This is a genomic window from Rhizobium sp. SU303 (assembly GCF_021052345.1).
Lineage (GTDB): Bacteria > Pseudomonadota > Alphaproteobacteria > Rhizobiales > Rhizobiaceae > Rhizobium > Rhizobium laguerreae.
This window is the reverse complement of sequence record NZ_CP088095.1, coordinates 4,682,501-5,012,391: the sequence shown is the minus strand read 5'-3', so window position 1 is coordinate 5,012,391 and position 329,891 is coordinate 4,682,501. Positions and strand designations below refer to the sequence as shown.

The window sequence follows — 329,891 nt, the reverse complement described above, 5'->3', positions numbered from 1 at the left end:
AATGCCGCCTTTCAATTCCACCGGGCGGCATCCGCTAAAACAGCCGCCCGATCATTCCCCGCTTTGGCGGGCTGACGGATCCTCATGAGCCGCTCGCCTGCCGGTTCACTCAAAACACTGGCCCCTCAATGGGACCGACGCAGAACTCCGTTGCAGGGGCCGCATTCATGCGGCAACCTTCATCGGCTTTCCGTGTCAGGCTGGCGGTCGAACCTCGTTTTCGGCCGACCAGCCCGAACGCAATATTACTTTAACCTTCTCCGGTGGCCTCGCCTTAAACGTGTGGCCACTGAAGGCACAAAACATCCCCGCTCCGTAACAGCCACGTTACGGCCCAAATCCGTCGAGTGCTTGAAAAAACGAAAGCGCAAGGCTCCGTAACAAAAGGCACAAACTCATCGCCCTGCCGACGTGGCAGTTAAAACCGAGCCTCTGCAGGTGATGTCCGCGCCCTCTGTTGGAAGCCATTTAGGCAGGATCAAACGGCAATATCAACGATGAATTTTACGCAAAATTAAGAAGCGGCCATTGACTCCGCCTGCCCTTTTCGGGCGTCACACCAGCGTCAAAAAAGAATCGCAGTTGAATCAAAGAGATTCCCCCGTTCGGGCTATTTTGACACGCATTGAAAGAAAAAAAATAAAATCCTCTTGACTCCCCTGTGGTCCCGGAAGCTGGGGGCAGAGTCGCGCAGTGCAAAAGCATCCTTGCGCAAGCCATTGTTTTCAAACACTTTTTCCTGTCATGGCGCTGACACGAAACAGTCGTGAGATTAACCATGCAGGGGCTGATCGGTTGAATCGAAAAAGCCCGGTAAAATTACCGGGCTAATCATAAAGAAGAAGTCCTTAACGGAAGATTACGCGGTCGTGGTGACCGAAAGAGCCTTCACACGAGCGGCCAGACGCGAGACCTTGCGCGATGCCGTGTTGGAATGCAGCACACCCTTGCTGGCGGCGCGGGCAAGCTCGGGCTGAGCCGCCAGGAAAGCTTCCTTCGCCTTGGCGGCGTCACCGGATGCGATGGCCTCTTCGACCTGGCGAACGAAAGTACGAACGCGCGAGCGACGAGCCTTATTGACGTCGGTACGGCGGGCGATCTTGCGGGTCGCTTTTTTCGCCGAAGTTGTATTGGCCATGGATGCCTCTCTCAAGAATTCGAACAAACTCCGCCATTACCGCGGGCCCTGCGGCCACAAAATCCAGCAATGCGGGAGCAATCGCGGAAAACCAAACCGGCTTTCCGAACCGTGGGCGGGCATATAACTCTAAAGCCGGCCCACGTCAACGCGGATTTTCAAGCTTTACCACCGGCAAGCGCCTAAAAGCATTCAACGGTGCGTAAAAGCCGGTTTGCGCTTCTCGACGAAGGCGGCCATGCCTTCTTTCTGGTCGTCCGTGGCAAAGAGACTGTGAAACAGGCGGCGCTCGAAACGCAAGCCCTCCTCCAGCGTCGTCTCGAATGCGCGGTTGACCGCCTCCTTGGCCATCATCACCGAGGGGCGCGACAGCGAAGCGATCTTTTCGGCTGCCGCCAGCGCCTCGTCGAGCAGACGATCGGGCGCGACCACACGCGAAACAAGTCCCGATCGTTCGGCTTCCGCCGCATCCATCATCCGGCCGGTCAGGATGAGATCCATTGCCTTCGCCTTGCCGACGGCGCGCGTCAGCCGCTGCGAGCCGCCCATGCCGGGAATGACGCCGAGGGTGATTTCGGGCTGGCCGAACTTCGCCGTCTCCGAGGCAATGATTAAATCGCACATCATGGCGAGCTCGCAGCCGCCGCCGAGCGCAAAACCGCTGACGGCGGCGATCACCGGCTTGCGCGCCTTGGCGACCTCATCCCAGCCGCTGATGAAATCACTCTTATAGATATCGGCGAACTCAAGCGGCTGCATCTCCTTGATATCGGCGCCGGCAGCAAAGGCGCGCTCGGAACCGGTGAGCACGATCGCGCCGACCGTCTCGTCGGCGTGGAAGGCGGCATAGGCCTCCTTCAGCTCCTTCAGGACGGTGGAATTCAGCGCGTTCAGCGCCTGCGGGCGGTTCAGCGTGGCGAGGCCGACATTGCCTCGGGTTTCGACGATCAGGGTCTCATAGGCCATGCTGTTCTCCCGGTTTCTCACTCTTGCTTCTGGCAGGCTTACTTCTGGCAGGTGGCGCAATAGAAGGTGGAGCGCCCCGCCTGGACGATGCGGGCGACCGTACCGCCGCAGCCGGGCGTGCGGCAAGCCTGACTTTCGCGATCATAGACGGAGAAGGAATGCTGGAAATAGCCGAGCGATCCGTCGGTCTGGATATGGTCGCGCAGCGATGATCCGCCGGCGGCGATCGCATCGGCGATGACGTCGCGGATCGAGGCGACGAGCAGGTCGAGCTGCGCCTTCGGCCGGCCAGTCGCCATCACCAGCGTACCGGCGGCGCGGATCGGCGAAAGATGCGCGCGCCACAGCGCCTCACACACATATATATTGCCGAGACCGGCAATGTTCTTCTGGTCAAGCAGCGCACTCTTCAGCGGCTGCGCCTTGTCGCGAAAGCGTTCGGCCAGATAGGCGGCGCTGAGTTCGTTTCCCGTCGGCTCCGGGCCGAGATCGCGGAGGAAGGGATGGGCGGCGAGATCGGCACGTCCCACCATATCCATGAAGCCGAAACGGCGCGGATCGTTATAGACGACGCGGCGCGGGCCGCTTGTGCCTTCCAGATGGAAGACGACGTGATCGTGCTTCTCGTCCTTCGAGCGGGTATGGTGGAATTCGCCCGGCACGCCGGAGGCGGCACCCTCCTCAATGCGGCCCTCTTCAATGCGGCCCTCTTCAATGCGGAAAGAACCGGACATGCCGAGATGCGAAATCAGCGTGTTGCCGTCGTCGAGATCGACCAGCAGATATTTGGCGCGGCGGCCAAGGCTGACGATGGTGCGGCCGGAAACCCTGTCTGCGAAAGCGTCGGGAAAGGGGAAGCGCAGATCGCCGCGGCGCAGCTCCAGCCTGGTGACGCGCGTGCCCTCCATCGCCGGCGTCAGACCGCGTTTCACCGTTTCGACTTCTGGCAATTCCGGCATCTTAACCCATCTATCTCTAACGTGTTTCAACCGACGACGATGTGCGCTATAGCGCCAGTGTGCCGCGGAAAACGCGGCCCATAGATAACGTCGCGCGCGGTCTTTCGCTATGGCCGTCGCGCCCGAATCGTCAGGAACGGAGCAGTCTGATGTCAGAAAGCCGCACTTCCGCCGATGGCGGTATGGAGACCTCCTACGGCTTCCGCGAGGTCCCTGACGGCCAGAAGCAGGGCCTGGTCAACCAGGTGTTCCACAAGGTCGCCAAGCGCTACGACATCATGAACGACGTCATGTCGATGGGCATGCACCGCGCCTGGAAGGATGCGATGATTTCGGCGCTGAACCCACGCAAAGAGCCTGGCTACAAGGTGCTCGACGTTGCCGGCGGCACGGGTGATATCGCCTTCCGCATCGTCGAAGCGTCGGGCAGACAGGCGCATGCCACGGTGCTCGACATCAACGGTTCGATGCTCGGCGTCGGCGCCGAGCGGGCGGAAAAGAAGAAGCTTTCGGGCAATCTCACCTTCGTCGAGGCGAATGCCGAGGAACTGCCTTTCGAGGCAGGCAGCTTCGACGCCTATACGATCGCCTTCGGCATCCGCAACGTGCCGAGGATCGATGCGGCACTGTCTGAAGCCTATCGCGTCTTGAAGCGCGGCGGACGGCTGCTGGTGCTGGAATTTTCCGAAGTCGATATGCCGCTTCTCGACAAGATCTACGACGCCTGGTCGTTCAACGCCATTCCGCAATTCGGCAAGGCGATCACCGGCGATGCCGAACCCTACCAATATCTGGTGGAATCGATCCGCAAGTTCCCGAACCAGGAGAATTTCGCGGCAATGATCCGCCAGGCCGGCTTTTCGCGCGTCACCTTCACCAATTATACCGGCGGCATCGCCGCACTCCATTCCGGCTGGAAGCTCTGACGCATGACGCAGGCCACGCGCTTTCCCTCATTCCTGTGCTCGTCACAGGAATCCAGCGCGTCCAAGTCCTTGGGCGCGAAAGACACTTCACGCTTTATTGAGTCAATCACCGCGCAGACGCGCGGTGGCTGGATTCCTGTGACATCCCTCGGGCGAAGCCCGAGGAAGGGAATGAGGGTGGAGAGATTGGCCGCGTATTCGCAAGCAGGCCAGCCTGCATGAGTACTTTCGGCGCATATTTCCGCCTTTGGCGCGTCGGCTGGGTGCTCGTGCGTGAGGGTGTCGTGTCAGCCCTTCCTTCCGAAGGGCTGCCGCCTCCGGTCGCGCTCGCCAAATCCTTCGTCACGATTTTCGAGCGAAGCAAGGCGCGGCATCAGAAGCGCAGCGACCGGTTGGCCCAGGCCGTCGAGCGGCTCGGCCCCTCCTATGTGAAGATCGGGCAGTTCCTGGCGACGCGGCCGGATGTCGTCGGCGTCGAATTCGCCAATGACCTGTCGCAGCTTCAGGACCGGATGGCCTTCTTTCCCTCGGCGGCCGCCAAGGCCAATATCGAAGGCTCGCTGGGGCGGCCGATCGGCGAACTTTATGCGAGCTTCGGCGATCCGATCGCCGCGGCCTCGATCGCGCAGGTGCATCCGGCCGAGGTCGATAATGCCGAGGGCCGGAAGAAGGTTGCCGTCAAGATCGTGCGGCCCGGCGTGCGCCAGCGCTTTGCCCATGACATCGAGGCGATGTATCTCGTTGCCCATATGCAGGAGCGTTTCCTGCCGTCCAGCCGGCGGCTGCGGCCGGTCGAGGTGACGAAGACGCTGGAGCAGACGACCAAGGTGGAGATGGACCTTCGCCTGGAGGCGGCGGCTCTTTCCGAGATCGCCGAGAACACCGAAAAGGACCCGGGTTTCCGCGTGCCGAAGGTCGATTGGGAACGCACCGGGCGCGACGTCATCACCATGGAGTGGATCGACGGCACGAGGATGTCCGATGTCGAGGGCCTGCGCGCGGCGGGCCACGATCTCAACCTGCTTGCCGATACGCTGATCCAGTCGTTCCTGCGCCACACGCTGCGCGACGGCTTCTTCCATGCCGACATGCATCCGGGTAATCTCTTCGTCGATGCGGGCGGCATGATCGTCGCCGTCGACATGGGCATCGTCGGGCGGCTGGGCAAGAAGGAGCGGCGGTTCCTCGCCGAAATCCTCTATGGCTTCATCACCCGCGACTATATCCGCGTTGCCGAGGTGCACTTCGAAGCGGGCTATGTGCCCGGCCACCACAATGTCGAAAGCTTCGCCCAGGCGATCCGGGCGATCGGCGAGCCGATCCATGGACAGCCGGCCGAGACGATCTCGATGGGCAAGCTGCTGACGCTGCTGTTCGAAGTGACCGAACTCTTCGACATGGCGACACGGCCGGAGCTGGTGATGCTGCAGAAGACCATGGTCGTGGTCGAAGGCGTGTCGCGCATGCTCAATCCACGCTTCAACATGTGGAAGGCCTCCGAGCCTGTCGTCGGCGACTGGATCCGCACCAATCTCGGTCCGAAGCGGATCGCCACCGATCTCAAGGACGGGCTGAAGGCGGCGGTCAAGCTCGCCGAAGCCGTGCCGGAAATCGCGGCAAAAACCGAGAAATTCCACCACCAGCTGCTGCATATGAGCGAGCACGGCTTACGTTTCGACGCTGAGACGGCGGAAGCGATCGGCAAGGCCGAAGCGCGGCACAACCGCTCGGCCAAAATCGCCTTGTGGGTCATCGCCTTGACGCTTCTCTATATTGCCTGGATGCTGAGCTGACCGCCTGCCAAAAACATGCTGTGTTCGGCATTTGGGATATCCCATGTGTCGGAGGGCTCGCTTAGTCTCGTCTTCAAAGCATGATGCCGAAAAGTGTGAGCGACATCATGCTCTGACTCTTTAATTGAGAACAGGATTCAGATTTTGGGCCGATCGGCCTAAAATCATCCCGTTCTAGGGAGATATGGCACATGAAGCACGAACGCCCTGGCATCGAACTTTCCGGACGACCGCTCGGTTTTGCCGAGATGGTGACGATCGGGGCGGGCAAGGCTGCGGTTTCGGCTTCGGCGACAGGCATGGCCCGCATCGCGATCGCCCGCGAGATCGTCGAGGATGCCATTGCCTCCGGCATGCCCGTCTACGGCTCGACGACAGGCGTCGGCGCCATGAAGGATGTGGAGTGGTCGGCCGACGAACTCGACACCTTCAATCTCGGCCTGGTGCGCGCCCATCATTTCGGCACTGGCACACCGTTTTCCTGCAATATCGTGCGCAATGCCATGGCGATCCGTATCAACACGGCGCTGACCGGTCAGGTCGGCTGCACGCCGGAGCTGATCCAGGCCTATATCAGGATGCTCGAGGCCGATCTCATCCCGGTCGTGCGCCGTACCGGCTCGATCGGCTGTGCGGATATCGGCCTGATGGGACAGATCGGCGCGGTGCTGACCGGCGTCGGCGAAGCGATCTATCGCGGCAACCGGATGCAGGCGGCCGAGGCTTTCCGGGCGGCCGGGCTGGAACCGATGCGGATGGCACCGCGCGACAGCCTCGCCTCGCTCAGCGTCAACGCGGTGAGCTTTGCCTCGGCGGCGGAAACGACGCGCAATGCCGCAGCCTCGATCCGCGTCCTGCTGGCAACGGCGATGATGGCGGCCGGCGCGCTCGGTGCTTCCCGCGATCCCTGGAAGGCGGTTCGGCATGTCGGAACGGCGCGCGAAGCGCTGATCGGCGCATGGCTCTGCAATGCCTCCGACGAATGGAACTGGCCTGTGGCAACGCATGTGCAGGATCCGCTTAGCCTGCGCATGATCGCGCAGGTGTTCGGCGCGGTGATCGAGAACCTCTTATCGACCGGCCACAAGATCCTTGCCGCTACCGGGCGCTCGGACGACAATCCCGTCGTGGTCGAAGGCCGGGTGATGACGTCAGGCGGCTCGCTGCCGCTCGATGTGACGATCCTGCTCGAATCGGCAGCACTCTGCATGGCGCATGCGGCGCGCAACGCCTTCAACCGCTGCGTCATTCTCGGCAATGGCCAGCGGCGCGACCTGCCGGTCAATCTCGTGCCGCCAGGGCGGATCGCCACCGGTTTCGGGCCGATCATCAAACTTGCCGGCGAGATCTTCTCGCGCGTGCTGTCGATGTCCAATCCCGTGTCGGCGCAGTCGCTGGTCGTCGCAGCCGGGCTGGAGGACGAGGCAGCCTTTCTGCCGCTCGTCATCGAACGCTTCGACCGGCAGATGCGGGCGCTGAAGCGCCTCGCAGCACTCGAGGCACTGCTGTCGGCCCAGGCGATCGACATCCTCGGCGATGAACCGAAGGGTGTCGCCGCCATGCTCTACGAGGTCGTGCGCAAACATGCCGATTTCTATACGGTCGACCGGCCGCTTTCGGCGGAGGTGGAGGCGATCGAGGAGGAGCTCGGCTCGGACGACTTCGTCTCGAAGCTGACCGCGCAGGTTCCAATCGCCTCCTTCGACGATTTCTTCGCCCTCGGCTCGCTGGTGCGTATCGAGGAGCGGCTGGCAGGCCAGGAACCGGCAACGGTCTGATCTGGTTTAGGGAGGAAGCGGCATGGACTTCGATCTCATTTTGCAGGGCACGGTGGTGCTGCCGGACCGCATTCTCGACGAGGGCTATGTCGCCGTGCGCGACGGCAAGATCGCCGAGATCGGCCTCGGCGTGCCGCCTGCGGGCCGCGAACGGCACCTGCTCGGAAAAGCGCTGATCCTGCCCGGCGCGATCGACGCCCAGGTGCATTCGCTTTCGCAGAAGGACCAGGAAGATTTCATCTGGTCGACGCGCTCGGCGGCAGCCGGCGGCGTGACAACAATCGTCGATATGCCTTATGACGAAGGCAATCTCGTCTGCTCGGCAGCGGCGGTGAAGCGGAAGATCGACCATGCCGGTCCGCAGGCGCGCGTCGATTTCGCGCTTTACGGCACCGTCGATCCGGAAGAAGGCCCGGCGCGGATCCGCGAAATGGTGGAGGCAGGCGTCGCGGCCTTCAAGTTCTCGACCTTCGGCACCGACCCCAAGCGCTTTCCGCGCATTCCGCCGGCCCTGCTCGACGCCTGCTTTGCGGCGATCGCCCCGACGGGACTGACGGCGGGCGTGCACAATGAAGACGACGAGGCGGTGCGCACTTACATGGAGCAGGTGAAGGCGAGCGGCATCACCGACTGGCGGGCGCACGGCCTGTCGCGGCCGCCGATCACCGAACTGCTGGCGATGCACACGATCTTCGAAACGGCTGCTCATACCGGCTGCCCGGCGCATGTGGTGCACTGCTCGCTCGGGCGCGGCTACGATATCGCGCGCGCCTATCGCCGCGACGGCTTTGCGGCGACGGTGGAATGCTGCATCCACTATCTGACGCTCGATGAGGAAAACGACGTCAAGCGCCTCGGCGGCAAGGCGAAGATCAATCCGCCGGTACGGTCGCGCGCCGAGGTGGAGACGCTCTGGCGGAAGGTGGCCGACGGCGATGTCTGGCTGGTCTCGACCGATCACGTCAGCTGGTCGGAAAACCGCAAGACCAATCCCGACATGCTCGCCAACGCCTCCGGCGTTCCCGGTCTCGAGGTGATGGTGCCGCTTTTCGTCAAAGGCGCCGTCGAACGCGGCATTCCGTTAACATGGGCAGCCAGGCTGATGGCGGAGAACCCGGCAAAGCATTTCCGGCTCGACCATATCAAGGGCGCGCTGACCCCGGGCAAGGATGCCGATATCGTCGTGCTCGAGCCGCGCGACAGCGTCTATGATGCCGCCGTGAGCGGCAACAACGTCGTCGGCTGGAGCCCCTATAACGGCATCCGCCTGCCGTGGGCCGTTTCCGCCACCTACCTCAGGGGCGAAAAGATCGCCGAGGGCGCCAAGGTGCTGGCCAAACCCGGCAACGGCCGCTTCGTGCGGCCGCCGCCGCGCCAGGTCATTGCGGGAGCTGTCGAATGAGCCGCAATCTTCCCGTCAATGCCAGCCGGATCGCTGGAGATATCGAGGCGCTGGCCGGGATCACCGAGCCGGGGCATCCCTGGACGCGGCGGGCCTTCTCGCCGCTCTTTCTCGATGGCCGGGCCTATATCGAAGCGCGGATGAAGGCGGCGGGACTGGAAACGCGGATCGATGCCGCCGGCAATCTGATCGGACGGCGGACAGGCCGGAAACCGTGGCTCGGCACGATCATGGTCGGCTCGCATTCCGACACGGTGCCGGAGGGCGGCCGCTTTGACGGCATCGCCGGCGTGATCTCGGCGCTGGAGGTGGCGCGCGCGCTGCGCGATCAGAATATCGAACTCGATCACGATCTCGAAATCGTCGATTTCCTTGCCGAGGAGGTGAGCATCTTCGGCGTGTCCTGCATCGGCAGCCGCGGCATGACCGGCCAGCTGCCGGAGGCCTGGCTTTCGCGCGTCAGCGACGGGCGCGACCTGGCTGAGGGCATCGCCCAGGTCGGCGGCAGACCCGATGTGCTGATGCAGCAGAACAGACCAGATATAGCGGGCTTTCTCGAACTCCATATCGAACAAGGCCCGGTGCTCGAAGCCGAAAAGGAGGATATCGGCATCGTCACTGCGATATCGGGCATCACCCGCATCGAGATCACCGTCGAAGGGCGAGCCGACCATGCCGGCACGACGCCGATGGACCGGCGGGCGGATGCACTGGTCGCAGCGTCGCAGCTGGTGCTCGACATCCGCAATGCCGCCGCCGAACTTGCCAGAACGCCGGGGCACTTCGCCGCCACCGTCGGCGAATTCAGGATCGAGCCGAACGCCGCCAATGTCGTACCGTCTAAGGTGGCGCTGCTGATCGATGGCCGTGCCGAAATCCGTGCCGACATGGAGGCATTCTGCCGCTGGCTCGACGGCCATGTCGAAAAGCTGGCGGGGGCCTACGGCGTGACGATCAAGACGCCGAACCGGGTTTCCGACAATCAGCCGACGCCTGCTGATGCCGGGCTGCTTTCGATCTTGGAGGCTGCCTGCGAACGTGTCGGCGCAAAACATCGGCGCATGGCCTCCGGCGCAGGGCACGATACGGCCTGGATCGCCAAGGTGGCGCCGGCGGCGATGATCTTCGTGCCTTGCCGGGAAGGCCGCAGCCATTCGGCCGATGAATGGGCTGAGAATGACGATATTACGCTCGGAGCGACCGTGCTGTTCGAGGCGGTGCGCGAGATGGACACGAGCTTGAATCAGGAGAGGACCGATGGGACGCATACTCGTTGAGAAGGACGTGGAAGCTGCCGTCAAAGGCGGCTCCGTCTATGCCGCCGGCGGCGGCGGCTGGGCCGATCACGGGCGGATGCTCGGTTATGCCGCCGTCAATGTCGGCAAGCCCGAGCTGGTCTCGATCGACGAGCTGAAGGACGAGGAGTGGATCGCGACTGCCGCCGCGATCGGCGCGCCGGCCTCCACGACGCCCTGGGAAATGCAGGGCATCGATTATGTGAAATCAGTGCAATTGCTGCAGGAGGCGCTCGGCGAAAAGCTTTCCGGGCTGATCATCGGCCAGAACGGCAAATCCTCGACGCTGAACGGCTGGCTGCCGTCAGCAATCCTCGGCACCAAGGTGGTCGACGCGGTCGGTGATATCCGCGCGCATCCGACGGGCGACATGGGTTCGATCGGCATGGCCGGTTCGCCCGAGCAGATGATCCAGACCGCCGTTGGCGGTAATCGCGCCGAGAACCGTTACATCGAGCTGGTGGTGAAGGGGGCGACTGCGAAGATCTCGCCGGTGCTGCGCGCCGCCGCCGACCAATCCGGCGGCTTCATCGCCAGCTGCCGCAATCCGCTCCGCGCCTCCTATGTCCGCACCCATGCGGCGCTCGGCGGCATCTCGATGGCGCTTGCGCTCGGCGAGGCGATCATCGCGGCGGAGAAGCGCGGCGGATCTGCCGTCATCGACGCGATCTGCAAGACGACGGGCGGCCATGTCCTTGCCGAAGGCGTCATCACCCGCAAGGACGTCGTCTATACCAAGGAAGCCTTCGACATCGGCACGATCACCGTCGGCGCGGGCGAAAAGTCGGTGACGCTGCACGTGATGAACGAATATATGGCGGTGGACGATGCGGATGGCGAAAGGCTTGCCACCTTCCCCGCCGTCATCACCACGCTCTCGCCGGAGGGCGAGCCGCTCAGCGTCGGCCAGCTCAAGGAGGATATGCATGTCTTCATCCTGCATGTGCCGATGGAGATCATTCCGCTGTCGGCAAGCGTGCTCGATCCAACCGTCTATCACGTCGTCGAGAAGGCGATGGGGATCGAGATCGCACGCTATGCACTGGCAACGAAGGCCTGAGCCATGGCGCGCGATCCCGGTCTCGAAGCACTGATGCGCGAGGAACTCGGCGATCGGCCGGGCGTTGCCGAAAAATCCATGTTCGGCGGCTGGGCCTTCATGCTGAACGGCAATCTTCTCTGCTGCGCGCGCCATGACGGCATGCTGATCCGTCTCGGCAAGGGCAATGACGGCTGGGCGCTGGCACTGCCGGGGGTGATCCAGATGCTGTCGGGCGAGCGTGTCATGCATGGTTGGGTGCGAGGCGGTGCCGAGGTTTACGGCGACGATGCTCTCAGACGGCGTTTGCTTGATGCGGCGCTCGCCTATGTGGAGTCGCTGCCAAGTAAATAACGAATGAAGGCGGAGCAAAACGAGGAACCCACGATGCCGAAGGCCAATCCACGTCATCCGAAATTTCCGATTCCCGGCGGACCGGAGCTGCGCGCCAAGGGCTGGCGGCAGGAGGCACTGCTGCGGCTGCTCGAAAATGTGCTCTCCGTCGGCGAGGACCCCGACAACCTGATCGTCTATGCCGCTCTCGGCAAGGCGGCCCGCAACTGGGCGGCGCACAGGGGCATCGTCAAGGCGCTGACCGAGATGGAAGAGGACCAGACGCTTCTGATCCAGTCCGGCAAGCCGATCGGGCTCGTTCGAACGCATGCCAAGGCGCCGCTGGTCATCATGGCGAACTGCAATATCGTCGGGCAATGGGCAAAGGCCGAAGTGTTCTATGAGTTGCAGCGCAAGGGGCTGATCTGCTGGGGCGGGCTGACGGCCGGCGCCTGGCAATATATCGGCAGCCAGGGCGTCATCCAGGGTACCTACGAGATCTTCATGCGCATTGCCGAGCGGCGCTTCGGCGGCGATCTCCTCGGCCGGTTCGTGCTAACGGCCGGCCTCGGCGGCATGGGCGGAGCGCAGCCGCTTGCCGGCCGCATGGCAGGCGCTGCGATCCTCTGTGTCGACATCGATCCGGAGCGGGCCCGCAAGCGCCAGCAGATCGGTTACCTCCAGGAAATCGCACCCGATCTCGATACCGCCCTTCAGATGATCGATGCGGCGGTGAAGGACAAGCGGGCGCTGTCCGTCGGCCTCGTCGGCAATGCAGCGGAAGTCTATCCTGAGATCGCCCGGCGCGGCATCGTGCCTGATATCGTCACCGACCAGACCTCGGCGCACGACCTCGTCTATGGCTACGTGCCGAAGGGCATGAACCTCGAACAGGTCAAGGGTCTGCGCGACGATGGGCAGGGCCAGTTGATGGCGGCAAGCCGCGCCTCGATCGTCGAGCATGTGACGGCGATGCTGGAGTTTCAGAAGAAGGGTTCCGAAGTCTTCGACAACGGCAATCTGATCCGCACGCAGGCCAAAGAGGGCGGCGTCGCCAATGCCTTCGACATTCCGATTTTCACCGAAGCCTATCTCAGGCCGCTGTTTGCGCGGGCGATCGGCCCGTTCCGCTGGATGGCGCTATCAGGCGAAGAGAGCGACATCGCCCGCATCGACGACCTGCTGCTCGAAATGTTTCCCGACAACAAGATCATCACCAACTGGATCCGGCTGGCGCGCGAGCACGTGCCTTTCGAGGGGCTTCCGGCGCGTATCGCCTGGCTCGGCCATGGCGAACGCACGGCACTCGCACGGCGCGTCAATGCGCTGGTTGCGAGCGGCGAACTCAAAGGCCCGGTCGCCTTCTCGCGCGACCATCTCGACGCCGGCGCCATGGCGCATCCGAATATCATGACTGAGGGGATGAAGGACGGATCCGACGCGATCGCCGACTGGCCGCTGATCGATGCGATGATGCTCTGCTCGTCGATGGCCGATCTGGTCGTCATCCATTCCGGCGGCGGCGGCTATGCCGGCTACATGACGAGCTGTGGCGTCACAGTCGTCGCCGACGGTACGGATACCGCCGACGAACGGCTCGACCAAGCGCTGACCAACGATACGGCGCTTGGCGTCATGCGTTACGCCGATGCGGGTTACGAGGAGGCGCTGGACGAGGTGGCGAAGAAGGACGTGCCCTATATCCGGCTTGGTTGATGTTCAGGAGGCGGACGTCAGGCAATCAGATTGGAGACTTCGAGGAGGTTGCCGTCGGGATCCCTGAAATAGACCGAGCGCAGACGCCCGGTCGCACCTGTGCGTTCGACCGGGCCCTCTTCGATCGCAACGCCCGCGGCCTTTAGATCAGCGATGACATCGGCAAGTGGGGTCTCGGCGATGAAACAGAGGTCGCCGGAGCCGGGTGTGGGTTGCCTTGCCTTGGGATCGAATTCGTTTCCGGCCTGGTGCAGGTTGATCTTCTGCCCGCCGAATTTCAGCGCCTTGCGGCCTTCCGCGAAGGTTTCGACCGACATGCCGAGGATGCGGGAATAGAAATCGCAGGTGGTGGCGATATCGGTGACGGTCAGCACGAGATGGTCGAGACGGTCTACGCGGATCATGCTTTTCTCCTCGCGAGGTGCTGGGCAAAACAGGCGGAGACAAAGGCCAGCGCCAGCATGGCAAGGGTGAAGATAACGACGGCGGCCCAGCCTTCAACCGCGTAGAACCAGCCGCCCGCCGAACCCATGAGGCTGGAGCCGACATAATAGGCGAGCATATAGAGCGAAGAAGCGTGGCCCTTGGTGCCATGCGCCAGCTTACCGACAAGGCCGCTGGCAATGGAATGGCTCATGAAGAAGCCGGTCGTGAGTACGATGATGCCGAGGATTATGACTGGGAGCGTGGCAAAGAGCGTCAACGCGCTGCCGGCGGCGGTGAGTGCCAGACCGAAGAGAAGCACGGAAAAATGCCCGATCCGGTCTCCGAGCAGACCGCCGATCGAAGAGGCGCCGATGCCGAAGAGATAGACGGTGAAGATCAGCCCGAGTTCGGTCTGGTTGAGGCCGTAGGGCGGCGCCACGAGGCGGAAACCGGCATAATTGTAGATCGTCACGAAGGAGCCCATCGCCAGAAAGGCGATGGCGAAGATGAAGGGCAGCGCCGGATTGGTGAGATGGCCGAGCCAGGCTTTTGCATGAAAGCGCGGATCGAAGCCCGGCCGGCGGCCGAAATTGCGTGACGGCGGCAAGAGGGCGATGAAGCCGATCGCGGCGGCAAGGCCGATGGCGCCGATGAGAAAAAGCGCCGGCCGCCAGGTGAGATATTCGGCGAAGATGCCGGTCAATACGCGCCCGGACATGCCGCCGAAAGCCGTGCCGCCGACATAGAGGCCCATGGTGGCGCCGAGACCGCGCGGATCGATTTCCTCGGCGAGATAGGCCATGGCGACAGCGGGCACGCCGCCGAGAACGAGGCCCTGCAGGGCGCGGATGACGAGCAGCAGATGCCAATTCGGGGCAAAGGCCGTGGCAATGGTCAGCAATGCCGCGCCGACCAGCGATATCGACATCAGGCTGCGGCGGCCAAGGCCTTCCGAAACCGCGGCGGCGCAGACGATCGCGACCGCGAGAAAGCCGGTGGAGAGCGATAGGGACAGCGAGCTTTCGGCCGGACTGACGGAGAATTGCTGCGAAAAGATCGGCAGCAGCGGCTGCACGCAATAGAGCAGCGAGAAGGTGGAGAAGCCAGACAGGAAGAGCGCCAGGCTGGCGCGGCGATAGGCGCCGGTTCCGCGGGTCAGGTATTGCTTCTGCCCTGAGATTGCGGCTGTCTCGGCGGTCTTCAATGCATGCGCTGACGTCGGCATATCTCATCCTTCCAGCCTCCGATCTAGTCAACGCCACTCCATTTGTCCAATATATGACACTGGCGATTTCGATAGGTTTTGGAGATGGCGATGGAACTGCGGCACTTGAGATATTTCCTGGCGGTGGCGGAAGAAGGCAATTTTACCCGCGCCGCCGGCAAGCTCGGCATCGGGCAGCCGCCGCTCAGCCAGCAGATCCGCGACCTGGAAAGCGAAGTGGGTGCGGCGCTGTTTCACCGCGTGCCGCATGGGGCCGAATTGACGGCAGCGGGCGCGGCCTTTCTCGGCGAGGCAAAGGCGTCGGTCGCGGCCGCGGAAAAGGCGAAGCTTGCGGCGCAAAGCGCCAATCGCGGCGAGACCGGCCGGCTGTCGCTCGGTTTCACCGCTTCCTCCGCCTTCAATCCCGTCGTCAGCACGACGATCCGCCGCTTTCGCGCACGCTGGCCGGAGGTGCAGCTGTCGCTGACGGAAATGAATACGCTGGCGCTGATGCAGAAGCTGGAACGCGGCGAGCTGGACGCCACCTTCATGCGCCCCAGCCTCGACGATCCCGCCGGCATCCGGCTGCGGCGGCTGCCGGATGAGCCGATGGTGATCGCCCTGCCCGCCAGCCATCCCTTGACACGGCATCCCAGCCTGCCGCTTGCGGCGCTGGCGGAGGAACCCTTCATCCTCTTTCCCCGGCTCGTGGGCCTGAGCCTCTACGACGATGTCGTGCTCGCCTGCCGCAAGGCGGGATTCGAGCTGACCGTGGCGCAGGAGGCACCGCAGATTTCCTCTGTCGTCAATCTGGTGGCGGCCGATCTCGGCGTCTCGATCGTGCCGGCCTCGATTTCGCAGATCAAGCTCGAAGGTGTGGCCTACCGGCCGATCGAGGGGCCGCCGGCCGTGGCGCGCCTGGCGCTGGCAATCCTGAAAACACACCGCTCGCCGGTCACCGAGAACCTGATCAGCTTGCTGAGTTAGCCCACCGGATCCCAATAGGGCGGGTCGCCGAAGCTCGTCTTCAGATGATCGGCAATGGCGCGAAGCTTGGCGGAGGGATTTCGGCCTTCGGGATGGGCCATGTAGATGAATTCGGCCTCCGGCCTGTGACCGATATCGACTTCCGCAAGCCGGCCCTCGCGGATGGCCGGGCCGGCGATGAAGGCCGGCAACAGCGCGATGCCGAGCCCGGCAATCGCGGCATCGCGAAGCATGTCGCCATTGTTGATGCCGAGCGCCAATTTCGCACGGACGACGATCGCACCATCGGGCGTCTGGAAACGCCAGTCGGCAACGCCGCGATTGGTGTAGAAGATGCCGCGATGGCTGTTGAGATCAGCCAGCGACGACGGCATTCCCTGGCGGGCGAGATAATCCGGCGAGGCGCAGAGAAGACGGCGGCTATGCGCGAGCTTCCAGGCGACCAGCCGGCTATCGGCGATCGGACCATTGCGGATGATGGCATCATAACCGTCCGAGGCGGCATCGACGCGCCGGTCATCGATATCGAGGGTCAGTTCGATCTCGGGATGTTCGGCAAGAAAAGGGTAGAGCGCCGGGCCGAGATGCATGCGGCCGAAGGTGACGGGGGCGGCGATGCGGATCGGGCCGGACAGCGTTCCGCGTCGCTCCGCCATATCTGCCGCGGCTTCCTCGATCTCGCGTACGATGCGCGCAGCGCGCCCGAGGAAGACCGTGCCATCCTCCGTCAAGGTAAGCTTGCGGGTCGTTCGATGGAGCAGCATGCCGCCCAGCGACTTCTCCAGTTCCGCCAGCCTTTCGCTGACGACGGATTTGGACAGCCGCAGGCGCCGGGCCGCTTCGCTGACCGAGCCCGCCTCGACCACGGCGACGAAAGCCGCAATGCCTTCTATCCTGATCATCGTTCGGCTTTTCCGAATTCGAATTCCTCGATCTGAAGACTAATCCGAACGAAGGGAAAATGCCATCTTCCATTCAACGAAAGGGGCGGCAGGGGCCGCCTCACCTCAAATCCAGGAGATGGAATCATGAACCGCTTGAACAACAAGGTCGCGATCGTCACCGGCGCAAGCTCCGGCATCGGCCGCGCGACGGCAAAGCTCTTCGCCGCCGAGGGCGCCAAGGTCGTCGTCGGCGCCCGCCGCCAGAGCGAACTCGACAGCCTCGTCGCGGAGATCAAGGCAGAGGGCGGCGACGCCATCGCCATTGCCGGCGACGTGCGCTCGGAGGATTATCACAAGGCGCTGGTCGCCGCCGCCGTGACGAATTACGGCAAGCTCGACATCGCCTTCAACAATGCCGGCACGCTCGGCGAAGCCGGTCCGAGCACCGCCGTTTCGGAAACAGGCTTCAGCGAGGCGCTGGCGATCAATCTGACAGCCTCCTTCCTCGCCGCCAAGCACCAGATCGGAGCAATGGTGGAAAATGGCGGCGGCTCGGTGATCTTCACCTCAACCTTCGTCGGCTACAGCTTCGCCTTTCCCGGTGTCGCCGCCTATGCCGCCAGCAAATCCGGCCTGATCGGCCTGACGCAGGCGCTTGCCGCCGAATTCGGCCAGCAGGGCGTGCGCGTCAATGCCATCCTGCCGGGTGCTGTTGATACCGACATGTATCGGGACATGAACGATACGCCTGACAAGCAGGCCTTCGTCACCAACCTGCATGCGCTGAAGCGTGTCGCAACCCCCGAAGAACTCGCCCGCTCGGTTCTCTATCTCGCCTCCGACGATGCGAGCTTCGTTAGCGGCACGGCCTCGCTGGTCGATGGCGGCGCTTCGATCACCCGCACCTGAGACGGCGCGGCGCGATTATTCGCTGCGGGTTGGGGGGCTTCCCCGACCCGTGGGGACGTCGCGTAGATCCGCGCGATTGCATGTTCTCCGCCAAAGCCTTAGGGTCGGGGGCGGTCAGAAAAGGCAACGGGTAGAAGGCCATGGCTCTCAGCGGCAAACGCATCCTCCTCATCATCTCGGGCGGCATCGCGGCCTATAAGTGCCTGGATCTGATCCGCCGGCTGCGCGAGCGCGGCGCGAGCGTGCGCCCCGTCATGACCAAAGGCGCGCAGGAATTCGTCACGCCGCTTGCGGTCGGTGCGCTGGCGGCGGACCATGTCTTCCTCGATCTGTTTTCGCGCCAGGACGAACAGGATGTCGGCCATATTCGGCTGGCGCGCGACTGCGACCTCGTGCTGATCGCCCCTGCCTCCGCCGATCTGATGGCGAAGATGGCGAACGGGCTTGCCGACGATCTCGCCTCGACCGTGCTTCTGGCGACGAACAGGCCGGTGCTGGCGGCACCGGCGATGAACCCCGCCATGTGGGCGCATCCGGCGACGCGGCGGAATGCGGCGATGCTGAGAGCCGACGGCATCCGCTTCATCGGGCCGATGGCCGGCGAGATGGCGGAAAGCCGGGAGGCCGGACTCGGCCGGATGGCGGAGCCGCTTGACATTGTCGCTGCGGCCGAAACCATGCTCGACGACGGAGAAAAGCCGCTCAAGGGACGCAAGGCAATTGTCACGTCAGGACCGACGCATGAGCCGATCGATCCGGTGCGCTATATCGCCAACCGCTCCTCCGGGCGGCAGGGACATGCGATCGCCGCAGCCCTGGCAAAGCTCGGGGCGGAGGTGACCCTCGTGTCGGGGCCAGTGACGATCGCCGATCCCGTCGGCGTCAGCGTCGTGCATGTCGAGCGGGCCGAGGAAATGCGCGACGCCGTGCTTGCGGCGCTGCCGGCCGACATCGCGGTGATGGTCGCGGCGGTGGCGGACTGGCGCGTCGCCTCGGCGGCCGACCAGAAGCTGAAAAAACATCCGGGCGAATCCATTCCGACACTGGCGCTGACCGAGAATCCGGACATCCTGAAAATCGTCGGCCATCACACGATGCGGCCGAAGCTGGTGATCGGCTTTGCCGCCGAGACGCAGGATGTGGAAAGCAATGCGAAGGCGAAACTGGAAAGGAAAGGCGCCGACCTGATCGTCGCCAATGACGTCTCTCCTGCGACCGGAATCATGGGCGGCAGCCGCAACAGGGTCAAACTCATTCGCCGCGACGGCGTCGAGCAATGGCCTGACCTGACGAAGGAAGAGGTTGCCGAACGACTCGCGGCACTGATCGCCAAGCAGCTCCGCTGATCGCCAGCGGCTCAGCTGACGCCGAGCGTTTAGGCAGGAATGGCCACGCGCAGCGGCTTGGCGGCACTGCGCTTCTCCGGCCGGAAGTCGGCGACGTCGATGCCATCTTTGCCGACGGTGACGGCGCTGCCATCCGGAATTTCGGCCCAGGCATCGACATCGTCATTCAACGGCTCGGAGACGAGGCAATAACCCGCGCCGACGGGAGAGGCGTAGAGCGTCGGCGCCTTGCGATCCGTGGCATAACGGATCGCATAGAGCGTGCTGCCATCGGAGAAGGCGGCGGTGAATCGCAGCAGGATCGAGCCGATGACGCTTTCGGCCAGGCCCTCGACGACACCGATCATATCCGCCATCGCAGCGACCGGCGCCTCGCGCAGGCCGAACTGCAGCGCCAGCAGGAACATCAGCTCGGAATCGGTCGTGCCGCCGCGGGCATTGAACAGCTCGTCGTCGAGCATCGCCTCCATCGGCCGGCGCAGGCGCTCGAAGCCTGCGATCTGGCCATTATGCATGAAGGACCAGGTGCCATGGGTGAAGGGATGGCAGTTGTCGCGGCGCGTGCCGCCGCCTGTGGCAGCGCGGACATGGGCGAGGAAGAGGGGCGAACGGATCTGCCGTGCCAGGCTCTTCAGATTGCAATCCGACCATGCCGGCAGGATATCGCGGTAGCGGCCGGGTTCGGGCCTGTCACCATACCAGGCGATGCCGAAGCCATCGCCATTCGTCGCCGTCTTGGCGCGGGTGGCGCAATGCGACTGCTCGATCAGGGAATGGGCGGGCGAAGATACCAGTTCCTCGAGATAGAGAGGGTCTCCGCGATAGGCTGCCCAGCGACACATGGCTCTTTGCTCCGGAACCCGCCGCCGCATCGGCGGGAATGCTGAAATTGTCGAACGACGCAGCTAACAACAGCTTAACGCGCGGCCGGTTTGCAAGCCAAACATGACGGTTTCTTGACGTATAGCCTCTTCAAATTCGGCAAAACACTGTGTTCTCTCGTGAACACCCGTGTTCCCCAAAGCAGGGCATGCGTGCATTTTTGCTTGCATCTCGAAAGAATCAGCCTAACTTTAAGCCATCGGCAACAGAACGAAAGGAAGGTGATCCAATGTCTAATGAGATTTCGGACCTCGTAACGGGCATGGAAGAGGTGACGAAGGCGAGGCAGCCCTCGCTCTAATCCCCGCCTTCCTGGGGCTGCATAGACAGTCCAGGCCAGTTTGAGGCCAAACTCATGGAAAGGGTCGCCGAGGCGGCCCTTTTTTATTGTCTTGATGTCTTCATTGTCTTGATGCCAGGCGTTGACGGAAGATCGAAATCTCACTACTCATAAAGTCATCAGATGACTTTATGAGTAGTGAGATGCGAGCGCTCAGCAAGACCAATCTCGCCGATGAGGCAATTGAGGCGATCCGCGGCGACATTCTCGGCAAACGCTGGGCGGTCGGCGAGAAATTGCCGAATGAAGCCTCGCTGTCTGCCATGCTTTCCGTCAGCCGCGGCACGGTGCGCGAGGCGGTGCGCGTTCTTGTCTCCCAGGGTTATCTCGAAACAAGGCAGGGTTCGGGAACCTATGTCCGCTCGACGACGGATGCCGGCCGACCGCTGACGATGGCGCGGCGCGCCAGCCTGCGTGACCAGTTCGAGGCGCGCCTGGCGCTCGACGTCGAGGCCGCCCGGCTGACAGCGATCCGCAAGACGCCGGAGACGGTTGCCGGGCTCCGCCGGCTGCTTGCCGAACGCGGCAATTACGACGGCGGTAACCAGGCCGCGTTCATCGAACGCGACCTCGCCTTCCACAAGGCCGTCATCGCCGCTTCGGGCAACCGGGCGATGATCGAAATCTACGATTTCTTTTCGGCCTCGATCGCCGACACCATCGCGGCGACACTCGGCAAGGACATTCCGGAACCCGATATGCAGGCGCATGCCGATATCGTCGACGCCATCGAAACCGGCGATCCCGACAGGGCGGATGCGGCGGTGCGCCGTTTCATGGCGCCGGTTCTTGCCGCACTCGACCGGATGATCCGGTCATGAACACGCCTGCCAACAATGCCGCCAGCGCGCTTGAGGCGGCCGACGAACTGCTTGTAGATGCCGAGGCCGGCAGCCTTCCGCCGCCGCACGCAACGCCGGCGCGGCGAGCTGCGCATCGTTTTCTGCTGGGCGCAAGCCTGGTGCTGATCGCCTTCAACCTGCGCCCGGTCTTCTCCAGCGCCTCGGCGCTACTGCCGGAAATCCGCTCGGAACTCGGCCTGAGTGCGCTCGGCGCCAGCCTGCTAACGACGCTGCCGGTCGTCTGCCTCGGCGCCTTCTCGCCGCTTGCGCCTCGTCTTGCCCAGCGCTTCGGCACCGAACGCACGCTGCTCGGTGTTCTCCTGCTTCTGGCCCTCGGCACCGCATTGCGCGGGCTTTCTTCCGTGCCGCTGCTCTTCATCGGCACGGCCCTTGCGGGCGCCTGTATCGCTGTCGGCAACGTGCTGCTGCCGGGGCTGGTGAAGCGGGATTTTGCCGGACGCGCCGCGCTGATGACCGGCTTCTACACGATGGCGCTTTGCGCCGGGGCGGCAAGTGCCGCCGGGCTGACACTGCCGATCGAGCATGGGCTCGGCGGCTCCCTCGAAGGCGCGCTCGCCGTCTGGGCGCTGCCGGCGCTCGCCGTCAGCCTGCTTTGGCTGCCTGAGGTTCTTCGCAGCGGCAGACAGGCAAGACGAAACGGCTTTCGCGTCGAAGGCCTCTGGCGCGACCGGCTCGCCTGGCAGGTGACGCTGTTCATGGGGCTGCAATCGGCACTTGCCTATTGCGTCTTCGGCTGGCTGGTTCCGATCTTGCGCGAACGCGGGCTCGACGGCGTCACCGCCGGGGCGATCGTTTCGCTGTCGGTGATGGTGCAGGCGGCATCCTGCCTGATCGTGCCGCATATCGCCGTGCGCGGCCGGGACCAGCGGCTGATCAATGCGAGCCTCTGCGGCGTCGCCGTCATTGCCCTGCTCGGCCTGCTCTTCGCACCGCTTTCGACGGTCTGGCTGTGGGCGGTGCTGCAGGGCATCGGCCAGGGCGGGCTGATCGCAGCGGCCATGACGACGATCGTGCTGCGCTCGCGCGATCCCGATGTCGCCGCCCATCTTTCCGGCATGGCGCAATGCGTCGGTTACCTGCTCGCCGCCATCGGCCCGCTCATCGTCGGCCTCATCCGTGGCTGGACCGGCAGCTTTTCCTGGTGCGCGGCCCTCTTCGTCGCACTTGGACTGGGCGCGGCGATCAATGGCTGGAAGGCCGGCCGGGCAGTCGAGATCAATGTCCATGCGGTCGAAAAGGACGGCTGAGCCACTCGCTCACCTATCCATCACCATCTCTTGATGCCGGTCGTCGGCAGCGGATGCTACGCTATCTCAGCCTCTCATTCCCGATCGCCGGAGGAGACATCTTGCGCATACGAACCCTGTTTCTGCTCGCCGCGCTTGTAGCATCGCTGGCCCCCGCCCTTTCCCATGCGCAGGAAAGCGATCCACCGAGGGCGAATGTCCAAAGCGGCGCGCGCGGCGGCGTATTGAAGCTGCTGCCGGCCGATTCCGTCACCGAGCACGCGTTGACGATCGGCGGCCGGAAGATTGCCTATACCGCCACTGCCGGCACGCTGGATCTCTTCGGCCTGGACGGGGCGCAGACCGGCGCGATCTTTTACACCGCCTATGTCGCAAGGGATAGCGGGGCGAACCGGCCTCTGACCTTTGCCTTCAACGGGGGGCCGGGTGCGGCTTCCGCCTTCCTGCATCTCGGGCTGGTCGGGCCGAAGGTGCTCGATTTCGGGCCGGATGGACGCGATGGCGCCAATGCGAAACTCGTCGATAACCCGCAAAGCTGGCTCGATTTCACCGACCTCGTGATGATCGATCCGATCGGCACCGGCTGGAGCCGAACGGCAAAGGCCGACGACGCCTCCAATTATTATAACGTCAGTGCCGATGCTGAGAGCATCGCCAAGGCGATCGCGCTCTATGTCACGCACAACAACCGTTCCAACTCGCCGAAATATCTTCTCGGCGAAAGTTATGGCGGCTTCCGCGCGGCCAAGGTCGCCTCAGCGCTGCAGGAAAGCCAGGGCATTATCGTCGCCGGTGCGGTGATGCTTTCCCCCTTGCTCGAGGGTCAGCTGATGTTCAATGCCGATCAGTTCCCGCTCGGCGCAGCACTAGAGCTGCCGTCGCTCGCCGCCGCCGAACTCGACCGACACAAGGCCTTTGACGAAGAGAAACAGAAGGCAGCCGAGACCTTCGCGCTCGGGGACTATCTGACGACGCTCGCTGGGCCGCCGCCGACGGGTGCCGAGGCCTCCGCCTTCTATGGCAGGATCGCCCGCCTGACGGGCATTCCCGAGGATATCGTCACCCGCAACCGCGGCTTCCTCGGCAGTTCCTTCGTCAAACATTCCGACGCCGGCAGCGGCGAGGTGATGAGCTCTTACGACGCCTCCTTTGCAGCACCCGATCCCTATCCGGAATCGGATTACGATCGCGGCGACGACGCCATCCTCGACGGCTTCACCCGCGCCTATGGCGGCGCCTTTGCCGATTACGCCCGCAACGAACTCGGCTTCAAGACGGAGATGACCTATTCGCTGCTCGACGGCGATATCAGCCGGCGCTGGGAATGGGGCGGCGGGCGCGGCGGCGGATCGCGCTTCCAGGCCAGCGCCACTGACGACATCAGGCAGCTGCTCGCCTCAAACCCGGCCTTCCATCTGCTGATCGCACATGGCTACAGCGATGTGGTGACGCCTTATGGCGTCAGCCGCTACGTGGTCGACCATCTGCCGCCATCGCTTGCCGGCGGCCGCGTCGGGCTGAAGCTTTATCGCGGCGGCCATATGTTCTATACAAGAGCTGATCAGCGGGCCGCCTTCACGGCGGATGCAAAGGCCTTCTACGCCACACATTTGGCCGCTCAGCCGGCGGACTAAAGCGTGGCGATGTCTTTGTCGCTTAACCGCCGTACAGTTTTGCGCGACATGCTTTGGGGACTTGCCGATGCATATTACCGGAGGATGCCACTGCGGCGCGATCCGCTATCAGGCGGAGATCGACCCGGAGCGGGTCTCGATCTGCCATTGCACCGATTGCCAGCGGTTGACGGGCTCGGCCTATCGCATCACCGCACCGGCGCGGCCGGGAAGTTTCACGCTCACGTCAGGCGAGCCAAGAGGCTACGCAAAATATGGCGACAGCGGTGGTCTCAGCCGGCAATTCTTCTGCCCCAATTGCGGATCACCGCTCTACCGCACGGACGGCGACGGCGGCGGGTTCGGCATCCGCATCGGCAGCATCGACCAGCGGCGGGAACTGGTGCCGAAGAAACGGATATGGTGCCGCTCAGCGCTGCCAGGGGTGGCGAATATCGAGACGCTGCCAAGCTTCGAGGGCGAGGATTAGGCTAGAGCCTTTCCGGGTTAGATTGCAGCATTCTGCCGGAGCAGGTTTTCGTCAGGGCAGAGGCGATTGGCGACGGGCATACCCCCTTGGTACGTCCGAGCCGATCGCCTCTGTCCTGGCGGAAAGATGCCCGGCCCTTCGGGTTGGCTGAAACGGGCCGGCTGATCGACCGGCCGGCTTGGCCGTAGAGCTTGGCTACGACGCGCGCCGGCCGGTCGACCATCCGACTCCGTTTGAGCCAACAGAATTGCTTCAATCTGACCAGGAAAGGCTCTAGCGCCGGCTTAACATCCGGCCTTTATTCCGGCAGAGGCATGTCCGGCCAGTTATCGGTGACGCCGGCCTGTACCGGACGCTCCAGATAGGTGGAAAGCGCAATATAGCTGCGGGTGCCGGTGACACCGGCAACGGCGTGAATCTGGGCGAGAAAAGCTTCCAAAGCCTGCGGGCTGGCGGTGCGGACCTTGAAGAGAACGCTGGCGTCGCCAGCGACCGAATGCATCTCCTCGACCTCGGGAAACTGTAGGACCTGCATCAGCCGCTCGCTCTTGCCCCAGCCCGCCGCCTCCACATGCACGAAGGCAAGCAGCGGTTTGCCGAGGGCTGCGCCATCCAGCGCGGCATGCACGCCCTTGATGGCACCGGATTGCCTCAGGCGGCGCACCCGCTCATGCACGGCCGGCGCCGACAGGCCAACTACTTCGCCAAGCCTGGCATAGCTCTGGCTGCTATCGGCGGCGAGCGCGGCTAATATTCTTCGGTCGAATGCATCGATGACCGGCTGCTGCCTGCGTCCCTGCCGAAGATCCTCTGTATTTTTCGCCATTCTGCAAACTCCCCTTTCTGCCGAAGAATAATCGCCGATACTGGCGTTCTTCAACAGAATATTCGGAAGAGGAGGAACCTCATGGAGATGATCGCGCACAATCCAGCAAACGGGATCTATGCAGCCAGCCCTGATTACATCCATGCGCTGGAGGTCAGGCATCCATCCCGGCTGCTTTTCGTCAGCGGTACGATGGGTCTCGATCAACAGGGAATGGCGGCGGCCGATCTGGAAGGCCAGTTGGAGCTCATCTGGTCCAATCTGCGCGCCATCCTCACCTCCGCTGATATGACGGTCGCCAATATCGTGCGGCTGACGAGCTATCTCAGCGACGGCGCCTTTATGGAGGCGAACCAGAATGCCCGTCTTCGGGCGCTTGGCGGCCGCGCCGTGCCGACCACGGCGATCATCGTCGAAACGCTGCGCGACGACTGGCTGGTCGAGATCGAGATCATCGCCGCCGGCTGACGGCAGATCGGCCGCCGCGCCGCAGGGGCGCGACGGCCGCGGTGATCAGGCCGCCTGTTTCAACAGGCCGAGCGCTACGGCCAGTTCGACCTCGCCGCGGAAACCGCCGCTGCTTTTCGGCTCCTGCCGATGCTCGACCGCATGGGCAAAACGCACGGCCGGCTCCTGCTGCATGCGCTCATAGAGGCGATGCAGGCCAGGGAACTGCCGGCGGTCGACGACCTTGTGAAAATCGTTCCAGCGGGCGATGCCGACGAAATAGGCGTCCGCCAGGCTCGGGCCGTTGCCGAGAAGCCATTCGCGGCCATCGAGCAGACTTTCCAGCCTATGATGCGCCTTTTCGACCGCGGCGATACCATAGGCCGTGAGGACCTGCTTCTCTTCCGGCTCCAGCGGATGCTCGATCGCATACCAGAGCGGGCCGAAGGCCTGGAAGAAGGTGGTGTTGAGAAAAGCGAGCATCTGGTTCAGCCGATCGAAATCCGCCGAGCCCTGCGCAAAGCCCAGACCGCTGCCGATCGCGCGGGCGCCGATATGGTGCAAGATCGCCATGCTTTCGCTGATCGCCCTGCCATCTTCGAGCAGCAACGACGGCGTTTCGCCGACCATGTTGATCCGCTTGTATTCTTCGCTGGAGACTATTTCCGGCATCTCGACGCGGCAGAGCCGATAAGGCAGGCCGGACCATTCCAGCGCGACGATCGAGCCGAAGGAGCAGCCTTCCGGCACGCCGTAAAACAATATGGGTGACATCAATCGTTCCTTTCAGAATTGAACCCGTTTGGACACGATCAATGTGAGGATGTGGACGATCTTGCGGTAGAGTCTATAAATGCATCGCAATGTCCACATATCTGGAAGCTGGCGATGGCGCTTTTCAACCTCAACGACCTCCATCTTTTCGTGCAGGCCGTCGACAGCGGCAGCTTTACCGCCGCCGCAAGACATCTCGGCATTCCGAAATCGACAGTGAGCAAGCGGGTTGCAAAACTGGAGGCACGGCTTGGCGTGCGGCTGATACAGCGCACGTCGCGAAGCTTCGCGCTGACCGAGCTCGGCCGGGAATTCTTTCAGCATGCCCAGGCCTCGATCATCGAGGCGGAGATGGCCGAGGGCATCGTGCGGCGGCATCTGGCCGAACCCGCCGGCAGCGTTCGCCTGACCGCCTCGGTGCCGACGGCGCAGTTTACCTTGACGGAGCATCTGCCGGCGTTGGCGGCGCGCTATCCGAAGCTCCGGCTCTCCGTGCATGTGACGGACCGTTTCGTCGATATCGTCCAGGAAGGCTTCGACATCGCGCTGCGCAGCCACCGGACGCCGCTGCCGGATTCGGCGCTGGTGCAGCGGAAGCTCGCCAGCCATCCTTTCTTCATCCTCGCCTCGCCGGATTATGTGAGTGCCCATGGCGAACCGCGCCGGCCGGAGGAACTGGCACAGCATGCGACGATCATGACAAGCCTGACGGAGGACCAGTGGCGGCTTTATTCTGGCGACGACGAGGCTCTCGTCGCGCTGCATTCCGTCATGGCGGCGGATGAGCCTTATGTCTTGATGGAAATGGCCATGTCGGGGCTCGGCATCACCTGCCTGCCGACATCCGTCTGCCGCAAGGCGCTGGCCGACGGGTGGCTGGTGCGGGTGCTGCCGGAATGGACGGCGGGCAGCATCGAGACGACCATCCTGATGCCGCACCGGCGCGGCCAGCTGCCGGCGGTGCGCGCCGTCGTCGACTTCCTGGCGGAGCGGCTTGCCGGATAACGCTCCGCCCATAGCGCAGCAGACGGAGAAACGCGACATTTCGAAGGAGAAGGGCGGTATTCGGCTATCAACCGCTCCTTCAGCACGTCAAGCTGCAGGGGCCGAGGATCGCCGGCGAGGCGTCTTCCGGCGAGACTGCAAGTCGCGCTCGCTCGTGCTTCCGGCCCGGCTTTAGCCTGTTCTCATCACAACCACCGCCTCAATTTTTTCGACGATCCGCGACGATCCGAGTCTCCCGCCAGTACTCAGTAAAATGCGAAATGCGATGTATTCGTCCACGAGCAGACAGAAAGCCCCGCAATGCAGTTCAATACAGCTTAACATTGTAGCTCGAAGTGACTAAGTGCATAATAGACGAATTTGTAGTATGCATAATATTGATGAATAGTTCGCGCGAGGGGCGCGAGGGGTTAACATCGCCTTCAACAGCCATATCGGAACTTTAACAACTCTTTCTTGCAGATCTCTAAAAAAGAGCTTCGGAGTTGTTTTTATGTAGCCCCAGATACGGACTTTAGTCTTAAAGCGTTTGGTTCTTTAGGCTTAATACCCCTCCAACCGAGATGGACTACCGCTCTCTATCGACGACACGATGGTCGTCGATCGAGAGCCGCAAATTCAGTGCGCAAAGGGGTAGGCCCATGCGGATGCACTTCAGCATCTGAGGCCTGTATCCCGCATAAACGCCCGAACCGAAGGAGAAATTCCATGGCACTCGACATCACCACCCAGGACATCATTATCGACGAGACCACCGGTCTGACCGACGACGATATCAACCCTGCCACACCGCCGCACAACGCCAATACCACGCTGCAATATTTGTTAGGTCTTGACGTTACCGGCGGGCTGACCTCACCGGAGGTCGCCTACCAGAGCAATTTCGTCGTGGCCTCGGCGAGCGCCGGGGAAACCATCACCTCGGTCGTTCTCACCCAGAACGCCTCCGGGACCCCGTTCTCCACCACGGTCGGCGTCAACAGCGGCGTTCGCACCGTTGACGGCAATTATGTCTGGCTGTTCCAGGACCCGACACGTCCAAATGTGGTGATCGGCGTCATCGGCACCTCTAACCCGCTCACCGAGCCCGTTGAAACCGGGCCGCTCGCCTTCTCGCTAGCGCTGATCGGCAGTGGCGCCGCTGCGGACCTGTACACGGTCCAGTACGTGCCGTTGTTCCATACGGATGCGACCAATGCCGACGACCGCATCGATCTGACGAACAAGGTGTTCGCCTCGGTCAGCGGAACCTCGGTGGTCAATTTCAGCCAGCTTGGCGACGCCCCGTCCGGACATAACAACTGGTATATTCTCGACGCCGACGCAGCCAGCCCCCAGAAGATCCTCGTCACGGCTCACGACAATGGCGTGCAGGCGGAAGTCAACGTCAGCACCCAAGGCCTGGGTGTCGCATCGCAAGACGTACGCTTCGGCCGTGAGCTCCAGATCGACCTGATCACCGGCGGCACCCAGAGCGCCGGCAAGGATTTCACCAACACGCCAACCGCGCCCGACTACGGCACCCACCTCGAGAACGTCTCCACCGCCGGCTTCTCGATCTCGCAGTCGACGCCGACCAGCACCGTCGCCGACATCGAGATCCACGCCTATAATAATGACGACAATGTTGAAGGCGCTGACTTCCCCACTGACGACAACGATGCCGAGATCAATATCACCGGCGTGACATTCAAGCTGAACGGTGTGACAAAAACAGCCGCTGAGCTCGGCATCACGGTCAATCTGGCCGGCACTGGACTGATCCTCGAGGATGTCGGCGAGGGCGTGACGATCGACTTCACGACCGCAGGCGGAGCTGGCGGAACATTCGATCGCTTCACCATCAGGAATATCGACACCGAGAAAGACTTTTTCGATGTCAAAGAGGTGCATTATGGGGGCGAGGTAAGCAACGCTTACAATGAAGAGGTTGGCTCCTTCATCAACTTTGACGACGACGGCCCGGCGATCACGGCAACCGGCACCCCGCCGCAACTGACGGTCGACGAGACCAACCTGACCACCAATGCCAGCGGCGACTTCGCGACCTTCTTCACCGCGAATGCGGGGGCCGATGGCGGCGCCATCACCTATGCGCTCGGCATCAGTCAGATCACCAATGTCAGCGGCCTCACCGACACCGCAACCGGCCAGTCCGTGCTGCTCTTCGTCGAAGGCGGCAATGTCGTTGGCCGCGCCGGAGCCGGAGGCCCGGTCGTCTTCACCGTCAGCGTCACCGCTGCCGGCCTCGTCAGCCTCGACCAGGCGCGGGCCGTGGTCCATGCCGATGCCAGCGACCCCAACGACAGCATCACTCTGGCCGCCGCCGACCTCATCAGCCTGACCGCGACCATCACCGACGGCGACGGCGATCACGCCGCAGCCACCCACAATATCGGCCAGAGCCTCAACTTCGAGGATGACAAGCCGATAATCGGGGTAAAAGGCGGCCCGTTTCCACTGATCGTCGACGATACCGATCTGACGACCAACGTCAGCGCCGACTTCGGCGCCTACTTCGTCGCCTTCCCGGGGGCCGATGGCATTGGCAACGAAATCACCCATGCGCTCGGCATCAACCCGAACAACAATGTCAGCGGTCTTACCGATACCGAAACCGGCCAATCCGTCCTGCTCTTCCTCGAAGGCGGCAGCGTGGTCGGCCGCGCCGGAGCTGGCGGTCCGGTCGTCTTCACCGTCAGCGTCAGCGCTGCCGGCGTCATCACCCTCGACCAGGCAAGGGCGGTTGTCCATGCCGATGCCAACAACCCGGACGACATCACCACCCTGGCGGCCTCCGACATCACCTTGACCGCAACCATCACCGATGGCGACGGCGATCAGGCAACCTCCACCCGCTATATCGGCCAGAGCCTCTACTTCCAGGATGACGGGCCGACGATCACGGTGCCGTTTGACGGCAACCCGGCCCTCACAGGCATCCAGCACGAAACCCTGGCCAACGTGCTCAACGCCTCGGCCAGCGGCGCCTTCGGCTACAATATTGGGGCGGATGTCCACCCGGCGGCTTTCTACACCGGTGGCGGTTCTGACTTTGTCGACCAGGATGGCGGGACGACCGGTGTCCAGATCGGACTGACCGGCACGATCACCGGCGGCGGCGGCGGCAATCTCGTCACCTCGAATGTGACGCTGGCGTCGGAGAGCCTCACCTCGGCGACGTTCAACTTCACCTTCACCTATGACAAGGATCCGGCAGCCGGCGTCCAGGCGGGCACGGCGGGCGGCACCCTCGTCTTCGACAAGGCCGGCGACACCTATACGGTCAACCTGACCGACCCGCTCGAAGGCTTCAGCTTCGACGTGCTCCACACCAGCGAGCTCTTGTCCAAGGAGCCCACCGGCAATACCGGCCACCCGCAGATCGTGCTGGAACGGTTGCAGGCGGATGACGCGAACACGCCTCACGATGAAGACTTCTACGTGCAATTCACGGGCAACGCGATCAACAGAGGCAACCCGTTCAGCTTGACGAACAATGGGCAGGGGTCATCCGCCGACTCCACCTTCACCATCGGTGGTCACGAGATGGTCAGCAACAACAATCCAACGTGGGTGTCTGCGACACAGAGCACCAACGGTGTCGCCGGCGATACGATCCAGAAAGACGAACTGCTGACGCTGCGGTTCTTCAACAGCAATGTCGGCATTGCCAACGAGGCCACGACCCCGACGGCGACCGCCGGCACGATGGCCATCAAGTTCGACGGCATCGGCAACAGCGAGGACCTGATGCTGATCCTCAACCTGATCGACAAGAACGGCGCCGACAATATCGCCGGCACCGCGGACGACAACGCGACCATCACCCGGGCCATGTACGTGTCGAATGCCGACATCTACAAGGCAGGTCAGGTGCCGGCCCCATACAACGGCGAGTTCACGCTCGACAACAATGACGGCCTCGTGATCGTCGAGCAGAACGACTACAACGCCGCCGGCGAAGACTACGTACTGCAGGGGGCGCAGATCATGCAGTCCGGCAACGGAATCACCGGCAACAATACGGCGATCGACCTGGTGAAGGCGACCGGCGCCAATGGCGGCAGCAATGCGACCGGCGGTCTGGTAAACTTCGACGCCACCGATAATGACGTGCTGAAGATCACCGACATCGGTTTCACCTCGACCGTGACCGAGACGCCGAACGCCAACCTCGACTTCGCCTTCCAGGTGGAGGACGCCGATGGCGATCAGACAGCGATGCAGCACATCCTTGTTGACGTCGCCTGACACGTGACCAAACGGGGGCAGCCGAGGCTGCCCCCGGACTTCTTTGCACGCTGTGTAACCTCGTACACCCGAGACATAATGATGAAACCAAAGCAACAGCCCCCTGCCCTGCAGGTGGTGATGAAGGAGGCCAGACGCGCCATTGGGCCGATGATCTGGTTCAGCGGTGGCATCAACGTGCTGATGCTGACCGGGGCGTTTTACATGCTCCAAGTCTACCACCGCGTATTGTCCAGCCACAGCTTGGAGACGTTGGTGATGCTGTCGCTGATGGCGGCAGCGGCACTCGCGACGATGGCGGCTCTGGAGGTGGTGCGCGGGCGTCTTCTGGCAACCGTCGGATCGTGGATGAACGCGCGGTTGGCACCCGTTCTCCTGACCGCATCGGTCGAATATGCCGCCTCAGCGCCCGGCCAGGCCAACGCCCGTCCGCTGCGAGACCTTGATCAAGTCCGGAACTTCTTCACCAGCCCGAGCATCTTCCCGATCCTCGACGCGCCCTGGGCGCCGCTATTTTTCGGCGCCATATTTTTCATGCACCCTTGGCTGGGTTGGTTGGCGCTGTGCGGCGGGATCGTCCTGTTTGCGCTGGCGTTGCTCAATGAATACCTCACACGCAAGCCGTTGGCCGAGGCCGCAAGCGCACAGTCGCGGGCATACGTCCAGGCTGAGGCGGCGATCCGCAACGCCGAGGTCGTCCAGGCGATGGGCATGTTGAAGCCGTTGCTGGTGGGCTGGAAGGCGCAGCAAGACGAGGCAAATGAGGGACAAGTTCTTGCCGCCAACCGGGGCGGCGTGATCGCTGCCATCGCGCGTTGTCACCGGCTGGCCCTGCAAATGGCCATACTGGGCCTTGGGGCTTATCTCGTCCTTCGCAACGAAGCTTCCCCCGGGATCATGATCTCCGCCTCGATCCTGATGGGCCGCGCATTGTCCCCGGTCGAGCAAGCGATCGGCACATGGAAGGCGACGGTCGGAGCACGCGCCGCCTACCGGCGCCTCGCCGCAGTCGCCGGGCAGCATCCGGAGGCCACACCGGTTCTGCCACTACCACGACCGAAAGGCAGGTTTGAGGCCGAGAACCTTGTGCTTGCCCGACAGGGCGGCGAGCCTATCCTGAAAGGGATCAACTTCCACCTCGAGCCGGGTGAAGCAATGGCGCTGATTGGCCCGAGCGCGGCCGGCAAGACCAGCCTTGCGCGAATACTGGCCGGTGCCTGGCGTCCATCTGGAGGGCGCGCGTTGCTTGATGGCATGGACGTTGCCCAATGGGCGGCGGAAGATCGTGGCCATTATGTCGGTTACCTGCCGCAAGACATCGAGCTCTTCGCCGGTACCGTCTCCGAAAACATCTGCCGCTTCGCAAAGCTCAGCCCAGTGGTCTTCGACAAGGTGGTCAAGGCCGCACAGCTGGCGGGAGTTCACGAACTGATCAAAGGACTGCCGAAAGGTTACCTCACAGAGATCGGCGAATCCGGCGCGGTCCTATCAGGCGGACAGCGCCAACGCATCGGGTTGGCGCGAGCACTCTACGGCGACCCGGCCCTCATTATCCTGGACGAGCCCAATTCCAACCTCGACCGCGAGGGTGAGGAGGCATTGATCGCCGCGCTCAGCACGGTCAAGGCGACAGGCACGACTGTCATCCTGATCGCGCACCGACCGAACATCATGGAGACGGTTGACAAGATATTGATCCTCAACCGGGGCCAACAGGACCTCTTCGGTCCACGCGACTATGTCTTCAATGAGCTCGCCGCGCGCGCCCGCAAGGTTAGCCAGATGCCGACCATAGTGGCGAAATAAGCCAGGAAAAGAAAACAGACATGCAGGATATGAAGGTCGTTCCGCTACCCGTTTCGCCGCCCGCCGCACCGGTCCCCCTGCGTCTCACCGGCGTGACGTTCACCGGCTTCGCGATCATGTTCCTGTTCTTCGGCATGGCGGGGGGCTGGGCGACGCTTGCACCATTGGATAGCGCCGCCGTGGCACCGGGCGTGATCAAGGTTGCCGGCGACCGCAAGCTCATCCAGCACCTCGAGGGCGGCATCATCGCAGAGCTGCACGCCGCCAACGGTGATATCGTCAAGGCGGGCAAGGTCCTCATCCAGCTCGACAACACACCGGCAAAGGCGAGGCTTGACCTGATCCAGAACCGGATAGCAACGCGTGAGTCGCTTGCCGCTCGTCTCAGGGCTGAGCGTGACGGCAAGGCCGAGATCGAGTTTGATCCGGCATTGCTTGCAAACCGCGACAAAGCCGCAAAGGACGCGGTGGCCTCACAGCGTGACGTGTTCGCCGCGAAGCACGACAACCTGAAGGACGAGCGGGAAATTCTCAGCCAGCGCCGTCACCAGACCGAGGAAGAGATAACGGGACTGGAGGGGCTTATCGTCACCGAGGACAAGCAGATCGAAGCACTCGAGGGCGAAACCAAAGACCTTGAAAGCCTGATCAAGCGTGGGCTGGTCACGCGCGAGCGGAACCTGATGCTCAGGCGGCAACAGCGGGAGATCGAGGGGGAGCGCGCCACCAACGTTGCGGCCATCGCTCGCGCCAAAAGCGCCATGGCCGAGATCGACATGCAGATCTTGAACCTCGGCACGGTGCGGCTCAACGAGGCTGTCGAAGAGTTGAGCAAGGTCGAGGCGGAGTTGTTCGACCTCAGACAGGAGGAGCGTTCCGCCAAGGACGTGCTTGCCCGTACCAATGTCGTCGCCCCCGTTGACGGCATCGTCATGGACCTGAAGGTCCACACGGCGGGTGGTGTCGTAAAACCCGGCGAGACACTGATGACCGTCGTGCCGCTCGGACAGCAACTCGTGGTCGAGGCCATGGTCAGGCCGGAGGACGTCGAAACGATCGCCCCCGGACAGCTCGCGCGCGTCAGTTTCCCGGCCTTCGCCCGCTACAGCCTCCCGCCGCTCGACGGCGTCGTGGAGGTCGTGTCGGCTGACCGGATGACGGAGGAGCGCAGCGGTGCACCTTATTTCGCCGCGACCGTGGTGATCGACAAGAGCGAACTCGCCAAGCTGGAGGGCCGCAAGCTGATGCCCGGCATGTCGAGCGAAACGATGATCCGGACGGGTGCTCGCACCGTGCTTTCATATCTGGCTGAGCCGATCGCCCAGAACTTCCGCCGAGCGATGCGGGAAAAATAGCCGCAGGCCCCCAACGGCTTTTTCGCTGCCTGACTGGGCTCGATGACGCGCAAATGTCAATGCCGCAGCGACCGCTTACCAGCGAGCCTCACCACAGCATTCGGGGCTTAAGTATCACGCCGCCTTGGCGGCGTGATATTCCTTGATCGCGACCATCTTGATTGCCGGATGGCGCTCTGACTCGTAACGCAGCGAGAAGCCGTCCTGGGCGAGGAAGACCGGGTCACCATCGAGATCGCGGGCGATATCGCCGCGTTTGACGGTGAGGAATTTTTCCAGATCGGCCGGCTGCTCGGCCGAGATCCAGCGGCAGACGGAGAAACGCGACATTTCGAAGGAGACCGGCAGGCCGTATTCGGCCATCAGCCGCTCCTTCAAGACGTCGAGCTGCAGGGCGCCGACAACGCCGACGATCGCCGGCGAGCCGTCTTCCGGCGAGAACAGCTGGACGACGCCTTCTTCGGCCATCTGCTGCAGGGCTTCCTTCAGCTTCTTCGCCTTCATCGCGTCTTCCAGACGCACGCGGCGCAGGATCTCCGGCGAGAAGTTCGGCACGCCCTGGAAGACCAGCGATTCACCCTCGGTCAGCGTATCGCCGATCCGGAGCGTTCCATGGTTCGGAATGCCAACGACGTCGCCGGCATAGGCGGTGTCGGCGAGCTGGCGCTGCGAGGCGAAGAAGAATTGCGGCGCCGTCAGGCCGAGCTGCTTGCCGGTGCGGGCGAGCCTTGCCTTCATGCCGCGCTCGAGCTTGCCGGAGCAAATGCGGGCAAAGGCGATGCGGTCGCGGTGATTGGGATCCATGTTGGCTTGGATCTTGAAGACGAAGGCCGTCATCTTGTCGTCGGTCGCATGCACGGTCCTGGTATCGGCGACCTGGTCACGCGGCGGCGGCGCAAAATCGCCGAGCGCGTCGATGAGGTCGCGAACGCCGTAATTGCGCAGCGCCGAGCCGAAGAAAACCGGCGTCATATGGCCTTCCAGGAAGGCCTGACGGTCGAAGGGACGGCAGGCCTCGATCGCCAACTCGGTCTCCTCGACGAAGACCTGGCGCTCGTTTTCCGGCAGCCTGCCGGCCACGCTTTGCGGGCCATTGACCGGCGTTCCCTCAATTTCGGTATCCGAACCGCGCACCGTGTTGGCGGCGATATTGTAGGAGCCGCAAAAGGTCTTGGAGCGGCCGATCGGCCAGGTGATCGGCGCCGTATCCAGCGCCAGCTTCTCTTCCACCTCATCGAGGATCTCGAAGGGGTCGCGGCTTTCGCGGTCCATCTTGTTGATGAAGGTGATGATCGGGATATCGCGCATGCGGCAGACTTCGAAAAGCTTCAGCGTCCGCGGCTCGATGCCCTTGGCGGCATCGATGACCATGACCGCGGCATCGACGGCTGTCAGCGTGCGATAGGTGTCGTCGGCGAAATCCTCGTGACCCGGCGTGTCGAGGATGTTGAAGACGTTATCGTTATATTCGAAAGTCATCACCGAGGTAACGACGGAGATGCCGCGCTCGCGCTCGATCTTCATCCAGTCGGAGCGCGTCTGCATGCGATCCTTCTTCGCCTTGACTTCGCCGGCAAGCTGAATGGCGCCGCCGAACAGCAGCAGCTTTTCGGTGAGCGTCGTCTTACCCGCGTCCGGGTGGGCGATAATAGCGAATGTGCGGCGGCGGGAGACCGCCTCGGCGAGACTTTCGGCCATGCGTGTGAATCCTGTGGAATTGCCGCGTATCTAGCGATTAAAGCCCGGCAATGCAATTGACTCGGGCCTTCGGGCGCAAAGTAATGGGCCATGACCATTCATCACGATACGCGCCCGACGCTGAACCTGATCCGCTTAGCCAATGGCGAAGGCCTCGACCTGCCCGCCTATGAAAGCAAGGGAGCGGCCGGCATGGACCTGCGCGCTGCCGTCGACGAGGCAGCACCGCTGACACTTCTGCCCGGCAAACGGGCGCTGGTGCCGACCGGCTTCATCTTCGAGATCCCCGAAGGATTCGAGGGACAGGTGCGGCCGCGTTCCGGCCTGGCCTTCAAAAACGGGATCACCTGCCTGAATTCACCGGGCACCGTCGACAGCGACTATCGCGGCGAGGTGAAGGTGCTGCTGGTCAATCTCGGCGACGAGCCCTTCGTCATCTCGCGCGGCATGCGCATCGCCCAGATGGTGATCGCACCGGTGACCCAGACGCGGGTGGCCGAGAATACCGCGGCAAGCGAAACGGTGCGCGGCGCAGGCGGCTTCGGCTCCACCGGCGTCTGATGACGGAGCGCCTCGATAGCGCGGGCCTGACCTTCCGGCAGGACTATTTCGGCGACCCCGCCGGCTGGGCGGCCCTGGTCTGCCTGCTCAAGGATACTTTCGGCATCGATATCGGGCCGCTGCAACAGCTCGGCGGACCCGACCCTACCAGCATGCCCTTCGGCTGGTTTGATGCCGAAGGCGAACTTACGGCCAATATCTCGGCCTTTGCACTGCCCTTCGTCCTCAACGGCAGGATCGTCCATGCCGCCGGGCTGCAATCGGGCGCCGTGCGGCCGCCGTGGCGCGGCCGCGGGCTCTATCGCGACGTCACGGTGAAAGCGCTCGACTGGTGCGATCGGCAGGGTTTTGAGGCGGTCATCCTCTATACCGACAAGCCGTCGCTCTACGAAGCCTACGGCTTCCGCGCGATACCGCTGCACCGATACGAGGGCGCGGCTCCCGACCCTTCGTCTTCCGCCGCCCGCGCCCGGCCGCTTTTGCCGACAAACGCGGAGGATCTTGCGCTGCTGCAAGCGCTACTGAAAGGACGCAGCCCGGTTTCGACCTCGCTGGCGGCCACAGTCAATGCGGCGATGTTTCTGATCAACACTCAACTCGATCCCGACATCCGCATCAGCTTCCTCGAAGACAAACAGGCAGTGATCGCCTGGAAGATCGATGAGGCGGGCCGCTTCAGCCTTCTCGACGTCGTGGCGGCTGATATGCCGTCGCTTGCAGCGATCCTTAGCGGGCTTAAGATCGCGCCCGCCTCCGTCGAGGTGCTCTTCCGTCCCGACAAGCTCGGCTGGGAGGGTGTTCCACAATCGTTGGAAAGCGGCACGAGGCTGATGCTGCGCGGGCTTGGCGACGCCGCCCCGGATTTTCCGGCGATGCTGTCGCCGATGGCGGAATTCTAACCCCCTATTTCCGGCGCGAAAGCGGCGGCAGGCGGCGCTTGACAGGTGAGGCTTTGATCATCGCGGTGTTGGTCTCCGCCCTTTCGGCGACCTTGTCGAGGATGCCGTCGAGGTCGGCCATGGAGCGGATGACCAGGCGGGCGATGAAGCAATCATCACCCGTCACCTTGTCGCATTCGATGATTTCGGGAATTTCCTGGATGATACGCTCGACGATGTGCAGCTGTCCCGGCAGCGGACGCACGCGCACGATCGCCTGCAGGGGATAACCGACGGCGGCGGGATCGAGATCGATGGTGAAGGCCTTGATGACGCCGCGCTCCTCCAGCCGGCGCAGGCGCTCGGCAGCACTTGGCGAAGAGAGGCCGACCTGCTGGGCCAGCTCTTTAAGCGAGATCCGCGCATTGCCGGCTAGCGCCTCCAGAATGGCCTGATCGATTTCGTCGAGCGATTGCACATCATTAGCCACGGCGACCAATTTTCCTCTTATGATTAGGTAGTTTCGATCAACTTCCTTCTTATCAATATATAAAATCGCCTCTCGCCGCAATATTCTTATGTCACCGAAATGGAGGCAATCATGGGCAGCGACATCAGACGAGGCACGGCGGAAATGACGGCAGCGATGCTGATCTCGGGAACGATCGGCTGGTTCGTCGTCATGTCGGGACAACCCGTCAGCGGCGTTGTCTTCTGGCGCTGCCTGTTCGGCGCGCTCACCTTGCTTGTCATCTGCGGCGCTCTTGGGCTGCTGCGGCCCGGTATCATCACGCTGCGTGCCTTCGGCATCGCCATTTTCGGCGGCATCGCCATCGTCTTGAACTGGCTGCTGCTGTTTGCCTCCTATTCGCATGCGACGATTTCGATCGCGACGACTGTTTATAACACCCAGCCCTTCATGCTGCTGGCGCTCGGCGCGCTCTTTCTCGGCGAGAAGATCACCGCGACCAAGCTGTTCTGGCTGGCGCTCGCCTTCGCCGGCATGATGGCGATCGTCCAAGGGAAGCCCGGTGCGGGCGGCGCTGCGTTCGACGGCTACGGCCTCGGCATCCTGATGGCGCTGGGTGCTGCCTTCTTCTACGCGCTTGCAGCGCTTGCCGCGAAATGGCTGAAAGGCACGCCGCCGCATCTGATCGCGCTCATCCAGGTCGCAACCGGCATGCTGATGCTGGCGCCGATGACGGATTTCTCCCATCCGCCGGGGGACGTCAGGTCCTGGGCGATCCTCGTTACCGTCGGTGTCGTCCATACCGGGCTGATGTATGTGCTGCTCTACGGCGCAATCCAGAGGCTGCCCACGCATCTCACGGGCGCCCTGTCCTTCATCTATCCGATCGCAGCGATCCTCGTCGACCGGCTGGCCTTCGGCCATGCGCTGCAGCCGATGCAGGTCGCCGGCGCGGCGATCATTCTCTTTGCCGCCGCCGGCATGAATCTCGGCTGGACGCCGCGGTGGCTGCGGCCGCGGGCGCTGGAGAGCTGAGAACCGGGCGGGCGTGGCAAGCACGCCTGGGCATGGCAAGCACGCCCGGGACATGCCGATATTATTTCTGCCCGCGCGTCGTTTCGAACAGGAACCAGGTGCGGCGCTCGGCCTCGTCGATCCAGTTTTCGATCAGGCTGGCGCTTGCGACATCATTATGCTCGTCGCAGAGGTCATGCACCTCGCGCAGCAGCGAAACGAGCTGCGCATTGTCCCCGCGCAGTTCCGACAACATGTCCTCGGGCGTGACGAAATCCGCGTCATTGTCCGAAATGCGCTGCTGGCGAGCAATCTGGCCGATGGAGCGCAGTGTCGTGCCGCCGATCTTACGGGCACGCTCGGCAATGTCGTCGGTCATGGCGAAGATCTGCTCTGCCTGTTCGTCGAGCAGCAGATGATAATCGCGAAAATGCGGGCCTGACATGTGCCAGTGGAAATTCTTGGTCTTGAGATAGAGCGCAAAGACATCGGCGAGCAGCGCGGTGAGTGCTGCCGAAATATCGGTGATGGCATTGGTCGGCAGATCCGAAGGCGTCTTCAGGGGCGCAAGTCTGGTCTTCTCGGCCTGTGTGGGGGACATCCGTTTTCTCCTTGGGTGACGAAGCGATATGGGGGACCTGATAGGGCGACGATGACATGTTGATGAAGACGGCCGTGACGATGAGTGCCCAGCGGAGTTCTTCACCGCAACAAATACGTGAGGCTCCCGGTTCTTCAAGGTCGTGGGCAACCGGCGAGCAAGCATTCTTGCCAGTCTGGCGAAGCATTCTCGCCGCTGATGCACCCATCAACGCCGGTGGATTGATGGTTGCAGGCACCGGATATAAAACAGCGGGGGAAAAGAAGGGAGCGCATCATGAGCCTTGCCGCCTTGTTGACCTATGCCGGAGCGCTGTTTATCGCCGCGGCCATTCCGGGACCGGGGATCACCGCGATTGTCGCACGCGCGCTCGGCTCGAATTTCCGCGAGACCTTCTTCATGGGTCTCGGCCTTGTGCTCGGCGACATGGCCTATCTGACAGCGGTCATTCTCGGCCTGGCCTTCGTGGCGCAAACCTTCACCGAAGTGTTCATAACAATCAAGATCGCCGGCGTCCTCTATCTCGGCTACATCGCCTGGAAACTCTGGACGGCGGGATTGTTGCCGCAGGATATCGCGGCGCGGAAATCCACCAATATCGGCCTGTCCTTCCTCTCCGGCCTGCTGGTGACGCTTGGTAATCCGAAGACGATGCTCTTCTATGTCGCCCTGGTGCCGACGCTGATCGATATCGGCAATATCGGCCTGCGAGACTATGCGCTCCTGCTCGCCGCCACCTTCGTCGTGCTGATCGTCGTGCTCGTGCCCTATATGCTGCTTGCCTCGCGAGCCCGCACGATGCTGAAGCAGCCGCGGGCCTTGCAGGCGCTGAACCGGGTTGCGGCCGGCATCCTCGCGGGCACGGCCGCCTTCATCGCCACGCGGGCCGCCTGAAATAAACATTCGGCAAGGACCGGTTTTCAAAGGTTATTTTCTCCGAGGACCGCCTCCCCGGGATGAACACGGGCTGGCCTAGACCGGCCTTTGACCCTATTCTCCTCCTCGATTTCAGAGACAGGATTTCAAAGGGAGGCACCCATGTCGCACAAGCCCGGCCGCGGCCGCATCTATTCCTCGATCACCGAGACCATCGGCGACACGCCGCTCGTGCGCTTCGACAAGCTGGCGCGGGAAAAGGGCGTCGTGGCGAACCTGATCGGCAAGCTCGAATTCTTCAACCCGATCGCCTCGGTCAAGGACCGCATCGGCGTCGCGATGATTGAAAGCCTCGAAGCCCAGGGCAAGATCACCCCCGGCAAGACGGTGCTGATCGAGCCGACCTCCGGCAATACAGGCATCGCGCTCGCCTTTGCCGCCGCCGCCAAGGGATACCGCTTGATCCTCACCATGCCGGAAACCATGTCGGTCGAACGCCGCAAGATGCTGGCGCTGCTCGGCGCCGAGCTGGTGCTGACCGAGGGACCAAAGGGCATGAAGGGCGCCATCGCCAAGGCCGAGGAACTGGCGTCCTCCCTTGACGATGCCGTCATTCCGCAGCAGTTCGAAAACCCGGCCAATCCCGAGATCCACCGCAAGACGACGGCCGAGGAAATCTGGAACGACACCGACGGCACGGTCGACATCGTCGTCTCCGGCATCGGCACCGGCGGCACGATCACCGGCGTCGGACAGGTGCTGAAGAGCCGCAAGCCCGAGATCAAGATCATCGCCGTCGAGCCCGCCGATTCGCCGATCCTCTCCGGCGGCAATCCCGGCCCGCACAAGATCCAGGGCATCGGCGCCGGCTTCGCCCCGAAGATCCTCGATACCGGCATCTATGACGAGGTCGTCACCGTGACCAATGACGAGGCCTTCGAACAGGCGCGCCTGGTTGCCCGGCTCGAAGGCGTGCCGGTCGGCATCTCCTCGGGTGCGGCACTGACCGCCGCAATCAAGGTCGGCGTCCGTCCCGAGAACGCCGGCAAGAACATCGTCATCATCATCCCGTCTTTCGCCGAGCGGTATCTTTCGACGGCGTTGTTCGAGGGGCTGGGGAGCTGAGGCAGGATTTGGCCGGGGCTTCCCCGGTCATTCAAGTTCGCAGAATATCGGGGCGCTTCGGCGCCCACCCCAGACTGCTGATGGAGTCGGCCCAGCTCCTCTTTCGTCATGCTCGGGCGTGTCCCGAGCATCTGCAGCCGGTTGATATGTAGCAGATCCTCGGCACAAGGCCGAGGATGACGCCGAGTAGAGAACGTGGCTGCGGATAAACTGTCGAGGCGCCTTCGACGGCCATTTTCGGTTGGCCCTCTGAGGCGGCTTTGTTTCCAATCGTGATGGCATCAAGACTACGGTGAGACGTCATGCAGGGGATCCAGTTATCACGAGGTTTCTATACCGATATCGTTCGGCCCTGGCTGAATGAGGTTGCGCCAGAGCTCCGCTATTCCGCAGCACTGATCGGCTATGGCTCGGAGCTACTCGGTTTTGACGATGACGTTTCCAAGGACCACAACTGGGGGCCACGCGTCCACATCTTCCTGGGCCGAGACGACTTCGGCAATTGTGCACGGCGACTGGTCGATGAATTTTCCAAAGTTGCGCCGGCTGACTATCTTGGGGAGCCTATTGGCTGGCGCAGCCGACCACATCCGCCGGCAAATGGCGTCGAGGCGGCAGGAGCGTCTGAACACGGACTGGAGTTTCATACGCTCGAAGCGCTATTGGAAGGCCACTTCGCCGTTCGGTCGGTCGAAAACCTCAACGCTCTTCAATGGCTGGGCTTTGCAGAGCAAAAGCTTCTCGCCTTCACATCAGGCGCCGTTTTTCACGATGACGATAGCCGCTTGAGCCAGACCCGTGATCGCCTGAGGTATTTCCCAGACGATGTGTGGCTCTATAAGATTGCGTGTCAGTGGCGGCGCATCGCTGAGGAGCAGGCATTTGTCGGTCGCGCAGGACAAGTTGGAGACGATCTGGGTTCGCGAGTCATCGCCGCGCGGCTGGTGCGGGACGTAATGAGAATGGGGTTCCTGCTCGAGCGACGTTACGCCCCCTATTCAAAATGGCTCGGCAGTGGCTTTGCCAGGCTTCCCATCGCAGAGCCCCTCCCGCCTCACCTGCAGCGGGCCTTACATTCGAGTGAATGGGCGGAACGAGAGGACGCGCTCGCTTCGGCTTACCAGGAACTCGCGCGCAGGCAAAATGCGATTGGCGTCGCCTCTTTCGAGCCAATCGTGGGTCCATATCATGACCGGCCATTTACGACCATCAACGCTGACGATACGGTAGAGGCCGCGCATTCAGCGATAACCGATGCGTGGATCAAACAGCTGCCGATTGTCGGCTCTTTGGATCAGATCAGCGACCTCACGCCCCTGCTTGAGGACGCCAAGCTCTCTCAAAGGATGGTGAGCCAGTTGGACAGCTGATCGCTCCGTCATTCGGAAAGCGTGCCATTCAGGCCTGCTGAACTCATTGGCGCCAACTTCTCTTTCGTCATGCTCGGGCTTGTCCCGAGCATCTGCAACCGATTGTTCCGGCAGATGCCAAGCACAATGCCGAGTAAAGGACGAGCTTGCCAACAAACTGTCGAGCGCTTCGCGCCTCTTACGCCGCGGCCGTCAGTCTCTCCCCAGCGATGCGGTAGGAGATGGCTTCGGCGAGATGAATGCGGCCGACGGTCGGCTTGCCGTCGAGATCGGCAAGCGTGCGACCGACCTTCAGCACGCGGTGGTAACCGCGGGCGGAGAATTTCATCTTCTCGGCGGCGTCGCGCAGCAGCTGCAGGCCGCTGGCATCGGGCTCGGCCAGTTTCTCGATCATCGCAGTCGAGCAGCGGGCATTGGTGCCGATGCCCTTTGCGCCGGTGCTTTCGAAGCGCTCCTGCTGGATCTCGCGGGCGCGGGCGACGCGGCGCGCGACGTCGGCGCTGGTTTCGGCCGCCATCGGCCGGATCAGATCGGCGGCGGAGACGGCCGGCACGTCGATGCGGATATCGATGCGGTCCATCAGCGGGCCGGAGATGCGGGCCTGGTAATCGCTCATGCAGCGCGGGCCGCGGGCGCAGGTATGGCCCGGCTCGCCGGCCATTCCGCAGCGGCAGGGGTTCATCGCCGCGATCAGCTGGAATTTCGCCGGATAGGAGACGCGGTGATTGGCACGCGCAATGACGCATTCGCCGCCTTCGAGCGGCTGGCGCAGCGCATCCAGCGCCTGCGGCGTGAATTCGGGAAACTCGTCGAGAAAGAGCACGCCGTGATGGGCAAGCGAGGCTTCGCCGGGACGGGCGCGCAGGCCACCGCCGACGAGGGCTGCCATGGTTGCGGAATGATGCGGGGTACGGAAGGGCCGGCGATCGGAAAGCTTGCCGCCGGAGAGCTGACCGGCGATCGAATGGACCATCGACACCTCCAGCAGTTCGGCGGCCGAAAGCGGCGGCAGGATCGACGGCAGCCTCGCCGCCAGCATCGACTTGCCGGAGCCGGGAGGACCGACCATCAGCAGGTTATGACCGCCGGCCGCGGCCACTTCGAGCGCCCGCTTGGCGCTTTCCTGGCCCTTGATCTCGGCAAGGTCCGGCAGGTTTGCGGCATTGGCGCGGATCGACGCTTCCGGCCTGGATAGGACCTGCGTGCCGCGGAAATGATTGGCAAGGGCGATCAGGCTGCGCGGGGCGAGAATATCGACCTCGGCGCCTGCCCAGGCGGCTTCGGCGCCGCTTTCGGCCGGGCAGATCAATCCCTTGCCGAGCGCATTGGCGCCGATCGCAGCCGGCAGCGCGCCTGATATGGCGGCGATCGTTCCGTCGAGGTTGAGCTCGCCGACGACGACAAAGTTCGACAGCGCATCGGCGGGAATGGCGCCGAGGGCGGCCATCAGGGCAAGGGCGATCGGCAGATCGAAATGCGAGCCCTCTTTCGGCAGGTCGGCCGGCGCCAGATTGACCGTCACGCGCTTCGCCGGCAGCGCCAGGCCGGAGGCGTGGAGGGCCGCCTGCACGCGCTCACGGCTTTCGGCCACCGCCTTGTCAGGCAAGCCGACGATCTGCATGCCGACCTTGCCGGGCGCGACCATGACCTGGACCTCGACCGGCACACCTTCGATACCCTGAAATGCAACCGTACTGACACGCGCGACCATATGCCCATCCCTTGTCCCGCAAACTCTTATACCGCCCCCGGCCGTTCAGGGCCAGCGGTTGCAATCTGGCATGGAAGCTGGAATAAAACAAGAACAATCAAAGAACATAGTCAGGCATCCGCTGTGACCTTGGTTGTGCTCGGTCGCGAGACCAAAACGGTCATGAGCAGCAGGCTCAGCCGCGCTTGCGCTGGATCGCGTCCCAAAGCAGGCTCGCGATATCGGCGCCGCCGAACTTCTTGACCTCGCGGATGCCGGTGGGCGATGTGACGTTGATCTCGGTCATGTAATCGCCGATCACATCGATGCCGACGAGCAGGAAGCCGCGTTCCCTCAGCGCCGGGCCGATGCGGCCGCAGATTTCCTGTTCGCGCGGCGTCAGTTCGGTCGCCTCGGCGCGGCCGCCGACATGCATGTTGGAGCGGCTGTCGTGTTCGGCCGGAACGCGGTTGATGGCGCCGGCGAATTCGCCGTCGACCAGGATGATGCGTTTGTCGCCCTTGCGGACGTCAGGCAGATATTGCTGGGCAATGAAGGGCTCGCGGAAGAGCTGGCCGAACATCTCCAGCAGCGAGGAGAGGTTGCGGTCGTCGCGGGTCGAATGAAAGACGCCGGCGCCGCCATTGCCGTAGAGCGGCTTCAGGATGATGTCGCCCATTTCGTCGCGGAAGCGGCGGATCTCGGCGGCATCCTTGGTGATCAGCGTCTTCGGCATCAGGTCGGAGAATTCGGTGACGAAGATTTTTTCCGGCGAATTGCGCACCCAGGCCGGATCGTTGACCACGAGCGTCTTCGGGTGGATGCGCTCGAGCAGATGCGTCGAGGTGATATAGGACATGTCGAAGGGCGGATCCTGGCGCAGCAGCACGACATCCATCGTCGCGAGGTCGATGCGCTCCGGCGCGCCAAGCTCGTAGTGATCGCCCTTGACGTCGCGCAGCACCATCGGCTCGACGCTGGCATAGAGCTTGCCGTCACGGAAGCTCAGGCGGTCGGGGGTATAATGGAAGAGCTTGTAGCCGCGCGCCTGCGCCTCCAGGCTCATGGCGAAGGTGGAATCACCTGCGATATTGATGCCGGCGACATGATCCATCTGGACCGCTACATTGGTGATCTTGGCCATTTCCATCCCTCGCTGAATGCCGGACAGATGTAGGTCGGCCAGATATCAAACGCAACGGTCAATCAAGGGCTTCAGGTCGCCGTTTTTCAGGCAGCGATGCCCTGGTTGCCGTTGTTGCGCAGTATGTTGCGGAGGCGGTAGGCGATGGCCAAGGGCTTCGGGAAGGGCTTGCGCAGGAAGGCGACCTTGCGGACGTAATTGTCGACCCGCCAGCTTGCCCAGGTCCCACCGGCGAAAAAGGCGACGTCGCCGGCGCGCAGGGTTCGTTCGGTGCCGTCCTCGGCGGTGATATGAACCTCGCCTTCGAGGATCATCACCGTCTCGTCCCAGCCGAAGCGCCAGCGGAATTCGCCCGCCGTGCAATCCCAGATCGCCGTCAGCGAGGCCTCGTCATGGCCGCGTGAATGTTCGGCGGTGCGGGCCTGCGGATTGCCGCTGACAATCCAGTCCGGATTGATCGGCGTGGATTTCAGCGGCAGCAGATCGCTCGCATGCGCGACGAAGGACTTTCCGGCCGGCTTCGCCACCGCATACGGCACCGAGCGCGCGGCCATGGCGACCGCACTTGCAAACATCAGCTTCCAGGCCATGAAACAACCCCCAATTGTTATCCCTACCGAGTCGATAGCAGAGAGTCGTAAGGACCTGGTTCAAGCGGGGACTAAAAGTTTAACGATCCGGAAATCCTATGGGGCGAAAGGAGGTCAGAAAGCATCAATAAAATGCCGCGGCAGCCGGCCGGGCATGATCGCCACGATATCATAACGTTGGGAAAGGCGGGCCTGATCCCCCTGGCGGGCGAGCCAGAGATCGCTTGCCGCCCGTATGCGCTTTTGCGCGGCGACAGAGACGGCATCGACCGCCGCGGCCTCGCCATGACGGGCCTTGACCTCGACGAAGACGGCGAGATCGCCCTTGCGGGCGATGATGTCGATCTCGCCAAGCCTGGTGCGGTGGCGCAGAGCCAGGATGCGATAGCCCTTCAGCATCAGGAAGGCGGCCGCGACATATTCCGACATGCGGCCCCGGCGCAGCGCCTTCCTTCTGATCGTTGCGAGATCATTATCGCCCATCGGCGTTCTTGATCTCCAGCAGGCGCTGATAGAGCACCTTGCGCGGCAGGCCGGTGAGGCGGGCGGCCTCGGTCGCGGCGCCTGCCGTCGGCATGGTCTTCGACAGGTCGGCCAGCATGGCTTCGACATCGGCCTCATCCGTCTCGACCGGCTCCGGCGGACCGATCACGAGGACGATCTCGCCCTTGACGTTTTCCACCTGCTGATAATGCGCGGCAAGGTCGGCAAGCGAGCCGCGACGGAACTCCTCATAGGTCTTGGTCAGCTCGCGGCAGACGGAGGCGGGCCGAGCGCCGCCCAGCACATCGGCGGCGGCCAGAAGCGTTGCGCCGATGCGATGCGGCGATTCAAAGAAGATCAGCGTTGCGGGTACTGCGGCAAGTTCACCGAGACGGTCGCGGCGGGCCTTGTCCTTGGCCGGCAGGAAACCGGCGAAAAGAAAGGCATCGTTCGGCAGGCCGGAGCCGACAAGAGCTGCGAGCGGGGCGGAGGCGCCGGGAATGGGAATGACGCGGTAACCTGCCGTTATCGCCTGCTGCGCCAGCCGATAACCGGGATCGGAGACCAGCGGCGTGCCGGCATCGGAAACCAGCGCCACCGAACGCCCGGCTTCGAGCGCCTGCAGCAGCCTTGGACCGGCCTCGTCGGCATTGTGCTCGTGATAGGCGAAGGGACGGTTCTGGATGCCGTAGCGGTCAAGCAGCACGCGGGTGACGCGCGTATCTTCGCAGGCGAGTACATCGGCGCCGGCCAGCGTTTCCAGCGCCCGCAGGGTGATATCGCCGAGATTGCCGATCGGGGTGGCGACGAGATAGAGCGCCGGCTTCAGCGGCCGCGCCGGCACCGTTGCATTGTGCAGGCGGAAGCTTCGCCGGCCGGCGGCGTCCGCTGTCGTTTCCTCATTCATGCCATTTGCTTTCGTCCCGCCGGCTCGTCGCCGGCATCGAAGCCTTTATGGGCGAGCCGCATCGCTTCGGCAAGGGTTCGGATTTCTGTGAGCATTGCTCTGGAAAACCGCAAATGCAGGGGTGCCGGCGTCCATGCCTCTTGCAAAGCAATGCTGAAGTCTGCCATTTTGCCCGTCCACTCCCCCGGCCTCAAGCCGGGACAGCATTCTTCGGGTGCTCGACGCGCCCGGACAGTCACGGTCGAAAGCGGTAGCATCCCATGCGTATTACTATTGAGCGGTCAAACCTGTTGAAATCGCTGAACCACGTCCACCGCGTGGTCGAACGTCGCAACACGATCCCGATCCTGTCCAACGTATTGCTCAAGGCCGACGGCCAGAAGCTCGACATGAAGGCGACCGACCTCGACCTCGAAATCACCGAGGCGACACCTGCTAGCGTCCAGCAGCCCGGCGCCACCACCGTTCCCGCGCATCTTCTCTACGATATCGTGCGCAAGCTTTCCGACGGCTCGGAAGTGCTGCTTGCCACCAGCCCCGATGGCGGCGCGATGACCGTGCAGTCCGGCCGCTCGAAATTCTCGCTGCAATGCCTGCCGGAATCGGACTTTCCGGATCTCACAGCCGGCACCTTCACGCATTCCTTCAAGCTGAAGGCGACCGATCTGAAGATGCTGATCGACCGCACGCAGTTTGCGATCTCGACGGAAGAGACGCGTTATTATTTGAACGGCATCTTCTTCCATACGATCGAGAGCAACGGCCAGCTGAAGCTCAGGGCGGTTGCGACCGACGGCCACCGGCTGGCGCGCGCCGATGTCGATGCGCCCTCCGGCTCCGAGGGCATGCCCGGCATCATCATTCCGCGCAAGACGGTCGGCGAGTTGCAGAAGCTGGTCGACAATCCCGAAACGATGGTGACCGTCGAGGTCTCCGACGCCAAGATCCGCATGACGATCGGCTCGATCGTCATGACCTCGAAACTGATCGACGGCACCTTCCCGGATTATCAGCGCGTCATCCCGACCGGCAACGACAAGGAAATGCGCGTCGACTGCACGAGCTTCGCACAGGCCGTCGACCGCGTCTCGACCATCTCCTCCGAGCGCGGCCGCGCGGTGAAGCTGGCGCTTTCCGAGGGGCAGCTGATGCTGACCGTCAACAACCCTGATTCCGGCAGCGCGACTGAGGAAGTCGCCGTCGGCTACGACACGGATGCGATGGAAATCGGCTTCAACGCCAAATACTTGCTCGACATCACCGCCCAGCTTTCCGGCGAGGAAGCGATCTTCCTGCTTGCCGATGCCGGCTCGCCGACGCTGATCCGCGACACGGCGGGCGACGATGCCCTCTACGTGCTGATGCCGATGCGCGTCTGAGCGGAACGAAGGCCGCCCATTGCCGTTTTTCCTCCTGTCAAAATGGAGGATCCCATGACCAAAAAGACGGGAGCGGTGCGCATCGGCATATCCGGCTGGACCTATGCGCCTTGGCGCGGCCAATTCTACCCGAAGGACCTGCCGCAAAAGCAGGAGCTTGCCTACGCCGCCCGGCACTTCCGGTCGATCGAGATCAACGGCACCTTCTACGGATTGCAGCGGCCCGAAAGCTTCGGCCGCTGGCGCGACGAGACGCCGGAGGATTTCGTCTTCGCGGTCAAGGGACCGCGCTTCATCACCCATATGCTGCGGCTGCAGGATATCCAGACGGCGCTCGCCAATTTCCTCGCCTCCGGCGTTTTGCGGCTCGGCCCCAAACTCGGGCCGATCCTCTGGCAATTCCCGCCGAACATGGTCTTCGACCCATCACTTTTTGAAAGCTTTTTGTCGCTGCTGCCGCACACCCGCGACGCGGCGATCGCGCTGGCGAAACGGCACGACTGGCACATCAAGGGACCGGCCTGGCTTACATGTGACGGGCATCAGCCGATCCGGCATGCGCTGGAGATCCGCCACGAGAGCTTCCGCTCACCCGCCTTCATTGAGATGCTGAGGCGCCACAAGGTCGCTCTCGTCTGCGCCGATACGGTGAAATGGCCGCTGCTGATGGATATTACCGCCGATTTCATCTATTGCCGCCTGCATGGCTCCGAAAAGCTCTATGTCAGCGGCTATGAGGACGAAGCGCTCGACATCTGGGCGCAACGCATCCGCGCCTGGGCCACTGGCGGGGAACCTGACGATGCGACACGGGTGCTTGCCCCTGTCCCGGCGCGCGCCAAGGGCCGCGACGTCTATCTCTATTTCGACAATACCGATGTGAAGCTGCGCGCGCCTGTCGATGCCGATCATTTGAGCCAAAGGCTTGCCGAGCTCATGCCGGATTCAGCGCCGAAAGCCGCATGAACTGTTGACGCCGATGTCCCTGTTGCGAAAATCCTTGTCCCTTAAGCGACAAGCGGCATATTAAGGCATTCGATCAACATGCGGATGGGTGGAGAATGAGCTTACGGGTCAAGGTGAAGGAACGGTTCGGGAAGAGGTTCGACGACGAGATCCGCTTCTTCCGGGGCATGATGCAGGGGCCGAAGACGGTGGGCTCGATCGTGCCGACCTCCTCGATCACCGCCAAGCGAATGGCAAGCGTCGTCGATATCCATTCCGGGCTGCCGGTGCTTGAACTCGGACCGGGCACGGGCGCCATCACCAAGGCCATTCTCGGCCGCGGCGTCCGTCCGGAAAATCTCGTTGCAATCGAATATTCGACGGATTTCCACAAACATCTACAGCGAACCTATCCCAGCGTGCACTTCATCAACGGCGATGCCTTCGATCTTCAGACCACTCTTGGCAATTTCAGCGGTCTCACCTTCGATTCCGTCGTCTCGGGCATTCCGCTTCTGAATTTCCCGATGGCGAAGCGCATCTCGCTGCTCGAAAGCCTGCTCGATCGATTGCCGGCCGGCCGGCCGATGGTGCAGATTTCCTATGGCGCGATCTCCCCGATCGCCGCCAATCCCGACCGCTACCATATCCAGCATTTCGACTTCGTGATGCGCAATATTCCGCCGGCGCAGCTCTGGATCTATAAGCGCGGCTGAGATGTTCGGGATCTACATCACTCATCCGCAGGTCAGGATCGACGCCAACGTGCCCGTGCCGAAATGGGGGCTTTCCGATGTCGGCGCGGCGCGCGCCCGCAAAGCAGCCGAGAGCGGCTGGGCGAGGCAATTGCGGCGCATCGTCTCCAGCGACGAGACGAAGGCGATCGAAACGGCCGAAATCCTGGCGGAAGCTTCCGGGGTGACCGTCGAGATCGTGCATGGCATGCATGAGAACGACCGCTCGGCCACCGGCTTCCTGCCGCCGCCGCAATTCGAAGAAGCAGCAAACTGGTTCTTTGCCCATCCGGAACAGAGCTTCAAAGGCTGGGAGCGCGCCGTCGACGCGCAGGCCCGCATCGTCGAGGCTGTGAACGCCGTTCTTGCCACGTATGATGCGACGGCGCCGATCGCCTTCGTGGGCCATGGCGGCGTCGGCACGCTGCTCAAATGCCATCTGGCCGGCAGGCCGATCTCCCGCGATCGCGACCAGCCGGGCGGTGGCGGCAATCTCTATGCTTTCGGCCTTGCGGATCGCCGCTTATCATGCGACTGGACACCCATCGAAGACTGGCAGGGGTGACTTCAGATGGACGCACGCGAGCGGTTGATCGTCGGCCTGGATGTTCCAACGATCGGCGAGGCGGAAAGACTGGTTTCCACGCTCGGCGACGACATTCTCTTCTACAAGATCGGCTATCAGCTGGTCTTTGCCGGCGGCCTGGAATTCGCCCGCGATCTTGCCACCAGCGGCAAGAAGATCTTTCTCGACATGAAGCTGCTCGACATCGACAACACCGTGGCCTCCGGCGTCGAGAACATCGCCAAGATGGGCATGTCGATGCTGACGCTGCATGCCTATCCGAAAGCGATGAAGGCGGCGGTCGAGGCCGCGGCCGGCTCCGGCCTCTGCCTGCTCGGCGTGACCGTGCTGACCTCGATGGATGCCGACGACCTTGCCGATGCCGGCTATAGCCAGGATCCGCACAGCCTGGTGCTGCGCCGCGCCGAACAGGCGCGCGCGGCCGGCATGGGCGGTATCGTCTGCTCGGCGGAGGAAGCGGCTGCGGTGCGCGAAATCGTCGGACCCGACATGGCGATCGTCACCCCCGGCATTCGCCCTGATGGTAGCGACAAGGGCGACCAGAAGCGGGTGATGACGCCTTTCGACGCGCTGAAAGCGGGAGCGACGCATCTCGTCGTCGGCCGGCCGATCGTCAAGGCGCCGGATCCCCGAGATGCCGCCCGCGCGATCCTCAGCGAAATGGTGAGCGCGCTCTGGCCGGCAAATCGCTAACCAGATTCAACGGCAAAAGGGAGAAGACCATGGCCAAAGGATACTGGATCGCCCGCGTCGACGTTCGCGATGCCGAGCGCTACAAGGATTACGTGACGGCGGCCAAGCCGGCCTTCGAAAAATACGGCGCGAATTTTCTGGCGCGCGGCGGCGCCTTTACCGAGCTCGAGGGCAAGGCGCGCGTCCGCAACGTGGTGATCGAATTCCCCTCGATGCAACATGCGGTCGACTGCTATAATTCGCCGGAATACCAGATCGCCGCGAAAATCCGCCAGGAAGCGGCCGATGCGGAAATGGTCGTCGTCGAAGGCGTCTGAGCAACTTCGCGTTCGCAAAAACTGACGGCGTGATGGGCCTTCCCGTCGCGCAGGGATTCGGCTAAGACGAGAGCCAATTCAGCATCCCGCCAAGCCTTTCGAGGAGCCTGCCATGACCCTTGCCAACCTGCCGCCGCTCGTCACCGTGTTCGGAGGGTCCGGCTTCGTGGGCAGGCACGTGGTTCGGGCGCTGGCCAAGCGCGGCTATAACATCCGCGTCGCCGTGCGCCGTCCCGATCTCGCCGGCTTCCTGCAGCCGCTCGGCAATGTCGGCCAGATCTCCTTCGTGCAGGCGAACCTGCGCTATCGCAGCTCGATCGACCGCGCCGTCGACGGTGCGAGCCACGTCGTCAACTGCGTCGGCATTCTGCAGGAGACCGGCCGCAACACTTTCGACGCCGTACAGGAATTCGGCGGCCGTGCGATCGCCGAGGCGGCGCGCGGCGCAGGTGCGACGCTGACGCATATTTCAGCGATCGGCGCCGACGCGAAATCCGATTCCGACTATGGCCGCACCAAGGGTCGCGCCGAAACGGCCATCCTCTCGGTCAAGCCCGATGCAGTGATCTTCCGTCCGTCGATCGTCTTCGGACCGGAAGACAGTTTCTTCAACAAGTTTGCCGAGATGGCGCGCATGTCGCCGATCCTGCCGCTTATTGGCGGCGGCAAGACGAAATTCCAGCCTGTCTATGTCGAAGATATCGCCGAGGCCGTCGCCCGCGCCGTCGACGGCAAGGTTGCCGGCGGCAAAGTCTATGAGCTTGGCGGGCCTGAGGTGCTGAGCTTCCGCGAATGTCTCGAGACGATGCTGAAGGTGACGTGCCGCAAGAACCCGCTGGTATCCCTGCCCTTCGGCGTCGCTTCGATGATCGGCAGCATCGCCTCGCTGATCCCCTTCATAACGCCGCCGATCACGCCGGACCAGGTGCGCATGCTGAAGCGCGACAATGTCGTCTCCCCGGAAGCCGAGGCGGAAGGCCGTACGCTGAAAGGCCTCGGCATTGCGCCCACGATGGTGGCATCGGTGCTCGGCTCCTATCTCGTGCACTATCGTCCGCACGGCCAATACACCGGCACCGGCAAGGCCGCCTAAGACTTTTTCCAGACGATGAGGGCTTTTCCAGCCGATGAAACTTGGCCGTCTGCGGATCCGGCGGGCGGCCTTTTGGGGTTGCCGTGTCCTGCAAAGCCCGGCGCAAGTTTGAAGTGTTCTGGTGCTCGGCATATTCAGCAGCGTTGCATAAAAGACGCATCGGAAATTTTGTGGAATTAACGCCAAATTTAGCAGGAACGTTTATTGCTATTTGCCATTCCACTGACTACCAAACCCGCGCGTCTTCCAACGGACTCAACGCCTGCGGTCGCGCGCGGCAATCACTGTGAAAGGCAATTCTCAATGGGCAAGTCAATCGCGCTCCTGTTTGCGTGTGCGGCGCTGGTTATCCTTGCAGGCTCTTTCGTTGCGCCCGGTTCGGTCGCGGCGGTAAAGGGCGATTGCTCGCCGGCCTACGGCGTCGATCCTTGCTCTACGGCTTCGATCATCCATTGACGAAAAGCCCGGCCTGCGCCGGCATCCTGCTCCCAGCAAGCAGTCGGGAACGCCTGAAACAGGGCACTTCGAGATCGCCGCTCAGTCTCGCCTGCTTCAAAACGGCGGCGGGAGCGTATCCCCTCAATGACTAGAGCGGTTCAGCTTTTAACGGAAGCGCAGAACCGCTCTATCCTTTTGTTTTTACGCAATTCCGGACGGAAAACCGCTTCGCACTTTTCCTGGAATTGCTCTAACTGAAAAAATCGGCGCTTTGCCGGTAATCGGGTGCCTGTTTGTGCGGTCCGACGGGGCATTTGCATTCGCGCCGGGCGTTGCGCGAATGCAATGCAGGACGGATGTCTCAGGCAATCAAGCCGGTCGCGGCCATGCCGAGCAGCAAAACACCGAGAATGATGCGGTAGATGGCAAATAGCGTAAACCGGTTACTTCTGATATAGGCCAGCAGCCATTTGACGGCGATGAAGGCGACGATCGTGGACACGACGAAGGCAATGCCGAGCGCCGTCCAGTCTTCGCCTGCCGCTCCGCCATCTCTGAACGTCTTCAGCAATTCATAGCCACTGGCGGCGTACATTGTGGGAATGCCGACGAGAAAGGCGAATTCGGTCGCCGCAGCGCGGTTGCCCGTGCCTGCCAGCATGGCAACGAAGATGGTGGCGCCGGAGCGCGAGGTTCCCGGGAAGACGCCGGCAACGATCTGGGCGATGCCGACCAGGATGGCGACAAGCCAGGTGATCTCTTTATGGGGCGGCCTGCGGGCGGCGGCCCATTCGGCGAAGATCATCCAGATACCGCCGATGATGAGCGCCCAGGCAATCGGTGTTGCAGTCTCCGGCAGTTCAAAGCCGAGCCGCTTGACGACCAGTCCGAGAATGGCGGTGATGAGAAAGGCGACGATCAGCTTGGCGGCATAATCGCGATTGACCGGGTCGCGCCAGCCGAGCACCAGATCCACCAGACGACGCCAGTAGATGATGGTGACGGCGAGGATGGCACCCGCCTGGATGACGATGTTGAACATGTCCGACCGGTGGCCGAGCCATTGCTCCGCAATGATGAGATGGCCGGTGCTCGAGATCGGCAGAAACTCGGTGATCCCCTCTATGATACCGAGAATGATAGCACTTATATAATCCATACATTGTCTCCGGTTTAAAGTTCGGCCGGGCCTGAACGCTTGGGTCGATCGGGCCGCCGTTTCCAATCATTCGTTAGACCGTGTTTCGCCATCGTCAGATGGGGTAAAATCCGATTCGCTTGTATTGGCGGGGCCAAGCTCCTATAGCTTCAACCAATGAGTCATGACTAGGGCGCTATAATCGAGCTGCCACACAGTCCTGTAACAGCAATCACAAAGCCCGAGTATCGATGCCCACGCTTTATCATCATCCCATGTCATCCGCATCTCGCTTCGTCCGGCTGATCCTGGCGGAATACGGCTATCAGGCGGATCTGATCGAAGAACAGACATGGGAGAAGCGCCGGGATTTCCTGGCGCTCAATCCGGCCGGAACGCTGCCTGTTTATGTTGACGACAGCATGCGCGCGCTTTGCGGCGCGAGTGTCATTTCCGAATATCTGGACGAGACGCATGGCGTCTTGAAGCGCGACCGGCGGCTGCTCGCCGAAGACCCTTTCCAGCGCGCGGAAATCCGCCGGCTGACCGAATGGTTCATGCAGAAGATGGAAAACGACGTGACCAAGCCGCTCGCCCGCGAGCGTGTCTATAAGTTGCAGATGAGCGCCGATCAGGGCGGCGGAGCGCCGGATTCGAAGGTTTTGCGCACGGCTCGCGCGAATATCCGCCAGCATATGCGCTATCTGACCTGGCTTGCCGGCTCGCGTCAGTGGCTGGCCGGCGAGCGGATGAGCTATGCTGACCTTGCCGCCGCGGCCTCGATCTCGATCCTCGATTATCTCGGCGAGATCGAGTGGGCGGATTCGCCCGTCGTCAAGGACTGGTATCAGCGGCTGAAGTCGCGTCCGTCCTTCCGGCCGATGCTGACCGAGCGCGTGCGCGGCCTGACACCGGTTTCACACTATGCCGATCTGGACTTCTGACGAGGGCTCTTCATGCCCGAACCTGACAATGACGACAAAGACCGCCGCCGCCGCGACAATTTGACCGAGTTCGTCCGGGCGGAATCTGCCGCCAAGGGCTTCGATCTCTGCCGCATCACGCGCCCGGATGCGATCCCGCAAGCGAAAGAACGTCTCGGCCAGTTCATCGATGCCGGGCGCCACGGGACGATGGACTGGATGGCGGAGACGCGCGACCGGCGCGGCGATCCCCGCACACTCTGGAGCGAGGTGCGCTCCGTCGTCGTCTTCGGCCTCAATTACGCCCCGGAAGAAGATCCCCGAGGTATCCTCGACAAGCCGGACAAGGCAGCGATTTCGGTCTATGCCCGCAACCGCGATTATCACGACGTCATCAAGGGCCGGCTGAAGGAGATCGCCACGCGCTTTGCGGCGCGGGCGGGCGCCGATGTGAAGGTCTTCGTCGATACGGCGCCGGTCATGGAGAAACCGCTGGCGGAGGCAGCCGGACTCGGCTGGCAGGGCAAACATACCAATCTCGTCAGCCGCGTTCATGGCTCCTGGCTGTTCCTCGGCACGATGTTCACCACCGCCGATCTAGCCGTCGATGCGCCGGAGGCCGATCATTGCGGCTCCTGCCGCGCCTGCGTCGACATCTGTCCGACGGCTGCCTTTCCCGCGCCCTATCAGATCGACGCGCGGCGCTGCATCTCCTATCTGACCATCGAGCACAAGGGACCGATCGACGCCGATTTGCGCGGGCTGATCGGCAATCGCATCTATGGCTGCGACGACTGTCTTGCCGCCTGTCCGTGGAACAAGTTCGCAAGCTCCGCCTCCGAGATGAAGCTACAGGCGCGGGAAGATCTGAAGGAGCCGTCGATCGCCTTTCTGCTGACGCTTGACGATGCCGCCTTCCGTGCCTTTTTCAGCGGCTCGCCGGTGAAGCGGATCGGCCGCGACCGTTTCGTCCGCAACGTGCTGATCGCCGCCGGCAATTCCGGCGACAAAGTGCTCATCGGGCCATGTCGCCGGCTTTCGGCCGATCCCTCGCCCGTGGTGCGCGGCATGGCGGTCTGGGCGCTTTCGCGACTGATGGAGGCTGGCGAATTCTCGGCCTTTGCCGCACAAAGGGCGGACGAGAGAGATGACGACGTATTGAACGAATGGCGATTGGCAGGAGTGGGCTGATGCATGTGAGGATCTTTGGCTGTGGTTATTCCGGCACGGCGATCGCCAAGGCCTTTGCCGGCGACGGCGTGCGGGTTTCCGGCACCACGCGCTCACCTGACAAAGTGGAAGCGCTCCGCGAAAACGGCATCGAAGCGTTCCTTTTCGACGGAGAGAGCATGGAGGACGGGCTCCGCCAGGCGCTGGCAAGCGTCACGCATCTCGTGCAGTCGATCTCACCTGGACAGGCCGACCCGCTGCTGCGGCTGCTCGGTAAAGACGGCGCACGCCTGCTGCCGAAGCTCGAATGGATCGGTTATCTCTCCACCGTCGGCGTCTATGGTGATCACCAGGGCGCCTGGGTGAGCGAGGAAACGCCCTGCCTGCCCGTTTCCGGACGGTCGACCGAGCGGCTCGAGGCGGAAGAGGGCTGGCTGGCGATGGGCCGGGAGCGCGGCGTGCCGGCGGCGGTGCTTCGCCTTTCCGGCATCTATGGGCCGGGCCGCAACGCCTTCTGCAATCTGGACAAGGGCACGGCGCGACGGCTGATCAAGAAGGACCAGGTGTTCAACCGTATTCGCGTCGAGGATATCGGCGCGGCTACACGCTTTCTGTCGGAGCGCGGCCTCGGCGGCATCTATAATGTCACCGACGACCGGCCCGGCCCGCCGCAGGACGTGATCGTCGAGGCAGCCCGCCTGATGGGCGTCGAACCGCCGCCGGAACAGGCGTTCGAGACCGCCGAACTGACGCCGATGGCGCGCACCTTTTACGGCGAGAACAAGCGGGTTTCGAATGCGAAACTGAAGGCCGCCGGCTTCGTATTCTCCTTCCCGAACTATCCTATGTCGCTTGCGCAATTGTGGCAGGATGGACGCTGGCGTGGGGAGTAGAACTCAGTCCTATTTGCGACGGATACGCTCACCCAAAATGAGTAGGAAATTCCTACTTTCCCGCTTTGGCCGGACAATTTTCGCCGCATCTTATGGTTAACGGCCTTTGAATTTGCCCAAATGTGGCAGTAAATATGGCGAAATCGGAAAAATATTTTCGCGATTTTCGTGAACGCCATGGCATTAACTATCCCTTCGGAAAATTCGTTCGGATTTTAACTGATTTTATTAGGTTTTTTCCACGTTTGGGCGCGGCGCGCATTCCTGAAATCCCGACATCCCACTCACGAGTGTTGCAGATTGTAATACTCCGTGAACTGACGCGGCACTTTTTCGCCACTTTTTCACAGATTTAAGCCCCGCCGCCTGCAAGGGCGTTGAGTTCAATAGTTGAGGGATACTCTGTTTTGAAGAAAATACGTCGTTCTATTATCGCCGCTGTAACTATTGCAGCCTGTTCTTCCATGCTTCCGGCGGAAGGTTTTGCTGGCAATGGTTGTGGCGGTGCTTCATGGTACGCACTTCGCTCCAAAACTGCTTCCGGGGAACGTATGAACCCTGCCATCTTGACTGCCGCACATCGTTCGCTTGCTTTCGGCACCAAGGTGAAGGTCACCAACCGCAACAATGGCCGCACCGTCGTCGTTCGTATCAACGATCGTGGTCCGTTCATCCGTGGTCGTGTGATCGACCTGTCGCGCGCTGCCGCGCAGAATATCGGCATGGTAAGCTCCGGCACTGCGAAGGTCTGCTACCAGGTCATCGGCTGAGGCCACCACTGATTGCGCCGGAAGCGGCGCTTGCTCTTGCCGTCAATCGCGGTTACCACCCGGTTGAGACTTGTGAACAATTGACTGCGTGACACTCGCGTTTGCGCTAATCGTTCACACGCCACGGCAACAGGAGACATGTGAATGCGTCTGGGCGGCCGCCTCGAAGGGGCGATTTCTGTGCTCGCGGACATCGATGCCCGCAAGCGGCCCGTCGCCGACGCGCTGAAGGACTGGGGCCTCGCGCACCGCTTCGCCGGCTCCGGCGATCGTGCTGCGATCGGCAACATCGTCTATGACGCACTGCGCATGCGGCTTTCCCATGCCTGGCTGATGGATGACGACAGTGCTGCGGCCGTTGCCCACGCCGTCATGTTTCGCCAATGGGGTTTTACATCAGACAGTCTTGCCGCTGAGTTGGCGGACGACAAGTTTGCGCCGGCGCCGCTTTCGGCCGACGCCGTTGCGGCCTTTCAAAGCCGCTCGCTCGATGACGCGCCACCGCATATTCGCGGCGATATTCCCGAATGGGTCCAACCCTCCTTCGAAAAGGCCTTCGGCGCCGGCTGGCTCGCCGAGGCACAGGCGCTCGCCGCCCGCCCGACGCTCGATCTGCGCGCCAACCTGCTCAAAGCCTCCCGCGACAAGGTCGTCAAGGCGCTCGAAAGAGCCAACGCGCATGCAGCAAAGATCGCCCGCTACGGCATCCGGATTGCCGCTGGCGAAGGCGCCTCGCGTCTTCCCAACGTGACAGCCGAGCTTTCGTTCCAGAAGGGCTGGTTCGAAGTTCAGGACGAGGGATCGCAGATCGTCGCCGACCTGGTGCTCGCCCATGATGGCGAACAGGTTCTCGATTATTGCGCCGGCGGCGGCGGCAAGACGCTCGCCATGGCGGCCGCCATGCAGAACAAGGGACAGGTTCACGCCTATGACGCCGACCGCAAACGGCTGGCGCCGATCATCGAGCGGCTGAAGCGGGCGGGCACGCGCAATGTCCAGGTGCATGACGACGTCAGAGCGCTCTCCGCCCTTGCCGGACGCTGCGATAAGGTGCTGGTCGACGCGCCCTGCACCGGCACCGGCACGTGGCGCCGCCGCCCCGATACGAAGTGGCGGCTGACGGCGAAAAACCTCGACGAGCGCACCGCCCAGCAGCAGGACGCGCTGGCGCAGGCGAGCGGCTTCGTCAAATCAGGCGGCGATCTGATCTATGTGACCTGCTCGGTCCTGCCCCAGGAAAACGAGGAGCAGGCGCGCCGCTTCACGGCTGATAATCCTGACTTTCAGCTCGTCAGCGCCCTGCCTGCCTGGGAAGCCCTGTTCGGCAACGATGCCCCGCGTCCGCATTCGTCCGACGGCCTGACGGTAACGCTGACGCCCGCCTCCACCGATACCGACGGCTTCTTCTTCTGCCGCATGCAGCGCAAGGGCTGACGCGGCTTACAGAGGCCTGCGCAGCTGCCGGTTTTTCAAGCAAATGCCGGTCAAAAATGACCGGTTAGCCGCGCCTGTCTATTCTTAAAATCATTCCAAACTAGAGAATTTGACACCAGTTTGCTTTTGCGCGAAGAGACGAAGCCCGATTAGACGGAAAATCCCGTCAGAGGAGAGGATCATGAAGCTCAACCGCAAATTCCGCGCAGCCGTGCTGGCGATCGCCCCCGCAGCCCTGCTCGCCCTTCCCGCGCATGCCGAGACCGACGCTGCTAGCGTGGTGAAACACTATGCCGATGTGGCGCATGCGAAATACGAGGACTCGCTGACGACGGCCAAGGCGCTCGATGCTGCGATCGACGCCTTCCTGAAGGCGCCGACCGACGCGACGCTCAAGGCGGCCAGGGACGCCTGGATCAAGGCGCGCGTCCCCTACCAGCAGACGGAAGTCTATCGCTTCGGCAATCCGATTGTCGACGACTGGGAAGGCAGGGTCAACGCCTGGCCGCTCGATGAAGGCCTGATCGACTATGTCGACGCTTCCTACGGCACCGAGAGCGACGAAAATTCTCTCTATGTGGCAAATGTCATCGCCAACAAGACGATCAAGATCGACGGCAAGGATGTCGACGCTTCCAAGCTGACGCCGGAATTCCTCTCCGGCTCGCTGGCCGAGGCCGGCGGCATCGAAGCCAATGTCGCGACCGGCTATCATGCCATCGAATTCCTGCTCTGGGGTCAGGATCTGAACGGCACGGGGCCTGGCGCCGGCGACCGTCCGGCAACGGATTACGACCTCAAGAATTGCACGCACGGCAATTGCGACCGCCGCGCCGAATATCTGAAGTCCGCCTCCACCCTGCTCGTTTCCGACCTGCAGGAAATGACCGATAACTGGAAGCCGGACGGTGCTGCGACGAAGAACGTCGAAGCCGATCCGAAGGCCGGCCTCGTCGCGATCCTGACGGGCATGGGTTCGCTTTCCTACGGCGAGCTTGCCGGCGAGCGCATGAAGCTCGGCCTGCTGCTGCACGATCCCGAGGAAGAGCATGATTGCTTCTCGGACAATACCTACAACTCGCATCTCAACGACGCGATCGGCATCGCTGCCGCCTATACCGGCAACTATACCCGCGTCGACGGCACCAAGCTCAGCGGCCCGTCGCTGCACGATCTGGTGGCCGCTAAGGACAAGGCGCTCGATGCCGAAGTTGAAGGCAAGCTCAACAAGACGCTCGATGCGATGAATGCCATGTCAAAGCGCGGCGAGACGGTCGAGAAGTACGACCAGATGATCGGCGAAGGCAACAAGGAAGGCAACGCCGTCGTCCAGGCCGCCATCGACGGGCTGATCGACCAGACGAAATCGGTGCAGCGCGTTATTGCCACACTCGATCTCGGCACGGTTCAGCTTGAAGGTTCCGACAGCTTGGATAATCCTAACGCCGTCTTCCAATAAGCAAAAAGGCGGGCCGCTTCGAAAGCCGGTGCGGCCCGGACCCTGAAATGTCGCATGCCCCGGCCCGCCGATTTTTTGCCAGCGCAACGCTCTGCGCAACGCTTGCCGGTTTTTCCGTCAGCATCGCCGCCGGTTTCGATCTGCCGAGCAAACGCACCGACCTCTCCGAGGCCGATCTGAAACGCGTCGCCGATGTGACGCGGCCGACAGCGGATTTTTCCAAGGCCGAACAATACGAAGCCATGCAGGCGGGTGCGACAACCTCGATCGATCCCGTCACCGAAGACAGCTTCTCGCATATTTCGGCCAATATCCCCTTCGAGGAAGAGCAGAATTTCAAGCTCGGCAATGCGCTCTTCCGCAAGCTCTGGGTGTCCGCTCCTTCCTCGACACAGGCTTCCGATGGTCTTGGGCCGCTGTTCAACGCCCGCTCCTGCATGAGCTGCCATGTCAATGACGGCCGCGGCAAACCGCCGGAGGGAGGTCCGAGCGCCACCTCGATGTTCCTGAGGCTTTCGCGCGCCGCCACGACGCCGGAGGAAGAAACGGCGGTCGCGCGTGCCGATGTCGTCAATTTTCCCGATCCAGTCTACGGCCATCAGCTGCAGGACCTCGCCGTTCCCGGGCTTGCCGCCGAAGGGAAGATGGCGATCAGCTACCGCGACGAGAGGGTGACGCTTGGCGACGGCGAGACCGTATCGCTGCGCCGGCCGAGTTATGCGGTGACGAACCTTGGCTATGGGCCGCTCGATCCCGCGACGACGATTTCGCCGCGTGTCGCCTCGGCGATGATCAGCCTCGGACTGATCGAGGCCATTCCCGAGGCCGATATCCTTGCCCATGCCGATCCTGACGATGCCGACGGCGACGGCATTTCGGGGAAGGCTGCGGTTGTGCGCGACCATCGCAGCGGCAAGATCGCGCTCGGCCGCTTCGGCTGGAAGGCGCAGAACGCCACGGTGCGCGACCAGAGTGCGGATGCCTTCGCCAACGATATCGGTATCTCGACGCCCGATCACCCGGATGCGCAGGGCGATTGCACCAAGGCGGAAGAAAAATGCCGTGATATGCCGACCGGCGTGCAGAAACGGCTGGGCGCAGAAGAAGCGCCGGGTCCCATTCTCGACCTCGTCACCTTCTATTCCGGAAATCTTGCCGTTCCGGCACGGCGCAAGGCGAGTTTCCCCGAGACGCTGCAGGGCAAGCGGATTTTTTACGAAAGCGGCTGCATTTCCTGTCACGTGCCTAAATTCGTCACCCGGCGGGATACGCCGGACAAGGCGCAGTCCTTCCAGCTGATCTGGCCCTATTCCGACTTTCTTCTGCACGACATGGGCGACGGGCTTGCCGACGGGCAGCAGGTCGGCCTTGCAAGCGGACGTGAATGGCGCACGCCGCCGCTATGGGGTATAGGACTGACCCGGACTGTCAGCGGACACAGCTTTTTCCTGCATGACGGCCGTGCGCGGAGCCTCACCGAAGCGATCCTCTGGCACGGCGGCGAAGCTGAAAAGGCCCGCAACGCGTTCTCCTCCCTGCCGAAAGACGACAGGGCGGCCCTGATTACATTCCTGGAGTCACTTTGATGCGCCTTTGGCACCCCCTGCTCTGCCTTACTCTGATCGGCCTCGCCACATCCGCGGCCGCCCAGACTGTTGCTCCCCCGGCAGGGCTGAACGAGGATGCCGTTCCCGCCGTCATGCAGCGCGCCGTCGACGAGGTGATCCGTCCCGGCTATCGCAACATGCAGCAATCCGCCGCCCGGCTGACCACGGCGATGAAGGATCTTTGCGCCGACGGCACGCAGCAGACGCTCGACAAAGCGAAGTCCACCTTCGACGACACGATCCGCTATTGGTCGATCATCGAGATCGTCCAGACCGGGCCTGTCATCCAGGACAATCTCTTCGAGCACATCCTGTTTTATCCCGACCGCAAGGGCGTCGGCCTCAAGCAGGTGCAGGCGCTGATCGCCAAGGCCGATCCGAACGACGCGACCGTTGATGCGATCGCCGGCAAGAGCGTTGCGTTGCAAGGCCTGACGGCGCTGGAATACGTCCTTTACGGCAATGGCTCCGATGATCTCGTCGGGCAGAAAGGCAGTTTCCGCTGCCTTTACGGCCAGGCGGTCGCCGGCAATATCCAGCGTGAGGCCGGCGAAGTCGTCGCCGCCTGGGAAAAACCCGACGGCGTGCAGGCGAGCTGGAAACATCCGGGCCCGCAGAGCAACGATTTCATGGACAACAAGGAAGCGGTGACGGCGCTGCTCGGCATTCTCGTCCGTGGGGCGGAGAATGTCCGCGACCAGCGGCTGGAGCAATTCTACAAGGGCAAGGACACCGCGCCACGGCCGCGCATGGCGATCTACTGGCGCTCCAAGAACACCTGGAAATCAATGGCCGCCAATCTGGAGGGCCTGCGCACGCTCTGGCAGAAGGCCGGCATGGCCGAGCTCCTGCCGCCGGACAAGCAGCCGATCGCTGCCTCGATCGACCAGGACTTCAAATCGCTGCTCGACAGCGTGCCGAAGCTCAATCCCGACATCGACGTCGCCGTCAGCGATGCGGAGAAGGCCAAGCTCGATGCGCTGCTTGCCGACAGCCGCGACCTGATTACCAGGATCAGCGACGAATATGGCGCGGCGATCGGCCTTTCGGCCGGCTTTTCCTTTTCGGACGGAGACTGAGACGATGATGCGAAGTGCCGCAATCGACCGACGCAGTTTCGTCAAGGCCGCCGGCCTTGGCTTCCTTGCTTCTTTGGCGCCGAGGTCGCTGATGGCACTCGAGCGGACCGATGCGGTCTATGCCTCGGGCATTCGGGCAGCCGACGGCTCCTTTGCCATTGCGACCGTGACCGAGCGCGGCGAGATCGTCGATCAGGTGGCGCTTCCCGCCCGCGCCCACGGCATGGCCTTCAGCGCCAGTACCGGCAAGACGGTCGCCTTCGCGCGCCGGCCCGGCACCTATGCGATGATCTTCGATCCCTGGAACAAAAGCGAGCCGATCGTCATCAGCTCCAGGGAGGACCGGCATTTCTACGGCCACGGCGCCTTCTCTCCTGACGGCCGTTTGCTCTATGCCAGCGAGAACGACTTCGACGGTAATCGCGGCATGATCGGCCTCTACGACGCCACGAACCGCTTCAACCGCATCGGCGAATTCGAAACCTACGGCATCGGTCCGCACGACATGACCGTTTCCGACGACGGACGCCTGCTGATCGTCGCCAATGGCGGCATCGAGACGCATCCGGATTTCGGCCGTACCAAGCTCAATCTCGGAGAGATGCAGCCGTCGCTGGCGCTGATCGATGCGGCAACCGGTGCGCTGGTCGAAAAACATGTGCTGCCGGCGGAATGGGCAGAACTCTCCACCCGCCATGTCGATCTCGATGGCGCGGGCCGCATCTGGTTCGCCTGCCAGTATGAAGGCCACCGCAAGGATTTGCCGCCGCTTGTCGGCCATTTCGCCAAGGGCGAGGATCTTACCTTTATCGACCTGCCGGAGGAGACAATGCGCAGGCTCGCCAATTACGTCGGGGCGATCGCCGTCAATCGCAGTGAAGGTCTCGTCGGCATCACCTCGCCGAAAGGCGGCGCCTCGGTGACCATCGACGCTAGGACGGGCAAGATGCTGGCCGAGACTTCCGTACCGGATGCGGCGGGCATCGCGCCGGCTAGAAGCGGCTTTGCCGTCTCCTCCTATGACGGCGATTTCCTGTCGACCCGCAGCGACGTCGCCTGGGATCAGCACATCGTGCGGATCTAAATCAGGGAAGGCAGGGCTTTAACCGGAACGCGCATAGGCTTTCTGCTCGGCGCCGACGCTCGATGCCGCGGCTCTTGCCGCCTCGTGCAGCCATTCGTTTCCCCGCGCCGCCAAATCCTTCAGGATCGCCGCAACCGCAGCCGCATCGTCGGAATGACAATTGGCGATCTCAAAGCCCATCAGTTCTAGCATCGTCGGCGAAAGCAGGATCTCGGGATGCCGGTCGATTTCGATCTTGCAGCTGTTCGGCGAGAGCCGGCGCACGAGGATGCGGCCGGAGACCCGATAGTGAGGATCGACTGAGCGCGCCCGCCCATTGGCGATCTCGCTTGCATGGATCGCCACATCCCGCGGGTTGTGGCGAAGCGACCAGGCGGACGGCACCAGCGCCTTTGCCTCGCGCAGCACCGGCCCACCCTGCCATTCGGCATAGGCGACGAAACGCGGCCGGCCGAGGCTGCCGGTGCCGCCGCTGCGTGGCTTCGCCACGAAGGATCCTGACCCCAACGGCAGCGCGTCTGCGAGCGCCTTGACATAGGCTGGTGGTGCCGGCTTCTTGCCGGGCTGCAGCATTTCGTATTTCTCCCAGAATTCCCGGCGTTCGGAATTCGGCAGCAGCAGCGCCTTGCGCAGCCATTTGTGGTCGCGCTCGAGGATGACGGGCAGCGGATTTTCAAGGCCTCTGCGATAACCGCTCAAGATCAATTCGCCGATCATGCGAACCGAGGGACCGTCGCCGCCGCGGGCGAGGACAGCGCTTGCCGCAAGGCGAACGAGATCCAGCGCATAGGGCATCACCGCCGCGTCGTCGAAATCATTGACGCCCCAGACGAGCCGGCCCTCGATATCGCGCCAGGTGCCGAAATTCTCCAGATGCGTGTCGCCGATCGCCAGTACCTCAGGCGCGCCCGTCAGTTCCGGGCAGATATCGCGGATGATCTCGCACCAGCGCCAATAGGTGGCGCGCAGGAAGACGAAATCGTCGCTCCGCATCTTCTCGTGCTTCTCCCGGAGATCGTCCTTGACGAGATCGTCGCCGAGTTCACCTGCCAGCCAGGTCTCGAAATTCCGCACCGATTGCGATATCGTCGTCATGCTGGCGCTCCATCATTTCGCGACCCGATGCGGAGAATACGCGCACCGCGCGAAGCTGCAATCGTCTTCGCATCGAATCGCCATATCGAGCGGTACTGGCCAGCGGTACCAGCCAGCTGTGCCGGCTTGCACGGCGACGGAAAGGTGAAGGGTTGCCTCGGCGACACGGTCCCGGGTTTCCATCAGCGCCCGGACCGATTTCAGCAATGTCCAGCTTGTCGAATGCGGCGCGCCATGCCACTTTCGCGGCTGCAAGAGGGGCAGACATGAGCGAGACTGACAGGGGCGATTTCCGCGCGCGAATCCGCCGCAATTTTGCGCGCCAGGCGGCGATGGAAACGATCGGCGCGGAGCTGACGCGCGTCGAGCACGGCGTCGTCGAGATCGAGCTACCCTTCGACGTCAAACTGACACAGCAGCACGGAATCCTGCATGCGGGCATCATTTCCGCAGCGCTCGATTCGGCATGCGGCTTTGCCGCCTATAGCGTCATCGACCCGGAAGCCTCGATTCTGACGATCGAGTTCAAGGTCAATCTCATGTCGCCGGGGCGTGGCGATCGTTTCCTGTTTCGCGGGGAAATCACCAAACCCGGCTCCACCATCATCGTCGCGGACGGACGAGGCTACGCGATCAGCGACGGGCCGGCGAAACTGATCGCCTCCATGACCGGAACGATGATGGTGATCCGCGGTAGAGAGGGCATTACGGGATGAAGTTCGAACTGAAATCGGTCGCGGGGAAATCCATCCTTTTCGTCATGGCGGCGGAGGCCGAATATGGTCCCTTCCTGCGTTCGCGCATCGAACCTCTGATGACCGGCGTCGGCCCGGTCGAGGCAGCCATCGCGCTGAGCAAGACATTGGCGCGGCTGGATGCCGTCGACGACCTGCCCGATCTCGTCGTCTCCCTCGGCTCGGCCGGCTCGGCGAAACTGGAGCAGACCGAAATCTATCAGGTGACCTCGGTTTCCTACCGCGACATGGACGCCTCGCCGCTCGGCTTCGAAAAGGGCAAGACACCCTTTCTCGACCTGCCGGCAACGCTCGAGCTGCCGCTGCGCATTCCCGGCATTGCCGAAGCAAGCCTTTCCACCGGCGGCAATATCATCTCGGGCGCCGCCTATACCAATATCGACGCCGACATGGTCGACATGGAGACCTATGCGGTGCTGCGGGCCTGCCAGGGCTACAAACTGCCGCTGATCGGCCTTCGCGGCATTTCCGACGGCGCCGTCGAGCTGCAGCATATCTCCGGCTGGACCGAATATCTGCACATCGTCGACCGCAAGCTATCTTACGGCGTCGACAGCCTATTCACGGCGCTGGAGGACGGGGTTTTCTGGTTCTGAGCCTTTGAATGGATCATGTCCCGGCAGGTGGTGTAGGTGGCGGGAGATAGCAAAGCCGAGTGCCGGGGTTTCTGACCGGCGCTTGCTCAGGAACGTCTTTGCACTGTGAACCTCTTCAGGGCCGCGAGCGTTTCCGGGCTGACATGATGCTCCATCGGCGCCGGTCGTGACCCCACCTGCGCGTCGAATTACGATTGACAATCAACATGATGCGTTTCACCAGACCGGGGTCAACCTTCGCTTCTGATTCACAATGGCTGTTCAAATGGATCTTGCCTCATCGGCTGTCAGCGCATTCTCGCGCGTGCCTGAAACGATGATCTCCAGCACTTCATGCTCGTCGGTATTCCTGACGTAGCGATCGCCGACATATTCGCCGCGCTTGAGGACCATGACGCGATCGCCCACGGCAAAAATATCGATAAGGCGGTGTGAGATGATGATCTGGGCGACGCCCTGCTTCTTCAGTTCCAGCATGGTTTCGAGCAGCCGTTCCGTCGCCATCACGGAAAGGTTGGCGGTCGGCTCGTCGAGGATCACGACGCGCGGCTCGAACGAGATTGCGCGGGCGATTGCGACGGATTGCTGGCGGCCGCCCGACAGGCTTTCGACCTTCTGATAGACGGAGTTCACGTCGACCTTGAGCCGTTTCAGCACGCTGTCGGCTTCCGCATACATCTTCCGCCTGTTAACGAAAGGGCCTTTGAGCGGCCAGCGGCCAAGGAAGATGTTCTGGCCGACATCCATGTTGCCGCAGAGCGCGAAATCCTGGTAGATCATCTCGATGCCGACGTCGCGGCTCTCATGCGGGCTCTTGAACCGCACCGGTTGTCCGGCAACGAGGATATCACCCGCATCGCGCTGATAAGCACCGGTCAGGATCTTCATCAACGTCGATTTGCCGGCGGAGTTGTCGCCGACCAGGCCGAGAATCTCACCGGGATAAAGCGTGAGATCGACCTTGCGAAGCGCCTGCACGGCTCCAAAGGCTTTTTCGATGCTCCGCATTTTCACGATCGGCTCGGATGGTGTCGCGTCAGCCATGACTACTGTCCCGTGTTGGCGCGCGCCTTGCGAGGCGGGTTCGCAGGCGTCCGAAAATGTTGGTCTGGCGCACCCATATGTCGATCAGCACCGCCACGATCAGGATGATGCCGATAAAGACATTGATCCAGTGCTGCGGCATGCTGAACCCCTGCACGTTGAGTTGCAGGAGTGCCCGGACGAGCGTGATCGAGGCCGCTCCCGCAAGCGCGCCGATCATGGTGCCGTAGCCACCGAAGATCGATCCGCCGCCTATGATCACGGAGGCGATGGCGTCGAGCTCGCGAAACTGGCCGGCAACGGGGTTGAAGCTGCGAAAGTAAGCGACGTTGATGATCCCCGCCATGCTCGCGCAGAGCGCCGACAGCATGAGCGAGATGAAGCGCACGCGGTTGGTGTTGATGCCGGCATAGGCAGCGGCGCGGACGTTGCCGCCGGCGGCGCAGACCTTCAGCCCGAACGGTGTATAGGCGAGCACGATGCCGGCGATCACGGCGATGAAAAACATCCAGATCGTCTGGATGCTGACGACCTCGGCCACCGTGCGAATGATCCCCGACGGTAGCGAAAGGCCGAAATGAAGGAGGACGTCGTTCACCTTGCGTCCGAGCAGGTTGTAACCCTCGGACCAGCCGGTCAGCTGTTGCCCTGCGACGAGCCAGGCGGCGAGGCCCCGGGCAATGTAGAACATGCCGAGCGTGGCGATGAAGGCAGGCAATTTGAAGCCGACGACGACCATGGCGTTGACGGCTCCGGCGATCATCCCCGCAAACAGGCCCATCGTCACGGCGGTGAGCGGATCGGCGCCGAGCACCTTCAGGAAATAGGCCGCGGTGCTGCCGGCAAGGGCAAGCACCGCGCCGACGGAGAGATCGATATCGCCGGCTGCGATGACATAGGTGAGCCCGACGGTGATGAGGGCCAATTCCGTGTAATTGAGCAGGATGGCAAAGGTGTTGGGCAGGTTCCACCAGTAGTCCGGCCTGAGCACGAGGCCCGTCAGCCACAACACGACGGTCAGGATGATGGCCAGTGCGTCGCGGCGGGCAAGAAACTTGCCGAGCCCGGTGGCAGACAGCGCCATGTCGGCCGCCATCGCCCCCTTGGTCTGCACACCTTCGATCGCCATGCCGCCCATCTCGTAGGCCGGCGGGGGTGGCCGGCCGCGCAGCCATGCCCATAGCCGGGCCGCGACCTGGCGCCGAATGAGGAAGGGCTCGATAAGCACGGCGATGACGAGAAGGAGGCCCAGGAAAACCAGCACGGCGCCTGCGGGCAGGGTGAACTTGGCGCCGACTACGATGCTTTCACCGTCGATCACGACGATGCGCGTGATCGGCCATCCCTCGCGCAGCACCTTGTCGATCAGGACGACGACCGCAGCACCTAGGCAAGACCCGATGACGCGACCGCGCCCGCCAAGGATCGATGCTCCGCCGATGACGACAGATGCGATAACGGTGAGTTCCCAGCTGACACCATAGAGAGGGGTCACGCCTTTGTCCTGCGCGGCCGACAGGAGAGCCGCCAGGGTTGCGCAAAGCGAGGAGAGCAGATAGGCGCGAATGCGCACCCAGCGTGTGCGAATGCCGGCATAGGCCGCCGCCTGCTCGTTTCCGCCGGTGGCGAAAGTCTCATAGCCCCAGCGGGTCTTGGCAAGCACATAGGCCCCAACGATGGCGATGAAGAAGAAGATCGCGATCTGGTTGTTGAAGCCGAGGATATTCGTCTCGCCCAGGTGGAAGAACAGCGGATGGTCTTTCGCCTTGTCGGAGTAATAGATTGCCTGGCCATGCGTCAGCGCCAGCACGAAACCGCGGCCGATGAAGAGGATCGTCAGCGTCGCGATGAAGGCCGGCACTTTCAGGACGGTGACGAGCACGCCGTTGATCAGGCCGATCGCCGTGCCCAGCAGCACGCAGAGGATCGCCGACTGGATCACGCCGAAATCGAGAAAGCTCGGGGCAAAAAGCCTGGCGAAGACCACCGCGATCAGGCCGTAGGTCGAACCGACCGAAAGATCGAGATCCCTGTTGACGATGACGAAAGTCATCCCGACCGCGATGATGCCCACACGGGACGTATCGCGCAGAAGCGCGTGAAGGGCCTCCGTCGATCCGAAAAAGGCCGGATTGACGATTGCCCCGCCGAAATAGAGCAGCGCAAGGAACATGAGGAGCCCCGCCTCCCAGCCGCCGACGAGCTGGGGCGGCGCACGGCCGAGCGATGTCGTCGTGGCGGGCTCCATCAGTTTCTACCGAAAATGAATTTCTACCGAATGAGTTTCTACCGACCGATCCTTGCCTTCGCGTGGCGGGATGGCTCGCACCCTCCCGCCTTGATTTCAGACGTTTCGAACGGCAGTCAGTTCTCGAAGCGCTTGCCGACGTTGGCGACCGTTTCCTTCGTCACAAGCTGGGCACGCGTGTCGAGATTGGCAGCCGCGATACCGCGATCGATCTGCAGATAAAGCTGCATGACGGGCCAGAAGCCCTGCAGGAAGGGCTGCTGGCCGAGCGAGCCGGTCAGGTTCCCCGCTGCGATGCCTTCCTGCTGCGCCGGGCCGAGATCGAAACCATAAGCGCACAACTTGCCTGTCCGCCCCATCTGGGCAACCGCCTTGACGAGCGGCGGCGTAAAGACGTTGTTGGCTGTGAAGGCGCCGACCACGTCGCCGCGGGACTCGAAGAGAGAAACAAGTGCGTTGACGGGGTCGTTCGGGTTCGTGTCGATGCCGACATTCTCCGGACCGGCGTCAACCTTGAAGGCATCGAGCTTGCCGGCGTCCTTCAGCGTCTTGACGATGGCATTGAAGGCGGCGGTGACACGGTTGTTCACCTCGATATTGCCCATCGCGGTGGAGGACGGCAGCACGATCGAACCGCTGGTCGCGCCGCTGGCAAGCACGCAATTTGCAAGCGCCTCGCCCCCGATTGCCGCCGCCGACGCATCCTGGCCGGTGTGGCTGATCGCGCTCCGGTGCAGAATGGTGCCGTCGAACGAGTTGGTCGTCGCGATCGGGATGCCAGCCGCCTCGGCAGCCTTGACGATGTCGTTATAGGCGCCGACCTGCGGCGTCGTCATGATGATGCCGTCGATCGTCGGGTCCTGAACGATCTGGTTCAGGATCTCGATCTCGCGGGCGGGGTCGTCCACCGGCGATTCCGAACCGAGCAGCAATATCTTGGCACCGATCATATTGCCGGCGACGGTCGCGCCGACATAGACAGGGTCAAAGAAACCATTGCCTGCCGTGTGCGTCACGATCGCGAAGGTCAGATGACCGTCAGCCGAATGGAAATCCTTGGTGCCGGGGGCCTCTTTTGCCGCTTCCTCGAAGTTATAGCCGCCAACCGCTTTCTCGACGCCGCCCGACTGCGCAAATGCATGCGAGACACCGAGCGACAGTATCGCGGCCGATGCCGCGTAGAACAATACCCGCCTCATGATTGGTCCTCCCTTGAAACCAAGGGAGGAAAGCCGTTCCAGCGCAATGTATCGAGAGTGGGCCGAAGGCTTATCCTCCCATTCTCTAATATTCCGCGCAATTCTGGTTCAAGTAAACCGCAAACCCATCGTACTTGTGAATTTTTCGCGTTGGAAGCGTCCGATAACCGTTTTTGAATGGCAGGTGACAGGTTGGTGGGGTTGGGACAATCGGAACAATAAAAACCTGGTGCCGCCGATTTCCCGGATTGCAAGGCGAGGCGCTTTTCATTAAAGCCTCGCCATGACCCATACAGCACATCCCGACTCCGTTCTCATCGTCGATTTCGGCAGCCAGGTGACCCAGCTCATCGCACGACGCGTGCGCGAGGCCGGCGTCTATTGCGAGATCGTTCCCTTCCAATCGGCCGAAGAGGGCTTCAACCGCCTGCAGCCGAAGGCCGTGATCCTGTCCGGCAGCCCGGCTTCCACGGTGGACGAGGGATCGCCGCGAGCGCCCCAGATCATCTTCGACAGCGGCCTGCCGGTGTTCGGCATCTGCTACGGCCAGCAGACGATGTGCATGCAGCTCGGCGGCAAGGTCGAGAGCGGCCATCACCGCGAATTCGGCCGCGCCTTCCTCGATGTCGACAGGGACTGCCAGCTGTTCGAGGGCCTCTGGTCCTCCGGCTCGCGCCATCAGGTCTGGATGAGCCATGGCGACCGCGTCACCGCGCTGCCGGACGGTTTCGAGGTGGTCGCCACCTCCTCCAACGCGCCCTATGCCTTCATTGCCGACGAGAACCGCAAATATTACGGCGTGCAGTTCCACCCCGAGGTCGTGCATACGCCCGACGGCGCCAAGCTGATCGGCAATTTCATTCACAACATTGCCGGCATCAAGGGCGACTGGTCGATGTCGGCCTACCGCCAGAAGGCGGTCGAGCAGATCCGTGCGCAGGTGGGCGACAAGCGCGTCATCTGCGCCCTTTCGGGCGGTGTCGACAGCTCCGTCGCAGCCCTCTTGATCCACGAGGCCGTCGGCGACCAGCTGACCTGCATCCTCGTCGACCACGGGCTGATGCGCAAGGATGAGGCCGCCGGCGTCGTCGCCATGTTCCGCGAGCACTACAATCTGCACCTGCTGCACGTCGATGCTGCCGATCGCTTCATCGGCGAACTCGAGGGCGTCAGCGACCCGGAAACCAAGCGCAAGATCATCGGCAGGCTGTTCATCGAGACGTTCGAGGAAGAGGCAAAAAAGCTCGGCGGCGCCGACTTCCTCGGCCAGGGCACGCTCTATCCCGACGTGATCGAGAGCGTTTCCTTCACCGGCGGCCCGTCGGTGACGATCAAATCGCACCACAATGTCGGCGGCCTGCCGGAGCGCATGAAGATGCAGCTCGTCGAGCCGCTGCGCGAGCTCTTCAAGGACGAGGTGCGCGCGCTTGGCCGCGAGCTCGGCCTGCCCGACAGCTTCATCGGCCGCCACCCCTTCCCCGGCCCCGGCCTTGCGATCCGCTGCCCCGGCGGCATCACCCGCGAAAAGCTGGAGATCCTGCGCGAAGCCGATGCGATCTATCTCGACGAAATCCGCAAGGCCGGCCTCTACGACGCCATCTGGCAGGCCTTCGCCGTGCTGCTGCCCGTCCAGACCGTCGGTGTCATGGGTGATGGCCGCACCTACGAATTCGTCTGCGCGCTGCGCGCCGTCACCTCCGTTGACGGCATGACGGCCGATTTCTACCACTACGACATGGAATTCCTCGGCCGCGCCGCGACCCGCATCATCAACGAGGTGCGCGGCATCAACCGCGTGGTCTACGATGTTACCTCGAAGCCGCCGGGCACGATCGAGTGGGAGTGACGGGGAGTAGTATCGGACAGCAGAGGACACTCGAGCGAGTCCTAGATCATCGATAGCAGCCGATAGATTCTATGCGACCCCTGTCGGGCGTCTCCGCGCTCTTCGAACGGCTCCCATCCGCCGTGGCCCACCCCAACCTTCGCGACTTTGTGACCTTCAAATGTTCGGTCGCGCGCTGCTCGAAGACGTTAGAGCGGTTCAGCTTTTCACAGAAGCGCAGAACCGCTCTAACGTTTTGTTTTCACGCAATTCCGGACGGAGAACCGCTTCGCACTTTTCCTGGAATTGCTCTAGCGCGCGCGACCAGTTCTCGGCGTTGATCACACGGCCGTAGATCGATTACTGCTCCTTCTTGAACAAATCCTGGAAGATGAGCTGGCCCCAAGTGCGGCCGCGTGCGTGCACCAGCGCGCCACCCTCGTTGAGCCTTCCCAGCTTGACGGGTGCGAAGCCGAGTTGTTGGGCCAAGTCCGCCACGGGAGCGATCGCGTCCTCGTCGTCGCTCGACAGAAAGACGACCCGGTGGCCGCCCTCGACGATCGGATCGGTAGCCAGGGTGGCAGCAATCAGGTGATTGAACCCTTTCACGAACTTGGCGCCGGTGAACGATTTCGCGACGAAGGCGGAGGACGGGAGGCCGTCCAGCTCTTCAGGGACGGGAAATGCGTTCGTCGCGTCGATGACTGTCTTGCCTTCCCAGCTCGGCATGGCCTTCGCAACCTCGCGATGCTCGCCGAACGGAACCGCAAGGATGATCGTGTCGGCCTCGAGTGCATCCCGCAGCGACTTGGCGACGACCGTGGGGCCAATCGCCCGAGCCTGCGCCGCCAACGCCTCGGGCGGCCGGCGGCTCGCGACGGTCACCTCGATGTTTTTACGGGCGAAGGCGTGGGCGAGGGCCTGGCCTATCTTGCCGAATCCTACAATTGCGTAGCTCATAGTGCTTCTCCGATATTGTGTTGATATTGATTCCCCGCCTTCAACGGCGCTGGGTTATCTGCCGAGCCCCACAGAGCTCCGAATAAGAGAACGGAGCACCTGGCCGGGTGCAGCGCGTCACAGTTGCGCAAGGCCGCCGTCAACCGCGACCTCGCTGGCGGTCATGAAGCTGCTGTCCGACGACGCGAGAAAGGCAGCTGCCGCCCCAATCTCCGAAGGGTCGGCCATGCGCTGAAGCGGCGTCATCGCCCCGTAGGCCTTCTGGCCTTCCTCGCCGAGCGCCTCCTTCGCAAGTTCGGTCGCCGTCGCTCCGGGCGACAGCACGTTTACCCGGATGCCGGTGCCTTTCAGGTCCTCAGCCCACGTCCGCGCGAGGTTGCGTACTGCCGCCTTGCTTGCGCTGTAGGCCGTAAATCCCGGTGCGCCCGTGGTGCCGGCGCTCGATCCGGTCAGGATGATCGAACCGCCCTGACCCATCAGCGGCAGCGCCTTCTGGACCGTGAAGATCGTACCCTTGACATTGGTGTCGAAGGTCTCATCGATGTGCTCGGCGGTGATCTGGCCGAGCGGAAGCGGGCTTCCCGCCCCGGCATTGGCAAAGACGATGTCGAGCGTTCCGCGCTCTGCCTTCACCGCGTCGTACAGGCGATCAAGGTCGGCCTCATCCGAGACCGAGCCCTTCACCGCCCGAGCATTGGGCCCGAGGTCCGCCACAGCGGCGTCAAGCGCCTCCTGCCGGCGGCCGAAGATGAAGACGAAGGCGCCCTCGTCGATGAAGCGCTTGGCTGCGGCGCGGCCGATGCCCGTAGCGCCGCCGGTGATCACGGCGGTCTTTCCATTCAGTCTGTTCATGTCATGCATCCTTCGTTTCGCCGTCACACGTTTTCGGCTGTAGGGGAGGTCCCCCGAGAGCCCCGATATGGGTTCGCCGAAGTCGGGCGGTGAGTCCGCAATTACGCACATCGCTGGTGCAAAAACTATCCATCCAGATGATTAAGTGCCGCAACACTCGCGCACAGCGCGGCTCAGTGTGCTAGAACGGGCTTCGGAAGCCGCGCCGTGCGGCGCGGGAATGCACCATGATCGACTGGGACGACGTTCGCTACTTTCTTGCCGCCGCGCGCGGAGGCTCATTGCGGGCTGCCGCCAAGCGCCTCGGGGTGAACCACGCGACGGTGCTGCGACGCATCGCTCAGCTCGAGGAACGCCTCGGGGCGCAGATGTTCGAAAAGCTGCCTTCGGGCTACCGCCTGACGGCTGCGGGCGACGAGGTCCTCGAGCTCGCGGACCAGATGGAAGCGTCGTCGCACCAGCTGGAGACGCGCGTCTTCGGGCGCGACCAGAGCGTGCGCGGGCTTCTGCGGGTGACGTTGGCTCCGCCCCTCGCGACACACCTGCTGATGCCGGATTTCGCCGATTTCGCGCGTCTGCATCCTGATATCGAGATGGAAATCGTGTCGTCCGGCGAGCTGGCAAATCTGACCAACCGAGAGGCCGACGTGGCGATCCGCGTCGTTTACGACCGCAAAACCCTGCCGCTCAATCTTCACGGCCTGAAGGGACCGGAGCTGTTCGGCGGCGTCTACATGTCTCGCGATCGACTGGCCGCGTGGCGCGCGGGCGCGCCGGATCCCATCCGGTGGATCGTCATCAGCATGCATGGAATTCCGGATTGGGCCACCGAGGGCGAGGTTCGCACTACAGGGGTTCCGTTCAGGACCACGGACGGCGAGGCGCAGATCGTAGCGGTACGGCAAGGGCTCGGGATGACGACGCTGCCGTGCTTCGTCGGGGATGCCGACCCCCTGCTGGTGAGGGTGCCGGGCACCGACCTGCACATGCATGGAACGCTCTGGCTTCTCACGCAGGGGGAGACACGCAAGACGAAGCGCGTCCGGCTCTTCACGGAGTTCGTATCCGGCAGGCTCTCCGCTTACGCTCCGCTTCTCGCCGGGCTGTCCATATCGCGCGACTGACGCTCGGCAGGTCGCCGGCGACGCTTGCCGTCATCCGGTCGGAAGCCGAGCTGCGATTGCTTGAAGCGACGTCGTTCAATCCGCGAATGTTGCGCCGTTTGCGCTTTAGATCAGGATGATTTAGGCCCGATCGGCCTAAAATCATCCTGATCTAAATCAAAGAAGTAGAGCATGATGTCGTCCGAAAACCGCTCACACTTTTCGGCATCATGCTCTAGCGACCGACACCTGCAAAGGGCGGAGCCGGTTCGCAATACTCAATCAGCAATTCGGTGAGGACCCGTATCTTCCGTGCGGGGTGCTGACCTGGCGGGCGGATGACATATGCACCTGCCGGGGGTGGTGGATAATGCGTCATGACCGGCACAAGCGCGCCGGAGGCTATAAATTCATGGGTAAGGCAATCGGGCAGGTAAGCGATCCCAAGTCCTGCTGCCGCGGCGGCGACGAGCGCAGTGCCGTTGTCGGCCTTAAAGCGCCCCTGCGGACGAACCGTTATGATCTTGTCGCCATCCATGAGTTGCCAGGCTTCGGTGCCCTGCATGAGGGCCTCGTGAGCGACGAGTTCCTCCGGCGTCTCGGGAGATCCATGCACCTTGATGTAGTCCGGGCTCGCGACGAACTTCCCATAGATTGGTCCGACGCGTCTTGCGATCAAGTTGGAGTCCTGAAGATAGCCAACCCGGATCGCACAATCATAACCCTCTGTGATGAGATCGACGAAGCGATCACTGTAGCATGTGTGGATGTGGAGTTGGGGGTGGCGGCGCGCCATTTCCGCGAGGATGGGAGCGAAGTGAGTCTGGCCGAAGGAAAGCGGCACGGCAACTCGCAAGCGGCCGCGAAGGTCACCGGCGGGTAGGATCGTTTCCTTGGCCACGTCGATCTCGGCGCAGACTCTCGCTGCATAATCTCGGAACGTGGCCCCAGCTTCCGTGAGAGCGGCGCCCCGGGTGGTCCGTGCAAGAAGCTGGACACCAAGTTCCGCTTCAAGCCGGAAGAGCCGCCGACTGACGATTGACTTGGAGACGCCAAGCCGGAGCGCCGCCGGCGAAACTCCCCCGGCATCAGCCACTTCCACGAAGGTCTGCAGTTCTTCGATGTTCATTTGGCGTTCCCCTTTTCGCGACACAGCTTGCCATAAAAGGGTGCTACCGCATCTCGAATAGGAACGGCAATACTGCTTCCAGGCAACGTCGCCCCTGGCGCATGTCTCCCGCAAACCAATGCCGCTCATGGGCGGCAGCAAAGGAAGTAATAATGACCTTTCGTAATGGCCTTGCTTCGCTTCTTCGTCCCGAAGATTCGGTACTCGTTCTGATCGACCACCAGCCTTACCAACTCACGAACCTGAACAGCCACGATCCGCAGGCGGTGGTCAACAATTCGACGGCCCTGGCGAAGGCCGCGAGGGCTTTCGGTGTTCCCACCATCCTGACGAGCGTGATCGCCGATCGGGGCGGTCTGATCTTCCCGCAAATCACCGATGTCTTCCCGGGCCAAGAGGTGATCGACCGAACGTTCATCAACACCTGGGAAGACAGGAAGGTCGTGGACGCGGTCAAGGCGACCGGCCGCAAGCAGCTGATCATCGCCGGCCTGTGGACCGAGGTATGCGTCGCGATGCCGGTGATCCAGGCGCTCGGCGAAGGCTGGGATGTGACCGTTATCACCGACGCGTCGGGCGGCACTTCGGTCGAGGCCCACGAGGTCGCCATCCAGCGCATGATCGCGGCTGGCGCGAACATGATGACCTGGCTGGCGCTGGCGTCCGAATGGCAGCGCGACTGGGCCCGGACCGAGCACGCGGCAGAGTTGACTGAGGTACTCAAGCAGCATGCCGCCGGTAGCGGCATCGCGTACCTCTGGGAGCAGCAGCTGCTCAACACGCCTGTGCCTAGAGCATGATGCCGAAAAGTGTCAGCGGTTTTCGGACGACATCATGCTCTAACTTTTTAATTTAGAACAGGATTCAGATTTTAGGCCGATCTGGCCTAAAATCATCCTGTTCTAGCAACGCAGGCTGATCTGCACCCGGATCAGGCGCCCGTCCGCTATCGCGCGCATCACCTTTGCGACGGGCGCCCCTATGAATTCGTAGGCTGCGCGCCGTCACCTCCGTCGACGGCACCAAAGCTGGCTGTTTCCGTCGCTTTGGCCCCAACCCAAGACCAAGACTTTCGTGGCGACTTTCATCTGGCGAGTCCCGAGATCAAGCCGGAACGTAAATCAAACCTGATCACATCCTCGCCAATCCGGTCATGAGCCGTCAGGCGGAGCGGCGGCCGGGGTCCGGCGAAATATGGCTTGCCGTGACCGAGCACGACGGGGTGCAGGTAGATGCGATACTCATCGATCAGGCCAAGTTCGGTGAGGCTTTGCGCCAAATTGGGGCCGGCAACTTCGATCTCTCCGTCGCGCTCCGCCTTCAGCGCGCGGATCGCGGCCTCAAGGTCTTCCCCGACAAGCCTGGCGTTGGGACCAACCGACTTCAACGAGCGCGAGACGACCCATTTCGGCTGGCTGCGCCACGCCGCCGCGAAAGCCTGTCGTTCTGCATCCCATTCAGGATGTTCGTCGTCCCAGTAACGCATGACCTCATACATCTGGCGACCGTACACACTGCCCGCCTGCCGCTGAGCCTCTTCGATGAAGTGGCGGAAGAGCGTGGGGCTTGGCGCAAACGCCATATGATCGACGTAGCCGTCCAGGGACTGGTTCATTCCGAATACGAGCTTAGCCATCCTCACTTCCTTTCCTTAAACGGCATATCCGCAGGTCTGATTGCATTATGCAATCGGTTGCGAGTTAACTCAACTGGTTTTAAATCGCAATTTGTTTTTTGGAGCAGCATGAACGCCCACGCTTAGGCTGCCGACTAATCTGCCTGTCAAGGCAGCCTGGCTGGACAACGGCCTGTCCGCTTCCAGCGATCCGAATGGACAAGCCATCATCAGAGGGCGCTATTTCAGCGGCAGAAACAGCTCCGCCATCGCCTCATGCTCCGCCACTTCCGGGAAGAAGCTCAGCCGCTGGCAATAGATCGGGAAGTCGCGTGCTTCCTCGCCGCTGGCCGGAAGCCAATCGCGATAAAGGTAGAGCGCGGCGGGCTCCAGATTGTCGGTGTTGCCGACGACACGCAGCACCGCGCAGCGTCCACCAGGGATCTCGCCGGCCTTGATCTCCTCGCCGTTCGCCCCGATCGGTTGGTCGGTTCCGACACAAAGATCCACGCTGTAATCGGCAGGCGACTGAGGACGCCGCTCGGAACGCCAGACGTTGAAGGTCGGACTTGTCCTGGGGTGCAGGCCAGCGGCCTTGCGCCAGGCGATGAACCGCTGGATGGTGGCACCGAGCGTCGCCGGGTCGCCCCGATGCTCCATGATCGCCACCGGCGTGGTGGGCACATTGCGAATTATCACGTCGTCAGTGGTAAAAGTCTTCTGCATGAGCTTGCTCCTTGCATTGTCGAGAGGCCCGAAGGCGGCAAGCCACGGCTCCCAGTCGGGAGACTTCCGAAACGACGAAGGCGATTGCCCGAACCGTTGCCGAAAGGCGCGGGCGAAGGCATCCGGCGCATCGTAGCCGGCATCCATCGCTATATCGGTGACACGTTCTTCGTCCCTGTAGGCCAGCCGGTATGAAGCGCGCTTCATGCGGGCAAGCTGGATATAGCGATGCACTGACAATCCGAAGGTCGCCGTGAACTGCCGGTGGAAATGAAACTTCGAGAAGGCTGCGACACCGCTCAGAACGTCAAGATCGAGATCGGCATCGAGGTGCCGGTCGATATAGTCCAGCACTCGCTGCATCCGCTCATGATAGTTCCGAAGCGCTGCGGTCATTCGTCTTGGTCTCCGTGGCAGCTCAAACTAGATCCCTCAGGCAACGCAGCGCTCGACCGAACTTGCGGTTTGGCATGGATCAGCCGGCGTGCCGACCGATCCGAGTATCTTGCGATCCTCGGCCGGCCGTTGTCATGGAGGAAATGACGACTGCGGATCCGAAGCCGGCTTCAGCGGCCGTAGGTGACCTCGACGGAGGCCTTGGCAAGCGTATTGGCCCTGACATAGAAGCCAACCATGGCAGCCGGGGCGGTCTCGGGAAGCGGGAGCTTGTCCACCGAGAGCGCGTAGACGGTGAACTGGTAGTGGTGCGGCTGATCGCCGGCCGGCGGGCATGCGCCGCCATATCCGGACATGCCAAAATCCGTGTGACCTTCGACGGCGCCTGCGGGAAGCTTTTTGTCACCGCTTGCGCCAGTGGCGATCTCCGAGGCATTTGCGGGAATGTTGAAGACCGACCAATGCCACCAGCCCGAGCCTGTGGGGGCATCCGGATCGTAAGCCATGATGGCGAAGCTCTTGGTCGCCTCAGGCGCACCCGACCAGGTCAGTTCCGGCGAGATGTTCTTGCCGGCGCAGCCGAAGCTGTTGAAGACCTGCGCGTCGGCCATGGACTTGCCGGCGGCCAGATCCTTCGAGCTGAGCCTCATTTCGGCCTGTGCGGCCGTCGCGCCGAAGACGGACGCTGCGAGAAGTACTGCTGTGATGAAACGCATGCTGTTTTCCTGCGGTGGATAATGCAGGAAAACTATCGTCACCGCGCAAGCGCATCTGCCCCGCTATGCTCAACTTCTGCCCCGATCCGCTCAAAACGCTCGGAGCCACTACGGACATGGCGCGGATTGACGCCGAACCGCTCCTTGAACCGCGCCGCGAATTGAGAAGGGGAGTCGTAACCGACCTCAAGCGCAATCTGCGCCATCGGTAGGGTTGTGGTTTGAATGAGGCCCAAGGCGCGATTCATTCTTGTATCGCTCAGGATCTCACTGAAGCCGGTATTCTCGGCGGCGAGCTTCCGCCTCAGCGTCGCTTCGCTCATGTTGAACGAGCGCGCCGCATGGCCCAGCGTCCAATCAAAGGCCGTATCGCTTTCAATCATCTGCCGCAGCCGGTCCTCGAGCCGAGGACTTTGGCATTGGCCCAGCACCGCTCCGCCGAGCGCAAACCAGGTGATGAGTTCGATCAAACGCGCCTTGGCAATGGCGCGGGGAAGCCTCGTCAGATTGCCGGGCTGACAGCAATAGTCAAATAATGCCGCTGCTTCCTCCGGCAGGTCCGAGGTGCCTGCCGGGACAGGCCTTGATGGAACGGCGATTGATCCCATCCTGATATAGGCTTCCTCGAACAGCTGTCGCGGAACGGGAAGCGCCAGGGTCTGATACTTCTGCGGCGCCTTGGGAATGTTCTCCATGGTCAACGGTCGATAGTCGGGCAGCAAGCCATAGGCGCCGGCTTCGAGGCGCAAAGCCTTGTCATCTGCCATGACGACCTTCGTTCCCGATTGTACCTGTATCAACAGGGGGCTCGTATTGACGAGACGAAAAAAGCAGGCCCGCCCGCCCTGGCGGATCAAGGCCCTGGTCGGAATGGGAAAGACCTCGTCGAGCATATGTTCTCCGGCAACAGAATGGATGAGAGCGGCCACCGGAAGAACCGACATGAACACGCCATGATCCCTACAGCACCGCACCGCGTGCCTTTTCAGACGCGCTGAGAAAGCTGTAGCACTTTGAATTGCTGCATAATTCCTTAAATCGATCCGTGAGGAATTATGCAGTGGGGATCGGAAATACCAAAACCGCGTGACAGCGGCAACATTGAGCCAGGGGCTGCAGACCAACTCTGGCGCCAGTCGGACTATACACAGCCTGCAGGGGAAGATCGAGTCGGAGTGACGGGTAGTAGAACAGGCGTTAACGGTTTGAAAGCGCTAGCCTAAGAGAGTTCCGCCAGGCGTCGATAGTTCTATGTGTGGGAACCCTGCCTCATGAGAACGTCGGCAGAACCGCTTAATCCCCGCGCTTGCCCTCAGAGGTCTGCCCATCAGCCATCACGTAGGTAACTTTGGTAACGTTCATCCCTACTGAGGTCGATCTGGCCTGAGAGGTTGTCGAGCCAGAACGATAGCCCGTCAACAGTGAAGATGAGGCGTTGGAGGTCCCAACGTTCCGGAGCGATTTCGATGGGCGATCCGTCCAGCTCGGTGGAATAGCGGAACGTTATCGAACGGGGATCAACGATAGCCAACTCGGAAACGCGATCCAGCATATAGTCCGAAATGTAGCTTGCCTCATCGTCCAGATCGTCGGCTGTTCGCCGGAAAGAGTCGATGAGAGAGTTAAGGCTGTGCCCAGCGTCTTTGGAAACGATGCCCCCCGCGTAATGGATATGCCACTTAAGGGCTACTTCCATGGCATGACGAAGGTTGAACAATGCGGGGAAGATCAAGTTATTGGCTAACCCTTGCCGCTTCAGGATCTGCCTGAGAAGGATTGTACTCGCGTCAAGATAGCCTTCCCAAATCCGACATTCTCTCCATCCGCCGCCGAACCGGAATTCAACGCTTGGGGCGCCGTCCTCCGCCGGCGCAATCAACCGCGGGTCAGGGTTGCTCAGGAAGACCTCGTAAAGCGCGTTCTCCTGGTCTTCGATGATCGACATCAGTTCAACTGAACCTTGCTTTTACGCTTGGCGTCAACATCTGGCGCATAGAAGCCGCGCTGGGCTGATAATTGTAACAGCGGTAGCCACAAAGCCCAAGCAGCTGCAATCATGTCGTTGATATATTGACGTTCGGGCATTTTCGACGAGTCGGTCGAAGTGATGTGGGCTTGCAAGGCGCTGCAATGGTAAATTGCATATCAAAACATCTGCGCTGTCTGGATAGAGGTCCCCTTAATCGTCAAGGTCAACCGGACCGGATCATTCACAGACTTTGTCTAACGCCCGTCAAATCTGCGGACATAATCGACCAATGCGCGCAGCTTCAGCGGCTGCCTCTGGCGCCTGGGATAGTAGAGATAGAAGCCCGGGAAGGGCGGACAGAAATCCTCCAGCAGCGGCACGAGTTCACCGCGGTCGATATAGGGCTGGAAGGTTTCCACCATGCCGAAGGTGACGCCTGCCCCCGCGCAGGCCATGCGGATCATCATTCCCATATCGTTGGTCGTGACTGTGGGATCGACGGCGACGTCGAAGTCGCGATCATTCTCGGTGAACTCCCAGCGATAAGGCGCCGTATCCGGGCGCGGCCGCCATCCAATGCAGGCATGGTTCTGCAGGTCGCGGGGGTGGCGGGGGTGGCCGCGGCGCTCGAGATAGCCGCGGGATGCGGCGGCGCATTGTCGCTGCTCTTCGGAAACTGATATGGCGATCATGTCCTGTTCGATCACTTCGCCCAGCCGGACGCCCGCGTCGAAGCCGGCCTCGACGATATCGAATTCGTCATCGGTGATGGTGATATCGAGTTTGATATCAGGGCAGGCTTCCATGAAGCCGGCCAGCAAGGTGCCGGAGAGGAAGTTCTCGGCGATCGAGGAAACGGTGATCTTCAGCAGGCCGCTCGGGCGCGCCTGCATTTCCCGCACCGTCTGCATCGCATCCTTGACCTGGCGGACCGATGGACGAACCGCGTCGAAGAACACTTCGCCGGCTTCGGTCAGGCTGACGCTGCGCGTCGTTCGCTGGACCAGGGCGACGCCGACCCGATCCTCCAGGCGCTGCAGGGCCTGGCTGACGGCAGAGCGGGTGACGCCGAGACGCTCACCGGCGAGCCGGAAGTTGCGCGCCTCCGCCACCGCAAGAAAAACCGAAATGCCTTCGAGATCGTCGACCATTGGTTAGCATTTCTAACCAAGGCATCCTGGATTGGCAACTTAATCACTCGGGTTCTCCGTATTATCTTTCAGTCGAGGTCAACGAAGGCTTCGAAAGGCAAGGCAATGCGAAGGATTTTCAAAAGCCCCCTCCTGCAGTTTCTCACGGTGGTCACCCTGGCTGGCGCGGCGACCAGTTCGTTCGGCGCCGATACCGTGAACCACCGAGAAACTCAGCAGCAACAAACAAGCGAGAACAGAATGCAGCAACATCCCTATGTCGGCATGTGGGTTACGGATGATGGCCGCGTCCGCCACGAACTTCTGCCCAATGGCCGCTACGACGAAGCCCGTGGTAGCCGGGAAAGCGCCTACCGGGGACGCTACGAAGTCACCGGAAGCCACATCGAATATTGGGATGACACGGGCTTCACGGCCGACGGCGATTTCGTCGACGGCCATACCCTCCATCATGGCGGCATGGTGCTTCGGCGCAAATGACGTGCCGCCTGACAGGCAACACCACACAGGAGAAGGCCGCATTTGCCGGCCGGAAAGGATGACGATCATGTCTTCCCCAACGCCCATCTGGTTTATCACCGGCGCATCGTCCGGCCTCGGCCGGGCACTCACCGAAGCCGTCCTGGCCCGTGGCTGGCGCGCCGCCATGGCGGCGCGCAGACCCGAGACCCTGACAGATCTCACGGCAGAGCACGGGGGCCGCGCGCTTGCCCTTGCACTCGATGTGACGGACAGCCGCTCCATCGGCGGCGCGGTTCGTGACGCCGAAACGCATTTCGGTGCGATCGACGTCCTCGTCAACAATGCCGGCTACGGCTACCTCTCGGCGATCGAAGAGGGTGACGACGCCGAGATACGAGCCCAGTTCGAGACCAATGTCTTCGGATTGATCGATGTCACCAAGCAGGTTCTGCCGGGGATGCGCCGACGCCGACAAGGGCATATCTTCAACGTCTCCTCGCTTGGCGGGCTCGTCGCTTTTGCCGCAACCGGCTACTACCACGCCACCAAGTTCGCGGTCGAAGCCTTGTCGGAATCGCTTTCCCATGAGGTCAAACCGCTCGGCATCGATGTGACGATCCTCGAACCCGGCGCCTTCCGCACGGATTGGGCCGGCCGGTCGATGGTCGAATCCAGCACGGTCATCGAAGACTACGCCGAAACGTCAGGCAAGCGGCGCCAGGCCACCCGCTCGATCTCCGGCAACCAGCCGGGCGATCCCGCGCGCGCGGCAACCGCGATCGTATCGGCGTTCGAAGCGGACGTGCCGCCGCTGCGCCTGCTGCTCGGTGCACCCGCCCTGAAGATCGCCCGCGAACGGCTCGATGCGCTGCGATCAAACTTCGACGCCTGGGCGGAGATGACGCTCAGCGCCGATTTTCCCACCTGACCACCAAAAAACCCTCAGCCGCATCGCCAGGCGAGCGGCGTACACATGGAGCTTGAAATGTCTGATATCAAAGGAAAAGTCATTGCCATCACCGGCGCCAGCAGCGGTATCGGAGAGGCCGCGGCAAAGGTGCTGGCTGCCGCAGGCGCCCATATCGTGATCGGCGCCCGCCGTACCGAGCGCCTCGAGGAACTCGCCGGCGAAATCGCCGCAAAGGGCGGGACGGTGCGCCTGCGACAGCTTGATGTCACCGACCGTTCCCAGGTGGAAGCCTTTGCAGGCTTTGCCCGCTCCGAATTCGGCCGGTTGGATGTCATCGTCAACAATGCCGGCGTCATGCCGCTGTCGCCGCTCGACGCCCTCAAGGTCGACGAGTGGGACCGGATGGTCGACGTCAACATCAAGGGCGTTCTCTACGGCATCGCGGCAGCGCTTCCGATCATGAAGGCGCAGGGATCAGGGCAGATCATCAACCTGTCTTCGATCGGCGGCCACAGCGTCTCGCCGACGGCCGCCGTCTATTGCGCGACGAAATTTGCGGTGCGTGCGATCTCGGACGGATTGCGGCAGGAGACCGATCGTATCCGTGTGACTGTCATCTCTCCCGGCACGACGACATCGGAACTGGCCGACACCATCACCGATCCGACCGCGCGCGATGCCATGAAGGCTTTCAGGGCGATCACGATCAGCCCCGAGGCCATCGCCAATTCGATCCTCTACGCCGTCAGCCAACCCGATGACGTCGATGTCAGCGAGATCATCATCCGGCCGACAGCCAGCCCCTATTGATCAGCTGAGACTGCTGTCAAAGCAATTCCAGCAAAAGTGTTGAGTGGTTTTGCCAGGCAAAGCGCGAAGCGATTTTGCCGGGAATTGCGGAAAACGAAAAGCCTCCGCCGCCTAAAAACCCAGAGACTGCTGGGCAGGCGGCGGCGGGGCGAGGTTGACGCCTTCGAGCTCCAGCATGCGGGCCTTCGATGACGAACCGCCGGGCGCGGAGAAGCCGCCGATCTTGCCGCCGGCCGCAAGCACCCGGTGGCAGGGAATGATCAGGGCGACAGGGTTCTTCGCCATTGCCTGGCCAACGTCGCGGGCGGCTTCCGGCCCGACGCCGAGCTCCTTGGCGAGCGCACCGTAGGTGGTCGTGTGGCCCCAGCCGACACGCCTTGCCGCCGCATAAATATCCCGGAAGAAGGTATCCTGGCCGGCAAGGTCGAGTTCGACGCCGGAAAAATCCGTCTCCTCGCCCTGGAAGTAACGCTTCACCGCAGCGACCGTCTCCAGCACGGCAGGCGTCGGCGCGCCGGCTTCGGCATCGGGCAGGCGGCGCAGCAGCAGCCGTTCGGTTGCTTCCGCTGATTTGGTCGGCAGTTGGAAGCGGGTGATGCCGGCGTCGCTCCAGGCGATGCCGCAGAAACCGCCCGCGGTTTCGAAGATGAGATAGTGGTGTATGGTCTCTGCCATGACACAGCCTCCGCGTTTTCGATGACCCTCAAAATCGTATGGGACGGCCTCGGTTTCAACCCGTTTCTTGCGCGCATAAGGCTTCCGGGAAATATCGCGATGCGTCTCTCGCAATGTCGATCGAACATTCACGTCATCCGTTCAGAGCGGATTGTATCGGAAAATTATGTTCTCTTTTTGTTCTTGATATTCAATCTCGCCGGAGTATCCTTCGTCGCGTTTTGGAAACGACGAGGTGGGTCATGACGACCCTGAGAGCCCATGAACCAAATCTCCTTCGACTTCGAGGATGGGCGAAGTCGGCGCGGGCGACCGGGCGAAAGCCATAGCGGCGGACACCGGCTTTTCTTCGCCCTCTGTCCGCCTGCGGCGGTCGAGCGGCAGGCGGCATCGATCGCCGATGACTATGGGAAGACTTTCTCTCTTTCGGCAAAGCCACGGCTGACGACGCTGCATATGACGATCATCGGCATCGACGATTATGAAGAATTGCCCGAGGACGCGGTCTTTGCGGCGCGCCAGGCCGGCGCCACGGTGGAGAGCGCGCCGATCGCGATCACTTTCGACAGGATCATGAGCTTCAGGCGGGAAGGCAAGGCGCGGCCGCTCGTGCTTTACGGCGAAGGCGGGCTGAAACCGCTCACCCGACTGCATGTCCAGCTCGGTGTCGGCATGCACAATGCCGGACTGCGGCACAATATCAGCCGCGATTTCACACCGCATATGACGCTGCTCTACGACGGCAAGACCGTGCCGCCGGCGGCCCTCGACACACCGGTTTCATGGACGGCATCCGAATTCCTGCTCATCCACAGTGTTCTCGGAAAAACCGAACATCGGATCATCGATCGCTGGCCGCTGCTCGGCTGAGGCAATGATGTCTCCGGACCACGCTTGCGCTTGCCCTATTTCCGCTCATATAGCTCGGAATGCCTAACCGGGCGCTGGTTGCAAACGGGAACGAAGACAGCATGGACGTTTCAGAGATCATCATCCCTGGAGATACGCCGGGAACGGAGTGGCGGCTGCCGGTGCTGCGCTTTAAAGGCCACGATCCGAAGGCGCCGAAGATCTATATCCAGGCGGCACTGCATGCCGGCGAGCTGCCGGGAACGGTGTTGCTGCATTTCCTCTGCGAAAGGCTGCGGCAGGCGGAAAGCCAAGGTGGGATCGCCGGCGACATCACCATCGTGCCGCAGGCCAATCCGATCGGTGCGGCGCAATCGCATTTCGGCGAGCTGCAGGGCCGTTTCGACCTGGGTTCACGCACCAATTTCAACCGGGATTTCCCGCTGATCTCGATTGTCGATCGCGCCACGCTGATCGAAGATCTCGATGATTATCCGGCTACCGACAGATTGAAGAGGCAGCTGCTGCATATGGCGCTTGGCGCCGATCTGGTGCTCGACCTGCATTGCGACGATGAATCCTTGCAATATGCCTATATCGACGAGGCCTTCTGGCCGGAGGCGGCCGATCTCGCCGCTGCACTCGACATGGAGGTCGTGCTGCTTTCGGATGGCGAAAGCTCGGCCTTCGAGGAGGCCGTCGGCTTTGCATGGAAATATGAAGTTCCCGGCGAACGCCGGCCACGTCTGCTCGGCAAACTCTCCGTCACCGTCGAGCTGCGCGGCAAACGCGACGTCGATCCGGTGCTGGCGAAAAAGGATGCGGACGGGCTCTGGCACTTCCTTGCGACACGCGGGATCGTCGGCGACGAAAAGCCCGCGGCAACGGTATTTTCTGGTCCGGCCGTACCGCTCGACAATGTCGAGATCATCCGCACTCCGGAAGGCGGCGCCGTGCTTTTTCATCGCGACATCGGCGAGAGGGTTGCGAAAGGCGACCGCCTAGTGACGATCGTCACCCGGCCAGGGCAGCCGGGCGGCAGCATCGAGCTTACCGCGCCGCAGGACGGGCTGATCCTGACCCGAACCTCCGACCGGCTGGTGCGGCGGCGCGGCGACCTGATGAAGATCGCCTGCGACGAACCCAGCAAGGCTTCGCGCAAGGCCGGCACGCTGGAGAATTGAACGGGGCCGGTTTTGTCCTGCTGCGATCGTCGACGCGCTCGGGGATAAAACGTCGCACGGCGTTTGCGCCGGCCTTCGTGCATGTTATCTCGCTACTATCACAGGGAGATCGATCGGGCATGGCCGTCACCATCTATGGCATCAACAATTGCGACACGATGAAAAAGGCGCGCAGCTGGCTGGAAGAACATAGCGTCGCCTATGAGTTTCACGATTACAAGGCGCTCGGTATCGACCTCGCCCATCTCGAAACCTGGATCGACCAAGCCGGCCTCGACACCGTCCTCAACCGCGCCGGCACCACCTTCCGCAAATTGCCCGACGCCGAGCGCGAGAACCTCAACCGGGAGAAGGCGATCCAGCTGATGCTCGACCAGCCGTCGATGATCAAGCGGCCGGTGCTGGAGGCGAAGGGCAAGCTGCTGGTCGGCTTCAAGCCGGAGATTTACGCCGGTACGTTCGGAGGCTGACAGGCGGCCCGCTGAGCTCACGAGGGAAAGAGATGTCCAAGACCACGCGCGCGACACAGCTTCTTTCGCAAGCAGGCGTCGCCTTCACCGTTCATGCCTATGACTACGACCCCAACGCCGAGCGCGTCGGGCTGCAGGCGGCCGAAGCGCTCGGCGAGGCGCCGCATCGGGTGCTGAAGACGCTGATGGCGGAGGTGGACGGCAAATCGGTCTGCGTCGTCGTGCCGTCGGATCGTGAAGTCAGCATGAAGAAGCTTGCCAGCGCCTTTCACGGTAAATCGGCCAATATGATGAAGCCTGCCGATGCCGAGCGGCTGACGGGTTATCATGTCGGCGGCATCAGCCCTTTCGGCCAGAAGAAGACCGTGCCGACGGCGATCGAGGAAGCCGCGCTTGGCGAACCGCTGGTCTATATCAATGGCGGGCAGCGCGGGCTGCAGGTGCGGCTCGATCCGAAGCATGCATTGAACGCGCTGAAGGCCGTCGCCGCGCCACTGATTGCCTGATCAGAGGAAGCGTTCGAGCAGCCGGGCGATCGTCTTCGCCTCGCTCTCGGCGAGCTTGCAGCCGATGTGGGTCTCGATCGATCTGGCATAGACGGTCCACATGCGCTCGCGAAGCCTTCGGCCGGCATCTGTGATCACCACCCAGCGGCCGCGTCCATCCCTGGCGAAGACCTCCCGCCTGACCAGGCCCTCCCGTTCCAGCCGGTCGATCAACCGGGAAAGATTATACTGGGCCAGCAGCGTCCGCTCCTCGATCTCGTAAGGGCGCAGCTTGCAGTCGTGCGAGCGCGCCAATTCCCACAGCACGTCGTACCAGGCAAGCGGCGGCATGCCGGCCGCCTTCAGGTCGGCTTCGATGACGCCAAGCAACCGCTCGCGGGCGCGCATGATGCTCGTCCAGGCAGAGGTGACCGCTTCGCTCGGATTCGACGGTTTTTCAGACATAAATGCAGTTACATCTATCTTGAATTTCACTGCAAGCGGCATTAGATGCAGTTACATCTATCATTACCAAGGAGAGCGCCATGAGCAAGCTTACCCTCGTCAGCCATCATCTGTGCCCCTATGTACAGCGTGCCGCGATCGCGCTGCTCGAAAAGGGCGTGCCCTTCGAGCGCATCAATATCGATCTTGCCGACAAGCCGGACTGGTTCCTGAAGATCTCGCCGCTCGGCAAGGTGCCGCTGCTGCGGATCGAGGAGGAGGACGGCAGTCAGGCCGTGCTGTTCGAAAGCAGCGTCATCTGCGAATATCTGGAGGAGACGCAGCCGGGTGTGGCGCTGCATCCGAAAGACGCGCTGACGCGTGCCCGCCATCGCGGCTGGATGGAATTCGGTTCGTCGGTGCTTTCCGATCTCTGGGGTTACGAGACGGCTGAGGATGCCGCGCAGTTGGAGGCCAAGCGCATGGCGCTCATCTCCAAATTCGCAACTGTCGAGAAGGTGTTGACGGACGGGCCGTATTTCGCCGGCAACGACTTCAGCCTCGTCGACGCCGTCTTCGCGCCGGTCTTTCGGTATTTCGATCTCTTCGAGACGCTCGGCGACGGCGACATCTTCGAAGGGCTTGAGTGTGTAAAGCGCTGGCGCAAGGCGCTCTCCGAACGGGCGAGCGTCAAGGCCGCCGTTGGCGAAGACTACCCGCAGCGGCTGATGGAATTCCTCGAAAAACATAACTCGATCCTGCTCAGGCAAGCTGCCGCCGCCTGAAGCGCGCCCGGCGGCCGGACATCTCATCCGGCCGCTTGCAATTCGGGCAGCCGAGCGCTTCATTTTCGCCGCAAACGGGTCTAAGTCTTCCAGCCTCCCACCGTCGATGACAGAAGGCAGGTTGAACCATGACTTTCATGCCCCAGAGCCAGAGCACCGTTGATCCCGTCAAGCTGGAAAAGCTTGCGGAAGTCGCCGTCAAGGTTGGGCTGCAGCTGCAAAAGGGTCAGGACCTGGTGATCACCGCGCCTGTCGTGGCGCTGCCACTGGTTCGCCTGATCACCAAACACGCCTATCTGGCCGGCGCCGGACTGGTCTCCGCCTTCTATTCCGATGAGGAAACGACGCTGGCGCGCTATCAGTATGGCAGCGACGAGAGCTTCGACCGCGCCTCCGGCTGGCTCTACGAGGGCATGGCCAAGGCTTATACCAACGGGGCGGCCCGTCTTGCGATCGCCGGCGATAATCCGATGCTGCTCTCCGAGCAGGATGCCGGCAAGGTCGGCCGCGCCAATCGCGCCAACTCCACCGCCTACAAGCCGGCACTGGAGAAGATCTCGAATTTCGACATCAACTGGAACATCGTCTCCTATCCCAACCCCTCCTGGGCCAAGGTGGTCTTCCCCGACGATCCGGAACCGATCGCGATCGCCAAGCTCGCCAAGGCGATCTTTGCCGCCTCGCGCGTCGATGTCAGCGATCCCGTCGCCGCCTGGACCGAGCACAATGCCAATCTTGGCAAGCGCTCCGCCTGGCTGAACGGCGAGCGCTTCGCCTCGCTGCATTTCCAGGGACCGGGCACCAACCTGACGGTCGGCCTTGCCGACGGACATGAATGGCATGGCGGCGCTTCCACTGCCAAGAACGGCATCACCTGCAATCCGAACATCCCGACCGAGGAAGTCTTCACCACGCCGCATGCGTTGCGCGTCGAAGGCCATGTTTCGAGCACCAAACCGCTTTCGCACCAGGGCACGCTGATCGACAATATCCAGGTGCGCTTCGAGGGCGGGCGCATTGTCGAGGCCAAGGCCTCGCGCGGCGAAGAGGTGTTGAACAAGGTGCTCGATACCGACGATGGCGCGCGCCGGCTCGGCGAAGTGGCGCTGGTGCCGCATTCCTCGCCGATCTCGGCGAGCGGCATCCTGTTCTACAACACGCTGTTCGACGAAAACGCCTCGTGCCACATTGCGCTCGGCCAGTGCTATTCCAAATGCTTCCTCGATGGCGCGACACTGAGCCAGGAGCAGATCAAGGCACAGGGCGGAAATTCCAGCCTGATCCATATCGACTGGATGATCGGCTCCGATAAGGTCGATATCGACGGCATTAAGCCGGATGGTTCACGGGTTCCGGTGATGCGGCAGGGCGAATGGGCCTGAGCGGCATCATCGTGCGCTGACTGAGCCAGACGCTGGCAAGCACCATGGCGAAACCGCCGATCTGCACTGGCGTGAGGCTCTGGCCGAGCGCCAGCCAGCCGAGCAGGGTCGCGACCAACGGACTAAGGAAGCCAAGCGAGGCAACCGCCGAGGGCTCGATGCGCGACAGGCCGCGGAACCAGAGCAGATAGGTGAAGGCTGCGCCGACCAGCCCGAGATAAGCGATGCCGGCGATGTTTGCAGCGGTCGGGATCGGCAGCGCCGGTTCCAGGAAAAAGGCAAAAGGCACCAGCAGCATGCCGCCCGCCGTCAATTGCCAGGCGGTGAAGGTGAGGTTTGAGACCGGCGGCGCCCAGCGGCGCGTCAGCACCGTGCCGAAAGCCATCGAGACCGCGCCGGCCAGACCGGCAGCGACACCTATCGGATCGAGCCCCGCCTTCGGCGTCAGCACCAGCAGTCCGACGCCGGCGATGCCGGCGAGACCGGCCAGTACGGCAAGCGGCCGGACCGGCTTGCCGAGAAAAAGCTGCGACAAAGCGATGACGATCAGCGGTTGCACCGCGCCGACCGTTGCGGCAACGCCGCCTGGCAACCTGTAGGCCGAGACGAAGAGCATCGCCCAGAAGAACGAGAAGTTAAGCGCGCCGAGAACGAAAGCCCTTCCCCACCAGATGCCGAACGGCAGCTTTCTGACCAGGAAGAGAAGCAGCAAACCGGCCGGCAGGGCGCGCAGCATTGCCACCGTCAGCGGATATCCGGCCGGCAGGAAAGAGGTGGTGACGATATAAGTGCTGCCCCAGATGGCGGGTGCGAGCGCGGTTGCCGCAAGATCGGCGACGTAACGGGAATTTGTCTTCATCTCAAGAATCTCTATTTCAAGATAAATTCATTTATCGCCTTCTTATCTTGACGTCAAGATAATGAATGATATCGATGAAGCATGAGGGAAGACGGCAAGATGGACCATGTCGACAAGATTCTGGCGCAATGGCGACGGGAGCGGCCGGACCTCGACGTCGAACCGATGGGCATCCTCGGGCGTCTAAAACGTCTGAGTACCCATCTCGGCCGCGAAGTGGAGGCCGTGCTCATGAAGCAGGGGCTTTCGTCCTCCGCCTTCGACGTGTTGGCGACGCTGCGCCGCGCCGGCGCCCCCCACCGGCTATCGCCGGGGGAGCTTCTGGAGATGACCATGGTCAGCTCCGGCACGATGACGAACCGCATCGACCAGTTGGAGAAGGCGGGCTACGTCGAACGTATCCTCAATCCGGAGGATCGCAGGAGCGTGCTCATCGCGCTGACGGAAAAAGGGCTTGCGACGGTGGAGACTGCGGTCGATGCGCATGTCGCCAATCAACACCGGCTGTCGAAGGGTCTGAGCGCGGCCGACAAGGCGGAGCTCGACAGGCTGCTGCGCAAGTTTCTTGCGGACTTCGAATAGCCTATCGAACTGCCGATAGCAGCTTGCGCACGCGATCGAGATGCGCCCTGCGCTTTTCATCGGTGGCCCGGTCCATGTCGTGCAGGCTGAGCATGCGGAAATTCAATCCCTTCGAGCAGAAGGCGGCGATGCCGCGCTTCAAGAGCCGGCGCACCGGATCGCCCATATAGAGACGCACCAGCCACCAGGGCGAACCTGTAGTCGTCAGCGCATAGAGCAGCCTGATATTGGTTAGCTGCGGCACGATACGGCCGCCTGCGGCATCATGGCTGAAGGCAACGCCGGGGGCGAAAACACGGTCGAAGAAACCCTTCAGGGTGGCGGGGAAATTGAACCACCATTGCGGAAAGACGAAGATCAGGCCGTCGGCAGCCTTCAGGCGGGCGACGATATCGGCAACGGCTGAGGTATCGTAGGGCTGGTTGAAATAACCGCGGCGTTCAGCTTCGGAAAGACGCGGATCGAAATCTTCTCGATAGAGATCGAGCAGATCGACGACATGGCCGGAGGCTTCCAGCGCCTCACGCGCAGTCCTTGCCACGGCGGCGGCGAAACTGTCCTCCAACGGATGGGCAAGCACCAGCAGGATACGCATTGTCAGAAAAGGCTTCCCTGCTTCGACGGGTCTGCGGGCCTTACGCTGCGCTTCTTGGCACCGGCCGGCGGTGTGCCGCCTTCCGTGGTCATGGCGCCGACACGGCCGTCGACGAATTCGATGGCGATGCCCATGCCGGCAGAGAGTTGAGCAGCCTGTGAGACCGGATTGTTATCCTCATCGCGAATGACGGCGTAACCGCGCTTCAGCACATTCTTATAGGAGAGCGACTGCAGCACGCGGTCCTGCGCGGAAAGCTCGGCGCGCGCGCGGGTCAGCTGGTGGCGGACCGCCGTATCGGCGTGGCGAGAAAGATTGCCAAGGCGTTCGCGACCGCGGTCGGTCTGGCTCTTCAGCCGGGCCGGCAGTGAGGCGAGGATGGTTTCGGCGCGATCGACGCGTGATTTCGAGCGGTCGATCAGCCGTTCGACCATGCGCTCGGCCCGGGCCATGCGCTCGTTCAGCGTCTGGCGGCGCTCGGCGATGCGATTGGACAGTACATCAGGACGCAGATGCGCGGCGACACGCTCGAAGCCGCGACGTTTGTTGATGGTGTTGAGCTCCAGCCCGCGGCCGAGGCCGGCGGAGGCCTCGTCGAAGCGGCGGCGCGGCAAGGCGAGAAGCTGGTCGATCGACGGCAATGCCCGCATCAGGGCGCGCACGGACTGGCGGCGCTGATCCATCTGCCGGTTCATGCAGCCCTGCAGGCGCGCGGCAAGAGCGGTGGCCTGCGCTTCGAGCTCCGCCTTGACGGGAACCGCTATTTCCGCTGCCCCTGTCGGCGTTGGCGCACGGACATCGGCGGCATAGTCGATCAGCGTCCAGTCGGTCTCATGGCCGACGGCAGAGATCAGCGGTATCCGGCTTTCAGCCGCAGCACGCACGACGATTTCGTCGTTGAAGCTCCAGAGGTCTTCCAGGCTGCCGCCGCCGCGTGCGACGATCAGCACATCCGGGCGCGGGATAGCGCCTGCCGGCTCCAGCGCGTTGAAGCCGCGGATGGCGCTCGCCACCTCCTCGCCGGAGCCCTCGCCCTGGACCTTCACCGGCCAGACGAGGACATGCACGGGAAAACGATCGGAGATGCGGTGAAGGATATCGCGGATCACGGCGCCGGTCGGCGAGGTGACGACGCCGATCACGCTGGGCATGAAGGGCAGCCGCTTCTTGCGGGCGGCATCGAACAGGCCCTCGGCGCCGAGCTTGCGCTTGCGCTCCTCGATCAGCGCCATCAGAGCGCCGGCGCCGGCCGGTTCCAGCGTCTCGATGACGATCTGATATTTCGAGGAGCCCGGAAAGGTGGTGACCTTGCCGGTGGCAATGACTTCCATGCCCTCTTCCGGGCGGAACTTCAGCCGTGAGAAGGTGCCCTTCCAGATGACGGCGTCGATGCGGGCGCGATCGTCCTTCAGCGCGAAATAGGCATGGCCCGAGGAGTGCGGCCCGCGATAGCCGGAGATTTCGCCACGCACGCGAACCTGGTCGAAGGCGGTTTCGACGGTGCGCTTGATCGAGCCGGAAAGTTCCGAAACCGAATATTCGGCAAGGTTGGTCGGCGAATCGCCGTCGAAGACGTTGCTCATCCCCTCTTTCTATGTCCATCCGCTGGAAACAGGAAGGGTGGCACGGGCTTTGGGATCGGTTTTCCCAGCCGTTGAAATCGTTGTGGGAGGGGTTCGTCGCCATTGCAGCAAGCGCGCTCGTCTCAACGCATCCTGCACATGCACTCGTTGCAGCTAGGTGGACACACAACAAAATCGCGTAAATATGCTTTGTTGCGGAACGGATAGTTAGAATATGCGTTTTACACGAAAGGGATTGCTAACCACCGCAATACAAAGGCTTTTCGGCGAAGATCGCCGGTAAATCTTTGTTAGTTGGCGCTTCCTATGCTTCCCCTCGTTCTCTCTGGGAAGGTGCTGAAATGATTATTCTCACAGCAGCAGCATTGGGCGTCAGCGCCGGGCAGACGCGTTCGGCTGGCGTAATCGCGCTGGTCGCCGCGCTGATCGGAATGACATTCGCGTTGGCGGCGATAACCTCGCCCGGGCCGGTGTCTATTCTCGCATTCGTCTATGCCGTGCTCGGCTATAATGGCGGCCTCATGCTCTTCGTGCTCGGGCTCTATGCCAATCAGCGCCTTCGCCGCGCCATGCGCGTTTCGCACTGATAAGCGCGTCGCGATTTTTCAGATTGGCTTCCCGCGCTTGCTTTGTTTTTACGCATGTCGTTATCGCGACATGCTTTATCCCATCCTGAAGATTGCCGGGCGTCAATTCGTCGTCGGCCGATAGCGAAAGAACTGAACGCCCACGTCCGCCGCCTTCAAAAGCGGCTCCAGATAGAGCGGGATATTGCCCTTGCCGAGCTCAGCATAGAGCCCATCCGGCTTCAGTTTGGTGATCTCGCGAGTCTGCAGGTCGCCGGGGCAGAAGGCAAGCACCGTCACGCCGGTCCCCTTCAGGAAGGCTTCCGCCTCCTGGGGCTTGGCCATGCCGATATGCAGCTCCGTCAGCATGCCGCCCTGATTGCGATGATAAGGCGCGGAGAGAACACGGTTCGCCGTGAAGCGGAGGATGGGCACGCCCATTTCCGACGGCGCCGAGACCAGTCCGGCCGGCAGCCCGGCGAGCGGCGCCAGCGCCGCTTGCGATGTGCAGGAAATCTTCTTTGCCGGCTCTGCCGCCTTCTTCGGCGCAGCATTCTGCATCTGCAGCGAGATAAACCCGCCACCGACGGCCCAGGCGGCCGGAGCACTGGCGAGCACGGTGACGATATAGATGAAGGCGGCGGCGACATTCTCGCTGTCGCTGTTGGAGATGCGCCTGATATCGATGATCAGCAGAGCAAGCGGCAGGATCGAGATCAGGTTCGAGAACGTCGAACCGCGCACCTGGACCAGCGCGATAGCCCAGCTCGTCATCAGCAGGAAGAGTAGGACCAGGTGGATTTGCACGCGGTCACGCTGGACGACGCGGAAGATGCAGACGGCGATGCCGAACAGGCCGGCCGCATAGAAGGCACCGATCGAGAAGGGGTCGGTGCGTCCGAGAGCAAAAATCGACTGCGCTTCCGAAACATTTCTGAGCCAGAGCTCGACCAGCATCGGGTCGAGACCGGCCAGCGGATCGCTCAGGCACTGCGGTGCGATCACGATCGCTGAACCGAGAACGCCGGCGCCGACGACGGCGAGTGCGGCAAAGCGCAAGGGCCGGCGCAAGCGGCTGGCAAAAACCGCCGAAAACAACAGCAACCCGCCGCCGATCGCCGCCAGGCTGTAATAGCCGAGCGAGAGATTGTCGCAGGTGACCGTCGAATAAAGCCGGGGCGGCACCGTTGCGAAGAAAAGGATGCTGATCGCAATCGTGAGCGCCAGCCCGAAGGCCTTGGCGGCGGCGGCGAAATTTTCGCCCTCCCATGCCCAGAGCAAGGCAATGGTCAGGCAGACGGCGGCGACGAAGGGGGTCGTCTCGGCGCCGATGGCGATGGCAACGGCTGCCGCGATGCCGGCGACCGCGTAACTCCAGGCGCGACGCTCTGGATCCAGCAGCATCGCGATCATCGTCGCGACCAGCGCCAGCTGCGCATTGTGATGATCGATGGCGCCCGGCGCGAAACGGTTTCCGGTGTAGATCGCAAGACCGGTCAAGCCGAGACTGATATGCATGGCGGCAACCCCGCCGATGCGCCGGCCGGCGACCGCCATGGCGAGCATGGCGGGCAGGATGAGCGATACCGGCCAGGCGGCGAGCGCCAGCGCTTCGGCCGTCTCGCGGGGCGCAAACAGGCCGAAGAACCAGATTAGCGAGGCGATCGGCATATCGATCAGCCGCGACCAATGCATCAGCGTGCCGCCGTCGAGGCCGAGACGATATTGCATCAGATCGAACCAACCCTGCCCAGCCAGAAAATCGCGAACCTCGACGAGACGCATTCCGTCATCATTGTCGGGGCCGACGTAATCGGTGGCGCCGGAAAGCTTGGTGATGAGGATAGCGGCAGCAAGGATGACGCTATAGGCGATGACGGTTGGCCAGAGACGCGTCAGCAAGTCGCGCAGCCAGCCCCTGGGAGCGTCAGTCACGGAGGATGCGTGGGAGATCGGCTGCACAGCGTTCATTGTGGTTAGCGGTTCGTTTCGATACCCGAACTTTAGCCGCCGCCGATCAAGAAAGTGTAAAGCCGTTTGTGGCAGCCGCTGATTTTGCCTGCGTCATAGGGTCTTATTAACGGCGCATGATTTAGGCTGAGCGCGGCTTTAAGTGTAACGAGTAGAGTCATGACCCGATCGCGTACCGATAATCTGACTATTGCCGTCCTGCTCCCCTGCTATAATGAGGCCGCGACGATCGGCGCTGTCGTGCAGGGTTTCCGGGCGACGCTGCCCGATGCTGCAATCCACGTCTACGACAATAATTCCACCGACGGCACCGCACTGCAGGCGATGCTTGCCGGGGCGCATGTCGTGCGCGAGCGGCGTCAGGGCAAGGGCCATGTCGTGCGCCGCATGTTCGCCGATATCGACGCCGACATCTACATCATCGCCGACGGCGACGGCACCTATGCGCCTGAGGATGCCGAGGAACTGGTGCGCACGCTTCTGACCGAGCGCGCCGACATGGTGGTCGGCACAAGGCGCGGTGTGCACGCCGATGCGGGCCGTCAGGGCCATGCGATCGGCAACCGGCTTTTCAACCTGCTCTACCGGATGATCTTCGGCCCCGACTTCACCGATATCTTTTCCGGCTACCGCGCGTTTTCGCGCCGCTTCGTCAAGAGCTTCCCGGCAGTATCAGGCGGCTTCGAGATCGAAACCGAGATGTCCGTGCATGCCTCGCGGCTGAAGCTGCCAGTCAGCGAACTGGAGCTCGACTACGGCCGCCGGCCGGAAGGCTCGCACTCCAAGCTTTCGACGTTCCGCGACGGCGCCAGGATCCTCTGGATGTTCGCGATGCTGATGAAGGAAACCCGGCCCTTCGCCTTTTTCAGCGCGATCAGCGCCACCTTCATGCTGGTGAGCCTCGGCTTCATGGCGCCGGTGCTGGCGGAATATTTCGAGACAGGTCTCGTCAGCCGCATGCCGACCTGGGTGCTGTCGACGGCGCTGATGATGATCTCCTTCATGCTGTTCACCGCCGGCGTCATCCTGGATTCCGTCGCGCGCGCCCGCGCCGAACAGCTCCGTATCCATTATATGGGCCTGGAGAGGCCGAGCGCGTTGAAGGCGCCGCTCAGCGACGCTGGGCCGGTATCGCGCGCGCGTCCCGGCAAGGCGGATGCGGCATGAGAAAGCTCATCCGCTTCACCATCGCCGGCGGCATCGGCTTCCTCGTCGATGCCGGCATCCTGTCGGCACTGCTCCATCTCACGCCGCTCGGGCCGTTTCTGGCGCGGCTTATCGCGATCGCCTTCGCGATGGCCGCGACCTGGGCTTTCAACCGGAGCTTCACCTTCGATCGCTCCGGCCGTTCGCTTGCCGCCGAAGGCTTCCGATACGGCTCGGTCGGGGTGACGGCAGCACTCGTCAATTACGGGCTCTATTCCGCCCTTCTGCTGTCGCTGCCAGCGCTTCAGCCGCTGGCGGCCATGGTGATCGCCAGCATCGCCTCGATGATCTTCAGCTTCTTCGGCTATTCGCGCTTCGTCTTCCGCGCCGAGTGATCAAACTGCCTCCCAGCCGTCCTTCTCGCTGGCCCGGTAGATCGCATCGATCACCTTCTGGTTCAGCTTCGAATTTTCGAGCGTGACGATCTCTTCCTTGCCGTTCGTCACCGCCCGGGCGAAGGCCTCGACCTGCCGCTTGTACTGGCGGCTGTCCTGGAAGCGGAAAATGCGCGATTCAGTGTGGCTGCGGTCGGCAAGCTCGATCTCTTCCGGCCCCCAGCGATTGGCGTTGAACGGCGACTTGACCTCGATGTACCCTTCGGTGCCGTGGAAGACCATGACCTGGCGGTTGGCCATCTGCGTCGAGATATAGAAGCTCAGCTCGAAATCGCCGAAATCGGCCTTGACGCTCGAATAGATATCCGTGCCGAAATCCGGATCGCGCTCGGTGATCGCCTGGATCCAGAGCGGCTCCTTGCCGGTGGAAAAACGCGTGCCCATGACGGGATAGACGCCGATATCGGGAAGGCCGCCGCCGCCGAGCTCGGGGACGTTGCGCATGTTGGCGGGGTCGCGGTTGAAATAGGTGAAGGCGCCCTGCACATGCCTGAGCGACCCGATGGCGCCCTCGTCGATCAACGAGCGCACCTTCTGCCAGACCGGCGAATAGGTGATCATATAGGCTTCGCTGACCACCACCCGGTTGCGGTCGCGGGCGGCGATCACGTCGTCGATATCGTCTGCCTTCAGCGCCAACGGCTTTTCGCAGAGCACGTGTTTGCCGGCATCCGCCGCCTTGATCGACCATTCGATGTGCTGCGAGGTCGGCAGCGGGATGTAGACGGCGTCGATGAGGTCGGAGGCCAGCATCTCCTCGTAAGAGCCGAAGGCATGCGGCACCGAGAAGCGGTCGGCCATCTCTCTTGCGCGCGTCAGATCACGGCTGGCAATCGCCGTGACGACGCAATTTTCCGCATCCTGGATCGCCGGAACGACATTGTCGCGGCCGATCTTCGCCGTTGAAATGATACCGAAACGCAGCATGATCCAAGTCTCCCAAACTGATTTCCGCGAACCATATTCAGGCCTTGGCTGCGGCGCAATGGCGCGGCCTGAAATCACGGAAGTTTGCCTTCCCGGATGCGCGGATCGCACTAACTTGGTCAGGGCGGCGTTCTGCCGTATCCGCGATTTCAATCCCTTCACACTTCTGGAGAGCGTCATGGAAATGCGCCGGCTTGGAAAAACAGGTCTATCGGTCGCGCCGATCGTCATCGGCGGCAATGTCTTCGGCTGGACGGCCGACGAGAAAACATCCTTCGCCATTCTCGATGCCTTCTTCGACGCGGGCCTGAACACGATCGATACGGCCGATGTCTATTCCTCGTGGGTTCCGGGCAACAAGGGCGGCGATTCCGAGGAGATCATCGGGCGGTGGCTAAGCCAAGCCAAGGTCTCCCGCGACAAGGCCGTGATCGTCACCAAGGTCGGCTCCGACATGGGACAGGGAAAGACGCTGAAGGAGACCTATATCCTGAAAGCGGTCGAGGATTCGCTGCGCCGGTTGCAGACCGACTATATCGACGTCTATCTCTCGCACTGGCCGGATGACGATACGCCGCACGAGGAAACGCTCGGCGCCTATGCCAAGCTGAAGCAGCAGGGCAAGATCCGCGCCATCGGCTGCTCGAATTATGATGCTAAACTCCTCCAGGCTTCCTTCGACGCTGCCGAAAAGGCCGGATTGCCGCGTTACGATGTGCTGCAGCCGGAATATAATCTCTATGAGCGCGCGAGCTTCGAGGGGCCGCTTGCCGATCTCTGTGTCAAAGAAGACATCGGCGTCATCACCTATTTCAGCCTCGCCGCGGGTTTCCTCACCGGCAAATACCGCAGCATGGCCGATACGCAAGGCCGCGCACGCGAGGGCCGGGTTTCGAAATATCTGGACGACAAAGGCCTGCGCATCCTGGCCGCGCTCGACAAGGTTTCTGTCGAGACCGGTGCCAAGCCTGCGGAAATTTCTCTCGCCTGGCTGCTGCGCAAGAAGGGCGTGACGGCGCCGATCGCTAGCGCGACCAGTCTTTCGCAGCTTGAAAGCCTGGCGAAATCGGCGACACTGGCGCTTTCCGATGAGGCGATGGCGCTGCTCGACGAAGCCGGCGCCTGAAAGAAAGAGACGCCATGACCGTGACGATACGTGATGCCCGCCCCGAGGACGAAGCCCGCTGGCGCGAACTGTGGGCGGCCTATCTCGCCTTTTATGACGTCACGGTCGATGCCGATATCACGGATTCCACATGGCGCCGGGTCTTCGATCCGGAGTCGGCAATCGCGATGCGTGTCGCCGACGTCGACGGCAGGATCATGGGATTTGCGCTCTATCTCACCCATGAGGGCACGTGGATCCACGGCAGGGACTGCTATCTCGAAGACCTGTTCGTCGATGCCGATGCGCGTGGCAAAGGCGTCGGGCGGGCGCTGATGGACGATCTCGTTTCGACCTGCAGAGCCAAGGGCTGGTCGCGGCTCTACTGGCATACGAGCGAGCAGAACAGAACCGCGCGAGCGCTCTATGACAGCTATGTCGAGAACGACGGCCATATCCGCTATAGGATCACCTTTTGAGCGATGGAAAATTCCCATACCATTCGGAATGATCGCCTTTCCAATTGGCCATACCCGGTTTGGTGAGTATGCCGCGCGGGCTGATATAGCTCTGGATCACCCGCTTCGGCCGTTCGTGCCACTGAATATTGAAGGCCCAGAGCTTGGGGAAAAAGCAGAGCGAGGCATAAGGCAGGTGGTCGTGAATCCACCAGGCGAGCCGCTGCCAGTCGCTTTCATCGTGGTAGTGGTCGATCATCCATGGCACGGCGATGCAGACGGCAGCACCCATGCAGCCGTCAAAATCCCTCATATCCCAGATGTGATGCGCTGATGTGGCGGCATTGGTCGAACAGTTCAGCTTGTTCTCGTTGCCGAACCTGTTGACCGTGGGCGAACGATAACCGGAACGGATGTGCAGGCGCCCGAACGTCGCTTCCAGTGGCTCCAGCAATTCCTCGCAAAGCCTCTTGCCCGCCTCGATCGCTAGATCGGGATCTTCGGGGATATTGGGGATGCGATGGAAATCGGCGATTTCGGAATGCAGGAAATCGCGAAGAAAGAAGTTTTGCGACAGCCGCACGCGGCCGAGATCCTCCAGACCCTTCATCGAATTCGGCTTTCGCATGACCTTACCCCCACATCGACGGCAGGAATCATCGCCCGGCACCGATTTCCAGTCCACCCGAAATCGATCGGGAACAATTAGCGCGATCTTCGCTTCTTAATGTGTCGCCGCATTCGCGGTTTTCCCCAGAACAAGGATTGAGAAAATGGCCAAGGAAAAGACGTTGGAAGATCTCTTCTACGACACGCTGAAGGACATCTACTTTGCTGAACGGCAGATTTTGCGCGCCCTGCCGAAGATGGCGCGCGCCGCCCAATCCCCTGATTTGAAGGCGGGCCTAGAGAAGCACCGCGAGCAGACCGAAGTACATGTCGAGCGCCTGCAGCAGGTTTTCGAGCTGATGGGCAAACGCGCGCAGGGCAAGACCTGCGAGGCCATCCAGGGCATTATCGCCGAGGGCGAGGAAATCATGGAGGAATTCAAAGGCACGGCCGCTCTCGATGCCGGCTTGATCTCCGCGGCTCAAGCCGTCGAACATTACGAAATTGCCCGTTACGGCACGCTGAAGACCTGGGCCGCGACGCTCGGCCTCAAAGATGCCGTCGGTCTGCTGGACCAGACGCTGCAGGAGGAAACGGCCACCGACAAGACCCTCTCTCAGCTCGCCACCACGGCGGCAAACCAGAAGGCAAAGGCTGCCTGATGCATAAGGCGCCCTAACGAGAACGGGCGGCCCGGTTTCCATTCCTTACCGGCCGCCCGTATCCTTCTCGCTGTATCTGAAGAAATCGATGAAGGCGCGTAGCGCCGGCCGCATCTGCCGCCGGGTGGGATAATAGAGAAACGGTCCGGCATAGGGAGCGCACCAATCCTCCAATACCCGCACAAGCTTGCCGCTCGCCAGTTCGTCATCGACCCGCATGTCGAAAAGATAGGCAAGTCCGGCGCCGTTCAGCGCCGCAAGCAGGGCCAGCCGGTCCTCGCTGACGATCAGCGGCCCATCGACCGAAACGACAAGCTCCTGCCCGTCCTTTTCGAATTCCCAGCGATAGATCGAGCCATTGGTGAAGCGCCGCTTGATGCAACGGTGATGGACGAGATCGCGCGGATGCTCCGGCTTCGGATGATGCTCGAAATAATTGGGCGAAGCGGCGATCACCGTCGTCAGATTGGGCGAGACCCTGACGGCGATCATATCGGCCTCGAGGCTCTCTTCCAGCCGGATGCCGGCATCGAAACCCTCCTTGACGATATCGGTGAAACCGTCCTCATTGGCGATCTCCAGGGTGATATCGGGATAGAGGTTGAGAAAGTCGCCGAGCCGCGGAGCGAGCAGCAGATCGGAGGCGAAGCGCGGCGCGGTGATGCGCAGGTTTCCGGCCGGCTTGGCGCGCGTATCGCGGACGGCCTCCAGAGCAATGTCGATCTCCTCGAGTGCGGGACGAAGTCTTTCAAGCAGCAGCCGGCCCTCTTCCGTCGGCGCGACGCTGCGGGTGGTGCGCGCCAGAAGCCGCACCCCCAGACTTTCCTCGAGGCTCGATATCGCATGGCTGATGGCCGAGGGCGCGACGAGGAGTTCCTTCGCCGCCGCCCGGAAGCTGCGATGCTCCGAGACGGCGGCGAGAACGGCGAGTTGCGAAAGCTGTGTTCTGTTCATTGATCGAAATAATAGAACAACCTGTTAGAAACTGCATGTATTTTCTGATTGATAGCGCCGCGATATGGTCTGTCGGTACCGCAGCGGCTCAAAATCAGCTCAGAGGAGCACATCATGAAAATCCGGAAACTCGGAAACGATCTGACCGTCTCTGCCGTCGGTCTCGGCTGCATGGGCATGAGCTTTGCCTATGGCGCCAGCGACGATGCGGAATCGATCAGGACGCTGCATCGCGCCATCGATCTCGGCGTCACCTTCTTCGACACCGCCGAAGTCTATGGTCCCTTTACCAACGAGGTTCTTCTTGGCAAAGCGCTGAAGCCATTCCGCGACCGCGTGGTGATCGCCACCAAATTCGGCTTCAAGATCGATGCCAGCAAGCCGGGTGCTGCCGCCATCGCCGGTGTCGACAGCCGCCCCGAGCATGTGCGCGCGGTCGCCGAGGCCTCGCTGAAACGCCTCGGCATCGAGACCATCGACCTCTTCTACCAGCACCGGGTCGATCCCAACGTGCCGATCGAAGAGACCGTCGGCGTCATGGCGGACCTGATGAAGGAAGGCAAAGTCCGGGCGCTCGGGCTTTCGGAAGCCGGCAGCGCCACCATTCGCCGCGCCCATGCGGTCCATCCGATCGCTGCCCTGCAGAGCGAATATTCGCTCTGGACGCGCGATCCCGAAGAGGAGGTGCTTGCCACCTGCCGCGAACTCGGGATCGGCTTCGTGCCTTACAGCCCGCTCGGCCGCGGCTTCCTGACCGGAGCGATCCGCAAAGTGGAGGATCTCGCTGCCGACGATTTCCGCCGGCAGGTGCCGCGGTTCCAGGCGGAAAATTTCGACGCCAATGCCGCCCTCGTCTCAACGCTCGAGCGGCTTGCCGCCGAGAAGGGCGTGACGGCGGCGCAGCTGGCGCTGGCCTGGGTGTTGAGCCAGGGCAACGACATCGTGCCGATCCCCGGCGCCCGCAAGCTTCACCATCTCGAACAGAATGCGGCCGCCGCCGATATCGTGCTGAGCCCGGCGGAACTCGAGCAACTCAGCGAAGCGATCCCCGCCGGACAGGTCGCCGGCAAGCGCTATTCGGACGCCTCCCTTGCCATGACGAATATCTGAACCTGGAAAAGCCCGGTCGGTCACAACCGGCCGGGCTTGCCTTCGGGGCTGGCGAAACTATCTAACGCCATCTCTGAGAACGGGATGACAATATGTCGGACAGGCAGGCAGTCGAACAGACGGTTCATCTCTATGTCGAAGGCATGGCCTTCGCCAATGAGGCAGCCTTGAAAAAGGCCTTTCATCCGAAAAGCTCGATCATCGGCCATTACGAAAATGCCGTCGAATGGCTGACGCGGGACGAATTCATCGCCGCGATCCTGCAGGAGGAGCCGGCGCCGCCCGGCACGCAACCCTACATGGACATTCAGAGTGTCGATGTCGAGGGTGAGGCGGCAAGCGTCAAGGTCACCGACGATTTTGCCGGCATGCGTTTTACCGATTATCTCTCGCTGCTGAAGATCGACGGCCGCTGGACGATCGTCAGCAAGCTCTTCCATCTGCATCGGTGAAAAAGACCGGCCGCCATTCGCGACCGGTCCATTATTTGGCGACGTTGGATGAAGCTCAGCTTCTAAGGACACCGCCGGTGAATTTCGCAACACTGGCGACGATCCTCTGCGTCAGCGCCTCGAAATCCTCGTCCGTCAGCGTGCGCTCGACCGGCTGGATCTGAACCTCGATCGCCACCGATTTCTTGCCGTCGCCAACCGATGCGCCCTCGAAGATATCGAAGACATTGACGCCGGTCACCAGCTTGCGGTCTGCGCCTGTGGCGGCCTTGACGATGGCGCCGGCTTCCACCGCCTTGTCGACGACGAAGGCGAAGTCGCGCCGCACCAGCTGGAAGGGCGACAATTCGAGCGCCGGCTTGGTGCGCGTCGCCTTGCGCTTGGCCTCCGGCATGGCGTCGACATAGACCTCGAAGCCGCAGAGAGCGCCGGAAACGTCGAGCGTTTCCAGCGTCAGCGGATGAAATTCGCCGAAATAGCCGAGTATGACCTTCGGTCCCATCTTGATCGTGCCGGAGCGGCCGGGATGATACCATTCCGGTCCGCCCTGCTCGATCTGGATATTGCCCATCGGCAGGCCGCAGGCTTCGATGACAGCGAGCGCATCGGCCTTGGCGTCGAAGACGTCGACCGGCTTGCCGCCGCCCTTGGCGGCGTTCGACCAGGCGCGACCGGCGCCGGCAAGCGAGGCCGTGCCGCGGCGAATGCCGCCGGCGACGCGGCGCTGACCGTCCGGCCGATCGTTCTCATAAGTGCCGGAGACCTCGAACAGCGCGACGTCGCCGTAACCCTTGTCGGCATTGCGCTGGGCAGCAGACAGCAGGCCCGGCAGCAGCGACGGGCGCATATCCGACATTTCGGCGGCGATCGGGTTGGCAAGCTTGAGGGCGGGCGAGCCGCCGCCGAAGAGCTTTGCCTGGTCTTCCGGAATGAAGGACCAGGTGACGGCTTCGAGCATGCCGCGCGCGGCGAGCGCGCGCTTGGCGAGGCGGCTGCGGATCTGCAGCGTCGTCAGGATCTTGGCGTTAACGGTCGCATGGCTTTCAAGCGGCGCCGGCTTGATATTGTCGACGCCATGAATGCGCATGACTTCTTCCACGAGATCGGCCTTGCCGTCGACATCGGGACGCCAGGAGGGGACGGCGACGGAGACGCGCTCGCCGGAACCGGAGACGGTGAAGCCGAGGCGCGTCAGAATCGTGTTGCTTTCCTCATTCGAGACGTCGAGGCCCGTCAGGCGCTTGACCTCCGAATAGGGGAAATCGACGATCTTCGGTTCGTAACGCTTGTAGCCGACGACCTCTGCCCTGGCAGCCTTGCCACCGCAAAGCTCCAACACCAGTTCCGTCGTGCGTTCGAGGCCGGGGACCATATAGTCCGGATCGGCGCCGCGTTCGAAGCGGTAGCGGGCATCGGTGATGATGCCGAGCGCACGGCCGGACTTGGCGATGTTCATCGGATCCCAGAGGGCGGATTCGATCAGCACGTCGACGGTGTTTTCGTCGCAGCCGGAATGTTCGCCCCCCATGATGCCGCCGATCGATTCGATGCCGTTTTCATCGGCGATGACGACGTTGTTCGGCGACAGCTTGTATTCGCGCTGGTCGAGCGCCAGCACCGTCTCGCCTTCGGCGGCACGGCGGACGGTCAGGTTGCCGTTGATCTTGGCAGCATCGAAGACGTGGATCGGCCGTCCCTGATCGAAGGTCATGTAGTTGGTGACATCGACAAGCGCGTTGATGGGACGCAGGCCGATGGCGATCAGCCGCTGCTGCATCCAGCGCGGGCTCGGGCCGTTCCTGACGCCGCGCACGAGGCGCAGCGCGAAGCCCGGGCAGAGCTTAGGATCGTCGAGATCAAGCGTCAGCTTCACCGGCGTCTCACCCTCGACGGCGAAGGACGGCGCAGGCCGCGTCTTCAGCGTGCCGAGGCCGGAGGCGGCGAGATCACGGGCGATGCCGTGGATCGAGGTGCAGTCCGGCCGATTGGGCGTCAGGTTGATCTCGATGAGGGGATCGTCGAGATGAGCATAGGCGGCATAACTCTGGCCGACCGGCGCATCGTCCGGCAGGTCGATGATGCCGTCGTGACTGTCGGAGATCTGCAGCTCCTTTTCGGAGCACATCATGCCATGGCTTTCGACGCCGCGGATATTGCCGACGGCGAGCGTCACATCGATGCCGGGAACATAGGTTCCGGGCGCCGCGAAGGCGCCGACGAGACCGGCGCGCGCATTCGGGGCGCCGCAGACGACCTGGACCGGTGCTCCGGAACCGGTGTCGACCATCAACACCTTCAGGCGATCGGCCTGCGGATGTTTTTCGGCCGAGACGACCCTGGCGATAACGAAGGGCTTGAATGCCGCCTTGTCGTCGACATCCTCGACCTCCAGCCCGATCTCGGTGAGGCGCGTGCAGATTTCATCGAGGCCGGCATCGGTTTCCAGATGCTCTTTCAGCCAGGAGAGCGTGAATTTCATCGTCCCAATACTCCGTTCAAGCGCTGAGGCCGCCGAACAGCGTCGGCATGTCGAGCGGGCGGAAGCCGTAATGCGTCATCCAGCGGACGTCGGCGTTGAAGAAGTCCCGCAGATCGGGCATGCCGTATTTCAGCATAGCGATGCGGTCGAGGCCCATGCCCCAGGCAAAACCCTGATATTCGTCCGGATCGAGCCCGCCGTAACGCAGCACGTTGGGGTGGACCATGCCGCAGCCGAGGATCTCCATCCAGTCGGTGCCCTCGCCGAACTTGACGATCGGGCCGGAGCGGTCGCATTGGATATCGACCTCGAAGGAGGGCTCGGTGAAGGGGAAGAAGGACGGGCGGAAGCGCATCGTCACGCTATCGACCTCGAAGAAGGTCTTGCAGAATTCTTCCAGCACCCAGCGGAGGTTGGCGACATTGGCCTTCTTGTCGACGACCAGGCCCTCGACCTGATGGAACATCGGCGAATGGGTAGCGTCCGAGTCCTGGCGGTAGGTCTTGCCGGGAATGATGATACGGATCGGCGGCTTCTGCGTCTCCATGGTGCGCACCTGCACCGGCGAGGTGTGCGTGCGCAGCACCTTGCGTTCACCGTTTTCGTCAGGATTGAAAAAGAAGGTGTCGTGCATCTCACGGGCCGGGTGGCCTTCGGGGAAATTCAGCGCGGTGAAATTGTAATAATCGGTCTCGATATCGGGGCCTTCGGCGATCGAGAAACCCATGTCGGCGAAGATCGCGGTGATCTCATCGACGATCTGGCTGATCGGATGGATGCGGCCGCGCTCTGCCGGCGAGGAGCGCACCGGCAGGCTGACATCGACGGTTTCGGCCTTCAGCCGCGCATCGATCGCCGCTTGCCGGAGCGTCGTCTTGCGGGCAGTGAGCGCCTCGGTCACCGCGTTCTTCAGGACGTTGATTGCCGCACCCTTGCTTTGGCGCTCTTCCGGCGTCATGGCGCCGAGCGTCTTCAACAGTTCGGAAACGGAGCCCTTCTTGCCGAGGGCGGAAACGCGCACGGCTTCGAGCGCCGTCTCGTCATCGGCGGCGGCGATTTCGGCGAGCAGCGATGCGTTGAGCTGGTCGATATCTGACATTGTCACTTCTTTCCGTCCAGTATCAGGCGGGCGATCGGGAGGCAGGCGGCGCCGGCCGGCGCCAGGAATATAAAGAAAGAAAAACCCGCGCTAGCCCAAACCAGCGCGGGTTTCCCAAAATCATAAATTCAAAAGCTTGGGAAGCGCTGGTAGCGCATGTCCCGTGCGGGCGCGCCCGCTCGAAAGGTACATGCGCCACTTAAAGCAGTTGAGCCAGCTTTTGCGCGTTCTTACGAACGCGCGCGGCTCAACGGACCGCGCCTTCAAACTCGTTCGCCGTGCCGGCTTCCTTGAGGTATTCAAGAGCCTTCTTGGCAGCGCTGACCAGCGCGCCGAATGCTTCCGGCTCGTGGATCGCCATGTCGGAGAGAACCTTGCGGTCAACTTCGATGCCAGCCTTGTTCAGGCCGTCGATGAAGCGGCCGTAGGTCAGGCCGGATTCACGCACAGCGGCGTTGATGCGCTGGATCCAAAGCGCACGGAAGTTGCGCTTGTTGACCTTGCGGTCGCGGTAGGCGTACTGCTTCGAACGATCGACAGCAGCCTTGGCGGTGCGGATGGTGTTCTTGCGGCGGCCGTAAAAGCCCTTTGCGGCCTTCAGAACCTTCTTGTGCTTGGCATGAGAGGTGACGCCTCTTTTTACACGTGCCATATCATGATCTCCTTAAATCTAGCGTTCGCGGACGAGTCTCAGAGACCGTTCGGCAGGTAATTCTTGATAACCTTGCGGCCATCCGGTTCTGCGAGAACCATGGTGCCACGTGCATCGCGAATGAACTTGTTGGAACGCTTGATCATGCCATGGCGCTTGCCGGCAGCGGCAGCCTTGACCTTGCCGGTTGCGGTGATCTTGAACCGCTTCTTGGCAGAGGACTTCGTCTTCATCTTGGGCATTTTGCTACTCCTTCTGTCCTCCCTGCGCGCTTCATCAAAAAAGCCCTTCTTGCGAAGTCCGGTTCTCCGGCCGTCGCAACAAGGTGCGGGAGCGTTTGTTGTTGATCTGCGGCATCGGCGACGAACCGTTCCGCAAGCATTCGAAACTGCCACGGCATGCCCTGCCGGTCAGTTCGGACGCGCGCTTATAACCGCAGCGTCATGAAAGTGCAACGGGGCGGCGGAGGAATCTTCGCTGCTCCCAAAATACAGTGGCAGAAAGCACAAAAGCCGCCCTTGCGGACGGCCCTGGGCGAAAAACTGCCTGGCGCTTATTTCGGCGCCAGCACCATCATCATCTGGCGGCCTTCGAGCTTGGGTTCGGCTTCGACCTTGGCGAACTCGATCGTATCGGCCTTGACCTGCTGCAGAAGTTTCATGCCGAGTTCCTGGTGGGCCATTTCACGGCCGCGGAACTTCAGCGTCACCTTGACCTTGTCGCCTTCGTCGAAGAAGCGACCCATCGCCTTCATCTTCACCTCATAATCATGGGTGTCGATGTTCGGGCGCATCTTGATTTCTTTGACTTCGACGATCTTCTGCTTCTTGCGCGCCTCGGCAGCCTTCTTCTGGTTGGCATATTTCAGCTTGCCCAGATCGAGGATCTTGCACACCGGCGGTTCGACATTGGGGGAAATTTCGACGAGGTCGAGGCCGGCTTCTTCCGCCATTTTCAAAGCCTGGTCGGTGGGCACGATGCCGACATTCTGTCCGTCAGCTCCGATCAGCTGAACTTTGGGAATGCGGATTTCACGGTTCGAGCGCGGTCCGTCCTTCACGGGCGCATCGGTTTTAAAAGGTCTGCGAATGGTCGTATTCTCCTCGCGTTGTTTTCGGAACGTTGCAGCCTCGCGCTCCCGATCAGGGGCACAAACGTGTCGCGTCATCGCTGCAACGGAGTCAATATCATCCTTTAGCGGAAAAATCACCCGCTGTCAGCCTGCCAAGAATCTGTTTTATAGGCCAAAACAACAGGAGTTTCGCCGATGTCCGATCAGATGCCCGATTCCGCGCCGCAGTTCCTGACGGTCGGCGAGGGCGAGGCGGCGCGTGAGATCGCCATGCTCGTCCGCCCGGCGCAAGCCGGCAATGGCGCGCCGGCGCTTGTTTGGCTGTCCGGCTACCGCTCCGACATGAGCGGCACCAAGGCGGTGGAACTCGATGGGCTGGCGGCGGAACTTGGGCTCGCCTGCATCCGCCTCGACTATTCCGGCCACGGACTTTCCGGCGGCAGCTTCCGCGACGGCACGATCTCGCGCTGGCTGGAGGAGGCGCTGGCCGTCATCCGTCATGTCGCGCCCGATCGGGTGATCCTTGTCGGCTCGTCGATGGGTGGATGGATCGCGCTCAGGCTGGCGCAGGAGCTTGCGCGGCAGGACGGCGTGACGCTCGAAGGCCCAAAGCTCGAAGGGATGGTGCTGATCGCACCCGCCCCCGATTTCACCTCGGAGCTGATCGAGCCGAACCTCAAGGCGAAAGAGCGCAAATCGCTGGCCGAGCGTGGCTATTTCGAAGAGCGTTCGCAATACAGCCCGGAACCGAACATTTATACGCAGGCGCTGATCGAGGACGGCCGAAAGAACCGGGTGCTCGACGGCATCATCGAAACCGGCTGCCCGGTGCATATCCTCCAGGGCATGAAGGACGCCGACGTGCCCCACGCGCATGCGATGAAACTGGTCGAACATCTTCCCGCCGACGACGTGGTGCTGACCTTCGTCCGCGACGGCGACCACCGCCTTTCCCGCCCCGGCGATATCGCGCTTCTCCTGAGTGCCGTCAAAGGCATCATCCGTTCATCAACAAATAGGCAGATGCCCGTTTGAGCGGCAGAGGCGGATAAATTCGCCTGATGCAAGTCCCCCAACCCGTTGCATTTTAACCATATCGGCGGGTCGTAAGGTCCTCCCAAGAAGTAACGATTGACTCTTTTGGGCCCTCTCCATTAACACTTTGTTAATAAATAAGGGCGATGCAAGGAAAGAGCGGGCGTGCGGATCAAGGGTATCTTTGTGGCCATGATGGCCATGTTTGCGATGGCGACGGCCGCCATACCAGCCCCCAGCAGAAATGCTTCCATGGTGACAGGCAATGCCACCTCACAGCCGATCGGGCACTATGATTTCTGTCAGATTCACCGCATTGAATGCGGCGCAAACCGCAACGCCGGCCCCGTTGCCATGACCCCGGGGAAGTGGTCGCTCGTGCGTTCGATCAACGCCACGGTCAACCGCACGATCACGCCGATGACCGACAAGGAAATCTACGGCAAGGATGAGGTCTGGGCCTATCCGACCACCGCCGGCGACTGCGAAGATTTTGCGCTGCTGAAGCGCCGCATGCTGATCCAGCGCGGCTTTCCGGCTGCCGACCTGCTGATGACCGTCGTGCGCAAGCCGGACGGCGAAGGCCATGCGGTGCTGACGCTGCGCACCGCCGAGGGCGATTTCGTGCTCGACAACCTCGCCGCCGACGTCAAGCCGTGGTTCGGGACCCCCTATTCCTTCGTCAAGCGCCAGTCGAGCTACAATGCCGGCCGCTGGGTCACCATCGAGAACGGCCGCGACGTCCTGGTCGGCGCGCTGCGCTAGGGGTTGCAATAGAGAATTTGGAAAAGGCCGGCGATTTTGCCGGCCTTTTTATTTTGTCGGGTGGTTCTTTATACAGGGAGGGCTGCCTTTCGCTTACGCTCAAGGCGTTCGTCGCTTATGCTCCTCACCCCCCTCATCGGCCCTAACGGGCATCTTCTCCCCGCTGGGGAGAAGGGGGAGCAATCAGCACGGGTGTCATTCTCGAACCAATGCCGCAAGGGGAGCGAGGCGCCGCCACGACTCCGCTTCTCCCAGCGGGGAGAAGATGCCGGTAGGCAGATGAGGGGGTGAGCGGCGAAGCCGCGAGTGCACTGAGCGCAAGCGAAGACAAGGAGCGCTTTGATGCCGAGGATGACGCACCGTCTCCCGGCCCTTCGCTTTGGCTCAGGGCGTTCGTTGCTGCAATCGATTCACTGGATCGATTGCTCGGGCTATGCCCGACCGGCTTGATGCCCAGTATGACGCACCGTCTCCCGGCCCTTCGCTTTAAGCTCAGGGCGTTCGTTGCTGCAATCGATTCACTGGATCGATTGCTCGGGCTGCGCCCGACCGCAACTCACCCATTCCCGATCAGGATACCGGCGCCGAGCACCAGGCCGCCGCCCAGCACCACCTGGAAGGCGGCGCGCAGGAAGGGGGTTTCCATGTAGCGGTTCTGGATGAAGGCGATTGCCCACAGTTCGAAGAACACGACGATGGCGGCGGTGATCGTCGCCGTCCAGAAATGCGGGATCAGGTAAGGCAGTGCGTGGCCGAGGCCGCCGAGCGCCGTCATGATGCCGCAGGCAAGGCCGCGCTTGACCGGCGAGCCTCTGCCGGAGATCTTGCCGTCGTCATGGGCGGCTTCGGTGAAGCCCATCGAGATGCCGGCGCCGACGGAGGCCGAAAGACCGACAAGAAAGGTCTGCCAGGTATCCTGCGTGGCGAAGGCGGCGGCGAAGATCGGCGCCAGCGTCGAGACCGAGCCGTCCATCAGCCCGGCAAGACCCGGTTGCACATAGGTCAGCACGAATTGCCGATGCACCGTCGCGTCCTCGTCGTGCTTGACGTCTGCGGGCGTATGTTTGTCGCCCAGCATGCGGGCGATATCCTCATGCCCCTGTTCGGCGAGGGCGAGATCGCCGAGAAGCTCACGCGTCGAGGCGTCCGAGGTTCGTTTTGCCGCCTCAACATAGAAACGATAGGCCTGCTCCTCCATCGCCTCGGTTTCTTGCCGCATCGCATCCAATGAAAGGTTTGCCCTGAGCCAGTCGGGCTTGCGCTCGTAGAAGCCCTGCACATGCTCGCGCCGGATCAGCGGGATGCGCTCGCCGAAACGCTGGCGATGGATCTCGATCAGCGATTTGCGATGCGTATCCTCGACCTCGGCCATGTCTTCGAAGACCTTGGCCGACGCCGGAAATTCGCGGCGCAGCCCGTCGGCATAGGCGAGATAGATGCGGGCATCGTCTTCCTCGGAAGCAATCGCCAGGGCGAGAATCTCCTGCTCGGACAGCGACTCGAAAGATCGTTTCGAGGATCTGAAAAATCGCGCCAGCATGCTTTTCTCCAAGATTTAGAATTATTCTAAATCTAAAGAACGTGGTGATAGCGGTCAAGTGCGCGTGCAAGCCAACTGACAGATTGCCGCAAGCGGCACGGAGGACTTTGGCACGCTGCGATAAACACCTATATGGGAGGGCGCCGCATCACGCGGCGCCGGGGTTTTGGAATGGACAATGAGATTCAGGGCCGCCCTGCCCATGTCGCGGCGATCCGCGAAAGGGCGGAGGCCGAGATGCGGGAGATGGGCGTCGACGCAGCCTTCATCGACAGGCTGGTCGAGACCTTTTACGGGCGCGTGCTAACGCATCCCGATCTCGGCCCGGTGTTCGACGCCAAGCTGTCCGGCCGCTGGCCGGAGCATATGGCGAAGATGAAGAGCTTCTGGTCGGCCGTCGCCTTCCGCAGCGGCGCCTATGGCGGCAAGCCGGTGCAGGCGCACACGGGTGTCCAGAACCTGACGCCCGATCTCTTTCCGAAATGGTTGTCGCTGTTTGCCGCGACGCTCGACGATATCGCCCCAACGCCGGAAGCCAAGGCGTGGTTCATGGCAACGGCGGAGCGGATCGCCAAAAGCCTGACACTGTCGCTCTTCTATAATCCGGCACTCGACGATCCCGCGCGGAAACTCGCCTAAGAAATCTTAGGCCTTTTCCGCCGAGGCGGTGGCGCCGGCGCTGGCCGCCACCACAAGTGCCGTTCCCAGCATCTGCAACGCGGTCATCGGCTGGGCGAGGATCAGAAAACCGGCGAGAGCGCCGAGCGCCGGTTCGAGGCTCATCAGGATGCCGAAGGATGCCGACGGCATGCGCCGCAGCGCCACCATCTCCAGCGCGTAGGGCAAGAGCGGCACGAGGATGGCAAGGCCGAGAACCTCGACCAGTCCCTTCACCGTGAAGGCGCCCCCTGTCTCGGCAAGACCGAAGGGAGTTGCGACGAGGCCAGCGACGATCAGCGACATCGACAGGCCTTCCAGCCCCTTGAAGGCAGCGCCGACCTTCTTCGTCAGCAGGATATACACCGCCCATCCCACAGCCGAGCCGAGAGCGAAGAGGACGCCAGGGAGATTGCCGACCCATCCTTCGCCGTCATGGGCGAGGAAGAGAATGCCGGCCGCAGCAATCAATGGCCAGGTGAGCCGCCAGCTCAGGCCATAACCGAAGACGGCGACCGAGAGCGGCCCGAGGAAATCGATGGCGATCGCCAAGCCGAGCGGCAGCCGCTGGATCGCCGCGAAGAAACACAGCGTCATGGCAGCCGTCGTCGTGCCGAGCAGCAATGTCGCCCGCCATTGGGCACCACTAGAACGCAGCACCGAAGGCCTGACGATAGCGGCAAGGATGATCGCCGCGAAAGCAAGCCGCAGCCAGGTAGCGCCGGCAACGCCATAGGTCGCAATGGCTGACGAAGACAGTGCCGCGCCGAACTGGATCGACGACATCGACATCAGGCACATCGCGACACCGGCCGCCAAGCCGCCCGAAGTCGGCGATACGCCCGGCTGCGCAATCAAGGCTGCGCCATCCGTCCTCGTCTCGATATTCTTGATGTCCATGTGGCCCCCCGATCCTGGCGCCGTTCTAAGCCGAAGACGGGGGAGAACCAAATTCAAACTTTTCATGCCGGGATCAAGAGCGCTGATGCTGAGGCGCCAAGGAACGGCCGGCAAGGATGACCTCTTCGGCGTCTTCGAAGCTCATGTCGAAGACCTTCCTGCCGATGTCGAAGCTGAAGCCGTTGCGGGCAAAAGCCGAAAGTTCTTTGGCCTTTCGCTTTTCGTCAAGCTCGACCCGGCGGAAAGGACCGAAGGCGCGCTTGCGGGCAAAAATCGCTGCGGCATAGAGATCGTCGGCCTCTTCAAGTGCTGCCTCGACCTTGTCGCTGGAGACGCCCTTGGCAGCAAGCTTCTGGGCGATCGCGCGCTTCGATTTACCGCCGCGCACGGCAGAGCGCGTGCTGATCTCCGCATAGGCGCTGTCGTCGAGCACCTTGTTGTCATAGGCAAATTTGACCGCGAAATCGGCGATGGCCTTGAGTTGCGCCGCACTGATTCCCTCGAATTTCTCCTTCGCCTTGCGGGTGATGGCGTCAAAGAGCTGCTTTTCCGTCATCATCCGCCGCTCCAGGCGATAGATAGCGGAATTGCGCGCCCAGCTCAGCATGCGTGATGTCGGGATATCGGATGGAACGGTCTCGTCGGTCATCGGCGGTGATCAGGCTTCCAGACCCTTGAGGACGTTGGCGACGTTGAGGCCGATCTCCGGCACGCCATAGCCGCCCTCCATACAGGCGAGCACCGGCAGGCCGGCCGCTGATATCATCGCGCCCATGCGGGTGAAATCGTCGGAGGTGAGGCTGAAGAAGGAGATCGGATCGCGTTCGAAAGTGTCGACGCCGAGCGCCACGACGATCGCCTCGGCGCCGAAGGTCTTGATGCGGGCCAGCGCATCGGCAAGGGCCGAAGACCAGACATCAAAGGGCGTGCCTGGCGGCATCGGATAGTTGCGGTTGGCGCCCGTGCCCTCCCCCTCGCCTTCCTCGTCGGCATGGCCGAGGAAATAGGGAAAGGCATGCATGGGATCGCCATGCAGCGAGGCGGTGAAGACATCGCCTCTGTGATAGAAGAGATCCTGCGTGCCGTTGCCGTGGTGGAAATCGACATCCAGCACCGCGACTTTCCTGGCACCATGGTCGAGCAGCCGCTGCGCGGCGACACCTGAATTGTTGATGAAGCAATAGCCGCCGAAGAGATCGATGCCGGCATGGTGGCCGGGCGGGCGGCAGAGCGCGAAGGCGAAAGGATTGCCGGCATTCAGCCAGTCGGCGCCTGTGATCGCGCAGCGCATGGAAGCGATCGCCGCCTCGTAGGAACCCTTGGTGATCGAAGTATCGGCGGCATTGGCATAGTGGCCGATCGCACCGACGATATTGTCGGGCACACGCTGGCTGGTGCGACGGACAGCGAAGGAATTGGCGATCGCCTCGCCGGTGAAACCGGCCGCTACCCAGCGGTCCCAGACGGTGGCGAGAAAATCCAGATAGGCGGGATCATGCACTTTTCGAGCCGTTTCCAACCCGTGCGCATCGGGCGCCACCACGTCGGCGAAGCCCGCCTCCTTGACCGCCGCGAGGATCCATTCGGCGCGGAACGGCGCCTCGAAGGGCGTCACCAGCTGACCGGCGTGCAGCTCAGTCCTGGCATCGCGCAGCTTGTGATCCTCGGAATAGATGACGCGCATTTCAGATCCTGTCCTTGATTGACAATGGAGATTTACACGGCTCGGCCCTGACAAAAAAGCGGCGCGGGGCCTTGATCGTCTGGAATAATGACGCCACCTTCGCCGGTGTTTTGAGAACGAGGAAATTTTCCGCATGAAAGTGCTGATGGTCGATGTCGACGGCGTGCTCATTCATGGTCGTCCGACCGATGGCCTGCCTCTCTTCACCTATCTGGAACGTGATCTCGGGCTGCGTGTCGACCTGCTGCAGCAGGAATTCTTCCAGACGCACTGGAGCGATATCATCATCGGCCGCGAGGCACTGGAGCCGAAACTCGCCGGCGTTCTCGCAAAGATCGCGCCCCATCTCAGCGCCGAAGCACTGATCGATTACTGGTTCGAGAACGATTCCCGCCTCGACCGCAATCTGCTGGAAGAACTCGCTACGCTCAGGCAAAGCGGCATCACTCTTTTGCTGGCGACCAACCAGGAGCATAGGCGGGCGCGCTACCTGATGGAGCAGATCGGCCTTAACGCGCATTTCGACGACATCATCTATTCCGCCGCACTCGGGCACAGCAAACCTTCGCCCGACTTCTTCCGGCTGGCGACCGAGCGGGCCGGCGTGCTGCCCGGCGAAATCGCCTTCATTGACGATATGGCGGTGAATATCGAAGCGGCGCGGCAGTTCGGCTGGAATGCCGCGCAATGGACGGCGGGCGCGACGCTTGGCGGCGCGCTTCCTGTCTTCGCCAGGCCGGCATGAGCGGCGCCGGCGCAATCAGGCGAGCCGTTTGTAGAAGAGGGTGGTGGCGCAGAAACCGCCTTCCGGCCACAGCGCGTAATCGGGGATGACACCGACACGCTGCCAGCCCAGGCGCGGATAGATCGCCTCAGCATCGCTGCCGGTTGCCGTATCGAGCACGAGCAGGGTCTTGCCGCGGCTTGCCGCCTCGCGCTCGGCAGCCTCCATCAGCATCCTAGCGAGGCCCTTGCCGCGGGCGGAGCGGTGCACCAGCAGCTTCTTCAGGTCGCCGCGATGCGGCTGGTTCGGCATCTGCGCGGCACCCACCTGCACCGTGCCGACGATCCTGCCGTCGAGTTCAGCGACCAGCAGCAGGTTGGCGCCGGTGGCGACCGCATCGGCGACATCGCGCCAATAGGGCTCGGCATCTTCAGGCCCATAGGGCTGCATGAAGCCGACGGAGGCGCCGCCCGCGACGCAATCGACAAGCACCTCCGAAAGAGCCGGAATGGCCGCGCGGGCCTCCTCGGCGGAAAGGGTACGAATAGCAGGCATGCTGTTCTCCTGAAATGAATGCTTCTATCGACCGCCGCGATCGAGCACGACGCAATAACGCGCCGGCGCGTTGCCGGGATTGTGGAAGACATGGCCCTCGCCGACCGGCATGAAGAGGCAATCGCCCGGGCGCAGCCGGTAGACGGCCTCGCCCGCCGTCATCTCCAGCTCGCCGTCGAACAGCCAGATATGCTGCATCATGCCATGGGCGCTCGCATGCGGGGGGAAGCTGACGCGGGCACCGGCCGGGAATTCGACCTCGACGATATCGACATCGGAAGCCGTGCCCGGAGGTGAAACAGAGCGTCTGAGATAACCGGTCTCCGGATCGCGCCAGACCTGCTGCTCCTGCCTCCGGGCAAGCGGCGAGGCCTGCCCCTCTTCCGCAAAGAAGGCCGACAGCGACAGGCCAAGGGCGGCGCAGATCCTCGCCAGCAGCGAGGCGGTCGGGCTCGCCTCCGCCCGCTCGATGCGCGAGATCATCGCCCGGCTGACGCCGGAGGCCGCAGCAAGATCATCAAGCGTCAGAGCCTTTTCCTGCCGCAGCGTGCGGATGCGGATGCCGATCGCCTGTTCGAGTTCCGGTTCCATTTTCCAGCCCATGATTCCACTATAAGAGAAATACATTATCTGATGATGGAATCAAGTGCCTACGAAAAGCGGCCAAACGCGCCTTGCTTTCGCCGCCGCTCCGTCCATATATGGCGGCGTAATCCGAGGAGAGAGTGATGGACGCCAGCACGCAGAGCACGGAACTGACGGGAAGCTTCACGGCTGCCGCCTGGGACAGGATCGCGCCGATCATGGCTGAAATCGAGGCGTTGCCGCTGCTGCAGCGGCTTTCGGACGGCACGCTGCCGCCGGAGGTTTTCCGGCACTACATCCTGCAGGATGCGCTTTATCTGAAGCACTATGCGCGATGCCTTGCGATCGTCGCGGCCAAGGCACCCGACAATGCGCAGGTCCTGCGCTTCCTCGGTTCGGCGCAGAAGGCGATCACCGTCGAGCAGGGCCTGCATGCCGGCTTCCTCACACAGTTCGGCATCAGTTCCGCCGATGTTACATCAGCCGAGCCCTCGCCTGCCGGCTTTGCCTATACAAACTTCCTGCTTGCCACCGCCTATCACAGCTCCTACGCGGTGGCGCTGTCGTCCATCCTCCCCTGCTTCTGGATCTACTGGCACGTCGGCGAAGCGATCAAGAACCGGCCTGTTATCGAGGGCAATGCCTTCCAGGCCTGGATCAACACCTATGGCGATCCGCAATTTGCCGCCGGTGCCCGCGAAGTGATCGCGCTGACCGACATCGCCGCCCGCGCCGCATCGCCGGTGGAACGGGCTCAGATGACCGATGTCTTCGTGCGCGCCTCGCAATATGAATGGATGTTCTGGGATTCGGCCTGGCGGCTGGAGACGTGGCCGGTCTGATCGGCGCCCCACACAGGACGAAATAGCGTAAACAGCGGGATAATTACCGCTTTGCGGCAGGGGGCGGCGCTGCTATATGGCGCGCATGAGCACCAATTCCACCACTCCGCTGTCCCATATCCGCAACTTTTCGATCGTGGCCCATATCGACCACGGCAAATCGACGCTGGCCGACCGCCTGATCCAGACGACGGGCGGCCTTGCCGAGCGCGAAATGTCCGAGCAGGTGCTCGACAATATGGATATCGAGCGCGAGCGCGGCATCACCATCAAGGCGCAGACCGTGCGCCTGCATTACCAGGCGAACAACGGCGAGAAATACATTCTCAACCTGATCGACACGCCCGGCCACGTCGACTTCGCCTATGAAGTCTCACGGTCGCTGTCAGCCTGCGAGGGCTCGTTGCTCGTCGTCGACGCCAGCCAGGGCGTCGAGGCGCAGACGCTCGCCAACGTCTATCAGGCGATCGACAACAATCACGAGATCGTCACCGTCCTCAACAAGATCGACCTGCCGGCGGCCGAACCCGACCGCATCAAGGAACAGATCGAGGAGGTGATCGGCATCGACGCTTCGGAGGCGGTGCTGATTTCGGCAAAGACCGGCCTCGGCATTCCCGATGTGCTGGAAGCGATCGTCCACAAGCTGCCGGCGCCGAAGAGCCCCGGCGGCGAAAAGGCGCCGTTGAAGGCGCTGCTCGTCGACAGCTGGTACGACGCCTATCTCGGCGTCATGGTTCTGGTCCGCGTCATCGACGGCGTGCTGACCAAGGGCCAGACGGTGCGGATGATGGGCACCGATGCGAAATACCAGGTGGAGCGCGTCGGCGTGCTGACGCCGAAGATGGTCAATATCGACCGCCTCGGCCCCGGCGAGATCGGCTTCATCACTGCCTCGATCAAGGAAGTGGCCGATACCCGTGTCGGCGATACGATCACCGAGGACAAGCGGCCGACGGCCCAGGCGCTGCCGGGCTTCAAGCCGGCCCAGCCGGTGGTGTTCTGCGGCCTCTTCCCGGTCGATGCCGCCGATTTCGAGGATCTGCGCGCCGCCATGGGCAAGCTTCGCCTCAACGACGCTTCCTTCTCCTTCGAAATGGAATCGTCGGCGGCACTCGGCTTCGGCTTCCGCTGCGGCTTCCTCGGCCTGCTGCATCTGGAAATCATCCAGGAACGGCTGGAGCGCGAGTTCGACCTCGACCTCATCGCCACCGCACCCTCGGTCGTCTACAAGATGTTTATGACCGACGGCACGGAGCGCGAGCTGCACAATCCGGCCGACATGCCCGATGTCGTCAAGATCTCGGAAATCCATGAGCCGTGGATCCGCGCGACGATCCTGACACCCGACGATTATCTCGGCAGCATCCTGAAGCTCTGCCAGGACCGGCGCGGCATTCAGATCGAACTCACCTATGTCGGCACGCGCGCGATGCTGACCTACGACCTGCCGCTCAACGAAGTCGTGTTCGATTTCTACGACCGGCTGAAGTCGATCTCGAAGGGCTATGCCTCCTTCGACTACACGCTGACCGACCACCGCGAGGGCAACCTCGTGAAGATGTCGATCCTCGTCAACGGCGAACCGGTCGACGCGCTGTCGATGATGGTGCACCGGACGGCTGCCGAAAAGCGCGGCCGCGACATGTGCGAGAAGCTCAAGGAGCTGATCCCGAAGCACATGTTCAAGATCCCGATCCAGGCGGCGATCGGCGGCAACGTCATTGCCCGCGAGACGATCTCGGCGCTGCGCAAGGACGTGACCGCGAAATGCTACGGCGGCGACGCCACCCGCAAGCGCAAGCTGCTCGACAAGCAGAAGGCCGGCAAGAAGCGCATGCGCCAGTTCGGCAAGGTGGAGATTCCGCAGGAAGCCTTCATCGCGGCGCTGAAGATGGGCGACGAGTAACCGAATCATGACTTGATCTAAAAAAGGCGCTGCGGCGCCTTTTTTATTGGCCGCGCGGATTTGACTGCAGTCTCCATAATAAACAATGCCTTCGTGACGCCCATTCGGGATTTGCGTACTCGTCGAACCACGCGGACGTAGCGCCTCTTTTTAATCTTTCTTTTCTCTCTATTCTCTCTATAATGAGCGATAGAGAGTGGGGGTGACGATGCGCACAATTGAAGTTTCAGTTGATGTCTACGCAGCAATCTGGGCAGCGCGACATTCTGGCGAAGACAATGAAGATCAGATACTTCGTCGGATACTGGCAGTTAAGTTGGAAGCGCAGAATCCAACGTCTAAGCAGATGCCAGCCTCGATTTGGACAGGGTTCAAAGACGCTCGATTTAACGTCGAACTACCTGAAGGATTTGAGATATTTCGGTTTTACAAAGGAACAGAATACAGAGCTACAGCCACGAACGGGAAATTAGAACTTAAAGGCACCAAACAGACATACCCCACCTTAAATCAGTTAAGTCGTGCCGTTAGCGGAAACATCGAGAACGCCTGGCGTAATTGGTATTTCACTGGGCGAGATGGGCAGCGCCACTTGATCGAAGGACTGCGTTCAGATGCCAAGCGCAGTGTGCGACATCTTATGTAGATGGATGATAGGGAGACTGAAGTTCAGCTGTTAATACTATATTTAGTGTTTTCGGCTCGTAATGACAAAAGCTACACTTGCGCAGTGCAAGTCTAGCGTTTGCCGATTCTAAAGGGCGCCAAACATGATGAGAAGACCAATAGCCAACTGCAGCAATGAGCACCCTCGCGGTTGGCAGTAACAAAAAGGGCCACAAAACAGGAAGGCTGGTACCGACCTGAAATGTGACCCGTGGTGTCAGCGGACAAGCCCGAATCCGTTGGACGGATAAACCGGAAATGCCGATCTCTGAACCGTTTGCCTATTCAGAATCGCATTTCTGAGTCTCCGTTTCAAGAGGGCATTCTTGAAACAAAGGATCGTTCAATGAACGACAATGAAAAGCCAAGCTATAAGCTCACTTTTAATGATGCTGTCGAAATATGGCTGCGAAGCTGGAACGGCGAATTCCAAAACAGGATTGCAGCCAGCTTTGACGTCAATCCGGCCCGCGTGAATGAAGTTCTGAAGGAACGGAAGCACGTCGGTAGCCGCGAAGTCGCATTTAAGCAGCGTGCCGCTTAAAGATCACAAGTGCGATGCCAGCGCTGGTGCGCTGGCATTTCTTACGGAGATTCTGCGATGAAAGATGGAAGCCGAGCAACTGGAAAGCCTGAATCGGCAGCAGGCGCAAATACCGATCCCACGATCATAGAGGGCGGCAAAGCCCAAATTCTGGAGCAAAAAACAAGCGATGATGAAACGCTGCCTCGCGAAGAACGCGAAAGACTTTGGCGAATTGAAAACGCCGAGGCGCTCGCGGAGCAAATTGAGTATGTCGCGAAGCATGGCCTGCCATTTGCGAAATACAGGCAGTTTTGACTCATCCCCTGCCCATGTATTCCTTCACCAGCCCCTCATAGGCGTCCATCTCCGGCAGCGCCGTGTAGCTGTGCACTGCGCCGGTCTCGGCGAAGGACAGCTTCTCGCTCGTCCAGGTCTCGATGAAGGGGGTGAACCAGCTGGGATCATCCAGCATGGTCGCGCGCAGATTGACGAACCAGTCCATGCCTTCCGGCCGGGTGAACATCCAGCTCATGCAATGCGGGCAGAAATAATGCTTCGTGACGCCATGCAGGCCGCCGATCACCGGCTCGCCTTGCGTCACCTCGAAGCCTTCGCTGGGGATGGCCGCACTCAGCGAATAGGCACTTGATGTCATCTTCTGGCACCCGGTGCAATGGCAGGCCATGGTGAGCAGCGGCGGGGCGCTGATCTTCAATCGCACCCGGCCGCAACGGCAGCCGCCTTCCATGGGTAAGGTTCGCTCGCTCATGATGTCCTCCCGATTTGCCTTCTGATCTAGCGGAGCTTTCGTTGCTGTCGAGATGGCGAGGTCATCGCGGATCGGGCGGCCTTGCCGGCGTTAGAGCATTTCCGTTTTTCTCCGAATCACGGAATGCTCTAACTCTTTGTTTTCGCGCAATTCCGGACGCAAAACCGCTACGCACTTTTGCTGGAATTGCTCTCGCGGATGCGGGCTGGATTGCCGACCACGGTTGCGCCGGCCGGCACATTCCTCGTCACCACCGCACCGGCGCCGACGATCGCACCGTCGCCGATGGTGACGCCGCCGAGGATGATGGCGCTGCCGCCGATCCAGACATCGCTGCCGATGGTGACAGGTCGGGCGATCTCGATGCCGGTGCTGCGAAGCGCCGGGTCCTTGTGATGCTCGGCGCAATAGATCTGCACGCCGGGGCCGAACATGCTGCGGTCGCCGATCGTCACCCGGCCGGAATCCAAGATGGTGCAGCCGGCATTGAAATAACCGCGTTCGCCGAGAGTGATATTGATGCCGTAGGAGCAGTGAAACGGCGCTTCGATGAAGATATCGGGCGCGGCCTGCGCAAAGAGCGCTCGCAGGGCCGGCGCGACGGCGCCGCGCTCATCCGGCGGCAGCGTGTTATGCGCGTGGACGGCTAAGCGCGCCTGCCGGCGCAAGAGATCGAGCTCGTCATCGAGACAGCAATACCATTCGCCTGCCGCCATCTTGTCGCGTTCGCTGGCCGGCATCGCATCGGCCCTCACGCCGAGGCCCGCGAGAGCATTTCGACCTCTTCCTGCTCGATCAGGCTGATCCAGGCACGCGCAATGGCAAGGCCTGCGGCATCGGCGGCACCGGCATGTCTTGCCGCCAGTTCGGCATAGTTTTCCAGCCAGCCCGGCGCAATGCGCGCGATCGTATCGGGAAATTCGGCCTTCCATTGCGCGACGACCGCTGAATTGGCCTCGAAATGGAACTGGGTGCCATAGACGGCGCGGCCGATTCGGAAGGCCTGATTCTCAGCGACAGGGCTCGAGGCGAGGCGCACCGCACCCTCGGGCAGGGAAAACGTATCGGCATGCCATTCGAAGATGGTGAATTCGCCGCCAAGCGCCGACAACAGCGGATCGGCCCGGCCCTCGGCGGTGACGCCGATCCCGTGCCAGCCGAATTCGCGGGCAATTCCTAAATGATTGTCGGCGCCATAGGCGCGAGCGAGGATCTGGCTGCCGAGGCAGATGCCGAGCACCGCCTTGCCGGCATCACCGAAGCGGCGGGTGAGCCGAACGAGTTCCGGCAGATAGGGGTGGGTTTCATCATCCAGCGCGCTCTGCTCGCCGCCAAGAACGACCAGCGCGTCATGGCCGGATATATCTTTCGGCAGGACGCCATCCTGCCACACCCGGAACCACTCAATCTCCGCGCCGGCCTCGTCGAGGGCCGCGGCAAGCGCGCCGAGGCCGGTATTCCGCATATTTTCGATGACTGCGACGCGCATAGGCTCTTCCCGGTATGGCCGACCACGGGAAGAGACCATGGCGGAGGGCGGCGCGCAAGACGCTTGTGAGAGGGCGATTGCGCGCACGCACCACAGGGCTTAAATCTCAGCAAACGAAAGGATATCGCCATGACCGAAAAAGCCCGCGTCACGATCCTCTACTGCACCCAGTGCAACTGGCTGCTGCGCGCCAGTTGGATGGCGCAGGAGCTGCTGCATACCTTTTCCGACAGCCTCGGCGAAGTGGCGCTGATCCCCGCCACCGGCGGCAATTTCGAGATCCGCGTCAATGGTGATCTGATCTGGGAGCGCAAGCGCGACGGCGGCTTTCCCGGACCCAAGGAGCTGAAACAGCGGGTCCGCGACATCGTCGAGCCCGGCCGCGATCTCGGCCATGTCGACCGCGCCTCGCTCGAAAGCTGACAGCTCAGTGGCTGTTCATGTCGCGCGCCTTAGGCTGCACCCTTTGCACCGGCGGCGGATCATAGGTCAGCTGCGGCGGCCCGGCAGCGCCCGGCCGGTAATAAGTCGGCCCGGTCGCGCCGCGTGGCCTGTAGTTCGGCTGGACATAGGCGGGACGATGCCATTGCTGTGGCCCAAAACCGAAGCAGCCGCGAAAGTCGCAGAGGGTCGAGCCCGTGTTCAACGGCCCAACCCCCGGCTTGCCCAGCTTCAGCGAATCGGCCCCGGCGATGGCGGGAGCGAGAATGGCGAGAAGGCCGGCGAACAGAAGCGTGCGGGGAGCAAGCATGAGGCATTCCTTTCGGGTATTTCCCTTATATAGGGCGCACCAGCCGGAGCGCTATGCCCGCCCTCCGGCGCTCCCGCCCATGTGATCGGCTGCTTTTTCACTAACTGTCAGAAAAACTTCAAAAACCCAGTTGACAGTCAGGAGCCACCCCCTTACATCGCTCTCCGTCGCCCAGATGGCGGAATTGGTAGACGCGCCAGCTTCAGGTGCTGGTACCCGAAAGGGTGTGGAGGTTCGAGTCCTCTTCTGGGCACCATTCCATTCTTGATCGCTACCAAGATCAAGGAGTTAAGCCTTTCCAACTAAGTTGTGCATTGGTGCCTTGCAGCAAAGGCCAGCCACGATGCGCTTGAGGCTTGTTCGCTCAATAGCTCCCAAGAACTCTCCGAAATCCTGATTTCTGGACGCTTATTTCCACCGCTCTTGATTGCTGGCCTCCATTGACTCCCTCACTCCAAAATGTGAACATATAGAGAACATAATGGAGTCTTGCAATGATCCGATACGCCGCGTCCGCAGCCAGCAACCCCCAGCCACCAAAGGCACGTGAGGTGTCAGCTGCCGAACCGCCCGTTGAAATGCCGCGCACCAAGCCGGTCATTGAGGTAGCTTCTGCCGGCGCGGCGCTTGCTGCTTACCCGCTGCTGCCCAGCGGCGAGTCAGATGAGTTCGGCTCCGACACTCTGCCGAAGACCACCAAACCACCACGCCGTGCAGCAACAAAACGTAAGCCTAAGGTCGCCGAGGCAGACGATGCCCCACTCCAGCTCAGTCTAGAGGCTTAGCCGCAACGATCCGACCAAGGCGTGGCGGTAGGGAACTCCTACCATAATCTATATAGCACTTCGGAAACCCGAAATTGGCTGCTGGATTGAAATCATTGGATGTTTCTCCACAACGACAGCCCGCGAAAGGCGTCGAATTTCGGAATCCCGAATCGGGGGAATTTCGGGATTCCGAAGTGGGATTTTTTCTTCGGGCCGACGCGCCGGGCCTTCGCCCGGGGCAATCGGCCGGCTATCTGACGCTTTCCTATCAGGATCGGCCGCGTCTGGCCTAATCAATTGCGCCCGCTTGGCGCTCCTCGTAAAACGGGAAGGACGCGCGTTCGGCCAATGGGATTCCCGAACGGCGCTGCCCGTTCCGACACCCCCGCAAGCCTCGCACAAGAACGAAATCGGATACCGGGGCAAGGATGAACATACGGCCGTTCCGCCTGTAAAGAGCCGGGCGGCTCTGAGGGTGGTCGGGAAACCTGACTATACACTCTGGAGTTCGCTTGGGATGAAAGTCGTAATTCTCGCCGGTGGCCTTGGCTCTCGTCTTGCCGAGGAGACCAGTATCCGACCCAAGCCTCTGGTCGAAATCGGCGGCATGCCGATCCTCTGGCACATCATGAGCATCTACGCCCATCACGGGCTCAATGATTTCATCATCTGCGCCGGCTATAAGGGCTATTTGATCAAGGAATATTTCGTAAACCTTGTTCTGCACCACAACGACATCACCGTCGACCTCGCCTCCAACAGCATCAACTACCACGGCGGCACACGACCGAACTGGCGCGTGACCGTGGTCGATACCGGCATGCATTCGATGACTGGCGGCCGCATCGGGCGCATTCGCGACCATCTGACGCCAGGCGAACCCTTCTGCATGACCTATGGCGACGGCGTCGGCGACATCGATATCGCCGCCGAAGTCGCCTTCCATCGCAGCCATGGCCTCAAGGCGACGATGTGCGCGGTAACCCCGCCCGGACGTTACGGCGCCACGAATATCGAGGGGCAGTTTATCACCTCCTTCGTCGAGAAACCGAGAGGCGACGGCCAGCGCATCAACGGCGGCTTCTTCGTGCTCGACCCTTCGGTGGTCGATCTCATCCCTGGCGACGACACGATCTGGGAAGCCGGGCCGCTGGAATGGCTCGCCGCCAACAACCAGCTCGCCGCCTTCAAGCATGACGGTTTCTGGCAGCCGATGGACACGCTGCGCGAGCGCAACCAGCTCGAGGAGCTCTGGAGTTCCGGAAAGGCACCGTGGAAGCTATGGGCCTGACGGACTTCTGGAATGGCAGGCGGGTGTTCCTGACGGGACACACGGGGTTCAAGGGATCCTGGCTGTCGTTGTGGCTGGAAAAGCTCGGTGCGGAAGTGACGGCGGTCTCGCTCGAACCCGAGACCAATCCCTCGCTCTATGGGCGGCTTGCGCCCTGGAACGGACAGGGCCATCACATTGCCGACATCCGCGAAGCGGCGACGTTCAAGCAGCATTTCATCGATTTCGAGCCTGAAATCGTCATCCACATGGCAGCGCAGGCGCTGGTGCGGCGCTCCTACGAAAATCCGACCGAAACCTTCGCGACCAATGTGATGGGAACGGCAAACGTGCTTGACGCGGTGCGGGAAACGCCCTCGGTCAAGACGGCTCTCGTCGTCACCTCCGACAAGGTCTATGCCAACAACGGCAGCGGCGCTCCCTTCGTCGAGACGGATATGCTGGGCGGCAAGGACCCCTACTCCAACTCCAAGGCCTGCACAGAACTCGTCGTCCAGAGCTACCGCGACAGTTTCTTCAAGGCGCGCGATATCAGGCTTGCGACGGTACGTGCCGGCAATGTCATTGGCGGCGGCGACTGGTCGAAAGACCGGTTGATTCCGGACTTCATCCGCGCCTTCGAAAGCAGCCAGCCGATCCTGCTGCGCTATCCCGAAGCGATCCGCCCCTGGCAGCATGTGCTGGAGCCGCTCGGCGGCTATCTCGCCTTCGCCGAGGCCTTGACACTTGCCGGCGAACAGGAGCTGCCCGAAGCGCTCAATTTCGGTCCCGATCCGCAGAGCTTCGCGACGGTCTCCGAACTTGCGGAAGCGCTCGGACGCGCTCATCGCGTCGAAGACGTGTGGCGGCTTGCGCCGGGCGAACATCTGCCCGAAGCGCCGGCGCTGACGCTGAGCTCCGCTCTGGCGCTCGACACGATCGGCTGGCGTCCGCGCCTCAGCCTGCAGCAAACAATCGACTGGACAGCCGCATGGTACAAGGCCAATCGCGAGGGAGCCGACATGCGCGCCTTCTCGCTCGGCCAGATCGCGGCTTATGAGGAAACAGTATCATGACAGCGCATAATTGCCGGTTCTGCAACACTCCGCTGAAACATCGTTTCGTCGATCTGGGCTCGACGCCGCTCGCCAATGCCTATCTGACGGAGGAGCAGCTCAAATTGCCCGAGCCATCCTATCCGCTGCGCGCCTTCGTCTGCACGGAATGCTGGCTGGTACAGGCCGATGCCTTCGTTCCGCCGGAGGATATCTTCAGCCACTATGCCTATTTCTCCTCCTACAGCGACGGCTGGGTGGAGCATGCCCGCCAGTTTACCATCATGGCGCGCAAGCGCTTCGGCCTCGACGCCACATCACAGGTCATCGAAGTGGCGAGCAATGACGGTTATCTGCTGAAGCATTTCGTCGAAGCCGGCGTGCCGGTGCTCGGCATCGAGCCGGCCGAGAACGTTGCGGAAGTGGCGCGGCAGATCGGCGTTCCCACGGAAGCGCGCTTCTTCGGCAAGGAAACGGCTGCCGACCTCGTCTCTCGCGGCCTTGCCGCCGACATTGTCATCGGCAACAACGTGCTGGCGCATGTGCCTGACATCAACGATTTCGTCGGCGGGCTTTCGGCCGTGCTGAAGCCTGACGGCGTCGTCAGCGTCGAATTCCCGCATTTGCTGCGGCTGATGGAAAACATCCAGTTCGACACTGTCTACCACGAGCATTTCTATTATCTGTCGCTGCTCGCCGTCGAAAAGGTGTTCGCTGCGCACGGCCTCAAGGTCTTCGACGTGGAAGAATTGCCGACCCATGGCGGCAGTCTCCGCGTACTGGCCTGCCGTGCAACATCCACGGCTCACGCAACCGGCCGCGGCCTTGCCAAGGTGCGCACTGAGGAGGCCGCCGCCGGCTTCGACAAGGTCGAGACCTACGAGGCCTTCCAGAGCCGCGTGGCACCGATCAAGGATGGGCTGCTCGCCTTCCTCGAACAAGCCAAACGCAGCGGCAAGAAGGTCGCCGCCTATGGCGCTGCCGCCAAGGGCAACACGCTGCTCAATTTTTGCGGCATCGGCACCGATCTCATCGAATACGTCGTCGACCGCAATCCGCACAAGCAGGGGCATTTCCTGCCGGGCAGCAAACTGCCGATCTACGCACCGGAGAAGATGGACGAGACGCAGCCGGATTACGTCCTCATCCTGCCCTGGAACATCAAGAACGAGGTCGTTGCGGCCAACAGCAGGATCGGCGCCTGGGGCGGACGGTTCGCGGTCGCCGTGCCGGAACTGACGGTGCTTGGATGAAATTCCTTCCGACCGCGGTTTCGGGTGCTTTTGTCGTGGAAGTCGACGTACGCTCCGACGACCGGGGAATGTTCGCACGAACCTTCGACGCGCAGACCTTTGCGGCGCAGGGTCTCGTGCCCGTCTATCCGCAGTGCAATGTCTCGCAGAACCACAGGCGCGGGACGCTGCGCGGCATGCATTACCAAGCCCAACCGCGGCCGGAGATCAAGCTGGTGCGCGCCACGCGCGGCAGAGTATTCGACGTGGCGCTCGATCTGAGGCCGGATTCGCCGAGCTATCTCAAATGGGCCTCCGTCGAGCTCGATGCCACCAGCCACAACGCCTTCTACATACCTGCCGGATGCGCACACGGCTTCCTGACGCTCGAAGACGACTGCGAGCTCTTCTACCAGATGTCGGAAACCTACGTGCCGGAGCTTGCCCGCGGCGTCCGCTGGGACGATCCCGCCTTTTCCATCGCCTGGCCGTTCACGCCGAGCATCATCAGCGAGCGCGACGCCGCGCTTGACAGCTACGGCCAGGAGACAAGCCTTTGAGCGGTATCAAACTCAGCATCTGCATCCCGACCTATAACCGCGAAGCCTATCTCAGAAACGCGCTGAACCTGCCCAATCTCGTGTTCCACCAGCACGATGTCGCCCGACACATCATCATGTGAGCCTCGCGCCAGCTTCAAAAACTAGCGTCGTGGCGGGCGCCTGCGTCTTGATTTCAATTCAACAGAAATTAGCGGCATGACAAACAGGATCTTCTACACCAAGCCTTCGATCACCCAGCTCGAAACGGATTATGCGGCCGATGCCGCCGCCACCGGCTGGGGCGCGCGCTGCTACGACTATCTCAACCGCTTCGAACGCGACTTCAAAACCTATCTCGGCAGCGGCTTTGCGATCGCGACCTCGAGCTGCACCGGCGCCATGCACATGGGGCTTGCAGCGCTCGGCGTCGGCGCCGGCGATGAAGTGATACTCGCCGATACGAACTGGGTTGCGACTGTTTCCCCGATTGTCCATCTCGGCGCAATACCCGTTTTTGTCGACGTGCTTGCCGACACGTGGTGCATTGACCCTCAAGAGGTCGAGCGCCATATCACGCCGAAGACCAAGGCCATTATCGCCACGCATCTCTACGGCAACCTCTGCGACATGGATGCGCTGCTGGAAATCGGCAAGAGGACGGGCATTCCGGTGATCGAAGATGCGGCTGAAGCGGTCGGCTCCGTCTGGCACGGCCGCCGCGCCGGCTCGATGGGCGCATTCGGCACCTTCTCCTTCCACGGCACCAAGACGCTGACGACAGGCGAAGGCGGCATGTTCGTCACCAATGACGCCGCCCTTTACGAAAAGGTGCTGACGCTCAGCAATCACGGCCGGGCTCGCGGACAGACGAAGCAGTTCTGGCCCGATGCGATCGGCTTCAAATACAAGATGTCCAACATCCAGGCGGCCATCGGCTGCGCCCAACTCGAGCGCATCGAGGAACTCGTCAACCGCAAGCGCGAAATTCTGGCCTCCTACATGATCCGGCTTTCGGCCCTGCCCGGCATCACGATGAACCCGGAATACACCGGCACGATCAACGGCGCTTGGATGCCGACCGCGGTCTTTCATCCGTCGACGGGCATTACCCGCGAGATGATGCAGCAGACCTTCGAGACCGCCAATATCGACGCGCGCGTCTTCTTCTATCCCCTCTCCAGCCTCTCCATGTTCGAAGATCGGCACGAGAACGTGAACGCCTGGAGCATTCCGGGCCGCGCGATCAACCTGCCGAGCTATCACGACATGAGCGAAGCCGATATCGACCGGGTAGCGGCAACGCTGCTCGATATGGCGGCCGGGCGGATCTATCACAACAGCACGGCATTGCGGCAGTCGGTCTAAGACAGCCCTACAGCGAAGGACAAAGAACAGTCATGACCACGAAGGACGATCGTCTCGAATTCGAAGCCCACAAGCGGGAAATGTCGCTTGCACTCGGCAAGGACGAGGCAAGTTTCCAACAATCGCTGAACACGCTGATCGGGCTCGACAAGTTCGACTATTTCTATCTCTGGTCATGGATGGGCGTGCCGATCATCCAGCTTCCGGTCGATATCCTGGCGACCCAGGAAGTCATCTGGGCGACCAAGCCCGATGTCATCATCGAAACCGGCATTGCGCGCGGCGGCTCGCTGATCTTCATGGCATCGATCCTCGCCGCCATGGGCAACGACAAGGCCAAGGTTGTCGGCGTCGACATCGACATCCGCGCCCATAATCGCGAGTCGATCGAATCCCATCCGATGTCGAACCGGATCAAGATGATCCAGGGCGGTTCCGTCGACGACGACGTGCTTGCCGCCGTGAAGGCCGAGATCCCGCCGGGCGCCCGCGTGATGGTGGTGCTCGACAGCGACCATTCCTACGAGCATGTTCTGGCGGAATGCCGCGCCTACGGTCCGCTGGTGACGGAAGGCTGCTACCTCGTCGTCGCCGATACGCTCATCGGCCATCTGACCGAGGAACAGGCCTTCACAAAGCGCTCCAAGGTCTGGCTGCGCGGCAACGAGCCGCTGAAGGCAGTCACCGATTATCTGGCGGAAACCGACCGCTTCGAAGTCGATCCGGTTCTGAACGGCAAGCTCGTGCTGTCTTCCTCGCCGGGCGGCTACTGCATCTGCCGCAAGGCATGAGCGGACAAACAGGGATAGTCGTTCATGACGCAGGTCGATATCGTCAGACTCAAGGACAATGCGGACCCCGCCATACGGCTCCGACTTCCGATCAGGGACGATAGCGGCAGGCACGTCGGCGACCTGCAATGCATCGACAAGTCAATGCTTGCCGATCCCGGCCTGATCGACGACCTGACGACGTGGCGCAACCAGTCGATGCCGTTTTTCCTCACCCAGTTTAGCGCCACCGAGGAACGCACGCGGCGGTGGCTCGAAACCATCTCGCTGCCCGCCGCCGACCGAATCCTATTCGTCATTTGCGATCCAGGCGGAAACCGGTTCGGCAATTTCGGCATCTGTAACATCCGGCCCGGCTCGGCCGAATTCGACAACGTCATCCGCGGCCGGGCGAGCGATACCCGAAACCTGATGTTCCATTGCGGCATGGCACTGCTGGAGTGGATGTTTTCCGGACTTGGGGTCGAAACCGCCGAACTGCACGTCTTCTCCCACAATGAAAAAGCGATCGGCCTTTACAAGCGGCTGGGCTTTGCGGCGGCCGAAAGCCTGCCGTTACGGCGCACGGAAGAAGAGGGCATGGTCAAATATTCGATCGTCGATCGATCGGAAGCAAATGCCGGCTTCGACTATCTGAGGATGGAGCTCCCGATCGAACGTTTCCGGAAGGTGCATCCATCGGCTTTGCTGACCGCCTGAAGCCCCTCACCGCACCGGCTGATAGTGGCCGCGGAGCGGAACCTTGTCGTCCATCGAGATGAAGCCGTCGCGTTCGCAGACATACATCAGCGTCGGCATGCCACCCGAACGGAAGATCTCGTCATAACGGCGGCGGACCTGAACGGTTTCGGTGCGGCAATTGTAGGATTCCTCTTCCTTCTTGTCCGGCTGCGCCTTGACGCCGGGAAGACCCTTATAGGGATAGAGGGGTTGAACGCCCGAATCGACGGATTTCGTCCAGTCGACGGCAAGGGCGGACGCCGGAGCGAGGCCAGGCACGGCAACGAGCGATATCAGAAGCATCATCAATAGCCGCATGGGAACTCTCCTGCCGGCTAGAGCGGTTCAGCTTTTCACGGAAACGCAGAACCGCTCTAACTTTTCGTTTACGCAATTCCGGACGGAAAACCGCTTCGCACTTTTCCTGGAATTGCTCTATAGGCCGCTTCCCCGATGTAGGAAAACCGACGACCGTCATCAAGCGGCCGCAGCGGGCGACTTCCTGAAATAACTTCTGATGACGGGATGGCAGAAGAGACCGGCAAGGATCGCAAAGCCGGCGCCGACGACAAAACCGGCAAGAAAACCGCCGATGATGCCGGCGACCAGCAGGATTTTCTTTCCCGGACCGTCGGCCTTGACCGGCGGCTCGGCAGGCGAGATGACGCGAATGTTACTCTGGTTGAGGTTCTGTTCCTCACTCGTCTGGCTGGAGCGCTTCAGCACCGTCTCGTAAATATTGCGCGCCGCGGTCGCCTTGCGCTGCAATTCGTTCAATTCCACCTGCTTGTCCGACGAACTCGCGTGCAGCGCCTTCTGCACGGCAAGCTCCTTGGCGATGCTGTCCTCGGCGGCCTTGGCCTGCTCGTATTCGCCCCTTGCCGAGGTGGCGAGACGCTGCAATTCGCCCTTGATTTCGACTGATATGCTCTGCAGCGACGAGCGGGCCGCCTGCAGGCGCGGATGACGCGTGCCCATCTGGCTTTCGAGGCTGCCGACGGCGGCGGCCTGGGTGGCATATTGCTGACGCAGGCTGACGAGTGGCGAGGTGACGCCGCCCTCTGCCTGGTTGCCGGCGACGATGTCCTCGACGCGGAGGTTAGCGACAGCATCGGCGCGCGCCTTCGCCTGGATGGTCTTTTCCTGCGCCGTCACTAGCATCGTGTTCAGGGAAACGAGCCGCTGGTCGGAAATCAGATTGCCCTCGGTCGCGGCCATGTCGTTGTCGGCGCGGAAGGTTTCGACTGCCTGCTCGGCCTCCAGCACGTTCTGGCGCAGGTCGTTGAGGCGTCCGTCGAGCGTCGAGGAGGTGTTTTCGTAAATGCCGTTCGAGGCGCTGTTCTCTTCCTCGGTGAAGGAGGTGACGACCTGGTTGGCAAGCCTTGCGGATTTTTCGGGATCGTTGGTCGTGGCGGCAAGCGAGACGACATAGGTGCTGGCCTCACGGGTGATGACCAGCGCCTTCTGCAGAGTGCCGATCACGGCGGCGCCATCCGTCCGGCCGCCGGTGAATTCGGGGTCCTGGTCAAGCTTCATGGCTTCGGCGACGCGGCGCAGCACATTGCCCGAGGTGAGGATCTGCACCTGGCTATCGATCAGCGCCGAGATCATTTCCGGCGAGGGACCCGACGATTGCGCGCTGGCGTCGGCAAGGCCGATCTGGCGCGGATCGAAATAGAGGCTGCTGACGGCGGTGAACTTCTGGGCGATGAGCGGCGCCACCGCCCCCCCGGCGAGGGCTCCGAGAAGCGCCAGGCCAAACACGATCAACCTCCGGCTCCAGATCGCGGCGATACTCGAGCGGAGGTCGAGAAGCGGCGCGGCAGGCGCGGGCTCTGCATTCGGCGGCGCGTCGACGACAGGCGGTTTCGGAAGAGGAGGCGCCGGACGCTCATATTGGCGGGTTTCCGCCATGCTTGCCGGCGGTACGAAGGGTGGTGGGGCGGGTTCGTGCGATGGCCGGGCGAAATCATCCGGGCGAATGACAGGACTGCGCACGCGCACGCCTTCCGGCGCAGTCTGAGATGGCTCAAAACTGCGCCAGCCAGGGAGCCGGCTTACCCTGTTCCTGTCATACTGGTTCATACGCGCACTCGTGTCCTGCCCAGCGTGAAAGACTGAAGCCGAGGTGCCGATACTTTAGAAATTCTTAGCTAACGGACCGTTAAAATAACCGCAGCGACGCCGATGTTACGATTTGTCGCGATAGCGAGGATGCCCATGAAGACGACACGACATCTGACAGCGCTGCTGCTTGCAGCCGCTCTGATCCCGTCGCAGGCCCTTGCGACTGGTGCGCCCTGCTACCGCGGCGTCAATCTGTCCGGCGGCGAATATGGCGAACGCGGCGGCATCTACGGCACCAACTACACCTATCCGAGCGAAGACACGATTAGCTATTTCGCCGAAAAAGGCATGACGATCATCCGGCTGCCCTTCCGCTGGGAACGGCTGCAGCCCGCACTCGGCGGGCGGCTCGACGAGGATGAGCTCAAGCGGATCAAAGATACGACCGGCCTGATCCGCAAGCATGGCATGGCGGTTCTGCTCGACCCGCATAATTTCGGTTACTACGACAAGACCCAGGTCGGCACGGCGCCGGCGACGGATGCCGCCTTCGGTGACTTCTGGGCAAGGCTCGCCGTCGAATTCGCCAATCAGGACGGCGTTCTCTTCGGCCTGATGAACGAACCGCATGACATCAAGGCGACAGACTGGCTGGATGCGGCCAATGCCGCGATCCGCAGCATCCGCGCCGTCGGCGCGCGCAACCTGATCCTGGTGCCGGGCACGGCGTGGAGCGGCGCGGGCAGCTGGGAAAAGGACGTGATCGGCGGCGCCAACGGCACGGTGATGCTCGGCCTACGAGACCCGCTCGACTTCTACGCCTATGAGGTCCACCAGTATCTCGACGCCGATTCCTCCGGAACCCATCCGACCTGCGAAGGTGCCGGCGCCGCAGTCGCGGCGATCAACGGCGTTACCGCCTGGCTGAAGCAGAACCACAAACGCGGCTTTCTCGGCGAATTCGGCGCCTCCGCCGACAAGGACTGCATGAGCGGGCTGACCGAAATCTACGCCACCATGTCTGATAATAGCGATGTCTGGCTCGGCTGGTCCTATTGGGCGGCCGGCGATTGGTGGCCGGCAAACGAGCCGTTCAACGTCCAGCCGCGCAAGGGCCCTGAGCGGCCGCAGATGCGGCTTCTTGCCGAGGTGGCAAAAGCCAGTGCCGGCACTTGCTCCGCCGTCAAGCCTGCGGGGAAATGAGCATGGCGGTCGTCGATCACAGGGCAGCAACATTCACTGTAGCCGGCACCGTCGCCGGCAACCGGCTCGATGCCGCCGGCAGGGCATCGCGCACCGATCATCTGGTGCTCTGGCTCGGCCTGCTCTCCGTGCTCTACAATGGCATTCTCGCCTTCACCAACCACAACATCATGCCGCTTTCGATGACGCATGTCGCCGCCAGCGAAGGCCTGATCATGGCCAGCGCCATCATCTATATCCTGCATAAGGGGATCTACGAGACCGACCTTCCGGCCTTCCTGTTCCTGCTGTTCACGCTGATCGTGACCATCTATGTCAGCGTGCTCAACCGCATGCTGTTCATCGATCACTTCCGCAACGTGCTGATCATCTTCTGCTTTACCGGGCTCGGCAGCTGGAGCAACGAGAAAACGATGAAGCTCGCCTTTCGCTGGGCAAGCCTTGCCGTCATGATCTTCCTGATCTTCGAGATCGTCAGCGTGCCGTTCTACGTCAGCATCGTCCACCCGTCCGATTATTTCGCCAATACGCGCGGGCTGCTGCCGCTGAGCTACAACACGACGGGCCTCTTCCAGAACGCGCTCGGCTTTCCCGAGCGCTTCTCCTTCGGCATCATCGACCACCGTTCCTCCTCAATCTTCCTCGAGCAGGTGTCGCTTGCCAATTTCTGCGGCGTGATCGCCGTCTACCTGATTTCGATGTGGGAAAGGCTCAGCCGCTGGGACCGGTTGCTAATGATCGGCACGGCCGTGCTGATCCTGGTGACGAACGACACGCGCACGATGCTGATCTTCTGCTTTGCCTGCATCGTCGGCTATTTCGTCTTTCCGAAGATCCCGAAGAATTTCAATCTGGCGCTGATGCCGCTGATCGTCGCAGCGGGCTTCCTCGTCTACGTCCTGAAACCCAATGCGACGGGCGACAATTTCACCGGCCGCATCAACCTGACGATGAAGAAGATCATGGAGCTCGATCCGCTCGCCGTCCTTGGGCTTTCGGTCGACCGGGTCGCCGAATTCGCCGACAGCGGCTATGTCTACCTGATCTACGCGGCGACGATCTTCGGCGTCATCGCCTTATGGCTGTTCGTCTGCCTCTTTCCCGCCGGGCGCACGGCGGCGCAGCGGCGCTGCGCCCATTCACTTTCTCTTTTCATTTTTCTGAATATGATGATCGGGGGAACCGCGGTCTTCTCGATGAAGATCGCCGGTCTCCTCTGGTTCGTCGTCGGATATATGCGTTTCCACGACAGCCCGCGCATCCGGCAGGGTCGTCCGGCAGATGTATTGAGTTGACCGCAGCGGCGCGGCTGAGACCGGCGCCCGCGCGAGCCCGAGGGAGCAAGACGCTCGATGCTTGTCCAGCTTCAATATCTGCGCGCCATCGCGGCGCTGATGGTCGTCTATTTCCACGCGGTATTGCAGCTTGCCAAGGTCAATCCCGCAGTCGACGCCACCGCCTTCGTCTATGGTGAAACCGGCGTCGACATCTTCTTCGTCTTGAGCGGTTTCGTGATGTGGCTGACGACCAGCGGACGCGCGATGAGCCCGATCGATTTCGCCCGCCGGCGCATCAAGAGAATCGTGCCGCTCTACTGGCTGGCGACGCTGTTTTCGGCGACTGTGGCGCTGGTCGCTCCATCATTGCTGAAATCGACGGTGTTCGACCTGCCGCATCTCATCGCCTCGTTGTTCTTCCTGCCGTGGAGCAATCCTGCCGATCCCAGCACGGTCGCGCCGGTGGTCGTTCCCGGCTGGACGCTGAATTACGAAATGTTCTTCTACTTCGTCTTCGCGCTGCTATTGCCGCTACAGGAAGTTCGGCGCATCCCGGCGATGTTTGCCGTCTTTGCCGTCATCCTGATGGCCTGCCGACTGCTGCCGGAAACGACTATGACCCGGTTCTACCGCGAGCCGATCATGCTGGAATTCCTCGCCGGTGTCGTGCTCGGCTGGCTCTACGGGCAGAAGGTCCTGCTGCCGAACCGCTGGGCTTGGGCGGCCCTTGCCATCGGCTTTGCGTTTCTCTTCATCAACGAGGCGCTGATGCCGCCCGAAAGCCGGTTCTACGCCTGGGGAATCCCGGCGATCTTCATCGTCTACGGCGCGATCTCCATCGATTTTTCCAGGCTGCCGCTGATCGGATGGCTGAACTATCTCGGCGACTGCTCCTACAGCATCTATATCACCCACGCCTTCACGCTGGCTTTTCTCAGGGTCGCCGCCGACCGCCTGCCGATCGGCATCCTGCAGCAGCCGGTACTCTTCGTGATCTTCTCGCTGGTGCTCTCGTCGATCGGCGGCGCGATCATCCATGAGATCACCACGCCGCGCCGCCGTAAGGTTGCTGTGGCGACCCGGCCGCCAGCCTAACTTCAGCACCGAAGGCGAGAATACGCATCCAAGCGGCGCTGACGGTACAGTTTTTTGCGCAACTTCTCCTAAGCTTCAGACTGAGCAATGAGAGAACTTGCACAAACGTGATGGTTTCTCTTGCAATTTGTCGCATGAATGAAAGTGCGCTGGCCTGTTCGCGGCCCGGGCTTTGATCTAAGCACAGCGGCGGCCTTGGAGAGGGAAGAGGGAAAGACATGACAAGTTACGTATTGACGGTATCCTGCAAGTCGACGCGCGGCATCGTGGCGGCGATTTCGAGCTATCTGGCCGACAAGGGCTGCAACATCGTCGATAGTTCGCAGTTCGACGATCTCGATACCGGCAGGTTCTTCACGCGCGTCAGCTTCATCTCCGAGGAAGGCGTGCCGCTTGCCGAACTCAAGGAAGGTTTCGAGCCGATTTGCAAGCGCTTCGCCATGGAAGCCGAAATCCATGACGGCAATGCCCGCATGAAGGTCCTCTTGATGGTGTCGCGCTTCGGCCATTGTCTCAACGACCTGCTTTACCGCTGGAAGATCGGCGCGCTGCCGATCGATATCGTCGGCGTCGTCTCCAACCATTTCGATTACCAGAAGGTCGTGGTCAACCACGACATTCCCTTCCACCACATCAAGGTGACGAAGGAGAACAAGCTGCAGGCCGAAGGCCAGATCATGGAGATCGTCGAGCAGACCGGCACCGAGCTGATCGTGCTCGCCCGCTACATGCAGGTGCTTTCGGATGCTATGTGCCAGAAAATGTCCGGGAAGATCATCAACATCCACCATTCCTTCCTGCCGAGCTTCAAGGGCGCCAACCCTTACAAACAAGCCTATCAACGCGGCGTGAAGCTGATCGGCGCGACGGCGCATTACGTCACTGCCGATCTCGACGAAGGCCCGATCATCGAACAGGACACGGCGCGCATCACCCATGCGCAGTCACCCGACGATTATGTCTCGATCGGCCGCGATGTCGAAAGCCAGGTGCTGGCGCGGGCCATCCACGCCCATATCCATCACCGCACCTTTCTGAACGGCAACCGCACCGTGGTCTTCCCGGCCAGCCCCGGTGGTTACGCCTCCGAACGCATGGGTTGAGCGCCGCCCAACATCTCTTTTGCTGGCAAACGACAATCCCCGTTGCCTGCCAGCGGCAAGTACTTGATTATCGCCTTCAATAGGTAATCGAATCATGCTGCGGGAGGGGTGTCATGACCGACGAGGCGCTTGTTGATCGCATGGCGCTGCCGCGCCCCGACGTGACCGCCAGCGACGCGGAAGAGATCCTCCTTGCGCATTACAGCCTCTCCGGCACGCTTGTCGAACTCGGCAGCCAGCAGGATCGGAACTATCGCGTCGATAGCGATCGTGGCCGCTACGTCCTGAAGATCTGCCATGCAGCCTACGAGACCCGCGAGCTCGAAGCACAGAATGCGGCGATCCATCATCTCAAAAGCAGGCAAGATGCGCCGCGCGTCCCGAAGGTGATCGCCACCAATGACGGGCGAGAGATCGTCGTCCTTACCGTGCGTGGACAGGGGTATCAGGTCCGGCTGCTGGAATATCTGGAAGGTCATGGGCTGACGGAGCTGACCTATCTGGCGCCGGCTTCCGTTGCAGCCCTCGGCGCGCTCTGCGCCAGGCTGGCGCAGGCGCTTGCCGATTTTAACCATCCCGGTCTCGACCGCAGCCTGCAATGGGACCTCAGACGGGCAGGTCCCGTTGCGGTGCAGCTGCTTTCAGCCATCACCGACAGCGCCGCGCGCGACCGGATTGCCAAAACCATGGTGATGGCCGTTCGCCGCATCCAGCCGTTGGCGCCGTCGCTTCGGCTGCAGGCCGTGCATCACGACGTCACCGGCGACAATGTCGTCGGCCACCGTGACGCCCGTGGCCATATCGTCCCCGACGGGGTGATCGATTTCGGCGACATCATCCGCGGCTGGCTGGTCGGCGACCTCGCCGTCACCTGCGCTTCGCTGCTGCATCAGGCCGATGGCGACCCTTTTCATATCCTGCCCGCCGTCACCGCCTATCAGGCGATCTATCCGCTGAGCGACGAGGAACTGAAGGCACTCTGGCCACTGATCGTCGCACGCGCGGTCATTCTCGTCGCCAGCGGCGAACAGCAGATTTCGGTCGATCCCGACAATGACTATGTCCGCGACAATCTCGACCGCGAGCGGGCGATCTTCGATACGGCGATGTCGGTTCCCTTCGATCTCATGGAAGCGGCGATCCTCAAGGCAGCCGGCGCAGATGTCGCCGCGCCGGAAACATCGGGATGGCTGCCGTTGCTGCCCGACATCGATCCCGCCGGGATCGCCTATGTCGATCTTGGGGTGCGGAGCCCGCATTTTTCCGCCGGCAACTGGCTGAATACCGACATGGACTGGCGGCTGCTTGCCCGCATGGCAACCGAAAACGGTACGGCAGCGACGCGCTACGGCGAATATCGGCTTTCCCGCGCGGCAACTGCGAGGGGACAGGCGACCTGCGCCCTGCATATCGACATATGCCTTGCCGCAGGCAGCGCGATTGCCGCGCCCTTTGCCGGCCGCATCGGCTGGAAGGACCAGCATCTGACAATCGCCGGCGACAACATGACCCTGCATCTCGATGGGCTCGACCTCTCGGTCGAGGACGGAGCCGAGATTGCCGCCGGCGATTCGCTCGGCACGGTTTTCGGAGAGGCGTCGTCGCTAGGCGGGCTGCGCGTCCAGCTTTGCAGCGTCGCAGGTCTCGAACCGCCGCTCTTTGCCTCACCGCGCGCGGCGGCGGCCTGGTCGGTGCTCTGCCCTTCGCCTTCGCTGCTTCTCAGCCCGCAAGCGGATGCGCCGCAACCTGAAACCGCCGAACTCTTCGCCAGGCGGCGGGCGCATCTCGCAAGGCCGCAGAAGAATTATTATGCGGCGCCGCCGCAGATCGAGCGCGGCTGGAAGGAGCATTTGTTCGATGTCGAGGGCCGCGCCTATCTCGACATGGTCAACAACGTCACCATTCTCGGCCATGGCCATCCCAAGCTCGCGGCGGCGATCAGCGCGCAATGGCTGCGGCTCAACACGAATTCGCGCTTCCACTATGGCGCGATCACGGAATTTTCCGAACGCCTCGCCGCCCTGTCGCCGGATGGGCTGGACGCGGTCTTCCTGGTCAACAGCGGCTCGGAGGCGAACGATCTGGCGCTTCGGCTTGCGCAAGCCCATAGCGGAGCGCGCAACATGCTCTGCCTGCTCGAAGCCTATCATGGCTGGTCGGCGGCGAGCGATGCCGTTTCCACCTCGATCGCCGACAATCCGCAGGCACCGACCACCCGTCCGGACTGGGTGCATGCCGTGGTTTCACCGAATACCTATCGCGGCGCATTCCGTGGTCCCGATACGGCGGCAGCCTATCTCAGCGCGGTAACGCCGGTGCTGGAGGCGATCGACGCCGGCGGCGACGGCCTGGCGGGCTTCATCTGCGAATCGGTCTACGGCAATGCCGGCGGCATTCCGCTGCCGGACGGTTATCTCAGGGAAATCTATGCGCAGGTGCGCACCCGCGGCGGCCTCTGCATCGCCGATGAGGTGCAGGTCGGTTATTCCAGGCTCGGACATTATTTCTGGGGCTTCGAGCAGCAAGGGGTCGTGCCCGATATCATCACCGTCGCCAAGGGCATGGGTAACGGCCATCCGCTCGGCGCCGTCATCACCACGCGGGAGATCGCGCAATCGCTGGAGAAGGAGGGCACTTTCTTTTCCTCCACCGGCGGCAGCCCGGTCAGTTGCGTCGCCGGCATGACGGTGCTCGACATCATGGCCGAGGAAAAGCTCCAGGAAAATGCCCGGACGGTCGGCGATCATCTGAAGGCGCGGCTTGCCGCGCTGATCGACCGCCATCCGATTGCAGGCGCCGTGCACGGCATGGGCCTCTATCTTGGCCTCGAATTCGTCCGCGACAGAACGACGCTGGAGCCGGCGACGGAAGAGACGACTGCAATCTGCGACCGGCTTCTCGAACTCGGCGTCATCATGCAGCCGACCGGCGATCACCAAAATGTGCTGAAGATCAAACCACCGCTCTGCCTCAGCATCGACAGCGCCGATTTCTTCGCGGACATGCTGGAGAAGGTGCTCGAAGAAGGCTGGTGACACAGGGCTTCCAGCATTAACCAAATCGGTCATTTCGAGGCATGTCGATTTTTAATGAAACGGCCATTGCCTGATACAGCAAGGCTTCCTATGTCTGCCGCTGTGATCGATCGAACTTCCGATTCTGTCATGCGAATTTAACGAAGAGCTGATATGTTTCTTTCTGTAAGTTCGGGCTGTGACGGAATGAATTTTTTCGAATCGTCGATATTTTGACACGTTTCGGAATATGTTTCTGACAGGCTATCGGGTAATCTCTACCAAGTTAGTGGATTATTGAAGACAGCCTTCACCGGCCCCGGGCTCTACCGGGACCACTCAAGTGCAACGCCAACACAAGGAACGAGCATGATAGACATCGATATTCTCGCTGATCTCCTTGGGCGATCTGTGCTTGGCAATGACCGTCCGGGCGCCCTCTCCCGCCCGAACTGTCGAATGTGACGTTCGTCCTCCTTTCAACGGTACCAGACAAGTCAATTCGCCATGGCTGCGCATGTTGTGCGGCAGGAGTTCTATCTATGAAGAAGCAAGTTATCGAATATGCAGGCGTTCCCGTCGGGATCGTCATTCCCGATGAAGACCGGCTGAAATTCATCGCCGTGAAATTTCACGTCCACGACCTCGACGAGCAGCGTTTCGGCTCGCCGGACGAGGTGCGGCTGGCCATCCATGACCTGATGACCCGCCGTCATCCGAAGCCGCTTCATGCCTGAGGGCATAACGCCGCGATTAGAATTCACGGCTTTTCCCGATGTCCGACCGGTCCCGCCAAATGGGGCCGGTCTTGTTTTTTGAGGGCAATTGCAGTCCTATCGGCGGGCCTTTGCGTCTAGAGCATTTCCGTTTTTCTTCGAATCACGAAAATGCTCTATCTCTTTGTTTCACGCAATTCCGGACGCAAAACCGCTGCACACTTTTGCTGGAATTGCTCTAAGGATCCGCCCTTGCCCGATCTTCTGAACCTCGTCACCGACATCGAAGGCGTTTCCGTCGGCCATGCAACCGACCTTGCGCTCGGTTCCGGCGTCACGGTCATCGTCTTCGACGAACCGGCCGTCGCATCCGGCACGGTGCTCGGCGGTGCGCCCGGCGGGCGCGACACCGGCCTGCTCGATCCGTCGATGACCGTCAATGCCGTTGATGCCTTCGTGCTTTCCGGCGGCTCGGCCTTCGGGCTGGATGCCGCCGGCGGCGTGCAGGCGGGCCTGCGCGAACTCGGCCGCGGCTTTGCCGTCGGGTCGGTGCGCATTCCGATCGTGCCGCAGGCGATCCTGATGGACCTGCTGAACGGCGGCGACAAGGATTGGGGCCTTCACTCGCCCTATCGCGACATGGGTTATACGGCACTGCAGGCCGCGGCCAAGGGCACATTCGCGCTCGGCACGACAGGTGCCGGGACGGGAGCGACGACGGCCACCGTCAAGGGCGGGCTCGGCTCGGCCAGCGCCGTCAGCAGCGCCGGGCATCGCGTCGCGGCGATCGTCGCCGTCAATGCGCTCGGTTCGGCAACGATCGGCGACGGGCCGCATTTCTGGGCGGCACCCTTTGAAAAAGACGCGGAATTCGGCGGGCTCGGCATGCCTGCGGTGGCCGACCATCGGATGCGGCTCAAGGGCATGAACACGCCGGCAACGACGATCGGCGCAGTGGTGACCGATGCGCAGCTGACGAAGGCCGAGGCGCACCGGCTATCGCTTGCCGGCCATGACGGTCTTGCCAGGGCATTGCTGCCGGCGCACCTGCCGCTCGACGGTGACACCGTCTTTGCCGCTTCGACGGCCCAGCATCGAAGACACGACATGGCGAGCCTGATGGAGCTTTGCCACCTTGCGACCCTCGTCATGGCGCGGGCGATCGCCCGAGGGGTCTACGCTGCGACCGCCCTTCCGGTCGAGGGCGCGCAACAGGCATGGCGCGACCGCTATCCGAATGGTCGTTGATTGGGACCTTTGTTTTTATCCATGTCGTTGTCCCAAAACCGCTGCGCACGTTTGGGCAACATGCATTAGGGTTGGAACCGGACCCCACAACGTGCCGAATGGCGGAGAGACGTGAATGCAGATCCGGGCGCTGATGTATTTCGACGAGCTGGTCAGGACCAATTCGATGCGCCAGGCGGCCGAGAACCTCAATGTCGCGCCGACGGCGATCAGCCGGCAGATCGAGAACCTCGAATATCATTTCGGCGCGCCGCTCGTTGAACGCAGCGCCCGTGGTGTCAAGCTGACGGCCGCCGGCGAACTGCTTGCCGCCCGCGCCGGCCGGACGCTGCGCGAGCTCGATCATGTGCAGCAGCTGATCGAAGACCTGAAGGGCCTGCAGCGCGGCCGTGTCAGCATCTATGCCAATGGCGCCACCGTCGCCAATCTGCTGGCGCCGGCGCTTGCCGAATTCAGCCTGAAATATCCAAAACTGCGTTTTACCGTGACAATCACCAGCGCCCGGCAGGCGGTCGATGCCGTCAACAGCGCCGAGGCGGATATTGCGGTGACGTTGTTTGCGCCACCGATGTCCGGCACCAAGGTGCGGCTGCGCTCCGAGATCGCCTATGATCTCATCGCCACGCCGCAGCATCCGGCCGCTGCGCATAGCGAGATCCCGCTGCGGACGCTTGCCGACTATGCCTTGGCGCTGCCGGATCAATCCTTCGGCTTCCGCCAGGCCTTCGACGCGCTGTTCGAGAAGGAAGGGTTGAGCCTCGATCCCGTCTTCGTTACCAGCTCGCTCGAAATGCTGAAGGAACTCGTGCTCAGTGGAGCTGCGGTCACGCTGCTGCCGGCGCTAACCGTCCGCCGCGAGATCGAGGCGGGTCAGCTCCTTGCCATTCCTCTGGCCGGCAAGACCGGCATTCGCACCCATGTCGATCTCTGCGTCGCGCCGGACCGACAGCTGTCCTTCGCCGCGACGAAACTGCTCGACTTCATCGAGAGGTTCATGCGCGAGCGCACGAACCGTCGGGCCGAGACGAAAGACTGACGCTTCGAGCTTGCATTGTCCGTAGATTTGCGGTGTAGCTTTTTCGGCTACACTGAGCACACAAAATCATCATTGTGTGTGCACCGGCATAATGTCAATCTCCTCGCAAAAGGTCGTCGTCATCGACGCGCGGCCAGATAAGGGAACATGATGATCAAGCTTTCGTTTGCGCCTTCGCGTTTCGTCAGGCGGCTTTCCCTCAGTGCTGCGCTTTCGGCCGGCCTGGTGATGACGGCGATGACGCCGGCGGAGGCGGCGAAGACCATCCTCAATCTCGGCATGAGCGTCGAACCGACTGGTCTCGATCCGACGATCGCGGCACCGGTCGCAATCGGCCAGGTGACCTGGCAAAACGTGTTCGAGGGACTGGTGACGATCGACCAGTCCGGCAAGATCCAGCCGCAGTTGGCGAAAAGCTGGGAGATCTCGCCCGATGGCCTGACCTATACGTTCAAGCTGCAGACCGGGGTCAAATTCCATGACGGCGAGGCCTTCGATGCCGCGAGCGCCAAGTTTTCGCTCGACCGCGCCCGCGGCGCCGATTCGGTCAATCCGCAGAAGCGCTTTTTCGCCTCGATCGCCTCGATCGATACGCCCGATGCCGAAACGCTGGTGCTGCATCTCTCGGCCCCGACCGGCAGCCTGATCTACTGGCTCGGCTGGCCAGCCTCGGTGATGGTCGCACCGAAGACGGCTGTCGACGACAAGACGACGCCTGTAGGTACCGGTCCCTTCAAATTCGCCAGCTGGGCGAAGGGCGACAAAGTCGAACTCGCCAGAAATGCCGATTACTGGAACAAGGGTGCGGCCGCCAAGCTCGACAAGGTGACCTTCCGCTTCATTGCCGATCCGCAGGCGCAGGCGGCTGCGCTGAAATCCGGTGATCTTGATGCCTTTCCGGAATTTGCCGCACCCGAGCTGATGAGTTCTTTCGACGGCGATGCGAGGCTCGTCACCAGGATCGGCAACACCGAACTCAAGGTCATTGCCGGCATGAACACTGCCAAGAAGCCTTTCGACGACAAGCGCGTCCGCCAGGCGCTGATGATGGCAATCGATCGCAAAACGGTGATCGACGGCGCGTGGTCCGGCCTCGGCACGCCGATCGGCAGCCATTACACGCCGAACGATCCGGGCTATCAGGACATGACAGGCGTGCTGCCCTACGACGTCGAGAAGGCGAAGGCGTTGCTTGCCGAAGCCGGCTACCCCAACGGCTTCACCTTCACGATCAAATCGCCGCAGATGGCCTATGCGCCGCGCAGCGCTCAGGTGATGCAGGCGATGTTTGCCGAGATCGGCGTGACGATGAATATCGAGCCGACCGAATTTCCGGCGAAGTGGGTCCAGGACGTCATGAAGGACCGCAACTTCGACATGACGATCGTTGCCCATGCCGAACCGCTCGACATCGACATCTACGCCCGCGATCCCTATTATTTCAATTACAAGAACCCTGCTTTCAACGCGCTGATGAAGAAGGTCCAGGAGACGACCGATCCCGCCGCGCAGAATGTGATGTATGGCGAAGCGCAGAAGATCCTCGCCGAGGACGTGCCGGCACTCTACCTTTTCGTCATGCCGAAACTCGGCGTCTGGGACAAGAAGCTGAAGGGCCTGTGGGAGAACGAGCCGATCCCTTCCAACGTACTGTCCGGTGTTTCCTGGGACGAGTGAGAGGCGGGTTCGGGCGGATTGAGAGGCAAGGGATGAGCGAAGGGAAGCCGCACAGCGAAACGCTCAATGCCGGTCACAGCCCCCGCGCCACATCGAAAGCGTGGCACGCATGATCCCACTCCTCGCCCGCCGCGTCGCCGGTCTCATCGTCACGCTCGTCGTCGTCTCGCTGCTGATCTTCGCCGTTATGGACCTTCTGCCAGGCGATCCCGCCTCGATCATGCTCGGCACCTCGGCAACACCGGAAACCCTTGCAGCGCTCCGTCACAGTCTCGGCCTCGACCAGCCGCTGTTGATGCGCTACGGGCAATGGTTGGCCGGCGTGCTCTCCGGCGATCTCGGCAATTCGCTCACCTATGGCGTGCCGGTCACGGGGTTGATCGTCGAGCGGCTGGCGGTAACGCTGCCGCTGGCGCTGATGGCAATCGCGCTTTCGGTGGCGATTGCCCTGCCGCTCGGCGTGCTGGCCGCCTCGCGCCGCGGCGGTGTCTTCGACGTCATCGCGACGCTGTTTTCGCAGATCAGCATCGCCGTGCCCGCCTTCTGGGTGGCGCTGCTGTTGATCATCCTGTTTTCGACGATGCTCGGGCTGATGCCGGCCGGCGGTTTCCCGGGCTGGAGCGCCGGCCTCAAGCCGGCATTGCAGGCGCTGGTTATGCCCGCGGTCGCGCTGGCGATGCCGCAGGCGGGCGTGTTGACGCGGGTGGCGCGCTCGGCGGTGCTTGATACCATGCATGAGGATTTTGCCCGCACTGCGGTCGCCAAGGGGCTGTCGCGCAGTGCTGTGCTGTGGCGCCATATCGTGCCGAATGCGCTGATCCCGATCCTGACGATGATCGGGCTGCAATTCACCTTTCTCGTCGCCGGCGCGGTGCTGGTGGAAAACGTCTTCAACCTCCCCGGCCTCGGACGGCTCGCGCTGCAGGCGCTCTCTCAGCGCGACATCATCGTCATGCAGGATGTCGTGCTATTCTTCGCAGGCCTCGTCATCGTGATGAATTTCATTGTCGATCTCTCCTACCTGGCGATCGATCCCAGGATGAGAAAGGCGGCCTGACGCATGGCACCGATCGTGTCCACCGCCATCATCAACCGCCGCCGGGTCTTTAGACTTAGCCGGCGAATGAACCTGATTGTAGGGGCTGTCATTATTGGCCTGCTGGTCGCCGTTGCGTTGCTGTCGCTCGTCTGGACGCCGCTGCCGCCGGCGAAAATGCAGATCATTCACAAATTGCAGCCGCCGCTTGCCTTCGGCCTGCTTGGCACGGACCAGTTCGGCCGCGATGTGCTTTCGATGCTGATGGCGGGATGCTGGAATTCACTGTCGATCGCCATCACAGCGGTTGCGATCGGCGGGACGCTCGGCTCAATCGCCGGCATTTCGGCAGCGGCGATCCGCGGTCCTTTCGAAGCGCTGCTGATGCGCATCTGCGACGTCATCTTCGCGCTGCCACCGATCCTGTCGGCCATGGTGCTCGGCGCCTTTCTCGGGCCAGGGCGGTTCACCGCGATCACCGCGATCGCCGTCTTCATGATTCCGGTCTTTGCCCGGGTGACGCTTGCGACCTCACTGCAGGCCTGGAGCCGCGACTATGTGACGGCGGCGCGCGCGATCGGCAATACGCGCCTGACCATTTCGCTGCGCCATGTGCTGCCGAATATCATCAGCCAGATCATCGTGCATGGCGCGATCCAGCTGGGGCTGGCGATCCTGACCGAAGCGGGTCTCAGCTTTCTCGGGCTCGGCATGGCGCCGCCGGCGCCGACCTGGGGCCGGATGCTTGCCGATGCGCAAACCTATCTGGCGCTTGCCCCCTGGCTGGCGATCCTGCCCGGCCTTGCCATCGCGCTCACCGTCTTCGGCTTCAACATGCTCGGCGACGGTTTGCGCGATCTGCTCGACCCGCGCGAGGCGAGCCGCTGATGTCCTCCCAAGACGAAAAGCCCGAAAGACCATGCCATGACCGAAACCGACCTTACCATCCGCGAACTCAGGCAGCACTTCGCTGATAGAAGCCTCTCCCCTCTCGAATACTGGCTCGCCCTCGAAGACCATATCGCCGCCTGGGAGCCTTCGATTTCGGCACTCTACCTCTACGATCCGGAATCGGCGCGCGCCCAGGCGAAAGCGTCGTCGGAGCGCTGGGCGAAGGCAGAAACGCTAGGGCCCCTCGACGGCATCCCGGTAACGCTGAAGGAATTGATCGCCACGAAGGGCCAGCCGGTGCCATCGGGCACAAGGGCAGTGGAACTCAAACCCGCGGACGCCGATGCACCTGCCGCCGCCCGGCTGCGGGAAGATGGCGCGGTGATCTTCGCCAAGACCACCTGCCCCGATTACGGCATGCTGTCCTCCGGCCTTTCGAGCTTTCATCCTCTCAGCCGCAATCCCTGGGACACCACGCAGAATCCCGGCGGATCGAGCGCCGGGGCTTCCGCAGCGGCGGCGGCGGGCTATGGGCCGCTGCATATCGGCACCGATATCGGTGGTTCGGTGCGCCTTCCCGCCGGCTGGACCGGCATCTTCGGCTTCAAGCCGAGCCATGGGCGCATTCCGGCCGATCCCTATTATGTCGGGCGCTGCGTCGGGCCGATGGCGCGCACCGTCGAGGATGCGGCCTTTTCGATGGCGACGCTGTCACGGCCGGACTGGCGCGACGGCACCAGCCTGCCGCCGAACGATTTCAACTGGATGGATCTCGACATCGACCTGTCGGGCATGAGGATCGGGCTGATGCTCGATGCCGGCTGCGGGCTTGCGGTGGACGACGAGATCAGGGCCGCAGTCGAAACGGCAGCGAAACAGTTCGAGGCGGCCGGCGCGACCATTGTATCAGTCCAGCCGGTGCTGACACGCGCGATGCTGGATGGGCTCGACAATTTCTGGCGATCCCGGCTCTGGGGCGATATCGCCGATCTCGACGATAACAGGCGCGACAGCATCCTGCCCTATATCAGGGATTGGGCGAAGGGCGGCGCCGACATCCGCGGCGTCGATGCGGTCAGAGGCTTCAACCAGACGATCGAGATGCGCAAGAGCTGCGGACGGCTGTTCACCGAGGTCGACGCCCTGCTTTCCCCGACCAATCCGATCATCTCCTATCCCGCCGAATGGGCATCTCCGACCAATGATCCGGCCCTGCCGTTTGAACATATTGGTTTCACGGTGCCGTGGAACATGTCGGAGCAGCCGGCCGCCTCGATCAACTGCGGTTTCTCGCGCTCGGGCATGCCGATCGGGTTGCAGATCGTCGGGCCGCGCTTCGACGACATGCGGGTGCTGAGACTGTCGAAAACCTTCGAGGACAGGACGGGCGGAGTGAGATCCTGGCCGCAGCCTCCGATCGGCTGATCAGCTGATCGGGCGGCGATAGCCGGTCGGTTGCTCGTAGAGCCAGCCGATGCGCTCGACCGCGGCCCCGAAATTCTCGCGCGCCACCGTCATGCTATGGCCGTTGGCGTGCAGAATGGTTTCCGGATCTTCGAAGACGGCGACATGACCCTTCCAGAATACCAGGTCGCCACGGCGGATTTCGGATCGGCCGATCGGCTGGCCGAGGCCTGCCGCCTGCATATCGGTATCGCGTGGCGCAGCTCTGCCCGTCATCAGCATCGCCAGCTGGACGAGGCCGGAGCAATCGATGCCGAGGCCGGAACGTCCGCCCCAGAGATAGGGCGTTTCCAGGAAACGGGCGACGATCTCCACGTAATCGGCGCCATCGAGCGCGCCGATCGGCTGGACATGCTTGGCGAAGATCGCCGTTCCGTCCTCGAGCACGACATAGCGATTGCCGCGCGCTTCCGCCTCACCGGCGACATGAACGCGACTTCCCATCGACAGGATTGCCTGGTGGGGCTTGCGCAGTTCCGGTTCCGGATAGAGGAAGGTGCGCTGGACGGTGACGATATGGGTCGGCGCCGGCCGGCCTTCCGAGAGCGCGTCCGCCGCGACATAACCGACATAGCCGTCCGAGGCGGCTTTCACCCAGCACCAGCCACCGGCGCGATCGAAAACCGTCACGTCCTCGCCGAGAAGCAGTTCCGTATCAATGCCGCGGGCAAGGTCCGGTTCGGAACGCAAGGCCACGACCGGGACGGCGACGCGAGCCGGGGCGCCTTGCGTAAAACGCGACGCCTCGACCTTGCCTTCGAGCCCCGCTTCCGCGAGATCAGACCTGTAGGCATGCAGGCGGCGGTCGAGCATCGTCATTCGCATTCCTTTCAGATCAGCAACCGGCGGGCCTGATCTCGGATGAGATCGCCGAGCTTTTCCAGATAGAGCGCACCGCCGACAGTGCGCTTGATGATTACGTTGCGCCGGTCGGCATCGTCGCGCACACGATCGACCAGGCCCATTTCGCCCATCGTATCCAAGGCACGGGTAATGACCGGCTTGGTGACATCAAGCGTGGCGGCAAGCCCGCGCACCGTGTGCGGCGGCGGCACCAGATAAATATGCAGCAGGATCGCCATCTGGCGCAACGTCAAATCGCGGTCATCGTGGCGGACCTGATCGAGCGCCACGCCATGCCAGAGCCCCAGCGCCTGCGAGGCGGTCAGTTCGATCGGCACGGCCCCTCCGGAAGATCGTTACGCTAACGTTCCATTTTCCGGCAGTTGCCACGCACATGCAAGAGGCGGCAGAAATTGCCGCCCGGCAAGGTGAATAAAATTTTAACGATCGGCAGCGAGGCGCAGCGCGTGAACAGGGATCATGCGATGCGCCTCAGCGACGCGCTTTAACATGGCGTCAGCGCAGGCTCTCGCGGATATGATGAAAGAGCGCGCGGATTGCTTGTGCTTCGCCACCGCCCGGCGAATGCGGCCGTTCGGACTGGGCCCAACCGTAAATGTCGAAATGCGCCCAGCTCTTCGCCTTGCTGACGAAGCGCTTGAGAAAGAGGGCGGCGGTGATCGCCCCTGCCATGCCGCCGGCCGGCGCGTTTGTGAGGTCGGCGAACTTGGTGCGGATATCCTTTTCGTAGCCGGAATAGAGTGGCAGGCGCCAGATCGGATCGTCGGTTTCCAGGCTCGCTTCGGTGAGGCCATGCGCCAGATTGGCGTCATCGGTGAAGAAAGGCGGAAGATCCGGGCCAAGGGCAACGCGGGCAGCGCCGGTCAACGTCGCCATGTCGATCAGCAGCTCGGGCTCTTCCTCGTCGGCATAGGCAAGCGCATCGGCAAGGATCAAACGGCCTTCGGCGTCGGTATTGTCGATCTGGACGGTCAGGCCCTTGCGGCTCCGGTAGATGTCGCCGGGCCGGAAGGCATTGGACGAGATCGCGTTTTCGACGACCGGAACGATAACGCGCAGGTCGACCTTCAGCTTGGCGTCCATGATCATCAAGGCAAGTCCCATGACATTCGCCGCGCCGCCCATGTCCTTCTTCATCAGCAGCATGGAAGCGGCAGGCTTGATGTCGAGACCGCCGGTATCGAAGCAGACGCCCTTGCCGACGAGCGTCACCTTGCGATGACCCTTCTTGCCCCAGCGCAGCTCGAGAAGGCGCGGCGCATCGGCGCTGGCCCGGCCGACGGTATGGACCAGCGGGAAATTCTGCTTGAGCAGATCGTCGCCTGTAATAACCGATATCTCCGCCTTGTAATGTCCGGCCAGGCCGCGGAAAACGGCCTCGAGCTGTTCCGGCCCCATGTCGTTCGTCGGCGTATTGATGAGGTCGCGGGCGAGAAAGACGCCGGCGAGCTGGCGCTTGATGTCGGCGGCGTCGGCATCGCGGGGGATCATCAGCGTCGCCGCCGGCGATTTTTCGGATTTGTAACGGTCGAAACGGTAGCTGCCGAGGCCAAAGCCGAGGGCCAGGCGATTTGCCGTCAGCGGCGCGGTCTCGATGTGCCAGTCGCCGGCCGGCAGCGCGCGGGCGAGCCTGCCGGTGATGTAAGGCTGCTCGGATGGATTGGTGCCGAGGCCGTAAAGCGCGCCGCCGAGATGGCCTTCGGCCGTCGGGATCAGCAGCAGCGACCCGCTTTCGGCCTTGTAGCCTGCCCTGCGCGCCCAATCGAGCGCGATCGGATCGATCGTGCCGGTCTCGATATGGGCAGGCGTGACGGCAAAGATCGGCAGCGTCAAACCGCCCTTCGTGTTGAAAGGGGTCGGTCTCTCGATGAACTGATAGGGGGCCATGATTGTCCTTCGGCGGTCGCAAGGAATCGTTCCTTAACGGTCTGTTAGGGTTAACAGACTATTGCTGGAGCGAAGATTACGCGTCAAACCTTTCCCTGTTCCGCTTCGAGGTCAGGCGCCGATTTCGGAATCCAGGAACGCGCCATGCCTGCCTCGCTCACCATCACATTCACGAATCGTATTCTGCAGGGCGCTGCGGCATCGCTGCTCGTCCTGGCACTTGCCGGTTGCTCGACGACCAAGGACCGGATGACGACGGGCTCGGTGCCGAAACTCACCAAGCCGGTCGAAGAGATGGACGCGACCGAGCTGCGCTCGGCGACGGACCGGCTCGGCCAGGCCTATGAAAAGAACCCGCGCGATCCCGTCACCGGCGTCAACTACGCCAATCTGCTGCGCATGAACGGCCGCGACACCCAGGCGCTCGCCGTCATGCAGCAGGTGGCCATCGCCAATCCCGGCGACCGCAACGTGCTGGCTGCCTACGGCAAGGCACAGGCGGCGGCCGGCCAGTTCCAGCAGGCGCTCGATACGATCGGCCGCGCCCAGACGCCGGACCGTCCGGACTGGAAGCTGATTTCGGCCCAAGGCGCGATCCTCGACCAGATGGGCCGGGCAAGCGATGCCCGGCAGCGCTACCGCGACGCGCTCGACATCCAGCCGAACGAGCCCTCCATCCTTTCCAACCTCGGCATGTCCTACGTGCTGACCGGCGATCTGCGCACGGCCGAAACCTATCTGCGCTCCGCCGCCAGCCAGCCGACCGCCGACAGCCGCGTCAGGCAGAACCTTGCCCTGGTCGTCGGCCTGCAGGGCCGTTTCCCGGAAGCCGAGCAGATCGCCCGGCGCGAACTTTCACCGCAGCAGGCCGACGCTAATGTCGCCTATCTCAGAGGCATGCTCTCGCAGCCAAATTCCTGGCAGAAACTCGCCGCCAAGGACAAGACCTCGGGCGCAGCGGACAACAGCAACACCAACTGACCGGATCAGGTTTCGAAAGGCGTCTACCTTCGGAGAGATGCTGATCTTAACGAGCGCTCAAACCCGAAAGAATGAGCCGAAGACCGAGGCCACCCATGACCGCACCGGCGGCCCGGTCGATCCAGCCCTTGGCGGCAAGATAGAGACGCCGCGGATGGCGGGCCGAAAAGGCGAAGGCCACGATCGAATACCACCCGGCCTCCACGGCAAAGACGCCGAGCGGCAGCGCGACAATGAGATCGAGCGGCACCGTCCTCGGCAGAAGTGCCGCAAAGAGGCTGGCATAAACAATGATGGTTTTCGGGTTGCTGAGCTGTGTCAGCAGCGCAGTCGTGAAGCTCAATCTCAGCGCGCGGTTGCCGTTGACGGCGCCAGAGACTTCGAGCGGCTGGCCGGCGCTCCTCCAGATATTGACGGCGATATAGACGAGATAGGCGCCGCCTGCGACTTTCAGCAGGACATAGAGCCATTCGAACTGAGACAGCAGCGCCGTCAGCCCGGCAAGCGCCAGCACGGCGAAAGCGACACCGCCGGCGCCCATGCCGAGCGCGGCTGCAAGGCCATCCAGCCTCGAACGCGAAATGGCGATCCTGGAGACGACGACGAAGCTCGGGCCGGGGCTCATCGCGCCGACCGCCAGGGCTGCCATGATGCTGATGAAAATGCCGGCAGAAGACATCGAAGACCTCTCTCTTGGATTGAACCAGCGCCAGGGGCACTGCGGCTGCATCCGCGCGCTTGCCAATGGTCGTCCATCCCATTTATCAGCTATGCTGGCGGCGGTCACGCGTGTTTGAAGGCCGCGATCGGCCGACGGCCTTTGAGGCAACAGCGTCTCTGCCGAAAGCGGCATCCGCTTTCCGGGGCCGGCGCAATCGTCAGAACTTGTCTGCCACCTGAATGCCGGCCGGACCGAGAATGACGGCGATCAGCACCGGCAGGAAAAACAGGATCATCGGCACCGTCAGTTTCGGCGGCAGCGCGGCCGCCTTCTTTTCCGCCTCGTTCATGCGCTCGTCGCGTCCTTCCTGGGCGAGAACGCGCAGCGCCTGTGCAACCGGCGTGCCGTAGCGATCGGCCTGGATCAGCGCCTGAGTCACCGAACGCACCAGCTCGATCTGGGTGCGCGTGGCAAGATTTTCGAGTGCCACGCGGCGATCCGGCAGGAAGGAGAGCTCGGCCGTGGTCAGCACCATCTCCTCGGCGAGCGCCGGCGACTGTTCGCCGAGTTCTTCCGACACGCGGCGCATCGCGGCCTCGATCGAGATGCCGGATTCGACGCAGATCAGCATCAGGTCCAGCGCATCCGGCCAGGCGCGCTTGATCGAGTGCTGTCGCTTGCCCATGCGGTTGGAGATATAGATGTTCGGCGCGTAGAATCCGAGATAACCGACGCCGATGACGGCAAAGAGGCGGATCGGCGTGCCCTTTTCGGCGAGGTTGCCGAGGCCGAAGACCCAGAAGGCAGCAAGCGCCAGGAAAAGGAAAGGCAGCAGGAAACGCGCCACCAGGAAGGTATTCAGCGCATTCTCCGAACGGAAACCGGCGGCCCGCAACTTGTTGACCGTGTTTTCGTCGACCAGCGCCTTGCGCAGGTTGAAGCGCTCGACGATCTGACGGACCGAGCGGTTGTTTTGGTTCCTGAGCGAGGCCTTGCCGGCGCCGGTTTCCGTGTTCATACGGGCGCGTTCGCGGGCACGAATCTGCTCGCGCTCTGTGGAAACAGCCTTCATCCGCTTGTTCAGATCGCCGCGCTCGAAGAAGGGAACGGCAATCGTGTAAAAAGTGGCGAAGACGGCGATCGCGACGAGAAGGGCGATCAGCATGCTCGGATTGGTCAGCGTTGCGGCAAGATCCTGCGACATGGTGCTTCCTTCCGGCTAGATGTCAAAATTGACCATGTTGCGCATGACGAAAATGCCGATCGACATCCAGATCGCCGAGACACCCATGATGAAATGGCCGCGCGGATCGGTGAAAAGGATCATCATGTAGTTCGGCGACGTCATGTAGACGAGGGTCGCGACGATGAAGGGCAGAGCCCCGATGATGACGGCCGACGCCTTGGCTTCCATTGACAGCGCCTGGACCTTGGCCTTCATCTTCCTGCGCTCGCGCAGCACCTTGGAGAGGTTGCCGATCGCTTCCGACAGATTGCCGCCGGCCTGCGACTGGATGGCGATGACGATGGCGAAGAAGTTGACTTCCTGGAGCGGCATGTGGATCGTCATGCGGGCGCAGGCGTCGGGAATGCTGAGGCCTACCTGCTGCGCCTCGATCACCCGCAGGAACTCGCTCTTGACAGGCTCGGTGCCTTCGGTGGCGATAAGGCGGATCGCATCGTTGAGCGGCAGGCCTGATTTGATCGACCGCGTGATGACGTCAAGCGCATTGGGGAGTTCGTTCAAAAACTTGGTCTGGCGGCGTTTGATCAGGAAGCCGACGACCCAGCGCGGCAGGCCGAGACCGGCGACGACGGCGATACCGACCATGACCATCCACGATGCACCGACGACCAAGGCGACAAGCAGCAGCACGGAGGCGAAGACGGCGCTGATGAGATAGAATTTCGCCGCCGTGATCGTCAGGCCGGCCTGCACCAGCCGCGATTTCATCGACACGGTCTTCTTGGTCTTCTCGTGCTGGCGCTTTTCCAGATCCTTCAGATTGTCCTGCACCGATTTACGGCGCTTCGACAGCTCTTGCACCCGGTCACGGGCGGCCTTGACCTTGACCCGGTCGCTTTCGGCCGATTTGACGCGATTGATGCGGCTTGCCGATTTCTTGTCGGCCTCGATCTTCGAAAACAACAAGGCATAGGCGACCGCCGCCGCGGAGACGGCGGCGAGGACGACGATTGCCAACACTATCGGATCGAACCCGAACATCTCGCCTATTCCTTCGTTTTCGCTTCCATCGCGTCGAGGGCGGCGGCAAGACGCTTTTCCTCGTTGAAGTAGCGGGCGCGATCCCAGAAATGCGGCTTGCCGACGCCGGTCGACATGTGCCGGCCGATCAGGCGGCCATTCGCATCCTCGCCATCGATCTCGTAGCGCATCAGATCCTGGGTGATGATAACGTCGCCTTCCATGCCGATTACCTCGGTGATCTGGGTGATGCGGCGTGAACCATCACGAAGGCGCGCCGCCTGAATGACGACGTCGACCGAGCTGGAAATGATCTCGCGCACCGTCTTTGCCGGCAGGGTAAAGCCGCCCATGGCGATCATCGATTCGATACGACTCAGGCATTCGCGCGGCGTATTGGCGTGGATGGTGCCCATCGAGCCGTCGTGACCGGTGTTCATCGCCTGCAGCAGGTCGAAAACTTCAGGTCCGCGCACTTCGCCGACGATGATGCGCTCGGGACGCATACGCAGGCAGTTCTTGACCAGATCGCGCATGGTGATCTCGCCCTCGCCTTCGATATTCGGCGGGCGCGTTTCGAGACGGACGACATGCGGCTGCTGCAGCTGCAGTTCGGCGGTATCCTCGCAGGTGATGACGCGCTCGTCCCTGTCGATATAGTTGGTGAGGCAGTTCAGAAGGGTCGTCTTGCCCGAGCCGGTGCCGCCTGAAATGACGACATTGCAGCGCACGCGCCCGATGATCTGCAGCACGGTTGCGCCTTCCGGCGTGATCGCACCGAAACGGACGAGCTGATCGAGGGTCAGCTTGTCCTTCTTGAACTTGCGGATGGTGAGCGCCGGCCCGTCGATCGACAGCGGTGGCGCGATGACGTTGACGCGCGAACCATCCGGCAGGCGGGCGTCGCAGATCGGGCTCGATTCGTCGACGCGGCGGCCGACCTGGCTGACGATGCGCTGGCAGATCGAGAGAAGCTGTGCATTGTCTCGGAAGCGGATCTCGGATTCGATCGTCTTGCCGCCGACTTCGATGAAGGTCTGGCCGGCGCCGTTGACCATGATGTCGGCGATGTCGTCGCGCGCCAGCAACGGCTCCAACGGGCCGTAGCCGAGTACGTCGTTGCAGATATCCTCGAGCAGTTCTTCCTGCTCGGAGATCGACATCGCAAAGTTCTTGATGGTGATGATGTCATTGACGATGTCGCGGATTTCCTCGCGCGCGCTTTCGCCGTCGAGCTTGGAAAGCTGCGAGAGATCGATCGTGTCGATCAGCGCGGAAAAGACCTGCGCCTTGGTGTCGTAATATTCATCGGTGCGGGCCGGGCGTTTGCGCTGCGGCGTCTGCATCGGCGGTGGCGTCATCTGCTGGCGTGCGGATTCGCGCGAGGGTTCGACCAGAATGGAGGGGGAAGAGGCCGCAGGGGCGGCGGCCGGAACCGGCGGCGGCGGAGCAATCGCCCCTCCGACCTTTCCGGAACCTTCGTTTCCGCGTTTTCCAAACATGCCACTCGATCCAATCTGCTCGTTCTTGAGCATTTCCCGATCTCTCCGGAGTCACGGAAATGCTCTATCTTTTTGTTTTCACGCAATTCCGGAGGCGAAACCGCTGCCCACTTTTGCTGGAAATGCTCATCGTTTACTTGCGCTTCAGGAGGCCCAGCAGGCCGCCCTTCTTCGCCTTCTTGATCGCGACACGGCCGGTGACGATATGCGATATCTGCGAAAAGGTTTCCGCCGTCGGCGACTTCGGGTCGACTTCGGAAATCATCCGGCCGCTGTTGGCGGCGTTGCCGAAAAGACTGATGTCGAAGGGAATGATCGCGATCGGATCGATCTCCAGCGGCTCACAGAAATCCGACGGCGAAATCTCCGGCCGTTTCGGCATGCCGACCTGATTGAGGATGAGATGCGGCGGCCGGTCGTTCGGCCGCATCTTGCGTAACGCGTCCAGCATGTTCTTGGCGTTGCGCAGATTGGCGAGATCGGGAACCGCTGCGATGACCACCTCGTCGACGCTCGACAGCACCGAGCGCGTCCATTCCGACCATGCATGCGGAACATCGAGCACGGTGACGGGCGCGCTGCGCTGCAGAACGTCGAGCACCGGCTGGAAGGCCTGGCCGTCGAAATCATAGGCACGGTCGAGCAGCGAGGGTGCGGCCAGCAGCGACAGATGCTCGGAGCATTTCGTCAGCAGGCGGTCGAGGAAGACCTCGTCGAGACGATCGGGTGCGAAGACCGCTTCGGCGATGCCCTGGGCCGGATCCTGGTCGAAGTCGATGTTCGCCGTGCCATAGGGCAGGTCGAGATCGGCGAGGATCGTCTCTGTGGAGAAGAGATTGGAAATGCCGAAGGCGCAATTATGCGCGATGGTCGAAGCGCCGGTGCCGCCCTTCGAGCCGATGAAGGCGATGCTGCGGCCGAGCGGCTCGGAGTCCGGATCAACAAAGATCGAGGCCATCGCCGTAAGGATATCGGGCATGGCGACAGGCTGGACCATATATTCGGAAATGCCGTTGCGGATGAGTTCGCGATAAAGCCCAATATCGTTGTAATAACCGATAATGACGACCTTGGTCGTCGGATCGCAGACCGCGGCGAGCGGCGCAAGTTCGCCGAGCAAGTTCGCGGCATTCGCCTTGGTTTCGAGGATGATGAGGTTCGGCGTCGGGGCACCGGAAAACATATTGGCGGCAGCGGCGATGCCGCCGCTGGTGATGCGCATGCTGACTTTCGCGACGCGCCGATCATTGGCGCAGCGTTCCATGACCTGCTGCAGGGCCTCGCTCTCGCAGAAGGCATGCACGGAGATGCGCGGCAGCGGCCGCATGTTTTCCAGATCCGCCATGCGCACCGCCTCCTCGGCATTGCGAAGCTCGCTGGGATTCCTGATTTCGTATTCGATCGCGCTCATCGTTCCGTTCCGCCTCAGAATCCGCTGTCGCTGGCATCTTCGATCGTCGTCGTCGTCGTCCGGTATTCCTGGATCGCATTGTTGCGCCGCTGCGCATCGATCGGGGTCATGCCGCGGGGCGCCACCAGATCCTCCGGATTGGCGATCTGGGCGGCAAGATTGTTCTGCGAGGCGCAGCCGAAATTATAGTAGTTCTGGTTGGTCAAGTCGTTCGATATGTCCTTCGGCCACTGACCGCATTGCGTGGTGACCGCTGTGGTGCCGGTAAAGCTCAGCCGAATCGGCGCTGCATCGCCGGGGCCGACGGCGGCATAGGAGGTGTTGACGATTTTCGAGCTTGCGATCCCCCTCGATGTCAACTCGGCACGGACCTGATTGCGCAGCTGATAGGCTGCCGCCGAATTAGGCGAGCCTTGCGGCGACAGCACGTAAACCGGGCCCGAGGCGCGCGAGATGTAGTTTGCGGCAAAGCCGCGGATGAGGTCGCGCTGGGCGATGGTCAGGCGGCGATCGGTAGAGGCGACGGGTATATCCACCGTCTGCTCCGCTTCCGTGACGATGATCGGGTGGCGGGCGCGGTAATCGTCCGGAATCCCGCCGGTCGTCAGCTGGTCATGCGGGCCAGCACATCCGGAGAGGACGGCCATCGACATGGCGACCGTGGCAAAAAGCGCCTTCGAGATTCCAAGGCGGGGTGTCGTCGCATTCATATGGGCCATCGCCTGATCTCTGTTCTCTGCCATTGCTGCCGATCGTGCCCCGCTCATTTGTAGATGAACCCGATCGAGCCGTGGAACTGCGCATCGGCGACGGGCGCCTCGCGGCGGCCATAGACCTTGTTGACACGGTTGAGGAAGAAGGTTGCACCGTCATTCTCAGGGCTGAAATTGTCGTCCGGCCGGTTGAGCTGGTTACGCGCCACCGGGCGCACCAGATAGGGCGTTGCGATGATGACGAGCTCGGTTTCCTGACGCTCGAACCCCTTCTGGCGGAAGAGCGTCCCGAGCAGCGGGATCTTCGAAACGCCGGGTGTGCCGCCCATCGTCTGGGAAACATTGTCGCGGATAAGGCCGGCGAGCGCGATCGAGCCGCCCGAGGGCAGCTCCACCGAGGTCTCCGCCGAACGGCGCTGATAGGTGGCGTTGCCGCTGCCGGCCACCGGTTCGGAGACATTGGTCTTGATCTGCAGGCTGATGCGTCCCGATGACAGCACGACCGGTTTGAAGGCGAGGCTGATGCCGTAGTTGAATGGCGTGACGGTGACGTTGCCGTCGCTGTCGGTCGTCGAATAAAGCTGCTGGCCACCGGAATTGAAGGTCGCGGCCTGGCCGGATATCGCCGTCAGCGTCGGTTCGGCGAGCGTCTTGACGACCTTGGCCTGTTCCAGCGCGTTGAGGTAGGTCGAGATGTCGTATTTGCCGATCGAACTCTTGAAGAGCGCCGCCAGGCCGCCGCCGACCGTCGAAGTCGCGCTGTCGGCGCCCGGACTGCCGAGCTGGGCGACCGTCATGCCGGAGGAATTGGAAACCAGGTTGTCGAAGCCGAGCTGCTTCAGCACCTCGCGGCGGACCTCGGCGATCGTTACCTTGAGGGTGACCTGGTCCTCGCCCTCGATCTGCAGGAGGTTGACGACCTGCGAGCTCTGGCGACCTTCAGCAAAGAGCGCGACCGAGCTGTCGCCGCCGGTGCCGGATGCCGTTTCGGTTCTGGTCGTCGCCTCGCCGCCCTTCAGGAAGACCTGCGCCAGATCGGCCGCCTGCGTGGCATCCTGCGGCGTGCGCACCGTGCCGGTCAGCACGATGTTGTCGGAGACGATTTCGACGTTGATGTTGGAGTCGGGAATGAAGCGGCGGAGATTGACCTCGAGGCCGGAGACGTCCCGCTCGATCTCGATGTCGAGATTGACGATCTCCTGTCCACCGGCGCCGAAGACGAAGATATTCGTCTGGCCGACCTTCTTGCCGAACAGGTAGATGCGCCGCGAGGTGCGGGTCACGGCATCAGCCATGGTCGGATCGGAGACGAGGATATCATGCGCATCCTCCGGCAGATCGACGACGACGGCCTTGTTGAGACCGATCTTCAGCCGGCGATGGGCATTGGAGCCTGTCTGCGAGATCCGGACCAGGCTATCGGAATCGGCGCGCGCCTCGCCTGCGCCGAGAAGCGGGGCGAAAGAGGCCGGCACTATACCGGAGAGGCCAACTGCCAGCGAAAGGCAGCCTGTCAGGAGAGGCCCGGCGCGCCGCGTTGAATTGCCCATTTGCACGTCCCTTACTCCGCCTTCGGCGCGGCGCCGGCATCCGTGACGATGGCGCCCGATTTGATGACCTGGATGATCGCACTGCCGTTGTCGCCGCTCAGCAGATAGTCGGCGGCACTGGTATCCTGCTCCTGCGCATCGGCGACCGAGCGCAGCGCGAGCGACAGCCGGTCTGCCATCTGCTGGGCGACGGCAAGAACCTTCGTTTGATCGGGCGTGAGCTCGAGCGTCGCGGTCGTGCCGACCACCGATTTCGAGCCATCGTCCTTTTCCTGGATCTGCTGGTCGATGGCGAGGACGCGGACATTGCTCAGCACGGTTTCGGTGATGAGCTTGTCGGCCTCAGCGCCCTTGCGGACCATGATGACGTCGACGCGATCATTCGGCAGGATGAAACCGCCGGCACCGGTTGCCACCGATATCTCGGTCGCGACGGCGCGCTTGCCGGCCGGCAACAGCGAGGAGAGGATGCGGCTGCTGGAATCGGCGATCTTTTCCGGCCGGATCGGTTCGCCTTCGAAGATCGGCAGACGCACGACGGCGCCCTGCAGATCCTTGATCGCATCCGGCTTGTCGGCTTCCGTGATGAGGCCGGGAACGACGCCGCCCTGCGGCCAGGCCATCCAATGCACCGACTGATCGTCCAGCCTTGCGCCGACCGACAGATTGCCACTCGAGACGAGGATGTTGACGGTCGGCTCCTTCTCGACGACCGAGCGGACCTGGGTAACGACACCGCCACTGCCCGCCATTTGCATTGCCAGGAGGCCGGCGAGGCCGGCTGCCACCACGGCGACAGCTAGGATTATAAGGCGAGCCGGTTTCATCGATCATTCCTCAGGGCACGATATGTTCGCCCTGTAGAATGCTCAGCAATTGGTATAATTATGGTTAATGGAACGCTTACATTTTAAGTTAACGGGCGTTTAAAATGCCGTTATTTCAGGCTTTCCAACGCTGTGATGAAGAGCGGCGAGGAAGGGAAGGCCATGAAGCCGCCGATGGCGATGGCAATCCCGTAGGGGATCTTCTTGGCGAGCAGGACCGAGTTCGGCACCGGCAGCCCGATGGCGAGGATGGTGTCCGATTGCGCTCTTATCAGTAGGATCAGCAAGGTGATGAGGCCGCCGATCATGGCGATGTCGGTCATCAGGAAAAGTAGGGATTCGTTCAGACCGAACCAGAGCGCGGTGGCGCTCATCAGCTTGGCGTCGCCGCCGCCCATTACATTGAAGGCGAAAAGAGCAAAGCAGGCGCTGAAGACGATGGCGACGCCGGCAAGATGCATGCCGATCATTTCCAGACCCAAGCCGGAGAACGGCGCGAGGACGAGGAAAGAGGCGATCAGGATAACGGAAATGCGGTTCGGGATCGTCATGGTGAAGAGATCCGAGAAGGCCGCCATCGCAAGGCAGAGTGGCAGTATCAGGAAGACTGCGGCTGCGATCATGCTCATACCCGATCGTGACTTGATGCGAAAAGGCTCACGGCCGTTCAGCCTGTGAGCCCGCCCTATAGTTTGGCCAGAGCAAATCCGGCCGTATCAATTTCAGCGCCAGTTGGTAGCGCCTATCTTAGTTCGACGCCGTAACGCCGGTGTTCATCTTGGTGCCCAAGTTGTTGAACGTGGTGCCGATCCGGTTGCCGAGGGTCGTGGCGCCGGTGATGAGCGCTACGGAAATGAGAGCAGCGATCAGGCCGTATTCGATTGCGGTCGCGCCGGATTCGTCCTTCAGAAAACGGCTCAAAAGCTTGGTCATGGTAACTCCTAACTCCAGTTGATGTTCAGCACGTCCGCCAACTGTTTGCCGTTGATCGGATGACTGCAACCTAGCGAATGGCCGTTTCCATCGGCTTAAGGAAAAGAGTTAACGAGATGTGAACGAGACAACAGACCTTTGTAGAGTCAGTATTTTCTTACGCACTTACCTCAATATTTAACGATATTCCTAGAATAACCGCTGCGTTCAGCCGGAAATAGCACATATCCTGTTCCCAACCGAGGCGTGCACCGTTCCGAAGCCGTACCAAATCGGATCATTACGCTTCATCCCGGAACACAGCGGTAGGCTTAAGGCTTCGTTCACCAATTTTTTCCATTCTATGCGGATATTGCGCTGTGATCGTGAAAGAGGACCCAATGTCATCGAGCGGCAAAACCATTTTCTTTGCCGGCATGATCGCCGTTTTCGGTATTTCGGGAGTGTCCGCGGCCGCAGACGATGACATGCTGCGCGTCTACATGGATCACGCGCGCGTGCTGAAGCTCGATCGCCCTGTCAGCAAGGTGATTGTCGGCAATGCCGCAGTCGCCGATGCGACGGTCGCCGACGCCAAGACCATCGTGCTCACGGGACGCAGCTTCGGCACCACCAATCTGGTCCTCCTCGATGCCGACGGCAACGCGATCCTCGACGAACGCATCCTGGTGTCGATCGACGAGGGCAATACGGTGCGCGTCTACCGGCAGACCCAGCGCTCCGTGCTATCCTGCACGCCGAACTGCGAGCAGCACGCGCAGCAAGCGACCGCCGGCTCACCCTAACGCTCTCTTTTCAACTTCCTCGACCATTCGTTAAAATCGTCGTGTCAGGTTGAAACGGAAAATCAACGAACGGACCTTAGTCTGGCGACTGGAAAATGTCGCTCGGGTCCAGGCAATGACGGTAATTGATCAGAAGACGGATAAGGGGCGCCTCTTTGCGCGGTTCCGTTTCTTACGGTTTCGCGCTCTCGCCCGCTCGCGCGACGGCGCAGCGGCGATCGAATTTGCCCTGCTCGCCATTCCCTATTTCCTGGTGATTTTCGCCATCCTCGAAACTTTCGTCGCATTCGCCGCCGAGGAACTCGTCTCCAATGCCGTCGATACGATGAGCCGCCGGATGCGAACCGGGCAGATCACCTATAATCTCGGCCGCACGACCGACATGAACCAGGCGCAATTCCGCCAGGCTTTCTGTGGTGAGATCTCGATACTCATCCGCTGCTCGGCGACCGAAGTCGCGACACCGAGCAAGCTCTATCTGGATGTGCAGACGTTCAACACCTTCTCGGCCATTCCGACGACGATCCCCAAAGTTTCCACCGACAAATATGCCGACATCAACCCGGCGGCCTTCAAATTTACGCCGGGCGGCGCCGGCACGATCAACATGCTGCGCGCTTACTATCGCTGGGACATCACCGCGGATCTGGTTCGGCCTTACCTCACCACGATACGTCCTGCCGACGCTTCGATGCCGAGGCAGTATCTGATCGTCGGGACCGCGGCCTTCCAGAACGAGCAGTATCCATGATGGCGTTCTGCAACCCGTTCACCAGATTGGTCCTGACGGTGCGGCGGCTGGCCCGCGACCGCAAGGGCGCCGGAGCGATCGAATTCGCAATCCTCTTTCCTGTGCTGGTCATGCTCTATATCGGCGCTTTCGAGATTACGGTCGGCCTTAGTGTCAGCAAGCGGGTGACACGCGCCGCAGGAACGGTGGCCGACCTCGTCACCCAGCAGCAATCCGTCACCAAGAGTGCGCTTGCGCAAATGCCGTCGGTCGCAAACGCAATCTTCCTGCCCTACAACACGACGTCGCTGACGATGAAGATCACCGGGATTAGCATCGACGCCGGCGCCAATGCGAAAGTGCTCTGGTCCTGGGCGCAAGACGGGACGGTGCCCTATGCCAAAGACGCCGCGGTGAGCGACCTGCCGTCCGACATGAAGACGGCGAACAGCTTCCTTGTTCGTACCGAGGTCAGCATCCCCTATAGGATGTTCCTGTTCGCGCCGAACTTCATGCCAGACGGCATGCGAACGATCACTATCAGCCGTAGTTATTTCTACCGCCAGCGGCAAGGCGACTCGATCCCCTGCGGCGACTGCTGACGGCCCTTCCCGCTCTTCTCTGCTGCATAACTCCCTAATCGAAATCGATAGGAGTTATGCAACAATTCAAAATGTTACAGCGTCCTTTGCGCGACTGAAAAAGACGCGCTGCGCTGTAATTTGCCAAGCCGGCCGCAGCATTATATGGCTGGATCTCAGCCGCCTCCGATATTCCAGAGGCCGGCGATCGGCTCTCTCGGGTGTAAAATGGCGCGTGCCTTTCTTTTTGTTCTGGATTCCTTCGGCGTCGGCGGAGCGCCGGATGCGGCCGCCTATGGCGACGAGGGCGCCGATACGCTTGGCCATATCGCCGAGTTCTGCGCAGCCGGAGCCGCAGACCGCGCCGGATTGCGCGAAGGGCCGCTTTCCCTGCCCAACATGTCGGAACTCGGGCTGATGCACATCGCGCGGTCCGCCTCCGGACGGTTTCCGGCCGGCATGCCCGTCCCGGAGAAGGTCTACGGCATTTATGGCGCCGCCACCGAAATCTCCCGCGGCAAGGATACGCCGTCGGGCCATTGGGAGATCGCGGGAACACCTGTCAGTTTCGATTGGGGTTATTTCCCAACGGAGGGAGACGCCTTTCCTCAGGAATTCATCGAGGCGCTGTGCAGGGAGGCTGGCGTGCCCGGCATCCTCGGCAACTGCCATGCCTCGGGAACGGAGATCATCGCCCGGCTCGGCGAGGAACATATCCGCACCGGCAAGCCGATCTGCTACACCTCCTCGGATTCCGTCTTTCAGGTCGCGGCGCATGAGGTACATTTCGGCCTCGATCGTCTACTCGCCTTCTGCGGTTTGGCCAGGGGGCTGCTCGATCCTTACAATATCGGCCGCGTGATCGCCCGGCCCTTTATCGGCCAGTCCGCCTCTACTTTCCAGCGCACCGGAAACCGGCGCGACTTCTCCGTGCTGCCGCCGGAGCCGACGCTGCTCGATCGGCTGATCGAACATGGCCGGCATGTGCATGCCGTGGGAAAGATCGGCGACATCTTCGCGCATCAGGGCATTTCCAGAGTCATCAAGGCGAATGGCAACGAGGCGCTGATGAAAGCGTCGCTCTCGGCGATCGACGAGGCTGAGGACGGCGATCTCGTTTTCACCAATTTCGTCGATTTCGACATGATCTACGGTCATCGCCGCGACGTGCCGGGTTATGCCGCGGCACTCGAAGCCTTCGATGCGCTCTTGCCCGAAGTCCACAAGAAACTGAAGCCCGGCGATCTCGTCGTGCTCACCGCCGACCATGGCTGCGATCCGACCTGGCGCGGCACCGACCATACGCGCGAGCGCGTGCCTGTCATCGCCTATGGCCCCGGCATCCGGTCGCGTTCAATCGGCGTGCGCCGCAGCTATGCCGATATCGGCGAGAGCATCGCCCGGCATCTCGGCATCCCGGCCGGACCACACGGAAGGAGTTTTCTGTGACATCGCATTTGAAGAAGGTCGAACTGCACTGCCATCTGGAGGGTGCGGCACCTCCAGCTCTGACCGCGGCGCAGGCACGGAAATATGGCGTCGACATCAGCGCTGAGCTTCGCGACGGCGCCTATGTCTGGCATGATTTCGCAAGCTTCCTCGAATGTTACGACAAGGTTTCCGAGGTCTACAAAACCGAGGAGGACTATGCGCTTCTGACCGAAACCTATCTCGACGAACTCGCCGGCATCGATACGATCTACAGCGAGCTCATCGTTTCGCCCGACCACGGCAAGCGCATCGGGCTGGGCGCCGATGCCTATATATCCGGTATCTGCGAAGGCATCCGGCGGGCCAGAGAAAAGAGCGGCATCGAAGCCCGGCTGATCGTCACCGGCGAGCGGCATTTCGGTCCGGAAAGCGTAATTGCTGCTGCCGAATATGCGGCGAAGGCGGACAATCCCTTGATTACCGGCTTCAACCTTGCCGGCGAAGAGCGCATGGGCCGTGTGGCCGACTATGCCCGCGCCTTCGATATCGCCCGCGATGCCGGCCTCGGGCTCACCATCCATGCCGGCGAGGTCTGCGGCGCCTTCAGTGTCGCCGACGCGCTCGATGCGGTGCGCCCCTCGCGAATTGGCCATGGTGTGCGCGCTATCGAGGATCTCGACCTAGTGAAGCGGCTTGCCGACCTCGGCACCGTGCTCGAGATCTGCCCGGGCTCCAATATCGCGCTCGGGGTGTTTCCCGATTTCGCGTCCCATCCGCTGCGGCGACTGAAGGAAGCAGGCGTGCGGGTGACGATCAGCTCGGACGATCCGCCATTCTTCTATACTTCACTGAAGCGGGAATATGAACTTGCCGCCGGAGCTTTCGGCTTCAGCGACGCCGAGATCGATGCGATGACGCGCACGGCGATCGAAGCGGCCTTCGTCGACGAGCAGACGCGCAAGGACTTGCTCGCCCGGCTTTAAAGACCCCAGAGAGACTGGGGAAGATCGACGCAAATTGGCCGCCACTCTTGCGGTCGGGCCAATTTCCGTGAAAGAAACATTCGATAGAAAGAATGAAAGGCTTCCCCATGGACGGCGTCACGGTCATCGATCATCCGCTTGTGCAGCACAAGCTCACTATCATGCGGCGCAAGGAGACATCGACGGGAAGTTTCCGGCGTTTGCTGCGCGAAATCTCGACGCTGCTCTGCTACGAGGTGACCCGCGATCTCGAACTGACGATGGAAACGATCGAGACGCCGCTGCAGACGATGGAATCGCCGATCCTCGAGGGCAAGAAGCTGGTCTTCGCCTCGATCCTGCGCGCCGGCAACGGGCTGCTCGAAGGCATGCTCGATCTCGTGCCGTCCGCCCGCGTCTCGCATATCGGCGTCTACCGCGACCACGAGACGCTGCAGCCGGTCGAATATTACTTCAAGGCGCCGGAGGACGTAGCCGAGCGGCTGATCATCGTCGTCGACCCGATGCTTGCGACCGGCAATTCCTCGATCGCGGCGATCGACAAGCTCAAGGAACGCGGCGCCCACAATATCCGCTTCCTCTGCCTGCTTGCCGCCCCGGAAGGCATCCGCAACTTTCGCGCCGCGCATCCCGATGTTCCGGTCTTCACCGCATCGATCGACAGTCATCTCAACGAGAAGGGCTACATCATGCCCGGCCTCGGCGATGCCGGCGACCGTATGTACGGCACCAAGTAATTTCAGCCTTCCTTTACCAAATCGAAAGACTTTACGGCCCGGAGATTCATTCCGGGCCTTTTGGCGTCGATCTTAGCAACTTGTCAGCACTTGAGGTTTAACAAGCTCGGAGCATGAGGCCCTGCATGAAGCCGGGTTTATACAGGAAGGATTTCTGTTTCATGCTCGTGCGTACCGTCCTATTCGCCAGCATCGCCGCGGTGCTCGCCACTCAGGTGCCTTCCTTCTTTGCGGGTACCAGCCAGCAGCCCGCTGACGCTCTCTCCGCCAATTACGTATCGACCCAAACCGAGCAGCCGATCGCACCGGAGCCGGTCTACGGCAGCAATGCGATCCGCCTTCAGGCCGATGCGCAGGGCCACTATACTGGCAGCTTCAAGATCAACGGCAAGCCGGTGCAGGGCCTGATCGATACCGGCGCCACCTATGTAGCGCTCAACGAGACGCTCGCCCGCCGGCTGGGCTTCACAGCCAACCAGCTCGATTTCCGCTATGGGGTGAACACCGCGAACGGCCAGACGAAGGCCGCGCATGTGACGCTCGACCGCGTCGAGATCGGCGGTATTCGCGTGCGTGAGGTCGAAGCCTTCGTCCTGAAGGACAATGCGCTGACGACGACGCTGGTGGGCATGAGCTTCCTGCAGAAGCTCGCCTCCTATTCCGTCGCCGACGGTTCGCTCAGCCTCAAGCAGTAAACCGCGTCAGATCAGGCCCGCAATCACCGGTGTCAGCTCCGGCTTGTCCTCGGTGATGCGATAGTGCGCGGCAAGTGCCGCAGCTGCCCTTTCCGCCCCGGCTTCGTCGGCGGCGTGAACCAGCGCGATCGGTTCGCCGGCATTGACGCGGGTGCCGAGCGGCAGGAGTTCGGAAAAGCCGACGCGATGATCGATCCGGTCCGCGGGGTGGCGTCTTCCGCCGCCAAGATCGATGACACTGACCCCGATACCGCGCGCATCGCAGGCGGCTAGCCAGCCGGACCGGGCGGCCGGAACAGGCTTTGCGACCGGCGCCCTGGCCAGGTGTCGGTCAGGGTTTTCGATGAGATCGGCCGGGCCGCCGAGCATCGACACCATGCGCGCGAAGACCTCGGCCGCCTTTCCCGATGACAGCGCCCGACGCGCCATTCCCTCGGCTTCATCAGACGAGGCGGCGATACCGGATTTCACCAGCATTTCGGCGGCGAAGGCAAGAACGACGGTCTCAAGCCGCGTGTCCGCCTTTCTGCCCGCCAGGAAATCCAGGCAGTTGCGCATCTCGACGGCATTGCCGGCACTATCGGCAAGCGGCTGGTTCATGTCGGTGATCAGGGCCGACGTCTTCACACCTGCGCCATTGGCCACCTCGACCAGCGACTGCGCAAGAATCTCCGCCTGGTCGCGGTCAGCCATGAAGGCGCCGTTGCCGACCTTGACGTCGAGCACCAGCGTCTCGAGCCCCGCCGCAAGTTTCTTCGAGAGGATCGACGCGGTGATGAGGGGAATGGAATCGACGGTGGCGGTTACGTCGCGCACGGCATAGAGCCTGCCGTCGGCGGGCGCCAAGGTCCCGGTCTGGCCGATGATGGCGCATCCCGCCTCCTTCACAACCTTGTGGAACAGGTCCGCGTCCGGGGTGATCATATAGCCGGGAATGGATTCGAGCTTATCGAGCGTACCGCCGGTGTGGCCGAGGCCGCGCCCGGAGATCATCGGAACGGCGAGGCCGCAAGCGGCGGCGATCGGCGCCAGCATCAGAGAAACATTGTCGCCGACGCCGCCGGTCGAATGTTTGTCGGCGATCGGGCGATCGATATCGGCCCATTGCAGCCTGTCGCCGGAATCGGCCATCGCCAGCGTCAAGGCCACGGTTTCGGCCCGCGACATGCCCTTGAACCAGACGGCCATGGCGAATGCGCCGATCTGGCCTTCCGACAACTGACCGGCAGCGAGCGCAGCGATAAAGGAGCTGATCTCGGCGACGTCGAGTTCGTCGCCGTCGCGCTTACGCCGGATGATTTCCTGCGGAATCATTTCAGTAGCCCGACGCCGCAGCCGGGGCCGACTGTGTTCCGCTCAGAACCGCCAGGATATCGTCGAGCAGGTCGGAAGCGCCGAAGCGGAACGTCGACGGCATCGCCCAGTCCGGTGTCATGATGGTTTCGGCAAGACTCAGATAGAGTGCGGCATCGGTCACCGAGCCGATGCCGCCTGATGGCTTGAAGCCGACCTTGCGTCCACTTTCACGAATGGCGCGGATCATGATGTCGGCGGCTTCGAGCGTCGCATTGACGGCGACCTTGCCGGTCGAGGTCTTGATGAAATCGGCGCCGGCTTCGATGGCGAGTTCGGAGGCATGGCGGATCAATGCCGCATCCTTCAGCTCGCCAGTTTCGATGATGACCTTCAGAAGAACGGGGCCGGCGCATTCTGCGCGCACGGCCTTGACCATGTCGGTCACCGCCTTCTCGTTGCCGGCGAGCAGCTTGCGGTAGGGGATGACCAGATCGATCTCATCGGCGCCATCGGCAATCGCCTCGCGTGCTTCGGCAGCGACATCGGCCACTTCCATATCACCAGAGGGCAGGTTGACGACGGTCGCGATACGCACGGCGTGCCCAGTGCCAAGGATAGTGCGGGCTTGGGCGACGAACCGCGGCCAGATGCAGATCGCAGCACTGTTGCCGTAGGGCGTCTGCGCCCGGGCGCAGAGCGCGTCGATCTGCGCCTCGGTGCAATCATCCCTCAAATTGGTGAGATCGAGAAGAGAAAGGGCGACAGCCGCTGTCTCCCGGTTGGAATGGCTATTCATCTTCGCTTCCTCTAGAGCATGAAGCCGCAAAGTGTGCGCGGTTTCGGCACCATGTTCTCACTATCTAATTTAGAACAGGATTCGGATTCTAGGCCGACCCGGCCTAAAATCATCCTGTTCCAGCCGCAATCATGTCTTTCAATATCGCGGCGAGACGGGCGCCGCCGATGGGCGCCATGTCCTTGGTTTCTTCATGGCTGAGCTCATTGCCGGTCATGCCTGCCCCATAGTTGGTGATAACGGAGGCGGCTGCAACCCTCAGGCCCAGCATTCTTGCGATGATGACCTCGGGCACCGTCGACATGCCGACGGCATCGGCGCCGAGGATGCGCGCCATGCGGATTTCGGCCGGCGTTTCGAAGCTTGGGCCGGAGAACCACATATAGACACCCTGCGCCAGCTCGATTTCAAGCTTTGCCGCTGCCCTTCGCATCGCCGCGGCAAGCCCCGCATCATAGGCATTGGTCATGCCGACGAAACGGTGATCGCTTTCCTCGCCGATCAGCGGGTTCATGCCGGAATAATTGATGTGATCGGTGATCTGCATCACTGAACCGGGCGGCATGTCGTCGCGCAGAGATCCGGCCGAATTGGTCAGGATCAGCGCCTCGACGCCGAGCGCCTTCAGCACTTCGATCGGCAGGCGCATGGCATTGGCATCGCCATTCTCGTAATAATGCACGCGGCCGGAGAGCATGATGACAGGCACGCCGCCGAGGCGGCCGGCAACGACTTCGCCTGCATGGCCGGAGACGGCGCTGACGGGAAAGCCCGGCAGGTCGCGATAGGGAACATGCACGGCGCCGTCGAGCTCACCGACGAGGGAGCCGAGACCAGAGCCAAGGACGATGCCGTGGCGCGGCTTGATGCCGCCGAGCAATGCGGCGAGCAGGCTGACCGTCGCCTTCATCCGAGTTCGGTCTCGAAGCTGAAGGGAAGAAGCTCTTCCATTGTCATGGTCTTCTTCACGCCCGCCTCATCGCAGAGGTAGATCTTCGTCTCCTTGGAGGCGAATTCGGAGATCTTCTGGCGGCAACCGCCGCAGGGAGGGCAGAGTGGCAGCTTCTCGGCAATGACCGCCATTTCGACGATCTTCTTTGCGCCGCCCATGATCATGGCGCCGATCGCCGTCGGCTCGGCGCACCATCCTTGCGGGAAGGAGAGGTTTTCGATGTTGGCGCCGGTATAGACCTTGCCGTCCTCGGCGCGGATCGCCGCTCCGACGGGGAATTTCGAATAGGGCGCATGAGCAAAAGCCATGGCGCCGCGGGCGGCTTCGAACAGGTCGTGAGACATGGTCAACGTTCCTTCGTATAGGGCACGCCGCCGGCTTTCGGCGGGGTCGCGACGCCGATGAAGCCGGCAAGCAGGACGCAGGTCAGGACATAGGGCAGCGCCTGGAAGACCTGAACCGGTACTTCGCCGATCAGCGGCACCTGCTTTCCCTGCATGAAATTTGCCAGCGCATCGAGGAAGCCGAAGAGCAGGCAGGCAAACATGACGGGCACCGGCTTCCATTTGGCGAAGACGAGAGCGGCGAGCGCGATGTAGCCCTTGCCGGCCGACATGTCCTTGATGAAGGCGGCGGACTGGGCGATGGCCAGATAGGTGCCGGCAAAGCCGCAGAGAATGCCGGCACACATTACGGCGCGGTAGCGCAGCCAGGCAACGGAAATACCTGCCGTATCGACCGCGCCCGGGTTCTCGCCGACGGCGCGAAGGCGCAGGCCGAAACGTGTGCGGTAAAGCACCCACCAGGAAAACGGCACGGCGAGGAAGGCGAGGTAGGTGAGGATATTGTTGCCGGATATGACATTGGCATAAAGCGGGCCGACGATCGGAATGTCGCGGGCGGCGTCGGCGCCTGGCAGGATGATCCGTGCGAAGCGCGAATCCGGCGACAGCTGTGGCGTGCGCCCGCCCTGGCCGAACCAGGCCTGGCCGAGCACGATGGTGATGCCGGCGATGAAGAAGTTGATCGCCACACCTGACACAATCTGGTTGCCGCGATTGGTGATGGAGGCAAAGCCATGCACCAAGCTCAGCGCCACCGAGCAGAGGATGCCGGCACCGAGACCGAGCCAGGCCGAATCGGTGAGATAGGCGACGCAGGCTGCGGCAAAGGCCGAGCCCAGCATCTTGCCCTCCAGGCCGATATCGAAAATGCCGGCGCGTTCCGAAAACAGACCGGCAAGGGCGGTGAAGATCAGCGGGATCGACAGGCGGATGGTCGAGCTCAGAACGTTGATGAAGATGTCATAATAATCCATCGCCCGCTCCTTAACCGCGCTTGAACTGTTGGTAGAGGCGCACTATCGCAGGCCGGAACATGTATTCCAGCGCGCCGGCAAAGAGGATCACCAGACCCTGGATGACCAGGATCATCTCGCGGGTGATATTCGGCATTTCGAAAGAGATCCAGTCGCCGCCCTGATAGAGGATACCGAAGAGGATCGCGGCCATGATGATGCCGAGCGGATGGTTGCGGCCCATCAGCGAGACCGCGATGCCGACGAAGCCGGCGCCGCCGACGAATTCCACCTGCAGACGGGCAGACGAGCCCATGACTGGATTCAGCGCCATCATGCCGGCGAGCGCGCCGGAGAGCAGCATGGCGATGATCACAGTGCGGGCATAGGGGATGCCGGCATAGGCCGCCGCCGTCGGGCTGACGCCCAGCGTGCGCATCTCGAAACCGAGCTTGGTGCGCCAGACGAGCAACCAGACGAGGTAGCTGACGACGAGCGCAATAATAAAGGAGACGTTGAACGGGGCAGCCCCCAGCTTGGCGCCGAACAGCTGCATGACCCAGCCGAGCTTCGGCAATTGGCCGCCTTCCAGGAAGGTACGGGTTTCCGGCGCCATCTTGCCCGGTACGATCAGCACATGCACAAGGAGGTACACCATCAGCGCTGCGCCGATATAATTGAACATGATCGTCGTGATGACGATATGGCTGCCGCGTTTTGCCTGCAGGAAAGCCGGGATGAAGGCCCAGGCTGCGCCGAACAGGCCGGCGCCGATCACCGCGATCGGCATCGTTACATACCATGGCACGTAGCGGTCGAGCGCCAGCGCCACCAGCGCGCAGCCGAGGCCGCCGAGATAGGCCTGGCCTTCGGAACCGATGTTGAAAAGTCCCGCATGGATCGCCACCGCGACGGAAAGGCCGGTGAAGATGAAGCTCGTCGCGTAATAGAGCGTAAAGCCGATGCCTTCGCCATTGCCGAGCGCGCCCTGGATCAGCAGTGACAGCGCATCGAGCGGGCTTTCACCGATCAGCCAGACGACGAAGCCGGAGATCAGGAAGGCGACAGTGAGGTTCAAAATCGGGATGAGGCCGTAGTTGATCCAGTTTGGTAGCGGAACGGAAGCAGTGCTCATAAAGGCCTCATGCGGCAATGCCGGCCATCATCAGGCCGAGGGTCTGTTCACCGGCATCGGGCGTCTTCTCGCCGACGACATGGCCGGCAAACATGACAAGGATACGGTCTGAAAGGGAGCGGATTTCATCGAGTTCGACGGAGACGAGCAGGATCGCCTTGCCCGCGTCGCGCATTTCGATGATCCGGCGGTGGATGAATTCGATGGCGCCGATATCGACGCCACGTGTCGGTTGGCCGATGATCAGCATCTTCGGATCGCGTTCGATCTCGCGGGCGACGACGATCTTCTGCTGGTTGCCGCCGGAGAAATTCGCCGTCTTTAGCCGCGGGTTCGGCGGGCGGATGTCGTATTTTTCGATCTTCTCCATCGCATCCTTGCGGATCGCTTCGAGATCGAGCAGAGGGCCTTTGCTGTAGGCCGGGTGGCGATGATAGCCGAGCACGGAATTTTCATATTCCTCGAATTTCAGCACCAGGCCCATATGGTGGCGATCTTCAGGAATATGCGCGAGGCCGAGATCACGCAGGCGGGCGGGATCAGCCTTGTCGATCGTCTGGCCATCGAGCAGGATTTCTCCGGAGGTCGGCTTGCGAATGCCGGCAATCGCCTCCAGCAGTTCGGACTGGCCATTGCCGGCGACACCGGCGATGCCGACGATCTCACCGGCGCGCACGTCGAAGGAGACGTTGTCGACCATGGTGACGCCGCGATTGTCCTTGACCGTGAGGTTGCGGACGGAGAGCACGGCGGCCCCAGGGTTTGCCTCGCCTTTCTGCACGCGCAGCAGCACGCGGCGGCCGACCATCAGTTCGGCGAGTTCCTCCACCGTCGTTTCCGCCGTCTTGCGGGTCGCGACCATTTCGCCGCGGCGCATGACCGAGACCGTATCGGTGATCGCCATGATCTCGCGCAGCTTGTGGGTGATGAGGATGATCGTCTTGCCCTGATCGCGCAGCACCTTGAGGATACGGAAGAGATGATCGGCTTCCGCCGGCGTCAGCACGCCCGTCGGCTCGTCGAGGATCAGGATCTCGGCGCCGCGATACATGGCTTTCAGGATCTCGACACGCTGCTGCAGGCCGACCGGCAGCTCTTCGATCAGCGCGTCGGGATCGACCTCCAGGCCATATTCCGTTTCCAGCCGCTTGAGCTCGGCACGGGCCGATGCGACACCCCTGGCCAGCAGCATGCCGCCTTCGGCGCCAAGCATGATGTTCTCGAGCACCGTGAAATTATCGACCAGCATGAAATGCTGGTGCACCATGCCGATGCCGGTGGCGATCGCCGCCTGGCTGTCGCGGATGGTGACCGGATTGCCGTTGACCAGGATCTCGCCGCTATCGGCATGGTAGAAACCGTAGATGATCGACATCAGGGTCGATTTGCCGGCACCGTTTTCGCCGATGATGCCGTGGATCGTTCCCTTGGCAACGGTCAGGTTGATGTCCTTGTTGGCGTGGACGGCACCGAATTTCTTATCGATGCCGACAAGCTCGATAGCGGGCTTATCTGTCACTGCAGACTCCAAATAAGAAAAGGGCGTATGGCGAAAATCCCCTCCGCCATACGCCCGATCTCAATCGTCGATCACATACGGGCGCGGATCACTTCGGGCAAGCGTTGTCCGAGGTGTAATCGTGAACCTTGACGGTTCCCGCGATGATATCGGCCTTGGCCTTGTCGACGGCAGCCTGCATTTCCGGTGTGATCAGCGACTTGTTGTTGTCGTCGATCGCGGCGCCGACACCGTCTTCCTTGACGCCGAGCGCCTGGACACCGCCGGTGAACTTGTCGTTCTTGGTGTCGTTGTAGGCATTGTAGACGGCGAGATCGACGCGCTTGACCATCGAAGTCAGGACCGAGCCCGGATGCAGATGGTTCTGGTTGGAGTCGACGCCGATCGACAGCTTCTTGTTGTCGGCGGCGGTCTGCAGAACGCCGAGACCGGTGGCGCCGGCTGCCGCATAAACGACGTCAGCGCCCTGGTCGATCTGGTTCTTGGCCAACTCGCCGCCGCGGACCGGGTCGTTCCAGGCAGCGCCCGTCGTGCCGGTCATGTTCTGGAATACTTCGATATCGGCCTTGACGGAGCGTGCGCCCTGCTCGTAGCCGCATTCGAACTTGCGGATCAGCGGGATGTCCATGCCGCCGACGAAGCCGACCTTGCCGGTCTTGGAGGCCATGCCGGCGAGAACGCCGACGAGGTAGGAACCTTCTTCTTCCTTGTAGACAACCGAGCGGACGTTCGGCTTGTCGACGACGGAGTCAACGATGATGAACTTGGTGTCCGGGAATTCGGCTGCAACCTTCTCGATGGCCGAGGTCCAGGCGAAGGAAACGGCAACCACCGGATTGAAACCACGGCTTGCGAAGTTGCGGATGGCCTGTTCGCCTTGGGTGTCGCCCGTCGGCTCGAAGTCGCGATAGGCAATGCCGGTCTCGGTCTTGAACTTCTCGGCGCCGTTATACGCCGCCTCGTTGAAGGACTTATCGAACTTCCCGCCGGTGCCGTAAACCAGCGCCGGCTTGACATCGGCGGCAAGCGCCGTCGTCGACATGGCAGCCACGGCAAAGAGAGTGAGAAGGGATTTTTTCATTGTGCAGCCCTGTTGTTGCTATTCGTTAGGGGTCCTCCCGCAAGCCCTTTTCGGGCATGTCTGCGGAACCACCGACCTCCCCCCGGAGGCCTGGCTGCGCGCATCCTTGCATGGCTCACGGAAAAATTCACCAGAAATTTTTCAGGCGGTAAAGATTTGCAGCGATTGCCGAAAATCAGCTCTTCAGGGCTGATTTTTGGACATTCCTTGCATCGGAATGCGGATTTTCTAGCCAATCCGGCGACAAATACAAAGGTATAAGAGCGGGCGACGCCCACCCGGATTTCTCGCCCGATCGTGCCGGCAAAACCAGCTTTGCTATGCGGTGAAGCGCCCGGCCACCGGCGGCTTCTTGTAGCCGATCATCCACAGAAGCAGCGCGATCACCAGGAAAACGGCAAAGGCCGGCTGGAGCATCAGCCACTGGAAGATGAGCGTGTAGAAACGCGGGTGGATATAATAGGAAAGGGAGGATTGCAGCGATGTCAGCGTTGTCGGGCTCACATCCTGCCAGGCATCGGAGATCGGCGTCATCACCACGGAGGACGCCGCAACCGATTGGATCGAATCGATGGTCCCGGCAATCACGGCCGCCGCAAGCGCGACAAGACTCGCCAGACGCAACAGGAAACGCATCAATTCCTCCGACGCTCGATATGCCGGACCATTCCGGCCGGCCGCGCCATTCTCCACCTTAGAGAATTACATAGTCATCGATGAGGTGAAGCACAATGGAGTGGCCGAGGCGAGTTTTATCCGAAGAAGTCAAAAAACTGTTAGATTTAGGTTGATCGACGAAAATTCATCGGTATATATCGCGCCGTTCCGACGATTTGCTCCTATCCTAGGCGCGAACGCCCAATGGACAGGTGGCCGAGTGGTTTAAGGCGCACGCCTGGAACGCGTGTGTACGTGAAAGCGTACCGTGGGTTCGAATCCCACCCTGTCCGCCATGGTACCGATTTCGATATCGATCCTGAACCGTTCTTGACGGCTGGCCGATCCAGCACCGTGATCCTTGCGTTATCTCCCGAGCCCTGGAAGCGGCAGCGCGAACTCGAGTTCAACACATTGAAAGATTCCTGATTTTTTACCATGCGGCTTCACCGCCTCTTTGCACGTTTGGGTTTACCGTCTGCCAAAATCAAAAACAGAGGTAAAACAGGTGGAAGAACTTTCGGTAAAGTCGAAGATCATCAAATCCGTCTACTTCAGCCAGGAAGACGGGCGGCTCAGGATTTGTTTCAAGAATGGCGAGGAACGTCTGTTCGAAGGCGTTCCCTCTTCGGAAGCCCATGCGATGGCGGTGGCGCCGTCTCCCGGCCATTATTATCTCGACCGGATCAGAACCCGGTTTCGCAGATTGGCAGCCTGAAAATCCGAGCCGATACCGCCAGCGCGCATTGCGGGATTGTGCGAGATCGGGACAAGGCCGGTGGATATTAACCGGCTGTTAGCCCTCGATATCATCTTGGTTGGATCGCCCCTGCGGGAAAGCGGCAACGTGTCGGCGCTGCCGGCTTGTTCAAGGTCGGCCAGCCGGGAGGCTCGGCGGCGGACCCCAGCCAGGAAGCCGAGCCTCCCCGTCACCGGTGCTCGTTGTGCGTGATGGCGAAGCGCATGAGCGGCTCTCGGACGCCGCCATGCTCTGTTTGTCTGATGAAATGACCCGGAACGGCTGCGACCTCATCATCCCCTGAACTAGCGATTTGGGGCTAATCCTGTGAAAAACCCCAATAATCGAATCCGGACTCGACAATGCTTTATTAGCATGATTGCATAAATCTATTGGATAGGACCAAGGGGTGACGATGTTCGAGACTCTGCTTGAGATGCAGGAGCGTGGCGCACGGGACCGTGCGCGTGGCCGCAGTCTGGCCGACAATCCGATGTCGAAGCCGGATATCCTGCCGATCGCCGATTTCCAGGAATGGTACTCGATGTTCGACGCCTGGCGCTTCGGTTGGTCGATCGAGGATGCGATGGCGGGGCACATCAATATGCCCCGGGATAGCGGCACATTGGCCCAGACCTACACCAGAACGGTCTGATCGATCCTGTCCTCGGCGCCGAAGAATTTCAGGTACCGTTCGACCTCGGCCGGGTCGCCGGTCGCCTTCTGCGGGTTGTCGGAGAGCTTCACCGCCGGACGGCCGTTGGCGTCGCTGACCTTGCAGACGACGGAGATCGGGTTGAGACCGGAGATCTCGATCGGCGCGCAGCCGGAAAAATCGTTCGTCAGGTTCGTGCCCCAACCGAAACTCATGCGCACGCGGCCTTCGAAATGCCGGTAGGTATCGATAATGGCATCGACATCGAGACCGTCGGAGAAGATCAGCAGCTTCTGGCGCGGATCGCGGCCCATCTTCTTCCACCAATCGATAATCTTCTCGCCGCCTTCGATCGGCGGGGCACTGTCCGGGCGGAAGCCGGTCCAGTCGGCGACCCATTCCGGCGCGTCGCGCAGGAAAGCAGCAGTGCCGAAGGCATCCGGCAGCACGATCAGAAGGTTGCCGCCATAGAGCTTGTTCCAATCGCGCAGGATCTTGTAAGGCGCGTTGCGGAGCTGCTCGTCGGTTTCGGCCAGGGCGGCAGCCACCATCGGCAGCTCGTGAGCATTGGTGCCGACGGCCTCGAGATCGGAATCCATAGCCAGCAATACGTTGCTGGTACCGGCAAAGGCCGGGCCGATGCCTTCCTTCAGCGCCTCGACGCACCAGCGCTGCCAGAGGAAACTGTGGCGGCGGCGGGTGCCGAAATCGGAGATACGCAAGCCCGGCAATTCCTTCAGCCGCTCGACCTTCGACCACATCTTCGCCTTGGCGCGAGCATAGAGCACATCGAGGGTGAATGGACCGAGCGCCTTCATCGCGGAGCGCGAGCGTAGCTCGTTGACGATGGCGAGCGCCGGGATTTCCCACATGGTGGTTTCCTTCCACGATCCGTGGAAATCCAACACATACTGGCCGTCCTTCTTCGACAGCTCGTATTCGGGAAGCTGGAAATTGGAAAGCCAGGCAAGGAATTCCGGTTCGAAGATCTGCGCGCGACCATAGAAGCTGTTACCCGCAAGCCAGATCATCTCCTTCTTGGAAAGTCTCAGCGTGCGGGCATGATCGAGCTGTTCGCGCAGCTCGCCTTCGTCGAGCTCCTCGGCCAGACGCACCCGCTTGGTGCGGTTGATGAGGGTGAACGAAGCATTCACGTCCGGATAGAGCTTCCAGATCATCTGCAGCATCAAAAGCTTGTAGAAGTCGGTATCGATCAGACTGCGGATGATCGGATCGAGTTTCCAGGCGTGATTGTAGACGCGTCTTGCGATATCGGTCCTGGCCATCAAACTCCCGCCCCTGTCCACTCCGGTCAGGTGCTGCCAAATCCCCGGGTACTGCCAAGTTCCCAGCCGGCGCACAAAACCGGCTCGTGCGCCTTCTTATCGAAAAATCGGCGACTAAAGTCCAGACAAAACAATGAACGTCCCGCCGCGGTGCCGCGACGGGACGTGAACATGGTTTTGCTCACGATTATTGGGCCGGAGTTGCAGGCGCCACATTCGGAGCGGCCGGCGTGGTGTTCGGCGTTTCAGTTGGAACGGCAGTACCGTTCTGTGGCGTCGGCGCGGGAGCCGGAGCAGGCTGCTGCGACTGAAGCTGCTGACCCGGCTGTTGCGGTGCCACTTCGTCTGCCTCGCGATTGCCCCAGATTTCGACCGGGATCCAAACCACGAAGGCAAGCACCAACGCGACGATCAGCACCGTCAGGATGCGATAACCCATGCGTCCCTGCCTTGCCTTCACCGGCGGGATCTGCTCTTCCTTGTGAAGCTTGCCGTCCGACTTTTCCCAGCGTGTTTCCGTCTGATGGGCCATCATCGTCTCCTTCCGCTGTCTTGACGGGCCGATCCGGCCGCGAAGAATTTCCGCTAAGGAAACGGGTGGCTGTCTGGAAGGTTCCGAAAGCTCAATAGCCGGCGGCGCGGTCGACCACGAATTGCAGCGGCTCGCCGCGCTCGAAGCGGGCGATCTGCGTCTCGACATGACGGAACAGCGCGTTTTCTTCAGAGACGGCCGCGTCGTGCGGCGTGATGAAGACGTTCTGCAATTCCCACAACGGGTTGTCTGATGCAAGCGGCTCCGCCTCAAAGACATCGAGGGAAGCGCCGCCGAGGGTGCCGTCACGGATGGCGGACACGATATCGGCCTCGACCTGGCTTTTACCGCGGCCGGCATTGATGAAGACCGGCTTCCCAAGCGCGCAGTTGCGGCGCAGCCTCGCAAACAGCCCGGCGTCATAAAAGCCTGATGTTTCAGGCGTCAGCGGCAGCAGGCCGACGAGGATGTCGGTCCTTGCGAGGAAATTATCCAACTCGCTGGCATCGAAGGTTTCGGCGCCGGCGATCTGCTTACGGCTGCGCGACCAGCCGATGACGTTGAAACCCATCACTCGCAGCTTGGCGACCGCATCTTGCCCGAGAATGCCGAGACCCATGACGCCAACCGTCACCTCTGCCGCCTCCGGCGCGATCAGTTTGGCCCATTCACGCCGCCGCTGGTGGCTGTCATGGGTGTATTGCCCGCGCAGATGCATCAGGCATTGCATGACCACCCATTCGCTCATGCGGGTCGTCAGGCTGCGGTCGACGAAGCGCACGATCGGGATCTCAGGCAGGCCGTCCAAGCCGATGATATGGTCGACGCCGGCGCCTCCCGAGAAGATCGCCTTGAGGTTCGGCGCCCGCGCGAAAAGGTCGGCATCCGGTTTCCAGAGAAGCGCATATTCGACATCGCGGAGATCGCGTGTGCGATCGGCCGGATCGGCGAGATTGATGCTGCCGCGGTCGGCAAAGGCAGTCTTCAGCACGCGGGCGACGCCTTCGGGGTTGAACTTGATATCGACGAGAACGGGAGGAGTTGCGGGCATGATCTTCTTTTATTGCTGTACGGCGGGTGTCGGCACCGCCTCGATGTTGAAAGCGGCGGCCATCAGCGCCCTGGTGTAATCGTCCTTCGGCGCGCGGAAGATTTCCGCCGACGGTCCCTGCTCCACTACCTTGCCGAAACGCATGACGATGACGTCGTTGGCGAGCGCCTTCACTACCTTCAGGTCGTGGCTGATGAAGAGATAGGCGAGATCGTGCTTCTTCTGCAGATCGCGCAGGAGATCGACCACCTGGGCCTGCACGCTCATGTCGAGCGCGGAGGTCGGCTCGTCAAGCATGACGAAGCGTGGCTTCAACACCATGGCCCGGGCAATGGCGATGCGCTGGCGCTGGCCGCCGGAGAATTCGTGCGGGTAACGCCAGCGGGTCAGGGGATCGAGACCCACCTCCTCCAGCGCCCAGCAGACGCGCTGATCGCGTTCTTCTGATGTCAGCGAGCGCTCATGCACCTTCAGCCCTTCGGCGACGATATCGCCGACCGACATGCGGGGGCTGAGCGATCCATAGGGATCCTGAAAGACGACCTGCAGCTGGTTGCGCAGCGGCCGCATCTCGCTGAATGAATAGCCGGCTATATCCTTGCCGACAAAGGCAATTCGCCCTTGCGAGGAGATCAGCCGGGTGAGCGCCAGGCCGAGCGTGGTCTTGCCGGAACCGGATTCGCCGACGACGCCGAGGGTCTGGCCGGCGCGCAGCGAAAGATCGATGCCATCGACGGCCTTCACGTGATCGACAACGCGGCGCATCAGCCCTGCTTTGATCGGGAACCAGACGCGGATATCCGAACCTTCCATCACCAATGGTTTCGACGGATCGGCAAGCGGCGGCTCGCCGCGCGGTTCGGAAGCGAGAAGGTGGCGGGTATAGTCGTGCTTGGGATTGGCGAAGACCTCCGCGACCGTCCCGGTTTCGACGATCCTGCCCTTGGTCATAACGCAGACGCGATCGGCGAATTTGCGGACGATGCCGAGATCATGGGTGATGAACAGCAGCGACATGCCGTGGACGGCCTTCAACTGCCGGAGCAATTCGAGGATCTGCGCCTGCACCGTGACGTCGAGCGCGGTGGTCGGCTCGTCGGCGATCAACAATTCTGGCCGGTTGGCGAGCGCCATGGCGATCATGACGCGCTGGCGCTGGCCGCCTGACAGTTCGTGCGGATAGGCCTTCAACCGCTTTTCCGGTTCGCGGATGCCGACCTGGTTCAGCAATTCCAGCACGCGCTCACGCGCCGGCTGGCCGGTAAGGCCCTGGTGCAGGGCTAGGATCTCGGCGATCTGCTTCTCGATCGTATGAAGCGGATTGAGCGAGGTCATCGGCTCCTGGAAGATCATGGTGATGTCGTTGCCGCGCACTTCCCGCAGTGCCCGCTCCGACGCCTTCAGAAGGTCCTTGCCCTTGAAGAGGATTTCGCCGGAGGGATGGCTTGCGGAGGGATAAGGCAGAAGCCGCAGGATCGAATTGGCCGAGACCGACTTGCCGGAGCCGGATTCCCCGACGAGCGCCACAACCTCGCCCTTGGCAATGTCGAAAGAGATGCGATCGACGGCGAGCGAGGTTTCGCCGCCCTGATGAAAGGCAACCGAGAGATCGCGGACGGAAAGAAGCGGTTCTGTCATGTCACTCATTGAAACGTCTTCCTCGGATCGAAGGCATCGCGCACGGCTTCGCCGATGAAGATCAAAAGGGAAAGCATGATCGACATGGTGAAGAAGGCCGTCAGGCCGAGCCACGGCGCCTGCAGATTGGTCTTGCCTTGGGCGATCATCTCGCCGAGCGAGGGGGACCCCGGCGGCATGCCGAAGCCGAGGAAATCGAGCGAGGTCAGCGTCGTGATCGAGCCGGAGAGGATGAAGGGCAGGAAGGTCAGCGTCGCGACCATGGCGTTCGGCAGCATGTGCCGCCACATGATGGTGCGGTTGTTGACGCCGAGCGCGCGGGCGGCGCGGACATATTCGAAATTACGGGCGCGCAGGAATTCGGCGCGCACGATGCCGACGAAACCGACCCAGGAAAAGAGCAGCATGATGCCGAGCAGCACGAAGAAGCCTGGCGGCAGAATGGCGGCGATGATCAGCAGGATGTAAAGCACCGGCATCGACGACCAGATTTCGATGAGACGCTGCAGCAGGAGGTCGGTCCAGCCGCCGAAATAGCCCTGCACCGCACCTGCCGTGACGCCGATGATCGCCGAGCAGATGGTGAGCGCCAGGCCGAAGAGCACCGATATGCGGAAACCATAGATGACGCGGGCGAGCACGTCTCGGGCCTGGTCATCGGTGCCGAGCCAGTTGAGATTGCCGAGGGTGCAGGCGGGATCGTTCATCCCTTGCGGATAGCCGGCGCAGCGCTCCTCCTTCGTCATCAGCCAGAACGGGGCGGTGGGCGCCGAATGCGGAATGTTCGAATTGACCGAGCGGTAGGAATAACGGATCGGCGGCCAGATCATCCAGCCATTGGCGTTGATCTCGTCGGTAATGACGGAGGAGCGGTAGTCGGTTTCTGCCAGGAAGCCGCCGAACTTCTCCTCGGGATAGTCGATCAGCACGGGAAATAGGATTTCGCCCTTGTAGGAGGCGATGACCGGCCGGTCGTTGGCGAGGAATTCTGCAAACAGGCTGAGCCCGAACAACAGCAGGAAAAGCCACAGCGACCAGTAGCCGCGGCCGTTCGCCCGGAAATTTTTCCAGCGACGGATGTTCGTCGGCGACAGCAGCCCCTTGCGCGGCGGCTTGACGGGGGTTGCAGTGACAGGATTTGCGGCGGCGTCCATCAGACATCCCTCCGCTCGAAATCGATGCGCGGATCGATCCAGGTGTAGATCAGGTCGGAAATCAAGCTGACGAACAGACCGAGCAGCGAGAAGATGTAGAGTGTGGCGAAGACGATCGGATAATCCCGGTTGACCACAGAGAGATAGCCGAGACGGCCGAGGCCATCGAGCGAGAAGATATTTTCGATCAGCAGCGATCCGGTGAAGAAGGCGGAGATGAAGGCGCCGGGGAAACCGGCGATGATGATCAGCATGGCATTGCGGAAAATATGGCCGTAAAGGACCTGCCGCTCATTCAGACCCTTGGCGCGGGCGGTGACGACATACTGCTTCTTGATTTCCTCGATGAAGGAATTCTTGGTCAGCAAGGTCGTCGTCGCGAAGGCTGCAAGCGAAAGTGAGATCAGCGGCAGGGTGAGGTGCCAGAAATAATCGAGCGGCTTCTGCCACCAGGCGAGCTGATCGAAATTGTCGGAAACCAGGCCCCGCAGCGGAAACCAATCGTAGAAGGAGCCGCCGGCGAAAAGCACGATCAGCAGAATGCCAAAGAGGAAGCTCGGGACGGCGTAGCCGACGACGATGACGCCCGAGGTCCAGACGTCGAAGGTCGATCCGTCCTTGACCGCCTTGCGAATGCCGAGCGGGATAGAGATCGCATAGGAGAAGATCAGGATCCAGATGCCGAGCGAGATCGACACCGGCAGCTTCTCCTTGATGAGGTCGAGCACGGAGGTGTTGCGGAAGAAGCTCTCGCCGAAATCGAAGCGGATGTAATTCCACATCATCTCGCCAAAACGCGTCAGCGGCGGCTTGTCGAAGCCGAACTGTTTTTCGAGCTTGGCGATCAGTTCAGGATCGAGCCCTTGGGCGCCGCGATATCTGGAGCCTTCGTCCCCTCCTCCGTCACCCATCAGGTCACCGCCACCGGACAGGCGCTGATCGGCGCCATCGGCCTGGCCGGTCAATTGGGCGATCACCTGCTCGACCGGGCCACCCGGTGCGAATTGAATGACGATGAAGGAAATCGCCATGATGCCGACGATGGTCGGGATCATCAGAAGCAGGCGGCGAATGACATAGGCGCCCATCAGCCTTCAGCCTCCGGAAATCTTCTTCTTGTCTGCCTGCCGTCCAGTCCGATGCTGCTCAATCCGCCAGCCTTCCCTTGCCGGCCGTACCGGCTTGTCGTGATTCGCTTGCCCCATTTGGAGCCGAGGCCGCCTTCAATGCAAGCCCGCTCATTTCGCCGAGGTCGACCACCAGGCATCGGGGAAGCCCAGGCTATAGGCCGGGAATTCGGCGGGATGGGTGATCGTGTTCCAATAGACGATGTTCTGGGTACCGCGGTAGAACAGCGGGATGACGTAGTGGTTTGCAAGCAGTACCCTGTCCATCGCCTTGATCGCCGCGACCTGTTCATCGCGGTTCGGCGCGAATATGATCATGCGGATGAGCTCATCGACAGCCGGATTGGCAATGCCTGCGTAATTTTGAGACCCCTGCTGATTGACCGAACCGGAGCCCCAATAGTCGGACTGTTCGTTGCCAGGGTTCATCGTCTGCGCCCAGACATTCCAGATCATGTCGTAATCGAAGCTGCGTTCGCGATTGACGGCTTGCGAGGCGTCGACCGTCCGCACGCGCGCATCTATGCCGATTTTCTTCAGATTGCTGGCGTAAGGCACCGCCCAGCGCTCCAGCATCGGGCTCGACAACAGGATCTCGAAGCTCATCGGCTGGCCGGTCTTGGTATTGACCATGCGATTGCCCTTAAGCTCCCATCCCGCTTCCTTCAGAAGAGCAATCGCCTTGCGGAGATTGTCGCGACTTTTCTGAGGGTCGCCGCCGACGGGATTGGTATACGGCGTCGTGAAAACCTGAGGCGGAACCTTGTCCTTCATGCTCTGCAGTATTTCCAACTCACGGCCCTGCGGCAGGCCTGATGAGGCGAGTTCGGTGTTCCAGAAATAGCTGTCGATGCGCTTGTAGCTGTTGAAGGCAACCGTGCGGTTCAACTCCTCAAAGTCGAAGCCGTAATTCAGCGCCTCGCGTACCCGCTGATCCTTAAAGAGGTCGCGCCGCGTATTCGGCACCAGAGCCTGCAGGATACCGGTGGAACGCAGCGGATTCGAAACCTCTTCCTTCTTGACGCGTCCTTCCTTCACTGCGGGGAAATCATATCCCGTCGCCCAGCGGGCAGCCGTGGTTTCCTGCCAGTAGTCGCTATTGCCGGCGCGAAAGGCTTCGAACTCGACGTCCCGATCACCAAAATAGGTGTAGATGACGTTGCGGAAATTGTTTTGGCCGACATTCACATTGAGGTCCTTGCCCCAATAGTCGTCACGCAGTTCATAACGGATCGTCGCGCCAGGCGAGAAGGATGCAATCTTATAAGGTCCGGATCCCATCACCGGCTCAAGCGTCGTCTTTGAAATATCCCGGGGCTTGCCGTCCGGTCCTTGCCCCTCCCACCAGTGTTTCGGCACGACGACCAACTGGCCGAGAATATTCGGGAGCTCGCGGTTGTTCTTTTCGTCGAAAGTGAAGGTTACGTCGCGTTCGCCGGTCTTCTCGGCCTTCACCACGTGCCGGTAGTAGTTCGCGGTAAGGGGGTTTAGCTCCTTGGTCTTGTCCAGGCTGAAGATGACATCCTCGGGCGTGACCGGCTGACCATCTGCCCATTTTGCCTCCTTACGCAGGCGAAAGGTTGCGCTCGAGACATCGGCGGGGAAGGACAGCCCTTCGGCGAGCAAACCGTAGGAGACAAGCAGCTCGTCATCTGCCGCCTTCATCAAGGTGTCGTATACGAGCGTCAGGCCTACTCCCACCTGGCCTTTGGCAAGTACCGGGTTGAAGGTGTCGAAGGCCCCGCTCGCGGAGAGGCGCAGGTCTCCACCCTTCGGGGCATTAGGGTTCACATAGTCGAAATGAGTAAAGCCCGGCTTGTACTTCATCTCGCTGATGACCGAGCTTCCGATCTGAAACGGCTGGCCCTCAGCCAATGCCGTCCGCGGCGCCAGAGCACCCGCAAGCGACAGAAACAGACCGATTTTCGACCACAAAGCCGCCATTCCCATTTCCCCTGAATATTGATGGATACGACAATACGAGAAATAGGGGCGAAAAACAGGAGAGAGTCTGGTTTTTGCCGGGCTCGCGACATTTTGAGCCGCCAGCTCCTGTCAAAGGTCAGCTCCTGTCAATGCCTGAGGCGCTGCGGCGTTCCGTCACCGGCCCCCGCTGCGCCCGTCCAGCAAATCATCGATTCACCAAAATCGCTTTTCAGGATAGATTCGAGTGCAAATCACTTCGACATCGAATTAAGGGAACAGCATGGCTTTCGGCTTCGCCCAAGCTTTCAGGACATTAGGCACACTGGCGCTCGCCGGTGCGATCGGCGTAGGCCTTGCCGTTGGCGACGTCGGCGCTGAGCAGAAGACGCCGAGCCCGGGCAGCGCCAAGGGGCAGTTCGGCGCCGTCGGCCTGCCGACGCAGGGGCCGGCACAGCCGATCGGCTTTTACGCAAAGGGCTGCATGACGGGTGCGGTGGCGCTGCCGACCGACGGGCCGACCTGGCAGGCGATGCGGCTTTTGCGCAACCGTCGCTGGGGCAATCCGGCCATGATCGCGCTCTTGGAGCGGTTTTCGCAGGATGCGGTCAAATATGCCGGCTGGCCGGGCATCCTTGTCGGCGATATCGCGCAACCACGCGGCGGGCCGATGCTCAACGGCCATTCCTCGCACCAGATTGGCCTCGATGCCGATATCTGGTTTAGCCCGATGCCGGCGCGCCGCATGACGGCCGAGGAGCGCCAGGATCTGCCCTTCACCACCATGCTGCAGAAGGGCAAGTTCCTGACCGTCGACCCCAAGGTGTGGACGCAATCGCACGCGCGGCTGCTGATGCTCGCGGCGAGCTATCCCGAAGTGGAGCGCATCTTCGTCAATCCGGCGATCAAGAAGAAGATGTGCGACACCTGGGCCGGCGACCGCACCAACCTTGGTAAACTCCGGCCGATATACGGCCATGACTCGCATTTCCACATCCGTATCAAATGCCCGCCGGGCGCTGCCGGATGCACGCCGCAAGCTCCTGTCCCCGCCGGCGACGGCTGCGACAAGTCGCTTGCCTATTGGTTCACGCCGGCGCCTTGGGCGCCGCCGAAACCGCCCAAGCCCGGCGCCAAGCCGCCGAAGCCGCCGCGTGAGATGATGGTCACCGATCTGCCCAACGCTTGCGCCTCCGTGCTCAATGCCGCTTCCGTTGCTTCGATGCAGGCCGCCACCTATGGTGGACCCTCCGCCGCAAGCGCGCTCGCCGCCGCTCCGGCAGCCGCGTCGGCTGAGGGCACCGATGGCGCGTTACCGGATGTCGGCCCAGTTCCGAACGACAAGCCGGCGATCCAATGAAGGGGCGGATGCTCTGTCTTTCAAATCGCAAATTCTTGGTATACAGCGGTCAAATCGATTGAATGGTTGGGGCGGAGATTCACTTCATGGCCGGCGGCAAATGCCTTGCGCTGATCGCGCATGACCAGAAGAAGGACGACATGGCGGCGTTCGCCCGCGCCAACCAGGATCTTCTCTCGCGCTGGAAGATCGTCGCCACCGGCACGACCGGCGCGCGGGTGCTCGACGCCGCTCCCGATCTTGACGTCGTCAGGCTGAAAAGCGGCCCGCTCGGCGGCGACCAGCAGATCGGCGCGCTGATTTCGACCGGCGAGGTCGACGCCCTGATATTTTTCGTCGACCCTTTGACGCCGATGCCGCACGATGTCGACGTGAAGGTGCTGATGCGGCTGGCGATCGTCTATGATATTCCGATGGCGCTCAACCACGCGACCGCTATAAAACTTCTTCCCACACTCGAAGCCTGATCAGCACGGAACCGGCCATGCCAAAACCGAACAACAGCACCGCTCCGCTGCCTTTCCCGATCCTGATCGGCGATATCGGCGGCACGAATGCCCGCTTCTCCATCCTGACCGATGCCTATGCCGAGCCGAAGCAGTTTCCGAACGTGCGCACGGCGGATTTCGCCACGATCGACGAAGCGATCCAGCAAGGCGTGCTCGACAAGACCGCCGTGCAGCCGCGCTCGGCGATCCTGGCCGTCGCCGGCCCGATCAACGACGACGAGATCCCGCTGACCAATTGCGACTGGGTGGTGCGGCCGAAGACGATGATCGAGGGCCTCGGCATGGAGGATGTGCTCGTCGTCAACGATTTCGAGGCGCAGGCGCTGGCAATCGCCGCGCTTTCGGATGAAAACCGCGAACGCATCGGCGACGCCACCGGCGACATGATCGCCTCCCGCGTCGTGCTCGGACCGGGCACCGGCCTCGGCGTCGGCGGGCTCGTGCATGCCCAGCACAGCTGGATCCCGGTTCCCGGCGAAGGCGGCCATGTCGATCTCGGGCCGCGCAGCAAGCGCGATTATGAAATCTTCCCGCATATCGAGACGATCGAAGGCCGCGTTTCGGCCGAACAGATCCTGTGCGGGCGCGGCCTCGTCAACCTCTACCATGCCATTTGCGTGGTCGACGGCATCGAGCCGACGATGAAGGATCCCGCCGACATCACCTCGCACGCGCTTGCCGGCAGCGACAAGGCAGCCATAGAGACCGTCTCGCTGTTTGCCACCTATCTCGGCCGCGTGGCGGGCGACATGGCGATGGTGTTCATGGCGCGCGGCGGCGTCTATCTCTCAGGCGGGATTTCGCAGAAGATCATCCCGGCGCTGAAGAAGCCGGAATTCCGCATCGCCTTCGAGGACAAGGCGCCGCATACGGCGCTGCTTCGCACCATCCCGACCTATGTGGTGACACATCCGCTGGCGGCGCTTGCCGGGCTTTCCTCCTATGCGCGCATGCCGGCGAATTTCGGCGTCTCGACGGAAGGCCGCCGCTGGCGGCGCTAAGCTCGGCATCCAAGGCAATAGAGCGTTCTTGGCGCGTCCCATCCGGACGCGCGGCGCTCTAGCCAAACCGGTCCCAACTCTTTATAGACCCCGGCAAAAGTGCGTGTCGCCCTCGTGGGGCGCTTGGCCCGAGACAGGAAACCCTATTTGGAAGCGGCGGAAAGCAGAACGCAGAGCGTCAGCAGCGATACCGTAACCGGCATCCTGAAGCGCATCATCGCTGAAAACGGCCGCGACCATCTGTGGGGCTATGTCTTTGCGATCGCTTGCCTCATCGTGGTGGCGCTTTCGACGGCGTTTACCGCCTGGATCATGCGGGCAATCATCGACGAGGCCTTCGCCAATCGGCGCGCCGACGTCGTCTGGATCATCTGTCTTTCGATCTTCATCGCCTTCGTGCTGCGCGGTTTTGCGAGCTATGGCCAGGCGGTGGCGCTTTCCAGGGTCGGCAACGATATCGTCGCCCGTTACCAGCGCCGGCTCTATGCGCATCTGATGACGCTTTCGGTCGGCTTCTTCAGCGAGGCGCGCTCTGCCCATATCGCCGCGCAGGTGAGCCAGAATGTCAGCGGCATCCGCGACGTGCTCAACCTGACGATCACCTCGACGGTGCGCGACCTTCTGACTTTCGTTTCGCTGCTCGCCGTGATGATCATCCAGGATCCGCTGCTCAGCCTTGCCGTGTTCATCATGGCGCCGCCGCTGCTTTATGCACTGCGCTATGTTTCCAAGCGGCTGCGCTCGGCGACCCGCGAGGCGGTGCACCTGAACAGCCATGTTCTCGGCGCCATGCAGGAAACGATCCAGGGCATCGCCATCGTGAAAGCCTTCACGATGGAAGAAGAACTGGAACGCAAGGTCAACAAGCTCATCAAGGGCGCCGAAAGCCGGGCGAACCGGATTGCCCGGCTTTCCGAACGCACCTCTCCGCTGACGGAAAGCTTCGCAGGTTTTGCCGTCGCCAGCGTGCTTGCCTATGCCGCCTACCGCTCGATCTACTTCAATGTGCCGCCGGGCGCCTTCTTCTCCTTCGTCACGGCGCTGCTGCTCGCCTATGACCCGGCCCGCCGGCTTGCCCGCCTGCAGGTGCAGATGGAGCGCGCCGTCGTGAATGCGCGGATGATCTATGAACTGCTCGACATGGAACCGCGCCAGCGCGACCTGCCGGATGCCCGGCCGCTGACGGTGACGCAGGCAAGGATCGAATTCCGCAATGTTTCCTTCGCCTACGGCAATGAGAGCGTGCTTAGCGGCGTCAGTTTCACCGCCGAGGGCGGCGCGACCACTGCGCTGGTCGGTCCCTCCGGCGCCGGCAAGTCCACCGTGATCAGCCTCATTCCGCGCTTCTACGATCCGCGCGAGGGCGAAATCCTGATCGACGGACAGGACATCGCCCACATCACCAAGAAGTCGCTGCGTCAGCAGCTCGCCTATGTCTCGCAGCAGCCCTATCTGTTCGAGGGCACGATCCGCGACAATATACGCTATGGCCGGCCGGAAGCGACCGATGCCGAGGTGGAAGAGGCCGCCCGGCTTGCCTATGCGCATGACTTCATCTCGGCACAGCCGCAAGGTTACGAGACACCGGTCGGCGAAAACGGCGTGACGCTTTCGGGCGGCCAGCGCCAGCGGCTATCGATCGCGCGCGCTTTGGTGCGCAATGCGCCGATCCTGCTTCTCGACGAGGCGACCTCGGCCCTCGACACCGAATCCGAGGCGGCCGTGCAGAAAGCGCTCGACGAAGCGATGAGCGGACGCACCGTCGTCGTCATCGCCCATCGGCTTTCGACCGTGGTGCGCGCCGACAAGATCGTCGTCATGCAGCAGGGCCGCGTCGTCGAGGAAGGCAATCACGAGACGCTTGCGAAGGTCAGCGACGGTCTTTACGCTCGCCTCAACAACCTGCAGAGGCCTTCGGCCTCCGATTCAAACTGACCTGGTGAGACTGACATGAGCGATGCTGCGATGAAACTGGTGGTGGTCGGCGCAGCAGGACGCATGGGGCAGACGCTGATCCGGCTCATCCATTCCATCGAGGGCGTGAGCCTGCATGCCGCGGTCGAGCGCGCCGGCTCGCCCTTCGTCGGTAAGGATGCCGGCGAGATCGCCGGTCTCGGCCCGACCGGTGTCATCATCGGCGACGATCCGCTCAACGCTTTTCTCGATGCCGAAGGCGTGCTCGACTTCACCTCGCCTGCCGCAACGGTGGAATTTTCAGGCCTCGCCGCGCAGGCCCGCATCGTCCATATCATCGGCACGACGGGCTGTTTACCCGACGACAATGCCAAGATCGCCGCGGCGGCCCGCCATGCGCGCGTCGTCAAGTCAGGCAATATGAGCCTCGGGGTCAATCTGCTCGGCGTGCTCGCAGAGCAGGCAGCGCGTGCGCTTGATCCTGTCGACTGGGATATCGAGATCCTGGAAATGCACCACAAGCACAAGGTGGACGCGCCTTCAGGCACAGCCCTTCTCCTCGGCGAGGCCGCGGCAAAAGGGCGCGGCATCGATCTTGCCTCGAAATCGGTCCGGGTGCGCGACGGCCATACGGGCGCCCGCGAGGCGGGCACGATCGGCTTTGCGACGCTGCGCGGCGGCTCCGTCATCGGCGAACATTCCGTGCTTTTTGCCGGAGAAGGTGAAATCGTCACCCTGTCGCACAGTGCGGCCGACCGCTCGATCTTTGCGCGCGGCGCCATCAAGGCGGCGCTCTGGGCGCGTGACAAGAAGCCGGGTCTCTATTCCATGCTCGACGTGCTCGGGCTCTCTTCCTCATAACGATACTACGGAGGCAAATTCATGAGCGGTACCCTCGTCCTCGTTCGCCACGGCCAGAGTGACTGGAACCTGAAGAATCTCTTCACCGGCTGGAAGGATCCCGATCTGACCGAGCTCGGTATCCAGGAAGCTAATGCAGGCGGTGCCGCACTCGCGGACTACGGGATCAAATTCGACGTCGCCTACACCTCGGTGCTGGTGCGTGCGCAGCACACGCTGAAGCTCATCCTCGACAAGGTCGGCCAGCCCGATCTCCTGACGATCCGCGACCAGGCGCTGAACGAGCGCGACTACGGCGACCTCTCCGGTCTCAACAAGGACGATGCGCGCGCCAAATGGGGCGAGGAACAGGTGCATATCTGGCGCCGTTCCTATGACGTGCCGCCTCCCGGCGGTGAAAGCCTGCGTGACACCGGCGCCCGCGTCTGGCCCTACTACCTCACGGAGATCTTGCCGCGCGTGCTCAGGGGCGAGAAGGTGCTGGTTGCCGCGCACGGCAATTCGCTGCGCTCGCTGGTGATGGTGCTCGACAAGCTCAGCCGCGAAGGCGTGCTTGCCCTCAACCTCGCGACCGGCGTGCCGATGGTCTACACGCTGAAGGCGGATTCCACTGTCGCGTCCAAGGAAGTGCTCGGCGACATGTCGGGCGCACATTGATCTCAGCTGATCTTTCCCCGCTTCGGCGGGGAAAGGCGCTCAATTTTCGATGGTGAACTGTACCCGGTCGGCCGCGAAGCGGCTGATCGAATATTGCACCGGCACACCCTCAAGATCGGTATTCATCGCCTTGGCGATCAGCAGGATCGCGCCGGGGGTGAGTTCGAGGTCGGCCATATCGGCTGCACTGGCATGGGCTGCCGTCACCTCGGTCGTCGCCCGGACGTAATCCGGCAGGCCGAGTTCGGCGAAAGCCTTGGTGATCGATTCCCCCGTCCGGTAAGCCTCACCGATACCGGCAAAGCGCTTGGCGGGAAACCAGCTCGTCGCCCTTGAAACCGGCCGCTTATCTGCCTGGCGCAATGTTTCCAGGCGGATCACCTGATCTCCTTGCTTCAGGCCCAGCCAGCGGGCGATCTCGGCACTCGCCTCCTCCTTCGCCTCATCGAGCAGAAGGCCGCGCATTTCACGCGCCTGATCGCCGATGCCGGCGGTGAAACGCGTGCGCCGGGTGATCGGGAAATTCAACCGCTCCTTGCGCTCGATCAGCGTGCCGCGGCCTTGTACCGCACGGACGATCCCCTCCTGGGCGAGCGCCGCCAGCGCGCTGCGCACCGTATGCCGGTTGACGCCGAATTGCAGCGCCAGCATGGTTTCCGGCGGCACCATTCCCGTTTCGTCATAGGCTCCGTTGCTGATCGCCTCGCGAATCCGATCGGCGATCTGGCGCCAGAGCGCCACGCCGGTTTGCCTTTGCACCTGCTTCAATCCCGCCATTCCACCCCTGCCCTGCCATTTCACGCCGACGATGTCACACGCTTGTCACGACATCGATTTAGAGCTAAGTGTATCTTGTATGGTTGTCTATATCAATAGACATTTTAAGGGAAGCGGCGATGATATCAGCGGACAGGACAGACGCTGCGTCACAGACGGCATCCGGGCGCAAACGCGCCGCCGATCTGCTGGCGCGGGCGGAGCGCAGCGAACTCTTGGCAGTCTTCGATGCGCTGCCGGAAAAGCCTGTGGCCCATCCGGTGCGCGGACCGGAAACCGGGCTGGTGATGGTGCGCGGACGCATCGGCGGCGGCGGCGCTCCCTTCAACCTGGGGGAAGTGACCGTGACGCGAGCGACCGTCCGGCTCGACTCCGGCTCGGTCGGCCATGCGCAGGCGCTCGGCACCGACCGTGAAAAGGCCAGGCTTGCGGCGATCTTCGACGCGCTCTGGCAGGAGGAGGCGACGCAGGGTTTCGTCGAACAGGCCCTGCTTTTACCGATCGCCGAGCGGATCGCCGATGCCGAACGCCGCAAGGCGGACGAGACGGCGGCAACCCGCGTCGATTTCTTCACCATGGTGCGGGGAGACAACTGATGGGCCTGAGGACAGAAGCTCTGACCGGCGGCTTTGCCGAGCCGGTCTTCCATGCCCAGAGCGTCTTCAAGATGCTGATGGACGGCATGGCGCGCCCCGGCACGATCCAGACCGTTCAGCCCGATGTCGCTCCGCCGGCACCGCTCGGCATCGCCGCCGGCACGATCGCGCTGACGCTTTGCGACCACGACACGCCCGTCTGGCTTTCCCAGGGACTGGCGAGATCCGCCGTGCCGGAGTGGCTCGGCTTCCATACCGGCGCGCCGTTGACCACCGAAAAAGCCGAAGCGCGCTTTGCCTTCACCGAGGCCGGCACCGCACCTTCCTCCTTCGGCCTCTTTGCATCAGGTACGCAGGAATATCCCGACCGCTCGACGACCCTCATCGTCGAACTCGCCGAACTCGAGGGCGGCCGCAGGCTGGCGCTGATGGGTCCCGGCATCCAGAGCGTGGCGGAGATCGCGCCTATCGGCCTGCCGGAGACCTTCCTGCGGCTCTGGACCGAGAACCGCGCGCTCTTTCCGCGCGGCGTCGACATCGTGCTGACGGCGGGTAAACGCTTCCTCTGCCTGCCGCGCACCACCAAGATCACAGTAACGGAGATCTGAGCTCATGTATGTCGCCGTCAAGGGTGGCGAGACCGCCATCGCCAATGCCCACCGCCTGCTCGCCGACCGCCGCCGCGGCGACCGTTCGCTGCCGGCGATCGGCATCGAACAGATCGTGGCGCAGCTGGCGCTCGCCGTCGACCGCGTCATGGCCGAGGCCTCGCTTTTCGACCGTACGCTCGCAGCCCTTGCCATCCGCCAATCGCGGGGCGACATGATCGAGGCGATCTTCCTGCTGCGCGCCTACCGCACGACGCTGCCGCGTTTCGGCTATTCCAGGCCGCTCGACACGGCTGATATGACGATCGAACGCCGCATCTCGGCGACCTACAAGGATCTGCCGGGCGGCCAGCTTCTCGGCCCCACCTTCGACTATACCCACCGCCTGCTCGATCCCTCCCTGCTTTCGGACGAGGCGGTCGAGACGCCCGCTCAACGCGCCGCCGAAACCGGCCGCGTCATGCTCGTCTCCGAGATCCTCGGCGAGGAAGGCCTGATCGAGGCCGACGGCGACATGCCGGAAGATCACGAGATCGGCGATTTGACCCGCGAGCCGATGGAATTCCCGATGACCCGCGACCTGCGCCTGCAGGCGCTTGCCCGCGGCGACGAGGGCTTCCTGCTGGCGCTCGGTTATTCCACTCAGCGCGGCTATGGCCGCAATCACCCGTTCACCGGTGAAATCCGCATCGGCGACGTCGAGGTGGAATTCGACGTGCCGGAACTCGGTTTCGCCGTCTCGCTCGGCACCATCCAGATCACCGAATGCCAGATGGTCAACCAGTTCAAGGGTTCGGCCAAGGCGCCGCCGCAATTTACCCGCGGGTACGGCCTGGTCTTCGGCCAGAGCGAGCGCAAGGCGATGGCGATGTCGCTGGTGGACCGGGCGCTTCGCGCCGAAGAGCTCGGCGAGGATATCACCGCACCGGCACAGGACGAGGAATTCGTCATCTCGCACTCCGACAACGTCCAGGCGACGGGCTTCGTCGAGCACCTGAAGCTTCCGCATTATGTGGACTTCCAGGCCGAACTCGATCTCGTCCGCCGCATGCGCCGCGAATTCGAAGCCGCCCGCAACGGTGGCGAAGACATGAAGGAAGCCGCCGAATGACCGATCTGGCCAGCTACAACTTCGCCTATCTCGACGAACAGACCAAGCGGATGATCCGCCGGGCGATCCTGAAGGCAATCGCCATTCCCGGCTATCAGGTGCCCTTCGCCTCGCGCGAAATGCCGATGCCCTATGGCTGGGGCACCGGCGGCGTGCAGGTGACGGCCTCGATCATCGGACCGGACGACGTGCTGAAGGTCATCGACCAGGGTGCCGACGACACGACCAACGCCGTTTCCATCCGCGCCTTCTTCCAGAAGGTCGCCAATGTCGCGGTGACGACGCATACCAAGGATGCGACGATCATCCAGACGCGCCACCGCATTCCCGAGGAAAAGCTCGAGGCGGGCCAGGTGCTCGTCTACCAGGTGCCGATCCCCGAGCCGCTGCGCTTCCTCGAGCCGCGCGAGACCGAGACCCGCAAGATGCATGCGCTCGAAGAATACGGCCTCATGCATGTGAAGCTCTACGAGGACATCGCCCATAACGGCCGCATCTCGCGGACTTATGCCTATCCGGTGAAGGTCCATGGCCGCTATGTCATGGACCCGTCGCCGACGCCGAAATTCGACAATCCGAAGATGCATATGTCGGACGCGCTGCAGCTCTTCGGCGCCGGACGCGAGAAGCGCATCTATGCGGTTCCGCCCTATACCAACGTCGTCAGCCTGGACTTCGAGGATTACCCTTTCGATATCCAGCGCTTCGACAAACCCTGCGCCCTTTGCGGCGCCGAGGAAGTCTATCTCGACGAAGTGGTTCTCGACGACAAGGGTGGGCGCATGTTCGTCTGCTCCGACACCGATTATTGCGAAGACCGCCGCGCGCACGGATATGCCGGCGAAATGCTGGCCCGGGAGGCTGCAGAATGAGCGATACTCCGCTTCTCAAAGTCCGTGACGTTTCGAAATTCTACGGCAACCGTATCGGCTGCCGCGACGTCTCCTTCGAGCTCTGGCCCGGCGAAGTGCTCGCCATCGTCGGTGAATCCGGCTCCGGCAAGACGACGCTGCTCAACTGCCTCTCCACTCGGCTGCTGCCGAGCACCGGCAGCGTCGAATATCACATGCGCGACGGCAGCTACCGCGACCTCTATCGCATGAACGAGGCCGAGCGGCGCTTCCTGATGCGCACCGACTGGGGCTTCGTGCATCAGAACCCGGCCGACGGCCTGCGCATGACGGTCTCTGCCGGCGCCAATGTCGGCGAACGGCTGATGGCGATCGGCGACCGGCACTATGGCAAGATCCGTGCCTCGGCGATCGACTGGCTCGAACGCGTCGAGATCGACGCCGACCGCATAGACGACCAGCCGCGCGCCTTTTCCGGCGGCATGCGCCAGCGATTGCAGATCGCTCGCAACCTCGTCACCGGCCCGCGCCTCGTCTTCATGGACGAGCCGACCGGCGGCCTCGACGTCTCGGTGCAGGCGCGACTGCTCGACCTCGTGCGTGGCCTCGTCAACGATCTCGGTCTCTCGGCCATCATCGTCACCCACGATCTCGCCGTCGCCCGCCTCCTCTCGCACCGGATGATGGTGATGAAGGACGGCTACGTCATCGAACACGGGCTCACCGACCGCGTGCTCGACGACCCGCGCGAACCCTATACCCAGTTGCTCGTCTCCTCGATCCTGCAGGTCTGAGGCCCGAAACCAAGGAAGAAGAATATGGCAACGCCCCTCGTCGTTTCCGAAGTCTCAAAGAGCTTCACCATGCACCTGCGCGACGGCATCAAGCTGCCCGTCGTCTCCGATGTCGCCTTCTCCGTCGCATCGGGCGAATGCGTCGTCCTCGGCGGCCCATCAGGCATCGGAAAGAGCTCGCTGCTCAAGATGATCTACGGCAATTATGCCGTCGACACCGGCCAGATCCTCATTCGTCACGACGGACGCATCATCGATCTCGCTTCCACCGATCCGCGCACCATTCTTAACGTCCGCCGCAATACGCTCGGTTATGTCAGCCAGTTCCTGCGCACCGTGCCGCGCGTCGCGGCGATCGACGTGGTTGCCGAACCGCTGGTGGCACGCGGCGAGGACGCCGTCACGGCACGGGAAAAGGCGGGCGCCCTGCTTGCCAGGCTCAATCTGCCGGAAACGCTCTGGCAGCTTCCGCCCGCCACCTTCTCCGGCGGCGAGCAGCAACGCGTCAACATCGCACGCGGCTTCATCACCGGGCACACGATCCTGCTTCTCGACGAACCCACAGCCTCGCTCGATGCCAGGAACCGTGCCGTCGTCGTCGGCATGATCGCGGAAAAGAAGAAGGCGGGTGTGGCCCTTCTCGGCATCTTCCACGACGAAGAAGTACGCGAAGCCGTCGCCGACCGCATTCTCGACGTCCAGCAGTTCTCACCCAGGAAGATCGCTGCATGAGCCGCAAGCTGGGTATCGAGCCCTATTTTCATGAGACGGCATCCGTCAGCGAATCCACCTTCGGGCGCTATACCGAGGTTTCCGAACGCTGCCGCATCAGCGAGGCCACGTTCGGCGACTATTCCTACATCATGCAGGACGGCTCGGTCTGGTGTGCAACGATCGGCAAATTCGTCAATATCGCCGCCGCGGTGCGCATCAACGCCACCAACCATCCGACCTGGCGTGCGACGCTGCATCATTTCACCTATCGCGCCGCCGACTACTGGCCGGACGGCGATATGGAGACGGACTTCTTCGCCTGGCGGCGCGCAAACCGCGTGACGATCGGCAACGACGTCTGGATCGGCCACGGGGCGACGATCCTGCCGGGCGTCAACGTCGGCAATGGCGCGGTGATCGGGGCCGGCGCCGTCGTATCAAAGGACGTCGCGCCCTATACGATCGTCGGCGGCGTACCGGCCAAACTCATCCGCGAGCGCTTTCCAACAGAAGTCGGCGAACGGATGGACAGGCTTTCCTGGTGGGACTGGGAGCACGAGCGGCTGCGCCAGGCGCTCGAGGATTTCCGCAACCTTGACGCGGAAGATTTCCTGTCCCGCTACGGCGATTAAAACCCCCGATATAGTGGCTGAGAATTGTGACAGGACTTACACAAATATGACATGCGAGGTTCATCAAGCGGGACTAATGCGAAGCTGATCAAGGCATGGATTGCAAGGGAAGAGCATGATGTTCGAGCTGAAGAATGTCACACGTCGTTTCGGAAAAAAGCTCGCTGTCGATTCCGTCACGCTCGACATTCCTCAGGGCCAGATGGTCGGCATCATTGGCCGCTCCGGCGCCGGCAAGTCGACGCTGCTGCGCATGATCAACCGGCTTCAGGAGCCGAGCTCCGGCTCCGTTCATTTCGCTGGCGTCGAGGTCTCCGGGCTTCGCGGTCAGGCGCTGCGCAACTGGCAGCGCGACTGCGCGATGATCTTCCAGCAGTTCAACCTGGTGCCGCGCCTCGACGTTCTCACAAATGTCATGCTCGGTCGCCTCAACCACCGCTCGACGCTTCTGAGCCTGCTCAACATCTTCACGCGCGAGGAACGCGTGCATGCGATCGCAGCACTCGAACGCCTCGGCATCGAGCAGACGGCGTTGCAGGCAGCCGGCACGCTTTCCGGCGGCCAGCAGCAGCGCGTGGCGATTGCCCGCGCGCTGATGCAGAACCCGAAAATGGTTCTTGCCGACGAACCGATCGCCTCGCTCGATCCGCTGAACGCCAAGATCGTCATGGATGCGCTGCGCGATATCAACGAACGCGAGGGCATCACCGTCATCACCAACCTTCATACGCTCGATACCGCCCGCAACTATTGTGAGCGCATCGTCGGCATGGCCGGCGGCCGCGTCGTCTTCGACGGCCAGCCTTCGGAGCTGACCGCCGAAGCGGTGAAGGAAATCTACGGGACCGACAAGGATGGCGCCGGCATCGACGAAACGCTGACCTCGACCAGCCTCGAATCCAAGCGCCGCGCCGAGAATGTCTCATCCGGCAGGGTGGCCAAAGCAGCCGCCGTGCACTGACCCGTTTCCGGCCGACGGGGACAACGGTCGGAAAAATAACTGACAAACAAACCATGTCACAAAAGGAGACTTCCATGTCTGCATTCCGCAAGATCATGATGGCAACCATCGCCGTCGCCGCCGTCGCCGGCAATGCTGCTGCCCAGGACGTCAAGGTCCTCCGCATCGGTCTCGATGGCGGTGAAAACGAAGCCGACCAGGTTCGCCGCACCCAGTGCGTCAAGCCCGGCCTGATCGCTGCCACCGGCGTTTCTGAAGTTCAGCTCTTCCCATCGCCGAACTACAACGGCGTCATCCAGGGTCTCCTTGGCGGTACGATCGACCTCGCCGTCATGGGCGCCGCCTCTTACGCCGCGGTCTATATCAAGGATCCGAACGCCGTCACCCCGGTTCTGACTACCAAGCAGGCAGACGGTTCGACCGGCTACTACTCGATCATGGTTGCCCGCAAGGACTCCGGCATCAAGACGCTTGCCGACGCCAAGGGCAAGAAGCTCGGCTTCGCCGATCCGGACTCTACCTCCGGCTACCTTGTTCCTAACGTTGCCCTTCCGAAGGACACCGGCGCACCAGTCAAGCAGTACTTCGCTGAAACCGGCTTCGGCGGCGGCCACGAGAACCTCGTTCTCGGCGTTCTCGACAAAAAGTTCGATGTCGGCACCACCTTCGGTTCCGGTCAGGGCGACTGGGCGCAGGGCTACTCCTCCGGCAATCTGCACCAGATGGTCACCAAGGGCCTGCTCGACATGGACGATATCGTCGAAGTCTGGAAGTCGCCGCTCATCCCGAACGGTCCGCTGATGGTTTCCCAGAAGCTGCCGGCCGACCTTCAGAAGAAGGTTACCGCCTACTTCGCCGAACTGCCGAAGACAGACAAGAGCTGCTTCGAATCGTTCACGGGCGGCGGCTACGTTGACTGGGCGCCGGTCGACCAGAGCTTCTATCAGACGATCATCGACGCCCGTAAGGCCGTTATCGGCGGCTGATCCTCAGTCTGAACAGTCTTGCGGCGGCATCGTTATGATGCCGCCGTTTTTCAAGAAGGAAGCCACATATGGCGCACTCGGCCGGCGCGGACTCTCTGAGCGGATTGCAGGGGGGCTCCCGCACCATCCTCGATCATTATCAGAGCCAGGTTCGAACGCGGCGGATCTATACCGTCGTTTCAATCGTGGTCTTTCTGATCATCCTCGGCGCCTCGCTCGACTTCGCCAACAGCGCCAATTCGGGCAAGTTCTTCGAGCGCCTTCCCTATTTCTTCGACTTCATGAAGAGCTTCGTGCCGGACAGTCCGCTGGAGATCTTCCGCGCCATGTTCGATCTGCCGTCGCCCTTTTCCGACGGTTCGATCAAATACGACTATACAAGCGACCGCGTCTGGATCACCGATAGTTTCTACATCCCGAATTTCTTCTACCAGCTCGCGATCACGCTCAACATCGCCATCGTCTCCACCATTCTCGGTGCGAGCGGCGCGTTCCTGCTCTGCTTTTTCGCTTCCACCAATCTGGTCGGTGCAGGCGTGACGCGCTGGGTCGTGCGGCGCATCATGGAAATCATGCGCGCCTTCCCAGAAATCGTCGTCGCCGGCCTCCTCGCCGCGATCCTGTCGATCGGTCCGATTTCGGCGATCATCGCGGTATGGGTCCATACCGTCGGCGCGCTTGGCAAGCTGTTCTTCGAAGTCGTCGAGAATGCCGACATGAAGCCGGATGAAGGCCTGCGCGCCGCCGGCGCCGGCTGGCTGGAGCGCGTGCGCTTCGCGATCCTGCCGCAGGTGTTGCCGAACTTCGTCTCCTACACGCTGCTGCGGACCGAGATCAACGTGCGCGCCTCGACTATAATCGGCGCCGTCGGCGGCGGCGGCATAGGTGAGGTCTTCAGCCTCTCGATCGGACGCGACCATGCTGCCAAGACCTATGCGATCATCATCCTGCTGCTGATCACCGTCATTTGCGTCGACCAATTCTCCGCCTGGCTGCGCCGCCGGCTGATCGGCAAGCAGTCCTTCGAATTCGGACAGGGAGCAGCCTGATGTCCTCGGTTCCGACCATCAACGCCGCCGAGCGCGAACGACTGCTTTCCGCCTATCCGGACGTCTTCCATCGCAGCTTCATGCAACGCTGGGGTCTGCTCCTCATTTCAGCTGCGGTTTTCGTTTATCTTGCCTTCTGCTTCGCCTTCTTCAACGTCATTCCCACCTTCGTGAACGGCAACTGGGACCGCGCGGCGGTCTATGTCCAGGACTGGTATTCCTGGCGCGCCCAGCCGCGCCTGCGTTTCCAGAACGATCAGGTCGTCCCCCAATGGACGAGCCGCCGCCAGTATCCCGAGGGCGCCGATATCAACTGGCTGAAGCCCAATGCCGATGGCAGCCGATACACCGTCACCTTCGGCAGCGACGGCAACCGCATGGAAGTGACGCCGAGCCGCGTCGACGTCTATATCGACGGCAAGCTCTACCCCGTGACCATCACCCGCGATCGCGCCTCCCTGCCGGCCGATGCGCCTGCCCAGATGGAGCGGGGCGACAACAAGGTGATCGTCTATTACGGCTTCGCGGGACAGGCGGAAATCCGTACCAGCCAGGTCTATGTCCAGCGCCGCTTTCTCGGCTGGGCGAACTTCTTCTTCGATACGCAGTCGCCCTTCTGGGGCCGGAACCTGCCTGAGGTCGTCGGCCTGATGTTCTCCGGCGAACGGCTCGATCCCAACCAGTCCAATGCCTCGCTGGCATTGGACAACTTCCTGAACAACGCAAGCTGGCAGCATGGCGACATCCTGACGAAGTTGATGCAGACGCTGGTCATGGCCTTTGTCGGTACGCTGTTCGGCACGCTGGTCGCTTTCCCGCTCGCCTTCATCGCCGCGCGCAACATCACGCGGAGCCGCGCTGCGAACTGGGCCACGAAGCGGCTCTTCGATTTCCTGCGCTCGATCGACATGCTGATCTGGGCGTTGTTCTTCACCCGTGCGTTCGGCCCAGGGCCGCTCCCAGGCATCGCGGCGATCTTCTTCACCGATACGGGCGCACTCGGAAAGGTCTATGCCGAAGCGCTTGAGAACATCGACGACAAGCAGCGTGAGGGCGTGAGATCGGTCGGTGCGGCACCGGTGGCCGTCCAACGTTACGGCGTCATCCCCCAGGTCCTGCCGGTGTTCATCTCGCAATCGCTTTATTTCTGGGAATCGAATACCCGCTCGGCGACCGTCATCGGCGCCGTCGGTGCGGGCGGCATTGGCCTTAAGCTGCTCGAATCCATGAAGACCAATTCGGACTGGGACAAAGTCGCCTATATGGTCCTGCTGATCCTCCTCGTGGTCTTCGCCTTCGACAATCTCTCGAATGCGCTGCGTTCGCGCGTGATGGGAAAAAAGGGCCACTGACGAATTGATGCCATCATCATTCTGTCACGGAAATCTTTTAGCCGGGAGCCTGCTTGCGGTTCGCCGCCAAATCACTGCACTGTGCGCTCCCCGTTTGGACGATCCCCAGGATAAAAGCCTTGCGCTACGCTCTCTATTTCTCGCCGCCGAAGGATGATCCCCTGACCGGCGCGGCCTCGCTCTGGCTCGGCCGCAATGCCTTCACCGGCGAGACCTATCCTGCACCGGACCATGCGCAACTGGGTGCTGCAGAACAGTTCGAGCTGACCGCCGACCCCCGCCGCTACGGTTTTCACGCCACGATCAAGGCGCCGTTTTCGCTCGCCTCCTCGGTCACCGAGAGGGATCTCATGACCGTTGCCGAGGATTTTGCCCAGCGCACGCAAGCCTTCGAGATTCCTGAGCTTGTCCTCGGCCAGCTCGGCCGTTTTTTTGCCCTCGTTCCCGGTTCTCTTCATCAACCTCTTCAGGATTTCGCCGCGAAGGTGGTAAGGTCGTTCGAACCGTTCCGCGCAGCGCTTTCCGAGGCCGATATGGCGCGACGCAACCCTGAGAAGCTCAGCGACAGCCAGCGCGCCCATCTGCAGCGCTGGGGTTATCCTTACGTGATGGAGGATTTCGGCTTTCACATGACGCTGAGCGGCCAGGTGCCCGAGACACGCGCCGCGGTCATGAAAGCGATCCTGACCGAGCGGTTTGCCGATTTCACCGGCCGGCCGCTTTCGATTTCCGGCCTTGCCGTCTTCATCGAGGAGACGCGCGGTGCCCCGTTCAAAGTTCATTCCTGGCTGCCGCTTGCCGGCGCCAAAAGCTGAAAGACCTGACGCCATGAGCAAAGAGACCGTGTTTTCCAACGCCCGCATCGTTCTTGAGGATGACGTCCTCTCGGGCTCGATCCTCATCCGCGACGGGAAGATCGCCGACATTTCCGAGGGTAACTCGGTAGCCGGCGAAGATTTTGAAGGCGACTACATCATTCCAGGCCTTGTCGAGCTGCATACCGATCATCTCGAAGGCCATTATCAGCCGCGTCCCGGCATTCGCTGGAACAAGACTGCCGCTATCCAGGCGCATGACGCCCAGATCGTCACATCAGGCATCACCACGGTGTTCGACTGCCTGCGCATGGGGGCGGACGAAGACGGCGGCTTCGAACATGGCGAGATGCGCGAGATGGCCGATGCCATCCAGTCGGCAGAGACGGAAGGCAGACTGCGCGCCGAGCACCTGCTTCATTTGCGCTGCGAGGTCTCGGCCGACAATGTGCTCGAACATTTCGCCGATTTCGAAAACGACCGGCATGTGCGGCTCGTCTCGCTGATGGATCATGCGCCCGGCCAGCGGCAATTCCAGACGATGGATCAATATATCTTCTACTACCAGAAGAAGCGGGGCCTGAGCGACGAGGCTTTTGCCCGTTTCGTCGCCAAGCGCCAGGCAGAATCGGCGCGCAATTCGACGCCGCACCGCAACGCCATCGCCAAGGTCTGCGCCGAGCGCGGCATCACCGTGGCAAGCCATGATGATGCGACGCTCTCGCATGTCGACGAGGCGATCGACAACGGCGTGCGGCTGGCCGAATTCCCGACCAGTTTCGATGCCGCCCGGGCGTCGCACGGACACGGCATGAGCGTGCTGATGGGGGCGCCGAACATCGTGCGCGGCAAATCCCATTCCGGCAATATCGCCGCCCGCGACCTTGCCGAGATGGGGGTGCTCGACGTGCTTTCCTCCGACTACGTGCCGCTCAGCCTGCTGCATGCGCCGTTCATCCTCGCCGACGAAGTCGAGAGCATCAGCCTGCCGAAGGCGATCGCCATGGTAACGTCGACGCCCGCCCGCACCGTCAGTCTCGATGACCGCGGCCGGATCGCGACGGGGCTACGCGCCGATCTCGTGCGCGTCCACCGCTCGCATGGCGTGCCGGTGACACGCTCCGTCTGGCGCCAGGGACGCCGTGTCGCATGATGTCGCACGAACCCCACGCAGGAGCCGGAGCCGAGCGCGGCATCATGGTCGTCGTCGTCGGACCGAGCGGCGCCGGCAAGGACACGCTGATGAATCTTGCCGCCCGGCGTTTCAGGGGCCGCGACGATGTGCATTTCGTCCGCCGCGTCATCACCCGTCATCGTGACGCCGGCGGCGAAGACCATCTTTCCGTCTCCCTCCAAGGGTTTGCCTCCATGGAGCAGTCAGGCTCCTTCGCCGTCTGGTGGGAAGCGCATGGCCTGAAATACGGCATTCCGGCCGAGGTTTCGGTGGCGCTGTCAAGGGGCCATGTGGTCGTCGCCAACGGTTCACGCTCGGCGCTTCATCGTTTCCAGGCCGCCTTTCCGCGGCTGAAGGTCATCAACGTCACCGCCCGCCCCGAAGTGCTCGCCGGCCGGCTGGAGGCGCGCGGCCGCGAGACGCATGAGGATATCATGGCGCGGCTCGCCCGTGGACCGCTGACGGTGCGCGGCGAATACGACGTGGTGGAGCTCGACAATAGCGGCTCGCTCGAAGAGGCCGAGCAGAAGATGATCGAGATCCTCGACGGATTGCTGACCAAGGCGCCCTGAACAGATCGAGAGGAAGGGCATGCGCGCCATCAAAGTTGTCGACTACGATCCTTCCTGGCCGCGGCTGTTTGCCGAGATCAGCGCCGAGGTCTCTATCCTACTCGGGGACTGCGTGCTTTCCATCGATCATATCGGCAGTACGTCGGTGCCTGGCCTGCCGGCCAAGCCGAAGATCGACCTCGATGCGGTGATGATATCCGACGCCTTCCTGGCAGCGGCGATCGAGATCGTGCGCGCTGCCGATTTCGTCTTCCACGGCGATACCGGAGAGCAACGATGGGCTTTCACCCGCGATCATCAAGCCTGTGCCTTCAAGCTCTATCTTTGCGGACCCGATAATCGCGCGCATCGGGACCGCATTCTGTTTCGGGATTACCTCAGGGATCACCCCGAGAGGGCCAAGGCCTATGCCGATCTGAAGCGCCGGCTGGCTGCGGAGGCAGCCGGTGATTGGGATTTTTATACCGGCGGAAAGACCGAGTTTGTCAGCGAGACGGTTCGGCTGGCTGCCTTGAGATTGTAAAACAGAATCCGCCAGACGCCCTGGCCGGCGGCGATTACTCGCCGTCGCCCCGTCCCGATACGATCTCGCGCTTGCCGACATGGTTGGCCGGGCCGACGAGGCCTTCCTTTTCCATGCGTTCCACCAATGAGGCGGCGCGGTTATAGCCGATGCCGAGGCGGCGCTGGATATAGGAGGTCGAGCATTTCTTGTCGCGCATGACGACCTTGACCGCCTGCTCGTAGAGCTCGTTGCCATCCTCCGAAGCCATCGCGCTCTTGTCGAAAACGGCGCCGGCTTCTTCCTCTTCCGTCTCTTCCTCCTCATCGGCGGTGACTGTGTCGAGATATTCCGGGCGGCCCTGGGTCTTCAGATGGGCAACGACCTTTTCCACTTCGACATCCGAGACGAAGGGACCGTGGACACGGGAAATCCGCCCGCCGCCCTGCATATGCAGCATATCTCCCTGACCGAGCAGCTGCTCGGCGCCCTGTTCGCCAAGGATGGTGCGGCTGTCGATCTTCGAAGTCACCTGGAAGGAGATGCGGGTCGGGAAGTTCGCCTTGATCGTGCCGGTGATGACGTCGACCGACGGACGCTGTGTCGCCATGATCAGATGAATGCCGGCGGCGCGCGCCATTTGGGCGAGGCGTTGGATCGCACCTTCGATGTCCTTGCCGGCGACCATCATCAGGTCGGCCATCTCGTCGACGATGACGACGATATAAGGCATCGGCGTCAGGTCCAGCGCCTGGCTTTCCTCGATCGGAGTGCCGGTGCCCTTGTCGAAGCCGACCTGGACCATGACATGGATGGTCTCGCCCTTTTCGCGGGCCTGGGCGACGCGGTCGTTGTAACCGTCGATGTTGCGGACACCAAGGCGCGACATCTTGCGATAGCGCTCCTCCATTTCGCGCACGGCCCATTTCAGCGCCATGACCGCCTTTTTCGGATCGGTGACGACGGGCGTCAGCAGATGCGGGATGCCGTCATAGACGGACAGTTCGAGCATCTTCGGGTCGACCATGATCAGGCGGCACTGTTCCGGCGTCATGCGGTAGAGCAGCGACAGGATCATCGTGTTGATGGCGACCGACTTGCCGGAACCGGTGGTGCCGGCGACGAGCAGATGCGGCATCTTGGCGAGCTCGGCAATGACAGGCTCGCCGCCGATGGTCTTGCCGAGACCGAGCGCCAGCTTGTAACCGCTCTTCTCGAAATCCTGGCTCTCGATCATCTCGCGGAAATAAACGGTTTCGCGCGTGACATTCGGCAGTTCGATGCCGATGACGTTGCGGCCGGGGACCACGGCGACGCGGGCCGAGAGCGCCGACATCGAGCGGGCGATATCATCGGCAAGGCCGATGACGCGCGACGATTTCACGCCCGGCGCCGGCTCGAATTCATAGAGGGTGACGACGGGGCCGGGACGGACATGGATGATCTCGCCCTTAATGCCGAAATCTTCCAGCACGCTTTCCAGAAGCCCGGCATTCTGCTCCAGCGTCTCCTGCGACATGATCTCGCCGAGGCGTTCCGGAGGCTCCTGCAGAAGGGCACGCGGCGGGAATTCATAGCCGGATGCGTCGATCTTTTCGGGCCTCACGGCCAGGCGCGGCGATGGCAGGACCGCGGCGACGGGCGGCGTGCGCTGCGGCGCCGGCGCGACCAAAGGGGCTGCCGCGACGTGAGGGGCCGGCGCAGCCTGGGGGGCCGGCGCGACCGGTGCCTCGACAAGAATGCGCCTGGGCTTTTCCAGGGATATTGCGGCCGCAGGTCGCACGGCGACCTTTGCGGAGACCGCGGCCGGCTGCGGGGCCGGGCGGGAAACGACGGGAGCCGGGGCCGACCGGCCGGGGCGCCATTCCATAATCCGGAACAGCGACGTGATCGATTCGGGCGAAGTCTCGGTCTTCGGGAAGGATATCAACGGCGGTGCGCGAACCGGCTCGGCCTCTTCGAAGGCCATGACTTCCCAGAAGGCGAAATCCGAAATGGAGGAAAGCTCGGCGCTGGCGCGGAAAGCCGGCGCGCCGGGCTCGTCAAGCAAAGGTGCCTGCTGCAGTTCGATCCTGTGCGGTGCTGCGGAAATTTCTTCCGGCTCCGGCAGATAGATATCGAACGGCACGTCGACGGCAACCGGCTCTATCCGTATCGCCTGCTGTCCAATCTGCGAATCATCGCGAACCGGCTCATTCGTCGCGCGCCGCCTGCTGATCAGCGTTTCCGGCGTGCGGGTGAAACGAACATTCGGCGCGAGGGAAAAGTTGCTCTGCCAGATGGGCGCCGCCGGCTTCTCCCCTGGGTTTTCCTCCGGAAGGTCCGTTTCAATCTCGCTGGAAAAATCTCCGGCATCCGTCAAATTGGTTCTGGGAAAACGCATGCGTCCGCTACTCACTCATGCTTTGCAAATTACGACCCTACCGGGATAGAAAAGGAAGGTTAATAAGTTCCTTCCTGCCGTATCGTTCCGATACGGTCCCTTTGGATAAATCGCTGCACTTTCAATGAGTTCCGGCAGTGAGAAAAATCTTTGCCAATTTTAGGGCAGTGCTCTGAAGCGCGTCGCAATCTTTCAGCTTCGCTGCTGGCGCCTTAGGCTTTATTTCCACGCATGTCGTTGTCGCAAAACCGCCGCACAGTTTTGCGCGACATGCTTTTAATGCGCCTCGTCCCAATTGGTGGCGGCGCGGGCATCGACCCTCAGCGGCACGCGCATTTCCAGCGCCGGCATGGTGGCGTTTTCCATGACAGAGACGATGACCGGCATCGCCTTTTCGACATCCTCGTCCTCGACCTCGAAGATGAGTTCGTCATGCACCTGCAGCAGCATGCGGACGCGATCGGCAAGGCCGACTTCAACAAGCGCCGGCTCTATCTTGATCATTGCACGGCGGATGACGTCGGCGGCCGAGCCCTGGATCGGCGCGTTGATCGCCGCACGCTCGTTAAAGGCACGCACGGATGGATTGGAAGAGCGGATTTCGGGATAGTTGATGCGGCGACCGAAGATCGTTTCGACGTAACCCTTGTCGCGCGCCATCGCTTTTCGGCTTTCCATATAGTCGCGGATGCCGGGGAAACGCTCGAAATACTTCTTGATGTAGTCGCCGGCTTCCGAACGCTCGATCGAAAGCTGATTGGCAAGCCCGAAGGCCGAGATGCCGTAGATGATGCCGAAATTGATCGCCTTGGCGCGGCGGCGCACCTCGCCCGGCATGCCTTCCACCGGCACGCCGAACATTTCCGACGCCGTCATGGCGTGGATGTCGACGCCATCTTCGAAGGCCTTGGTCAGTTGCGGGATCTCGGCCACATGGGCAAGTACGCGCAGTTCGATCTGGCTGTAGTCGGCAGAGATCAGCTTGTGGCCAGGCGTCGAGATGAAGGCGGTGCGGATCTTGCGGCCTTCTGCGGTGCGCACCGGAATGTTCTGCAGGTTCGGCTCGGACGAGGACAGGCGCCCCGTGGTCGTCGATGCCAGCGAGTAGGAGGTGTGGACCCGCTTTGTCTCGGGGTGAACGTAACCCGGAAGCGCGTCGGTATAGGTGGATTTCAGCTTGGTGACCTGGCGCCAGTCGACGATCTTGCGCGGCAATTCGAAACCGGCGGCGGCCAGATCCTCGAGCACCTGCGCGGAGGTGGACCATTGGCCTGTCTTCGTCTTGTTGCCACCGGCAAGGCCCATCTTGCCGAACAGGATATCGCCCAGCTGCTTCGGCGAGCCGATGTTGAAACGTTCGCCGGCCAGCACGTAGATCTCGTCCTCCAGCCTTGCTGCACTCTGAGCCAGCTCGCCGGAGAGCCGCGACAGGATCTGGCGGTCGACGGTGATGCCGCGCGCTTCCATGCGCGCCAGCACCGGCAATAGCGGCCGCTCCAGCCGTTCATAGACGCTGGTCAATCCCGCCGCCGCCAGCCGCGGCTTCAGCACCAGCCAGAGGCGCAGCGTCACCTCGGCATCTTCGGCGGCATAGTGGGTGGCGCGGTCGATATCGACCAGATCGAAGGTGACGTTCGCCTTGCCGCTGCCCGCCACGTCCTTGTAGGGGATCGGGGTATGGCCGAGGAATTTTTCCGAGAGCGGGTCCATGCCATGCGCGCCGGTGCCGGCATCGAGCACGTAGGAGATCAGCATCGTGTCGTCGAAACTCCTGGTCTCGATGCCGTAGCGCTTCATCAGCAGGTAATCGTATTTCAGGTTCTGGGCGACCTTGAGAACCGATTCGTCTTCCAGCAATGCCTTCAGCCGTGGCAGGGCATCGCCCATCGGGATCTGGTTTTCGGCAAGGCCGCCGCCGAGCAGATCGCCGACGCCGTTCTTATGGACGAGAGGCACATAGGCGGCACGGATCTTCGTGCCGGTGGGATCGGCCGAATTGTCGGCGATCGCCAGCGAAATGCCGACAAGCTCGGCCTGCATCGCATCCAGCGAGGTGGTCTCGGTATCGAAAGCAACGAGGCCGGTGGCACGCGCATCGGCGATCCAGCGGTCGAGCGTCGGCAGATCGCGGATCGTGACATAGGTCGAATGATCGAAGGGCAGCGTCGCAAAGGCCTCGGCCCGCGCCTTGGCAAGATCGGCGGGCGAAAAGGCGCCTTCGACCGCGGTCTTCGCCTTTGCACGCGTCGGCACCGGCACGGATTCGCCCGAGACCTCGGGGATACCGCCGGCAACGGGCTCGGGCTCGGCCGCATCGAGATCCGGGCCGCGGGCTGTCTCACCCCATTCGATGCGGACGATCGCCGGTTCGATGGCGCCGGCATCGCAATCGCAGGCTTCGGCGACGCGGCGCGTCAGCGTGGTGAATTCCATCGTCTTCAGGAAGCCGATCAGCTTCGGACCGTTCTGCGGTTCCAGCACCAACCCATCGAGATCGAGATCGAGCGGCACATCGGTGCGCAGCCGCACGAGGTCGCGTGAGAGCCTGGCCATGTCGATATTGGCGAGGATCGTCTCACGGCGCTTGACCTGCTTGATCTCGGTGGCGCGTTCGAGCAGCGTATCGAGATCGCCGTATTCCTCGAGAAGTTGGGCGGCGGTTTTCGGGCCGATGCCGGGAATGCCGGGAACATTGTCGACCGAATCGCCGGTCATCGCCTGCAGATCGATCATCTTTTCCGGCGGCACGCCCCATTTCTCGATGACATCGGGAATGCCGATCTGCTTGTCCTTCATGCTGTCATACATATGGACATTGGGGCTGACGAGCTGCATCAGATCCTTGTCGGAGGAGACGATGGTGACATCGGCGCCGGTCGCTTCGGCCTGGCGGGCATAGGTGGCGATGATGTCGTCGGCCTCGAAACCTTCGGTCTCGATGCAGGGCAGATTGAAGGCGCGGGTCGCCTCTCTTATAAGGCCGAATTGCGGGATGAGCTCTTCCGGTGGCGCGGAGCGGTTCGCCTTGTAGGCGTCGTAGAGATCTTTGCGAAACGTCTTGGCGGAATAATCGAAGATAACGGCAAGATGCGTCGGGGTCACGCCGACATCGGTATTGCGCGCGTCCCTCAAGAGCTTCCACAACATGTTGCAGAAACCGGACACGGCGCCGATCGGCAGGCCGTCGGTCTTGCGAGTCAGCGGCGGCAGTGCATGAAACGCCCGGAAGATGAATCCGGAACCATCGACTAGGAAGAGGTGATCGCCTTTTTTCATGCGTGCATGGATAGCGCGGGCATGGGACGAGGTCCATATAGAGTTCGGCATAAAGTTCGGCGCGCGAAAAGGATTATGGTGTTCGGAGCGCTACGTTGCCGCGCGTTTTTTCGGACGCGCAAAGGATGCTAGCACTTGGCGTTGTTGCATAATTTTATCCTTCCATCGATTCCGATCTCAGGAATTGTGCGGCAGGGATTCCGGCTCACCAAACTGTTACCGATTTGTAACGATGGCCCTCCCTTGAAAAACCACATTCTAAGGCACAAATCCATGTCACCGGCGCTTGATTGCGCCGCGGGTCTGATTACCGGCTTGTCCCCCGCCGCGTCAGGCTTGGACAAAGGCCTTATCCCCCTCTCCGGGCCTTTGTCCCCACTTTAAAGTCGCCATGGCCAACCTCCAGGCCATGGCGACTTTTGTTTTTTCGAGACACTCGAAATTCTGATCGCAGCTCGCATGTTATGGAGCATCGTATGCGATTTGCTGCATTGTCTCCGGCATGGTTTTGAGCCTAACTTGCAATCATGGGATTTAACCGCATGGATTCGGGAGCCTACCTTGCCAGCCAGCTGGCGAAGGGTTTTGCCCGCTCGCTGCACCAGCGCGCGGTCGGGCTCGGTTTTTCTCCAGGGCAGTTCCCCATTCTGCTGGAACTCTGGGCCGAGGACGGGCTGACCCAGAAACAGCTTCTCGAGCGGGTCGATATCGAGCAGGCGACCATGGCCAATACGCTTTCGCGCATGGTCCGCGACGGGCTAATCGAACGCCGGCCGCATCCATCCGACAAGCGGGCGCAACTGCTCTTCCTGACGCCGAGAGCCCGCGCCATGGAGGCCGAGGCGATCGAGACCGCGCGTGAGGCCGATCTTGCGCTGTTTAAAGGTTTCCGGGTTTTCGAGCGCGAGCTGACGCTTGAATATATCCGCCGGCTTCTGGAAAACGCCAAGGCGCTCTGACCGAAAAGTGCCACCGCGCGAACAGCTAATCTGGGCCATGCCGGCGCTTTGCGCCCCCGCCGATTTTTGTTTTTTTCCGCCTCGCGTGCATTTCCGGTTTGGTCTATCGTCCGGCCGAATTTCGAAAAGGAGTCGGAAATGACGGATGTAAGTCAGGTGCTTTCGCGCGCGGACCAGAACCTTCCATCGAGCCTCGAAAAGCTGTTCGAGCTTCTGCACATCCAATCAATTTCCACCGATCCCGCCTATAAAGCCGAATGCCGAAAGGCTGCGGAATGGCTCGTCGGCTATCTCGGGACGCTCGGCTTTACGGCCTCCGTGCGCGATACGCCTGGCCATCCGATGGTGGTCGCCCACCATGCCGGCGCTTCCGCCGATGCGCCGCATGTTCTGTTCTACGGCCATTACGACGTTCAGCCGGTCGACCCGATCGAGCTCTGGGAAAACGACCCCTTCGAGCCATCGATCAAGGATGTCGGCGAGGGCCGCAAGATCCTGACCGGCCGCGGCACCTCCGACGACAAGGGCCAGTTGATGACCTTTGTCGAGGCTTGCCGCGCCTATAAGGAGATCAACGGCGCGCTTCCCTGCCGCGTCACCATCCTCTTCGAGGGCGAGGAGGAGTCTGGCTCGCCCTCCCTGAAGCCCTTCCTCGAAGCCAATGCCGCCGAGCTCAAGGCCGATTATGCGCTGGTCTGCGATACCGGCATGTGGGACCGCGACACGCCGGCAATCGCCGCAGCGCTGCGCGGCCTCGTCGGCGAGGAAGTGATCGTGACGGCCGCCGATCGCGACCTGCATTCCGGTCTCTTCGGCGGCGCGGCCGCCAATCCGATCCATATTCTCGTCGAGGCTCTTGCCGGTCTGCACGACGAGACGGGACGCATCACGCTTGACGGCTTCTATGACGGCGTCGAGGAAACGCCCGACAACATCAAGGCGTCATGGGAAACGCTCGGCAAGACCGCGGAGAGCTTCCTCGGCGAAGTCGGCCTTTCCATTCCATCCGGCGAAAAAGGCCGCTCGGTGCTGGAACTCACCTGGGCACGGCCGACCGCCGAAATCAACGGTATCTGGGGTGGCTATACCGGCGAAGGCTTCAAGACGGTGATCGCCGCCAAGGCTTCGGCGAAGGTTTCGTTCCGCCTCGTCGGCACGCAGGATCCGGCCGCCATCCGCGAGGCTTTCCGCAGCTATATCAGCGCGAAGATTCCCGCCGATTGCTCGGTCGAGTTCCATCCGCATGGCGGCTCGCCGGCGATTCATCTTTCCTATGATTCGCCTGTTCTCACCAAGGCGAAGAACGCGCTTTCCGACGAGTGGCCGAAACCCGCCATCGTCATCGGCATGGGTGGGTCGATCCCGATCGTCGGGGATTTCCAGAAGATGCTCGGTATGGAATCGCTGCTCGTCGGCTTCGGCCTCAGCGATGATCGCATCCACTCGCCGAACGAGAAATACGAGCTTATCTCCTACCACAAAGGCATCCGCTCCTGGGTGCGGATTCTTCAGGCGCTCGCCACCTGAAGGAAAGGGCGCCCTTCAATCAAGATGCGCCACGCAAAGTTGCGACAAACAAAAAGGCCGGTTCGACCCGGCCTTTCGTCATCCGCTCACCTCAGTGCCAGTTCATCCGTGGTCAAGGAGCAAGCGGGTATTGCAGTGAGACTGCCGCTGAAAGGTTAACGGACCTTTAACAATACCGGCCCTTGCCGGAAGCACCACGCGCGGCTCCAAGGGCGCTGACAGACATTTCGCCGTTCAAGCTACGTTCATCGCGAGCGACGTATAAGCCATTGAAAGATAAGATGAATGATAACGCCCTGACACCTGCGGGCGATCGCTCTATCTTTTGTTTCAATGGCGTATGCCAAGGAAACGCGGCCAAGCGCTGCCTGAAAAACGTGCCAACAAGGACTGAGAAGCGTGAAAAATCTCTTTGTTAAAATTGCAGCCGCCGGCGTGCTTATGCTGGCGCCCGCCATAGCGCAGGCTGCCGAAGGCTACTCGACGGCGAACGTCAACATGCGTGCCGGTCCGAGCACCCGATATCCTGCCGTTGCCGTCATACCGGCCGGTTCCTCCGTCGAGATCCGCGGATGCCTTTCCGACGTCAACTGGTGCGATGTCGAGTTCTACGGCGGCCGCGGCTGGGTTTCCGGCCAGTACGTGCAGGCCCTCTATCAGCAGCGCCGCGTTTATGTCGGTCCGCAATATTACCGCCCGCTCGGCATTCCGATGATTCGCTTCAGCGTCGACAATTATTGGGACCGCTACTACCGCAACCGCGATTTCTATCGCGAACGTGACCGCTGGAGCCGCGGCCCGGACTATTACTACCGCGACCGCGACAATCGGGATCGCGACCGCGATCGGGATAACCGGGATCGCGACCGGAACTGGCGTGAGCGGGATCGCGACCGAGATGGGCGCGACCGAGATCGTGACTGGCGCGACGACAATCAACGGGGCGATCGGCAAAGGGACGATTTGCAAAGAGGTGACCGGCAAAGAGGTGACCGGCAAGGGGACGACCGCAGGGGCGATGACCGCAGGCCAGACCGCAGGGATTTTGATTGCCGCCCCGGCGATCCCTCCTGCGACGAATGAGAAGGGGGACGGCAGCGCCGTCCTCTTCCGAGGTTTGCCAAGGGCAAACACCCAAGAAAAAGCCCGGCGCTCCCTTGGGGGGATGCACCGGGCCTGATGTCGATCGGCACGCGTTGAGGGGAGACGGCCGATCATTCGCGGGACGTGAGGGGTTGTCCCGCTTCTTCATAAACAATCGCGAAGCCTATTGGTTCCGCCTGCTGCATAATTCCTTGAAACGGACCCGATTTGAGGAAAACACTATGCGGAAATTCAATGTGTTACACATTTTTTATGTTTCTCGAAAAGACGCGCGGCGCTGAAAAATGCGTCGTATCATCAGTGATTCACGTGACGCACTTCAGGTCTTTTTTTCATGAGACGTGCGGCTTGGCCGGCGAGCGCTAGACAGGAGCCGCAGGGGAAGCATCGATCCTCGAATGCGGTCACCGACAATTTGATGTGAGGCCACCGCGATGCTCTTGTATTGCAGGATTCTTTATTGCATTTTTGTGAAGTTGCGGATCAATCTTGATCCGTTCGAGGCTGGACCCTAATGACGCAAGACTACCTGGCTTTCTTCGGGCTTTTCGCCCCTCGGGCGGCCGCCACAGATGTTACCGTTTGGCATAAACACAACCCTATCCTGCCTGTGCGCCTCACCGATGGGGCGAACCTCAATCCTTCCGGCCAGATCTGGCGCCGCTTTCATCTGGGCGAGTGGGAATATAAGCAGGACCCGGAAACGCTCGACGATTACGAAGCCCGGCAGTTCTGAAGGCCAATGCTGTCGCCAATCTGCTTTACTTTCCATTATTAATACCCCGTTAAATCGCCGCATTTACAGTTCAGTCGGATGATCACGGCGGCACTCAAAGTGCTCCAGCGTCCTTTGCGCGCCTGAAAAGACGCGCGGCGCTGGAGAAGAGCGCCGTTATGCGAAGCTGACTTCGCGATCGAATATGGGGTGTGACCGGTCCGCGATGGCAGGCAGAGGCAGATCAGGCGACAGAATAGAACCGTCTTTCAGCGGCCGCCCGGCACGCGACGATGATGAATTTTCGCTCGATGACGATGATCGCATTGCCGGAGGCCGATCCCAGCGCCGCGGTGGCGCAAAACCTCCGCCGCGGCGTGCCGCCCCCCGGCGGCGGCGCGAGCCGCGGGAGCACGATGGCGGCGGGTTGTTCGGCTTTATGCGCCGCGTGACCTACTGGTGCGTCGTGCTTTTCATCTGGGCCGGCATCGGCGTTGCCGGGCTCGTAGTCTATTATGGTTCGCGCATGCCGAGCGCCAGCACATGGGCGATCCCGGAACGGCCGCCGAACGTCAAGATCACCGCTGTCGACGGCAGCGTCATCGCCAATCGCGGCGCCACCGGCGGCGAGGCGCTGTCGCTCGAAAACATGTCGCCCTATATTCCGGAAGCCGTCATCGCCATCGAAGATCGGCGTTTCTATTCGCATTTCGGCGTCGATCCGCTCGGCCTCGGCCGGGCTGTTGTGACCAATCTCACGGCTGGCCACATGGTCCAGGGTGGCTCGACGCTGACCCAGCAGCTTGCCAAGAACCTCTTCCTCTCGCCTGAAAGAACGCTGGAACGCAAGGTGCAGGAGGTGCTGCTCTCGTTCTGGCTGGAGCAGAAGTACACCAAAGACCAGATCCTGGCGATGTATCTCAACCGGGTATTCTTCGGATCGAACGCCTATGGCGTCGAGGCAGCCTCGCGCCGCTACTTCAACAAATCGGCGCGTGACGTAAACCTCGGCGAGGCCGCGGTGCTCGCCGGCCTGCTCAAGGCGCCGTCGCGGCTTTCGCCGGCCCGCGATGCGGAAGCTGCGAATGCACGCGCCCAACTCGTGCTTGCGGCGATGCGCGAACAGGGCTTCATCACCGATTCCGAGGTCAAGACGGCGATGTCGCAGACCCCGGCTTCGGCCAAGAGTTACTGGTCGGGCGCCGGGCACTATGTCGCCGACATGGTGATGGACGCGCTGCCGGGTCTGATCGGCGACGTCAAGGAAGACGTCATCGTCGATACGACCATCGACAAGTCGCTGGAAAAGAAGGCCGAGCAATCGCTGGTCGACGTACTCGACAAGGAAGGCGGCAAGCTCGACGCCTCGCAGGCGGCCCTGGTCTCGATCGACGGCACCGGCGCGATCCGGGCGCTGGTCGGCGGCAGGGATTATGCGACGAGCCAGTTCAACCGCGCCGTCAAGGCCAAACGCCAGCCGGGTTCCTCGTTCAAGCCCTTCGTCTATGCCGCAGCACTCGAGAAGGGGCTGACGCCCTATTCGGTGTTCAACGACGCGCCGATCCGGATCGGCGACTGGACGCCCGAAAATTACGAGAAAAAATACAATGGCGAAGTGACGCTGGCGACCGCGCTTGCCAAGTCGCTGAACACGGTGGCCGCCCAGCTGGTGATGTATGACGGGCCGGATCAGGTGATCAAGCTTGCCCACCGGCTCGGCATCGAAAGCGAGCTGCAGCCGAACGCCTCGATCGCTCTCGGCACGTCCGAGGTGTCGCTGATGGAACTCACCGCCTCCTATGCCGCCTTCATGAACGGCGGCTACAAGGCGACGCCGCACGTCATCCGCCGGGTGACGACCGCCGAGGGCAAGGTTCTCTACGAAAATACCTATGACAGCCCGCCGCGCGTGCTCTCCGAGCAGATCGTCGCCCAGATGGATGCAATGATGATGGGCGTCATCGACAACGGCACCGGCAAGAGCGCCAAGATCCCCGGCTGGCAGGCGGCGGGAAAGACCGGCACCACCCAGAATTCGCGCGACGCGCTCTTCGTCGGCTTCACCAGCAATCTCACCACCGGGGTCTGGTTCGGCAATGACGACGGCAAGCCGATGAAGAAGGTGACCGGCGGCGGCTTGCCGGCCAAGGCCTGGAAGGAATTCATGATCGCCGCCCACAAGGGTCTTTCGCCGGCACCGCTCTTCGGCAACGGCCAGTTGATCGCCGATCCGAACAATGGTCAGCCGATGGCGCAGGCACCGGCCGATGGGCAGCTGGGCAGCGGACAACCGATGACGGCCGAGGCGCCGCCATCGACGATCGGCGGCATTATTTCCGGCGTCTTCGGCGGCGACGACAATGCAAACCGCTATCCGCAGGCGCCGGTCCGGCAGCAGACGACAACATCCGGAAACGGCCCGATTCCTCCTGCCGACGTTGCCGAAGGCGGCGGGTCCGGTTATGGAAACGTCATCCCGCCCGGCAATGTCGGAGGGCCGCAAACCACCTCTTCCGTCCAGCCGCGGCGCACGACGCTGCTCGATCTGATCATGGGCCAGTGAGATCTTTGCTGCATGCCCGGCGCACGCCCGATGCTCTAAAGCGCGCCATGATCTTTCGGATTCGCGCCTTGCGCTTGAGGTCCTTGTTTTACGCATGTCGTTGTCGCAAAAACGCTACACGGTTTTGCGCGACATGCTTCAGACATCGGCCGGTTTCCGGACATAGGGCGACCTCTTTCACGGCTACTGTCAAAATTGAATGCAACACATTCGTTTTGCTGGATTCCGGGCCATTTCTCGCCTTGCAGTCCAGAAAACCGCTCCTTATATACGCCGCATCACCGCAATCACGATTGCGTAATCTTAAGTAGACCCATCCCGTAAGGGGCTGTCAGGGAAATGCCTTCTCGGGGTTCCCACAGCTTGCTTCAAGGAGAGAATGACATGGCAAAAGTAATTGGTATCGACCTCGGAACGACGAATTCCTGCGTCGCAGTCATGGACGGCAAGGACGCGAAGGTCATCGAGAACGCGGAAGGTGCGCGTACGACCCCTTCCATGGTGGCATTTTCCGATGATGGCGAACGCCTCGTCGGCCAGCCGGCCAAGCGCCAGGCAGTCACCAACCCGACGAATACGCTCTTTGCAGTCAAGCGCCTGATCGGCCGCCGCTACGAAGATCCGACCGTCGAGAAGGACAAGCACCTCGTTCCCTTCACCATCGTCAAGGGCGACAATGGCGACGCCTGGGTCGAAGCCAATGGCAAGGGCTACTCGCCCGCACAGATTTCCGCGATGATCCTTCAGAAGATGAAGGAAACTGCCGAATCCTATCTCGGCGAGAAGGTCGAGAAGGCCGTCATCACCGTTCCCGCCTACTTCAACGACGCGCAGCGCCAGGCAACCAAGGATGCCGGCCGCATCGCCGGTCTTGAAGTCCTGCGCATCATCAACGAGCCGACTGCTGCAGCGCTGGCCTACGGTCTCGACAAGAAAGAAGGCAAGACGATTGCCGTCTACGACCTTGGCGGCGGCACCTTCGATATTTCGATCCTCGAGATCGGTGATGGCGTCTTCGAAGTGAAGTCCACCAACGGCGATACCTTCCTCGGCGGTGAAGACTTCGACATGCGTCTCGTCGAATATCTCGTTGCCGAGTTCAAGAGGGACAACGGCATCGACCTGAAGAACGACAAGCTTGCCCTGCAGCGCCTCAAGGAAGCTGCGGAAAAGGCAAAGATCGAGCTTTCGTCCTCGCAGCAGACCGAAATCAACCTGCCGTTCATCACGGCCGACGCCTCCGGCCCGAAGCATCTGACGCTGAAGCTGACCCGCGCCAAGCTCGAAAGCCTGGTCGACGATCTTGTCCAGCGGACGATCGCGCCGTGCAAGGCAGCGCTCAAGGATGCCGGCGTCACTGCCGCCGAAATCGACGAAGTGGTTCTCGTCGGCGGCATGAGCCGCATGCCGAAGGTACAGGAAGTCGTCAAGCAGCTGTTCGGCAAGGAGCCGCACAAGGGTGTCAACCCGGATGAAGTGGTGGCCCTTGGCGCCGCCATCCAGGCCGGCGTTCTGCAGGGCGACGTCAAGGACGTCCTGCTCCTCGACGTGACGCCGCTGTCGCTCGGCATCGAGACGCTCGGCGGTGTCTTCACCCGTCTGATCGAACGCAACACGACGATCCCGACGAAGAAGAGCCAGACGTTTTCGACCGCCGAAGACAACCAGCAGGCCGTCACCATCCGCGTTTCGCAGGGCGAGCGTGAAATGGCTGCCGACAACAAGCTGCTCGGCCAGTTCGACCTCGTCGGTCTGCCGCCGTCGCCGCGCGGCATGCCGCAGATCGAAGTCACCTTCGACATCGACGCCAACGGCATCGTGCAGGTTTCGGCCAAGGACAAGGGCACCGGCAAGGAACAGCAGATCCGCATCCAGGCGTCCGGCGGTCTTTCCGACGCCGACATCGAGAAGATGGTAAAGGATGCCGAAGCCCATGCCACCGAGGACAAGAAGCGCCGCGAGGCCGTCGAAGCCCGGAACCAGGCTGAAAGCCTGATCCATTCCACGGAAAAGTCGCTGAAGGATTATGGCGACAAGGTTTCCGAGGCCGACCGCACCGCGATCTCGGATGCGATCGCCGCACTGAAGACGGCGTCGGAAGCATCCGAGCCCGATGCCGACGACATCAAGGCCAAGACCCAGACGCTGATGGAAGTGTCGATGAAGCTCGGCCAGGCGATCTATGAAGCACAGCAGGCCGAAGGCGGCGCTGCCGGCGATGCCTCCGCGGAAAGCGGCGACAATGTCGTTGATGCCGACTACGAGGAAATCAAGGACGACGACCGCAAGAAGTCCGCGTAATCCGCGACGGCGTGGTTATGCTTCAACATCTGATCCGGCTGCTCACCATGGCAGCCGGAAATCCATTTCCGGGGTTTAATCCTTAATGGCAAAAGCGGACTTTTACGAAACTCTGGGTGTAGCCAAGTCGGCGGACGAGAAAGAGCTGAAGAGCGCCTTTCGCAAACTGGCGATGAAATACCATCCGGACAAGAACCCGGATGACAAGGACGCCGAACGGAAGTTCAAGGAAATCAACGAAGCCTATGAGATGCTCAAGGACCCGCAGAAGCGGGCGGCCTATGATCGTTATGGTCATGCGGCCTTCGAGCATGGCGGCATGGGCGGCGGTGGCGGCGGATTTGCTGGCGGCGGTTTCTCCGACATTTTCGAGGATATCTTCGGCGAGATGATGGGTGGAGGGCGCGCGCGCCAGCGCTCGTCGGGCGGCCGCGAACGTGGCGCCGATCTTCGCTACAACATGGAAATAACGCTGGAAGAGGCTTTTTCCGGCAAGACGGCGCAGATCCGCGTTCCGACGTCGATCACCTGCGACGTCTGTTCGGGTTCAGGCGCCAAACCCGGCACGCAGCCGAAGAACTGCGGCACCTGCCAGGGAACGGGGCGCGTGCGCGCGGCACAGGGCTTCTTTTCGATCGAACGGACCTGCCCGACCTGCCACGGCCGCGGCCAGATCATTCCCGATCCGTGTCCGAAGTGCCACGGCCAGGGCCGTGTGACGGAAGAGCGTTCGCTCTCGGTCAATATCCCGGCCGGCATCGAGGACGGCACCCGCATCCGGCTGCAGGGCGAAGGCGAGGCCGGCGCCCGCGGCGGACCGGCAGGCGACCTCTATATCTTCCTGTCCGTCAAACCGCATGAATTCTACCAGCGCGACGGAGCCGATCTCTATTGCGCCGTTCCGATCTCGATGACGACGGCGGCACTCGGCGGCACCTTCGACGTGGCGACGCTCGACGGCACCAAGTCCCGCGTCACCGTGCCCGAGGGCACCCAGGTCGGCAAACAGTTCCGTCTCAAGGGCAAGGGCATGCCAGTGCTGCGTTCGGTGCAGACGGGCGACCTCTACATCCAGATCCAGATCGAGACGCCGCAAAAGCTCACCAAGCGCCAGCGCGAACTGCTTCAGGAATTCGAGCAGCTTTCCTCCAAGGAGAACAATCCCGAATCGACGGGCTTCTTTGCCCGCATGAAGGAATTCTTCGAAGGCTGAGCCGCGATCGACATGCCCATTACGCCGGGGACGGAAACGTCTCCGGTTTTTTTGTTCCCGGAATCTCGATTTGCGACATTCGCCGTCCATGCCGGCGAATCTGTCCCGGATCGATACGGCGGCGGGCGGGACGATGACTTGCGTTAACGCAGCCAGATGATGCCGCTTGCAAGTTTTCCAAATGAATTCAGTCTCTGCCGTCAGTGCATGACCCTGGGAGCCGGAATCGATTTCGGGGGCATGCACCAAATCAAAGTGATAGAGCGTCCTTAGCGCTAGCGGGAACAAACAAACCAAGGGTATCAGCCATGGCGCCAGCCTTTTCCTCTCAGTCCGAAGATGTCGACGTTCTCGCCGGCGCCATCTACACATGGTGCGCCGAGCGCAACATCAAGCTTCGCAGCCAGCAAGGCCTTTCCATTGCCAGCATCGCGATCGACCTCTATCATGCCGGCCACCAGACGCAGGACGATCTGCTGATGGCGCTGCACGAATGCGAGATTCACTGAAGCGCGCGGCATCAAACCTCAATCAGGCGGTCTGCTTCCGGTCTTTGTTCTGATGCAGGTCATCCTCCCAATATTGCTGCACACCCGCAGGTGTCCGGAAGCCATCCAGACCTTGAATAGGTCGTGCTTTCCGTGGGAACCGTGATTGCTGCAGTGGGATCAGGCGGTGGTTTCGGCCGCTTCCCCCGTCATGAGGGTGACGATGGTCTTGACCGCTTCCTTGCCTGCCGGTGAGTTCAGCTTGTCGTAGCTCAGCGCAAGCGCATAGGCGTCGGGGCTGAGTTCGACACGGCTGCCGAATGGCGACATGCCGGCACCCTCGAAGAGAGCGGAGATCTCGACGTCGAGAAAAACCGCGATCTGATGCAGCTTGCTGGCGGAAACGCGGTTCGCCCCCTTCTCGTATTTCTGGATTTGCTGGAAAGTCAGTCCGAGTGCTTCGCCAAGCTCGAGCTGAGAAACACGGCGAAGGGCGCGAAACTGTCTGACGTTGCGACCGACGATAATATCAACCGGATCTGGCACTTCATCACTCTCTTATACATAAACGGTCCGTTTACCATATCGTTTGCATCGGATAACTCAACCCTACAGTTGCAAAATTCAACCAACTTTTTTTGGGCTTTACGTTACGTCAGTAGCGTTAGAGGATGACGGCAAACCCCGAAATATCCGGCGCTGGAAGACATTGGCAATGAGTGTCGACGGGATCGGTTTGGCGATGTCAGGCCATCTCGTATGGTTGTATTTTTAACCGAATTTCGAAAGTGCCATGGCTGCCGTTCCATCGGGAGGATCTCGGACACAAGGGCTTTGGTCACGGGATCATCTGGAATATGTGTCCTGCGTGGCGCCAGCCGCCGCGTCCTGACGTTCGGCAGCAGCGGCGGTACACGATCCGCGGCCAAAAAGCTGCCAGCCTTGCCATCGGCGCCGCTTCGGCTTAGCTGTCACGCTTTACGATTCCGGACATTCTATGCCGCACAAGGTTTCTCTTTCCCGTCTGAAGCTGACAGACTTCCGCAACTATGTGGCGGCGGCCCTTACCCTTGATGGTCGGCATGCCGTGCTGACGGGAGACAACGGCGCCGGCAAGACCAATCTCATGGAGGCCGTCTCGTTGCTTTCGCCTGGCCGCGGTCTGCGTCGCGCAGCTTATGGCGACATTACCCGCGTCGGCGCGGCCGGCGGCTTTTCGATCTTCGCCGCGCTCGACGGCATGGAGGGCGACGTCGAGATCGGCACCGGCATCGAAACGGGCGAGGAGACCACCGCCCGCAGGCTGCGCATCAATGGCACGACGGCAAAGACTGCCGACGAACTGACCGACCATCTGCGCCTTCTCTGGCTGACACCGGCGATGGACGGGCTCTTTACCGGCGCCTCTTCCGACCGGCGCCGCTTTCTCGACCGGCTGGTGCTGTCGCTCGATCCCGCCCATGGCCGCCGCGCCAGCGATTTCGAGCGCGCCATGCGCAGCCGCAACAAATTGCTGGACGAAGGCCGCTTCGACCCTTCCTGGCTTGCCGGCATCGAGGAGCAGATGGCAAGCCTCGGTATCGCCATGGCGCTCGCCCGGCAGGAGATGCTCGGCCTGCTGACCCGGCTGATCGAGGAAACCCGCGAAACGTCGCCCTTCCCTTCGGCAGCGCTGCAGCTCTCGGGCTTCATGGACGGTCAGTTCTCGCGCCCCTCGGTCGACCTCGAGGACGACTACGCGGCGATGCTGGCTGAGAGCCGCTACCGCGATGCCGGCGCAGGGCGCACGCTCGAGGGCCCGCACCGGGCCGATCTCATCGTGCATCACCGCGAAAAGGCGATGGAGGCGGAGCGTTGCTCCACCGGCGAGCAGAAAGCGCTGCTTGTCGGCCTGGTGCTTGCACATGCCCGGCTCGTCGGCAATCTCACCGGCCATGCGCCGATCCTGCTGCTCGACGAGATCGCAGCCCATCTCGACGAGGGTCGCCGAGCCGCGTTATTCGACCTTATCGACGGGCTCGGCGGCCAGGCCTTCATGACCGGAACGGATCGCGCAATGTTTTCGGCACTCGGCGACAGGGCGCAGTTTTTCACGGTTTCCGACGGAAGGGTGTTCGAATGACGGAGGCGGCTTTTCCCGGCGTCGGGCGTCATGATAACATCGGCGCCATGGAACCGCTCAGCCCGGACGAAATCGCGCGCTATCACCGCCACATCCTGCTGCCCGAGATCGGCGGCGCCGGCCAGCAGAAACTGAAAGCCGCCCGCGTGCTGGTGATCGGCGCCGGTGGCCTCGGTGCGCCGGTCCTGCAATATCTGGCCGCAGCCGGTATCGGCACACTCGGTATCGTCGACGACGACCGGGTGTCGTTGTCGAACCTGCAGCGCCAGGTGATCCATGATTCCGGCACGATCGGCGAATTGAAGACGGAGAGTGCCGCCTTCGCCATCGCCAGGCTCAATCCGCATGTCCGACTGATCCGCTTCGAGGAACGCTTTTCCCCGGAGGCCGCCCGCCGTCAGCTCTCCGGCTTCGACCTGCTGATCGACGGCTCCGACAATTTCGACACGCGTTATGCCGCCGCCGATGCGGCGGAAGAAGCGCGCATCCCGCTCGTCAGCGGCGCCGTCGGGCGGTTCGACGGCTCGCTGACGGTTCTCAAGCCCTATGAGACGGCTGAGGATGGAACGTCCAACCCCAGATATCGCGACCTGTTTCCGGAAGCGCCGCCAGCGGGGCTGATTCCCGCCTGCGCCGAGGCCGGCATCATCGGCGCGCTGACCGGCGTCATCGGCACGATGATGGCGATGGAGGCGATCAAGCTCGTCACCGGCACCGGCGAACCACTGGTCGGACGGTTGCTGCTCTACGACGCGCTCTCGGCCCGCTTCGACACGGTTCGCTACAAACGACGCCGGACAACACAAAGACAGGCCGGATGACCATTGTTCGTCTTGATCATAGCTTCACGCGCTGGGACGAACTGCTCGCTCTCATCCTCGCCGCCTTCGCCTCCATGAACGGCAGGATCGACCCGCCATCTTCAGCGCTCAAGCTGACGATGGAGTCACTTGCCGAAAAGGCCAGGGCCGAGATCGGCCATGTCGCCATCGACGGCGAAAAGCTGATCGGCTGCCTCTTCCTGAGGCAGGAAGCTGATTGTCTCTATGTCGGCAAGCTCGCCGTCCTGCCTGAGGTACAAGGCAAGGGCCTCGGCAAGCGGCTGCTGGGGATTGCCGAGGAGACCGCTGCGGCGCTCGGTCTTCCCGCTTTGCGGCTGGAAACGCGGATCGAACTCACCGACAACCACGCCGTCTTTGCCGCCTGGGGATTTGCGAGAACCGCCGAAAAGGCGCATCCCGGCTTTGACAGGACGACGTTCATCGAGATGCGCAAGGTCCTTGCGTCTTGATGCGCCACGCGTGATTCGATCCTTAAATGCGCTTAGCGGCCGGGCAGCACGCGGTTCGGCGGCCTATGGCCATCGATGAAGGTGCGGATGTTGATGATGACCTTGTCGCCCATGTCGATGCGGCCTTCGATCGTCGCCGAACTCATATGCGGCAGCAGCACGACCTTGCCCTCATTGGCGAGCTTGATGAGCCTCGGGTTGACGGCGGGCTCGTTTTCGAAGACGTCGAGGCCGGCGCCGGCAATCCGGCCCTCCCTCAGGCACTTGATCAGCGCAGCTTCATCGACCACGTCGCCACGCGCGGTGTTGACGAGATAGGCCGTCGGCTGCAGCAGCGCCAGACGGCGGGCCGAGATCAGGTGGAAGGTCGCCGGCGTCGACGGACAATTGACGGAAACGATATCGACGCGGGCAAGCATCTGGTCGAGGCTTTCCCAATAGGTCGCCTCCAGCTCGTCCTCGACGGCCGGATTGACGCGCTTGCGATTGTGATAGTGGATCGACAGGCCGAAAGCCTTGGCGCGGCGGGCGACCGCCGTACCGATGCGGCCCATGCCGACGATCCCGATTCGCTTGCCGTGAATGCGCCGGCCGAGCATCCAGGTCGGAGACCAGCCTGCCCATTCGCCCGGCTTGTCGGTCAGTACGCGCGCACCTTCGCCGAGCCTTCTCGGAACAGCGAGAATCAGCGCCATGGTCATATCGGCGGTGTCCTCGGTCAGGACGTTCGGCGTGTTGGTGACGGTGATGCCCTTGCGCGCCGCCGCCTCGACGTCGATGTGATCGGTGCCGTTGGAGAAGCTCGCAATCAGCTTCATCTGCGGTCCCGCCTGTTCGATCAGCGCCGCGTCGATGCGATCGGTGACAGTCGGCACCAGCACGTCGGCGGTCTTGACCGCAGCGATCAGCTCGGGAACGGAGCGCGGCGCGTCGTCGATGTTCAGCTCAGCGTCGAAGAGTTCGCGCATGCGGGTTTCGACGGCATCCGGCAGCTTGCGGGTGATGTAGACCTTCGGTTTTTTCTTCGCTGTCATGGCTGCCTGTGGTGCCTTGTTCAGAGGTCTTTAACCAAGAGGGGTGATAATTTTCCCATTCCGGGCATTTTCTACCAGACCCGCACGCGAAGACAAACAAAACTCGTGGTGCAGCCGGGGAATGTCAGAGCCCGGAGCGCGAGCAGGCCGGGCCTGCCCGCGAATTCGAGCAAACGGAAACTTCCATGCGCAGCAAAGTCCTGAAGTCCTGCCTCGCCCTTGCCATCGCTCTGGCTGCATCCATGGGAAGCGTCGAGTTCGCCCATGCGCAGGCGGCCAAGGGGCCAAGCGGACTGCCATTGCCGCGTTTCGTCACGCTGAAATCCAAGCGCGTCAACCTGCGCATCGGTCCGGGAACGGATTACGCCGTGTCTTGGATGTACCTGAAATCCGGCCTGCCGGTGGAGATCATCCAGGAATACGACAATTGGCGCCGCATCCGCGATGCCGACGGCACCGAAGGCTGGGTCAACCAGTCGCTGCTGTCAGGCCAACGCGCGGCGATCGCCGCTCCGTGGATGAAGACCAAGGGCAAAGGCATTTATGTCAATCTGCGCCGCGAGGCGCAGCCCTCCGCCTCGATCGTCGCGAAGCTCGAACCCGGCGTGATGCTGACGATCGGCGAATGCAACGGCGACTGGTGCCGTGCCGAATCCGACGGCGCCTCGGGCTGGGTGGCGCAGTCGGAGATTTGGGGCGCCTATCCCGGCGAAGCCTTCAAATAAGCCCTGCCCGTTTGGCGGCCTCGGAAAGCGAGGTCATCGGGCGCGGGCCGATCTGCTGGATGACGATGCCGGCAGCCAGGCAGCCGAGCTTGCCGCAATCCTCGAGAGACCGTCCCTGCGTGTAGCCATAGAGGAAGCCGGAGGCGAAAAGATCGCCGGCACCGGTCGTATCGACCACTTCCCTGATCCTGATCGCATCGACGTAAAAACGCTCGCGGCCCTTCAGGATGACGGCGCCATCCTCGCTCATCGTCACGGCGGCGATCTTGCAATCGGCGGCGATCCTGTTCAGCGCCTCCTCGAAATCGTCGGTCTCGTAGAGCGACAGCGCTTCCTGGCGATTGGCGAAGACGATATCGACCTTGCCGGTGCGCATCAGATCGAGGAATTCGCCGCGATAACGGTCGACACAGAAGCTGTCGGACAGCGTCATCGACATTTCGCGGCCGTTTTCATGGGCGATGCGGGCACAATCGAGGATCGCTTCCTTGGCGCGTGGCGGATCCCAGAGATAACCTTCGAAATAGGTAACCTTGGCGTCGGCCACGACGTCGGTCTCGACGTCTTCCGGGCCGAGCTCGACGCAGGCGCCGAGATAGGTGTTCATCGAACGCTCGCCGTCCTCGGTGACGAAGATCATCGAACGCGCCGTCGGCGGGAAGGTGCCCTTCGGCCGGGTCTCGTAGTGGACGCCCTGGGCGCGGATGTCGTGTGTGAAGATGTCACCGAGCTGATCTTGGGCGACATTGCCGAAATAGGCAGCCTTGCCGCCAAGGCTCGCCACGCCCGCCGCCGTGTTGCCGGCGCTGCCGCCGGAAGCTTCGAGCGCCGGTCCCATGCGCGAATACAAGAGTTCGGCGCGTTCGGCATCGATAAGGTTCATCGCCGCCTTGGTGATCTGGTTGTCAATGAGGAACTGGTCGTCGCAACGGGCAATGATATCCACGATTGCGTTGCCGACTGTCAGAACATCGAATCTTGTCATGAAATGGGGGGTCCCGGAGTTTGTGATAGCCGGGGTTTGGTCTTAGCGAAATTTCCGCGGTTTGGAAGGATAAATGGTGGATGGCCTGTCTATTTCTTCGCAAAAGTGCCGCCTATTCGTCATGTCCCTGTCATTTTCAATATCTAGAAATACTCGCAAGAAGACCGGCATGAGCAGCTTTCAGTTGCAGCCGGGCGCACGAGGGATGACCCCTTCGATCTTACCGGCGCGATGCTGACCACGGATGAACTGGCAGCTTCGTGATCCGGGTTTCCGGCAAGACCGGAGCGGAAAAGCGGGCTATGCCCGCTTTTTTTGTTTTGCCGATGTGCTTGATTGGACGGCGATTGCCTTTTCAAACCAAGCAGTTTGCTGCTAGACGTCGAATACTCCCCCGCGCAGAGCAGCCTCCCCTATGTCAGCCATCATTTTCGACGTCCTTCCCGTCTTCATTCTGATTCTCATCGGCTGGGTAATCGTGCGCAGCGGATTGATGGCGTCGAATGTCGGCGAAGCGCTCAGCGAATTCGTCTTCAAGATCGCCGTGCCGCTTCTGCTCTTCCGCACCATCGCCGAGGCGGATTTTCATGGCGCCTCGCCCTTCCGGCTCTGGATCGTCTATTTTTCCGGCGTTGCCATCACGTGGACGGCCGGCCATATCGCCGCCACACGCCTCTTCGGACGCGACGAACGGATCGGCGTGCTGGCCGGCGTTTCCTCGGCCTTCGCCAACAATATCTTCATCGGCCTGCCCCTCGTCGAGCGGACCGTCGGCGACGAAGGGCTAGTGGCGCTGTCGATCCTGCTTGCCGTGCATCTGCCCGTCATGATGGTCGCCGGCACGGTGCTGATGGAGCATGCCGAGCGCAAGATCGCTGGCAAAAGCGATCGCAGCATGGTGCTGGTGCTTCGCCAGATCGCCGTCAACCTCGTGCGCAATCCGCTGGTGATCGGGCTTGCGGCCGGCATGGCCATGCACCTTTCCGGTCTCACCATGCCGACGACGGTGGCAACGGTCGTCGGGCAGATCGCCGGCATTGCCGGTCCGGCGGCGCTGATATCGCTCGGCATGGCGCTGGAGAGATACGGCGTCTCCGGCAATCTCGGCATCGCCAGCGTCACCTCGAGCCTGAAGTTGCTGCTGCTGCCCGGCTGCGTCTGGGCGGCGAGCCATCTGCTCGGTCTCAGCCCCGAATGGACGGCAGCGATCGTGCTGACCTCCTCCGTCCCAACCGGCGTCAACGCCTGGCTGATCGCCAACCGCTTCGGCGTCGGTCACAGCCTCGCCGCCTCGACGATCACGGTGACGACGGCGCTCGGCGCCATCACGGTTTCGCTCTGGGCCTATTTCCTCGGCGCCTGAGGTCTTTGCTTTACGCATGTTGTTACCGCACAACGAAAAAGCCCGGCTTGCGGGCCGGGCTTCAATGTCCTGCGATTGTCTGCCGTGCTACTGCGTCGCGGCGTTCGGATCCGGCAGCGGCACCGGCGAATCGGCGAGCGTGTGCAGGTAGAGGATAACGTTGGCGCGCTCCTGATCCTTCGCCAGACCGGCGAAGCCCATCGCGGTGCCTGGAATGTCCTTCTTTGGCGCCAGCAGGAACTTGTTGAGGTTTTCGAAGGTCCACTTCTCGCTGCCGCCCTTGGAGAAATCCTTCATGGCAGCGGAATAGGCAAAGCCTTCATGCGAGGCGATCGGGCGATCTACGGCACCAAAGAGGTTGGGACCGACCTTATTCGGTCCCCCTTTGGTGGCGTCATGACAGGACTGACACTTCTTGAAGACAGTTTCACCGGCCTTGGCATCTGCAGAAGCGAGCAATTGCGCGATCGGAACGGCAACGGCAGGCGCAGCCTCACCGCCGGCGGCAGGCGCCTCTTCGGCAACGATCGCGAAACCTTCCTTTTCCGGTGCTTCGGAATGGAAGATCCCTTCGGACGCGATGGAGACAGACATCAGAACGAAAATCGTTCCGAGCAGCGCCCCAACGGCCGTATTGACGTATGAATTCATCTGCAATGCTCCCCTTGCAGCCGGCAGACCATAAACCGGACCATCTTGAAATCGCGCGGAACCTATGTCTTTTGGGTGATCGTTGCAACTGTCTAAATGGTCTTGTGCGTGAGACTTTTTGACACTTTTCAGCCCGGAATAGAAGGCCCGAACCATGAGTGATTCAAATTTAGACGGCGTGCTCGTATTGATCCCGGCGCGCATGGCCTCCACCCGGCTTCCGGGCAAGCCGCTGGCCGATATTTGCGGTCTGCCGATGATCGTGCAGGTGGCGATGCGCGCCAGGGAGGCAGCCATCGGCCGTGTCGTCGTCGCCGTCGACGACACAAGAGTGTTCGAGGCCGTGGCCGCCGCCGGCTTCGAAGTCGTCATGACCCGTGCAGACCATCAATCGGGTTCCGATCGGATCTTCGAGGCGCTGACGAAAGTCGATCCGGAGGGAAAGGCGAAAATCATCGTCAATGTCCAGGGCGATCTGCCGACGATCGATCCGGAAACGGTGCGCGCGGCGTTGCGCCCGCTCGAGAACGAGGCGGTCGATATCGGCACGCTGACGACCGAAATCGACAATGAGGAGGACAAGACCGCGCCGCACATCGTCAAGATCGTCGGTTCGCCGATTTCCGCCAACCGGCTGCACGCACTCTACTTCACGCGGGCAACGGCTCCTTACGGCCAGGGGCCGCTCTACCATCATATCGGCCTTTATGCCTATCGGCGCGCGGCGCTCGAACGCTTCGTCTCGCTCGGCCCCTCGACGCTCGAAAAGCGCGAATCGCTGGAGCAGCTGCGGGCGCTGGAAGCAGGCATGCGCATCGACGCCGAGATCGTTGACACGGTTCCGCTCGGTGTCGATACTCCCGCCGACCTCGAAAAAGCGCGGCGCATCCTCTCCGCAAAGTCGAACTGACGGAACCATCATGAACATCAAGACCAACAGGATCGCCTTTCAGGGCGAATTCGGCGCCAATTCCGACATGGCCAGCCGCGACATGTTTCCGACCATGGAGCCGCTTCCCTGCCAGACCTTCGAGGATGCCTTTACGGCGGTCGACAACGGTGATGCCGATATCGGGATGATCCCGATCGAGAACACGATTGCCGGGCGCGTCGCCGATATCCACCATCTGCTGCCGGAGTCGCGGCTGCACATCATCGGCGAATATTTTATGCCGATCCGTTTCCAGCTGATGGTGCTGCCCGGTGTTACCAAGGACGAGATCCGCACGGTGCACAGCCATATCCACGCGCTCGGCCAATGCCGCAAGATCGTTCGCGCCAATGGCTGGAAGCCGGTGATCGCCGGCGATACGGCGGGGGCGGCGAAACTCGTGCAGGAAACCGGCGACCGCTCGATGGCCGCCTTGGCGCCACGCCTTGCCGCCGATCTCTACGGGCTCGAGATCATCGCCGAAAATGTCGAGGATACGGAAAACAACGTCACCCGCTTCGTCGTCCTGTCCCGCGACGAGGAATGGGCGCAACGGAATTCGGCGGAAGAAAAGGTCGTCACCACCTTCGTCTTCAACGTCCGCAACATTCCGGCCGCGCTCTACAAGGCGCTCGGCGGCTTTGCCACCAACAACATCAACATGACGAAGCTGGAAAGCTACCAGCTCGGCGGAAAATTCGTGGCGACGCAGTTTTACGCCGATATCGAAGGCCATCCGAACGACCCGAACGTGCGCCGGGCGTTGGAGGAACTGCGGTTCTTTTCCGAGAAAGTCCGCATCCTCGGCGTCTACAAGGGGCATGCGATGCGAGGCCTGCTTTAGAACAGGATGAAGTCATCCTGTTCTAAATTAAATAGTTAGAGCATGATGTTGTCCGAAAACCGCTGACACTTTTCGGCATCATGCTCCAAAGGCAAGCCCCGCAAGTCGCCTGAATTATTTATCCGGCTCACAGACACGCAGCCGATGCCCATCCGGATCGAGCACGACGAAGGTCGGGCCGAAATCCAGTTCGGTCAGTTCCTGGGCGATCGGCAGGCCGCGCTGGCGCCAGTCTTCATAATGTTTGGCGACGGCATTTTCTCCTTCGACCATGAAGGCCACTTCGCCGCGGTTGCCGATGGCGGAGGGCTGCGGCTCGACCTTGCTGCGCCGCCAGAGGCCGAGCGTGAAGCCGCCCTCAAGCGGAAAAGCGACGAAATTCGGCGCTTCTACCGCCGGTTCGCGGTTCAGCAGATTCCGGTAGAAGCTGGCGCTTTCAGCCGGGTCCTTGACGTAAAGAATGATGAGATTGGGGCTGGTCATTTCGGTTCTCCCGTTGTTTACGAATTGCGCCGCGAGAGATCTCGTCTGCTGACAATGAATGGCAGCAGACTACCGAGGGCGTTGCGATCGCAACGCCCCGTTCTCGTCGGGCAGAATGTTGATAAGGATGGGCGGCCTAAAGTGGTCGCGCATGTCGTTGTCGCAAAACCGCTGCACACTTTTGTGCGATATGCTTTAGAGCGGAAAGCGGTCCTCGCGGCGCGGGTCGCGTCCGTCGATGAAGCCGAGGTCGCGCTTCCGGTAATCCGGTGTCGCTTCAAGGTCGAGGCCGGTGCGGTCTCCTCTGCGAAATCGGAAAATGTTCATGACCAGGTGCAGCAGGCCGGAGCGCGCTGACTGGTGGACATCGGCAAAAGTCTCGGCCGAAATGACATCGGCAAAGGACTCGGCCGCAAAACGGTCGTTGGTGAAATGAATGGCTGGAGGCGTTACCATGATCAGTACTCCTTCCTGGTGAAGTGTACTGATAATAACTCCATCTGCTGACAGTTTATGGCAGCAGCGTTCAGTTCTCCATCTGCACGTCCTGCGTCTCGCGCCATTCCTTGAGGAGCACTGTGCGGCGGCGCGGATAGCGCACTTCGTGCAAGGCCATATCGATGATGCGATCGGTGCGGAAATGGCGAAAATCCTGGCGCAGTTCGCACCAGGCCATGAGGACGCGCACATGCTCGTAATAGCCGAGCCCGAAAGGCCAGACGCGGCGGCGCGAGATACGGCCCTGCTCGTCGCCATAATGCAGTTCGAGGATACGCTCCAGGCGGATCGCCCTGCGGATGGCCGAAACGTCAGCCTTGTCCTCGTCCCTGCGTTTGGGACCGACGAAAAGCGCTGCCGAATCGATCATCTCGCGCATATCGGCCGGCAGCACGGCGGCAATCTTGGCCAGTGCATCGGCGCCGGCGCCGGCAAGGCGCGGCTCGGCGGCCCGGGCCACCCAGCGCGAGCCGAGCACCAATGCCTCCAGCTCCTCCTCGGAAAACATCATCGGCGGCAGCATGAAGCCCGGCTTCAGCACGTAGCCGATGCCGGCTTCGCCTTCGATCATCGCGCCCTGGGCCTGCAGGCTGGCAATATCGCGATAGAGGGTCCGCAAGCTCACCCCGGTCTCTTGTGCCAGCACCGTGCCGGTCACCGGCCGCCGGTAACGCCGGAGCGTCTGGAGCAGCGTCAGCAGCCGTTCCGAGCGGGCGATGGGCATGACGCTAGCGCTTCCACTCCACCCAGTCGCGCATCAGGCGGTGGGCGATCGCCCCTTTCGGCGGAGAGGCCTTGCCTGTCGCGCTCGGGCGTTCCAGCATCTCGATCGTTTCCTCGCGGGTGAACCAGCGGCAATCCTCCAGCTCGGTCTCGTCGCGGCTGATTTCGGTGGATTTCGCCTCGGCGTAACAGCCGATCATCAGTGAATGCGGCATCGGCCAGGGCTGCGAGGCGTGATAGCGGATGCGGCCGGTGCGGATGCCCGATTCCTCCAGCGTTTCGCGTCGCACGGCGTTCTCGATCGTCTCGCCGGGTTCGAGGAAGCCGGCGAGACAGGAATACATGCCCGGCGCGAAATGCGGGCTGCGGCCGAGCAGGCAGAGGTCGCGCTGCTCGTCGACCGTCAGCATGATGACGACGGGGTCGGTGCGGGGGAAGATCACGTGTTCGCAGGCGGCGCAGACACGCTTGTAGCCGCCGATGTGGATCTCCATCGCCGAGCCGCAGCGGCCGCAGAAGCGATTGTCGCCATTCCAGCGGATGAGGCTCGCGGCCTGGGCGAATTCGCCGAGCAACACTTCGTCGATCAGCATTTCGCGAAACAGCGTGCGACCGTCGGCAGGCTTATAGTGGCTGGTGAGGTCGTCGACGTCGATGCCGACGGGAACGGCAAGGCGCGGCTCGCCGCTCTTGCGGTAACCGAGAAGCACGGTCTCGTCCCAATCCGGCTGCAATTCCTGCAGCTCGTAGCGGGCAAAGAGCGGGTCGAGCACCTGGCCGTCATGCTTCAGCACCAGCTTATCCCTAGTGAAGGCGAAGATATGGGTGCCTTCCTTGGCCAGCGCCTTTTCGACGGATTGTTCGTCGCGATGCTCGGAATCGCGGTTGAGATCGTTGGCGGCAAAGGCCGTGAGATTGCTGGGTTCCGGATGCGGCGCATCCGAATCGAAAAGCGAATGACTCATGATGACAGGGCTTCCCGCAGCTTCGCTGTAAATTCGTCTCTCTTTCCGTCTTCGTAGGGCTCCGCGCGCCCGAAGCCCCAGACGGGACCCGGCCAGTTGGCATCGCCTTCGAAGCGGGCAATGACATGAACATGAAGCTGGCGGACGATGTTGCCAAGAGCCCCGACATTGATTTTTGTCGCGCCGGTGATCTTCTTCAGCGCCTTGGCGACCAGTTCCGTCTCGAAAGCAAGCAGCACCTGGTCGAGCGGCGTCAGTTCGAAGATTTCGGTGATATCAGCCCGGCGCGGCACGAGAATGAGCCAGGGCCAGCGGGCGTCCTTCGACAATCTCAGATCGCAGAGGCCGGTGACCATGATGCTGATGCTGTCATTTTCGAGCCTGGGGTCGAGCACGAAACCGTTCAAAGGGCATTCCTCCTGTCTTTTCCTACGACTAGCAGTTTTTTCGCATGTTGGCTTGCTTTTGATGACGATATTGCCGATATGTGCATCCGGGAGGTTGGTGGTGGACGAGCCACTCGCCAACCGGGTCAGGTCCGGAAGGAAGCAGCCCTAACGAGCCCGGCACGGGTCATCGTGCCAGCCTCCCACCTTCTCTCCACGAAGTGCCCGACAGTCCGGGCGACAAGCAGGGCGATGAGCGACACCGAGCGACAATCAAAAGATGCCGCCTCGACGGGCACCGGATACCGAGTGCTGGCTCGCAAATACCGCCCCAAGGATTTCACGGACCTGATGGTCGGCCAGGAGCCGATGGTCCGCACCCTCACCAACGCTTTCGAGACCGGCCGCATCGCCCAAGCCTACATGCTGACCGGCGTGCGCGGCGTCGGCAAGACGACGACGGCGCGCATCCTGGCGCGGGCGCTGAACTACAAGACATCGGAAATCGACAAGCCGACGATCGACCTCCGCACGCCCGGCGAGCACTGCCAGGCGATCATGGAAGGCCGGCATGTCGACGTGATCGAGATGGATGCCGCCTCCCATACCGGTATCGACGATATCCGCGAGATCATTGAGCAGGTGCGTTACCGGCCGGTTTCGGCGCGCTACAAGGTCTATATCATCGACGAAGTGCACATGCTGTCGACGCAGGCCTTCAACGGCCTGCTGAAGACGCTGGAAGAGCCGCCGGAGCATGTGAAGTTCATCTTCGCCACCACCGAGATCCGCAAGGTGCCGATCACCGTGCTGTCGCGCTGCCAGCGCTTCGACCTGCGCCGCATCAGCGCCTCCGATCTCGTCGGGCTGTTCACGACGATCGCGGCCAAGGAAGGCATCGAGGCGGAAGCCGACGCGCTGGCGATGATCGCGCGTGCTGCCGAAGGCTCGGCGCGCGACGGCCTGTCGCTGCTCGATCAGGCGATCGCTCATGGCGCGGGCGTCGTGCAGGCGGAAGCCGTGCGCGGCATGCTCGGCCTTGCCGATCGCGCCCGGATCGTCGATCTCTTCCAGCATATCGTCAAAGGTGATGTGGCCGCCGCCCTCGGCGAGTTCCAGAACCAGTACGAAGCCGGCGCCAATCCGGTGGTGGTGCTGACCGATCTTGCCGATTTCACCCATCTGGTGACGCGGCTGAAATATGTGCCGGATGCGGCAAACGATCCTTCGCTCAGCGAGGTCGAGCGCACCAAGGCGGCGGAATTTGGGAAGAGCGTTGCAGTGACGACGCTGTCGCGCATCTGGCAGATGCTGCTCAAGGGCATTCCGGAAACGGAAGGCTCATCGCGGACGGCAGGGGCGGCCGAGATGGTGCTGATCCGGCTTGCACATGCCGCGCATTTGCCGGCGCCCGAGGATGCGGCGCGGCGGCTTGCCGAGTTTTCCGGCGACAATGCTGGTCAACGGCCCTCTTCTCCGCCGTCCGGCAATGGCGGCGGCAACGGTACACGGGTTCCTTATCAAAGCAGTGTCGCGGCGCGTGCAGCCGAAACCGCGCCGAGCCAGCCGCCGTCTTCCGCGCCGGTGGCGATGCTGCGTGCCGTGCCGAGCAGCCAGCCGGAGACCATGCCTGTCGGGCGGATCGAGCCAAAACCGGCGGAAGCATTAAAGCCGCTCGTCCCGGTCAATTCGGTCAATGATATTGTCAACCTCGCCACCGAGAAACGCGATCCGAAGCTGAAGGCGATGGTGCGCACCTTCCTGCGCCCGGTCCGGATCGAAGCCGGCCGGCTCGACGTCAGCCTGGCTCCCGGTGCGCCGACGACGCTGCTCAACGAGCTTGCCGTCAAGCTGAAGGAATGGACCGGCATCCATTGGATCGTCAGCCTCAGCCGCGACGAGGGCCAGCCGGCGCTGGTGGAAGCGGAGGCCAGGACGCGGGAACAGCATGTGATCGACGCGCGCCAGGACCCTGACGTGGCGGCAATCCTTGCACATTTTCCGGGTGCCAAGATCATCGACGTGCGCGTACGAGCGCCCGAACCGGAGGAGGAAGGCGAGGCGACGCCGCCAGCCGCCGCCGAATCCGAGGAAGGTGACATCCTGCCGGGCGACGATATAGAATTCTGAGGTTTCAAGAAGGAGCGAGACGATGCGCGACATCATGGGCATGATGGGCAAAGTCAAGGAAATGCAGGCCAAGATGGAGCAGATGCAGGCGGAGATCGCCGAGCTCACGGCCGAAGGCAAGGCGGGGGGCGGTCTCGTCGCCGTCGTCATATCAGGCAAGGGCGAGCTGAAGAGCCTTAAGATCGACCCGTCGCTGTTCAAAGAAGACGATGTCGAGATCCTCGAGGACCTGATCGTCGCCGCTCATAAGGACGCCAAGGACAAGGCCGAGGCGCTCGCCGCCGAGAAGACCAAGGCGCTGACCGCCGGCCTGCCGATTCCGCCGGGCTTCAAGCTGCCGTTCTGAGGCGGCCCACATATCAAAGTGTGATCTAGTGCGCTTCGTCGGCTTGGGGTTCCAGCATGGCCCGAAGCTTGTAGTGAATTGGGGCCGCGAGATATCGCGCCCGATCTCTGCCCTGAAGCCTTCGGCCGAAGGTCTCCATTAGCTCGGGCATCGTAATCTTATCTCCCGAAAAAGACGTGTATTCCATCGGCATCCCGGGCTCGACCACGCCGCCCCGGATGACGCGGCAATAGATGCCGGGACGGGCGGCGGCGGTGTAACGCTTGACGAATTTCGGATCGGCCATCCTGGCGGCGAAGGTGGCGCAGGGCATACGGCATGCCGTGACCTCGAGGATGAGATCGCCAGCGGCGAAGCGGTCACCGACGGCGACGTCGCGATTGTCCAGATCTGATATCACCATGTTCTCCCCGAAAGTACCGGCCTCATAAGGCCTGCCGAGCTCGCTGCTCCACCAGTCGAGCGTCAGCGATCCCTCGACATAGACCGCCTGGTCGACGCCGCCATGGTGTTTGCGGTTGCAGATCGCATCGCCGACAAGGCCTTCGGCATCGATCATCACCGCGCCGTTGACCGCATGTTTGAAGATGCCGGTCTTGTAGCTCTTGCCCGGCAGTCTTTCCGGATTGCCGGTGCACAAGGCCAGGATTTTCATGGGATGGCCGATCCTTCCGCGATTCCGTTTTCGTTCCATATCAGTTAAGAACGGCGCATGGCAAAACGAGTCACCGGACCCGAAATTGAAAAACTCATCCAGCTTCTGGCGAAGGTGCCGGGCCTCGGGCCGCGGTCGGCGCGCCGGGCGGCACTGCATCTGATCAAGAAGAAGGACCAGCTGCTAGGCCCGCTGTCGAATGCAATGGGCGAGGCCTATGACAAGGTGAAGATCTGCTCGCGCTGCGGCAATGTCGATACGGTCGATCCCTGCATTGTCTGCACCGACACACAGCGCGATCAATCCGTCATCATTGTCGTCGAGGACGTATCGGATCTCTGGGCGCTGGAACGGGCAGGCGCGATGAACGCCGCCTATCACGTGCTCGGCGGCACCCTGTCGCCGCTCGACGGGGTCGGTCCTGACGATCTCAACATTCGCGGCCTGATCGACCGGGTCGGCGAAGGCGGCATCCGGGAACTGATCATCGCGGTCAATGCCACGGTCGAGGGACAAACGACGGCGCACTACATCACCGATCAGTTGCAGGGGCTCGACGTGAAGATCACGCGGCTGGCGCATGGCGTGCCCGTCGGCGGCGAGCTCGACTATCTCGACGAGGGCACGCTTGCGGCCGCGCTTCGAGCGCGGACTGTAATATGAGGGGTTTGGCTATGCCGAAGAGCACGGGGATATTCGCACTCGCTTTAACGGCAGCTCTCCTGCCCCTCTCCTGTTACGCGGCCCCTTCAAAAGCCGATGTCGAGGTGCAGTTCGAAAAATGGGTGCAGGCCGACCTCTGGCCGGAGGCGAAGGCGAACGGCATTTCGGAGAAGGTCTTTCAAGCCGCTTTCTCCGGCATCACGCTGAACTGGAACCTGCCCGATCTCGCCCCGCCCGGTTTCCCGCCACCGAAGGAGCAGAAGCAGACGCAGGCCGAATTTTCCTCGCCCGCTCCCTATTTCAACGAGGACCATCTGAAGAAGCTTGCCGCAACGGGACGCGGCTTTGCCGCCCAATATGGCTCGACGCTGACGCGGATCGAAAAGACCTATGGCGTGCCGGGCTCGATCGTGCTGGCCATCTGGGGCCGTGAGACGGGCTTCGGCGCGGCGAAGATCCCGAATTCGGCGATCGAGGTCCTGGCAACCAAGGCCTTCATGTCGACGCGCAAGGCGATGTTCCGCACCGAGCTGGTGGCCGCACTCCATATTCTCGACGGCGGCGACGTCACACCTGCCGAGTTCAAGGGTTCTTGGGCGGGCGCGCTCGGCCAGCCGCAGTTCATGCCGACCAGCTATCTGAAATATGCGGTGGACTTCGATGGCGACGGTCACCGCAATATCTGGACCTCGGTTCCCGATACGCTCGCCTCGATCGCCAATTACCTGGTCAAGAAAGGCTGGCAGCGCAACCGCGACTGGGGCTTCGAGGTGTCGATACCGGAGTCGGTCTCCTGCGCGCAGGAGGGACCCGATCTGGCAAAGCCGCTGTCGCACTGGGCCTCGCTCGGTATCGACCGCATCTCCGGCAAGGGCTTTCCCTCCGGTGAAATGAAGGCTGAGGGCATGATGCTGGTTCCGGCCGGCCGCGACGGACCGGAATTCATCGTCACGCCGAATTTCTACATCATCAAGGAATACAATAATTCCGACCTCTACGCGCTCTATATCGGCAACCTCGCCGACCGGATCGCCTATAATGGCGGCGCCTTTGAGGGCAGATGGGGCGATGTCGGCAAGATGCTGCGCTCGGACGTCGCCGCCATGCAGAAGGCGCTGGAACGGCAGGGTTATGATGTCGGCGGCTCCGACGGTCTGCCGGGCTACAAGACCCGGCGTTCGATCGGCCAGTGGCAGGCAAAGAACGGCATGAAGCCGACATGTTTTCCCGAGGCGACGATGAAGGGCAAGCTGAAGTAATCGGCTTTATAGAGTGCGCTTCAAACCTTCATGGCTGGCAACGAAACCGAGCCTCTCATAGAAGCGGATCGCATCCCCTCGCGCCTTGTCCGATGTCAGCTGCACCAAGCCGCAGCCGCGCTCGGCGCACTGAGCAATCGCCCATTCGATGAATTGCGCGCCGAGGCCCGAGCCGCGAAGGTTCCTTGCCACACGCACGCTTTCGATCTGGCCGCGCCACATGCCCGTCCTCGAGAGGCCGGGAAGAAAGCTCAGTTGCAGACTGCCCACGACCTGGTCGGCCGCATCGGTCGCGACAGCCAACAACTGGTTGGCATCCGCCTCGATCGCGGCGAAGGCCGAGAGATAACGCGCATCGACGGGATCAGAGACGATTTCTCTGGCGCCGCCGAGATCGTCATCGCCAAGAAGCCGGACGATGGCGGCAAGATCGGATAGGCGGGCGAGCCTGAAATTATGCATTGATTGTTCTCAATGATGCAGATCGATCGGCGCTTTGTGAAAGACATCGTCACCTGGCGCAATGGCCTGGCGCTCGATCATGCGGTGAACATGAGGCGGGCCTTCGCCGCGATGGAGCGCGCGCAGCCTGTCGATATTTTCGGCATCGGCCTGCGTGCGCCGCTGGTTGTGTCTTATATATTCGACCCATGTCGGCGTATGATAGGTCTCCGTCCACAGCCCCGGATTTTCAAGATCGCGCATCAGCGCCCAATTGCGGGCGCCGTCGCGGATGCGAATGCGGCGGCGCTCGCCCATCAGCGCCATGAATTCCGCAAGGTCGTCGTCGGCAATCTCATAGTCGACCTGGATGACGATCGGGCCGCTGCGCGGCGTGATGTCGAGGCTGAGCGCCGGTGCTGTGAAGCGGTTCAGCGGATCGAGGTTGAGCGAGGCGAAGGCCGGCATCGAAAAACGCAGGCCGATCGCGATGCCGAGCAGCATGACGACGGATGACATCAGCAGCGCATCGGCAACGCCATAGCGATCGGCGGCAACGCCCCACAGCCAACTACCGCCGGCGATGCCGCCGAAGGTGACGGTCTGATAAAGCGACAGCGCCCGGCCGACTACCCAGCGCGGCGTCGAAAGCTGGACGATGGTGTTGAACAGCGATAGGGCAGAGACCCAGCAGGCGCCGGAAACGAGCAGCCCGGCGGAGGTCAAGACAGCGCTCGGGCTCACGGCTGCAATGACCGCGCTCAATGCGAAGCCGGCAAAGGAGAGGCGGATGATCATCTCGCTGGAAAGCACCTGGCGGAGCCTGGCATTCAGCACCGCGCCGCCAATCGCGCCGACGCCGAAGGCGCCGAGCATGAAACCATAGGTCAGCGGGCCGCCGGCAACGAGATCGAGGGCGACGACCGGCAGCAGCGCCAGGATCGAACTGGCGCCGATGCCGAAGAGCAGTCCCCTGACAAGGACCTTTTCGAGATTGGGCGACATCGAGACATAACGCAGGCCGGCAAAGATGGCGCTGCCGAGCGCCTCTCGCGGCAGGGTCGAGACGGGCGCGGCTGGCCGCCAGCGCAGCAGGGCATAGATCAAGGCGAGGTAACTCAGCGTATTGACCGCGAAGGCCGCGGCCGCGCCGGCAGCAGCGACGATGACGCCGCCGATCGCCGGGCCGACGCTGCGGGTGATGTTGAAACCCATGCTGTTCAGCGTGACCGCGGCCGGCAGATCGGCACGCGGCACCATATCGCCGACCGAGGCCTGCCAGGAGGGATTGTTGAGCGCGGTGCCGCAGCCGATCAGGAAGGTGAAGAAGAGCAGCAGCCAGGGCGTGATCCAGCCGAGCAGAGCTGAGGCCGTCAGCAGGCCTGAGACGGTGAGCATCAGGCACTGCGCCGTCAGCATGACCCGGCGGCGGTCATAATTGTCGGCCAGCGCACCCGATATCAGCGAAAACAGCATGATCGGCAGCGCCGTCGAGGTCTGCACCAGCGCCACCATGTCCTCCGAAGCGGTGATCGTCGTCATCATCCAGGCGGCGCCGACCGCCTGGATCAGGCCGCCGAAATTCGAAGAAAGGCTCGCGAACCAGATGGTGCGGTAGGTATCGTGCCGCAAAGGCGCCAATGTCGACGAAGTGTAGGCCACGATTTCTCCCGCTTTTGTTATTGCGCGCCAACGGCAATATATGCGCAACACCGGCGCCGGCCATAGGCCTCATCACGTCGCCGGAAGCGAATTGGCCGAATCGGTCGCAGACCTTGCAATTTCGGAAAAACCCGACTATATGCCTCTCAAATTCTTGATCGCTTGATGAAGAGTGGGCCGCAAGGACCCGCTCTTTTTTATTAGCGCGATCGCCGAAAAAGCATGAAATTGCGAGGAGCGCACCGCTTGTCGGATCTGACAAACGCAGACAATGAACGTGAGCCGCGGCTGATTACCGAAACCGGGCTCGACCAGCGTCTTGCCGATATCATCGAACCCGTTCTCGTCGACCTGGGCTTCCGCCTTATCCGCGTCCGCATGATGAACCAGAACGGTGCGACGATGCAGGTCATGGCCGAGCGCAACGACGGCACGATGACGGTTCAGGATTGCGAAGAAGTCTCGATGGCGATTTCTCCCGTCCTCGATGTGGAAGATCCGGTCGATAAAGAGTATCATCTGGAAGTGTCTTCGCCCGGCATCGACCGTCCGATGGTGCGGAAATCCGATTTCGTCCGCTGGCAGGGCCACCTTGTGAAATGCGAGACGTCGATCTTGATCGATAATCGCAAGCGCTTCCGCGGCAAGATCGTCGAAGCAGGCACAGATGGTTTCACGCTCGAGCGCGACCAGATCGCCTATGGGGAAGAGCAGAAGGTCACCATTCCCTTCACGGCGCTTAGCGATGCGAAGCTCATTCTGACCGACGACCTGATCCGCGACGCATTGCGCGCCGACAAGCTGGCGAAAGCCCAGGCCGCCAACCAGAACGAAGCGGACGACGAAGAATAACCGATCAACAGACCGCTCCAGGGACGGGAACCCTGAGTAAAGACGGAGAAACAAGACAATGGCAGTTAGTGCGAACCGGCTCGAACTTCTGCAGATCGCAGATGCAGTGGCGCGCGAAAAAGTCATCGACCGCGAGATCGTGCTGGCCGCAATGGCCGATGCCATCCAGAAGGCGGCACGCTCCCGTTACGGCACCGAGTCCAACATCCGGGCCGACATCAATCCGAAGACCGGCGAAATCCGCCTGCAACGCCTGCTCGAAGTCGTCGAGAAGGCCGAAGATTATTCGACGCAGATCCCGCTGGAGCTGGCCCGCGACCGCAACCCGGACGCCGCACTCGGCGATTTCATCGCCGACCCGCTGCCGCCGATGGATTTCGGCCGCATCGCCGCACAGTCGGCCAAGCAGGTGATCGTGCAGAAGGTGCGTGAAGCCGAGCGCGACCGCCAGTTCGACGAATTCAAGGATCGCGTCGGCGAAATCGTCAACGGTACCGTCAAGCGCGTCGAATACGGCAACGTCATCGTCGATCTCGGCCGTGGCGAAGGCATCATCCGCCGCGACGAAATGATCCCGCGCGAAAACGTCCGCTATGGCGATCGCGTCCGTGCCTATGTTTATGATGTTCGTCGCGAGCAGCGCGGCCCGCAGATCTTCCTGTCGCGCACGCATCCGCAATTCATGGTGAAGCTCTTCACCATGGAAGTGCCGGAGATCTACGACGGCATCATCCAGGTGAAGTCGGTCGCCCGCGATCCGGGTTCGCGCGCCAAGATCGCGGTGATCTCGAACGACAGTTCGATCGATCCGGTCGGCGCCTGCGTCGGTATGCGCGGCTCACGCGTTCAGGCCGTGGTCGGCGAGCTCCAGGGCGAAAAGATCGACATCATTCCATGGTCGCAGGATCCGGCGACCTTCGTCGTCAACGCCCTGCAGCCGGCCGAAGTCGCCAAGGTCGTCCTCGACGAGGATGCCGAGCGTATCGAAGTCGTCGTTCCCGATGAACAGCTGTCGCTTGCCATCGGCCGCCGCGGCCAGAACGTCCGCCTCGCCTCGCAGCTGACCGGCTGGGATATCGACATTATGACGGAGGCCGAGGAATCGGAACGCCGCCAGAAGGAATTCAACGAGCGCACCAACCTGTTCATGGATTCGCTCGATGTCGACGAGATGGTCGGCCAGGTTCTGGCTTCGGAGGGTTTTGCCGCGGTTGAAGAACTGGCTTATGTCGATCTCGACGAAATCTCGTCGATCGACGGTTTCGACGAGGAGACGGCGCAGGAAATCCAGCAGCGCGCCCGCGAATTCCTCGAGCGTCTCGAAGCCGAGATGGACGAGAAGCGCAAGGCGCTCGGTGTTCAGGACGAACTGCGTGAGATCAACGGCATGACCGCCCAGATGATGGTGGCGCTCGGCGAAGACGGCATCAAGACGATCGAGGACTTTGCCGGCTGCGCTGCCGACGATCTCGTCGGCTGGTCGGAGCGCAAGAACGGCGAAACGAAGAAGTTCGAGGGTCTGTTCTCGAAGTTCGACGTCTCGCGCGTCGAAGCAGAACAGATGATCGTCCAGGCCCGCCTTTCGGCCGGCTGGATCACGCAAGAGGACCTGGCGAAGGGGACCGAAGAAGAGGTCACCGAAGCCGAACAAGAAGCATGATGACCGCGCATGAACCGGACGCTCCTCTCGAGGACGACGATCTTGCAGGTTATGACGTGAACGGACGCATGTGCATCGTGACGCGCGAAAGCGGATCGCCGGAAGAGCTGATCCGCTTCGTCGCCGCTCCCGATGGAACAGTTGTCGCCGATCTGAAGCGCGAGCTTCCGGGACGCGGATGCTGGGTGAAGATCGACCGGTCGCTGGTCGACAGGGCGGTGGCGAAGAAGCTCTTCGCCCGCGCGCTGAAGACGGATGTAAAGGCGGCGGACGATCTCGGCGCGAGTGTCGATCGGCTGCTCGCGGCGCAATTGATGCAGATGATGAACATGGCGCGGAAAGCCGGCCAGTTCGTGAGCGGGTCCTCGAAAGTGGATGCCGCGGTCAGAAGCGGAGCAGCCCTTGCGGTGTTCCACGCGACTGGCGCAGCGGACGACGGCGTCCGGAAAATCGACCAGGCCCGCAAGGCCTGGCACCTCGGAATGGAGACCGAGGAGGAGATACCTTCCTTCCGTCTCTTCTCGGAGAGCGAAATGGAAGGCCTGATGGGCCAGAATGCTTTTATCCATGCCGCAGTGCTTGCAGGGCAGGCGGGTGAAGGTGTAGTGAAGCGCGCAAAGATGCTCGAACAGTACCGTATTGGCGGTCAGTCCCGGGCAGCGGGCGGCGCTGGCCGGCAAAAACAATGAGGCGGTCACCGGCATCGGCCGGTCCCATCCTCATTGATCGACAGTATTGAACGACAGGGTCTGATCTAGTCATCGCTCCCTGTCCGAAGGAACGGGAACGAATGACCGATAGTAACGACGACAAGACAATCAGCGTAGCGGGCAAAAAGACACTCACCCTGAAACCATCGGGGATGAGCCAGGGTACCGTTCGCCAGGATATGGGTCGAGGTCGCACCAAGGCGGTCGTCGTCGAGACCCGTAAGCGGCGCCCGATGCGCCCGGAAGACGAAAAGCCGATCACGCCCGTCACTCCGGCGGCTCCCGTGCGCGCAGCCGAACCGGCGCCCGCACCCGTGCAGGCGCGTCCGCAACAGCCGACGCCGGCCCCGCGGCTTCAGCAGGGCAACAACAACCAGACGAACCAGCGTCCGCCGCAGCAGTCTCACCAGCCGCCGCGCCAGAACGATCGTCCGCGCCCGGTGGTGCTGAACCATCTGTCGCCGGAAGAGATGGACGCCCGCCGCCGCGCGCTTGCCGACTCCCAGGCGCGTGACGCCCAGGATGCGATCCGCCGCGCCGAGGAAGAAAAGCGCCGTGCCGCCGAAGAGGTTGTCCGCAAGGCAGCCGAAGCGGAAGAAGCTGCCCGTAGGGCCGCTGAAGAGGCTATCCGGCAGGCTGAGGCACCCGCTGTTGCTGAACCCGCAGCCGCAGAACCGGCTCCGGCCGAAGCACGCACCGACGCGGCACGGCCGCAGCAGCCCGCCTCGTCGGCACCGGCCGTACGCCGGCCCGACGCGGCTGGAGCACCTGCTGCCCGTCCGGCACCCGGCGCTGCCGTCCCTGGGGCCGTTCGCGGCCGTCGCGACGAAAAGGAAGAAGACGATCGTGGCGCAGCGCGCGGCGGTCCGGTCCGTGGCCGCGTCGTTCGCCCGGAACCCGCAAAGCCGGTCACGACTCGTCCGAAGACGGATGAAGAGCGCCGTCGCGGCAAGTTGACGATCACCACCGCCAACGTCGACGGCGAGGACAATGCCCGCGGTCGTTCGCTCTCGGCGATGCGTCGCCGGCAGGAGAAGTTCCGCCGCGGTCAGATGCAGGAAACCCGCGAGAAGATCTCCCGCGAGGTGGTTCTGCCCGAGACCATCACCATTCAGGAACTGTCGCAGCGCATGTCCGAACGCGCCGTCGACGTCATCAAGTACCTGATGAAGGAAGGCCAGATGATGAAGCCAGGCGACGTCATCGACGCCGACCTTGCCGAAATCATCGCCGGCGAATTCGGCCATACGGTCAGGCGCGTGTCGGAATCCGACGTCGAACTCGGCATCTTCAACGTGTCCGACGACGATGGCGAACTGGTTTCGCGCCCGCCCGTCGTTACCATCATGGGCCATGTCGATCACGGCAAGACCTCGCTGCTCGACGCCATCCGCCATGCCAACGTGGTCTCCGGCGAAGCCGGTGGCATCACCCAGCATATCGGCGCCTATCAGGTGGAGCAGAACGGTCAGAAGATCACCTTCATCGATACGCCCGGCCACGCCGCCTTCACGGCAATGCGTGCCCGCGGTGCGCAAGCGACCGACATCGCGATCCTGGTCGTCGCAGCCGACGACAGCGTGATGCCGCAGACGATCGAATCGATCAACCACGCCAAGGCGGCCGGTGTTCCGATCATCGTGGCGATCAACAAGGTCGACAAGCACGAGGCTGATCCGCAGAAGGTCCGCAACCAGCTGCTGCAGCACGAAGTCTTCGTGGAATCCATGGGCGGCGAAGTGCTTGACGTCGAGGTTTCGGCCAAAACCGGCAAGAACCTCGATAAGCTGCTTGAGGCGATCCTGCTGCAGGCGGAAATTCTCGATCTTAAGGCCAATGCGAACCGGACTGCGGAAGGCACTGTCATCGAAGCCCAGCTCGATCGTGGCCGTGGTTCGGTCGCGACCGTGCTCGTCCAGAAGGGCACGCTGCGTCCAGGCCAAATCATCGTCGCCGGCGACGTCTGGGGCCGCGTGCGCGCTCTCGTCACCGACAAGGGCGACCATGTGAAGGAAGCAGGCCCGGCAACCCCGGTCGAGGTTCTCGGTCTTTCCGGCACGCCGCAGGCCGGCGACAAGTTCGCCGTCGTCGAAAGCGAAAGCCGCGCCCGCGAAATCTCGGAATATCGTCAGCGTCTGGCCCGCGACAAGGCGGCTGCCCGCCAGTCGGGACAGCGCGGATCGCTGGAACAGATGATGATGCAGCGCCAGAGCGTCGGCATCAAGGAGTTCCCGCTGGTCATCAAGGGTGACGTGCAGGGCTCGATCGAAGCGATTGCCGGTGCGCTGGAGAAGCTCGGCACCGACGAAGTCCGCGCCCGCATCGTCCATTCGGGCGCCGGCGGCATCACCGAGTCGGATATCTCGCTCGCCGAAGCCTCGAACGCGGCCATCATCGGCTTCAACGTTCGTGCGAATACGCAGGCACGCCAGTTCGCCGAGCGCGAAGGCATCGAAATCCGCTACTACAACATCATCTACGACCTCGTGGATGATGTGAAGGCAGCGATGTCGGGCCTCCTGTCTCCGGAGCGGCGCGAAACCTTCATCGGCAATGCCGAGATCCTCGAGGTGTTCAACATCACCAAGGTCGGCAAGGTCGCAGGCTGCCGTGTCGTGGAAGGCAAGGTCGAACGTGGTGCTGGCGTCCGCCTCATCCGCAACGACGTCGTCGTTCACGAAGGCAAGCTCAAGACGCTCAAGCGCTTCAAGGACGAAGTGTCCGAAGTGCCGATGGGTCAGGAATGCGGCATGGCCTTCGAAAACTACGAGGATATGCGCGCCGGCGACGTCATCGAGTGCTTCCGGGTCGAGCATATCACGCGCACGCTCTAAGACTGCTGCGCCTGAACTTTTCCGAAAGCCATCCGCGAGCCGGCGGATGGCTTTCGGGCATCTGCCGACTTGACCTTTTCGACCAAAAGAGTCATGGACGCTCTCCTTTGACGGGTTCGATTCCCAGCCGTATCGGCAAATAGAGATAACAATGACCAAACCAACTTCTTCCGCGCCTTCGCAGCGCATGCTGCGCATTGGCGAACAGGTTCGCGCCGCTATCACCCAGGTGCTGCAGCGCGGCGAAGTGCGTGACGACGTCATCGAGGCGACCGTAATCTCGATCTCGGAAGTGCGCATGTCGCCAGATCTCAAGATCGCCACCGCCTATGTGACGCCGCTCGGCGTTTCCGACCACAGTATTGTCATCGAGGCGTTGAACCGTCATGCAAGGTTCATCCGCGGCCGGCTCGGGCCGCAGCTCCGGCAGATGAAATACATGCCGGAGGTGCGCTTCCGCGACGATACCAGCTTCGACAACTACAAAAAGATCGACGAGCTGCTGCGTTCGCCCGAGGTGAGCCGCGACCTCGACGGCGGTAATGACGAACAATAAACAGAAGAGACGCATGTCCAAACCACGCAAACCCAAAGGCCGGCCGATTTCCGGCTGGCTGATCCTCGACAAGCCGGTAGATTTCGGCTCGACGGAAGCCGTTTCCAAGATCAAGTGGCTCTACAAGGCGCAGAAGGTCGGCCATGCCGGCACGCTCGATCCGCTCGCCTCCGGCATGCTGCCGATCGCGCTCGGCGATGCGACGAAGACCGTTCCCTATGTGATGGACGGTCGCAAGATCTATGAATTTACGGTGAGCTGGGGCGAGGAGCGCGCGACCGACGATCTCGAGGGCGAGGTGACCAAGAGTTCGGACAAACGCCCGAGCGAACAGCAGATCCGCAATATCCTGCCTGGATATATCGGCACGATCAGCCAGGTCCCGCCGCAGTTTTCAGCTATCAAGATCGCAGGTGAACGCGCCTATGATTTGGCGCGCGAAGGCGAAACCGTCGAAATCCCCTCGCGCGAGGTCGATATCTTCCGGCTGACCTTGCTCGCCTGCCCGGACGCCCACAGTGCGCATTTCGAAGTGGAATGCGGCAAGGGTACCTATGTCAGGGCGCTGGCGCGCGATTTCGGCCGCGAGCTCGGCTGCTACGGCCATGTGTCCGGGCTGCGGCGCACCTTTGTCGCCCCTTTCGCGGAAGAGGCCATGGTGCCGCTCGCAGATCTCGTGGCACTGGAAGCGATCGAGGATATGGACGAGCGCCTGGCCGCCCTCGACGCGCTGCTGATCGACACCTGCGAAGCGCTATCCTCGCTGCCCCATCTCGTCATCAACGACGACCAGGCGCACCGGCTGAAGATGGGCAACCCGATCCTGGTGCGTGGCCGCGATGCGCCGGTTGCCGAAAGCGAAGCCTATGCGACGGCCCGCGGCAAGCTGATCGCGATCGGCGAGATCGGCCAGGGCGAGTTCCGCCCGAAGCGGGTTTTCGCCTGAGCCTATCTTGCTTTCTGACAACGACAGCGATTGTCAGGCGGTCCCGATGCGATATCTTGCCTGTCGGGCCATGGGGGCCTGGCAGAGGGAAAGATCATGCGCGGAACTGCTATCGGAATCCTGACGTTTTTTTCGATGTTTCTCGCCGTCGCCGGCGCTCAATCTGCCGAGCGCTGGGCCGAGCTTCCGGCCTTTCCTTCGATGCCGGTGGCAAAGACGAGCGGCATGGCCGAGGTGAACGACATCAAGATGTATTACGCCGAATACGGCGAAGGCGACCCCATCCTGTTCATTCATGGCGGTCTTGGAAATGCCGAGGTCTGGGGTCACCAGGTCGCCGATTTTGCCAAGGATCATCGGGTCATCGTTGCCGACAGCCGCGGACATGGGCGCTCGACGCGCAGCCAGCAGCCCTTCGGTTACGACCTGATGACGTCTGATTACGTCGCGCTTCTCGACTATCTGAAGATCGACAAGGTGACGCTGGTCGGTTGGTCGGATGGCGGCATCATCGGCATCGACATGGCGATGAAAAATCCGGGAAAGCTGACGCGCGTCATTGCCCAGGCAGCCAACGTCACGACCGACGGCGTCAAGGCAGACGTGATGAACAACAAGACCTTCAACGACTACATCAACGTCGCCGGCGACTATTACAGGAAACTGTCGCCGACGCCGAACGAGTACGACGCCTTCGTCACCCAGATCTCCGAAATGTGGGCGACCCAGCCGGCCTGGACGGCAGCGGATCTTGGAAAGATCGCGGTGCCGGTCACGCTCGCCATCGGCGACCATGACGAGGCGGTGAAGCTCGACCATACGGAGATGATGGCGAAAGACATTCCGGGCGCCAGGCTCGTGATCCTGAAAGACGCCAGCCATTTCGCCATGCTGCAGGATCCCACGGGTTACGATGCGATGATCCGGGACGCCATGGCGGGCCGCTGAAAACCGCTGTGGGAGCTCCCCTCTTTCCATTGCTGCTTATTTGGTTTATAGGCAGCGCCAGCGTCAGGGTTGCCTGCTCGCATTCACGGCCAAAGCTGGACGACATCCCGGCTTTTGGCGACTTTAATTTCCTCCTCTTAGAAAGGATCACCCGATGTCGATCACTGCTGAGCGCAAGTCTGCGCTGATCAAGGAATATGCGACCGTTGAGGGCGATACCGGTTCTCCGGAAGTCCAGGTCGCGATCCTGACCGAACGCATCAACAACCTGACCGAACACTTCAAGGACCACAAGAAGGATAACCATTCCCGCCGTGGCCTGCTGACGATGGTTTCGAGCCGCCGCTCGCTTCTTGATTATCTCAAGAAGAAGGATGAAGGCCGCTATTCCAAGCTGATCACCAGCCTGGGTATCCGCCGCTAAGATTGTCCGGCGGGTGCTTTCCGAGCGCCCGCCGGATGTGTTTCGGGACACGGTTCCCGATGAAATATTCCAGCCGCGCCCTATCTTTTAGCGGTGGAAAGACCGGCAGACCCGGATGGGCCGGTTCTGCCAAACCAACCGTTGACCTGTCATGGGGCAGGATTGCCGGATGCTTTGGCCAAGGCTTGTCAATGAGCTTTGGCCCGGTTTCTCAGGAACGCCTGAGGGAAGCCGAGGATTAAAAGCCTCCCGTTGTCTTGCCCGTGATACGTCACATTGATTGCGGTCGACTGTGCGCTGCGCCTTGATATCGGCGATGGCGCGTGCTCCCGCATTGAAGGACAAGACATGTTTGATACACACACAGTGGAAATCGAGTGGGCTGGCCGCCCGCTGAAACTCGAAACCGGCAAGATCGCCCGTCAGGCCGACGGCGCGGTTCTCGCCACCTACGGCGAAACCGTCGTTCTCGCCACCGTCGTCTCGGCCAAGGCGCCGAAGGCCGGCCAGGACTTCTTTCCGCTCACCGTCAACTACCAGGAAAAGACCTATGCGGCCGGCAAGATCCCCGGCGGCTATTTCAAGCGCGAAGGCCGTCCGAGCGAAAAGGAAACCTTGGTTTCCCGCCTGATCGACCGCCCGATCCGCCCGCTCTTCCCTGAGGGCTACAAGAACGACACGCAGGTTGTCGTTACCGTTATCCAGCATGACCTCGAAAACGATCCCGACGTGCTGTCGATGGTTGCCACCTCGGCTGCGCTGACGCTGTCCGGCGTTCCCTTCATGGGCCCCGTCGGCGGTGCGCGCGTCGGCTACATCAACGGCGAATACGTTCTCAACCCGCATCTCGACGAGATGGACGAATCGAGCCTCGACCTCGTCGTCGCCGGCACCTACGACGCCGTGCTGATGGTGGAATCCGAAGCCAAGGAACTTAACGAAGACGTCATGCTCGGCGCCGTCATGTTCGGCCACAAGGGCTTCCAGCCGGTTCTCGACGCGATCATCAAGCTCGCCGAAGTGGCCGCCAAGGAGCCGCGCGACTTCCAGCCGGCAGACTACTCCGCTCTCGAAACCGAGATGCTCGGCCTTGCCGAAGGTGAACTTCGCGAAGCCTACAAGATCACCCAGAAGGCTGACCGCTACGCCGCCGTCGACGCCGTCAAGGCGAAGGTGAAGGCACACTTCCTCCCCGAGGAAGGCGAAGCCCGGTACACGGCCGAGGAAGTCGGCGCGATCTTCAAGCATCTGCAGGCGAAAATCGTCCGCTGGAACATCCTCGACACCAAGAGCCGCATCGACGGCCGCAATCTAGAAACCGTTCGTCCGATCGTTTCGGAAGTCGGCCTTCTGCCGCGCACCCACGGTTCGGCACTGTTCACCCGCGGCGAAACCCAGGCGATCGTGGTTGCCACCCTCGGCACCGGCGAAGACGAGCAGTATGTCGACAGCCTGACGGGCATGTACAAGGAGCGCTTCCTGCTCCATTACAACTTCCCTCCCTACTCGGTTGGCGAGACCGGCCGCATGGGCTCCCCAGGTCGCCGCGAAATCGGCCACGGCAAGCTCGCATGGCGCGCGATCCGTCCGATGCTGCCAACGCCTGAGCAGTTCCCCTACACGCTGCGCGTCGTCTCCGAGATCACCGAGTCGAATGGTTCGTCCTCGATGGCGACCGTCTGCGGTACCTCACTCGCTCTGATGGACGCCGGCGTTCCGCTGGCAAAGCCGGTTGCCGGTATCGCCATGGGTCTGATCCTGGAAGGCGATCGCTTCGCTGTCCTCTCCGACATTCTCGGTGACGAAGACCACCTCGGCGATATGGACTTCAAGGTCGCCGGTACCGCCGACGGCATCACCTCGCTGCAGATGGACATCAAGATCACCGGTATCACCGAAGAGATCATGAAGGTCGCCCTTGGCCAAGCCCAAGGCGGTCGCGTCCACATCCTCGGTGAAATGTCCAAGGCCATCACCGAAAGCCGCGGCCAGCTCGGCGAATTCGCTCCGCGCATCGAAGTCATGAACATTCCGGTCGACAAGATCCGTGAAGTCATCGGCTCCGGCGGCAAGGTCATTCGCGAAATCGTCGAAAAGACCGGCGCGAAGATCAACATCGAGGACGACGGCACTGTCAAGATCGCCTCCTCCTCCGGCAAGGAAATCGAAGCGGCCCGCAAGTGGATCCACTCGATCGTTGCCGAACCTGAGATCGGCCAGGTCTATGAAGGCACGGTCGTCAAGACCGCCGACTTCGGCGCCTTCGTCAACTTCTTCGGCGCCCGTGACGGCCTCGTCCACATCTCGCAGCTCGCTTCCGAGCGTGTTGCCAAGACCCAGGACGTCGTCAAGGAAGGCGACAAGGTCTGGGTCAAGCTGCTCGGTTTCGACGAACGCGGCAAGGTTCGCCTGTCGATGAAGGTCGTCGACCAGACCACCGGCCAGGAAATCCCGAACGAGAAGAAGAAGGAAGAAGCGGCCGAATAAGCCGCCTTCCAAATTTGCTATCGGGCGCGGGAATGCTTCCGCGCCCTTTTTTGTATGAGAAGACGAGACCAGACCATGAGCAGCGAGACGCTGAAGACCCTGTTCCATCCCTTTGCCAGCGGCACAGTCGCGGCGCCCGGCGAGGGCGAGCGCGTGCTCTTCCTCGGCGCCGAGGCAGGCTTTGCGCTGCCTGAAGGCTTTGCCGCCTCGCTCAGCGCCGTCCAAGGCTTCCGGCCGCTCTACCGGCAGCTGTTGGCCCAGCGGATCGACGTCAAGCCGGAGATCGACGGCGAGGACTATGATGCGGCTCTGGTGCTCTGCACCAAGCACAAGGGAGAGAACGAGGCCAATCTTGCTGCCGCTATCGCCCGTACGCGGCTCGGCGGCCTGATCGTCGTTGCCGGCGCCAAGGAAGACGGCATCCAGCCGCTGCGCAAGCGGATGGAAGGTTTCAATCTCGCCGTCGACCATATGCCGAAATATCACGGCGTCGCCTTCTGGTTCGGCCGGCCGGCGGATGCAGACGAGATTATCTCCAAGCTGGCAAAGGCGCCGGTGCGCGTCGACGGCCGTTTCAATGCGACCGCCGGCATGTTCTCGCATGACCGCATCGATGCCGGATCGGAGCTGCTCGCCTCGCGCCTGCCTGAGGATTTCACCGGCGACGTGGCGGATTTCGGTGCCGGATGGGGCTATCTCTCCGTCGAGATGGCGCGGAAGTCGCGTGGATTGACGCGCCTCGACCTCTACGAGGCCGATCACGCGGCTCTGGAGGCTGCCAGGGATAATCTGGCTCAGAACTGCCCGAACGCGCCTGTGCGCTTCTTCTGGCACGATCTGGCGGGTGAGCAGGTCAAGGATAAATACGATCTCGTCATCATGAACCCGCCCTTCCATGAGGGGCACGCGGCCGAGCCGGCGCTCGGCCAGGCAATGATCAAGACGGCCGCATCCGCCCTTCGCGGTGGCGGCCGCCTGATGCTCGTCGCCAATCGCGGCCTGCCTTACGAGCCGGTTCTGGCGGCGAATTTCAGGGAAAGCGGCGAAACTTGCCGCAACGCCCGGTTCAAGGTTCTCTGGGCGAAGAAATAGGCTCAAGGCCTCGATACGATCATTCTTACCGATAGAAAAAGGCCGTGCGCATCATCTGCGCACGGCCTTTGAGTTTCAAATGGGGTTGCCGTTTACTCGACGTCCGCCCTGCGCAGCGCTTCCAGCGTCGGCATGGAGGTGACGTTGAAGCCGGCGTCGACGAAGTGGATTTCGCCGGTGACGCCTGAGGAAAGGTCGGAGAGCAGGTAGAGAGCCGAGCTGCCGACCTGATCGATGGTCACGGTCTTGCGCAGCGGCGCATTGCGCTGGTTCCAGGAGAGGATCGCGCGCGCATCGGAGATGCCAGCGCCGGCAAGCGTGCGGATCGGGCCGGCGGAAATGGCATTGACGCGGATGCCACGCGGGCCGTAGTCGGCGGCGAGATAACGCACTGAAGCCTCGAGCGCCGCCTTGGCAACCCCCATGACGTTGTAGTTCGGGATGACGCGCGTCGAGCCATTATAGGTCAGCGTCAGCATCGCACCACCATCTTCCATCAACGGAGCGCAGCGCTTGGCGATCTCGGTGAAGGAGAAACAGGAAATGACCATGGTGCGGCTGAAATTCTCACGCGTCGTATCGGCGTAGAGACCCTTCAGCTCGTTCTTGTCGGAAAAGCCGATGGCATGGACGATGAAATCGAGCTTGCCCCAGCGCTCGCTTATCGCGTCGACCACGGCATCGACCGAGGCGATGTCCTCGACGTCGCAGGGCAGGACGAAATCCGAGTTGACCTCGGCAGCAAGCGGCCTGACGCGCTTGCCGAGCGCATCGCCCTGATAGGTGAAGGCGAGTTCCGCACCCTGTGCGGCGAGAGCTTTTGAAATTCCCCAGGCGATCGAGTGGTTGTTGGCGACGCCCATGACGAGCCCGCGCTTACCCTGCATGATTCCCGTCATATTATTATTATCCGTTATAGCGCTGGAAGACGAGCGTGGCGTTGGTGCCGCCGAAGCCGAAGGAATTAGAGAGGGCAATGTCGATCTTGGCGTCGTCGATGCGCTTGCGCACAATCGGGACACCTTCGAATTCGGGATCGAGCTCGGTGATATGAGCGCTTTCGCCGATGAAGCCTTGCTGCATCATCAGCAGGGAATAGATCGATTCCTGCACGCCGGCAGCGCCCAGCGAATGGCCGGTCAGCGACTTGGTCGACTGGATATGCGGGATCTTCGAGCCGAACACTTCGCGGATGGCGCCGATTTCCTTGCTGTCGCCGACCGGCGTCGACGTGCCGTGGGTGTTGACGTAGTCGACGTCACCTTTGACGGTGGCGAGCGCCTGGCGCATGCAGCGGATAGCGCCCTCGCCCGAGGGGGCGACCATGTCGTAGCCGTCCGAGGTTGCGCCGTAACCGACGATTTCGGCGTAGATCTTGGCACCGCGGGCCTTGGCGCGCTCCAGCTCCTCGAGCACCAGCACGCCGGCGCCGCCGGCGATGACGAAACCATCGCGGTTGACGTCATAGGCGCGCGAGGCGCTGTCCGGCGTGTCGTTATATTTGGAGGACATCGCGCCCATGGCGTCGAAGAGGTTGGACATCGTCCAGTCGAGATCCTCATGGCCGCCGGCGAACATCACGTCCTGCTTGCCCCACTGGATCATCTCGGCGGCGTTGCCGATGCAATGCGCCGACGTCGAGCAAGCCGACGAGATGGAATAGTTGACGCCGTGGATCTTGAACCAGGTGGCGAGTGTGGCCGATGCAGTCGAGGACATCGCCTTCGGCACGGCGAAGGGGCCGATGCGCTTCGGGCTGTTGTTCTTCACGGTGATCTCGGCAGCTTCGATCAGGGTGCGGGTGGAGGGACCGCCAGAGCCCATAATGATGCCGGTACGCTCGTTCTGAGCGTAGTCTTTCTCTTCCAGGCCGGAATCGGCAAGTGCCTGCTTCATGGCGACATGGTTCCAGGCGCCGCCCTGCGACAGGAAACGCATGGCGCGGCGGTCGACCAGTTCGGCAAGCTCCGCCGAACCGAGCTTCGGACTGCCCCAGACCTGGCACTTGAACCCATGTTCGGCGAAATCGCTCGAAAAGGAGATACCCGACTTTGCCTGCCGCAAGGATTCGGTGACTTCGGCCGCGTCGTTTCCGATCGAGGACACGACACCCAGACCTGTGACAACTACCCGTCTCATCTGATCAAACCTTTGTTGTTTTCGTCCGCCGCTCGAAATGCGGTTTCAGGCGGTCTTGTCTTTCGATAGACCGACGCGAAGATCGGCCGCCTGATATATGGTCTCGCCGTCCGCCTTTAGCCAGCCGTCGGCGGTGCCGAGGACCAGACGGCCACGCATGACACGCTTGAAGTCGATGCCATATTCGATCAGCTTCGTCTGTGGCCGGACCATGCCCTTGAATTTCACTTCGCCTGTTGAAAGCGCCATGCCGCGGCCTTCTTCGCCGAGCCAACCCAGAAAGAAACCGGTCAGCTGCCACATGCCGTCGAGACCGAGGCAGCCCGGCATGATCGGATTGCCTTCGAAATGGCAGGGAAAATACCAGTCGTCGGGGCGAACGTCGTATTCCGCCCTGAGGTAGCCCTTATCGAAGGTGCCGCCCGTTTCGGAAATATCCGTGATGCGGTGAACCATCAGCATAGGCGGCAGGGGCAGCTGCGCATTGCCGGGGCCGAACAGCTCGCCGTGCGCGCAAGCGATGAGTTCTTCATACGAGAAGCTGGACTGTCTGGTCGTCATAAAGTTTCTTTTCCCCCCGCATCAAGCCGATGGATGTGAACGTGTAGTCCAAGTTCTTCAGAAAATGAAGCACAAGCAAGGCAGCTTCATTCATCGCCCCGGACCTGGCTTGCGCCATTATTTGGTGGTCGCATACAGGAAGGCTAGGGCTGGGACCAGACCTATTTGCGTCAAAAGCCCGTTTTTGCCGCGTTTATCAGGCTCCTGTCCCCATTGAACTATTGAAAGGCTCCGATGCAAAAGTTATACCCCTTAAAGAAACATGATTGCTTTATGCCAGAATAACCGGAGTTGGTTTTGATGACGGGTGCATTCCCGATCGCAATAGAGGTAAGGCTGCGCGGTGCAGGCCTGCGCCCCACCCGCCAGCGCGTCGCGCTCGGCGACCTCCTGTTTGCCAAGGGCGACCGGCATTTGACCGTCGAGGAACTGCATGAAGAGGCGGTTGCCGCCGGCGTGCCGGTGTCCTTGGCAACCGTCTACAACACGCTGCATCAGTTCACGGAAGCCGGTCTCATTCGCGTTCTCGCCGTCGAGAGCGCCAGGACCTATTTCGACACCAATGTTTCCGACCATCACCATTTCTTCGTCGAAGGCGATAACGAGGTGCTCGACATTCCCGTCAGCAACCTGACGATCGCCAATCTGCCGGAACCGCCTGAGGGCATGGAGATCGCCCATGTCGACGTGGTGATCCGCTTGCGGGCAAAGCAGGGCTGACGACGCTCTAGAGCGTCGCGCCGAATCGGCCTCATGCGACGCCCTTTAGATCTTTGTTTTTATGCATGTCGCCCAAAACCGCTGCGCACTTTTGGGCGACATGCATTAGGCTTCACATGACATCGTCGGGATGCCGGCCGGGCTTGTGCCTGTAGGTCGGGAAGGTCCAGCCGAACCACAGGGCTCCACCGCGCACAGCAAAGGCCGCCACGACGCCGCAGGCAGACGCCAGATAGAGCTGCATTCCAAGCGCATTGGCGAGCGTGAACACGCTGGCGCCGATGAGGGCTGCGGTCACGTAGATTTCCGGCCTCAACAGCACCGAAGGCTCGTTTGCCATCAGATCGCGCAGGATGCCGCCGAAGGTCGCCGTCAGCGTGCCGGTGACGATCGCAATGGTCGGCGAACCGGTGGCGGCGAGGCCCTTGGCAGCACCGATCACGCAGTAGGCGGCAAGGCCGATCGCATCCAGCCAGATCAGCAGGCGATAGCGCGATTCCAGCAGGTGGGCGGTGAAGAAAACGATGACGCCCACGATGCAGCAGACGAGGATATAGGCAGGGTTTAGCACCCAGAAGACCGGTACGCGGCCGAGCACGATATCGCGCACGGTGCCGCCGCCGGTTCCCGTCACCATGGCAAAAAACAAAAAACCGATCAGGTCCAGTTGCTTGCGCGAGGCGGCGAGCGCGCCTGTCGCGGCAAACAGCGCAATGCCGGCATAATCGAGATAGACGAGCAGAGACATGCGAGACCCGGAACCGGCGGAAGTTTTGCGGAATCAATCACGGCGGCAAGGGCGGCGCAAGGCGGCGCGGCCATAAAGCTGAAGTCTTTGATTTAATGCATGTCGTTGTCCCAAAACCGCTACACAGTTTTGGGCGACATGCATTAGGAGCCTTTACCCAAAGAGGAAAGCCGTGAAAACGCTGGTGCTCGCCGTTCTGAATATCGTCCTGCTGCTTGCCATGCCGGCTGTCGCCCTCAGTCAGCAATCGCTGATCTCCGACCCTGAGATCTACGAGAAGAAACATTTCCAGGAACAGTGCAAGGCGGCCGAGTTTGCCGACGGCTTCATCATCCGGCAGGACATCAACAATGACGGCCTGATCGATGCGGTGGTCAACGAGGGCCAGTTGACCTGCGACGGGCAGAAGGGGCCGCAATGCAATGACGACGGCTGCACCTATAATTTCTACCTGCAAGTTGCCGAAGGCGGTTATTTCATGATCGCGACGGCACAGATCTATGGCTACGATTTCGTCCAGCGCTTCGGCAACATGGTGCTGGCGATGAAGATGCATCCGCGCTTCTGCGACCGCACCGAAGGTGATCCCTGCATCGTGACGGCACGCGTCCGCGGCACGAAATTCGTCACCATCTCGAAGAAATAGCTCTCAGCCTGGATAGAGCTCCGACGTCCGGCCGGCGAGATAATAGCCGACCAGGCCGTACCATTCGCGGATCGCCGTCGCCAGGTTTTGTGCATTGAGGCTCGGCTGAGTGAAATCGAGCCCCAGCCTCACCTGACCGTCAGTGCGATAATCGGTCGGCCAGGGCACGATATCGATGCCGAGTTTGCGGAAGATGCCGACGGACCGCGGCATGTGGAACCCCGAGGTGATCAGCAGGCAATTGGAAAGCCCCTGGCTGGCCAGGAATTCCTTGGTGTTGACGGCGTTTTCGAAGGTCGTGCGCGATTGCCTCTCCTCGATCAGGCGATCCCTGCCGACGCCGAAGAGCGGGAAGAAACGCTCGGACGCCGCCGCATCGCCTTCATAGACGCCCGAAATGGAGCCGTCGCCGCCCGACACCAGAATGCGCGACTGCGGAAATTTCTGCGCCAGCCGCAGGGCTCCGATGAAGCGATCGGCTCCACCATTGAATTCTATGCCGTGGCGCGCCGTGTTCACCTCGTTTTCGAAGCCGCCGCCGAGCACGATCATGCATTGCAGGCTATCGGGATCGGCGGCAGGCTTTGCGAAGCGCTGCTCGAGACCCTGCATCAGCAGGTTGCCGGCCGTGGTGTAGAGCGTGACGAAGAGGATGAGAGCTGAACCGGCTGCGCCGAGGATACTTAAGATGCGCCAGCGCAGAAGGCCGGCAAGCAGGGCAAAGAAGACGAGGAAGAATGCCAGCGACAGCGGCTGAGCGAAAATCCAGACAAGCTTCGAAATCAGGAACAAGACCCACTCCTTGAGGATTGGCGGCGATCCTTCCTATCCGATTTGACGGTGACAGGAATGCGACAGTTTTATTTCGCGCGCGTGATGGCCGATCCGCTCGGTGCGACCTTCTGATTGAAGCGGCGCTGAAGCGGCCGCGGGATGAGCATGGCGGCAAGTGCAAGCACCATAGCGAAGAGGGAGACCAGCCACAGCGCGTGCGCACCTGTCAGCCGTGTCAGGACGGCGCCGGCGATTGCGCCGAGCACCATGCCGCCCCAGGGCACGATCTGGATCGTCCATTCGACATGACGATCGCCGATGATCCAGCGGCCGATGCCGCGGCCGAAACGCGACAGGGCGCCGGTCACATAGGTCAGCCCGATCGGCAGGCCTTCGATGTGCTCGACGGCGGCGTTCACCATGCCCATGGAAAAAACGATCATGTAGAACCGCACGAACAACATGTTCTGCACCGTCATCATCGAGGCGAGCGCCAGAACCAGCCCGACGCAGCCGAGCACCACGAAAATACGGCGTTGAGAAACATGAGAAATGACGATGCCTGCCGCATTGCCAAGCACGAAAACGACGATGGCGGAGATCAGGACCGCCGCGTGATAAAGATTGCCCTCACTCAAGGCCAGTGCGGCCCGCGTCGTGTTGCCGGTCATGAAGGAGACGAAATCGCCGGTCAGCAGAAGACCGGTCGCATCGGTCATGCCGGCCAGAAACGAGATCGAGCCGACGAGCGCGAGCCCGGTCAGGGTTCGTCGTGTCCGGATGATGCGGCGGCGTCTTGCTCTGGTCATTGGCTGGGGTCCTGGAGCCGAATCGCTGAGGTTGCGGCAACAAATATACATCGTCCTATTGAGGAATTGGCAAAGGCGATCGGAAGGGGATGAGGGCGGACTTGAACGGCAAGACATTTTCGGCCGTAGAGACGGCGTTGCTTCAGATCGAAGCTCCGTAAGCGTTTACGTCAATCAACGCGCAACCCGCCGGTCGGCGCTGCGCAATTGTCTGATCGGCACCTTACGGAGATCAAAATGCCCAAAGGCAAACTCCCCAAACGTTACAATACGATCGTCATGCCGCTCATCCTCTCGCTGCTGATGACATCAGTCGTCTCAGCGATCAGCATCGTGAGAGCACAGGGCCTGACCGCCCCTGCCCTTGCCATGTGGCCCTCCGCATGGGCGCTCTCCTGGGCGATCGCCTTTCCCGTTCTGCTGTTGATGCTGCCGGTGGTCAAGCGGGTGACAGCTGTTATCGTCGAGATGTGAGGTGCGAGGCACCGGCGGCCTGTAAGAGCGGCCGCCGGAGTTGCTCTGCCCGAGCCCGACTTCAGATATTTCCCGAAACCAAAGGCCTGCGCTTCACCGGAAAAAGCGAGATGGGTCTTGAAGACCAAGGGGCGTGTTTCGAGCTATGCAAAACCTCCCGGGCGTTGTGTTTTGCCAGGCGCGATTTCAAGTCACTCGTCACGCCAACCTCGCCCAGACAAGCCTACCCCAAGCCTTAGATCGTATACTCCGGTTCAGACAGGGTCTGGTCCATCGTAATGCCCGGAAGGTTAAAGTGGCGCTTGCCTACCTGCCTCGCCGGAATGCCAGCGACCGATGTGTAGGCTGTAACGGCATTCACGACCACGCTGCCTGCACCCACCTTGGCGCCGACACCAATTTCGATGTTGCCGAGAATCTTGGCCCCTGCTCCGATAAGAGCGCCGCGCCGTACCTTGGGGTGCCGGTCGCCGGTCTCCTTGCCCGTCCCTCCCAATGTGACGTTTTGGAGTATCGAAACATCGTCTTCGACAACAGCCGTTTCGCCGATGACCAGGCCGCTCCCGTGATCGAGCATGATGCTCCTGCCCATCTTTGCGGCGGGATGAATGTCGACACCGAAAACTTCAGAAATACGGCTCTGGATGTGGCGCGCCAAATGGAGGCGGTCATGATGCCAAAGCCAGTGGGCGACGCGTTGTCCCTGCAGAGCCACAAAGCCCTTGAAATACAGGAATGGCGTCAGGATTTCCGTGTTCGATGGATCACGCTCCTTGATCGCGGTCAGGTCCGCCGCGGCATCGGCGACAATATTGCGATTGCCGACAAACGCCTGCGCAATCACCGCCAGCAGTTCGTCATGGTCGAGGTCGTGATTGGCCAGTTTGATCGCGACCCGCTGAGCGAGCGCCTGAGCGAAACTCGCATGATAAAGCACTGCGGAATTCATGGCGCGCGTGAGTGCTGCATCTTTGGCCGAAGCATTGACGGCCTCCGCGCAAAGAGCCTCCCATATCGCGGCAACCTGAGGCGAAGGGTATGGCTCCGTCGACAGATTGCTCAAGCTGACCAGTGGAACCGTCATGCTAGCTTCCTTCTGCAGGCGGACGTCGCGACGTCCCGGCATGCAGACGTAGGTGGGGAGAGGAGCACTATGCCTTGCCCTTGCGGACAACGTCGGCAATCGTCACCTCCTTCGGAATGAGCTTGAGTTTGAAAAAGGTGTCGGCGATGCTCTGCTGCTGTGCGACAACGGTGTCGTCCAGGCTCTTGACCCCGTAGGACTGGCGTTCGAGCGCCTTGACGAGGACAGATTCGGGGATGCCGACCGATGGTGAGAGCTCCGCAGCCGCAGCCGCGGTGTCGGACTTGGTCCATTCGTCGATCTCGGAAATGGCGTCGATCAAAACATCGATCGCCTCGGCGTGCCCGTCGACCAGCGCCTTGGTGCCGAGATAGAACTGATGATTGGGAACGATGCCTTCGCCGTTTCTGAGTTCTCGCGCTTCGACCGCGACTTCCGCCGCTGCCTGAAAGGGATCCCAGATGACCCAAGCATCGATCGCGCCCTTTTCGAAGGCTGCGCGGCCGTCGGCCGGGGCGAGGAAGGATGGTTCCACGTCCTCATAGGTCAAGCCGGCTTCTTCGAGCGCCTTGACGAGCAGGTAATGCACGTTCGCCCTTGTTGAAGGCGACTTTCTTGCCCTTCAGCTCCGCGACGGACTTTATGGGACTATCCTTCGGGACCAGTATGGCTTCGCCGCGCGGGGCGGGCGGCTCGTGTGCGATGTAGACAAGCGGAGCGTTCGCGGCCTGGGCGAAGATCGGCGGCGTTTCGCCGGTCGATCCGAAATCGACAGCACCAGCGTTCAGGGCCTCGAGGAGCTGGGGACCGCCCGGAAACTCGGTCCATTCAACCGTGTAGCCAATGGATTCAAGTTTCTTCTCCAGCGTGCCTTTGCCCTTGAGAAGCACCAGCGTTCCATATTTCTGGTAGCCGATACGCACGACCTTGTCAGCGGCGCCGGCCAGCCGAACATGCGTCAAAGGTGTCGCGATGGCACCTGCCACCACTGCAGTGAAAGCTCGCCTTGTGATCTTCATCATACCCTCCGGAATAAGACGAGACCAAATTAAAGTGTCTCTATATTTTTCATAGAATATACGTGCTCCGGCGTCCGCTTCTTCGGGATTCGCTTTTTTGTTCTGTTCCGACCGTGAGCAAAAAGAACTGCGCCGCGAAATAGAGAACGCCGAGGCGACGGGTCAGGGCGCGACGCGTACGATCAGCTTTCCGAAATTCTTCCCTTCCAGAAGGCCAAGGAAAGCCTCGGGAGCGTTTTCAAGGCCGTCAACGATATCTTCCTTGTACTTGAGCCGCCCTTCGGAGATCCACGTTCCGGCTTGATGGGAGAAGTCGGGACGCTGGTCGGCAAATTCGCGCTGTATGAAGCCTCGTATGGTGAGGCTTTTCCGCAGGATGGCACGCATCACGGCAGGAAGCTGATCACGTCCGCTCGAAACAGAGGATGTTTCATTGTAATGCGCGATGAGCCCACAGACCGGGATCCGCGCGAAGTCGTTCAGCAATGGAAACACCGCGCTCCAGACGTGGCCACCAACATTCTCGAAATAGACATCGATTCCGTTCGGACAAGCGGCTGCGAGTTGTGCCGGAAAATCGCTCGAATGATGGTCTATGGCGACATCGAAGCCGAGTTCCTGGCGTAAGTGGTCACATTTCTTGGACCCGCCTGCGATTCCGACAACACGCGCACCGTAAATCTTTGCCATCTGCCCAACGGCCGAGCCAACCGCGCCGCTCGCTGCCGCGACCACAAGTGTTTCCCCGGCTTTGGGTTTGCCGATATTGCGAAGCCCGGCATAGGCCGTGAAGCCTGGCATTCCCAGAATGCCGAGTGCTGTCGTGATCGGTGCGGTTTCCGGATCGAGCTTCTGCAAGCCCGCACCATCGGAAATCGCATAGCTCTGCCAGCCGGAATGCGAGAGGACGATATCCCCCGCCTCGAACGCCGTGTTGCGGCTGCGTGCGACCTGCGCAACCGTGCCCCCTTCCATCACACCGCCAATTTCGACCGGCTTGGCATAGGACTTGGCATCGTCCATGCGGCCTCGCATGTAGGGGTCAAGGGAAAGATAAAGCGTCTTGAGAAGAACCTCGCCCTCGGCGAGATCCCGAACCGTCTCCCGCTCGAGCCGGAAATTCGCAGCCACCGGCTTTCCGGATGGGCGCGATGCAAGAACGATGCGGGTGGTAACGGGTGGACTAGCCATGGGTGTGCTCCTCTTCGGACTTTTCCTTGGATGTATCAGGAATTTGCTTCAAGCGAACTGAGCGCTCGTCATCTAGGCCCTACCGGAGCACCCCTTGTCGTCGGCGCCCGTTCACGACCGGCACGCCTGCAATTGTCTCGGATGCCTATGTGACAAGCTCGAACCCCTGTGGCTCAGCATGCAACGATAGCAGCGGCACGCCCTGATCGGAAGCATGGATGAGAAAGGTATGGGTCTGGCAGCTCGAAAGCGCGCCGAGCAGCAGTTCCGAGCCTTCAATGCGACCGCGCTCAGTTCGCCCTTTCTGACGCGCGTTCGCCGATCGAGTAGCGCGGCAAGCGCCGCGCGATATCAAGCTTCATGGTCGTTCCCTAGTCCGGCCGCGCTCACGCGGCCTTTGCTTTCGGCTTGGCGGCCTTGACGTGGGTTACGCTGCGGCGGCCGTCGACGCTGACGGGGACGTCGCCGTCAACCGTGGCGCGGCGCACGACGCGGTGTTGATCGCCGTAGTCGTTGACAGCGTAGTGCTGGGTCGTGCGATTGTCCCAGATCGCGACGTCGCCAGCTCTCCAGTGCCAGCGCACGGTATTTTCCGGGGCGGTAACGTAGGACTGGAACACCTCGTAGAGTTTTGCGGAGTCACTCTTCGACAAGCCGACGAGGCGCTGAACGAAATTGCCGAGCAGCAGCGATCTTTCGCCGGTTTCGGGATGGACACGCACGACTGGATGCTCGGTCTCGTAGATGGTCGACGTGAAAACTTCCTCGAAATGCTTCTTCTCTTCAGCGGTGGCGCGAGGGCGCACCGCTGCGTAGTCATAGGCATTGCTGTGAATGGCCCACAAATTGTCTGCCAGCAGTTTGAGCGACGCTGGCAGACTTTCGTATGCGGCATGGGTGTTGGACCAGATCGTATCACCTCCGGCCGCCGGGATGACGACGCCGCGAAGGACCGAGAATTTAGGATAGGCATCCACGAAGGTGACGTCGGTGTGCCACTGGTCCGCCCTGCCGCCGCCGCGGCTGGAATCGAGATTGAGGATCGAGGCCGTGCCGGCCACCGGACCCTGAGTTGGATGAGGCACAAGTTCGCCCAGGCGGCGTGCGAAGGATTCCTGTTCTGGATCGCCAAGATGGTCCTGGTCGCGGAAGAAGATGATCTTGTGTTTCAGGAGAAGCTGATTGATGGCTGCGACCGTCGCGTCCGAAAGGTCTCCGCCGAGGCGAATACCCCTGATTTCGGCTCCGACGCGGCCGGTCAGCGGCACGACATCGGACTCGGGAATGATCTGATTGACGAGAACTGGATTGCTCATGATATCTCCTGGCTGGTCTTGGAAGAAGACGGCAAGTCACATGCGCCCAACGACGGATCCGTCGGGCGTTCGAAAATCTCATTGGTAAAATCGACAGGGCTATGGAACGCTATAATCTATTAAATCAATAGATAAAATATTCTAATTTTGCCTGATTGCCCGAAACAGCCGCCTTTGATATTTTCCTCTTGCCGATGAATTCTCACTTGGGGCCTTCAGCGATGCATCTTTCCATCGCCAAGCCGCTTGCGCGTGGATGGCCTGGTACGGGCTCTCATTCATCGCGGTTCCAGCCTTTGCTTTCGGCTGTCTTTGCGACGAGCGATGCATAGTCCTTGCCGATCTCGTCCAACTTTTTCACCTATTCGCTGTCAAGAAGGAGATGAAATCGCCGGTCGGCTGAAGACCGGTGGCATCGGTCATGCCGGCAACAAACGAGATCGAGCCGATAAGGGCGAGCCCGGCTAAGGTTCGTCGGATACGGATAATGCAGGGCGTCTTGCTCTGGTCTTTGGCTGAAGGTCGCCTTGAGCCGAATCGCTGAGATTGCGGCAACCAACATTACATGCTCTCATTGAGGAATTGGCAAAGACGATTGGAAGGGGATGGGGGCGTTTACGTCAATCTAGCGACCCGATGGTCGCGTTGCGCAACTGTTTTGCACGGCGGTAGGCGGCACTTAATCGGAATCAGTCTTCCAATTGGCGAGACGACCCGGGTCCGGATTCGGCTGGACCAATCTCTTGCTGGCAAAAGCCCTGCCGGAGTGCGATTTCAGATATGTTTCGAATTCAAGGGCCTTAAGCTTGTCGGGAAAGGCGCAGTACCAGAGCAAATTCCATGGTGCGAATTTGGCGGTGTGGGCGGATTTTCCGGCATTGTGGGCCGCAAATCGTTGTTTCAGATCTGCTGTAGACCCGGTGTATTCCTGATCGGGAAAATCGGCGCTGCGGAGAATATAGACGTACCACATCAGCGTTTCAGCCCGTCGTCGCCCTTCGGGCTATGCCGGGCACTGCTTCGGCCTAACGATTTCTCGCGGCTGTGCCACGCGAAGCCCGTAAGGGCGAAGCGTGGTGGAGCTAAGCGGGATCGAACCGCTGACCTCTTGCATGCCATGCAAGCGCTCTCCCAGCTGAGCTATAGCCCCATCAAGGTGGTCCGGCTCGAGGCCGGTCCTGGGAATCTCCTCAGGGCGTGCCCTGCGGAGTGGCGGCTTATTACTTCCGGATTCCGGAGATAGCAAGCCTAAAAAATCTGGCCCGGAGAATTTTTTCCTCGCCGGGCCGAAATGCGGTCTCAGACTTCGTCGTCGTCGCCGGTCACGCCGATGATGTCGCTCATGTCGTCATCATCGTCATCTTCGTCGGGTGTGAGGAAGGTATCGTCGTCGTCGTCGCCTTCGATTTCGACATCGTCATCGCCGATATCGGGGATGTCGTCACCGCTGGCGGCGTCATCGGCATCTTCCAGCGAAACCAGTTCGACTTCGGTGTTTTCAGTATCGACTTCCGCGACCTCCTCTTCCTCGGCAACTTCGGCGATCGCCGAGGTTTCTTCGAAGAAGGACAGAGGGTAGGACTTGCCGGTATAAGGAGAGACGATCGGATCCCGGTTCAGATCATAAAACTTCTTGCCGGTTTCCGGATCGGTACGCTTGGTTCCAAGTTCCGCTTTCGCCACTATAAGCCTCGTGTGAATAGCCGAATATGAGATTCGGCAGATGCCGTTCAAGCCGGCGTTCCATCGGAATTTATAAGCCGGTCCCCTTAATCGCTGTGGCTTCCCATGTCAAAGCCAAACTTTGCGATCCGGCCGCCGGGTTTTTGGCAAGCCGACGGATGACCGCCCGGCGCGTTTATGTTAACGAGCCGCAACAGCTGCGGAAGCGGACGGGAATTGCGACCGGCCAAGCCTGTCTTGCGGCGAAAATAGACTGCGTTTGCAAAGGATTACGCATGCTGCACGGCTCTGCGCCAAAGCCCGCCACCGCCCGCAAATCCGCCGGTCTTGCGGGCAGCGTCCGTATTCCGGGCGACAAGTCGATCTCGCATCGTTCCTTCATGTTCGGCGGGCTTGCTTCCGGCGAAACGCGGATCACCGGCCTGCTCGAAGGCGAGGACGTGATCAATACCGGCCGGGCGATGCAGGCGATGGGCGCCCGAATTCGCAAGGATGGCGCGCAATGGGTGATCGACGGCACCGGCAACGGTGCACTGCTTGCGCCTGACGCGCCGCTCGACTTCGGCAATGCCGGCACCGGCGTGCGGCTGACCATGGGCCTCGTCGGCACCTACGATTTTCGCTCCACCTTCATCGGCGACGCCTCGCTTTCGAAACGGCCGATGGGCCGGGTGCTCAATCCGCTGCGCGAAATGGGCGTGCAGGTCAGCGCCTCCGAGGGCGACAGGCTGCCGGTGACGCTCAGAGGCCCGGGAACGCCGAGCCCGATCCGTTATCGCGTGCCGATGGCATCCGCCCAGGTGAAATCGGCCGTGCTGCTTGCCGGCCTCAATACGCCGGGTGTCACCACGGTCATCGAGCCGGTGATGACGCGCGACCATACCGAAAAGATGCTGCAGGGTTTTGGCGCCGCCCTTTCCGTTGAAACGGACAGCGAGGGTGTGCGCACGATCCGGCTCGAAGGCCGCGGCAAGCTCAAAGGCCAGGTGATCGACATTCCGGGCGATCCCTCCTCCACCGCCTTCCCGCTGGTTGCGGCGCTGCTTGTCCCCGGCTCCGACATCACCATCGTCAACGTGCTGATGAACCCGACCCGCACCGGGCTGATCCTGACGCTGCAGGAGATGGGGGCCAATATCGAGGTGGCGAATGCACGTCTTGCCGGCGGCGAGGACGTGGCGGACCTGCGCGTGCGCCATTCCGAACTCAAGGGCGTGACCGTTCCCGAAGATCGCGCGCCGTCGATGATCGATGAATATCCTATTCTCGCCGTCGCCGCCTGTTTCGCCGAGGGCGCGACTATCATGAAGGGGCTGGAGGAACTGCGGGTCAAGGAGTCCGACCGTCTTTCCGCCGTCGCCGACGGCCTGAAGCTGAATGGCGTCGACTGCGACGAAGGCGAGGATTTTCTCATCGTGCGCGGCCGGCCCGACGGCAAGGGCCTCGGTAACGCTGCCGACGGCCGGGTCAGCACACATCTCGACCATCGCATCGCCATGAGCTTCCTTGTCATGGGACTTGCCTCGGAGCATCCTGTGACGATCGACGACGCGGCGATGATCGCGACCAGTTTTCCGGAATTCATGCAGCTGATGACCGGCCTTGGAGCAAAGATCGAGGCGGTGGCGGAATGATCTACCGGCCGCCGCAATTCCGCGAAGCCAAACTCATTTGCCGTTTCGGCGCGCTGTCGCAGGATTGATCACATGACGAACGAGACCTTCACCATCGCCATCGATGGCCCGGCGGCAGCGGGCAAGGGCACGCTCTCGCGCCTCATCGCAGAGCGCTACGGATATCACCATCTTGATACCGGCCTGACCTATCGCGCCACAGCCAAAGCGCTGCTCGATGCCGGCCTGCCGCTCGACGACGAGGCGGTGGCGGAAAAGATCGCGCGAGAGGTTGAACTCGCTGGATTGGATCGCGATATACTTTCCAAACATGAGATCGGCGAAGCCGCATCGAAGATTGCCGTCATGCCGGCGGTGCGCCGGGCTCTGGTCGAAGCGCAACGGCGGTTTTCGGCGAAAGCCCCGGGAACCGTGATCGACGGGCGCGATATCGGCACGGTCGTCTGCCCGAATGCGGCGGTGAAATTCTATGTAACGGCGTCGCCGGAAGTCCGCGCAAGACGCCGTTATGACGAGATCCTCGGCAAAGGCCTGACCGCGGATTTCGATGCGATCTTCGAGGACGTCAAGCGGCGCGACGAACGCGACATGGGACGGGCCGACAGCCCTTTGAAACCAGCTGATGATGCGCACTTGCTTGATACGTCGGAAATGAGTATAGAGGCCGCGTTTCAAGCTGCTCAATCGATCATCGATGCGGTCTTGAGCCGAAATGCCTAAATTCAAGCGATTTTGCGTGCTCTGAGCATGGATCGCTTCTAATACAGCAAGCCTGAAATTCCGTCCAAGCGCCGGATTGCCTTCGTAAGAGAAGGCGGACTGGGTTCAGGCCCGTTCAACGCAAACCAACCGGCGCGTACGTGTCCGCTTCCGTTTTAGGACACGCAGGAGATTTTATGTCAGTAGCTACCCCCTCCCGCGAGGATTTCGCGGCTCTTCTCGAAGAGTCCTTTGCCAAGAACGACCTGGCCGAAGGCTATGTCACCAAGGGCATCGTCACGGGCATCGAGAAGGACGTCGCCGTTGTCGACGTCGGTCTGAAGGTTGAAGGCCGCATCGCGCTCAAGGAATTCGGCGCGCGCGCCAAGGACGGCCTGTTGAAGGTCGGCGACGAAGTCGAAGTCTATGTCGAGCGCATCGAAAACGCGCTTGGCGAAGCCGTTCTGTCGCGCGAGAAGGCTCGCCGCGAAGAAAGCTGGGTCAAGCTCGAAGCCAAGTTCGAAGCTGGCGAGCGCGTCGAAGGCGTGATCTTCAACCAGGTCAAGGGCGGCTTCACGGTCGACCTCGACGGTGCGATCGCCTTCCTGCCGCGTTCTCAGGTCGATATTCGCCCGATCCGCGACGTGACCCCGCTGATGCACAACCCGCAGCCCTTCGAAATCCTCAAGATGGACAAGCGCCGCGGCAACATCGTGGTTTCGCGCCGTACGGTTCTGGAAGAATCCCGTGCCGAGCAGCGTTCTGAAATCGTTCAGAACCTCGAAGAAGGCCAGGTTGTCGACGGCGTCGTCAAGAACATCACCGATTACGGTGCGTTCGTTGACCTCGGCGGCATCGACGGCCTGCTGCACGTCACCGACATGGCATGGCGCCGTGTGAACCATCCGTCGGAAATCCTGAACATCGGCCAGCAGGTCAAGGTTCAGATCATCCGCATCAACCAGGAAACCCACCGTATCTCGCTCGGCATGAAGCAGCTCGAGTCCGATCCGTGGGATGGCATCCAGGCCAAGTATCCGGAAGGCAAGAAGATTTCCGGTACCGTTACGAATATCACCGACTACGGTGCATTCGTCGAGCTGGAGCCGGGCATCGAAGGCCTGATCCACATCTCGGAAATGTCCTGGACCAAGAAGAACGTTCACCCCGGCAAGATCCTGTCCACGAGCCAGGAAGTCGAAGTCGTCGTTCTCGAAGTCGATCCGTCCAAGCGCCGTATCTCGCTCGGCCTCAAGCAGACGCTGGAAAACCCGTGGGCAGCATTCGCCCGCAGCCATCCGGCCGGCACTGAAGTCGAAGGCGAAGTCAAGAACAAGACCGAATTCGGCCTGTTCATCGGCCTCGACGGCGATGTCGACGGCATGGTGCACCTCTCCGACCTCGACTGGAACCGTCCGGGCGAACAGGTCATCGAGGAGTTCAACAAGGGTGACGTCGTCAAGGCCGTCGTTCTGGACGTCGATGTCGAGAAGGAACGCATCTCGCTCGGCATCAAGCAGCTCGGCAAAGATGCAGTCGGCGACGCCGCTGCTTCTGGCGACCTGCGCAAGAATGCAGTCGTTTCCTGCGAAGTCATCGCGGTAAACGACGGCGGCGTCGAAGTGAAGCTCGTCAACCACGAGGACATCACTTCCTTCATCCGTCGCGCCGACCTCGCCCGCGATCGCGACGAGCAGCGCCCCGAGCGCTTCTCGGTCGGCCAGGTGTTCGACGCCCGCGTCACCAACTTCTCCAAGAAGGACCGCAAGATCATGCTGTCCATCAAGGCTCTGGAGATTGCGGAAGAGAAGGAAGCCGTTGCCCAGTTCGGTTCGTCCGACAGCGGCGCTTCGCTCGGCGACATCCTGGGCGCAGCCCTGAAGAACCGCGGCGGCGAATAAGCCTCACCGCCTTTGAATTGAAGAACCCGCCGGAGCGATCCGGCGGGTTCTTCATTTTCAGGCTTTAAAAAAAGCTATTCCCAGCCGACCATGCGCTGATAGAGGGCATAGACCGGATCGGCGGCCGCGCCTGCCGGCTGATGAGCCACTGGTTCGGAATCGATCATCCTCGGGGTCCTCCGCGCGGGTGCTGCGTCGGTCTCTTCGCCGTCGGGCTCGGCATCCTCGCCGCCGGACTGCGCCTGCTGCTCGTCCTGATTCTGATCCTGTGGGGCGCCGTCGCGATGGTGCTGGTGCTGGTGGTGGGTTTCGCCTGCCTTTTCGTTCGACAGGATATCCTTGGCGAACTGATAGGGCAGCTGGGTGTAGGCAAGTCCCTCCGGCATTCTTGCCGCCAGCGGCACATAGGGGGATTCGATCGTCTCCGGGAGCGGTATCATTTCCGCTTGGGCGGAGACTTCCCTCGGCTGGCGGGTCTCGACAACCAAGGGCGGGATATCCGGCTGCGACGAGCGGAGCGCTGCGGTCTGGCGGACGTCCGGCGCGGCAAGTTCCACCGGCTGCTTAGTCAAGCTCCCGGTCGCCTCGCTGATGACGGCGTCATCGAGGATCGTATCGATTTCCACCGCCGCATCGACGGGAACATCCTCCAGCACGGTTTCGATTTCCTGCTCGCGGATGAGGGTGGCGATCATCTCCGAGGCTTCTTCGGTCATGGAGGCGACGATCCCTGCCCAGTTCCTGGGAATGACGGGATCGGCCTTGTCGGACACTATGCGGGGCTGAACGGCCGATTGCTCCACCGCTTCCTGCGTATCCTCGATTTTGTCCAGATCCGTTGACAATAATTGCTGGGCTTCGATCTCCTGCGGCAGGGATTCTTCCGCGGCGACTTCCGCTGCCGCCACCGGGGCAGGCTGGGCCGGGGCTTCTTCAGGCTGTGGCGTTTCCGGATCGGCGGCCTCGACAGTTTCGGCGATAAGCGGCTCTTCGGCAGTCACGAGCGCTGCAGCCTCGGTCAACGGAGCGACCAATACCGGCACCTTTTCCGCCAGCTGGCGCGTGGCGGCAGTCGGCCTGTTGTCCTCATGCAGCTGGATTTCGGGGCGGGCTTCGGCGCGCATCGGCGAGGCGTCGTTCTGGCCATAGGAGCGCACGACGGCGCGGGCGGCGAGATCGCGATCCTTGTAGCGAACGATTTCCAGATAGGCGACGATGCGGGCGGCTTCCGGGCCTGTCGGGTTTTTCAGAGCTTCGGCAATGGTCCGCAGCGGCAGACCGTGGCCTTGCGCGGTCAGCTGGCGCTCGACCTCGTCGATTCTCGCGGCCGGCAGCCGCCGGATCGTATCGGCAAGCCGGGAGGCGAAGGCAAGATTGCTCTCATCATCTCCACGATCGAGCGAAATCGAGCGGCCTGCCGCGTCGATGACATCAAAAAGGGCTTCGACCATGCGCTCGCGCGCCGCAAGGAGCAGAATGTTGAGCTTGCCGGCAATGGCGGAATTGAGGTCTGCGGCTTCGACGGCGTTGACAGGCGCGGGGGCAATCACCGACTGGCCGAGACCGCCGGCGACGATCGCCGCTGTCTGACCCTGGGACGAAAAGCTTGCATTGGACGCTGCACGAACGGGAGTCAACATGGCATGCTCCTTTCGTAAAGTGACGATGAAAGCAGGCTCTAGAAAAGGACCGCGCTCATCCGGTCCCCTTGCATCCCAGCAGATCCTCCTGTCCGCATGACGCAGTTCCGGCGTCATCGAAATGCATAAAAATTAACGGGAATATTAATAAACAGGCGTTAACGAATCGCTAACGACGCCGGCAAGCCTGCCGCACGGCTATTAACAAACGCAGAATGAAGGCAATTCGCTCAGCTATGGGCGAAGATATCGGCCTCTTCCCAGCCGAGCAGATCGAGCTTGGCGCGGGTCGGCAGGAATTCGAAGCAGGCCGTCGCATGATCATAGCGGCCGTCGCGGATCAGCCGTTCCGTCAGCTTGTCGCGCAACGCATGCAGATAAAGCACGTCGGAGGCGGCATATTCGAGCTGGGCCGGGGACAGCCTCTCGGCTGCCCAATCGGAAGATTGCTGCGCCTTGGAGACGTCGACGTCGAGCATCTCCTTGAGATTATCCTTGAGGCCGTGGCGATCCGTATAGGTCCGGATCAGGCGCGAGGCGATCTTGGTGCAGAAAACCGGGGTCGTCGTGACGCCGAAGGTGTGGAAGAGCACGGCAATATCGAAGCGGCCGTAATGAAAGATCTTCTGATGGGTCGGGTCTTCGAGCAGTGCGACAAGATTGGGCGCCACTTTCTGACCGGCGGCGATGCGGATGATATCGGCGGTGCCGTCACCCGGCGAAAGCTGGACGACGCAGAGCCGATCGCGGCGCGGCACCAGGCCGAGCGTTTCGGTGTCGATCGCAATCGCGCCGGTGTAGCGGGCAATGTCGGCCGCTGAAATATCGCCTTCGTGATAACGTATGGTCGCTGCCATGAGACTGTCTTTCGTTCGATGCATCCCCTACAGCGCCGCACGTCTTTTCGAGAGCCGCAAAGGACGCTCTAGCACTTGAATGGCTGCATAACTTTATGCAGCAGCGCTATAGCGCAAAGACGCAAAATACGAAACCGCTTTCCTGCCGCGGACCGTTCAGAATGTCGGCGGCGTATTGATCCAGAGAAGCACGGTTTCGCCATCGTGGCGGTTGCGCCAGGAATGATCGCGGCGGCTTTCGAAATAGAGTGAATCGCCGGGGCCGAGATCGAAGAACTGATCGCCGTCGAGCACCAGTTCGAGCCGGCCGGACAGAACATGCATGAATTCCTCGCCCTCGTGGCGATAGGCGCCCTCGCTGGCAGCACCCGGCGCCAACACGAAACGATGGCAATCCATCATCCGGCGGCCTTCGGCGAGGAGCTGCACCGCGACACCCGGCGTCGTTTCCGGCCAGGCGCGCCATTCACCAGCGCGCACCAGCGCCGCTACCTCCCCGCTTTCCTCACCCGAGAGGCGCGAGACGGTGGTGCCGTAATACTCCGCCAGATCGTGCAGCGTCTTGAAGCTGACACCCTGCGAGGTGCGCTCCAGCGTCGAGAGCGTCGACGAGGTGACGCCGATGTCGCCGGCCACCTGATCGAGGGTTTTGCCGCTCGCATGGCGCAGGCTGCGCAGCTTGCGGCCGAGGCCGGTATCCTGGCTTGCCTCGGCGCCATCGGCGGAAGGTTCCTCGCTCTCCAGCGCCTCGCGGATTGCCGCGGGATTGAGCCCGCGCTCGACACGATACCAGGAGATGCGCTTCAACCGCGCCACATCGTCGGCGCTGTATTGCCGATGGCCAGTTTCGGAACGACCGGGAACCACCAGACCCTGGCTTTCCCAGAGACGCAGCGTCGAAGCCGAAACGCCCGCCAGCCGCGCGGCTTCCGCCACCTTGTAGCGTACAGGCCCATTATCATCCATGCGAAACTATCTCCGATTCCAATCGCCCCAGAACCTCCATCAAAAAGCGTGATGTTTGAAGCAAAAAATGCCGCTTGTTTTCTTGCAGGAAAAATGTAGGTGTTTTATATATATCTTGCAGAAATTATGCAAGATAGCATTCAAACCCTTTCAGCGCAGGAGCCATCGATGAACGCGACAAGCCTTACCGACCGGAAGAACGCCGCTATTTCACGCGGCGTCGGCATGACCACCCAGATCTATGCGGATCGCGCAGAGAATGCCGAGATTTGGGACAAGGAGGGCCGCCGCTACATCGATTTCGCCGCCGGCATCGCCGTTCTCAATACCGGCCACCGTCATCCCCGGGTCATCGCAGCGGTCAAGGATCAGCTCGACCGCTTCACCCATACCTGCCATCAGGTGGTGCCCTACGAAAGCTACGTCCAACTTGCCGAACGGCTGAACGCGCTGCTGCCTGGCGATTTCGAGAAGAAGACGATCTTCGTCACGACGGGCGCCGAAGCGGTCGAGAACGCCGTCAAGATCGCGCGTGCCGCAACCGGCCGCTCGGCCGTCATCGCCTTTGGCGGCGGCTTCCATGGCCGCACCTTCATGGGCATGGCGCTGACCGGCAAGGTCGTGCCCTACAAGGTCGGCTTCGGCGCGATGCCGGGCGACGTGTTCCATATTCCCTTCCCGGTCGAGCTGCACGGCGTCACCGCCGATCAGTCGCTGGCGGCGCTGAAAAAGCTCTTCGCCGCCGATGTCGATCCGCAGCGCGTCGCGGCCATCATCATCGAGCCGGTGCAGGGCGAAGGCGGCTTCTACTCCGCACCCGCCGCCTTCATGAAGGCGCTGCGCGAGCTCTGCGACCAGCACGGCATCCTGCTGATCGCCGACGAGGTGCAGACCGGTTTTGCCCGCACCGGCCGGATGTTCGCGATGGATCATCACGAGGTGGCACCCGACCTGACGACGATGGCAAAGAGCCTCGCCGGCGGCTTTCCGCTCGCCGCCGTCACCGGCCGCGCCGCGATCATGGATGCGCCGGGACCGGGCGGGCTCGGCGGCACCTATGGCGGCAATCCGCTCGGGATCGCCGCTGCCCACGCCGTGCTCGACGTCATTGCCGACGAAGATCTCTGCAACCGCGCCAACCAGCTTGGCGGACGGCTGAAGCAGCGGCTGGAATCATTGCGCGGGACGGTGCCCGAGATCGTCGATATCCGCGGGCCGGGCTTCATGAACGCCGTCGAATTCAACGACCGGACGACGGGACTGCCGAGCGCGGAATTCGCCAACCGGGTGCGGCTGATCGCGCTCGACAAGGGCCTGATCCTGCTCACCTGCGGCGTCCACGGAAACGTCATCCGCTTCCTCGCGCCGATCACCATCCAGGACGAGGTCCTCGGCGAGGCGCTCGATATTCTCGAGGCCTCGATGCTGGAAGCGAGCGCGGGCAGTTAAGTGCACCCGAACCGGATTCAATGGCTGCCCGCAACCCGGCAGCCGCACTCCCAAGGAGGATATGACATGGCTTTCACCGCCGCACTGACCAGACACGTTGCCTTCTCCTCGCCGTTCCTGTGCGATGCCGGCTATATCAATGGCGTCTGGACGTCAGGCGATGCCACGAGGACTTTCGACGTGCTGAACCCGGCAACCGGCGAGCTGCTCGCCTCGCTGCCCGATATGGGTGCGGCAGAGACACGGGCGGCGATCGACGCAGCCCATGCCGCCCAGCCGGGCTGGGCTGCCCGCCCGGCCAAGGAACGCAGCGCGATCCTGCGCAAATGGTTCGACCTGATGGTCGCCAATGCCGACGAACTCGCGGCGATCCTGACCGCCGAAATGGGCAAGCCGTTCCCGGAAGCGCGCGGCGAGATCCTTTATGCCGCGGCCTATATCGAATGGTACGCGGAAGAAGCCAAGCGCATCTACGGCGAGACGATCCCCGCGCCTTCCGACGACAAACGAATGATCGTCATCCGGCAGCCGGTCGGCGTCGTCGGCACGATCACGCCGTGGAATTTCCCGGCGGCGATGATCACCCGCAAGATCGCCCCGGCGCTTGCCGTCGGCTGCACCGTGGTCTCGAAGCCCGCCGAACAGACGCCGCTGACGGCGATCGCGCTTGCCGTGCTCGCCGAGCAGGCCGGCATTCCCGCCGGTGTCTTCAACGTCATCGTCGGGGTCGACGGTCCGGCAATCGGCCGCGAGCTCTGCGGCAACGAAAAGGTGCGCAAGATCAGCTTCACCGGTTCGACGGAAGTCGGCCGCATCCTGATGCGGCAGTGCGCCGACCAGATCAAGAAGGTGAGCCTGGAACTCGGCGGCAACGCGCCCTTCATCGTCTTCGACGATGCCGATCTTGACGCTGCCGTCGAAGGCGCGATCGCTTCCAAATACCGCAATGCCGGCCAGACCTGCGTCTGTGCCAACCGCCTCTACGTCCAGTCGAACGTCTATGACGCCTTCGCCGCCAAGCTTGCCGCCAAGGTCGCCGAGATGTCGGTCGGCGACGGCTTCAAGCCGGGCGTCGTGATCGGGCCGCTGATCGACGCGCAAGGCCTTGCCAAGGTGGAGGATCATGTCAGCGACGCGCTTGCCAAGGGCGCCAAGGTGCTGACCGGCGGCAAGCGCATCGACGGCGCCGGCACCTTCTTCACGCCGACGGTGCTGACAGGCGTTGCGCGCGGCATGAAGGTGGCGCGCGAGGAGACCTTCGGGCCGGTGGCGCCGCTCTTTCGCTTCGACACGGTCGAAGATGTCATCAACCAAGCCAACGACACGGAGTTCGGCCTCGCCGCCTATTTCTACGCCGGCGATCTGAAGAAGGTCTGGCGGGTGGCGGAAGCGCTGGAATACGGCATGATCGGCATCAATACCGGCTTGATGTCATCCGAGACGGCACCCTTCGGCGGTATCAAGCAATCCGGCCTTGGCCGCGAAGGCTCGCGACACGGCGCCGACGACTATCTGGAAATGAAATATCTCTGCATCGGCGGCGTTTGATCCGCCGCCTCATGGCGCAAGACACCCAACGACACGCGGCATTGCGCCGCGTGTCGTCAATAATGCGGCGGGCGGGTGATCGCTGGCGCGTCCAGCGACTGCTCCTCGAGCGACAGGAAGCGTTCGGTCAGCCGGTCGAGCTTGGTGCGCATCTGCTCGACCGTTTTCCATTGCTCGGCGAGCTGATCGGAAAGCTCTTCGATCGTCTTTGCCTGGTGGGCCAGCATTTCTTCCAGCCGGGTGATGTGGTTCGTCTCGTCGGACATCGATGCTCCTTTGCCGAAACCGGCACAGATGGTTCTCCCAAAGCGGAAATAGGCCGCCTCGTCAATGCTTTCCATGCCCGGCGCGGCCACGCGCAAAACTGTACCGTTTGGTTACTAAAAGACCTTGCCGCGCCTGATGTTGTGGGGTAGGCCGTTATCCATCAGGGAGGAATACTGATGGATGCAGGAAACGGCTTTCTTCATCCGGACCGGCTTTTTCCGGCTGATCCGGCAACACGGACCATCGCGCGAGAGCTCTACGAGACGGTGCGCAATCTTCCGATCGTCAGCCCGCATGGGCATACCGAACCCTCCTGGTTCGCCCACGACAAGCCCTTTGAAGACGCGGCCTCGCTGCTGGTCATTCCCGATCACTATCTCTTCCGCATGCTGCACAGCGTCGGCGTCACCTTGGACGAGCTCGGCGTGCCGCGGCTCGACGGCAAGCCGGTGGCTGAGGGGCGGGCGATCTGGCGGACCTTTGCCGCGCATTATCATCTCTTCCGCGGGACGCCTTCGAGCCTCTGGGTCGACCACGCCATGTCGGCCGTGCTCGGCTGCACCGAGCCGCTGACATCAGACAATGCCGATGCGCTCTACGACCATATCAATGCCCAGCTTGCCCTTCCGGAATTCCGCCCGCGGGCGCTGCATCAGCGATTCGGCATCGAAACGATCGCGACGACGGATGGAGCGCTCGATCCTCTGGCGCATCACCAGAAGATGGCGGCCGACGGCTGGATCGGCAAGGTGCGCACCACCTACAGGCCGGACAGTGTCACCGATCCCGATGCCGTCGGCTTCCGCGACAATCTCATCAAGTTCGGAGAGATCACCGGCGTCGACGTCACGCGCTGGGACGGCCTGATCGAGGCGCATCGGCGCCGGCGCGCCTACTTCCGCCAGTTCGGCGCCACCGCGACCGATCACGGCGTGCCCACGGCCTTCACCGCCGATCTGCCGCTTGCGGAAAAACAGGCGCTGCTCGACAAGGCGCTGAAGGGTCCGCTTTCGGCCGAGGATGCCGAGCTCTTCCGCGGCCAGATGATGACCGAGATGGCCGGACTTTCGGCCGAGGACGGCATGGTGATGCAGATCCATGCCGGCTCGAGACGCAATACCGACAGCGGACTTTTTGCGGCCCGCGGCCCGAATATGGGCGCCGATATCCCCACACCCACGGACTGGGTCGGCGGCTTGAATGCGCTGCTATCAAAATATGGTCACGCACCAGGTTTGCGTGTACTGCTCTTCACGCTCGACGAGACGACCTATGCACGCGAGCTGGCGCCGATGGTCGGCCATTGGCCCTGCCTGATGATCGGCCCGCCCTGGTGGTTCCACGACAGCCCGCTCGGCATCCGCCGTTACCTCGACCAGGTCGTCGAGACGGCGGGTTTTGCCAATATGGCGGGTTTCAACGACGATACGCGCGCGCTGCTATCGATCCCGGCCCGGCATGACGTCTGGCGCCGCGAAGTCTGCCGCTTCCTTGCCCAGCTCGCCGCCGAGCACCGGATTTCCAAGCGCGAAGCCGAGATCGTCGCAGGCGAGCTCTCCTATGGCAATGCAAAGAAGGCCTACAAGCTGTGACCGAACGACTACGGACCCTTTCCGGCCTCGCCCCGACGGCGAAGCTTCCCGCCTATGACCGCAGCCGGCTGAAAAGCGGCATCCTGCATCTGGGTCCAGGCGCCTTCTTCCGCGCGCATTTCGCGCCGTTTACGGATGCTGCGCTCGCAGCCGCAGGCGGCGACTGGGGCATCGAGGTAGCAAGCCTGCGCACGCCCGATGTCGCTGACAATCTGAGCGCTCAGAACGGGCTTTATACGACGCTGATCCGCGACAGCTCGGGCACGACGGCTGAGGTGATCGGTTCGATCCTGAAGGCGCATGTGGCGCCCCGCGATCCGGCTGGCCTGCTGGCGCGGCTCGAAGATCCCGCTGTCCGCATCGTCAGCATGACGGTGACGGAAAAGGCCTATGGTTTCGATCCGTCAACCGGCGGCCTCGATCTGAAGCACCCCGATATCGTCGCCGATCTCGCCAGCCGGCATGCGCCTCGCGGCGTCATCGGTTACCTCGTCGAAGGCCTTGCGCGCCGCCGGCAGAAGGGGATCGCGCCCTTTACGCCGCTCAGCTGCGACAACCTGCCGAGCAACGGCGCGGTTCTGAAACGCCTCGTGCTTGAATTCACCTCGCGCATCGATCCCGACCTGCATCGATGGATCGAAGCGAATGTGCCCTTCCCTTCGACGATGGTCGACCGCATCACTCCGGCAAGCACCGAAGCGACCTATGCCGATGCCGAGCGGCTGACGGGCCGCACCGACATGGCGGCGGTCGAGACAGAGCCTTTTACGCAGTGGGTCATCGAAGATCATTTCGCCAATGGCCGGCCGGCCTGGGAAAAGGTCCGCGGCGCGCTGATGGTCGAGGAAGTCTCGGCCTACGAAAAAATGAAGCTGCGGATGCTGAACGGAGCCCATTCGCTGCTCGCCTACCTCGGTTATATCGGCGGCTATGAATTCATCCGCGACGTGATGGACGATGCAGCCCTGGCAGCACTTGCTTACCGCCACATGCACGCGGCCGCGCGTACGCTCGATCCGGTGCCGGGCATCGATCTCGATGACTATGCCAACGAATTGATAGCGCGCTTTGCGAACAAGGCGATCGCCCATCGCACCTATCAGATCGCCATGGACGGCACGCAGAAACTGCCGCAACGGCTGCTGGAGCCGGCAAGCGAGGCTCTGGCGCATGGCGACAGGGCGGAGACCTATGCGATCGCCGTAGCGGCGTGGATGCGCTATGCGATCGGCGAACACGGAAACGGCGAGCGTTATGAGCTGCGCGATCCAAGGGCTGCAGAAATCGCCGCTCTCATCGCCGATACCCCGCGCACCGGCCTGGCGATTTCGGCGGCTCTTTTCACCCTTCCCGGACTTTTCCCGGCGGCTTTGACAGGCCACCGGGCCTGGACGCAGGATGTGGCTGACAAGCTGGAGATCCTGATCCAGGACGACCGGTTGCCGCTGTTCTGAGGCTCGGAGCCTCTGGCGCAGGCTCTATCTCTTCCTCATCCTGTCCTCTTCCCTCGGGGCACGTCTTGCTCTGACTAGGGAGAGATGGCAAGGCGTTGCTACACGTCCAAGCCGCGACCGTCCTGCTTTGACGCTGAAACACGGCAAACCCAAGTCGTATGGTCAGGCCTTCACTCGCGCCATATCGGGATCATAGAGCGGCGACAGCGATACCTTGCAGGGGATGCGTTCCCGCGCGACATCGAGCTCATAGGTGCCTGAGAGCACGAAATCCTCGGTCACGCCCTCGGGGCTGCGGACGTAGCCATAGCCGATCGGCTTGCCCAGTGTATAACCGAAGCCGCCGCTCGACAGCCAGCCGACGCGCTTGCCGTCGCGATAGATCGTTTCGCGGCCGAGCAGCACGGCATCGGCATCCTCGGGAATGAAGCAGGCGAGGCGCTTCTTGACGCCTCCCGAAAGCTGCTGCTCGATCGCCTCACGGCCGCGGAAGGGAATATTCCTTCGCATCTTCACCGCCCAGCCGAGACCGGCTTCAATAGGCGTATGGTCGGGACCGATATCCGACCCCCAGGCGCGATAACCCTTTTCCAGGCGGCAGCTCTCGATCGCGCGATAGCCGGCATTGACGAGGCCGAGTTCGCCGCCTGATGCCATCAGCACGTCGTAGACCGTGGTCGCATATTCAACGGGAATATGCAGTTCGTAGCCGAGCTCACCGACATAGGTGATGCGCAGCGCCCGCACCGGGCAGCCTGCAATGCCGATGGTCCTGACCTTGCCGAAGGGGAAGGCCGCATTCGAGACGTCGCTACCCGTCACCTTTTCCAGCACGGCGCGGGAATTCGGTCCCATCAGCGACAGCACGGAATAGGCGGATGTGACGTCGACCAGCTCGGCCTGCATCGCCGCCGGGATATTGCGTGCGATCCAGTCGAAGTCATGGGTGGCAAAGCCGGTACCGGTGACGATGTAATATTCGTTCTCGGCGATGCGGGCGACCGTCACGTCGCATTCGATGCCGCCCTTGTCGTTCAGCATCTGCGTGTAGATGAGCGAGCCGACCGGCCTTGCGACATCGTTGGAGGCGATCCAGGACAAGGCTGCCTCGGCATCCCTGCCCTTCAGCACGAATTTGGCAAAGGAGGTCTGGTCGAAGATGACGGCCGCCTCACGCACCGCCTTATGCTCGCGGCCGACGGCGTCGAACCAGTTCTGCCTGGTGTAGCTGTAGATATCCTTCGGCTCCTCGTTGGCGAAGAGATCGGCAAACCAGTTCGGCCGTTCCCAGCCGAGCTTTTCGCCGAAACAGGCGCCCTGCGCCTTCAGCCGGTCATAGAGCGGCGATTTGCGGCAGGGGCGGCCGCTCGAATGTTCCTCGAACGGCCAGGCCATGGTGTAATGTTTGCCATAGGCTTCGAGCGTGCGTGTCCGCACCCAGTCGGTATCGAAATGCGGCCGGCCGAAACGGCGGATATCGACCGGCCAGAGATCATAGGGCGGCTCTCCCTTCGTCACCCATTCGGCAAGCGCCATGCCGGCGCCGCCGGCAGAGGCGATGCCGAAGGCGTTGAAGCCGGCGCCGACGAAGAAATTCTTCAGCTCCGGCGCCTCGCCGAGAATGAAGTTGCCATCCGGCGTGAAGCTTTCCGGGCCGTTCAGCAGCTGCTTGACGCCGACATTTTCCAGCGCCGGAACGCGGCCGAGCGCCTGTTCCATGATCTGCTCGAAATGGTCGAAATTACTGTCCAGCAGCGTGTAGTGGAAACCTTCGGGGATACCGTTTTTCGCCCAGGGGATGGGGTTCGGCTCGTAGCCGCCCATGACGATGCCGCCGACCTCTTCCTTGTAATAGGTCAGGCGATCGGGATCGCGCAGCGTCGGCAGGTTGGAGGGCACGCCGAAGGATTCGGTGATGATGTATTGATGCTCGACGGAGACCAGCGGCACGTTGACGCCGAAGCGGGCGGCGAAGGCGCGCGTCCATTGGCCGGCACAGACGACGACGCGCTCGCATTCGATGCGCCCTTGCGCCGTGACGACGGCACGGATTCTCCCCTTGTCGATTTCAAGGTCGAGGACTTCGGTATCCTCGAAGATCGAAACGCCCGACATGCGGGCGCCCCTTGCCAGCGCCTGGGTGATGTCGGAGGGATTGGCCTGGCCGTCGGTCGGGAGGAAGGCAGCGCCGACGAGATCGTCCACAGTCATCAGCGGCCAGAGATCGAAGGCTTCCTGCGGGGTCAGCAATTGCATTTCGAGGCCGAAGGACTGGGCGGTGGTCGCCTGGCGCCTGACCTCGGTCCAGCGTTCCTCATTGCAGGCAAGGCGCAGGCCACCATTCATCTTCCAGCCAGTGCCGAGGCCCGTTTCCTCTTCCAGCCGCTTGTAGAGATCGACGGAATAGCCGAGAAGCTGGGTGATGTTGGCGCTGGTGCGCAGTTGGCCGACGAGGCCGGCGGCATGGAAGGTGGTGCCCGAGGTAAGCTTCTTGCGCTCCAGCAGGACGGTATCGGTCCAGCCGAGCTTGCCGAGATGATAGGCCGTCGAGCAGCCGATGATGCCGCCGCCGATGACCACGGCTTTCGCCGTCTTCGGTAATTCCTTCGTCATTTATCGGTCCTGTTCAAAGGCTTGATAGGCGCGCTCGAAGCGCGCGAGATTTTCGGCCGTATAGCCGGCGTAATCGAAATCGATGGTGGAATGGATTTCCGAAATCATGCTCCAGAGCGTCTCGCGCAGCAGCGAGGCGCATTTCATCGCGGCGTAGCGCCTGTTGAGATCATCGGTCAGCGGCCGGGCGAAATAGGTCTCCAGCATCGTGTGCTCGGCCGCTTCCGAGAACTCGTTGTTGGAGGCCAATCCGCCGAGATCGAAAAGCGGCGTGTTGAAACCGGCATAGTCCCAGTCGATCAGCCAGAGCCGCTTGCCGTCATCGAGAAAGTTGGCGGCCAGCAGGTCGTTGTGGCCGAAGGCGATCTCGAAAGGCCCTGCCGCTTCTTCCAGCGTCTCAGCCCTGCCGACGAGCCCCTGCAGCAGCGGAAGATAGGCGCTTTCCGACGCCTTCAGATTGGCGGCATAATCTCGGATGACGTGGAAGACCCAGAAGATCATCGCCTGGCCACGGAAATGCCGGGCGATGTCGCGATGGCAGGCACGCACCAGCGGCAAGACCCGGGCGAGCATGTGCGGCGTCCTGATATCCTCCGGCGACAGCGCCCGCGCCTCGATATATTCGAGCACCAGGACGCCCGGCGAATGATGGATGACGGCAGGCGATATGCCGGCCGCATGGGCGGCACGGCTCGCGGCGAGCTCGTTCTGCCTGTTGATGTGATGGATCGGGATATCGGTGCCGAGTCTCACCACGCAACGCGCGACGGCATCGCTGACCAAATAGTTCCTGTTGGTGATGCCGCCTGCTATCGGCGAGATTTCGATCGGCCCCTGCCAGATGCCAAGCGCATGAATCCTATCTTCAGGCGTCATGCTCAACCCCCTTGCGGCCCTTCGTGAAATGATGGGCCAGAGGAGGATCGGCTGTCAAGCAGCCGCGCGCTTAGATCGTCTTGCCGGCCGCGTCGAAGACGTGGCAGCGGGCCGGATCGAAGGAAGCCTTCACATTGGCGCCGGGGTCCACCTTCTGCTGGCCGTCGAGTGCGACGGTCAGGAGCTGGTTATCCGGCGTCGTGGTATAGAGCATGGTAGCGCCGCCGAGGTTTTCAACGAGATCGACGTTGACGGTCGACAGTGTGATTGCGCCTTCGGCCAGCGAAAGATGTTCGGGGCGAATGCCGAAAGTGACCTCCTCCCCCGCCCCGCCTTTCAGGCGGCGCGGCAGGCGGACGGAATTGCCGCAGACATGAATGCTGGTTTCGGTCTCTCCGACCTGCTCGATGCGGGCCTTCAAAAAATTCATCTTCGGGCTGCCGATGAAACCGGCGACAAAGCGGTTGGCCGGGTTGTTGTAGAGATCGAGCGGGGCGCCGACCTGCTCGATACGACCGGAATTCAACACCACGATCTTGTCCGCCATCGTCATGGCTTCGACCTGGTCATGGGTGACATAGATCATCGTATTGCCGAGGCTGCGGTGCAGGCGGGAGATCTCGACGCGCATCTGCACGCGCAGTTCGGCATCGAGGTTCGACAGCGGCTCGTCGAACAGGAAGATCCGCGGCTCGCGCACGATGGCGCGGCCGATCGCGACGCGCTGGCGCTGGCCGCCGGAGAGCGCCTTCGGCTTGCGCTCCAGCAGCTTCTCGATCTGCAGAATCTCGGCGGCGCGCTTCACCTTCGGCTGAATATCGGCCTTCTTGTAACCCGCCGTCTCCAGGCCGAAGGCGAGGTTCTTGTAGACCGACATGTGGGGATAGAGCGCATAGGACTGGAAGACCATGGCGATGCCGCGCTTGGCAGGCGCCACCTCGTTCATGCGCTCGTTGTCGAGCAACAGCCCGCCGCCTGAGATCTCCTCGAGACCGGCGATCATGCGCAGCAGGGTGGATTTTCCACAGCCCGAGGGGCCGACGAAAACGACGAATTCGCCGGGATCGATCGTCAGGTCGATGCCATGGATCACATCCATCGCGCCGTAGCGCTTCTCGACCTTCTGAAGAACGACACTGGTTGCCATCTTCTCAAAACCCTCTCTTTTTATTTTACCGGTTACTTCGTTCTTGCGCGCCAATCGGCGTATTTCGGACTATCAGAACCCACCGGCAGCGGCACGTCGGCGCCGCTATCGGAAGACTGGTAGATGGCGGTGACGAGTTCCAGCGCGCGCCGGGCGTCCTTTGTCGTCACCGGCAGCGGCGCATGGCCGCTGAGGAAAGCGTGGAACTGGCCCATCTGGGTGGTGAAGCGCGGCGCGACCGGCTGCCAGTCGCCAACCACCCTGTCGATCTGCTGCTGCACGTCGTCGTTTGCGGCGATGATCTTCCAGGGGTCCTTGCCGGGTGTATAGGGCTCGTGACTGCTCTCGAAAGTGACATTCTCGAAGTGCAGCCTGAGCCGGCTGATCTGCTCCTGCGAACCAAGCGTGCAGGAAAGCGAGACAAAGGCGCCGCTTTCCATCAGCAGGCTGGCGGAGGCACAATCCTCGACCTCGATATCGTTGACGCGGGTGGCGACGCGGCCGAAGACCCTTGCCGCCGGCCCCATCAGATGCATCATCATGTCGTGCAGATGCAGCGCATGGGTGACGAGCACGCCGCCGAGCTCCGTCGCCCATTTGCCGCGCCAGGGCACGGCGTAATATTCCGGCTTGCGCAGCCAGAAGGTTTCGACCGAAGCGGTATAGGGCTTGCCGGCAATACCGGCGTCGATGATCCGCTTGGCCTTCTGAATGCCGTCGCCGTAACGGTACTGGAAAATCGGCATCAGTACGCCTTTGGCGGTCTTTTCCGCTTCCATGATGGTGTCGACGGCGGCAAGCGAGCCCGTCAGCGGCTTTTCGCAGACAACATGCTTGCCGGCGGCAAGCGCTGCGACCACCTGTTCCAGATGGATGCCGGGAGGGGTGCAGATATCGATGATGTCGATCGTGTCGTCGGCCAGCAGCTCCGCAAAAGAGGTGGTGCGCCGTTCGATGCCGAACTCGTCGCCGACCGCTGCCATGCGCTGCTCGTTCAGGTCGCAGATCGCCACGACCTTGAACTTGTCGGAATGCGGCAGGTAACCCTCGACGATATGGGAGCGGCCGATACCGCAGCCAATGATCGCGACCGTCCTGATGCTCATGTCGCTCTTTCCCGTCATCGCCATCAACGCTTCATGCCCGTCGTGGCGATGCCCTCGATCAGCAGGCGCTGGAAGAACAGGAAGAAGAAGAACACCGGCACGAGCGTCAGGGTCGACATGGCGAACAAACCGCCCCAATCCGATGCGCTGGTGGAATCCACGAAGGTGCGCAGGCCGAGCTGGATCGTATAGGTGTTCATGTCGTTCAGGTAGATCAGCGGGCCGAAGAAATCGTCCCAGGTCCAGATGAAGGAGAAGATGGCGGCCGTTGCCAGCACCGGCAGCGACAGCGGCAGCATGATCTTCCAGTAGATGCGCCAAGCGCTGCAGCCGTCCATCATCGCCGCCTCGTCCAATTCGCGCGGAATGCCGCGGAAGAACTGCACCATCAGGAAGATGAAGAAGGCATCGCTTGCCAGGAACTTCGGCACGACAAGCGGCAGGATGGTGTTGACCCAGCCGAGATCGAGAAAGAGCACATATTGCGGGATCAACGTCACGTGATAGGGGATCATCAACGTGCCGAGCATGATCGCGAACCAGAAATTCCGGCCGGCAAAACGCAGCCGCGCAAAGGCGAAAGCCGTCAGCGAACAGGCGATGACATTGCCGGTCACCACCAGCAGCGAGATGACCAGCGAATTCCAGAAGAACCGGCCGAAGCTGACATCGAGGCCGACCCAACCGCGCGCATAGGAGGAGAAATCGATCGACGAGGGAATGAGCGAGGTCGACGAGAAGATCTCGGTTTCCGGCCTGACCGATGCCGAAACCATCCATAACAGCGGATAGAGCATGAGGAGCGAAGCGGCGATCAGCAGGGCGTGGATGATGAGCGACGCCGGCAGGCTGCGTTTGGTGATGTCGGATGGCGGCCTGGCCGCAGTGACGGAAGCGGTCATCTCAGTCATCGTAGTGCACCCAATAACGCGAGGTCAGGAAGGAGAAGGCGGTGAAGATCGCGATGATCACCACCAGGATCCAGGCGAGCGCCGAGGCATAGCCCATGCGGAAATTGCCGAAGGCTTCCTGATAGAGGTAGAGCGTGTAGAACAGCGTCGAGTTGATCGGACCGCCGGTACCGCCGGAAATGATGAAGGCCGGCGTGAAGGCCTTGAAGGCATCGATCGTCTGGACGACGGCATTGAAAAAGATCACCGGCGTCAGAAGCGGCAGCGTGATCTTGTAGAATTGCCGGAACTTGGAGGCGCCGTCGAGGCTCGCGGCCTCATACATATCCTGCGGGATCTGGCGCAGGCCGGCCAGGAAAATAATCATCGGCGAGCCAAACTGCCAGACGGACAGCGCCACCAGAGTATAGATCGAATAGTTCGGATGCGAGATCCAGCTCGGACCTTCGATACCGAAATACGAAAGCGCGGCATTGACGAGGCCATCACTGGCGAAAAGCTGGCGCCAGAGCACGGCGATCGCCACGCTACCGCCCAGCAGTGACGGCAGATAGAAGATGGCACGATAGACCGACAGCCCGCGCAGGCCGCGGTTCAGCGCCATGGCGACCAGCAATGCGAAGGTCAGCTTGAACGGCACCGAGAAGACGACATAGGTCAGGGTGACATACATGGCGGCCGAGAATTTCGGATCCGCCGTGGCGATGCGCACGTAATTCGCCATTCCCACCCACCGCGGCGACTGAAGCATGTCGAAGTCGGTGAAGGAAAGGTAGAGCGAAATCAGGGCCGGCCCGAGCGTCAGCCCGAAAAAGCCGATGAGCCATGGAAGAAGGAAAAGATAGCCGGGAGCATTGGCATTCCAGAGACGCTTGAAGCGTCCTTCGGCCACGGCCCCCTGATATCTTTCCACATTGATGGCCCCTGCGGGCGTGCGCATCGCATTGCTCATACGGGATCAGCCTCGTGCGAGAATCTGCGTGATTTCAGCGACAAGCTGTTTGCCGCCGTCGGAAGGAGACAGCTGTCCGAAGCCGACCTGTTCGGCGATGTTGCGTAACATCAGATCAGCTTCACCGGCGCCGGCCGGCGGCGGCGGCGGCAATTTGCCGGCGAGATCGCCGAGGCCGCTGACATAGGCGAGCGCAACTTTGCCGTTCTCATCAAGCTTCGCCGCGACCACCTCGCGCATGGCTTTCGATTCCGGAATGCCGCGTTCGACATCCAGAAGCAGCGCTGCTTCGGGGTTCTTGACGAAGAAATTGACGTAGTCCACGGCCATATCTATGGCTTTCGACTGGGCGGAGACCGAGAAGAACATCGAAGGCTTGCGATAGTGGCCGCCCTTCGAATCCCCCTTGACGCGCATGTAGTTGGTCAGCGCCAGCTTGTCCTTGTTCATTGCCTGATAGCCTACGAACTGGTTGGAATGGGCAAAACCGGCGGCCGACTTGCCGAGCGAGACCGTGTTGGTTTCGATATCGTTCTTGTCGAGAGCCTGGATATCGGCGGGAACACAGGCGCCGGCCTCACGGAACTTGGCCCACATGTCGTACCATTCGGAGGCATCGTCCACGTCGAAGGCGATCTTGCCGTCTGCAGTATAAAGAGCCTTGCCGCGCTGACGCAGCCAGTTTTCGAACAGCGGTTCGCTGCCGCTGCCGTCGGCGATGCCGAACATGCCCTTGCGTTTTCCTGCCTTGGTGATCTCCGCACCCATACGGGCGAACTCTTCCCAGGTGGTCGCCTGGGTCGGCAGATCGACGCCGGCCTCCTTGAAGGCCGCGGTGTTCAGGACCGTGGCCGCCGAATTCGCGCCCAGGCTGACGCCATAGAGATGACCGTCGACGCTGCCGCCTTCGATCTGCGCCTTGTCGAAATCGTCGAGGTTGAGCTTGGCCGGCATATAGGATTCGAGCGGGGCGAGCGCGCCGCGCCGCGCATATTGGACGATATAGCGATAGTCCATCTGGATGACATCGGGCGCGTTGCGGCCAGCCACCTGGGTCGCAAGGCGCGGCCAGTAGTCGCCCCAGCCGAGGAATTCGCCGGTGATCGACGTGCCCGGCTTCTTCGACTGATAGAGCTGCGATACCTTGTTGGTGCGGTCGGCGCGCGGCTGCGAGCCCCACCACAGGAGACGCAGTCGCGTTTCCTGTGCCAAAGCGCTGGTTCCCAGCGCCGAGAGCGAGAGAAGCGTGGCGCCTCCCGCGACGAAATTACGTCTGCTTACACGGAATGTCATTTCTTTCCTCCTCTAAAGGGAAGCGCCTCCACACGCTTCCGAACCTAGTTACCCTTGCATAAATAACTAATTGGTTACAAGCTACGGGCAAAGCGGCGAGCGTGTCAAGCGGTGTCGCTCGCGGGGCTTTCAAATTCGGTTTTTACAATTTCGCACCGAAGGCTTATGAGCGCAACATGTGAGACGGAGGTGGAGAAATGAACGACAGCGGGGGGAATGGGGAAAAGAAAAGGTCTCGGCGCCCAGCCGCGGAACGGACGGCCCAACGCGATCCGGAGCGGACACGCGCTGCGATCCTCGACGCGGCAACCCGGGAATTCGCCGAGAACGGCATGGGCGGGGCTCGTGTCGACGCCATTGCCGAGCGCGCCGGCACCAACAAGCGCATGCTCTATCATTATTTCGGCGACAAGGAGCAGCTCTACCTCAGAGTGCTCGAAGAGGCCTATGTCGGCATCCGCACCGCCGAACGCGCGCTGCATATCGGCGACCGCAGCCCCGAGGAAGGCATCGGCGAACTGGCGCTCTTCACCTGGCGTTATTTCCTCCAACACCCGGAATTCCTCAGCCTGCTCGGCACGGAAAATATGCATCGGGCCCGCTGGCTGCGCCAGTCCGTCCGGCTCAAGGAACTGCATTCGCATCTGATCGGCGAGCTTTCGGACGTGCTCGAACGGGGAAAGAAGCAGGGGGTCTTCATCGAGACCGCCGATCCCCTGCATGTGTACCTGACGATCGCCTCGCTCGGTTATTTCTATCTGTCCAACCAATACACGCTGTCGACGATCTTTGGCCGCAACCTGATCGAGCCGACCCATCTCAATGCCTGGGAAAGACATATCGTCCACGTCACGCTCGCCTCGATCAAGCGCTGAATTTCTAAATTCGGATTTGACTATTGACAGCCGCGCCGCTCTTCTGCCATCAAGTAACTGTTTAGTTACCGGCTTGGGAGGGCCGGGCCAGGACGCCCGCTCCCGCCGCAAAAATCTGCTGGGAGGAAAACATGGCACGCTTGGGGATCATCTTGCACGGCGTTACAGGCCGCATGGGTTACAATCAGCACCTGGTGCGTTCTATCCTCGCCTTCCGCGACCAGGGCGGCATCACGCTGAAATCGGGTGAGAAACTCGAGATCGACCCGATCATCGTCGGCCGCAACGGCTCCAAGATGGAGGAGTTGGCGAAAAAGCATAACATCAAGCGCTGGTCGACCGATCTCGATGCCGCGCTCGCCAATCCCGACGACACGATCTTCTTCGACGCCGGCACGACGCTGATGCGCGCCGAACTTCTGTCCAAGGCGCTCGATGCCGGCAAGCATGTCTATTGCGAAAAGCCGATCTCCGACGACCTGCAGGTGGCACTCGACCTTGCCCGCAAGGCCCGCGCCTCCGGCCTCAAGCACGGCGTCGTGCAGGACAAACTCTTCCTGCCCGGCCTGCGCAAGCTGGCGCTGCTCAGGGACTCGGGCTTCTTCGGCAAGATCCTCTCGGTACGCGGCGAATTCGGCTACTGGGTTTTCGAAGGCGATTGGGGCGTGCCGGCCCAGCGCCCGTCCTGGAACTACCGCAAGGGCGACGGCGGTGGCATCATCCTCGACATGCTCTGCCACTGGCGCTACGTACTCGACAATCTGTTCGGCGAAGTCAAAGCCGTATCCTGCCTCGGTGCTACGCATATTCCGCGCCGCATCGACGAGCAGGGCAAGCCCTATGACTGCGACACCGACGATGCGGCCTATGCGACCTTCGAGCTCGAAGGCGGCGCGATTGCGCAGATCAATTCCTCCTGGGCCGTCCGCGTCCGCCGCGACGACCTCGTCACCTTCCAGGTCGACGGCACGCATGGTTCGGCCGTCGCCGGTCTGACGAAATGCTGGAGCCAGCACCGCGTCAACACGCCGAAGCCGGTCTGGAACCCGGACCAGCCGCAGACGATCGACTTCTACAAGACCTGGGACGAGGTTCCCGATACGCAGGCCTTCGACAACGGCTTCAAGGCACAGTGGGAAATGTTCATCCGCCATGTCGTCGAAGACGCACCGTGGCCCTATGGGCTGGAAGCCGGCGCCAAGGGTGTGCAGCTTGCTGAACTCGGCCTGAAATCCTGGGCCGAGCGCCGCTGGCTCGACGTTCCCGCACTGGAGTTCTAAGCCGTGACGACGATCAATCTCCCTCTTGACGGCAAGATCGTTCCCTACACGCTGACCGGCACGCCGATCGCGCTCGCCAAGCGTGACGCCAAGGCCTTTCCGCGCATCGCCTTTGCTGCCGCCCATGTCGTCGCCGATCCGCTCGCCAACAACGATCCGTGGCTGACGCCGGCGATCGATTGGGAGCGTACCCTCGCCTTCCGCCATCGGCTCTGGGATCTCGGCCTCGGCGTTGCCGAAGCGATGGATACGGCGCAGCGCGGCATGGGCCTCGGCTGGCCGGAAGCGCGCGACCTCATCCGCCGGGCGCTCAGTGAGGCTGCCGGCCGCAAGGACGCGCTGATCGCCTGCGGCGCCGGCACGGACCACCTGACGCCGGGACCCGACGTCACCGTCGACACGATCCTGAGGGCCTATGAGGAGCAGATCGAAACCGTGGAGGCGGCCGGCGGCCGCATCATCCTGATGGCCAGCCGGGCGCTTGCCGCGGCCGCCAAAGGGCCGGACGACTATATCCGCGTCTATGACCGGATCCTTCGCCAGGTCAAGGAACCCGTCATCATCCATTGGCTCGGCGAAATGTTCGACCCGGCGCTCGAGGGTTATTGGGGTACCGGTGATCATATCCAAGCCATGTCCACCTGCCTCGAGGTGATCGAGGCCCATGCCGAAAAGGTCGACGGCATCAAGATCTCGCTGCTCTCCAAGGAGAAGGAAGTGGCGATGCGCCGCCGGCTGCCGAAAGGCGTGCGCATGTATACCGGCGACGATTTCAACTATGCCGAACTGATCGCCGGCGACGAAGAGGGCCATTCCGACGCACTGCTCGGCATTTTCGACGCCATCGCTCCGGCTGCCTCGGCAGCCCTCGAAGCGCTCGGCCGCAAGAGCAACCATGAATTCTTCGACCTGCTGGAACCGACCGTGCCGCTGTCGCGCCACATCTTCAAGGCGCCGACCCGCTTCTACAAGACCGGCGTCGTCTTCCTCGCTTATCTCAACGGCCTGCAGGATCATTTCGTGATGGTCGGCGGCCAGCAGAGCACCCGCTCGCTGACGCATCTGTCCGAACTCTTCCGCCTGGCCGACAAGGCCCGGGTCCTGGCCGATCCCGAGCTTGCCGCAAGCCGCATGCGCCAGGTGCTCGCCGTCCACGGCGTGAACTGAAGCACGCGGAATGGGAGAAGAATGACATGCAGGTCGAAGGACTTTCGATCAATCTGGCGACGATCCGCGAGCAATGCGGCTTTGCCGAGGCCGTCGATATCTGCCTGAAACACGGCATCACCGCGATCGCCCCCTGGCGCGACCAGGTCGCCAAGGTCGGTCTCGACGAGGCGGTGCGTATCGTCAAGTCGAACGGCATCAAGCTGACCGGCCTTTGCCGCGGCGGCTTCTTCCCGGCGGCGAACGATGCCGACTGGCAGAAAAACCTCGACGACAATAGGCGGGCCATCGACGAGGCGGCAGCATTTTCAGCCGATTGCCTCGTGCTCGTCGTCGGCGGTCTGCCTGATAGTTCGAAGGACATCGTCGCCGCGCGCCGAATGGTGTTCGACGGCATTGCCGCCGTTTTGCCGCATGCGCAGGCTGCCGGCGTGAAGCTCGCCATCGAACCGCTGCATCCAATGTATGCCGCCGACCGTGCCTGCGTGAACACGCTCGGTCAGGCGCTCGACATGTGCGAACGGCTCGGCGAGGATGTCGGCGTTGCGGTCGATGTCTACCATGTCTGGTGGGATCCCGATCTTGCCAACCAGATCGCCCGCGCCGGCCGCATGAAACGCATCTTTGCCCATCACATCTGCGACTGGCTGGTGCCGACAAAGGACATGCTGCTCGACCGCGGCATGATGGGCGATGGTGTGATCGACCTCAAAGGCATAAGACGGATGGTGGAGGCCGCCGGTTTCTTCGGCGCCCAGGAGGTGGAGATCTTTTCGGCCGAAAACTGGTGGAAACGCCCGGCCGAGGAAGTGATCGCCACCTGCGTCGAGCGCTTCAAGAGCTGCTGCCAGGCCTGATTTCAGTATTTGTTTCATCACGCATGCAGGAGGATCATTCGATGGAGAAACGCCGTTTTGCCCTGATCGGTACGGGAAACCGCGGCACCACCATGTGGGGCAAGGATCTGCTTGCCGGCTGGCGCGAACATGTCGACCTGACCGCGATCGTCGAGAAGAATTCGCTGCGCGGCGAGCGCGCCCGCAACATGATCGGCAGCAATGCGCCGCTCTACGAAAACATCGATTCGATGCTTGCTGAGCAGAAGCCGGATCTCGTCATCGTCTGTACGCCCGACCATACGCATGACGATATCGTCGTGCGGGCGCTGGAGTCCGGCATCGATGTCATTACCGAAAAGCCAATGACGACCTCGGTCGAAAAGATTCGCCGGATTCTGGATGCCGAAAAGCGCACTGGTCGCCGGGTCGATGTGTCCTTCAACTATCGCTATGCGCCGACGGCTGCGAAGATCAAGGAATTGCTGAATGCCGGCGAGATCGGCCGGGTCACCTCAGTCGATTTTCATTGGTATCTGAACACCAAGCACGGTGCCGATTACTTCCGCCGCTGGCATGCCTATACGGAAAACTCCGGCAGCCTGTTCGTCCACAAGGCGACGCATCATTTCGACCTCCTGAACTGGTATCTCGACAGCGATCCCGAGGCCGTCACCTCCTTCGCCGACCTGCAGAATTACGGCCGCAAGGGCCCGTTCCGCGGCCCACGCTGCAAGCTCTGTCCGCACGCGAATGAATGCGACTACTATCTCGATCTCGAGGCCGATCCCTTCCTCGATTCACTCTACGAGGATCCCTCGAAGATCGACGGCTACTTCCGAGACGGCTGCGTCTTCCGCGAGGATATCGACATTCCCGATACGATGGTGGTGTCGCTTCGTTACCGCAACAACGTCCATGTCTCCTATTCGCTGAACACCTTCCAGCCGATCGAAGGCCATCACCTTGCCTTCAACGGCACCAAAGGGCGGATCGAGCTTCGCCAGTATGAGGCCCAGCCCTGGGAAGAGCCGAAGCAGGACACGATCCTCCTCATCCGCAATTTCCCTGATGGTAAGGAGGCAGTGGAGCGCATCGTCGTTCCGCATTTCACCGGCGGCCATTACGGCGGCGACGACCGGATGCGCAACATGATCTTCAAGCCCGATATGGAAGACAGGCTCGCCCAGCGCGCCGGTACGCGGGCGGGCGCCATGTCGGTGCTCTGCGGTATTGCCGCGCTGGAGAGCTCGCGCACCGGCAAGGTGGTCGATATTGCCGATCTCATGCCTGAACTTGCCAATGACGGTTCGCCACATTCGTTGAGGACGTCGCGCTGATACCCTTCGCTAGAGCGTTGTTTTACGCAATTCCGGACGCAAAACCGCTGCGCACTTTTGCTGGAATTGGCTAACCCGCTTGACGCGCCTCAGGCGATGTTTTCGAGGTTTGCCTGGTGGATCTGGTAGAGTAGCGGCTTGCCGGTCACGAAGCGCTCTATCTCATCCACGGCCATCTCGCCGAGGCGCGCCCGTTCCAGCCCGATGGCGCCGGCAATATGCGGTGTCAGAAAGACGTTCGGTAGATCGTAGAAAGCAGAATCTGCCTCCGGGATTTCCGGATCGGTGACATCGAGGACCGCGTCGATGCGACCGGTCTTGAGCGCTGAAAGCAGGGCGGCCTCATCGATGAGAATGCCGCGCGCCGTGTTGATGAGCGTCGCGCCGTCCTTCATCAGCGACAGCCTTCGCGCATCGATCATATGCTGCGTCGACGGCAGCGACGGCGCATGCAGGGAAACGATATCCGATTGCCGCATCAATTCGTCGAGATCGACCTTTTCTGTTCCCAGGCTGGCGGCCTCGGCGGCATCAAGCGTCGGATCGGAGAGCAGCAGTCTATAGTCGAAGGGTTTTAAGAGCTCGATCACGCGCCGGCCGATGCGCGAAGCGCCGACGATGCCGACAGCGCGGCGGTAGTTTCCGATCGCTTCGCGCTGCATCAAATGTGTCCGGTTGCGGTTTCGGTCGGCAACGTAGAGATCGCGGAAACGGAAGACGCGCTTGCCGGCGAAGATGATTGCCGCCAACGTGAATTCGGCCACCGGCACGGCGTTGGCCTCGGCCGAATGGCTGACCGGGATACCGGCTTCGAAGATGGCGTCGTCGATGACGCCTTTCACCGTGCCGGCCGCATGAACGATGAACTTGAGATGCGGCGCCGCGGCGGGAATTTCGGGCCCGACATAAGGCCCGCCCCAGCCGGTGATCAGGATTTCCGCCTCGGCCAGCAGACGTTTCGCACGCTCGTCGTCGAAGCGCTGCAGCGGCTTGGAATCCAGCAGGCGACCGATGCCGCTCAGCCGGCGCAGGACCTCATCCGACAGGACATGCTGCGTGCGCGACGGTTGCATGGCAAGGACAATAGCCGGCTGGCTCATGGCATTTGTCCGGGCGCTTCGATGGCGCTGACTGTCACGCCCTTTTCCCTCACCAAGGCCTCCAGCGCTGCAATCTCAGGCGCTTTCGGCGGTCTCGTCCAGGCAGACGAGCGGGCGGCGGGATCGTCAAGTGCCAGCACTGCCGTCACCAGGATGGTTTCACCGGCCGGAATCTGCCCGCGCAGCTGCGGCACCAGGGTTTTCGCGACGATCACATTGGTGTTGGGCATTGCCTTCTGGACGAGGCCCGAACGTTTGACCGAGGAGCCGAGATCGAGAATGCCGGTGAAATCGGCTTCGCCGACCGCATAGGCAACGCCAGCCGAAGCGGACAGCGTATCCAGCTCGAAATCCCGGCGGCCGATGGCAAATCCGCCTTCGGCAATCCGCAGCGGCCGGCTTGTCCTGATCCTATGGAGGCGGATATGCCAGGGTGCGGCGGGCACGAGCCAGGTTTCGACGTCGACATCGGCAAAAGGCGACCATTTCGCAAACAGCACCTCGCCTGCGATCTTGGCTTCCTCGTTCGTTTCGCGCACGCGGTAGTGCAGGCCGTCATCGCTAAAGGCAAGTGCTGAATCGAAGGCGGCAAGCGCAAAGGCACGCTCATCGGCCTCGACGCTGAAGCCGTAGCGGGCGGAATAGGCGAACTTCGCATATTTTTCCGTGCCGCACCGCATCTGCAGGTTTTCCTGGCCGGAAGACAGCGCCACGACATCGCCGCCCGCCCGCATGATCACCATGCCGGGATGACGCTGGGAGACGATGTCAGGTGCTTGCTCCGGCACTTTCTCCTTCGCCGTCCAGAATGGGTGATCCTCAGCGATCGCCAGCGGCAGGAAGGCCTTGAAGGCCCAGTAGGGTGAGCCGGCGGAATTGTAACTCTCCGACATCAGCAGGTTCGGATAGCCGAAACCGATCGACAGCACGCCGTCGCGATCGGTAATCGGCTTGTCCTTCCACCAGCGCAGATGCTGCAGGCAGAGATGCTTGACTTCGCCCCAGGGCAGAGCTTCGACATCGGCAAAGGCGAGCGCCGACCAGAAGCCGGCGCAGGCAAAGCGATAGGTCAGGCTGCGGCCGAAGGGGATCGTCGCCCCGTCAGCGGCAAACCAATGCCGGAAATCCCGGGCAAAGAGGACCGCGCGCTCGCGGTAGCGCTTTGCATAATCGTCGTCAACGAGCTTCGAATAGATCAGGCCATAGAAATGCATGGCGAAGGGAATGTAGTGGTCGATGCGGCGGACGTTTCCATCGCGATACCAGCCGTCGCCGATATAAAAACCTTCGAGCTCCTCGAGATATTGCCGCGTCAGGCTACGGTCGAAATCGGCGCCGAGACGATCGAGCGCGATATCGACGAAGATCCGGAAGAATTTCCAATTGTTGTCGGCATAGTCGAACTGCCTGACATGTTTGAAATAGGCGACGACATTGCCGCGGGCGCGCGCATCGAGCGGCTCCCAGATCTTTTCCGGCACCAGCGCCAGGGCAAAACCGAGAGCGGCAAGCTCGACCATCCGCTGATCGCGGCCATTGACCGTTCCCCAATATTCCGGATGGGCGGGATCAGTGCCGTTTGCGAGGCCTTCGGCAAAACGATGCCAGTGGGCGAAGTCGCCGTTGCCGGCGCCAAACGGCGCCAATCCCCAAAGAGGGCGGGCGAACCCTTCGAGATCGGCCGCCGCCCGGTCGAAATGGGCGCCGCCGCCATTGAGCGTGACGCGGGCATTGCCGTTCGAGAAACAGGGAAGCAGCGGATCGAAGAGCGCCAGCAGGGCGCGGCTCATATCGGCGCGGGTTTCCAGCGGATTGCCGGCAAGCGGGTTGGCGCTGGCAGGATCATAGGTCATCGCATCTCTCACGGGTTTTCGGCATTCGGATTCGGAACAGTTCCACCCTGAACGGGAACGACCGCCTGGCAAATGTGGCGGGCCGGTGCCGTCCTGTTGCGGAAACGGGCAAGCATCAGCGACACGGCCTCACGCCCGAGAGCGGCGCGATCGACGCGCATGGTGGACAGCCGTGGATTGGTCATCAGCGCGCAGGGCAGATCGTCGAAGCCGACAATCGCGAAATCCTCCGGCACGCGTAGGCCGGCCTCGGTCACAGCCTCGAGCACGCCGACCGCGATGAAATCATTCATGCAGAAGGCGGCGGTAAAACCGGCATTCTCGGCGAGTGCTGCGGCGGTGCGTTCATGCGCCTCACGGATGGGGCTGCCCTGGAGGGTCAGGGACACGAAACGGCCCTCGGCACCGGGGACGGCGGCGACCGCCGCCTCGAAACCGCGCACGCGCTCCCGGATCGTATGGCGGTGGGAGCCGCTCAGATGCAGGATGCGTCGATGGCCAGCCTTTATCAGCCGGTTGGTCGCCTCATAGGCGCCAAAGAAATTAGCCGGCGAAACTCCATCGAACTGCATCCTCGGATCGGTGCCATTGACAAGAACCGTGGGCGTCACGCTGGCTTGCAGCCAGTCGCGCAACATCTCGTTCGGATCGATACCGACGAGAAAGAGGCCTTCAGCGCCTGCGGTCTGCATATAGTCGCGCACGGCATCCGGCGTGGTTCGATCCTCGCGGACCAGCCGGACTTCGAAGGGCATGCCCGCTTCGGCAGCGCCAGCGCGCAAGCCGTCGACGATCGCTTCATAAAAGACGCTGAGAGTGCCGGTGACGCCGTCGCTGGCAATCAGCGCCAGTCCCCCCGCAATGGCTTCGGAAGCAGGCTTGACGGGATAGCCGTTCTCGGCCGCCACCTTCAATATCTGCCGGCGCACGCTTTCGCTGATACCAGGTTCGTTGGCGAGCACGCGTGACACAGTGGAGACCGAGACGCCGGCCAATGTGGCTATATCGGCCTGACGCGGCCGTCTGATTTTTTGGTCGTTCATGGGGCAAACATTATGCAAATAATGCAAATTTGCAAGAAAATGGTTGGTTCTTGCAAAAAAAATATTTTTGCGTACTCTGTTTGCTGAGATGCCCTGACAACGCCATTGGAGGATGGCAGCGGGCATATTGGAACAAGGAGGACTATCATGCAGGTCAATCGCCGTTCATTCCTGATGGGTTCAGCCGGTGCGGCCGCCGGCCTCGCCTTCGGCGCCGGAAGCGCCATTCCGGCCTTTGCCGAAGACGCACAGCTGCGCGCCATGTGGTGGGGATCCAACGACCGCGCCAAGCGCACGCTCGAGGTTGCCAAGCTCTATCAGTCGAAGTCGCCTGGCGTCACCGTCGTCGGTGAATCGCTTTCGGGCGACGGCTACTGGACGAAGCTCGCAACGCAGATGGCCGGCCGCTCGATCGCCGACATCTTCCAGCTCGAGCCAGGAACAATCTCGGACTATTCGAAGCGCGGCGCCTGCCTGCCACTCGATGAATTCGTCCCCTCCGCGCTGGACGTCCAGTCCTTCGGCGCCGACATGCTGAAACTGACCACCATCGACGGCAAGCTCTATGGTGTCGGCCTCGGGCTCAACTCCTTCTCGATGTTCTTCGACACAGTCGAATTCGAAAAGGCGGGCATCCCTCTGCCGACCCCCGACCTCACCTGGGATGAGTATGCCAAGCTCGCCGTAGAACTCTCCAAGTCCTCCGGCAAGAGCGGCGGCCCCTATGCGGCACGCTACGCCTATGTGTTCGATGCCTGGCTGCGCCAACGTGGCAAGAGTCTCTTTGCGAGGGAAAGCGTTGGGCTCGGCTTCACGGCCGACGATGCCAGGGAATGGTTCGACTACTGGGAGAAGCTGCGCAAGGCGGGCGGCACCGTCGCCGCCGACGTCCAGACGCTCGATCAGAACACCATCGACACCAATGCGCTTGGTCTCGGCAAATCGGTGATCGGCATGGCCTATTCAAACCAGATGATCGGCTATCAGCTGATCATCAAGAACAAGCTCGGCATCACCATGCTGCCGCGTGAAAAGAAGGGCGGTCCATCCGGCCATTATTACCGTCCGGCACTGATCTGGAGTGTGGGGGCGACGACCAAACAGGGCGAAGCTGCCGCGAAGTTCATCAGCTTCTTCGTTAACGATCCCGAAGCCGGCAAGATTCTCGGCGTGGAACGCGGCGTGCCAATGTCGCCTACCGTGCGCGAAGCCATCCTGCCGCAGCTCAACCCGACGGAGCAGGAGACGGTCAAATACGTGAACATGCTCAAGGATCAGGTCGGCGAATATCCGCCGCCGGTGCCAATGGGCGCAACCCAGTTCGACCAGCGTGTGCTGCGCCCGATCTGTGACGAACTCGCCTTCGAACGGGTCTCGCCCGCCGATGCGGCAACCCGGCTCATCGAAGAGGGTAAGGCAACGATCAAGGGATGATCGGTCGCCGGACGTGAGAGGAGAGGCCCGCAACACCCCGGCGGGCCTCTCTTTTCAGAATGTCAGTTGCCTAGGCTTTCGACCACGCGCCAGTCCGGCCGGCCGAGATCGAAGGGCCAGGCATGCACATCCCGGTCGTTGAAATAGACCACTTCCTGCAGTTTCGGGAAGGCGCTCTGCTTCAACGTAACCGTTTCGATCCACGGCTTCATATAGGCGTCGCCGCCTTCATAGCCGAGCTCCGCCACCCAGATGGGTTTTCCGTAGCCGGCAACGAGATCATATCCCTGCTTCAGCGCTTCAGAGAAGGTCCGGTGCTCATTATAGGCAAGCTCGTCGTAGCGCTGCAGGCCGAAGACCGAGAGCCCGACGAGGTCGACGTAATCGTCGCCGGGATAATAGGCCTCGAGGCCAGGCTCTCCCTTCGGCGACCACATGAGCTCGGTGCCGGGCGCCTCCAGGCGGACGATGTCCATCATCCGCCTGTAGGCCGTGATATAGTCCTGCGGGTTCCAGCCGGACCATGAAAACCGCCCTGACTTGTCCTCCATCTCCTGCCCCCAGCGGACGATCACCGGGCTTTTCAGCGCCGATATCATCTGCGCGATCGCACGCATATTGACATCATAATCGCCGCGCAGAACCTTTGCGCGAAGCTCTGCGGAGGTCAGCCGCCAATCGACGTCCCAGGACCATGGCTCCACGGTGATCAGCAGGTTGCGGCCTCTAGCCTGCGCATAGGCATCGGCGACGCGCAACGTCTCGAGGTCGACGTCCTCCCACGGCAGGAACAGGGCTTCGGTCGCGACATTTGCCTGGGCGCCGAAATCGCCGTGCGGATCGTAGGCCCCGAACTTGATGCCCTCGGCATGAAGGACGGGGCGCTTGTCGATGATCGTCCGCACGGCCGCCGCCGGGTTCGGAGCAATGCCGGCATATTGCACTTCGCTTCGGCCCGGCAGATCCGCGACACACAGTAGCAGCAGCGCTATTGCGGCGGTCGAGAGGTTTTTTTTCATCAGCTTCTTCATGGCTCACCCTCCTTTTCGGGCTACTTCCTGGCTCAGCAGGATCTGCTTCAGTTCGCTTGCCTTCGCGCTCACGGTATCCGTGGGAACAAGCTTCTGGAACTCATCACCCTGACGCACCGATGCGTGGCGGAAGACGTACCATTCGCCGTTCGGCTGGCGCCGCTGATAGATCGTATTGCCGATCTTGCGATGCCCGAAACAGGTGCTGGCGCGGGCCGCACCCTCGGCATTCGTCCAGGTGGCGCGCATGCAGAGCTGACCGAGATCGTCGACCACCCATCTGCCTTCGGCAAAGGACGGCTTCCCCTTGTCGTTGCTCCAGGCGACGAACCGCCGGCCCTCATCGAAGAAACGGCCGCCGCCGGTGGTCCAGGTCCAGGTCTTGTCGCCGTAGATCCGATAGAGCTCATAGGCGCTGAGCGGCGTCGGCGCCTTCGTTTTGGCAACCTCGGCGCCGTGCGCTACCACCGGCAGGCACAGGCTGAGAGCAAGCGCTGCTCCCCATAGTCTCGATCCGATACTCATTACATCCTCCATACTCGACACTTGCCGGTTCCGCCGGATCATGCACCCTGTTCGTCTCGGCCGGTTCTGCCGAAACCATTCCATTTCAGGTGGAATTTCACGATTCTGGTCTTGCCGCCGCCGAGGCCGGCGCCGGCCACGGCGAATTGCGTTTCGGTGAAACTGACAAACGTCTGGCCGTGCGAAAGAGCTTCGAGGCCGCGCAGGCCGTGGCTCCCCGCCTGCGTGCCGCCGGCGACGAAAATCGCAAGCCCGGTGGCTGTCGCAAGCCACAGCCCGCGCGATTGCGGCAGCAGCGGCAGATCGTTTTCGACCGCATGGCGAACGACGATCAGCACCGTCAGCGACAGGTAAACCGAGAGGTTCGTCATGGCGAAAACATAAAAACCCTGGGCGGCCGCGGCATCGGTCGCAAGCATCATTGCGACGGCGGAAAGGCCGGCGAGCCCGATATAAGGCGCGATGACGCGCAGCGGCAAAGACCGCTGCTGCTGCCTTCCCTTCGGCGTGATACGGAAATCGACGAAGGAGCCGCAGATATAGTCGCGGACAGCGGCAAGGCTGCCGGCCAGCGACCACGGCCAACGCAGAAAGATGAAGGCAAGCCCTTCCCAGCCGAGCAATTTCGCATCGTGCGGCCTGAAGGTTGCCGTTGCCCGCCAGAAGAAGGCAAACAGCGTCAGCACGATCGACATCGGCACGAAATGCAGCAGGAAATCCGGATAGGTGACATTGACGAAGACACGGCCCGTCAGCAGCGCGGCAACCGGCAGCAGGAACATCATGGCCATGAAGGCCGAAAAGAGCGGGTACCAGAGCTGCGAGAACACGAACTGGAACCTCAGCCGCCAGGGCAGGTGCATGATGTGGCGGCGGGAATGTTGCAACAGAATGGTGACCAGGCTGCGCGACCACTGGAATTCCTGGACGACGAGGTCGGTGAAATTCGCCGGTCCGTCGCCATGCGCCATCGCATCGACGGCATGCACGCCACGCCAGCCGCCGGCATTCATCATCAGCGTCGTCGAATGGTCTTCCGCGAGTTCCGGGCCGAGGCCGCCGATCTGACGAAGGGCGGCGGTGCGGACAGCATAATGGGAGCCGATGCAAAGAGGCGCCCAGCCATTATTGTAACCCGTCTGCAGCGAACCGTGCAGGCTTGCCTCCGCATAGAGCCTGCCACGCGCCGCCCAGCTTGTCCCGGCATTGGCATCGCAAATGCTCGGAGCGGAGACATAGCCGATCTCAGGATCGGCGAAGGGGCGCAAAACTTCACGGAGGTAGGTCGGCGTCGGCACATGGTCGGCATCGAACTGGGCGACGAAATCGTAACGCGCATAGCCGAAATGGTCGTAGAAATAGGCGAGGTTGCCTTCCTTGCAACGCGTCCGGCGCGGCCAGGTGGTGCGATGATACTCCGCCACACCCTTTCGGGTGGAGATCAGCACGCCGTGCGCCGCACACCAGCGCCTGGTTTCCTCCGAAGGGTCCTCGTCGGCGAGCCAGACATCGAAATCGACGCCGACCTGGTCGAGCATCGCCTGTAGCGTGGTGCGGACAACGGCAAAGGGCTCGGACGGCGCCTTGGTGACGACCATAGCCACCCGCCCTTCCGGCAGCCGCGCGCTAGGGCTGACCGTCCTCGCATCGAGAAAGATCAGGATAAAATAGGCCGGCACAAGCGTGATCCAGGCAAGCACGAGGGTGATGAGCACGAAGGTGGCCCAGGAAATGATATGGGCGGACTGGCACCACCAGATCCAGAAATAGCCGAGTGCCGTCAGCCAGCAGAGGATGCCGAAGCCATAGGCGACACGGTTCCAGCCGGTGAAAACAAGATCGAATGCATCAGCGGCGGCGGCTTTGGCTGTCACGCCATGGCCGATCTGGGAAATGTCGCTCATGCCGTCACCTGCAGGCCGAAGGTGGGGCCGGCGGTGCGAATGATCGTATCGATGTCCGAGAGGACGGGGGCAAAGCCGAGTTCCGCCTGCGCCCTTGCAGTATCGGCAAAGAGGATCGGCGGGTCGCCGATGCGGCGCGCACAATAACGGACGGGGACTTCGCAGCCGCTCGCGCGATGGATCGCCTGGAGAATCTCCCGCACCGAGGTGCCCCGACCGGAGCCGAGATTGACGCTGAGCGAACCGCCGTCCGCCATCAGATGGTTGACGGCGGCGAGATGCGCCTGGGCGAGATCGCTGACATGAATATAGTCGCGAACGCAGGTTCCGTCCTCGGTCGCATAGTCTGCTCCGAAGATATCGAGCCGCTCCAGCCTGCCGGCGGCGGCGAGAAGGGCGCGCGGAATGAGGTGGGTCTCGGGTTGATGACGCTCGGCAAGCTCACCATCGGGATCGGCTCCGGCCGCGTTGAAATAACGCAACGCGGCATAGCGGATGCCATAGGCAGCCGCAAAATCCTCGAGCGCCATCTCGAAGATCAGCTTGGTGCGGCCATAGGGGTTAACCGGATGCTGCGGGCTTTCCTCGCGTATCGGCAACGAGGCGGGAACGCCATAGGTGGCGCAGCTGCTCGAAAAGACGATCCGGTCGATATCCTGATCGAGGCAGGCCTCGAGCAGGGTCAGACTGCCAACGACATTGTTGCGGTAATATTTCCTGGGCATGTCGACGGATTCGCCAACATAGGCATTGGCACCACAATGGATGACGCAATCGGGCGAAAACTCTGTAAGAGTCCGGCGCAAGGTAGCGGCGTCGGCAAGTTCCGCCCGAATGAGCGGACCCCAGCGGACACTGTCGGCATGTCCTGTCGAGAGATTATCGTAGCTGACAGGGATCATGCCGGCGCGCGACAGCGCTTTGCAGATATGACTGCCTATGAAACCGGCGCCGCCGGTAACGAGAATGTAGCGGGGCATCTCATACGACCTCCGCCTTCTCTGCGCCGGCCAGCAGTCCGTCGAAATAGTCAACGGTGCGAGCCAAGCCGGCTTCGAGCCCGATGCGGGGCTTCCAGCCAAGATCGGCCATGGCCCGGGAAATATCCGGCCGCCGCTGACGAGGGTCGTCGGCGACCGCAGGCAGGTGGACGATCCGGGAACGGGAGTTCGTCAGGTCTCGAATGATTTCCGCCAGACGCCGAACGGTCATTTCAGCTGGGTTGCCGAGGTTGATCGGACCGTTGCAGGCGCTGCCGGCAGCCGAAAAACGTAGGAAACCCTCGATGAGATCATCGACATAGCAGAAAGAACGGGTCTGCTGACCATCGCCATAGATCGTCAGGTCGGCATTGCGCAGGGCCTGAACGATAAAATTGGAAACCACCCGCCCGTCGTCCAGGCGCATGCGCGGTCCGTAGGTATTGAAGATGCGGCCGACCTTGATGTCGACACCGTAAGTCCTGTGGTAATCGAAGAACAGCGTTTCGGCGCTGCGCTTGCCTTCGTCGTAACAGCCGCGCGGTCCGATCGGGTTGACATTGCCGCAATAGGATTCGCGCTGCGGGCTCTGGGTCGGGTCGCCATAGACCTCCGACGTCGACGACTGGACGACGATCGCACCAGTCTTTCGCGCGCAATCAAGGGTATTGACGGCGCCAAGCACGTTGGTGAGCAGCGTTCCCACAGGATCCCGCTGATAATCGGGCGGAGAGGCGGGGGAGGCGAAATTGAAGATGAGCGATGCTTCGATATCGAAGGGCTGCCTAACATCGTGCTCGACGATGCGGAAGCGGGTGTTCGATGCAAGATGAGCGACATTCGCACGGCGGCCGGTCGAAAAATTATCGAGGCATGTGACGCTGTGGCCGCGGTGCAGGAGTCTTTCGCAGAGATGCGAACCGAGGAAGCCGCCCCCGCCATTCACAAGGACGGTGCGTCGCCCTTGGAGCACCGGTATGCCTGATACTTTAGAATAGCCTTCGTTGGGAACGAAACTACGCATTACAAACTCCTTCCCAGGTATCTAGTCTTTTGTTTTATTTATGCACTGCATGCGTCCGTTATCCGCACTCGATATTCATAAAACTGAGCGTCAACTCATGAATAACTTTGTAGTTACTCTTCGGATAACCGAATTACTATTAAAATAATACAACGAACGCCGGTAAGGTCAACTTGAAAAAATCCAACTATCCAAAGTAATTACGAAAGTATACTTAAGGTAACAAATGATTAATCACTTTCAACGCAATACCACCAATACGCCTCTCATCCACCTCTCAAGCTTCACTCAATGCAGCTAATATACGAGGGAACGCAGCAGATTGGCCGAGCTCAACCTCACCGCCGGTCTTGCATCCGGAGGCGCCATATGCGAGGGATTTGGTATGTTGAAAAAACAAGACGCGACGCAGCTCAAAGGCTGGCGCCTCCGCTCGGCGATGTTCGTCTGGGGAACGGCGCTTCTGGCGATCGGAACGACGGCTTGCACGGTCGTTGACGACGATTTCGCGGTCGTCGCGAAAAAGAACATCGGCGGGATCGAAGCCCCGCGCGTCTCGAAGGCCTACGCCTATCCGGTAAACCGGGCCGAGCGGCCGGCTACGCCGACGCTCCGCACCGCAGCCTATCACGGCTCAGCGCCCTATATCTGCTCTCCAAGCGGCTTCGGACAAAAATCGCGCTGCTTTGCGCGGCCCTCAACCTGAAGCAAAAAGCGCTAGATCAATTGCGCCAGCGTCCGGACATGTCGTCTTCGCCGGCGGGATGCTCATTGAAGAAGCGGGATGCCGCTTCCGTGCGGTTTCGCACGTTCATCTTCTTGTAGATGTTGCGGACGTGAACCTTCACGGTATTCTCGGAAAGATGCAGCTTGTCGGCGATGATCTTGTTCTGCGTCCCCTTGCAGATGAGATCCAGGATCTGAACCTCCCGGGTGGTCAAAGCGGAGATGCTGTCGCGTCTTAGCTTGAGCGCATTGCTGCGGGCCGCATCGACCGATTTTGTCTGATAGAGCGAAGGCTCCAGCTGGGCGTTTTTGTTGGTGAGGCGATTGAGAAGTGCTGACGGAAAATGTTCGCCGCCCTTCATCAGTAGATCCACTGCAGCCATGAAGACATCGAGCCGGAGGTTGAGCGGCAGGACGCCATCGATGATCCGCGCTTCTACCAGCCGGCTGACATAAGTCTCGAGCATGTCGATAGCTTCTACGACAAGTCCGATCGAGGTTTCAGGATGGTTTTCGCGGACAGCCTGCAACGCTTCATGGAGCTCCGGGCCGGGTATATGGTAGAATAAAACGAGTTTCATATCGCCGGTATCTTTTTCCAGCATCGGCTTTGTACTCGTTATGCTTGCCACATCACAGTTCGGAAATTTCTTTGCCAGTGCTTCTACCATGCATTCTGAAAAAAGATCCGCCTTTGCTACCACTAATATAGTATCTCCGGACGAACCCAACTTCCTTCCCTGGTCCGCATTCTCCATTCCTGAGCCTGTCATGAACATATACGCCTCCCCTAGCGTTACACTTTACTCAACTTGGCGCGATGGCGGGTATTAGTTAGTAAGAAATGCCGACCCCAAAGTCATCGCTTTATTTTTTAGACATTTCTTAATTATGTTAATACGGATTGAGAAGGAAGGAAATGGCCCAAAGTAATTAGTTTTAGCGGACTAACAACGATACGATACCAAGCAACGGTTGCATTCTTACTGCAATATATACTTAGAGGCTATATTTGCCTTCACTATAGATGAGAGCTAAATGTAATGTTTCAGTACAGATTGTTATATTTTCATCATGCATGAAGTGTCGGATATGAGACAGGCAGACCTCGAAAGCTGCTCCTCAGCCCAGCGGCGAATGCCGGAAGTCCTGGATTCTCGCAGCTTAGCGTCGCCCCGGCTGAAGAAGTCTCAACGCTCCAACGACAGGGGCTAGCCGGAAGTGGCAAATCGGCCTTAGCCCGAATTGGTATCTATCGGATCCATATTCTTTACAGCATTCTGTGATCGTCGTCCAAGTGGCGACATGGAAAGCCATGCATTGTCATGCGTTTTTGATGCGCGGCCTCCATTTAGGGCAACCCAACGAAAAGAAAACCTGAATACTCCCTATCCTTCCCAGGATTCGGAGCCGGATATGTGCGGCCTTGTACTTAGTACGTACGTTCCCAATACCAACGGTTTGATCAACAAATCGCGATGAAGCTGCAGATGACCAGTATCGAATACATCTGCCGATGTTAACCGCATCGGAGCGAGCGCGAGTAAAATCCCATTTGAGATGAGAGGGATTTCGAAAAGCTGCTCCGGTTTTTCTGGAGAATGCAATGTCTGACGACACCGAAATCACGAAGGCCGGGGCGCTTGCCGACGGCTTTGCCAACAGCGCGATCAATTCGACTAAAATCGACGACGATTCGACCGGTTATGTCGGCGGCGTCGCCAATGGCGACAATCGCGACAATACCGACAACAGCGTCGACGTGGACGTCAAGTCGGAGATCGATGTCGCCGCCAACAATGGCGACAACCGCGACAACGAATATGACTGGAGCTATAAGTCCGACGACGATACGAGCACCAAGACCACGACGATCACCGATACCGACACCAAGACCGACTACGACTGGAGCTATGACAGCAAGTCATACAGCGACAACGATACCGACACCAAGACGATCACGGACACCGATACGAAGACCGTGACCGACACCGATATCAAGACCGTTACCGAGACGGATACGGATACGAAGACGGTTACCGACAGCAACAACACCTCCGACAGCTTCAACAAGACGGACACAGACTTCGCCGTCATCGAGGACGTCAAGGACTCCAATCTCGGCGTTGCCGGACACGACCTCACCTTCAACCTCGGGGACGACTTCTCCTTCACTCTCGACGTCGACAGCATCCTGAACAATTCGTTGACCGGCGAAGGCAATGACAGCGGCTTCAGCGCCGTCCAGGCGAACCATCTGGCTGACCAGGATAGCGCCTGGAACACCAAGATGGACAACGCAGGAGCTCAGAACCACCTGAATGCCAATGGCGGCACCGCCGACAGCGCAGAAGGCATGGAGATGGACGGCAAAGGCTGGGATCTCAAGGCCGGCGACGACGCCGCTGGTTCGAGCGCGGCCGATGCTTCGGCGATCCTTGCCAATTCCGGCTTCCACCTCGAGCTCGTTCAGGGTGCGAACCTGCTCAGCAACACAGTCGACTCCAGCGTCATCGGCGGCAATTCTCATGCCTCCGACGTCGGCGAGGATACCGGCACCTGACACGACCTCCAGCGACCAAGACGAACTGCACCGGCTCAAGCCGGTGCAGTTTGATTGCTTGAAAACGATTTGACGACCACACCACGGCTCCCCCGGCGGGCGCCACCAAGGCCGATCGTCATCTCGAATGGGAGGGCCGAACCATGCATATCGAGAAGATTTCGGAAATCATTGCGCACTTCATCGGTCTCTTCGAGATGACGACCGACGAGATGAGGTTGCGTGCCAACTATGCCGAAGGCGCAGGACCGGGCGCGGATGGACCGGCTCTGCCGGATCAGGATGCCTTTACCGCCGCCTTCTCTTCCGATCTCCAGCTCAAGGACTACGATCCGGGCATCAATTACAAAAGCGGCAGCTACGAAATCGAATTTGGCCCAGCGCGCCATTTCGGCCGCGTCTTCGAAGAGAGCCTCGAGAAGCTGGCGGCGATTGCCGGAAAGGACATCCCGTTACCGCATTTCGGCGACCCTACGGATATCGTGCTCACGGATGAGCCGGAACTGACAGTCTTTGCCGGGCCTGGTTCGGCGATCAGTCATGTCCTCCAGGTCAACGCCCTCTACGACGACGACTATCTCGATATGACGGATGGCGTCCATGCGCCTCGAGACACGAGTTTCGTCATCGAGCAGCTCGCGGATTTCAGCACCAGGGCCGAGATCTTCACGCCTTTTGCGAGCCTCCACCGGACAGATACCTATGATGACGCCCTGAAGATCGCCGAGGATCTCCAAAACTATATCCGGAATGCCAGAAATACCGAGGATAGCGGGGTGACCTCGCCCGATAGCGACGTGACGCATCATTTCGTCACCACCGAACCCATGGACGACAAAGTCTATGTCAACGGCAAGGCCGAGACCGATATACCGGTCCTCGACGACTTCCTGCCCGACCGCGGTCTCGCCAAGCTCCCGGAAGAACCCGATGACAGCAATACATCCGTCGAGCAGACCGACCCGAGCGGCAACAGCCTTGAGGTGACCGCCGGTGCAAATCTCGTCGTCAACGTCGCCTCGGTGATCAACACCGGCGTCATCACCTTGGTCACGGCGGTGATGGGCAATTATCACCAGGTCGACGCGATCTCCCAGGCCTTTGTCTACAGCGACAACGACGAGATTGCTGCAACGCTGCATTCATCCGGTCATTCGGCCGAGGAAGTGGGGACGGTTGCCAAGAATATCGCCCTCTTCGAACACAGCACCTTCGAAGCATCGAGCCATGCCGAGCCCGTTTCAGCCGATCCGACGTTCCCCAACAGCTGGCGCGTCAGCGTCATCGATGGCGACGTCTCCTTCGTACAGTGGATCGAGCAATATCACTTCGTCACCGACAACGACACGATGACGGTCACCACCTCAGGGTCCGAAGCCACGGTTCTGACGGGCGGCAATACTTCGATTAATTTCTCCTCCTTTTTCCAGATGGGCCTGCAATATGATCTGGTGATCATCGGCGGCAATGTGCTCGATATCAACAGCATCACGCAGGTCTCGCTGCTCTACGACAATGACTGGGTGCGGGCAGAGGGCGACCTCGATCCCGGCGCCGACCTACAAACAGGCAACAACCTGATCTGGAATTTCGCCTCGATCCACAATGTCGGGACGGGCGGCCCGTTCGAGGCCATGCCCGACTACATGGTCGACACGCAGAAGGCGATCGAAGATCGCGATCCCAACATGCCGGAAGGGCTGTCCTTCGATGTGAATTTCCAGGGATATGCCGGCCTCGACGTTCTCTATATCACCGGCAATCTCTACGACATGACGATCATAAAGCAGGTCAGCATCCTCGGCGATTCCGACGATGTGACCCAGGCGGCATCGACCATTCTCGAAAACAATCCCGACGCAACGGTTACGATCGACACGGGCAGCAATGCGGTCGTCAACATCGCCGAGATCGTCGACTACGACAGTTTCGGCCAGACGACCTATCTGGCAGGCCAGCTCTATTCAGACGCCATCCTCATTCAGGGCGGACTGGTGGAGCATGACACGACACAGCCACAGCCGGCCGACGACAGGCTCGCCAATGAAGTCATCGCTTTTCTCGACAATGACGATCCGGCGGGCGGCGATTGCGCTGACGGCGTCATCAATGCCGGGAATGATTTTTCATGGTCGTCGACGCACCCCGCCGACGTAATGCAAGCCATGGTCGCGTGACCTTGAGTATTGTGAGGGAACCACGATGAACCAGATTTCGAAACAAATCTTTGCGGCAGGCAGCGCCCTCGATCTGAGATCGGGTACTATTCCCTCCGCTGCTCCCTCGGATGCGCCGATGACCGATGTGTGCATATCCGCGATCGATGAGGCGGTAGAGAACCTTCGCAGGCTGAGCGGCGCCGCTGCTTCGTCTCCCGATCGCCACAAGAAGACGTGCGAGGCTGCGGCAAACGAGGCTGCCGATATCGGACGCGCAAGCGCTACGCGGGCGCCGCTCCCGGAAAAGATGGTGGTGCCGGAAGCTGAAGTAGAAACGGCACCTCATGTCGCGGTGGCGCAGGGCCTGGCGACAGCAAAAACGCCGGAAGCGCCCGCCCGGCCGCAGATCGAAGCACGGGTGACCCCCGAACTGCCGAAAGAGAAGACCGAGCTTAAATCGAGCCCGACGATGCCCTTCGGCAAGACCATCGAAGGAGAAAGCGGTCCGATCAGCGAGAACGACAGGCGGCTGCGCACCGGCGGCGGCGGTTTTCACAAGCGTAGCGAGCCTGTGAATTTCGCCGCCAGCCTCTCGCGCGGCATGGCGGCGGTACGGCGCAATATGGTGGTCGTCATGATGTTCACGATCGCCATCAACGTCCTTCTGCTGGCGATACCGCTTTATCTCTTCCAGATATCCGACCGGGTGCTGACAAGCCGCTCCGTCGACACGCTCGTCATGCTCTCGATCGCCGTGATCGGCGCCGTGCTGCTGCAGGCCTTCATGGATTCGGTGCGGCGCTTCATCCTGATGCGCACCGCGGTGGAGCTCGAAGTGCAGCTCGGCGCGCCGATTCTCAGCGCTGCAGCGAGGGCATCGCTGCATGGCAGCGGCAAGGACTATCAGACGCTGCAGGATCTGCAGCTGCTGCGCGGCTTCCTGACATCAGGCACGCTGATCGCATTTCTCGATGCGCCGCTGATGCCGTTCTTCGTGGTCGTCGTCTATTTCGTGCATCCGCATCTCGGCATCATCATCATGGTCTGCTGCGCGGTGCTTTTCGTCATCGCCTATCTGAACCAGAAATTCACCGCCCGGCAATTCGCCGAATCCAACGGCTATCTCAGCCGGGCGAATTTCCATCTCGATTCCATGTCGCGCAATTCGCAGATCATCAACGCAATGGCGATGATCCCCGAGGCCGTGAAGATGTGGGGCCGGGAAACGGCGGGTTCGCTGAAATCGCAAGTCGAGGCACAGGACCGCAATATCATCTTCTCCGGCATATCGAAGGCCTGCCGCATGATCACCCAGGTCACCCTGCTCGGCTGGGGCGCACATCTGTCGCTCGCCGGCGAACTGACGGGCGGCATGGTGATTGCGGCCTCGATCATCTCGGGACGCGCGCTGGCACCAATCGAAGGCGCCATAGAAGGCTGGAACCAGTTCAACCGGTCGGCAACCGCCTATAGCAGGATCAAGGGACTACTGTTGAATTCCCCATTGAACTTCCCGCGCCTGCGACTCCCCAATCCCGAAGGCCGGCTCGATGTCGAACGCATTCTCTTCGTGCCGCCACCGCAAAAGAAGGTCATTCTCAACGGCATCTCCTTCTCGCTCAGGAAGGGGGAATCGCTTGCGATCATCGGTAATTCCGGGTCCGGCAAGACGACGCTCGGCAAGATGCTCGTCGGCTCGATCGTCCCGACATCGGGAAATGTACGCCTCGACCTGATGGATCTGCGCAACTGGGACCAGCGCCAGTTCGGCGAAAGCATCGGCTATCTGCCGCAGGACGTGCAGCTCTTTCCCGGCACGATCAAGGCCAATATCTGCCGCATGCGCGACGACGTCGACGATCACCAGATCTACGAGGCCGCGGTGCTGGCCGACGTGCACGAACTCATCGCCGGCTTCCCGCAGGGCTACGAAACCATCGTTGCAGCCGATGGCGCTCCGCTTTCGGGCGGCCAGAAGCAGCGCATTGCGCTCGCCCGTGCCTTCTTCGGCAATCCCAAATTCGTGGTCCTCGACGAGCCGAATTCGAACCTCGATACGCAGGGCGAGGCAGCCCTTGCCAGGGCACTGATCCACGCCAAGAAGCAGGGTATTACCACCGTCACCATTACCCAGCGCCCGGCTCTTCTCCAATGCGTCGACAAGATCCTTGTGCTCAAGGACGGCACTGTCGCCATGTTCGGGGAAAGGATCGAGGTGCTGCAGGCGCTTTCCAAGAACAACAGCAATAACGGTCAACAAGCACCGCGCATTGAGGGATGAACGACATGGGACGGAAAAATCGGGAGACGACCGGTCCGGCGCAGCTCGAGTGGTATAGCGATGTGCCGCGCTCGATCCGTGTGCACAGCATCGTCGGCCTGACGGTTCTCTTCACCTCGTTCGGAGGATTCGGCTTCTGGGCGGCGACGGCGCCGCTCGCCTCCGCCGTTATCGCGCAGGGAAGCTTCGTCGCGACCGGCAACAACAAGATCATCCAGCATCTGGAAGGCGGCATCATCAAGGAGATGCGCGTCAGCGAAGGCGATACGGTCAAGGAAGGCGACATCCTGCTGACCCTCGATCCCACAGCATCCCGCTCGAACGAGCGGATGCTGCAGCTTCGCCGCCTGCGCCTTGAAGCCGTCGTCGCCAGGCTCCGTGCCGAAGCGCAGGGCCTGCGCGAATTCCAGCTTCCCGATATCGTGACGAAGGAGGCCGGCGATCCCGACATCAACGCGATCATCCAGAGCCAGAACGTCGTCTTCCACAGCAAGCAGATCAAGCTCGAGGAGCAGCTCAATCTGATCGGGAAGAACATCGCATCGCTCGAATTCCGGTTCGCCGGCTATAGGGGTCAGCGAGAATCCTTCGAAAGGCAGCTGTCGCTGCTGACCGAGGAACGCGACTCCAAGGCTCGGCTGGTCAAGGTCGGCTATATGCGCAAGACGGATCTGCTTGCAATCGAGCGGGCGATCGCCGATGCGATGGGCGACATTGCTCGACTGAACGGCGAGTTGAACGAGAGCGAGGCGGAGATTGCCAAGTTCCGCCAGGAAGCCGTCATCGCCGTCAACTCCAACAAGCAGGCTGCACTCGATGCGCTCGAGACCGCTGAAACCGATCTGGACAGTGTGCGCCAACAGATGCGCGAGGCCGCCGGCGTGCTCGAACGCACCACTATCCGATCGCCGGTGTCGGGCACGGTGGTGCGCTCCTATTTTCACACAGCCGGCGGTGTCATCACGACAGGAAAGCCGATCATGGAGATCCTGCCGTCGCATGTGCCGCTGATCCTGGAAGCGAAGGTGCTGCGAACTTCGATCGACCAGTTGCATGAGGGAGAAACGGCCTCGATCCGCCTAACGGCGCTCAACCGGCGCACGACCCCTGTTTTGCAGGGCAAGGTCTTCTACGTCTCAGCCGATTCGATCGAGGAAAATGCGGGAGCTTCGGTCAAGGACGTCTATATCGTCCGCGTCGGAATACCCGATTCCGAGATTGCGCGGGTGCACAATTTCCATCCCGTTCCCGGAATGCCGGCCGAAGTGCTGATTCAGACGTCGGAACGCACCTTCTTCGAATATCTGAGCAAACCGATCACCGACAGCATGTCCCGGGCTTTCAAGGAGCGCTGATCGCTCACGATCCGGCCCAGGCGATCCGGTAGATATGACGGACTTGCCCGTTGTTCTGATGTAATGTCCGCATGTCCATCCCTTGAGGGATGGATCCCCTCCGGGGAGAAAGGGTCAAGCATGGCGGCGATGTCCGATGTCCTGCTGCGGGTCGGCCGCCTGAACTATGTCTGGACGAACACCGAAAGCCTGCTGATCTACATCATCGCCCATCTTCTCCGGGTCGAAAAGGATGCGGCAATCGTCGTGTTCCTGACGCTGAACACCACGCGCGCCCGGATCGATCTCATCGAACGGCTGTCCAAGCTCGCTTCGACCTCCCCTTCCGACCGCAAGGCGATCCTTTCAGCCATGGCGCGGCTGAAGAAGGAATCCAAGATCCGCAACAAGTACAATCACTGCATCTATTCCTTCGACGAAAAAGGAGAGATCTCGAGCACGCAGCTGATGCGGCTCGTCGAGGACGACAAGCAGATCCGCTACGGCAAGATCGAACAGATGGACGCGCGCGAACTCGACCTTCTCGAAAAGTCGATTGCCGAGATCGTCGCCATCAGCCGGACGCTCTGGGCCTTCATCCATGCGAGCCCGCGGATCTCCGGCGAGCTCTGATCTAATCCTTATGTACCCATGTTCTCAAAACCGCTGCACACTTTCGGGCGATGTCCGTTGAAGTGCAGCATTCTTCAGGACCCGTTGCGCTCTAACGTTTTGAATCTGTGCATAATTCCTACCAGAACCGGATGCGATTTTGGGTTATGCGCCGGCTCAGGACTAATCCCATTTAGGCCACTTAAATCATCCGGACGGTTTATTTGAAGATCGGTGTTTCCCATTAGAATGAAACCTCCCGAGTGACGTATGGGGTATTGGGGGCGAGCATGCGCATAGATATCATCGACACCATTGCGGGGTTCGAGGCGGTACGCGAGAACTGGGATCAGGTCTTCCTGGACGATCCCGACGCGCAGCATTTCCTCTCCTGGATATGGCTGAAGAACTATCTCTCCCGCCGACGCCGCTGGTTCATTCTCGCCCTTCGCGAACGCGATCCCGAAGCACCCTATGTCGCCTTCTTTCCGCTGCGCCTCATCACGCATCTGAACGAGAAGACCGGGCTCTTCTACGACGAGATCATCATGGCCGGGAATTTTGCGGCCGATTATACCGGCTTCATCGTCAGACCGGACTACGAGCATCACGCCATTGCCGGCTTTGCTTCGTTTCTCAAACATCAGAACTGGACGGACCTGAAGCTCGAATATTTCAGCGGCCCAGCCGGCCGGCGCGAGAAGATGATCGAGGCGCTGCAGGGACCGGAGGTGATGTTTCGCGACAGCTCGCCCAAAAACAGCGAGAATATCGACAATACGATCTGCCCGATCGTCCCCCTGCCGGCAAGCTTCGACGACTATCTCGAACAGCGCATGAGCAGCCAGACGCGCCAGAAGCTCCGGCGGTTCCTGCGCAAGGTCGAAGGAGACGATATTTACCGGATCACAATGGCAACCGCCGAGACCATTGATCGGGACTTGGATATCCTCTTCAATCTCTGGCGGATCAAGTGGAGTGCCCGCAAAGGCACGGAGCGGACCGAGCGGCTGATCATCACCACACGCGAAATGCTGATGGACAGCTTCAACTGCGGCAATCTCGAGGTGCCGGTCCTTTGGCATGGCGACCAGCCGCTCGGCGCGCTGGCGAATATCGTCGACCGGCAGAAGAAGGCGATCCTCTTTTATATCACCGGTCGCGACGAGAACTGGAAGACGCCGTCTCCCGGTCTCATCCTGCATGGTTACTGCATCCGGCGGGCGATCGAGCACGGCTTCAAGACCTATGATTTCCTGCGCGGAAACGAACCCTATAAATACATGTTCGGGGTGGAGGAAAGGCGGATCAGCTGCACCCTGTTCCGCACCCGCAACGGCCAGAATCTGCATGGCGTGCTCAACCCGCGCAGCATTCGTTTCGTCTATGAGCAGGCGCTCGACATGTATCGCAACGGAGCCCGGAGCAGGGCGGAGATCGCCTTCAACCAGGTCCTGCAATCGGCTCCAGGCCATACCGGCGCGGAATTCGGGCTCGCCAATCTGCTATTCGACCGCGGCAAGCTGACGGAGGCATTGACTGCCTACAAGGTTCTTGTCGAGCAAGCGCCCGATCCGACACCGATCCAAATGCGGCTTGGCGATACGCAGCTTGCCCTGCATCAATATGAGCAGGCCGCAGAGACTTTCCGCCGGGTCGGCGAGATCGGGCCGCATCTTATCCAGGCACATTACAAGCGCGGTATCGCCCTTGCGGCCAGCAAACGGCTGGCCGAGGCGGAGGCCGTCTTCGCCGCGATCCAGGGTGTGCATTCGGACGATCCGGCCGCGCTTGATTACGCCACCAAGGCGGGTGTTGCCCTCGAGCGGCTGCGCTCGATCGCCGAGCCCGCTGCTGGCAAGACGGACGTCGTGCCGGAGACCATCGCCCGCTGGAACCGGGGACGGCAGCTCAGCGAGCGACGCCGACCACGTCTGCATTGACGAGATTCTCGTTTTTGCGGTCCGAGGCTTTCATGTGTTGTCTATTTGGGATTTGGTTTCGGTTTGAGGCTGTGTTGTTTTCTGTCCCGCTGCGTCGGCTACGCCTTCTTGCGGCGCCCGGAAGAGGGGTCAGATCCTCGCTCCGTTACCAAATACACAAAAGCCCGCACGAGGCGGGCTTTTGTGTATTTGGTTTCGGTTTCAGGATTCGCCCCGTTCGGGTCTTAACCAGTCCACTGGACTGTTTTATCTGGCGGGCCCGATCGACCGCTCACCCTTCAGGTTATGGTGAGCTCTGCGAACGAGGAGCTACCATCGCCAGGGAAGGCGAAGCTTTTCGACCAGCGATAAGAAGGTAGGTGCTGATCTTTAAGAGGAATTTGGTTGCGGGGGCAGGATTTGAACCTGCGGCCTTCAGGTTATGAGCCTGACGAGCTACCGGGCTGCTCCACCCCGCGCCATGTGCAAATCTTTGAGATTTGCTTCGGTATTATAACACGAAAGGCCGCTTTGTGAGCGGCCCTTTGTTTCGGCTTTGGGCCGTTGGCTGTGAATGAGAAGATTGTTTTACATAGTTGCGTTTTGCAGACCTGGCAGCGACCTACTCTCCCGCGTCTTAAGACGAAGTACCATGGGCGCAGGGGCGTTTCACGGCCGTGTTCGGAAAGGGAACGGGTGCAGCCACCCCGCCATAACCACCAGGTCGGCAAAGCGCAACTTTGTTGTTTTGAGAAGCTGGTGAAGTCCTATGACTTCGTTTTTGAACACGTTTTAGAGCTCCAACCGGACGAACACTTCGTGTTCGCCGGGACCGGGCAAAGGCTGACGCCTTCGCCTTGTCAGGACGACCGCTTTGCGGTCGCCTTGAGATGAGCATAGTCAATGAGAACGATCAAGCCGATCGAGCTATTAGTACCGGTAAGCTTCATGCGTTGCCGCACTTCCACACCCGGCCTATCAACGTGGTCGTCTTCCACGGCTCTGATAGGGAATACTCGTTTTCAGGTGGGTTTCCCGCTTAGATGCCTTCAGCGGTTATCCCGTCCATATGTAGCTACCCTGCTATGCCCTTGGCAGGACAACAGGTCCACCAGAGATATGTCCATCCCGGTCCTCTCGTACTAGGGACAGATCCTGTCAATATTCCTACACCCACGGCAGATAGGGACCGAACTGTCTCACGACGTTCTGAACCCAGCTCACGTACCGCTTTAATTGGCGAACAGCCAAACCCTTGGGACCTGCTCCAGCCCCAGGATGCGATGAGCCGACATCGAGGTGCCAAACAACCCCGTCGATATGGACTCTTGGGGGTCATCAGCCTGTTATCCCCGGCGTACCTTTTATCCGTTGAGCGATGGCCCTTCCACGCGGGACCACCGGATCACTATGACCGACTTTCGTCTCTGCTCGACTTGTCAGTCTCGCAGTCAGGCGGGCTTATGCCATTGCACTCGACGACCGATTTCCGACCGGTCTGAGCCCACCATCGCGCGCCTCCGTTACTCTTTCGGAGGCGACCGCCCCAGTCAAACTACCCACCATACACTGTCCCGGACCCGGATGACGGGCCGCGGTTAGACATCCATGACGATAAGGGTGGTATTTCAAGGATGGCTCCACGGAAACTGGCGTCCCCGCTTCAAAGCCTACCACCTATCCTACACATGCCGACACGAATGCCAGTGTAAAGCTATAGTAAAGGTGCACGGGGTCTTTCCGTCTGACCGCAGGAACCCCGCATCTTCACGGGGAATTCAATTTCACTGAGTCTATGTTGGAGACAGCGGGGAAGTCGTTACGCCATTCGTGCAGGTCGGAACTTACCCGACAAGGAATTTCGCTACCTTAGGACCGTTATAGTTACGGCCGCCGTTTACTGGGGCTTCGATTCAAAGCTTGCACCTCTCCTCTTAACCTTCCAGCACCGGGCAGGCGTCAGACCCTATACGTCGTCTTGCGACTTCGCAGAGCCCTGTGTTTTTGATAAACAGTCGCTACCCCCTGGTCTGTGCCACCCCATAATAGTTGCCTAGCATGGGGTCACGCTTCTTCCGAAGTTACGCGTGCAATTTGCCGAGTTCCTTCAACATAGTTCTCTCAAGCGCCTTGGTATACTCTACCTGACCACCTGTGTCGGTTTCGGGTACGGTCTATACGGTGGAGCTATTTCCTGGAACCGCTCCGCTGCCCATCCAATCCAATTAGAATGAACAACTTGTGCAATCCGTCACTACCACCAGGCCCACGAATATTAACGTGGTTCCCATCGACTACGCATTTCTGCCTCGCCTTAGGGGCCGGCTAACCCTGCTCAGATTAACTTTAAGCAGGAACCCTTGGTCTTTCGGCGAGAGGGTCTCTCACCCTCTTTATCGTTACTCATGTCAACATTCGCACTTCCGATACCTCCAGGAGCCCTCACGGGTCTCCCTTCATCAGCTTACGGAACGCTCCGCTACCACTTGCATTACTGCAAATCCTCAGCTTCGGTGCATGGCTTCAGCCCCGTTACATTTTCGGCGCAAAGACCCTTATTTAGACCAGTGAGCTGTTACGCTTTCTTTAAATGATGGCTGCTTCTAAGCCAACATCCTGGTTGTTTTGGGATCCTCACATCCTTTCCCACTTAGCCATGACTTGGGGACCTTAGCTGGAGGTTAGGGTTGTTGCCCTTTTCACGACGGACGTTAGCACCCGCCGTGTGTCTGCCGAGTAGTACTCCCCGGTATTCGGAGTTTGGTTAGGATCAGTAAGACGGTGAGTCCCCATAGCCCATCCAGTGCTCTACCCCCGGGGGTATTCGCTCGACGCTCTACCTAAATAGATTTCGCGGAGAACCAGCTATTTCCGAGTTTGATTGGCCTTTCACCCCTAGCCACAAGTCATCCCAATCTATTGCAACAGATGCGGGTTCGGTCCTCCAGTTGGTGTTACCCAACCTTCAACCTGCTCATGGCTAGATCACTCGGTTTCGGGTCTAATGCAACAAACTATATCGCCCTATTCAGACTCGCTTTCGCTTCGCCTACACCTACCGGCTTAAGCTTGCTTGTTACACTAAGTCGTTGACCCATTATACAAAAGGTACGCCGTCACCCTTGCGGGCTCCGACTGTTTGTAGGCATCCGGTTTCAGGTTCTATTTCACTCCCCTTGTCGGGGTGCTTTTCACCTTTCCCTCACGGTACTTGTTCGCTATCGGTCATGCACGAGTACTTAGGCTTGGAGAGTGGTCTCCCCATGTTCAGACAGGATTTCTCGTGTCCCGCCCTACTCTAGGACAATCATGATATCTACGCGTACGGGGCTGTCACCCACTACGGCCGCACTTTCCAGAGCGTTCCACTTTAATCACAATTGCCACTGGCCTGGTCCGCGTTCGCTCGCCACTACTTGCGGAGTCTCGGTTGATGTCCTTTCCTGCAGGTACTTAGATGTTTCAGTTCCCTGCGTTCGCTTCTTACACCCTATGTATTCAGGTGTAGATACCTTATCACAATACCTAGAAACCATTCGGGTTGTCACTCACGCTCGTTCTGCACTTCGTGCAGCGCTGCGTTAGCGCGCCGGACGACCGGCGACGCGCTCCGCGCTGTATTGGGAAACTCCCATACAGGCCAGAGGCCGTCGGCGATCGTTCGCCGTAATGTCGGATCGAAGATCCGACAACCAGAATGATTTTCTAGGTATTTAAGGTGGGTTGCCCCATTCGGAGATCCATGGATCAAAGCTCATTCGCAGCTCCCCACGGCTTTTCGCAGCGTATCACGTCCTTCATCGCCTGTGCATGCCAAGGCATCCACCAAATGCCCTTACGACACTTAATCGTTCTCATTGCCAATGCTCATCGTCTTTGTTTGATTTGGCAGACCTTGTCCGCTTCGCTTTCGCCTCGCGGGGTGCCAAATCCGACCATCCGGACAACCTTGCGATTGCCGTGCGGTCGGGCCAAACATGCGTGATTACCTTTTACAATCACGCTTTCTAACAATGCCATTAACGTGTTCGACAGGTCTGCTTTATTGGAGCTACGCCGAGCAGCTCGCTTGCAGCCTGTCTTAAGACCAGCTTCTCGAGATATGATCCGATACCGCGCGGTCAGGCAACGGTAATCAAGCCGTCCGTCAGATGCTTGATCCCTAAAGATCAGCAAACAACAACGGCCCAGAGCGACAAGCTTCCTACCTACCTCCTATCCCTCCACCACATCCGGCCG

At 61.6% G+C, this 329,891-nt stretch carries 311 protein-coding genes, 4 tRNA genes, 2 rRNA genes, 1 other RNA gene and 4 pseudogenes; 183 read left to right on the top strand and 139 right to left on the bottom strand.

Translation table 11 applies throughout. From position 1 onward, the window contains the following. Window positions 1–859: 859 nt before the first annotated feature. From rpsT to mutM, 3 genes are all read right to left on the bottom strand, one after another. Entirely contained in the window at window positions 860–1,138 is a 279-nt protein-coding gene (gene rpsT / locus RlegSU303_RS24550; RefSeq protein WP_003544819.1) for a 30S ribosomal protein S20, read from the bottom strand. A 192-nt stretch (window positions 1,139–1,330) separates the two neighbouring features. After that, complete coding sequence (locus RlegSU303_RS24545; RefSeq protein WP_131719537.1) at window positions 1,331–2,104, bottom strand: enoyl-CoA hydratase; 774 nt, start codon at window positions 2,102–2,104, stop codon at window positions 1,331–1,333. 38 nt (window positions 2,105–2,142) lie between these two features. Beyond that, window positions 2,143–3,063, bottom strand: coding sequence for a bifunctional DNA-formamidopyrimidine glycosylase/DNA-(apurinic or apyrimidinic site) lyase (gene mutM / locus RlegSU303_RS24540; RefSeq protein ID WP_131719536.1), 921 nt, complete (start codon window positions 3,061–3,063; stop codon window positions 2,143–2,145). A 149-nt stretch (window positions 3,064–3,212) separates the two neighbouring features. Between mutM and ubiE the strand changes: the two genes are divergently transcribed. From ubiE to RlegSU303_RS24500, 8 genes are all read left to right on the top strand, one after another. Continuing rightward, window positions 3,213–3,989 (top strand): bifunctional demethylmenaquinone methyltransferase/2-methoxy-6-polyprenyl-1,4-benzoquinol methylase UbiE, encoded by a 777-nt coding sequence (gene ubiE / locus RlegSU303_RS24535; RefSeq protein WP_011650173.1) that lies wholly within the window; start codon window positions 3,213–3,215, stop codon window positions 3,987–3,989. Window positions 3,990–4,207: 218 nt separating this feature from the next. Then, window positions 4,208–5,782 carry a 2-polyprenylphenol 6-hydroxylase gene (ubiB, locus tag RlegSU303_RS24530; RefSeq protein WP_131719535.1) on the top strand — a complete coding sequence of 525 codons (1,575 nt, stop codon included), beginning with the start codon at window positions 4,208–4,210 and terminating at the stop codon, window positions 5,780–5,782. Window positions 5,783–5,973: 191 nt separating this feature from the next. After that, complete coding sequence (locus RlegSU303_RS24525; RefSeq protein ID WP_017962982.1) at window positions 5,974–7,560, top strand: aromatic amino acid lyase; 1,587 nt, start codon at window positions 5,974–5,976, stop codon at window positions 7,558–7,560. Window positions 7,561–7,582: 22 nt separating this feature from the next. Next, a complete protein-coding gene (locus RlegSU303_RS24520; protein ID WP_017962981.1) occupies window positions 7,583–8,962 on the top strand; it encodes a dihydroorotase in 1,380 nt (459 codons plus the stop codon). After that, on the top strand, window positions 8,959–10,239 hold the full coding sequence (locus tag RlegSU303_RS24515) for a Zn-dependent hydrolase (RefSeq protein ID WP_017962980.1): 1,281 nt from the start codon (window positions 8,959–8,961) through the stop codon (window positions 10,237–10,239). The genes RlegSU303_RS24520 and RlegSU303_RS24515 overlap by 4 nt, the downstream gene beginning before the upstream one ends. Continuing rightward, window positions 10,220–11,317, top strand: coding sequence for a DUF917 domain-containing protein (locus RlegSU303_RS24510; RefSeq protein WP_131643982.1), 1,098 nt, complete (start codon window positions 10,220–10,222; stop codon window positions 11,315–11,317). The genes RlegSU303_RS24515 and RlegSU303_RS24510 overlap by 20 nt, the downstream gene beginning before the upstream one ends. Window positions 11,318–11,320: 3 nt before the next feature. Further along, a complete protein-coding gene (locus RlegSU303_RS24505; protein ID WP_131627808.1) occupies window positions 11,321–11,650 on the top strand; it encodes a TfoX/Sxy family protein in 330 nt (109 codons plus the stop codon). A gap of 33 nt (window positions 11,651–11,683) precedes the next feature. Next, window positions 11,684–13,345, top strand: coding sequence for a urocanate hydratase (locus RlegSU303_RS24500; RefSeq protein WP_131627806.1), 1,662 nt, complete (start codon window positions 11,684–11,686; stop codon window positions 13,343–13,345). A 17-nt stretch (window positions 13,346–13,362) separates the two neighbouring features. Here RlegSU303_RS24500 and RlegSU303_RS24495 read toward each other — a convergent pair whose 3' ends face one another. Both RlegSU303_RS24495 and RlegSU303_RS24490 read right to left on the bottom strand, forming a co-directional pair. Continuing rightward, window positions 13,363–13,749 carry a VOC family protein gene (locus RlegSU303_RS24495; RefSeq protein ID WP_131643981.1) on the bottom strand — a complete coding sequence of 129 codons (387 nt, stop codon included), beginning with the start codon at window positions 13,747–13,749 and terminating at the stop codon, window positions 13,363–13,365. Next, entirely contained in the window at window positions 13,746–14,996 is a 1,251-nt protein-coding gene (locus tag RlegSU303_RS24490) for an MFS transporter (RefSeq protein WP_131719534.1), read from the bottom strand. The genes RlegSU303_RS24495 and RlegSU303_RS24490 overlap by 4 nt, the downstream gene beginning before the upstream one ends. 90 nt (window positions 14,997–15,086) lie before the next feature. Between RlegSU303_RS24490 and RlegSU303_RS24485 the strand changes: the two genes are divergently transcribed. Further along, window positions 15,087–15,962, top strand: coding sequence for a LysR family transcriptional regulator (locus RlegSU303_RS24485; protein ID WP_131643979.1), 876 nt, complete (start codon window positions 15,087–15,089; stop codon window positions 15,960–15,962). Here the strand turns inward: RlegSU303_RS24485 and RlegSU303_RS24480 are convergent. Beyond that, entirely contained in the window at window positions 15,959–16,864 is a 906-nt protein-coding gene (locus RlegSU303_RS24480) for a LysR family transcriptional regulator (RefSeq protein ID WP_131643978.1), read from the bottom strand. The two genes, RlegSU303_RS24485 and RlegSU303_RS24480, sit on opposite strands and share 4 nt — an antisense overlap. Before the next feature lie 126 nt (window positions 16,865–16,990). On the opposite strand from RlegSU303_RS24480, the gene RlegSU303_RS24475 reads away from it, so the two are divergent. Together RlegSU303_RS24475 and coaBC are read left to right on the top strand one after the other, a co-directional pair. Next, window positions 16,991–17,755, top strand: coding sequence for an SDR family oxidoreductase (locus RlegSU303_RS24475; protein WP_131719533.1), 765 nt, complete (start codon window positions 16,991–16,993; stop codon window positions 17,753–17,755). 140 nt (window positions 17,756–17,895) lie between these two features. After that, window positions 17,896–19,101, top strand: coding sequence for a bifunctional phosphopantothenoylcysteine decarboxylase/phosphopantothenate--cysteine ligase CoaBC (gene coaBC, locus RlegSU303_RS24470; protein ID WP_131719532.1), 1,206 nt, complete (start codon window positions 17,896–17,898; stop codon window positions 19,099–19,101). Between the two features lie 29 nt (window positions 19,102–19,130). On the opposite strand, the gene RlegSU303_RS24465 is transcribed toward coaBC, so the two are convergent. After that, window positions 19,131–19,943, bottom strand: coding sequence for a class II glutamine amidotransferase (locus RlegSU303_RS24465; protein WP_017962970.1), 813 nt, complete (start codon window positions 19,941–19,943; stop codon window positions 19,131–19,133). A 523-nt stretch (window positions 19,944–20,466) separates the two neighbouring features. Between RlegSU303_RS24465 and RlegSU303_RS24460 the strand changes: the two genes are divergently transcribed. The 4 genes from RlegSU303_RS24460 to RlegSU303_RS24445 all read left to right on the top strand — a co-directional run bounded on the left by RlegSU303_RS24460 (window position 20,467) and on the right by RlegSU303_RS24445 (window position 24,536). After that, window positions 20,467–21,144 (top strand): FadR/GntR family transcriptional regulator, encoded by a 678-nt coding sequence (locus RlegSU303_RS24460; protein ID WP_131719531.1) that lies wholly within the window; start codon window positions 20,467–20,469, stop codon window positions 21,142–21,144. Beyond that, window positions 21,141–22,433: a CynX/NimT family MFS transporter gene (locus tag RlegSU303_RS24455; protein WP_131719530.1), complete on the top strand. Its 1,293-nt coding sequence runs from the start codon at window positions 21,141–21,143 to the stop codon at window positions 22,431–22,433. The genes RlegSU303_RS24460 and RlegSU303_RS24455 overlap by 4 nt, the downstream gene beginning before the upstream one ends. Before the next feature lie 101 nt (window positions 22,434–22,534). Then, on the top strand, window positions 22,535–24,067 hold the full coding sequence (locus RlegSU303_RS24450) for a S10 family peptidase (protein WP_131719529.1): 1,533 nt from the start codon (window positions 22,535–22,537) through the stop codon (window positions 24,065–24,067). 67 nt (window positions 24,068–24,134) lie between these two features. After that, window positions 24,135–24,536, top strand: coding sequence for a GFA family protein (locus RlegSU303_RS24445; RefSeq protein WP_131719528.1), 402 nt, complete (start codon window positions 24,135–24,137; stop codon window positions 24,534–24,536). 298 nt (window positions 24,537–24,834) lie between these two features. Here the strand turns inward: RlegSU303_RS24445 and RlegSU303_RS24440 are convergent, their stop codons facing one another. Next, window positions 24,835–25,416 carry an Lrp/AsnC family transcriptional regulator gene (locus RlegSU303_RS24440; protein ID WP_094086868.1) on the bottom strand — a complete coding sequence of 194 codons (582 nt, stop codon included), beginning with the start codon at window positions 25,414–25,416 and terminating at the stop codon, window positions 24,835–24,837. Between the two features lie 27 nt (window positions 25,417–25,443). Here RlegSU303_RS24440 and RlegSU303_RS24435 point away from each other — a divergent pair, with 27 nt between their 5' ends. After that, window positions 25,444–25,830: a RidA family protein gene (locus RlegSU303_RS24435; RefSeq protein WP_131643969.1), complete on the top strand. Its 387-nt coding sequence runs from the start codon at window positions 25,444–25,446 to the stop codon at window positions 25,828–25,830. Between the two features lie 45 nt (window positions 25,831–25,875). On the opposite strand, the gene RlegSU303_RS24430 is transcribed toward RlegSU303_RS24435, so the two are convergent. Next, window positions 25,876–26,583, bottom strand: a complete 708-nt coding sequence (locus tag RlegSU303_RS24430; RefSeq protein WP_131643968.1) for a glutathione S-transferase family protein — start codon at window positions 26,581–26,583, stop codon at window positions 25,876–25,878. Between the two features lie 114 nt (window positions 26,584–26,697). On the opposite strand from RlegSU303_RS24430, the gene RlegSU303_RS24425 reads away from it, so the two are divergent. The 4 genes from RlegSU303_RS24425 (at window position 26,698) to RlegSU303_RS24410 (ending at window position 35,003) form a co-directional block, all read left to right on the top strand. Next, window positions 26,698–27,588 (top strand): LysR substrate-binding domain-containing protein, encoded by an 891-nt coding sequence (locus RlegSU303_RS24425; RefSeq protein ID WP_231283337.1) that lies wholly within the window; start codon window positions 26,698–26,700, stop codon window positions 27,586–27,588. A gap of 708 nt (window positions 27,589–28,296) precedes the next feature. After that, window positions 28,297–31,842: a DUF5801 repeats-in-toxin domain-containing protein gene (locus tag RlegSU303_RS24420; protein ID WP_131719526.1), complete on the top strand. Its 3,546-nt coding sequence runs from the start codon at window positions 28,297–28,299 to the stop codon at window positions 31,840–31,842. Window positions 31,843–31,923: 81 nt separating this feature from the next. Beyond that, the gene (locus RlegSU303_RS24415; protein ID WP_131643996.1) at window positions 31,924–33,648 is read left to right on the top strand and encodes a type I secretion system permease/ATPase; all 1,725 of its coding nucleotides are present in this window, start codon (window positions 31,924–31,926) and stop codon (window positions 33,646–33,648) included. A 20-nt stretch (window positions 33,649–33,668) separates the two neighbouring features. Then, window positions 33,669–35,003 carry an HlyD family type I secretion periplasmic adaptor subunit gene (locus RlegSU303_RS24410; protein WP_017962959.1) on the top strand — a complete coding sequence of 445 codons (1,335 nt, stop codon included), beginning with the start codon at window positions 33,669–33,671 and terminating at the stop codon, window positions 35,001–35,003. 114 nt (window positions 35,004–35,117) lie between these two features. On the opposite strand, the gene RlegSU303_RS24405 is transcribed toward RlegSU303_RS24410, so the two are convergent. Beyond that, entirely contained in the window at window positions 35,118–36,701 is a 1,584-nt protein-coding gene (locus tag RlegSU303_RS24405) for a peptide chain release factor 3 (RefSeq protein ID WP_131719525.1), read from the bottom strand. A 90-nt stretch (window positions 36,702–36,791) separates the two neighbouring features. Between RlegSU303_RS24405 and dut the strand changes: the two genes are divergently transcribed. Both dut and RlegSU303_RS24395 read left to right on the top strand, forming a co-directional pair. After that, window positions 36,792–37,262, top strand: a complete 471-nt coding sequence (gene dut, locus RlegSU303_RS24400) for a dUTP diphosphatase (protein WP_131719524.1) — start codon at window positions 36,792–36,794, stop codon at window positions 37,260–37,262. Then, a complete protein-coding gene (locus tag RlegSU303_RS24395; RefSeq protein WP_131719523.1) occupies window positions 37,262–38,161 on the top strand; it encodes a GNAT family N-acetyltransferase in 900 nt (299 codons plus the stop codon). The genes dut and RlegSU303_RS24395 overlap by 1 nt, the downstream gene beginning before the upstream one ends. Before the next feature lie 4 nt (window positions 38,162–38,165). Here RlegSU303_RS24395 and RlegSU303_RS24390 read toward each other — a convergent pair whose 3' ends face one another. Further along, complete coding sequence (locus tag RlegSU303_RS24390) at window positions 38,166–38,630, bottom strand: Lrp/AsnC family transcriptional regulator (RefSeq protein WP_131643962.1); 465 nt, start codon at window positions 38,628–38,630, stop codon at window positions 38,166–38,168. Window positions 38,631–38,729: 99 nt separating this feature from the next. On the opposite strand from RlegSU303_RS24390, the gene RlegSU303_RS24385 reads away from it, so the two are divergent. Further along, a complete protein-coding gene (locus tag RlegSU303_RS24385) occupies window positions 38,730–39,644 on the top strand; it encodes a DMT family transporter (protein ID WP_205913506.1) in 915 nt (304 codons plus the stop codon). Window positions 39,645–39,705: 61 nt separating this feature from the next. On the opposite strand, the gene RlegSU303_RS24380 is transcribed toward RlegSU303_RS24385, so the two are convergent. Beyond that, entirely contained in the window at window positions 39,706–40,224 is a 519-nt protein-coding gene (locus RlegSU303_RS24380; protein ID WP_131643960.1) for a Dps family protein, read from the bottom strand. Window positions 40,225–40,500: 276 nt separating this feature from the next. Here RlegSU303_RS24380 and RlegSU303_RS24375 point away from each other — a divergent pair, with 276 nt between their 5' ends. The 3 genes from RlegSU303_RS24375 (at window position 40,501) to RlegSU303_RS24365 (ending at window position 43,595) form a co-directional block, all read left to right on the top strand. Continuing rightward, complete coding sequence (locus RlegSU303_RS24375; protein WP_131643959.1) at window positions 40,501–41,118, top strand: LysE family translocator; 618 nt, start codon at window positions 40,501–40,503, stop codon at window positions 41,116–41,118. A 144-nt stretch (window positions 41,119–41,262) separates the two neighbouring features. Further along, a complete protein-coding gene (cysK, locus tag RlegSU303_RS24370) occupies window positions 41,263–42,225 on the top strand; it encodes a cysteine synthase A (RefSeq protein ID WP_020052580.1) in 963 nt (320 codons plus the stop codon). A gap of 302 nt (window positions 42,226–42,527) precedes the next feature. Then, the gene (locus RlegSU303_RS24365; protein ID WP_131643958.1) at window positions 42,528–43,595 is read left to right on the top strand and encodes a DUF4037 domain-containing protein; all 1,068 of its coding nucleotides are present in this window, start codon (window positions 42,528–42,530) and stop codon (window positions 43,593–43,595) included. Between the two features lie 178 nt (window positions 43,596–43,773). Here RlegSU303_RS24365 and RlegSU303_RS24360 read toward each other — a convergent pair whose 3' ends face one another. From RlegSU303_RS24360 to RlegSU303_RS24335, 6 genes are all read right to left on the bottom strand, one after another. Then, window positions 43,774–45,306, bottom strand: a complete 1,533-nt coding sequence (locus RlegSU303_RS24360; RefSeq protein WP_131719521.1) for a YifB family Mg chelatase-like AAA ATPase — start codon at window positions 45,304–45,306, stop codon at window positions 43,774–43,776. Window positions 45,307–45,481: 175 nt separating this feature from the next. After that, a complete protein-coding gene (gene gshB, locus RlegSU303_RS24355) occupies window positions 45,482–46,429 on the bottom strand; it encodes a glutathione synthase (RefSeq protein WP_131719520.1) in 948 nt (315 codons plus the stop codon). Window positions 46,430–46,515: 86 nt separating this feature from the next. Continuing rightward, entirely contained in the window at window positions 46,516–47,019 is a 504-nt protein-coding gene (locus tag RlegSU303_RS24350; RefSeq protein WP_131719519.1) for a cupin domain-containing protein, read from the bottom strand. 114 nt (window positions 47,020–47,133) lie between these two features. Further along, window positions 47,134–47,502, bottom strand: coding sequence for a YraN family protein (locus RlegSU303_RS24345; protein ID WP_131719518.1), 369 nt, complete (start codon window positions 47,500–47,502; stop codon window positions 47,134–47,136). After that, window positions 47,492–48,409, bottom strand: a complete 918-nt coding sequence (gene rsmI / locus RlegSU303_RS24340; protein ID WP_131719517.1) for a 16S rRNA (cytidine(1402)-2'-O)-methyltransferase — start codon at window positions 48,407–48,409, stop codon at window positions 47,492–47,494. Before rsmI ends, RlegSU303_RS24345 begins: the two co-directional genes overlap by 11 nt. Further along, entirely contained in the window at window positions 48,406–48,576 is a 171-nt protein-coding gene (locus RlegSU303_RS24335; protein WP_165504064.1) for a hypothetical protein, read from the bottom strand. The genes rsmI and RlegSU303_RS24335 overlap by 4 nt, the downstream gene beginning before the upstream one ends. Before the next feature lie 93 nt (window positions 48,577–48,669). Here RlegSU303_RS24335 and dnaN point away from each other — a divergent pair, with 93 nt between their 5' ends. The 8 genes from dnaN (at window position 48,670) to RlegSU303_RS24295 (ending at window position 54,612) form a co-directional block, all read left to right on the top strand. Further along, the gene (gene dnaN / locus RlegSU303_RS24330; RefSeq protein ID WP_131719516.1) at window positions 48,670–49,788 is read left to right on the top strand and encodes a DNA polymerase III subunit beta; all 1,119 of its coding nucleotides are present in this window, start codon (window positions 48,670–48,672) and stop codon (window positions 49,786–49,788) included. A 54-nt stretch (window positions 49,789–49,842) separates the two neighbouring features. Next, window positions 49,843–50,754: a DUF72 domain-containing protein gene (locus tag RlegSU303_RS24325; protein ID WP_131719515.1), complete on the top strand. Its 912-nt coding sequence runs from the start codon at window positions 49,843–49,845 to the stop codon at window positions 50,752–50,754. Window positions 50,755–50,849: 95 nt separating this feature from the next. Continuing rightward, window positions 50,850–51,449, top strand: a complete 600-nt coding sequence (gene pmtA, locus RlegSU303_RS24320; RefSeq protein ID WP_131643952.1) for a phospholipid N-methyltransferase PmtA — start codon at window positions 50,850–50,852, stop codon at window positions 51,447–51,449. Window position 51,450: 1 nt separating this feature from the next. Beyond that, entirely contained in the window at window positions 51,451–52,032 is a 582-nt protein-coding gene (locus RlegSU303_RS24315; RefSeq protein ID WP_131643951.1) for a histidine phosphatase family protein, read from the top strand. A 6-nt stretch (window positions 52,033–52,038) separates the two neighbouring features. Next, window positions 52,039–52,746 carry an orotidine-5'-phosphate decarboxylase gene (gene pyrF, locus RlegSU303_RS24310; RefSeq protein ID WP_131719514.1) on the top strand — a complete coding sequence of 236 codons (708 nt, stop codon included), beginning with the start codon at window positions 52,039–52,041 and terminating at the stop codon, window positions 52,744–52,746. Between the two features lie 29 nt (window positions 52,747–52,775). After that, window positions 52,776–53,063, top strand: coding sequence for a DUF1330 domain-containing protein (locus RlegSU303_RS24305; protein WP_094086884.1), 288 nt, complete (start codon window positions 52,776–52,778; stop codon window positions 53,061–53,063). A gap of 112 nt (window positions 53,064–53,175) precedes the next feature. Beyond that, a complete protein-coding gene (locus RlegSU303_RS24300; RefSeq protein WP_131719513.1) occupies window positions 53,176–54,156 on the top strand; it encodes a complex I NDUFA9 subunit family protein in 981 nt (326 codons plus the stop codon). Between the two features lie 303 nt (window positions 54,157–54,459). Further along, window positions 54,460–54,612 carry a hypothetical protein gene (locus RlegSU303_RS24295; protein ID WP_003544729.1) on the top strand — a complete coding sequence of 51 codons (153 nt, stop codon included), beginning with the start codon at window positions 54,460–54,462 and terminating at the stop codon, window positions 54,610–54,612. A gap of 343 nt (window positions 54,613–54,955) precedes the next feature. Here the strand turns inward: RlegSU303_RS24295 and RlegSU303_RS24290 are convergent, their stop codons facing one another. Next, complete coding sequence (locus tag RlegSU303_RS24290) at window positions 54,956–55,753, bottom strand: undecaprenyl-diphosphate phosphatase (protein ID WP_017962915.1); 798 nt, start codon at window positions 55,751–55,753, stop codon at window positions 54,956–54,958. A 230-nt stretch (window positions 55,754–55,983) separates the two neighbouring features. Here RlegSU303_RS24290 and RlegSU303_RS24285 point away from each other — a divergent pair, with 230 nt between their 5' ends. From RlegSU303_RS24285 to RlegSU303_RS24245, 9 genes are all read left to right on the top strand, one after another. Next, the gene (locus RlegSU303_RS24285; RefSeq protein ID WP_020052564.1) at window positions 55,984–56,676 is read left to right on the top strand and encodes a glutathione S-transferase family protein; all 693 of its coding nucleotides are present in this window, start codon (window positions 55,984–55,986) and stop codon (window positions 56,674–56,676) included. A 12-nt stretch (window positions 56,677–56,688) separates the two neighbouring features. Continuing rightward, window positions 56,689–57,846 carry a tRNA epoxyqueuosine(34) reductase QueG gene (gene queG / locus RlegSU303_RS24280; protein WP_131719512.1) on the top strand — a complete coding sequence of 386 codons (1,158 nt, stop codon included), beginning with the start codon at window positions 56,689–56,691 and terminating at the stop codon, window positions 57,844–57,846. Then, on the top strand, window positions 57,846–58,718 hold the full coding sequence (locus RlegSU303_RS24275; protein ID WP_131719511.1) for an SDR family oxidoreductase: 873 nt from the start codon (window positions 57,846–57,848) through the stop codon (window positions 58,716–58,718). The genes queG and RlegSU303_RS24275 overlap by 1 nt, the downstream gene beginning before the upstream one ends. 407 nt (window positions 58,719–59,125) lie before the next feature. Next, window positions 59,126–59,488: a septal ring lytic transglycosylase RlpA family protein gene (locus RlegSU303_RS24270; RefSeq protein WP_017962911.1), complete on the top strand. Its 363-nt coding sequence runs from the start codon at window positions 59,126–59,128 to the stop codon at window positions 59,486–59,488. Window positions 59,489–59,632: 144 nt separating this feature from the next. Next, window positions 59,633–60,922, top strand: a complete 1,290-nt coding sequence (locus tag RlegSU303_RS24265; RefSeq protein WP_131719510.1) for an RsmB/NOP family class I SAM-dependent RNA methyltransferase — start codon at window positions 59,633–59,635, stop codon at window positions 60,920–60,922. Between the two features lie 181 nt (window positions 60,923–61,103). Further along, window positions 61,104–62,381: an imelysin family protein gene (locus tag RlegSU303_RS24260; protein WP_131719509.1), complete on the top strand. Its 1,278-nt coding sequence runs from the start codon at window positions 61,104–61,106 to the stop codon at window positions 62,379–62,381. A gap of 47 nt (window positions 62,382–62,428) precedes the next feature. Next, entirely contained in the window at window positions 62,429–63,967 is a 1,539-nt protein-coding gene (locus RlegSU303_RS24255; RefSeq protein WP_168277794.1) for a di-heme oxidoreductase family protein, read from the top strand. Continuing rightward, window positions 63,967–65,067: an imelysin family protein gene (locus RlegSU303_RS24250; protein WP_131719507.1), complete on the top strand. Its 1,101-nt coding sequence runs from the start codon at window positions 63,967–63,969 to the stop codon at window positions 65,065–65,067. The genes RlegSU303_RS24255 and RlegSU303_RS24250 overlap by 1 nt, the downstream gene beginning before the upstream one ends. A 4-nt stretch (window positions 65,068–65,071) precedes the next feature. Then, complete coding sequence (locus tag RlegSU303_RS24245; RefSeq protein ID WP_131719506.1) at window positions 65,072–66,151, top strand: DUF1513 domain-containing protein; 1,080 nt, start codon at window positions 65,072–65,074, stop codon at window positions 66,149–66,151. A gap of 18 nt (window positions 66,152–66,169) precedes the next feature. Here the strand turns inward: RlegSU303_RS24245 and RlegSU303_RS24240 are convergent, their stop codons facing one another. Continuing rightward, window positions 66,170–67,246: a DUF2252 family protein gene (locus RlegSU303_RS24240; protein WP_131719505.1), complete on the bottom strand. Its 1,077-nt coding sequence runs from the start codon at window positions 67,244–67,246 to the stop codon at window positions 66,170–66,172. 266 nt (window positions 67,247–67,512) lie between these two features. Here RlegSU303_RS24240 and RlegSU303_RS24235 point away from each other — a divergent pair, with 266 nt between their 5' ends. Together RlegSU303_RS24235 and RlegSU303_RS24230 are read left to right on the top strand one after the other, a co-directional pair. Next, on the top strand, window positions 67,513–67,962 hold the full coding sequence (locus RlegSU303_RS24235) for a PaaI family thioesterase (RefSeq protein WP_003544704.1): 450 nt from the start codon (window positions 67,513–67,515) through the stop codon (window positions 67,960–67,962). After that, window positions 67,959–68,597, top strand: coding sequence for a 5'-methylthioadenosine/S-adenosylhomocysteine nucleosidase (locus RlegSU303_RS24230; RefSeq protein WP_018485266.1), 639 nt, complete (start codon window positions 67,959–67,961; stop codon window positions 68,595–68,597). The genes RlegSU303_RS24235 and RlegSU303_RS24230 overlap by 4 nt, the downstream gene beginning before the upstream one ends. A 261-nt stretch (window positions 68,598–68,858) precedes the next feature. Here the strand turns inward: RlegSU303_RS24230 and RlegSU303_RS24225 are convergent, their stop codons facing one another. The 3 genes from RlegSU303_RS24225 to RlegSU303_RS24215 all read right to left on the bottom strand — a co-directional run bounded on the left by RlegSU303_RS24225 (window position 68,859) and on the right by RlegSU303_RS24215 (window position 73,088). Then, on the bottom strand, window positions 68,859–69,641 hold the full coding sequence (locus RlegSU303_RS24225) for an ATP-binding cassette domain-containing protein (protein ID WP_131719504.1): 783 nt from the start codon (window positions 69,639–69,641) through the stop codon (window positions 68,859–68,861). Continuing rightward, entirely contained in the window at window positions 69,634–71,889 is a 2,256-nt protein-coding gene (locus tag RlegSU303_RS24220; RefSeq protein ID WP_131719503.1) for an ABC transporter permease, read from the bottom strand. The genes RlegSU303_RS24225 and RlegSU303_RS24220 overlap by 8 nt, the downstream gene beginning before the upstream one ends. A gap of 116 nt (window positions 71,890–72,005) precedes the next feature. Next, window positions 72,006–73,088, bottom strand: a complete 1,083-nt coding sequence (locus RlegSU303_RS24215; protein WP_131719502.1) for a substrate-binding domain-containing protein — start codon at window positions 73,086–73,088, stop codon at window positions 72,006–72,008. Between the two features lie 283 nt (window positions 73,089–73,371). Between RlegSU303_RS24215 and guaA the strand changes: the two genes are divergently transcribed. Further along, window positions 73,372–74,934 (top strand): glutamine-hydrolyzing GMP synthase, encoded by a 1,563-nt coding sequence (gene guaA / locus RlegSU303_RS24210; protein WP_131719501.1) that lies wholly within the window; start codon window positions 73,372–73,374, stop codon window positions 74,932–74,934. Window positions 74,935–75,273: 339 nt separating this feature from the next. On the opposite strand, the gene RlegSU303_RS24205 is transcribed toward guaA, so the two are convergent. Together RlegSU303_RS24205 and RlegSU303_RS24200 are read right to left on the bottom strand one after the other, a co-directional pair. After that, window positions 75,274–75,900, bottom strand: a complete 627-nt coding sequence (locus RlegSU303_RS24205; protein WP_410001219.1) for an NADPH-dependent F420 reductase — start codon at window positions 75,898–75,900, stop codon at window positions 75,274–75,276. Window positions 75,901–75,990: 90 nt separating this feature from the next. After that, window positions 75,991–76,725 carry an SDR family NAD(P)-dependent oxidoreductase gene (locus RlegSU303_RS24200; RefSeq protein WP_131621164.1) on the bottom strand — a complete coding sequence of 245 codons (735 nt, stop codon included), beginning with the start codon at window positions 76,723–76,725 and terminating at the stop codon, window positions 75,991–75,993. A 227-nt stretch (window positions 76,726–76,952) separates the two neighbouring features. Between RlegSU303_RS24200 and RlegSU303_RS24195 the strand changes: the two genes are divergently transcribed. Further along, window positions 76,953–77,849, top strand: a complete 897-nt coding sequence (locus RlegSU303_RS24195) for a LysR family transcriptional regulator (RefSeq protein WP_017962896.1) — start codon at window positions 76,953–76,955, stop codon at window positions 77,847–77,849. A 214-nt stretch (window positions 77,850–78,063) separates the two neighbouring features. On the opposite strand, the gene RlegSU303_RS24190 is transcribed toward RlegSU303_RS24195, so the two are convergent. After that, on the bottom strand, window positions 78,064–78,957 hold the full coding sequence (locus RlegSU303_RS24190; protein WP_131719500.1) for a LysR family transcriptional regulator: 894 nt from the start codon (window positions 78,955–78,957) through the stop codon (window positions 78,064–78,066). 152 nt (window positions 78,958–79,109) lie between these two features. On the opposite strand from RlegSU303_RS24190, the gene RlegSU303_RS24185 reads away from it, so the two are divergent. Further along, complete coding sequence (locus tag RlegSU303_RS24185) at window positions 79,110–79,757, top strand: hydrolase (protein ID WP_020052510.1); 648 nt, start codon at window positions 79,110–79,112, stop codon at window positions 79,755–79,757. A gap of 304 nt (window positions 79,758–80,061) precedes the next feature. On the opposite strand, the pseudogene RlegSU303_RS24180 reads toward RlegSU303_RS24185, so the two are convergent. From RlegSU303_RS24180 to RlegSU303_RS24155, 6 genes and pseudogenes are all read right to left on the bottom strand, one after another. Beyond that, window positions 80,062–80,593 (bottom strand): annotated as a pseudogene (locus RlegSU303_RS24180) (dihydrofolate reductase family protein). Between the two features lie 219 nt (window positions 80,594–80,812). Next, the gene (locus tag RlegSU303_RS24175) at window positions 80,813–81,694 is read right to left on the bottom strand and encodes an AraC family transcriptional regulator (RefSeq protein WP_131719498.1); all 882 of its coding nucleotides are present in this window, start codon (window positions 81,692–81,694) and stop codon (window positions 80,813–80,815) included. A gap of 170 nt (window positions 81,695–81,864) precedes the next feature. Further along, a complete protein-coding gene (locus tag RlegSU303_RS24170; protein WP_094086900.1) occupies window positions 81,865–82,410 on the bottom strand; it encodes a YbhB/YbcL family Raf kinase inhibitor-like protein in 546 nt (181 codons plus the stop codon). 38 nt (window positions 82,411–82,448) lie between these two features. Further along, window positions 82,449–83,303, bottom strand: a complete 855-nt coding sequence (locus RlegSU303_RS24165; RefSeq protein ID WP_131719497.1) for a helix-turn-helix domain-containing protein — start codon at window positions 83,301–83,303, stop codon at window positions 82,449–82,451. A 434-nt stretch (window positions 83,304–83,737) separates the two neighbouring features. Beyond that, window positions 83,738–84,355, bottom strand: a complete 618-nt coding sequence (locus RlegSU303_RS24160; RefSeq protein ID WP_131719496.1) for a hypothetical protein — start codon at window positions 84,353–84,355, stop codon at window positions 83,738–83,740. 278 nt (window positions 84,356–84,633) lie between these two features. Next, the gene (locus RlegSU303_RS24155; protein ID WP_131719495.1) at window positions 84,634–85,530 is read right to left on the bottom strand and encodes a LysR family transcriptional regulator; all 897 of its coding nucleotides are present in this window, start codon (window positions 85,528–85,530) and stop codon (window positions 84,634–84,636) included. A 105-nt stretch (window positions 85,531–85,635) separates the two neighbouring features. On the opposite strand from RlegSU303_RS24155, the gene RlegSU303_RS24150 reads away from it, so the two are divergent. From RlegSU303_RS24150 to RlegSU303_RS24140, 3 genes are read left to right on the top strand one after another with little or no spacing between them, the layout of a single operon-like run. Beyond that, the gene (locus RlegSU303_RS24150) at window positions 85,636–86,010 is read left to right on the top strand and encodes an Atu4866 domain-containing protein (RefSeq protein ID WP_131719494.1); all 375 of its coding nucleotides are present in this window, start codon (window positions 85,636–85,638) and stop codon (window positions 86,008–86,010) included. A 58-nt stretch (window positions 86,011–86,068) separates the two neighbouring features. Further along, on the top strand, window positions 86,069–86,920 hold the full coding sequence (locus RlegSU303_RS24145; protein WP_205928064.1) for an oxidoreductase: 852 nt from the start codon (window positions 86,069–86,071) through the stop codon (window positions 86,918–86,920). A 57-nt stretch (window positions 86,921–86,977) separates the two neighbouring features. Continuing rightward, complete coding sequence (locus tag RlegSU303_RS24140) at window positions 86,978–87,712, top strand: SDR family oxidoreductase (RefSeq protein WP_131719492.1); 735 nt, start codon at window positions 86,978–86,980, stop codon at window positions 87,710–87,712. Window positions 87,713–87,823: 111 nt separating this feature from the next. Here RlegSU303_RS24140 and RlegSU303_RS24135 read toward each other — a convergent pair whose 3' ends face one another. Then, window positions 87,824–88,387 (bottom strand): methylated-DNA--[protein]-cysteine S-methyltransferase, encoded by a 564-nt coding sequence (locus RlegSU303_RS24135; protein WP_131719491.1) that lies wholly within the window; start codon window positions 88,385–88,387, stop codon window positions 87,824–87,826. 261 nt (window positions 88,388–88,648) lie between these two features. On the opposite strand from RlegSU303_RS24135, the gene RlegSU303_RS24130 reads away from it, so the two are divergent. The 4 genes from RlegSU303_RS24130 (at window position 88,649) to ybaK (ending at window position 91,396) form a co-directional block, all read left to right on the top strand. Beyond that, on the top strand, window positions 88,649–89,257 hold the full coding sequence (locus tag RlegSU303_RS24130) for a 2'-5' RNA ligase family protein (protein WP_131719490.1): 609 nt from the start codon (window positions 88,649–88,651) through the stop codon (window positions 89,255–89,257). Window positions 89,258–89,358: 101 nt separating this feature from the next. Continuing rightward, window positions 89,359–90,420, top strand: coding sequence for a succinylglutamate desuccinylase/aspartoacylase domain-containing protein (locus RlegSU303_RS24125; protein WP_131719489.1), 1,062 nt, complete (start codon window positions 89,359–89,361; stop codon window positions 90,418–90,420). 119 nt (window positions 90,421–90,539) lie between these two features. Beyond that, window positions 90,540–90,890 carry an ArsC family reductase gene (locus tag RlegSU303_RS24120; RefSeq protein ID WP_131719488.1) on the top strand — a complete coding sequence of 117 codons (351 nt, stop codon included), beginning with the start codon at window positions 90,540–90,542 and terminating at the stop codon, window positions 90,888–90,890. 32 nt (window positions 90,891–90,922) lie between these two features. Next, a complete protein-coding gene (ybaK, locus tag RlegSU303_RS24115) occupies window positions 90,923–91,396 on the top strand; it encodes a Cys-tRNA(Pro) deacylase (RefSeq protein ID WP_131719487.1) in 474 nt (157 codons plus the stop codon). Here ybaK and RlegSU303_RS24110 read toward each other — a convergent pair whose 3' ends face one another. Further along, on the bottom strand, window positions 91,397–91,840 hold the full coding sequence (locus RlegSU303_RS24110) for a MarR family winged helix-turn-helix transcriptional regulator (protein WP_131719486.1): 444 nt from the start codon (window positions 91,838–91,840) through the stop codon (window positions 91,397–91,399). Window positions 91,841–91,920: 80 nt separating this feature from the next. Between RlegSU303_RS24110 and RlegSU303_RS24105 the strand changes: the two genes are divergently transcribed. Together RlegSU303_RS24105 and RlegSU303_RS24100 are read left to right on the top strand one after the other, a co-directional pair. Beyond that, a complete protein-coding gene (locus tag RlegSU303_RS24105) occupies window positions 91,921–92,604 on the top strand; it encodes a glutathione S-transferase family protein (protein ID WP_131719485.1) in 684 nt (227 codons plus the stop codon). 128 nt (window positions 92,605–92,732) lie between these two features. Next, window positions 92,733–93,986 (top strand): aminopeptidase, encoded by a 1,254-nt coding sequence (locus tag RlegSU303_RS24100; RefSeq protein ID WP_131719484.1) that lies wholly within the window; start codon window positions 92,733–92,735, stop codon window positions 93,984–93,986. Here the strand turns inward: RlegSU303_RS24100 and RlegSU303_RS24095 are convergent. Next, a complete protein-coding gene (locus tag RlegSU303_RS24095; RefSeq protein ID WP_131719483.1) occupies window positions 93,934–94,845 on the bottom strand; it encodes an EamA family transporter in 912 nt (303 codons plus the stop codon). The two genes, RlegSU303_RS24100 and RlegSU303_RS24095, sit on opposite strands and share 53 nt — an antisense overlap. A gap of 81 nt (window positions 94,846–94,926) precedes the next feature. On the opposite strand from RlegSU303_RS24095, the gene RlegSU303_RS24090 reads away from it, so the two are divergent. Beyond that, entirely contained in the window at window positions 94,927–95,427 is a 501-nt protein-coding gene (locus RlegSU303_RS24090) for a MarR family winged helix-turn-helix transcriptional regulator (protein WP_131719482.1), read from the top strand. A 1-nt stretch (window position 95,428) separates the two neighbouring features. On the opposite strand, the gene RlegSU303_RS24085 is transcribed toward RlegSU303_RS24090, so the two are convergent. Then, window positions 95,429–96,022 (bottom strand): NAD(P)H-dependent oxidoreductase, encoded by a 594-nt coding sequence (locus RlegSU303_RS24085; RefSeq protein ID WP_131719481.1) that lies wholly within the window; start codon window positions 96,020–96,022, stop codon window positions 95,429–95,431. 2 nt (window positions 96,023–96,024) lie between these two features. Then, window positions 96,025–97,605: an exodeoxyribonuclease VII large subunit gene (xseA, locus tag RlegSU303_RS24080; RefSeq protein ID WP_131719480.1), complete on the bottom strand. Its 1,581-nt coding sequence runs from the start codon at window positions 97,603–97,605 to the stop codon at window positions 96,025–96,027. Between the two features lie 341 nt (window positions 97,606–97,946). Between xseA and RlegSU303_RS24075 the strand changes: the two genes are divergently transcribed. After that, entirely contained in the window at window positions 97,947–98,192 is a 246-nt protein-coding gene (locus tag RlegSU303_RS24075; RefSeq protein WP_003544643.1) for a hypothetical protein, read from the top strand. Between the two features lie 102 nt (window positions 98,193–98,294). Here RlegSU303_RS24075 and RlegSU303_RS24070 read toward each other — a convergent pair whose 3' ends face one another. Continuing rightward, window positions 98,295–100,142 carry a hypothetical protein gene (locus RlegSU303_RS24070; RefSeq protein ID WP_131719479.1) on the bottom strand — a complete coding sequence of 616 codons (1,848 nt, stop codon included), beginning with the start codon at window positions 100,140–100,142 and terminating at the stop codon, window positions 98,295–98,297. Window positions 100,143–100,301: 159 nt separating this feature from the next. Between RlegSU303_RS24070 and RlegSU303_RS24065 the strand changes: the two genes are divergently transcribed. Continuing rightward, window positions 100,302–101,309: a glycosyltransferase gene (locus RlegSU303_RS24065; protein WP_131719478.1), complete on the top strand. Its 1,008-nt coding sequence runs from the start codon at window positions 100,302–100,304 to the stop codon at window positions 101,307–101,309. After that, window positions 101,306–101,683: a GtrA family protein gene (locus RlegSU303_RS24060; protein WP_017962870.1), complete on the top strand. Its 378-nt coding sequence runs from the start codon at window positions 101,306–101,308 to the stop codon at window positions 101,681–101,683. Before RlegSU303_RS24065 ends, RlegSU303_RS24060 begins: the two co-directional genes overlap by 4 nt. On the opposite strand, the gene RlegSU303_RS24055 is transcribed toward RlegSU303_RS24060, so the two are convergent. After that, on the bottom strand, window positions 101,684–102,670 hold the full coding sequence (locus RlegSU303_RS24055; protein ID WP_017962869.1) for a Gfo/Idh/MocA family protein: 987 nt from the start codon (window positions 102,668–102,670) through the stop codon (window positions 101,684–101,686). Between the two features lie 178 nt (window positions 102,671–102,848). On the opposite strand from RlegSU303_RS24055, the gene RlegSU303_RS24050 reads away from it, so the two are divergent. Continuing rightward, complete coding sequence (locus tag RlegSU303_RS24050; RefSeq protein WP_131719477.1) at window positions 102,849–103,796, top strand: aldo/keto reductase; 948 nt, start codon at window positions 102,849–102,851, stop codon at window positions 103,794–103,796. A gap of 14 nt (window positions 103,797–103,810) precedes the next feature. Then, window positions 103,811–104,254, top strand: a complete 444-nt coding sequence (locus tag RlegSU303_RS24045; RefSeq protein ID WP_017962867.1) for a GNAT family N-acetyltransferase — start codon at window positions 103,811–103,813, stop codon at window positions 104,252–104,254. Here RlegSU303_RS24045 and RlegSU303_RS24040 read toward each other — a convergent pair. Then, window positions 104,244–104,861: a hypothetical protein gene (locus RlegSU303_RS24040; RefSeq protein ID WP_017962866.1), complete on the bottom strand. Its 618-nt coding sequence runs from the start codon at window positions 104,859–104,861 to the stop codon at window positions 104,244–104,246. The two genes, RlegSU303_RS24045 and RlegSU303_RS24040, sit on opposite strands and share 11 nt — an antisense overlap. Window positions 104,862–105,006: 145 nt before the next feature. Between RlegSU303_RS24040 and RlegSU303_RS24035 the strand changes: the two genes are divergently transcribed. Then, window positions 105,007–105,504 carry a YciE/YciF ferroxidase family protein gene (locus RlegSU303_RS24035; protein ID WP_017962865.1) on the top strand — a complete coding sequence of 166 codons (498 nt, stop codon included), beginning with the start codon at window positions 105,007–105,009 and terminating at the stop codon, window positions 105,502–105,504. Between the two features lie 45 nt (window positions 105,505–105,549). Here RlegSU303_RS24035 and RlegSU303_RS24030 read toward each other — a convergent pair whose 3' ends face one another. Further along, window positions 105,550–106,458 carry a LysR family transcriptional regulator gene (locus RlegSU303_RS24030; RefSeq protein ID WP_017962864.1) on the bottom strand — a complete coding sequence of 303 codons (909 nt, stop codon included), beginning with the start codon at window positions 106,456–106,458 and terminating at the stop codon, window positions 105,550–105,552. A gap of 114 nt (window positions 106,459–106,572) precedes the next feature. Here RlegSU303_RS24030 and RlegSU303_RS24025 point away from each other — a divergent pair, with 114 nt between their 5' ends. Next, window positions 106,573–107,568: an aldo/keto reductase gene (locus RlegSU303_RS24025; RefSeq protein ID WP_017962863.1), complete on the top strand. Its 996-nt coding sequence runs from the start codon at window positions 106,573–106,575 to the stop codon at window positions 107,566–107,568. Between the two features lie 92 nt (window positions 107,569–107,660). Next, window positions 107,661–108,020: a nuclear transport factor 2 family protein gene (locus RlegSU303_RS24020; RefSeq protein WP_017962862.1), complete on the top strand. Its 360-nt coding sequence runs from the start codon at window positions 107,661–107,663 to the stop codon at window positions 108,018–108,020. 55 nt (window positions 108,021–108,075) lie between these two features. Here RlegSU303_RS24020 and pheT read toward each other — a convergent pair whose 3' ends face one another. The 5 genes from pheT to infC form a co-directional block, all read right to left on the bottom strand. Further along, on the bottom strand, window positions 108,076–110,499 hold the full coding sequence (gene pheT, locus RlegSU303_RS24015) for a phenylalanine--tRNA ligase subunit beta (protein WP_131621132.1): 2,424 nt from the start codon (window positions 110,497–110,499) through the stop codon (window positions 108,076–108,078). Window positions 110,500–110,515: 16 nt separating this feature from the next. Beyond that, window positions 110,516–111,598 carry a phenylalanine--tRNA ligase subunit alpha gene (gene pheS / locus RlegSU303_RS24010; protein WP_094086916.1) on the bottom strand — a complete coding sequence of 361 codons (1,083 nt, stop codon included), beginning with the start codon at window positions 111,596–111,598 and terminating at the stop codon, window positions 110,516–110,518. A 247-nt stretch (window positions 111,599–111,845) separates the two neighbouring features. Then, a complete protein-coding gene (gene rplT / locus RlegSU303_RS24005) occupies window positions 111,846–112,250 on the bottom strand; it encodes a 50S ribosomal protein L20 (RefSeq protein WP_017962859.1) in 405 nt (134 codons plus the stop codon). A 38-nt stretch (window positions 112,251–112,288) separates the two neighbouring features. After that, window positions 112,289–112,492 (bottom strand): 50S ribosomal protein L35, encoded by a 204-nt coding sequence (gene rpmI, locus RlegSU303_RS24000; RefSeq protein ID WP_003544621.1) that lies wholly within the window; start codon window positions 112,490–112,492, stop codon window positions 112,289–112,291. Between the two features lie 311 nt (window positions 112,493–112,803). Further along, window positions 112,804–113,340: a translation initiation factor IF-3 gene (infC, locus tag RlegSU303_RS23995; RefSeq protein WP_072640862.1), complete on the bottom strand. Its 537-nt coding sequence runs from the start codon at window positions 113,338–113,340 to the stop codon at window positions 112,804–112,806. 177 nt (window positions 113,341–113,517) lie between these two features. Here infC and RlegSU303_RS23990 point away from each other — a divergent pair, with 177 nt between their 5' ends. Together RlegSU303_RS23990 and RlegSU303_RS23985 are read left to right on the top strand one after the other, a co-directional pair. Continuing rightward, window positions 113,518–114,357, top strand: a complete 840-nt coding sequence (locus RlegSU303_RS23990; RefSeq protein WP_131621128.1) for an alpha/beta hydrolase — start codon at window positions 113,518–113,520, stop codon at window positions 114,355–114,357. A 165-nt stretch (window positions 114,358–114,522) separates the two neighbouring features. After that, complete coding sequence (locus RlegSU303_RS23985) at window positions 114,523–115,122, top strand: transglutaminase-like cysteine peptidase (protein ID WP_017962856.1); 600 nt, start codon at window positions 114,523–114,525, stop codon at window positions 115,120–115,122. Window positions 115,123–115,678: 556 nt separating this feature from the next. On the opposite strand, the gene mbfA is transcribed toward RlegSU303_RS23985, so the two are convergent. Next, window positions 115,679–116,662: an iron exporter MbfA gene (gene mbfA / locus RlegSU303_RS23980; RefSeq protein WP_017962855.1), complete on the bottom strand. Its 984-nt coding sequence runs from the start codon at window positions 116,660–116,662 to the stop codon at window positions 115,679–115,681. Between the two features lie 171 nt (window positions 116,663–116,833). On the opposite strand from mbfA, the gene RlegSU303_RS23975 reads away from it, so the two are divergent. Then, window positions 116,834–117,301: a group III truncated hemoglobin gene (locus tag RlegSU303_RS23975; RefSeq protein WP_094086917.1), complete on the top strand. Its 468-nt coding sequence runs from the start codon at window positions 116,834–116,836 to the stop codon at window positions 117,299–117,301. A 6-nt stretch (window positions 117,302–117,307) separates the two neighbouring features. On the opposite strand, the gene RlegSU303_RS23970 is transcribed toward RlegSU303_RS23975, so the two are convergent. The 3 genes from RlegSU303_RS23970 to RlegSU303_RS23960 all read right to left on the bottom strand — a co-directional run bounded on the left by RlegSU303_RS23970 (window position 117,308) and on the right by RlegSU303_RS23960 (window position 119,903). Continuing rightward, window positions 117,308–118,219 carry an EamA family transporter gene (locus RlegSU303_RS23970; protein WP_131719722.1) on the bottom strand — a complete coding sequence of 304 codons (912 nt, stop codon included), beginning with the start codon at window positions 118,217–118,219 and terminating at the stop codon, window positions 117,308–117,310. A gap of 73 nt (window positions 118,220–118,292) precedes the next feature. After that, entirely contained in the window at window positions 118,293–118,868 is a 576-nt protein-coding gene (gene recX / locus RlegSU303_RS23965; RefSeq protein ID WP_131643931.1) for a recombination regulator RecX, read from the bottom strand. Window positions 118,869–118,877: 9 nt separating this feature from the next. Continuing rightward, on the bottom strand, window positions 118,878–119,903 hold the full coding sequence (locus tag RlegSU303_RS23960) for a histone deacetylase family protein (RefSeq protein WP_017962851.1): 1,026 nt from the start codon (window positions 119,901–119,903) through the stop codon (window positions 118,878–118,880). A 133-nt stretch (window positions 119,904–120,036) separates the two neighbouring features. Here RlegSU303_RS23960 and RlegSU303_RS23955 point away from each other — a divergent pair, with 133 nt between their 5' ends. Continuing rightward, on the top strand, window positions 120,037–120,648 hold the full coding sequence (locus RlegSU303_RS23955) for an HAD family hydrolase (protein ID WP_017962850.1): 612 nt from the start codon (window positions 120,037–120,039) through the stop codon (window positions 120,646–120,648). Window positions 120,649–120,663: 15 nt separating this feature from the next. Here RlegSU303_RS23955 and RlegSU303_RS23950 read toward each other — a convergent pair whose 3' ends face one another. Both RlegSU303_RS23950 and RlegSU303_RS23945 read right to left on the bottom strand, forming a co-directional pair. After that, window positions 120,664–121,182: a GNAT family N-acetyltransferase gene (locus RlegSU303_RS23950; RefSeq protein ID WP_131719723.1), complete on the bottom strand. Its 519-nt coding sequence runs from the start codon at window positions 121,180–121,182 to the stop codon at window positions 120,664–120,666. Between the two features lie 24 nt (window positions 121,183–121,206). Then, window positions 121,207–121,773 carry a helix-turn-helix domain-containing protein gene (locus tag RlegSU303_RS23945; RefSeq protein ID WP_131719787.1) on the bottom strand — a complete coding sequence of 189 codons (567 nt, stop codon included), beginning with the start codon at window positions 121,771–121,773 and terminating at the stop codon, window positions 121,207–121,209. Window positions 121,774–121,910: 137 nt separating this feature from the next. Here RlegSU303_RS23945 and tenA point away from each other — a divergent pair, with 137 nt between their 5' ends. From tenA to RlegSU303_RS23920, 5 genes are all read left to right on the top strand, one after another. Continuing rightward, window positions 121,911–122,609 carry a thiaminase II gene (tenA, locus tag RlegSU303_RS23940; RefSeq protein WP_029873665.1) on the top strand — a complete coding sequence of 233 codons (699 nt, stop codon included), beginning with the start codon at window positions 121,911–121,913 and terminating at the stop codon, window positions 122,607–122,609. 76 nt (window positions 122,610–122,685) lie between these two features. Beyond that, window positions 122,686–124,518, top strand: a complete 1,833-nt coding sequence (gene lepA / locus RlegSU303_RS23935) for a translation elongation factor 4 (protein ID WP_131719724.1) — start codon at window positions 122,686–122,688, stop codon at window positions 124,516–124,518. A 208-nt stretch (window positions 124,519–124,726) separates the two neighbouring features. Further along, complete coding sequence (locus RlegSU303_RS23930; RefSeq protein ID WP_131719725.1) at window positions 124,727–125,164, top strand: hypothetical protein; 438 nt, start codon at window positions 124,727–124,729, stop codon at window positions 125,162–125,164. A 366-nt stretch (window positions 125,165–125,530) separates the two neighbouring features. Continuing rightward, the gene (locus RlegSU303_RS23925) at window positions 125,531–125,728 is read left to right on the top strand and encodes a hypothetical protein (protein ID WP_131719726.1); all 198 of its coding nucleotides are present in this window, start codon (window positions 125,531–125,533) and stop codon (window positions 125,726–125,728) included. Between the two features lie 57 nt (window positions 125,729–125,785). Continuing rightward, entirely contained in the window at window positions 125,786–126,025 is a 240-nt protein-coding gene (locus RlegSU303_RS23920) for a type II toxin-antitoxin system CcdA family antitoxin (protein ID WP_131719727.1), read from the top strand. A gap of 1 nt (window position 126,026) precedes the next feature. Here the strand turns inward: RlegSU303_RS23920 and RlegSU303_RS23915 are convergent, their stop codons facing one another. The 3 genes from RlegSU303_RS23915 to RlegSU303_RS23905 form a co-directional block, all read right to left on the bottom strand. Then, window positions 126,027–126,479: a GFA family protein gene (locus tag RlegSU303_RS23915; RefSeq protein WP_131719728.1), complete on the bottom strand. Its 453-nt coding sequence runs from the start codon at window positions 126,477–126,479 to the stop codon at window positions 126,027–126,029. A gap of 167 nt (window positions 126,480–126,646) precedes the next feature. Next, window positions 126,647–127,219 (bottom strand): sugar O-acetyltransferase, encoded by a 573-nt coding sequence (locus RlegSU303_RS23910; RefSeq protein ID WP_131719729.1) that lies wholly within the window; start codon window positions 127,217–127,219, stop codon window positions 126,647–126,649. A gap of 11 nt (window positions 127,220–127,230) precedes the next feature. Beyond that, window positions 127,231–128,007, bottom strand: a complete 777-nt coding sequence (locus tag RlegSU303_RS23905; protein WP_205928072.1) for a type 1 glutamine amidotransferase — start codon at window positions 128,005–128,007, stop codon at window positions 127,231–127,233. A gap of 90 nt (window positions 128,008–128,097) precedes the next feature. Between RlegSU303_RS23905 and RlegSU303_RS23900 the strand changes: the two genes are divergently transcribed. Then, window positions 128,098–128,391, top strand: a complete 294-nt coding sequence (locus RlegSU303_RS23900; protein ID WP_003544579.1) for a SelT/SelW/SelH family protein — start codon at window positions 128,098–128,100, stop codon at window positions 128,389–128,391. Window positions 128,392–128,398: 7 nt separating this feature from the next. Here the strand turns inward: RlegSU303_RS23900 and RlegSU303_RS23895 are convergent. Beyond that, a pseudogene (locus RlegSU303_RS23895) lies at window positions 128,399–128,719 on the bottom strand (BA14K family protein); the annotation flags it as partial. A 169-nt stretch (window positions 128,720–128,888) separates the two neighbouring features. On the opposite strand from RlegSU303_RS23895, the gene RlegSU303_RS23890 reads away from it, so the two are divergent. From RlegSU303_RS23890 to RlegSU303_RS23850, 10 genes are all read left to right on the top strand, one after another. Beyond that, window positions 128,889–128,975, top strand: a tRNA-Leu gene (locus tag RlegSU303_RS23890). 238 nt (window positions 128,976–129,213) lie between these two features. Further along, window positions 129,214–129,504 (top strand): poly(hydroxyalkanoate) granule-associated protein, encoded by a 291-nt coding sequence (locus RlegSU303_RS34405; RefSeq protein WP_131719731.1) that lies wholly within the window; start codon window positions 129,214–129,216, stop codon window positions 129,502–129,504. Between the two features lie 499 nt (window positions 129,505–130,003). After that, the gene (gene rfbF / locus RlegSU303_RS23885) at window positions 130,004–130,777 is read left to right on the top strand and encodes a glucose-1-phosphate cytidylyltransferase (RefSeq protein ID WP_017962838.1); all 774 of its coding nucleotides are present in this window, start codon (window positions 130,004–130,006) and stop codon (window positions 130,775–130,777) included. Further along, the gene (gene rfbG / locus RlegSU303_RS23880; RefSeq protein ID WP_026158959.1) at window positions 130,768–131,832 is read left to right on the top strand and encodes a CDP-glucose 4,6-dehydratase; all 1,065 of its coding nucleotides are present in this window, start codon (window positions 130,768–130,770) and stop codon (window positions 131,830–131,832) included. Before rfbF ends, rfbG begins: the two co-directional genes overlap by 10 nt. Further along, the gene (locus tag RlegSU303_RS23875) at window positions 131,829–133,064 is read left to right on the top strand and encodes a class I SAM-dependent methyltransferase (RefSeq protein WP_017962836.1); all 1,236 of its coding nucleotides are present in this window, start codon (window positions 131,829–131,831) and stop codon (window positions 133,062–133,064) included. The genes rfbG and RlegSU303_RS23875 overlap by 4 nt, the downstream gene beginning before the upstream one ends. Further along, window positions 133,061–133,603: a dTDP-4-dehydrorhamnose 3,5-epimerase gene (gene rfbC, locus RlegSU303_RS23870; RefSeq protein WP_017962835.1), complete on the top strand. Its 543-nt coding sequence runs from the start codon at window positions 133,061–133,063 to the stop codon at window positions 133,601–133,603. Before RlegSU303_RS23875 ends, rfbC begins: the two co-directional genes overlap by 4 nt. Further along, complete coding sequence (locus tag RlegSU303_RS34260; RefSeq protein WP_017962834.1) at window positions 133,600–133,725, top strand: hypothetical protein; 126 nt, start codon at window positions 133,600–133,602, stop codon at window positions 133,723–133,725. Before rfbC ends, RlegSU303_RS34260 begins: the two co-directional genes overlap by 4 nt. A gap of 76 nt (window positions 133,726–133,801) precedes the next feature. After that, a complete protein-coding gene (locus tag RlegSU303_RS23860) occupies window positions 133,802–134,950 on the top strand; it encodes a DegT/DnrJ/EryC1/StrS family aminotransferase (RefSeq protein WP_017962833.1) in 1,149 nt (382 codons plus the stop codon). A 32-nt stretch (window positions 134,951–134,982) separates the two neighbouring features. Beyond that, on the top strand, window positions 134,983–135,741 hold the full coding sequence (locus RlegSU303_RS23855; RefSeq protein ID WP_017962832.1) for a cephalosporin hydroxylase family protein: 759 nt from the start codon (window positions 134,983–134,985) through the stop codon (window positions 135,739–135,741). 24 nt (window positions 135,742–135,765) lie between these two features. Continuing rightward, window positions 135,766–136,440, top strand: a complete 675-nt coding sequence (locus tag RlegSU303_RS23850; protein ID WP_017962831.1) for a GNAT family N-acetyltransferase — start codon at window positions 135,766–135,768, stop codon at window positions 136,438–136,440. A 6-nt stretch (window positions 136,441–136,446) separates the two neighbouring features. On the opposite strand, the gene RlegSU303_RS23845 is transcribed toward RlegSU303_RS23850, so the two are convergent. Together RlegSU303_RS23845 and RlegSU303_RS23840 are read right to left on the bottom strand one after the other, a co-directional pair. Next, the gene (locus RlegSU303_RS23845) at window positions 136,447–136,779 is read right to left on the bottom strand and encodes a hypothetical protein (protein ID WP_017962830.1); all 333 of its coding nucleotides are present in this window, start codon (window positions 136,777–136,779) and stop codon (window positions 136,447–136,449) included. 159 nt (window positions 136,780–136,938) lie between these two features. Further along, on the bottom strand, window positions 136,939–138,546 hold the full coding sequence (locus RlegSU303_RS23840) for a GumC family protein (protein WP_231283336.1): 1,608 nt from the start codon (window positions 138,544–138,546) through the stop codon (window positions 136,939–136,941). A gap of 135 nt (window positions 138,547–138,681) precedes the next feature. On the opposite strand from RlegSU303_RS23840, the gene RlegSU303_RS23835 reads away from it, so the two are divergent. The 12 genes from RlegSU303_RS23835 to RlegSU303_RS23780 all read left to right on the top strand — a co-directional run bounded on the left by RlegSU303_RS23835 (window position 138,682) and on the right by RlegSU303_RS23780 (window position 154,249). Then, entirely contained in the window at window positions 138,682–139,731 is a 1,050-nt protein-coding gene (locus tag RlegSU303_RS23835; protein ID WP_094087695.1) for a glycoside hydrolase family 5 protein, read from the top strand. A gap of 2 nt (window positions 139,732–139,733) precedes the next feature. Continuing rightward, window positions 139,734–141,026 carry a hypothetical protein gene (locus RlegSU303_RS23830; RefSeq protein ID WP_131719733.1) on the top strand — a complete coding sequence of 431 codons (1,293 nt, stop codon included), beginning with the start codon at window positions 139,734–139,736 and terminating at the stop codon, window positions 141,024–141,026. A 57-nt stretch (window positions 141,027–141,083) separates the two neighbouring features. Further along, window positions 141,084–142,103: an acyltransferase family protein gene (locus tag RlegSU303_RS23825; protein ID WP_131719734.1), complete on the top strand. Its 1,020-nt coding sequence runs from the start codon at window positions 141,084–141,086 to the stop codon at window positions 142,101–142,103. 218 nt (window positions 142,104–142,321) lie between these two features. Beyond that, window positions 142,322–143,206 (top strand): formyltetrahydrofolate deformylase, encoded by an 885-nt coding sequence (purU, locus tag RlegSU303_RS23820; RefSeq protein ID WP_017962825.1) that lies wholly within the window; start codon window positions 142,322–142,324, stop codon window positions 143,204–143,206. 113 nt (window positions 143,207–143,319) lie between these two features. Beyond that, window positions 143,320–146,241 carry an aminotransferase gene (locus RlegSU303_RS23815; RefSeq protein ID WP_131719735.1) on the top strand — a complete coding sequence of 974 codons (2,922 nt, stop codon included), beginning with the start codon at window positions 143,320–143,322 and terminating at the stop codon, window positions 146,239–146,241. Between the two features lie 521 nt (window positions 146,242–146,762). Then, on the top strand, window positions 146,763–146,957 hold the full coding sequence (locus RlegSU303_RS23810; RefSeq protein WP_003544544.1) for a hypothetical protein: 195 nt from the start codon (window positions 146,763–146,765) through the stop codon (window positions 146,955–146,957). Between the two features lie 231 nt (window positions 146,958–147,188). Continuing rightward, a complete protein-coding gene (locus RlegSU303_RS23805) occupies window positions 147,189–148,184 on the top strand; it encodes a P1 family peptidase (protein WP_094086942.1) in 996 nt (331 codons plus the stop codon). 115 nt (window positions 148,185–148,299) lie between these two features. Further along, a complete protein-coding gene (locus RlegSU303_RS23800) occupies window positions 148,300–149,220 on the top strand; it encodes a LysR substrate-binding domain-containing protein (RefSeq protein WP_094086943.1) in 921 nt (306 codons plus the stop codon). Between the two features lie 150 nt (window positions 149,221–149,370). Continuing rightward, window positions 149,371–150,897: an ABC transporter substrate-binding protein gene (locus tag RlegSU303_RS23795; RefSeq protein ID WP_205928073.1), complete on the top strand. Its 1,527-nt coding sequence runs from the start codon at window positions 149,371–149,373 to the stop codon at window positions 150,895–150,897. Window positions 150,898–151,006: 109 nt separating this feature from the next. Continuing rightward, entirely contained in the window at window positions 151,007–151,954 is a 948-nt protein-coding gene (locus RlegSU303_RS23790) for an ABC transporter permease (RefSeq protein WP_131719737.1), read from the top strand. A gap of 3 nt (window positions 151,955–151,957) precedes the next feature. Further along, window positions 151,958–152,821 carry an ABC transporter permease gene (locus RlegSU303_RS23785; protein ID WP_131719738.1) on the top strand — a complete coding sequence of 288 codons (864 nt, stop codon included), beginning with the start codon at window positions 151,958–151,960 and terminating at the stop codon, window positions 152,819–152,821. Window positions 152,822–152,857: 36 nt separating this feature from the next. After that, complete coding sequence (locus RlegSU303_RS23780; protein WP_131719739.1) at window positions 152,858–154,249, top strand: amidase; 1,392 nt, start codon at window positions 152,858–152,860, stop codon at window positions 154,247–154,249. On the opposite strand, the gene RlegSU303_RS23775 is transcribed toward RlegSU303_RS23780, so the two are convergent. From RlegSU303_RS23775 to RlegSU303_RS23765, 3 genes are all read right to left on the bottom strand, one after another. Further along, on the bottom strand, window positions 154,250–155,107 hold the full coding sequence (locus tag RlegSU303_RS23775) for a C40 family peptidase (protein WP_131719740.1): 858 nt from the start codon (window positions 155,105–155,107) through the stop codon (window positions 154,250–154,252). It lies immediately after the preceding gene. An 11-nt stretch (window positions 155,108–155,118) separates the two neighbouring features. Next, window positions 155,119–155,469: a MarR family transcriptional regulator gene (locus RlegSU303_RS23770; RefSeq protein ID WP_131719741.1), complete on the bottom strand. Its 351-nt coding sequence runs from the start codon at window positions 155,467–155,469 to the stop codon at window positions 155,119–155,121. 178 nt (window positions 155,470–155,647) lie between these two features. Further along, complete coding sequence (locus RlegSU303_RS23765) at window positions 155,648–157,039, bottom strand: leucyl aminopeptidase family protein (protein WP_131719742.1); 1,392 nt, start codon at window positions 157,037–157,039, stop codon at window positions 155,648–155,650. A 144-nt stretch (window positions 157,040–157,183) separates the two neighbouring features. Here RlegSU303_RS23765 and RlegSU303_RS23760 point away from each other — a divergent pair, with 144 nt between their 5' ends. Continuing rightward, a complete protein-coding gene (locus RlegSU303_RS23760) occupies window positions 157,184–158,020 on the top strand; it encodes a tetratricopeptide repeat protein (RefSeq protein ID WP_131719743.1) in 837 nt (278 codons plus the stop codon). A gap of 46 nt (window positions 158,021–158,066) precedes the next feature. On the opposite strand, the gene RlegSU303_RS23755 is transcribed toward RlegSU303_RS23760, so the two are convergent. The 10 genes from RlegSU303_RS23755 to RlegSU303_RS23710 all read right to left on the bottom strand — a co-directional run bounded on the left by RlegSU303_RS23755 (window position 158,067) and on the right by RlegSU303_RS23710 (window position 167,823). Next, window positions 158,067–158,699: a LysE family translocator gene (locus RlegSU303_RS23755; RefSeq protein WP_094086951.1), complete on the bottom strand. Its 633-nt coding sequence runs from the start codon at window positions 158,697–158,699 to the stop codon at window positions 158,067–158,069. Between the two features lie 199 nt (window positions 158,700–158,898). Next, entirely contained in the window at window positions 158,899–159,885 is a 987-nt protein-coding gene (locus RlegSU303_RS23750; protein WP_025396706.1) for a type II secretion system F family protein, read from the bottom strand. Between the two features lie 15 nt (window positions 159,886–159,900). Next, window positions 159,901–160,908, bottom strand: coding sequence for a type II secretion system F family protein (locus RlegSU303_RS23745; RefSeq protein ID WP_065281823.1), 1,008 nt, complete (start codon window positions 160,906–160,908; stop codon window positions 159,901–159,903). 5 nt (window positions 160,909–160,913) lie between these two features. Continuing rightward, window positions 160,914–162,389 carry a CpaF family protein gene (locus tag RlegSU303_RS23740; protein WP_094087696.1) on the bottom strand — a complete coding sequence of 492 codons (1,476 nt, stop codon included), beginning with the start codon at window positions 162,387–162,389 and terminating at the stop codon, window positions 160,914–160,916. A gap of 133 nt (window positions 162,390–162,522) precedes the next feature. Next, complete coding sequence (locus RlegSU303_RS23735; protein WP_094086952.1) at window positions 162,523–163,800, bottom strand: AAA family ATPase; 1,278 nt, start codon at window positions 163,798–163,800, stop codon at window positions 162,523–162,525. 14 nt (window positions 163,801–163,814) lie between these two features. Beyond that, a complete protein-coding gene (locus tag RlegSU303_RS23730; RefSeq protein ID WP_094086953.1) occupies window positions 163,815–164,567 on the bottom strand; it encodes a CpaD family pilus assembly protein in 753 nt (250 codons plus the stop codon). After that, window positions 164,564–166,063 (bottom strand): type II and III secretion system protein family protein, encoded by a 1,500-nt coding sequence (locus tag RlegSU303_RS23725; RefSeq protein ID WP_131643915.1) that lies wholly within the window; start codon window positions 166,061–166,063, stop codon window positions 164,564–164,566. Before RlegSU303_RS23725 ends, RlegSU303_RS23730 begins: the two co-directional genes overlap by 4 nt. An 11-nt stretch (window positions 166,064–166,074) precedes the next feature. Next, window positions 166,075–166,890 (bottom strand): Flp pilus assembly protein CpaB, encoded by an 816-nt coding sequence (gene cpaB / locus RlegSU303_RS23720; protein WP_094086955.1) that lies wholly within the window; start codon window positions 166,888–166,890, stop codon window positions 166,075–166,077. A gap of 110 nt (window positions 166,891–167,000) precedes the next feature. Continuing rightward, window positions 167,001–167,513, bottom strand: a complete 513-nt coding sequence (locus RlegSU303_RS23715) for an A24 family peptidase (RefSeq protein WP_131621077.1) — start codon at window positions 167,511–167,513, stop codon at window positions 167,001–167,003. 124 nt (window positions 167,514–167,637) lie between these two features. After that, window positions 167,638–167,823, bottom strand: a complete 186-nt coding sequence (locus RlegSU303_RS23710) for a Flp family type IVb pilin (RefSeq protein ID WP_094086956.1) — start codon at window positions 167,821–167,823, stop codon at window positions 167,638–167,640. 380 nt (window positions 167,824–168,203) lie between these two features. Here RlegSU303_RS23710 and RlegSU303_RS23705 point away from each other — a divergent pair, with 380 nt between their 5' ends. The 7 genes from RlegSU303_RS23705 to RlegSU303_RS23675 all read left to right on the top strand — a co-directional run bounded on the left by RlegSU303_RS23705 (window position 168,204) and on the right by RlegSU303_RS23675 (window position 173,765). Beyond that, window positions 168,204–168,608 (top strand): pilus assembly protein N-terminal domain-containing protein, encoded by a 405-nt coding sequence (locus tag RlegSU303_RS23705; RefSeq protein WP_064653455.1) that lies wholly within the window; start codon window positions 168,204–168,206, stop codon window positions 168,606–168,608. A 115-nt stretch (window positions 168,609–168,723) separates the two neighbouring features. Further along, window positions 168,724–169,359 carry a TadE/TadG family type IV pilus assembly protein gene (locus RlegSU303_RS23700; RefSeq protein ID WP_131719744.1) on the top strand — a complete coding sequence of 212 codons (636 nt, stop codon included), beginning with the start codon at window positions 168,724–168,726 and terminating at the stop codon, window positions 169,357–169,359. Next, the gene (locus RlegSU303_RS23695) at window positions 169,359–169,940 is read left to right on the top strand and encodes a TadE/TadG family type IV pilus assembly protein (RefSeq protein ID WP_131662186.1); all 582 of its coding nucleotides are present in this window, start codon (window positions 169,359–169,361) and stop codon (window positions 169,938–169,940) included. The genes RlegSU303_RS23700 and RlegSU303_RS23695 overlap by 1 nt, the downstream gene beginning before the upstream one ends. Window positions 169,941–170,147: 207 nt before the next feature. After that, window positions 170,148–171,368: a phosphopentomutase gene (locus RlegSU303_RS23690; protein ID WP_131719745.1), complete on the top strand. Its 1,221-nt coding sequence runs from the start codon at window positions 170,148–170,150 to the stop codon at window positions 171,366–171,368. Then, window positions 171,365–172,333 carry an adenosine deaminase gene (locus tag RlegSU303_RS23685; protein WP_077977199.1) on the top strand — a complete coding sequence of 323 codons (969 nt, stop codon included), beginning with the start codon at window positions 171,365–171,367 and terminating at the stop codon, window positions 172,331–172,333. Before RlegSU303_RS23690 ends, RlegSU303_RS23685 begins: the two co-directional genes overlap by 4 nt. A 107-nt stretch (window positions 172,334–172,440) precedes the next feature. Then, the gene (gene upp, locus RlegSU303_RS23680; RefSeq protein ID WP_003544477.1) at window positions 172,441–173,070 is read left to right on the top strand and encodes a uracil phosphoribosyltransferase; all 630 of its coding nucleotides are present in this window, start codon (window positions 172,441–172,443) and stop codon (window positions 173,068–173,070) included. Window positions 173,071–173,195: 125 nt separating this feature from the next. Then, a complete protein-coding gene (locus RlegSU303_RS23675; protein WP_131662161.1) occupies window positions 173,196–173,765 on the top strand; it encodes a TIGR02281 family clan AA aspartic protease in 570 nt (189 codons plus the stop codon). A gap of 6 nt (window positions 173,766–173,771) precedes the next feature. Here the strand turns inward: RlegSU303_RS23675 and deoA are convergent, their stop codons facing one another. The 9 genes from deoA to RlegSU303_RS23630 all read right to left on the bottom strand — a co-directional run bounded on the left by deoA (window position 173,772) and on the right by RlegSU303_RS23630 (window position 182,477). Next, complete coding sequence (gene deoA, locus RlegSU303_RS23670; RefSeq protein ID WP_231283335.1) at window positions 173,772–175,079, bottom strand: thymidine phosphorylase; 1,308 nt, start codon at window positions 175,077–175,079, stop codon at window positions 173,772–173,774. A 1-nt stretch (window position 175,080) separates the two neighbouring features. Then, window positions 175,081–175,857 carry a deoxyribose-phosphate aldolase gene (gene deoC / locus RlegSU303_RS23665; RefSeq protein ID WP_017962796.1) on the bottom strand — a complete coding sequence of 259 codons (777 nt, stop codon included), beginning with the start codon at window positions 175,855–175,857 and terminating at the stop codon, window positions 175,081–175,083. Window positions 175,858–175,966: 109 nt separating this feature from the next. Continuing rightward, window positions 175,967–176,767 carry a purine-nucleoside phosphorylase gene (locus RlegSU303_RS23660; protein WP_131629994.1) on the bottom strand — a complete coding sequence of 267 codons (801 nt, stop codon included), beginning with the start codon at window positions 176,765–176,767 and terminating at the stop codon, window positions 175,967–175,969. Continuing rightward, complete coding sequence (locus RlegSU303_RS23655) at window positions 176,764–177,153, bottom strand: cytidine deaminase (protein WP_003544464.1); 390 nt, start codon at window positions 177,151–177,153, stop codon at window positions 176,764–176,766. Before RlegSU303_RS23655 ends, RlegSU303_RS23660 begins: the two co-directional genes overlap by 4 nt. Window positions 177,154–177,155: 2 nt before the next feature. Continuing rightward, the gene (locus RlegSU303_RS23650; RefSeq protein WP_017962794.1) at window positions 177,156–178,127 is read right to left on the bottom strand and encodes an ABC transporter permease; all 972 of its coding nucleotides are present in this window, start codon (window positions 178,125–178,127) and stop codon (window positions 177,156–177,158) included. Window positions 178,128–178,137: 10 nt separating this feature from the next. After that, the gene (locus tag RlegSU303_RS23645) at window positions 178,138–179,241 is read right to left on the bottom strand and encodes an ABC transporter permease (protein ID WP_094086966.1); all 1,104 of its coding nucleotides are present in this window, start codon (window positions 179,239–179,241) and stop codon (window positions 178,138–178,140) included. Between the two features lie 7 nt (window positions 179,242–179,248). Beyond that, complete coding sequence (locus RlegSU303_RS23640; protein WP_026158956.1) at window positions 179,249–180,760, bottom strand: ABC transporter ATP-binding protein; 1,512 nt, start codon at window positions 180,758–180,760, stop codon at window positions 179,249–179,251. Window positions 180,761–180,848: 88 nt separating this feature from the next. Then, a complete protein-coding gene (locus tag RlegSU303_RS23635) occupies window positions 180,849–181,841 on the bottom strand; it encodes a BMP family lipoprotein (RefSeq protein WP_017962791.1) in 993 nt (330 codons plus the stop codon). A 318-nt stretch (window positions 181,842–182,159) separates the two neighbouring features. After that, window positions 182,160–182,477, bottom strand: a complete 318-nt coding sequence (locus RlegSU303_RS23630; protein WP_003544459.1) for a hypothetical protein — start codon at window positions 182,475–182,477, stop codon at window positions 182,160–182,162. Window positions 182,478–182,704: 227 nt separating this feature from the next. On the opposite strand from RlegSU303_RS23630, the gene RlegSU303_RS23625 reads away from it, so the two are divergent. The 3 genes from RlegSU303_RS23625 (at window position 182,705) to RlegSU303_RS23615 (ending at window position 183,892) form a co-directional block, all read left to right on the top strand. Then, window positions 182,705–182,794: transfer RNA gene (locus RlegSU303_RS23625), tRNA-Ser, on the top strand. Window positions 182,795–183,006: 212 nt separating this feature from the next. Beyond that, complete coding sequence (locus RlegSU303_RS23620) at window positions 183,007–183,216, top strand: KTSC domain-containing protein (RefSeq protein ID WP_017962790.1); 210 nt, start codon at window positions 183,007–183,009, stop codon at window positions 183,214–183,216. 436 nt (window positions 183,217–183,652) lie between these two features. After that, entirely contained in the window at window positions 183,653–183,892 is a 240-nt protein-coding gene (locus RlegSU303_RS23615) for a CrpP-related protein (RefSeq protein WP_017962789.1), read from the top strand. Here RlegSU303_RS23615 and pncB read toward each other — a convergent pair. The 7 genes from pncB to RlegSU303_RS23580 form a co-directional block, all read right to left on the bottom strand. After that, window positions 183,874–185,178 carry a nicotinate phosphoribosyltransferase gene (pncB, locus tag RlegSU303_RS23610; protein ID WP_003544452.1) on the bottom strand — a complete coding sequence of 435 codons (1,305 nt, stop codon included), beginning with the start codon at window positions 185,176–185,178 and terminating at the stop codon, window positions 183,874–183,876. The two genes, RlegSU303_RS23615 and pncB, sit on opposite strands and share 19 nt — an antisense overlap. A 187-nt stretch (window positions 185,179–185,365) precedes the next feature. Continuing rightward, complete coding sequence (locus RlegSU303_RS23605) at window positions 185,366–185,713, bottom strand: hypothetical protein (RefSeq protein ID WP_170269400.1); 348 nt, start codon at window positions 185,711–185,713, stop codon at window positions 185,366–185,368. A gap of 88 nt (window positions 185,714–185,801) precedes the next feature. Next, complete coding sequence (locus RlegSU303_RS23600) at window positions 185,802–186,761, bottom strand: 2-hydroxyacid dehydrogenase (protein ID WP_131719748.1); 960 nt, start codon at window positions 186,759–186,761, stop codon at window positions 185,802–185,804. A 9-nt stretch (window positions 186,762–186,770) separates the two neighbouring features. Further along, window positions 186,771–188,408 carry an ABC transporter ATP-binding protein gene (locus RlegSU303_RS23595; protein WP_131719749.1) on the bottom strand — a complete coding sequence of 546 codons (1,638 nt, stop codon included), beginning with the start codon at window positions 188,406–188,408 and terminating at the stop codon, window positions 186,771–186,773. Beyond that, window positions 188,405–189,553 carry an ABC transporter permease gene (locus RlegSU303_RS23590; RefSeq protein ID WP_017962785.1) on the bottom strand — a complete coding sequence of 383 codons (1,149 nt, stop codon included), beginning with the start codon at window positions 189,551–189,553 and terminating at the stop codon, window positions 188,405–188,407. Before RlegSU303_RS23590 ends, RlegSU303_RS23595 begins: the two co-directional genes overlap by 4 nt. After that, a complete protein-coding gene (locus RlegSU303_RS23585; protein ID WP_017962784.1) occupies window positions 189,553–190,641 on the bottom strand; it encodes a microcin C ABC transporter permease YejB in 1,089 nt (362 codons plus the stop codon). Before RlegSU303_RS23585 ends, RlegSU303_RS23590 begins: the two co-directional genes overlap by 1 nt. Before the next feature lie 150 nt (window positions 190,642–190,791). Further along, window positions 190,792–192,624, bottom strand: a complete 1,833-nt coding sequence (locus RlegSU303_RS23580; RefSeq protein WP_094086971.1) for an extracellular solute-binding protein — start codon at window positions 192,622–192,624, stop codon at window positions 190,792–190,794. A gap of 262 nt (window positions 192,625–192,886) precedes the next feature. On the opposite strand from RlegSU303_RS23580, the gene mepA reads away from it, so the two are divergent. From mepA to RlegSU303_RS23550, 6 genes are all read left to right on the top strand, one after another. Beyond that, window positions 192,887–193,963: a penicillin-insensitive murein endopeptidase gene (gene mepA, locus RlegSU303_RS23575; protein ID WP_094086972.1), complete on the top strand. Its 1,077-nt coding sequence runs from the start codon at window positions 192,887–192,889 to the stop codon at window positions 193,961–193,963. Window positions 193,964–194,049: 86 nt separating this feature from the next. Next, window positions 194,050–194,430: a methylglyoxal synthase gene (locus RlegSU303_RS23570; protein ID WP_131719750.1), complete on the top strand. Its 381-nt coding sequence runs from the start codon at window positions 194,050–194,052 to the stop codon at window positions 194,428–194,430. A 17-nt stretch (window positions 194,431–194,447) separates the two neighbouring features. Beyond that, window positions 194,448–195,473 (top strand): glucokinase, encoded by a 1,026-nt coding sequence (locus tag RlegSU303_RS23565; protein WP_094086974.1) that lies wholly within the window; start codon window positions 194,448–194,450, stop codon window positions 195,471–195,473. Between the two features lie 147 nt (window positions 195,474–195,620). After that, entirely contained in the window at window positions 195,621–197,408 is a 1,788-nt protein-coding gene (locus RlegSU303_RS23560; RefSeq protein ID WP_017962779.1) for an ABC transporter ATP-binding protein, read from the top strand. Between the two features lie 15 nt (window positions 197,409–197,423). Beyond that, on the top strand, window positions 197,424–198,248 hold the full coding sequence (gene dapB, locus RlegSU303_RS23555) for a 4-hydroxy-tetrahydrodipicolinate reductase (protein WP_094086975.1): 825 nt from the start codon (window positions 197,424–197,426) through the stop codon (window positions 198,246–198,248). A gap of 21 nt (window positions 198,249–198,269) precedes the next feature. Next, window positions 198,270–198,905, top strand: a complete 636-nt coding sequence (locus tag RlegSU303_RS23550; protein WP_094086976.1) for a 2,3-bisphosphoglycerate-dependent phosphoglycerate mutase — start codon at window positions 198,270–198,272, stop codon at window positions 198,903–198,905. A gap of 39 nt (window positions 198,906–198,944) precedes the next feature. Here the strand turns inward: RlegSU303_RS23550 and phnF are convergent, their stop codons facing one another. Then, window positions 198,945–199,682, bottom strand: coding sequence for a phosphonate metabolism transcriptional regulator PhnF (gene phnF, locus RlegSU303_RS23545; protein WP_131719751.1), 738 nt, complete (start codon window positions 199,680–199,682; stop codon window positions 198,945–198,947). 119 nt (window positions 199,683–199,801) lie between these two features. On the opposite strand from phnF, the gene phnG reads away from it, so the two are divergent. The 15 genes from phnG to RlegSU303_RS23470 all read left to right on the top strand — a co-directional run bounded on the left by phnG (window position 199,802) and on the right by RlegSU303_RS23470 (window position 212,420). After that, window positions 199,802–200,278 carry a phosphonate C-P lyase system protein PhnG gene (phnG, locus tag RlegSU303_RS23540; protein ID WP_094086978.1) on the top strand — a complete coding sequence of 159 codons (477 nt, stop codon included), beginning with the start codon at window positions 199,802–199,804 and terminating at the stop codon, window positions 200,276–200,278. Then, complete coding sequence (phnH, locus tag RlegSU303_RS23535) at window positions 200,278–200,886, top strand: phosphonate C-P lyase system protein PhnH (protein WP_131719752.1); 609 nt, start codon at window positions 200,278–200,280, stop codon at window positions 200,884–200,886. The genes phnG and phnH overlap by 1 nt, the downstream gene beginning before the upstream one ends. A 4-nt stretch (window positions 200,887–200,890) precedes the next feature. Beyond that, complete coding sequence (locus tag RlegSU303_RS23530; protein WP_131719753.1) at window positions 200,891–201,997, top strand: carbon-phosphorus lyase complex subunit PhnI; 1,107 nt, start codon at window positions 200,891–200,893, stop codon at window positions 201,995–201,997. Then, window positions 201,994–202,869, top strand: a complete 876-nt coding sequence (locus RlegSU303_RS23525) for an alpha-D-ribose 1-methylphosphonate 5-phosphate C-P-lyase PhnJ (RefSeq protein ID WP_131719754.1) — start codon at window positions 201,994–201,996, stop codon at window positions 202,867–202,869. The genes RlegSU303_RS23530 and RlegSU303_RS23525 overlap by 4 nt, the downstream gene beginning before the upstream one ends. Continuing rightward, window positions 202,866–203,642, top strand: coding sequence for a phosphonate C-P lyase system protein PhnK (phnK, locus tag RlegSU303_RS23520; protein ID WP_131629991.1), 777 nt, complete (start codon window positions 202,866–202,868; stop codon window positions 203,640–203,642). Before RlegSU303_RS23525 ends, phnK begins: the two co-directional genes overlap by 4 nt. Window positions 203,643–203,666: 24 nt before the next feature. Next, window positions 203,667–204,374, top strand: coding sequence for a phosphonate C-P lyase system protein PhnL (gene phnL, locus RlegSU303_RS23515; protein WP_131719755.1), 708 nt, complete (start codon window positions 203,667–203,669; stop codon window positions 204,372–204,374). Continuing rightward, window positions 204,371–204,988 (top strand): DapH/DapD/GlmU-related protein, encoded by a 618-nt coding sequence (locus tag RlegSU303_RS23510; protein WP_017962770.1) that lies wholly within the window; start codon window positions 204,371–204,373, stop codon window positions 204,986–204,988. The genes phnL and RlegSU303_RS23510 overlap by 4 nt, the downstream gene beginning before the upstream one ends. Before the next feature lie 118 nt (window positions 204,989–205,106). After that, window positions 205,107–205,949 (top strand): phosphonate ABC transporter ATP-binding protein, encoded by an 843-nt coding sequence (phnC, locus tag RlegSU303_RS23505; RefSeq protein WP_080635870.1) that lies wholly within the window; start codon window positions 205,107–205,109, stop codon window positions 205,947–205,949. A gap of 74 nt (window positions 205,950–206,023) precedes the next feature. Next, window positions 206,024–206,935 carry a phosphonate ABC transporter substrate-binding protein gene (gene phnD / locus RlegSU303_RS23500; RefSeq protein ID WP_131719756.1) on the top strand — a complete coding sequence of 304 codons (912 nt, stop codon included), beginning with the start codon at window positions 206,024–206,026 and terminating at the stop codon, window positions 206,933–206,935. Window positions 206,936–207,003: 68 nt separating this feature from the next. Then, complete coding sequence (gene phnE, locus RlegSU303_RS23495; RefSeq protein ID WP_017962767.1) at window positions 207,004–207,984, top strand: phosphonate ABC transporter, permease protein PhnE; 981 nt, start codon at window positions 207,004–207,006, stop codon at window positions 207,982–207,984. After that, a complete protein-coding gene (gene phnE, locus RlegSU303_RS23490) occupies window positions 207,984–209,336 on the top strand; it encodes a phosphonate ABC transporter, permease protein PhnE (protein ID WP_131719757.1) in 1,353 nt (450 codons plus the stop codon). Before phnE (RlegSU303_RS23495) ends, phnE (RlegSU303_RS23490) begins: the two co-directional genes overlap by 1 nt. A gap of 119 nt (window positions 209,337–209,455) precedes the next feature. Then, window positions 209,456–210,151 (top strand): DUF1045 domain-containing protein, encoded by a 696-nt coding sequence (locus tag RlegSU303_RS23485; RefSeq protein WP_131719758.1) that lies wholly within the window; start codon window positions 209,456–209,458, stop codon window positions 210,149–210,151. A gap of 13 nt (window positions 210,152–210,164) precedes the next feature. Continuing rightward, entirely contained in the window at window positions 210,165–211,304 is a 1,140-nt protein-coding gene (locus RlegSU303_RS23480; protein WP_026158954.1) for an alpha-D-ribose 1-methylphosphonate 5-triphosphate diphosphatase, read from the top strand. Then, complete coding sequence (gene phnN, locus RlegSU303_RS23475; protein WP_017962763.1) at window positions 211,301–211,897, top strand: phosphonate metabolism protein/1,5-bisphosphokinase (PRPP-forming) PhnN; 597 nt, start codon at window positions 211,301–211,303, stop codon at window positions 211,895–211,897. The genes RlegSU303_RS23480 and phnN overlap by 4 nt, the downstream gene beginning before the upstream one ends. Window positions 211,898–211,916: 19 nt before the next feature. After that, window positions 211,917–212,420, top strand: coding sequence for a GrpB family protein (locus RlegSU303_RS23470; RefSeq protein WP_131719759.1), 504 nt, complete (start codon window positions 211,917–211,919; stop codon window positions 212,418–212,420). A 34-nt stretch (window positions 212,421–212,454) separates the two neighbouring features. On the opposite strand, the gene RlegSU303_RS23465 is transcribed toward RlegSU303_RS23470, so the two are convergent. Next, window positions 212,455–214,782, bottom strand: a complete 2,328-nt coding sequence (locus RlegSU303_RS23465) for a DNA translocase FtsK (RefSeq protein WP_131719760.1) — start codon at window positions 214,780–214,782, stop codon at window positions 212,455–212,457. Window positions 214,783–215,058: 276 nt separating this feature from the next. Then, a complete protein-coding gene (polA, locus tag RlegSU303_RS23460) occupies window positions 215,059–218,058 on the bottom strand; it encodes a DNA polymerase I (RefSeq protein ID WP_094086992.1) in 3,000 nt (999 codons plus the stop codon). A 542-nt stretch (window positions 218,059–218,600) separates the two neighbouring features. Here polA and RlegSU303_RS23455 point away from each other — a divergent pair. The 8 genes from RlegSU303_RS23455 (at window position 218,601) to RlegSU303_RS23420 (ending at window position 228,949) form a co-directional block, all read left to right on the top strand. Continuing rightward, window positions 218,601–219,017, top strand: coding sequence for a MarR family winged helix-turn-helix transcriptional regulator (locus tag RlegSU303_RS23455; protein WP_003544385.1), 417 nt, complete (start codon window positions 218,601–218,603; stop codon window positions 219,015–219,017). Window positions 219,018–219,155: 138 nt separating this feature from the next. Next, window positions 219,156–220,544, top strand: coding sequence for a dipeptidase (locus RlegSU303_RS23450; RefSeq protein ID WP_131719761.1), 1,389 nt, complete (start codon window positions 219,156–219,158; stop codon window positions 220,542–220,544). A 399-nt stretch (window positions 220,545–220,943) separates the two neighbouring features. Then, window positions 220,944–221,627 carry an SH3 domain-containing protein gene (locus RlegSU303_RS23445; protein WP_131621041.1) on the top strand — a complete coding sequence of 228 codons (684 nt, stop codon included), beginning with the start codon at window positions 220,944–220,946 and terminating at the stop codon, window positions 221,625–221,627. Window positions 221,628–222,162: 535 nt separating this feature from the next. Next, a complete protein-coding gene (locus tag RlegSU303_RS23440; protein WP_027682216.1) occupies window positions 222,163–222,384 on the top strand; it encodes a hypothetical protein in 222 nt (73 codons plus the stop codon). 205 nt (window positions 222,385–222,589) lie between these two features. After that, window positions 222,590–224,926 carry a transglycosylase domain-containing protein gene (locus RlegSU303_RS23435; RefSeq protein WP_131629985.1) on the top strand — a complete coding sequence of 779 codons (2,337 nt, stop codon included), beginning with the start codon at window positions 222,590–222,592 and terminating at the stop codon, window positions 224,924–224,926. Between the two features lie 384 nt (window positions 224,927–225,310). Next, complete coding sequence (dnaK, locus tag RlegSU303_RS23430; protein ID WP_017962755.1) at window positions 225,311–227,227, top strand: molecular chaperone DnaK; 1,917 nt, start codon at window positions 225,311–225,313, stop codon at window positions 227,225–227,227. A gap of 85 nt (window positions 227,228–227,312) precedes the next feature. After that, window positions 227,313–228,440 carry a molecular chaperone DnaJ gene (gene dnaJ, locus RlegSU303_RS23425; protein ID WP_017962754.1) on the top strand — a complete coding sequence of 376 codons (1,128 nt, stop codon included), beginning with the start codon at window positions 227,313–227,315 and terminating at the stop codon, window positions 228,438–228,440. A 308-nt stretch (window positions 228,441–228,748) separates the two neighbouring features. Further along, window positions 228,749–228,949 (top strand): hypothetical protein, encoded by a 201-nt coding sequence (locus RlegSU303_RS23420; protein WP_003544370.1) that lies wholly within the window; start codon window positions 228,749–228,751, stop codon window positions 228,947–228,949. A gap of 159 nt (window positions 228,950–229,108) precedes the next feature. Here the strand turns inward: RlegSU303_RS23420 and RlegSU303_RS23415 are convergent, their stop codons facing one another. Then, window positions 229,109–229,474 carry a helix-turn-helix domain-containing protein gene (locus tag RlegSU303_RS23415; RefSeq protein WP_017962753.1) on the bottom strand — a complete coding sequence of 122 codons (366 nt, stop codon included), beginning with the start codon at window positions 229,472–229,474 and terminating at the stop codon, window positions 229,109–229,111. Between the two features lie 451 nt (window positions 229,475–229,925). Here RlegSU303_RS23415 and recF point away from each other — a divergent pair, with 451 nt between their 5' ends. Genes recF through RlegSU303_RS23400 form a run of 3 tightly spaced genes read left to right on the top strand, consistent with a single transcriptional unit; the run spans window position 229,926 to window position 232,341 of the window. Next, window positions 229,926–231,050: a DNA replication/repair protein RecF gene (gene recF / locus RlegSU303_RS23410; RefSeq protein WP_131621037.1), complete on the top strand. Its 1,125-nt coding sequence runs from the start codon at window positions 229,926–229,928 to the stop codon at window positions 231,048–231,050. Beyond that, on the top strand, window positions 231,047–231,871 hold the full coding sequence (locus RlegSU303_RS23405; RefSeq protein WP_131621035.1) for a molybdopterin-synthase adenylyltransferase MoeB: 825 nt from the start codon (window positions 231,047–231,049) through the stop codon (window positions 231,869–231,871). The genes recF and RlegSU303_RS23405 overlap by 4 nt, the downstream gene beginning before the upstream one ends. Further along, window positions 231,868–232,341, top strand: a complete 474-nt coding sequence (locus RlegSU303_RS23400; RefSeq protein WP_131719762.1) for a GNAT family N-acetyltransferase — start codon at window positions 231,868–231,870, stop codon at window positions 232,339–232,341. The genes RlegSU303_RS23405 and RlegSU303_RS23400 overlap by 4 nt, the downstream gene beginning before the upstream one ends. 32 nt (window positions 232,342–232,373) lie before the next feature. Here the strand turns inward: RlegSU303_RS23400 and RlegSU303_RS23395 are convergent, their stop codons facing one another. Next, window positions 232,374–233,375, bottom strand: coding sequence for a 2-hydroxyacid dehydrogenase (locus RlegSU303_RS23395; RefSeq protein WP_011649963.1), 1,002 nt, complete (start codon window positions 233,373–233,375; stop codon window positions 232,374–232,376). A 185-nt stretch (window positions 233,376–233,560) separates the two neighbouring features. Between RlegSU303_RS23395 and RlegSU303_RS23390 the strand changes: the two genes are divergently transcribed. Further along, entirely contained in the window at window positions 233,561–234,100 is a 540-nt protein-coding gene (locus RlegSU303_RS23390) for an SH3 domain-containing protein (protein ID WP_011649962.1), read from the top strand. On the opposite strand, the gene RlegSU303_RS23385 is transcribed toward RlegSU303_RS23390, so the two are convergent. Further along, window positions 234,093–235,085 carry an adenosine kinase gene (locus RlegSU303_RS23385; protein WP_131621031.1) on the bottom strand — a complete coding sequence of 331 codons (993 nt, stop codon included), beginning with the start codon at window positions 235,083–235,085 and terminating at the stop codon, window positions 234,093–234,095. The genes RlegSU303_RS23390 and RlegSU303_RS23385 overlap by 8 nt on opposite strands. A gap of 415 nt (window positions 235,086–235,500) precedes the next feature. Between RlegSU303_RS23385 and RlegSU303_RS23380 the strand changes: the two genes are divergently transcribed. Continuing rightward, window positions 235,501–236,448, top strand: coding sequence for an AEC family transporter (locus RlegSU303_RS23380; protein WP_017962748.1), 948 nt, complete (start codon window positions 235,501–235,503; stop codon window positions 236,446–236,448). An 87-nt stretch (window positions 236,449–236,535) separates the two neighbouring features. On the opposite strand, the gene RlegSU303_RS23375 is transcribed toward RlegSU303_RS23380, so the two are convergent. Then, window positions 236,536–237,099 (bottom strand): c-type cytochrome, encoded by a 564-nt coding sequence (locus RlegSU303_RS23375; RefSeq protein ID WP_077977700.1) that lies wholly within the window; start codon window positions 237,097–237,099, stop codon window positions 236,536–236,538. A gap of 154 nt (window positions 237,100–237,253) precedes the next feature. Between RlegSU303_RS23375 and RlegSU303_RS23370 the strand changes: the two genes are divergently transcribed. Both RlegSU303_RS23370 and RlegSU303_RS23365 read left to right on the top strand, forming a co-directional pair. Beyond that, entirely contained in the window at window positions 237,254–238,009 is a 756-nt protein-coding gene (locus RlegSU303_RS23370) for a 3-deoxy-manno-octulosonate cytidylyltransferase (protein WP_131719763.1), read from the top strand. A 10-nt stretch (window positions 238,010–238,019) separates the two neighbouring features. Continuing rightward, on the top strand, window positions 238,020–238,874 hold the full coding sequence (locus tag RlegSU303_RS23365; RefSeq protein ID WP_003544355.1) for a prephenate dehydratase: 855 nt from the start codon (window positions 238,020–238,022) through the stop codon (window positions 238,872–238,874). Window positions 238,875–238,988: 114 nt separating this feature from the next. On the opposite strand, the gene RlegSU303_RS23360 is transcribed toward RlegSU303_RS23365, so the two are convergent. The 5 genes from RlegSU303_RS23360 to RlegSU303_RS23340 all read right to left on the bottom strand — a co-directional run bounded on the left by RlegSU303_RS23360 (window position 238,989) and on the right by RlegSU303_RS23340 (window position 241,950). After that, the gene (locus RlegSU303_RS23360) at window positions 238,989–239,357 is read right to left on the bottom strand and encodes a VOC family protein (RefSeq protein ID WP_072640071.1); all 369 of its coding nucleotides are present in this window, start codon (window positions 239,355–239,357) and stop codon (window positions 238,989–238,991) included. A 195-nt stretch (window positions 239,358–239,552) separates the two neighbouring features. Then, window positions 239,553–239,813 (bottom strand): hypothetical protein, encoded by a 261-nt coding sequence (locus RlegSU303_RS23355; protein WP_027669106.1) that lies wholly within the window; start codon window positions 239,811–239,813, stop codon window positions 239,553–239,555. Window positions 239,814–239,883: 70 nt separating this feature from the next. Next, window positions 239,884–240,579, bottom strand: coding sequence for a helix-turn-helix transcriptional regulator (locus tag RlegSU303_RS23350; RefSeq protein WP_017962743.1), 696 nt, complete (start codon window positions 240,577–240,579; stop codon window positions 239,884–239,886). 4 nt (window positions 240,580–240,583) lie between these two features. Beyond that, complete coding sequence (gene nudC, locus RlegSU303_RS23345; RefSeq protein WP_025396640.1) at window positions 240,584–241,543, bottom strand: NAD(+) diphosphatase; 960 nt, start codon at window positions 241,541–241,543, stop codon at window positions 240,584–240,586. Then, complete coding sequence (locus tag RlegSU303_RS23340; RefSeq protein WP_025396639.1) at window positions 241,540–241,950, bottom strand: HIT domain-containing protein; 411 nt, start codon at window positions 241,948–241,950, stop codon at window positions 241,540–241,542. Before RlegSU303_RS23340 ends, nudC begins: the two co-directional genes overlap by 4 nt. Before the next feature lie 89 nt (window positions 241,951–242,039). Between RlegSU303_RS23340 and ffs the strand changes: the two genes are divergently transcribed. The 3 genes from ffs to RlegSU303_RS23325 all read left to right on the top strand — a co-directional run bounded on the left by ffs (window position 242,040) and on the right by RlegSU303_RS23325 (window position 244,405). Next, an RNA gene (gene ffs, locus RlegSU303_RS23335) (signal recognition particle sRNA small type) lies at window positions 242,040–242,136 on the top strand. Between the two features lie 45 nt (window positions 242,137–242,181). Next, window positions 242,182–244,059 carry a DNA polymerase III subunit gamma/tau gene (locus tag RlegSU303_RS23330; protein WP_131621029.1) on the top strand — a complete coding sequence of 626 codons (1,878 nt, stop codon included), beginning with the start codon at window positions 242,182–242,184 and terminating at the stop codon, window positions 244,057–244,059. Window positions 244,060–244,081: 22 nt separating this feature from the next. Then, the gene (locus RlegSU303_RS23325; RefSeq protein ID WP_003555794.1) at window positions 244,082–244,405 is read left to right on the top strand and encodes a YbaB/EbfC family nucleoid-associated protein; all 324 of its coding nucleotides are present in this window, start codon (window positions 244,082–244,084) and stop codon (window positions 244,403–244,405) included. Between the two features lie 25 nt (window positions 244,406–244,430). Here RlegSU303_RS23325 and RlegSU303_RS23320 read toward each other — a convergent pair whose 3' ends face one another. Then, window positions 244,431–245,060 (bottom strand): MOSC domain-containing protein, encoded by a 630-nt coding sequence (locus RlegSU303_RS23320; RefSeq protein ID WP_094087007.1) that lies wholly within the window; start codon window positions 245,058–245,060, stop codon window positions 244,431–244,433. Between the two features lie 57 nt (window positions 245,061–245,117). Here RlegSU303_RS23320 and recR point away from each other — a divergent pair, with 57 nt between their 5' ends. Together recR and RlegSU303_RS23310 are read left to right on the top strand one after the other, a co-directional pair. Then, window positions 245,118–245,723, top strand: coding sequence for a recombination mediator RecR (recR, locus tag RlegSU303_RS23315; RefSeq protein ID WP_003555792.1), 606 nt, complete (start codon window positions 245,118–245,120; stop codon window positions 245,721–245,723). An 11-nt stretch (window positions 245,724–245,734) separates the two neighbouring features. Further along, a complete protein-coding gene (locus RlegSU303_RS23310; protein ID WP_131719764.1) occupies window positions 245,735–246,982 on the top strand; it encodes a lytic murein transglycosylase in 1,248 nt (415 codons plus the stop codon). Between the two features lie 6 nt (window positions 246,983–246,988). Here the strand turns inward: RlegSU303_RS23310 and RlegSU303_RS23305 are convergent, their stop codons facing one another. Next, entirely contained in the window at window positions 246,989–247,444 is a 456-nt protein-coding gene (locus RlegSU303_RS23305; protein ID WP_131621025.1) for a GNAT family N-acetyltransferase, read from the bottom strand. Between the two features lie 9 nt (window positions 247,445–247,453). Beyond that, on the bottom strand, window positions 247,454–249,133 hold the full coding sequence (locus RlegSU303_RS23300; RefSeq protein ID WP_205928074.1) for an MFS transporter: 1,680 nt from the start codon (window positions 249,131–249,133) through the stop codon (window positions 247,454–247,456). A 198-nt stretch (window positions 249,134–249,331) separates the two neighbouring features. On the opposite strand from RlegSU303_RS23300, the gene rimP reads away from it, so the two are divergent. The 10 genes from rimP to RlegSU303_RS23250 all read left to right on the top strand — a co-directional run bounded on the left by rimP (window position 249,332) and on the right by RlegSU303_RS23250 (window position 261,594). Continuing rightward, window positions 249,332–249,937, top strand: coding sequence for a ribosome maturation factor RimP (gene rimP / locus RlegSU303_RS23295; protein WP_003544329.1), 606 nt, complete (start codon window positions 249,332–249,334; stop codon window positions 249,935–249,937). Between the two features lie 58 nt (window positions 249,938–249,995). Further along, a complete protein-coding gene (gene nusA / locus RlegSU303_RS23290) occupies window positions 249,996–251,597 on the top strand; it encodes a transcription termination factor NusA (RefSeq protein WP_003555785.1) in 1,602 nt (533 codons plus the stop codon). After that, the gene (locus tag RlegSU303_RS23285) at window positions 251,594–252,286 is read left to right on the top strand and encodes an RNA-binding protein (RefSeq protein WP_017989926.1); all 693 of its coding nucleotides are present in this window, start codon (window positions 251,594–251,596) and stop codon (window positions 252,284–252,286) included. Before nusA ends, RlegSU303_RS23285 begins: the two co-directional genes overlap by 4 nt. A gap of 101 nt (window positions 252,287–252,387) precedes the next feature. Beyond that, entirely contained in the window at window positions 252,388–255,141 is a 2,754-nt protein-coding gene (gene infB, locus RlegSU303_RS23280; protein ID WP_131719766.1) for a translation initiation factor IF-2, read from the top strand. Window positions 255,142–255,292: 151 nt separating this feature from the next. Next, window positions 255,293–255,697, top strand: coding sequence for a 30S ribosome-binding factor RbfA (rbfA, locus tag RlegSU303_RS23275; protein WP_131719767.1), 405 nt, complete (start codon window positions 255,293–255,295; stop codon window positions 255,695–255,697). A gap of 13 nt (window positions 255,698–255,710) precedes the next feature. After that, a complete protein-coding gene (gene truB / locus RlegSU303_RS23270; RefSeq protein ID WP_017962732.1) occupies window positions 255,711–256,643 on the top strand; it encodes a tRNA pseudouridine(55) synthase TruB in 933 nt (310 codons plus the stop codon). 96 nt (window positions 256,644–256,739) lie between these two features. Then, complete coding sequence (locus RlegSU303_RS23265; RefSeq protein WP_131719768.1) at window positions 256,740–257,591, top strand: alpha/beta fold hydrolase; 852 nt, start codon at window positions 256,740–256,742, stop codon at window positions 257,589–257,591. A 154-nt stretch (window positions 257,592–257,745) separates the two neighbouring features. After that, on the top strand, window positions 257,746–258,015 hold the full coding sequence (rpsO, locus tag RlegSU303_RS23260; protein WP_003544317.1) for a 30S ribosomal protein S15: 270 nt from the start codon (window positions 257,746–257,748) through the stop codon (window positions 258,013–258,015). 348 nt (window positions 258,016–258,363) lie between these two features. After that, window positions 258,364–260,502, top strand: a complete 2,139-nt coding sequence (gene pnp, locus RlegSU303_RS23255; RefSeq protein WP_017962730.1) for a polyribonucleotide nucleotidyltransferase — start codon at window positions 258,364–258,366, stop codon at window positions 260,500–260,502. Window positions 260,503–260,577: 75 nt separating this feature from the next. Then, window positions 260,578–261,594, top strand: a complete 1,017-nt coding sequence (locus RlegSU303_RS23250; RefSeq protein WP_094087011.1) for a class I SAM-dependent methyltransferase — start codon at window positions 260,578–260,580, stop codon at window positions 261,592–261,594. A gap of 92 nt (window positions 261,595–261,686) precedes the next feature. On the opposite strand, the gene fabI is transcribed toward RlegSU303_RS23250, so the two are convergent. The 3 genes from fabI to fabA are packed head-to-tail and all read right to left on the bottom strand — an operon-like array spanning window position 261,687 to window position 264,294. Continuing rightward, entirely contained in the window at window positions 261,687–262,493 is an 807-nt protein-coding gene (gene fabI, locus RlegSU303_RS23245) for an enoyl-ACP reductase FabI (RefSeq protein WP_131719769.1), read from the bottom strand. A gap of 7 nt (window positions 262,494–262,500) precedes the next feature. Continuing rightward, a complete protein-coding gene (gene fabB, locus RlegSU303_RS23240) occupies window positions 262,501–263,733 on the bottom strand; it encodes a beta-ketoacyl-ACP synthase I (RefSeq protein WP_017962727.1) in 1,233 nt (410 codons plus the stop codon). A 45-nt stretch (window positions 263,734–263,778) separates the two neighbouring features. Next, window positions 263,779–264,294: a 3-hydroxyacyl-[acyl-carrier-protein] dehydratase FabA gene (gene fabA, locus RlegSU303_RS23235; protein ID WP_017962726.1), complete on the bottom strand. Its 516-nt coding sequence runs from the start codon at window positions 264,292–264,294 to the stop codon at window positions 263,779–263,781. Window positions 264,295–264,594: 300 nt separating this feature from the next. Here fabA and irrA point away from each other — a divergent pair, with 300 nt between their 5' ends. Next, the gene (gene irrA / locus RlegSU303_RS23230) at window positions 264,595–265,014 is read left to right on the top strand and encodes an iron response transcriptional regulator IrrA (protein WP_131719770.1); all 420 of its coding nucleotides are present in this window, start codon (window positions 264,595–264,597) and stop codon (window positions 265,012–265,014) included. Between the two features lie 112 nt (window positions 265,015–265,126). Here irrA and RlegSU303_RS23225 read toward each other — a convergent pair whose 3' ends face one another. After that, window positions 265,127–265,762: a trimeric intracellular cation channel family protein gene (locus tag RlegSU303_RS23225; RefSeq protein ID WP_017962724.1), complete on the bottom strand. Its 636-nt coding sequence runs from the start codon at window positions 265,760–265,762 to the stop codon at window positions 265,127–265,129. 172 nt (window positions 265,763–265,934) lie between these two features. Between RlegSU303_RS23225 and RlegSU303_RS23220 the strand changes: the two genes are divergently transcribed. Then, the gene (locus tag RlegSU303_RS23220; RefSeq protein WP_130678701.1) at window positions 265,935–266,408 is read left to right on the top strand and encodes a hypothetical protein; all 474 of its coding nucleotides are present in this window, start codon (window positions 265,935–265,937) and stop codon (window positions 266,406–266,408) included. Between the two features lie 3 nt (window positions 266,409–266,411). Here RlegSU303_RS23220 and RlegSU303_RS23215 read toward each other — a convergent pair whose 3' ends face one another. Both RlegSU303_RS23215 and RlegSU303_RS23210 read right to left on the bottom strand, forming a co-directional pair. After that, window positions 266,412–267,200 carry a YdcF family protein gene (locus RlegSU303_RS23215; RefSeq protein WP_131719771.1) on the bottom strand — a complete coding sequence of 263 codons (789 nt, stop codon included), beginning with the start codon at window positions 267,198–267,200 and terminating at the stop codon, window positions 266,412–266,414. A 68-nt stretch (window positions 267,201–267,268) separates the two neighbouring features. Continuing rightward, a complete protein-coding gene (locus tag RlegSU303_RS23210) occupies window positions 267,269–267,991 on the bottom strand; it encodes a YoaK family protein (RefSeq protein ID WP_131719772.1) in 723 nt (240 codons plus the stop codon). Between the two features lie 237 nt (window positions 267,992–268,228). Between RlegSU303_RS23210 and RlegSU303_RS23205 the strand changes: the two genes are divergently transcribed. Further along, window positions 268,229–268,465, top strand: a complete 237-nt coding sequence (locus RlegSU303_RS23205; RefSeq protein WP_012759639.1) for a DUF2798 domain-containing protein — start codon at window positions 268,229–268,231, stop codon at window positions 268,463–268,465. A gap of 235 nt (window positions 268,466–268,700) precedes the next feature. Here the strand turns inward: RlegSU303_RS23205 and cysE are convergent, their stop codons facing one another. The 8 genes and pseudogenes from cysE to RlegSU303_RS23160 all read right to left on the bottom strand — a co-directional run bounded on the left by cysE (window position 268,701) and on the right by RlegSU303_RS23160 (window position 274,758). Further along, window positions 268,701–269,549 (bottom strand): serine O-acetyltransferase, encoded by an 849-nt coding sequence (gene cysE / locus RlegSU303_RS23195; RefSeq protein ID WP_017962720.1) that lies wholly within the window; start codon window positions 269,547–269,549, stop codon window positions 268,701–268,703. 67 nt (window positions 269,550–269,616) lie between these two features. Then, window positions 269,617–270,568: pseudogene (locus RlegSU303_RS23190) on the bottom strand (sulfonate ABC transporter substrate-binding protein). A 162-nt stretch (window positions 270,569–270,730) separates the two neighbouring features. Then, entirely contained in the window at window positions 270,731–271,759 is a 1,029-nt protein-coding gene (locus RlegSU303_RS23185) for an NADP-dependent oxidoreductase (RefSeq protein ID WP_017962718.1), read from the bottom strand. A gap of 386 nt (window positions 271,760–272,145) precedes the next feature. Continuing rightward, window positions 272,146–273,075, bottom strand: a complete 930-nt coding sequence (locus tag RlegSU303_RS23180) for a TauD/TfdA dioxygenase family protein (RefSeq protein ID WP_017962717.1) — start codon at window positions 273,073–273,075, stop codon at window positions 272,146–272,148. A 363-nt stretch (window positions 273,076–273,438) separates the two neighbouring features. Continuing rightward, window positions 273,439–273,564: pseudogene (locus RlegSU303_RS23175) on the bottom strand (YoaK family protein); the annotation flags it as partial. Window positions 273,565–273,754: 190 nt separating this feature from the next. Further along, window positions 273,755–274,048 carry a GIY-YIG nuclease family protein gene (locus RlegSU303_RS23170; protein ID WP_017962715.1) on the bottom strand — a complete coding sequence of 98 codons (294 nt, stop codon included), beginning with the start codon at window positions 274,046–274,048 and terminating at the stop codon, window positions 273,755–273,757. Window positions 274,049–274,149: 101 nt separating this feature from the next. Next, window positions 274,150–274,225, bottom strand: a tRNA-Ala gene (locus RlegSU303_RS23165). A 149-nt stretch (window positions 274,226–274,374) separates the two neighbouring features. Then, window positions 274,375–274,758, bottom strand: coding sequence for a TIGR02300 family protein (locus RlegSU303_RS23160; protein ID WP_012759632.1), 384 nt, complete (start codon window positions 274,756–274,758; stop codon window positions 274,375–274,377). A 275-nt stretch (window positions 274,759–275,033) separates the two neighbouring features. Between RlegSU303_RS23160 and aroA the strand changes: the two genes are divergently transcribed. The 3 genes from aroA (at window position 275,034) to rpsA (ending at window position 278,992) form a co-directional block, all read left to right on the top strand. Further along, window positions 275,034–276,392, top strand: a complete 1,359-nt coding sequence (gene aroA, locus RlegSU303_RS23155) for a 3-phosphoshikimate 1-carboxyvinyltransferase (RefSeq protein ID WP_131719773.1) — start codon at window positions 275,034–275,036, stop codon at window positions 276,390–276,392. 72 nt (window positions 276,393–276,464) lie between these two features. Next, entirely contained in the window at window positions 276,465–277,112 is a 648-nt protein-coding gene (gene cmk / locus RlegSU303_RS23150; protein WP_131719774.1) for a (d)CMP kinase, read from the top strand. A 176-nt stretch (window positions 277,113–277,288) separates the two neighbouring features. Next, a complete protein-coding gene (gene rpsA, locus RlegSU303_RS23145) occupies window positions 277,289–278,992 on the top strand; it encodes a 30S ribosomal protein S1 (RefSeq protein WP_003544285.1) in 1,704 nt (567 codons plus the stop codon). A 74-nt stretch (window positions 278,993–279,066) separates the two neighbouring features. Here rpsA and RlegSU303_RS23140 read toward each other — a convergent pair whose 3' ends face one another. The 3 genes from RlegSU303_RS23140 to RlegSU303_RS23130 form a co-directional block, all read right to left on the bottom strand. After that, entirely contained in the window at window positions 279,067–280,632 is a 1,566-nt protein-coding gene (locus RlegSU303_RS23140; protein ID WP_231283334.1) for a hypothetical protein, read from the bottom strand. 230 nt (window positions 280,633–280,862) lie between these two features. Further along, window positions 280,863–281,489 carry a ribonuclease D gene (locus RlegSU303_RS23135; RefSeq protein ID WP_131719776.1) on the bottom strand — a complete coding sequence of 209 codons (627 nt, stop codon included), beginning with the start codon at window positions 281,487–281,489 and terminating at the stop codon, window positions 280,863–280,865. A gap of 156 nt (window positions 281,490–281,645) precedes the next feature. Then, window positions 281,646–282,455 (bottom strand): MerR family transcriptional regulator, encoded by an 810-nt coding sequence (locus tag RlegSU303_RS23130; protein WP_131707664.1) that lies wholly within the window; start codon window positions 282,453–282,455, stop codon window positions 281,646–281,648. 168 nt (window positions 282,456–282,623) lie between these two features. On the opposite strand from RlegSU303_RS23130, the gene RlegSU303_RS23125 reads away from it, so the two are divergent. Together RlegSU303_RS23125 and RlegSU303_RS23120 are read left to right on the top strand one after the other, a co-directional pair. Next, window positions 282,624–283,904 carry a 4-aminobutyrate--2-oxoglutarate transaminase gene (locus RlegSU303_RS23125; RefSeq protein ID WP_131719777.1) on the top strand — a complete coding sequence of 427 codons (1,281 nt, stop codon included), beginning with the start codon at window positions 282,624–282,626 and terminating at the stop codon, window positions 283,902–283,904. A 66-nt stretch (window positions 283,905–283,970) separates the two neighbouring features. Then, on the top strand, window positions 283,971–285,452 hold the full coding sequence (locus tag RlegSU303_RS23120) for an NAD-dependent succinate-semialdehyde dehydrogenase (protein WP_131719778.1): 1,482 nt from the start codon (window positions 283,971–283,973) through the stop codon (window positions 285,450–285,452). Between the two features lie 56 nt (window positions 285,453–285,508). On the opposite strand, the gene RlegSU303_RS23115 is transcribed toward RlegSU303_RS23120, so the two are convergent. Beyond that, on the bottom strand, window positions 285,509–285,718 hold the full coding sequence (locus tag RlegSU303_RS23115; protein ID WP_011649924.1) for a SlyX family protein: 210 nt from the start codon (window positions 285,716–285,718) through the stop codon (window positions 285,509–285,511). A gap of 177 nt (window positions 285,719–285,895) precedes the next feature. On the opposite strand from RlegSU303_RS23115, the gene uxaC reads away from it, so the two are divergent. Together uxaC and RlegSU303_RS23105 are read left to right on the top strand one after the other, a co-directional pair. Beyond that, window positions 285,896–287,311, top strand: coding sequence for a glucuronate isomerase (gene uxaC / locus RlegSU303_RS23110; RefSeq protein ID WP_131719779.1), 1,416 nt, complete (start codon window positions 285,896–285,898; stop codon window positions 287,309–287,311). Next, window positions 287,308–288,765, top strand: coding sequence for a mannitol dehydrogenase family protein (locus tag RlegSU303_RS23105; protein WP_131719780.1), 1,458 nt, complete (start codon window positions 287,308–287,310; stop codon window positions 288,763–288,765). Before uxaC ends, RlegSU303_RS23105 begins: the two co-directional genes overlap by 4 nt. 162 nt (window positions 288,766–288,927) lie before the next feature. Here RlegSU303_RS23105 and RlegSU303_RS23100 read toward each other — a convergent pair whose 3' ends face one another. From RlegSU303_RS23100 to RlegSU303_RS23070, 7 genes are all read right to left on the bottom strand, one after another. Continuing rightward, entirely contained in the window at window positions 288,928–291,378 is a 2,451-nt protein-coding gene (locus RlegSU303_RS23100; protein ID WP_131719781.1) for a GcvT family protein, read from the bottom strand. Beyond that, window positions 291,379–292,254: a phosphotransferase gene (locus RlegSU303_RS23095; protein ID WP_131719782.1), complete on the bottom strand. Its 876-nt coding sequence runs from the start codon at window positions 292,252–292,254 to the stop codon at window positions 291,379–291,381. It abuts the gene before it with no gap. A 70-nt stretch (window positions 292,255–292,324) separates the two neighbouring features. Beyond that, window positions 292,325–293,401: an ABC transporter ATP-binding protein gene (locus RlegSU303_RS23090; RefSeq protein WP_131719783.1), complete on the bottom strand. Its 1,077-nt coding sequence runs from the start codon at window positions 293,399–293,401 to the stop codon at window positions 292,325–292,327. A gap of 32 nt (window positions 293,402–293,433) precedes the next feature. After that, window positions 293,434–294,531: a Gfo/Idh/MocA family protein gene (locus RlegSU303_RS23085; RefSeq protein WP_205928075.1), complete on the bottom strand. Its 1,098-nt coding sequence runs from the start codon at window positions 294,529–294,531 to the stop codon at window positions 293,434–293,436. Continuing rightward, on the bottom strand, window positions 294,531–295,418 hold the full coding sequence (locus tag RlegSU303_RS23080) for a carbohydrate ABC transporter permease (RefSeq protein WP_003544261.1): 888 nt from the start codon (window positions 295,416–295,418) through the stop codon (window positions 294,531–294,533). Before RlegSU303_RS23080 ends, RlegSU303_RS23085 begins: the two co-directional genes overlap by 1 nt. Beyond that, the gene (locus tag RlegSU303_RS23075) at window positions 295,411–296,370 is read right to left on the bottom strand and encodes a carbohydrate ABC transporter permease (RefSeq protein ID WP_017962699.1); all 960 of its coding nucleotides are present in this window, start codon (window positions 296,368–296,370) and stop codon (window positions 295,411–295,413) included. The genes RlegSU303_RS23080 and RlegSU303_RS23075 overlap by 8 nt, the downstream gene beginning before the upstream one ends. 6 nt (window positions 296,371–296,376) lie before the next feature. Further along, window positions 296,377–297,663 (bottom strand): ABC transporter substrate-binding protein, encoded by a 1,287-nt coding sequence (locus tag RlegSU303_RS23070; RefSeq protein WP_077977094.1) that lies wholly within the window; start codon window positions 297,661–297,663, stop codon window positions 296,377–296,379. Window positions 297,664–297,860: 197 nt separating this feature from the next. Here RlegSU303_RS23070 and RlegSU303_RS23065 point away from each other — a divergent pair, with 197 nt between their 5' ends. The 5 genes from RlegSU303_RS23065 to RlegSU303_RS23045 all read left to right on the top strand — a co-directional run bounded on the left by RlegSU303_RS23065 (window position 297,861) and on the right by RlegSU303_RS23045 (window position 303,161). Beyond that, window positions 297,861–298,538 (top strand): TetR/AcrR family transcriptional regulator, encoded by a 678-nt coding sequence (locus RlegSU303_RS23065; RefSeq protein ID WP_131629969.1) that lies wholly within the window; start codon window positions 297,861–297,863, stop codon window positions 298,536–298,538. 131 nt (window positions 298,539–298,669) lie between these two features. Continuing rightward, window positions 298,670–299,818 carry a Gfo/Idh/MocA family protein gene (locus RlegSU303_RS23060; RefSeq protein ID WP_131629968.1) on the top strand — a complete coding sequence of 383 codons (1,149 nt, stop codon included), beginning with the start codon at window positions 298,670–298,672 and terminating at the stop codon, window positions 299,816–299,818. Between the two features lie 3 nt (window positions 299,819–299,821). Then, on the top strand, window positions 299,822–300,985 hold the full coding sequence (locus RlegSU303_RS23055; RefSeq protein ID WP_131719785.1) for a dihydrodipicolinate synthase family protein: 1,164 nt from the start codon (window positions 299,822–299,824) through the stop codon (window positions 300,983–300,985). Window positions 300,986–301,011: 26 nt separating this feature from the next. Beyond that, the gene (locus RlegSU303_RS23050) at window positions 301,012–301,842 is read left to right on the top strand and encodes a sugar phosphate isomerase/epimerase family protein (protein ID WP_131620971.1); all 831 of its coding nucleotides are present in this window, start codon (window positions 301,012–301,014) and stop codon (window positions 301,840–301,842) included. A 41-nt stretch (window positions 301,843–301,883) separates the two neighbouring features. After that, complete coding sequence (locus RlegSU303_RS23045) at window positions 301,884–303,161, top strand: Gfo/Idh/MocA family protein (RefSeq protein WP_131629966.1); 1,278 nt, start codon at window positions 301,884–301,886, stop codon at window positions 303,159–303,161. An 89-nt stretch (window positions 303,162–303,250) separates the two neighbouring features. On the opposite strand, the gene RlegSU303_RS23040 is transcribed toward RlegSU303_RS23045, so the two are convergent. From RlegSU303_RS23040 to RlegSU303_RS23030, 3 genes are read right to left on the bottom strand one after another with little or no spacing between them, the layout of a single operon-like run. Beyond that, complete coding sequence (locus tag RlegSU303_RS23040) at window positions 303,251–304,261, bottom strand: hydroxyacid dehydrogenase (RefSeq protein ID WP_131629965.1); 1,011 nt, start codon at window positions 304,259–304,261, stop codon at window positions 303,251–303,253. Continuing rightward, on the bottom strand, window positions 304,258–306,114 hold the full coding sequence (locus RlegSU303_RS23035; RefSeq protein WP_131707657.1) for a DUF2264 domain-containing protein: 1,857 nt from the start codon (window positions 306,112–306,114) through the stop codon (window positions 304,258–304,260). The genes RlegSU303_RS23040 and RlegSU303_RS23035 overlap by 4 nt, the downstream gene beginning before the upstream one ends. 8 nt (window positions 306,115–306,122) lie before the next feature. Next, window positions 306,123–307,157, bottom strand: a complete 1,035-nt coding sequence (locus RlegSU303_RS23030) for a LacI family DNA-binding transcriptional regulator (RefSeq protein WP_131620964.1) — start codon at window positions 307,155–307,157, stop codon at window positions 306,123–306,125. A gap of 147 nt (window positions 307,158–307,304) precedes the next feature. On the opposite strand from RlegSU303_RS23030, the gene RlegSU303_RS23025 reads away from it, so the two are divergent. After that, window positions 307,305–308,591, top strand: coding sequence for an ABC transporter substrate-binding protein (locus tag RlegSU303_RS23025; protein WP_017962689.1), 1,287 nt, complete (start codon window positions 307,305–307,307; stop codon window positions 308,589–308,591). A 62-nt stretch (window positions 308,592–308,653) separates the two neighbouring features. Here RlegSU303_RS23025 and RlegSU303_RS23020 read toward each other — a convergent pair whose 3' ends face one another. From RlegSU303_RS23020 to RlegSU303_RS23000, 5 genes are read right to left on the bottom strand one after another with little or no spacing between them, the layout of a single operon-like run. Then, window positions 308,654–309,622, bottom strand: coding sequence for a glycoside hydrolase family 26 protein (locus RlegSU303_RS23020; RefSeq protein ID WP_131620962.1), 969 nt, complete (start codon window positions 309,620–309,622; stop codon window positions 308,654–308,656). A gap of 3 nt (window positions 309,623–309,625) precedes the next feature. Then, window positions 309,626–310,147, bottom strand: coding sequence for a DUF995 domain-containing protein (locus tag RlegSU303_RS23015; protein ID WP_025396560.1), 522 nt, complete (start codon window positions 310,145–310,147; stop codon window positions 309,626–309,628). Window positions 310,148–310,185: 38 nt separating this feature from the next. Beyond that, on the bottom strand, window positions 310,186–312,051 hold the full coding sequence (locus RlegSU303_RS23010; protein WP_131620960.1) for a glycosyltransferase family 2 protein: 1,866 nt from the start codon (window positions 312,049–312,051) through the stop codon (window positions 310,186–310,188). Further along, window positions 312,048–313,031, bottom strand: coding sequence for a UDP-glucose 4-epimerase GalE (gene galE / locus RlegSU303_RS23005; protein WP_131707654.1), 984 nt, complete (start codon window positions 313,029–313,031; stop codon window positions 312,048–312,050). Before galE ends, RlegSU303_RS23010 begins: the two co-directional genes overlap by 4 nt. Window position 313,032: 1 nt before the next feature. Then, the gene (locus tag RlegSU303_RS23000) at window positions 313,033–314,055 is read right to left on the bottom strand and encodes a UDP-glucuronic acid decarboxylase family protein (RefSeq protein WP_131707653.1); all 1,023 of its coding nucleotides are present in this window, start codon (window positions 314,053–314,055) and stop codon (window positions 313,033–313,035) included. A gap of 385 nt (window positions 314,056–314,440) precedes the next feature. Here RlegSU303_RS23000 and RlegSU303_RS22995 point away from each other — a divergent pair, with 385 nt between their 5' ends. After that, window positions 314,441–314,761, top strand: coding sequence for a hypothetical protein (locus RlegSU303_RS22995; protein ID WP_026158950.1), 321 nt, complete (start codon window positions 314,441–314,443; stop codon window positions 314,759–314,761). Window positions 314,762–314,777: 16 nt separating this feature from the next. Here the strand turns inward: RlegSU303_RS22995 and RlegSU303_RS22990 are convergent, their stop codons facing one another. Then, window positions 314,778–315,560: a helix-turn-helix transcriptional regulator gene (locus tag RlegSU303_RS22990; RefSeq protein ID WP_017962682.1), complete on the bottom strand. Its 783-nt coding sequence runs from the start codon at window positions 315,558–315,560 to the stop codon at window positions 314,778–314,780. An 827-nt stretch (window positions 315,561–316,387) separates the two neighbouring features. Here RlegSU303_RS22990 and RlegSU303_RS22985 point away from each other — a divergent pair. The 6 genes from RlegSU303_RS22985 (at window position 316,388) to RlegSU303_RS22960 (ending at window position 325,673) form a co-directional block, all read left to right on the top strand. Then, entirely contained in the window at window positions 316,388–317,344 is a 957-nt protein-coding gene (locus RlegSU303_RS22985) for a hypothetical protein (protein WP_017962681.1), read from the top strand. Window positions 317,345–317,487: 143 nt separating this feature from the next. After that, complete coding sequence (locus tag RlegSU303_RS22980; protein WP_131719786.1) at window positions 317,488–319,521, top strand: hypothetical protein; 2,034 nt, start codon at window positions 317,488–317,490, stop codon at window positions 319,519–319,521. 25 nt (window positions 319,522–319,546) lie between these two features. Beyond that, entirely contained in the window at window positions 319,547–321,784 is a 2,238-nt protein-coding gene (locus tag RlegSU303_RS22975) for a type I secretion system permease/ATPase (protein ID WP_168275625.1), read from the top strand. Window positions 321,785–321,789: 5 nt separating this feature from the next. Beyond that, complete coding sequence (locus RlegSU303_RS22970; RefSeq protein WP_017962678.1) at window positions 321,790–323,139, top strand: HlyD family type I secretion periplasmic adaptor subunit; 1,350 nt, start codon at window positions 321,790–321,792, stop codon at window positions 323,137–323,139. Window positions 323,140–323,259: 120 nt separating this feature from the next. Continuing rightward, window positions 323,260–323,751 carry a hypothetical protein gene (locus tag RlegSU303_RS22965; RefSeq protein WP_017962677.1) on the top strand — a complete coding sequence of 164 codons (492 nt, stop codon included), beginning with the start codon at window positions 323,260–323,262 and terminating at the stop codon, window positions 323,749–323,751. A 269-nt stretch (window positions 323,752–324,020) separates the two neighbouring features. After that, window positions 324,021–325,673, top strand: coding sequence for a GNAT family N-acetyltransferase (locus RlegSU303_RS22960; RefSeq protein ID WP_131720685.1), 1,653 nt, complete (start codon window positions 324,021–324,023; stop codon window positions 325,671–325,673). Window positions 325,674–326,054: 381 nt separating this feature from the next. Here the strand turns inward: RlegSU303_RS22960 and RlegSU303_RS22955 are convergent. The 3 genes from RlegSU303_RS22955 to RlegSU303_RS22945 form a co-directional block, all read right to left on the bottom strand. Continuing rightward, window positions 326,055–326,131 (bottom strand) — tRNA-Met (locus tag RlegSU303_RS22955). Window positions 326,132–326,261: 130 nt separating this feature from the next. Beyond that, window positions 326,262–326,376: ribosomal RNA gene (gene rrf / locus RlegSU303_RS22950) — 5S ribosomal RNA — on the bottom strand. A gap of 185 nt (window positions 326,377–326,561) precedes the next feature. After that, a 23S ribosomal RNA gene (locus RlegSU303_RS22945) occupies window positions 326,562–329,502 on the bottom strand. Window positions 329,503–329,891: the final 389 nt, after the last annotated feature.

What these genes read in the sequence shown, in the direction of transcription:
- RlegSU303_RS24350 (WP_131719519.1), bottom strand. Translation starts at nt 47,019, where the DNA reads ATGGCCTGGAAGCTGATGTTTGCAAGTGCGGTCGCCATGGCCGCGCGC.
- RlegSU303_RS23730 (WP_094086953.1), bottom strand. Translation starts at nt 164,567, where the DNA reads ATGAGCGGGGCACGATCGGCAGCAATGGCAGAGAACAGAGATCAGGCG.
- phnD (WP_131719756.1), top strand. Translation starts at nt 206,024, where the DNA reads ATGTCTGCATTCCGCAAGATCATGATGGCAACCATCGCCGTCGCCGCC.
- RlegSU303_RS23695 (WP_131662186.1), top strand. Translation starts at nt 169,359, where the DNA reads ATGGCGTTCTGCAACCCGTTCACCAGATTGGTCCTGACGGTGCGGCGG.
- RlegSU303_RS23380 (WP_017962748.1), top strand. Translation starts at nt 235,501, where the DNA reads ATGTCAGCCATCATTTTCGACGTCCTTCCCGTCTTCATTCTGATTCTC.
- RlegSU303_RS23020 (WP_131620962.1), bottom strand. Translation starts at nt 309,622, where the DNA reads ATGAAGAAGCTGATGAAAAAAAACCTCTCGACCGCCGCAATAGCGCTG.
- RlegSU303_RS23330 (WP_131621029.1), top strand. Translation starts at nt 242,182, where the DNA reads ATGAGCGACACCGAGCGACAATCAAAAGATGCCGCCTCGACGGGCACC.
- RlegSU303_RS24250 (WP_131719507.1), top strand. Translation starts at nt 63,967, where the DNA reads ATGCGCCTTTGGCACCCCCTGCTCTGCCTTACTCTGATCGGCCTCGCC.
- RlegSU303_RS22995 (WP_026158950.1), top strand. Translation starts at nt 314,441, where the DNA reads ATGTTGAAAAAACAAGACGCGACGCAGCTCAAAGGCTGGCGCCTCCGC.
- RlegSU303_RS24410 (WP_017962959.1), top strand. Translation starts at nt 33,669, where the DNA reads ATGCAGGATATGAAGGTCGTTCCGCTACCCGTTTCGCCGCCCGCCGCA.
- RlegSU303_RS23585 (WP_017962784.1), bottom strand. Translation starts at nt 190,641, where the DNA reads ATGGGCGCCTATGTCATTCGCCGCCTGCTTCTGATGATCCCGACCATC.
- RlegSU303_RS23710 (WP_094086956.1), bottom strand. Translation starts at nt 167,823, where the DNA reads ATGACCAAGCTTTTGAGCCGTTTTCTGAAGGACGAATCCGGCGCGACC.
- RlegSU303_RS23060 (WP_131629968.1), top strand. Translation starts at nt 298,670, where the DNA reads ATGGCACGCTTGGGGATCATCTTGCACGGCGTTACAGGCCGCATGGGT.
- RlegSU303_RS24260 (WP_131719509.1), top strand. Translation starts at nt 61,104, where the DNA reads ATGAAGCTCAACCGCAAATTCCGCGCAGCCGTGCTGGCGATCGCCCCC.
- RlegSU303_RS23420 (WP_003544370.1), top strand. Translation starts at nt 228,749, where the DNA reads ATGGCGCCAGCCTTTTCCTCTCAGTCCGAAGATGTCGACGTTCTCGCC.
- RlegSU303_RS22960 (WP_131720685.1), top strand. Translation starts at nt 324,021, where the DNA reads ATGCGCATAGATATCATCGACACCATTGCGGGGTTCGAGGCGGTACGC.
- RlegSU303_RS24295 (WP_003544729.1), top strand. Translation starts at nt 54,460, where the DNA reads ATGGGCAAGTCAATCGCGCTCCTGTTTGCGTGTGCGGCGCTGGTTATC.
- RlegSU303_RS24045 (WP_017962867.1), top strand. Translation starts at nt 103,811, where the DNA reads ATGACCGTGACGATACGTGATGCCCGCCCCGAGGACGAAGCCCGCTGG.
- RlegSU303_RS23395 (WP_011649963.1), bottom strand. Translation starts at nt 233,375, where the DNA reads ATGACAGCGAAGAAAAAACCGAAGGTCTACATCACCCGCAAGCTGCCG.
- RlegSU303_RS24170 (WP_094086900.1), bottom strand. Translation starts at nt 82,410, where the DNA reads ATGCGTTTCATCACAGCAGTACTTCTCGCAGCGTCCGTCTTCGGCGCG.
- mutM (WP_131719536.1), bottom strand. Translation starts at nt 3,063, where the DNA reads ATGCCGGAATTGCCAGAAGTCGAAACGGTGAAACGCGGTCTGACGCCG.
- RlegSU303_RS22980 (WP_131719786.1), top strand. Translation starts at nt 317,488, where the DNA reads ATGCATATCGAGAAGATTTCGGAAATCATTGCGCACTTCATCGGTCTC.
- deoC (WP_017962796.1), bottom strand. Translation starts at nt 175,857, where the DNA reads ATGAATAGCCATTCCAACCGGGAGACAGCGGCTGTCGCCCTTTCTCTT.
- RlegSU303_RS23740 (WP_094087696.1), bottom strand. Translation starts at nt 162,389, where the DNA reads ATGTTTGGAAAACGCGGAAACGAAGGTTCCGGAAAGGTCGGAGGGGCG.
- deoA (WP_231283335.1), bottom strand. Translation starts at nt 175,079, where the DNA reads ATGATTCCGCAGGAAATCATCCGGCGTAAGCGCGACGGCGACGAACTC.
- RlegSU303_RS24510 (WP_131643982.1), top strand. Translation starts at nt 10,220, where the DNA reads ATGGGACGCATACTCGTTGAGAAGGACGTGGAAGCTGCCGTCAAAGGC.
- RlegSU303_RS23310 (WP_131719764.1), top strand. Translation starts at nt 245,735, where the DNA reads ATGCCGAAGAGCACGGGGATATTCGCACTCGCTTTAACGGCAGCTCTC.
- rfbF (WP_017962838.1), top strand. Translation starts at nt 130,004, where the DNA reads ATGAAAGTCGTAATTCTCGCCGGTGGCCTTGGCTCTCGTCTTGCCGAG.
- RlegSU303_RS23375 (WP_077977700.1), bottom strand. Translation starts at nt 237,099, where the DNA reads ATGAATTCATACGTCAATACGGCCGTTGGGGCGCTGCTCGGAACGATT.
- RlegSU303_RS23605 (WP_170269400.1), bottom strand. Translation starts at nt 185,713, where the DNA reads ATGATGGCCCATCAGACGGAAACACGCTGGGAAAAGTCGGACGGCAAG.
- RlegSU303_RS24315 (WP_131643951.1), top strand. Translation starts at nt 51,451, where the DNA reads ATGTTCGGGATCTACATCACTCATCCGCAGGTCAGGATCGACGCCAAC.
- RlegSU303_RS23615 (WP_017962789.1), top strand. Translation starts at nt 183,653, where the DNA reads ATGTTCGAGACTCTGCTTGAGATGCAGGAGCGTGGCGCACGGGACCGT.
- RlegSU303_RS23095 (WP_131719782.1), bottom strand. Translation starts at nt 292,254, where the DNA reads ATGACGCCTGAAGATAGGATTCATGCGCTTGGCATCTGGCAGGGGCCG.
- guaA (WP_131719501.1), top strand. Translation starts at nt 73,372, where the DNA reads ATGACCCATACAGCACATCCCGACTCCGTTCTCATCGTCGATTTCGGC.
- ubiB (WP_131719535.1), top strand. Translation starts at nt 4,208, where the DNA reads ATGAGTACTTTCGGCGCATATTTCCGCCTTTGGCGCGTCGGCTGGGTG.
- aroA (WP_131719773.1), top strand. Translation starts at nt 275,034, where the DNA reads ATGCTGCACGGCTCTGCGCCAAAGCCCGCCACCGCCCGCAAATCCGCC.
- phnE (WP_131719757.1), top strand. Translation starts at nt 207,984, where the DNA reads ATGTCCTCGGTTCCGACCATCAACGCCGCCGAGCGCGAACGACTGCTT.
- RlegSU303_RS23435 (WP_131629985.1), top strand. Translation starts at nt 222,590, where the DNA reads ATGGCAGGCAGAGGCAGATCAGGCGACAGAATAGAACCGTCTTTCAGC.
- RlegSU303_RS24465 (WP_017962970.1), bottom strand. Translation starts at nt 19,943, where the DNA reads ATGTGTCGCTGGGCAGCCTATCGCGGAGACCCTCTCTATCTCGAGGAA.
- galE (WP_131707654.1), bottom strand. Translation starts at nt 313,031, where the DNA reads ATGCCCCGCTACATTCTCGTTACCGGCGGCGCCGGTTTCATAGGCAGT.
- RlegSU303_RS24520 (WP_017962981.1), top strand. Translation starts at nt 7,583, where the DNA reads ATGGACTTCGATCTCATTTTGCAGGGCACGGTGGTGCTGCCGGACCGC.
- RlegSU303_RS23690 (WP_131719745.1), top strand. Translation starts at nt 170,148, where the DNA reads ATGGCGCGTGCCTTTCTTTTTGTTCTGGATTCCTTCGGCGTCGGCGGA.
- RlegSU303_RS24225 (WP_131719504.1), bottom strand. Translation starts at nt 69,641, where the DNA reads ATGGCTGACGCGACACCATCCGAGCCGATCGTGAAAATGCGGAGCATC.
- RlegSU303_RS23100 (WP_131719781.1), bottom strand. Translation starts at nt 291,378, where the DNA reads ATGACGAAGGAATTACCGAAGACGGCGAAAGCCGTGGTCATCGGCGGC.
- RlegSU303_RS23830 (WP_131719733.1), top strand. Translation starts at nt 139,734, where the DNA reads ATGGCGGTCGTCGATCACAGGGCAGCAACATTCACTGTAGCCGGCACC.
- RlegSU303_RS23285 (WP_017989926.1), top strand. Translation starts at nt 251,594, where the DNA reads ATGATGACCGCGCATGAACCGGACGCTCCTCTCGAGGACGACGATCTT.
- RlegSU303_RS23795 (WP_205928073.1), top strand. Translation starts at nt 149,371, where the DNA reads ATGATCAAGCTTTCGTTTGCGCCTTCGCGTTTCGTCAGGCGGCTTTCC.
- RlegSU303_RS24085 (WP_131719481.1), bottom strand. Translation starts at nt 96,022, where the DNA reads ATGCGTATCCTGCTGGTGCTTGCCCATCCGTTGGAGGACAGTTTCGCC.
- RlegSU303_RS23970 (WP_131719722.1), bottom strand. Translation starts at nt 118,219, where the DNA reads ATGGACATCAAGAATATCGAGACGAGGACGGATGGCGCAGCCTTGATT.
- RlegSU303_RS24020 (WP_017962862.1), top strand. Translation starts at nt 107,661, where the DNA reads ATGTCGGACAGGCAGGCAGTCGAACAGACGGTTCATCTCTATGTCGAA.
- RlegSU303_RS23090 (WP_131719783.1), bottom strand. Translation starts at nt 293,401, where the DNA reads ATGGCAACCAGTGTCGTTCTTCAGAAGGTCGAGAAGCGCTACGGCGCG.
- RlegSU303_RS24075 (WP_003544643.1), top strand. Translation starts at nt 97,947, where the DNA reads ATGATTATTCTCACAGCAGCAGCATTGGGCGTCAGCGCCGGGCAGACG.
- RlegSU303_RS23595 (WP_131719749.1), bottom strand. Translation starts at nt 188,408, where the DNA reads ATGAGTGACATGACAGAACCGCTTCTTTCCGTCCGCGATCTCTCGGTT.
- RlegSU303_RS24125 (WP_131719489.1), top strand. Translation starts at nt 89,359, where the DNA reads ATGGACGTTTCAGAGATCATCATCCCTGGAGATACGCCGGGAACGGAG.
- RlegSU303_RS23925 (WP_131719726.1), top strand. Translation starts at nt 125,531, where the DNA reads ATGAACGACAATGAAAAGCCAAGCTATAAGCTCACTTTTAATGATGCT.
- infB (WP_131719766.1), top strand. Translation starts at nt 252,388, where the DNA reads ATGACCGATAGTAACGACGACAAGACAATCAGCGTAGCGGGCAAAAAG.
- RlegSU303_RS23910 (WP_131719729.1), bottom strand. Translation starts at nt 127,219, where the DNA reads ATGCCGGCCAGCGAACGCGACAAGATGGCGGCAGGCGAATGGTATTGC.
- mbfA (WP_017962855.1), bottom strand. Translation starts at nt 116,662, where the DNA reads ATGCTGGCGCGATTTTTCAGATCCTCGAAACGATCTTTCGAGTCGCTG.
- pyrF (WP_131719514.1), top strand. Translation starts at nt 52,039, where the DNA reads ATGGACGCACGCGAGCGGTTGATCGTCGGCCTGGATGTTCCAACGATC.
- RlegSU303_RS23825 (WP_131719734.1), top strand. Translation starts at nt 141,084, where the DNA reads ATGCTTGTCCAGCTTCAATATCTGCGCGCCATCGCGGCGCTGATGGTC.
- RlegSU303_RS23930 (WP_131719725.1), top strand. Translation starts at nt 124,727, where the DNA reads ATGCGCACAATTGAAGTTTCAGTTGATGTCTACGCAGCAATCTGGGCA.
- rpsT (WP_003544819.1), bottom strand. Translation starts at nt 1,138, where the DNA reads ATGGCCAATACAACTTCGGCGAAAAAAGCGACCCGCAAGATCGCCCGC.
- phnL (WP_131719755.1), top strand. Translation starts at nt 203,667, where the DNA reads ATGGCAACGCCCCTCGTCGTTTCCGAAGTCTCAAAGAGCTTCACCATG.
- RlegSU303_RS23530 (WP_131719753.1), top strand. Translation starts at nt 200,891, where the DNA reads ATGTATGTCGCCGTCAAGGGTGGCGAGACCGCCATCGCCAATGCCCAC.
- RlegSU303_RS34405 (WP_131719731.1), top strand. Translation starts at nt 129,214, where the DNA reads ATGATCCGATACGCCGCGTCCGCAGCCAGCAACCCCCAGCCACCAAAG.
- RlegSU303_RS23450 (WP_131719761.1), top strand. Translation starts at nt 219,156, where the DNA reads ATGACGGATGTAAGTCAGGTGCTTTCGCGCGCGGACCAGAACCTTCCA.
- RlegSU303_RS23385 (WP_131621031.1), bottom strand. Translation starts at nt 235,085, where the DNA reads ATGACAAGATTCGATGTTCTGACAGTCGGCAACGCAATCGTGGATATC.
- RlegSU303_RS23630 (WP_003544459.1), bottom strand. Translation starts at nt 182,477, where the DNA reads ATGCGTTTCCTGTTGCGTCTGGCGAGTCTTGTCGCGCTTGCGGCGGCC.
- RlegSU303_RS23180 (WP_017962717.1), bottom strand. Translation starts at nt 273,075, where the DNA reads ATGAGCAATCCAGTTCTCGTCAATCAGATCATTCCCGAGTCCGATGTC.
- RlegSU303_RS23135 (WP_131719776.1), bottom strand. Translation starts at nt 281,489, where the DNA reads ATGGCAGCGACCATACGTTATCACGAAGGCGATATTTCAGCGGCCGAC.
- RlegSU303_RS23915 (WP_131719728.1), bottom strand. Translation starts at nt 126,479, where the DNA reads ATGAGCGAGCGAACCTTACCCATGGAAGGCGGCTGCCGTTGCGGCCGG.
- RlegSU303_RS24070 (WP_131719479.1), bottom strand. Translation starts at nt 100,142, where the DNA reads ATGAACGCTGTGCAGCCGATCTCCCACGCATCCTCCGTGACTGACGCT.
- RlegSU303_RS24300 (WP_131719513.1), top strand. Translation starts at nt 53,176, where the DNA reads ATGACCCTTGCCAACCTGCCGCCGCTCGTCACCGTGTTCGGAGGGTCC.
- RlegSU303_RS24285 (WP_020052564.1), top strand. Translation starts at nt 55,984, where the DNA reads ATGCCCACGCTTTATCATCATCCCATGTCATCCGCATCTCGCTTCGTC.
- RlegSU303_RS23205 (WP_012759639.1), top strand. Translation starts at nt 268,229, where the DNA reads ATGCCCAAAGGCAAACTCCCCAAACGTTACAATACGATCGTCATGCCG.
- RlegSU303_RS23525 (WP_131719754.1), top strand. Translation starts at nt 201,994, where the DNA reads ATGACCGATCTGGCCAGCTACAACTTCGCCTATCTCGACGAACAGACC.
- RlegSU303_RS23070 (WP_077977094.1), bottom strand. Translation starts at nt 297,663, where the DNA reads ATGACATTCCGTGTAAGCAGACGTAATTTCGTCGCGGGAGGCGCCACG.
- RlegSU303_RS23225 (WP_017962724.1), bottom strand. Translation starts at nt 265,762, where the DNA reads ATGTCTCTGCTCGTCTATCTCGATTATGCCGGCATTGCGCTGTTTGCC.
- RlegSU303_RS23350 (WP_017962743.1), bottom strand. Translation starts at nt 240,579, where the DNA reads ATGCCCATCGCCCGCTCGGAACGGCTGCTGACGCTGCTCCAGACGCTC.
- RlegSU303_RS23210 (WP_131719772.1), bottom strand. Translation starts at nt 267,991, where the DNA reads ATGACCAGAGCAAGACGCCGCCGCATCATCCGGACACGACGAACCCTG.
- RlegSU303_RS24240 (WP_131719505.1), bottom strand. Translation starts at nt 67,246, where the DNA reads ATGACGACGATATCGCAATCGGTGCGGAATTTCGAGACCTGGCTGGCA.
- RlegSU303_RS24175 (WP_131719498.1), bottom strand. Translation starts at nt 81,694, where the DNA reads ATGACCGCAGCGCTTCGGAACTATCATGAGCGGATGCAGCGAGTGCTG.
- RlegSU303_RS23000 (WP_131707653.1), bottom strand. Translation starts at nt 314,055, where the DNA reads ATGCGTAGTTTCGTTCCCAACGAAGGCTATTCTAAAGTATCAGGCATA.
- phnH (WP_131719752.1), top strand. Translation starts at nt 200,278, where the DNA reads ATGGGCCTGAGGACAGAAGCTCTGACCGGCGGCTTTGCCGAGCCGGTC.
- rfbC (WP_017962835.1), top strand. Translation starts at nt 133,061, where the DNA reads ATGAAATTCCTTCCGACCGCGGTTTCGGGTGCTTTTGTCGTGGAAGTC.
- RlegSU303_RS24110 (WP_131719486.1), bottom strand. Translation starts at nt 91,840, where the DNA reads ATGTCTGAAAAACCGTCGAATCCGAGCGAAGCGGTCACCTCTGCCTGG.
- dnaK (WP_017962755.1), top strand. Translation starts at nt 225,311, where the DNA reads ATGGCAAAAGTAATTGGTATCGACCTCGGAACGACGAATTCCTGCGTC.
- RlegSU303_RS24435 (WP_131643969.1), top strand. Translation starts at nt 25,444, where the DNA reads ATGGAGATGATCGCGCACAATCCAGCAAACGGGATCTATGCAGCCAGC.
- phnF (WP_131719751.1), bottom strand. Translation starts at nt 199,682, where the DNA reads ATGGCGGGATTGAAGCAGGTGCAAAGGCAAACCGGCGTGGCGCTCTGG.
- RlegSU303_RS23065 (WP_131629969.1), top strand. Translation starts at nt 297,861, where the DNA reads ATGAACGACAGCGGGGGGAATGGGGAAAAGAAAAGGTCTCGGCGCCCA.
- RlegSU303_RS23945 (WP_131719787.1), bottom strand. Translation starts at nt 121,773, where the DNA reads ATGGAACCGGAACTCGAACAGGCGATCGGCATCCGCATCCGCACGCTG.
- RlegSU303_RS23815 (WP_131719735.1), top strand. Translation starts at nt 143,320, where the DNA reads ATGACCGACGAGGCGCTTGTTGATCGCATGGCGCTGCCGCGCCCCGAC.
- phnC (WP_080635870.1), top strand. Translation starts at nt 205,107, where the DNA reads ATGTTCGAGCTGAAGAATGTCACACGTCGTTTCGGAAAAAAGCTCGCT.
- tenA (WP_029873665.1), top strand. Translation starts at nt 121,911, where the DNA reads ATGGACGCCAGCACGCAGAGCACGGAACTGACGGGAAGCTTCACGGCT.
- RlegSU303_RS24480 (WP_131643978.1), bottom strand. Translation starts at nt 16,864, where the DNA reads ATGATCAGGATAGAAGGCATTGCGGCTTTCGTCGCCGTGGTCGAGGCG.
- RlegSU303_RS24140 (WP_131719492.1), top strand. Translation starts at nt 86,978, where the DNA reads ATGTCTGATATCAAAGGAAAAGTCATTGCCATCACCGGCGCCAGCAGC.
- RlegSU303_RS24055 (WP_017962869.1), bottom strand. Translation starts at nt 102,670, where the DNA reads ATGCTGCGTTTCGGTATCATTTCAACGGCGAAGATCGGCCGCGACAAT.
- RlegSU303_RS23370 (WP_131719763.1), top strand. Translation starts at nt 237,254, where the DNA reads ATGAGTGATTCAAATTTAGACGGCGTGCTCGTATTGATCCCGGCGCGC.
- RlegSU303_RS23660 (WP_131629994.1), bottom strand. Translation starts at nt 176,767, where the DNA reads ATGAAGGCGACGGTCAGCCTGCTCGCCGCATTGCTCGGCGGCATCAAG.
- RlegSU303_RS23900 (WP_003544579.1), top strand. Translation starts at nt 128,098, where the DNA reads ATGACCGAAAAAGCCCGCGTCACGATCCTCTACTGCACCCAGTGCAAC.
- RlegSU303_RS24035 (WP_017962865.1), top strand. Translation starts at nt 105,007, where the DNA reads ATGGCCAAGGAAAAGACGTTGGAAGATCTCTTCTACGACACGCTGAAG.
- uxaC (WP_131719779.1), top strand. Translation starts at nt 285,896, where the DNA reads ATGGATGCAGGAAACGGCTTTCTTCATCCGGACCGGCTTTTTCCGGCT.
- RlegSU303_RS24475 (WP_131719533.1), top strand. Translation starts at nt 16,991, where the DNA reads ATGAACCGCTTGAACAACAAGGTCGCGATCGTCACCGGCGCAAGCTCC.
- RlegSU303_RS24495 (WP_131643981.1), bottom strand. Translation starts at nt 13,749, where the DNA reads ATGATCCGCGTAGACCGTCTCGACCATCTCGTGCTGACCGTCACCGAT.
- coaBC (WP_131719532.1), top strand. Translation starts at nt 17,896, where the DNA reads ATGGCTCTCAGCGGCAAACGCATCCTCCTCATCATCTCGGGCGGCATC.
- RlegSU303_RS24050 (WP_131719477.1), top strand. Translation starts at nt 102,849, where the DNA reads ATGGAAATGCGCCGGCTTGGAAAAACAGGTCTATCGGTCGCGCCGATC.
- RlegSU303_RS24460 (WP_131719531.1), top strand. Translation starts at nt 20,467, where the DNA reads ATGCGAGCGCTCAGCAAGACCAATCTCGCCGATGAGGCAATTGAGGCG.
- RlegSU303_RS23650 (WP_017962794.1), bottom strand. Translation starts at nt 178,127, where the DNA reads ATGGATTATTATGACATCTTCATCAACGTTCTGAGCTCGACCATCCGC.
- RlegSU303_RS23040 (WP_131629965.1), bottom strand. Translation starts at nt 304,261, where the DNA reads ATGAGCCAGCCGGCTATTGTCCTTGCCATGCAACCGTCGCGCACGCAG.
- RlegSU303_RS24105 (WP_131719485.1), top strand. Translation starts at nt 91,921, where the DNA reads ATGAGCAAGCTTACCCTCGTCAGCCATCATCTGTGCCCCTATGTACAG.
- phnK (WP_131629991.1), top strand. Translation starts at nt 202,866, where the DNA reads ATGAGCGATACTCCGCTTCTCAAAGTCCGTGACGTTTCGAAATTCTAC.
- RlegSU303_RS23080 (WP_003544261.1), bottom strand. Translation starts at nt 295,418, where the DNA reads ATGACTGAGATGACCGCTTCCGTCACTGCGGCCAGGCCGCCATCCGAC.
- RlegSU303_RS24025 (WP_017962863.1), top strand. Translation starts at nt 106,573, where the DNA reads ATGAAAATCCGGAAACTCGGAAACGATCTGACCGTCTCTGCCGTCGGT.
- RlegSU303_RS23565 (WP_094086974.1), top strand. Translation starts at nt 194,448, where the DNA reads ATGCCAAAACCGAACAACAGCACCGCTCCGCTGCCTTTCCCGATCCTG.
- RlegSU303_RS23700 (WP_131719744.1), top strand. Translation starts at nt 168,724, where the DNA reads ATGACGGTAATTGATCAGAAGACGGATAAGGGGCGCCTCTTTGCGCGG.
- RlegSU303_RS24160 (WP_131719496.1), bottom strand. Translation starts at nt 84,355, where the DNA reads ATGTCGATCATCGAAGACCAGGAGAACGCGCTTTACGAGGTCTTCCTG.
- cpaB (WP_094086955.1), bottom strand. Translation starts at nt 166,890, where the DNA reads ATGAAACCGGCTCGCCTTATAATCCTAGCTGTCGCCGTGGTGGCAGCC.
- RlegSU303_RS24375 (WP_131643959.1), top strand. Translation starts at nt 40,501, where the DNA reads ATGAGCCTTGCCGCCTTGTTGACCTATGCCGGAGCGCTGTTTATCGCC.
- RlegSU303_RS23465 (WP_131719760.1), bottom strand. Translation starts at nt 214,782, where the DNA reads ATGCGTTTTCCCAGAACCAATTTGACGGATGCCGGAGATTTTTCCAGC.
- polA (WP_094086992.1), bottom strand. Translation starts at nt 218,058, where the DNA reads ATGAAAAAAGGCGATCACCTCTTCCTAGTCGATGGTTCCGGATTCATC.
- recR (WP_003555792.1), top strand. Translation starts at nt 245,118, where the DNA reads ATGGCAAAACGAGTCACCGGACCCGAAATTGAAAAACTCATCCAGCTT.
- ubiE (WP_011650173.1), top strand. Translation starts at nt 3,213, where the DNA reads ATGTCAGAAAGCCGCACTTCCGCCGATGGCGGTATGGAGACCTCCTAC.
- RlegSU303_RS24485 (WP_131643979.1), top strand. Translation starts at nt 15,087, where the DNA reads ATGGAACTGCGGCACTTGAGATATTTCCTGGCGGTGGCGGAAGAAGGC.
- RlegSU303_RS23845 (WP_017962830.1), bottom strand. Translation starts at nt 136,779, where the DNA reads ATGCGGCTATTGATGATGCTTCTGATATCGCTCGTTGCCGTGCCTGGC.
- RlegSU303_RS23810 (WP_003544544.1), top strand. Translation starts at nt 146,763, where the DNA reads ATGAAGAAGCAAGTTATCGAATATGCAGGCGTTCCCGTCGGGATCGTC.
- pmtA (WP_131643952.1), top strand. Translation starts at nt 50,850, where the DNA reads ATGAGCTTACGGGTCAAGGTGAAGGAACGGTTCGGGAAGAGGTTCGAC.
- fabB (WP_017962727.1), bottom strand. Translation starts at nt 263,733, where the DNA reads ATGAGACGGGTAGTTGTCACAGGTCTGGGTGTCGTGTCCTCGATCGGA.
- RlegSU303_RS23715 (WP_131621077.1), bottom strand. Translation starts at nt 167,513, where the DNA reads ATGATCGCAGCCGCAGTCTTCCTGATACTGCCACTCTGCCTTGCGATG.
- RlegSU303_RS24235 (WP_003544704.1), top strand. Translation starts at nt 67,513, where the DNA reads ATGAGCGAGACTGACAGGGGCGATTTCCGCGCGCGAATCCGCCGCAAT.
- RlegSU303_RS22965 (WP_017962677.1), top strand. Translation starts at nt 323,260, where the DNA reads ATGGCGGCGATGTCCGATGTCCTGCTGCGGGTCGGCCGCCTGAACTAT.
- RlegSU303_RS24165 (WP_131719497.1), bottom strand. Translation starts at nt 83,303, where the DNA reads ATGCTCGACGAGGTCTTTCCCATTCCGACCAGGGCCTTGATCCGCCAG.
- RlegSU303_RS22970 (WP_017962678.1), top strand. Translation starts at nt 321,790, where the DNA reads ATGGGACGGAAAAATCGGGAGACGACCGGTCCGGCGCAGCTCGAGTGG.
- irrA (WP_131719770.1), top strand. Translation starts at nt 264,595, where the DNA reads ATGACGGGTGCATTCCCGATCGCAATAGAGGTAAGGCTGCGCGGTGCA.
- RlegSU303_RS23325 (WP_003555794.1), top strand. Translation starts at nt 244,082, where the DNA reads ATGCGCGACATCATGGGCATGATGGGCAAAGTCAAGGAAATGCAGGCC.
- dnaN (WP_131719516.1), top strand. Translation starts at nt 48,670, where the DNA reads ATGCGTATTACTATTGAGCGGTCAAACCTGTTGAAATCGCTGAACCAC.
- RlegSU303_RS24200 (WP_131621164.1), bottom strand. Translation starts at nt 76,725, where the DNA reads ATGAACAGACTGAATGGAAAGACCGCCGTGATCACCGGCGGCGCTACG.
- RlegSU303_RS24155 (WP_131719495.1), bottom strand. Translation starts at nt 85,530, where the DNA reads ATGGTCGACGATCTCGAAGGCATTTCGGTTTTTCTTGCGGTGGCGGAG.
- RlegSU303_RS23745 (WP_065281823.1), bottom strand. Translation starts at nt 160,908, where the DNA reads ATGTTCGGGTTCGATCCGATAGTGTTGGCAATCGTCGTCCTCGCCGCC.
- RlegSU303_RS23580 (WP_094086971.1), bottom strand. Translation starts at nt 192,624, where the DNA reads ATGGCGGCTTTGTGGTCGAAAATCGGTCTGTTTCTGTCGCTTGCGGGT.
- RlegSU303_RS23510 (WP_017962770.1), top strand. Translation starts at nt 204,371, where the DNA reads ATGAGCCGCAAGCTGGGTATCGAGCCCTATTTTCATGAGACGGCATCC.
- nusA (WP_003555785.1), top strand. Translation starts at nt 249,996, where the DNA reads ATGGCAGTTAGTGCGAACCGGCTCGAACTTCTGCAGATCGCAGATGCA.
- RlegSU303_RS23990 (WP_131621128.1), top strand. Translation starts at nt 113,518, where the DNA reads ATGTCCGATCAGATGCCCGATTCCGCGCCGCAGTTCCTGACGGTCGGC.
- RlegSU303_RS23765 (WP_131719742.1), bottom strand. Translation starts at nt 157,039, where the DNA reads ATGGCCCCCTATCAGTTCATCGAGAGACCGACCCCTTTCAACACGAAG.
- RlegSU303_RS23800 (WP_094086943.1), top strand. Translation starts at nt 148,300, where the DNA reads ATGCAGATCCGGGCGCTGATGTATTTCGACGAGCTGGTCAGGACCAAT.
- RlegSU303_RS24305 (WP_094086884.1), top strand. Translation starts at nt 52,776, where the DNA reads ATGGCCAAAGGATACTGGATCGCCCGCGTCGACGTTCGCGATGCCGAG.
- RlegSU303_RS23570 (WP_131719750.1), top strand. Translation starts at nt 194,050, where the DNA reads ATGGCCGGCGGCAAATGCCTTGCGCTGATCGCGCATGACCAGAAGAAG.
- RlegSU303_RS23035 (WP_131707657.1), bottom strand. Translation starts at nt 306,114, where the DNA reads ATGACCTATGATCCTGCCAGCGCCAACCCGCTTGCCGGCAATCCGCTG.
- RlegSU303_RS23960 (WP_017962851.1), bottom strand. Translation starts at nt 119,903, where the DNA reads ATGCGCGTCATCTATTCCGAGGATCACAAGCTGCGCGATGCCAGGACT.
- RlegSU303_RS23075 (WP_017962699.1), bottom strand. Translation starts at nt 296,370, where the DNA reads ATGAGCAATGCGATGCGCACGCCCGCAGGGGCCATCAATGTGGAAAGA.
- RlegSU303_RS24135 (WP_131719491.1), bottom strand. Translation starts at nt 88,387, where the DNA reads ATGGCAGAGACCATACACCACTATCTCATCTTCGAAACCGCGGGCGGT.
- RlegSU303_RS23125 (WP_131719777.1), top strand. Translation starts at nt 282,624, where the DNA reads ATGAACGCGACAAGCCTTACCGACCGGAAGAACGCCGCTATTTCACGC.
- RlegSU303_RS23355 (WP_027669106.1), bottom strand. Translation starts at nt 239,813, where the DNA reads ATGGTAACGCCTCCAGCCATTCATTTCACCAACGACCGTTTTGCGGCC.
- recX (WP_131643931.1), bottom strand. Translation starts at nt 118,868, where the DNA reads ATGACCGACGAGACCGTTCCATCCGATATCCCGACATCACGCATGCTG.
- pncB (WP_003544452.1), bottom strand. Translation starts at nt 185,178, where the DNA reads ATGGCCAGGACCGATATCGCAAGACGCGTCTACAATCACGCCTGGAAA.
- RlegSU303_RS24365 (WP_131643958.1), top strand. Translation starts at nt 42,528, where the DNA reads ATGCAGGGGATCCAGTTATCACGAGGTTTCTATACCGATATCGTTCGG.
- RlegSU303_RS24040 (WP_017962866.1), bottom strand. Translation starts at nt 104,861, where the DNA reads ATGCGAAAGCCGAATTCGATGAAGGGTCTGGAGGATCTCGGCCGCGTG.
- RlegSU303_RS24120 (WP_131719488.1), top strand. Translation starts at nt 90,540, where the DNA reads ATGGCCGTCACCATCTATGGCATCAACAATTGCGACACGATGAAAAAG.
- RlegSU303_RS24265 (WP_131719510.1), top strand. Translation starts at nt 59,633, where the DNA reads ATGCGTCTGGGCGGCCGCCTCGAAGGGGCGATTTCTGTGCTCGCGGAC.
- RlegSU303_RS23920 (WP_131719727.1), top strand. Translation starts at nt 125,786, where the DNA reads ATGAAAGATGGAAGCCGAGCAACTGGAAAGCCTGAATCGGCAGCAGGC.
- dapB (WP_094086975.1), top strand. Translation starts at nt 197,424, where the DNA reads ATGAGCGATGCTGCGATGAAACTGGTGGTGGTCGGCGCAGCAGGACGC.
- RlegSU303_RS24415 (WP_131643996.1), top strand. Translation starts at nt 31,924, where the DNA reads ATGAAACCAAAGCAACAGCCCCCTGCCCTGCAGGTGGTGATGAAGGAG.
- RlegSU303_RS24325 (WP_131719515.1), top strand. Translation starts at nt 49,843, where the DNA reads ATGACCAAAAAGACGGGAGCGGTGCGCATCGGCATATCCGGCTGGACC.
- rpsO (WP_003544317.1), top strand. Translation starts at nt 257,746, where the DNA reads ATGTCGATCACTGCTGAGCGCAAGTCTGCGCTGATCAAGGAATATGCG.
- RlegSU303_RS24230 (WP_018485266.1), top strand. Translation starts at nt 67,959, where the DNA reads ATGAAGTTCGAACTGAAATCGGTCGCGGGGAAATCCATCCTTTTCGTC.
- RlegSU303_RS23365 (WP_003544355.1), top strand. Translation starts at nt 238,020, where the DNA reads ATGAACATCAAGACCAACAGGATCGCCTTTCAGGGCGAATTCGGCGCC.
- RlegSU303_RS23675 (WP_131662161.1), top strand. Translation starts at nt 173,196, where the DNA reads ATGAAGCCGGGTTTATACAGGAAGGATTTCTGTTTCATGCTCGTGCGT.
- RlegSU303_RS24405 (WP_131719525.1), bottom strand. Translation starts at nt 36,701, where the DNA reads ATGGCCGAAAGTCTCGCCGAGGCGGTCTCCCGCCGCCGCACATTCGCT.
- RlegSU303_RS24345 (WP_131719518.1), bottom strand. Translation starts at nt 47,502, where the DNA reads ATGGGCGATAATGATCTCGCAACGATCAGAAGGAAGGCGCTGCGCCGG.
- RlegSU303_RS23390 (WP_011649962.1), top strand. Translation starts at nt 233,561, where the DNA reads ATGCGCAGCAAAGTCCTGAAGTCCTGCCTCGCCCTTGCCATCGCTCTG.
- RlegSU303_RS24145 (WP_205928064.1), top strand. Translation starts at nt 86,069, where the DNA reads ATGACGATCATGTCTTCCCCAACGCCCATCTGGTTTATCACCGGCGCA.
- RlegSU303_RS24385 (WP_205913506.1), top strand. Translation starts at nt 38,730, where the DNA reads ATGGAGGCAATCATGGGCAGCGACATCAGACGAGGCACGGCGGAAATG.
- RlegSU303_RS24380 (WP_131643960.1), bottom strand. Translation starts at nt 40,224, where the DNA reads ATGTCCCCCACACAGGCCGAGAAGACCAGACTTGCGCCCCTGAAGACG.
- cmk (WP_131719774.1), top strand. Translation starts at nt 276,465, where the DNA reads ATGACGAACGAGACCTTCACCATCGCCATCGATGGCCCGGCGGCAGCG.
- RlegSU303_RS23655 (WP_003544464.1), bottom strand. Translation starts at nt 177,153, where the DNA reads ATGTCTCACGACCTGTTCGAAGCCGCCCGCGGCGCCATGGCTTTTGCT.
- RlegSU303_RS23470 (WP_131719759.1), top strand. Translation starts at nt 211,917, where the DNA reads ATGCGCGCCATCAAAGTTGTCGACTACGATCCTTCCTGGCCGCGGCTG.
- RlegSU303_RS23265 (WP_131719768.1), top strand. Translation starts at nt 256,740, where the DNA reads ATGCGCGGAACTGCTATCGGAATCCTGACGTTTTTTTCGATGTTTCTC.
- RlegSU303_RS24430 (WP_131643968.1), bottom strand. Translation starts at nt 26,583, where the DNA reads ATGTCACCCATATTGTTTTACGGCGTGCCGGAAGGCTGCTCCTTCGGC.
- phnE (WP_017962767.1), top strand. Translation starts at nt 207,004, where the DNA reads ATGGCGCACTCGGCCGGCGCGGACTCTCTGAGCGGATTGCAGGGGGGC.
- upp (WP_003544477.1), top strand. Translation starts at nt 172,441, where the DNA reads ATGGACGGCGTCACGGTCATCGATCATCCGCTTGTGCAGCACAAGCTC.
- RlegSU303_RS23305 (WP_131621025.1), bottom strand. Translation starts at nt 247,444, where the DNA reads ATGCATAATTTCAGGCTCGCCCGCCTATCCGATCTTGCCGCCATCGTC.
- RlegSU303_RS23250 (WP_094087011.1), top strand. Translation starts at nt 260,578, where the DNA reads ATGAGCAGCGAGACGCTGAAGACCCTGTTCCATCCCTTTGCCAGCGGC.
- RlegSU303_RS23010 (WP_131620960.1), bottom strand. Translation starts at nt 312,051, where the DNA reads ATGAGCGACATTTCCCAGATCGGCCATGGCGTGACAGCCAAAGCCGCC.
- cysK (WP_020052580.1), top strand. Translation starts at nt 41,263, where the DNA reads ATGTCGCACAAGCCCGGCCGCGGCCGCATCTATTCCTCGATCACCGAG.
- rpmI (WP_003544621.1), bottom strand. Translation starts at nt 112,492, where the DNA reads ATGCCCAAGATGAAGACGAAGTCCTCTGCCAAGAAGCGGTTCAAGATC.
- RlegSU303_RS22985 (WP_017962681.1), top strand. Translation starts at nt 316,388, where the DNA reads ATGTCTGACGACACCGAAATCACGAAGGCCGGGGCGCTTGCCGACGGC.
- RlegSU303_RS24150 (WP_131719494.1), top strand. Translation starts at nt 85,636, where the DNA reads ATGCGAAGGATTTTCAAAAGCCCCCTCCTGCAGTTTCTCACGGTGGTC.
- nudC (WP_025396640.1), bottom strand. Translation starts at nt 241,543, where the DNA reads ATGAGTCATTCGCTTTTCGATTCGGATGCGCCGCATCCGGAACCCAGC.
- RlegSU303_RS24130 (WP_131719490.1), top strand. Translation starts at nt 88,649, where the DNA reads ATGAACCAAATCTCCTTCGACTTCGAGGATGGGCGAAGTCGGCGCGGG.
- dnaJ (WP_017962754.1), top strand. Translation starts at nt 227,313, where the DNA reads ATGGCAAAAGCGGACTTTTACGAAACTCTGGGTGTAGCCAAGTCGGCG.
- RlegSU303_RS23705 (WP_064653455.1), top strand. Translation starts at nt 168,204, where the DNA reads ATGTCATCGAGCGGCAAAACCATTTTCTTTGCCGGCATGATCGCCGTT.
- mepA (WP_094086972.1), top strand. Translation starts at nt 192,887, where the DNA reads ATGGCTTTCGGCTTCGCCCAAGCTTTCAGGACATTAGGCACACTGGCG.
- RlegSU303_RS23120 (WP_131719778.1), top strand. Translation starts at nt 283,971, where the DNA reads ATGGCTTTCACCGCCGCACTGACCAGACACGTTGCCTTCTCCTCGCCG.
- RlegSU303_RS22990 (WP_017962682.1), bottom strand. Translation starts at nt 315,560, where the DNA reads ATGTTCATGACAGGCTCAGGAATGGAGAATGCGGACCAGGGAAGGAAG.
- RlegSU303_RS23050 (WP_131620971.1), top strand. Translation starts at nt 301,012, where the DNA reads ATGCAGGTCGAAGGACTTTCGATCAATCTGGCGACGATCCGCGAGCAA.
- RlegSU303_RS24185 (WP_020052510.1), top strand. Translation starts at nt 79,110, where the DNA reads ATGACCTTTCGTAATGGCCTTGCTTCGCTTCTTCGTCCCGAAGATTCG.
- RlegSU303_RS23840 (WP_231283336.1), bottom strand. Translation starts at nt 138,546, where the DNA reads ATGAACCAGTATGACAGGAACAGGGTAAGCCGGCTCCCTGGCTGGCGC.
- RlegSU303_RS24395 (WP_131719523.1), top strand. Translation starts at nt 37,262, where the DNA reads ATGACGGAGCGCCTCGATAGCGCGGGCCTGACCTTCCGGCAGGACTAT.
- RlegSU303_RS24190 (WP_131719500.1), bottom strand. Translation starts at nt 78,957, where the DNA reads ATGAACATCGAAGAACTGCAGACCTTCGTGGAAGTGGCTGATGCCGGG.
- rplT (WP_017962859.1), bottom strand. Translation starts at nt 112,250, where the DNA reads ATGGCACGTGTAAAAAGAGGCGTCACCTCTCATGCCAAGCACAAGAAG.
- RlegSU303_RS23975 (WP_094086917.1), top strand. Translation starts at nt 116,834, where the DNA reads ATGGACAATGAGATTCAGGGCCGCCCTGCCCATGTCGCGGCGATCCGC.
- RlegSU303_RS23645 (WP_094086966.1), bottom strand. Translation starts at nt 179,241, where the DNA reads ATGAGCACTGCTTCCGTTCCGCTACCAAACTGGATCAACTACGGCCTC.
- RlegSU303_RS23170 (WP_017962715.1), bottom strand. Translation starts at nt 274,048, where the DNA reads ATGTGGTACGTCTATATTCTCCGCAGCGCCGATTTTCCCGATCAGGAA.
- rfbG (WP_026158959.1), top strand. Translation starts at nt 130,768, where the DNA reads ATGGGCCTGACGGACTTCTGGAATGGCAGGCGGGTGTTCCTGACGGGA.
- rbfA (WP_131719767.1), top strand. Translation starts at nt 255,293, where the DNA reads ATGACCAAACCAACTTCTTCCGCGCCTTCGCAGCGCATGCTGCGCATT.
- RlegSU303_RS23875 (WP_017962836.1), top strand. Translation starts at nt 131,829, where the DNA reads ATGACAGCGCATAATTGCCGGTTCTGCAACACTCCGCTGAAACATCGT.
- RlegSU303_RS23360 (WP_072640071.1), bottom strand. Translation starts at nt 239,357, where the DNA reads ATGACCAGCCCCAATCTCATCATTCTTTACGTCAAGGACCCGGCTGAA.
- queG (WP_131719512.1), top strand. Translation starts at nt 56,689, where the DNA reads ATGCCCGAACCTGACAATGACGACAAAGACCGCCGCCGCCGCGACAAT.
- cysE (WP_017962720.1), bottom strand. Translation starts at nt 269,549, where the DNA reads ATGACGGTTCCACTGGTCAGCTTGAGCAATCTGTCGACGGAGCCATAC.
- purU (WP_017962825.1), top strand. Translation starts at nt 142,322, where the DNA reads ATGACAAGTTACGTATTGACGGTATCCTGCAAGTCGACGCGCGGCATC.
- RlegSU303_RS24505 (WP_131627808.1), top strand. Translation starts at nt 11,321, where the DNA reads ATGGCGCGCGATCCCGGTCTCGAAGCACTGATGCGCGAGGAACTCGGC.
- RlegSU303_RS24065 (WP_131719478.1), top strand. Translation starts at nt 100,302, where the DNA reads ATGACCCGATCGCGTACCGATAATCTGACTATTGCCGTCCTGCTCCCC.
- RlegSU303_RS23635 (WP_017962791.1), bottom strand. Translation starts at nt 181,841, where the DNA reads ATGAAAAAATCCCTTCTCACTCTCTTTGCCGTGGCTGCCATGTCGACG.
- fabI (WP_131719769.1), bottom strand. Translation starts at nt 262,493, where the DNA reads ATGACGGGAATCATGCAGGGTAAGCGCGGGCTCGTCATGGGCGTCGCC.
- RlegSU303_RS23085 (WP_205928075.1), bottom strand. Translation starts at nt 294,531, where the DNA reads ATGGCGATGACGGGAAAGAGCGACATGAGCATCAGGACGGTCGCGATC.
- RlegSU303_RS24490 (WP_131719534.1), bottom strand. Translation starts at nt 14,996, where the DNA reads ATGCCGACGTCAGCGCATGCATTGAAGACCGCCGAGACAGCCGCAATC.
- dut (WP_131719524.1), top strand. Translation starts at nt 36,792, where the DNA reads ATGACCATTCATCACGATACGCGCCCGACGCTGAACCTGATCCGCTTA.
- RlegSU303_RS24215 (WP_131719502.1), bottom strand. Translation starts at nt 73,088, where the DNA reads ATGAGGCGGGTATTGTTCTACGCGGCATCGGCCGCGATACTGTCGCTC.
- recF (WP_131621037.1), top strand. Translation starts at nt 229,926, where the DNA reads ATGCCGCACAAGGTTTCTCTTTCCCGTCTGAAGCTGACAGACTTCCGC.
- rpsA (WP_003544285.1), top strand. Translation starts at nt 277,289, where the DNA reads ATGTCAGTAGCTACCCCCTCCCGCGAGGATTTCGCGGCTCTTCTCGAA.
- RlegSU303_RS23735 (WP_094086952.1), bottom strand. Translation starts at nt 163,800, where the DNA reads ATGAGCGCGATCGAATACGAAATCAGGAATCCCAGCGAGCTTCGCAAT.
- RlegSU303_RS23750 (WP_025396706.1), bottom strand. Translation starts at nt 159,885, where the DNA reads ATGTCGCAGGATCTTGCCGCAACGCTGACCAATCCGAGCATGCTGATC.
- RlegSU303_RS23590 (WP_017962785.1), bottom strand. Translation starts at nt 189,553, where the DNA reads ATGGACGCCGCCGCAAATCCTGTCACTGCAACCCCCGTCAAGCCGCCG.
- RlegSU303_RS24220 (WP_131719503.1), bottom strand. Translation starts at nt 71,889, where the DNA reads ATGGAGCCCGCCACGACGACATCGCTCGGCCGTGCGCCGCCCCAGCTC.
- RlegSU303_RS23790 (WP_131719737.1), top strand. Translation starts at nt 151,007, where the DNA reads ATGATCCCACTCCTCGCCCGCCGCGTCGCCGGTCTCATCGTCACGCTC.
- RlegSU303_RS24455 (WP_131719530.1), top strand. Translation starts at nt 21,141, where the DNA reads ATGAACACGCCTGCCAACAATGCCGCCAGCGCGCTTGAGGCGGCCGAC.
- RlegSU303_RS23725 (WP_131643915.1), bottom strand. Translation starts at nt 166,063, where the DNA reads ATGGGCAATTCAACGCGGCGCGCCGGGCCTCTCCTGACAGGCTGCCTT.
- RlegSU303_RS24195 (WP_017962896.1), top strand. Translation starts at nt 76,953, where the DNA reads ATGATCGACTGGGACGACGTTCGCTACTTTCTTGCCGCCGCGCGCGGA.
- pheS (WP_094086916.1), bottom strand. Translation starts at nt 111,598, where the DNA reads ATGTCAGATATCGACCAGCTCAACGCATCGCTGCTCGCCGAAATCGCC.
- RlegSU303_RS24095 (WP_131719483.1), bottom strand. Translation starts at nt 94,845, where the DNA reads ATGAAGACAAATTCCCGTTACGTCGCCGATCTTGCGGCAACCGCGCTC.
- RlegSU303_RS24100 (WP_131719484.1), top strand. Translation starts at nt 92,733, where the DNA reads ATGACTTTCATGCCCCAGAGCCAGAGCACCGTTGATCCCGTCAAGCTG.
- RlegSU303_RS23025 (WP_017962689.1), top strand. Translation starts at nt 307,305, where the DNA reads ATGCAGGTCAATCGCCGTTCATTCCTGATGGGTTCAGCCGGTGCGGCC.
- RlegSU303_RS23405 (WP_131621035.1), top strand. Translation starts at nt 231,047, where the DNA reads ATGACGGAGGCGGCTTTTCCCGGCGTCGGGCGTCATGATAACATCGGC.
- RlegSU303_RS23440 (WP_027682216.1), top strand. Translation starts at nt 222,163, where the DNA reads ATGACGCAAGACTACCTGGCTTTCTTCGGGCTTTTCGCCCCTCGGGCG.
- RlegSU303_RS23115 (WP_011649924.1), bottom strand. Translation starts at nt 285,718, where the DNA reads ATGTCCGACGAGACGAACCACATCACCCGGCTGGAAGAAATGCTGGCC.
- phnG (WP_094086978.1), top strand. Translation starts at nt 199,802, where the DNA reads ATGATATCAGCGGACAGGACAGACGCTGCGTCACAGACGGCATCCGGG.
- lepA (WP_131719724.1), top strand. Translation starts at nt 122,686, where the DNA reads ATGGCGCGCATGAGCACCAATTCCACCACTCCGCTGTCCCATATCCGC.
- RlegSU303_RS23480 (WP_026158954.1), top strand. Translation starts at nt 210,165, where the DNA reads ATGAGCAAAGAGACCGTGTTTTCCAACGCCCGCATCGTTCTTGAGGAT.
- RlegSU303_RS23835 (WP_094087695.1), top strand. Translation starts at nt 138,682, where the DNA reads ATGAAGACGACACGACATCTGACAGCGCTGCTGCTTGCAGCCGCTCTG.
- rsmI (WP_131719517.1), bottom strand. Translation starts at nt 48,409, where the DNA reads ATGAATGAGGAAACGACAGCGGACGCCGCCGGCCGGCGAAGCTTCCGC.
- RlegSU303_RS23785 (WP_131719738.1), top strand. Translation starts at nt 151,958, where the DNA reads ATGGCACCGATCGTGTCCACCGCCATCATCAACCGCCGCCGGGTCTTT.
- RlegSU303_RS24425 (WP_231283337.1), top strand. Translation starts at nt 26,698, where the DNA reads ATGGCGCTTTTCAACCTCAACGACCTCCATCTTTTCGTGCAGGCCGTC.
- RlegSU303_RS23755 (WP_094086951.1), bottom strand. Translation starts at nt 158,699, where the DNA reads ATGTCTTCTGCCGGCATTTTCATCAGCATCATGGCAGCCCTGGCGGTC.
- RlegSU303_RS23855 (WP_017962832.1), top strand. Translation starts at nt 134,983, where the DNA reads ATGACCACGAAGGACGATCGTCTCGAATTCGAAGCCCACAAGCGGGAA.
- RlegSU303_RS24335 (WP_165504064.1), bottom strand. Translation starts at nt 48,576, where the DNA reads ATGGCAGACTTCAGCATTGCTTTGCAAGAGGCATGGACGCCGGCACCC.
- RlegSU303_RS23030 (WP_131620964.1), bottom strand. Translation starts at nt 307,157, where the DNA reads ATGAACGACCAAAAAATCAGACGGCCGCGTCAGGCCGATATAGCCACA.
- RlegSU303_RS23775 (WP_131719740.1), bottom strand. Translation starts at nt 155,107, where the DNA reads ATGACGATGCTCGACCGCCGCCTGCATGCCTACAGGTCTGATCTCGCG.
- phnN (WP_017962763.1), top strand. Translation starts at nt 211,301, where the DNA reads ATGATGTCGCACGAACCCCACGCAGGAGCCGGAGCCGAGCGCGGCATC.
- RlegSU303_RS23905 (WP_205928072.1), bottom strand. Translation starts at nt 128,007, where the DNA reads ATGGTCTCTTCCCGTGGTCGGCCATACCGGGAAGAGCCTATGCGCGTC.
- RlegSU303_RS23780 (WP_131719739.1), top strand. Translation starts at nt 152,858, where the DNA reads ATGACCGAAACCGACCTTACCATCCGCGAACTCAGGCAGCACTTCGCT.
- RlegSU303_RS24060 (WP_017962870.1), top strand. Translation starts at nt 101,306, where the DNA reads ATGAGAAAGCTCATCCGCTTCACCATCGCCGGCGGCATCGGCTTCCTC.
- RlegSU303_RS23045 (WP_131629966.1), top strand. Translation starts at nt 301,884, where the DNA reads ATGGAGAAACGCCGTTTTGCCCTGATCGGTACGGGAAACCGCGGCACC.
- RlegSU303_RS23455 (WP_003544385.1), top strand. Translation starts at nt 218,601, where the DNA reads ATGGATTCGGGAGCCTACCTTGCCAGCCAGCTGGCGAAGGGTTTTGCC.
- RlegSU303_RS23600 (WP_131719748.1), bottom strand. Translation starts at nt 186,761, where the DNA reads ATGCCCGCAACTCCTCCCGTTCTCGTCGATATCAAGTTCAACCCCGAA.
- RlegSU303_RS24090 (WP_131719482.1), top strand. Translation starts at nt 94,927, where the DNA reads ATGAGGGAAGACGGCAAGATGGACCATGTCGACAAGATTCTGGCGCAA.
- RlegSU303_RS24275 (WP_131719511.1), top strand. Translation starts at nt 57,846, where the DNA reads ATGCATGTGAGGATCTTTGGCTGTGGTTATTCCGGCACGGCGATCGCC.
- pnp (WP_017962730.1), top strand. Translation starts at nt 258,364, where the DNA reads ATGTTTGATACACACACAGTGGAAATCGAGTGGGCTGGCCGCCCGCTG.
- RlegSU303_RS24515 (WP_017962980.1), top strand. Translation starts at nt 8,959, where the DNA reads ATGAGCCGCAATCTTCCCGTCAATGCCAGCCGGATCGCTGGAGATATC.
- ybaK (WP_131719487.1), top strand. Translation starts at nt 90,923, where the DNA reads ATGTCCAAGACCACGCGCGCGACACAGCTTCTTTCGCAAGCAGGCGTC.
- RlegSU303_RS23860 (WP_017962833.1), top strand. Translation starts at nt 133,802, where the DNA reads ATGACAAACAGGATCTTCTACACCAAGCCTTCGATCACCCAGCTCGAA.
- RlegSU303_RS24290 (WP_017962915.1), bottom strand. Translation starts at nt 55,753, where the DNA reads ATGGATTATATAAGTGCTATCATTCTCGGTATCATAGAGGGGATCACC.
- RlegSU303_RS22975 (WP_168275625.1), top strand. Translation starts at nt 319,547, where the DNA reads ATGAACCAGATTTCGAAACAAATCTTTGCGGCAGGCAGCGCCCTCGAT.
- RlegSU303_RS23130 (WP_131707664.1), bottom strand. Translation starts at nt 282,455, where the DNA reads ATGGATGATAATGGGCCTGTACGCTACAAGGTGGCGGAAGCCGCGCGG.
- RlegSU303_RS23320 (WP_094087007.1), bottom strand. Translation starts at nt 245,060, where the DNA reads ATGAAAATCCTGGCCTTGTGCACCGGCAATCCGGAAAGACTGCCGGGC.
- fabA (WP_017962726.1), bottom strand. Translation starts at nt 264,294, where the DNA reads ATGACGACCAGACAGTCCAGCTTCTCGTATGAAGAACTCATCGCTTGC.
- RlegSU303_RS24445 (WP_131719528.1), top strand. Translation starts at nt 24,135, where the DNA reads ATGCATATTACCGGAGGATGCCACTGCGGCGCGATCCGCTATCAGGCG.
- pheT (WP_131621132.1), bottom strand. Translation starts at nt 110,499, where the DNA reads ATGAAATTCACGCTCTCCTGGCTGAAAGAGCATCTGGAAACCGATGCC.
- RlegSU303_RS23950 (WP_131719723.1), bottom strand. Translation starts at nt 121,182, where the DNA reads ATGCCTGCTATTCGTACCCTTTCCGCCGAGGAGGCCCGCGCGGCCATT.
- RlegSU303_RS23185 (WP_017962718.1), bottom strand. Translation starts at nt 271,759, where the DNA reads ATGGCTAGTCCACCCGTTACCACCCGCATCGTTCTTGCATCGCGCCCA.
- truB (WP_017962732.1), top strand. Translation starts at nt 255,711, where the DNA reads ATGTCCAAACCACGCAAACCCAAAGGCCGGCCGATTTCCGGCTGGCTG.
- RlegSU303_RS23955 (WP_017962850.1), top strand. Translation starts at nt 120,037, where the DNA reads ATGAAAGTGCTGATGGTCGATGTCGACGGCGTGCTCATTCATGGTCGT.
- RlegSU303_RS24255 (WP_168277794.1), top strand. Translation starts at nt 62,429, where the DNA reads ATGTCGCATGCCCCGGCCCGCCGATTTTTTGCCAGCGCAACGCTCTGC.
- RlegSU303_RS23550 (WP_094086976.1), top strand. Translation starts at nt 198,270, where the DNA reads ATGAGCGGTACCCTCGTCCTCGTTCGCCACGGCCAGAGTGACTGGAAC.
- RlegSU303_RS23400 (WP_131719762.1), top strand. Translation starts at nt 231,868, where the DNA reads ATGACCATTGTTCGTCTTGATCATAGCTTCACGCGCTGGGACGAACTG.
- RlegSU303_RS24245 (WP_131719506.1), top strand. Translation starts at nt 65,072, where the DNA reads ATGATGCGAAGTGCCGCAATCGACCGACGCAGTTTCGTCAAGGCCGCC.
- RlegSU303_RS24500 (WP_131627806.1), top strand. Translation starts at nt 11,684, where the DNA reads ATGCCGAAGGCCAATCCACGTCATCCGAAATTTCCGATTCCCGGCGGA.
- RlegSU303_RS24525 (WP_017962982.1), top strand. Translation starts at nt 5,974, where the DNA reads ATGAAGCACGAACGCCCTGGCATCGAACTTTCCGGACGACCGCTCGGT.
- RlegSU303_RS23760 (WP_131719743.1), top strand. Translation starts at nt 157,184, where the DNA reads ATGCCTGCCTCGCTCACCATCACATTCACGAATCGTATTCTGCAGGGC.
- RlegSU303_RS23015 (WP_025396560.1), bottom strand. Translation starts at nt 310,147, where the DNA reads ATGAGTATCGGATCGAGACTATGGGGAGCAGCGCTTGCTCTCAGCCTG.
- RlegSU303_RS23140 (WP_231283334.1), bottom strand. Translation starts at nt 280,632, where the DNA reads ATGTTGACTCCCGTTCGTGCAGCGTCCAATGCAAGCTTTTCGTCCCAG.
- RlegSU303_RS24030 (WP_017962864.1), bottom strand. Translation starts at nt 106,458, where the DNA reads ATGAACAGAACACAGCTTTCGCAACTCGCCGTTCTCGCCGCCGTCTCG.
- RlegSU303_RS24420 (WP_131719526.1), top strand. Translation starts at nt 28,297, where the DNA reads ATGGCACTCGACATCACCACCCAGGACATCATTATCGACGAGACCACC.
- RlegSU303_RS23850 (WP_017962831.1), top strand. Translation starts at nt 135,766, where the DNA reads ATGACGCAGGTCGATATCGTCAGACTCAAGGACAATGCGGACCCCGCC.
- gshB (WP_131719520.1), bottom strand. Translation starts at nt 46,429, where the DNA reads ATGGCCAAGATCACCAATGTAGCGGTCCAGATGGATCATGTCGCCGGC.
- RlegSU303_RS24360 (WP_131719521.1), bottom strand. Translation starts at nt 45,306, where the DNA reads ATGGTCGCGCGTGTCAGTACGGTTGCATTTCAGGGTATCGAAGGTGTG.
- xseA (WP_131719480.1), bottom strand. Translation starts at nt 97,605, where the DNA reads ATGAGCAACGTCTTCGACGGCGATTCGCCGACCAACCTTGCCGAATAT.
- RlegSU303_RS24545 (WP_131719537.1), bottom strand. Translation starts at nt 2,104, where the DNA reads ATGGCCTATGAGACCCTGATCGTCGAAACCCGAGGCAATGTCGGCCTC.